Genomic DNA, 461,373 nt, shown 5'->3' on the forward strand with positions numbered 1-461,373 from the left:
CTTAAGTCACTTAGTCTCGCCGGACCCGACTCCGGCGAGCCAATTAAAAGAGGAACACATCATGGCTAATCCAACCATTATCAGGCTACAGGATGGCAACGTAATGCCACAACTTGGGCTGGGAGTCTGGAAAGCAAGCAATGAAGAGGTGATCGCGGCGATTCATAAAGCGCTGGAGGTGGGCTATCGATCGATTGATACCGCCACAGCATATCAGAATGAAGAAGGCGTCGGCAAAGCGCTAAAAGCAGCGAGCGTGGCGCGGGAAGAGCTGTTTATCACTACCAAGTTGTGGAATGACGATCAAAAACGTCCCCGCGAAGCCCTGCAGGAGAGTCTGAAAAAACTGCAGCTTGATTATCTCGATCTCTATCTGATGCACTGGCCCGTACCGGCTATCGATCACTATGTCGACGCCTGGAAAGGCATGATCGCGCTGCAAAAAGAGGGGCTGGTAAAGAGTATCGGGGTCTGTAACTTTCAGATCCATCACCTCCAGCGTCTGATCGATGAAACCGGCGTTACCCCTGTGATCAACCAGATCGAGCTTCACCCCTTGATGCAACAGCGCCAGCTACATGCGTGGAATGCGACGCATAAAATCCAGACCGAGTCCTGGAGCCCGCTGGCGCAGGGTGGCGAAGGCGTATTCGATCAGAAAGTGATTCGCGAACTGGCGGATAAATACGGCAAAACGCCCGCCCAGATTGTTATTCGCTGGCATCTGGACTGCGGGCTGGTCGTCATTCCGAAATCCGTCACCCCTTCCCGTATCGCGGAAAACTTTGCTGTCTGGGATTTCCGTCTCGATAAAGATGAATTAGGCGAGATCGCAAAACTGGATCAAGGAAAACGCCTCGGTCCCGATCCGGATCAGTTCGGCGGTTAAGCCGGATTTATCGCACGCCATGCCCGACGATGTCGTCGGGCTTTTTTGCATTCCGAAACATTAAGAAACAATTACGCGCATTTAACAGTATATTTCCCCCACACACAAGCGCATAATTATTCTGATTTTGTGAATATTTATTCATATTTATTATGAATTTACTTAATACATATAAAATATTTATGGATGTGTAATTGTGGCGGAAAAAAAATCTCAGGGCGTCAAATGGCTCCCATTTATTCTTATTCTGGTTATCGCCGCCGGACTGTGGCAGCTAACGCCCCCTTCCGGGTTAAGCGCGCCGGCCTGGCATTCCGCGATTATTTTTGTCGCGACGATCGCCTCTATCGTGGCGAAAGTGCTGCCTATTGGCGCAGTCGGTATTATCGGCATCACCGTCTTTGCGCTCGCCTATGCTGCCGGCGACAAAACGGCCAGCGGTGCGATTACCACGGCCTTGAGCGAGCTGAACAGTTCGCTGATCTGGCTTATCGTCGTCGCCTTTATGATTGCCCGTGGGTTTATCAAAACCGGGCTGGGTCGGCGTATCGCCCTACAAATGATCCGTCTGTTAGGTAAACGAACGCTGGGTCTGGCTTATGGTCTGGCGTTTGCCGATCTGATCCTCTCCCCCGCGATGCCCAGTAACACCGCGCGCTGCGGCGGCGTGATTTACCCGATCGCCGACTCGCTGGCGCGCAGCTTTGATTCACATCCGGAAGATGAGTCTCGCAGCAAAATCGGCACCTTTCTGATCACCTGTATTGGCAATGTTAACGACGTCACCGCCGCACTGTTTATGACCGGTTATACGGGTAACCTGCTGGCGGTAAAACTGGCGGCGAACGCCGGCGTTACGTTGAGCTGGGGAAGTTGGTTTATCGCCGCGCTCCTGCCTTGCCTGGTCTCTTTTCTTATCGTCCCGCTGCTGGTCTACTGGCTGACGCGTCCGGAAATTAAACATACGCCGGATGCGCCGGATTTGGCGCGCAAAGAGCTGGCGCAAATGGGCAGTATGACGCGCGGCGAGTGGCTCATGCTGGCGACCGTCGGCGTGTTGCTGGTGCTATGGATTTTTGGCAGCTCGCTCGGCGTGGATGCCACGACGGCCTCTTTTGTCGGTCTCTCTATTTTATTACTGAGCGGCGTGCTCACCTGGGAAGACGTTAAAAGCGAAAAAGGCGCCTGGGATACGTTGATTTGGTTTGCCGCGCTGCTGATGATGGCTAACCAGTTGAAGAAACTAGGATTCACCAGCTGGTTTGGCAACCTGATTGGCGACAGCATCGGCAGCACGATGCATGGAACCAGTTGGATAATCATCCTGCTGCTGCTTAACGCAGCCTATTTTTATACCCACTATTTTTTCGCCAGCGGCAACGCGCAAATCGCCGCGCTGTATGCGGTATTTCTGGGCGTCGGTCTGCATCTGAATATTCCGGCGGCGCCGATGGCGCTCATGCTGGCGTTTACCAGCAGCCTGTACTGCTCTCTTACGCAGTATACCCACGCACGCGGCCCCATTCTTTTTGGCGCCGGCTATGTACCGACGGGCGTCTGGTGGCGAACGGGATTTATTATCAGTCTCTTTAATCAGGCGGTCTTTTTGACAGTCGGCCTCGCATGGTGGAAAGTGTTAGGGTTGTATTAAACGCTTAACTCATCGATAAGCCCCTCGGTTAACGGAGAAATGGAATGACCTGCATTTTCTGTCAAATAGTTGAAGGTAAAGCACCTTGTCATAAAGTTTGGGAAGATGAGCATCACCTGGCTTTTTTGTCGATTTTTCCGAATACCGATGGGTTTACCGTAGTGATCCCGAAAAAACATTACCCCAGCTACGCGTTCGATCTACCGCCGCAGGCGTTAGCGGACCTGATGCTGGCGACCCAAAAAGTGGCTAAGAAACTGGATAAGGCTTTCCCGGATGTCAGTCGTACGGGAATGTTCTTCGAAGGTTTCGGCGTAGACCATGTGCACAGTAAATTAAGCCCCATGCACGGTACTGGCGATTTAACCCACTGGAAACCGATTGAATCGCGGCAGAATAAATTTTTCGAACAGTATGAAGGATATCTGTCGTCACACGATCATGAACGGGCTGATGATGAAAAACTGGCCGCGCTGGCGGCCAGAATTCGTGAGGCATAAATACGGAGCACTTCTGCCGGATGGCGGTGTAAGCACCTTATCCGGCCTACAAAACTGTGCTATTCATAGACCTGATAAGCGCAGCACCTTCAGGCATTATACCTTAGATTATATACTTCTTATCTATTTTAATATATCAACCCTGGTAGGTTAAATATTACGGCGCGTGGCTAAATATTTCGTACAAAAACCATCCAGGAATAGCGGCAATAACACCCATTAAAATTATCCCTGCAAGAGTCATTTGCCTATCTTCACGTTTTTCCATACTACATGCTTTAATAGCCATTATGAATATAACAACAGCTATTATAGCAATTACGATAAAACAGGGAATAATAATCATACCCATGATATCCCCTCCTCTGGGGCTGTATAAAAGCATCATGCCTTAATCATTAAGGTAATATATAATTAATTTATACAATCAATAATATTTAAATAAAATATAAAGCTCCCCGTAATTTAGCAATTACTAAAGACCGATACAATATATTTAGATGTCTGTTACTTCCAAAAACATTAGCTTCCAGAAGCAACAGATTCAAAGGTAATTAACGCCCTGCGCCTTTCCCGCGCTTCTTATTAGCGGCAAGCCCCTGCCGCTGATGTTCCACCGGCGTATGCTTGGTCAACGCCGGGCGGGTATTGCGGTTCTGGCGACGCGCTTCGCGCATCTCTTCAATGGTCGGCGCAGGCACCAGACACTCACGGCGACCGCCAATCAAATGCTTTTTCCCCATCGCTTCCAGCGCCTGGCGAATCAGCGGCCAGTTCGCCGGATCGTGATAACGCAGCAGCGCCTTATGCAAGCGACGTTGCCTGTCTCCCTTCGGCACCACCACATCTTCACTCTTATAACCAATTTTACCCAGCGGGTTTTTGCCGGTGTAATACATGGTGGTCGAATTCGCCAACGGCGACGGGTAGAAGTTCTGCACCTGATCCAAACGGAAGCGGTGGCGCTTGAGCCACAGCGCCAGATTCACCATATCCTCGTCCCGCGTGCCCGGATGCGCGGAGATAAAATACGGGATCAGATACTGCTCTTTTCCGGCCTGTTTAGAGTAAAGGTCAAATAACTCTTTAAAGCGATCGTAGCTGCCCATACCCGGCTTCATCATTTTCGACAGCGGACCTTCTTCAGTATGCTCCGGCGCAATCTTCAGATAGCCGCCCACATGATGGCTCGCCAGCTCTTTAATGTAGCGAGGATCTTCTACGGCGATGTCGTAGCGCACGCCGGAGGCAATTAAGATTTTCTTAATGCCTTTCAGCTCACGGGCGCGGCGATAAAGATTGATCGTCGGCGTATGGTCAGTATCCATATGCGGACAGATATCCGGATAGACGCATGACAGGCGACGACAGGTCTGCTCCGCACGCGGCGACTTACAGCGCAGCATATACATGTTCGCGGTAGGACCGCCCAGATCGGAGATCACGCCGGTAAACCCCGGCACCGTGTCGCGGATCGCTTCGATCTCGTTGATAATAGAGTCTTCCGAGCGGCTCTGAATGATGCGCCCTTCATGTTCAGTGATCGAGCAGAAAGAGCAGCCGCCAAAGCAGCCGCGCATGATATTGATCGAAAAGCGGATCATCTCATAGGCCGGAATACGGGCATTGCCGTAAGCCGGGTGCGGCACACGCTGATACGGCAGCGCAAACACGCTATCCATCTCTTCAGTGGAGAGCGGTATGGCGGGCGGGTTGATCCAGACATAGCGGTCGCCGTGTTTTTGCATCAGCGCCCGCGCGCAGCCAGGGTTAGTTTCGTGATGCAGAATACGCGACGCATGGGCGTACAGCACCTTGTCGCCTTTCACCTTTTCAAAGGATGGCAGCAGGATATAGGTTTTTTCCCACGGCTTCGGACGCGGCGGCTGCACGGTAATCGCTTTAGCTTCCTGCTTTTTCGGCGCGACCGGCTTGTTATCCGCGCACGGCAGATCCTCACCATAGGGATGGGGAATTGGATCGATTTTACCCGGCGTGTCCAGACGAGTGGAGTCGACGCCGCTCCAGCCAGGCAGCGCTTCTTTAACCATAATCGCAGTGTTACGCACGTCGCGAATCTGATCGATGGTTTCGCCCATTGCCAGACGGTGCGCCACTTCCACCAGCGGACGCTCGCCGTTGCCAAACATCAGCATGTCGGCTTTGGAATCGACTAACACCGAACGACGCACAGTATCAGACCAGTAGTCGTAATGCGCGGTACGGCGCAGACTGGCCTCAATGCCGCCAAGGATCACCGGGACATCTTTCCACGCTTCTTTGCAACGCTGGGTATAGACCAGCGTGGCGCGGTCCGGGCGTTTGCCCGCGACGTTATCCGGGGTGTAGGCGTCGTCATGGCGCAGCTTACGGTCGGCGGTGTAACGGTTGATCATCGAGTCCATGTTGCCGGCGGTGACGCCGAAGAACAGGTTCGGTTTTCCCAGACGCATAAAGTCGTCTTTGCTGTTCCAGTCAGGCTGGGCGATGATCCCCACGCGGAAGCCCTGCGCTTCCAGCATACGACCGCAAATCGCCATGCCGAAGCTCGGATGGTCGACGTAGGCGTCGCCGGTTACCAGAATAATGTCGCAGCTATCCCAGCCAAGTTGATCCATCTCGTCACGTGACATCGGCAAAAACGGCGCCGGCCCAAAGCAGGCGGCCCAGTACTGCGGCCAGGAGAAAAGGTCGCGATCCGGTTGGATCAGGGAGATAGCGCTCATATTGCTTCCAAAACGATTGGCAAAAAAATAATCAAAGGTCGGGGATTATAAGCCGTATCTATAGCGAAAATGAAGGAGATTATCGCCTTATATGCAGGGCTGGCGCGAAATAGAAACAACTTTAAACGGCCTGGCCTGATGTGTTTGAAATTGGTCTTATGAATATCTCCAAATTGGTATGCAATTAATTATACCCACGTCTAAAAACGCAGTATCGCCATAACAACAAAAAGTAAAAAAAATATCATATTATCAGTAATATATAAAAAAACTTCGCTGAATTGCTCACGGCACTGTTTTTACCATGACTTTCTTCTGTGAACCAGATCTCTTTCTTTGGTCTATTGATTAAATTAAATTGGCTGACAGAGTTCAGGGGATAAAGAACACCATCACCACGCCTTTCCCCTACGCAATACCTTACGTATCAGCAGGTTATTAATTAATCAACGATAACCACAGGAATCCCAACCTATAAGGAAGCAGATATGAAAAACACACGTTCATTCACAACATCAGCGGTATTACTGGCCGGCTGTTTGCTACTGGCATTTCCAGCGCTCGCCAAAACCACGCTGAAACTGAGCCACAATCAGGATAAAAGCCACGCCGTTCACAAAGCGATGAGCTATCTGGCCGATAAAGCGAAAGCCTATTCGGACGGCGAATTAAATATTCGTATTTACCCCAACGCCACGCTGGGCAACGAACGTGAATCGCTGGAATTGATGAACTCCGGCGCTCTGCAAATGGTGAAAGTCAATGCGGCATCGCTGGAGTCTTTTGCGCCGGAATATAGCGTGTTTAGCCTGCCGTTTTTATTCCGCGACCGCGATCACTACTACAACGTACTGAAAAGCGACTTAGGGAAACGCATTCTCGCGTCCTCCGAAAGCAAAGGCTTCGTCGGCTTAACCTGGTACGACGGCGGCGCCCGCAGTTTTTACGCTGGTAAGCCCATCACTCAACCCGACGATTTAGCCGGTATGAAAATCAGAGTGCAGCAAAGCCCCAGCGCTATCGCGATGGTGAAAGCGCTCGGCGGCGTGCCGACGCCGATGGCGCAAGGCGAACTCTATACCGCGCTCCAGCAAGGCGTGGTCGATGGCGGCGAAAACAACCCCGTGGTTTATGCCGATATGCGTCATGCGGAGGTGGCGAAATTCTATTCCCGCGACGAGCACACGATGGTGCCGGATGTCCTGGTCATCAGTACCAAAGTACTTAACAAATTGAGCGATAAAGAGCGGAAAGCGTTATATAAAGCCGCAGATGAATCCATGCAGCAAATGAAAGACGTCATCTGGCCCGCCGCGGAAAAAGAGGCTTATGAGAGCATGAAGGCCATGAATGCGACCGTTGTTGATATTGATAAATCCGCGTTCAAACAGCGTGTTAAGCCCTTGTTTGATGAGTTCCGCGCGAAAGATGCTCAATCAGCGAAGGATCTGGAATACATCGAGAATATGTAAATCTGCCGGGCAGGGTTCTCCTGCCCTTTACAGGATGTAATATGCGAATACTCACCAATGCACTGAACAAAATACTGGCCGGGTGCTGCTGTATTATTCTGGCGATCATGGTTGCCTGCGTATCCTGGCAGGTGGCGGCGCGCTTTATATTCAACGCGCCAAGCAGCACGCTCGACGAATTCACCCAGATTCTTTTTATGTGGATGATTCTGTTAGGCGGCGTCTATACCGCCGGATTAAAAAAACATTTAGCTATCGATTTGTTAGCGCAAAAACTCTCCCGAACGCCCGCCCTCGTGCTCGACAGTATCATTCAGGTGATTATTACCGTGTTCGCGCTGATTTTTATGGTGTACGGCGGTGATATTATTGTTGAAAAAGCGGCGCACGTCAGCCAAATGTCCCCGGTATTAAAATGGCCTATGGATAAAGTCTATTGGGTCATGCCGATTAGCGGCGTCATCCTGGTGTACTACACCATTGTGAACGTTATTGATAATTATCATCAGCGCCATCTTCGCTAACGAGGGATATATGGACTTTGAATATATTTACCCAATAATTGTTTTATTTGGCAGCTTTGCCATTATGCTGGCGGTCGGCGTTCCTATTACATTCGCTATCGGGCTGTCGTCCTTATTCTCAATCCTGATAGCCCTTCCCCCGGATGCGGCAATCTCGGTTATTTCGCAAAAAATGACCGTCGGTCTCGATGGCTTTACGCTGCTGGCGATCCCCTTTTTTGTGTTAGCCGGCAATATCATGAATACCGGGGGAATCGCCCGGCGCCTGGTGAATCTGGCTCAGGCGTTAGTTGGCCGCCTTCCCGGTTCGCTGGCGCACTGCAATATTCTGGCGAACACCCTGTTTGGCGCGATATCCGGCTCGGCTGTCGCTTCTGCGGCCGCGGTGGGCGGCATCATGTCGCCATTACAGGAAAAAGAGGGCTACTCTCCGGCGTTCTCTACGGCGATCAACGTCGCTTCGGCGCCGATTGGCCTGATGATCCCGCCCAGCAATGTGCTAATTGTCTATTCGCTGGCTAGCGGCGGCACCTCTGTCGCCGCCCTGTTTTTGGCGGGCTACCTGCCCGGCATCTTAACCGCGCTGGCTTTAATGACGGTAGCGGCGCTGTATGCCCATCGCCACCATTACCCGGTTGCCGAACGCATCAACCTGCGGCAGTTTCTGTCGGTATTCCGCGATTCATTGCCCAGCCTGTTGCTGATATTTATTATTATCGGCGGCATTATCGGCGGCGTATTTACGCCAACAGAGGCCTCTGCGATCGCGGTAATCTATAGCCTGGCGCTGGCGGCCATTTATCGAGAAATTAATGTGAGTAAGTTGCGCGATATTCTGCTGGATTCGGTAGTAACCAGCTCTATTGTTCTCTTACTGGTCGGCTGCTCAATGGGAATGTCATGGGCGATGACCAATGCTGATGTTCCTGAACTGATTAATGAAATGATTACCAGCGTGTCCGAAAATAAATGGGTCATCTTGCTGATTATCAATCTCATTTTGTTACTCGTCGGGACGTTTATGGATATTACCCCGGCTATTCTGATCTTTACGCCTATTTTCCTTCCCATTGCTCAACATCTGGGAATCGACCCTGTCCATTTTGGCATTATTATGGTTTTCAATTTAACCATCGGACTGTGTACGCCCCCGGTAGGCACTATTTTGTTCGTCGGTTGCAGTATCGGCAAAATCAGTATTGATAAAGTCGTCAAACCGCTATTACCGATGTTTCTGGCACTCTTTGTGGTCATGGCGATGATTTGCTACTTCCCGCAGTTGAGTCTGCTGCTTCCCACGCTGTTTGCTCCTTCCTGAAAACCCTGACGGGTCTGCGCTATTCAGACCCGTACTCGGACGCTTTACGACGCCGGATTCACCAGCATTTGCCCAATCGAGCCGCGGTCAGCCATTTCCAGCGTCTGGCTGTTGAAATAGAACGGGAAGTGCGGCCAGGACGGCTGACCGTAATAGAGCAGCAATTCGACTTGCCCATCCACCCAGACGGTATCTTTCCAGCCTCTATCTTCCGGGAACGGCATAGCGCCGTTGACGTTACGAATCAGGAAAGAGACGCCCTCAATATGGAACGACTGCGGCATATCGGCGCGTACCGTCCAGCGCTCCCAGGTGCCTTGTTGGGCGGTAATATCAATGCGATTCACATCCCACAGTTGGCCGTTAATCCCCGGATCGTCGCCAAGACTGATGTCCCGACTGCGGACAGGCGCGCCGCTCATGATCTCCGTCGGCAACAGACGCATCGACAGATTATCGGTCACCAGCGGCAGCAATCCGGTTGGCCGTAACGTCAGCACCAGGGTCGAAACCAGAATACTGGAAGGCTCAAAGAAACCGCGAATCCGATCGACTATGCTGGCCGCTTCCCCGCAGGTGATCGAGACTTCGTCGCCGTTGGTCATATCAACCAGGATTTCACGTCGCTCGCCGGGCGCCAGTGACAACTGTTTGACGGAAACCGGCGCAGGTAAAAAGCCCTGATCGCCTGAAATCACATGCAGCGCCCGGCCATCGCTCATCTGAAGCTGATAGCGCCGCGAGTTCGAGGCGTTCAACAACCGTAACCGCACCCAGCCGCGGGACACTTCGACATAGGGGCTTTGCGCGCCGTTCACCAGCAGCGTATCGCCGACAAAACCACCGCTTCCCGGTTCGCTGTACTCCGGCGTCCCAAAGTTATCCAGCCGTTTATCCTGGATAATGACGGGAAAATCATCCACGCCGTAATGGTTCGGAATGGGCAGCGTTTTACTAATGTCGTCTTCGACCAGCCACATTCCGGCCAGGCCGTTATACACCTGCTGCGCAGTGCGGTTAGGCGTGTTAGCGTGATACCACAGCGTCGCGGCGCTCTGACGAATCGGCAACACCGGCGCCCAGTCCGCGTTCGGCGACATCATACGCGCCGGGCCACCCATCAGCGGCCCCGGCACCAGTAAACCAGCAACCGTCATGGAGACATTTTCCGCCAGGCGGTTGCTATAGATGAGTTTAACGTCATCGCCTTTCCAGACGCGGATTGTCGGCCCCAGATAACGACCGTTCACTCCCCAGACCGGCGCGCGCGTGCCTTGCGTAAAGGACCAGTGCGCTCGCTGTAGCGTCATAAACAACGGCTGCCCGCGACGGGACTCCAGCAACGGCGGAACAGGCAACGGCTGTTGCTGACCGGCAGCATTCGCCCTGAGGGGAATCGCGCCTGCACATAGTGCGATTCCCGATGCCTGAAGAAACTGACGCCGACTGAATGACATATAAGCTCCATGTAAAACAGGCTAAAGAGTTGTGCCTGAAAAAATGATTTCTACAATAACAGAGTAAGACTGCTTAAACCTTACCGGTCGCTTCACGTTCCGCAACCTCTTTATCAAGTTCCGCGATTTTTTGCTCCATTAACGCACGGCAGTGGGCCGCCAGCTCGCGAACCTGATCTTTACCATATTCGCTGACATCGACTGGCGGCAGCATTTCCACAATAACCAGTCCGTTGTTCAGGCGGTTTAGATTGACTTTGTTAGAGGTGTTGGAAACGCAGACAGGAATGATCGGCACACCAGCCGCGATAGCCGCATGAAACGCGCCGGTTTTAAACGGCAGCAGACCGCGTCCCCGGCTACGCGTACCTTCAGGGAACATCCAGATAGAAATACGGCGCTTTTTAAAATGGTTAACCACTGCCGCAATGGTGCTATGCGCTTTGGCGCGGTTATTACGGTCAATCAACAGATTACCGGTCAGCCAGTACAGTTGCCCAAAAAACGGGATCCAAAGCAGGCTTTTTTTCCCCACCGTCACCGTTGGCGGCTGCACAATATTCGCCGCCGTGACCATATCATAATTATTCTGGTGGTTAGCAATATAGATAGCATTGCCATAGTTTTCCGCGTCGGCGGGTTTGCGGCACTCCACTTTCAGGCCAAACAGCGGGGCCAGACGACCGAACATATGTCCAAACGTCGCCACGTGTTTTGGGTTACGTGGGCTGAAAAGGCAGTAAATAGAACCGAAAACACAGACCAGAATGGAGTAAATAACGGTAACAATAAGACGAAAAATATATAGCATAACAACCTCTGAAGGCCTAAGAGCCCGGCATTCTACGTCACCTGAAATTCAGGTTAGGATTTTGGTAAGTGTGGCTCTCTGGAAAAACGTATTGTTAATCGCAATGCACGAATAAACAACGGTTTTACGGGAAATTTTAATGTTAATCCGATCTGAAACCGTAGGCCGGATAAGACGCTACTGCGTCGTCATCCGGCAACGGCAGAGCGCCGGATGGCGGCTTAGATGCCTTGTCCGGCCTACGGGCGCCCCTGTCTTACTCTTCGCTGTCGCCATGACTTACGCGATGCGGCGAATCAATCTCAATGCGATCGATACGCTGCAGGCCGCGCATTAATGTGCCACGGCGTCCGCGTTCACCGACTACCTTTTGTAACTCTTCAGGGCGCAGTTTGATTTTGCGCTTCCCGACATGGATAGTCAGAGTGCTTTGTGGCGGCAGCACGTACAGGTGCGCCAGTCCATCATCGCCTTTCGCCGCTTCTGCAGAGGGGATATTAATGATCTTATTCCCTTTGCCTTTCGACAGCTGCGGCAGAGAGTCTACCGGGAACATCAACATCCGTCCGGCCAGGGTAATCGCCAGCAGCATATCGTGCTCGTCTTCAATCACCAGCGGCGGCATGACGTGCGCATTTTCCGGCAGTGTAATCAACGCCTTACCGGCACGGTTACGGGCAACCAGATCGTTAAACGTACAAACGAAGCCGTAGCCCGCATCCGACGCCATCAGCAGTTTCTGGTCATCGCCTTCCATCAGCATATGCTCTACGGTCGCCCCCGGCGGCAGCGTGAGTTTGCCGGTCAGCGGCTCGCCCTGCCCACGCGCCGACGGAAGCGTAATGGGATCAATAGCATAGCTGCGCCCGGTGGTATCAATAAACACCACCGGTTGATTACTCTTACCTTTCACCGCGGCTTTAAAGCTGTCGCCCGCTTTATAGTTAAGCCCCGGCGCATCAATATCATGACCTTTGGCGCTGCGCACCCAGCCCATCTGCGACAGCACGATAGTCACCGGTTCGGACGGCAGCATGTCGTGTTCGCTCATCGCTTTAGCTTCTTCGCGCTCACGCAGCGGAGAACGGCGATCGTCGCCATAGGCATCGGAATCTGCCTGTAGCTCTTTTTTCAGCAAGGTATTCATTTTGCGTTCGGACGCGAGAATGCCCTGCAACTGGTCACGCTCTTTTTCCAGCTCGTCCTGCTCGCCGCGAATTTTCATCTCTTCCAGTTTGGCGAGATGACGCAGTTTCAGTTCGAGAATCGCTTCCGCCTGGGTTTCGCTGATGCCGAAACGCGACATCAGCGCGGGTTTCGGCTCATCCTCGTTACGGATAATCTCGATCACTTCATCGATGTTGAGAAACGCCACCAGCAAACCTTCGAGGATATGCAGGCGCTTAAGCACTTTCTCCAGACGATAGTTCAGACGACGGCGCACCGTGTCGCGGCGGAACGCCAGCCACTCGGTGAGGATCTCCAGCAGGTTTTTCACCGCCGGACGACCATCCAGACCGATCATGTTCAGGTTAATACGGTAGCTTTTTTCCAGATCGGTGGTGGCGAACAGATGGTTCATCACCTGCTCCATATCCACACGGTTGGAGCGCGGGACAATCACTAAACGCGTCGGGTTTTCGTGATCCGATTCATCGCGCAGGTCGTCCACCATCGGCAGTTTTTTATTGCGCATCTGCGCAGCAATCTGCTCCAGCACTTTTGCGCCAGATACCTGATGCGGCAACGCGGTGATCACCACGGCGCCGTCTTCTTTGGTCCATACCGCGCGCATACGCACGGAGCCACGCCCATTTTCGTAAATTTTACGAATTTCCGCACGAGGGGTAATGATCTCCGCTTCGGTCGGGTAATCCGGCCCCTGGACGATATCCAGCAACTGATCCAGCGTCGTTTTCGGCTGCTCAATCAGCGTAATCGCCGCTTTCGCCACTTCGCGCAGGTTATGCGGCGGAATATCTGTTGCCATGCCCACCGCAATACCGGTGGTGCCGTTCAGCAGGATGTTCGGCAGACGCGCCGGTAACATTTTCGGTTCCTGCATGGTGCCGTCGAAGTTTGGCACCCAGTCCGCCGTCCCCTGACCGAGTTCGCTTAACAGCAGCTCGGCGTATTTGGACAGGCGGGATTCGGTATAACGCATCGCCGCGAATGACTTCGGATCATCCGGCGCGCCCCAGTTCCCCTGGCCATCGACCAGCGGGTAACGGTAAGAGAACGGCTGCGCCATCAGCACCATGGCTTCATAGCAGGCGCTGTCGCCATGCGGGTGATACTTACCCAGTACGTCACCAACGGTACGGGCGGATTTTTTAAATTTAGCGGTGGCGTTCAGCCCCAGCTCTGACATCGCATAGACGATGCGGCGCTGTACCGGCTTCAGGCCGTCGCCAATAAACGGCAACGCACGATCCATGATCACGTACATGGAGTAGTTTAAGTAGGCGTTTTCCGTAAATTCATGTAGCGCAAGGCGCTCTGCCATATCGCTCATTAACAGGGGATCCTCAATCTGCATGCTGACCGTTCGGACGGCAATATTGCCGCAGATAATACCCTATCTCACGGTCTGAGTCACAAACCGTGAGACAGGTGGCGAGGAAGTTAACGAAGCGGCAGATAGATATCCGTCAGCAGCTCATGTTCCGCGACCTCATGGACGAAATTCAGGTACTGGAAGAAGACCGGAAAATCGCGCGGCGTCTCACCGCTGGCGGGTAGCCATTCGCGGAATAAATACCACACGCTCTCCGGGAGGCTGTCGAGCGATCCCTGATGGCGCACCACCGCGCAGCGCCCGCCAGGAATCTCGCTATTCACCACGCCAACGTCATTTTCGGCTATCGGCTGGCGGACGCTGCCGCAGATATCAAAGCGGAATTGAGCCGGCGGCGTCGTCTGCGGGTCGTGCCAGGCAATACCAAAAGTTTGACTGCTGGCAATCGGCGACTGGCCCGTTTCGCGTCGCCATGCAATAAATTTCGCCGCGCTGGCGTTGACCTTATCCGGATGCCCCAGATGCGTCAGCATCGCGACGCGGGTAGGTGGAAATTCAACGATTTTTACGTCCATGACATGCTGCTCCTGTAACGCAAGTTTAGGAACGCGTTGGTGCCAGGCCAGCCAGTCCGGCGATTGCCGAAACCGGCACGGGCTTTGACCAAACGCGGTTTTGAAAGCACGTGTGAACGACTCCGGATTCTGAAATCCGGCATCCAGCGCGATATCGATAACTTTATCTTGCGGATTAAACGCCAGCCGCCATGACGCCCGGCGCAAACGCAGCCACTGGATATAGCGATAGAGCGGAAGCCCGCTCCAGACGGTAAACTGCCGGTGAAAATGAAACGGCGAGCTGTGCGCCATCCGGCTTAACGCCTCAAGCGACAGAGGCTCATCCAGATGACGCTCAATGTGGTCGCAAACGCGCCGCAGACGTTCGGAATAAGCCGCGCTGATCAGGTCATTCATCACTGCCTCCTTGTGGCCTATTCTGCCCACCGGGCGGCTGTGAATCCTGACCGATCTTGCGCAATGTGGGATTACGGATTCACTTTACGAATCTGTTTTACGTCGATTTCGACAGAGTTCCAGTCTTTATCCACTTCACCCTGAATTTCAACGGTATCCTGCGGGGTTACGGTCAGGCCGTTCCAGCGCTTGTGGTCAATATCCACATTGATAGTACCGGTCGCATCTTTAAACACATACAGGTCGTCGGAAATGCGCTCGACGATATTCCCGCGCAACGTTACCCACGCATCGTCACGCAGCGATTTAGCGCTCTCTACCGTCGTGCTGCTGCCGTTCGGGCCGACAAATCCGCCGCCTTGCGTTTGCGTCGCCGACGGGCCGGAGAAACCGCCCTGCTGAGCCGCCAGAACCGGGGTAGAACACAGTGCCATAACGGCAACGATTGCAGCTAATTTTTTCATGATTACTTTTCCCTTTCATGTCGTTTCAGATCCATTTAATAAGGTAATCCTTAACAACTTCTTAAGGCAAAAAAAGAATCTTTTTTTCTGTACATCGCCTGCGGCGACAAGGTTAACTGACGGTAACGCGAGTTACCGCAAGGAAGAACAGATGCGAATTTTACTGGTAGAAGATGACACACTTATTGGCGATGGCATAAAAGCGGGCCTGAGTAAAATGGGTTTCAGCGTCGACTGGTTTACCGAGGGACGTCCGGGCAAAGAGGCGCTTTACAGCGCGCCTTATGATGCGGTTATTTTAGATTTGACGCTGCCAGGCATGGACGGACGGGATATTTTGCGCGAATGGCGCGAAAAGGGTAAACAGGAACCGGTACTGATCCTGACGGCGCGCGACGCGTTAGCAGAGCGCGTCGAGGGGCTACGTCTGGGCGCCGATGACTATTTATGTAAACCTTTCGCGCTCATTGAGGTCGCCGCCCGTCTGGAGGCGCTGGTACGCCGCGCCAGCGGTCAGGCCAGTAGCGAATTGCGCCACGGCCAGGTGACCCTCAATCCAGGCAATCTCGTCGCGACGCTTGCCGGCGAACCGCTGGCCCTAAAACCAAAAGAGTTCGCGTTGCTGGAACTCTTACTGCGCAACAAAGGTCGCGTGCTGCCGCGCAAGCTTATTGAAGAGAAGCTGTATAACTGGGATGACGACGTGTCCAGCAATGCAGTGGAAGTCCATGTTCATCATTTACGCCGCAAGCTCGGCAGCGAATTTATTCGCACCGTGCACGGCATCGGCTACACCCTGGGTGACGCATGAAATTGACGCAACGTCTCAGCCTGCGCGTCAGGCTGACGCTTATTTTCCTGATTCTGGTCTCCATCACCTGGGCAATCTCCAGTTTTGTGGCCTGGAGAAAGACGACGGATAATGTCGACGAGCTGTTTGACACACAGTTGATGTTGTTCGCCAGACGGCTTAGCACCCTCGATCTTAACGAGCTCAACGCCCCGCAGCGCATGGCGCATACGCCAAAGAAATTAAAACATGGGCATATCGATGACGATGCGCTGGCGTTCGCCATCTTTTCCGCTGATGGCAAAATGTTGCTGCATGATGGCGACAACGGCCAGGATATTCCGTATCGCTATCGCCGGGAAGGTTTCGACAATGGCTATCTGAAGGATGACAACGACCTCTGGCGTTTTTTGTGGTTGAACTCGGCGGACGGCAAGTATCGTATCGTCGTCGGTCAGGAGTGGGATTACCGCGAAGATATGGCGCTGGCGATCGTAGCGGCGCAATTAACGCCGTGGCTGATCGCCCTTCCCTTCATGCTGCTGATTTTATTGCTCCTGCTTCACCGCGAGCTCAGACCGTTGAAAAAACTGGCGCAGGCGCTACGCTTCCGGTCGCCGGAATCGGAAACGCCGCTCGACGCCAAAGGCGTACCGAGCGAGGTTCGCCCACTGGTCGAAGCGCTTAATCAGCTTTTTAGCCGCATCCACTCCATGATGGTGCGCGAACGGCGATTTACCTCCGACGCCGCCCATGAATTGCGCAGCCCGCTGGCCGCGCTGAAAGTACAAACCGAGGTGGCGCAGCTCTCGGGCGACGATCCGCTATCGCGTGATAAAGCGCTGACCCAGCTCCATGCGGGGATCGATCGCGCCACGCGGCTGGTCGATCAGCTACTGACGTTATCGCGTCTCGACTCGCTCAATAATTTGCAGGATGTAGCGGAGATTTCGCTGGAAGAGCTGCTGCAGTCCGCGGTAATGGATATTTATCATCCGGCGCAGCAGGCGAATATCGACGTGCGTTTACAGCTTAACGCCCATGACGTCATACGTACCGGCCAGCCGCTACTCTTAAGCCTGTTAGTGCGTAACCTGCTGGATAATGCGATTCGCTACAGTCCGCAAGGCAGCGTCGTCGACGTTACCTTACATGCCCGCAGCTTCACCGTCAGAGATAATGGCCCTGGTGTAGCGCCAGAGATTCTGACGCATATCGGCGAGCGTTTTTACCGCCCGCCTGGCCAAAGTGTGACCGGCAGCGGTCTGGGATTATCAATCGTCCGTCGCATCGCTACGCTGCACGGCATGACGGTGTCGTTTGGCAACGCCGCGGAAGGTGGATTTGAGGCCGTAGTAAGTTGGTAACACAGACTTTTGCCAAAAACGCAAAAGACTTTGCACATTTTGCTAATTTCACCGCACCGCCCGTCAGCGTAGAATCAGCAGCAAACGCATTTCTTGAGGACACAAAATGAGTAACATCCTGATTATCAACGGGGCGAAAAAATTCGCGCACTCCAACGGCCAGTTAAATGACACCCTGACCGAAGTTGCCGATGGGCTGCTGCGCGATCTGGGTCATCAGGTTAAGATCGTCCGCGCCGACAGCGACTATGACATTAAAGAAGAGGTGCAGAATTTCGTCTGGGCTGACGTGGTGATTTGGCAGATGCCAGGCTGGTGGATGGGCGCGCCATGGACAGTAAAAAAATATATGGATGATGTCTTTACCGAAGGTCACGGCACGCTCTATGCCAGCGATGGCCGCACGCGTTCCGATGCCGCTAAAAAGTACGGTTCCGGCGGTCTGGTGCAGGGGAAAAAATATATGCTGTCACTGACGTGGAACGCGCCGATGGAAGCATTTACCGAAAAAGATCAATTTTTCCACGGCGTAGGCGTAGATGGCGTCTATCTGCCATTCCATAAAGCCAACCAGTTCCTGGGCATGGACGCGCTGCCAACGTTTATTGCCAACGACGTGATTAAAATGCCGGATGTTCCGCGCTATACCGCAGAATATCGCAAGCATCTGAGCGAAATTTTTGCTTAACTGGTCATCCTGGAATTAGAAGGAGTTAACCATGCTTACCGTCATTGCCGAAATTCGCACGCGTCCGGGCCAACATCACCGTCAGGCCGTCCTCGACCAGTTTGCGAAAATTATTCCAACCGTTCTTAAAGAAGAGGGGTGCCACGGTTACGCACCGATGGTGGATCATGCCGCGGGCGTGAGTTTTCAGACTCTGGCGCCTGACTCGATCGTGATGATTGAACAGTGGGAAAGCGTTGCGCACCTTGAGGCGCATCTGCAAACCCCGCATATGAAAGCCTACAGCGACGCGGTAAAAGACGATGTGCTGGAAATGAATATTCGTATTCTGGAATCCGGCGTTTAAGTTATTACCCTCGTCTGACGTCTCCCTGATGCGATGCGCAAGTGTCGCCATCAGGCTGCGGCGTCATGTCGAATTCGCTTATCCGGCCTGCGGCGCGCAGACCGGATAAAGCGTGCAACAATCGTTACACGTCGAGATCCGCGAGATCGCCTTTTTCCTGTAGCCAGTTGCGTCGATCTTCAGAACGTTTCTTCGCCAGCAGCATATCCATCATCGCGTTAGTACGCTGATCGTCTTCATCGCTAATGGTGAGCTGCACCAGGCGGCGAGTATTTGGATCAAGCGTGGTTTCGCGTAACTGCATCGGGTTCATTTCACCCAGGCCTTTGAAACGCTGTACGTTCGGCTTGCCTTTCTTACGCTTCAGTTGTTCCAGTACGCCCGCCTTCTCTTCTTCCGTCAGCGCGTAATAGACCTCTTTACCCAAATCGATACGGTATAGCGGCGGCAGCGCGACGTAGACATGACCATTCTTCACCAGCGCGCGGAAATGTCTGACAAACAGCGCGCAAAGCAGAGTAGCGATATGCAAACCATCGGAGTCCGCATCCGCCAGGATACAGATCTTGCCGTAGCGCAGCTGACTCAGATCGTCGCTGTCCGGATCGATACCGATCGCCACGGAAATATCATGCACCTCTTGCGAGGCCAGCACTTCATCGGAAGAGACTTCCCAAGTGTTAAGGATCTTACCTTTGAGCGGCATGATCGCCTGATATTCGCGATCGCGCGCCTGCTTGGCGGAACCGCCCGCCGAATCCCCTTCCACAAGGAACAGCTCGGTCCGATTAAGATCCTGCGCGGTACAGTCCGCCAGTTTCCCCGGCAACGCCGGACCGCTGGTGAGCTTTTTGCGTACCACTTTTTTTGCGGCGCGCAGTCGCCGCTGCGCGCTGGCAATCGCCATCTCTGCCAGTTGTTCCGCCGCCTGCACGTTCTGGTTCAGCCACAGGCTGAAGGCATCTTTCACCACGCCGGAAACAAATGCCGCACATTGACGCGACGACAGACGCTCTTTGGTCTGCCCGGCAAATTGCGGGTCCTGCATTTTCACGGAGAGCACATAAGCGCAGCGATCCCAGATATCTTCCGCCGACAGTTTGACGCCGCGCGGCAGAATATTGCGGTATTCGCAAAATTCGCGCATCGCGTCGAGCAGGCCCTGGCGCAGACCGTTGACGTGCGTCCCCCCCTGCATGGTCGGGATCAGGTTGACGTAGCTTTCCGTCAGTAATTCGCCGCCTTCCGGCAGCCACAATAGCGCCCAGTCAACAGCTTCCGTTTCACCGTTAAAATTACCGATAAACGGCTTTTCCGGCAGCGTCGGCAGGCCGTTTACCGCTTCGCCCAGATAGTCGTTCAGACCATCCTGGTAGCACCAGCGCTGCTCGCTGTTATTCACTTCATCTTTAAAAGTGATTTCCACGCCGGGACACAGCACCGCTTTTGCTTTCAGAACGTGCATTAAGCGAGAGACAGAAAAACGCGGGCTGTCGAAGAAACTTTCGTCCGGCCAGAAATGGACGCTGGTGCCAGTATTACGTTTACCGCAGGTGCCGACAACCTGCAAATCCTGCACTTTCTCGCCGTTTTCAAACGCGATGTTATAGACCTGACCGTCGCGGCGCACGGTCACTTCCACGCGCTTTGACAGGGCATTCACGACCGAAATCCCCACCCCATGCAGACCACCAGAGAACTGATAGTTCTTATTGGAGAATTTACCGCCGGCATGAAGCCGACAGAGGATCAGTTCTACCGCCGGAACCCCCTCTTCCGGATGGATATCCACCGGCATCCCGCGTCCGTCGTCAATCACTTCCAGCGATTGATCGGCATGTAAAATGACATCCACGCGTTTGGCGTGACCTGCCAGTGCTTCATCCACACTATTATCAATTACTTCCTGACCCAAATGGTTGGGACGGGTCGTATCGGTGTACATCCCCGGGCGGCGGCGTACCGGCTCAAGCCCAGTGAGTACCTCAATGGCATCAGCGTTATAAGTTTGCGTCATGGTTTAATTAGCAATTCGAATTGATTGTCAGCAACTGTGCAGTCCAAGAAAATCGACAATCTGGTTGAAATAATCTTCGAAGCCCGTGAATGCGTGATTACCACCCTCGGTCACTGTCTGACGGCAGGAGGCGTAATATGCCACCGCCTGGCGGTAATCCAGCACTTCATCGCCCGTCTGTTGCAGTAGCCAGATCAGGTCCGGCGCTTCCAGCGGGTCAATCTGCATGACTTTAAGATCATAAATATGGCGAGACTCTAGCACATATTGCTGCCCGGTGTAGGGGTTCTCGTTCTGACCGAGATAGTCGGTCAGTAATTCAAAGGGCCGCACGGCGGGATTCACCACCACAGCCGGCAGCATAAAACATTGCGACAGCCAGGTGGCGTAATAACCACCCAGCGACGATCCTACCAGCCCTAATGGCGCACCGCCATGCTCAAGCACGAGAGATTCCAGCAACTCCGCCGCATCGGCAGGATACGGCGGTAGTTGAGGGACGATCATCTCGACATGCGGATGACGCTCCGCCAGCCAGTTTTTTAGCTGGCACGCTTTTGCCGAGCGAGGGGAACTGTTGAATCCGTGCAAATAGAGAAGCGTAGACATCAGTATCCTTCCGAAGCGGTATCGGGTCGGAACCGGGTATCCTGCAGGCGATGCACTTCCGTCTCCAGGACGCCGTTCGCCTGGAGCTCCAGCGTACGCCAGCCCGGCGCGATAGTATCCAGCGTAAAGTTCGCGCAGTGCGGTTTGAACTGTACGCAGGTTGACGGCGACGCCAGCAGACGCCGTCCGTTCCAGTCGAGATCCAGCTCCTGGTGAATATGTCCGCATAGCAGATACTTTACACGCGGGAAATTCGCCAGCACGCTATCCAGCTCACCAGCATTACGCAAGCTGTGCTGATCCAGCCAACTGCACCCTGCCGGCAACGGATGGTGGTGCAACAGGAGCAATGTCTGTCTCTCTGGCGCATCGGCGAGCTTACGCTCAAGCCATTCCAGTTGGAACTCGCTCAGTTCGCCATGCGGGACGCCAAACACCTGGCTATCCAGCAACAAAATCTGCCATTGTTCACCGATTAACACGCGTTTAGCCGGGGAAATCCCCGCCTCTTGCAGCGCGCTGTACATTGCCGGCTGAAAATCATGATTGCCCGGTAGCCAAACGCAAGGCGCGCGAAAGCTTGCGATACCCTCAGCAAAATGCTGATAAGCCGCAGCGGATTGATCCTGCGCCAGATCGCCGGTGGCCACGATCAGATCATATTCATACTGTTGCGCCCGAATAGCCTCCAGCACGGCCTGGTAACTTTCCCAGGTATTGACGCCTAACAGCGTTTCATGCTTTTCGGCAAACAGGTGAGTATCTGTAATTTGTAAAATCCTGACTCGGGCCTCACCAGCCAGAGGTAGGGTTAACAGGCTTTCCAAATGGTGTCCTTAGGTTTCACGACGCTAATAAACCGGAATCGCCATCGCTCCATGTGCTAAACAGAATCGTAGCCAGTCGGCCAGAAACTGATTAATTTGATGCTTTTCGTCGCGTTGATGCAACTTTTTATTTGGATAATCATACCGCGCTTTGAAGCGAAAGATCTGCTGGCTTGAACACACTTCAGCCACCATCGCATCATGGTAGAGGCGCACCGTCAGCGACGGCAGGCTCCAGTAGGTGATGGCTGGCGCCGTTTGCTCGATCGTTACAAGCGTAGTGTATCGGGTCGATTCCACAATCGTTAACCGATATTGTACGTTGCCCACCTGATAGCTCACCGTTTCACCGGGGGCGTCATTGCGCGGCAGCAGGCGGCGCAATTGCGAAAAATTGGTTTCGCACAAGCGCATCATTTCTGGGAAGTCAGGTGTATAACGCTTCATTTTTTCCACTCGTTTTTTAACTCTTGATGATGCAACTGAAGCCATTGCAAAGCGATGACTGCGGCTGCGTTGTCGATTTTCCCCTCTTCTACCCACTGGTATGCCTGTTCCCGGCTTACCACATGAACCCGAATATCTTCGTTTTCATCCGCCAGACCATGAATACCTACCGCGGTCGTGGCGTCCACTTCACCCACCAGAATAGATGAGCGCTCGCTGGTTCCTCCTGGACTCGCCAGGTAACTGATGACCGGTCGGGTGCGGCCTACGGTCAGCCCCGCTTCTTCCATCGCCTCCCGCCGGGCGACCGCCTCAATGGTTTCGCCTTCTTCTATCATGCCGGCGACCATCTCCAGCAGCCACGGCGTAACGCTTGTGTCGTACGCGGCAATACGAATCTGTTCGACCAGCACCACCTCGTCGCGTTCAGGGTCAAAGGGTAGCAAGACGGCGGCGTGCCCGCGCTCAAAAATTTCGCGCTTTACCTCGCCACTCATTTCTCCGTTGAATAAACGATGGCGGAATCGATACACATCCAATGAAAAAAAACCGCGATAGCGCGTTTCCCGTGCAATAATTTCTACATCGCTTTTGGTGAAAGTAACTGGCAAGTTGTCTGATTTACGCATTGTGCTGCCCTGCTAGCAATAATGATTAAATGATGAATTTCAAGGGTGGTTGACTGCTGTTTTATCACCCTTGTGGTAAATTGGTGCCAATTAAGGCTCGTATGGCACGTAACGCCAACTTTTTGCAGTGGCGGATTCTGCTAGAATCAGCAATTATTTTTACAAATTGATCAGCGCTAAATACTGCTTCACAACAAGGAATGCAAATGAAGAAATTGCTCCCCATCCTTATCGGCCTGAGCCTGTCGGGGTTCAGCACACTAAGCCAGGCAGAGAACCTGATGCAAGTTTATCAGCAAGCACGCCTGAGCAACCCGGAATTGCGTAAATCCGCTGCCGATCGCGATGCTGCATTCGAAAAAATTAACGAAGCGCGTAGTCCTTTACTGCCGCAACTGGGTTTAGGTGCCGACTACACCTACAGCAACGGTTATCGCGATGCGAACGGTATCAACTCCAATGAAACCAGCGCTTCCCTGCAATTAACGCAGACACTGTTTGATATGTCGAAATGGCGTGGGCTCACCCTGCAAGAAAAAGCAGCAGGCATTCAGGATGTCACCTATCAGACCGATCAGCAGACGCTGATCCTCAATACCGCGAACGCGTATTTTAAGGTATTGAACGCTATTGATGTGCTTTCCTATACCCAGGCGCAAAAAGAGGCTATCTACCGTCAGTTAGATCAAACGACGCAACGTTTTAACGTGGGTCTGGTCGCCATTACCGACGTGCAAAACGCCCGTGCGCAATATGATACCGTACTGGCGAATGAAGTGACCGCCCGCAACAACCTGGATAACGCGGTAGAAGAGCTGCGCCAGGTAACCGGCAATTATTACCCGGAGCTGGCGTCGCTTAACGTCGAGCATTTTAAAACCGACAAGCCTAAAGCTGTTAATGCGCTGCTGAAGGAAGCGGAAAACCGTAACCTGTCGCTGTTGCAGGCGCGTTTAAGTCAGGATCTGGCGCGCGAGCAAATCCGTCAGGCGCAGGATGGTCATCTGCCGACGCTGAATTTAACGGCCTCAACCGGCATTTCTGATACCTCTTATAGCGGTTCTAAAACCAACGCCGCCCAGTACGACGATAGCAACATGGGGCAGAATAAAATCGGCCTGAACTTCTCCCTGCCGCTGTATCAAGGCGGGATGGTTAACTCGCAGGTAAAACAGGCGCAGTATAACTTCGTCGGCGCAAGCGAACAGCTGGAAAGCGCGCACCGTAGCGTGGTGCAGACCGTACGTTCTTCCTTTAACAATATTAACGCCTCCATCAGCAGCATCAACGCGTATAAACAGGCAGTCGTTTCCGCGCAAAGTTCTTTGGATGCAATGGAAGCCGGTTACTCGGTCGGTACACGTACCATTGTTGACGTACTGGATGCCACCACCACTCTGTATGATGCCAAGCAGCAACTGGCCAACGCGCGTTATACCTATTTGATTAATCAGTTAAATATCAAATATGCGCTCGGTACGCTGAACGAGCAGGATCTGCTCGCGCTTAACAGTACGTTGGGTAAACCTATCCCGACGTCGCCGGAAAGCGTAGCGCCGGAAACGCCAGATCAGGATGCTGCCGCAGACGGTTATAATGCCCATAGCGCCGCGCCGGCAGTACAGCCGACCGCCGCTCGCGCCAACAGCAATAACGGCAATCCATTCCGGCATTGATAAGTTATTCGCTGGCGCTGCGCTTATCAGACCTGTGCCCTTGTAGGTCTGGTAAGCGCGGCGCTACCTGTCATAAAGCCGCGCCTGAACGTAAGACAACGTAAAGATCCTGCTATTCCGCCGCATTCTCGCCTTTTCTCGCTTCAATTTCGACCAGTCATCCTCTATTCTGAACGCATGTTGTATTTACCACTGGGTCCTGGAAGACAAATATGAAACGGACAAAATCCATCCATCACGCATCATTTCGCAAAAGCTGGAGCGCGCGGCATTTAACGCCGGTCGCCCTGGCGGTTACGGCTGTTTTTATGCTGGCTGGCTGTGAAAAAAGCGATGAAACCGTATCGCTGTATCAAAACGCTGATGACTGTTCAGCGGCGAATCCGGGCAAAAGCGCGGAGTGTACAACCGCGTATAACAATGCGCTGAAAGAGGCCGAACGTACTGCGCCTAAGTACGCTACACGCGAAGATTGCGTCGCTGAGTTTGGCGAAGGTCAGTGCCAGCAAGCGCCCGCACAGGCTGGCATGGCGCCGGAAAATCAGGCGCAGGCCCAACAATCCAGCGGCAGTTTCTGGATGCCGCTTATGGCAGGTTACATGATGGGGCGTCTGATGGGCGGCGGCGCAGGCTTTGCGCAACAGCCGCTGTTTAGCTCGAAAAACCCGGCCAGCCCTGCATACGGCAAATATACCGATGCGGCAGGTAAAAACTACGGCGCGGCGCAACCGGGCCGGACAATGACCGTACCGAAAACCGCGATGGCGCCGAAACCTGCCACCACAACAACCGTTACCCGCGGCGGTTTTGGCGAATCCGTCGCCAAACAGAGCACCATGCAGCGTAGCGCTGCCGGTACTTCAACACGTTCGATGGGCGGCTGATACGCATGGAAAGAGTCAGTATTACCGAGCGCCCGGACTGGCGCGATAAAGCGACTGAATACGGGTTTAATTTTCACACTATGTATGGTGAACCGTACTGGTGTGAAGACGCTTATTACAAGTTAACGCTCGCCCAGGTGGAAAAACTGGAAGACGTTACCGCCGAGCTGCACCAGATGTGCCTCAAGGTAGTAGAACGCGTCATCGCCAGCGATGAGCTGATGACGAAGTTTCGTATTCCAAAACATACCTGGGGTTTTGTTCGCCAGTCCTGGCAAACGCAACAACCGTCGCTCTATTCCCGCCTCGATTTGGCCTGGGACGGCATCGGCGAGCCTAAGCTGCTCGAAAATAATGCCGACACGCCAACATCGCTGTATGAAGCGGCGTTTTTTCAGTGGATTTGGCTGGAAGATCAGATCAACGCGGGCAATCTGCCGGAAGGCAGCGATCAGTTTAATAGCCTGCAGGAAAAACTGATTGAACGCTTTGCTGAACTTCGCGAGCAGTACGGTTTTCAGTTGCTGCATCTCACCTGCTGTCGCGATACGGTTGAGGATCGCGGCACCATTCAGTATTTACAGGACTGCGCGGCCGAAGCGGAAATCGCCACCGAATTTCTCTATATCGACGATATTGGTCTGGGGGAAAAAGGCCAATTTACGGATCTGCAGGATCAGGTCATTGCGAACCTGTTCAAGCTCTATCCGTGGGAATTTATGCTGCGCGAGATGTTTTCCACCAAGCTGGAAGATGCCGGCGTGCGCTGGCTGGAACCGGCCTGGAAAAGCATTATCTCCAATAAAGCGTTGTTGCCACTGTTGTGGGAGATGTTCCCTGACCATCCGAATCTGTTGCCTGCGTATTTCGCCGAAGACGAACATCCGCCAATGGATAAATATGTCGTGAAACCGATCTTCTCCCGCGAAGGGGCGAACGTATCGATTATTGAGAACGGTAAAACGATCGAATCCGTGGAAGGCCCGTATGGCGAAGAGGGTATGATCGTGCAACAGTTCTATCCGCTGCCAAAATTCGGCGACAGTTACACCCTGATTGGTAGCTGGCTGATTAACGATCAGCCCGCCGGAATTGGTATCCGTGAAGATCGGGCGCTGATCACCCAGGATCTCTCCCGCTTCTATCCGCATATTTTTGTCGAAGGATAGATTCTCCTGTAAGCCCGATGCGCGTAGCGCCATCGGGCAATCATTCAGCGCCTTATCCGGCCTACCCCACCTGCACCGACAACATACTTATACTGCCCATCTCAATACCGTCGACCGGGATGGTGATAGGTTCCTTGCCGTCCCAGGCGCCAAGTACATACAGCAAAGGTAAAAAGTGCTCCGGCGTCGGGTTCGATAAGGCCCCCCCTTCATGTTGCAGATAATTCACCAGCGGGTGCTGTTCTACCGGCCCCTGCCACGTCAGATTGGCTTTCACAAAGTCATTAAATGACGCCGCCCAGGGATACGGTATATTGTCACCGTGCCAACGCACAGTCCGCAGGTTATGAACCACATTCCCGCTGGCCACCAGCATCACGCCTTCGTCACGCAGCGTCGCCAGTTTACGGCCCACCTCAAAATGCCATGCCGCCGGTTTGGTACTATCAACACTAAGCTGCACCATCGGGATATCCGCATTCGGATACATCTTGATCAATACGCCCCAGGAGCCGTGATCAAATCCCCACGCTTCTTTATCGAGCGCGACGGGAACGGGAGCCAACAGTTCAACCAGACGCTGCGCCAGCGCAGGCGATCCAGGGGCCGGATAATGCGTGTCATACAGCGCCTGCGGAAAACCGCCAAAATCATGGAGAGTTTGCGGCCTTTCCATCGCTGTGACGCCCGTCCCGCGGGTATACCAATGCGCCGACACCACCACTATCGCCTGTGGTCGCGGCAGGGCTTCCCCCAATCGCCGCCAGGCGCGGGTATAATCATTATCGTCCAGCACGTTCATCGGGCTGCCATGCCCCAAAAACAATGCTGGCATACACGTTAAAGACATGATGTTATCCTTACAGGAAAGACATTTTGTTAACATCACCATACGCTTTCTTCACAGAGGAAGAACTCAGATAACTATGATGAAGATCATCAGTTATTTTGAAGGTCAGGTTCGGACGGCAAATTGATAAGGAGTAATGGATGTCAGTACCACTTATTCTGACCTTACTGGCGGGCGCCGCCACCTTTATTGGCGCGTTTCTTGGCGTTCTCGGCCAAAAACCGTCTAACCGCGTGCTGGCTTTTTCGCTGGGCTTCGCCGCAGGGATCATGCTGCTTATCTCGCTGATGGAGATGCTGCCCGCCGCGCTTGATACCGAGGGGATGTCGCCTGTACTGGGCTACGGAATGTTTATTATCGGCCTGTTGGGCTACTTCGGGCTGGACCGCCTGCTTCCTCACGCTCATCCGCAGGATCTGGTGCAAAAAAGACAGCAGCCGCTTCCCGGCTCGATAAAACGCACTGCGATTTTATTGACGCTCGGCATTAGCCTGCACAACTTTCCGGAAGGGATCGCCACCTTTGTCACTGCCAGCAGCAATCTTGAACTGGGTTTCGGCATCGCACTGGCGGTGGCGTTGCACAATATTCCTGAAGGTCTGGCGGTTGCCGGCCCGGTTTATGCCGCGACGGGCTCAAAACGTACCGCGATTTTTTGGGCCGGTATCTCCGGCATGGCGGAAATTCTTGGCGGCGTACTGGCGTGGCTGATTTTGGGCAGCCTGGTTTCACCGATCGTTATGGCGGCTATCATGGCGGCAGTCGCCGGCATTATGGTGGCGCTCTCCGTCGATGAACTGATGCCGCTGGCAAAAGAGATCGATCCTAACAATAACCCCAGCTATGGCGTGCTTTGCGGTATGTCCATCATGGGGCTCAGTCTCGTCATTTTGCAGACGATAGGTATCGGTTAAGAGAAACGTCGCGCCGGATGCAGGCCTTTAGCCAGGCAACATCCGGCTGCCCGTCAAGGATATGCGCTATTTCTGCTCATTCATCACGCTGTCGCCTTCGCTCGTCTGGCGAAAACGTTTCGTTCGCGCTTCAAGTAATGCATCTCTGTCCTGCCGAAACGCTCTGCAATAACGCTTCATATGGCAAATATACCCTACTACCACCAGAACGATTAATATTATCCAATACCAGGCAATAAACATCCTTTTTACCCTTAAAATTTAACATCGCTAAACATTTAACGTTAAAATTTTACATACCCTTATTTTGACGTATTCATATACTGGCATATTTGTGGAACAAATAAATGATTTTGATCATATAAATCAGTGGTGAAACACAATAATGAAAGAGGTATTAAGCAGAAAACAATGTCGATAAGATCACACTTCGTACTAATTTATATTGTTCTTAAAATATCACACTCCTACTATCGACTCACTCAGGCAATTAAAAAATATTGATACAGAATATACTTTAAAATAAGTAACAGCATCATGACTTATATTTAAAGACCAATCATTTACCTCATTTATTATTCATAAAAACATAGTATATTCAGAAGTATTATATTTAGAAGTTGTATATAAGGAGATATATCCATGTTTGACCAATACCGGAAAACAATACTTGCCGGCGCCGTCGCACTGACATGCGGACTCACCGCAGCCAGTACGTTTGCCGCAGGTTTTCAACCGGCACAGCCCGCAGGGAAATTAGGCGCAGTCGTTGTCGATCCTTACGGAAATGCCCCTCTCACCGCGCTGGTGGAATTAGATAGCCATATTATTTCAGACGTTAAAGTTACTGTACATGGCAAAGGGGAAAAAGGCGTTCCTGTTACTTATACCGTTGGGAAAGAGTCTTTAGAAACCTATGACGGTATTCCTATTTTTGGCCTTTATCAGAAATTTGCCAACAACGTCACGGTAGAATATAAAGAAAACGGCAAAGCCATGAAGGATGACTATGTGGTGCAGACGTCCGCCATCGTCAACCATTATATGGATAACCGTTCTATTTCAGATCTTCAGCAAACGAAAGTTATTAAAGTCGCGCCAGGATTTGAAGATCGCCTTTATCTGGTAAATACCCATACCTTTACGCCGCAGGGCGCTGAATTTCACTGGCACGGCGAAAAAGATAAAAATGCGGGTATTCTTGATGCCGGTCCGGCGGGCGGTGCTTTGCCTTTCGATATCGCCCCTTATACGTTTGTGGTTGACACCCAGGGTGAATACCGCTGGTGGCTGGATCAAGATACCTTCTACGACGGCCACGATATGAATATCAACAAACGCGGCTACCTGATGGGTATTCGTGAAACGCCTCGCGGCACCTTTACCGCGGTGCAGGGCCAACACTGGTACGAGTTTGACATGATGGGGCAAATTCTTGCCGATCACAAACTGCCGCGCGGGTTCCTGGATGCGTCTCATGAATCCATCGAAACCGTGAACGGCACCGTACTGCTGCGCGTCGGCAAACGCGATTACCGCAAAGAAGACGGCATACATGTTCATACGATTCGTGACCAAATCATTGAGGTTGATAAGTCTGGCCGCGTAGTAGACGTTTGGGATTTAACCAAAATCCTCGACCCTATGCGTGATGCGCTGCTCGGCGCGCTGGATGCGGGCGCAGTATGCGTGAACGTCGATCTGGCCCATGCCGGACAGCAGGCGAAACTCGAACCGGATACGCCGTATGGCGATGCGCTTGGCGTTGGTGCCGGTCGTAACTGGGCGCACGTCAACTCTATCGCTTATGACGCGAAAGACGACTCCATCATCCTTTCTTCCCGCCATCAGGGTATTGTAAAAATTGGTCGCGATAAGCAGGTGAAATGGATACTGGCACCGTCTAAAGGCTGGAATAAGCAGCTAGCCAGTAAATTGCTGAAACCGGTAGACGATCATGGTAAGCCGTTGACCTGTGACGAAAACGGCAAGTGTAAGGACACCGATTTCGATTTCACCTATACCCAACATACGGCATGGCTTTCCAGCAAAGGCACGTTAACGGTCTTTGATAACGGCGATGGTCGCGGCCTGGAGCAACCGGCTCTACCGACCATGAAATATTCCCGTTTTGTCGAATATAAGATCGATGAGAAGAAAGGCACCGTACAACAAGTTTGGGAATACGGTAAAGAACGTGGATATGATTTCTATAGTCCTATTACCTCGGTTGTTGAATATCAAAAAGACCGCGACACCATGTTCGGCTTTGGCGGTTCTATTAACCTGTTCGACGTTGGTAAACCCACAGTCGGCAAACTGAATGAGATTGACTATAAAACGAAAGAAGTGAAAGTTGAAATTGATGTGCTGTCGGATAAACCCAACCAGACTCACTATCGTGCATTACTGGTTCATCCAACGCAAATGTTTAAATAAATAACGGGAAGGAATTAATATGTCATCTAAATGGATTACCTCTTTATTTAAAAGCGTAGTATTAACCGCGGCATTGGTCACTCCTTTTGCGGCATCGGCTTTTACCGAGGGCACAGATTATATGGTTCTGGAGAAACCGATTCCTAATGCGGATAAAACGCTGATTAAGGTATTTAGCTACGCCTGCCCTTTCTGCTACAAATATGACAAAGCCGTAACAGGTCCGGTTTCTGATAAAGTAGCCGATCTCGTTACGTTCACTCCGTTCCACCTGGAAACAAAAGGCGAATATGGCAAACAGGCCAGCGAAGTATTTGCAGTCCTGATCGCCAAAGATAAAGCTGCCGGGATTTCGTTATTTGATGCTAAATCACAATTCAAAAAAGCGAAGTTCGCCTGGTATGCGGCTTACCATGATAAGAAAGAGCGCTGGTCAGATGGGAAAGATCCGGCGGCATTTATTAAAACCGGGCTGGACGCCGCAGGCATGAGCCAGGCTGATTTTGAAGCGGCGCTGAAAGATCCTGCCGTTCAGGAGACTCTGGAAAAATGGAAAGCCGCCTATGACGTTGCCAAAATTCAGGGTGTTCCGGCTTACGTCGTCAACGGCAAGTACCTTATCTATACCAAAAACATCAAATCCATCGATTCTATGGCTGAACTCGTTCGGGAACTGGCCACTAAAAAATAAGCAGGGAAACGATTATGGATTTTATTAAGGGATTATGGCGAGACCTACGCGCAAGACCAGTAGATACGCTGGTGAGATGGCAGGAACAGCGCTTTCTGTGGCTGTTAATGGCCATCGCGATGGGAGGGTTAATTATCCTGGCGCACTCGTTCTTCCAAATCTATCTCTACATGGCGCCGTGCGAACAGTGTGTTTACATTCGTTACGCGATGTTTGTGATGGTAATTGGCGGGGTGATTGCGGCGATAAATCCCAAAAATATCGTGCTGAAGCTGATTGGCTGCATCGCGGCGTTTTATGGCAGCATTATGGGCATTAAGTTTTCTATTAAGCTTAATGGTATCCATCATGCGGTACATAATGCGGACCCCGATTCACTTTTTGGCGTGCAAGGATGTTCGACTGACCCGACCTTTCCTTTCAACTTACCGTTGGCGGAATGGGCACCGGAGTGGTTTAAACCTACCGGAGACTGCGGTTATGACGCGCCTATCGTCCCTGATGGCGTAACGCTCAGTAGCGTACAGCAGTGGTTTGTCGATCTCTACCAGCAGTCCGAAGGCTGGTATCTGCTTCCGCCCTGGCACTTTATGAACATGGCGCAGGCATGTATGTTGGCCTTTGGGTTGTGCCTGATTCTGCTGCTGGTGATGAGCGGCGCCTGGGCATTGAAACTGGCCAGAGGCAAATAACCTGAATAGATAAACCAAAGCAGAGGTCTGCATTCAGGCCTCTGCTTTTCTCACAATAATTTTACCATTCAGCTTATTCGTCGTTCTTTGAAACTGAACAATATGGCACCGAAGGAATACAAAAAAGCCGATGACATCTCATCGGCTTTTTTCAACCATGATCCGTTCGATCAGCTGGCTTTGCGCTCATGCGCCTGGCGGTAAGCCACCAGATCTTCAATCGTGACTACCGCCATATTATGCTGGCCTGCAAACGCGATACACTCCGGCGCGCGCGCCATCGTCCCATCGTCGTTAGTCAACTCGCACAGTACACCTGCAGGTTTAAAACCGGCCAGCGTCATCAGATCGATGGTCGCCTCCGTATGACCCCCGCGCGTCAGCACGCCGCCCGCCTGAGCGCGCAGTGGGAAAACGTGCCCCGGACGGTTAAGATCGGACGGTTTTGCGCCATCCTTAATTGCCGCACGCACCGTAGTGACACGGTCAGCGGCGGAAACGCCGGTGGTCACGCCTTCTGCGGCTTCAATGGTCACGGTAAAACCGGTGCCGTAGGCGCTGGTGTTGTTTTCCACCATCATTGGCAAGTCGAGCTGCTTACGACGATCTTCAGTAATACACAGGCAAACAATACCGCTACCGTGACGAATGGTTAACGCCATCTGTTCTACGGTCATCGTCTCTGCGGGGAAAATCATATCGCCTTCGTTTTCACGATCTTCATCATCAAGCACCATCACACCGCGTCCTTCACGCAGCGCATCCAGTGCAAGTTCAACACGTTCAAAAGGCGTACCAAAAGAGGAAAGTAGCGTCTGATTCATGGTAAAAAAACCTCATTAACATTATGGTTACCAGAATCAGGGCAGTCTTAGGAGTGCCGACAAGCGGCAAAAAAATAACGTGAGCGGGTCCATGCCCGACTGGATCGTTACCCTCTCCCATCCGGACTTTAACCGTCGGCCCCGGAATTACACCGGATCTGCTGACCTTTTCGCTATGGCAAAAAGCGCTCGCGGGCTTTCAACCTGCTCTCCGCGTTCCGTCACGGCGCGCCGTGATGAGAAATGCGTTAAACATCGCTGATTTACCGCCGGTGGGGAATTTCGCCCCGCCCTGAGAATAAGCGGGTTAACTATAACGCTATTGATTACCTTCATCAACGCCTTTACTCCGTATGACGTCACACAATTCTGGTTTATGGCGTCCACATATCGCACTACAATAAGAGCTAACACTTACCAGTTCAGGGAAACCACAATGATTGACCCGAAAAAAATTGAGCAAATCGCACGCCAGGTTCATGAGTCAATGCCGAAAGGTATTCGCGAGTTCGGGGAAGATATCGAGAAAAAAATCCGTCAAACGCTGCAATCTCAGCTGACGCGTCTCGATCTGGTGAGCCGCGAAGAGTTTGATGTCCAGACTCAGGTCTTGCTGCGCACCCGGGAAAAACTGGCGCTGCTGGAGCAACGCCTCAGCGAACTGGAAGCTCGCGACAAGCCTGAAGAAGTAAAACCTGCGCCCGCCATCCCGCCAGTCGATCCACAAGAGTAAAAACGTGAACGGGCCTGACGGCCCGCTCATATAAGATCTGAATAATGTCCTGCGCCTGTATAAGGGAGCCTGCATTAGTGTTCTAATTCTAACCTTTTCGCCTGAGTCGCCTGCTGGCAGTAAAGCGCGTAACGCTTGCAAAACCAGTCGCGATGCTCCTCGTCCATATTGCCGGTTACCGCCTGGATATCAACAGGACGCCCCTCCGCCTGCATTCTGGCAAAACTGCGCGCCAGAAAATCAAAATTATTTAGTGAATAGACGTTATTGTTGTTCATCAGCATACCCTCCAGTTATTGAATTCTGTTAAGGCTATATGCTTTTTCTAATTTCAGTATTTCCCTATATGTACGGCGGTTTTATACATAACGTGCGCAAATTTAATGCGCAAAATCACAATATTCACCAAAGATAACGACGGATAAATCGCTTTTCGGACTTAAGGAGATATGGGTCACATGATATTGTAACGCAATGAAATAACAAGCATGAAAATTATCACGCGAACATCCTTCTGAAGGCGGCGACAAGGATAGAAAATATGACCTTATTTGCGGAGTATAACAGCCCCTATCTGTTTGCCATCGCGTTCGTTTTCTTTATCGGCGTGCTGGAGATGATTTCGCTGATTTTTGGCCACTTTCTTTCAGGCGCGCTCGACGCCCATCTCGATCATTATGACGCCCTGTCATCCGGCCCTGCGGGCCAGGCGCTTCATTATCTGAATATTGGACGCGTTCCCGCCCTGGTCGTCCTCTGTCTATTGGCCGGTTATTTCGGCCTCTTCGGTATCCTCATCCAGCATGGCGGGATCATGCTCTGGCAAGCGCCGCTCAGCAATCTGCTGCTGGTCCCGTTGAGCATTGTCCTGTCGGTCTTTGCCGTGCATTACAGCGGAAAAATCCTCGCGCCCTGGCTACCCAGAGATGAAAGCTCCGCCCTCCGGGAAGAGGAATTTATCGGCGGCATGGCGATTATTACCGGCCACGCCGCCGTCGCCGGTACACCTTGCGAAGGAAAATTTACCGATAAGTTCGGCCAGATTCACTATTTACTGCTGGAACCCGAAAAGGGAAAAGAATTTAAAAAAGGAGACAAGGTGCTGATTGTCTGCCGACTTTCCGCAACGCGTTATTTGGCTGAGCGTACCTTCTATGTTTAATTGAGAGGAACTTACATAATGGATGATGTTTTTGGCATATTGCCATCATGGATGTTTACCGCCATCGTTGCGGTTATCGTCTTACTAATTATCGGGATCATTTTTGCTCGCCTCTATCGCCGCGCATCTGCGGAACAGGCGTTTGTCCGTACCGGGCTTGGCGGGCAAAAAGTGGTGATGAGCGGCGGCGCTATTGTGATGCCAATCTTTCACGAAATTATTCCGATCAATATGAATACCCTAAAACTTGAAGTCAGCCGTGCTACCGTCGACAGCCTGATCACCAAAGATCGTATGCGCGTTGACGTGGTCGTTGCTTTCTTCGTACGTGTAAAACCCTCTGTTGAAGGTATTGCCACCGCCGCACAAACGCTTGGCCAGCGAACGCTGTCGCCGGAAGATCTTCGTATGCTGGTTGAGGATAAATTCGTTGACGCCTTACGCGCTACCGCGGCCCAGATGACGATGCATGAGCTACAGGATACGCGTGAAAACTTCGTTCAGGGCGTACAAAACACCGTTGCGGAAGATTTGTCGAAAAACGGCCTGGAGCTGGAAAGTGTCTCATTAACCAACTTTAACCAAACGTCCAAAGAGCATTTCAATCCAAACAATGCCTTTGATGCCGAAGGTCTGACGAAACTGACGCAGGAAACCGAACGCCGCCGTCGTGAACGTAATGAAGTGGAACAGGATGTGGAAGTGGCGGTGCGCGAAAAGAACCGCGACACGCTTGAGCGCAAGCTGGAAATCGAGCAACAAGAAGCCTTTATGACTCTGGAGCAGGAGCAACAGGTTAAAACCCGCACCGCCGAACAAAACGCTAAAATTGCCGCTTTTGAGGCCGAGCGCCATCGTGAAGCAGAACAGACGCGCATTCTTGCTGAGCGGCAGATCCAGGAGACGGAGATCGAACGTGAGCAAGCAGTACGGTCCAGGAAAGTTGAGGCCGAGCGTGAAGTACGTATTAAAGAGATCGAACAGCAACAGGTGACAGAAATCGCCAACCAGACGAAATCTATCGCCATTGCCGCCAAATCCGAGCAGCAATCACAAGCAGAAGCGCGCGCCAACGACGCGCTGGCCGATGCGGTTCGCGCCCAGCAAAACGTAGAAACCACCCGCCAGACCGCCGAAGCGGATCGCGCCAAGCAGGTCGCTCTGATCGCCGCGGCGCAGGATGCGGAAACCAAAGCGGTCGAACTGACCGTTCGGGCAAAAGCAGAGAAAGAAGCGGCAGAATTGCAAGCCGCCGCCATCATCGAACTGGCGGAAGCAACGCGTAAAAAAGGTCTGGCGGAAGCCGAAGCGCAACGGGCGCTGAATGACGCTATCAACGTACTATCTGACGAACAAACCAGCCTCAAATTTAAACTAGCGCTCTTACAATCGTTGCCTGCTGTTATTGAGAAGTCTGTTGAACCGATGAAATCCATCGACGGCATTAAGATTATTCAGGTCGATGGCCTCAATCGCGGCGCGACGGCGGGCGACGTCGCCGCTGGCGGCGCTAACGGGGGAAACCTGGCGGAACAAGCGTTATCTGCCGCGCTCACCTATCGTACCCAGGCACCGCTGATCGATTCGCTGTTAAACGAGATTGGCATCGCTGGCGGCTCGCTAAAGGCGCTGACCACGCCGTTGGTTTCATCGGCAACGGATGAGATTAATCGCGAAGCAACGGTAAAAGAGCAATAACTCCCCGCTATATCTCCTGTCCCTGGCCATAAGGCCGGGGATTTTTTTATCTTTTTTCCACCTTGTCTGTACAAAGCGTTATGACCAGCAGGCCATTTTGCGTGGGCGATCCAGTAACGCAAAATCGGCGGGATAAAGCCCTTGCGCCAGACAGGCCACTCACCAACAATCGCGATGTCAGCAAGGGGCTGAAACGGGAAAGCCCCTCCCGAGGAAGGGGCTGTAATAAGGAAAGGGTTATGATGCACCAGGTCATCATACTGATTGTTCTGTTACTGATAAGTTTCCCAGCTTACTAACAGCCAATCAGAGGGGGGAGAGATCCCCTCTCACCCTTATTCCTTTACTTTAGGTCGAAAAAAAAGCAGCGTCAACCGCGAGATACGCGTCGAAACAAAATGTCCGACGCACCTTCAAAATCAGCGCCCGCAGCGTCTGTAACGCCTGATGACGCGGTTTTACTTCTCGCTCTCGGTCTGGATCTTTTTGATGATATTGGTCGTGGAACAACCATCTTCGAAGTTCAGCACCATGACTTCGCCGCCGTTGGCCCAGACCTCTTCGCTGCCCGCGATCTCTTCCGGCTTATAGTCGCCGCCTTTTACCAGCAGATCCGGCAGAATACCGGCAATCAGTCGTTGCGGCGTATCCTCTTCAAAAGAGACAACCCAGTCGACCGACTCCAGCGCGCCCAGCACGATCATACGCTGTTCGAGCGGATTAACCGGACGGCTGTCGCCTTTCAGACGTTTAGTCGAGGCGTCACTATTGACCGCAACAATCAGGCGGTCGCCCAGTTTGCGCGCGTTCGCCAGATAAGAGACGTGGCCCGCGTGCAGAATATCGAAAACGCCGTTGGTCATGACCACTTTCTCGCCACGCTTACGCGCGCTGGCGACGGCCTGTCTCAACTCCTCTTCGGTCATAACGCCGAAGCCGGTATCCGCGCGTCCGCGCACTGCGTTTTCCAGCTCAATAGGGGAAACCGTTGACGTCCCGAGTTTACCTACCACTACGCCCGCCGCCGCATTGGCGAAATAACACGCCTCTTCCAGGGTATTTCCCGCCGCCAGCGTCGCCGCCAGCACGCCGATCACCGTATCGCCCGCACCGGTAACATCATAAACTTCCTGCGCCTGCGTCGGCATATGTAGCGGCGCTTTATTCGGTTGCAGCAGCGTCATTCCCTGTTCGGAACGCGTGACCAACAGCGCGGAAAGGTCGTAATCGGCAATGAGCTTCATGCCGCGTTCAACCAGTTCGTCTTCGCTTTTACATTTCCCCGCGACCGCCTCGAATTCAGAAAGGTTTGGCGTCAGCAGCGTGGCGCCGCGGTAACGTTCAAAATCCGTTCCTTTCGGATCGATGAGCACCGGCACGCCCGCCTGGCGCGCCAGGGAAATCATAGTCTGCACGCTGGTCAGAGCGCCTTTGGCATAATCGGACAACACCAGCGCGCCGATCGATCCCAGCGCCTGGTTGATACGCTCATGCAACGGCTGCGGGTCCCCCCCCTCAAAGCCTTCTTCAAAATCAAGACGAATGAGCTGCTGATTACGTGATAGCACGCGCAGTTTAGTAATTGTCGGATGCGTCGGCACAGAAACGAAGTCGCACTTCACATTGACCTCCGCCAACGTTTTGCTCAGCGCGCGCGCGGCGTCATCAATACCCGTCAGGCCGACCAGACGGACGTTCGCTCCCAGAGACGCAATGTTCATCGCCACGTTCGCCGCGCCGCCCGGACGTTCCTCAACGGTATTTACCTTAACCACGGGCACCGGCGCTTCCGGTGAAATACGGCAAGTGGGGCCATACCAATAGCGATCCAGCATTACATCACCCACAACCATGACGCCTGCACGTTCAAACGCTGGCAGATTTACTTTCATTCCTGTCTCCTGAGAGATTCAAAATTTGCGCGCGATAATAGCATAATTCAAACGGCTACCAGCCACTTCCGCCAGCTTGCCTGCACCAGCGCGCGCTCTTTGCTAAAACACGTCTGCGCCACATGACCGGGAAGCTCCTGCAACGCCAGGTGGTGCAGTTCATCACGCAGTGTGGTGTAGGCTACCGTCAGCGCCTGCGCCTCGTGTTCATCCATAATGCCGTTTTGCGCCAGAAGCTCCAGGATGCGCACGTTATCAGACCAGCGCGTTAATTTAGGTTTTTCATGAGCGTAGCGCAGTACCAGATATTGCGCGATAAACTCAATATCCGTAATACCGCCTTCATCAGCTTTAATATCAAAACGATCACGATGCTTATTGCCGAGATGCGCCCGCATTTTCTCGCGCATTTCACGCACTTCAGTCTGCAATGTCTTGCCGTCGCGCGCCGTCGTCATGATAGTGCGGCGCACCGTATCAAACTGTGAGGTAAGCTGCGGGTCGCCATATACCACGCGAGCGCGTACCAATGCCTGATGTTCCCAGGTCCAGGCTTCATGCTGCTGATAATCGGCAAACGCGTCCGCTGAAGTCACCAGCATTCCCGCCGCGCCAGAGGGGCGTAGACGCGCATCCACCTCATACAAAATGCCGGAGGAAGTGCGCGTACTGAACAGATGCATGATGCGCTGCGCCAGGCGCAGATAAAACTGCCGCCCGTCGATTTCGCGTTCGCCGTTGGTCATGACGTCCATCGGACAGTCATGCAGGAAGATGAGATCCAAATCGGAACTGTAGCCCAGCTCCCATCCGCCCAACTTGCCATAACCGACAACCGCAAACCCCCGCCCCTGGCGCTCGTCCAGATGCGCTGGCTGACCATAACGCGCAACCATTTGCGTCCACGCCTGCTGCACCACAGCATCAATCATCGCCTCCGCCAGCCATGTGAGGTGATCGCTTACTTTCATCACCGGCAGCGTACCGGCAATATCCGCCGCCGCAATCCGCAAAAGCTGTGCCTGTTTAAACTGGCGTAATGCCTCCAGTTGTTGTTCTTCGTCCTCTTCCGGCACGCGCAGCAAATATTGGCGTAATTCGTCGCGGTAAGCGTCGGTAGCCGTCGGCTGATAAAGCGTGCCGGGGTCGAGCAGTTCATCAAGCAACAACGGATAACGCGCCAGTTGGCTCGCTATCATTGGCGAAGCGGCGCAGAGCATAATCAGGTGTTTCAGCGCGCCGGGAAATTCGCTCAGCAGCTCCAGATAGGTGGTGCGAGTGACAATCCCCGCCAGCAACGGCGTTATCCGCGATAGCGTAACAGCGGCGTCTTCGCGAGAACAGACATCAGCAAGCAGGTGCGGCATCAGTTGGTCCAGCACTTGCCGCCCGCGCGGGCCGATAGGGCGTTTATCCAGTTCCTTACGGAAGTCAGCGATGAGGGTCAGAACTTGTCGCCGATCCTCATCGGCTAAATGCGCCAGCACTGGCGTCGAATCATCCTCCTGTAGCGCATCCTGCCATACATCACGCCACGGCTCTGAACGTTCTTCCTCCTGCGGGGTATCGGCTTCATCATCGCCAATTAATTCGTTGAATACGCGGCGTACATTAGCCATATGATCCGTCAGTTCGCCAACAAGCTGCGGCCAGTTCTCCGCCTTCATTCCCCAGGCCAGCCGCGCCCGATTCAGATCGTCGGCAGGCAACGTTTGCGTCTGTTCGTCATTGATGCTTTGCAGCAGATTCTCCAGACGACGTAGAAAAAGATAGGCCACGCGCAGTTGCGCCACGTCATTCTCAGGCAGCAAATGCAGCGCAGCGATAGCATCCAGCGTTGGCAGTAACGAACGCGACTGTAGCGACGGCTCGCGCCCGCCGCGGATGAGCTGGAATACCTGCACGATAAACTCAATTTCCCGAATACCGCCCGCGCCAAGTTTAATGTTGTCTTTCAAACCGCGGCGTCGCACTTCGCGGGCGATCATCCCTTTCATATTACGTAGCGACTGGATGACACTGAAATCGATATAGCGGCGGAAAACGAAAGGCCGCAGCATGGCGCGTAATTCACGAGACCAGGCGTCGTCGTTATCGCCCATTAGCCGCGCTTTCACCATAGCGTAGCGTTCCCAGTCGCGTCCTTGCTCCTGATAGTAATCCTCCAGCGCGGCAAAACTCAGTACCAGCGGGCCGCTGTCGCCAAACGGTCGCAGGCGCATGTCCACCCGATAGACAAAACCATCCATTGTGGGCTGATCCAGCGCTTTGATCAGCCGCTGCCCGAGACGCGTAAAAAACTGGGCGTTATCGAGTTCACGACGCCCGCCCCGAGTCTCGCCATGTTCCGGCCAGGCGAAAATCAGATCGATATCAGACGAAAAATTCAGTTCGCCGCCGCCCAGCTTGCCCATGCCTAAAATCAACAGCGGCTGCGGAACGCCCTGCGGGTTACAGGGGGTTCCCCATTCGCGGCAACAGGCGGCATACAGCCAGTCGCGCGCCCCCACAATGAGCGTCTCCGCCAGATGGCTCAACTGTTGTAAAATAGTCTCATCGTCCACCAGCGACAGCGTCTGCGCCCAGGCGATGCGTACCATGATGCGACGACGAAAAAACCTCAGTTCACGCATCAGCGAGGCATCGTCACAGACACCTGCCAACGCCTCCTGTAACCAGCCAGCATAATGTCGCCATTCATCAGCCTGCGGCGATGCGGATTCCAGTTCGGCAAGCCACTCCGGATGCGCTATCACGCTATCCAGCGCAAAATCGCTAAATGTAAGTACTGACTTCGCCTGCACGCTAAGCGATGTCTCAGTAAATCCTTCTGGTAGGCGCTCAACAACGGTCTGCCAGTACTGCGATAAGGGTGAAGAGAGCGGCGTCATTTAGGGGATATCCTTTAAATAATGCCGGATGGCGGCGTTTCGCCTGATCCGGCCTACAAGTCCGCATACCGTAAGCCTGATAAGCGCAGCGTCATCAGGCGCTTTCTACGGTTCTGATTATCGTTTTCCGCTGTGCAACCAGAACGGCTGCTGGTTAATGGCCTCATTACGGAAATGTTCAATTTCAATACGTTGTCCGGTAAGAATGGCGTGACGCAATCCCTGCCAGTTTTCCAGCCATGCCTGCGCGACCGTCGCATCATAATACCCGGCCAGCAGTAAAACGCTGTCGATATCGCGAGTCAAACGCGGCAACTGGTCGCGATACTTATCACCCAGCGGTTGTCCAAAAACTTTTTTTAATTCAGCAGCATGACGAGAAAGATGAATGTCGGCGAAACGCTTAAAAGAATCGGCCATTTTGGCCTGCGCCTTCGCGTCCAGAAATGGCTGCCAGGCTTTCGTCACCAGCCATTCCGTCAATGCCAGTTTCGCCATCGCCGTTTGCGTACTATAAACGGCTGTGACGGCGGACACCGCGGATGTCATCGTCGCTTCCGCCTGGGTAAGTAGATCACGTAAGTGAGCGCTCGCTTTACGTGGAACAATGCCGCCAAAAAGCATTAAGGCATGGCGCACTAATCCCATAGCATCCAGCACATGTTCTTCCGCCGACTCGTCGCCGCGCAGCCAGAGCTCTTCATGGTACTGCCACTGTGACAACGCCAGATCCAGCGAGACCTCCAGCCCTTGCTCTACCGTGGCTTTCGCGGCAGTCCGCAGAATTGCCGTTGGTGTATTCTCTCGCGGCGCATTCCCCTGCGCCAGGTGATAACCTCGCGCCGCCTTACTCAGACTGCCCTGACGCAAACCGGTTTGCGACAGCAGTTGCTTCGCCAGTTTTAACACGGCGCGCGTATCGCCGCGAAGCAACTCAAGCTCCAGCTCACAAATCGGTTCGGCAAACTCGCCCGCTTTTACGTCGCCGAGATCGAGCGCAATTTCAATCCTGCTGCCATCAACGTCCAGACACCATTTTTCCCGGTAAAAATCGGTACTGAACAGCGGCTGTACGCTTGATGCCAGGCCGGCGGGCAGGTTACCATCCGGCCAGACCTCCGCCGGAAGTTGCGTCAGATCCAGCACGGGTTCGCTTAGCGCGACATTGTATTCGGGTCGCTGGTGCAGCCCGCCCGTTACCCGGCCGGCAATTTTCATGGTCATTTCATAGCGCCCATTTTCACCACGAATACGCAGCCCCATATCATGGCGGCGTAGCCAGTTATCAGGCGTTTCGAAGTAGATATTCAGCAACTGGCTGGGCGCATGATGCTCGCCGCCGAGCGTATGAAGATGATTTCGCAGCGCATCTACGGCGTCGTGATTGACGATAAACTTTAATTCGATTTCCTGAGCCATGGCCTTGTACTTATGGGTTATGTCACATCTGGGAAGATTCTTGGCGAACTTACCCGCATTATTTTTGTCAGTAGATAGTATTTTGCGCCAAATTGCCATGCAACGAGCAATTTGACGGGCGTAAAAGTTTGACGTAGCGGCAAAGGCGACACAGATGATTCCGATTGATGTCGACTACTTTGCGTAGCGACACTGATGCCGTTACTATCGTTCCACTTTCTCTGACAATAACGACAGCCTGATGCCAAAATTACGCCTGATTGGACTAACTTTACTTGCGCTTAGCGCCACCGCCGTCTCTCATGCTGAAGAGACGCGTTACGTTTCTGATGAACTGAATACCTGGGTCCGCAGCGGTCCGGGAGATAATTATCGCCTTGTGGGTACCGTCAACGCCGGCGAGGAAGTCACGCTCTTACAGAGCGATGCCAACTATGGTCAAATTAAAGACAGTTCTGGTCGTACTGCCTGGATACCGTTAAAAGAACTGAATACCACACCAAGCCTGCGTACCCGCGTGCCGGATCTGGAAAATCAGGTCAAAACGTTGACCGATAAACTCAACAATATTGATACCACGTGGAATCAGCGCACCGCCGATATGCAGCAGAAAGTGGCGCAAAGCGACAGCATCATCAACGGGCTAAAAGAAGAGAACCAGAAGCTGAAAAACGAGCTGATTGTCGCGCAGAAAAAAGTTAGCGCCGCGAATCTGCAACTGGATGACAAACAGCGCACCATTATTATGCAGTGGTTTATGTATGGCGGCGGCGTATTGGGTATTGGCTTGCTGTTAGGGCTGGTGCTGCCGCATATGATCCCAAGCCGTAAACGCAAAGACCGCTGGATGAACTAAATCGCCTTCTCTGCGGCACTGTCTTATCATTAGAGGATGATCGTTTTTAAAAGGAAAGTGGCGTGAAGATTTATCTGGTCGGTGGTGCGGTTCGGGATGCGTTGTTAGGGCTACCGGTTAAAGATAAAGATTGGGTCGTTGTCGGCGCCACGCCGCAGGAGATGCTTGATGCGGGCTACCAGCAGGTAGGCCGTGATTTTCCTGTGTTTCTCCACCCGCAAACTCACGAAGAATATGCGCTGGCGCGTACCGAGCGTAAATCCGGTTCCGGCTACACGGGCTTCACCTGTTATGCCGCGCCGGACGTTACCCTGGAAGCCGACCTCCAGCGTCGCGATCTGACCATTAATGCTCTGGCGCGCGACGATGACGGCCAGATTATCGACCCTTACCACGGGCGCCGGGATCTGGAGGCGCGTCTACTGCGACATGTCTCTCCCGCGTTTGGCGAAGATCCCTTGCGCGTATTGCGCGTGGCGCGTTTTGCCGCCCGTTACGCTCATCTTAGTTTCCGTATCGCCGATGAAACACTGGCGCTAATGCGCGAAATGACCGCGGCAGGCGAGCTGGAACATCTGACGCCGGAACGGGTATGGAAAGAGACGGAAAATGCGCTTACCACCCGTAATCCGCAGGTTTACTTCCAGGTATTGCGCGACTGCGGCGCCCTGCGCGTCCTGTTTCCGGAAATCGACGCCCTGTTTGGCGTACCCGCGCCGGCAAAGTGGCATCCGGAAATTGATACCGGAGTTCATACGTTGATGACGCTGTCGATGGCCGCCATGCTCAGTCCGCAGCTTGATGTTCGTTTCGCCACGCTTTGTCATGACCTGGGCAAAGGCTTAACGCCGAAAAACCTCTGGCCGCGCCATCATGGCCACGGCCCGGCGGGCGTGAAACTGGTCGAACAGCTATGCCAGCGTTTGCGCGTCCCCAATGACCTACGTGATTTAGCTAAACTGGTCGCCGAGTACCATGATCTGATCCACACCTTTCCGATACTCCAGCCGAAAACGATCGTTAAGCTGTTTGACGCCATTGATGCATGGCGTAAACCGCAGCGCGTCGAGCAGATTGCGCTGACCAGCGAAGCCGATGTCCGTGGACGTACCGGCTTTGAAGCGTCGGATTACCCGCAGGGGCGCTGGCTGCGCGAAGCCTGGCAGGTGGCCCAAGCGGTACCGACGAAAGAGGTGGTGGAGGCCGGATTTAAGGGCATTGAGATTCGCGAGGAGCTGACGAAGCGACGAATTGCAGCGGTCGCCAACTGGAAAGAGAAGCGCTGCCCGAACCCCGCCAGCTAAACGCCATCCAGCACGATAAATTGCCTGATGGCGCTGCACTTATCAGACCGACAAAACAGTTAGGCCGGACAAGGCGGTACGCCGCCATCCGGCAGGTCAATCATCAGAAGAAAACAACGTAAACGGCAGCCGCCACCACAAAGCGGTAAATCGCAAACGGAATAAACGAGATACGCTTAATCAGTTGCAGGAAGGTCTTGATAGCGATCAGCGCCACCACAAACGCCGTCACAAAGCCCACTGCGAACATCGGAATATCCGCTGCGGTCAGGAATGACCAACTTTTGTAGAGATCCAGAACCGTTGCGCCCATCATCATCGGCACAGCCAGTAAGAACGAGAACTCAGAGGCGGCGTAACGGCTGACGCCCATCAGCATCCCACCGGAAATGGTCGCTCCGGAACGCGAGAAGCCCGGCCACAGCGCCAGACACTGGAAACAGCCAATCATAAACGCCTGACGATACGTCATATCATCCAGCCCCGACGCGCGCGGTTCTTTCGGCTTCAGGCACTCGGCGGCAATCAGCAACAGACCGCCTACCACCAGCGCGTACATCACGTTAATTGGGTTAAATAGCGACTTGATCGTGTCATGAAAGACTAACCCCAGCACCACCGCCGGAATCATGCCCAGCAGGATGTGAATCAACGTTAATCGACCTTTACTTTCACCTTCACGCTGTAGCGGGCGGCCAAAGTGAATACCGATGAGGCCAAACAACCGCCGCCAGAACATCACCACGACCGCCAGAATAGATCCAAGTTGAATCACCACTTCGAATGTCTTGGCCGTATCGCCTTCAAACCCCAGCAGATGACCCACAATAATCATATGGCCCGTGCTGGATACCGGCAAAAACTCCGTCAATCCTTCGACCACACCCAAAATTGCCGCTATCAGCAGCGAGTGCATATCGCTCATCAATAAACCCCTAAAATGAAAAACACTGCAAAAATGGATCTCGCGTTAAGACCCCATATATAACCGTTTGGTTTAAAAAATATAAAATTATTTATTTTTATTTCAGATTATTGCCACGCTCAATAATTACCCCTACGTTCGCCGCGCGCGCGACGGCGCCAGGCTTGCTCAGTTTGATGCGAACCCACGGAGAATTGAATCGGCTAAGCAGCAGATCCGCCACCTCTTCCGCCACGCGCTCGACCAGAGCAAAACGCCCGCCTTCGACATGATTTATCACCGTGTCGGCGATATCCGCATAACTTAGACAATCTGCGACATCATCGCTTTTCGCCGACTTACGGTTATCCCACGCCATTTCGATATCGAACACCAGTTTTTGCTCGATAGTCTGTTCCCAGTCGTAAACACCGATAGTGGTGATTACCGAAAGTTGCTCTATAAATACAATATCCATCACGACCTGCCTGCTTTTTGGCTAACCCGGATACCACTTCCGGCGAAATGTGCGTATTATCCACAGAAATAGTAAATAAAACGACACTTTCAATACGGAACAGCTTATGAGTGCAATCGCGCCTGGAATGATCCTCTTCGCGTACCTCTGCGGCTCAATTTCCAGTGCCATTCTGGTTTGCCGCATCGCCGGGCTGCCCGATCCGCGAGAAAGCGGCTCCGGCAACCCGGGCGCGACGAACGTATTACGAATCGGTGGCAAGGGAGCGGCTGTCGCGGTACTTATTTTTGACATCCTTAAAGGCATGTTGCCCGTCTGGGGCGCGTATGCGTTAGGCGTTACCCCTTTCTGGCTGGGGCTTATCGCTATCGCCGCCTGTCTGGGGCATATCTGGCCGGTCTTTTTTGGCTTTAAAGGCGGGAAAGGCGTAGCAACCGCGTTTGGCGCCATTGCGCCCATCGGCTGGGATTTAACCGGCGTCATGGCTGGCACCTGGCTGCTGACGGTCCTGTTAAGCGGTTATTCATCGTTAGGGGCGATTGTCAGCGCCTTGATTGCGCCGTTTTACGTCTGGTGGTTTAAACCGCAGTTCACCTTCCCGGTATCGATGCTGTCATGTCTCATTTTGCTGCGCCATCATGACAACATCCAGCGTCTGTGGCGTCGCCAGGAGACGAAAATCTGGACGAAGCTGAAAAAGAAACGCCAGAAAGATTGAGCTGGAACTGCGTCTGGAAGAGGGCCTCAACCGTCTGGGGATCGGCTCACAAGGGTTGACCGGCAATAGCTTGGTGATGGGCGTACATATCGAATCCGCCGCGCGTCACCCTTCCACCATTGGCGTGGTTAGGCGCGATTTTCGGCCTGATCTTCCTGGTGCTGCTGATCGTCTCCAGGCTGTTGTGGATGCCCGTCGTTTTGCTGTAAACCCGTTGGGGCGGCATGATGTCGCCCCCTTTCTCCGCTTTTACGCCGCCGGCAGCTCGGCCAGCGGCCAGCGCGGACGTACCGTTACGCCAAGATCCGCCGTAACGCCCGCCTTAAACCGCACCATTCCGGCATAGGCGATCATCGCCCCGTTGTCAGTACAAAACTCCGGACGCGCATAGAACACTTCGCCGCGGCGTTTTTGCATCATTTCGGCAAGCTTCGCGCGCAGCGTGCGGTTAGCGCTGACGCCGCCCGCCATGACCAGACGCTTAAAACCGGTGCTTTCCAGCGCGCGCTTGCACTTGATCATCAGCGTATCCACGACCGCATCTTCAAAAGCGCGCGCGATATCAGCGCGAGTTTGTTCGTCGCCGCCATTACTACGAATGGTGTTAGCGGCAAAGGTTTTCAGACCGGAAAAACTAAAATCCAGCCCCGGGCGATCGGTCATCGGGCGCGGAAAGACAAAACGTCCCGCCGTCCCCTGCGACGCCATTTTCGACAGCATCGGGCCGCCAGGATAATCCAGCCCCAACAATTTGGCGGTTTTATCAAACGCTTCACCGGCGGCATCGTCAATCGACTCTCCCAGCAGTTCGTACTGACCGATTCCGGTCACGCTAATGAGCTGCGTATGTCCGCCGGAGACCAGTAGCGCCACAAACGGGAATTCCGGGGGATTATCTTCCAGCATTGGCGCCAGCAGATGACCTTCCATATGGTGTACAGGAATGGCCGGCACATTCCAGGCAAATGCCAGCGAACGCCCGACGGTTGCGCCGACCAGCAGCGCGCCGACCAGGCCCGGGCCTGCGGTATAGGCCACCGCGTCGATATCGCTCGCCGTCAGACCGGCTTCTTTTAATGCCGCCTGAATCAGCGGCACGGTTTTACGCACATGATCGCGGGAAGCCAGTTCAGGCACTACGCCGCCGTAGTCAGCATGTAATTTCACCTGACTATACAATTGGTTGGCTAACAGACCTTTTTTGTCGTCGTAAATAGCGATGCCGGTTTCATCGCAGGATGTTTCAATACCCAGTACACGCATGACTTGTTTTACCTCGCTCTAATACCGCGCAGTGTAGGTCGAATGCGGGTGGATGTATACCCTCAGTCCCGACTTCGTGTATACTCCCTCACCTTATAAAAGTCCCGTTCAAAAAAGGCCGCGGTGCTTTACAAAGCAGCAGCAATTGCAGTAAAATTCCGCACCATTTTGAAATAAGCTGGCGTTGATGCCAGCGGCAAACCGAATTAATCAAAGGTGAGAGGCACATGCCGGTAATTAAAGTACGTGAAAACGAGCCGTTCGACGTAGCTCTGCGTCGCTTCAAGCGTTCCTGCGAAAAAGCAGGTGTTCTGGCGGAAGTTCGTCGTCGTGAGTTCTATGAAAAACCGACGACCGAACGTAAGCGCGCTAAAGCTTCTGCAGTGAAACGTCACGCGAAGAAACTGGCTCGCGAAAACGCACGCCGTACTCGTCTGTACTAATCTTTTGAGAGCGGGCTGCTCTCAATTCAGATCGAGTTGTAGTTGTAAGGCCGTGCTTCCGAAAGGAATGCGCGGCTTGTTTTCGTTTATGCATTAGCATATACACAAAATCATTCATGCTGCGTCCAGGCGGCAAGAGAGCAAGTCCCCGGCGCTTACGCAAGTCAGCGACAGGGGTGAGCAAACGTAGCCAACACTACGCAGCCTGAAGAATGACGTGTATAAAAGGGGCATATGGCTGGACGAATCCCACGCGTATTCATTAATGACCTGCTGGCGAGAACCGATATCGTCGATCTGATCGACGTGCGCGTAAAACTCAAGAAACAGGGCAAGAACTATCACGCGTGTTGTCCATTCCATAATGAGAAAACCCCTTCTTTCACCGTAAACGGTGAAAAACAGTTTTATCACTGCTTTGGATGCGGCGCGCATGGCAATGCGATCGACTTTTTAATGAATTACGACAAACTCGAATTTGTCGAAACCGTCGAAGAATTAGCGGCCATGCATAACCTGGAAATTCCCTATGAAGCAGGCACCGGGCTTAGCCAGATAGAGCGCCATCAACGGCAAAACCTCTATCAGTTGATGAATGGTCTGAATGACTTTTATCAGCAGTCGCTTACCCATCCTGCGGCAAAACCTGCGCGTGACTATCTGCAAAAGCGCGGTCTGAGCGCTGAAATTATTCAGCGTTTCGCCATTGGCTTCGCGCCGCCAGGGTGGGATAACGCGTTAAAGCGCTTCGGTAATAACAGCGATAACAAGGCATTGTTGCTGGATGCCGGGATGCTGGTCAATAACGAGCAGGGCAGCACTTACGATCGTTTCCGTAATCGGGTCATGTTCCCTATTCGGGACAAACGCGGCAGGGTGATTGGTTTTGGCGGTCGAGTACTGGGGAACGACACGCCGAAATACCTTAACTCTCCGGAAACGGACATTTTCCATAAAGGCCGCCAGCTATATGGTCTTTATGAGGCTCAGCAATATAGTGCTGAACCGCAACGCTTGCTTGTGGTCGAAGGTTATATGGATGTCGTCGCACTAGCGCAATACGACATTAACTATGCGGTCGCTTCGCTGGGTACCTCAACCACGGCAGACCATATGCATATGTTATTCCGGGCGACGAACAACGTAATTTGCTGTTACGACGGCGACCGGGCTGGCCGTGATGCCGCCTGGAGAGCGCTGGAAACAGCAATGCCTTATATGACCGACGGTCGGCAGGTACGCTTTATGTTTTTACCTGACGGCGAAGACCCGGATACGCTGGTGCGTAAAGAAGGCAAGGCGGCTTTTGAAGCGCGGATGGAGCAGGCGCAGCCGCTCTCTACGTTTCTGTTTAATAGCCTCCTGCCGCAGGTGGATTTAAGCTCGCCGGATGGCAGCACGCAGTTAGCCGCACTGGCGCTGCCGCTCATTAATCAGGTGCCTGGCGACGCACACCGTATTCAGTTGCGCCAGACGTTGGGGCTGAAGTTAGGCATTTTCGATGATAGTCAGCTTGATCATTTAGTGCCAAAACAGGCGGAAAGCGGCGTTTCCCGCCCGGCTCCGCAGCTAAAACGCACGACCATGCGTATACTGATAGGATTACTGGTGCAAAATCCGGATCTCGCGCCGTTAGTGCCGCCCTTAGACGCGCTGGATCAGAATAAGCTGCCTGGACTTGGCTTATTTAAAGAATTGGTCAAAACTTGTTTGGCTCAGCCAGGTCTTACTACCGGACAACTTCTGGAACTCTACCGTGGCACAAATGATGCTGCGACCCTTGAAAAATTATCGATGTGGGACGATATAGCAGATAAGGCGATTGCCGAAAAGACCTTTACCGACTCACTCAACCATATGTTTGATTCGCTGCTGCAACTGCGACAAGAAGAGCTGATCGCTCGCGATCGCACTCACGGTTTAAGCAGCGAAGAACGCCGAGAGCTCTGGACGTTAAACCAGGAGCTGGCCAGAAAATGAATTTAACGGCTTAAATGCCGCATATCGATCGGGAAGCCCCCGACAGCCGCAGTGAGAGGCAGCGGCCAAAATATAAGTATGCCCTCGCTTTAAATGTCGACAGCTATACCGTCGACACCAATCAAACGAATAAGTGTGGATACCGTCTTATGGAGCAAAACCCGCAGTCACAGCTGAAACTTCTTGTCACCCGTGGTAAGGAGCAAGGCTATCTGACCTATGCTGAGGTCAATGACCATCTGCCGGAAGATATCGTCGATTCAGATCAAATTGAAGATATCATCCAAATGATCAACGACATGGGTATTCAGGTAATGGAAGAAGCGCCTGATGCCGATGATCTGCTGCTGGCTGAAAATACCACCAGCACCGATGAAGATGCGGAAGAAGCTGCTGCACAAGTTCTGTCCAGTGTTGAGTCTGAAATCGGTCGTACGACTGACCCGGTACGCATGTATATGCGTGAAATGGGCACTGTTGAACTGTTGACCCGGGAAGGCGAAATCGACATCGCTAAACGTATCGAAGACGGGATCAACCAGGTTCAATGCTCCGTTGCCGAATACCCGGAAGCCATTACCTATCTGCTGGAACAGTACGATCGCGTTGAGGCTGAAGAGGCTCGTTTGTCCGATCTTATCACCGGCTTTGTCGATCCGAACGCGGAAGAAGAGATGGCGCCGACCGCAACTCACGTCGGTTCTGAACTCTCCCAGGAAGACCTGGATGATGACGAAGACGAAGATGAAGAAGACGGCGACGATGACGCCGCCGATGACGACAACAGCATTGACCCTGAACTGGCACGCGAAAAATTCGCTGAGCTGCGCGCGCAATACGTCGTTACGCGCGACACCATCAAAGCGAAAGGCCGCAGCCATGCTGCCGCGCAGGAAGAGATTCTGAAGCTGTCTGAAGTGTTCAAACAGTTCCGTCTGGTACCGAAGCAATTCGACTATCTGGTCAACAGTATGCGCGTGATGATGGATCGCGTGCGTACCCAGGAACGTCTGATCATGAAGCTCTGCGTCGAGCAGTGCAAAATGCCGAAGAAGAACTTTATCACGCTGTTTACCGGTAACGAAACCAGCGAAACCTGGTTCAACGCCGCTATCGCGATGAACAAACCGTGGTCGGAAAAACTGCACGATGTCGCGGAAGAAGTGCAACGCTGTCTGCAAAAACTGCGGCAGATTGAAGAAGAGACCGGTCTGACCATCGAACAGGTGAAAGACATCAACCGTCGAATGTCCATCGGGGAAGCGAAAGCCCGCCGTGCGAAGAAAGAGATGGTTGAAGCGAACTTACGTCTGGTTATTTCTATCGCTAAGAAATACACCAACCGTGGCTTGCAGTTCCTTGATCTGATTCAGGAAGGCAACATCGGTCTGATGAAAGCGGTAGATAAGTTTGAATACCGTCGCGGCTACAAGTTCTCCACCTATGCAACCTGGTGGATCCGTCAGGCGATCACCCGTTCTATCGCCGATCAGGCGCGCACCATCCGTATTCCGGTGCATATGATTGAGACCATCAACAAGCTCAACCGTATTTCTCGCCAGATGCTGCAAGAGATGGGCCGCGAGCCAACGCCGGAAGAGCTGGCTGAACGGATGCTGATGCCGGAAGATAAAATTCGTAAGGTGCTGAAGATTGCCAAAGAGCCAATCTCCATGGAAACGCCGATCGGCGACGATGAAGATTCGCATCTGGGTGATTTCATCGAGGATACCACCCTCGAGCTGCCGCTGGACTCTGCCACTACCGAGAGCCTGCGTGCCGCCACTCACGACGTTTTGGCTGGCCTGACCGCTCGTGAAGCGAAAGTGCTGCGTATGCGTTTCGGTATCGATATGAACACCGACCACACGCTGGAAGAAGTGGGTAAACAGTTCGATGTTACCCGCGAACGTATCCGTCAGATCGAAGCGAAGGCGCTGCGTAAACTGCGCCACCCGAGCCGTTCTGAAGTGCTGCGCAGCTTCCTCGACGATTAATTCGCCGCACACGTATAAACGCCGCCGCAAGGCGGCGTTTTTTTATCAGGCCATGCGCAAGCGCCCTATTTGGCCTGCAGAATTTCTACACAGCGCGAGTATTCGCGCCCTCATTCCCCATTGCTATAGCCCACTCATAATGAGCGCTTGATCCAGTTCGCGATAGGCCTCGACCAGTTTTTCCGTTTTAATTCGGTTTAAGCCACTGGGATTCGGCAACACCCACACCATCGTCGCGCCAATGGCGATCTTTTGTTTACCCCAGGCGATACCACGCTGGCTGAATCCCTGTTCAAAAGCCTGTTTACCAAGCACCGCCAGCGCTGCGGGCTGGTAGTCCTCTATTTTTTCAATCAGGTTGCGTCCGCCGCTACGTAATTCATGCAACTTCACCTCAGTCGCTTGTACCGTCGGTCGATCGACGAGTTTCGTTACCCCGCAGCGAAAATCCAGTAATTTTTCCGCCTCTTCCGGTTTCAACTGTCGATCGGTGAAACCGGCCAAATGAATAACTTTCCAAAAACGATTCGCGGGATGTGCAAACGGAAAGCCGGTATTCGCCGAGGAGAGTCCCGGATTGATGCCGCAAAAAACCACCCGTAGCCCTGGCGCCAGTATGTCCTTAACCATTATTACTCCTGAGCAATACAACGTTCTTTAAGTATAACGGGTTGAAAACACATTGTTTATAAAAACAGCACCCGCACGGTTACGGCTGGATTACAGCGTAAAGTTACATTATAATCCACCGCCACGGCCCCTTAGCTCAGTGGTTAGAGCAGGCGACTCATAATCGCTTGGTCGCTGGTTCAAGTCCAGCAGGGGCCACCAAATTTTAGCTTTAAAATCATATAATTAAGCCACTCTAAAGAGTGGCTTTTTTGTTTCTGACAGGGCTCGCCCCATACCGCTATTTACGATGCCAATAGGCTGCCGCACGTACCAGGTGTGGATCAAACCCCTTTTCAAAGCACTGACTTAAACGTTTTACCGTTTTGCCTTCGCCAGTAATCCAGATGAAATAGTCTGATTCTGGTATTGTCAGCTGCGACAGGCGCGTTTGCATTGCCTGTTCATCGCCGCCAACAACATATTCCACAGTAATATCCGTCAAATGGGCGAGATAATCGCGGTATGCCGCATCCTGAATGCTCACCAGCGCGGTTACCGCAGGGCGCACAGGCAGACGGCTAAGCGATTCCAGACGACGACGTAGCGCAGGCATACCGGACTCATCGCAGACATAAACCTGACAGGCATACTCTTCCGGCACCACCAGCGAACCGCGCGGCCCGCCGATCGTCAGTGTATCGCCTTCACGGGCTTCCATTGCCCAACGGCTGGCTACGCCGCCATCGTGGATAAAGAAATCCAGCGCCAGCTCGCGACGCGCCTCGTCATACAGCGGCGTGTAATCCCTGGAGACCGGGCGAACGCCCTCCCCCCAGATAATGCCTTCCTCAGTGACTGTCGGAGGCGTAAAGCGACAGCCTGGCTCAGGGAAAAAAACTTTCGTGTGATCGTCAAAGCCCAGGGAGATGAAACCGTCCAGCGCCTCGCCGCCAAGTACGATCCGCTGAAATCCTGCGCTAATACGTTCTACCCGCAGAACGATCAGCTCGCGAAAACGCAGCTCATTACGAACACGCTGTGGGTAGCGTACGGATGATGTCGTCATTTTTTGCCTTCGTGAAGTAATACGATATATCTAAATTAAAGTTTTAAATGATAATGATTGTTAATCAGTAAAAATGCAACTGTTTTTTGATAGTGTTCTGGCAACACATCGCTAATCACAACTTCAAAATAAAACGTTATAAATTAATAGATTATATCAACAAGCGCTTTTATCCTTGCTAAAAACCATCATTTAGATATAAATTAGATATATCTAAATAAGCAGGAGGCAATGATGCAAAATCAACATGAAGGGTGTTGCAAAAACCGGGATCATATGCACGATGGTTGCTGCAAAGATCGAGAACATCAGCATGAAGGCTGCCATAGCGCGCATCAGCATGAGAACGCCAGTTGCGGCGGCGAGCACCGTCACGGACACGGCTGTGGTCGTCATGGACAGGGCGGTGGTCGACGTCAGCGATTTTTTGGCCACGGGGAACTTCGGCTGGTCATTCTTGATATCCTGACCCGGGACGCCAGCCACGGCTATGAACTGATTAAAGCGATAGAAAACCTGACGGGGGGCGGCTATACGCCAAGCGCTGGCGTGATCTACCCTACGCTGGATTTTTTACAGGATCAGCAATTTATCACGATTAGCGACGAAGAAGGCGGGCGGAAAAAAATCGCGATTACCGCGAACGGCGCGCAATGGCTTGATGAAAATCGCGAACACCTGACGCATATTCAGGCGCGGCTAAAAGCCCGTTGTGTGGGCATGGAGTTACGTAAAAATCCGCAGATGAAGCGGGCGCTGGATAACTTCAAGGCCGTGCTGGATCTGCGGATAAACCACAGCGATATCAACGACGCGCAAATCAAACGCATTATCGGCGTGATTGATCGCGCGGCGCTGGAAATCGCCGAACTGGATTAAGCGGGCTGCGTGTCCTCTTCGCGGACGCGGAACACGTTAACCAGCTCTTTTAAATGTAACGCCTGTTCGTTCAGCGACGCCGCGGCGGCAACAGACTCTTCCACAAGGCAGGAGTTTTGTTGCGTGGCGGCGTCAATCAGGCCAATCGCGCTGTTAATCTGCGAAATACCGTCAGTTTGCTCGCGGCTGGCCTGCCCAATCTCACGTAATATCACATCCATCTCTTCGACGTTATCCACCATGCCATTAATCAGGGCGCTGGCTTTCTCCACCAGGTGCATCCCTTCCTGAGTCTGACTGGTTGAATCTTCAATCAAATTACGGATTTCACTGGCTGACGAGGCGCTCTTTTGCGCCAACTGGCGAACCTCTCCGGCGACAACGGCAAAACCACGTCCATGTTCGCCCGCGCGCGCCGCTTCAACCGCCGCGTTCAGCGCCAGAATATTGGTCTGAAAGGCAATGGAATCAATGATATTGATGATATCCGACATACGATTTGCCGTATCGTTAATGACGCGCATTTTCTGCGTCACTTGATTCATCATCTCCCCATTGTTTTTCACTACGCTGGCGGCGCCGGCAGAGAGTTTGGTCGCTTCACTGGTATGGTCAGCCGTATTTTTAACCGTGGCGGTAATCTGTTCCATCGACGCCGCCGTTTCTTCAACCGAGCTGGCCTGCTCTTCCGTACGCGCCGCCAAATCCTGGTTACCGGCGACAATTTGCGCCGCCGCTGTGGAGATACTTTCCGAACCGTTTTGCACTTCCTGTACGATATCCAGTAGACGCGTTTTCATCGCCATTAACGCTTGCAGTAGTACGCCTGTTTCATCTTTATAGTCGGTGGTGATATGGCGAGTCAGATCGCCATCGGCAATCGCCTCGGCAAAGCGTACTGCGTCATCAAGCGGCCGGGTAATAGAACGCACAATATACCATCCCATTACGCCTCCGGCGGCGATGCTTATCAGCGCCAAAGTGATTAACAGCGTCCGATTATTTTTAAAATCCTCTTTGACCTGCACGCTCGCTTCATGCATCTGCGCGTCCTGAACAGCGATAAGTTCCTGGACTTTGTCCTTATAGACTTTTTGCACCTGCACCGTTCTGGTCATCATCTCCTGAATGGCCGCCTGACGATTATTGCTTTGAATATCTTTCAAAATACGGAATCTGGACTCCAGGTATTGCTGGCGCGCTTCACGGATCTCATTAATGATTTTCTGTGAATCCGCATCGTGACTATTTTCCCTGGAAAGCTCATCCAGTAGCGCCGAAATGCGCTGGCTTATCTCACTGAGTTCTTTCTGCGAGCTCTGGCTCCAGCGCCCCTCTTCATCCAGTAACATGAGCTGCTGCGCGATGATGAAATCATTAAAATTATCGATTAACAGATTGGCTTTTACCGTGGTGGGATAATCATTGGTAATAATGTCCTGCATACCCGTATTAGCCCGATCAAGGCTAAACAAAGACAGAGCGGAACTCACCACCATGAGAACAATGAATAAGCCAAAGGCCATAAATAATTTTGAACGTATTTTAATGTTATGCAAAAACATATTTTCTCCCTGGGATTGCATATCCTCATACAGGAAGATTTATCGGCAATAATGTTACTAACTTTATGATATTGATCGCTTTTTATTTCTGAACATTATTAGTAAGTAATTTTTATTGTTCACAGAAAGATGAACCAAAAGTGACATAAATTGGCACTAATAATGAAAGAAATACGCTAAAAGGTTAACCATTTCTTATTTATTAACTGAGTTTATACCTATTAATAGGCAGGAAAGGGAGAAGGAATAAATATCACATTATTTTTAACATCACAGGCCACTGGTACTCTCTATGATGGCAGGCACCGCCTTCTATCAGAGCGCATCCGCCCGGTAAGCTTATTGCTACCGGGCGGATGTCATTACCGTTGCTACCTACAAATAAACTTAATGCAGTACCGTGACCGCATCCTCCAGCCGGCTGGCACGGTGTTTTACCATTGCGGAGACTTGTGCGCTCTCTTCCACCAGCGCCGCATTCTTCTGGGTTATGCGGTTCAACTCGTCCACGGCGCGAGTCAGGCTGGAAAGCCCATCTGTCTGTTCCTGCGTCGACTGGCTGATCCGTGCGATAAGCAGGGTGACATTTTGCACCTGGGCTACAATGTCATCCATGGTACGGCCTGCGGCGTGAACCTGCTCGGAGCCTGACTGCACCTTTGTTGCGCTGGCGTCAATTAATTTACGAATATCGTTCGCCGCATTAGCGCTACGGCTGGCAAGATGACGTACCTCGCCAGCAACCACGGCAAACCCTTTCCCCTGCTCGCCCGCTCTCGCCGCTTCTACCGCCGCATTCAGCGCCAGGATATTCGTCTGAAAAGCGATATCGTTAATTAGCGTGGTGATCGTCCCGATACGTTGCGTACTGTGAGCGATATCATCCATCGTTTTAATCACCGTATCCATCGCCTCACCTCCCTGAGTCGCCGCGCTACTGGCCGCCATGGAAAGCTTATCCGCAGCGGAAGCCGTCTCGGAATTGAGCTTCACGGACTCCGCCATCTGGTTCATGGTCGTTACCGTTTCCTGAACATTCTCCACGGTCTGACGGGTGTGTTCGTTCAGATCATTGTTACCCTTCGCCAGCCTTTCACTGCCGTTTCTGACGCTGGAAACCTGACTTGATACGTCATTGATCAGCCAGCGGCACATCAAGCCAAGCTGCCCCACGGCCCTCAGCATCAGCCCCAACTCATCGCTACGATTAAGGTGTTGTACGCTGTTGCGTTCGCCGGTCGCCACTTTCAGCGCCTGCGTCGCCACATTTTCAATGGGACGCACAATTTGCCATTCAAATAGCGCCGTACCTGCCAGCATCGCCAACGCGCCCAACAACAACGCCTGCCATGAGGCATCCGTACCGAACAGCGCCAACGCCAGCATTACGGCCATTAGCCCCATAATACTACGCACTCGCCAGCGAACAGGCATAGCGGGCAGTTTGCCCAGCAAGCCCTGACGAACCACCAGGCCTTTATGAATACGTTTACTACACCGCCCTTCATTTAGCGCCTGATATAAAGGCTCGACGGCGGCAATCTCATCATCCGTGGCGCGGGTACGGATCGACATATATCCCGTCACACGCCCTTCACGTATCATCGGTACCGCGTTGGCCCTCACCCAATAATGGTCGCCGTTTTTACGCCGGTTTTTCACAATGCCGCTCCACGGTTCGCCCTGTTTTAGGGTGTACCACATATCTGCGAAGGCAGCTTTCGGCATATCCGGATGACGCACCAGATTATGTGGCTGCGCCAGTAACTCGTTTAACTGATAGCCGCTCACCTGGACAAAAGTGTCATTGGCGTGAGTGATATAGCTTTCCAGGTCGGTCGTAGACATCAGAGTGGTATCATCATCCAGCGGGGTATTTAGCTGGCTGACGTAGGGATGAGAAGACATGATAGCGTCCTGTGCAGGTTATCTGGATGTTAATTTTTCGCTCAGATGTTATTTCGGCGCTAATCTATTTATCTTTAGTTGTTAAAATTGCTCTGGATCGCAATTTGCGATTAATCCTTAATATTTGTACGATTTTCACCTCATCCTGCGCCTTATTTTCATTATGAAATTGTTTAGCGTGGACAACCTTTTCTTTAAAATCTGCCCTGGCTCACCTTTTTCTCACGCCGCTGCTAACGCAACACACCGTAAACCATAAAACAAGATCTGCTCAAAATGCATCCAATTGTTAACGCATGACATTAAATGTTGTGTAAATGTGATTATCCCTGGTGTTTATCCCGATTTTCACTATGGGCTTAGACCCCCGCTAATCCCTGCAATACTTAATTCAGTATCATGTGATACACGGCCCTCTGGAGCTCATTTTGAACAGGTTACCTTCCAGCGCATCGGCTTTGGCCTGTAGCGCGCACGCACTGAATCTCATCGAGAAGCGAACGCTAAACCATGAGGAAATGAAAGCACTAAACCGAGAGGTCATTGACTACTTTAAAGAGCATGTAAATCCAGGATTTCTGGAATACCGGAAATCTGTTACCGCCGGCGGGGATTACGGAGCCGTAGAGTGGCAAGCGGGCAGTTTGAATACGCTTGTCGACACCCAGGGGCAGGAGTTTATCGACTGTCTTGTTTGGCATCTTTAACGTGGGGCACCGTAATCCTGTTGTGGTATCCGCCGTCCAGAATCAACTCGCAAAACAACCTCTCCACAGCCAGGAGTTACTTGACCCCTTGCGGGCGATGCTGGCAAAAACGCTGGCGGCGCTGACACCGGGGAAACTCAAGTACAGCTTTTTCTGTAACAGCGGCACCGAATCCGTCGAAGCGGCGCTAAAACTGGCAAAAGCGTATCAGTCGCCACGCGGCAAGTTTACCTTTATCGCCACCAGCGGCGCATTTCACGGCAAATCATTGGGCGCGCTCTCCGCCACGGCCAAATCCACCTTCCGCAGACCCTTTATGCCTTTACTGCCGGGCTTCCGCCATGTGCCGTTTGGCAATATCGACGCGATGAGCATGGCATTTAGCGAAGGCAAAAAAACGGGCGACGAGATAGCAGCCGTGATTCTGGAGCCTATTCAGGGTGAAGGCGGCGTGATCCTGCCGCCGCAGGGATACCTGACAGAGGTACGTAAGCTCTGTGACGAATTCGGCGCGCTGATGATTCTGGATGAAGTACAAACCGGCATGGGGCGTACCGGCAAGATGTTTGCCTGTGAGCACGAAAATGTGCAGCCTGATATTCTGTGTCTGGCGAAAGCCCTGGGCGGCGGCGTGATGCCGATTGGCGCCACCATCGCGACTGAAGAGGTGTTTTCGGTTCTGTTCGACAATCCCTTCCTGCATACCACCACTTTTGGCGGTAATCCGCTGGCTTGTGCTGCCGCGCTGGCGACCATTAACGTCCTGCTGGAGCAAAATCTCCCGGCCCAGGCGGAACAAAAAGGCGATACGCTCCTGGATGGTTTTCGACAACTTGCGCGTGAATATCCCAATCTGGTACACGATGCGCGCGGCAAAGGTATGTTGATAGCCATTGAATTTGTCGATAACGAAACGGGCTACCGTTTTGCCAGTGAGATGTTCCGTCAACGCGTGCTGGTCGCTGGTACGCTGAATAATGCGAAAACAATTCGTATCGAGCCACCGCTCACGCTAACCATTGAACTGTGCGAACAGGTATTGAAATCAGCGCGTAATGCGCTGGCGGCAATGCAGGTGAGCGTTGAAGAGGTTTAAAAACGATGCCGGATGGCGCTGTGCTTATCCGGCCTGTTTTCTCCGGGTCGCGGCCTCTTTTTTGAATCCCATCACAATCACCACATTCCCCTTTTCCCTTTTATCTCGCGACGGCTACAGTAGTAACTCATCCGACCACATAACAATAATTTTACATACTGGATACGCTTATGAGCTACCCATCGCTGTTCGCCCCGCTCGATCTGGGCTTTACTACTCTCAGAAACCGCGTGCTGATGGGATCGATGCACACGGGTCTGGAAGAACATCCTGATGGCGCCGAGCGCCTGGCGGCATTTTATGCCGAGCGCGCGCGACACGGCGTAGCGTTAATCGTCACCGGCGGTATTGCGCCCGTTCCCTCCGGGGTCGTGATGACCGGCGGCGCGATGCTGAACGACGCCAGCCAATTAACGCCTCACCGCGTGGTGACCGATGCCGTACATGCGCAAGGCGGTAAAATCGCGCTGCAAATTCTGCACACCGGACGTTACAGCTATCAGCCGCACCTGGTCGCGCCGTCGGCAATTCAGGCGCCAATCAACCGCTTTATGCCGCATGAACTGACGCATGATGAAATCTTGCAGTTAATCGACGACTTCGCGCATTGCGCGCAACTGGCGCGGGAAGCAGGCTACGACGGCGTAGAGGTGATGGGATCAGAGGGCTATCTGATTAATGAATTTCTCACCCGGCGAACTAACCATCGCGATGACGAGTGGGGCGGCGACTATACCAGCCGTATGCGCTTCGCGGTTGAGGTAGTACGCGCGGTACGCCAGCGGGTAGGGAACGACTTTATTATTATCTATCGCCTGTCGATGCTCGATCTGGTGGAAAATGGCGGCACGTTCGACGAAACGGTACAACTGGCGCAAGCCATTGAAGCCGCAGGCGCAAGCCTAATTAATACCGGCATTGGCTGGCATGAGGCGCGAATCCCGACCATCGCCACGCCAGTACCGCGTGGCGCCTTTAGCTGGGTGACGCGGAAACTCAAAGGTCATGTGTCGGTTCCGCTGATCGCGACCAATCGCATTAACGATCCGCAGGTCGCCGAGACGATCCTGACGCGCGGCGATGCCGATATGGTGTCGATGGCGCGTCCCTTCCTTGCCGATGCCGAATTCCTGACTAAAGCGCAATCCGGACGCGCAGATGAGATCAACACCTGTATCGGCTGTAATCAGGCCTGTCTGGATCGGATCTTCATCGGCAAAGTGACCTCCTGTCTGGTGAACCCACGCGCCTGTCACGAAACCCACATGCCGATAGCGCCGGCCATACGCAAAAAGAATCTGGCCGTTGTCGGCGCAGGCCCGGCGGGGCTGGCTTTCGCGATTAACGCCGCGTCGCGCGGCCATCATGTCACGCTGTTTGACGCCCAGAGTGAAATTGGCGGCCAGTTTACTATCGCCAGGCAGATCCCGGGTAAAGAGGAGTTTTACGAAACGCTGCGCTACTACCGTCGAATGATCGATGTTACTGGCGTTACGCTGAAACTGAGCCAACGGGTGAACGCAGAGGATCTTCAGCCGTTTGACGAAGCGATCCTCGCCTGCGGAATAGTACCGCGCCGCCCGCCGATAGACGGTATCGATCATCCAAAAGTATTGACCTACCTGGAGGTATTGCGCGATAAAGCGCCGGTTGGTAAGCGAGTGGCGATCATTGGCTGCGGCGGGATCGGTTTTGACACGGCCATGTATCTGAGCCAGCATGGCGAATCCACCAGCCAAAATATTGCTGAATTTTGTACGGAATGGGGAATTGATACCAGCCTGCAACAGGCAGGCGGTCTGCGCCCGGAAGGCCCGCGCCTGGCACGTAGTCCACGGCAAATCGTCATGCTGCAACGCAAAGCCAGCAAGCCGGGCGAAGGGTTAGGTAAAACCACCGGCTGGATCCATCGCGCGACGTTACTGGCGCGCGGCGTGAAGATGATCCCGGCGGTCAGTTACCAGAAGATCGACGACGACGGATTACATCTCTTGATCGGCGGCGAACCGCAGTTGCTGGAAGTGGATCATGTGGTGATCTGCGCCGGACAGGAACCTCGCCGCGAGCTGGCGGACCCGTTACGCGCCGCAGGTAAAACGGTACATCTTATCGGCGGATGCGATGTCGCGATGGAGCTGGATGCCCGACGGGCGATTGCCCAGGGCATCCGACTGGCGCTGGAGATTTAACGACTTTACCTGATGGCGCTGCGCTTATCGGGCTTACGCCGTCATACCGGTTTTATAGGCCGGTATGACGCTTGAGCGCCTTATCGACGGTGTCCCTGCTTCACCGCTTTCAAAATAACAAACTTATTGTTGGTTGCTATCGTCGCGCAATTACCGAAAATCTTCTTCAGCTTGTGGAAATAGTCCAGATGGCGGTTCGCCACAATATACAGTTCGCCGTTGATTTTCAGGCAGCGGCGGGCATGATGGAACATCTCCCAGGCGATATTATCCGTCAGCGCATGTTTCTGGTGGAACGGCGGGTTGCAGAACACAGCGTTAAAACGGAACGGCTCCACGCCGGAGAGCGCGTTGTTGATCATAAATTCGCAGCGTTCGAATGCTTCCGGCAGGTTCGTTTCTACATTCAAACGGCTGGAATCTACCGCCATCGGCGATTCATCGACAAATACTACGTTCGCCTGCGGATTTTTCGCCAGTAAGCTCAGGCCAATCACCCCATTGCCGCAGCCGAGATCGACAATCTCCCCGTCGAGGTTTTCCGGCAAATGCTGCATAAAGAAGCGCGCGCCGATATCCAATCCGGTACGAGAAAACACATTCGCGTGGTTGTGAATCGTCCAGCCTGTATCTTCCAGTTTCCAGCTTAGCGTTTGCGGCGCGTCGGCCAGTTGCGGATGACTGAAGGTACAGTTAATCAGGCGCGCTTTCTTCCACGCCAGCGTCGTCGTGGTTGGGCCCAGCACTTTTTCAAACAGTTCCAGCGTAGAGGTATGAATATCACGCGCTTTCGCGCCGGCGATAATACGCGTTTGCGCCGTAACGACCTTACGCAAAGCGCGTAACTGCTGTTCCAGCAACGCCAGTGTTTTCGGTACTTTAATCAATACCACGCCCGGTGCCTGCGGGTAGTCAGCGGTACTGTCGAGAAACGTTACGCTGGACTCCGCGATGCCGTTATGGCGTAAATTCTCTCGCGTACCCAGTTCGCTTAAATACGAATCGCCAATACTGTATGGCGAATGCTCCGCCAGCGCACAGCTTAGCGCGCCAAACGTATCATTCAGGATCAGCACCGGGCCGCGAATTTCCGTCTCATCCAACTGTTGCAGCAGATACTCATCGGCCGCCTCCCACGCCAGAAGCGGGTTAACATCATCCGTTTGCGGAAAACGTTTCAGCGTCAGTGAACGGAAACCGTCGTCTACGTGGCTCATTAGGCCTCCTGAATGGTAAAATTGCGGCGTTATCCCTGAAAAGGGTGCGTGAGTATACACTTTTTATCAGCAACATGGAGCTTTGATGACCTCACTAACTTACCTTCAGGGGTATCCGGAACATCTCCTTGCCCAGGTGCGCGCCTTAATCGCCGAGCAGCGCCTGGGAGCAGTGCTGGAAAAACGTTATCCCGGCGCGCATGATTACGCTACTGACAAAGCGCTATATCACTATACTCAGGAACTGAAAAGTCAGTTTCTGCGCAATGCGCCGCCCATCAATAAAGTGATGTATGACAGCAAGATCCATGTGCTGAAAAATGCGCTGGGACTGCATACCGCTGTCTCGCGCGTTCAGGGCGGCAAGCTCAAGGCAAAGGCGGAGATCCGCGTCGCCACCGTGTTTCGCAACGCCCCGGAGCCATTCTTACGGATGATTGTGGTTCACGAACTGGCACACCTGAAAGAGAAAGATCATAACAAAGCGTTTTATCAGCTCTGCTGCCATATGGAACCGCAGTACCATCAACTGGAGTTTGATACGCGACTGTGGCTGACGCATCAGGCGCTGTCGGCACAATAAATTCTGAAAATGCCCCTTCCCCCGTATCTTTTTAACGGCGTGGGCATAAAATCGGCGCGTTCACATTTCGCTCATTGCCTGCCGCCACGTCAAGGATGACGATCTGTAGAGGGTATTTTTTATCCACCGCCAACGGAACCGCGCAACAACCATGCTCTCACAATGTGCCCGTTTTATCCGCCGCCTCTGTTTTACACGCCGGGCGTTAACAGTGGCGTGTTTTCTGCTTGTCGCAGCAGGCGTCGCGCTTTTCTATTCCAACTGGCTTATCGTCAACGCCTCACAGCATCTGACATGGAATGACATTCAGACCGTTCCCGCCCGCAACGTCGGGCTGGTGTTAGGCGCTAAACCCGGCAATCGGTATTTTACCCGGCGGATTAATACTGCCGCCGCGTTGTATCACGCCGGTAAAGTGAAGTGGCTGTTAGTCAGCGGCGACAATGGCAAAAAAGAGTACGATGAACCTTCGGCGATGCAGCAGGCGCTGATAGCGAAAGGTGTGCCGGAAGCGGCCATTTTTTGTGATTATGCCGGATTCTCCACGCTGGACTCCGTAGTTCGCGCCCGGAAAGTGTTTGGCGAAAGCCGCATTACGATTATCTCGCAAGCATTCCATAATCAACGGGCGATCTGGCTGGCGCAACAATATGGCATAGACGCTATCGGCGTTAACGCGCCGGATCTGAATAAAAGGCACGGAACCTACACACGACTTCGGGAAAAGCTGGCGCGGGTTAGCGCGGTGCTGGATGCCAAAATTTTGCACCGTCAGCCTAAATATCTGGGCGCTGGCGTCACTATTGGGGCTGATAGCGCACACGGGTGCCCTTCTCGCCAGTAAAATGCCAGAGTGCGTCGCAGCGCACTGGCAAGGGCGGAAAGGCGTGCTACATTGACGAAAAATCCCTTTCTGGAGTCCGCTGACGTTTATGATACGTTTCGCTGTAATTGGGACTAACTGGATCACGCGCCAGTTTGTCGACGCCGCCCATGAAACCGGCAAATTCAGGCTCGCCGCCGTTTACTCCCGTAGTCTTGAACAGGCGCAGTCTTTCGCAAATGATTATCCCGTCGAGCATCTGTTTACCTCGCTGGAAGCGATGGCGCAAAGCGACGCGATTGAGGCGGTTTATATCGCCAGCCCGAATTCCCTGCATTTCTCCCAGACGCAGCGCTTTTTGCAGCATAAAAAACATGTCATGTGCGAAAAGCCGCTGGCTTCTAACCTGGCGGAGGTTGATGCCGCTATCGCCTGCGCGCGCGATAATCAGCGGGTACTGTTTGAAGCCTTTAAAACCGCCTGCCTGCCCAACTTCCTGCTGCTGCGGGAATCGTTGCCGAAAATCGGCAGAATGCACAAAGCATTCCTAAATTACTGCCAGTACTCTTCACGTTATCAGCGCTATCTGAACGGTGAAAATCCGAATACGTTTAATCCGGCCTTCTCCAATGGTTCGATTATGGATATCGGGTATTACTGTCTGGCGTCGGCGATCGCGCTATGGGGCGAGCCGCGCAGCGTTCAGGCGTCGGCGAATTTATTGGAAAGCGGAGTAGATGCACACGGCGTCGTGGTTATGGATTACGGCGATTTTAGCGTCACGCTACAGCATTCCAAAGTCAGCGACTCGGTACTGGCCAGTGAAATTCAGGGCGAGAGGGGATCGCTGGTCATTGAAAAGCTGTCGGAATGCCAGAAAGTGTGTTTTGCGCCGCGCAGCGCGCTGATGCAGGATCTGACCCAGCCTCAGCATATTAATACCATGCTGTATGAAGCCGGGGCGTTTGCCCAGCTTATTGAAAACCATGCCGTGGAACATCCGGGGTTGTCGCTAAGTCGCGCCACGGCAAAATGGCTGACAGAAATACGCCGTCAAACCGGGGTCATCTTCCCGGCGGACGATCTGACTCATCCCCTTACTGCGTAAAATTATGTAAATCATATGTTACAGGCCATTGACTCTACGCGTGGCCTGTCATACTTTGTTACGCGCAAAGGGGAGTAACTTCATTGCCGGTCGATCGTCATTACGATGTGTGCAAAACCACATCCGGTCACCGGGCAGCCATAAAGGAATGCGTCAGCGTATTCCTTTATTGTTGTAAGTGAGACCTTGCCGAATGGCAAGGTCTATGCATAAAAGCAACGGCTAATGCCATTCGGCGTTAGCCGTTTTTTTTTTTTGCATAGGGAGAAATAATGAATACTGTTGGTACGCCATTATTATGGGGTGGATTCGCGGTTGTTGTGGTGATAATGCTATCCATCGACCTGTTGTTGCAGGGACGCCGTGGCGCACATGCGATGTCGATGAAACAAGCGGCAGGATGGTCAATCCTGTGGGTAACGCTCTCGCTACTGTTTAACGCCGCTTTCTGGTGGTATCTGGCTGAAACGCAAGGGCGCGAAGTTGCTGACCCGCAGGCATTGGCGTTCCTTACCGGCTATCTGATTGAGAAGTCGCTGGCCGTAGATAACGTCTTTGTCTGGCTGATGCTGTTTAGCTATTTCTCCGTCCCTCCGGCTCTGCAACGCCGGGTGCTGGTGTATGGGGTTCTTGGCGCGATCGTGTTGCGTACTATCATGATTTTCGCCGGTACCTGGCTTATCACTCAGTTCGAATGGCTGCTGTATGTGTTCGGCGCCTTCCTGCTGTTTACCGGCGTAAAAATGGCGCTGGCGAAGGAAGATGAATCCGGCATTGGCGAAAAACCGATGGTGCGTTGGCTGCGCGGGCATCTGCGCATGACCGATACGATCGAGAACGAGCACTTTTTCGTACGTAAAAACGGCCTGCTGTATGCCACGCCGCTGCTGCTGGTGCTGATTATGGTTGAGTTCAGCGATGTGATCTTCGCCGTTGACAGTATTCCGGCGATCTTTGCGGTCACCACCGACCCGTTCATCGTACTGACCTCTAACCTGTTTGCCATCTTAGGACTGCGCGCGATGTACTTCCTGCTGTCCGGCGTGGCGGAACGCTTCTCGATGCTGAAATATGGTCTGGCGGTCATTCTGGTCTTTATCGGCATTAAGATGCTGATCGTCGACTTCTACCATATTCCTATCGCGATTTCGCTGGGCGTAGTGTTTGGCATTCTGACCATTACGCTGGTGATTAACGCCTGGGTTAACCATCAGCGCGATAAGAAACTACGAGCGCAATAATCTTTTATCGGGGTAAACCTGCCCCATCAAAAACGCCCGGCAGCGCACACCTGCCGGGCGTTTTTGTTTAACATGTCACAATACTGTTAATATAAAGTTATAAAACATGATCACAGCAAAAAATCCAGGATATTTCGCTTCCCGAACCTTCAACTTTCCTTATACTCAACCAGGCAAACACTTTGTTACATCCTGAAATATGCGCCGTAAGAGCGTGCAGGGGATGACCAGCAACACAATACAAGGAACATGAAATGGCTACGCAACGAGCATCAGGGCTACTGCAGCGTTTAGCGCAAGGCAGTCTGGTTAAACAAATTTTAGTGGGTCTGATACTGGGGATTTTACTGGCATGGATTTCTAAGCCTGCGGCAGAAGCGGTTGGCTTGCTTGGCACCCTGTTCGTCGGCGCCTTAAAAGCGGTCGCCCCCGTTCTGGTGCTGATGCTGGTAATGGCCTCGATCGCCAACCACCAGCACGGCCAAAAAACCAATATTCGCCCTATTCTCTTTCTTTACCTGCTAGGCACCTTTTCAGCCGCGCTGGCGGCCGTTGTGTTCAGCTTCGCCTTCCCTTCAACGCTGCATCTGTCCAGTAGCGCCCAGGATATCGTGCCGCCGTCCGGCATTGTAGAAGTCTTGCGCGGTCTGCTGATGAGCATGGTGTCGAACCCCATCGACGCGCTGCTGAACGCTAACTATATCGGGATTCTGGTGTGGGCCGTCGGTCTGGGATTTGCCCTGCGTCATGGCAATGAAACCACCAAAAACCTCGTGAACGATATGTCTAACGCCGTGACCTTTATGGTGAAACTGGTGATCCGTTTCGCGCCAGTCGGTATTTTTGGTCTGGTTTCATCAACGCTTGCAACCACCGGCTTCTCTACCCTGTGGGGTTATGCGCACCTGCTGGTCGTCTTGATTGGCTGTATGCTGCTGGTCGCGCTGGTGGTCAACCCGCTGTTGGTATTCTGGAAAATTCGTCGCAACCCTTATCCGCTGGTGTTCGCCTGCCTGCGTGAAAGCGGCGTTTATGCCTTCTTTACCCGCAGCTCTGCCGCCAATATTCCAGTGAATATGGCGCTGTGCGAAAAGCTGAATCTGGACAGGGATACTTACTCCGTTTCCATTCCGCTGGGCGCCACTATCAATATGGCCGGCGCGGCAATTACCATTACGGTTCTGACGTTGGCGGCAGTCCATACGTTAGGCGTCCCGGTGGATCTGCCTACAGCGCTGCTGCTGAGCGTGGTGGCCTCGCTGTGTGCTTGCGGCGCCTCCGGCGTGGCAGGCGGTTCATTGCTGCTGATCCCGCTGGCGTGCAACATGTTTGGCATCCCGAACGATATCGCGATGCAGGTAGTAGCGGTCGGCTTTATTATCGGCGTATTGCAGGATTCGTGTGAAACGGCGCTGAACTCGTCTACCGATGTTCTGTTCACTGCGGCAGCCTGCCAGGCAGAGGACGAACGTCTGGCGAATAACGCCTTGCGTAGCTAAGTGATTATCGATGCCGGATGGCGTATGCCATCCGGCGTAACGATAGATCTGAATCTCCCAATCCATAGGCTGTGATGGAAAGCGAATTGATGTTCACGCGCAACATCCTCGCGTAACGTTATATGTAGATGGCGTCTGCCACGGCGCTCGGTCAGCGTAAAGTATAAAGTGTCAGCCTGTGTAAATCCTCTCGCCACCCTCCCTTGCGATAAGCAAAATCAAAGCTCAACGACGCGTAATTTCTATAACGGACTTCGTTGACCTTTGTTACAATTAGATGCATTTTGAATTTTTGTGTGTTAGTGCTTGCTTACTTCACAATTTAACAAGGAATAGTTCAGGCCGCGAATTTGCCGTTTCCGCAACGCTGATAAAAACTCCAACTCTGTTGCGGCAGTGCAAACCTCAGATCACCGGCGTGACGTTAACCGATTCTCCAGGAATACTGAATGGAACTACTGACTCAATTGCTGAATGCCCTGTGGGCTCAGGACTTTGAAACACTGGCCAATCCTTCCATGATTGGCATGTTATATTTTGTGTTATTTATGATTTTGTTTCTGGAAAATGGGCTGCTCCCTGCCGCCTTTTTGCCTGGCGACAGCCTGTTGATCCTGGTCGGCGTGCTGATCGCCAAAGGCGCGATGGGTTTTCCACAAACCATTTTGCTGCTTACCGTCGCGGCCAGCCTGGGTTGCTGGGTGAGCTATATTCAGGGCCGCTGGCTGGGGAATACCCGCACCGTGCAAAACTGGCTCTCTCATCTCCCCGCACATTATCATCAACGCGCCCATCACCTTTTCCATAAACACGGCCTGTCGGCATTATTGATAGGCCGTTTTATCGCGTTTGTCAGAACACTGCTGCCCACCATTGCCGGCATATCCGGCCTGAATAACGCGCGCTTTCAGTTCTTCAACTGGATGAGCGGCTTGTTGTGGGTGCTTATCCTGACGTCGCTGGGCTATCTGCTGGGCAAAACGCCCGTCTTTATGAAATATGAAGATCAGTTAATGTCATGCCTGATGCTGCTGCCCGTGGTGCTGCTCTTTTTTGGCCTGGCGGGTTCACTGGTCATGCTGTGGAAAAAGAAGTATGGGAGCCGGGGATAACTTATGCTTAAACCACGCATAACTGCCCGACAACTCATTTGGATCAGCGCTTTTCTACTGATGCTGACCATACTCATGATGACGTGGTCAACGCTGCGTCAGCAAGAGTCGACGCTGGCCATTCGCGCGGTTAACCAGGGCGCCAGTATGCCAGACGGCTTCTCAGTTCTGCATCATCTGGATGCGAACGGCATTCATTTTAAAAGCATTACGCCTAAAAATGACATGTTGCTCATTACCTTCGATTCCCCTGCGCAAAGCGCCGCAGCAAAAACAGTGCTTGATCAAACGTTACCACACGGTTATGTCGTCGCTCAGCAGGACGATGACAACGAAACGGTACAGTGGCTGTCCCGCTTACGGGAAAGCTCACACCGCTTTGGCTAATCTCCAGGAATCCGAATCATATCACTCACTTTGGTGATTTCATTGTTTAATGACTATGATTAATAAAGCGGTGTTTAACCCACCGCGTTATTATCGGGATCACCGCCCCGGACAACGGGTCCGAACATAAGGGAAAGTTCAGGAATGAAATACCGCATCGCTTTGGCTATCACGCTTTTTACACTTAGCGCCGGTAGCTACGCTAATTCGCTTTGTCAGGAAAAAGAGCAGGATATACAAAAGGAAATTAGCTACGCTGAAAAGCACAACAATCAGCGCCGTATTGAGGGTCTGAACAAGGCGCTCAGCGAAGTACGCGCCAATTGTACTGACAGCAAGCTGCGCGCCGAGCATCAGAAAAAGATCGCTGAGCAAAAAGAAGAGGTAGCCGAACGCCAACGTGATTTAGCCGAGGCAAAAGCAAAAGGCGATGCGGATAAAATAGACAAACGTGAACGTAAGCTGGCCGAGGCTCAGGATGAGCTAAAAAAACTTGAGGCCAGAGACTACTAAATTAACGCCGAATGTAAATACTCACTCACCTGGAGAAAACTATGTCGAAAGATAACACTACGGAACATCTGCGCGCTGAGTTGAAATCCCTGACCGATACGCTTGAAGAAGTGCTGAGCTCTTCGGGCGAAAAGTCGAAAGAAGAGTTGAGTAAGATTCGTAGCAAAGCCGAGCGCGCGCTGAAAGAGAGCCGTTACCGCCTGGGCGAAACGGGTGATGTGATTGCCAAACAGACTCGCGTCGCCGCCGCCCGCGCCGATGATTATGTGCGCGAAAATCCCTGGACAGGCGTAGGCATTGGCGCCGCTGTCGGTCTGGTGTTGGGCGTACTGCTGACGCGTCGTTAATTATGGCGGACTCTCGACAGGCACAAGGACCAGGCAAAAGCGTACTGGGTATCGGGCAGCGGATTGTCACCATTATCGTTGAGATGGTGGAAACCCGGCTGCGACTGGCGGTAGTAGAACTGGAAGAAGAGAAGGCGAACCTCTTTCAGCTTTTGCTGATGGTAGGTCTTACCATGCTCTTCGCGGCGTTTGGCTTAATGAGCCTGATGGTTCTGGTCATCTGGGCTATCGATCCTCAGTACCGTTTGAACGCGATGATCGCTACCACTGTTGTGCTGTTAGTGCTTGCGCTAATCGGCGGCATCTGGACTTTGCGCAAAGCGCGTCAGTCCACGCTATTGCGCCATACGCGGCACGAACTGGCTAACGATCGGCAAATTCTGGAGGACGATCAGTCGTGAGCAGCAAAGGCGAACGCGAAAAACGTAAAGCGCTGCTTCTCAGTCAGATCCAGCAGCAACGGCTGGATCTGTCCGCCAGCCGTCGCGACTGGCTGGAGACCACCGGCGCGTACGATCGCGGCTGGAATACGGTGTTAAGCCTGCGCTCCTGGGCGCTGGTCGGTAGCAGCGTAATGGCCATCTGGACCATCCGTCATCCTAATATGTTGGTACGCTGGGCGAAACGCGGCCTGGGTATCTGGAGCGCCTGGCGCCTGGTAAAAACTACCCTCCGTCAACAACAGCTCCGCGGTTAATATCTTTTCTTTTATAGCATCGCGCCATCAGGTTATCACCCGATTACACCTGGTGGCGCGATACTTTTATGCATATAGTCTCTTTACCAATCACTCAAATTTTTTGAAAAAATTTGGCAATTTTCCTTGCTAACAATTTCTGTATGCCACGTTTATGATTCTCTCCAGCGATAACAATGACGCGCCAAACCGCGTCATTGCTCATGAAAATAGCAGCAGCCGCCGAATCGGCCCCCTGGAGAATAAAATGAAAAAATTAGAAGATGTTGGTGTACTGATAGCGCGTATTTTAATGCCAGTTCTGTTTATTACCGCAGGATGGGGAAAAATTAGCGGCTATGCGGGCACACAGCAGTATATGGAAGCGATGGGCGTACCAGGATTCCTGCTGCCGCTCACCATACTGCTTGAGTTCGGCGGCGGTCTGGCGATTCTGCTGGGGTTCCTCACCCGCACCACTGCGCTTTTTACCGCTGGTTTTACGTTGCTGACGGCATTGATCTTCCATAGCAATTTTGCAGAAGGTGTAAACTCGCTGATGTTTATGAAAAACCTGACCATTGCCGGCGGATTCTTATTACTGGCGTTAACCGGGCCTGGCGCGTTCAGCCTTGGCCGTCTGCTGAATAAAAAGTGGTAAGCAATCTATACTCAATTAAAAAAGCGAGGGAATAGCGCCTCGCTTTTGTCATCTGAAGGAGAGAGACATGGGACAACTGATCGATGGCGTCTGGCACGACACCTGGTATGACACCAAATCTTCCGGGGGGAAATTTCAGCGTTCAGCGTCGGCTTTCCGCAACTGGCTTACCGCTGACGGCGCGCCCGGACCTTCCGGCGAAGGCGGATTCGCCGCAGAAAAAGATCGTTACCATCTGTACGTTTCCCTTGCCTGCCCCTGGGCGCATCGCACGCTCATTTTCCGTAAACTGAAAGGTCTGGAGCCGTTTATTCCGGTTTCCGTCGTGAATCCATTGATGCTGGAAAACGGCTGGACGTTTGATGATACTTTTCCGGCGGCCACCGGCGATACCCTCTATCAGCATGAATTTCTCTACCAGTTGTATCTGCACGCCGATCCACACTACAGCGGCCGCGTCACCGTACCGGTCTTATGGGATAAAAAAATCATACTATCGTCAGCAACGAGTCCGCCGAAATCATTCGTATGTTTAACTCCGCCTTCGATGGGCTGGGCGCTAAAGCCGGGGATTACTATCCCCCCGCGCTGCAAAGCAAAATTGACGAGTTAAACGGCTGGATTTATGACAACGTTAATAACGGCGTTTATAAAGCAGGCTTCGCCACCAGCCAGCAAGCGTATGATGAAGCGGTAGAAAAGGTGTTTACTGCGCTGGCGCGCCTGGAGCAGATTCTCGGACAGCACCGCTATCTGACGAGCGACCAGTTGACCGAGGCGGATATCCGCTTATGGACGACCCTGGTACGCTTTGATCCGGTTTACGTGACTCATTTCAAATGCGACAAATACCGAATCAGCGACTACCTGAATCTGTACGGTTTCCTGCGCGATATCTATCAAATACCGGGCATTGCTGAAACCGTTAATCTTGACCATATTCGTCACCACTATTTCCGTAGCCATAAAACGATTAACCCCACGGGTATCATTTCCATCGGACCGTGGCAGGATCTGCTCGAACCTCACGGGCGCGACGTACGCTTTGGCTAATTTCAGGCGTCCTCCGGGACGCCTTATTAATAAATACCACAAATATTTACCAACATTTCATTCGCGGCTATTCTTAGTTTGATTACTTTAAAAACAAGTGATTGAACCATTATTGAGGCGAAAATGGATTGGTATTTAAAGGTTTTAAAAAATTATCTGGGATTTGGCGGCCACGCGCGACGCAAAGAGTACTGGATGTTTATTCTGGTCAATATCATCTTTACCTTTGTGTTGGGCCTGCTGGACGCCATGCTTGGCTGGCAACGCGCCGGGGGTGAAGGCGTTCTGACCACCATTTACGGCGTTCTGATCTTTTTACCGTGGTGGGCCGTGCAGTTCCGTCGTCTGCATGACACTGACCGCTCCGCATGGTGGCTACTGTTGCTACTTATCCCCATTATCGGCTGGCTTATCATCATCGCGTTCAACTGCCAGAATGGTACGCCGGGCGACAACCGCTTCGGCCCCGATCCGAAACGTTTTTCCTGATGGCGGCGCGGCGCCGCTTTTAAAGCGCCGCGCGCTATTTATTTTCCGGCGAATAGCTTAGGTATTTCCCGCAGGCACCAGGCTTTTGCCTCCCCCATACTGTCGCGCCGCCAGGCCATAATAATATCGATTTCGCTGGTCGATTCCGGGCTGACCACGCGTAGCCGCCCTTCGGCAATATCCTGTTCCACCATCGAATATGGCATAGTCGCGACGCCAAGCCCGGCCAGCAGCGCCTGACGTTTATCTTCAATCGTGCTTACCGTCAGACGTGGCTGCTTATCCAGCAGTTGCACCGTTAATACCGGCCGCTCGCGCGCGGTATCCGCTACCGCTACGCCGCGGTATTTAACCCGCGTCACTTCCGAAAGCGGCTCCGGCTCCTGATGAATAGGGTGGTCAGGCGCGGCGACATACACATTCATTAACGAATACAACTTACGGGAGTTAATTTCCGACGACGATCGAAAATGCATATCCGGGGCGATAACGATATCCGCCCGTCCCTGCTCAAGCCGCTCCCATGCGCCAGCCAGTACTTCGGTAATCAATGAAAGCTGCGTATTGGCTTTAGCGGCCAGCCGGTCGATCAGCGGAAAAAAAGCAGGCGTCGGTACCAGAGCTTCAGTGACCAGCGTCAGATGCGTTTCCCAACCGCGGGCCAACGCTTCAGCATCCGTCGTTAACTTGTCTGCCGCTTCCAGCAATACCCGCCCGCGTTCCAGCAGCATACGTCCGACGTTGGTGAATTTTGTACGATGGCCGGAGCGATCGAACAGTACAACGTCCAACTCTTCTTCCAGCTTCTGCATGGTGTAACTCAGCGCGGAGGGCACCCGCCCCAACTCATCAGCCGCTGCGGCAAAACTGCCCCGGCGGTCAATGGCGTCCATCACACGCAATGCTTCAAGCGTCAGCGCTCTCTCTTTAGCCATAACGTTCTCATTCAGGAAATTTGAACATACCGGGCAGAATATCTGGCTAACAATGCAGCGTCCAGCCCCTTAACATAAAAGGAAGTAAAGAGAGGTTAATAACGATGATTACGACCCGAACCGCCAAACAATGTGGACAGGCAGACTACGGATGGCTACAGGCCCGCTATACCTTCTCCTTTGGACACTATTTCGACCCTACACTGCTGGGCTACGCGTCGTTGCGCGTACTGAACCAGGAAGTGCTGGCGCCGGGCGCCTCTTTTCAGCCTCGAACTTATCCAAAGGTGGATATTTTAAACCTGATTCTGGACGGCGAAGCGGAATACCGCGACAGCGACGGCAACCATGTACAGGCTAAAGCGGGCGAAGCGTTGCTGCTCGCCGCGCAGCCGGGCATTAGCTACAGCGAACATAATCTCAGCAAAGTTAAGCCGTTAACCCGAATGCAACTGTGGCTTGACGCCTGTCCTGAACGGGAAAACGCGCTGGTACAAAAAATCCCACTCTCGACGGCGCAACAACAGCTTCTTGCCTCGCCCGACGGTGAGCAAAACAGCTTACAACTGCGCCAACAGGTCTGGGTACATCATATTACGCTGGAGAAAGGCGAATCGCTTAACTTCCAGCTTCACGGGCCGCGCGCCTATTTGCAGTCGATTCACGGTACGTTCCACGCGATGACGCACAACGAAGAACGCGAGGCGTTAACCTGCGGAGATGGCGCATTTATTCGTGATGAACCTAACATTACGCTGGTTGCCGATACGCCGCTGCGCGCATTACTGGTAGATTTACCGGTGTAGCCAGCCAGAAAAGGAGTCGCAAGATGAGCAAAAAATCGGCGAAGAAACGTCAGCCCGTGGTAAAACCTGCCGTACAGGAGACGATGAGCGCCACTGTGCCGCTGGGCTATGAAGAGATGCTAACCGAACTGGAAGCCATCGTGGCGGACGCCGAAGCCCGGCTGGCAGAAGAAGAGGCCGCAGCCTGAAATCATGCCGGATGGCGGCGCAAGCGCCCGATCCGGCTGATAACGGGTAGACCCGATAAGCGCAGCGCCATCGGGCAACACGCTGCCCCGACGTCATGCCGGGGCGTTATTATTAATGCGCTTTACTGGCCATAATCTCGATGATCTGCTTGTCTGTCTGCTGCATTGAGCGACACGCCAGCGAACACAAATTCGCAATAGATTGTTCGACATTGTGCGCCACAATCCCTTCGTTTCCGGTCACCGCCGTATCATCCAACGCCATCAGTACGGCTTTCCACGCCGCCGACGCGCTGGTAGAGACTTTCATCGCGCAGCTATTCGACGCGCCATCGCAAATCATCCCGCTGACATCACCAATCATACTGCTGATAGCCATTGCGATAGTGTCGTAACGACCATCTATCAGCCACGCCATACCCGCCACCGCGCCCATCGCCGCCGTGGTTGCCGCGCACAGAGCCGACAAACGCGGAAGCTGATGGTGAATATAGATAGCGCTCAAATGCGATAACATTAGCGCGCGCGCCAGGCGCTCGTCATCGGCGCCGACATGTTCAGCAACCACCATGACTGGCACCGTGGCGGTAATCCCCTGGTTGCCAGAACCGGAGTTGCTCATCGCGGGCAACGTGGCGCCGCCCATTCTGGCGTCTGACGCCGCGCTGGTACGGATCAAAATCGCCGTGGAGAGATCTTTCGCCAGCAGACCGCGATCGCACTGTTTGGCCAGCGTCGAACCGATATGCAGCCCCCAGGAACCACGCAGTCCCTCCTGCGACAACGCGCCGTTTAGCCTGGCCGCATCGAGAATAAAGCGAATAGCGTCAAAGGGCACCGCATTCACAAACGCCAGGATCTCTTCCAGCGAGGTATGAGACAGCACTCCCAGTGGCGAGTTTTTTTCTTCTTCCTGCGCATTATCGGCCTGGGTAAATACCACACCCTTGTTGGTTTCTATCCGCACAATATTTGTATGATCGCCGACGATCGTGACACATGCCCAGCTATCGCCGCTATACACTTTCGCCCGTGAAAACAGGATATCGTTACATGGCTCCTGCAACATCACCGCGACATGTCCAGCGGCCAGCATCGCTTTTGCATCGGCAACGGCTTTAGCGGAAGCGTCTTTTAACACCTCCAACCCGGCTTTCGCATCACCGCCCAACGCGCCCAACGCCGCGGCGATCGGTAGCCCTACCATTCCCGTTCCTGGAACGGTAACACCCATACCATTTTTCATCAGATTAGGCGAAACCCACGCGTCAATGCGTTCAACTGTGCCGTCAAGTTCAGCCGCCGCCGCCGCTGCCGCCAGCGCCAGTGAAATTGGCTCAGTACACCCCAGCGCCGGTTTTACTTCTTCCTGTACGGCCAGGATAAAACTTTGCCACAATGGATTTATTTTAGATTCAAACATAACAACAACCTTAATCTCAGGTATATCAAGAGAATGCCAGGAACGGAGAAACGCATAGCAGCAGACCGGTAATAATAATCAGGTACAACGAAGCGCCTTTATATTTGTGCAATGCGGGAACCTTGTAGACCAACCGTGCCGGAATTAAACAGCCCACCATACCGAAGATAGGGCTACAAATAGAGGTGAAGCTCAGTACCGGCGCATTGAGCACAATGGCGCTCCAGGCCAGCAAAATAGCGAAAATCATAATGCCGCGCTGTACCAGATTTTCCTTAATCTTCTCGGCGGGCATTTTACGGCGCAGGATATTCATCACAATGCCTTGCGTCGCTTCGCGGAATCCTAAATAAACGCCAAAGAAGGCGGTCATGACGGCAAAGATGTTCAGAATTACGCTAACCACTTTGACCCAGCCTGCGCCATCGCCGCTAATAAATTGCGCGGCGATCACCAGGGCGGAAATATTCTGCTCGTAGGCTTTCACCGCTTCGTCATGCCCCATCGCCAGGGTGAAGGAAACCGCATAGAAAAATACGGTAACGAACAGGATGCCAAACGCAATATTCATGGCACGCAGCGCTTTATGGCGTGCGACCTCAATAGATTTTTCGCGTGAACGGTAAGAGATCACCATTGGGCTTAACGTCTGGATAAATAAAATCGAGGTCAGCGTAAATGGCAGGGTAATAATGGCGTTTTTAATCAGCAGGGCCATCGGCGGCAGCGCGCCAATGTTATACAGATGCCACATACCCACCATAGAGACGCCCAGCGCCGCCACTACCAGTAGCTTGGTCAGCACCATGCCGGTGGAGATTTTGAACAGTAATTTTTCACCGCGTGAGGAAATCGCCACCAGGATGCAGATCAGCACCAGACCATAAAACGGACTATCGGAAAGTAATCCTTCCGTTACGCCGAAAGTATGCAGATAAGAGGCGCTGTCGTTAGTAATTGCCGTAGAATAGACGAACATCCAGATGACGAGCATTACAAAGTACAGCGCGCCTAATAAAATACCCCAGTTTTTGCCCAGATAGCCGCTGATCACGCTGGGGTAGTCTTTACATTCCGGGGATTCCGCCAGCGTATTAATAAACAGCCGCTGGAACAGGTACATGGCCGGATAGCCAATAATAGAAGAGAGTAAAAAGACCCAAAGTCCCATCAGGCCAACCTAGACAGGAAGAAAAACGATCCCTGCGCCGATCGCCATCCCGATACTCATAATGACCCAACCGGTGTCGGTACTATCAAATTTGATGGCTTCACGCCATTCGCTTTCTGTCATCCCTGCCCGACGCGCCGGGGCTGATGCGTCGAGGATTACGCTGGTATTACTAGCCGATTCCATAAAATTCTCGCTCAATGTGTAGGTAGAGGTTTTTTTATTTTTCGTGCCGCAGCAAGGCGATATGCAGAACGTGAGGTGCAGGTACTTTCTTGTAATAAGAAAATTATACGCGCACGATAAGAGAAAAACTTACCAATAAAACGCCTGCATTTCTTGTGGGTTAAGAATTATTTTCTATTTACTATTTATTTAATATTGTTATTTTCTCTATTTTACGCGTATCACAACAAAAAAGGGCGCACGTTGGTGCGCCCTTTTCTCAGCTTCTGTCTTCTGCGTTATCCCATAGCCTGCTCACGCTGCGCCTGTCGGGCCTATCCACAAACGACTTTAATCGCCAGACCGCCGCGCGACGTCTCGCGATATTTGTCGTTCATGTCTTTACCCGTTTCGTACATGGTTTCGATCACTTTATCGAGCGAAACCCGCGGCTCAGAGGTACGGCGTAGCGCCATTCGCGCCGCATTCACCGCTTTAACGGCGTTAATCGCATTACGTTCAATACAAGGGATTTGTACCTGACCCGCCACCGGGTCACAGGTGAGGCCAAGGTTATGCTCCATCGCAATTTCCGCCGCAATACAGACCTGCGCAGGGCTGCCGCCCAGCAGTTCTGTCAGCCCCGCCGCCGCCATCGAACACGCGACGCCAACCTCACCCTGACACCCCACTTCCGCGCCGGATATCGAGGCGTTCATCTTGTACAGCATGCCAATCGCCCCCGCCGACAGCAGATAGCGGGCGATAGAGTTGGCATTGACCGGGCGACGGAATTTGTCGTAATAGGCCAGCACCGCGGGAATAATGCCGCACGCGCCGTTGGTCGGCGCGGTGACCACTCGCCCGCCCGCCGCGTTCTCTTCGCTCACGGCCAGGGCGAACATGTTAATCCAGTCAATGACGTTCATCGGATCGCGGGAGAGATTATCGCTGGAGACCAGCAGACGCCGTAACGCTACCGCGCGGCGTGGAACGTTCAGCGGCCCCGGCAGCACGCCCTCAGTATTCATGCCACGTTCAATTCCGGTCGCCATCACCTGCCAGATGCGGGCAAAGCCAGCGTCAATCTGCTCTTTGCTCCGCAACGCCAGTTCATTTTGCATCATCAGGCCGGAAACCGAGAGCCCCTGTCTTTCACACAGCGTCAACAGTTCGCTGGCGGAATGAAAATCATACGGCACCGATTTTTCTACGTCGTGCGACTGACCAAAACGCTCCTCTTCGACAATAAAGCCGCCGCCAATAGAGTAATACGTTTTGTGTAAAAGCGGCGCTTGTCCGTTCCAGGCGGTAATACGCATACCGTTTTCATGGCGCGCCAGGGTTTCAGCGTGAAAGAGAATACTGTCGGCGACGGGAAAATCCACCACATGCGCGCCACCCGCCACCGATAAACGGCTGCTGCGGGCAACCTCCTGGATAAACGCCGGAATGCTATCAATATTGACATCCTGCGGCGTATTGCCCGCCAGGCCCATAATGATGGCGGTATCGGTCGCGTGGCCTTTGCCCGTCAGCGATAGCGATCCGTAAAGATCAACCGTGATGCGCGTCGTTCGCGGCAGGTCGCCGCTGTCGATCAGCCGATCGATAAAACATTTTCCTGCATTCATTGGCCCTACGGTATGGGAGCTTGAAGGTCCAATGCCAATCTTAAAAATATCAAATGCGCTAATCATATCTCCCCCTAAGATTACCGTTCAGTGAAGATCCGTCGCGGGGCGATCCACACGATCGCCCCGTTCACGTTACATCGCCTGAGTAAAGGTGCGCGAAATAACGTCCTGTTGCTGCTCACGAGTCAGCGCATTGAAGCGCACGGCATAGCCGGAAACGCGGATCGTCAGGTTCGGGTAGTTTTCCGGATGTTCAATCGCATCCAGCAACATTTCACGGTTCATGACATTGACGTTCAGATGCTGCCCGCCTTCTACCTGTGCTTCATGATGGAAATAGCCGTCCAGCAGGCCGACAAGATTGGTTTTCCGCACCGCATCTTCTTTCCCGAGCGCCGCAGGCACAATCGAGAAGGTGTACGAAATACCGTCTTTGGCGTAGGTAAACGGCAGTTTCGCCACCGACGTCAGCGAGGCCACCGCCCCTTTGCGGTCACGACCATGCATCGGGTTCGCCCCCGGCGCGAACGGCGTTCCGGCGCGGCGTCCATCCGGCGTATTGCCGGTCTTCTGCCCGTACACGACGTTCGAGGTGATGGTCAAAATGGACTGCGTCGGCACCGCATTGCGATACGTCGGCAACACGCTAATTTTTTGCATAAAGCGTTTCACCAGGTCGCAGGCGATGCTGTCCACGCGCTCATCGTTGTTGCCGTACTGCGGATACTCGCCTTCAATAGCAAAGTCGATGGCAAGGCCATTTTCGTCGCGAATCGGCTTCACCTGAGCGTACCTGATGGCGGACAGGGAATCCGCCGCCACCGACAGTCCGGCGATGCCGCACGCCATCGTCCGATACACATCACGGTCGTGCAGCGCCATCAGCGAAGCTTCATAGCTGTACTTATCGTGCATGTAGTGAATGATGTTCAGCGCGCTAATGTACTGCACCGCCAGCCAGTCCATAAAGTGGTCGAGGCTCTCCATTACCGCGTCGTAATCCAGCACCTCATCCATTAATGGCGCGGTTTTCGGCCCGACCTGGATTTTCAGTTTCTCATCAACGCCGCCATTGATAGCGTACAGCAACGTTTTGGCAAGGTTGGCGCGCGCGCCGAAGAACTGCATCTGCTTACCGATGACCATCGGGCTGACGCAACAAGCGATGGCGTAATCGTCGCTGTTAAAGTCGGTACGCATTAAATCGTCGTTTTCATACTGCAAAGATGAGGTCACGATGGAGACCTGCGCAGCATATTTCTTGAATGCCACCGGCAACGCTTCTGACCACAGTATGGTCAGGTTCGGCTCCGGCGCTGGTCCCATCGTGTGCAGGGTATGCAGATAACGGAAGGAGTTTTTCGTCACCAGAGTGCGGCCATCGAGCCCCATCCCTCCAATAACTTCGGTGGCCCAGATCGGATCGCCGGAAAAGAGCGAATCAAATTCCGGCGTGCGCAGGAAGCGCACCATGCGGATCTTCATGATGAAATGGTCGATCAGCTCCTGCGCCTGCTGCTCTGTCAGAAGGCCCGCGTTGAAATCGCGCTCAATGTAGATATCAAGGAACGACGCGGTTCTTCCCAGCGACATTGCACCGCCATTTTGCGATTTTACCGCTGCCAGGTAGGCGAAGTAGAGCCACTGTACCGCTTCCTGCGCGTTCCGCGCCGGGCGGGAGATATCATAGCCGTATTTCGCCGCCATCTCCTGCATTTGCAGCAGCGCGCGACGGTGCTCCGCCAACTCCTCACGCAGGCGAATCGTCGCCTCAAGATTCTGTCCCTGCTCCAGATTCGACTGCAGGTCGGCGAATTGCAGCTCGCGTTCGCGTACCAGATAACGGATGCCATACAGCGCGACGCGACGATAATCGCCAATAATGCGCCCGCGACCATAACCATCCGGCAAACCGGTTAATACGCCGGATTTACGGCAGCGCAGCATATCCGGCGAGTAAACATCGAATACGCCCTGATTATGGGTTTTCCGCAGGTCGGTAAAGGTATATTCAAAATCGGCGTCCATTTCGCGGCCATAGGCGTGGAATGAACTTTTGATCATGTTAACGCCGCCAAACGGATGCAAAGCGCGTTTAAGCGGCTTATCCGTTTGTAAACCGACGATTTTTTCCAGCTCTTTTTCAATATACCCCGCATCGTGCGCGGTAATCGTCGTCGCGATGTTGGTATCGAAATCCACCGGCGCATGGGTCGCGTTCTCGATACGTATTCCCGCCATCACCTTTTCCCACAGCGCCGTGGTCGCTGGCGTCGCGTCGGCGAGAAAAGATTCATCCCCCTCATAGGGCGTATAGTTATGCTGAATAAAATCACGGACATTAATTTCTTCTTTCCAGTCCGTACCTTTAAAATCACGCCATGCTTCGGCATACAGCATATCGCTGGTATCGATATTTACCCTCATGAAAAATAATCTCTCTACAGAACAGCCGTTAAGTTATGCAAATTCCACTGGTGCTTTCACGTTGCCTAAATGAATGGCATCAAGGGCAATCATTTTCTCTTCATTCGTGGGAATAACAGCGCAAATAACCTGAGAAGGGTTAGCGGAAATAATGCGCTCGCCGTGAGAATTCGGCTGCTTATTCATTTCAACGTCTAACGTAAGCCCCAGTACGCCCAAATGTTCAATGACCAACTGGCGAATTAATACTGAATTTTCACCAATACCGCCGGTAAAAATAATGCCATCCAGCCGATGTAACGATGCCGCGTGTCCGGCAATATGACGGGCGATACGGTGGACAAACGTTTTTATCGCTAACCGGGCGCGCTCATGTCCTTCGTGCCAGGCTTTTTCCAGGACTCTAAGGTCGGATGACAACCCGGAGATGCCGAGCAAACCGGACTCTTTATTCACCACTCGCTCCAGATCGCTCAACGTCTGCCCGGTTTCTTTGGCTATCCACGCCATCGCGCCGAAATCAACGTCGCCACTGCGAGTGCCCATCATCAGCCCCTCAAGCGGCGTCATCCCCATTGAGGTATCCACGCTCTGACCATTGCGTACCGCGCAGATAGACGCCCCATTGCCCAGATGCGCGACAATCAGACCCGAGTTTTTTTCATCGAGGTCAAGTAGTTCATACGCGCGCCGCGAAACATAGCGATGCGACGTACCGTGAAAGCCGTAGCGACGCACACCCAGGCTGGAAAAATATTCCCACGGCAATCCGTACAAATAGGCTTCCGGCGCCAGCGTCTGGTGGAAACTGGTATCAAATACCGCCACCTGACGCACGGCCGGGAAAAGGTGCCGCGCCGCGTCAATGCCGCTTAAATTAGCGTAATTATGCAGCGGCGCTAAAGGTGATACCCGACGAATATTATCGATAATCTCATCGGTAATAATGACGGACTGCGTAAATAGCTCTCCACCGTGCGCGATACGGTGACCAATTAATGCCACGCTATCCGTTAAATCACGTTTTTCCAGCTCAAAGGCAATGGCTTTTAACGCGTCCTCATAATTAGAGTGCGAGAGGTTTATCGGCTTATCGCCATTAATAGATAAAAAGGCGTTTTCAGTATTCATTCCATCTGCTATTCCCGCCATTAAAACATCACAGGTAGCGAAATCCAGTACAGAGAATTTGATAGAAGATGATCCGCAATTAATGACCAGAACGACCGGAAATTCATTCATGTAGTGCCTCCGTCGATGTCAGCCTGCGTCCACGCCCTGGGGCGGAACGCAGGCTAAACGTGAGGATTAGAACAATTTGTAGACAATATTCAGGATGGTCAGCAGACCAATCAGGGTGACGAACACGTTATCCAGACGACCACGGTACTTCGCCAGCGACGGCGCTTTACGAATGGCGTACATCGGCAGCAGGCATAACAGCGAGGCGATAATCGGCGCGCCCATCGCTTCAATCAGGTCCAGAATGTTCGGGTTTGCGTAAGCTACGACCCAGGTAGACCCCATAATGAAGATCATGCTGATGGTGTTAAGCTTGCCCATAGAGACTTTGGTTTTATCGCCTTTATAACCGAATTTCAGCACCAGGCCGTTCAGCCCTTCCAGCGTCCCCAGGTAGTGACCGAAGAAAGATTTGAAAATAGCAACCAGCGCGATGATAGACGCGCCATACTCCAGCACCGTTGCAAAAGTAGATTTTGTCCCCGACAAAGAGGCGAAATGGTTAGCCAGGTAGGAAAGTACCGGAATGTTCTGCGCTTTCGCATCCGCCATGTTCTGCGGGGAGAGCGTAAACAGACAGCTAAAGGCGAAGAACATCACCACGGCGACCATCAGCATACTGGCGCGCGAGATGATCTGTGAACATTTACGCTCGGTAAATTCGCGGCCAAACTCTTTCTCATACTCTTCACGCTTAGACACCACGAAGGAAGAGACGATGGGCGAAAAGTTAAAGGAGAACACCATGATAGAGATGCCCAGCCACACCGTAACCAGTATGCCATCGTGCCCAGTCAGCGCGATATTACTGAGATCAACCTGATCGATAACCGCCGAGTTCCAGTAAGGAATCAGCGATAATGAGATTAGCACCAGACTGGCGATAAACGGCCATACCAGGTAACTCATCACCTTAACCATCAGATCTTTACCAAACCAGATCACAAAGGCCATCAGCAGCAGCAAGAACAGCGCCACGAAACCGCGATTCAACGCTGGCATCTGCAACTGGTTTTCCCAAAACGTCATGAACGTGTTAGTGATGGTGACGCCATAAATCCACAGCAGCGGACAAATCGCAAAGAAGTAAAGGAACGTGATAACTACCCCGCCCGTTTTACCAAAGTGCTCTTCGACCGTTTCCGTAATATTGCCGGACGGATTAGATCCGGATAAACACAGACGCGCCAGCGCCCGGTGACAATAGAACGCAATGGGGTAAGCTAAAACCAGCATCAGCAGAATGGGGATAAGCCCGCCAAACCCGGCGCGGATAGGGAAAAACAGCACCCCGGCGCCGATGGCGGTACCAAATAAACCCAGCGTCCACGTCGTGTCCGATTTACGCCATGACGACTGTTTTGCCTGGCTGGATACAATGCTATCAGTAGTACTCATATCCTATCCTCACGAAAAGATTAAGCGTCAACTAAACCCGTAATTTGTGATACCCGAGAAAGATCGATATTGCCGCCAGAAATAATACTGACCGTTTTTCTGTTCTGAATATGGCTATCTAATTTCCCACTTAATAGTGCGGCGCAAGCCAGAGCGCCAGCGCCTTCAGTAATAACCTTATTGCGCTGAATTAAAGCGATCATGCTGTTACGAATTTCATCTTCGCTAACCAGGACAATGTCATCGACTAATTCACGAACGATTTCATAGGTTAAATTACCCGGGCGGGAGACATCACAACCATCCGCCAGGGTGCCGGTCGTTCGGTGCGTGGTTATTTCGCCAGCGTAATAAGACGCCGCCATACCGTGAACATTTTCGGCCTGTACGCCGATAACTTTAATGGTCGGGTTAATCGATTTAATCGCAATGGCAATACCTGCAATTAAACCGCCGCCGCCAATAGGCACGATGACATTATCGACATCGTACAGATCTTCCATAATTTCCAGACCAATAGTGCCCTGTCCGGCAATGACTTTTGGATCGTCGTAAGGCGGAATAAAAATGCGGCCTTCGGTTTCGACAATTTCACTCACCTTAGCGATGGTGTCATTGAAGTTGTCACCGTGGAGCACCACTTCCGCCGAATAATCACAGGTGGCCGCCACTTTTGACTTTGGCGCGCCCTTCGGCATCACGACTTTGCCGTCAATACCCAGCATTGCGCAAGAAAGAGAAACGCCCTGTGCATGATTACCTGCGGAACAGGCCACGACGCCTTTACGTTTTTCCGCCTCCGTTAACGAGCTAAGTTTGTTAAAAGCGCCACGAATTTTAAATGAACCCGTACGCTGCATATTTTCAAACTTGAGAAATATTTCGCCTTTGCAACGTTCACTAAAATAGTTAGAGCGAGGCATTCCCGTTTTATATATCTTCCCCGCCAGTCTTTTTTTCGCTTCGAGGATATCTTCAATTGCAACCGGGAGATCGTATGTAATGTGCATTATAACCTCTTAACCTGGGTATTAAAAATAAGTTACCGTTGCCCACTGTTCAAAAGAAACAGGTGACGTCAATTTCGCTAAATATGTTTATTCCATATCATTCAATTTCTATTAACTGCCTGCGTCTGCATCCATTATATGATGAATATTGTTTAGCCAATTCTACTAATACTGAAGCGGCTTTTTTGATACGATAATTTTTAGACCATACCGCCGCATAACGTGCGACGGGTAACGTGTCTTTTATGGGTATCGTGATAAATTGATTAGAGCCAAAAGGCGTGGTCATATCGCAGGGAATAACAGTTAAGAAATCAGCATTGAGAACAAGATTATATATTGTGACAACGGAATCTGTTTTAACAATGTTTTCGATGCTGATGCCATTTCGTTGTAGAGTGGTGAGTAATTCGCTGTAGTAGCCCATATTCGTTTGCGGCAACACCCACTGTTCGTCCTTTAACGATTCCAGTGTGATGGTGCCGGTGCATGTTCGGGACTTGCTGGCTACCAGGACAAACTCTGATTCAAACAGCGGCTCGACATGCAGATCCTGTAGTTGCATTTCATTACTGAGCGTACCGATAGCAAAGTCCAGCCGCCCGTCGCGCAGGGCCGGCAGGAATGAAGAGAGCTGGGCTTCGTACATGGATACCTGCGCTTTTGGAAATGCCTCTTTGAACTTATGAATCATATCGGACATGAAGGTAAAGCCAATCAGCGAAGGAAAACCAAACGAGACGTCGACAACGGTATTGCACGTCATACTGTTCATCTCGTTGATCATGTTTTTCATTTCGCGGGTGATAGATTCAGACCAGGAAAGCAGTACCTGTCCCGCTTCGGTCAACGTAACGCCGGTATTTTTGCGTACAATTAGCTCAACGCCAAAATAGGCCTCAACATCGCTAATGATTTTACTGACGGCGGGTTGGGTTAACCCTAACGATTTTGCGGCAGAACTGATAGAACCACTTCTAATGACTTCCTGAAAGACCACCAAATGCTGTGTTTTAGGGAGAACAAGAGTATTCATATCTACCGCTCTGAAATAACATTGTGAACGGCAGGAAGTGTAGCAAATTAAATCTTAAAGGTTATGTGCGACCACTCACAAATTAACTTACCGCAATTTTTACATGGTCTTTATTAAATAAAGAAAACCTATTACTTCAATTAGTTACAAAAATAAAACAGCAACTTAGCCTGATTTCAATCAAAAAATAGGGTCGGGATAACGATATATTATGGCGATAACCAGCCTATTTTATCTCCTATTTTCGACATCCCATGAAGACGATATTTCAATCAATTACGGGACATTTTATCGGCAATTCCAGCGTTAAATTTAAAGCGTAATTTCTCAAATTTAAGTATAAACCGAAGGTAAATGCGCTTAAAAACCGTTACGCGTCACATTTTTTTACCTTATTTGTTTGTAAAGAAACATTTAATAAAATTTTAACCAAAATATTTCATACATTTAATTTTCATTTACAACAAATAATTTACACCGCTTTCTTGCTGTTTTTCAGGATGTAATTTTGTGAAAGAAATCGATTGCTTTTCACTTCAACTAAAAAGAGCGCAATCCATAGCGTTTTGTGTTTCTCATCACAAAAACGAATAATATTATGTCACCACGGCTGTCAATTAATTGCCGGATAGTGACGCTGGCGTCTTCTGCAACCTCTATACCCTTCACCGGCCAGATAAGCAAAAACCCGCCGAAGCGGGTTTTATGAAGAGATGAAACTGACCGATAAGCCGCTTTCTTTTGGGTATAGCGTCGTGGACAGTCATTCATCCTGCCGCCCTGTAAAAGCAAAAACCCGCCGAAGCGGGTTTTATGAAGAGGTGAAACTGACCGATAAGCCGGGTTCTGTCGTGGACAGTCATTCATCTAGGCCAGCAATCGCTCACTGGCTCAAGCAGCCTACCCGGGTTCAGTACGGGCCGTACCTTATGAACCCCTATTTGGCCTTGCTCCGGGTGGAGTTTACCGTGCCACGGACTGTTACCAGCCGCGCGGTGCGCTCTTACCGCACCCTTTCACCCTTACCTGATCCCACTTACGTGGGCCATCGGCGGTTTGCTCTCTGTTGCACTGGTCGTGGGTTTCCCCCCCAGGCGTTACCTGGCACCCTGCCCTATGGAGCCCGGACTTTCCTCCCCTCCGCCCGTCTCCCCGAAAGGACGACGACGAAGCGGCGACTGTCTGGTCAGCTTCGGCGCGCAGTATAGAGGGTTCGCGCGACTTTGTCACCCTGCGCTGCGCATTCCTATCGCCAGAGCGGCAGCAACATTTCTGGATGCCCGATAAATATTGTCAAAAGCGCCCCGAAAAGCCTCCTCCAGCGTCACGATGCGCGTGAGTACGCTAAAGACAGCGTCGATGCCATAATGATGCACTATCCCTACATCGTGCGTCAGGCTGCCGGCAATGCCAATCACTGGCTTATGATATTTTTTCGCCACATTCGCGACGCCAATCGGCACTTTACCGCGAATACTTTGGCTATCAATCCGCCCTTCTCCCGTCACCACCAGCGTACAGTCGTGGATATGCTCCTCCAGGTTCAGTGCCGCCGTGACAATTTCGATCCCGCTGCGTAATTCCGCACCGAGAAAAGCCATTAACGCCGCCCCCATACCGCCTGCCGCGCCTGCGCCGGGCGCCGCCTTTACGTCGACATTCAGCGATTTTTTTATGATGTCGGCATAGTGAGCAAGATTTCTGTCCAGCTCAACAATGTTCTCTTCGGTCGCGCCTTTCTGCGGCCCAAAAATTCGTGATGCGCCGTTGTCGCCGATCAGAGGATTAGAGACATCGCAAGCGACACGAATCGCGCAGAGTTTTAAACGGGGATCGAGCTCTGAAATATCAATGTCGCTTAGACAATGAAGGCTTCCGCCACCGTAACCGATATCCGCGCCGTTTGCATCGCGCAGTTTTGCGCCTAGCGCCTGCATCATCCCTGCGCCGCCGTCATTTGTCGCGCTGCCGCCAATGCCGATAATGATATTGCTTGCGCCGCTTTCCAGCGCCTGCAATATCAGCTCCCCCGTTCCCCGCGAGGTAGTAATCAAAGGGTTGCGTTTTTCTGGTGGAACCAGCGCCAGTCCGCTGGCCGCCGCCATTTCAATAAACGCGGTTTTACCATCCCCGGACATTCCCCAGCAGGCTTTCACTTTTTCACCCAACGGCCCGGTCACCCATGCGGCGCGTTCAACGCCCTGCGTCGCGGCAATCATGGCTTCGACCGTTCCTTCGCCGCCATCGGCAACCGGAACAGAGACATATTGCGCATCGGGGAAAATTTCCCGAAATCCTTTTTCTATCGCCTGCGCTACCTCGGCGGCAGAAAGGCTTTCTTTATAGGAGTCGGGGGCAATTACGATTTTCATAGTGGTAGCCTGTTACTGCACAACGCCGGATGGCGTTTCACTTATCCAGCCTGAAATTCAGGCCCGGATCGCTACACGCCATCCGGGCACAACGTCGTTAGCGAGTGACTTCCACTTTCGCCAGTTTTTCGTAGTAGCACGCCAGCGCGCTATGGTCGTCATTACCGTGTCCATCCGCGCGTAACGCCTGCATCATTTCCATAACGGCGGCGGTCAGCGGGAGCTGCGCGCCAACGCCGTGGGAGGTATCCAGCGCATTCGCCAGATCTTTAATGTGCAGATCGATACGGAAACCTGGCTTAAAGTTTCTGTCCATGACCATCGGCGCTTTCGCATCCAGTACCGTGCTGCCAGCCAGACCGCCGCGAATCGCCTGATAGACCAGATCCGGGTTGACGCCCGCTTTAGTCGCCAGCGTCAGCGCTTCAGACATGGCGGCGATATTCAACGCCACGATCACCTGGTTAGCCAGTTTTGTGACGTTGCCTGCGCCGATATCGCCAGTATGCACCACGGAACCCGCCATCGCTTTCATCAGGTCGTAGTACTTGTCGAAAATGGCTTTATCGCCCCCCACCATCACCGACAACGTGCCATCAATCGCCTTCGGCTCGCCGCCGCTGACCGGCGCATCCAACATCTCAACGCCCTTCGCCTTCAGCGCATCGCTGATTTCACGGCTTGCCAGCGGCGCGATAGAACTCATATCAATCAATACGGTTCCCGGCTTCGCGCCTTCGATGATACCGTTCTCGCCCAGCGCAACCTCTTTCACATGCGGAGAGTTAGGCAGCATCGTGATGATGACGTCACACTGTTCAGCGATCGCCTTCGCCGTAGAGGCCGTTTCCGCGCCTGCGGCAATGACGTCGGCAATCGCTTCAGGATTACGATCGGACACCACCAGCGAATACCCTGCTTTCAGTAAGTTTTTGCTCATGGGCTTACCCATGATGCCTAAGCCAATAAAGCCAACTTTCATCGTCATAGCGTTCTCTCTTTCCATACCAGGATTATTTTTTAAAGGTGTCGGCAAGCTTCTGCGTGCTGGCGCGGAATGCGCCTAAATCGCTGCCAACGGCGACAAAGGTCGCGCCCCATTCCAGATAACGGCGGGCATCCGCCTCTACCGGCGCCAGAATGCCGCACGGTTTACCGTGCGCTTTAGCGCGGGCGAAAATATGTTGAATCGTCTGCTGCACGTCAGGGTGAGAAGCATTGCCGAGATGACCCAGCGCGGCGGCCAAATCGCTTGGGCCGACAAAAATGCCATCAACGCCTTCCGTTGCGGCGATGGCATCAACATTGTCGACACCCAACTGGCTTTCGATTTGAACAATAATGGTGATGTTTTTGTTCGACTGCGCAAAGTAATCAGGCACCGTACCGAACATATTCGCGCGGTGAGAAACGGAGACGCCGCGAATGCCTTCCGGCGGGTAACGCGTCGAGGCGACGGCGCGAGCCGCTTCCTCTTGCGTTTCAACAAAGGGGATCAGGAAATTATAAAACCCAATATCCAGCATCCGTTTGATAATGACCGGTTCATTGGTTGGCACACGTACCACAGGCGCGCTGGCGCTGCCTTTCAATGCCATTAACTGCGGAATTAAGGTGGTCACATCGTTCGGCGCATGTTCGCCATCCAGCACCAGCCAGTCAAATCCCGCCAGACCGAGAACTTCGGTGGTGATTGGGCTTGCCAGTGCAGACCAGCAGCCAATCTGTACCTGTTGCGCCGCCAGCGCCGCTTTAAACTTATTCGGGAAAATAGCGTTATTCATCGCTTATACCTTCGCTTATTTCTTTAATTCTCTACATGTGATGCCGCCACCATAACTTATAGCAACGACAATAAAATGCTTATCTGAAATCAGAATGGGTCTCCGCATTCTATTTCTAATGTGGTACACATCCTGTAGCACAATATACCGTTCTGATATCTTTATCGTCTTTTATTATTATCATGGTATTTTCAAATAACTCGTCAGATACACTGAATTCGCCATTCAGTATAAACAGCCTATGGCGGATAATCATTGTGCAAACGCTCATTAAAAAGGGATTATTTAACGCTTATTTTTGAGCATACGCCCATGATACTGGGCGCTAATGCACACATTTACGCTTTACCCGGCCTACATAAAAAATTTCATAATTTGCGGTGATCTGGATCACATTCTTATATTTATACTCCTGTCATTCTTATTTCATTATGCATGAACTTTATTTCTTATATTGAGATTTAACGATTTAACCATAACCAAAATAGATAATCCTATTTCTATCATCCAGGCTGGAGAATGTTGAACAATGGCCAATATCGAAATTCGCCAGGAATCGCCATCGGCGTTTTATATAAAAGTACATGAAACCGATAATGTCGCAATTATTGTTAATGACCACGGTCTTAAAGCCGGAACACGTTTTCCGGATGGCCTGGAACTGACTGAACATATTCCGCAAGGCCATAAAGTTGCTCTGACGGATATCCCCGCTCACGGCGAAATCATCCGTTATGGCGAAGTCATCGGTTATGCGGTACGCGACATCCCGCGCGGAAGCTGGATCGACGAGTCGCTGGTTGAACTGCCAAAAGCGCCGCCGCTGAATACGCTACCGCTGGCGACCAAAGTACCGGAACCGCTGCCGCCGCTGGAAGGCTATACGTTTGAGGGCTATCGTAACGCCGATGGCAGCGTCGGCACCAAAAATCTGCTTGGCATTACCACCAGCGTGCACTGTGTGGCGGGCGTGGTCGATTATGTGGTGAAAGTGATTGAGCGCGATCTCCTGCCCAAATACCCGAATGTCGATGGCGTTGTAGGGCTAAACCATCTGTACGGCTGCGGCGTGGCAATCAACGCGCCGGCGGCGGTCGTGCCGATTCGCACGATTCATAATATCGCGCTCAACCCCAATTTTGGCGGCGAAGTGATGGTGATTGGCCTCGGTTGCGAAAAACTGCAGCCGGAACGGCTGCTGGAAGGCACCGAGGATGTTCCCGCCATCGCCGTTGAAAGCGCCAGTATTGTGCGTTTACAGGACGAGCAGCATGTCGGCTTTAAATCAATGGTCGACGATATTTTGCGGGTCGCCGAACGCCATCTGACGAAACTGAACCAGCGCCAGCGCGAAACCTGCCCGGCCTCCGAGCTGGTCGTCGGGATGCAGTGTGGCGGCAGCGATGCGTTTTCTGGCGTCACGGCAAACCCGGCGGTGGGTTATGCTTCCGATCTGCTGGTACGCTGCGGCGCGACCGTCATGTTCTCGGAGGTCACCGAAGTGCGCGATGCCATTCATCTTCTGACGCCGCGCGCCATCAACGAAGCCGTGGGTAAACGCCTGCTGGATGAAATGGCCTGGTACGATAACTATCTTGATATGGGGAAAACCGATCGCAGCGCTAACCCGTCCCCTGGCAACAAAAAAGGCGGCCTGGCGAACGTCGTGGAAAAAGCGTTGGGCTCTATCGCTAAATCGGGTAAGAGCGCCATTGTCGAAGTATTATCGCCGGGCCAGCGCCCCACCAAACGCGGCCTGATTTACGCCGCGACGCCCGCCAGCGATTTCGTCTGCGGCACGCAGCAGGTCGCTTCCGGCATTACCGTACAGGTCTTTACCACCGGACGCGGCACGCCGTACGGGCTGATGGCGGTGCCGGTCATTAAAATGGCGACGCGTACCGAGCTGGCGAACCGCTGGTATGACTTAATGGATATCAATGCAGGCACCATCGCCACGGGTGAAGAGACAATCGAAGATGTGGGCTGGAAGCTATTTCACTTTATTCTCGATGTCGCCAGCGGCCGGAAAAAGACTTTCTCAGATCAATGGGGATTGCATAACCAGCTGGCAGTGTTTAACCCCGCACCTGTGACCTGATCCAGTCAGTACCCTTCTCCGACCAGGGTATAACCGCATAATCTGTAGACCGGGTAAGCGCCAGCGCTACCCGGTATTTTTTCGCCCTTAGTCTGTAGCCTGAAGTATGTCTGCCCGACATGCTTTTTTTACTCCTGACTTTCGATAACTTCCATTTTATTTCGAAACTTTCATTTATCAGATCAAAATCACAAAAAAACATTCCGAAAGCCTATAAATTCTTTCAAAGAAAACAAACGAAAGATTTCGGAGGAAGGATGTTTATCATTTCAGGCAGAACAATGCTAAAGAAGGCGCAGCAGGAAGGCTATGCTGTGCCGGCGTTTAACATCCACAACCTGGAGACATTGCAAGTGGTGGTGGAAACCGCCGCAGAATTGCGCTCTCCGCTGATTGTCGCCGGTACGCCAGGCACCTTTAGCTACGCAGGCGTCGGTAATATCGTGGCCATCGCCGCAGAACTGGCGAAAAGCTGGAACCATCCTCTCGCGGTACATCTCGATCATCATGAAAAACTGGCCGACATCAAAATGAAAGTCGCCGCCGGGGTACGCTCGGTCATGATCGACGGGTCGCATTTCCCCTTTGCCGACAATATTGCGCTGGTGAAAAGTGTGGTTGATTACTGTCATCGCTACGATGTCAGCGTTGAAGCTGAACTTGGGCGTCTCGGCGGGCAGGAAGACGATCTTATCGTTGACGGTAAAGATGCGCTTTATACCCATCCGGAACAGGCCCGGGAATTTGTAGAAAAAACGGGTATCGACTCGTTAGCCATTGCTATCGGCACCGCTCACGGCCTCTACACCGCTGAACCAAAACTTGATTTTGAACGACTGACGGAAATTCGTCAGCGGGTTGATGTCCCCTTAGTCCTTCACGGCGCCTCTGGCCTGCCGACCCGCGATATTACCCGCGCTATTTCGCTGGGCATCTGCAAAGTTAACGTCGCGACCGAGCTTAAAATCGCCTTTTCCGGCGCGCTTAAAAACTATTTAACGCAACACGCAGAGGCCAGCGATCCCCGCCATTACATGATCCCGGCGAAAGCGGCCATGAAAGAGGTTGTACGTAAAGTGATTGCCGACTGCGGTTGTGAAGGGAAGCTCTAAAGCCCCCGGATTTAGCACGGCAAAGGGCGTTTTCATAGCTGGATCACGAAAGCCATTATTATCCTTTGCCTTCAAACCAAAAATATTATGAAGATAAACAAAAGATATCGGAGCCAGAAGTGAAAGAAATAATTTCTCGTCACAAAGCAGGGGAACAGATAGGGATCTGTTCCGTATGTTCAGCACACCCGCTGGTGATTGAATCCGCATTACGTTTTGACCTGAATAGCGGGAACAAAGTTCTGATCGAGGCGACCTCTAACCAGGTTAATCAGTTTGGCGGTTATACCGGCATGAAACCGGCTGACTTTCGTGATTTTGTCTATGGCATCGCCCAGGAAGTGGGTTTTCCACGCGAACGGCTTATTTTAGGCGGCGATCACCTGGGACCTAACTGCTGGCAAAACGAACCTGCGGATACGGCGATGGAAAAATCCGTCGAACTCATTAAGGCTTACGTCGCTGCCGGGTTTAGCAAAATCCATCTTGATGCCTCTATGTCCTGCGCTGACGACCCGACGCCGCTGGACCCAATGGTTGTCGCTAAACGCGCCGCCTTGCTTTGCCAGGCAGCGGAAACGACGGCGACCGACGAACAAAAACGCCATTTAACCTATGTTATCGGCACTGAAGTTCCGGTTCCGGGCGGGGAAGCCAGCGCCATTAACGCCGTGCATGTTACCCGCGAACAGGATGCGGCCCGCACGCTGCAAACGCATCAGGCTGCTTTTCGCGCCCTGGGGCTGGATGAGGCATTGAACCGGGTTATCGCGATTGTCGTACAGCCGGGCGTAGAATTCGACCATACACAGATTATCCACTATCAACCGCAGGCCGCTAAAGCGCTTTCCAACTGGATAAAAGAAACGCCGATGGTCTATGAAGCGCATTCGACTGATTATCAGACGCGACAGGCCTACCGTGCGCTGGTACGCGATCATTACGCCATTTTGAAGGTCGGCCCGGCGCTCACTTTCGCCCTGCGCGAAGCCATTTTCGCACTTGCGCAAATGGAAAACGAGCTGATCTCCCCGGAACAACGTAGTCGGGTACTGGAGGTCATTGATGAAGTTATGCTAAACGAACCGGGCTACTGGAAAAAATACTACCGTCCAACCTGGAGCCAGGCGATGGTCGACATCCACTTTAGTTTGTCTGACCGTATTCGCTATTACTGGCCGCACCCGCGTATTCGTCAAAGCGTAGAAAAGTTAATCGCCAATCTGAACAACGTCACATTGCCGCTGGGATTAATTAGCCAGTTTATGCCCGTACAGTTTGAACGCCTGTCTGAGGGCGTGCTCACCCCCACGCCGCATAACCTGATTATTGACAAAATTCAGGATGTTCTGCGCGCTTATCGCTTCGGTTGCACGCCGGATGTCGCCTGAATAATGGAGAATTTATGAGCCAACTATTTGTCCGAACCGGAATCACATTCGACTCGAGCCAACAGGCGCTGGCGCACATTGGCAAAGAGATGCTGGCGAAAGGCGTGGTGCATGATAGTTATCCGCAGGCGCTGGTGGAACGTGAAGCGTCTTTTCCTACCGGCATTGCGCTGGAGCGTCACGCCGTCGCTATCCCTCATTGCGAGGCGGTTCATGCGAAATCACCCGCTATCTATCTGATTCGTCCAGATAAGCCGGTCATGTTTCAACAGGCGGATGATGACGAAGAGATTGCCGTTTCGTTAATCATCGCCTTAATCGTTGAAAACCCGGCGGCACAGCTAAAACTTCTGCGCCGCCTGTTTAGTGAGCTACAGAACCCGAGCACCCTCGATGCCCTGTTAAGCGCGCCGGATGCCGAACTGGCGATACGCTTTCAGGAAACCATCCTTGAGCCTGAGCAGTGCGTCCAGGTTTGATAATAAATTGATAATAATGAGGAATACCCTATGAAACGTAAAGTAATTGTGGCCTGTGGCGGTGCGGTTGCAACCTCAACGATGGCTGCGGAAGAAATTAAAGAGCTATGTGATGCCAACCATATTGAGCTCGACTTAGTGCAATGCCGGGTCACCGAAATCGAAACCTATATGGACGGCGCCGATCTTATCTGTACCACTGCCAGGGTCGATCGCGCCTTTGGCGATATTCCCGTCGTTCACGGTATGCCTTTTGTTTCCGGCGTGGGTATTGAAGCATTACAGCAAAAAATTCTGTCCATTCTCATGGGGTAACGTATGTTTAGCGAAATAATGCGTTATATCCTCGACTTAGGCCCAACGGTGATGTTGCCTCTGGTGATCATCGTGTTCTCTAAACTGCTGGGAATGAAGCTTGGGGATTGTTTTAAATCGGGTTTGCATATTGGTATCGGCTTCGTGGGTATTGGTCTGGTCATCGGCCTGATGCTGGATTCTATCGGCCCCGCGGCGAAAGCCATGGCGGAACATTTCCAAATCAATCTCCACGTTATTGACGTCGGCTGGCCAGGTTCATCGCCCATGACCTGGGCGTCACAAATCGCGCTGGTCGCGATCCCTGTCGCCATCGGGGTTAACGTCCTGATGCTGGTGACCCGCATGACCCGCGTGGTGAATGTTGATATCTGGAATATCTGGCACATGACCTTCACGGGCGCCATGCTGCATCTGGCGACCGGTTCATACTGGCTGGGGATTCTGGGCGTTGTGGTTCATGCCGCCTTTGTCTACAAACTGGGGGACTGGTTTGCCAAAGATACCCGCGACTATTTTGGCCTCGAGGGGATTGCTATCCCACACGGTTCATCCGCGTACCTGGGCCCCGTGGCGGTACTCGTTGATACCATTATCGAGAAAATTCCGGGTCTCAATCGTATTCACTTTAGCGCAGACGATGTCCAGAAACGCTTCGGACCGTTTGGCGAGCCGGTGACTGTCGGCTTCGTGATGGGGCTGGTGATTGGTGTACTGGCAGGCTACGACGCCAAAGCCGTTCTGCAACTGGCGGTCAAAACCGCAGCGGTGATGCTGCTTATGCCACGCGTCATTAAACCTATTATGGATGGCCTAACGCCTATCGCGAAACATGCGCGTAAACGTCTACAGGATAAATTTGGCGGGCAGGAGTTCCTGATAGGCCTTGATCCAGCGCTACTGCTCGGTCATACCTCTGTTGTCTCCGCGAGCCTGATATTCATTCCGCTGACCATCCTGATTGCCGTCTTAGTACCGGGGAACCAGGTGCTGCCGTTCGGCGACCTCGCCACCATCGGTTTCTTTATTGCGATGGCGGTCGCGGTACACCAGGGCAACCTGTTCCGCACGCTGATTTCAGGTGTCATTATTATGGGTATCACCCTGTGGATAGCCACCCAGACGATTGGCCTGCATACCCAACTGGCTGCCAATGCCGGAGCGCTAAAAGCTGGCGGACAAGTCGCCTCGCTGGATCAGGGCGGTTCTCCCATCACTTGGCTGCTGATTCAACTTTTTACCTGGCAGAATATCGTCGGCTTCGCCGTCATTGCCATTATCTATCTGGCCGGCGTACTGCTGACCTGGCGTCGCGCCCGACAGTTTGTCGCGGCTGAGAAAGCCACGGCGCTACAGCAAAGTCAAATCGCCTCTTAATTTTAGGGGAGCAATCGCTCCCCTCACCTTCCTGGAGAATGTTATGAAATCAGTGGTTATTCACGCTGAGGGAGACGTGCGCGTTGAAGAACGTCCCTTACCACAACTGCAAGCCGAGGACGATGTGTTGGTCAAAGTCGTTAGCTCAGGGCTTTGCGGGTCGGATATCCCGCGTATTTTCGCGCAGGGCGCCCATTATTATCCTATTACGTTAGGCCATGAATTCAGCGGCTACGTTGAATCCTACGGCACAGGCGTAACGGATATGCAGCCTGGCGATGCCGTCGCTTGTGTCCCGCTTCTTCCCTGCTTTCACTGTCCGCAATGCGAACGCGGTTACTTTTCTTTATGCAAACAGTATCAGTTTGTAGGATCGCGCAGCGAAGGCGGTAATGCGGAATATGTGGTGGTCAAACGGGCCAATCTTTTCCGCTTGCCGTCTGATATGCCGATTGAAGATGGCGCGTTTATCGAACCAATTACCGTGGGCTTACACGCCTTTCATCTGGCGCAGGGCTGCGAGGGGAAAAACGTAATTATCGTTGGTGCCGGGACAATTGGCCTGCTGGCCTTACAGTGCGCGCGGGAACTGGGCGCGCGAAGCGTAACGGCGATTGATATCAATCCGCAGAAACTGGAACTTGCGAAAGCGCTCGGCGCAACGCATACCTGTAATAGCCGGGAAATGACCGCCGACGACATCCAGACCGCGTTGTCCGACATTCAGTTTGATCAACTGGTTCTCGAAACGGCAGGAACTCCCCAGACCGTCTCGCTGGCTATCGATATCGCCGGGCCGCGCGCGCAACTGGCGCTGGTGGGGACGTTACATCAGGATCTCACCCTGACAACGCGTACATTCGGGCTAATTTTGCGTAAAGAGCTCACGCTCCTCGGCAGTTGGATGAACTACTCCGCGCCATGGCCAGGAGAAGAATGGGAAACCGCAGCGCGCCTGTTGGCTGAAAAACGTCTTCAACTGACCCCTCTCATTGCCCATCGCGGCGATGCGGAAAGCTTTGCAGAAGCAGTCAAAGCGCTTAATGGCGCGCCCATGCAGGGCAAAATCCTACTTCAACTTTCCTGATGGTACGAGCCAGCAACCTGCGCTGGCTCACATTTCCTTTCGAAATTTAGCGTTCACCTTTCGCAATCCTTCGTTTAAACTAGTTACAGTTAATTATCAGGCAAATCAATATGAACTCATTTGAGCGAAGAAATAAAATTGTCGACCTGATTAATACGCAAGGCAGCGTGCTGGTGATGGACCTTTCAAATACATTTGGTATTTCTGAAGTGACTATCCGTGCTGACCTGCGTCTGCTGGAAGAGAAAGGCCTTGTCACCCGTTTTCATGGCGGCGCGGCAAAACCGGGAAGTCATCTGGCGGAAGGCGACAATCAGGAAGTCATTCTGGAAGATCGGTATCAACTCGCCAGCGATCCGAAAAAGCGGATTGCCCAGGCGGCTGCGGCAATGGTTGAAGAAGGAATGACCATCATTCTGGATAGCGGGAGCACAACATTACTGATTGCGGAAGCGCTCGCGCGAAAAAGCAATATTACGGTGATCACTAACAGCTTGCCTGCCGCTTTTACGCTATCAGAAAATAAAGATCTCACGCTGGTGGTCTGCGGCGGTACGGTACGGCATAAAACCCACTCAATGCACGGCACGATTGCGGAACGATCGCTACACGGCATCAGCGCCGATTTAATGTTTGTCGGGGCGGATGGCATTGATGCGACAAACGGTATTACCACGTTTAACGAAGGTTATTCCATTAGCGGCGTCATGGCGGCGGCGGCACACAAAGTTATCGCGGTACTGGACGCGACCAAATTTAACCGTCGCGGCTTTAACCAGGTATTGCCGATGGACAAGATCGACTGTGTGATAACCGATGACACCATCAGCAAACAGGATAAAGCGGCATTAGCGAAAACAGGCGTGGAATTAATGATCGTCTAAAAAGGAGTCGGTTATGCGTTGCTGATCGCGAGAGTAAGCCCGAAGGAAAGGTCCGGCCCGCTATCACCGCCCAATGCCCCCATCAATTTACCCACATCAATCACCTGATTGAGTATTAACGCGATGGCGATAAAAGGCGGTTCCCGGGCGCTCGCTTTTATTCTTCCTGCTGCTCCAGCGCATACTTATACAGCGCATTTTTCTTCACGCCGTGAATTTCTGCTGCCAGCGCCGCCGCTTTTTTCAGCGGCAGTTCTGCCTGTAGCAGCGCCAGCGTGCGCAGCGCGTCGGCGGGCAGGTCGTCTTCTTGCGCTTTATGGCCTTCGACAATCAGCACCATTTCGCCTTTGCGACGGTTTTCATCTTCTTTGACCCACGCCAGCAGCTCGCCAACGGGCGCGCCGTGAATGGTTTCCCAGGTTTTGGTCAGCTCACGCGCCAGCACCACATAACGGGATTCTCCCAATACCGCGACGATATCTTCCAGGCTATCTAACAGGCGGTGGGTTGACTCATAAAAAATCAGCGTTCGCGGTTCCGTTTCAATGGCTTTTAGCGCATCACGGCGGCCTTTTGATTTGGCAGGCAGGAAGCCTTCATAACAAAAACGATCTGATGGTAAACCCGCGGCGCTTAATGCAGTGATAGCAGCACACGGCCCTGGTAGCGGCACCACGCGAATCCCCGCTTCACGGCAAGTACGCACCAGATGGTAGCCCGGATCGTTAATCAGCGGCGTACCGGCGTCGGAAACCAGCGCAATGTTCTGCCCTTCTTTTAGCTTCGCGACCAGCGTTTCCGCTTTTTGTTGTTCGTTATGGTCGTGCAGCGCGAACAATCGGGCATTAATCCCAAAATGTTGCAGCAATAAACCGGTGTGACGAGTATCCTCGGCGGCAATCAGATCTACAGCCTGTAACACCTCCAACGCACGCTGGGTAATATCCGCCAGATTACCGATAGGAGTAGGTACAATAAAGAGTTGGCCCTGAGAATTATCCGCCGATTCGTTTTGTTTCATTGTGTCGTCCGTATTGCCGATTTAATATTGAGCATTGCGTAAAAAAATATCACTGGATACAGTATGGTACCCTCAACATTTTCTCGTTTGAACGCCGCGCGCGCGCTGCCTGTCGTCCTGGCTGCGCTACTTTTCGCCGGGTGCGGCACCCAGGCGCCAGATCAAAGCGCAGCCTATATGCAGGGTTCAGCGCAAGCTGACTCCGCCTTTTACCTGCATCAGATGCAGCAAAGCGCAGATGATAGCAAGACCAACTGGCAATTACTCGCCATTCATGCACTGCTGAAAGAAGGAAAAAGCCAGCAGGCCGTCGACCTGTTCAACCAACTCCCGCAAAATCTGAACGATGCCCAGCGTCGCGAACAGTCTTTATTAGCGGTAGAAATCAAACTGGCGCAAAAAGATGTCGCAGGCGCGCAGGCCTTGCTGGATAAACTAAAACCTGCCGACTTTGCGCCAAATCAGCAAGCGCGTTACTGGCAGGCGCAGATCGTTGCCAGCCAGGGACGCCCGTCGCTTACCCTGTTGCGGGCGTTAATCGCCCAGGAACCGCTACTGGCGGCGAAAGATAAACAAAAAAATATCGACGCCACCTGGCAGGCGCTCTCCGCCATGACGCCGGATCAGGCCAAGACGTTAGTTATCAACGCCGATGAAAACGTGCTTCAGGGCTGGCTGGATCTGCAACGCGTCTGGTTTGACAACCGCAACGATCCGGACATGCTGAAAGCCGGGATCGCCGACTGGCAAAAACGCTACCCGCAAAATCCGGGGGCGAAAATGCTGCCGACGCAGCTCGTCAATGTGCAACGTTTCAAACCGGCTTCCACCAGCAAAATCGCTCTGCTGCTGCCGCTGAACGGTCAGGCTGCCGTGTTTGGCCGTACCATCCAGCAAGGTTTCGAAGCCGCGAAAAACCTCGGCACCCAGGCGGTGGAGATGCAGCCTGCCGCCGCTCCTGACGCGCCGGTCGAACCTGGCGTGGAGGAGACGCAACCACAAATGACCAACGGCGTCGCCAGTCCGTCGCAGGCCTCGGTGAGCGATCTGACTGATGACGCTCCAGCCCAGTCCGCTACGCCAGTCAGCGCGCCACAAACTCCCCCTGCTACAGCAAGCGCGCCGGCGGATCCCTCCGCTGAATTAAAAATCTACGATACCTCTTCCCAGCCGTTGGATCAGGTGCTCGCTCAGGTTCAGCAAGACGGCGCCAGTATCGTGGTCGGGCCGCTGTTGAAAAACAATGTGGAAGCGCTGATGAAAAGCAACACGCCGCTCAACGTGCTGGCGCTCAACCAGCCGGAAACGGTACGTAGCTTCCCTAATATCTGCTATTTCGCGCTCTCTCCAGAAGATGAAGCCCGTGACGCGGCGCATCATATTTATGACCAGGGCAAGCAGTCGCCGCTGCTGTTGATTCCACGCAGCGCGCTTGGCGATCGCGTGGCGAACGCCTTCACCCAGGAGTGGCAAAAACTGGGCGGCGGCATCGTGTTACAGCAAAAATTCGGCTCCGTAGCCGAGCTGAAAATGGGCGTGAACGGCGGCGCGGGTATCGCGTTGACGGGCAGTCCGGTCGCCGCCAGCGTGCCTGCGCAGCCTGGCGTCACCATTGGCGGTCTGACCATCCCTGCGCCGCCGACCGACGCGCAAATCACCGGCGGCGGACGCGTAGACGCGGTCTATATTCTGGCTACGCCGGAAGAGATTGGCTTTATCAAACCGATGATCGCCATGCGTAACGGCACCCAGAGCGGCGCGACGCTGTATGCCAGCTCTCGCAGCGCGCAAGGCACCTCCGGCCCCGACTTCCGTCTGGAAATGGAGGGTTTACAATACAGTGAAATTCCTATGCTGGCAGGCGGCAATATGCCGTTGATGCAGCAGGCGCTGAGCGCTGTACATAACGACTATTCTCTGGCGCGGATGTACGCCATGGGCGTGGATGCCTGGACGCTGGCGAACCACTTTTCGCAGATGCGTCAGGTGCAGGGATTTGAGATCAATGGTAATACCGGCGCATTAACCGCCAGCCCGGATTGTGTGATTAACAGGAAGTTATCATGGCTCAAATACCAGCAAGGGGAGATTGTTCCCGCCAGCTAACGCGTAAACAGGCTGGCGACGCGTGGGAAGCTGCCGCGCGTCGCTGGCTGGAAAGCAAAGGACTGCGGTTTATCGCCGCCAACGTGCGCGAGCGCGGCGGCGAAATCGATCTGATCATGCGCGACGGAAAAACGACGGTTTTTGTTGAGGTCCGCTATCGGCGCTCCGGGCTTTATGGCGGCGCGGCGGCTAGTGTGACCCGCAGCAAGCAACACAAATTATTACATACTGCCCGCTTGTGGCTCGCCCGCCAGAATGGGAGTTTTGATACTGTGGATTGTCGGTTCGATGTGTTAGCCTTCACCGGAAATGAGATTGAGTGGTTTCGGGATGCGTTTAACGACCACTCATAATTGAAGATTTTAAGGATTAGCGTGCTCGAAAGAATCAAAGTTTGCTTTACAGAAAGCATTCAAACTCAAATTGCTGCGGCGGAAGCGCTTCCGGATGCCATTTCCCGCGCCGCCATGACGCTGGTTCATTCCCTGCTTAACGGCAACAAAATCCTCTGTTGTGGAAACGGGACGTCCGCGGCCAACGCACAGCATTTTGCTGCCAGCATGATTAACCGCTTTGAAACGGAGCGACCCAGTTTACCCGCCATTGCACTAAATACCGATAATGTGGTCTTAACTGCGATCGCTAACGATCGCCTGCACGATGAAGTTTATGCAAAACAAGTCCGGGCGCTGGGACATGCAGGCGATGTTTTATTGGCGATCTCTACGCGTGGTAATAGTCGCGATATCGTAAAAGCCGTTGAAGCAGCCGTCACACGTGACATGACCATTGTGGCGCTAACCGGGTATGACGGGGGTGAGCTGGCCGGACTATTAGGGCCGCAGGATGTCGAAATTCGTATCCCTTCACACCACAGCGCGCGCATTCAGGAAATGCATATGCTGACGGTAAACTGCCTGTGCGATTTGATCGATAACACGCTTTTTCCTCACCAGGATGATTAAGGAGTACACATGAAGGCATTTTCGCCGCTCGCAGTCCTTATTTCTGCGTTGCTATTGCAAGGTTGCGTCGCCGCCGCGGTAGTGGGTACGGCAGCCGTCGGCACCAAAGCCGCAACCGACCCGCGTAGCGTGGGCACCCAGGTGGATGACGGAACGCTGGAACTGCGTGTCAGCAGCGCGCTGTCGAAAGATGAGCAAATCAAAAAAGAGACGCGCATCAATGTCACGGCTTATCAGGGCAAAGTTTTGTTAGTGGGCCAGTCGCCAAACAGCGAACTCTCCGCACGCGCTAAACAGATAGCGATGGGCGTTGAAGGCACCACCGAGGTCTATAACGAGATTCGCCAGGGTCAGCCTATCGGCCTGGGGACCGCCTCTAACGATACCTGGATCACCACGAAAGTTCGCTCACAGCTACTGACCAGCGATCAGGTAAAATCGTCAAACGTGAAAGTCACCACCGAAAATGGCGAAGTGTTCCTGCTGGGCCTGGTGACTGAACGTGAAGGTAAAGCGGCAGCGGACATCGCCAGCCGGGTGAGCGGCGTGAAACGCGTGACCACCGCCTTTACGTATATTAAGTAACCGGTGTGCCGGGTGGCGATAAGAATGTGTAAACCGCGTCGCCATCCGGTAAATCATCCGGCTTCGCTATTCCGCTTTTTCCCGCAGTTGCGATGAGGTCAGAATCGTCACGCCTTCTTGTGCTGGCGCCAGCGCTTCCGCCAGCATGGCCCGCGCCACATCCCGCGCATCAATCGATTTCCAGTTTCCTGGCAACAGCCGGAATAGCGGAGCGAAAAGCGTTTCATTCACCCGCCGCGTTGTTCTGTCGCCGAGCAGCATAGAAGGCCGGGCAATCGTCAAACGAGGCCAATTTTGCGCGATTAACGCCTCCTCCATTTCTCCTTTCACCCGATTGTAGAAAAACGGAGAGTGCGCGTTTGCTCCCATTGCGCTGACCACCAACATGTGCTGCGCGCCCAGTCGACGCCCGGTCAGCGCGGTATCAACCACCAGCGTATAATCCGCATGAATAAACGCCGCTTTACTTCCCGCTTCACGCCGGGTCGTGCCCAGGCAGCAAAAAACAATATCCACCGGGTCGGTCACCTGAGCTAACGCGTCGGTAAGCTGCGGATCGTGAGGGTTATAAACGCCGACAATATCCGTCAGCGGGCGACGCGTCGGCGCGGCGATAGCGCTCACCTGCGGCGTGTTGATTAACATTCTCAGCAGATGTCCGCCGACCAGTCCGGTCGCGCCGGTAATCAGTACCTGACTCATCCTCGCTCCTTTACAGATTTGTCCACCTTGCACTCTCGGCCCTATCGACCAGGCTTAATAGTCTACGAGGTAAGTATCCATCATTGTGGAAAATTTGCCTTACCCGACGCCACCACTGCGGAGGAAACGCATGAGTAAGAAAATTGCCGTTTTGATTACCGATGAATTTGAAGATTCAGAATTTACCTCGCCGGCAGCAGAATTCCGTCAGGCCGGCCATGAGGTCATCACCATCGAAAAAGAGGCGGGTAAAACGGTGAAAGGAAAAAAAGGCGAGGCCAGCGTCACCATTGATAAGGCTATTGATGACGTTCGTCCCGACGAGTTCGACGCCTTGCTATTGCCGGGAGGTCATTCGCCGGACTACCTGCGCGGCGACAGCCGTTTCGTGGATTTTACCCGCGATTTCGTTAACAGCGGTAAACCGGTTTTTGCCATTTGCCACGGCCCACAGTTGTTGATCAGCGCCGATGTCATTCGTGGCCGCAAACTCACGGCGGTGAAACCGATTATTATCGATGTGAAGAATGCGGGCGCGGAGTTTTACGATCAGGAAGTCGTCGTCGATAAAGATCAGCTGGTGACCAGCCGCACGCCTGACGACCTGCCGGCATTTAACCGCGAGGCGCTACGCCTGCTGGGCGCGTGAGTCGCGTAACCAGTGCAGTTTTTTACCAAACCCCAGCGTGTTGTCGGTGAATTTAATTTCATCCAGCCGGATTTCCCATACCGGCGCTGGCAGCACCCTGGCGACCGGGAAGCGACGAAGGTAAGCTTTACGCGCGGCGTCGCTCTCCTGCCCCTCCAGACGGCGAATTTCCCCTTTAAACTGTACGCCGCGAATGCGCGCCACCGTTTTCGGCTGACCATTGACCGTTCCCGCAACTGGCGCGCACGCGCCAGACATTTGCGCATGGCGGGTTTTATCATCCGTTAACAGATACAGCGCGACGTTTTGCGCATCAAACAAATAAAACGCATTGGCGCACCACAGCTCTCCCTCATGGTGTACGCACCAGGTCACCACGTGTTGTTTCGCCAGCCAACGGCCAATAGCGGTAAGTGTGTCCATCTTTATTCTCGCTTATACTGGGAACCTGAAAATTATCATGCTGATGGCGACAATGACACCCTGGTATCTGTATCTGATTCGTACTGCAGACAATGCGCTTTACACCGGAATAACCACCGATGTGGCGCGTCGTTACAGGCAGCATCAAACGGGAAAAGGCGCAAAAGCATTACGGGGAAAAGGCGAGTTAACGCTGGCGTTTGCGGCGCAGGTCGGCAATCGCTCGCTGGCCCTGCGCATAGAGTATCGCATCAAACAGCTCACAAAGCGCCAGAAGGAGCGCCTTGTGACGGAACGCGAAGCGTTTGAGGCGCTGCTGTCCAGCCTGCAAACGCCGGTGCTTAAAAACGATTGAAGTGGTCGTGATACTCCACCAGCCCCGTCACGCCCTCCAGCGCATCCTCAGCCAAACGGTGTACCTGGAAAGCGCTTTCCGTACCGGGCCAACGGCAGTGAAGATCGTAATGTGCGGCCAGTTCAAAACCGAAGCGGCTATATAACGCCGGATCGCCCAGCGTCACGACCGCCGCGTAGCCGAACTCGTTGAGCGAATCCAGCCCTTCATACACTAACTGGCGCGCCAGCCCTTGCCCGCGATACTTTTCATCGACCGCCAGCGGCGCCATGCCGACCCACTGTAAATCTTCGCCCTGCACATCAACCGGGCTAAAGGCGACATAGCCCACCACCTGACCTTCATCATCCGTGGCCACCAGTCCGAGCGTCAGAAAACCATCTTCACGCAAATCGTGAACCAGCTTCGCTTCCGCATCGCTTTCGAATGAACGGCGTAACAGCGCATCAATACCAGGCGCATCAATGGGAATTTCTACTCGAATTAGCATGGTTCACCTACCGAGGTCTGTTTGGTTTCCGGCGAGTTTTTCATTCCCGCCTCAACAAAATCCGCCAGTTGCAGCAGCATAACGCGTAACGCTTTCGGCATCTGCTCCAGTTCGATGGCGTCCATCAGATTCTTCACATACAACCCTAACTCAGTATCGCCTTCAATGACCAGTCGACGCTGGAAAAAGAGCGTATCCGGATCCTGTTTACGGGCGGCGATCATTAGCAGATCGCTGGCGTCGGCGCTAAAACTGACGTCAGCATCCGCCTGCTGGCTAACGATCAGCTTTTCATTTTCAACCGTGGTATACCATTTTAAGTCGATGTCACGAACATGAATGCTTAACCAACGACCTTCGAGGAATTCCAGCTCTCCATCGGCCAGCGCCTGACGAAACTGCCAGCTCAGAACCTGTTCCAGAACCTGGCGCTTTAGCGCAAAGGGCGTCAGTTTAACCGGTACACTCATCAGAGACGGGCCAGCATGGACTAAGCGTGAACGCAGTTTATCTAACACGAGCTTTACTCCCTGTTTCAATAGTCCTGTTATTTTGCCATATCCAATAAATCACATGGCGGCGTAAATCAACAATTGGGTCTGATTTTCTACCCCATTATTGGTGTTACCAATACGCCTTTAACTGCCTTAAATCAAAAATTGTCGCAGCAAGGTTAACTAAAATCCCTGTTCGTTAACAATTTTGCGTCTCAGACGTAACCCTCAGGATAAATTATGGAGCTGCTCTGCCCTGCCGGAAATCTCCCGGCGCTGAAGGCGGCCATCGAAAACGGCGCTGACGCCGTTTATATCGGGTTAAAAGACGATACCAATGCCCGTCATTTTGCCGGCCTTAACTTTACCGAAAAAAAATTGCAGGAAGCGGTGAGTTTTGTTCACCAGCATCGCCGCAAATTACACATCGCCATTAATACTTTTGCGCATCCGGACGGCTATGCCCGCTGGCAGCGCGCCGTGGATATGGCGGCGCAGCTTGGCGCCGACGCGTTGATTCTCGCCGACCTCGCTATGCTGGAATATGCCGCAGAGCGTTACCCGCATATTGAGCGCCATGTTTCCGTTCAGGCCTCGGCAACCAACGAAGAGGCGATTCGCTTTTATCACCGCAACTTTGATGTCCACCGTGTAGTACTGCCGCGTGTACTGTCGATTCACCAGGTAAAACAACTGGCCCGCGTCACGCCGGTGCCGCTGGAGGTATTCGCGTTTGGCAGCCTGTGCATTATGGCGGAAGGTCGCTGCTATCTTTCTTCCTACCTGACGGGGGAGTCGCCCAATACCGTCGGCGCCTGCTCTCCCGCCCGCTTTGTCCGTTGGCAGCAAACGCCGCAGGGGCTGGAATCGCGCCTGAATGATGTCCTGATTGACCGTTACCAGGATGGCGAAAACGCAGGCTACCCAACGCTGTGTAAAGGCCGCTATTTAGTGGACGGCGAGCGCTATCACGCGCTGGAGGAGCCAACCAGCCTGAACACGCTGGAACTGCTGCCGGAGCTCATGGCGGCGAACATCGCTTCGGTGAAGATCGAAGGCCGCCAGCGCAGCCCGGCCTACGTCAGCCAGGTGGCGAAAGTGTGGCGCCAGGCGATCGATCGCTGCAAAGCCGCCCCGCAAAACTTCGTTCCACAGCGCGACTGGATGGAGACGCTCGGCGCGATGTCCGAAGGCACCCAAACCACGCTTGGCGCATATCACCGTAAATGGCAGTGAGAGGAGCTATGAAATATTCCTTAGGACCGGTGCTTTATTACTGGCCGAAAGAGACGCTGGAAGATTTTTATCAGCAGGCCGCAAAAAGCAGCGCTGATGTCATTTATCTGGGCGAAGCGGTGTGCAGCAAGCGTCGCGCGACCAAAGTCGGCGACTGGCTGGAAATGGCGAAATCCCTCGCCGCCAGCGGTAAGCAGGTGGTGCTCTCCACCCTGGCGCTGGTACAGGCGTCATCTGAATTAAGCGAGCTGAAACGCTATGTGGACAACGGCGATTTTCTGCTGGAAGCCAGCGATCTTGGCGTGGTGAATCTGTGCGCCGAGCGCAAACTGCCGTTTGTCGCCGGCCATGCGCTGAACTGCTACAACGCGGTCACGCTGCGCCGGTTGCTGAAAGAAGGCATGGTACGCTGGTGTATGCCGGTGGAGCTGTCCCGCGACTGGCTGGTGAATTTGCTTAATCAGTGCGATGAACTGGGCATCCGCAATCAGTTTGAAGTGGAAGTGTTGAGCTACGGGCATCTGCCGCTGGCCTACTCCGCTCGCTGCTTTACCGCCCGTTCGGAAGACCGCCCGAAAGATGAGTGCGAAACCTGCTGTATCAAGTATCCAAACGGTCGTGACGTGCTCTCGCAAGAGAATCAGCAGGTGTTTGTGCTTAACGGTATTCAGACCATGAGCGGCTATGTCTATAACCTTGGCAACGAACTGACGTCGATGCAGGGATTGGTCGATATCGTGCGGCTGTCGCCGTTGGGTACGGAGACATTTGCCATGCTTGATGCCTTTCGCGCTAACGAAAACGGCGGCGCGCCATTAGCGCTTGCCGCGCATAGCGACTGCAACGGCTACTGGAGGTGGCTGGCCGGGCTGGAGCTACAGGCCTAGCCGGATGGCGGCATAAAGACCTTATCTGGCCTACAAATAGCGATCCCGTAGGCCCGATAAGTGCAGCGCCATCGGGCATTGTTTTTGCCGTCAGTCTCATAAAGCTCACTTTGTTAACAACATTCGCTAATCTTTAATGCAGTATTAAAAGATTAACCGGTAACAAAGTGAGCCGTTATGACTGACAAAACTATTCCGTTCTCGGTGCTGGATCTGGCGCCGATCCCTGAAGGATCTTCGGCAAAAGAAGCCTTCACGCACTCGCTTGATCTCGCACGGCTGGCTGAAAAGCGCGGTTATCACCGCTACTGGCTGGCGGAACATCACAACATGACCGGTATCGCCAGCGCGGCGACCTCGGTATTGATTGGTTATCTGGCGGCCAATACCACAACATTACATCTTGGCTCCGGCGGCGTGATGCTGCCTAACCATTCACCGCTGGTGATTGCCGAGCAGTTCGGCACGCTGAATACGCTCTACCCGGGACGTATCGACTTAGGGTTGGGACGCGCGCCGGGTAGCGATCAGCCGACGATGCGCGCGCTGCGTCGCCATATGAGCGGCGATATCGATAACTTTCCACGCGATGTCGCAGAGCTGGTGGACTGGTTCGACGCTCGCGACCCTAATCCGCATGTGCGCCCGGTGCCCGGCTACGGCGAGCAGATCCCGGTCTGGCTGTTGGGCTCCAGCCTGTATAGCGCACAGTTGGCGGCCCAGCTTGGCCTGCCGTTCGCCTTTGCTTCGCATTTCGCGCCGGATATGTTGTTCCAGGCGCTGCATCTGTACCGTACCCAGTTCAAACCTTCAGCGCGGCTGGAAAAACCGTACGCGATGGTGTGTATCAATATTATCGCCGCCGACAGCAACCGCGACGCCGAATTCCTGTTTACCTCCATGCAGCAGGCTTTCGTGAAGCTACGCCGTGGGGAAACCGGCCAACTGCCGCCGCCGATTGAGAATATGGAGACCTTCTGGTCGCCATCCGAGCAGTATGGCGTGCAGCAGGCGCTGAGTATGTCGCTGGTCGGTGATAAAGCGAAAGTCCGCCACGGGCTGGAATCCATCCTGCGGGAGACCCAGGCGGATGAAATTATGGTAAACGGGCAGATTTTCGACCACCAGGCACGCCTGCATTCGTTTGATTTAGCGATGGATGTTAAGGAAGAGTTGTTGGGCTGATTTTATAACGCCGATTTTCAACGGTGATGGTTGGCAATCGGCGATTTTTTTCGAAGTAATCATAGCCGGGCTTCAACATACGCCAGAAATTATATTCCGGCCATGCTTGCGCCTGGCGCATATTTTCGTCATTCATCGTAAATGGGAAGATATGGACAGGCACGCGCTTCTGCCCGCTGTTTAGCGCCTGCGCCACCAGTTGATAAATCTCTTCAATACCGGCATCGGTCATGGCATAGCAACCGGCCGAAACGCAGTTCCCGTGAACCATAATGAAATCACCGGTGTAGCCATTTGCCCGATCGTAAGCATTCGGGTAGCCAATATTAAATGCCAGATGATAGCGGCTGTTTGGGTTAAGCAACCCTTTGTTGGTGGCATAAAAGCCTTCCGGGCTTTTACCGTCTCCCTGTTTATGTTTTGGCCCTAAGCCACCAGACCATGCGCATATAGTCCAGGTTTTGTAGAGTTTGTAAGGCTTGTTATTGGCGCTTGCCCACAGTTCCAGCTTATCTTCCGCTTTCAGAATGCGGATAAATAACTGGTCGCCGGGGTGAATGATTTTTAAAGACGATGCGACAGGTTTTTCCACTGGCAGGTAAACGTCTTCATCGTACGGAGTGAGCCAGAAAAATTTTAAAATAAAAGCGATAAACAGGCTCAATAATACAATAGCGAGTAGTCCTTTACGCCCCATTTTCGTATTCCGCTTATTCTGAACCAGTTCAAGTATATATTTTCCTATGATATGAAATAGAGGAAAGGTCCAGTTCTGTACTTTTATAAAATAGTAATCGTTTTATCATGGCCGAACAGGGATATGAATAAATCGACTTATTACCAGAGAAAATCATCATGAGTGAACCTGCTTCCTTTTTTCTTCATGCACATATTACCGAGAGTAACCTCAAGAAATTTTTCCATTCACCGGCAACAAATATTAAAGACTATGACGACTGGTTGCCATGGTTTACTGAGGAGCAAAGGTTGTACGGCGATCCTGCAAAAATGCTTAACAATCTTGCCACATGTAATTCTGGTGAAAGTGAAAAGAATATTTATGCTGAACATATCAACTTTAATAAAGAAACACAGATAGTCACGATGGATCACATATTTCTCTCAGAGAGCTATGAAATCTTCATGCCACTCATGGCCTGTGTGCGGGGAATCGAGAAATTTATTACGCTAGGGGAAAATAATTTTGCGCTAATTTATTATTACTGGTGGGGTTCGGAGATCGCCATCGCGCTCGAATTTGACGCCAATGGTAGCAGAATAACGGCAAATCCTAAGGCAGAAAATTTAACTATCGCCGATGCTTTTTTCGATGAACACGGGGAAGCACTCGCCGAAGAACTTTATAATAAACAGGGTTTTATTTGATACCATTTCGCGGACTTGTGAAATATTGCCGGATGAAAACAGCTCATCCGGCTCGTTCAATTACTGGTACACCGGCAGCAAATTAAAGCTCGACAGAATATGGATAACCGCGTTGCCAACACCGAAGACCAAAATCAGGGCAATCATCGGTTTACCGCCCCAGACGCGAAATTTCGGGCTGCCGAAACGTTCGCGAGATTTACGTGCCAACAGCGCAGGCACAATGGCCGCCCAGATAGTTGCAGCTAAACCTGCATAGCCAATGGCGTACAGAAAACCGTTCGGGTACAGCAGGCCACCAATCATCGGCGGCAGGAAAGTCAGCAGCGCCGTTTTAAAACGCCCCATTGCCGAGTCATCAAAACCAAACAGATCCGCCAGATAGTCAAACAGCCCCAGCGTCACGCCAAGGAAGGAACTGGCGACCGCAAAGTTAGAGAACACCACCAGCAGCAAATCCAGGCTGCGGCTGTTCAGCACGCCGCTCAACGCCTGTACCAGCACATCAATATTGCCGCCTTTCTGCGCAATGCCGATAAATTCCGGACGCGGGATGTTGCCCATCGTCCCCAGCAGCCAGACGGAATAGAGCGCCAGCGCCAGTAACGTCCCATAAATCAGGCATTTGACGATGGTACGCGGATCTTTGCCGTAACATTTCATCAAGCTCGGTACGTTACCGTGATAACCAAAAGAGGCCAGACAAAATGGCAGCGTCATCAGCAGGTACGGCGTATATGACGCGTGGCTTTCAGCCACGTTAAACAACGTGGCAGGCTGAACGTGCCCCAACAGGCTGCCGAAGGTCAGGAAGAAAGTAATCACTTTCGCGCCCAGCACAATCGCCGTCATCCGACTGACCGCCTTCGTACTCAGCCACACTACAAACGCCACCAGCAGCGCAAAGGCAAAACCTGCCGCTCGCGCCGGAACGTTCAACGACATCTCAGCAAAGGTATGATGCAGAATCGAGCCGCTCGCCGAGATATAGGCGTAAGTCAGGATGTAGAGCACAAAGGCAATGGAAATACCGTTGACAATGTTCCAGCCTTTCCCCAACAGATCTTTGGTGATGGTGTCGAAACTCGAACCAATGCGGTAGTTAAGGTTGGCTTCGAGGATCATCAGCCCGGAGTGCAGCATACAAAACCAGGTAAAGACCAGCGCCGCCATCGACCAGAAGAACCACGCCCCGGACATGACCACCGGCAGGGAGAACATCCCCGCGCCAATGATGGTGCCGCCGATAATCACCACGCCGCCAAGCAGCGAAGGTGACGTTTGGGTGGTGGTAAGTGTTGCCATTCAGCTCTCTCTCCAGTCATTTATAATGTGACTATCTATCAATACGCTGCACTGTACCAGTACATGAGTACAAAAGAAATAAAAAAAGCCCCGATTGTGACGATCGGGGCTGTATATTTTACTTTACGCTGTGAATGCGCAGGTCAGCGTGAGTTACGCATCACCGCCGAAACGACGGCGACCGGTAGAGTCATCACGACGCGGACCACGGCTTTCACGACGCTCGCCGCTGAAGCGACGACCATCACCACGACCACCTTCACGACGTTCGCCGCTGAAATTACGACCGCCTTCACGACGTTCGCCACTGAAGCTACGACCACCGCCGCGACGTTCGCCGCCCGCGTGCGGAACCGCATCACCCAACAGCTGCATATTCATCGGCTTGTTCAGAATGCGGGTACGCGTGAAGTGCTGGAGCACTTCGCCCGGCATACCTTTCGGCAGCTCGATGGTGGAGTGAGACGCGAACAGCTTAATGTTACCAATGTAACGGCTGCTGATGTCGCCTTCGTTAGCGATAGCGCCCACGATATGACGAACTTCAACGCCGTCATCACGGCCCACTTCAATGCGGTATAACTGCATATCGCCAACGTCACGACGTTCACGACGCGGACGTTCTTCACGGTCGCCACGCGGGCCACGGTCATTACGATCGCGCGGACCACGGTCGTCACGGTCACGGAATTCACGCTTAGGACGCATCGGCGCATCCGGCGGCAGAATCAGCGGACGCTCGCCCTGCGCCATTTTCAGCAGTGCGGCAGCCAGCGTTTCGAGATCCAGCTCTTCACCTTCAGCAGACGGCTGGATTTTCGCCAGCAGCGCACGGTACTGATCCAGATCGCTGCTTTCCAGTTGCTGCTGAACTTTCGCGGCGAATTTTTCCAGACGGCGTTTACCCAGCAGTTCTGCGTTCGGCAGTTCCACTTCCGGAATGGTCAGCTTCATGGTGCGTTCGATGTTGCGCAGCAGACGACGCTCGCGGTTCTCAACGAACAGCAGCGCGCGACCGGCGCGACCCGCACGGCCGGTACGACCGATACGGTGAACGTAGGACTCGGAATCCATCGGGATATCGTAGTTCACCACCAGGCTGATACGTTCAACGTCCAGACCACGTGCCGCAACGTCGGTAGCGGTCAGGATGTCCAGACGACCATCTTTCAGGCGTTCCAGAGTCTGCTCACGCAGCGCCTGGTTCATATCGCCATTCAACGCGGCGCTGTTGTAGCCGCTACGTTCCAGCGCTTCTGCTACTTCCAGGGTCGCGTTTTTGGTACGCACGAAGATAATCGCCGCATCAAAGTCTTCCGCTTCCAGGAAACGCACCAGCGCTTCGTTTTTACGCATACCCCAGACAGTCCAGTAGCTCTGGCTGATGTCAGGACGGGTAGTCACGCTGGACTGAATGCGCACTTCCTGCGGCTCTTTCATAAAGCGGCGGGTAATGCGACGAATCGCTTCCGGCATGGTGGCGGAGAACAGAGCGGTCTGATGACCTTCCGGGATCTGCGCCATAATAGTTTCAACGTCTTCGATGAAGCCCATACGCAGCATTTCGTCGGCTTCATCCAGCACCAGACCACTCAGTTTAGAGAGGTCGAGGGTGCCGCGTTTTAAGTGATCAAGCAGACGTCCCGGCGTACCGACAACGATCTGCGGCCCCTGACGCAGGGCGCGTAACTGCACGTCATAACGCTGACCGCCGTACAGGGCAACCACGTTTACGCCGCGCATGTGTTTAGAGAAATCCGTCATGGCTTCGGCAACCTGTACCGCCAGTTCGCGGGTTGGCGCCAGCACCAGAATCTGAGGTGCCTTCAGCTCAGGATCAAGATTGTTGAGCAGCGGTAAAGAGAACGCTGCGGTTTTGCCGCTACCGGTCTGGGCCATGCCCAGCACGTCGCGACCGCCCAGCAGATGCGGAATGCACTCTGCCTGGATTGGAGATGGTTTTTCGTAACCCAGATCGGTAAGGGCTTCAAGGATAGGAGCCTTCAGCCCCAGATCTGCAAAAGTGGTTTCGAATTCAGCCATGTAGTACGTGTGCCTCAAAATTAATGGCGGCCAGTCTACATAACTCATCATGAAATTGATCTGCAATTTTCATTGAAAAGTGTGAACCGGCTCAAAGTAGGTGTATTAACGAACAACAACGCCCTCACCCGCGAAGGTGATGGCAATCAAAAAGATTACGGGCTGATATGTTCGTCAGCTATTGCTGGTCCGATTCTGCCAGGTCATCTTGGTCCTGGCCCAGGAGCGATAATTCCAACAATGCGTATCGGTGCTCAACAAAGTTATGAACGTTGTTGGCCACCGCCAGTTTGAACAGAGCCGTGGCGCTGTCCAAATCCCCCAGACTTAGGTAATACTTACCTAAATAGAAGTTGGTTTCACTGAGATGCTCAGCGAGCGAGGTGTTATCCGTTGCGTCCGCCTTGAGCCTTTCCATCAGCGTTGCTTCGCTAATGTCGCCCAGGTAGAACTCGACAATGTTCCATCCCCATTGCTCTTTATCCGATTTTTCGAAGCGTGCTTTTAACGCTTCTTTCGCCTGCTTCTCATTAAGCTTCTGCTCAACAAGATACAGCCACAGGCTGCGGTAAGGATCATTGGGATCGTCTTGATAAAACGCCAGCAGATCATCTTGCGCTAACTTATCACGGCCGCCGTAATACAATGCGATACCGCGGTTTAAGTGCGCGTAGTTGTAAGTTGGATCAAGCTCTAGTACAGAATCAAACGCTTCATAGGCAGCATCAAAATTGCCTGCCTGCGTTAAATAAATGCCTAAGTAATTGAATACTTCAGGCATATCCGGTCTGATTGCCAGCGCTTGTGAAAAATCATTTCGCGCTAATGCCCTCAAACCAAGACTATCATACAACACTCCGCGCTCATATAAAAGCTGTGCGCGTTCGTCATCGGTTAAAGCCCGACTGGCAAGAATCTGTTCCATACGCGCCAGAATCACTTCCTGCTGTAAAGTCGGTTGCAATGGTACTGCGAGGACTTCACTTTTACGCCAGGCGGAATTACTGCATCCTGCAAGCGTAAGTGCTGTCGCAACGAAACACCAGCGCAAAAAAGGCTTCATTTCCCACTCCCGAAGACAACGATTGAATGAACGTCCTGTTCCCCGGTGGCTCAACAAGGCGTCCAGCCAGGTCTAAAGCCCTCCGCACTGCGGAGGGCAAAAGGCTACCTTACTCGGCCTGTTCGCTCGCCGGAGCTTCCGGCGCAGCCGCAGGTTGAGACTGCTCGGTTGCTTCTTTAATGCTCAGACGTACACGGCCCTGGCGGTCAACTTCCAGAACCTTAACCGGGACTTCCTGACCCATCTGCAGATAATCGGTCACTTTCTCTACACGCTTATCCGCGATTTGAGAGATGTGAACCAGACCTTCTTTACCGCCGCCGATGGCAACAAACGCGCCAAAGTCAACGATACGGGTCACTTTACCATTGTAGATACGGCCGACTTCGATCTCTGCGGTGATCTCTTCGATACGACGGATAGCGTATTTCGCTTTTTCACCGTCGGTCGCCGCGATCTTCACAGTACCGTCATCTTCAATTTCGATGGTGGTGCCGGTCTCTTCAGTCAGCGCGCGGATCACAGAACCGCCTTTACCGATCACGTCTTTGATCTTGTCCGTGCTGATCTTGATGGTATGGATACGCGGCGCGAATTCAGAGATATCGCCGCGCGGCGCGTTGATCGCCTGTTCCATCACGCCCAGGATGTGCAGACGCGCGCCTTTAGCCTGGTTCAACGCAACCTGCATGATCTCTTTGGTGATACCTTCAATTTTGATATCCATCTGCAGCGCAGAGATACCGTCGCGGGAACCCGCCACTTTGAAGTCCATATCGCCCAGGTGATCTTCGTCGCCCAGAATGTCAGACAGTACAACGTAGTTGTCGCCTTCTTTCACCAGACCCATAGCGATACCTGCTACGGCGGCTTTAATTGGCACGCCAGCGTCCATCAGCGCCAGAGAAGCGCCGCACACGGAAGCCATAGAGGAAGAACCGTTGGATTCGGTGATTTCAGACACCACGCGAACGGTGTACGGGAATTTATCCATGTCCGGCATCACTGCCAGCACGCCGCGCTTCGCCAGACGACCGTGACCAATTTCACGACGCTTCGGAGAACCGACCATGCCGGTTTCGCCTACGGAGTACGGAGGGAAGTTGTAGTGGAACAGGAAGCTGTCAGTGCGCTCGCCCATCAGTTCATCAAGCACCTGCGCGTCACGGGCAGTACCCAGAGTTGCGGTAACCAGCGCCTGCGTTTCACCACGGGTAAACAGAGCGGAACCGTGAGTACGCGGCAGTACGCCAGTGCGCACGTCCAGACCACGGATCATGTCTTTTTCACGGCCATCAATACGCGGCTCGCCTGCCAGTACGCGGCTACGCACCACGTTTTTCTCGATAGCGTGCAGGATTTCGCCCAGCTCGTTAGCATCCAGAGTTTCATCTTCTGCAATAAGCTGCTCGATGGTTTCGGATTTGATTACGTCAACCTGAGCATAGCGCTCTTGTTTATCGGTGATGCGGTACGCGTCGCTCAGACGAGATTCAGCCAGCGCAGCAACACGCGCGTTCAACGCGTCGTTGACGGCTTCCGGCTGCCAGTCCCAACGCGGTTTACCGGCTTCTTTCACCAGATCGTTGATCGCCTGGATAACAACCTGCTGCTGCTCGTGACCGAATACCACCGCGCCCAGCATAGTGTCTTCGCTCAGCAGTTCAGCTTCGGATTCCACCATCAGCACAGCCGCTTCGGTACCGGCAACCACCAGGTCCAGCTTGCTTTCTTTCAGCTCGTCCTGGGTTGGGTTCAGCACGTACTGGTCATTGATGTAACCTACGCGCGCCGCGCCGATTGGGCCGTTGAACGGAATGCCGGACAGGGACAGCGCAGCGGATGCGCCGATCATGGCAACGATGTCCGGGTTAACCTGCGGGTTAACGGAAACGACGGTCGCGATAACCTGCACTTCGTTAACGAAGCCTTCCGGGAACAGCGGACGAACCGGGCGGTCAATCAGACGCGCAATCAGGGTTTCGCCTTCGCTTGGACGGCCTTCACGACGGAAGAAGCTGCCCGGGATACGACCAGCAGCGTAGGTACGCTCCTGATAGTTAACGGTCAGTGGGAAGAAGTCCTGGCCTGGCTTGGCTTTTTTCTGGCCGACAACGGTAACGAATACGGCGGTGTCATCCATGCTTACCATAACAGCGGCAGTGGCCTGACGCGCCATCATGCCAGTTTCCAGCGTAACGGTATGCTGACCGTACTGGAATTTACGAACGATCGGATTAAGCAAAATAATATCCTTTCCAATTTTTGACGGCATAATACGCGCCGTCGTTAATACCCGATCTTCTGCGCATCCTCGCGACTAATGACAACCCTAACCCTGATATGGGTAAAGCCTCTCATTAGCCGCGCGAACCTCTGCAACGGAAGATCATTCATAGCAACAATACATTAGTTTCCAGCGAATTGCTGCCATCTGCTGGAAAAAAGGGGCCATGAAGGCCCCCTCTTTCTGAAACTCGAAAGAATTAGCGACGCAGACCCAGACGCTCAATCAGCGCGGTGTAGCGTGCAACATCTTTACGTTTCAGGTAGTCGAGCAGTTTACGACGCTGAGAAACCATACGCAGCAGACCACGACGGCTGTGGTGATCTTTTTTATGCTCTGCAAAGTGACCCTGCAGGTGGTTAATCTGTGCAGTCAACAGAGCAACCTGAACATCGGTAGAACCGGTGTCGTTTGCGTCACGACCGAACTCAGAAACGATTTTAGCTGTAGCTTCAGTACTTAGAGACATTTTAAAACTCCAAAGTATTTAAGAATGAGAGGACGCCGATCTCTAATTCAGCGATCCCAGTGTACGCCGCGTAAACTGTTAAATAATTTACGCGACGTTAAGCGGCGGTATTCTACTCGCAGCGCTCTCTTATCGCAAGACGAAGCGACATTACGCCGGGTACTCTACTACCAGCCGACGAGGCGCGACACGGCCTTCGTCGTCAATTTCGCCCATACCGATAAATTTATCGTCTTCACCTTCCGTCACACGAACCAGTCCCTTCAACGGCACGCCCGTGGTACGAACCGGGTTGCCATTTTTGAAATATACCGAAGATGTTAACGGCAGATTAACAACAGGATAGTCCGAAGCCGGACTATCCATTGGCATCAATAATGGATCGAGCAACTGCGCCGCCGGAACGCCCTGCTGTTCCGCCTGTGCTACCAGCGTCTGCAAATGCTCCAGCGTCACCATTCGCTCAATCGGATACTTGCTGACCGTCAGACGACGCAGGTACGTTACGTGCGCGCCACAGCCCAGTTTCTCACCTAAATCATCAATAATGGTACGAATATAGGTGCCTTTGGAGCAGTGAACTTCCAGCTCCAGCTCGTTACCTTCATGGCGAATAAATAGCAGCTCATAGACGGTAATCGGGCGGGCTTCGCGCGGCACTTCGATACCCTGCCGGGCATATTCGTACAGCTTCTTGCCCTGATACTTCAGCGCCGAATACATCGAGGGAATCTGTTCGATATCCCCACGAAAGGTCTCCAGCGCGCTCGCAAGCTGCTCAGCGCTGAAAGTCACCGGACGCTCCTGCACGATTTGACCATCGGCGTCAGAGGTATCCGTGCGCTGCCCCAGACGGGCAATAACACGATAGCGTTTGTCAGAATCCAGCAGGTACTGCGAAAATTTTGTCGCTTCGCCGAGGCAAATCGGCAACATGCCGGTCGCCAGCGGGTCCAGCGCGCCGGTATGCCCGGCGCGGTTGGCATTGTAGATGCGCTTAACTTTTTGCAGCACGTCATTGCTGGACATACCCTGCGGCTTGTCCAGCAGCAGAACGCCGTGAATGTCGCGGCCACGACGACGAGGACGACTCATCAGTCCTCCTTGCTGTCGTCCGGGTTCACACGACGTTCTTCGTCATGTTTCACCACGTTAGTCACCAGGTTGGACATACGCATCCCTTCCACCAGCGAGTTGTCGTAGAAGAAGGTCAGTTCCGGCACGATGCGCAGACGCATCGCTTTACCCAGCAAGCTGCGGATGAAACCAGACGCTTCCTGCAACGCTTTGATGCCCGCTTTTACTGCGTCTTCATCTTTGTCGTTCAAAAAGGTGACAAACACTTTGGCATAGGCCAGGTCACGGGACATTTCGACACCGGAGACGGTAGTCATCATGCCCAGGCGCGGGTCTTTAATTTCGCGCTGCAGGATGATTGCGATCTCTTTTTGCATCTCTTGCGCTACGCGCTGAGGGCGACCAAATTCTTTCGCCATAATAAATTCTCCAGAATAAAGACAAAAAAGGGGCCATAAGCCCCTTTTTAAATTTCTTGCCGGGTGGCGCTTCGCTTACCCGGCCTACGCCTAATCATCTTCTAAGGATTTTGGATTGCAACAAGGCGGCAAGCTCGTAAATCCCCGGGAGCATAGATAACTATGTGACCGGGGTGAGCGAGCGCAGCCAACGCCGTTGCGGCCCAAAAGACGACGAAGATTAAGCGATGGTACGTTGGATCTCGATAATCTCGAACACTTCAATCATATCGCCAACGCGAACGTCGTTGTAGTTCTTCACGCCGATACCACATTCCATGCCGTTACGGACTTCGTTAACGTCATCTTTGAAGCGGCGCAGGGATTCCAGCTCGCCTTCATAGATAACCACGTTGTCGCGCAGAACGCGGATTGGGTTATGGCGTTTAATCGTACCTTCGGTAACCATACAGCCCGCGATCGCGCCGAATTTCGGCGATTTGAACACATCGCGCACTTCAGCCAGACCGATGATCTGCTGTTTCAGTTCCGGAGACAGCATACCGCTCATCGCCGCTTTCACTTCGTCGATCAGGTTATAGATGACGGAGTAGTAACGCAGATCCAGGCTTTCAGATTCGATCACTTTACGCGCAGAGGCATCGGCACGAACGTTGAAGCCAACCAGAATGGCGTTGGACGCCGCAGCCAGGGTCGCGTCGGTTTCGGTGATACCACCTACGCCAGAACCGATGATCTTCACTTTCACTTCGTCGGTAGACAGTTTCAGCAAGGAGTCGGAGATCGCTTCCACAGAACCCTGTACGTCGGCCTTCAGCACGATGTTCACTTCGTGAACTTCGCCTTCGGTCATGTTGGCGAACATGTTCTCGAGTTTAGATTTCTGTTGACGCGCCAGTTTAACTTCACGGAATTTACCCTGACGATACAGAGCAACTTCACGGGCTTTCTTCTCGTCGCGAACGACGGTCACTTCGTCACCCGCAGCCGGAACGCCGGACAGGCCGAGGATTTCCACCGGAATGGACGGACCCGCTTCCAGCACTTCCTGACCCAGTTCGTTACGCATCGCACGCACGCGGCCGTATTCGAAGCCACACAGCACGATATCGCCCTTATGCAGCGTACCTTCACGAACCAGCACGGTAGCCACCGGACCACGACCCTTATCCAGGAAGGATTCGATAACCGCACCGCTCGCCATACCTTTGCGTACCGCTTTCAGTTCCAGAACTTCGGCCTGCAGCAGGATAGCGTCCAGCAGTTCGTCGATACCGGTACCTGCTTTCGCAGACACGTGAACGAACTGGCTCTCGCCGCCCCACTCTTCCGGCAGAATGCCGTACTGGGACAGTTCGTTCTTAACGCGATCCGGATCGGCTTCTGGCTTATCGATTTTGTTCACCGCAACCACGACCGGCACACCTGCCGCTTTCGCGTGCTGGATAGCTTCGATAGTCTGCGGCATCACGCCGTCGTCTGCCGCTACCACCAGAACCACGATATCCGTTGCCTGGGCGCCGCGAGCACGCATAGAAGTAAATGCGGCGTGGCCCGGGGTGTCCAGGAAGGTGATCATCCCGTTGTCAGTTTCAACGTGGTAAGCACCGATGTGCTGGGTAATGCCGCCCGCTTCGCCAGAGGCTACTTTCGTGGAACGAATGTAGTCCAGCAGAGAGGTTTTACCGTGGTCAACGTGACCCATGATGGTCACAACCGGTGCGCGTGGTTCAGCCGCAGCGCCGGTATCACGGTCGCTCATTACCGCTTCTTCCAGTTCGTTTTCACGACGCAGGATAACTTTGTGGCCCATCTCTTCGGCAACAAGCTGTGCGGTTTCCTGATCGATAACCTGGTTGATGGTGGCCATGGCGCCCAGCTTCATCATCGCTTTGATGACCTGAGAACCTTTCACCGCCATCTTGTTCGCCAGTTCGCCAACGGTGATGGTTTCACCGATCACCACGTCACGGTTAACGGCCTGAGCGGGCTTCTGGAAGCCTTGCTGTAAAGAAGACCCTTTACGCTTGCCGCCTTTACCGCCGCGAACCGCAGCACGCGCTTCTTCGCGATCGGCTTTGGATTCGGCATGTTTGCCTTTTTTCGCCGGACGCGCTGCTTTTGCATTACGGCCACGACCACGACCGCCTTCAACTTCACGATCGTTTTCGTCTTCGGCCTGGCGAGCGTGCTGAGAAGTGGTGACATGATAGTCACTGGTGTCTTCTACTGGCTCAGGCGTTGCGGTCCATTTGTTTTCTTCCGCCATGCGGCGAGCTTCTTCTGCTACACGACGCGCTTCTTCTTCGAGTTTGCGACGTGCTTCTTCTTCCGCTTTACGCTTCAGCTCTGCAGCTTCATTCTCACGGCGGGCTTTTTCGGCCTGGGCGGTTTTGGTCATATCGTCAGTCTGTTGATTGCTCACTTTGTCTTTTTCCGCAGCTTCACGTTTCGCTTTTTCAGCGGCTTCACGCTTAGCTTGTTCTGCGGCCTCGCGTTCAGCTTTTTGTTGCGCCTCGCGTTTGGCCTGTTCTTCTGCCTCACGACGGGCTTGCTCTTCCGCTTCACGCTGCGCCTGCTCTTCCGCGGCCAGGCGTTCAGCCTCTTGCGGATCGCGTTTCACAAAGGTGCGCTTCTTGCGGACTTCGATTTGTACCGATTTACTTTTTCCACCGGTACCTGGAATGTTCAGGGTGCTGCGCGTCTTACGCTGCAGCGTCAGTTTATCGGGACCAGAAACCGCTTCGCGGTTCAGGTGCGCCAGTAAAGTCTGTTTTTCTTGTGCGGACACAGAGTCGTCAGCAGATTTCCGGATACCTGCATCAGCAAACTGCTGTACCAGGCGATCCACGGAAACCTGTCTCTCTGCGGCCAGCGCTTTTAGGGTTACATCTGTCATGCTGTTCCTTCCTGCTACAGTTTATTACGCTTCGTCGCCGAACCAGCAAATATTACGGGCAGCCATAATCAGCTCACCGGCTTTTTCGTCGGTCAACCCTTCGATATCAGCCAGATCATCAATGCCCTGGTCGGCGAGATCTTCCAGCGTACAAACACCACGAGCCGCCAGTTTGAAAGCCATATCGCGATCTAATCCTTCCAGATTCAGCAGATCGTCAGCCGGTTTGTTATCACCGAGGCTTGCTTCCTGGTCCTGCGCCAGAGTGGCCAGTGCGTTTTTAGCACGCTCGCGCAGTGCTTCAACGGTCGGCTCATCAAGGCCGTCAATTTCCAGCAGTTCTTTCATTGGCACATAGGCCAGTTCCTCGAGCGTGGAGAAACCTTCTTCTACCAGAACGGTCGCGAACTCTTCATCAATATCAAGATATTTAGTAAAGATCTCGATAGCGGCATGTGCTTCAGCCTGATGTTTAGCCTGCAAGTCATCAACGGTCATTACGTTGAGTTCCCAGCCGCTCAATTGCGAAGCCAGGCGGACGTTCTGACCATTACGTCCGATCGCCTGCGCCAGATTACCGGCTTCAACGGCGATATCCATGGTATGTTTATCTTCGTCCACCACGATAGACGCGACGTCTGCCGGCGCCATCGCATTAATGACGAACTGCGCCGGGTTATCATCCCACAGCACGATATCGATACGCTCACCGCCCAGTTCGGTAGAGACCGCCTGAACGCGCGCGCCGCGCATCCCCACACAAGCGCCGACCGGATCGATACGTTTATCGTTGGTTTTCACTGCGATTTTCGCACGAGAACCCGGATCGCGAGCCGCCGCTTTAATTTCAATCACTTCTTCGCCGATTTCCGGCACTTCGATGCGGAACAGTTCGATCAGCATTTCCGGCTTGGAACGGGTGACGAACAGCTGCGCGCCACGCGCTTCTGGACGTACAGCGTACAGAACACCGCGGATGCGGTCGCCCGGACGGAAGTTTTCACGCGGCAGCATATCTTCACGCAGAATCACCGCTTCAGCGTTACCGGCCATCCCTTCGGATTTAATTTCCAGAGAGATATTGTCGCGGTTCACTTTCTTCACCACGCCAGTGACAATTTCGCCTTCCTGGTCGCGGAACTGATCGACAACCATCGCGCGTTCAGCTTCACGGACCTTCTGTACGATAACCTGTTTCGCAGTCTGCGTGGTGATACGGTCAAAGGTGACAGATTCAATCTGATCTTCAACATAGTCGCCGACATTCAGGCTTTCGTCTTCAAAACGCGCCGCTTCCAGCGTAATTTCCTTCGTCGGCATGGTCACTTCTTCAACGATCAACCAACGGCGGAAAGTATCAAAATCACCGCTTTTACGATCGATTTCTACACGAACATCGATCTCCTGCTCATATTTTTTCTTTGTTGCTGTCGCCAGCGCACTTTCCAGCGCTTCAAAAATTTTTTCGCGTGGCAGCGCTTTTTCGTTGGAGACGGCTTCAACAACAGCCAAAATTTCTTTGTTCATCGCGGGCTTTTCACCTCATCCAGACTGTTAAAAGTGGGGAACCAGGTTCGCCTTCTGGATATTACTCAGCGCGAACACTTCATCTTTGCCTTCGACTGTGACGGTAATCATTTCACCGTCCACCGCTTTGATAATGCCCTGCCACTTGCGACGGTTCTGTACCGCCATGCGAAGAACCAGCGCGACTTCTTCACCCTGGAAACGCGCATAATGATCGGCAGTGAACATAGGACGGTCGAGACCCGGTGACGAGACTTCAAGGTTGTAAGCCACGGAGATAGGATCTTCAACGTCCAGCACCGCGCTTACCTGGTGGCTCACATCAGCACAATCATCAACATTGATGCCATCTTCACTATCAATATAGATGCGCAGTGTGGATGTGCGACCGCGAATAAATTCGATGCCGACCAGCTCGTAGCCTAAGGCTTCAACTGGTGCTGTAATCATCTCTGTTAATTTTTGCTCTAATGTGGACAAGCCCACCCCCAAGACATAAAAAAAGGGCCTAAAGCCCAGTTATTCTGTAGTCAGATAACAAAAAACCCCGATAAATCGGGGCTTTAGATAACTGAACCCTATAACCGCAACGGCGGTCTGGTGTACCTTCCGAAAGAATTTTTTTCAAATCCAGCTACGAAGGACATAACCTTCACAGTATATTTGAAAAAGAACTCTAAGGGAAAGTGGTTGCGGGGGCCGGATTTGAACCGACGACCTTCGGGTTATGAGCCCGACGAGCTACCAGGCTGCTCCACCCCGCGCCTGAAACGTGGCAAATTCTACTCGTTTTGGGCAAAATTTGCAAATACTGCTGGGATTTGGTACCGAGGACGGGACGTAAAATCTGCGCACAGTATAGTGACCAGGCATGAGTTATGTCAACCCTATTCCCAATATGCAGATGAATGAATATCACTCTTCGTTATACTCATCCCACCTCTCCGGCTTATACACGCATTTCACAACGTTATTTCAGTAAACCTTCACTAAACGCTTCCTGTCTCTGCTAAAAGATGATTAAATGAAAACTCAGTTATTTTGCATAAAAATGCACTAAAGCAGAAACCGATCTCATTATCAGTCAATCAAGCAGGGTTCTATTCTATGACGACGATTCTTAAGCATCTTCCAGCAGGTCAACGTATTGGTATCGCTTTTTCCGGCGGTCTGGACACCAGCGCCGCGCTGCTGTGGATGCGACAAAAAGGAGCTGTCCCATATGCTTATACTGCGAATCTGGGACAACCGGATGAGGATGACTATGACGCCATTCCTCGTCGCGCAATGGAGTATGGCGCAGAGAATGCTCGCCTGATTGATTGCCGCAAGCAGTTGGTTGCAGAAGGGATCGCAGCGATTCAGTGCGGCGCTTTCCATAATACGACTGGCGGACTGACCTATTTCAATACCACGCCTCTGGGCCGTGCCGTAACCGGCACGATGCTGGTCGCCGCGATGAAAGAAGACGGCGTGAATATCTGGGGCGACGGCAGTACCTATAAAGGCAACGATATTGAACGTTTCTATCGTTACGGCCTGCTGACGAATGCTGAATTACAGATTTACAAACCGTGGCTGGATACCGACTTTATCGATGAGCTGGGTGGTCGCCATGAGATGTCTGAATTTATGATTGCCTGCGGTTTCGACTATAAAATGTCCGTTGAAAAAGCCTACTCCACCGACTCCAACATGCTCGGCGCCACGCATGAAGCGAAAGATCTGGAGTTTCTTAACTCCAGCGTCAAGATCGTCAACCCGATTATGGGCGTGAAGTTCTGGGACGAGAGCGTGAAGATCCCGGCAGAAGAGGTGACCGTCCGCTTCGAACAGGGTCACCCTGTTGCCCTGAACGGTAAAACCTTCAGCGATGATGTTGAGATGATGCTGGAAGCAAACCGCATCAGCGGCCGTCACGGCCTGGGCATGAGCGACCAAATTGAAAACCGCATCATTGAAGCAAAAAGCCGCGGTATTTATGAAGCCCCCGGAATGGCGCTGCTGCACATCGCTTACGAGCGTCTGTTGACCGGTATTCACAACGAAGACACCATTGAACAGTATCATTCTCATGGTCGTCAGCTGGGTAAACTGCTGTATCAGGGCCGCTGGTTCGACTCGCAGGCGCTGATGCTGCGTGACGGCCTGCAACGTTGGGTCGCCAGCCAGATTACCGGTGAAGTGACGTTGGAGCTGCGTCGCGGCAACGACTACTCCATCCTGAACACCGTGTCCGACAACCTGACCTATAAGGCTGAGCGTCTGACCATGGAGAAAGGCGAGTCCGTATTCTCACCGGACGATCGTATCGGTCAGTTGACCATGCGTAATCTGGACATTACCGATACCCGCGAGAAACTGTTCGGCTACGCGAAAGCGGGTCTGTTAACCGCCTCTTCCGCGACCGGTCTGCCGCAGGTTGAGAATCTGGAAAACAAAGGCAAATAAGCCCGCGTCGTTGATGCAACAGGCCGCGAAAGCGGCCTTTTTTATTGCCAGCTTAGGCTCACATAATTTTTAAGTAAAACTAAATTGAAATTTACTAAAATAAAATCAATAATAAATTCACTTAATTAACGGTTTTATTTACTAAAAAGGTAGAAAAATGAACAGTGAACACTTTGTACGCCTAGCCTTAGATATCCTTAAATGCAGCCAAAAAGAACTTGCTGGAAAGCTAGGGGTTTCCTCCACTCAAATTAGCAAGTGGAAAAAAGGTGAACATATGTCTGATGATATGGAAAAGAAATTCAGAAAAATCACCAACATAGGCGAGTATTCTCCACTGCTTGTTGAGTGGGCAGGCTCCGTCAGTAATGCAGAAAAATGGGATCGTCTGATGCATTTTATTGCTGATAGAGTACATGACAGAGCAGAAACCGGCTACGTCACAACACCTCTACTCGACGAAGAAGGGTTCTTATGTGAAGAAACGATTGATACATTGGAAAAAATGGGGTTATCCGCTCCAAAATCGTTCCCTGTTGAATTAGATATCAACTATGAGAATACAGATGATGAAGAAACTGAAGATCTATGGGACTCCATCAGCAATAACCCTCACAGTTCAATTATTGAAAAAATCTATAACTCGCTGAATGATGTCTATGGCTTTTATGCTGCTTATGTTGATGAATTAATACAAGATGAAGGGTTGGATATCTATTCAACTGATGCCATCAATATTATGTATTCTTTGATGTCGCTTGCAGCTTGCAAAATTGAGATTGATTCAGCAACAGCACCGAATTTTCGACAATTCCGTTATGAAGTTGAGAAGGATTATGAAAACTGGTTAAGCCAACTCAAACTTCTGGCATTCCGTGCAGGAATTCCATTACGAGCAGAGCTCCTCCAGATGGTTTACGATAGTGCAGATGATCTGAGTGTTGCAGCTGAGGCTGAAAGCTTAGATTTAAATAAATCACGAATCCACCCAGATATCTACATGAATGAAATACTGACTGGTATGCGAATCATTCACCAAGTTCTCCCTGTAATTATGGAAAAACTTGAAATTACAGATTTCGAGTTGGATGAAAGCGCCTTACACATAGGAAGATAACTGAGGCGGCCCTAAGTTAGTAAAGGGCCTCCGTTTTCAACAGACGAAAAAAAGACGCTTTTCAGCGTCTTTTTCCTGGAATATTGGTACCGAGGACGGGACTTGAACCCGTAAGCCCTATTGGGCACTACCACCTCAAGGTAGCGTGTCTACCAATTCCACCACCTCGGCACGGATACTGCTATTAGCGCGGGATATCGCTGGTCGGCTGGGCCGGTGCAGCAGGTTGAGTCTGCTCGGTCTTCGCCGGCGCGCTCAGATTTTCCCACTCGCTTCCTTTATTGGTTTTGTTGCTATTGATATTACCCAACACCAGACTGATGATGAAGAACAGCGTCGCCAATACCGCCGTCATTCGGGTCATGAAGTTACCAGAACCACTTGAACCAAATAGCGTAGCGGAAGCGCCTGCTCCGAAGGAGGCTCCCATATCAGCGCCTTTACCTTGCTGCAGCATGATCAGACCTACAAGGCCAATTGCCACAATAAGGAAAACAACTAAAAGAGCTTCGTACATAATCAACCTGTTCCTTGCGGAGTTGCCGCGTACCAATGCTTCTACCAATAAAGCGGGATTTTTACTGTTTCCCACTGAAGCGGGTGTGAATACTAACCAAAGCGAATGACCTTCGCAAGGGCAATTTAAGCGCATTGTATCAACTGCGGAAAAAAACAGCAAAAGCGTTGTTTTTTGCGGGCCGTAAGGCGGCAACCGCCGCCTTTTTAGTCACTTAAACGCTTAAACGGCTTTTACCGCATCCGCGATACGATGGGCGAATGCCGTAACCTGCGCTTCATCCTCGCCTTCCACCATCACGCGAATCAACGGTTCGGTACCGGATTTACGTAGCAGTACCCGCCCACGATTGCCGAGCGTGGCTTCTACGTCCGCCGTTACCGCTTTCACCGCTTCATTTTCCAGCGGATCGCCGCTACCGGCGGTGTAACGCACGTTAACCAGAATCTGCGGGAACATTTTCATACCGCTGCACAGATCGTGCAGACTCATATGATTACGCACCATCGCCGCCAGAACTTGTAGCCCCGCTACAATACCGTCGCCAGTGGTCGTTTTATCCAACAGAATAACGTGACCAGAGTTTTCCGCGCCGATGCGCCAGCCTTTTTCCTGCAATTTTTCCAGCACGTAGCGGTCGCCCACTTTCGCCCGGGCAAACGGAATGCCAAGCTGCTTGAGCGCCAGCTCCAGCCCCATATTGCTCATCAGCGTCCCCACCGCGCCGCCGCGCAGTTGCCCCTGGCGCAGCCCTTCGCGCGCGATGATATACATAATCTGATCGCCATCGACTTTATTGCCTTCATGGTCAACCATGATGACCCGGTCGCCGTCGCCGTCAAGCGCGATGCCGAGGTCCGCCTTCTCCGCCAACACGCGCGCCTGCAACGCGCGCACGTCGGTCGCGCCCACTTCTTCGTTAATGTTGACGCCGTTTGGCTCACAGCCGATGGCGATAACGGTCGCGCCCAGCTCGCGCAGCACATTCGGTGCGATATGGTAGGTAGCGCCGTTGGCGCAATCCACAACCACTTTCAGGCCATTGAGGCTCAGTTCGTTCGGGAAGGTGCCTTTACAGAACTCAATATAGCGTCCGGCGGCATCGACGATGCGGCTCGCTTTCCCCAGCTCGGCGGAGTCTACGCAGGTGATCTCTTTTTCCATTTCGGCTTCGATGGCTTCTTCCACATCGTCAGGCAGTTTCGTACCGTCGATAGAGAAGAATTTAATGCCGTTATCATAGAACGGGTTATGCGAAGCCGAGATAACGATACCCGCCTCCGCGCGGAAAGTCCGCGTCAAATAGGCGACGGCTGGCGTTGGCATAGGTCCGGTAAACGAGGCCGACAGCCCCGCAGCGGCAAGGCCCGCCTCCAGCGCGGACTCCAGCATATAGCCGGAAATACGCGTATCTTTACCGATAATGATTTTACGCGAGCCATGACGCGCCAGCACTTTTCCGGCAGCCCAACCCAGTTTAAGCACGAAATCAGGTGTAATGGGGGCATTGCCTACACGTCCGCGAATCCCATCGGTACCGAAATATTTACGATTACTCATAGCGTTTGTTTCCCTTTGCAGACAGAGTGGCTTCTACCACCCGCATCGCCTCTACGGTTTCTTTGACGTCATGGACGCGAATGATCTGCGCGCCCTGCATCGCGGCAATTACCGCGCACGCAAGGCTGCCGTTCAGACGGTCTGATGGTCCCACGTTAAGTAACTGACCAACCATCGTTTTACGTGACATGCCCACCAGCAGCGGCAGGTTAAAATGATGAAACTCACCCAGTCGCGCCAGTAAGGTATAATTGTGAGAGAGATTTTTACCGAAACCGAATCCGGGGTCGAGCAACAATTTCTCTTTTGCGATGCCGGCCTTCTCACAACGTGCTATTTGCTCAATAAAGTAGCGATTCACCTCGGCAAATACATCGTCATATTTCGGCGCCTCCTGCATGGTTTTGGGGTTGCCCTGCATGTGCATAAGACTGACCGGCAAGCCGGTTTCCGCTGCCGCTTCCAACGCGCCGGGCTCGGAGAGCGAACGGACATCATTGATAATATGCGCGCCCGCCCTTGTCGCTTCACGGATCACCTCGGGTTTAGAGGTATCCACAGAAATCCACACTTCAAAACGTTGCGCGATTGCTTCCAGTACCGGAATAACGCGATCCAGCTCTTCTTCCACGCTCACTTCCGCCGCGCCTGGTCGCGTTGATTCCCCCCCCACATCAATAATTGTCGCACCGGCATTCACCATTAAATTCGCATGTTTCACCGCCTCAATCAGCGTGTTATGCGCGCCGCCGTCGGAGAACGAATCCGGCGTTACGTTCAGGATACCCATAACATGCGGATGAGTGAGATCGAGCGTGGCGCCCTGAGCGAAGAGTTTCATGGTCAAAATCCCTGTTTTATTTGTGGTGAGTTAAAAAAAGAAAAACCCCGGGGCAAGCCCCAGGGTTTCGGTGAGCGCTAAACATAATGTTGTACAACAAACGTTTATTTGTCGCCCAGCTGCTCTGACATCGTGTTGCCCGGGTTCGGCGTGCGTGGTTCATCAACCGGACGCGGCGCCTGAGGCGTACCATTGCTGTCAGAGTTATTGGTGCCGTTTGGATCTTCCCAGCCCGCAGGCGGACGCACTTCACGACGCGCCATCAGGTCATCAATCTGCGGCGCATCGATGGTTTCATATTTCATCAGCGCATCTTTCATCGCGTGCAGAATATCCATATTGTCAGTCAGGATCTGACGAGCGCGATTGTAGTTACGTTCAATCAGCGCTTTCACTTCCTGGTCGATGATACGCGCAGTTTCATCAGACATATGTTTCGCTTTTGCGACGCTACGGCCGAGGAATACTTCGCCCTCTTCTTCCGCATACAGCAACGGACCGAGTTTCTCCGAGAAGCCCCACTGGGTGACCATGTTACGCGCCAGGTTAGTCGCGACTTTAATGTCGTTCGACGCGCCGGTAGAAACATGCTCAACGCCGTAGATAATCTCTTCCGCCAGACGGCCACCGTACAGCGTGCTGATTTGGCTTTCCAGCTTCTGACGGCTGGCGCTGATCGCGTCGCCTTCAGGCAGGAAGAAGGTCACGCCCAGCGCACGACCGCGCGGGATAATCGTCACTTTGTGCACCGGATCGTGTTCCGGCACCAGGCGACCGATAATCGCGTGGCCCGCTTCGTGGTACGCGGTCGACTCTCTCTGCGCTTCCGTCATCACCATGGAGCGACGTTCGGCGCCCATCATGATTTTGTCTTTCGCTTTCTCGAACTCAACCATCGACACAACGCGCTTGTTACCACGAGCCGCAAACAGCGCCGCTTCGTTCACCAGGTTCGCGAGGTCAGCACCGGAGAAGCCCGGCGTACCGCGCGCAATGATCGCCGCATCAATATCCGTCGCTAACGGTACGCGACGCATATGCACCTTCAGAATCTGCTCACGACCGCGAACATCCGGCAGGCCTACCACCACCTGACGGTCAAAACGACCTGGACGCAGCAGCGCCGGGTCCAGAACGTCCGGACGGTTGGTTGCCGCGATAACGATGATACCTTCGTTACCTTCGAAGCCGTCCATCTCAACCAGCATCTGGTTCAACGTCTGCTCACGTTCATCGTGACCACCGCCCAGACCTGCGCCACGCTGGCGGCCTACGGCGTCGATTTCATCGATGAAGATAATGCACGGCGCCGCTTTCTTGGCCTGTTCGAACATGTCACGCACTCGAGACGCGCCGACACCGACGAACATTTCCACAAAGTCAGAACCGGAAATCGTAAAGAATGGCACCTTCGCTTCACCCGCAATGGCTTTTGCCAGCAGGGTTTTACCGGTACCCGGCGGGCCGACCATCAGGACGCCTTTCGGAATTTTACCGCCCAGCTTCTGGAAACGGCTCGGTTCACGCAGGTATTCAACCAGTTCCGCCACTTCTTCTTTCGCTTCGTCACAACCCGCGACGTCAGCAAACGTGGTTTTGATCTGATCTTCCGTCAGCATACGCGCCTTGCTCTTACCGAACGACATGGCGCCTTTGCCACCGCCGCCCTGCATCTGACGCATGAAGAAGATCCAGACGCCGATCAGCAACAGCATCGGGAACCAGGAAATGAAGATAGAAGCCAGCAGGCTTGGCTCTTCAGGTGGTTCGCCAACAACCTTGACGTTTTTAGTCAGCAGGTTATCAAGCAGCTTCGGATCATTAATCGGAATGTAAGTCGTGTAACGGTTACTATCTTTCTTGGTAACGTTGATCTCACGTCCGTTGATACGCGCTTCGCGAACCTGGTCCTGATTGACCTCTTGCAGGAAGGTAGAGTAATCCACCTTACGGCCATTAGACTCGCTGGGCCCAAAGCTCTGGAATACTGACATCAGCACAACGGCAATGACCAGCCAGAGTATTAGGTTTTTCGCCATGTCACTCAAGGGATTAACCTCTTATTACAACTGTGTTAAAAACAGCGTCAGGATACTCTATATCCAGTTTCTTTCAAACCTTACGTCTGAAATCTGCCGGTTATCACTTTCGCCCGGTCGCTACAATGTACACTTCACGCGAACGCGCACGCGAAGAGTCCGGCTTACGAACTTTAACCTTCGTAAACAGGGAGCGAATTTCCCTTAGATACTCATCGAAACCTTCGCCCTGGAACACCTTCACTACAAAACTTCCGCCTGGCGCCAGCACATCGCGGCACATCTCTAACGCCAGCTCCACCAGATACATGGCGCGGGGGATATCCACCGCCGGTGTTCCGCTCATGTTTGGTGCCATATCCGACATGACAACTTGTACTTTACTGTCACCCACGCGTTCCAGTAACGCTTTCATGACAAGTTCATCACGAAAATCGCCCTGAAGAAAGTCCACACCAACGATAGGATCCATAGGTAAAAGATCACAAGCGATGATGCGGCCTTTGCCGCCAATCTGCGTGACCACATACTGTGACCAGCCTCCTGGCGCAGCGCCGAGATCGACTACCGTCATTCCCGGCTTAAAAAGTTTGTCACTTTGCTGTATTTCATCAAGTTTAAACCAGGCACGGGAGCGTAGCCCCTTTTTCTGCGCCTGTTGAACATATTTATCGCTAAAGTGTTCCTGAAGCCAGCGGCTTGAGCTGGCAGAACGCTTTTTACCTGTCATTTAACTTTCCCGTCGGGGCAGTTCATCGTAGCCAATGGCGTAAATTTCTACACGCCTATTTGGCGATATAAGGGAGATGGCGGTAGAATGACCCGTTTTCAATCCCAACGTAAGCAAAAATATACGATGAATCTGAGTACTAAACAAAAACAGCACCTAAAAGGTCTGGCACATCCGCTCAAGCCTGTTGTTATGCTTGGCAATAATGGTTTGACCGAAGGGGTACTGGCCGAGATTGAACAAGCGTTAGAGCACCATGAACTTATCAAGGTGAAAATCGCCTCGGAAGATCGCGAAACAAAAACCTTGATCGTGGACGCTATCGTGCGCGAAACCGGCGCCTGTAACGTACAGGTCATCGGTAAAACGCTGGTGCTGTATCGCCCAACTAAAGAGCGTAAAATCTCGCTGCCGCGTTAAGGATATCCTAAAGTCGAACACAAAATCTGTGTAAAACGAGGGGTTTTCCACGAGCAGGAGAGCAAAATGCCACGCTCTCTCCGTTGATAAAAGGCCGCTATGCGGCCTTTTTCCTTTCTTTACAATACACCAACAATTTGCGTATTGAGTACTACTTAAAGGTATTCCACTTTAAGCACTTCGTATTCCACATCGCCGCCAGGCGTTTTGATCACCACGACGTCATCCTGCTCTTTGCCGATCAGGCCGCGAGCGATTGGCGAGTTTACCGAAATGAGATTTTGCTTAAAATCCGCCTCATCATCGCCAACAATGCGGTAGGTCTGCTCTTCGTCGGTGTCCAGGTTCAGCACCGTGACGGTAGCGCCGAAAATCACGCGGCCATTGTTCGGCATTTTAGTGACATCAATCACCTGCGCATTCGACAGTTTTGCTTCGATATCTTTAATGCGCCCTTCGCAGAAACCCTGCTGTTCGCGTGCAGCATGATACTCCGCGTTTTCTTTTAAATCGCCATGTTCGCGCGCTTCGGCGATAGCGGCGATGATTTCAGGACGGCGCACAGATTTCAGAAAATCCAGCTCTTCGCGCAGTTTTTCGGCTCCGCGTAAGGTCATCGGAATAGCTTGCATTTGTTATACCTCTTGAACATTCCTGTAGGGGGCAATGAACTCTACCCCGGCTGCTAAGCCAGCCCCGGCATATGCCATACCAGGGTCAGAAGCAAAAAAACACCAACCCGGGCGCGCAGTCCCAGGTCAGCTACAATTTCCTCTTTGATAACCATTTTACCCTGGAGTTCCCTATGGGTCATCGTTTACTTTTTAGGGCGTTGCGCCGTAGTATGACGGCTTGTTTCCAGGGTGTTAGCGCGAGATTATGCGATTTTCCAGATTTATCATCGGATTGACCACCAGTATAGCGTTCAGCGTTCAGGCCGCGAATATTGACGAATACATCAAACAGCTTCCGGCCGGCGCCAACCTCGCGCTGATGGTGCAAAAGATTGGCGCGCCCGCGCCGGCTATTGATTATCATAGTCAGCAGATGGCGCTTCCCGCCAGTACCCAAAAGGTGATTACCGCGCTGGCGGCGCTGATTCAACTCGGCCCGGATTTCCGTTTTACGACCACGCTGGAGACTAAAGGCAACGTCGATAACGGCATCCTGAAAGGTGACGTAATTGCGCGCTTTGGTGGCGATCCAACGCTAAAACGTCAGGATATTCGCAATATGGTCGCGACGCTGAAAAAGTCCGGCGTCACGCAAATCGACGGCAATGTGCTTATCGACACGTCGATTTTCGCCAGCCACGATAAAGCGCCAGGCTGGCCGTGGAACGACCTGACGCAGTGTTTCAGCGCGCCTCCCGCCGCCGCCATTGTTGACCGCAACTGTTTTTCTGTGTCGCTTTATAGCGCGCAAAAACCAAACGATTTAGCCTTTATTCGCGTGGCTTCTTATTATCCGGTAACGATGTTCAGCCAGGTACGGACTCTACCGCGCGGTTCGGCAGACGCGCAGTATTGCGAGCTGGATGTTGTGCCTGGCGATTTGAACCGTTATACGCTTACCGGCTGTTTACCACAGCGCGCCGACCCGCTGCCGCTGGCCTTTGCTATTCAGGACGGCGCCAGCTACGCGGGCGCGATCCTCAAGCAGGAACTGAAAGAGGCCGGGATAACTTACCGCGGCACGCTGCTGCGCCAGACGCAGGTTAACGAGCCCGGAACGATCGTCGCCAGTAAACAGTCGGCGCCACTGCACGATCTGCTTAAGATTATGCTGAAAAAGTCAGACAACATGATCGCCGATACTGTTTTTCGGATGATTGGTCATGTCAGGTTTAACGTGCCTGGCACCTGGCGGGCGGGATCGGATGCCGTTCGCCAGATCCTACGCCAACAGGCGGGAATTGATATCGGCAATACCATTATTGCCGACGGTTCCGGTCTTTCTCGCCATAATCTGATCGCTCCCGCCACGATGATGCAGGTGCTGCAATATATCGCCCAACACGATAACGAGCTGAACTTTATCTCTATGCTGCCGCTGGCGGGCTATGATGGTTCATTACAATACCGCGCCGGGCTGCATCAGGCGGGCGTAGACGGTAAGGTTTCGGCGAAAACCGGATCACTGCAGGGCGTGTATAATCTGGCGGGCTTTATTACCACCGCAAGCGGACAACGGATGGCATTTGTACAGTATTTGTCCGGCTACGCGGTTCCACCTGCCGATCAGCGTAATCGCCGAATCCCGCTGGTACGCTTCGAGAGTCGGTTGTATAAGGATATTTATCAGACTAACTGAGTGCATTATTGCCGGATGGCGGCGCTAACGCGTCTTATCCGGCCTACAACGAACATAATAAAATGGGCCGCAAATGCGGCCCGTTGGCTTTTGTAGGCCGGATAAGCTTTAGCGCCATCCGGCTACGAGATTAACGTTTGTAGATGAATTCGACGCCTTCTTCGTCGTCTTCATCCCAGTCGTCATCCCAGTCATCGTCTGCGTCTTCTTCCACTTCAGCCAACTGCTGGCGATGATAATCGTCCCACATGAACTCGACTTTTTCCGGCTGTTTTGCTTCTTCAGCCTGCGCGATCGGATTCTCGATGATAAAGGTCATCACATCCCAGCAGAGATCTTTCACCCCTAGCTGACTGGCGGCGGAAATCAGATAGTATTTCCCTTCCCAGCCCAACGCTTCGGCGATCGCTTTCGCTTTCTCTTCCGCTTCGGTTTTATCCATCAGATCGATCTTGTTGAACACTAACCAGCGCGGTTTAGCCGCCAGATCCTGGCTGTATTTTTCCAGTTCGCCAATAATGATACGGGCGTTTTCCACCGGATCGGAACCGTCGATCGGATCGATATCAATGAGGTGCAGCAGTACGCGGCAACGTTCGAGGTGCTTCAGGAAGCGAATCCCCAGGCCCGCGCCTTCCGCCGCGCCTTCGATCAACCCCGGAATGTCGGCCACCACAAAACTCTTTTCGCTGTCCATACGTACCACGCCCAGGCTCGGCACCAGCGTGGTAAACGGATAGTCCGCGACTTTCGGTTTTGCTGCCGATACCGCGCGAATGAACGTTGATTTACCGGCGTTTGGCATCCCCAGCATCCCGACATCCGCCAGCAGCATCAGTTCCAGCAGCAGGTCGCGCTTATCGCCCGGCGTACCATTGGTTTTCTGGCGCGGCGTACGGTTAACCGAGGATTTAAAACGGGTATTGCCTAGCCCATGCCAGCCGCCCTTCGCGACCAACAGACGCTGACCGTGTTTGGTCATGTCGCCCATCGTTTCACCGGTTCCCTGGTCGATAACGCGCGTACCGACCGGCACTTTGATGGTCACGTCTTTACCGCGTTTACCGGTACAGTCGCGGCTCGCGCCATTCTGACCACGTTCAGCGCGGAACGATTTTTCAAAGCGGTAATCGATCAGCGTATTCAGGTTTTCATCGGCTTCCATCCAGACGTCGCCGCCGTCGCCGCCATCACCGCCGTCCGGGCCGCCTTTCGGGATATATTTTTCGCGGCGAAAGCTCACACAGCCATTACCGCCATCGCCTGCAACGACCAGAATCGATGCTTCATCAACAAACTTCATTTTATTCTCCGTAAATCATTCGCCTGAGCGGGGTTGCGAAACCACCGTTTCATGCTTGCGTAAACCGCCCCAAATACGATGACCAATGGCGGAATACATCGCGCCCGCAACCACGACAAACGCACCGAGATAACCTAAAAGGTTTAACATCGGTCTGGCGAAGAAATCGGGCCAGGCCATAGATAAAAGATCTGAAAACAGCAGGGTAAATAGCGGTGTAAGCGTGATTATCGCGCTCACCTGCGCCGCCTGCCAACGCGCCATCGCTTCCGCCAGGGCGCCATATCCTACCAGCGTATTTAGCCCGCAGAAAATCAAACAGGCGAGCTGCCAGTCGCTCAGTTGCGCTATCACCATCGGTTTTGCCAGCGGCAAGAGCGCTATCGTACATAAAGTGTACAGTAAAAACAGGATCTGCTGCGAGGCCAGACGTCGCAATAATACTTTTTGCGCCACGCCATAGCTCACCCACACCATCGCCGCGCCTACGCCAAAAATAACGCCCCAGGTGTAGTCGGTCAGTCGGGTAAAAATCTCGATCAGACTGGTGTTAAAAAACATCACCAGCCCGCTCAATAACATCAGCGCGCCAATCACCTGCGTACCGCGCATCTTTTCTTTCAGAATAAAGACGCTGGCGACCATCATGCCAACCGGCGAGAGCTGGCCGATAACCTGCGACGCGGTTGGGCTTAAATATTGCAGGGAAGAACTGAACAAAATGAAATTACCGAACAGTCCGCAGGTCGCTATCGCCAATAACACCAACCAACGCGGCTTACGAAAAATACGCAGCGGCGGCAGCTTTCTTTTTACTGCCAGTATCGCCCCGAGGCCAATGCTGGCCATTAAGAAGCGGTAGAAGACAATGGTTGAAGGCTCCATCACCTCCAGCACTTGCTTCATTGCTATTCCCAGCACATCGCGGTAGTGAGCGCTAAAAGAATGCCAATGCCTGCCTGCTGCTTCATGCCGTGTTCCCTGCAAAGACCCGTTAACGGCATTCGCACAGCCACACGGGTATATTTTAGTCGGCCATCGAATGTAAAAAGCCCCGCAACAGGTGCGGGGCTTTCATCCGTTACCGGACCACAAAAAACTTACTCAGCAACGATGCTGATGTATTTACGGTTTTTCGGGCCTTTAACTTCGAATTTCACTTTACCGTCTGCTTTAGCAAACAGAGTGTGGTCACGACCGCAACCAACGTTGGTGCCAGCGTGGAATTTAGTACCACGTTGACGAACGATGATGCTGCCTGCCAGAACTGCTTCACCGCCAAAGCGTTTTACGCCCAGACGTTTAGCTTCAGAATCGCGACCGTTACGAGTCGAGCCGCCAGCCTTTTTATGTGCCATTTAATCTGCTCCCCTAATCTTAAGCGCTGATGCCGGTAATTTTCACATCAGTGAACCACTGACGATGGCCCTGCTGCTTACGGTAGTGTTTACGGCGACGAAACTTAACGATTTTAACTTTCTCGCCACGACCGTGGGCAACAACTTCAGCTTTGATTACGCCGCCATCAACGAAAGGAACGCCGATTTTGACTTCTTCACCGTTTGCGATCATCAGAACTTCAGCGAACTCGATAGTTTCGCCAGTTGCGATGTCCAGCTTTTCCAGGCGAACGGTCTGACCTTCGCTTACTCGGTGTTGTTTACCACCACTTTGGAAAACCGCGTACATAAAAAACTCCGCTTCCGCGCACACCTTTCAATGATTCAGAGCGCGCTATAAATATTCACAATAGGGCGCGAATATTACGCAAATTGCACGGCTTTGACAAGTGCTACCATCAATACATGAAGAAAAAAAACACAACGCATACGGTAACGTTTATCTGCGGCGTTTTTTCAGTACAATCAGGGTATATTTCTAACCATAAACCCTACGTTACCTCATTCAGACATGGGATAATCGGGGCGATAAGCCCGGCTTTTGCGATGAATTTAGAAAAAATCAACGAGTTAACCGCGCAAGATATGGCGGGTGTCAATGCGACAATCCTTGAACAGCTTAATTCCGACGTTCAACTGATTAATCAGCTAGGATATTACATTATTAGCGGCGGCGGAAAACGCATTCGTCCGATGATTGCCGTTCTTGCCGCACGCGCGGTGGGTTATCAGGGTAACGCGCACGTGACTATCGCCGCTCTGATCGAGTTTATCCACACGGCGACGCTGCTACATGATGATGTGGTGGATGAATCTGATATGCGTCGCGGCAAAGCGACGGCAAATGCCGCTTTCGGTAATGCCGCCAGCGTGTTGGTCGGCGACTTTATCTATACCCGCGCCTTCCAGATGATGACCAGCCTCGGCTCGTTAAAAGTGCTGGAAGTGATGTCGGAAGCGGTCAACGTGATTGCAGAAGGTGAAGTGCTGCAATTGATGAACGTGAATGACCCGGACATTACCGAAGAAAATTACATGCGGGTGATTTACAGTAAAACGGCCCGTCTGTTCGAAGCCGCCGCCCAGTGCTCCGGTATTCTTGCCGGTTGTACGCCTGAGCAAGAGAAAGGGTTGCAGGACTATGGCCGCTACCTTGGTACGGCTTTCCAGCTCATTGACGATCTGCTGGATTACAGTGCCGACGGCGAGCATCTCGGTAAAAATGTGGGTGATGACCTCAATGAGGGCAAACCTACCTTACCGTTGCTTCACGCCATGCGCCACGGTACGCCAGAACAGTCAGCGATGATCCGTACCGCTATTGAACAAGGCAATGGCCGTCATCTTCTGGAACCGGTTCTGGAAGCGATGACCACCTGCGGTTCGCTGGAATGGACGCGTCAGCGAGCGGAAGAAGAAGCCGACAAAGCGATATCCGCGTTGCAGATATTGCCGGATACCCCATGGCGTGAGGCGCTAATCGGTCTCGCACACATCGCGGTGCAGCGCGATCGTTAATGCCGTTCTCTTATCCCGCGTACTGCGCGGGATATCCCATTAAGTTCTAATAAACTCCAGATACCCTATCGCCTGTTTTTCACATACTCATCCAGGACTTCCCCTGGCATATTCTGAATATTGCCGCCACTTACATGAACTTTTTAGAACATTCCTTCACGAAGCGTTATAGTATCGAACGTCGTCGGGTTGTTAAAACCGTAAGTGATTAACCTAAGGAGTGATGGATGTATGGAAAGCAAGCTTATTGACTGGCATCCGGCCGATATCATTGCCGGACTACGTAAAAAAGGGACTTCAATGGCCGCTGAGTCACGTCGGAATGGATTGAGTTCATCCACGCTGGCCAATGCATTAACGCGCCCGTGGCCGAAAGGAGAGTTGATTATCGCGAAAGCATTGGGAACGGAACCCTGGGTTATTTGGCCATCGCGTTATCACGATCCGCGCACGCATGAGTTTATCGACAGAACGCGGCTTATGAGAGCGCGTAATAAAGACAAACAGAATGTAGAGTAAGCGCCTGTAAAATACCCCCCGCAATCGCGTTCGCGGGGGTTATTCAGCGTACAGAAGGTTATTCGCCTTTCACGCGTTCAATATTCGCGCCTAGCGCGCGCAGTTTGTCTTCGATGCGCTCATAACCGCGATCGATGTGATAAATGCGATCCACAATCGTCGTGCCTTCCGCAATACAGCCCGCCAGCACCAGGCTCGCAGATGCCCGCAGATCTGTCGCCATAACCTGGGCGCCAGAGAGCGTTTCTATGCCATGGCATATGACGGTATTGCTTTCAATTTCCGCACGCGCGCCCATGCGGCTGAGTTCAGGCACGTGCATAAAACGGTTTTCAAAGACAGTTTCAGTGATAAAGCCCGTCCCTTCCGCCACCAGGTTCAGCAACGTGAACTGCGCCTGCATATCGGTCGGGAATGCCGGGTGCGGCGCGGTACGGACATTGACCGCCTTCGGTCGTTTGCCGTGCATGTCCAGACTAATCCAGTCCTCGCCCACTTCGATATCCGCGCCAGCATCGCGCAGTTTCGCCAGTACTGCGTCCAGAGTGTCCGGTTGCGCGTTACGGCAGAGGATTTTGCCGCGAGAGATCGCTGCCGCCACCAGGAAAGTCCCCGTTTCGATACGATCCGGCAGCACACGATAAACGCCGCCGCCCAGACGCTCTACGCCCTCGATCGTAATACGATCGGTGCCCTGCCCGGCGATCTTCGCCCCCAGCGTAACCAGGAAGTTAGCGGTGTCGACAATTTCCGGCTCGCGCGCGGCGTTTTCAATGATGGTCGTCCCTTCCGCCAGCGTGGCGGCGCACATAATGGTGACGGTCGCGCCGACGCTGACCTTATCCATCACGATATGCGCCCCTTTAAGACGTCCTTCGACGGAGGCCTTTACGTAGCCCTCTTCCAGCTTGATGGTCGCACCCAGTTGTTCCAGACCGGTAATATGCAAATCAACCGGACGCGCGCCGATAGTACAGCCCCCCGGCAGAGAGACTTGTCCCTGACCAAAACGGGCAACTAGCGGCCCCAGCGCCCATATCGAGGCGCGCATGGTCTTAACCAGATCATAAGGCGCGCAGAACACGTTCACCTGGCTGGCGTCAATGTGTACCGATCCATTGCGTTCCACTTTCGCGCCTAATTGGCTCAGGAGCTTCATCGACGTATCCACGTCTTTCAGTTTTGGAACGTTTTGGATCTCTACCGGTTCTTCTGCCAGCAGAGCGGCGAACAGGATCGGCAGCGCGGCGTTTTTGGCGCCGGAAATTGTGACTTCGCCCTGGAGCGTCGTTGGCCCCTGTACACGAAATTTATCCATTATTGTATTCTCAGTTAAGCATTCATCTCCGCTACCGGCAGGTTACCCGTAGCTTAAAATCCGTTAAGTTTACGATCGCGCGCCCATTCCGCCGGGGTATATGCTTTGATCGATACGGCATGGATACGGTTGTCCGCAATGTACTCCATTAGCGGCCCATAGACCGTTTGCTGTTTCTTGACCCGGCTCATGCCGTCAAACATCTCGCCCACGGCAATAACCTGAAAGTGACTGCCATCGCCGGAGACGTGGACTTCCTGGAGGGAGAGGGCATTCATCAGCACACTCTGAATTTCATGATTTTCCATGGGTTCTTTATTCGTCAAATAGTGAAAACAGCCCAACATCTTAGAGCAAAGTCGCGCCGTCTTAAATAAGCAAAAGATTACGCTGATAAATCAGCGCGGTAAAAGTGCCGGATGGTGCTGCTAACGCAACTTATCCGGCCTACGGGGATCATGCGAAGTGTAGGCCGGATAAACCATCCGGCATTCATTACATACGGGGAAGTACGTCTTCGGGCAAGTTATATAATTGCGCCAGCGCGTAAACCTTGTCGTTAACGCCAGACAGCGACACGGCATTGCCCTGCTTTTTTGCCTGGTTCACAAGGTGCGCCAGCAGCGCCAGTCCCCCCGTATCCACCCTGGAGATCTGGCTCAGGTCGATACGGGTAACGCCAGTCATCGCTTCTACGCGCGCGTCCCATAGCGGCGCCAACACGTCCTGATCCAGCTCTCCCGCCAGCACCAGAGTGTCCGCCTCACGCGTCCAGGTGAGTTGCGGCGTCATTACTGTTTCTCGTCCAAAGTAATTTTCTGTTGAGAGATAGATTTCAGTTGTGCGGTCAGGCCGTCGATGCCTTTAGTACGCAGCAGATCGCTCCACTCATTTTGCTTGGTGGTGATCATGCTGACGCCTTCCGCAATCATGTCATACGCCTGCCAGTTGCCGGTCTGAGTGTTTTTGCGCCACTGGAAATCCAGGCGTACCGGCGGACGACCGTTGGGATCGATAATCGTTACACGGATAGGCACAATGGTCGCATCGCCCAGCGGTTGCTCAGGCGCTATCTGGTAAGTCTGACCGTGGTACATCGCCAGCGCCTGACCGTATGCCTGTTTCAGGTATTCGCGAAACGCGGCAAAATAGGCTTCACGCTGCGCCGGGGTCGCCTCTTTGTAGTAGCGGCCCAACACCAGCGCGCCGGCATATTTTACCTGCACGTACGGCAGAAGTTCCTGATCAACAACGTCTCGCAGGTAATCCGGATTGGCACGAATTTTCGGCTGTTCGTTTTTCAGGCGATCAAACGTTTTCTGCGCCGCCTCGTTCATCAGTTTATAAGGATTGCTCTGATCCGCTGCCGTTGCTGCGCTTAATGGCGCAATGACCAGCAGGGCCACCATCATCAGTCGTTTAAACATGCCTCAATTCTCCTGAGATTATTTCGTTTCGCCCGCGGGCGTTGTGGCTTCAGTATGGCCTTCCGTTGCGGCTGGCGCATCGCCAGAATTCTTATTGTCGTCGCCTTTGCTGTTATAAAGGAACTGGCCAATCATATCTTCCAGCACCATTGCAGACTTGGTGTCCTGAATCGTACTCCCATCTTTGAGGATAGACGTTCCCAGCTCAGGATCTTCAAAACCGACGTTTAATGCCAGATATTGCTCCCCCAGCAGCCCGGAAGTACGAATACTCAACGAGCTGGTATCGGGAATATGGTTATAACGCTCTTCGATGTCGAGCGTTACGCGCGGCAGGTATGTTTTCGGATCAAGCGAGATATCTTCAACCCGCCCGACAACCACCCCGCCGATGCGTACCGGGGAACGCACTTTCAGACCGCCGATGTTATCGAAGGTCGCATAAACCTTATAGGTCGGCTCCGTGCGCATAGAGGTCACATTTGCCGCCTTCAGGCAAACAAACAGCGCCGCCAGCAACGCTACCAGCAAAAAAACGCCTACCCAAATTTCATTTTTTTTCGTTTGCATGAACTCAATTCCCAAACATCAGTGCGGTCAGCACAAAATCCAGCCCCAGAACGGCCAACGATGCGTGAACCACGGTACGCGTCGTTGCCCGGCTAATCCCGGCAGAAGTTGGTATTGCGTCATAACCGTTGAATAACGCAATCCATGTTACCGTAATGGCGAACACCACGCTCTTTATCAGACAGTTCACCAGGTCCATACGCCAGTCGACGGCATTCTGCATCGCGGACCAGAAGAACCCGGCGTCGATTCCTTTCCAGCTTACGCCGACCAGCGAGCCGCCCCAGATACCGACCGCCACAAAGATAATGGTCAGTAGCGGCAACGAAATCACGCCCGCCCAAAAGCGCGGCGAAATCACCCGGCGCAATGGATCGACCGCCATCATCTCCATACTGGAGAGCTGCTCCGTCGCCCGCATCAGGCCGATTTCCGCCGTCAACGCCGACCCGGCCCGCCCGGCAAACAGCAACGCCGCGACCACCGGCCCCAGCTCGCGCAGCAGCGAAAGCGCCACTAACATGCCAAGACTGGTCTCCGCGCTGTAAGTGGTCAGAACCAGATAGCCTTGCAGCCCCAGCACCATACCGATGAATACGCCGGAGACAATAATGATAAGCATCGACAAGACGCCCACATTATAAAGCTGGCGCACCAGCAGCGGCGCATGTTTGCGAAACTCCGGCTTACCGATAATCGCATTGAATAACATTAACCCGGCGCGCCCGAACGTCCTGACGGTTTTGATCCCGCTGTGTCCGAGTGCTGCCAGCGCATTTAACAGCATGAGTGGCTTAACTCCCTGTTTCGAGTAAATCAAGGTGATAGTCGCCCGCCGGATAGCGGAACGGAACCGGCCCGTCGGCAATGCCGTCAAGGAACTGACGCACGCGCGGGTCCGTATTCTCCTGCAACGCCTGAGCGCTACCGTGAGCGACGATTTTTTTGTCCGCCATGATCCAGGCGTGATCAGCAATACTGAGCACCTCTGGCACATCATGCGAGACCACCACGCAGGTCACGCCCAGCGCGCTGTTCAATTCTGAAATCAGCTTCACCAGAACGCCCATGGTAATCGGGTCCTGGCCGACAAACGGCTCATCGAACATGATGAGATCCGGTTCCAGAGCGATGGCGCGCGCCAACGCGGCGCGGCGCGCCATCCCACCGGAGAGCTCGGAAGGCATCAGTTTTGCCGCGCCGCGCAGCCCGACAGCTTCCAGTTTCATCATCACGACGCTTTTTAGCAGCGGCGCGGGTAAATTGGTGTGCTCCCGTAGCGGATAGGCCACATTGTCAAACACGTTCATGTCGGTAAACAGCGCTCCCGACTGAAACAGCATACTCATACGTTTGCGGACGGTGTAGAGCCGCGAACGGGACATGGCCGGCACATTCTCGCCATCAAATAAGATCTCGCCCTTATCCGGCGGGATCTGTCCGCCAATCAGGCGCAACAGCGTGGTTTTACCGATGCCCGACGGCCCCATGATCGCCGTGATCTTCCCGCGCGGCACCGTCAGGGAAATATTATCGAAAATGCAGCGTTCGCCACGGGAAAAGCTGACGTCGCGCATATCGACTAAATTGGCCGCAGACTGACCCATTGATTCATCCTTCGTATTGCCTTGTTGAGGTAACCATGGCGCTGAATTTAACCATGGGTTCGACATAATTACAGAATATTAACTGACAGGGTTAGCGAAAGCTGGCATTCGTTTTACTTTTTAGCCGCATAAAGTCAAAATTAGGACTTCGTTACGGCTTCCAGATATCCCTTCCAGGGGACCGGCGAGTATACCTGAAGAAAGGACTTTAGATGCTTTTAGCGATGGCGCTACTCATAATTGGTTTGCTTCTGGTGGCCTACGGCGCCGATCGTCTGGTGTTTGCGGCCTCTATTTTATGCCGTACATTCGGTATTCCCCCGCTGATCATCGGGATGACGGTCGTGAGTATCGGCACCTCGCTGCCGGAAATTATTGTGTCGGTCGCCGCATCGCTACACGGTCAGCTCGATTTGGCCGTCGGCGCGGCGCTCGGTTCTAACATCACCAATATTTTGCTGATCTTAGGGCTGGCGGCGCTGGTTCGTCCATTTACCGTGCATTCCGATGTTTTACGTCGCGAATTGCCATTAATGTTATTTGTTAGCGTGGTAGCCGGTTCCGTACTGCATGACGGACAGTTAAGCCGCAGTGATGGTATCTTTCTCCTGCTTCTGGCTGTGCTATGGCTGTTATTCATTGTTAAAATCGCGCGTCTGGCCGAACGCCAGGGGAATGACAGCCTCACCCGCGAACAACTGGCGGAGCTGCCGCGCGAAGGCGGGCTCCCCGTCGCGTTCTTATGGCTGGGCATTGCGCTGGTCATCATGCCGATGGCGACGCGCATGGTAATCGATAACGCTACGGTGCTGGCGAACTATTTCGCCATGAGTGAATTAACGCTCGGTCTGACAGTCATCGCCGTCGGCACCAGTCTGCCAGAACTGGCGACGGCGATTGCCGGCGTGCGAAAAGGCGAAAATGATATTGCCGTTGGTAATCTCATTGGCGCCAATATTTTTAATCTCGCCATCGTGCTGGGACTGCCTGCGCTGATCGCGCCGGGGGAGATCAACCCGCTGGCATTTGGGCGTGATTATAGCGTTATGTTGCTGGTTAGCGTGGTTTTCGCTTTACTTTGCTGGCGGCATCCGCGTCAGATTGGTCGGGGCGCAGGTATACTGCTGACCGGCGGGTTTATCGTATGGCTGGCGATGCTCTATTGGCTATCGCCACTTCTTGTTGGATAACTGGAAACGGATTATGTCGCATTTAGCGTTGCAACCGGGGTTTGACTTTCAGCAGGCAGGCAAAGAGGTCCTGGAAATTGAACGTGAAGGCCTGGCGGAGCTTGATCAATATATCAACCAGCATTTCACGCTGGCCTGTGAAAAAATGTTCAACTGCACCGGAAAAGTGGTGGTCATGGGGATGGGAAAATCCGGTCATATCGGACGGAAAATGGCCGCCACGTTCGCCAGTACCGGCACCTCTTCCTTTTTTGTACATCCAGGCGAAGCCGCGCACGGCGATTTGGGGATGGTTACGCCGCAGGATGTGGTTATCGCTATCTCCAACTCCGGCGAATCCAGCGAGATCGCGGCGCTAATACCGGTACTTAAACGTCTGCACGTGCCGTTAATTTGCATTACCGGGCGACCGGAAAGCAGCATGGCGCGTGCGGCAGATGTGCATCTGTGTGTTAAAGTGCCCAAAGAAGCGTGTCCGTTAGGACTGGCGCCTACCAGTAGTACCACCGCAACGCTGGTGATGGGCGACGCGCTCGCTGTGGCGTTGTTAAAAGCGCGCGGCTTTACCGCCGAGGATTTCGCTCTGTCGCATCCTGGCGGCGCGCTGGGACGTAAGCTACTGCTGCGCGTAAGCGATATTATGCATACTGGCGATGAGATCCCGCATGTTAATAAACATGCCACCCTGCGTGATGCGCTGTTAGAAATTACGCGTAAAAATCTCGGTATGACCGTCATTTGCGATGAATCCATGAAGATCGACGGTATCTTCACCGACGGCGATTTACGTCGCGTGTTCGATATGGGCGGCGATATGCGCCAGTTGGGGATCGCCGAGGTGATGACGCCAGGGGGCATTCGCGTGCGTCCCGGTATTCTCGCCGTCGATGCGCTGAATTTAATGCAGTCCCGCCATATCACCTCCGTACTGGTTGCTGATGGCGACCAGTTACTCGGTGTGTTACATATGCATGATCTCCTGCGTGCAGGCGTCGTGTAGAAACTCAAGGATAATTAACGATGAGTAAAGCAGGTGCGTCGCTTGCGACCTGTTATGGCCCCGTCAGCACCCATGTCATGACCAAAGCGGAGAATATCCGCCTGCTCATCCTGGACGTGGATGGCGTATTGTCTGACGGCCTGATTTATATGGGCAATAACGGCGAAGAGCTGAAGGCTTTCAACGTTCGTGACGGCTATGGTATTCGCTGTGCTTTGACCTCCAATATCGAGGTTGCCATTATTACCGGACGAAAGGCTAAACTTGTAGAAGATCGCTGCGCCACGCTGGGGATTGTCCATCTTTATCAGGGACAGTCGAATAAGCTGATCGCCTTTAGCGATCTGCTGGAAAAACTGGCCATTGCGCCGGAAAATGTTGCCTATGTCGGCGATGATCTGATTGACTGGCCAGTGATGGAAAAAGTGGGGTTAAGCGTTGCCGTTGCGGATGCGCATCCGCTGCTGATCCCCCGCGCTGACTATGTGACGCACATTGCCGGCGGGCGCGGCGCGGTACGTGAGGTGTGCGACTTGTTGCTGCTGGCGCAGGGCAAGCTGGATGAGGCCAAAGGGCAATCGATATGAGTAAAACCAGACGTTGGGTTATCATTCTACTGTCGCTGGCCATTCTGGTACTAATTGGTATCAATCTGGCGGATAAAGACGATCCTGCTGCCGTGATGGTCAACAGCAACGATCCCACGTATAAAAGCGAGCATACGGATACCGTCGTGTACAGTCCGGAAGGCGCGTTGAGCTATCGTCTGATCGCGCAGCACGTTGAATATTTTTCCGATCAGGCGGTCTCATGGTTTACGCAACCGGTATTAACCACCTTTGATAAGGATAAGGTGCCGACATGGTCGATCAAGGCCGATAAAGCCAAATTGACTAACGATCGGATGCTCTATCTGTATGGTCATGTTGAAGTCAACGCCCTGGTGCCTGACGCTCAATTACGCAGAATTACCACCGATAACGCGCAGATTAATCTGGTGACGCAGGATGTTACCTCGAACGATCTGGTGACGTTATACGGCACAACATTTAACTCCAGCGGACTGAAAATGCGCGGTAACTTACGCAGCAAGAACGCCGAGCTGATTGAAAAGGTTAGAACCTCTTATGAAATTCAAAACAAACAAACTCAGCCTTAATCTTATGCTTGCCGGCTCGCTGCTGGCCGCCAGCATTCCGGCTTTCGCCGTCACGGGCGATACCGAACAGCCTATTCATATTGACTCGGATCAACAGTCGCTGGATATGCAAGGCAACGTCGTGACCTTTACGGGCAACGTGGTGATGACCCAGGGCACGATTAAGATCAACGCCGATAAAGTCGTGGTTACCCGCCCTGGCGGCGAACAGGGGAAAGAGGTGATCGACGGTTACGGCAATCCGGCCACCTTCTACCAGATGCAGGACAACGGTAAGCCGGTGAAAGGCCACGCTTCCCATATGCATTACGAGCTGGCGAAAGATTTTGTGGTGCTGACCGGCAACGCTTATCTGGAGCAGCTTGACAGCAACATTACCGGCGACAAAATCACCTACCTGGTGAAAGAGCAGAAAATGCAGGCCTTCAGCGAGAAAGGCAAACGCGTCACCACCGTTCTGGTGCCGTCGCAGTTGCAAGACAAAAACAAAGGCCAGACTCCGGCGCAAAAGAAGAGTAACTAATTCGTTATGGCAACATTAACTGCAAAGAATCTGGCGAAGGCCTATAAAGGCCGTCGCGTAGTGGAAGATGTCAGTCTGACCGTTAACTCCGGGGAGATTGTCGGGCTGCTCGGTCCAAACGGCGCGGGTAAAACCACCACCTTTTATATGGTCGTCGGTATCGTGCCGCGTGACGCAGGCAATATCATCATCGATGATGAAGATATCAGTCTGCTGCCGCTGCACGCGCGCGCGCGCCGCGGTATCGGCTATTTACCGCAGGAAGCTTCTATTTTCCGCCGTCTCAGCGTATTTGATAACCTGATGGCGGTACTGCAAATTCGTGACGATTTGACCGCAGAACAGCGAGAAGACCGCGCCAACGAGCTGATGGAAGAGTTTCATATCGAGCATCTGCGCGACAGCATGGGACAGGCGCTGTCCGGTGGTGAACGCCGTCGTGTAGAAATAGCCCGCGCGTTGGCCGCTAATCCCAAATTTATCCTGCTGGATGAACCCTTTGCCGGCGTTGACCCGATTTCCGTTATCGACATCAAACGCATTATCGAGCATCTGCGCGATAGCGGGCTCGGCGTGCTGATCACCGACCATAACGTCCGTGAGACGCTGGCAGTCTGTGAACGCGCCTATATCGTGAGCCAGGGCCACCTTATTGCCCACGGTACGCCGACAGAAATCCTGCAAGACGAACACGTTAAGCGTGTATATCTTGGGGAAGACTTCAGACTCTGATAGGGTAGAGGGCTATGCTGCTCTAGCGGGAGAAAACGACTCTGAATATGAAGCAAGGTTTGCAACTCAGGCTTAGCCAACAACTGGCAATGACGCCTCAGCTACAACAGGCCATCCGTCTGTTGCAGTTGTCTACGCTGGAACTTCAGCAGGAACTCCAGCAAGCGCTGGAAAATAACCCGCTGCTTGAGCAAACCGATCTTCATGACGAAATCGACACTCAGCAACCTCAGGATAACGATCCTCTCGATACCGCCGACGCGCTCGAACAAAAAGAGATGCCGGAAGAGCTGCCGCTTGACGCCAGTTGGGATGAAATTTACACCGCCGGGACGCCGTCCGGCCCCAGCGGCGATTATATCGACGATGAGCTGCCCGTCTATCAGGGTGAAACGACGCAGTCGTTGCAGGATTATCTGATGTGGCAGGTTGAGCTAACGCCCTTCTCGGACACCGATCGCGCTATTGCGACATCCATTGTCGATGCGGTAGATGATACCGGCTATCTCACCGTATCCCTGGACGAAATTCGCGAAAGCATGGGCGATGTAGAGGTGGATCTCGATGAGGTCGAAGCCGTCCTGAAGCGTATTCAGCGTTTTGATCCGGTAGGCGTCGCGGCAAAAGATCTTCGCGACTGTCTGCTGATCCAGCTTTCACAATTCGACAAATCCACGCCGTGGCTGGAAGAGGCGCGGCTCATTATCTGCGATCATCTTGATCTGCTGGCCAACCACGATTTCCGCACGTTGATGCGCGTTACCCGACTAAAAGAAGAGGTGCTGAAAGAGGCGGTAAACCTGATTCAGTCGCTCGATCCCAGACCCGGTCAATCGATCCAGACCGGCGAGCCGGAGTACGTTATCCCGGATGTGCTGGTACGCAAGCATAACGGTCGCTGGACGGTGGAGCTTAATAGCGACAGTATTCCCCGTTTACAGATTAACCAGCACTATGCCGCCATGTGCAATAGCGCGCGCAACGATGCCGACAGCCAGTTCATCCGCAGTAATTTACAGGATGCGAAATGGCTGATAAAAAGCCTTGAAAGCCGCAACGACACGCTGCTGCGCGTCAGTCGCTGCATCGTCGAGCAACAGCAAGCCTTTTTTGAACAGGGCGAAGAATATATGAAACCGATGGTACTGGCGGATATCGCCCAGGCCGTCGAGATGCACGAATCCACTATATCCCGCGTGACCACGCAGAAGTATTTGCACAGCCCGCGCGGTATTTTTGAACTCAAATATTTCTTTTCCAGCCACGTCAATACCGAAGGCGGAGGCGAAGCCTCTTCCACCGCGATTCGCGCGCTGGTGAAGAAGTTAATTGCGGCGGAAAACCCCGCGAAACCGCTGAGCGACAGCAAGTTAACCTCTCTGCTGTCAGAACAAGGTATCATGGTGGCGCGCCGCACTGTTGCGAAGTACCGAGAGTCTTTATCCATTCCGCCGTCAAACCAACGCAAACAGCTGGTTTGACCCAACCGATAAGGAAGACACTATGCAGCTCAATATCACCGGACATAATGTCGAAATTACTGAAGCCCTGCGTGAATTTGTGACGACAAAATTCGCCAAACTTGAACAGTATTTTGAGCGGATTAATCAGGTATACGTGGTGTTGAAAGTGGAGAAGGTCACGCATATCTCGGATGCGACGCTACACGTTAACGGCGGCGAAATTCACGCCAGCGCGGAAGGCCAGGATATGTATGCCGCCATTGACGGCTTGATTGATAAACTGGCAAGGCAGTTAACCAGGCATAAAGATAAACTGAAACAACACTAATTGTCCGGGCAGTTAGCCAGTGCAGGACGGCCTGTTGTGTGACACAACGGGCCATTTGTACAGTTAGCGCTCCGAACCTGGCCATCAACCTGACAGGACAGGTTCTTAGGTGAAATTATGATAAATAACGATACGACTCTACAACTGAGCAGTGTACTTAACCAGGAGTGTACGCGTAGCGGCGTTCATTGTCAGAGTAAGAAACGCGCGCTGGAAATCATCAGCGAACTGGCGGCAAAACAGCTCAGTTTACCTCCTCAGGTCGTGTTTGAAGCCATTCTGACACGCGAAAAAATGGGCAGTACCGGTATTGGTAATGGTATCGCCATCCCGCACGGGAAACTGGAAGAAGATACCTTACGCGCCGTCGGCGTGTTCGTTCAGCTCGAAACGCCGATCGCGTTCGACGCCATCGATAACCAGCCGGTCGATCTCCTCTTCGCCCTGCTGGTGCCCGCCGATCAAACTAAAACGCATCTGCACACGCTGTCGCTGGTGGCGAAACGTCTGGCGGATAAAACGATCTGCCGCCGCCTGCGCGCGGCGCTGAATGATGAAGAGCTGTATCAAATCATTACTGACACCGAAGGTGAGCAGAATGAGGCATAACAACTCAATGGCATTTCTTTCTGTCGTTGTGAGGAGAAACGGTACATGGTACTGATGATCGTCAGCGGGCGTTCCGGATCAGGTAAATCTGTCGCTCTGCGCGCGCTGGAAGATATGGGATTTTACTGCGTGGATAACCTCCCCGTCGTGCTGTTGCCCGATCTGGCGCGAACGCTGGCCGATCGCCAGATTTCCGCCGCCGTCAGCATTGATGTGCGCAATATGCCTGAATCACCTGAGATTTTTGAACAGGCGATGAATAATCTGCCTGGCGCTTTCTCGCCGCAATTGCTGTTTCTTGATGCCGACCGCAATACCTTGATTCGCCGCTACAGCGACACGCGCCGTTTGCATCCGCTTTCCAGCAAAAATCTTTCTTTAGAGAGTGCGATCGATAAAGAGAGTGACTTGCTGGAGCCGTTACGCTCACGTGCGGATCTGATCGTCGACACTTCAGAAATGTCCGTCCATGAGCTGGCGGAGATGCTGCGTACCCGGCTGTTGGGCAAACGCGAGCGCGAACTGACGATGGTATTTGAGTCCTTCGGCTTTAAACATGGTATCCCGATTGATGCGGACTATGTGTTTGATGTCCGCTTTCTGCCCAACCCGCACTGGGATCCAAAACTGCGCCCCATGACCGGGCTTGATAAGCCGGTAGCCGCGTTTCTTGACCGACACACAGAAGTTCACAATTTTATCTATCAGACTCGCAGCTATCTTGAGCTATGGTTACCGATGCTGGAGACCAACAACCGCAGCTACCTTACCGTCGCTATCGGTTGTACCGGCGGGAAACACCGTTCGGTGTATATTGCAGAACAGCTGGCAGACTACTTCCGCTCGCGCGGTAAAAATGTCCAGTCTCGCCATCGCACGCTGGAAAAACGCAAAACATGACCGTAAAGCAAACTGTTGAAGTCACCAATAAGCTGGGCATGCATGCCCGGCCTGCCATGAAGCTTTTCGAACTGATGCAGGGGTTTGACGCCGAGGTGCTATTACGCAATGACGAAGGCACCGAAGCGGAAGCAAACAGCGTCATCGCTCTGTTAATGCTCGACTCCGCCAAAGGGCGTCAGATCGAAATTGAAGCCACCGGCCCGCAAGAAGTTGAAGCGCTGGCGGCGGTTATCGCGCTGTTCAATTCCGGCTTTGACGAAGACTAAACCTCCCCCTCTATACCCTATTTTCCCCCAACGCCGTCCCGGTATTTGATGACAGTCACCCCAAAACCGGGCGTGTTACGCCTGCCTGCCACTTGTCCCGCAGCCCCACCCTTTCGTAAGATTTGTACATTTCGTGCGCTTTACCTATGCATAAAAACATTAAGAAAACCTTAAAAAATTTCGTTTAGGTTTTGTTTAAGTTCTTTGTCCATACTAAATTTATGTGAATAAATTTTTCCAGGACTTGCCATGATCCTTTTATCCGAACAGACTCCGCTGGGCGCTGGTCGACATCGTAAATGCTATACGCATCCGGATAATGCCCGGCGTTGCATAAAAGTTATTTACAACCGTGACCACGGCGGTGATAAAGAGATTCGGCGTGAACTGAGCTACTATGCGCATCTGTCCCGCTACCTGACGGACTGGAGCGCTATCCCCCGTTATTACGGCACGGTAGAAACCGATTGCGGCACCGGCTATGTCTACGACATGATTACCGATTTCAACGGCGCGCCCTCTATTACCCTGACCGAGTTCGCCGCGCAATGTCGTTATGAAGAGGATGTCGCTGTCCTGCGGCGGCTACTGAAAAAACTGAAACGTTACCTGCTGGATAACCATATTGTGACGATGTCGCTGAAGCCGCAAAATATCCTGTGCCAGCGTATCAGCGAGTCAGAAGTGGTTCCGGTGGTTTGCGACAATCTGGGGGAAAGTACCTTTATCCCGCTGGCGACCTGGTCAACATGGTGCTGTGAACGCAAACTGGAGAGAGTGTGGCAGCGGTTTATCGCCCAGCCTGCGCTGGCCGTTGCCCTGGAGAGGGACGAGCAGCCAAAAGACAAGAAACGGCTGGCGCTTACTTCTCACGAAGCTTAATGGCCTGTGCTTATCAGGCCTGGACGACACAGATCGCAGGCCGGATAAGGCGTTCGCGCCGCCAATCGGCAAAATTAATTAAGCTGGTTGCGCGTCATAAAAGATTCCCCGCCCAGTTGTCGCATCTGGCGCATAATCCACGCCTGCCGGCTACGCACATAGCCAGACGGCGCATTCGCCTTATAGCGTAACGGATTTGGCAATACCGCCGCCAGCAACGCGGCTTCAGACACACTCAAGCGACTGGCAGGTTTATGAAAATACCGTTGTGCCGCAGCCTCCACGCCAAAAATACCATCGCCAAACTCCGCGATATTCAGAGAAACCGTGAGAATGCGCTTTTTGCTCCAGACAGTTTCAATGCCCAGCGTTAGCCCGGCCTCCAGACCTTTGCGCAGCCAACTGCGTCCATCCCATAAAAAGAGATTTTTCGCCGTTTGCTGCGAAAGCGTAGAGGCGCCGCGAATACGGCTCTCATTCCGCTCATTATGCGCCAGCGCTTTTTCAATCGCCGGAACATCAAAGCCCCAGTGCTCAGGGAACTTCTGGTCTTCCGCCGCAATTACCGCCAGCCCCATCCACGGCGAGATATCCGCCATACTGACCCAGTCAGAATGCGCCACATAACCGAACTCTCCGCCGAGCCAGGCGCTAATCTGCCGTTCCGCCATCACCGCCGAAAAAGGCACCGGAACCACGCTAAACAGCGCAATGCCGCCGCCCCAAAAGACGGCGAGCGCAGCAAGGATACGTAAAAGTAGACGGCGCAAAAACGTTAACGGCGCGATGCGTCGTTTGCTCATTCCGCCAGAACCAGCACGCGCGACACTAATTTATCAATGCCGCTTGCCGCCTGGGCGATATCCTGCGCCAGCATATAGGCAGGGGTGGTCACGACCTTGTTATCCTCGTCCACAACGATATCATCAACCGGGCAAGGTACGTGTTCGGCGCCCATCTCTTCAAGTACTTCAGCGGTATCAATATCCGTCCCTATTGTCAGACGTAGCGGGAAGTCAAAGATTTTCGGCAACATTGCGGGCGCGATACAGATGAATCCCAGCGGCTTGCCGGACTGGTGCATGGCCTTCGCCAGCGCGACGACATCGCTATCCACCCGGCATTCGCTCCCCTGGCTGGCGAAATTACTCAGGTTCTTCGCCGCGCCGAAACCACCAGGCACAATGAGCGCATCCAGCTCCTCTGGCTGAGCCTGGGACAGGGGACGAATATCGCCCCGCGTAATACGCGCCGCCTCAATCAGGACGTTACGCGTTTCCGCCATCGCTTCGCCGGTCAGGTGATTAATAACATCCGCTTGTGGTTTATCCGGCGCGAAGCAGACAGCCTGCGCGCCGCTGCGGGCAATGGCCAACAGCGTCAGAACGGCCTCATGAATTTCGGCGCCGTCATAGACGCCGCATCCGCTGAGCACTACGCCAATTTTTTTCATGGTGAGCATCCTCCTGCAACCGACTCAAGCCCATTAATAATTTTGATTAAAATGCTACGCTTCACACATTTAAATGATTCATGTAACAAATCATTTAGGATTTGCTATCTTAACTGCGTGCGGCCTGAAAACAGGACTGCGCCTTTGACATCATCATAATAAGCACGGCGCAGCCACGATTTCCCTGGTGTTGGCGCAGTATTCGCGCACCCCGGTCAAACCGGGGTCATTTTTTTTCCGCGTTTGCCACCCAGGCTTTCAGCACCGCGACATCGTGCTGCCACTCCTGTTTCATCTCTTCAATCCATTCCGCGACATTATCTTCCCAGGCGGGAAGATCCGGCGACTGGATTTGCTGGCCAAGCTGTTGCAGATGACGCAGCCCTACCGAACCGGCGGCGCCTTTAATCTTATGCCCTTCCTCAACGACGCCTTTTTTGTCACGCGCCGTCAGATTGGACTCCAGCACGCTTAAATAGCCAGGCATCATTTTTTCAAACACCGCGAGACCGTCGGTGATCAATTTAGGCCCAACCAACTCAATGTATTGTTCCAGCATCGGGATATCCAGCAGCGCTTGCGCTTTATCGCTCTCTTCAGGCGTCACGGTACTCTCCTCTTTATCGGTGGCATCCCAGAATTTTTTAATCATCGCGGTTAAGGCCGGCACCGACAGCGGCTTACTCAGCACATCGTCCATACCAGCGTCCAGATACTCTTTTTTATCTTTCAGAACGTTAGCCGTAAGCGCTACCAGCGGCGGTAAATCTTCCCGCGTGTGGCGACGGGTCAGTTCTCTGGCAATATCCAGCCCCGTCATATCCGGTAGTTGAATATCCAGTAAGACCAGGTCATATTCGCCCGGCGCGAACATCTCCAGCGCCGCCTTGCCGGTCATCGCGACATCCACGCTGTTACCCAGTTTTTCCAGTACCGAACGCGCTACGATCACGTTCAGTTCAATATCTTCGACCAGCAGAACATGCAGCGCCGGCAGCGGCATGTCGTCTTCATCAAAGGCGTCCTCCACCTCTTCCGCCACCGCTGGCGCATGAACCGTTAGCGTAAAGGTCGATCCTTTGCCCGGCAGACTGGAAACGGTAATATCGCCGCCCATATTTTTCGCCAGCCGACGGGAGACCGCCAGCCCGATACCGGTACCCGTCGCCGGTTTACCGCCATGACTGTCTTTCACCTGATAATACATGGCGAAAATTTTATCCTGCTCATCCTGCGAAATGCCGATCCCGGAATCTTCCACTTCAAAGTGCAGCATGTCGCCTTCATCATAGCGCGCCCGCACCGTCACCTGGCCCTGCTGAGTAAATTTCACCGCATTGCTGATCAAATTCCATAAAATCTGGCGCAGACGCGTTCCGTCGGTAATGACTTTGTGCGGCAGCGGCAGCGTCGGCTCAAGCACAAAACGTAGCCCTTTTTGCTGCGCCTGCAAACCGGAAAGGTTTTCCAGATCGGCCATAAAGCTGGTGAAATCAACCGGTTGGTTATCAAGCTGAACCTTACGCCGCTCCATCTTATCCATATCAATGATATCATTGAAAATATTGCCTAACGTCACGGCGGAGACATGGATTGTCTTAAGGTATTTTTCCTGTTCGGCGGTAAGATCGGTATCCAGCAGGATGCGGCTTAAACCGACGATGCCGTTAAGCGGGGTGCGCAGCTCATGACTGATGGTAGAGATAAATGTGGTCTTGTCGCGGCTGGCGCGTTCCAGCGCGTCCTGATAACGCTTACGTTCGGTAATATCACGACCAAATCCCATCAGGCCATGACGTTTACCGACACGGTCGTAATAAGGCACTTTACGAATTTCAAAGCAGGCCTTTCGTCCGTCCGGGTAATCCAGCCACTGTTCGTAGGTCAGGGAGACGTTATGGCGGAATACTTTTTCATCGGTTTCAATGACTTTCTCCGCCGCTTCGGGAGAGTACACATCTTCCGGCTTCAAATGCACCAGCTGTTTTTCGCTCTTGCCGGTTAGCAATTCCATTGCGCGGTTACAGCCGGAAAATTCTTTATCCTCATTACGATAAAAAACCAAATCCGGCGAGGCGTCCAGAAAGGAGCGCAGAAAAGAGGATTGCTGTTCTAGCTGGATTTGCGCTTCTTCACGCTCTTTAATTTCTACTTTTAGCTGTTCAAATGTCTCTTGCAGCTCCGCTTCCGCTTTTTCGCGATCGGCAATTTCCTGATTAAGCTGGGCAATATTGTCCTTCAACTGTACGTTAAGCTTGAGATCGCGCTCGCGCATCTCCTCCAGCTTTTGCACCAGACGCGACAGTCGCTGCCTTGACTCTTCCAGTTGTTCAACAACAACGGATAAGAAATAGACCGCCCAGGGCGTAATTAACAGGCCAAAAAAGATGGAACGAATAACGTCGATACTTTCAACCTGACCATGCAGCACCATGGTCACCGCCATCTGCACGACAATCGCCAGCACCACCAATGCCAACGCCAGGAGCATGGAAAAGCGCACCAGACCCAATTTCATCATCAGGTCGACATAGTATTGCGCCAGCATACGAATTTGCTTCATAGAGGATTCCTTCACCACAACTTCGCACATAATACCCAATTATGGGAACCGCGTTGAATATTGTGCGAAATATGCGTAGCGCCCCTCATCACGCTACGCTACAGGTGGTATCCAGGGACGGGCCAGCGCAGAGCCCTGTACGCCATGCTCATTCAGGTATTTGTCCAGCTCAACCATCCCCGTCCAGCGATTCTCGCACCACAGCGGGGCAAGCAGCGTCGGACGGCGAGCGCTGGCTGAAATTCGGTGATAAATCACCTCCGGCGGCGTATGACGAATCATCTCACCTGCCGTTAGCGTGTAGTCGTCCAGTTCGATGCCGTTCAGCCGCCCCGCTTCCCAGGCTTTGGCCATCGTACTGCCTTTCACAATATGCAGCGGATGCAGTTTAATACCGTCAACGCCCGTCTCCACCACACGCTCCATGGTTTGCAGGCATTCTGCCTGCCCTTCTCCCGGCAGCCCCACAATCAGATGCGCACACACTTTCAGCCCGCGCTCCCGGGCAATCCGGGTGGTACGCTGATAGCAGGCGAAGTCATGCCCGCGGTTAATTCGGTGCAGGGTTTTATCGTGCGCGGTTTGCAATCCCAGTTCCAGCCATACCTCGTAGCCTTGATCTTTATATTCACACAGTAAATCTACTACTGCCTGCGGGACACAATCCGGACGCGTACCGACGCATAACCCGACGATACTGGCCTGGCTGACCGCCTGTTGATACATGGAACGCAGCACCTGCACTTCCGCAAAGGTGCTGGTGTAGGCCTGGAAATAGGCCAGATAACGTTTAGCGCGGTTCACCAGATGCGCCTGATGCGCAAGCTGCTCGGCAATCGAATGATGCTGCTGCGCCTCATCGGCAAAAGAGGCGACATTACAGAAGGTGCAACCGCCACGCCCGATGGTGCCGTCGCGGTTAGGGCAGCTAAAACCGCCATGAAGCGTCAGCTTATGAACCTTTTGCCCATACCGACGTAAAAGATCCCCACCAAACATATTGACTAATTTCTGTAACTGCATAATCTGATAGACCGCCTCTTAAAAAGAGGCCAAAGCCTGCCATTTTTAGTCTCCTTTGGCGATGACCTGGATCAATCGTCCCGGAAGGCTTTTATCCGTTGCATAATCAAGCAAAATAAACGACATTTCATTCATAATCCCGTTGATGATTTTTCCTGATATTCCCCTCTTTTTTCAGCGTCTGCTGGGTCATCGATAAAAACAGTAGCATTCAATACTGCTCACGCTTAAAACAGCATAAAATGCCAAGATTTTTGAAAAAGAAAGGTCAGATAACGTCTGGCGAGCGGCTCTTATAGTGAGACAGATCACAGGCTTTCTGCCGCTCCGTATTAGCAGCCCCTCTATAAAAAACCTTTTAATTTCAATATATTCAAAAAGTTATCTGTGCTACAGCACACTTTTGCATAAATCAGTTTGCCATTTGACCTGGGTGTGGATTCCCGATAAGTTGGGGATCCGCTGGAAGCTTTCTGGATGAGCCGTCTGCTCATCATATTTATGCAGTAATTGAGATTCCCTCTTAACCGTATTTACCAATGCGCAAAGGACACAAAGAGGGCGAATGCGAGGTAAGCGTATGATGCGCCAGCCCCGTCGCCATGCTCTTGCTGTGCCCGCGCGCCGTCGGTTGGGAGAGCGTCCCGTAGAGCCTGGGGAGGTTCACTGATATGTTGTACGATAAATCCCTTGAGAAGGATAACTGTGGTTTCGGCCTGATCGCCCACATAGAAGGCGAACCTAGCCACAAGGTAGTGCGTACCGCCATACACGCGCTGGCCCGGATGCAGCACCGTGGCGCGATCCTTGCCGACGGTAAAACCGGCGACGGTTGCGGCTTGCTGTTACAAAAACCTGACCGTTTCTTTCGCATCGTGGCCGAAGAGCGCGGCTGGCGCTTAGCCAAAAACTACGCCGTCGGGATGATCTTTTTGAATAAAGATCCTGAACTGGCCGCCGCGTCACGCCATATTGTCGAAGAAGAATTACAGCAGGAAACCCTGTCGACTGTCGGCTGGCGCGATGTGCCCACCAATGAAGGCGTGCTCGGTGAAATCGCCCTCTCCTCCCTGCCGCGTATTGAGCAGATTTTTGTCAACGCTCCGGCGGGCTGGCGTCCGCGCGATATGGAGCGCCGTCTGTTTATCGCCCGCCGACGCATTGAAAAACGCCTGCAGAACGACAAGGATTTCTACGTATGCAGCCTGTCGAACCTGGTCAACATTTATAAAGGTCTGTGTATGCCGGCGGATCTGCCGCGTTTCTACCTGGATCTTGCGGATCTGCGTCTGGAATCGGCCATCTGTCTGTTCCACCAGCGCTTTTCCACTAACACCGTGCCGCGTTGGCCGCTGGCGCAGCCGTTCCGCTACCTGGCGCATAACGGCGAGATTAACACTATCACCGGCAACCGCCAGTGGGCGCGCGCCCGTACCTATAAATTCCAGACGCCGCTGATCCCGGATTTACAGTCCGCTGCGCCGTTTGTTAACGAAACCGGTTCGGATTCCAGCTCGCTGGACAACATGCTGGAACTGCTGCTGGCAGGCGGGATGGACATCATCCGCGCCATGCGCCTGTTGGTGCCGCCCGCCTGGCAGAACAACCCCGATATGGACCAGGATCTGCGCGCCTTCTTTGACTTTAACTCCATGCATATGGAGCCGTGGGACGGTCCGGCAGGCATCGTGATGTCCGACGGGCGCTTCGCCGCCTGTAACCTTGACCGTAACGGCCTGCGCCCGGCACGCTACGTCATTACCAAAGATAAGCTGATCACCTGCGCCTCCGAAGTCGGTATCTGGGACTATCAGCCGGATGAAGTGGTCGAGAAAGGCCGCGTCGGCCCAGGCGAGCTGATGGTGATCGACACCCGCGGCGGACGTATTCTGCATTCCGCGGAAACCGATGACGATCTGAAAAGCCGCCATCCATATAAAGAGTGGATGGAGAAAAACGTCCGCCGCCTGGTGCCGTTTGAAGAGCTGCCTGATGAAGAAGTTGGTAGCCGCGAACTGGACGATGACCTGCTCGCCAGCTATCAGAAACAGTTTAACTACAGCGCCGAAGAGCTGGACTCGGTTATCCGCGTATTGGGCGAAAACGGCCAGGAAGCCGTCGGTTCAATGGGCGACGATACCCCCTTTGCCGTGCTCTCCAGCCAGCCGCGTATTATTTACGACTACTTCCGCCAGCAGTTCGCGCAGGTCACTAACCCGCCTATCGACCCGCTGCGTGAAGCGCACGTCATGTCGCTCGCCACCAGCATCGGTCGCGAAATGAACGTCTTCTGCGAAGCGGAAGGTCAGGCCCATCGCCTGAGTTTTAAATCGCCAATTCTGCTGTACTCCGATTTCAAACAGCTCACCACCATGAAAGAGGAGCATTATCGCGCTGACCGTCTGGATATCACCTTCGACGTGACCGAAACCACACTGAACGCGACGGTTAAGGCGCTGTGCGATAAAGCGGAACAGATGGTGCGCAACGGCACCGTGCTGCTGGTCCTCTCGGATCGCAATATCGGTAAGAATCGCCTGCCGGTCCCCGCGCCGATGGCGGTGGGCGCGGTGCAAACGCGTCTGGTAGAACAAAGCCTGCGCTGCGACGCCAACATCATCGTAGAAACCGGAAGCGCCCGCGATCCGCATCACTTTGCGGTACTGCTCGGCTTTGGCGCAACGGCTATCTATCCGTACCTGGCCTACGAAACGCTGGGGCGTCTGATTGATACCCAGGCCATCGCCAAAAACTACCGTACCGTGATGCAGAACTACCGTAACGGCATCAACAAGGGGCTGTACAAGATTATGTCCAAAATGGGCATTTCGACCATTGCCTCTTACCGCTGCTCCAAACTGTTTGAAGCGGTCGGACTGCACGATGATGTGGTAAACCTGTGCTTCCAGGGCGTGGTCAGCCGTATCGGCGGCGCGAGCTTTGATGACTTCCAGCAGGATCTGCTGAATCTCTCCAAACGCGCCTGGCTGGCGCGCAAACCCATTAGCCCGGGCGGCCTGCTGAAGTACGTCCACGGCGGCGAATATCACGCCTATAACCCGGATGTCGTGCGTACCCTGCAACAGGCGGTACAGAGCGGCGAATACAGCGATTATCAGGAATACGCCAAACTGGTCAATGAGCGTCCGGCGGCAACGCTGCGCGATCTGCTGGCGATACATCCAGACGGCGAGGCGGTGACTATCGACGAGGTTGAGCCCGCCAGTGAGCTGTTTAAACGCTTTGATACCGCAGCCATGTCTATCGGCGCATTAAGTCCGGAAGCGCACGAAGCGCTGGCGGAAGCGATGAACAGCCTCGGCGGCAACTCCAACTCCGGCGAAGGCGGCGAAGACCCGGCGCGCTACGGCACCAATAAAGTGTCGCGTATCAAGCAGGTGGCTTCCGGCCGTTTTGGCGTGACGCCAGCGTACCTGGTCAATGCCGATGTGATTCAGATTAAAGTCGCGCAGGGCGCGAAACCGGGCGAAGGCGGTCAGTTGCCGGGGGATAAAGTCACTCCGTATATCGCTAGACTACGCTATTCAGTGCCGGGCGTGACGCTGATCTCCCCGCCGCCGCACCACGATATTTACTCTATCGAGGACTTAGCGCAGCTCATTTTCGACCTCAAACAGGTCAACCCGAAGGCGATGATCTCCGTGAAGCTGGTGTCCGAACCGGGCGTCGGCACCATCGCGACCGGCGTGGCGAAAGCCTATGCGGATCTGATCACTATCGCCGGCTACGACGGCGGTACCGGCGCCAGCCCGCTCTCTTCGGTGAAATATGCGGGCTGTCCGTGGGAACTCGGACTTGTTGAAACCCAGCAGGCGCTGGTCGCCAACGGTCTGCGTCACAAGATTCGTCTGCAGGTGGACGGCGGTCTGAAAACCGGCGTCGATATCATTAAAGCGGCAATTCTCGGTGCGGAAAGTTTCGGCTTCGGCACCGGCCCGATGGTGGCGCTGGGCTGTAAATACCTGCGCATTTGCCATCTGAACAACTGCGCAACCGGCGTGGCGACGCAGGATGAAAAACTGCGTAAGAACCACTATCACGGCCTGCCGTTCAAGGTAACCAACTACTTTGAATTTATCGCCCGCGAAGTGCGCGAGCTGATGGCTTCGCTTGGCGTGACCCGCCTGGTGGATTTGATTGGCCGCACCGACCTGCTGAAAGAGCTGGAGGGCTTCACCGCTAAACAGCAGAAGCTGGCGCTGTCTCGTCTACTGGAAACCGCTGAACCTCATCCGGGTAAAGCGCTGTACTGCACCGAAAATAACCCGCCGTTTGATAACGGCGTGCTGAATGCGCAACTGTTGCAGCAGGCGAAACCGTTTGTCGATGCGCGCCAGAGCAAAACCTTCTGGTTCGACATCCGCAACACCGATCGTTCCGTCGGCGCGTCGCTTTCCGGCTACATCGCACAGACCCACGGCGATCAGGGGCTGGCTTCCGATCCGATTAAAGCGCACTTCAGCGGTACCGCAGGCCAGAGCTTTGGCGTGTGGAACGCGGGCGGCGTAGAGTTATATCTGACTGGCGATGCCAACGACTATGTCGGTAAAGGTATGGCAGGCGGTTTGATCGCCATCAGACCACCGGTAGGTTCCGCCTTCCTCAGCCATAAAGCCAGCATTATCGGCAACACCTGCCTGTATGGAGCCACCGGTGGCCGTCTGTACGCGGCGGGCCGCGCGGGCGAACGTTTCGGCGTGCGTAACTCCGGGGCGATTACCGTAGTAGAGGGCATCGGCGACAACGGCTGTGAATACATGACCGGCGGCATCGTCTGCGTGCTGGGTAAAACCGGCGTTAACTTCGGCGCGGGGATGACCGGCGGCTTCGCCTATGTGCTGGACGAAGATGGCGAATTCCGTAAACGCGTGAACCCGGAACTGGTAGAAGTACTGGACGTTGATTCGCTGGCTATCCACGAAGAGCATCTGCGCGGCCTGATCACCGAGCACGTGCAGCATACTGGTTCGCAACGCGGCGAAGAGATCCTGTCCAGGTGGTCAAGCTTCTCAACCCAATTCGCGTTAGTTAAGCCCAAGTCCAGCGATGTCAAAGCCCTGTTGGGCCACCGTAGTCGTAGTGCGGCAGAATTGCGCGTGCAGGCGCAGTAAGGAATTGAAATGAGCCAGAATGTTTATCAATTTATCGACCTGCAGCGCGTTGATCCGCCGAAGAAACCGCTGAAGCTCCGTAAGATCGAGTTTGTTGAAATCTACGAACCGTTTTCTGAAGGTCAGGCGAAAGCCCAGGCGGATCGCTGTTTGTCCTGCGGGAACCCCTACTGCGAGTGGAAATGTCCGGTACATAACTACATCCCGAACTGGCTGAAACTGGCTAACGAAGGGCGTATTTTTGAGGCGGCTGAGCTATCGCACCAGACCAACACCCTGCCGGAAGTGTGTGGCCGCGTCTGCCCGCAGGACCGCCTGTGCGAAGGCTCCTGTACGCTGCACGATGAGTTCGGCGCAGTGACCATCGGTAACATTGAGCGCTATATCAACGATAAAGCGTTTGAGATGGGCTGGCGCCCGGATATGACCGGCGTACGCCAGACGGACAAACGGGTAGCGATAATCGGCGCAGGTCCGGCAGGGCTGGCGTGCGCCGACGTGCTGACCCGCAACGGCGTGAAGGCGGTGGTCTTTGATCGCCATCCGGAAATCGGTGGTCTGCTGACCTTCGGTATCCCGGCCTTCAAGCTGGAGAAAGAAGTCATGACCCGCCGCCGTGAGATCTTCACCGGCATGGGTATTGAGTTCAAACTTAATACCGAAGTGGGTCGTGATGTACAGCTTGAAGATCTGCTGAAAGATTACGATGCGGTATTCCTTGGCGTCGGCACCTATCAGTCGATGCGCGGCGGGCTGGAAAATGAAGATGCGGACGGGGTTTTCGACGCTCTGCCGTTCCTGATCGCCAATACGAAGCAGATCATGGGGTTTGGCGAAACCAGCGACGAACCATATGTCAGCATGGAAGGCAAACGCGTGGTGGTGCTGGGCGGCGGCGATACCGCAATGGACTGCGTACGTACCTCCATTCGTCAGGGCGCAACGCACGTAACCTGTGCTTATCGTCGTGATGAAGAGAACATGCCGGGCTCCAGACGCGAAGTGAAGAACGCGCGCGAGGAAGGTGTCGAATTTCAGTTTAACGTTCAACCGCTGGGCATTGAAGTCAATGCCAACGGCAAAGTGAGCGGCGTAAAAATGGTGCGCACTGAAATGGGCGAACCGGATGCCAAAGGCCGTCGGCGGGCAGAGATCGTCGCCGGTTCCGAGCATGTGGTTCCGGCTGATGCGGTGGTGATGGCGTTTGGTTTTCGTCCACACAGCATGGAATGGCTGGCGAAACACAGCGTGGAACTGGACTCGCAGGGACGAATTATCGCGCCGGAACGCAGCGATAATGCTTTCCAGACCAGCAACCCGAAAATCTTCGCCGGTGGCGACATCGTGCGCGGTTCCGATCTGGTGGTGACGGCGATTGCCGAAGGCCGTAAAGCGGCTGACGGGATTATGAACTACCTCGAAGTATAACCCTTCCGGCTCCCCCGCTTACTGCCTTGGCTGATGGCTGGGGAGCCGATATTCCTCTCCTCAATATCTCTCCTGCCGATTCTGGAAACCCGCTCGTAAATCGAGATGTAATGCCATGTAAAATCCGTTCATGGATTGATCCGTTTACGCCTGAAGCGTATTGATAGCGTTCTAATTTCACAATAAAACTATCACGTAAGGGATGACATGACGAATCCAACTTTAGTGCCACAGTCTGATGAATATCAGCAAATTCATGACGGTATTATTCGTCTGGTCGATACGGCACGTACCGAGACCGTGCGCAGCATCAATGCCATTATGACTGCCACCTACTGGGAAATTGGCCGACGCATTGTCGAATTTGAACAGGGAGGAGAAGCGCGAGCGGCCTATGGTACTCAGCTTATCGAACGATTATCGGTAGATTTAAGTCAGCGCTATAAGCGCGGTTTTTCCACCAGAAACCTATGGCAAATTCGTACATTTTATCTTTGTTTTCAACACATTGAAATTCCGCAGACACTGTCTGCGGAATTTTCAAATCTCATACCGCTCGCCAAAACATTCCCTCTTCCCTGGTCAGCGTATGTCCGCCTCTTGTCGGTAAAAAATCCCGATGCCCGCACTTTTTACGAGAAAGAGACGCTACGTAACGGCTGGTCAGTTAGGCAGCTCGATCGGCAAATCGCCACTCAGTTTTACGAACGAACGCTACTGTCCCACGACAAATCCGCCATGTTGCAGCAGCCTGCACCCGCCGAGCCAAACGTTTTGCCGGAGCAAGCCATACGCGACCCGTTCATTCTGGAATTTCTTAACCTGAAGGACGAGTATTCCGAATCAGATCTCGAAGACGCGCTGCTCAGCCACCTGATGGACTTTATGCTGGAGCTCGGTGACGATTTTGCTTTTGTTGGCCGCCAACGCCGACTACGCATAGACGATAGCTGGTTCCGCGTCGATCTGCTGTTCTTCCATCGTCGCTTGCGCTGCCTGTTGCTCGTTGACCTGAAAGTAGGCAAATTCGGTTATGCGGATGCCGGGCAGATGAATATGTACCTGAACTATGCCAAAGAGCACTGGACAATGCCCGGAGAAAACCCGCCAGTCGGCCTGGTTTTGTGCGCAGGGAAAGGCGCGGGGGAAGCGCATTACGCGCTGACTGGCCTGCCAAACACCATCATGGCGAGCGAGTACAAAGTGCAGTTGCCCGACGAAAAATTACTCACAGACGAACTTATTCGTTCGCAAACCATGCTGGAAACTCAACTCACACGCGGTGGTTCACTGACAACGGAGAAAAACTAACGAACCATTAATATCATGAATAATTATCAAAAAAATATCATACGAAAACGTTTGCTTTATTCTTAGAACTGTATATTATGCGGCGGATTTTTTGGGCAAAATTCATGGAGGCGTTGTGTCGCAGGACAACAATTATAGCCAGGGCCCCGTCCCTCTGGCGGCGCGGAAGGGCGTGATTCCACTGACGTTTGTCATGTTGGGTTTAACGTTTTTTTCCGCCAGTATGTGGACCGGAGGGACACTCGGCACCGGTCTTACCTATCACGATTTCTTCCTCGCAGTTCTCTTCGGTAATCTCCTCCTCGGTATCTACACTGCATTTCTTGGTTACATCGGCGCAAAAACCGGACTCTCCACCCACCTCCTTGCACGTTACTCCTTTGGCGTTAAAGGATCATGGCTTCCCTCGCTGCTGCTAGGCGGCACACAGGTAGGCTGGTTTGGCGTTGGCGTAGCGATGTTCGCTATTCCGGTCAGTAAAGCGACGGGCATTGATGCCAATATTCTGATTGCCATTTCGGGTCTACTGATGACCCTGACCATTTTTTTCGGCATCTCGGCGTTGACCATTTTGTCTATCATTGCCGTACCCGCGATCGTTATACTGGGCAGCTACTCCGTCTGGCTGGCGGTCAGCGGCGTGGGTGGGCTGGAGCATTTAAAAACGATAGTGCCGCAGACGCCGCTGGATTTTTCCAGCGCGCTGGCGCTGGTGGTGGGCTCGTTTGTCAGCGCCGGTACATTGACCGCCGACTTCGTCCGCTTCGGGCGTCATGCCAAAAGCGCCGTACTGATTGCGATGGTCGCTTTTTTCCTCGGCAACTCGCTGATGTTTATCTTTGGCGCGGCAGGCGCTGCCGCCGTCGGTCAGGCGGATATCTCTGACGTGATGATAGCGCAGGGGCTGCTGCTGCCCGCGATTGTGGTGCTTGGCCTGAATATCTGGACCACCAACGATAACGCGCTGTACGCATCGGGTCTGGGCTTCGCCAATATTACCGGTCTTTCCAGCCGTACGCTGTCGGTGGTGAACGGGATTATCGGTACCGTGTGCGCGCTGTGGCTTTACAATAATTTTGTCGGCTGGCTGACGTTCCTGTCATCTGCCATCCCACCGATTGGCGGAGTGATTATTGCCGACTATCTGTTGAACCGCCGCCGCTATGCCGACTTCAACACCGTGCGCTTTATTCCCGTTAACTGGATTGCTATTCTTTCCGTCGCGCTGGGCATCGCCGCCGGACATTATGTTCCGGGTATTGTGCCCGTCAACGCCGTACTCGGCGGCGTCTTCAGCTATATCCTGCTGAATCCACTTTTCAACCGCAGCCTTGCTAAATCACCAGAGGTCAGCCATGCAGAACAATAACATCACTATTCGTCAGACGCGTCTGCAGGGACACGAAGGATTATGGCAGATTACGATTGAAAACGGGCGCTTTAGCCGGATTGAGCCTCAGGAAGCCGCATCGTTACCGCAGGGCGAAGTGCTTGATGCCGAAGGCGGCCTGGCTATTCCACCGTTTGTTGAGCCACATATCCACCTGGATACCACGCAAACGGCGGGTGAACCGAGCTGGAACCAGTCCGGCACACTGTTTGAAGGGATTGAGCGCTGGGCAGAACGTAAAGCAATGCTCACGCATGAAGATGTGAAAGCGCGCGCGATGCAGACCCTGAAATGGCAGATGGCTAACGGCATCCAGTACGTTCGTACTCACGTTGACGTTTCAGATCCTACGCTCACCGCGCTGAAAGCCATGCTGGAAGTGAAGCAAGAGGTTGCGCCGTGGGTAGACCTGCAAATTGTCGCCTTTCCGCAAGAAGGTATTCTGTCTTATTCCAACGGTGAAGCGCTGTTAGAGGAAGCCGTGCGTTTGGGCGTTGACGTTATTGGCGCCATTCCGCACTTTGAATTTACGCGTGAATATGGCGTTGAATCGCTGCACAAAACCTTCGCCCTGGCGCAAAAATACGATCGCTTGATCGATGTGCACTGCGACGAAATTGATGACGAGCAGTCTCGCTTTGTCGAAACGGTCGCGGCGCTGGCGCATCGCGATGGCATGGGGGCGCGCGTGACCGCCAGCCACACCACGGCTATGCACTCGTACAACGGCGCGTATGCGTCACGCCTGTTCCGTCTGTTGAAAATGTCGGGGATTAACTTCGTCGCCAACCCGCTGGTGAATATTCATCTGCAAGGACGGTTTGACACTTACCCGAAACGTCGTGGCGTCACGCGAGTGAAAGAGATGCTGGAAGCGGGGATCAACGTCTGCTTTGGCCATGATGACGTCTTCGATCCGTGGTATCCATTAGGCACGGCAAATATGCTGCAGGTGCTGCATATGGGGTTACACGTTTGCCAGTTGATGGGGTATGGGCAAATCAACGACGGGTTAAATCTGATCACTACCCACAGCGCAAAAACCCTGCATTTACAGGACTACGGTCTGAGCGTCGGCAATGCCGCGAATCTGGTTATCTTACCCGCTGAGAATGGATTCGATGCGGTACGTCGCCAGACGCCTGCGCGTTACTCGATTCGCCACGGGCGAGTGATTGCCGAGACGGTGCCGAGCCAGACGACGCTGCACCTGACCCAGCCGGAAGCCGTGACGTTTAAGCGTTAACCCGTCATACCCGCGCTCTCCGGCACATTCACCACGCAGCCCGTAAGGGGCTGCGTTCGGAAGACTGCTCCGGCAAGAGATTCAGGCCGCCAGCAGACTGGCGCGTACTTTCACTACCACTTTCTTGATGTCATCCGGCTCACCCACTGCACATCCCGGTTTATGCGGTTCTCCTGGCATAAACACAGCAAACATCCCCGCTTGCAGCGTAATAGTCTGCTCGTCGACAATTTGACTACAAAGCTGGTAATCCTCTTCAACGTGCATCTCCTCGCACTGGCGAGCGGCACCGGACATCCCAAACGCAATACGCTCGACGCCGGTTAGTAGTAGCTGAATATCAATGTATTGTTCATGCAATTCCGCTTTCTTCTCGGCCGGCATTTGCGTCGTTAACTGCATTACATTCATAAAGACATTGTCGCCCTGCAATTCATAGCGCCCCGGCGCTTTCTCCTGCGGCCTTGCCGCCAGCGCGAGAGTCAAGGCATCCAACAATCGCGGATGCAACCCGCAAGAAGGCAACGACTGTACTTCCCCCATCATCATAATGTGTCTCCTTGAGCTAACAACGCAGCGCCTAATAATCCTGCGTCATGCCGATAGCGAGCGGCGCTCAGCGCCACGTGATAAGGCGCAGGCTCTTGCATCAAAAACGCGCGAACCTGCTCCAGGTATCCCTCAGCTAACCCTACGCTGCCGCCAATGACCACACACTGGCAGTCGGTAGTCGCTTTCACATCGGCGATCATTCGCGCTATTACCTGCGCGGATTGGCTTACCAGATGTCGCGCCTGCTGATGACCTTCGCCAGCGCGAATAAATAGGGTTTTGGCGTCGCATCCCGCCAGATCGTCCCGCGCCGCCGCGGCCATCCCTCGTCCAGAGGCGATGGCCTCTACGCAGCCAACGCGTCCACAGCCGCATACGGGCCCGTGTGGGTCCGCCAGGGTGTGTCCCAGGTGCCCGGCCAGACCGCCTTTTCCGGTAAGGAGCTTGCCGTCGCAGACAACGCCGCCGCCAACGCCGGTTGAAACGGTGATAAATACCATATCGCGGATATCATCAGGGAGCGCGTGATACTCCGCCCAGGCCGCCGCCTGCGCGTCGTTCACCGCCAGCGTCGGCAGGCCAGCGATCGTTTCCAGTGTTTGTACTAACGGAAAGTGTAGCAATCCGCCCAGATTATGGGGGTTTAGCGCCAGCAGCATCCCTTCCTGAATGATCCCGGTAGAAGCTATCGCTACCTGACGCGCCTCTGCCCGTAGTGGTTCAACCAGCGCCTTTAATGCTTCACGTAACGCATCCGGCGTTTTGCTCGCGGGGGTCGGTAGCTCGCGACGCTGGCTAATGCGCAAGTTTTTGTCGATGAGCGCGGCGGCAAGTTTAGTACCGCCAATATCGATTGCTAATGTAGTCATGACGCCGCCTTTTTTAATGCGTCGTTATACCATCCACAGATATGTTCCAGACGGGTAATGGCGGACCCCACCGTCACCGCCCATGCGCCATAGCGGATCGCCTCCGCTGCCAGTGCTGGCGAGTTATAGCGCCCTTCGGCTATTACCCGGCATCCGGCGTCATGCAACGCTTTGACTAAGGGCAGATCGGGTTCCTCCGGCGTATCGGGGGTGGTGTAGCCGGACATTGTCGTGCCGATAATGTCCGCGCCCAACCGTTGACAGGCGAGACCATCGTCCACGGATGAGCAGTCGGCCATCGCCAGTAGATGGTGGTGATGAATGCGCGCCAACAACGCCTCAACGGCTACCGGCCGTTGCCGAGCGGTTCCATCAACGGCGATAATAGCTGCTCCGGCCTGTGCCAGCGCATCTACATCGTCGAGAAAAGGGGTAATGCGCACTGGAGAGTCGTCCAGATCGCGTTTGATAATGCCGATAATGGGTACCGAAACGAGCGAGCGGGTCATACGCAGGTTGTCTATGCCTTCAATACGCACCGCAACCGCGCCCGCCTGTTCCGCTGCCAACGCCATTGCCGCTACAATCTCCGGCTTATCCAGCGGACTGCCCGGAACGGGCTGGCAGGAGACAATCAGGCCGCCAGAAGCGGCAATATTTTTATCCAGTTGTTCAAGTAACGACATACTACTCCCTTACAAATATTGCCCGGTTGAAAACCGGGCAAGCGGATTAACTTTTCGTTTTTACAAAGGCACCTTTACCACTGCCAAGCGGTACGGCTCCGCTGAACGGTTTGTCGTCAATAGCATCGTGGGTGCGTAACGCTTCCGGACGTAGCCAACGCTGTACGCGAGACGGCATATCAAGCCCAATAAGCAGGATCACGACAAACGTCAGGCTGAAAGAGAGCGATGCCAGCGCAGTGCCCAAATCCAGACGTTGAGCGATCAGCGCTCCCAGGATCGGCGCCAGCGCGCCGCCGAGCGCGCCGACGTTATAAGTAAAGCCCAGCCCCGCCGCGCGCTGATCGGTATCGAAGTAACCGCCGATCAGTTTCGGTAGAATCCCGGCAATCCCCTGCCCCAACATCTGTTGGAAAAACAGTAGCAGACCCAGAACCCAGACGTTTGTGCCGCCAATCGCAAAGACCGGAATAATGAGGATTTGCGAGGCCAGCAGGCTACAGACATATGCTTTACGCGTTCCCAGCCAGTCGCCAAGAAAACCGCCTACGCAGCAACCAACCGCCGCGCCAAATCCGCTAAAGAACAGGACATTCGCCACCGTATGCGGATCGTAGGCCAGCTCGGTTTTCAGATAAGTGGGTAATAGCGCCTGAATCGGCCAGGAATAGAGGAAAGCAAACAGTACCACCAGCATCAGCATGACGCCAGTGGGCCAGCGTTTACCGCTGCTCTGCACCATAAAGCTGATAAAGATAACCGCGCACAGTAGTCCCAGCCCCGCCACAATCGCAGCATTTTGTAGGTTACCGGCAAAACAGAACCACAGCGCAGCGGCGGCGGCGAAAGTCATTAAAATGTTGATGATGCGATGCTCGCCCCGATAAAGAATGTCGACCATCGTGCGTACCGGCGCTTTACCCGCGTGTTTCTCTTTCCAGTCTTCCGCTTCCGGAATGTTTTTCCGCAGCCAGAGAGCGAAGATAATTGGCAAAATGCCAATGAAAAACAGCGCGCGCCAGCCCCAGACAGGCACCACCAGGCTGTACACCTGCGCGGCAACGACCGCGCCGACGGAGAAGCCGGAAATCAGAAAACCGCTGGCTTTATTGCGTAAATGTTTTGGCCAGCTTTCAATCACATAGGTCGCGCTGGAACCATATTCGCCCGCCATGCCCATACCAATCACCAGTCGGGCGATGAACATGGTGGTGTAACCGGGCGCAAACCCGCATGCCAGGGTTCCCACCGAAAACAGAATGATGCTGCTGACCATCGCCAGACGACGCCCATAGCGATCGCCCATCGCGCCCAGTAATAACCCGCCGAACCAGCGAGAGATAAAAGCCGCAGAAATCAGGCTTGCCGCCTGTACCGTCGTCAGCCCAAATTCGCTTTGTACCTCAGTCAGTACAAGAGCAATCAACACAAAATCAAAACCATCAAGCAGATATCCCAGCCAGGCAGCGGAAAATGCCCGCCACTGCGCCCGGTTGAGATGGCGATACCACGGGATGTTCTGGGTAGAAGTACTCATTTTACTCTCCCGACGATTTTTGTTGTCGTTATGCCGAATGGCGGCTCCGCCTTATCCGGCCTACTGTTCGCACTGTTGTAGGCCGGGCAAGCGTAGCGCCCCCGGCATTATGCTGTTACGCCTTTTCTTCCATCAGTTGTTGAGCCAGCGCCTTGAGCGCCGGCAGGTATTTTTCATCAACAGGCGCAAACGGTTTACGACACAGCGGCACCGATAGCACGTCCATATAATGCAGGACCGTTTTCAGGCCGCGGAATACGCCGGTTTTAATCAGTAAATCAATAACCTTATTGCACTCGGTTTGCAGGCGCTGCGCTTTCGCCACATCGCCCTCACGTAATGCCTGAACAATCCCCTGATAACGCCAGCCCATAATGTTGTATGTGCTGCCGATACCGCCGTCCGCGCCCGCCAGCAGACCGGAAGCGAAGATTTCGTCATAACCGTTGTACAGCACCAGATCCGGATGCGCGCGGCGGATCTGCTCCATCTGGAAGAGATCGCCGGAGGTTTGCTTCAGCGCGCTCACGCCCGGTAATGTCACCAGCGTATTGATCTGATCGAGGGTAAGTTTTACGCCGCTTAACGCCGGAATGTTGTATACCACCATCGGCAATCCATCTGCGGAATCAATGATTGCCCGATAATGGTCACAGTGCTCTTCAAAACTGAAAGGGTAATAAAAAGGCGTCACCGCAGAGACCGCATCAAAACCGTAACGCTTTGCGGCGCTGGCAAGCTGCTGGCTTTCTGCGGTGCTTACTGTCCCGACATGGGCGATCAACGTGATTTTTCCCTTCGCCTCTTCGGCGACAATCTCCAGTACCTGCTCTCTTTCAGCAAGGCTCTGTACGAATGCTTCCCCGGTGGAACCGCCAACGTACAGCCCGTCGATACCCTGCCCAATGTTAAAACGCACCAGACGGCGCAGGCTTTCGCTATCCAGTTGCTGCTGATGATCAAATGGGGTCAACAACGCCGCCATTACGCCTTGCAATGCTTTTGCCATACCTACCTCTACGGATGATGAATATATTAACTACCTACCTTTATACCTGTTATACCAGATCAAATAAGCAGCAAATAATACAGAACGCTTATAGTGCGATCTGCTTCACTAAACCGGGATCGGAGGTGCGATCGCTACCGCATTTTTTGACTTTTTTTACCGAGTGCGTGCCAGGTAGCGGAAACGCTATTGAGGTGGGTTTGCAGAGCGCGATCCGCTTTATCGGGATCTCGCTGGCGAATGGCATCAACAATCACAATATGCTGTTGATAACTCACGTTATTATGTTCATGCAGCTCACGATCGGGAACGCTTGGGCGAGCGGCGATTAGCCAGTCCAGCAGAGCAACATGAATAGCCATAAAGATCGGATTGCCGGGAATTTCAGCCAACACCCGGTGAAACTCGACATCCGAACGAATAAACAGCGCGTTGTCATCCAGCGACTGGCTATTAATTTCCAGCGCTTTCGTTAACAACGCGATCTGCTCGTCGGTGGCATGTTCCGCCGCATAGCGTACCAGGCTGGATTCAAAGAAAAGCCGTAGCTGTTCAAAGTGAGCGATGCCGCCAGGATGAGTAAGAAAATCTTTCGCCATACCCGACAGTTCGCTGATGATGGTATCAGCAGAGGGGCGCGAGACGCGGGCGCGTTCGCCGTTATTGATTTGCACCAGACCTTTACGCTTCAGCGCAGCTAACGCTTCACGCACGGAGGGACGTCCCACATTGAAGAAGGCCATTAATTCACGTTCAGACGGTAGCTGTTCTCCCTCGCCAAACTCATGACGGCGGATCATCTGCTCCAGCTCTTCCTCAACCATTTCAGACAGTTTTTTACGCGCCAGCGGGCGGCGGCGCAAACTACGCCCGAGGGATGTCGGTGAATCTTCTGCTTGCGAATCAAATGCGTTCATAACGTCCATTCATGAGTGGTCGGTGGCAAATAATAGCAAGCTTATCGTAACACAGCTTCAAAAGCAGGGTGAACCCGCGAGGAGGCCAAACAAAACAGGCCCTTCAGGGCCTGTTGATTATTTTACTACGCGCAGTGCCGGACGTCCGCCACGCGGCGGAGGCGGCTCGTCATCAGGACTACTGTCGTCATCGTGGTCGGGCTTATCGCCATCAATGACGGACATCACGGTCTCGCTTTCCGCGCCTGCGGTATTGTCATCATCATTTAAGCTGACAACGTCTTCATCATAGGCGGCTTCAGGCTCAAACATGGTGCCTGCGCCGTTTTCACGGGCGTAAATCGCCAGCACCGCAGCCAAAGGCACAGAAACCTGACGGGGAACGCCGCCGAAGCGCGCATTAAAACGCACTTCATCATTAGACAGCTCCAGATTACCTACCGCCCGCGGCGCAATATTGAGGACGATTTGCCCATCGCGCGCATATTCCATAGGGACATGCACGCCAGGCAGCATCACATCCACCACCAGATGCGGAGTCAACTGGTTATCCAGCAACCACTCGTAGAAAGCACGCAACAGATAGGGACGACGCGGCGTCAACTGTGACAAATCCATACAGGTTAACCCCGACCGAGGCGCATTTCACGTTCAGCTTCGGTTAAAGAAGCCAGGAAAGAATCACGTTCAAAGACGCGGGTCATATAGCCTTTCAGCTCTTTCGCCCCTGCGCCGCTGAATTCAATACCCAACTGCGGTAAACGCCACAAGAGAGGCGCCAGGTAGCAATCAACCAGGCTGAATTCGTCGCTCAGGAAATACGGTTTCTGACCAAATACCGGCGCAATCGCCAGCAGCTCTTCACGCAGTTGTTTACGCGCAGAGTCGGCCTCGGAAGCAGACCCGTTTACGATGACGTTCATCAGCGTATACCAGTCTTTTTCAATACGGTGCATGTACAGACGGCTTTCACCGCGCGCGACCGGATAAACCGGCATCAGCGGCGGATGAGGGAAACGCTCATCCAGATATTCCATAATGATGCGAGATTCCCACAGGGTCAGCTCACGATCCACCAGTGTCGGAACGCTTTGATTCGGGTTGAGGTCAATCAGATCCTGAGGTGGATTGTCCTTTTCCACATGTTCGATCTCAAAACTAACACCCTTTTCAGCCAACACAATGCGGACCTGATGGCTATAGATGTCAGTAGGACCAGAAAACAGCGTCATTACCGAACGTTTGTTGGCAGCGACAGCCATGAAAACCTCCAGGTATATTCAGAATTTTTACTGCTACCAGCCACAATGTGACCAGCCAGATGTTATGTCACCCAGGGCGAAAAAAGCCATCATTGCTCAGAAACGAGACAAAAAATGAACATTCCCCGCTATTTGGGCAGAAAATTGGATGATAGTTTACCAGATTTTGTGACCTTTGTGGTGAGTCGATTCTGGAAATGAGGAAAAAGAGATATTCCTGGTCTGAAATGCTCGCCCCACCTGAGATATTGTCTTTCGCCTGTTATGCCTGTACTACCGGTGCGCCCCAGCCATCAAAACTGCCGCCATGTTTTTCAGCCAGATCGGTAAGCTGGCAAGTGATTTCTGTCATATGCCATTGTTGCGGAGCATCGGTGCTGATAAAAGACGCCATAAACCCCTGTTGCGGGTCATTCATTCGAATACTGACCAGCGTTATGCCATACGGTAATGCAGCAATATCTTGCGCCAAGTCGCGCGCTGCGACCTCTGTAGGCAATGTCGCATAATAATCAATAGCGCGCGGAAGCGTCAGATCATCACCTTGTTCCTGTAATCCCCGGCACACACGGGAATCGTGTATCCAGTTCCAGTCGTATCGGGTTGGATACAAGAACTGGCGGTAAAAGTTTCCTTTATCATTGTGACTCTCTCTATAACTAAAAGAGATTTCCGGGCCACCAGCGAGCAATTTATCCAGCGTCTTTTCCCAGTTAAGATCCTCTTCCGACATGAACACAAAATCGCGCCAGCCTTGTTGGGTAACCACACCCACCAGCCAGATCGGAAACGTCTTCCCCTTTTCATCAAGCCAGTCCTCTATACGATTTAAACGCTGTGTTTCATCGGGCTGCGGTAAACCATTTTCATAACAGTTGGTGTAATGAACACGTAAGAACCCGGTATGGATAAGGCGATCAAATTTTTCATCCTGAATGGCGCCGATATCCACACGTATACCCGTAACATGGTCATCCACCGTTGTTATAAAGAATTCCCATTTATTCGACAGCATTAACGACTCTTTCTTAGTAAACAATGAGTTAAAAAATCCCACTGCGACTTCCTTTTCTCTGAGCGTGCATGAAAGATGAATAAGATGAGAATAATGCTAAAGATAGGGAGGAAAAGAGACTGGATTCGGACTTTAGCCATAAAAAAACCCGCCGAAGCGGGTTTTTTCGCTAACAGTTGTCTGCCGAAGCAGAACCCCATTAACGTTTGGAGAACTGCGGACGACGACGTGCTTTACGCAGGCCGACTTTCTTACGTTCAACCTGACGAGCGTCACGAGTAACGAAGCCAGCTTTACGCAGTTCGCCACGCAGGGACTCGTCGTACTCCATCAGAGCGCGGGTGATACCGTGACGGATCGCACCAGCCTGACCAGAGATACCACCACCTTTAACAGTGATGTACAGATCCAGTTTCTCAACCATGTCGACCAGTTCCAGCGGCTGACGAACTACCATGCGGGCAGTTTCACGACCGAAGTACTGTTCCAGAGAACGTTGGTTGATAACGATTTTACCGTTGCCCGGTTTGATGAACACGCGAGCTGCGGAACTTTTGCGGCGACCAGTGCCGTAGTATTGATTTTCAGCCATTGCCTATAATCCCGATTAGATGTCAAGAACTTGCGGTTGCTGTGCCGCGTGGTTGTGCTCGTTGCCCGCGTAAACTTTCAGTTTACGGAACATAGCACGACCCAGCGGACCTTTTGGCAGCATGCCTTTAACCGCGATTTCAATCACACGCTCAGGACGGCGGGCAATCATCTCTTCAAAGGTCGCTTGTTTGATACCACCGATGTGGCCGGTGTGGTGATAGTACACTTTGTCAGTACGCTTGTTGCCGGTTACAGCAACTTTGTCAGCGTTCAGAACGATGATGTAATCACCAGTATCTACGTGCGGAGTGTATTCCGCTTTGTGCTTACCGCGCAGGCGACGAGCCAGTTCAGTAGCCAGACGGCCCAGAGTTTTACCGGTCGCGTCAACAACATACCAGTCGCGTTTTACGGTTTCTGGTTTAGCTGTAAAAGTTTTCATTAAAAGCTTACCCAAATAAATAAGTTACACGTTGGTGAACACCCAAACGTTTTAAATAGTTGAGGTTCACACGACAAAGTCCGGTAAACCTACCCCCTCGGATATGTTTGGCCGGCACAGAGAAAGTTTGGGAAAAAACTCTCTTGTAACGTGGGGTCGCAGGATTATAGAGAAGTCCAGGTCAAAGATCGACCCCTTTTTGCGATTTGCCGCGGGTTTTGTTCAGGCCTGGTTCACCCTCGGTCGGGGAGGTTGCACAGATATAATACCGCATAATGCCGGGGCGCTGCGCTTGTCCGGCTTACGGCATATGCTCCCGCTTGAGGTACTCCGCACTCTGCATCTCTTGCAGGCGTGACAGACAGCGCTGAAATTCAAACTTGAGCTGTTCCCCCTGATAAATTTCATATAACGGTGCGGCGGCGCTGACCACCAGCTTAACGTGGCGCTCGTAAAACTCATCCACCAGCGCAATAAAGCGGCGCGCTTCGTTCTCCATCAGCGGCGTCATGACCGGCACGTCAAACAGCAGAACCGTGTGAAATAACCTTGAGAGCGCAATGTAATCATGCTGGCTGCGGGCCTCGACGCACAGCGTAGCGAAAGAGACCGCTAGCGTTTGGTTTTCAACGCCCAGGGTGGATAAAGAGCGATGATTGATTTCCAGCGTCGGAGCGTGCTCGCGCGCGGCCCCCGCTAACGCCAGCCACAGTTTATCCATTTGCCGCCGGGTTTCATCATTAAGCGGCGTTAGCCATAAATGGGCCTGCGTCAGCGTCCGCAGCCGGTAATCGACGCCGGCGTCCACATTCATAATGTCGCAGTGCTGTTTAATGGCATCGATAGCCGGCAGGAAGCGGGCGCGTTGCAAACCGTTGCGGTAGAGTTCATCCGGCGGAATATTGGAGGTCGCGACCAGCGTAATGCCGCGTGCAAACAGCGCTTTCATTAAACCGCCCAGCAGCATGGCGTCGGTAATATCGGTGACGAAAAACTCATCGAAACACAGTACGTCCGTCTCGGTTTTAAACCGATCGGCAATAATGTCTAACGGATCGATCTGTCCCTGTAGCGCGGTAAGTTCTTCATGCACGCGCAGCATAAACCGATGAAAATGCAGGCGTAATTTTCGCTCACCCGGCAGGCTGTGGTAGAAGAGATCCATGAGCCAGGTTTTGCCGCGACCCACGCCCCCCCACATATACAGCCCGCGAACCGGTATTTGCGCGTCCGGTTCGTTTTTGCCTAATAATTTCCCCAGTCGCGCTATCAGTCCGCCGGGTGGCGTAGCCGACGATTTTTTCGCGGTGAGCGCCTGATAAAGGGTTTCCAGACGGTCGACCGCCTCTTTCTGTACGTCGTCAGGCTGATGGGTGCCTTCGTTGAGTGCCTGGAGATAACGCGATGTAGGGGAAAGGCTTTGCATAATGTTATTGTTATTCCTTGAAAATCGATGTGCCGTCGTTCACGGCTGACGAAAAAAAGGCCGTTCTACACTACGCGATATGCTGTCGGGATTCCACTTCTACGGAATTAGCGGTTATAGTGGCATAATCAGGCGCGGGCATGGAGCCTGGAGCCAACACCCTACGGAAACATAAGACAACGGGAGATGTTCATGACCTGGGAATATGCGCTAATTGGATTAGTCGTCGGTATCATCATTGGTGCCGTGGCCATGCGTTTTGGCAATCGTAAGTTACGTCAACAGCAGGCATTGCAGTACGAACTGGAAAAAAACAAAGCTGAGCTGGAAGAGTACCGTGAAGAGCTGGTTAGCCACTTTGCTCGCAGCGCGGAACTGCTGGATACCATGGCGCATGATTACCGCCAGCTGTACCAGCATATGGCGAAAAGCTCCAGCAGCCTGCTGCCGGAAATGTCTGCGGAGTCGAATCCGTTCCGTAACCGTCTGGCGGAGTCTGAGGCGAGCAACGATCAGGCGCCAGTACAAATGCCACGTGATTATTCTGAAGGCGCGTCTGGCCTGTTACGTAGCGGCGCAAAGCGCGATTAATCGCACGCCGTTAAGAAATTTATCGGGCGCATCGCTTGCGCCCTCTCTCTATCTTTCCTGTCCCAGCTATTATCATTGTTACCAGGCTGAAAATTCAATAACATCAATCTGTTTTGAATTGTCTATCCGTTCATTCAAGGTACGAGAGCAGCATCCATGAAAAAACACACCCAGCTGTTAAGTGCATTAGCGTTAAGTGTCGGGTTAACTCTTTCGGCGCCGTTTCCAGCCCTTGCATCGATACCAAGCCAGGTGCCAGGCCAGGCGACGCTGCCAAGCCTTGCCCCTATGCTGGAGAAAGTGCTGCCTGCTGTCGTCAGCGTAAAAGTCGAGGGAACCGCCGCCCAGAGCCAAAAAGTGCCGGAGGAGTTTAAAAAATTCTTTGGCGAGGATCTGCCAGACCAGCCGTCCCAGCCGTTTGAAGGACTCGGTTCGGGGGTGATTATCGATGCCGCGAAAGGCTATGTATTAACCAATAATCATGTGATTAATCAGGCACAGAAGATCAGTATTCAACTGAATGACGGACGCGAATTCGACGCGAAGCTGATCGGCGGCGACGACCAGAGCGATATCGCTCTGTTACAAATTCAGAATCCCAGCAAGTTAACGCAAATTGCCATCGCCGATTCCGACAAACTCCGCGTCGGCGATTTCGCCGTGGCGGTCGGTAATCCGTTTGGTCTAGGACAAACCGCCACCTCCGGGATTATTTCAGCGCTGGGACGCAGCGGGCTTAATCTGGAAGGGCTTGAGAACTTTATTCAAACCGATGCCTCTATTAACCGCGGCAACTCCGGCGGCGCGCTGCTTAACCTGAACGGCGAGCTGATCGGGATTAATACCGCGATCCTCGCGCCAGGGGGCGGGAGCATCGGCATTGGCTTTGCTATTCCTTCCAATATGGCGCAGACGCTGGCGCAGCAGTTGATTCAGTTCGGCGAAATCAAACGCGGATTGCTGGGAATTAAAGGCACTGAAATGACCGCTGATATTGCTAAGGCATTCAAACTGAACGTTCAGCGTGGCGCTTTTGTCAGCGAGGTTTTACCCAATTCAGGTTCGGCGAAGGCCGGGGTGAAATCCGGAGACGTGATTATCAGTCTTAACGGTAAGCCGCTGAATAGCTTTGCCGAACTGCGTTCGCGTATCGCCACCACCGAACCGGGCACGAAAGTGAAGCTGGGCCTGCTGCGCGATGGTAAGCCGCTGGAGGTGGAAGTCACGCTGGATTCCAATACCTCTTCTTCCGCCAGCGCCGAAATGATCGCCCCGGCGTTGCAAGGCGCGACGTTGAGCGACGGCCAGCTGAAAGACGGGACGAAAGGCGTTAAGGTTGATAGCGTCGAAAAAAGCAGTCCTGCCGCGCAGGCCGGTTTGCAAAAAGATGATGTTATCATCGGCGTTAACCGCGATCGCATCAGTTCTATCGCCGAAATGCGCAAAGTGATGGCGGCAAAACCGTCCATCATTGCTCTTCAGGTAGTACGCGGCAACGAGAACATTTATCTATTGCTGCGCTAATCCTGTCTTAAACCGGGCATCAGCCTGCGATGTGATGTCCGGTTAACTCATGGTATGCTGCTGCCGTTCCCTTTTTTAACGACGCCTCCATCATGTTTGTGAAGCTCTTACGTTCGGTCGCAATAGGTTTAATTGTCGGCGCTATTCTGTTGGCCGTCATGCCTTCTTTGCGCAAAATTAATCCTATCGCCGTCCCGCAATTCGACAGTACCGATGAGACGCCAGCCAGTTATAATTTTGCGGTTCGCCGCGCCGCGCCTGCCGTCGTCAACGTCTATAACCGCAGTATGAACAGTACCGCGCATAATCAACTGGAGATCCGCACGCTAGGTTCCGGCGTGATCATGGATCAACGCGGTTATATTATTACCAACAAGCACGTGATTAACGATGCCGATCAGATTATCGTCGCGCTACAGGATGGCCGCGTCTTTGAAGCGCTACTGGTTGGCTCCGATTCGCTTACCGATCTGGCGGTGCTGAAGATCAACGCCACTGGCGGGCTGCCTACCATCCCGATTAATACAAAGCGTACACCGCATATTGGCGACGTCGTACTGGCTATCGGCAACCCATATAATCTGGGACAGACCATCACCCAGGGGATCATCAGCGCAACGGGTCGTATCGGCCTGAACCCGACGGGGCGACAGAATTTTCTCCAGACCGACGCCTCGATTAACCACGGTAATTCCGGCGGCGCGCTGGTCAACTCGTTAGGCGAACTGATGGGGATCAACACCCTCTCTTTTGATAAGAGTAACGATGGCGAAACGCCGGAAGGCCTTGGTTTTGCGATTCCCTTCCAGCTAGCCACGAAAATTATGGATAAGCTTATCCGCGACGGTCGCGTGATTCGCGGCTATATCGGTATTGGCGGACGAGAAATCGCGCCGCTGCACGCGCAGCAGGGTAGCGGCATGGACCCGATTCAGGGCATTGTCGTTAATGAAGTGACGCCAAACGGCCCCGCCGCGCTTGCCGGTATTCAGGTTAATGATTTGATTATTTCGGTCAATAATAAACCCGCTGTGTCCGCGCTGGAGACGATGGATCAGGTGGCGGAAATCCGCCCGGGCTCCGTCATTCCGGTCGTGGTAATGCGGGATGATAAGCAGCTCACGTTCCAGGTGACGGTGCAGGAATACCCGGCGTCGAACTAAAACGACGCGGCTTTTGCCCGCGTCGTTCGACGACTAGTCAATAAAGACTGGCCCTGCCGGAAAATGCGCCAGGAAACTCGTGAAGATCAGCAGAGCGGGGAGACTTTTCTCCCCGACGGCTTCTTCACGCAGCGCCTTATCCAGTACAAGCAGGCTATGCTCCCCCCCTTCCCCCAAAATGCCGCCCATCCAGAGCAGTCGTTGCGCCTGTTGACGCGCATACTGCGATGCGCTTTTCCAGGCAACCAGATGCAGCAACGTTTGTAACAGCAGGATCCGAGACGCGTGACCATCGCGTTGTAATCGCCTGAATACGGGTAATGCAATACTACGTACCGTCGAGAAACCGCTCGCCGCCTCCCCCTCAATCGGCGATAAACCAACAGCCGCCTGTTTGACGAAATCGCATAACTGATTGTGTGTTAATGGCCGCTCGCCTGCGCTCATATACCCTGCGGCAAAACAGAGTAACCCGATACCCTGAGCCCAATCGGTCGATGGCAGAATCCCCTGCGGAACATTCGGTGCCGACGTCTGTGCGGCACAAAGCCCCTCGTCGTAACACTGTGCAAAACGTTGCTCATATATTGCTGAGTTGACGCCAGACCACGGCAGCAAATGCAGTGCTGGCTCAAGCTCAGTTATCTGATTCACCGTCTCAACAACATAACGCAAGATGGTTTCTCTGGATGGCATGGATGTACCTTGCCGAAACGCAACCATTTCACTCATTACTGTGTCCTCATTTTGCGGGAGCAGAATCACTGCTCCCGATTAGATTGGATTACATTGCCAGCACGTACTTCAGCATCACGCCCGCGGCAATGGCCGAGCCAATCACCCCGGCCACGTTCGGGCCCATCGCGTGCATCAGCAGAAAGTTCTGCGGGTCCGACTCCAGGCCCACCTTGTTCGATACGCGGGCCGCCATCGGCACCGCCGAGACCCCCGCCGAACCGATAAGCGGGTTGATTTTGTTCTTACTGCACAGGTTCAGCAGCTTCGCCATCAGCACCCCGGCCGCCGTCCCGATACCAAACGCAATCACCCCCAGCAGCAGAATGCCCAGCGTCTGCGGTTGCAGGAACTTGTCCGCTACCAGCTTCGCGCCCACCGACAGCCCGAGGAAGATGGTGACGATATTAATCAGCCCGTTCTGTACCGTGTCGCTCAGACGCTCCACCACGCCGCTTTCACGCATCAGATTGCCAAAGCAGAACATCCCCAGCAGCGGTGCGGCGTCCGGCAACAGCAGCGCCACCAGCAGTAACAGCACCACCGGAAAGAGGATTTTTTCCCGCTTACTCACCGTGCGCAGCTGCACCATGCGGATTTTGCGCTCTTTCTCGCTGGTCAGCGCGCGCATAATCGGCGGCTGGATTAGCGGTACCAGCGCCATATACGAGTACGCCGCCACCGCGATGGCCCCCAGCAGCTCCGGCGCCAGCTTGCCCGACAGATAAATCGCCGTCGGGCCGTCCGCGCCGCCGATAATGCCGATGGCCGCCGCCTGCGGCAGGGTGAAGGAAATCAGGCCGAAGTAGTTCAGCGTCAGCGCCCCCAGTACGGTGGCGAAGATACCGAACTGCGCCGCCGCGCCGAGCAGCAGGGTGCGCGGGTTGGCCAGCAGCGGGCCGAAGTCGGTCATCGCGCCGACGCCCATAAAGATGACCAGCGGCGCGACGCCGGAGCCAATCGCCACTTTATAGAACAGCGCCAGCACCCCCGGCGTGTAGCCCATGTCCACCGCCAGGTTCTCCATCTGGCCCTGCACCGACGGTAGCGCCAGCGCTAATGCCTCTTTAATGGCGTGCACGTCCGGCGCGCAGTTGAGCTTCGCGGCAATCACCGCCAGCTGCCCGGCGTCGTGATGCGCCAGCAGGCTTTCCAGCGCGGTCAGCGCCATACCCGCTTCCGGGATGTTGGAGAGCAGGCCGCCGAAGCCAATCGGCAGCAGCAGTAACGGTTCGAACTTTTTCGCAATCGCCAGCCACAGCAGCAGCAGGCTGACCAGCAGCATGATGGCCTGGCCTGCGCCAAGGTGCATCAGCCCCATGCCCTGAAGCAGGGCGTTCAGACTTTCCATTTCAGTTCTCCGTTACGCCAGCGTCATCAGGGTGTCGCCCACGGAAACCGCGTCCCCGGACTTCACCGCGATACCGCGTACCGTCCCGGCCTGCGCGGCGCGGATTTCGGTTTCCATCTTCATGGCTTCCAGAATCAGCAGCACGTCGCCTTCGGCCACCGTCTGGCCTTCAGCGGCAATCACCTTCCAGATGTTGCCCGCCAGCGGCGCGGTGACCGGTGTGCCGGCGCCCGCCGGAGCAACCGGGGATGCCGCCTGAACCGGCGCAGACGAAGCCGCAGTAAGCTGGCTGATATCGCCGCCGTCGCTGACCTTCACCACAAAGGCTTTGCCTTCCACTTCCACGGTGTAGATACCGGAAGCGGCAGGCTTCTCTGCTTTTGCCACCGGCTGCGCGGCTTCCGCCTGCGGCAGTGGCTCAAACGCCGCCGGGTTATGGCGGTTTTCGAGGAATTTCAGCCCAATCTGCGGGAACAGCGCCACGGTGAGCACGTCGTCGATGGCGTTTCCCGCAAGCTGAATGCCCTTCTCCTGCGCCTGGCGCCTGACGTCCGCTTCCAGTTCAGCCAGCTCCGGCTTCAGCAGGTCCGCCGGGCGGCAGGTCACCGGAGCGCCCCCTTCCAGCACGCGGGCCTGTAACGCGGCGTTCACCGGCACCGGGGTGTGGCCGTATTCGCCTTTCAGAATGCCCGCCGTTTCTTTGGCAATGGTTTTGTAGCGCTCGCCGGTCAGGACATTGAGCACCGCCTGGGTGCCGACAATCTGCGAGGTCGGGGTCACCAGCGGGATAAAGCCGAGGTCCTCGCGCACGCGGGGGATTTCCGCCAGCACCTGGTCGAGTTTGTCCGCCGCGTTCTGCTGCTTCAGCTGGCCTTCCAGGTTAGTGAGCATTCCGCCCGGCACCTGGGCCACCAGAATGCGGCTGTCGTAGCCCTTCAGCTGGCCTTCAAAGGCATGGTATTTTTTGCGCACCTCGCGGAAGTAGGCGGCGATGTTTTCCAGCTTCAGGATATCCAGCCCGGTGTCGTGCTCAGTACCTGCCAACGTCGCCACCAGCGCCTCGGTGGCCGGGTGGCCGTAGGTGGCGCTCATGGAGGAAATCGCCGTGTCCACGCCGTCAACACCCGCCTCGATAGCCTTCAGCAGGGCCATCTCCGCCATCCCGGTGGTGGCGTGACAGTGCAGGTGCAGGCGCACCTCAAAACGTTTTTTGATTTCGCTGACCAGCTCATACGCCGCCATCGGCGTGAGAATGCCGGACATATCCTTGATGGCAATCGAGTCAACGCCGGTTTCCAGCAGTTGCTCCGTTAAATCCAGCCAGGTCTGCAGGGTGTGCGCCGGACTGGTGGTATAGCTCAGCGTGCCCTGGGCGTGCGCGCCGTGGCTGCGTACCGCCTGTAATGCGGCTTTCATATTGCGCGGGTCGTTCATGGCATCGAAGACGCGGAACACGTCCATGCCGTTTTTCACCGCCCGCTCAACGAAGCGTTCCACCACATCATCGGCGTAGTGGCGGTAGCCGAGCAGGTTCTGGCCGCGCAGCAGCATCTGCAGCGGGGTTTTGGGCATGGCTTTTTTGAGTTCGCGCAGGCGGACCCACGGGTCTTCGCCGAGAAAGCGGATACAGGCGTCAAAGGTGGCGCCGCCCCAGCACTCCAGCGAGCCGTAGCCCACGTCATCGAGCGCGGCGGCAATCACCGGCTTTAAGCGGGTGAAGTCGTCCACGACGGGAACGGCGCGCGGTGCGGGCGCGGCGACTGGTTCCGGGAAGAAGCGAGTAATCACGGCAGACATGCCGCGGATGGCGAAAATCAGCAGGAACAGAAACGCCAGCACGAACCCCATGCCGAGGAACATCAGGGTGAAGCCTTCACCTAATAGCAGAGCTGCATTAGTCATAAAATAGCCTTCAGGCAGGAGGCACGATAATGGGGCTATTTATGACGATGAAATAATAAGAGTGGATTTCCCTGAGCCGCCCCCGGCCAGAGCCCTTGGTTATTATTATCGTCATAACGTATTACCACCATTATCGTGCAATTTACGTAATCAGGTTTATTTGATGAAACTTACGTTCTGGCATATTTCATCAGCGACGATCTCTTTACGCTGATTAAAAATAATTTTGTTCTGTTCAAACAGATTATTCCCATGGGTATCAATAGAAACAATCAGCGGGCCAAACTCTTTAACCCGACAGAGCCACAGAGTTTCCGGCATCCCCAGATCGCGCCATTGGGCATCTTCAATTTCTTCCACGCACACGGCGGCTACAACCGCACAACCGGCAGGGAATACGCAGTGCAGCGCTTTGTGTTCAGCACAGCCCTCTTCGGTACCTTTACCCATACCGCCTTTACCCACAATTAATTTCACGCCGGTCTGCGCAATAAATTCTTTTTCGAATTTCTCCATACGCATGCTGGTGGTTGGTCCAACGGAGACCATTTCAAACTTATCGTCTTCGCCTTTAATTGGGCGGACAATGGGGCCAGCGTGTAAAATAGCGCCGCCGCGAACATCTACCGGAAGCTCGCGACCACCTTCAATTAAACGGCGATGGGCTACGTCACGGCAGGTAACAATATGACCATTGAGATAAATAATATCGCCAGCCTTAATATCCGCTAAATCTTCATCTTTAATTGGCGTAGTCAGGATTTTTTTAGTCATCAGAAATTCACTCCGCTGTGAGACGTAATGGTGTAATTCAAATCTTTATCGAAAACGATATGCCCTTTACGGTGCGACCAGCAGCCGACGTTTACCGCCACGCCGATGGTAGAAGGATGACGCGCGGTGTTTTCAATGTTCACGCCCATAACGGAGGTATTACCGGACATCCCCTGCGGCCCCAGGCCAATTTTGTTAATGCCTTCTTCCAGCATTTTTTCCAGCGAGGCTGCACGCTCATTCTCGTTATGCGAACCGATCGGACGCATCAGCGCTTTTTTCGATAGCAGTGCCGCCGTTTCAACAGAGGTCGCTACGCCCACGCCAACCAGCAGCGGCGGACACGCGTTGAGGCCGTAGCTGGTCATCACATCCAGTACAAAGCGGGTCACACCTTCATAGCCTGCACCCGGCATCAGCACCATCGCTTTCCCCGGCAGGGAACAACCGCCGCCCGCCATATAGGTATAAATGCTGCACTGATCGGAATTGGGAACGATCTCCCAGAAGACCGTCGGCGTACCTTTACCCACGTTTTTACCGGTGTTGTATTCATCAAAAGTTTCTACGCTGTTGTGGCGCAGCGGAGAATCGACAGTTGCTTTGATCACCGCCTCACGCAACAACGCTTCCAGCTCGCCAATCAGCGGAAAGTTCGTCCCGCACTCCACCAGAAACTGAATGACACCGGTGTCCTGGCAGGAAGGTCGATCCAGCTCTTTCGCCAGACGCTGGTTCTCAATCATGGTAGTAAAGATGACGTCGGCCAGTTTACTGGTCTCTTTCTTATGCAAATCTTCCAGTTTTGCAGTGACATCATCAGGCAAAACTTTGCCGGTATATCCCACAAACTTGGCCATAACGTCGGTCATATGGGATATCTGTTCACTTTTGCTCATAAATGCTCCTTAGTCAGAACAGCTTCCGTTAATTACGGATGAAAAGGGAAAAGGATTGGCAGCAGGATCAAGCTGACAATGGTTGAAACGATAATCAGGGGGATACCGGCCTTAGCGTAGTCGACAAATTTATAGCCACCCGCGGAGAGCACCATCATGTTGGCAGGCATACCGATAGGGGTTGCGTAGGCGCAGGAACCGCCAATGACCGTCGCCATCAGAACCGCACGCGGGTCGGCCCCCATACCTGCGGCAATGGACAAACTCACCGGCACCAATAGCGCTGTCGTTGCGGTATTGGACATAAAGTTGGTCATCACAACGGATAAGGCGAAAACGGCGATCAGCAACATGAACGGTGAAGAGTTTTGCCCCAGCATGCCGATTACATAGTCCGCAACCAGCTTGCCTGCCCCGGTCATTTCCAGCGCTTTTGCCAGCGCCAGGGTGCCGCCAAAGATAAAAATAGTCTGTGAATCAATGGCTTTATAGGCCTGTTTTTCCGTGAGTACGCCGGTAACTACCAGCACAAGAGCGCCAATACAACCGGTCACGGCCAGGCTGACACCGATCTTCTTCTCAAAGATCATGCCGAGGATCGTTGCGATCAACACCACCAGTGAGAGCCGTTGTTTCCACTGTGGAACATGGCTGTAGTCACGTTGCTCCCCGACGCTCCCCACCTCACCGCCGGTCGCATTATTCGGCAGAAAGCGATAGCCAATAGTCAGGAAGTAGAGAATGCCGCAGATGAGCATCGGGAGACCGATTTTTGCGTATTCAAAAAAGCCAAAGCCGCCGCCAATATTCTGTAGCGCAGACTGCGCGATAAGATTTCCCGGCGCGCCAATTAACGACAGGTTACCGCCCAACGCAGCGGCGAAAACCAGCGGCATCAGTAGACGAGAACGCGAGAAGCCCGATTTTGCCGCCACGCCGATCACCACCGGAATCAAAACCGCAGCGGTACCGGTGTTAGAGAGGACGCCAGACATCAAACCCACCACCACCATAATGGTGAAGATCAGCTGTTTTTCTGTTTTCGCGAAGCGCGTGATGACGCCGCCCACTTTGTTTGCCATACCGGTCTCGAACAACGCACCGCCCACGATGAACATCGCGACAAAGAGGATAACGTTAGTGTCGATAAAGCCAGCAAAGGCCTGTTTGATATTCAGAACGCCGGTGATCACTAAGGCCACGCAGACAATCATGGAAGTGACGGCAAGTGGCACTTTTTCCCATACAAACATGACGATAGCGAACACCAATAAACATAAGGTAAGGGTAATGGGTTCCATATTTATAATTATCCAATCAATGATATATGATATTGTATCCAATGTTGGCAGGGAGAAATTATTCCCATACAAAAACTAAGTCAAATCGTTTCTCAGGAAAGATGCAGGAGTGGGATCTACATCAAGATCGTGGTTAGATCGTTACTGGACGTGATTAATAGAATTGAAGAATTGGTTGAAGCGCCTGCGATGCTCACGCAGGCGAAAAGATCAGGCAGAAGGGTCACCAACATAGCGGGTCAGCATATTCTCCATTGAGCGAATAATGTGTTCGCGCATGCGCTGGCGTGCCAATGTTTCATCATGAAGTTCAAGAGCTTGCAGAATACTTTTATGTTCCTGAATGGAAATCACGGCATACTCTTCTTCGGTGACCTTATGGCCCATCGACAGGCCGTTCCACATATTACAGAGCAACATTTTCATTTTTTCGTTGCCAGCAACATTCCATATTTCCATATGAAATGCCTGATTCAGGTCGGAGTATTCCGCCGAGTTATTTTCCGCGAGAGCCTTTTCAGCGGCATAATGCACCTGGGCTATCCGCGAGATATCGGTGCCAGGACGAGAAGCTTTAGCCACCGCCTCACTTTCTAACAGCGCGCGAATTTCATAGTGTTCACGGATCGTTTGTTCATTGATGCCCAACACCACCGCCCCTTTATTAGGGCGCACTTTTATCAGCCCATCCGCCGCCAGAATCTGAAACGCCTCGCGCACTGGCATACTGGACACGCCGACCATTCTGGCAATGCCTTCTAACGTAATCTCCTGCCCTTCTACTAACTCCCTCGAAAGAATCGCTTTACGCAGCACTGCCGCGACCTGTTCTTTCGCTGAAAGAAGCTTAATCTTCCCTAACTTAGGCTTCTGCACTTTCCCAATCCTTCATATGTTGACGCATTATTTCTGCTAAAGAGAGGAAATAACGCTGCATAACTTGCCCAATCTCATCACGCCGCCCCTGGCGTATGACGTCAGCCAGTTCAGCGAAAAGCTGCGCCGACTCCTGATTATCTTTTTTCAGATGCAAAATAACATAAGAGACATAACCGTCCAGGAACTGCTGATACACCTTTTCCAGATAGCGGTTATTCACATAAGAAATCAGCATCGCATGACACTCCAGTTCGCAGGATTTGTCTTCTGCGACAGCCAGCGCTTGCGCACGTATCAGGAGGGCATCGCCTACTTCGCTGGGTATCAGCGAAAACATTTCGGCGGCCATCGCGGCAATTACGCGAAAAATATGACTCACGCGATCGGCCTCAAGATGCGCGACCTGCATGTGCCTGTTGGGCAGTCGGATTAAAAAACCTTCCTGTTCGAGTGACTGTAGCGCTTCTCGAACCGGCATTCGTGAAAGACCAAGCTGCTCCGCAATACTTTCCTGCGCGAGTTCTTCTCCCGCTTTTATATTGCCGGAAAGAATTTCATAGCGAAGCATTTGCGTAATGTGATCGCGGGTTTGCGTTCTTTGGATCTTTTTCACGACGTTCTCGTTAATAACCGATAAGACGTGAGGAGTTTAGCAGATTTAGTACTTGATTTCGTGGCTTGTTTACAGTCAAAGAAGCCGGAGCAAAAGCCCCGGCATCGGGCAGGAACAGCTTATTTATTAATAAAATCTTCACCCAACTGAATATCTTTTTTCAGCGTATCCAGCATAGCGTCCAGCGAATGTTGCTCGAAAGCGCTCAGTGTGCCGATGGATTTACGCTCTTCTACACCGTTTTTACCCAGCAGCAGCGGCTGAGAGAAGAAACGGGCATACTGACCGTCGCCTTCCACATAGGCGCATTCCACCACGCCTTTTTCGCCCTGCAGAGCGCGAACCAGAGAAAGACCGAAACGCGCGGCAGCCTGGCCCATAGAGAGGGTTGCCGATCCGCCGCCGGCTTTCGCCTCGACGACTTCAGTACCGGCGTTCTGAATACGTTTAGTCAGCTCGGCCGCTTCTTGTTCGGTAAAACTTACGCCTGGAATCTGCGACAGCAGCGGCAGAATCGTCACGCCGGAGTGTCCGCCAATCACCGGAACTTCAACTTCCGTTGGCAGCTTACCTTTCAGCTCTGCGACAAAGGTATTAGAGCGGATGATATCCAGCGTGGTAACGCCAAACAGTTTGTTTTTGTCGTATACGCCTGCTTTTTTCAGCACTTCCGCCGCAATCGCAACGGTGGTGTTCACCGGGTTGGTGATAATGCCCACGCACGCTTTCGGGCAGGTTTTAGCGATCTGCTGCACCAGGTTTTTCACGATGCCAGCGTTAACGTTAAACAGGTCGGAACGGTCCATACCCGGCTTACGCGCCACACCCGCAGAAATCAGTACTACGTCAGCGCCTTCAAGCGCCGGGGTTGCGTCTTCACCGGAGAAACCTTTGATTTTTACAGCGGTGGGGATGTGGCTCAAATCAACGGCCACACCGGGAGTCACTGGAGCGATGTCGTACAGGGAGAGTTCTGAACCTGAAGGCAGTTGGTTTTTTAAAAGTAATGCCAGCGCCTGACCGATACCACCAGCAGCGCCGAGGACTGCGACTTTCATCCTAAACTCCTTATTATATGATTAGCTAAGTGTCTATTGCTCCGCGGCGGCGACCTTAATTCACAAATTCAATGATTACAATCCTCACTCATCAAGAATGCGGAGTCGCGCAATTTTGGCTTTTATGCATTTAATTTGCGTAATCCGGATCGACTGCAACCAGAGAGCAACGTTCCTACAGGTGGTGACAATATACCCTACTATCCTCTCAAAACAACATCATTTTGATAACAATTAATTTACTTTTAATCTTATTTGCGAGGCGTGACACAGGCATGTTTCTTGATAACGAAATTTGATAAAATTCCGCTCTTTCATAACATTATTTCAGCCTTAAACAAGGCAGACTGTTTGCATAAAAATTCATCTGTATGCACAATAATGTTGTTTCTACCGCCATATTACGGGTGACTTATGCGAAGCTCGGCTAAACAAGAAGAACTAGTAAGAGCGTTTAAAGCGCTCCTCAAAGAAGAAAAATTCAGCTCACAGGGCGAAATCGTCCTCGCGTTGCAGGATCAGGGCTTTGAAAATATCAATCAGTCCAAGGTCTCGCGCATGTTGACTAAGTTCGGCGCAGTGCGTACACGTAACGCAAAAATGGAAATGGTGTACTGTCTTCCGGCTGAACTGGGCGTCCCAACAACATCCAGTCCGTTGAAAAATCTGGTGCTGGATATCGACTATAACGACGCTGTCGTGGTGATTCATACCAGCCCCGGCGCGGCACAACTCATCGCGCGCCTGCTGGATTCACTGGGGAAAGCAGAAGGTATTCTCGGCACGATTGCCGGCGACGATACTATCTTCACTACGCCTGCCAGCGGCTTTTCCGTAAGAGATCTGTACGAAGCCATTCTGGAACTTTTTGAACAAGAGCTTTAGTCCCACTTCCTCCGTCGTCGTACGGCGGAGGCACCTTTTTGTCCTCTCCCCTCGCCGCTTTCCTGTACGGCTATCATTTGGCAAATCATGCCCTTAAACATTCACCGCATGAATGACAAATCAAAAAAACGCACAAAATGTCAAATTTTTTAACCTATTGATTTTCTTTTATTTTTTAAACAGCAGCGGCGAAAAACAGCAATTTTAATTCCATAACGTTATAAAAAATAAAATTTTTAATGTCTTTAAAAAGCAGAAACAATTAGCGTGGTATTAATTAATCGCGTGATTAGTGTATACTTAATTTTGTGATGAGGGTCACGAAACAAAGACCCCAGTAAAGGAATTCGACGAGGTAAAAATCATGAAAATCAAAACCACTGTTGCAACATTAAGTGTTCTGTCCGTTCTCTCTTTTGGCGCTTTCGCCGCAGAACCTATCAGCGCAGAGCAAGCGCAAAATCGTGAAGCAATCGGATCGGTTTCAGTCAGCGCTATCGGCTCATCGCCTATGGATATGAACGCCATACTGAGCAAAAAAGCGGATGAACAAGGCGCTACGGCCTACCACATTACCGAAGCGCGTAGCGGTAGCAACTGGCACGCCACTGCCGAACTGTACAAATAAAATTCACCTGCCATCGCATATAACGTGTCATTGCTTCGCGGAGATATCGCATAAGAAAAGCCCATTAATCCGCGAGGTTGACCCTATAAAGGAATAAAAGACCATGAAAACGAAATACATTATCGCATCACTCGGCCTGGCCACTCTGCTCTCTTTCGGCGCAAATGCCGCAGTACATCAGGTTAACGCGGAACAGGCGCAGAATCTGCAACCGATGGGCACCATTTCCGTCTCGCAGATTGGCAGTACGCCAATGGATATGCGCCAGGAGATTGTCGCTAAAGCCGAAAAAGCAGGCGCTAATAGCTATCGCATCATCGAATTAAAAGAAGGTGATAACTGGCACGCCACCGCCGAGTTGTATAAGTAAACCCTCGTCGTCTAACCCGACGACTTGCCCCCGCCTGTCGGGGGCTTTTTTATGCTTTTTCAATGCCGGACATTAAACCGTAGCCGCCCCTCCAGCTCTTCTTCCGCTTCATCAAAGAGTAAAATCAGCGCCCCGTAGCGCCTGCGCAGTTTATCAGGCAGGTGAACGAACTCAATCTCTAGCGGTAGAGGTAAGATATCGCTCATTACCGCATCCCATAATGTATCAAGATCGCTTACTTTCTCACTGGCAAGACCAAACGTCTGCGTAAACTCGCGATAAAAATCGCTTTGGTTTTTAATATCATTAAAATCAAAAGTATAGACATTCATAGCCAGCCACCATCCCCGACAGACAATTGTCTGTTTTACTACTAAGCATCATTATGCAGAGGTTTCACTTCCAGAAACGCTTTTAGCCCCGGAGCACTCTTGCGCTGTTTTTGTATCTCAAATAAGTATAGTCATAAAAAAACCGACGCTTTTGGCATCGGTTCTTGTGGGTTAGCTATCGGTAAGCGCGTTCTGGTATTTATGTAACATACCCGTCAGGCGTTTAACCGGTTCCGTCACCTGCGGCGGCGCCTCCCAGATACGTAATTTCTCCTGATAGATATCCAGCTCATCCAGCAACTGACCAAAGTAGCGTCGCCGTTTATCATCGCTTCCGGCGGAAATAACATGGTCTGCGGTACGACGAAGCTGACGGTGGAACACTGACAGATCTTCATTAACCGGTATCGGCGCGTCGCGCAGACGTTGATGAGCAATGATCATCGTTAGCGCCAGGCGGAACTTCGGCAAATCGCCAGGAAATTTATTCATCAGCAAAAAGAGTTGCTGATATAACGCAGGCAGACGGTTTTCTTTACGACGTACCACGTTGGTCGTCATTGCCGAGACCGCAGCGGAAACAAACTGATTAAGCAGCACGCGACCGGTTCGATCTTTGGATTTATCACGCACCAGCAGGATGACGATAAACGCCAGCATACAGCCAACAATTTGCCCCAACGCGCTGTCGAGGAACTGGCTGAAATGGAACGTCATCGGATTATCCAACACAATAATGTTAATCGTACTGGCCAGCGCCCCCATCGACCCCAGACGCCGTTTCTGGACCTCAATGCCGATAAAGAACCCCAATACCGCCAGGCTCAAACATAACAACAGCATACTTTGCTGCGTATTGGGAATAATCACCAGGAAATAGAGCAATCCCAGCGGCAACGCCGCCAGAGTGCCATAAATAAAATCAATGCAGACCATGCGCGGATTGGGTAAACGCATCGCCAGCGAGGTCACCACAGCAATCATCACCATCGCGCCATTACCCGATGTCCAGCCGGTCCATAGCCAGAATAATGTCCCCAGAATGCAGGAAAGCGTGGTGCGCCAGAAGTTCACCATCGCATGGTGGCGTTCAGCGGATTCCACTTTAACTACGGGCTCGCCTTGCAGGATCTCTTCTTCCGTCGCGCTGATTTTGGTGTTGCTGATCACGCCGCGTTTAAGCAGCAGATAGCGCGTCGCAGCGCCTACCCAACTATAAAGCGTGACGGGCGTTTCGCGCTCGCCGGTCCAGACAATAACACGCCGCATCCGTTTTAACTGCCTGTGGACGTCCTGTACCGTTTCAACCGGCGTCTCGAACAGTTCCCGGAATGTATCGGTAATCAGTTCCGGCCGCGTGTTTTGAATAAGATAAGTTTCACAGGATTGCGTAATCAGCGTGAGCGAAAGCGTATTCAACGCTTTCAGGCGGCGGTTAGCGCGTACCCAGCGCGAAGATTCCATATTCAGATTACTTCGCATCCCCTCCAGCGCCGCCGTGCGTCGCACCAGATCGCCCCAGGCGTTGTCGACTTCTTCGCTGTCGCCATGCTTAATACAAAGTTGCATTAGCTGATATTGCGCTACCAGTAAACTGTCCAGTTCGCGATCAACCTCCTGCTTTATCGATCGCGGCGAGAAAAGCAGATCCGCTAAAATAGCGCAGCCAATGCCGATGACGATTTCGCTACAGCGTTCAAGCGCAAATTGCGGCGTGAGTAGCGGCTCCGTCTGAATGGTAATCACAATGATCAGCGCAGTATAACCTGACAGTCCCCACGCATAAGAGTTTTCGATCCGTACTAAAGAGGAGATCCAGGTACAAAAACCGGCCCAGACACAGCACACCAAAATCATCAATAGCGGCGCGCGGATCATAGAGATAATAATGATAAGCGCGGCGATACAGCCAATAAACGTCCCGATAATACGCAACATTCCGCGATAACGGATAGCGCCGGAATAGGGTTCCCCGCCGGCGGCAAATGCCGGGCCTGCCGCCACGATCGCGGCGGTCAGCACCGCCCAACGCGGCGTCTCCAGTTGAAAATGGAAGCCGATAAATAATGCCAGCACAATGGCGCACGCCAGCTTTACCGCAAAACGAATGTGCTGGTTGGCAATGGAGAAAATGCCCATGACGATTAACCGAATTCGCGCAGCCGGTGCGCCAGTTTACGGAAGAAGGAGTCCTGGCTTGCGTCACGATCCTGCTTACCGGTGATCACGACGGTTGCCGTCGTACCGGCAGGCCACAAATTCCCCTGCTGCTCGTCGAGCCGGATACGCACCGGGACACGCTGGGCCAGACGCACCCATTCGAGGTTAGAGTCTATCGTCGCCATCCCTTTCGCATCGCTGGTACTGCTGGCATTCGTTACCCCTGCCGCCACGCTATCGACGGTACCTTTTAATACCCGGTTGCTGCCAAGCGGCGTGATTTCGGCACGATATCCCGGACGCACGCCTTCCAGCTTGGTCTCTTCCATATAGGCCTGCACGTAAAAAGAGTTCTTTTTCACCAGGGCGACGGCTGTGGAACCGCGGGTAATAAATTCACCGGCATAAACATTGAGGTTAGTTACCCAGCCGTCTGCAGGCGCACGAATGACGGTACGCTCCAGATCGAGTTTAGCTAGATCGCGCGTCGCCTGGGCTTTAGCCAGTTGATGCAGTACCGTCTGCAAGACGTTGTTCGCCTGATCGATCTCTTCCCGGGACATCGCCTGTACGCCGAGGCGATTACGGCGACCGGCTTCCTGGCGTTTTTCCTGCGCCAGGACCTGATAATAGGCTACATCAGCTTCCGCTTCCGCCAGCGCTTTTTGATAGCGTGGCTGATCGATGGTAAACAGGACCTGATCCTTTTTCACCAGTTGGTTATCATGCACGTTTACATGGGTAATCAGGCCCGCGACATCCGGGGCAATAGCGACGACATCGGCGCTAAAACGGGCATCGCGCGTCCAGGGAGATTCGGTGTAATACACCCAGGCGCGGAAAATGGCGATAAAGGCCAGAATAACCAGTACGAGGGTAATGGCCGTACGGGAGAGTTTTCTTGTTAGTGTTTTCACTTCAACCTCAAACGAACAGGCGCGATATTAAATAAAACAGACAACAATACAGCGCGGTATTGAACAGAGCCGGATGCCAGACAAAATCATAGATGCCCGTCGGCACAAGCATCCGACGCACCAGCCAAAAAATAGCCAGTGACAAAAGCAATTCGAAAAATATCGGTGGGAAGGAAAGACCAAACACCACGATAACGGGAAACAGACTCATGTTGACCTTGATTTCTGAGAGAGAGCAGGCGATAGATTGTTAAGCTACATCGCCGCAGAGAAGGGCAAGAGACGCCAGGCGAGAGCGACATAGCTCTTATTCGAATAATAGTATATTAACGTAATTGTTATGCTGTTATCTATATTATGTGATCTAAATCACTTTTAAGCCAGAGTGAATAATGGAACGATTAAAACGAATGTCGGTATTCGCCAAAGTTGTTGAGTTTGGCTCTTTTACCGCCGCAGCCAGACAGCTGCAAATGAGCGTATCGTCCATCAGCCAGACTGTGGCGAAACTGGAAGATGAGCTTCAGGTTAAATTGCTCAACCGCAGCACACGCAGCATTGGGCTTACCGAGGCTGGAAAAATCTATTATCAGGGCTGTCGTCGTATGCTGCATGAAGTGCAGGATGTTCACGAGCAGCTTTACGCTTTTAATAACACGCCTATCGGTACATTGCGTATCGGCTGTTCTTCAACCATGGCGCAAAATGTGCTGGCCGGGCTTACCGCAAAATTATTAAAAGAGTATCCCGGTCTGGCGGTCAATCTGGTGACAGGAATTCCGGCTCCGGATTTAATTGCCGACGGGCTGGACGTGGTGATCCGCGTGGGCGCGCTGCAAGACTCCAGCCTGTTTTCCCGTCGACTTGGCGCGATGCCGATGGTTGTGTGTGCCGCCAAGCCCTACCTCGCTCAGTACGGCGTCCCGGAAAAACCCGCCGATCTCAGTAGCCATTCCTGGCTGGAATATAGCGTGCGCCCGGATAATGAGTTTGAACTTATTGCGCCGGAAGGAATTTCTACCCGACTGATTCCACAGGGGCGGTTCGTCACTAACGATCCGATGACGCTGGTACGCTGGCTGACCGCCGGAACCGGAATCGCTTATGTGCCGCTGATGTGGGTGATCGATGAGATCAATCGTGGCGATCTGGAGATCCTGCTGCCTCGCTATCAGTCCGATCCCCGTCCGGTGTACGCGCTGTACACCGAAAAAGATAAGCTGCCGCTTAAAGTGCAGGTAGTGATTAACGCGTTAACTGACTATTTTGTCGATGTCGCACACCTGTTTCAGGGAATGCACGGGCGAGGGAAAGAAAAATAAAAACACCGGGTAATTGCTGAAGACGATTGTAGGTCAGATGCCACCCGACGCAGACATTGCCTGGTGGCGCTGCGCTTATCAGGCCTGGGGGCACATACCACAGGCCTGATAAGGCGGACAGTTATGCGGTGCCGCCAACCGTCAGGTTATCGACTTTCAGCGTCGGCTGGCCTACGCCTACCGGCAGACTTTGCCCCTCTTTACCGCAAACCCCCACCCCGTTATCCAGCTTAAGGTCATTGCCGACCATGGAGATCTGTTGCATCGTTTCAATGCCTGATCCAATCAACGTCGCGCCCTTCACCGGCGTCGTGACTTTGCCGTTTTCAATCAGATACGCTTCCGAGGTAGAAAACACAAACTTGCCGGAGGTGATATCCACCTGACCGCCGCCAAAGTTAGGCGCATAGATGCCGTACTCAACGGATTCGATAATTTCCTGCGGCGTTGACTGCCCCGCCAACATATAGGTATTCGTCATACGCGGCATCGGCAGATGCGCATAAGATTCGCGACGCCCGTTACCGGTCGGCGTAGCGCCCATCAGGCGCGCGTTCAGCTTGTCCTGCATGTATCCTTTCAGCACGCCATTTTCAATCAATACGTTGTACTGGCCTGGCGTACCTTCATCATCGATAGCAACGGAGCCGCGACGGTTCATCATTGTGCCGTCGTCCACTACGGTGCAAAGCGCGGAGGCAACCTGCTCGCCGATCTGACCGCTAAACACAGATGTCCCACGACGGTTAAAATCACCTTCCAGCCCGTGACCGACCGCTTCGTGCAGCAATACGCCCGGCCACCCGGCGCCCAGAACCACCGGTAACGTCCCCGCTGGCGCAGCGACCGCGGAGAGATTAACCAGCGCCATGCGTACCGCTTCTTTCGCCCACGCGTCGGCGCGAACCTCGCCGTCGAGATCGGCAAGAAAATACTCATAACCAAAGCGACCGCCGCCGCCGCTGGCGCCGCGCTCGCGTTTACCGTCTTCTTCCACCTGCACGCTAACGGACAACCGCACCAGTGGACGGACATCCGCCGCCAGCGTCCCGTCGGTCGCCGCCACGAGGATTAATTCATATACGCCGGTCAGGCTGGCGTTAACTTCCTGCACGCGTTTATCGGCTTCTCGCGCCACTTTGTCAACGCGTCTGAGGATATCCAGCTTCTCTTCGCGGCTCATACTTTGCAGCGGATCAAGGGTGGTGTAGAGCGGCTGATGCGCTACGGCGGCGAGCGTTTTTACCTTGCCTTCGCCGTTCTCGCGTACAATGGTTCGCGCTGCCTGCGCACTCTGCTCCAGCGCCAGGAGGCTTATCTGGTCAGCATAAGCAAAACCGGTTTTTTCGCCGCTAATGGCGCGAACGCCAACGCCCTGGTCGATATTATATGAACCATCTTTAATGATGCGGTCTTCTAAAACCCAGGATTCGTGATAGCTCGACTGAAAATAGAGGTCGCCATAATCAAGACGGCGTTCGGCCAGTTGGCCCAAAATAGCGAACAGATCCTGATGGTTCAGGCCATTCGCCGCTAGCAATTGTTCACTTACCAGGTTCAGACTCATCGTTTTTGCTACTCGTTGATTTCTGCCGGATGGCGGTTCACGCCTTATCCGGACTACGTTGTTAGATTGTACAAACCGGATAAACGCAGCGCCGTCCGGCATGACTATTTACTGAGAGTGGGGCAATTCCTCGCCCCCGTCAAATCATTGCTGGCTTTCTTTTATCGGTTGGCGCAGAACTTCGTTGATCTGCGGCGCATCGACCGGACCGGTAATGCGATATCGCAAAATGGAGACCTTGCTCCATAGCGGCCCCAACACTTTACTGGCGGCAAATACCGCCGCGCCGACAATCGGGTTAACGGCAAACGCGGCGGCGACGCCCACTGTGGCGGAAATTTCCGGCGCGACAACGGCCTCCATATCAAGACGACGACGCACCAGATCAACAGAACCTTTCATTGCAATATCCGCTTCCAGCCCATCCACCAGCGTATCGTCAGTATGCAGGACGCCATCTTTAATCCACGCGGTACTATGAATAGAGTCGAAATAGAAGCCCTCGCTAAAGGTATCTCTGAAGTCAAACCGCAGCTTACGCAGCAACGCATCAAAACTGAGCAGCCGCAGTAACTGTCCGGCATGACCGCTACTGAGATCAGTAAACTCGCCTTTACCCAGACGCGTACGTAAAATCCCGTTGAGCGTGGCTTCCTCAGGTTGCCAGGGCGGGTTTCGCCAGTGCAGATCGTAATCTACGTTAAAAGACGCGTTCTGGATTGGCGTCGAGATACCGAAGAACCCGGCAGCCGTGTCGAGGTTACTACCATGCAGACTACCTTTCAGCGAGGTTCGTTCATTACCCGGCGCATTCACCCACTCGCCGTTCGCTTTCAAACGGGCGAATCCGGTATCGATCAGGCCATTCGCCAGAGTCAGCGTATTGCCTTTGATGGCGAAATCGCCATCAATACGCCCATATTTTTGCCCCCACAGCCAGCACTCTTCGCAGCGAAGCTGTAAGTCCGGCCAGCCGCGGAAGCTAATCGTGTTCGCCGAAGCCAACGGCGATGTCGGCGTTGGTGACGAGGCGTGCGTTTTTGCGACGCCAGGGTTGTAGTACAGGTACTTAATATTCGCCAGCCACGGCGCATGGTTGCGCATGAGCAGCGTGGCGTTCACCTCACGGCCCTGCGCTTCAATTTTTGTTCCGTTCAGCGAGGGGGCTGAAACGACGCTCAAATTGTTCCACTGCTGGCCACCCAGCGATAGCGCGGGAGTACGCAACGTGACGCGTTGAGGAAACTCGGCTGAACTGCTCACGTTATCCGCCGCGCCTTTCTGGAATAACGCCAGCCATTGTGCGCCATCCAGCGCCGGCAGATTGAGTTCAACGCCTTGTTGAGCAGGTAATGGCGGAATCGTCCGGCTGTCCGTCGTCCAGATAGCCCGATCCAACGTCAGCTTCTGATTTAATAACCAGCGGCTGTTAAAGTGATTTTTACTCCCTGCGCTCCCCGTTAGCGCAAAACTTTTCAGGTTGCCGTCAGCCTGAATGTTCACCGGAATGGCTTCGCCTGCGGGTTTATTTAGCGGAGAAGGTAAGTGACTGCTCACATTTCTCAGATCGCCGTTCAGCTCGATGTGATAAGTGGTGTCAGCGTGATACGGAAGATCGATGCCGACTTTACCATTCCACGTCACGCTGCCGCTCAGGGCGTCATTCAGTTGCGGCGGTAAGACGCCCATACGCGTTGGTTGCCAGTTACCGTTCAGGTTGACGGCGACCTGATAGGCTTTTGCCCCTTCCGTCGTACTGAAATCCAGGTTAAGCGGCTGATTAAACCAGTTTGCCGTCAGCGGCCCGCTTTTTAGCGCGCCATTCACAAAGCTGAATTTACCGTTCAGATTTTTGAGCGTGCTGTTTAGCGGCTTAATAAACAGACTGTTATTACGCAACGAGACATCGCCCTCGGCGGTAACCTGTTCTCCGTCCAGCGGAATATCAAGATGTAAGCGAGCATTCACATCGCCATCTAACTGGAGCTCCGCCAGCGTCGAGCCAAGCGAGTCTTTTAGCGGCGTCTCGTCAAAATAAGGCCCAACGGCTTTTCCCGGCCCGTTAATATCGGCATCAATGAGCAGTTTCTCTTTGGAATAATCCGGAATCGTCGCCGCGAGTTTGCTGGCCTTCACCCCGCCCAAATCGACGCTATCCGAACGCATCCACAGACCGTCGTTCAGGAAATCCAGTTCAATGTTGAGATTTTTTAGCGCCGGCCAGTCGGGTTGAAAGGCAAACGTCGCATTGCGTAGCGGCACCAGCACTTCAAACTGACCTTCGTTATGCTTATAGGGAAAGAGGTGCGGGTTACCACCGTAAACCAACGTGGCGTTATCCGCCTCGCCGCCCTGAATCGCGCCGCTAAGGTAATCGACCAGCGCTTTGCCCATCAGGTTTTCCGGAAAATAGCGCCACGCCTGAGATCCATCATCGGTACTGATTCCGGCCAGAATACCCAGCCACGGTTCGTCGCCCGTCGGTTGCAGATAGCGGAACCCGCCGCGCGCATGTACCGCCTTTGCTTTGACGTCAATGTCGCGGCCATCAAGCTGAAAGCCGTTCTCATTCTTCAACCAGCTAAGCGTCGCGACGCCGTTTTCAATTTCCAGCGGCGCGCGAAAAACGGTTTCATAGGGCATTTTAGCTTGCTGCATCGCAACCTTCATCTGCCCGTCTTCTACGCTTCCCGCCAGCGTACCGGAAAAATGTTCCGCGCCGGGCAACAGCTTCCACTGTTTCCAGGCAAGATTTTCCCACGATGCCTGAAAACGCGTTTTTTCGGTCGCCTGTAGCGGAATATCCAGCGCCAGTGTGGCGATCTTTCCGCTCGGCTGCGTAGCCTGCCATATTTCGCCCAGCACAGGCGACAGTTTAGCCGCCAGCGGACGTAATGCTTCCAGCCCCGCCAGTTCAAGATTACTGGCGCGAATGCGTAGCTCATCGCTACGTGTGTGATTCTCGCCGCCGACGTCCTGCTGCGGGAGCCAGGCCACGGTTAAGGCTCCGCTCGGCCAGGGTTTACCATCAAGCGTAATCCGTGTGTCCGGAATATAAAACTGCCAGCCCGGCTGCTCGCGGCTAATCTTCGCCGTCAGGTTATCGACAGACAGCGTGTGCGTCGTGTTATCGCCCAGCCAGCTTGCGCCGCCCTGTTTCAGCCAGACGTCTCCTCCGGCGATTTCGCCTTTACTGAGCGTCATCCAGCCTTCCAGACTGAAACGCGCCGTCTGGAGCGCCACATTATCCTGCATCCATTTGCCCAGCCACGGCTTGACGTCAATATCGTCGGCCTGTAACCAGACTCTGCCGTTATTCAGCAAACCGTCGTCATCGCGTAAATCCATCCGCACCTGCATCACGCCGTGCTGCCCGGTCAGGCTGGAGAGGCTGACCTCGCCTTCGGCGCGGTGCCGCTCTTTGCCGTTTAGCCAGGTAAGCTGTGGGATCGCCAGCTCCGCGCGTTGTCCGGAAAGCGTCAGAAAACTGATTTGGCTATCGCGCAGATCGAAATGATCGAACTGACGCAGGAAAAGATCGCTTAAACGGCTGGTTTCGATGCCTTTGCCGTCGCTGCTTTGAAGAGGCGTGTTGGTGCGGAAATTGAGTTGCCAGAAGGTCAGGTCGCGAAACTGCCAGCGCATATGCAACAGGCTTTGCCAGACGTCCAGCGCCAGCGTAACGCGTTTTATCGACAGCTCGCCGCCATCTTTCAGGGCGGCATGAATATTATGCGCTTCCAGCGTAGGGCCAAAATTTTGCCAGCTTGCGGAGAGTTGGCTGGCGGCCACCGGCACGCCGGTCACGGACTCAATTTTATTCAGGATAGCTGGACGCCAGGCGTCAAGATGAGGCAACGCCAGGCGCAGCCCGCTAACCAGCAGCGCTGCAATGACGATGAGCGCGGCTCCAGTGAGCAATAAAATCCCCGGCAATCGCCTCACGCGTCTCTCCTTGTCTGCCAAAAAATACGACTCACACCCGTTGAGGGTATATTGCCGGATGGCGGCGCTTGCGCCTTATCCGGCCTACATGCGCTGGTGCTACTACTCAATTACATCATTACGACGTCAAACTGCTCCTGGTTATAAAGCGGTTCGACCTGAACTTTAACCTGTTTGCCGACAAAGATTTCGACTTCCGCCAGCGCGTGTGATTCTTCGCCTTTCAGCGCTTCCGCCACCGCAGGAGAAGCATAAACCAGGAAGCGATCGGAGTCATAAGCGTGATGAACACGTACAATTTCACGCATGATCTCATAACAGACGGTTTCCACCGTTTTTACCGTCCCGCGGCCATGACAGGTTGGACACTCGTTACAAAGCACATGTTCCACGCTTTCACGGGTCCGTTTACGGGTCATTTCCACCAGCCCCAGCGGCGAAAAACCGTTAATACTGGTTTTCACGCGATCCTTACTTAACGCCTGTTCCAGCGAATGCAGCACCCGGCGGCGATGATCTTCATTATTCATGTCGATAAAATCGATAATGATAATGCCGCCCAGATTACGCAGGCGTAGCTGGCGGGCAATGGCCTGAGTCGCTTCAATATTGGTATTAAAAATGGTGTCGTCGAGATTACGGTGTCCGACAAACGCGCCGGTATTGATATCTACCGTCGTCATCGCTTCGGTTTGGTCGATAATCAGATAACCGCCAGACTTGAGTTCAACCTTACGCTCCAGCGCGCGCTGGATCTCATTTTCCACGTCATAAAGATCGAAGATCGGCTGATGGCCACTGTAATGCTCCAGCTTACTGGTCATTTCCGGGATGTATTCTGCGGTAAACTCCAGCAGCGACTCATAGGTCAGACGTGAGTCGACGCGAATTCGGTCCAACTGCGCATCGGCGAAATCGCGCAGCACGCGCTGCGCCAGCGCCAGTTCGCCATACATCTGGTAGCGCGTTTGCGGACGCTTTTTGCGCTCCATGACTTTCGTCCAGACGCGCTTGAGATAGGCGGCGTCAGACGCGAGATCCTCTTCACACACGCCTTCCGCCGCGGTGCGGATAATAAACCCGCCCTGTTCGTCGCAGTATTCCGCCACCACCTTTTTCAGGCGCTCGCGTTCACTTTCGCTTTCGATACGCTGGGAAACGCCAACGTGTGACGCGCCGGGCATAAAAACAAGGTAACGGGAGGGCAACGTGATGTCCGTGGTCAAACGCGCGCCTTTCGTGCCGAGCGGATCTTTCACTACCTGCACCATCAGATCCTGTCCCTGACGCACCAGTTCGGAGATATCGCGCACGGTAAACTGTTTTTGCTCGTCGCCCGCCACGCATTCGGTATGCGGCATAATGTCGGAAGCGTGAAGAAATGCGGCTTTATCCAGCCCAATATCTACAAAAGCCGCCTGCATACCTGGAAGTACACGACTTACACGACCTTTGTAGATATTGCCTACGATTCCGCGTCGCGCTTCGCGCTCAATATGGATTTCCTGAAGAATACCGCCATCAATGTACGCCACGCGCGTTTCCGATGGCGTTACGTTTACCAACAATTCAGCCGTCATGTTTATCCCTTTTATCACGCAGTGCGTTAAAATGACTCAACAACTCATACGTTTCAACCAGCGGTAAGCCGACCACGGCGTGATAGCTGCCATTTATCTTCCTGACAAAACAGCCACCCCGCCCCTGAATACCGTATGCACCTGCTTTATCTAAAGGCTCGCCGCTGGCGACATAGCCAGTAATATCCTGCGCAGAAAGCGTGCGGAAAGTCACCTCCGTTACCACCACACAATCCAGCGTCTGCTGCGAGTCCGCAAGCGCAACAGCAGTCATCACCTGATGCGTATTTCCGGAAAGCAAACGCAGCATTTCTGCGGCATGAGCGGCGTCGCACGGCTTTTCCAGCACCTCGCCGTTTAACACGACTATCGTATCCGCGCCCAACACCGGCAGATCACGGGGAACCAGCGCCACGCCAGCCTGCGCCTTTTCGCGTGCCAGCCGAACAACATACTGCTGCGCGCTTTCCTGAGCACGCCGTTGCTCTTCAATACCAGGCACGACCTGCTCGAATGAAAATCCAAGTTGAGTCAATAATTCCTGGCGACGCGGGGAACCGGAAGCAAGATACAGAGTTGTCATATCGACCTTTATTGCACAGCAAACTGCTGGCGTACTTTACGCATCAGCAAAAAGAGCCAGGGCCACAGCACGCCATTGACTACACTACTCCAGAACACTTCCGGTCTGAAAGAGACGTTGATCACTAAAAACTCGGCCCAGAAAACAATAATGTCCACGGCCAGTGAAAGCAACATTACCACCAGCGCCTGCTGCCAGAGCGCCAGGTTACGGAAGAGCTGGAATTTCAGAGCGACCAGATAGGCGACAATACTCATCGACAGAGCGCGCACGCCAAGTGTGGAACCGCTGATGAGATCAAGTATGGCACCCATCACAAATCCCGTCCCCACATTTACGCGGTGCGGCAGGGCCAGAATCCAGTACAGTAAGATGAGCAAAACCCAGTTTGGCCGGAAAACAATGATGTCGTCCGGCCAGGGCATGATTTGCAGCAACAGCGCAATAAGAAACGAGAGCCAGATAACCCAGCGCCCCTGGCTACGATAGCTCGCCACCATTACCCTCCCGGCGCACGCGCAGGCGGCGTGGTCGCGCCCGAAGGCGATGGTTGCGTTGATACCGGCGCCGTCTGGCCCGCAGATGGCTGAGTAATCCCCGTCGCCGGGTCCGGCACTGGCGCCGGCGGCCCCATCGCATCCGGAGAAGGCAACACCTGCGGCATCATCTGCATCAGGCGCTCATTGGCGACGCGGTGAACCTCTTCCGGCGTCATCGGATTGGCGCCGTTACGATCGGCTCCCCACAACAGCAGCAGATAGCGTAAACGCTGCAAACCCGCGGTTGGACGTGCCTGAATGACGGTATAGGCGCGCTGAGTGTCCAGCTTGACGGAGGAGACCACCGCCACCGGATACCCTTCCGGGAAACGCCCACCAAGTCCGGACGTTACCAGCACATCGCCAACGCGAATATCGGTATTGGCGGGCAGATGTTCAAGCTGAAGATCGTCAGTGCAGCCGTTACCGGCGGCAATCACGCGGATGTCATTGCGCAGTACCTGAATCGGCAGCGCATGAGTCGCATCGCAAATCAGCAGTACGCGACTGGTCAGTTTCGCCACGGCGACAACCTGCCCTACGACGCCTTTGTCGCTAATGACCGGTTGACCTTCATATACGCCATTAACGCTGCCTTTATCGATAACGACCTGATCGCTGTAAGGATCGTTAACCGTTGAAATAACCTGAGTCACCATTTTCTGCTCGTCCTGACGCAGCGGCGACCCCAGCAGCTCGCGCAACCGCGCGTTCTCCTGTTTGTACTGCCCCAGCATCAGCAGGTCGCTGTTTTTTAGCAGTAATTCCTGGCGCAGCGCCCGATTTTCCAGCTCAAGCTGGTCGCGAGAAGCCAGCGTTTGCGACACGCTGTCGAGCAGTTCACGAGGGCCGTTTGAAATAAAATAGAAAGGACTGACGGCAGTGTCCATGTACGTTCGGATTTGACTGAACGTCCCCAGGCGGCTGTCGGCAATGATAACGCCGAGCGCCACCAGCACCGCCAGAATAAGGCGAATCTGTAGCGACGGGCCACGGCTAAAAATTGGCTTCATAGGCTATGCGTATTCTCGCGTCGGAGAGGCAGGACAATCCAGGGATAATCCTGCCCGTATCCAACTACTCTTCGCTGAACAGGTCGCCGCCGTGCATATCGATCATTTCCAGCGCCTTGCCGCCGCCGCGCGCCACACAGGTCAGCGGATCTTCAGCAACCACGACAGGAATGCCCGTCTCTTCCATTAACAGACGGTCAAGGTTACGCAACAGCGCGCCGCCGCCGGTGAGCACCATACCGCGCTCGGAGATGTCTGACGCCAGCTCCGGCGGACACTGTTCCAGCGCCACCATTACCGCGCTGACGATACCGGTCAACGGTTCCTGCAACGCTTCCAGAATCTCGTTTGAGTTCAGGGTAAAGCCGCGTGGAACGCCTTCCGCCAGGTTACGGCCACGCACTTCGATCTCGCGGACTTCGTCGCCCGGATAAGCGGAACCGATTTCGTGTTTAATACGTTCTGCGGTGGCTTCACCGATCAGAGAACCGTAGTTACGACGAACGTAATTAATGATGGCTTCGTCGAAGCGATCACCACCAATACGGACAGAAGAAGAGTAAACCACGCCGTTCAGGGAGATAACAGCAACTTCAGTGGTACCACCACCGATATCCACAACCATTGAACCGGTTGCTTCAGAAACTGGCAGACCTGCGCCGATCGCGGCCGCCATCGGCTCTTCGATCAAAAAGACTTCACGGGCGCCTGCGCCCTGAGCGGATTCACGAATTGCGCGGCGTTCTACCTGCGTCGCGCCGACCGGCACGCATACCAGTACGCGCGGGCTTGGGCGCATAAAGCTGTTGCTGTGCACTTGTTTAATAAAGTGCTGGAGCATTTTTTCAGTCACGAAGAAGTCAGCGATAACGCCGTCTTTCATCGGACGGATCGCAGCGATATTGCCCGGCGTACGGCCCAGCATCTGCTTCGCATCATGACCGACTGCAGCCACGCTTTTCGGCGAACCGGCACGATCCTGACGAATGGCCACAACGGAAGGCTCATTCAATACGATGCCTTGTCCTTTTACATAAATGAGGGTATTCGCGGTACCCAGGTCAATGGACAGGTCATTGGAAAACATGCCACGAAATTTTTTCAACATACTAAGGGATAATCCTGAAAGCTGGGGCGGAAAACAAAATCCGCTTACTTTACCAACCACACGCAGCAGCGACAAGGCGCAAAAATCATCTGCTACGGTGAAAATTAGTGCAGTTCGTTTCCTTTGTTACAAATCTCGGCCTGAGTCCCTCAGGGCTGAAAAAATCAGCAGCAATCCTCGCCTTCGTTTGCAACCTGTCAAAGGTCATTCACCTGCATATTTGCTGCAACAATCTGGCGAGCAGACAAGCACACCCCCATGAGGCGCAGCGCGCGTTATTCTACGTGAAAACAAATTAAACGGCAGGTTAAACCGAGTATCTTTGCGAATATTTTTTCACGTTTGTGTCAAGTAGTTGGGAGGAGGCAAAAAAATCACCCTGCCCGCCAGCCACGCCGCGTTTTGTCAGCGTCTGCCACTCGCCGCGCGAACGGACGCCCGTCGCGTAAACCTGCGTAGGCGTACCCGCGCAGGCCTCTACCAGACTTTGAACCAGAAGCTGGTTTTCCGTTCGCTTCTCAATGTTTCTGACCAGACTCGGATGCAGCTTGAGTAATTCCACATTGAGCGCTTTAATCCAGCTCGTGCTAACCAGCGTCAAACCCGCCTGTGTCACCGCCACCCGAACGCCAAGCGCATTGACTAAGCGAAGGATGGGTTGTAACCGACAGATGTGTTGACAAACATCTGCCTCCGCAAGTTCAATAATTATGCGATTTCGCTGTGATTTTTCACACTGCATTAACGTATCGCGCAACCAGCGCTGAAAACGCGGACGAATCAGCGACTCGACCGTCAACTGCATTGCCAGATTTTCATCCGGCCAGTAGCCCAGCAACGTAATCAGGCGGCTAATTTGTAATCTGTCATACTCTTCCGATAAACCAAATTGCAACACCATCGGCATATACTCCGCCGAGCTCACCTCTTCTTTACCGTCATAGATGCGACACATCAATTCCCGATGATGTACGCGACCTTCTCGCGTGACCGCCGGTTTTTGATAAAGTCGCGGTCCGCCCCGGTTCAGCGTCTGCTCAATCAATGTGCGCCAGCGCACATTGCCGCGCCCTTTTTCCGGCAGCGTGTCGTCGTAGATAGCCCAGCTATTTCCCCCCTGCAGGGCGGCGTTCCGCGCCGCGGCTTCAGCATGTTCCATCACCTGCTCGGTGGACTGTCCGCTGCGCCAGGCGCAAATGCCGATATGTACCATATCGTCACGATCAAGCATTTTGTTAGCCGGTAGCGCATCGACAGCTTTTAAAAGTTGTCCGGCAATACTTTCCGCTTCTTTCAGCGTTCGATGCGGTAGCAGCACGGCAAAGTCGCTGCGGTGATAACGCGCCAGCAGCGAGCCTGGGTAACGCATAATAAATGTCGATAGCAGATTGATAAGCATAAACATCTGCTCTTCCGCCTGATTGCCTCCCAGGCTGTCGCGCAGAAGATTGAAGTCTGGCAAGCGGATCATCATCACCACGCCATGCACTCCCACTTTTTCCTGATCTTCCAGCAGCGTCGCCAGTTGGTTATCAAAGAACAGACGGTTACCGAGTCCGGTGTTGGTGTCTTGCGCGGCGTAGGAGCGAATGAGGGTGTCCAGGCGGCTACGCTGTTCGTGAGCAAACTGAATTTCGGAAAGCAATACATCAAGCGCGCTACTGGTGCGCGCTGGCCATTCGTAAACAGAACCGCGGACATTCGCCCCGCGTTCGCCGTTCAGAATACGCGTTGAGCGAATTTCCAGAAGCTCCTGCCCGGAAAGCTGCCGCTGCAGCCAGCGCACCGATAAAAACAAAATCAGAACGATAAAACCGATCGCCAGCGTTAGCGGCGCCGTGGTGATCAGTGAGTGAAAATAGTTACCCATCGGGTCCTGATAAGCCAGACGTAGCGACATTCCTGGATGTTTTATCAGCGGTACGACCAGCTCGCGATACATGTCGCTGGTGCCGGCTGGCCGATAACCTCTGGCACGAGAATGGCTGTAGACGCTGCGCTCCCCCTGCAACAGATCGACACGCACAATATCGGAAGCGATCATGAGTTCGTCGATTTGCGGCGTCAGCGAGACAATATCATGGGTCACCAGGTGCGTATCAATGGCTGTCGCCGTCGCCTGCACACGGCTGACATACTTATACTGTACGGCGTTATAAAAGCTTAGCGAGCAACCTATCAGAGTCACGAAGATCGTTAACCCCGTGAGCAGCGTGATAAAAGCTGAGAATTTCGTCGTTAATCGCATCCTTGAGTTAACTCCGACGGTTATAAACAGTATGAAAAAGCGAATCTGAAGGCGGAATTCGCCACGGCGCGCAATGAAGCAGGCATACTACCAAAATGGATCTATCTGGCAATTTATTGCGTTGCATCGGCATCACGTTTTAATTAGCGAGTATAGTCTTCGTAGCTATTTTTCCAATCTACCATGTAAAGTGAGGACAGGTTATGCAGGCGTTGATCTTAGAACAGCAGGACGGTAAAACCCTCGCATCCGTGCAACATCTCGAAGAGAGTCAACTGCCGGCAGGTGATGTGACGGTGGATGTCCACTGGTCCAGCCTGAATTATAAAGATGCTCTGGCTATCACCGGAAAAGGGAAAATTATCCGTCATTTTCCGATGATTCCTGGTATTGATTTCGCCGGCACCGTTCACGCAAGCGAAGATCCTCGCTTTCATGCAGGCCAGGAAGTACTACTGACTGGCTGGGGCGTGGGCGAAAACCACTGGGGCGGCCTGGCCGAACGCGCACGCGTTAAAGGCGACTGGCTGGTCGCGCTGCCTGCGGGACTGAGCAGCCGTAACGCCATGATCATCGGCACCGCCGGTTTTACCGCCATGCTGTGCGTCATGGCGCTTGAAGATGCAGGTATTCGCCCGCAAGACGGTGAGGTTGTCGTCACCGGTGCCAGCGGCGGCGTGGGCAGCACTGCCGTTGCATTACTGCATAAGCTGGGCTATCAGGTTGCAGCAGTATCAGGACGTGAAAGCACCTACGGCTATCTTAAGAGCCTGGGAGCTAACCGTATTCTCAGCCGCGATGAGTTTGCTGAATCTCGCCCGTTGGAAAAACAGCTATGGGCCGGTGCAATTGATACCGTTGGCGATAAAGTGCTGGCGAAAGTGCTGGCACAGATGAACTATGGCGGTTGCGTGGCCGCCTGCGGCCTGGCGGGCGGCTTCGCGCTGCCGACCACCGTTATGCCATTCATTCTGCGTAATGTGCGTTTGCAAGGGGTGGACTCGGTGATGACCCCACCGGCACGTCGCGCAGAAGCCTGGGCGCGTTTGGTTAAGGATCTGCCGGAATCGTTCTATGCTCAGGCCGCCACAGAGATTACGCTGGCGGATGCGCCGAAGTTCGCCGATGCCATCATCAATAATCAGGTTCAGGGCCGTACGCTGGTGAAGATAAAATAACGTCACGTATAAAAAAATTTACACTTAATTAACTATTTATTTTTACACATTGACACACTCCCTGTCATATTCACTACACGCCATGTTGTGGTGGGTAGACCGGGAGTCTGTGATGAAAAAGATACGTCCATTAACAGAAGCCGATGTGACTGCGGAATCGGCTTTTTTTATGCAGCGCCGACAGGTGCTAAAAGCATTAGGCATCAGCGCGGCCGCCTTATCCTTACCCTCAACGGCGCAGGCCGATCTCTTCAGTTGGTTTAAAGGCAACGATCGTCCGAAAGCGCCTGCCGGTAAACCGCTTGAGTTTAGTCAGCCTGCCGCCTGGCGAAGCGATTTAGCGTTAACGCCGGAAGATAAGGTGACGGGCTACAACAATTTCTATGAGTTTGGCCTTGATAAAGCCGACCCGGCGGCCAATGCCGGAAGTCTGAAAACCGAACCGTGGACGTTGAAAATCAGCGGGGAAGTCGCGAAGCCATTTACGCTGGATTATGACGATTTAACACATCGTTTCCCATTAGAAGAGCGTATCTATCGAATGCGCTGCGTCGAAGCGTGGTCCATGGTCGTGCCGTGGATTGGTTTCCCTTTATATAAGCTACTCGCGCAGGCACAGCCCACCAGCCACGCTAAATATGTGGCATTCGAAACGCTATACGCGCCGGATGATATGCCAGGACAGAAAGATCGTTTTATTGGCGGCGGACTGAAATACCCTTATGTCGAAGGGCTACGTCTGGACGAAGCCATGCATCCGCTGACTCTGATGACCGTTGGCGTCTATGGTAAGGCGTTACCCCCGCAAAACGGCGCGCCCATTCGACTCATCGTTCCATGGAAGTATGGTTTTAAAGGTATTAAATCTATTGTCAGCATTAAACTCACCCGCGAACGTCCGCTAACCACCTGGAATTTGTCGGCTCCCAACGAATATGGTTTTTACGCCAATGTGAACCCGCATGTGGATCATCCACGCTGGTCTCAGGCTACCGAACGCTTTATTGGTTCAGGCGGTATCCTCGATGTGCAAAGGCAGCCGACGCTGCTGTTTAACGGCTATGCCAATGAAGTCGCTTCGCTGTATCGCGGTCTCAATTTGCGGGAGAATTTTTAAGTGCGTCTGACAGCAAAACAGATAACCTGGCTAAAAGTTTGTCTGCATCTTGCCGGTTTTTTGCCGCTTCTGTGGCTCTTTTGGGCGATAAATCACGGTGGACTCAGCGCAGACCCGGTAAAGGATATCCAACACTTTACCGGCAGAACCGCGCTCAAATTTTTGCTCGCCACCTTGCTGGTTTCACCGCTGGCGCGCTACGCTAAACAGCCATTATTGATACGCACACGCCGCCTGTTGGGGTTATGGTGTTTCGTTTGGGCTACGCTGCATTTAACCAGCTATGCCTTACTGGAACTGGGGATACATAACCTGGCGTTGTTAGGAAGCGAGTTGATTTCACGCCCTTATTTGACGCTTGGGATCATTAGCTGGCTGGTGTTATTGGCGCTGACGTTGACCTCAACGCAATTTGCGCAGCGTAAATTGGGCAAACGCTGGCAAACACTGCATAACGTCGTCTATCTTGTCGCGATCCTGGCTCCCATACATTACCTGTGGTCGGTAAAGATTTTATCACCGCAACCGGTCATCTACGCGACATTAGCGTTAGCCCTTTTAGCGTTGCGTTACCGGAAGTTTCGCCAGTGGTGGCGCTAGTTTGGTGAACTGTGCGGTCGATTGCAAAACGCAAAACAGGTAATGTCCTTTTTATGTTTCGGGTTGATTATCTTCCCTGATAAGACCAGTATTTAGCTGCCAATTGCGACGAAATAGTTATAATGTGCGACTTTACATTCCCCAACGGCGATTTTCGTTCGCAGAAAGGGTGACAATCGAGCAATGAAGGTATATTTTGTTTTTTGCCCGAAAATGGCAGAAGATAGCCACACAATGACTGGCAAATCATGAATTTCACCTTCGGGTGCTACGGCATAACAGGCAAATCAAAGATGCGCGGTATTTTACCCGCGGCAGTCATTCACATGCTTTACAGACGGCGCTAAAACGCCTGTCACAATCACACTAAACAAAGAGTACGGAACCCACTCATGGATATTCGTAAGATTAAAAAACTGATCGAGCTGGTTGAAGAATCAGGTATCTCCGAACTGGAAATTTCTGAAGGCGAAGAATCTGTTCGCATCAGCCGCACAACGGCAAACGCCGGTTTTCCGGTGATGCAGCAGGCTTATGCGGCGCCGATGATGCAGCAACCCGCTCTGTCTAACGCTGTCGCGCCAGCGGCTACTCCAGCAATGGAAGCGCCTGCCGCAGCGGAAATCAGTGGTCACATCGTACGCTCCCCAATGGTTGGTACTTTCTACCGCACCCCAAGCCCGGACGCGAAAGCGTTCATCGAAGTGGGCCAGAAAGTGAACGTGGGCGATACCCTGTGCATCGTTGAAGCCATGAAAATGATGAACCAGATCGAAGCTGACAAAGCAGGTACTGTGAAAGCGATTCTGGTCGAAAGTGGTCAACCGGTAGAATTTGACGAGCCACTGGTCGTCATCGAGTAACGAGGCGAACATGTTGGATAAAATTGTCATCGCCAACCGCGGCGAGATCGCACTACGTATTCTTCGAGCCTGTAAAGAACTCGGCATCAAGACCGTCGCTGTGCACTCAAGCGCGGATCGCGATTTAAAACACGTATTGCTGGCGGATGAGACGGTCTGTATTGGCCCGGCACCGTCCGTAAAAAGTTATCTGAACATCCCGGCTATCATTAGCGCCGCTGAAATCACCGGCGCGGTGGCAATCCACCCGGGTTACGGCTTCCTTTCTGAGAACGCCAATTTTGCCGAGCAGGTTGAACGCTCCGGCTTTATCTTTATCGGCCCGAAAGCGGACACCATCCGCCTGATGGGCGATAAAGTGTCCGCGATTACCGCGATGAAAAAAGCGGGCGTGCCGACCGTACCAGGATCTGACGGCCCGCTGGGCGACGATATGAATGCGAACCGCGCTCATGCCAAACGTATTGGCTATCCGGTGATCATCAAAGCGTCCGGCGGCGGCGGCGGCCGCGGTATGCGCGTGGTTCGTAGCGATGCTGAACTGGCGCAGTCCATCTCCATGACCAAAGCGGAAGCGAAAGCGGCTTTCAGCAACGACATGGTATACATGGAAAAATACCTGGAAAATCCACGCCACATCGAAATTCAGGTGCTGGCGGACGGCCAGGGCAACGCTATCTATCTGGCGGAACGCGACTGTTCCATGCAGCGTCGCCACCAGAAAGTGGTTGAAGAAGCCCCGGCGCCAGGCATTACGCCGGAACTGCGTCGCTATATCGGCGAACGCTGCGCGAAAGCGTGCGTAGACATCGGCTATCGCGGCGCAGGGACGTTCGAATTCCTGTTCGAAAACGGCGAGTTCTATTTCATCGAAATGAACACCCGTATTCAGGTTGAACACCCGGTGACTGAAATGATTACCGGCGTCGATTTGATCAAAGAGCAGTTGCGCATCGCGGCGGGTCAGCCGCTGTCGATCACACAGGACGAAGTTGTCGTTCGAGGCCATGCGGTAGAATGCCGTATCAATGCCGAAGATCCGAACACCTTCCTGCCAAGCCCAGGCAAAATCACGCGCTTCCATGCGCCTGGCGGCTTTGGCGTTCGCTGGGAATCTCATATCTACGCGGGCTACACGGTTCCGCCGTACTATGATTCCATGATCGGCAAACTCATCTGCTACGGTGAAAACCGCGACGTGGCGATTGCCCGTATGAAAAATGCCCTGCAGGAACTGATTATCGATGGTATCAAAACCAATATCGATCTGCAGACCCGCATCATGAATGACGAGCACTTCCAGCACGGTGGAACCAACATCCACTATCTGGAGAAAAAACTCGGTCTTCAGGAAAAGTAATCGCACGTTAATCTCAAAAGGCCGGTGAATCCGGCCTTTTTTATTTCTGGGGATAGCGATGCCCCATCATGTACAATTCCCGCTTTCTTCACCCATAAGGGACAAAAAATGGACGCTCGTTTTGTTCAGGCCCATAAAGAGGCGCGCTGGGCGCTGTGGCTGACCCTTTGCTATCTGGCGGCATGGTTAGTGGCTGCTTACTTACCTGGAGACTCGCCGGGAATTACCGGTCTGCCGCACTGGTTCGAGATGGCCTGCTTATTGACGCCGCTGGTCTTTATTTTGCTGTGCTGGGCGATGGTGAAATTCATTTATCGCGATATTTCGCTGGAGGATGACGATGCAGCTTGAGGTCATTCTACCGCTGGTAGCCTATCTGGTCGTGGTCTTCGGGGTCTCGATTTACGCTATGCGCAAGCGTACCGCCGGCACTTTTTTAAACGAATATTTTCTTGGCAGCCGTTCGATGGGCGGGATCGTGCTCGCGATGACGCTTACCGCCACCTATATTAGCGCCAGTTCATTTATCGGCGGTCCCGGCGCGGCTTATAAATACGGTCTGGGCTGGGTCTTGCTGGCGATGATCCAGCTTCCCGCCGTCTGGCTTTCACTGGGTATTCTGGGTAAAAAATTCGCTATCCTGGCGCGTCGCTATAATGCCGTCACGCTTAACGATATGCTATTCGCGCGTTACCAAAGCCGCCTGCTGGTGTGGTTGGCAAGCCTGAGTTTATTGGTCGCGTTTATTGGCGCAATGACCGTACAATTTATCGGCGGCGCGCGACTGCTGGAAACCGCGGCGGGAATTCCCTACGAAACCGGCCTGCTAATATTTGGCGTCAGTATCGCACTCTATACGGCGTTTGGCGGCTTTCGCGCCAGCGTACTTAACGATACGCTACAGGGCCTGGTGATGCTGGTCGGCACGATAGTGCTGCTGGTGGGCGTGATCCATGCGGCGGGCGGTCTAAGTCAGGCCGTTGACACGCTGCACGCTCTCGACCCCAAACTGGTAACGCCGCAGGGCGCCGATGACATACTTTCTCCCGCCTTTATGACCTCTTTTTGGGTACTGGTCTGTTTTGGTGTGATTGGCCTGCCGCATACGGCGGTGCGCTGCATCTCCTATAAAGACAGTAAAGCGGTACACCGGGGCATTATTATCGGTACGATTGTCGTGGCGATTTTAATGTTCGGGATGCACCTTGCCGGCGCGCTGGGTCGCGCGGTGCTTCCGGATCTGACGGTGCCGGATCTGGTGATCCCAACGCTAATGGTGAAAGTTTTGCCGCCGTTTGCCGCCGGGATCTTCCTCGCTGCGCCAATGGCGGCGATCATGTCAACAATTAACGCCCAACTGCTGCAAAGTTCCGCGACGATCATTAAAGATCTCTATCTCAACCTGCGCCCCGATCAGATGCAAAATGAGATCCGGCTGAAGCGTATGTCGGCAGCGATTACATTACTGCTAGGCGCGCTGTTGCTGCTGGCCGCATGGAAACCGCCAGAGATGATCATTTGGCTCAACCTGCTGGCGTTTGGCGGCCTGGAAGCGGTGTTCTTATGGCCGCTGGTATTGGGCCTTTACTGGGAGCGGGCAAACGCGGCAGGCGCATTAAGCGCCATGATCGTGGGCGGCGTGCTATATGCCCTGCTTGCCACATTTAATATTCAGTACCTGGGCTTTCATCCGATTGTGCCCGCGTTACTGTTAAGTTTATTGGCTTTTCTGATCGGAAACCGATTCGGCTCTTCCGCTTCGCAAGCCACCGTATTGTCTACTGATAAATAAAGAGTTTTGCCATGCCATGGATCCAATTGAAACTGAATACCACCGGCGCGAATGCTGAAGAGCTGAGTGATGCGCTGATGGAAGCGGGCGCCGTTTCCATTACCTTTCAGGATACGCACAATACGCCGGTTTTTGAGCCGTTGCCGGGCGAAACCCGTCTGTGGGGCGATACCGATGTGATCGGTCTGTTCGACGCCGAAACCGACATGAAAGACGTTGTCGCGATTCTGGAGCAACATCCGCTGCTGGGTGCCGGATTTGCCCATAAAATCGAACAACTGGAAGATAAAGACTGGGAACGCGAATGGATGGATAATTTCCATCCGATGCGTTTTGGCGAGCGTCTGTGGATTTGTCCCAGCTGGCGTGACATTCCGGACGAGAATGCCGTCAACGTGATGCTCGACCCGGGACTGGCGTTCGGTACGGGTACGCACCCCACCACCTCTTTATGTCTGCAATGGCTGGACGGGCTCGATCTCAACGGCAAAACCGTGATCGACTTTGGCTGCGGTTCAGGCATTCTGGCGATTGCCGCGCTGAAACTGGGAGCGGCAAAGGCGATTGGTATTGATATCGATCCGCAAGCTATTCAGGCCAGTCGCGATAATGCTGAACGCAACGGCGTGTCTGACCGGCTGGAGCTGTACCTGCCGAAAGACCAGCCAGAAGCCATGAAAGCCGACGTGGTCGTCGCTAACATCCTGGCAGGCCCATTACGCGAACTGGCCCCGTTAATCAGCGTACTGCCCGTTGAAGGCGGTCTGCTGGGGCTTTCAGGTGTTCTCGCCAGCCAGGCGGAAAGCGTCTGCGATGCTTACGCCGAGCTTTTCACTCTCGACCCGGTCGTCGAAAAAGAAGAATGGTGCCGCATTACTGGCCGTAAGAAATAATTCTTGTCAGCGTGGTCGCCCGGCCACGCTTTTCTCCACACAACTGCCTTAACGCCTTTCAGGCACCGAGACATCATTAAATTCATCAAATGAATGCCTGAAATAACTTCTTTGTCACTATCCGTCTGGATAAACAGCTGCTACCAGCGGACAAAAGATACTGGCGTTTTAACGGGTCGCAGCCATCGCCCTCGTACTTAGTAATGCTGTCCGGGTTGTTCTGCAGCATCCGCTAACCCTCTCTTCAGCGCAGCTGGAAAAATTTATCCGTGCCATTCATGAACACAAAAGCGCATCTGTGCGCCCCCTTCCGACTGGCAATGGAGAAAAATCACGCGCAGCGGGAAGTGATCTTGTCCTGAAACGAGACGGCGATCCCATTCATTTGGGGTAATTAGCTTATAAAAAAAGCAGATTATTCCGCTTATCTTGTTTCTGGACGAAGAAATAGAGAGAAGTTACGGGAATTTGTAAGCGCGTACAAAACCGCCGACAATAAATAACCCTATGATTTTACTGAATTATAAATTTATTTTGCTGTTTTTAAGCACGATTCATTGATCTACAACAGTGGATTGTTCAAAGTTTGGCCTTTCATCTCGTGCAAAAAATGCGTAATATACGCCGCCTTGCAGTCACAGTATGGTCATTTCTTAACTCATGCGCATCGGACAATATCAGCTCAGAAATCGCCTGATCGCAGCGCCCATGGCTGGCATTACTGACAGACCTTTCCGGACGCTGTGCTATGAGATGGGAGCAGGATTGACAGTATCCGAGATGATGTCTTCTAACCCGCAAGTGTGGGAAAGCGATAAATCTCGTTTACGGATGGTGCACGTTGATGAGCCAGGAATTCGCACGGTGCAAATTGCCGGTAGCGACCCTGTTGAGATGGCCGATGCCGCACGTATTAACGTGGAAAGCGGCGCCCAGATTATTGATATCAATATGGGGTGCCCGGCGAAGAAAGTGAATCGTAAGCTGGCAGGTTCAGCCCTCTTGCAGTACCCGGATTTAGTGAAGTCTATACTCATCGGGGTCGTAAACGCAGTGGACGCTCCTGTGACTCTCAAGATTCGCACCGGCTGGGCGCCGGAACACCGTAACTGCGTAGAGATTGCCCAACTGGCTGAAGATTGTGGTATTCAGGCTCTGACCATCCATGGCCGCACCCGCGCCTGTTTGTTCAACGGAGAAGCTGAATACGACAGTATTCGGGCAGTTAAGCAGAAAGTTTCCATTCCGATTATCGCGAATGGCGACATTACTAACCCGCATAAAGCCAGAGCTGTTCTCGACTATACAGGGGCGGATGCCCTGATGATAGGCCGCGCAGCTCAGGGAAGACCCTGGATCTTTCGGGAAATCCAGCATTATCTGGACACTGGGGAGCTGCTTCCGCCGCTGCCGCTGGCAGAGGTAAAGCGCTTGCTTTGCACGCATGTTCGGGAACTGCATGACTTTTACGGTCAGGCAAAAGGGTACCGAATCGCGCGTAAACACGTCTCCTGGTATCTCCAGGAGCACGCTCCAGACGACCAGTTTCGGCGCACATTCAACGCTATTGAGGACGCCAGCGAACAGCTGGAGGCGTTGGAGGCATACTTCGAAAATTTTGCGTAAACAGAAATAAAGAGCTGACAGAACTATGTTCGAACAACGCGTAAATTCTGACGTACTGACCGTTTCTACCGTTAACTCTCAGGATCAGGTAACCCAAAAACCCCTGCGTGACTCGGTTAAACAGGCACTGAAGAACTATTTTGCTCAACTGAATGGTCAGGACGTTAATGACCTGTATGAGCTGGTACTGGCTGAAGTAGAACAGCCCCTGTTGGACATGGTGATGCAATACACCCGTGGTAACCAGACCCGTGCTGCTCTGATGATGGGCATCAACCGTGGTACGCTGCGTAAAAAATTAAAAAAATACGGCATGAACTAATTTCGATTAGCTAACTGCTTGTTTAAAAAGGCGCTACTCGGCATGGGGAAGCGCCTTTTTTATACGCATCACATGGAATTTGGTCATGAAAGCGGAATGTGAACCTCAGTACTTTGGCGATGAATCGAAGAAGATTATTCACGGTGACGCGCTAACAGAACTTAAAAAACTGCCTTCTGAAAGCATTGACTTAATTTTTGCCGATCCGCCTTACAATATCGGAAAAGATTTCGACGGTATGGTGGAGTCCTGGGACGAAGCGTCTTTTCTGGCCTGGCTGTATGAATGCATTGATGAGTGCCACCGCGTACTGAAGAAACACGGCACCATGTACATCATGAATAGCACAGAAAATATGCCGTATATCGATCTCAAATGCCGAACGCTTTTTACCATCAAAAGCCGTATCGTCTGGTCCTATGATAGTTCCGGGGTGCAGGCGAAAAAATACTTTGGTTCTATGTATGAACCGATCCTGATGATGGTAAAAAACCCGAAAAGCTATACCTTTAACCGTGATGCGATTCTGGTCGAAACCACTACGGGCGCTAAGCGCGCGCTAATCGATTATCGAAAAAACCCGCCCCAACCATACAATCAGAAAAAAGTGCCGGGCAACGTCTGGTCATTTCCTCGCGTACGTTATCTGATGGATGAATATGAAAACCATCCTACGCAAAAGCCCAGCGCGCTGTTAAAACGGATCATACTGGCCTCTTCTAACCCGAGCGATACCGTATTGGACCCTTTCGCGGGCAGTTTCACCACAGGCGCTGTCGCAGCGGCGTCAGGTCGTAAGTTTATCGGTATTGAACTCAATAATGAGTACGTAAAAATGGGGCTCAGAAGATTGAGCGTCACTTCGCATTATTCAGAAAATGAACTTGCAAAAGTCAAAAAGAGAAAAACACAAAACCTGTCCAAAAAGCAGCGAAATGTCGGGATAAACGCGCTATCTTCAGAGAAGTAAAAGCATTGTAAGTCCGCTTTTCAGCGTCAAAATTTCATGTATATTCCCAGCACGCATGGGCATGAATACACAGGATTTGACGATGATACGTAAGTATTGGTGGCTGGTTGTTTTTGCCGTCTCCGTTTTTCTTTTTGATGCGCTTTTGATGCAATGGATCGAATTGATGGCAACTGAACAGGATAAGTGCCGAAACATGGATTCGGTTAACCCTCTCAAATTGATCAATTGTACCGATCTGGAGTAGCGAACCGGGCGATTTAACCTATGATTATTTATCACCCGGATTTCTTTTATCCCTTATAAAAACAGGGAATTAAAACACGTTGAGGATAAAAGAAGGGGTGATACTGTCTCGTCCTGTTCTTTTCCTGCATAACCAATGAGCTAATGATACATGCCGGTTAGTGAGTACAACCACATCCTTGTGGCGGTTTCATTTGCTGTCGCTATTTTTGCGTCCTATACCGCATTAAATATGGCCGGACGCGTAGCCGGAAGCGCCCGATCAAACGCCAGAATATGGCTAATGGGCGGCGGCTTCGCGCTGGGCGTCGGTATTTGGGCGATGCATTTTGTCGGGATGCTGGCGATGGATCACGCGATGAACATGCGCTTCGATCCGTTCCTCACCGGCCTCTCCATGCTGATCGCGATCGGCTCCTCCCTGTTTGCGCTATGGCTGGTCAGCGCTGAAAAACTGCGCCTGCGCCGTTTACTGCCGGGCGCGCTGGTGATGGGACTGGGCATCAGCGCAATGCATTATACCGGGATGGCGGCGCTGCAATTTGCTTCCATTATCGTCTGGAATAGCGCGTGGGTTGCCCTCTCTATCATTATCGCGCTACTGGCGTCCTGCGGCGCGCTGTGGCTCACGTTCCGCCTGCGTCATGAGGGAACAGATGTCGCCCTGAGGCGAGCAGGCGCCGCGGTATTAATGGGGATAGCTATCGCCGGCATGCATTACGCCGGCATGAAGGCCGCACACTTTCCCCAAAACTGGCCGATGGAGCATCGTGGCGTCGATAGCAACTGGCTGGCTGTTCTTGTCAGCGTGGTCGCGCTGACTATCCTGGGTATTACTCTGCTGGTTTCTTTATTTGACGCCCGGCTTCAGGCCCGTACCGCACTACTTGCCTCTTCGCTGGCGCAGGCGAACCAGGAACTGGCGCAGTTGGCGCTGCATGATACGCTCACCCGTTTACCAAACCGGGTGCTTCTTGAGGATCGTCTGGAACAGGCCATCAGCAAAGCGAATCGGGAAAACACGTCTTTCGCGCTACTGTTTATGGATCTGGATGGCTTTAAAACCGTTAATGACGCTTATGGTCATGATATCGGCGATAAGCTACTGGTAGCGGTCACGCATCGTCTGAACCAACCGCTGAGCGGGCAGTTTACCCTGGCGCGGATTGGCGGCGACGAATTTGTGCTGCTTGCAGAAGTCAGCGCGCCTGACGAAGCGGCTTCCCTTGCCAGCGCGCTGGTACATTCGATAGATGCGCCCTTTACAATAGATCCGTACGAACTGGTCGTCACCCTTAGCGTGGGAATAGCGCTCTATCCGCTGGACGGAAAAAACGAACGGGAACTGATGTTCAACGCCGATGCCGCAATGTACCACACGAAACATACGGGGCGTAACGGATACCATTTCTTTCAGCCATCAATGAATATGCTGGCGCAAACCCAACTTCAGCTAATGAATGACCTGTGGCTGGCGCTGGAAAGACAAGAGCTCAGGTTAGTGTATCAGCCTAAATTTCAGGCTTCTGCCGGCCCTATTGTAGGATTTGAGGCCCTGTTGCGCTGGTATCATCCAAAACAAGGCGTACTGAATCCTGACCAGTTTTTACCGCTGGCGGAAAAAACGGGTCTTATCGTCACTATCGGTAGCTGGGTGATAGACGAGGCGTGTCGACAGCTCCGCGAGTGGCACTTACAGGGATACGACTTATGGTCAGTGGCGGTAAATCTGTCCGCCTTACAATTTGAGCAGCCCGGGCTTGTGGACACCATTACGCGGAGCCTGGCCCGACACAGTATCCGTCCCGATTTATTGATTCTGGAAATCACCGAAACCACGGCGATGAACAAGCCAGAGCAAAGCGTCGCTATACTCACCAGATTAACGGAAATGGGGGTTAAGGCCTCTATTGACGACTTTGGCACCGGTTATTCCAGCCTTCTCTATCTGAAACGTCTTCCGGCGTGCGAACTAAAAATTGATCGCGCTTTCGTACATGAACTCAGCGAGGCAGGCGACGGCGCGACCATTGTTGCGGCTATTGTCGCGCTGGCGAAAGCGTTAAATCTGCAAATTGTGGCAGAAGGGGTAGAGAATGAAACGCAGCAACAATTTTTGACCCAGTTAGGATGCCATACGCTTCAGGGGTTCCTGCTTGGCAAGCCGCGTACGGCAGAGGAAATTGCTCGCGATATTCGGGATCCTGCCAATATATTCACAAGGTCAATATATAATATCAACTCAAAATAATCTCAGGCTTCTTCCGCCTGTTGTTCATTTGGCATTAATTGCCTCACACTGCCATCCGGGCTTAGCATTTTTAATACATTATCGACTAATGCAGGCGCCTGCTTATAAAGATCATAACTTGTGGGATTCATTAACCAGTTTTTTACTATTCCGCTAAAACTACCATGCAGAATAATTAATATGACATCCAGATCAAGACTGCCTGAGATCAGTTTTTTATCCATACATCGCTGTAATACTTCAAGCAGCGACTGATGATGGAAACCCATCTTCTCCCGAATGGCCTGTTCCGATATCATACCATTATGGAATTCACATTTATGATATAAAATCTGCATTAATGCCTGCTGACGAGGCACTGCCGCAATATATTGTAAGGCTGCAATAAATTTCTCTCGTAGATCCTGTAAAGGATTATCATTCCAGCATCCCGTAAGCCTATCCTGAATAAGTTCGCGTAAAGGTGGTTGCTGTAACCAAACCTCATTAAACAACTGCGTTTTATTCTCAAAGTGCCAGTAGATGGCGCCCCGCGTGACATCAGCGGCATCAGCGATATCATTCAACGTCGTGTTGGCAACGCCGCGCAAAGCGAACTGCGCAATAGCGGTTTCAATCAAATGTTGCCGCGTTTTAAGCGCATCCGCCTTCGTTTTCTTCGCCATAATTAAGATATCCTGGACCATAAAAACGATAAATACGCTGATAAAATACTCAGCACAAAAAACAACTTTATCATGTCCTTTTTAGTCAGACGAGAGACAGCTATTTTTATTTCGCACAATATCGCCAAATCAATAATAAAAACAAATAAATTAATAAAACACATTCATATAAAATATATATTTCTATTTATGTTATTCAACATCATGATTTTACTAATCGGGACATTATGAAACAACAGGGAATAGTTCTTTTTTTTTGCTTTTATGTGCCGTGAACCCCATCCCAAAATAAGTATTGCTTACATCACAAGCTAATAATTTGTAGGATACCCCACTGCTATTCTATTTTTCGCGCGTTAACGCCTTACCGTTATCCGGTGAATAACGAGCTTTCGGTTTTTTAAGGAACAGTAATGACGAAACATGCCAGGTTTTCACTCCTGCCCTCATTCATCATATTCTCTGCTGCGCTGCTGGCCGGTTGTAATGACCAGGGAGATACCCAGGCTCATGCCGGCGAGCCGCAAGTCACCGTCCATGTGGTCGAAACAGCGCCGCTAGCCGTAACGACCGAACTTCCCGGACGTACGTCCGCATTTCGCATTGCGGAGGTTCGCCCCCAGGTGAGCGGGATCGTGCTTAAAAGAAACTTCACCGAAGGTAGCGATGTAGAGGCCGGGCAGTCGCTCTATCAGATCGATCCTGCCACTTATCAGGCTGATTATGACAGCGCTAAAGGCGAACTTGCTAAAAGCGAAGCGGCTGCGGCTATCGCGCACCTGACGGTCAAACGCTATGTTCCACTGGTCGGCACAAAATATATCAGCCAACAGGAATATGATCAGGCGATTGCCGACGCCCGCCAGGCCGATGCCGCCGTTGTGGCGGCAAAAGCCGCTGTTGAAAGCGCATTAACCTTGCGTATACCAAAGTCACCTCACCCATCAGCGGGCGTATAGGAAAATCTAATGTGACTGAAGGCGCGCTGGTGACTAATGGTCAGTCAACTGAACTGGCTACCGTGCAACAACTCGATCCGATTTATGTCGACGTGACGCAATCAAGCAACGACTTTATGCGACTCAAGCAATCCGTCGAACAAGGTAACCTGCATAAAGACAGCGCCAGTAGCACGGTTCAACTGGTAATGGAAAATGGTCAGGTCTACCCGATTAAAGGCACGCTGCAATTTTCCGACGTTACCGTAGATGAAAGCACCGGCTCTATCACGCTCAGGGCGGTGTTCCCTAACCCGCAACACAGTCTGCTTCCCGGTATGTTTGTTCGCGCCCGCATTGATGAAGGCGTCCAGCCCAATGCCATCCTTGTCCCCCAGCAGGGCGTAACCCGCACGCCGCGCGGCGACGCAATGGTGATGGTGGTTAACGATAAAAGCCAGGTCGAAGCCCGCAATGTCGTGGCGGCGCAGGCTATTGGCGATAAATGGCTCATCAGCGAAGGGTTAAAACCGGGCGATAAGGTCATCGTCAGCGGCTTACAAAAAGCGCGACCGGGCGTCCAGGTGAAAGCCACTACCGATGCTCCTGCAGCGAAAACGGCGCAATAAGGTAACCGTACATGGCAAACTTTTTTATTAGACGTCCTATTTTCGCCTGGGTTCTGGCCATTATCCTGATGATGGCTGGCGCACTGGCAATAATGCAACTTCCCGTTGCGCAGTATCCAACCATTGCGCCGCCAGCGGTTTCTATTTCTGCAACCTATCCTGGCGCGGATGCGCAGACGGTACAGGATACGGTTACTCAGGTTATCGAACAAAATATGAACGGTATCGATAACCTGATGTATATGTCCTCTACCAGCGACTCTGCTGGTAGCGTGACCATCACCCTGACCTTCCAGTCCGGAACCGATCCGGATATCGCGCAGGTTCAGGTGCAAAATAAATTGCAGCTCGCCACGCCTTTACTGCCGCAAGAAGTCCAGCAGCAGGGGATTAGCGTTGAAAAATCCAGCAGCAGCTTTTTGATGGTCGCCGGGTTCGTCTCAGATAATCCGAACACTACCCAGGACGACATCTCTGACTATGTCGCCTCTAACATTAAGGATTCTATCAGCCGTCTGAATGGTGTGGGCGACGTTCAGCTATTTGGCGCACAGTACGCCATGCGTATCTGGCTGGATGCGAATCTGCTAAATAAATACCAGCTCACGCCAGTTGACGTCATCAACCAGTTAAAAGTACAGAACGACCAGATTGCGGCAGGCCAACTGGGCGGCACGCCAGCATTACCGGGCCAGCAGCTTAACGCCTCAATCATCGCCCAAACGCGTCTGAAAGATCCGGAAGAGTTCGGCAAAGTTACGTTGCGCGTCAATACCGACGGCTCTGTCGTCCATCTCAAAGATGTCGCGCGTATTGAGCTTGGCGGTGAAAACTATAACGTTGTAGCGCGCATTAACGGTAAACCGGCCTCCGGTCTCGGTATTAAACTGGCGACCGGCGCTAACGCGCTGGATACCGCAACCGCAATCAAAGCGAAACTGGCGGAGCTGCAGCCTTTCTTCCCCCAGGGAATGAAGGTGGTTTATCCTTATGACACAACGCCCTTCGTAAAAATATCTATCCACGAAGTGGTAAAAACGCTGTTTGAAGCGATTATTCTGGTGTTCCTGGTAATGTATCTGTTCTTACAGAATATCCGGGCAACCCTGATTCCTACCATCGCTGTTCCTGTCGTGTTGCTAGGCACTTTTGCGGTACTCGCCGCCTTTGGCTATTCCATCAATACCCTGACGATGTTCGGCATGGTACTGGCGATAGGGCTGTTGGTTGACGATGCGATAGTGGTCGTAGAAAACGTTGAACGTGTAATGATGGAGGATAACCTTCCTCCCCGAGAGGCGACGGAAAAATCCATGTCGCAGATTCAGGGAGCGCTGGTTGGTATCGCGATGGTACTGTCTGCGGTATTTATCCCGATGGCCTTTTTTGGCGGCTCGACCGGGGCAATTTATCGCCAGTTCTCTATTACTATTGTTTCAGCAATGGCGCTATCCGTTCTGGTTGCGTTGATTCTGACGCCAGCGCTGTGCGCTACGCTGCTTAAACCCGTATCTGCTGAACATCACGAGAAAAAAAGCGGCTTCTTTGGCTGGTTCAATACCAGGTTTGACCACAGCGTTAACCACTATACTAACAGCGTAAGCGGCATCGTGCGTAATACGGGTCGCTATCTCATTATCTATCTACTTATTGTAGTCGGAATGGCGGTTCTGTTTTTACGCCTCCCGACCTCCTTCCTGCCGGAAGAAGATCAGGGGGTATTCCTGACCATGATTCAGCTCCCCTCTGGCGCTACGCAAGAACGTACGCAGAAAGTGCTGGATCAAGTCACTCATTACTACCTGAATAATGAAAAAGCGAACGTCGAAAGCGTGTTTACCGTAAACGGCTTTAGCTTTAGCGGTCAGGGACAAAACTCAGGGATGGCATTTGTCAGCCTTAAACCCTGGGAAGAGCGTAACGGTGAAGAAAATAGCGTCGAAGCCGTTATCGCCAGAGCGACACGCGCCTTCAGCCAGATTCGCGACGGGTTGGTGTTCCCCTTCAACATGCCAGCAATTGTCGAGTTAGGTACCGCGACAGGTTTCGACTTTGAACTGATTGAGCAGGGAGGACTCGGTCACGATGCGTTAACAAAAGCGCGTAATCAACTCCTGGGTATGGTCGCGAAGCATCCTGACCTATTAGTGCGCGTACGCCCGAACGGGCTGGAAGACACGCCACAGTTCAAGCTGGATGTCGATCAAGAAAAAGCGCAGGCGCTCGGTGTTTCGCTGTCTGATATCAACGAAACCATCTCCGCGGCGTTGGGCGGCTATTACGTTAACGACTTTATCGATCGCGGACGAGTGAAAAAAGTATACGTTCAGGCTGACGCTCAGTTCCGTATGCTGCCGGGAGATATCAACAATCTTTATGTACGCAGCGCCAATGGCGAGATGGTGCCCTTCTCTACCTTTAGCTCAGCACGGTGGATTTATGGTTCGCCACGCCTGGAACGCTATAACGGGATGCCGTCAATGGAACTGCTCGGTGAAGCAGCGCCCGGACGAAGTACCGGTGAAGCCATGTCGTTAATGGAAAACCTGGCTTCACAGCTGCCAAACGGTATTGGCTATGACTGGACAGGTATGTCGTATCAGGAACGGTTGTCAGGTAACCAGGCGCCGGCGCTGTACGCAATCTCACTCATTGTCGTTTTCCTCTGCCTTGCCGCTCTGTATGAAAGCTGGTCAATTCCGTTCTCGGTAATGCTGGTCGTACCGCTCGGCGTGGTTGGCGCTCTGCTTGCAGCGTCATTGCGCGGTCTGAACAATGACGTTTACTTCCAGGTTGGCTTGTTAACCACTATTGGCCTTTCTGCTAAAAACGCCATCCTGATTGTCGAGTTCGCCAAAGATCTCATGGAAAAAGAAGGACGTGGATTGATTGAAGCGACGCTGGAAGCATCCCGTATGCGTTTACGTCCTATTCTAATGACCTCGCTGGCCTTTATTCTCGGGGTAATGCCGTTAGTTGTCAGTCGTGGCGCAGGTAGTGGGGCACAGAACGCAGTAGGCACAGGGGTTATGGGGGGAATGTTAACCGCAACCTTATTAGCTATCTTCTTCGTGCCAGTATTCTTCGTTGTTGTAAAACGCCGATTTAATCGCCATCATGATTAACCGGTAAACAGAGGCGTCTTCGGACGCCTTTTTAAACGGTACGTCTTTATCTCCGCTATTCCCCCCTCTCCGCTTACCTCTGCATTCTCCATAGTTTTTACAATTCACATGAATTGAGATGATTCCTCATGTCGGCCATTTTTTCTGTGGTGGTAAAATAACTCTCGTTTTCGCAGCGGTTAGAGCCAGCATTTACGTTGCTGTACTTCGCGAAACGCTGATTAATGAGGTAACACCATGAAAAGACTAATTCCAGTTGCATTGCTTACCACCTTATTGGCAGGTTGTGCACATGATTCTCCCTGCGTACCGGTTTATGACGATCAAGGGCGGCTGGTTCATACCAATACATGTATGAAAGGTACAACGCAGGATAACTGGGAGACAGCAGGCGCTATCGCTGGCGGCGCTGCGGCGGTAGCAGGGTTGACGATGGGTATCATTGCGCTTTCTAAATGATACATGCAGGCGCGGCAATGCCGCGCTTTCAGTAATAATATAAAGGTCGTAAGGATACTCAGCGACGTAATCTGTTCAGTCTATCCCCCGAAAGTTAACACGATAAAACGCTCCCTTTTCTTACTCGCCCATCCCGATGGTATTTATTCTATTCCTTGTCCGATGCAGACAAAATTATAGCTTGATAGCATCGTAAGCCGCATTACAAACAGGCTTTATACAGTAAGACTTAGAGCGTGATCATTAGGCGTAATTATTACAGACAGTCTGGATATAAACCGGAACATACACGTAATACATGAGGATTTTGAGCACTGTCCCTAGGCCAAACTGGCAAATAAAATAGCCTAATGGGCCAGATTTTTAGTCCTCAGCGAATATCTCTATTGCTTATTAGAGGCGTAAGTAAAAGCCGTTTGTACATCTATTTCAGCACGGTTCACATTCGATGGTTCAGGCGGATATATGGCGGGAAATCACGTTGACTAAAACGGTTTTTATCCACTCTACGAAGATGTTTAAAACGCGTCGGCGTCATTATCCGATAACTTTTTCCATAGAGAGATAAATGCAAAAAGGCCCAGTCTTTCGATTGGGCCCTTTGCTTTATTTGATGTCTGGCAGTTTATGGCGGGCGTCCTGCCCGCCACCCTACGGGCCGTTGCTGCGCAACGTTCAAATCCGCTCCCGGCGGATTTGTCCTCCTCAGGAGACTACTCACCGACAAACAACAGATAAAACAAAAGGCCCAGTCTTTCGACTGAGCCTTTTGTTTTATTTGATGTCTGGCAGTTCCCTACTCTCGCATGGGGAGACCCCACACTACCATCGGCGCTACGGCGTTTCACTTCTGAGTTCGGCATGGGGTCAGGTGGGACCACCGCGCTACTGCCGCCAGACAAATTCTTTTTCAAATACCGAACTTTAACCGTATTAAGTGGTGCTGATACCCAGAGTCGAACTGGGGACCTCACCCTTACCAAGGGTGCGCTCTACCAACTGAGCCATATCAGCACACTAAATTTGATGCCTGGCAGTTCCCTACTCTCGCATGGGGAGACCCCACACTACCATCGGCGCTACGGCGTTTCACTTCTGAGTTCGGCATGGGGTCAGGTGGGACCACCGCGCTACTGCCGCCAGGCAAATTCTTTGTGCTCTGTACGCAATTCTTTATCGCATCAGCGGCGTTGCCTGCGCTCGTAAACTCAGTCACATACTTCTGTATGCTCCTTCCTTTCCTTCGCTTGCCGCCTTGCTGCTGCGCAAAGTATTGCGTACTCAACTCTGAATCAGTGCTGAAAATCTTCTCTCATCCGCCAAAACATCTTCGGCGTTGTAAGGTTAAGCCTCACGGTTCATTAGTACCGGTTAGCTCAACGCATCGCTGCGCTTACACACCCGGCCTATCAACGTCGTCGTCTTCAACGTTCCTTCAGGAGACTCTAAGTCTCAGGGAGAACTCATCTCGGGGCAAGTTTCGTGCTTAGATGCTTTCAGCACTTATCTCTTCCGCATTTAGCTACCGGGCAGTGCCATTGGCATGACAACCCGAACACCAGTGATGCGTCCACTCCGGTCCTCTCGTACTAGGAGCAGCCCCCCTCAGTTCTCCAGCGCCCACGGCAGATAGGGACCGAACTGTCTCACGACGTTCTAAACCCAGCTCGCGTACCACTTTAAATGGCGAACAGCCATACCCTTGGGACCTACTTCAGCCCCAGGATGTGATGAGCCGACATCGAGGTGCCAAACACCGCCGTCGATATGAACTCTTGGGCGGTATCAGCCTGTTATCCCCGGAGTACCTTTTATCCGTTGAGCGATGGCCCTTCCATTCAGAACCACCGGATCACTATGACCTGCTTTCGCACCTGCTCGCGCCGTCACGCTCGCAGTCAAGCTGGCTTATGCCATTGCACTAACCTCCTGATGTCCGACCAGGATTAGCCAACCTTCGTGCTCCTCCGTTACTCTTTAGGAGGAGACCGCCCCAGTCAAACTACCCACCAGACACTGTCCGCAACCCGGATCACGGGTCCACGTTAGAACATCAAACATTAAAGGGTGGTATTTCAAGGTCGGCTCCACGCAGACTGGCGTCCACGCTTCAAAGCCTCCCACCTATCCTACACATCAAGGCTCAATGTTCAGTGTCAAGCTATAGTAAAGGTTCACGGGGTCTTTCCGTCTTGCCGCGGGTACACTGCATCTTCACAGCGAGTTCAATTTCACTGAGTCTCGGGTGGAGACAGCCTGGCCATCATTACGCCATTCGTGCAGGTCGGAACTTACCCGACAAGGAATTTCGCTACCTTAGGACCGTTATAGTTACGGCCGCCGTTTACCGGGGCTTCGATCAGGAGCTTCGCTTGCGCTGACCCCATCAATTAACCTTCCGGCACCGGGCAGGCGTCACACCGTATACGTCCACTTTCGTGTTTGCACAGTGCTGTGTTTTTAATAAACAGTTGCAGCCAGCTGGTATCTTCGACTGACTTCAGCTCCATGAGTAAATCACTTCACCTACGTGTCAGCGTGCCTTCTCCCGAAGTTACGGCACCATTTTGCCTAGTTCCTTCACCCGAGTTCTCTCAAGCGCCTTGGTATTCTCTACCTGACCACCTGTGTCGGTTTGGGGTACGATTTGATGTTACCTGATGCTTAGAGGCTTTTCCTGGAAGCAGGGCATTTGTTACTTCAGCACCGTAGTGCCTCGTCATCACGCCTCAGTGTTAAAGTGAACCGGATTTACCTGGAACACACACCTACACGCTTAAACCGGGACAACCGTCGCCCGGCCAACATAGCCTTCTCCGTCCCCCCTTCGCAGTAACACCAAGTACGGGAATATTAACCCGTTTCCCATCGACTACGCCTTTCGGCCTCGCCTTAGGGGTCGACTCACCCTGCCCCGATTAACGTTGGACAGGAACCCTTGGTCTTCCGGCGAGCGGGCTTTTCACCCGCTTTATCGTTACTTATGTCAGCATTCGCACTTCTGATACCTCCAGCAACCCTCACAGGCCACCTTCACAGGCTTACAGAACGCTCCCCTACCCAACAACGCATAAGCGTCGCTGCCGCAGCTTCGGTGCATGGTTTAGCCCCGTTACATCTTCCGCGCAGGCCGACTCGACCAGTGAGCTATTACGCTTTCTTTAAATGATGGCTGCTTCTAAGCCAACATCCTGGCTGTCTGGGCCTTCCCACATCGTTTCCCACTTAACCATGACTTTGGGACCTTAGCTGGCGGTCTGGGTTGTTTCCCTCTTCACGACGGACGTTAGCACCCGCCGTGTGTCTCCCGTGATAACATTCTCCGGTATTCGCAGTTTGCATCGGGTTGGTAAGCCGGGATGGCCCCCTAGCCGAAACAGTGCTCTACCCCCGGAGATGAATTCACGAGGCGCTACCTAAATAGCTTTCGGGGAGAACCAGCTATCTCCCGGTTTGATTGGCCTTTCACCCCCAGCCACAGGTCATCCGCTAATTTTTCAACATTAGTCGGTTCGGTCCTCCAGTTAGTGTTACCCAACCTTCAACCTGCCCATGGCTAGATCACCGGGTTTCGGGTCTATACCCTGCAACTTAACGCCCAATTAAGACTCGGTTTCCCTCCGGCTCCCCTATTCGGTTAACCTTGCTACAGAATATAAGTCGCTGACCCATTATACAAAAGGTACGCAGTCACACAGGTAAACCTGTGCTCCCACTGCTTGTACGTACACGGTTTCAGGTTCTTTTTCACTCCCCTCGCCGGGGTTCTTTTCGCCTTTCCCTCACGGTACTGGTTCACTATCGGTCAGTCAGGAGTATTTAGCCTTGGAGGATGGTCCCCCCATATTCAGACAGGATACCACGTGTCCCGCCCTACTCATCGAGCTCACAGCACATGCGCTTTTGTGTACGGGGCTGTCACCCTGTATCGCGCGCCTTTCCAGACGCTTCCACTAACACACATGCTGATTCAGGCTCTGGGCTCCTCCCCGTTCGCTCGCCGCTACTGGGGGAATCTCGGTTGATTTCTTTTCCTCGGGGTACTTAGATGTTTCAGTTCCCCCGGTTCGCCTCATTAACCTATGGATTCAGTTAATGATAGTGTGACGAGTCACACTGGGTTTCCCCATTCGGGTATCGCCGGTTATAACGGTTCATATCACCTTACCGGCGCTTATCGCAGATTAGCACGCCCTTCATCGCCTCTGACTGCCAGGGCATCCACCGTGTACGCTTAGTCGCTTAACCTCACAACCCGAAGATGTTTCTTACGATTCATCATCGTGTTGCGAAAATTTGAGAGACTCACGAACAACTTTCGTTGTTCTGTGTTTCAATTTTCAGCTTGATCCAGATTTTTAAAGAGCAAATATCTCAAACGTGACTCGTAAGTCAGTTTTGAGATACTGATGGCAACGCCTTTCACACATTACCGCGCAAGTGGCGTCCCCTAGGGGATTCGAACCCCTGTTACCGCCGTGAAAGGGCGGTGTCCTGGGCCTCTAGACGAAGGGGACGTATCAGTCTGCTTCGCAAGACGCCTTGCTATTTACTTTTCATCAGACAATCTGTGTGAGCACTGCAAAGAACAGTTCTTTAAGGTAAGGAGGTGATCCAACCGCAGGTTCCCCTACGGTTACCTTGTTACGACTTCACCCCAGTCATGAATCACAAAGTGGTAAGCGCCCTCCCGAAGGTTAAGCTACCTACTTCTTTTGCAACCCACTCCCATGGTGTGACGGGCGGTGTGTACAAGGCCCGGGAACGTATTCACCGTGGCATTCTGATCCACGATTACTAGCGATTCCGACTTCATGGAGTCGAGTTGCAGACTCCAATCCGGACTACGACGCACTTTATGAGGTCCGCTTGCTCTCGCGAGGTCGCTTCTCTTTGTATGCGCCATTGTAGCACGTGTGTAGCCCTGGTCGTAAGGGCCATGATGACTTGACGTCATCCCCACCTTCCTCCAGTTTATCACTGGCAGTCTCCTTTGAGTTCCCGACCTAATCGCTGGCAACAAAGGATAAGGGTTGCGCTCGTTGCGGGACTTAACCCAACATTTCACAACACGAGCTGACGACAGCCATGCAGCACCTGTCTCACAGTTCCCGAAGGCACAAATCCATCTCTGGATTCTTCTGTGGATGTCAAGACCAGGTAAGGTTCTTCGCGTTGCATCGAATTAAACCACATGCTCCACCGCTTGTGCGGGCCCCCGTCAATTCATTTGAGTTTTAACCTTGCGGCCGTACTCCCCAGGCGGTCTACTTAACGCGTTAGCTCCGGAAGCCACGCCTCAAGGGCACAACCTCCAAGTAGACATCGTTTACGGCGTGGACTACCAGGGTATCTAATCCTGTTTGCTCCCCACGCTTTCGCACCTGAGCGTCAGTCTTTGTCCAGGGGGCCGCCTTCGCCACCGGTATTCCTCCAGATCTCTACGCATTTCACCGCTACACCTGGAATTCTACCCCCCTCTACAAGACTCAAGCCTGCCAGTTTCGAATGCAGTTCCCAGGTTGAGCCCGGGGATTTCACATCCGACTTGACAGACCGCCTGCGTGCGCTTTACGCCCAGTAATTCCGATTAACGCTTGCACCCTCCGTATTACCGCGGCTGCTGGCACGGAGTTAGCCGGTGCTTCTTCTGCGGGTAACGTCAATTGCTGCGGTTATTAACCACAACACCTTCCTCCCCGCTGAAAGTACTTTACAACCCGAAGGCCTTCTTCATACACGCGGCATGGCTGCATCAGGCTTGCGCCCATTGTGCAATATTCCCCACTGCTGCCTCCCGTAGGAGTCTGGACCGTGTCTCAGTTCCAGTGTGGCTGGTCATCCTCTCAGACCAGCTAGGGATCGTCGCCTTGGTGAGCCGTTACCTCACCAACAAGCTAATCCCATCTGGGCACATCTGATGGCAAGAGGCCCGAAGGTCCCCCTCTTTGGTCTTGCGACGTTATGCGGTATTAGCCACCGTTTCCAGTAGTTATCCCCCTCCATCAGGCAGTTTCCCAGACATTACTCACCCGTCCGCCACTCGTCAGCGAAGCAGCAAGCTGCTTCCTGTTACCGTTCGACTTGCATGTGTTAGGCCTGCCGCCAGCGTTCAATCTGAGCCATGATCAAACTCTTCAATTTAAAAGTTTGATGCTCAAAGAATTAAACTTCGTAATGAATTACGTGTTCACTCTTGAGACTTGGTATTCATTTTTCGTCCGAGGACGTTAAGAATCCGTATCTTCGAGTGCCCACACAGATTGTCTGATAAATTGTTAAAGAGCAGTGCAACGCGGCTTTCGCTCACCGTTGCGAGGTGGCGTATATTACGCTTTCCTCTTTCAGAGTCAACCCTGAATTTCAGGATTTTTCTCTTCAACCGACCGGCTGTTTGTGTGAAGTGATTCACATCCGCCGTGTCGATGGAGGCGCATTATAGGGATCCCATTTTTTTGCACAAGCGTTTTTTGGATCTTTTTTTCTGTTTGTTGATTTTTCATCCCTTTCGCTCCATTCCTGCGCAAAGTGGCGATTTTTTAATGCTATCTCCCCTTGCACAACGCCGTTAAAGCAACCAAAGTCTTCATGACTATTCATTTATGATGAGGTAGACATGTCTGACACATTACGTCCTTATAAGGATCTTTTTCCTGAAATCGGTCAGCGCGTGATGATCGATACCAGCAGCGTGGTTATTGGCGATGTCCGTCTGGCGGATGATGTCGGGATCTGGCCGCTTGTGGTAATTCGCGGCGATGTGAATTACGTTGCGATAGGGGCTCGTACGAACATTCAGGATGGCAGCGTTCTTCACGTAACCCACAAGTCTCCATCCAATCCACACGGCAACCCATTAATCATTGGCGAAGATGTTACCGTTGGCCATAAAGTTATGCTGCACGGCTGTACCATCGGTAACCGCGTACTGGTCGGTATGGGCTCCATTGTTCTGGATGGCGCGATAATAGAAGATGACGTAATGATTGGTGCGGGAAGCCTGGTGCCGCAGCACAAACGGCTGGAAAGTGGCTATTTATATCTTGGCAGTCCGGTAAAACAGATCCGCCCCCTGAGCGATGCTGAGAGATCGGGCCTGCAGTACTCCGCCAATAACTATGTAAAATGGAAAGACGACTATCTTTCTCAGGATAACCATATCCAACCGTGATCGTCTTCCTGCTGGGCCAGGATTAATGCTTCAGCCTCTTCTTCCAGGTCCCAGCGATACTCACGAAAAATGGCCAGCCATTGCTCCGCTGTTTCTCCACCAAAGCGATACGCCAGTACATCTTTTTTTATTGCACACGTGAGTTGCATCCCATTAACCAGGGCGGGAAAGATGACAGCGCTGGCGGCAGTATCCCATTCTTCGCGGTCAGGAAATTGTATGGCCTGGTTCACGCTAATAATTCCTGCTGTAGCAGCTCAATCACTGGCTCGACCTGCGGTAATACACCGTGCCAAAGCAAAACGGCATGTGCAGCCTGCCCCACCAGCATTCCCAGCCCATCTGCGTAGCGTTTTGCGCCCTGTTGTACACACCAGGAGAGAAATGGCGTATTCCCTTTTTGATAGAACATGTCATAGCAACAGAGGGAAGGGTGAATAAGTGACGCTGGTATCGCCGGGATTTCGCCCCGTATGCCGCTGGAGGTCGCATTAATAATCAGGTCAAACTCACAACCATCCAGCTTGTCCATATCCATGGCATGAATGCTGCCGGTATGAGCAAAGATTTTCGCCAACGCTTCGGCACGTGAAGCTGTACGGTTGGTGATAGTGACCGCGCAATCCAAAGAAAGCAGAGGTAACAGCACGCCCCGGGATGCGCCGCCCGCGCCAATCAGCAAAATACGCCATCCTGGGCGGATAAAATTTAAACGTTTGAGATCGCTTAATAAACCGATACCGTCAGTATTGTCGCCAAGCAAACGACCATCTTCCAGCCGCTTTAATGTATTGACTGCTCCCGCCAGCGATGCTCGTTCCGTTAACTCATCCGATCGCGCAAACGCCTCCTCTTTAAAAGGTACTGTGATGTTTGCGCCTTTTCCCCCTGCCGCGAAAAAGGCATCAAGCGTATTAATGAAATTATTAATAGGGGCCAGCACGCGACCATAGGGGTGAACAATATCTAGCTGCTGAGCAAATTGCTGATGAATAAATGGCGATTTGCTGTGCGCAATCGGATTTCCAAAAACAGCATAGGTTTCCATCATATTACCCCTGTCGAAACAGTTCGCCCGTCAGAGCATCGCGAATTTCTGAAGGATTTAGACGCCCACCCGTTGCGCCTTCAACCACCGGAAAATCATCGCCAAATTGCGCACGCACCTCTTCAACGGTACGACATGGCGGTAATCCGCTCAGATTGGCGCTGGTGGAAACCAGCGGTTTGCCATACGCATTGCATAGCGCGACCACCAGCGGGTGATTGGTAACACGAACGGCCAGGGAATCAAAACGTCCCGTGAGCCACCGCGGCGTTGTCGCGGGCGCAGGAAAAACAAACGTTACCGGCCCGGGCCAGCAATCAAATACTGCTTTACGCTGTGCGGCGGTAAGTATGCTGTCATCAATATAAGGTTTTAACTGCTCAAAGCTGGCGGCAATCAAAATGAGTCCCTTATCGACGGGCCGTTGTTTTAACGCCAACAGGCGCGTAACGGCTGTTTCACTATCGGGATCGCAGCCGACGCCGAAAACGGCTTCTGTTGGATAAGCGATGACATTTTCTTTATTCAGGAGATCTACCGCCGCGGCGATAGATCCTGTTGGCAGGTTATTATTCACTTGTTTATTCCACCGGAACCGGCTTTCCACATTGTTTACTGGCGCAAAAGCGCTTCACGCCCTGCGCGGTTTTCTTTTCGATGAGTAGCGGATAATGGCACTCGGGGCATTCCCCCGCAACCGGTGTGAAGTTAATGACGAACTGACATTCCGGGTAGCGATCGCAGGAATGAAAGATTTTTCCGTAACGAGAACGGCGCTGGACCAAATGTCCTTGCTGGCAGGCTGGACAGGCAATCGCCGTTTCATCCGGTTTATCAATAACCACTGTATGTTCACATTGCGGATACTGACTGCATCCGATGAACATGCCAAAGCGCCCCTGACGCAGCACCAGTACGGCGCCACACTCAGGACACAGTTGCCCCTCCAGAATTTTAACGATATGTCCGTCCGCCTGACTTTTCAGCGGACGAACGTAATCGCATTCCGGATAGCGAGAACAGCCGAGAAACGGACCATGTTTCCCGGAACGAATTACCAGTTCGGCCCCGCACTGCGGGCAGGGCTCATTTTTACGCACCGAAAACAGTGCTGATTTAGCCATATTCACTCATGCAGCATTAACACCTATCAATGCAGCATACCTTCATTTACCTCAAAGAGTAATTCTTCCATTTGCTGATAGGCGTTTTCACAGCCCGGAATGTTGAATAACACCATCAAAATAACCCATTTCAAGTCTTCCAGGTCAAACTCTGCGGTATCCAGCGCCAGCACACGCTCAATCACCATTTCTCGTGTTTCGAGGTTTAGCACCTGAATCTGCTCAAGGAATAACAGAAACCCCCGGCAACTGGCATCAAGCCTTTCACACTCTTCAACCGTATAAATGCGCATTGAAAGAGGGTCGGAAGCAAGTTGCATGGGTTCCGCGAGGCCATCCTGATAGTCAGCGAGTTTTTCCAGCCACAGCAGCGCATTGTAGATGTCTTCGCGATCAAACCCGGCGTCGGTGAGATCACGCTCCAGTCTGTCCTGATCCACGCGCAGCTCGGCTTCGTTATGGATGTATGTTTCAAACAAATACATTAGTACGTCGAACATGGCTTGCCCTCCTTAATCGGACATAGCCGCCGGGTACAGCTGCGATCCATCCTGCTAACTCCAGTTCGAGTAGCTGAGCCACTACCGCTGGCACAGGTTGGCCGGCACGTTCAGCGACGACGTCAACAGGTGTTACCTCATCTCCTACGTTAGCCAGGAGCTCAGGAAATGGCAATGCCGCCTCATCCTGATTTAGTGAATAAAGTGAATTTTCCGCCGTAGTTGGCAACCAGTGTAAGCCGTATTGCAAATTTTCCAGAATATCCTCCGGCGTCGTCACAAGCGTAGCCCCTTGTTTAATTAACCAGTGCGTGCCTTCGCTTCCCGGACTACCGATAGGACCTGGTAATGCAAAAACGTCCCGTCCCTGTTCAAGCGCGCAGCGCGCCGTCACCAACGAACCGCTGCGCAACGCCGCCTCGATTACCAGCACGCCTTTGCTCAGTCCGCTGATGATACGGTTTCTGCGAGGAAAATGTTGCGGTAGCGGAGGCGTTGAAAGCGGAAATTCTGAGACCACTGCGCCGCCGGTGGCAATCAAGTTTTCAGCCAGCACGGCATGTCGGCGAGGATAAATCTTTGCCAAACCATTTCCTAACACCGCTACACTTTTTCCCCCCATACTCATCGCGGCGTTGTGTGCTACGCCATCAATTCCCCGGGCAAGGCCGCTGGTGATCGTCAAACCGCTTTTCGCAAGGCTTTCGCAAAGCAGACGTCCCCAACGTTCCCCATACCAAGAGTGGCTCCGGCTCCCTACGACGGCAAGTTGGCAGGTATGCAGACAGGCAGGATCGCCGTCAATAAAAATAGCGCCGGGATAATCGTCAATAGCACGCAGTTGGGGAGGATAAATTTCACTATCCGCACACAGAAAATGGTACTGCGGTAGTTCAAGCCAGCGTAACGTCTCATCAAGCACACCTGCTGGAAGCTGTAAAAAACGTTCAGCTTGCCGCGCGGTAAGACCAGCTTCCTGAAGGTGCGTGCGATTTATCTGAGGCTGGCGAATAAGCGAATTCGCCATGTTCAACATCGCCTCGCCATAAAGGTCGCCGACGTACATTAAACGTAACCAAATTTCGGTACGGGCCATCCTTTCCCTCCCCTGCCACAAGCAGTCTGAACAATCTTTGCGATTGGTCACTGATGCTGTCAATCAGGTGGGGATTTGTCTAGAATAGAGGTAATAATCTTTTCAACTCCTGAACACAACTCTGGATAATTATGTCAGTTTTGCAAGTGTTACATATTCCGGACGAGCGCCTTCGCAAAGTCGCAAAGCCGGTTGAAGAAGTGAATGCAGAAATTCAGCGTATCGTCGATGATATGTTCGAAACGATGTACGCGGAAGAAGGTATCGGTCTGGCCGCAACGCAGGTCGATATCCACCAGCGGATCATCGTGATTGACGTTTCGGAAAACCGCGACGAGCGCCTGGTACTCATTAACCCGGAATTGCTGGAGAAAAGTGGCGAAACGGGTATAGAAGAAGGCTGTCTGTCGATTCCGGAACAGCGCGCTTTAGTGCCGCGCGCCGAGAAAGTGAAAATCCGCGCGCTGGATCGCGACGGCAACCCGTTTGAGCTTGAAGCGGATGGTTTGCTGGCAATTTGCATTCAGCATGAGATGGATCATCTGGTCGGTAAACTGTTTATCGATTATTTGTCGCCGCTGAAGCAACAACGTATTCGTCAGAAAGTAGAAAAACTCGACCGCCTGAACGCCCGGGCTTAAAGGACAAGAACCAACGTGTCAGATTCACTACGTATTATTTTTGCGGGTACACCTGACTTTGCAGCGCGTCATCTCGACGCGCTGTTAACTTCTGGACATAACGTTGTCGGCGTATTTACCCAACCCGATCGTCCAGCAGGTCGCGGCAAAAAGTTGATGCCCAGCCCGGTAAAAGTGCTGGCGGAAGAAAAAGGCCTGCCCGTTTTCCAGCCCGTGTCGCTTCGTCCTCAGGAAAACCAGCAACTGGTTGCTGACTTACATGCCGACGTCATGGTTGTCGTAGCATATGGTCTGATTCTCCCAAAGGCAGTGCTGGATATGCCCCGTCTCGGATGTATCAACGTTCACGGTTCGCTGCTTCCACGCTGGCGCGGCGCGGCGCCTATTCAGCGCTCACTCTGGGCAGGCGATGCGGAAACCGGCGTCACAATTATGCAGATGGATGTAGGGCTGGATACCGGCGACATGCTGTATAAACTTGCGTGCCCGATTACCGCAGAAGATACCAGTGGCTCACTGTATAATAAGTTGGCTGAGCTTGGCCCGCAGGGGTTAATTACCACACTAAAACAACTGGCGGACGGCACAGCGGCGCCTGAAGCGCAGAATGAAGCGCTGGTCACTCATGCGGAAAAGCTCAGTAAAGAAGAAGCGCGTATCGACTGGTCTCTCTCCGCAGCACAGCTGGAGCGTTGCATTCGCGCCTTTAATCCGTGGCCAATGAGCTGGCTGGAAATCGACGGCCAGCCGGTAAAAGTCTGGCAGGCGTCCGTCATTGAGGACGCCACGCAGTCGCTGCCGGGAACTATTCTGGCCGCGACGAAACAGGGCATCCAGGTTGCAACAGGCAAGGGGATATTAAATTTGCTTTCGCTTCAGCCTGCCGGCAAAAAAGCGATGAGCGCCCAGGATCTGTTAAATTCACGCCGGGAATGGTTTATTCCTGGTAACCGTCTTGCCTGACGGTCACGTCTTCATAAGCCCGGTGTTACCGGGCATTTTTATTTTATACATATGAAAAAACAAAACAATTTACGTAGTCTGGCGGCACAGGCCGTTGAACAGGTCGTCGAGCAGGGACAATCATTAAGTAATGTGCTCCCGCCGCTGCAACAAAAAGTCGCCGATAAAGACAAAGCGCTACTTCAGGAGCTGTGCTTTGGCGTCCTGCGCACTCTTTCACAGCTGGAATGGCTGATCAATAAGCTGATGTCTCGTCCAATGACCGGCAAGCAGCGAACAGTGCATTACTTAATTATGGTCGGCTTTTATCAGTTGCTGTACACCCGCGTTCCTCCCCATGCGGCGCTGGCTGAAACCGTTGAAGGCGCGGTCTCCATCAAACGTCCGCAGTTGAAAGGGTTAATTAACGGCGTCCTGCGCCAGTTTCAGCGCCAGCAGGAAACGTTGCTTAATGAGTTTGCGACCAGCGATGCGCGCTTTTTACATCCCGGTTGGCTGGTAAAGCGTTTGCAAAATGCTTACCCCACACAGTGGCAACGCATTATTGAAGCGAATAACCAGCGTCCGCCTATGTGGCTACGTGTAAATCGTACACACCACACCCGCGACGGTTGGCTTGGCTTACTTGAAGACGCAGGCATGAAGGGATATCCCCATCCCGATTATCCCGACGCTGTACGTCTGGAGACGCCAGCTCCGGTACATGCTTTACCCGGTTTTGCTGAGGGTTGGGTAACTGTCCAGGATGCCTCTGCGCAGGGATGTGCGGTTTTTCTCGCTCCTCAGAACGGTGAGCACATTTTAGACTTATGCTCCGCGCCCGGCGGTAAAACTACGCATATTCTCGAAGTGGCCCCCGAAGCAGACGTGTTGGCGGTTGATATTGATGAACAACGGCTCTCCCGCGTTTACGACAACCTAAAGCGTCTTGGGATGAAAGCGACAGTTAAACAAGGGGATGGACGTTATCCCGCCCAATGGTGCGGCGAGCAGCAGTTTGACCGTATTCTGCTGGATGCGCCCTGCTCCGCAACCGGCGTCATTCGCCGTCATCCAGATATCAAATGGCTGCGTCGCGATCGCGATATCGTGGAACTGGCGCAATTACAGGCGGAAATTCTTGATGCCGTCTGGCCGCGCCTGAAGCCCGGCGGGACGCTGGTTTACGCCACCTGTTCCGTACTGCCGGAAGAAAACCGCGATCAGATCAAAACCTTTTTGCAACGCACTCCCGATGCCGCGCTCAGCGAAACAGGAACACCTGATCAGCCAGGACAGCAGAATCTGCCGGGCGGCGAAGAAGGTGATGGGTTCTTTTACGCTAAGCTAATCAAGAAGTGATGAGATAACGGGCCACGACTGATGAAAATTATCATACTGGGCGCAGGGCAAGTTGGCGGAACACTGGCGGAAAACCTGGTCGGCGAAAACAACGACATCACGGTGGTTGATACCAACGGCGAACGATTACGCAGTTTGCAAGATAAGTTCGATCTACGCGTAGTTCAGGGGCATGGTTCGCATCCCCGCGTGTTGCGCGAAGCGGGCGCTGACGATGCGGATATGCTGGTCGCTGTCACCAGTTCAGATGAAACTAATATGGTTGCCTGTCAGGTAGCCTATTCACTCTTCAACACTCCAAACCGTATCGCCCGCATTCGCTCCCCGGACTATGTTCGCGATGCGGATAAACTCTTTCATTCTGAAGCGGTTCCGATTGATCATCTGATCGCGCCGGAGCAGTTGGTTATCGATAATATTTATCGTCTGATCGAGTATCCGGGAGCATTACAGGTTGTAAACTTTGCCGAAGGGAAAGTCAGTCTGGCAGTAGTTAAAGCCTACTATGGCGGTCCACTAATAGGTAACGCGCTCTCGACAATGCGAGAGCATATGCCGCATATCGATACCCGCGTTGCCGCAATTTTCCGCCATGACAGACCAATCCGTCCTCAGGGCTCGACTATCGTGGAAGCAGGGGATGAAGTCTTCTTTATTGCGGCTTCACAGCATATCCGTGCAGTAATGAGCGAATTACAGCGTCTGGAAAAACCCTACAAGCGCATCATGCTGGTGGGCGGCGGCAATATCGGCGCCGGGCTGGCAAGGCGTCTGGAAAAAGACTATAGCGTTAAATTGATCGAACGCGATCAACAACGCGCCGCAGAATTGGCTGAGAAACTGCAAAACACGATCGTCTTTTTTGGCGACGCTTCCGATCAGGAATTGCTGGCGGAGGAGCATATTGATCAGGTCGATCTCTTTATCGCGGTCACTAACGATGATGAAGCCAATATCATGTCCGCGATGTTGGCTAAGCGGATGGGCGCCAAGAAAGTGATGGTGTTGATCCAACGTCGCGCTTATGTCGATCTTGTGCAGGGTAGCGTTATAGATATTGCGATTTCTCCGCAGCAGGCCACCATCTCTGCATTACTGAGCCATGTGCGTAAAGCGGATATCGTCGGCGTTTCCTCACTACGTCGCGGGGTTGCCGAAGCCATCGAAGCCGTCGCGCACGGCGATGAAAGCACTTCCCGCGTGGTTGGCCGCGTCATTGACGAAATTAAACTGCCGCCAGGCACCATTATTGGCGCGGTGGTGCGTGGAAATGATGTCATGATCGCTAATGACAATTTGCGCATTGAACAAGGCGATCACGTCATTATGTTTTTGACCGATAAAAAGTTTATTACCGACGTCGAACGTCTGTTCCAGCCAAGTCCTTTCTTCCTCTAATTTAAGGGGCGCTCATTCAGCGCCCTTTTTAATTCCCTTTATTTATCAAGGATTAATTTATTTCGCTAAACAGAAGCCGTAAATGGAAAATGCCTTAGCATTTGTTAAACTTATAACGTCAGATGCATAGGGAGAATAAAAATGAGTTTTATTAAAGAATTTCGCGAATTCGCGATGCGCGGGAATGTTGTGGATTTGGCAGTGGGTGTCATTATTGGCGCGGCATTCGGTAAGATTGTTTCTTCACTGGTTGCCGATATCATTATGCCGCCGTTGGGATTGTTAATCGGCGGGATCGACTTTAAACAATTTGCTTTTACGTTACGCGAAGCGCAGGGAGATATTCCGGCGGTCGTCATGCATTACGGCGTGTTTATCCAGAACGTATTTGATTTTGTGATTGTGGCCTTTGCTATCTTTGTTGCCATTAAGCTTATCAACAGACTCAACCGTAAAAAAGCAGAAGAGCCGGCAGCTCCGCCAGCGCCTTCTAAAGAGGAAGTGTTATTGGGCGAAATCCGCGATCTGCTGAAAGAACAAAATAACCGTTCTTAATAAGCAGAAGGCCAGTGGTAAAAAAGTTATTTACTTTCTTGCCACTGGCCTCCCAGTTCCCTCGATTACCGTGTTTACCTTTGCGCAGATAGCTTCCTTTGCCTTTCTTATTTTTTTCAACGCGTTGCCTGAAAAGGGGATCGTGCAGTAATGCCTCGATGGCATTGTCCTTTATCTGCCCTTTCTTATGTTGATAACGACTCATAATGTCTCCCGATTGTATAAATTAACGGCGCGAGTGTAGCCCCGCCGGTTCAATAAATCAACATCCTGATTTCGCTCCACTGGCCCCCTGTTCCAGGGCTTCCAGAATGGAACAATAGACGCTACTGTGGGCCGTTCCGCAACAAGCATCATTAAGCCTTTGTAACGAACGCTGCATCGTTTGCAGTTCCGCAATCCTGGCTTCAACCTCCTGCAATCGCTCTTGCACAATACTTTTTGACTCCTGACAGGTATGGTGCTCAGGATCAATTCGGATCGATAAAAGCTCGCGGATCGAGTCGAGCGTGAAACCCAACTGTCGCGCATAACGAATAAACTTGAGACGCTGCAGATCGTTTTCGGTATACAGACGAAACCCGCCTTCAGTACGTACCTCATGATCCATCATCTGCTGTTTTTCATAGTAGCGAATGGTATCAGGCGTTACGTCTGCCAGCTTTGCCAGCTCACCAATGCGATACATACAAGCTCCGTTAATTATCGTTGATTTTATGCAGCAGTTTTTCTGCATACTCACCGTGTAAAAAGTCGGTACTCAACCCAGCCTGCCGAAGTTTTAGTTCAAGCAGGGAGAGCTGGCGACTAACCTGATGGTATCGAGGGTCATCTTCCCGGATACTGTTGAGGATATCAAGTAACTGAATAGCGTCTCTGCGCTGCTCCAGTTCAGGGGGAAGACAGCCCGCATTCTTGAGTAAGCGATAACCCGCACGAAGTTCCGCCGGCACATGAGAATCATCATCCAGAATAAGCGGCTCGCCACGGCCAGGCAAATTATCAAACTCGCCTTTACGCTGTGCCTCGATAATATGACGCTCTGCCCACTGGTCAAGTAACCACATACGTCGCTCCAGGGATTGAACGAAAAGAATACAATTATTGTAGATATGTGGGGTTCAGGAGGATATAAAAAAACCCGCCGAAGCGGGTTTTTTTACGTTACTACAGATTACTCTGCAGCAGCTTCTGTTTTCTCTGAACGATCAACCAGCTCGATGTATGCCATCGGCGCGTTGTCGCCTGCACGGAAGCCACACTTCAGAATGCGAGTGTAACCACCGGCGCGGCTCGCGAAACGCGGGCCCAGCTCGTTAAACAGTTTTGCCACGATCTCGTTATCACGAGTACGGGCGAATGCCAGACGACGATTAGCAACGCTATCAGTCTTGGCAAGAGTAATCAGCGGCTCAACTACGCGACGCAGCTCTTTCGCTTTAGGCAGGGTCGTCTTGATGATTTCATGACGAACCAGTGAACCTGCCATGTTGCGGAACATAGCCTGGCGATGGCTGCTGTTGCGGTTCAGTTGACGACCACTCTTACGATGGCGCATGACCTTATCCTTCTCAGTAAAACCTTAACCTGTGATCCGGTTACTCGTCAGCGATGCTTGCCGGTGGCCAGTTTTCCAGGCGCATACCCAGAGACAGTCCACGGGAAGCCAGCACGTCTTTAATCTCGGTAAGAGATTTTTTACCCAGGTTAGGCGTCTTAAGAAGCTCAACCTCGGTACGCTGTACCAGATCACCGATATAGTGGATAGCTTCTGCCTTGAGGCAGTTAGCAGAGCGGACAGTCAATTCCAGATCGTCAACAGGGCGCAGCAGGATCGGATCGAATTCTGGTTTCTCTTCTTTCACTTCCGGTTGACGTACATCACGTAAATCAACGAAAGCTTCCAGTTGTTCAGCCAGGATGGTTGCCGCACGACGAATCGCCTCTTCAGGATCGATTGTGCCGTTGGTTTCCATTTCGATGACCAGCTTGTCCAGGTCGGTACGCTGTTCTACACGCGCTGCTTCAACATTGTAGGCAATACGCTCTACAGGGCTGTAGCAGGCGTCGACCAGCAGACGGCCGATTGGGCGCTCATCTTCTTCCGAATGAATTCGGGTAGAAGCCGGCACATAACCACGACCGCGCTGAACTTTGATACGCATACTAATAGACGCGTTTTCATCGGTCAGGTGGCAGATCACGTGCTGCGGCTTGACGATTTCGACATCCCCATCATGGGTGATATCGGCTGCAGTCACAGGGCCAATGCCAGATTTATTCAAGGTAAGAATAACTTCATCTTTACCCTGAACTCTCACCGCCAGCCCTTTCAGGTTGAGCAGGATTTCCAGGATGTCTTCCTGAACGCCTTCTTTGGTGCTGTACTCATGTAGTACACCATCAATCTCAACCTCGGTCACCGCGCAACCCGGCATCGATGAGAGCAGAATACGGCGCAGTGCGTTACCCAGAGTATGGCCGAAGCCACGCTCTAAAGGCTCAAGGGTCACCTTGGCGTGCGTCGAACTCACTTGCTCGATATCTACCAGGCGCGGTTTTAGAAACTCTGTCACAGAACCCTGCATTGTGTCCTCTCTTTGGTACTAAGCTTTACTTGGAGTAAAGCTCGACGATCAGGTGTTCGTTAATGTCCGCAGACAGATCAGAACGCTCAGGCTTACGCTTGTACGTACCTTCCATCTTGCCAGCATCAACTTCCAGCCAGGTTGGCTTTTCACGCTGCTCAGCCAGCTCCAGAGCGGCTTTCACGCGAGACTGCTTCTTCGCTTTCTCACGAATGCTAACAACGTCATTCGGACTAACCTGATAAGAAGCGATGTTAACAACACGACCGTTTACCATAATTGCTTTATGGCTAACCAGCTGACGTGCTTCCGCACGAGTGGCGCCGAAGCCCATACGGTATACAACGTTGTCCAGACGACCTTCCAGCAGAGCCAACAGGTTTTCACCGGTGTTGCCTTTCAGACGTGCTGCTTCTTTGTAGTAGTTACGGAACTGACGCTCCAGCACACCGTAAATGCGGCGAACTTTTTGCTTTTCACGCAACTGCACACCATAGTCAGACAGACGCGGCTTACGCGCACCGTGCTGGCCAGGAGCTTGTTCAATTTTACACTTGGTATCGATCGCGCGAACGCCAGACTTAAGGAATAAGTCGGTGCCCTCACGACGGCTCAGCTTGAGCTTAGGACCCAAATATCTTGCCATTTTCTTTCTCCAACTAACCTGGAAAACGAAGCGTTATACGCGACGTTTTTTCGGCGGACGACAACCGTTATGAGGGATCGGAGTCACATCAGTAATATTAGTGATGCGGAAACCAGCGGCGTTCAGAGCACGAATAGTAGATTCGCGGCCTGGACCCGGACCTTTAACCATAACTTCCAGATTCTTGATACCGTATTCTTTCACGGCGTCAGCGCAACGCTCTGCTGCAACCTGAGCTGCAAACGGAGTGGATTTGCGAGAACCACGGAAACCGGAACCACCGGCTGTTGCCCAACCCAGCGCATTACCCTGACGATCGGTAATAGTCACGATGGTGTTGTTGAAAGAAGCATGGATATGAGCCACGCCGTCAGAGACTTGTTTTCTTACACGTTTACGTGCGCGAACTGGTGCCTTTGCCATTATTCAATCACCCCGATTATTTCTTGATCGGTTTGCGCGGACCCTTACGGGTACGAGCGTTGGTCTTGGTACGCTGACCGCGAACCGGGAGACCACGACGATGACGCAAACCGCGATAGCAACCAAGATCCATCAGGCGCTTGATGCTCATGCTGATTTCACGGCGCAGATCACCTTCAACGACAAATTTGGCAACTTCGTCACGCAGCGTGTCGATTTGTTCTTCAGACAGCTCACTGATCTTAACATTTTCAGCGATACCCGCTGCAGCCAAGATGGCTTTAGAACGGGTCTTGCCGACACCGTAGATCGAAGTTAACGCGATCACGGCGTGTTTCTGATCAGGAATGTTAATGCCTGCTATACGGGCCACTATGCACTCCTACTATTTAATATGTACGTACCATGCTGAAAAGCCCGTTTTCAGGATACTCAAATGGAAACGTACAGACATACAAAAGATTGGCTGGCTAATCTAGCCAGCTCAACCCAACTTTGCAAGAAAAATATGCGAAAAAATCAGCCTTGGCGCTGTTTATGCTTCGGCTCGGCACTGCAAATCACACGGATGACACCATCACGCTTAACGATTTTGCAGTTACGGCATAATTTCTTGACGGAAGCACGAACTTTCATTTTTACTCTCCGTAACTTCTCAGGCGACCAATTAACGGCCGTAGCCTTTCAGGTTCGCCTTCTTCAATGCAGACTCATACTGACTGGACATCATCAGAGTTTGCACTTGAGCCATAAAGTCCATAATCACGACAACAACGATAAGCAGTGAGGTCCCACCGAAGTAGAACGGCACTTTCATTGCATCACGCATGAACTCCGGGATCAGGCAGATAAAGGTAATATACAGCGCACCAACCAGGGTCAGGCGGGTCATTACTTTATCGATATACTTCGCCGTTTGCTCTCCCGGACGAATTCCTGGTACAAATGCACCGGACTTCTTCAGGTTATCTGCTGTTTCACGCGGGTTGAAAACCAACGCCGTGTAGAAGAAACAGAAGAAGATGATTGCAGACGCATAGAGTAACACATAAAGCGGTTGCCCAGGCTGCAAATACAGCGAAATTGTTGTCAGCCAGTTCCAACCAGTACCGCCCCCGAACCATGACGCGATGGTCGCCGGGAACAGAATAATACTGGAAGCGAAGATTGCCGGGATTACCCCCGCCATATTCACTTTCAGCGGTAAATGTGTGCTCTGTGCAGCATAGACACGACGACCTTGCTGACGTTTGGCGTAGTTTACCACAATACGGCGTTGACCACGTTCAACGAATACTACAAAGAACGTCACTGCAAATACTAATACTGCAACCAACAGCAACACGAGGAAGTGCAGGTCGCCTTGACGCGCTTGCTCGATAGTATGGGCAATGGCTGGCGGGAGTCCCGCAACGATACCAGCGAAGATGATGATTGAGATACCGTTACCGATACCGCGCTCAGTAATCTGTTCGCCGAGCCACATCAGGAACATGGTTCCTGTAACCAGACTTACAACAGCGGTGAAATAGAATGCAAAGCCTGGATTCATCACCAGGCCCTGCATACCAGGCATATTCGGCAAACCGGTAGCAATACCGATCGACTGGAATATCGCCAGCACCAGAGTACCGTAACGGGTGTACTGGCTGATCTTACGACGACCAGACTCCCCTTCTTTCTTAATTTCTGCCAGCGTTGGATGAACCACCGTCAACAGCTGGATAATGATCGACGCCGAAATATACGGCATGATCCCCAGGGCAAAGATAGAAGCACGGCTGAGAGCACCACCAGAGAACATGTTAAACATTTCAATGATGGTGCCTCGCTGTTGCTCAAGCAGTTTGGCAAGTACAGCGGCATCAATACCAGGGATCGGAATAAAAGAGCCAATACGGAACACAATCAGCGCGCCGATAACAAACAGCAGTCTGCGTTTCAGCTCACCTAAGCCACCTTTGGCACTTTGAAAATCTAATCCCGGTTGTTTAGCCATCTGCTACTTATTCCTCGATTTTACCGCCAGCAGCTTCGATAGCAGCACGAGCGCCTTTAGTAACACGCAGGCCACGAACAGTTACCGGAGTAGTGACTTCGCCAGCCAGGATCACTTTCGCGAACTCGATCTGGATACCGATAATGTTTGCCGCTTTCAGCGTGTTCAGGTCTACAACGCCGCCTTCTACTTTCGCCAGGTCAGACAGACGAACTTCGGCTGTAATCGCTGCTTTGCGAGAAGTGAAGCCGAATTTCGGCAGACGACGGTACAGAGGCATCTGACCACCCTCGAAACCGCGACGTACGCCACCGCCAGAACGAGACTTCTGACCTTTGTGACCACGACCACCGGTTTTACCGAGGCCAGAACCGATACCACGCCCCAGGCGTTTACCCGCCTTTTTGGAGCCTTCGGCCGGAGACAGAGTATTTAAACGCATCTCTTACTCCTCAACTTTAACCATGAAGGAAACCGCGTTGACCATACCACGAACAGCAGGAGTATCCTCGCGCTCTACGGTGTGGCCAATACGACGCAGACCCAGGCCAAGCAGCGTTGCCTTGTGTTTCGGCAGACGACCGATTGCACTGCGGGTTTGAGTAATTTTAATAGTCTTTGCCATGGTTTATTTCCCCAGAATTTCTTCAACGGATTTACCACGCTTGGCAGCGACCATTTCTGGAGAATTCATATTTTCCAGGCCATCAATAGTTGCACGAACCACGTTGATCGGGTTGGTGGAACCGTATGCTTTAGCCAGAACGTTATGAACCCCAGCAACTTCCAGAACGGCGCGCATTGCACCACCGGCGATGATACCGGTACCTTCGGAAGCTGGCTGCATGAATACACGAGACCCCGTGTGAACACCTTTAACCGGGTGCTGCAGGGTGCCGTTGTTCAGCGCGACGTTAATCATATTGCGACGGGCTTTTTCCATCGCTTTCTGGATCGCTGCTGGAACTTCACGCGCTTTACCGTAACCAAAACCTACGCGACCGTTACCATCGCCTACTACAGTCAGAGCTGTGAAGGAGAAAATACGACCACCTTTAACGGTTTTAGATACGCGGTTTACCGCGATCAGCTTTTCCTGCAGTTCGCCAGCTTGTTTTTCGATGTGAGCCATCTTACACCTCTACCTTAGAACTGAAGGCCAGCTTCACGGGCAGCATCTGCCAGTGCCTGGACACGACCATGATATTGGAACCCGGAACGGTCAAAGGACACATCTTTGATGCCTTTTTCCAGAGCGCGTTCAGCGACAGCTTTACCCACAGCTGCAGCCGCGTCTTTGTTACCGGTGTACTTCAGTTGTTCAGCGATAGCTTTTTCTACAGTAGAAGCAGCTACCAGAACTTCAGAACCGTTCGGTGCAATTACCTGTGCGTAAATATGACGCGGGGTACGATGTACCACCAGGCGAGTTGCGCCCAGCTCTTTGAGCTTGCGGCGTGCGCGGGTCGCACGACGGATACGAGCAGATTTCTTATCCATAGTGTTACCTTACTTCTTCTTAGCCTCTTTGGTACGCACGACTTCGTCGGCGTAACGAACACCCTTGCCTTTGTAAGGCTCAGGACGACGGTAGGCGCGCAGATCTGCTGCAACCTGGCCGATCACCTGCTTATCAGCGCCTTTCAGCACGATTTCAGCTTGAGTCGGACATTCAGCAGTAATACCTGCCGGCAGCTGATGGTCAACCGGGTGAGAGAAACCTAAAGACAGGTTTACTACATTCCCTTTAACCGCTGCACGATAACCTACACCAACCAGCTGCAGCTTCTTAGTGAAGCCTTCGGTAACACCGATAACCATTGAGTTCAGCAGGGCACGCGCGGTACCAGCCTGTGCCCAACCGTCTGCGTAACCATCACGCGGACCGAAGGTCAGTGCATTATCTGCATGTTTAACTTCAACAGCATCGTTGAGAGTACGAGTCAGCTCGCCGTTTTTACCTTTGATCGTAATAACCTGACCGTTGATTTTGACATCAACGCCGGCAGGAACAACGACCGGTGCTTTAGCAACACGAGACATTTTTTCCTCCGATTAGGCTACGTAGCAGATAATTTCGCCACCAAGACCAGCCTGGCGCGCTGCACGATCAGTCATAACACCTTTAGAGGTAGAAACAACTGCGATACCCAGACCGGCCATAACTTTCGGCAGCTCATCTTTACGTTTGTAGATGCGCAGACCTGGGCGGCTGACACGCTGAATGCTTTCTACAACAGCTTTACCCTGGAAATACTTAAGAGTCAGTTCCAGTTCCGGCTTGGTGTCGCCTTCAACTTTAAAATCTTCAATAAAACCTTCTTCCTTCAGCACGTTGGCAATTGCCACTTTCAGCTTGGAGGAAGGCATGGTGACCGCAGCTTTGTTCGCGGCCTGACCGTTACGGATACGGGTCAGCATATCCGCGATCGGATCTTGCATGCTCATCTGTCTTTACTCCCGTGATTCAATTGGTGACAATTACCAGCTAGCCTTTTTCAGACCCGGAATTTCACCGCGCATAGCGGCTTCACGGACCTTAATACGGCTCAACCCGAACTTCCGCAGGAAAGCGTGCGGACGACCAGTTTGACGGCAGCGGTTACGCTGACGTGACGGGCTGGAATCACGCGGCAGAGTCTGCAGCTTAAGAACCGCATTCCAACGATCTTCGTCGGTTGCGTTCACATCAGAGATGATCGCTTTCAGTTCAGCGCGTTTCGCGAAGTATTTATCAGCTAAAGCTACGCGTTTTACTTCGCGTGCTTTCATTGATTGCTTAGCCATTTAGTAACCCTACCTTACTTGCGGAACGGGAAGTCAAAGGCAGCCAGCAGAGCACGGCCTTCTTCGTCAGATTTCGCAGTAGTGGTAATGGTAATATCCAAACCACGAACGCGGTCGACTTTATCGTAGTCGATTTCTGGGAAGATGATCTGCTCACGGACACCCATGCTGTAGTTACCACGACCGTCGAATGACTTAGCGGACAAGCCACGGAAGTCACGGATACGAGGAACAGCAATAGTGATCAGGCGCTCAAAGAACTCCCACATGCGTTCGCCACGCAGAGTTACTTTACAGCCGATCGGATAGCCCTGACGGATTTTGAAGCCTGCAACAGATTTGCGTGCTTTGGTGATCAACGGTTTTTGACCGGAGATTGCTGTCAGGTCTGCTGCTGCGTTATCCAGCAGTTTCTTGTCAGCGATCGCTTCACCAACACCCATGTTCAGGGTGATCTTCTCGACCCGAGGGACTTGCATGACAGAATTGTAGTTAAACTCAGTCATGAGTTTGTTAACTACTTCGTCTTTGTAGTAATCATGCAGTTTCGCCATCGTACTACTCCAAATTACTTGATAGTTTCGCTGTTAGACTTGAAGAAACGGACTTTTTTGCCGTCTTCGAATCTAAAGCCTACACGGTCAGCCTTGCCGGTTGCCGCATTGAAGATTGCAACGTTAGAAACCTGAATTGCAGCTTCTTTTTCAACGATGCCGCCCGGTTGGTTCAGAGCCGGAACCGGCTTCTGGTGTTTCTTAACCAGGTTGATACCTTCAACAATGACCTTGCCGGAAGACAGGACATTCTTAACTTTACCGCGTTTACCTTTATCTTTACCGGTTAACACGATAACTTCGTCATCACGACGGATTTTCGCTGCCATGATTCGCTCCTTAGAGTACTTCTGGTGCCAGAGAGATAATTTTCATGAACTTCTCGTTACGAAGTTCACGAGTTACCGGCCCAAAAATACGCGTACCGATAGGCTGCTCGCTGTTATTGTTTAAAATAACGCATGCATTACCATCGAAGCGAATGACAGAACCGTCCGGGCGACGAACACCCTTCTTGGTGCGCACCACTACCGCCTTCAGCACATCACCTTTTTTGACCTTACCACGCGGAATCGCTTCTTTGATGGTGATCTTAATGATGTCGCCTACGCCTGCGTAGCGACGGTGCGAGCCACCCAGAACCTTGATACACATTACGCGACGTGCACCGGAGTTGTCGGCGACGTTCAGCATAGTCTGTTCTTGGATCATTTTAGTGCTCCGCTAATGTCAACTACTACTGAGACCCGAAAATCAGGTCGTTAAAAAAACCCCATATCGAGGGCGCGGCATTATAACACCGCAAATCAGATATGGGTAGAAAAAATAAACGGCCCATCGCTGAGCCGTTTATTCGTTGAGAATGCGTACTGTATTACAGAACCGCTTTCTCTACAACGCGAACCAGAGTCCAGGATTTGGTCTTGGACAGCGGACGGCATTCGCGGATTTCAACCACGTCGCCGATACCGCATTCGTTGTTCTCGTCATGTACGTGCATTTTGGTCGTACGCTTGATGAATTTACCGTAGATCGGGTGTTTCACAAAACGTTCGATAGCAACAACAATGGATTTCTCCATTTTGTCGCTAACCACGCGACCTTGCAGAGTACGGATTTTATCGGTCATTACGCACCCGCCTTCTCAGTCAGTAAAGTCTTAACGCGTGCGACATCACGACGCACTTGCTTCAACAGGTGAGACTGTTGCAGCTGGCCACTTGCAGCCTGCATACGCAGGTTGAACTGCTCACGCAGCAGGTTCAGTAGCTCGGTGTTCAGCTCTTCAACGCTCTTCTCACGCAGCTCTTTTGCTTTCATTACATCACCGTCTTAGTTACAAAGGTGGTTTTAATCGGCAGTTTCGCTGCTGCCAGCTTGAATGCTTCACGGGCCAGCTCTTCCGGTACGCCGTCCATTTCATACAGGACTTTACCCGGCTGAATCAAGGCAACCCAATACTCCACGTTACCTTTACCTTTACCCATACGCACTGCCAGCGGCTTTTCAGTGATCGGTTTGTCCGGGAATACACGGATCCAGATCTTACCTTGACGCTTAACTGCACGGGTCATAGCACGACGTGCTGCTTCGATCTGACGGGCAGTCAGACGACCACGGCCAACAGCTTTCAGGCCGAAGCTGCCGAAGCTAACATCCGCGCCTGCAGCCAGACCACGGTTGCGGCCTTTGTGCATTTTACGGAATTTTGTACGCTTTGGTTGTAACATCAGCGACGCTCCTTATTTACGGCCTTTACGCTGCTGCTTTTTCGGTTGAGCAGCCGGTTTTTCCGGTTGTTCAACAGCAGCCATACCACCCAGGATCTCGCCTTTGAAGATCCACACTTTAACGCCGATTACACCATAAGTGGTGTGCGCTTCAGAGGTGTTGTAGTCGATGTCAGCACGCAGAGTGTGCAGCGGTACGCGACCTTCGCGGTACCATTCGGTACGTGCGATTTCCGCGCCGCCCAGACGGCCGCTAACTTCAACTTTGATACCTTTAGCGCCCAGACGCATGGCGTTCTGTACAGCACGCTTCATCGCACGACGGAACATAACGCGACGTTCCAGCTGAGAAGTGATGCTGTCAGCAACCAGTTTAGCGTCCAGTTCAGGTTTACGAACTTCGGCGATGTTGATCTGTGCAGGAACGCCAGCGATATCCGCTACGACCTTACGCAGTTTTTCTACGTCTTCACCTTTTTTACCGATAACGATACCCGGGCGAGCGGTGTGAATAGTCACACGGATGCTCTTAGCCGGACGCTCGATAACGATACGAGATACAGACGCTTTAGCCAGTTCCTTCGTCAGGTACTGACGTACTTTAAAATCGCTGTCCAGGTTGTCAGCGAATTCTTTGGTGTTCGCAAACCAGGTAGAGTTCCATGGTTTTACAATACCCAGGCGAATACCATTAGGATGTACTTTCTGACCCATTGCTAGTCTCCAGAGTCTCAGCGATCGGACACAACCACAGTGATGTGGCTGGTGCGCTTCAGGATGCGATCTGCACGACCTTTTGCACGCGGCATAATGCGCTTCATGCTCGGGCCTTCGTCTACGAAAATTTTCGTAACTTTCAGATCGTCAATGTCAGCGCCATCGTTGTGTTCAGCGTTAGCAATGGCAGATTCCAGAACTTTCTTGACCAGTACAGCCGCTTTCTTGTTGGTGTAGGTCAGAATATCCAGAGCCTGCGACACTTTCTTACCGCGAATCAGGTCAGCAACAAGGCGAACCTTCTGAGCAGAAGAACGAGCATGGCGATGTTTAGCGATAGTTTCCATCTCTTCCTCCTACCTTATTTCTTCTTCGCTTTTTTATCAGCAGCGTGGCCGCGATAAGTACGAGTCGGTGCGAATTCACCCAGTTTGTGACCGACCATTTCGTCGGAAACAAATACCGGAACGTGCTGACGACCATTATGGACAGCGATGGTCAAACCGATCATGTTAGGAAAGATCGTTGAACGACGGGACCAGGTGCGCAGGGGCTTCTTGTCTCCGCTTTCCACCGCTTTCTCTACCTTCTTCAGCAAGTGCAGGTCAATAAAAGGACCTTTCTTGAGAGAACGTGGCATGGCTTATCCTCTAAAATTATTTGCTACGGCGACGTACGATGAATTTATCAGTACGCTTGTTGCTGCGGGTCTTCTTACCTTTGGTCTGAACGCCCCACGGAGTTACCGGGTGCTTACCAAAGTTACGACCTTCACCACCACCATGTGGGTGGTCTACTGGGTTCATCGCAGTACCGCGAACGGTAGGACGAACGCCACGCCAGCGTGCAGCACCTGCTTTACCCAGAACGCGCAGCATATGCTCAGCATTGCCAACTTCGCCCAGGGTTGCACGGCAGTCTGCTTCGACTTTACGCATTTCACCAGAACGCAGACGCAGGGTGACATAAGCGCCATCGCGAGCAACGATCTGAACGTAAGTACCAGCGGAACGTGCCAGCTGACCGCCTTTACCTGGTTTCATTTCTACGTTATGAACGGTAGAACCAACCGGGATATTGCGCATCGGCAGGGTGTTGCCTGCTTTGATTGCAGCATCAACGCCAGACTGAATCTGGTCGCCAGCTTTCAGGCCTTTCGGGGCCAGGATGTAACGGCGTTCGCCGTCTTTGTACAGAACCAGCGCGATGTTCGCGGAACGGTTCGGATCGTACTCAAGACGTTCAACAACTGCCGGGATACCGTCTTTGTTGCGTTTGAAGTCAACAATACGATAAGCCTGTTTGTGACCACCACCGATATGACGAGTGGTGATACGGCCATTGTTGTTACGACCACCGGATTTGCTGTTTTTTTCAACCAGCGGAGCAAAAGGTTTGCCCTTGTGCAGCTCTGGGTTGACCACTTTAACGACGTGGCGACGACCCGGAGATGTCGGTTTACATTTAACAACTGCCATTGTATTACTCCTCCGACTTACTCAGCGCCGCCGACGAAGTCCAGATTCTGGCCTTCTTTCAGGGTGACGTAAGCTTTTTTCCAGTCGCTACGACGACCGATACGCTGTCCGTGACGTTTAACTTTCCCTTTAACGACCAGGGTGTTAACGACTTCGACTTCGACTTCAAACAGTTTCTGCACAGCAGCTTTGATTTCTGCTTTGGTCGCGTCTTTAGCAACTTTGAGAACGATGGTGTTGGTTTTTTCCATCGCAGTAGACGCTTTTTCAGAAACGTGCGGTGCGCGCAGCACCTTCAGCAGACGTTCTTCACGAATCATGCCAGCATCTCCTCAACTTGCTTAACAGCATCAGCAGTCATTACGACTTTGTCGAAGGCGATCAGGCTAACCGGGTCGATACCAGTCGCATCGCGTACGTCAACCTTGTGCAGGTTACGTGCGGCCAGGAACAGGTTCTCGTCCAGCTCACCGGTGATGATCAGCACATCTTCCAGAGCCATGTCTTTCAGTTTCTGTGCCAGCAGCTTAGTTTTCGGCGCTTCTACAGAGAACTTCTCGACAACGATCAGACGATCCTGACGTACCAGTTCGGACAGGATGCTTTTCAGCGCGCCGCGGTACATCTTCTTGTTAACTTTTTGACTGTGGTCCTGCGGACGAGCAGCGAAGGTCACGCCACCGGAACGCCAGATCGGGCTCTTGATAGAACCTGAACGCGCACGGCCAGTGCCTTTCTGGCGCCACGGTTTTTTACCGGAACCAGTTACTTCAGCACGAGTCTTCTGAGCACGAGTACCCTGACGAGCACCAGCTGCATAAGCAACAACAACCTGGTGAACCAGCGCTTCGTTGAAATCACGACCGAAGGTAGTTTCGGAAACAGTCAGCGCGCTCTGCGCGTCTTTCAATACTAATTCCATTGCTATCCCCTTACGCCTTCACAGCTGGTTTAACGATCAGGTCGCAACCGGTTGCACCCGGAACACCACCCTTAACCAGCAGCAGGTTGCGCTCAGCGTCAACGCGTACTACGTCAAGGCTCTGAACGGTTACGCGCTCATTACCCATCTGACCTGCCATTTTCTTGCCTTTGAACACTTTGCCCGGAGTCTGGTTCTGACCGATAGAACCCGGAACGCGGTGAGACAAGGAGTTACCGTGAGTAGCGTCCTGGGTACGGAAGTTCCAGCGCTTAACGGTACCAGCGAAACCTTTACCTTTAGAGGTACCGGTTACGTCAACTTTTTTAACGTCAGCAAACAGTTCAACGCTGATGCTCTGACCTACGGTGTATTCTTCGCCTTCAGCCAGACGGAATTCCCACAGACCACGGCCAGCTTCTACGCCAGCTTTAGCAAAGTGACCCGCTTCCGGCTTGGTGACACGGTTAGCTTTTTTAGCACCCGTAGTAACCTGAACAGCGCGGTAGCCATCGTTAGCCAGGTCTTTAACCTGAGTAACACGGTTTGCTTCAACTTCGATTACGGTTACTGGGATAGAGACGCCATCTTCAGTGAAGATGCGGGTCATACCCACTTTTTTACCGACTAAACCAATCATTGTATCAACCTCTCAATCGCTCGATGACCTGATTAACCCAGGCTGATCTGCACGTCTACACCGGCAGCCAGGTCCAGACGCATCAGAGCATCAACGGTTTTCTCGGTTGGCTCAACGATGTCAACCAGACGCTTGTGAGTGCGAATTTCGTACTGATCGCGCGCATCTTTGTTAACGTGCGGAGAGATCAGAACGGTAAAGCGCTCTTTGCGGGTCGGCAGCGGGATCGGACCGCGAACCTGCGCACCAGTGCGCTTGGCAGTCTCGACGATTTCCGCGGTTGATTGATCGATCAGACGATGATCAAACGCTTTCAGGCGGATACGGATTCTTTGGTTCTGCATGAGACCAGAGCTCCAATTATTTTATAAACGAAAATGATTACTCCTCACACCCATTACGATTGATGGGAGAGTGTAACCGTTCTTACGTAGCTCCCCGATTGGGAGCATTGTTAAATAGCCAAATCGGCTATTCGAGGTTCAAATCGAACCTGCCGTCAATTACGACAAGCCCGCGCATTATACGTAAATCTCAGCCTGACGCAAGTGTCGGATAGAAATTAAGCGCTTTATTCTTATGCGAGCACGATTCCAGATGGTACGCATGGGATGGTAACGCGCATCTTTTCTTTGGAAGGCATCAGGCAAACCTGGCAATACGTCGTTGTCGCTGTCGCATAAATCTATAAAGGTGAGCACAAGCCTTGACGAGGATTTGCTTATGTTTGTTGCCCTCCCCTTTCTCATTTTTTATGCGTCGTTCTCTTTATTACTTGGCATATACGACGCGCGTACCGGTCTGTTGCCTGACCGGTTTACCTGTCCATTACTGTGGGGTGGTCTGCTTTATCACCAGATTTGCCTGCCGGAGCGTTTACCGGATGCGCTTTGGGGTGCTATCGCCGGCTATGGCGGATTCGCGTTAATTTACTGGGGCTATCGCCTGCGTTATCAGAAAGAGGGGCTTGGATATGGCGACGTCAAGTACCTCGCTGCCTTAGGGGCGTGGCATTGTTGGGAAACACTGCCGTTACTGGTTTTCCTTGCCGCCATGTTGGCCTGTGGCAGGTTTGGCGTCGCGCTACTGGTGAGAGGTAAATCGGCATTAATAAACCCGCTACCTTTTGGGCCATGGCTGGCGGTGGCGGGTTTCATAACAGGTTGGAAAGTTTTCTTTCCAGACGGTTAATCGGTAACCTTAATTTGTGATTGCAGATAATTTTGCATACCAAGTTTGGCAATCAAATCCAGCTCAGTTTCCAGCCAGTCGATGTGGCCTTCCTCGTCGGCAAGAATTTCAATCATCATATCCCGGCTGACATAATCATGAACGCTATCGGCATAGGCTATTGCCTCACGTAGATCTTTTGCGCCTTCCAGTTCGAGTCGGAGATCCGATCGTAGCATCTCTTCGACATCTTCACCGATGCCCAGCTTGCCCAGATCCTGTAGGTTCGGTATGCCTTCCAGAAATAAAATACGCTCAATATACTTATCGGCGTGTTTCATCTCATCAATGGATTCATGGTACTCAACATCATTAAGCCGGGTCAGGCCCCAGTTTTTGAACATACGGGCATGAAGAAAATACTGATTAATTGCGACAAGCTCATTTCCCAACAGTTTATTGAGATAATTTATGATTTTAACATCACCTTTCATTTTATAGTCCCTCCGCTTCCACTCTCTAGAGCGTAGATGGGGCTACAGGGATGTCAAAAAAAAGAGTGTGACTCAGGCGATCTCTTTAAATTCCGGCATTTGCGTTAACTCATCCTGCATCACTTCTCGCGCGGCGCGAATACACTTACCACATTGATTTCCCACAGGAATAAATTTACGTAACTGTTGAAATGACTGTGGATGAAATTGTCGTACAGCCTGGCGGATTTTTTTATCGCTTATACCATTACACAAACAAACGTACATGATCGCTCCCGTTCAATTTCCGCACAAAGTGTAAATGAGAATGGTTATGATTACAATAGCACAAAGCGATTTACGCCACGGGAGAAGCGTTAAAAAAGGCTAATAAATATAACAGCGGCTAAATAGCAGGCAACAAAAAGGGCGCCGAAGCGCCCTCTTCAATTCAAAACTAATTAACGAGTAATTAGCCCAGAACTTTAGCAACAACGCCCGCGCCAACAGTACGGCCGCCTTCACGGATTGCGAAACGCAGACCGTCGTCCATTGCGATCGGGTGGATCAGGGTAACAACCATTTTGATGTTGTCGCCCGGCATTACCATCTCTACGCCTTCCGGCAGTTCGATGGTGCCAGTCACGTCAGTAGTACGGAAGTAGAACTGCGGACGGTAGCCTTTGAAGAACGGAGTATGACGGCCGCCTTCATCTTTGGACAGAATGTACACTTCAGATTCGAACTTGGTGTGCGGCTTGATGGTGCCCGGCTTAGCCAGTACCTGACCACGTTCGATTTCTTCACGTTTGATACCACGCAGCAGAACACCTACGTTCTCACCGGCACGGCCTTCGTCCAGCAGTTTGCGGAACATTTCAACGCCAGTACAGGTAGACTTCTGAGTCTCTTTGATACCAACGATTTCAACTTCTTCGCCCACTTTGATGATACCGCGTTCTACACGACCGGTAACAACGGTACCACGACCGGAGATGGAGAATACGTCTTCGATCGGCAGCAGGAACGGCTTGTCAATCGCACGCTCTGGTTCCGGGATGTAAGAGTCCAGGAAGCCAGCCAGTTCGATGATTTTCGCTTCCCACTCTGCGTCGCCTTCCAGCGCTTTCAGAGCAGAACCACGAACGATCGGCGTGTCGTCGCCCGGGAAGTCGTACTGAGACAGAAGTTCACGAACTTCCATTTCAACCAGTTCCAGCAGCTCTTCGTCATCAACCATGTCGCATTTGTTCAGGAACACGATGATGTACGGAACGCCTACCTGACGACCCAGCAGGATGTGCTCACGGGTCTGCGGCATCGGGCCGTCAGTCGCAGCAACAACCAGGATCGCGCCGTCCATCTGAGCAGCACCGGTGATCATGTTTTTAACATAGTCAGCGTGCCCCGGGCAGTCTACGTGTGCGTAGTGGCGGGTCGGGGTATCGTATTCAACGTGAGAAGTGTTGATGGTGATACCACGCGCTTTTTCTTCCGGAGCGTTATCGATCTGGTCGAATGCACGAGCAGCACCGCCGTAGGTTTTAGCCAGTACGGTGGTGATTGCAGCGGTCAGGGTAGTTTTACCGTGGTCAACGTGGCCGATGGTGCCGACGTTAACGTGCGGTTTTGTACGTTCAAATTTTTCTTTAGACACGGCTATATTCCTTACTATAGCGCTCTCCCCTTCAGGAGAGAGCACGGGATTTTGGTTTTTAACCCTGCGGCTTATTTACCACGGGCTTCGATTACGGCCTGAGCAACGTTGTTCGGCGCATCATCATACTTCAGGAATTCCATAGTGTACGATGCGCGACCTTTGGTCAGAGAACGCAGCTGAGTTGCATATCCGAACATTTCAGACAGCGGTACTTCAGCGTGGATCTTAACGCCTGTAACTTCAGATTCCTGACCTTTGAGCATACCACGACGGCGGCTAAGGTCGCCGATAACGTCACCGGTATTCTCTTCAGGTGTTTCTACTTCAACCTTCATGATCGGCTCAAGCAGAACTGGTTTTGCTTTCTTAAAGCCTTCTTTAAAGGCGATAGACGCAGCCAGTTTAAACGCCAGCTCAGAGGAGTCAACGTCATGGTAAGAACCGAAGTGCAGACGCACACCGAGATCAACTACCGGATAACCCGCCAGCGGGCCAGATTTCAGCTGCTCCTGGATGCCTTTATCAACGGCCGGGATGTATTCGCCAGGAATTACACCACCTTTGATGTCGTTGATGAACTCGTAACCTTTCGGGTTAGAGCCCGGCTCCAGCGGGTACATGTCGATAACAACATGACCATACTGACCGCGACCACCAGACTGTTTCGCGTGTTTACCTTCGATGTCGGTAACTTTCGCGCGAATCGCTTCGCGGTAAGCAACCTGAGGTTTACCCACGTTAGCTTCAACGTTGAATTCACGCTTCATACGGTCAACGATGATATCCAGGTGAAGTTCACCCATACCAGCGATGATGGTCTGGTTAGATTCTTCATCAGTCCATACGCGGAATGACGGGTCTTCTTTCGCCAGACGGCCCAGAGCCAGACCCATTTTTTCCTGGTCAGCTTTGGTTTTCGGTTCTACCGCGATGGAGATTACCGGCTCAGGGAATTCCATACGTTCCAGAATGATCGGGTTTTCCGGATCACACAGGGTGTCACCGGTAGTCACGTCTTTCAGGCCGATAGCAGCCGCGATGTCGCCCGCGCGAACTTCTTTGATCTCTTCACGTTTGTTGGCGTGCATCTGAACGATACGACCGAAACGCTCACGTGCGGTTTTCACGGAGTTCAGTACGGTATCACCAGAGTTAACCACACCGGAGTACACACGGAAGAAGGTCAGGTTACCCACAAACGGGTCGGTAGCGATTTTGAACGCCAGCGCAGAGAACGGCTCGTCGTCGCTTGCGTGACGCTCAGCCGGAGTATCTTTACCGTCGTCCAGAATACCGTTGATCGCAGGTACGTCTACCGGGGATGGCAGGTAATCAATTACCGCATCCAGCATCGCCTGAACACCTTTGTTCTTGAATGCAGAACCACAGGTTACCAGGATGATTTCGTTGTTCAGAACGCGCTGACGCAGAGCTTGTTTGATCTCTTCTTCAGTCAGTTCTTCACCACCCAGGTATTTTTCCATCAGCTCTTCAGAAGCTTCTGCGGCGGACTCGATCAGGTTCTGGTGCCATTCGTTAGCCAGGTCCTGCATGTCAGCCGGGATATCTTCGTATTCGAAGGTAACGCCCTGGTCGGCATCGTTCCAGTTGATGGCTTTCATTTTCACCAGGTCAACAACGCCGGTGAAACCTTCTTCAGCACCAATTGCCAGCTGCAGCGGAACCGGGTTCGCGCCCAGACGGGTTTTGATCTGACCAACAACTTTCAGGAAGTTCGCGCCCATGCGGTCCATTTTGTTAACGAACGCAATACGCGGAACTTTGTATTTGTTTGCCTGACGCCATACGGTTTCAGACTGCGGCTGAACACCACCAACTGCGCAGTAAACCATTACCGCACCATCGAGAACACGCATGGAACGTTCTACTTCGATAGTGAAGTCAACGTGCCCCGGGGTGTCGATGATGTTGATGCGATGCGGTTCATACTGCTTAGCCATACCAGACCAGAATGCAGTAGTCGCTGCGGAGGTGATAGTAATACCACGCTCCTGCTCCTGCTCCATCCAGTCCATGGTAGCTGCGCCGTCATGAACTTCACCGATTTTGTGGTTTACACCGGTGTAGAACAGAATACGTTCGGTAGTAGTGGTTTTACCGGCGTCGATGTGCGCACTGATACCGATATTACGGTAGCGTGCGATGGGTGTTGTACGAGCCATTTGATTCCTCGTTGATATCTTTAGGCGTTCAGTTAAGTTATCCAAAACGGGCGACTTACCTGAAGCGCCCGCCTGGTGACTATGACTCCGAAGGGATTACCAACGGTAGTGTGCGAACGCCTTGTTGGCTTCTGCCATACGGTGAACGTCTTCACGTTTCTTAACTGCAGTACCTTTGTTTTCTGCAGCGTCAGAAAGTTCGTTCGCCAGACGCAGAGCCATGGATTTATCACCGCGTTTACGAGCAGCTTCTACGATCCAACGCATTGCCAGAGCATTACGACGGACCGGACGGACTTCAACTGGTACCTGATAAGTAGAACCACCTACACGGCGGGATTTAACTTCTACAGTCGGGCGAACGTTTTCGAGAGCGACTTCGAAAGCTTCCAGTTCAGATTTACCAGAACGCTGAGCCAGGGTCTCCAGCGCGCTGTATACGATTGATTCTGCAGTAGATTTTTTACCATCTACCATCAGGATATTGACAAATTTAGCCAGCAGTTCTGATCCGAACTTCGGATCCGGCAGAATTTTACGCTGACCAATGACGCGACGACGTGGCATGGAAATACTCCGTTGTTAATTCAGGATTGTCCAAAACTCTACGAGTTTAGTTTGACATTAATTTAAAACGTTTGGCCTTACTTAACGGAGAACCATTAAGCCTTAGGACGCTTCACGCCGTACTTAGAACGAGCTTGCTTACGGTCTTTAACGCCGGAGCAGTCAAGCGCGCCACGAACGGTGTGGTAACGAACACCCGGGAGGTCTTTAACACGACCGCCACGGATCAGGATCACGGAGTGCTCCTGCAGGTTGTGACCTTCACCACCGATGTAGGAAGTCACTTCAAAACCGTTAGTCAGACGAACACGGCAAACTTTACGCAGTGCGGAGTTCGGTTTTTTAGGAGTGGTAGTATATACACGAGTACATACGCCACGTTTTTGCGGGCATGCTTCCAGCGCAGGCACGTTGCTTTTCGCAACTTTGCGAGCACGTGGTTTGCGTACCAGCTGGTTAACTGTTGCCATTAAATAGCTCCTGGTTTTAGCTTTTGCTTCGTAAACACGTAATAAAACGCCCTCACACAATATGAGGACGCCGAATTTTAGGGCGGTGTCGAAAAGGTGTCAAGAAATATACAACGATCCCGCCATCACCAGGCCATCTGGTTGGCATACTTAACCGTGAGTCTGACAAAATCAGTATAGTCAACCCTGACGACACTGTCTGAAATTTGACCACCCAGGCCGCGGGCGTCAATGTCTTCTTTCAAGGCATAGACCGTTATGGGGGCATCGCGCAGACTTTCAAGGAAGCGGTTACCTTCAATCGCGACGGTAACGCCATCCTGGAGCAACAAAAGCGCATCGCCCTCTTTTAGCAGGCGCAGCAAAGCGGGAAAATCAACGCTCGAAGCGCAATGAGGTAAGGTATGCAGCATAAACGCCTCAGAATCTCAGGATGACATCATAGTTGCCAAGCTCGCGGCGTAACGCCACGGGTTCCAGCGGCGTGGCGTCTACCACAAAATTAACGTTCTCCAGACCACGCTCGCGCAGCGATGCCGCGCAGATCCAGCATTGATCAATATCGTACAAATCAAAGAGCTTGAAAGTAGCAATATAGTCACGCGCCAGCACAGCGTCTGGTTTTTGTCCCGGTAATAACTGAAAGACGCCGTCGCTGATAAAAAAGACGCCCAGCGCTTCCGTTAGCGCTGACGTCGCCAGCAGCGCATCCAGTCCTTCACGGCCTGAGGCGCTGCCGTGCGGCGCGGTGGAAAAGACAAATGCAATACGTTTCATTAAAACTGCACCACCCGATCGCAGGTGAGAGATGCCTCCGCCAGCGCGCCCAGCCCGCTTAGCGTAAAGCCCGGCTGAAGATTGGCGGACGGCAACTCCAGTCTGCCGGCTTCAGTTTCATCAATAATACCGCGACGAAGCGCCGCCGCGACACAGATGTTCAGCGCTACGCCATGCTGCGTATTCAATTTCTGCCAGGCGCGTACCAGATCATATTCATCGCTCGCCGGCGAGGTCAGGAGATTGGCGTTATAGACACCTTCCCGATAGAAAAAGACGCTGGCTAACTCATGCCCCTCATTGAGCAGCGCGTGGGCGAACTGCAATGCGCTGCTGGCCTGCTGGGTGCCATATGCCGGCCCGGTGACCATAATGGCATAACGCATTATTTATCCTGCCCCTGAAAATCGCCGCTTTTGAACTGGCGAATATAGAGGTAAACCGTGTGTTTTGAGATATTCAGACGATCGGCTACCTGGTTAATGGCGTCTTTAATATCGAAAATGCCTTTTTCGTACAAGTTAAGGACGATCTGACGATTTTTCGCATTGTTAGAGACATTACGATCGGCATTCACTTCTTCGATCGTGAACTCCAGCGTCTGGGTGACTAAATCTTCGACTGAGGAGGCAAAATTAACCGCTGAGCCGACTTCCGGCGTTTCCGGCGGAATAAAGGTATTCATAATCTGTGAAAATGGCACATCAAGATTCATGTTGATGCACAGTAGACCAATGACGCGCTGCTCGCGGTTGCGAATGGCAATCGTCAACGACTTCATCAAGACACCGCTTTTCGCGCGCGTGAAATAGCATTTCGACACGCTACTGTCCGCCCCTGTCATGTCGTGCAACATACGCAACGCCAGGTCGGTAATCGGCGAGCCAATTTTACGGCCCGTATGTTCGCCATTGGCAATACGAATGGCTGAACATTTTAGATCCTGCAAAGAGTGCAATACGATTTCACAATGGGAACCTATAAGCATCGCTAACCCGTCCACTACCGCTTCGTAGGATTTCAGAATATCGAAGTCGGTTTGCTCGAAGGGACGCTGATCCAGCAAATCAAGTTCACTGGTTTCGTTGGTTAAAAGCGACCTGGACATGAAAAAAAACACTCCTTTTCAGGAGCCTGTCGTTATGTTTTCAGGGCAGGCTCATTATTTACGCGGATGATTAAATTAATACAGTGAGGGTTCATCTTTCCAGTACTAATTTGCTCGTCTATTTCAGACTACGTGTGCGTTGGCGGTCATTCAGCCTACGGTCTCGCCCTTAACGACCAGCGCAAGCGCCGTTATCCGCAAATCAAATTATGGTGAGTAATATATCCGGCCTGAATAAAAAAACCGCCGCTATTACAAGCGGCGGCTCTCAGTTTTTATTTTTTAGCAGCATCTGCGGCTTTAGCGTCAGCCGCATCGGCAGGTTTAGCATCCGCTTTCGGCGCTGGTTTGATATCCAGCAGCTCTACGTCGAATACCAGGGTGGAGTTCGCCGGGATACCCGGGACGCCCGTTTTACCGTAGGCCAGCGCCGGTGGGATAACCAGCTTGATCTTGCCGCCTTTCTTAATATTTTTCAGGCCTTCAGTCCAGCCAGGGATAACGCCGTCCAGACGGAAGGAGAGCGGTTCGCCGCGCGTGTAAGAGTTATCAAACTCTTTACCGTCGATCAGCGTACCTTTGTAGTTCACCACAACGGTATCGCTATCTTTCGGCGCCTCGCCTGTGCCTTCTTTCTCTACTTTGTAAAGCAGACCGGTAGAGGAGGTTTTCACGCCTTTCTCTTTAGCAAAAGCGTCACGGAACGTTTTACCTTTTGCTTCGTTATCGGCAGCGTCTTTTTCCATCTTCGCCTGAGCAGCGCTCTTCACACGTGCTTCAAACGTCTGCAGCGTTTGCTCAATTTCCTGATCGGACAGTTTGCTCTTATCGGCAAAGGCATCCTGAACGCCGGCAATCAACTGATCTTTATCCAGTTTGATGCCCAACTTTTCCTGCTCTTTAAGCGAATTTTCCATGTAACGACCCAGCGAGGCGCCCAGCGCATAAGCCGCTTTTTGATCGTCGTTTTTAAATGCTGCTTTGCTATCAGCGGTAGCTGCCGGTTTCGCCGCATCAGCAGCAAAAGTGATCGGTGCGTGCATAGCAACGGCCATCGTCGTTGCCAGCAGCGTGGCTTTAAACAGTGATTTCATCCATATCTCCAGGGCCGGGGCATCTCGCCCCATGTTAACTTACGTAAGAAGCGTACTATAAATCGTTGCAGAACAAATCAACATACGAACACGCCCTATTATCACTTCTTTTCAGACTCTTTTTGTTTAAATTAGTTTCGTAGGGCGCGTAATGGTTGCTGTGAAAGCCGGTAAAGTTAAGTAGAATCCGCCGACGGAGACAACATAAAGAGGTACATCATGCAGGATATCACGATGGAAGCTCGTCTGGCTGAACTGGAAAGCCGTCTGGCGTTCCAGGAGATTACCATAGAAGAACTAAACCTGACGGTAACCGCACATGAAATGGAGATGGCGAAGCTGCGCGATCATCTGCGTTTGCTCACGGAAAAGTTAAAAGCCAGTCAGCCGTCAAATATCGCCTCTCAGGCAGAAGAAACGCCGCCGCCGCATTATTGAGACGAAAAAAAAGCGGGGTTAACCCGCTTTTTTTGTGCCCGATGATTTATCGAACCAATGATAATACCCTAAGGATTTCGAGTCACAGCAAGGCGGCAAGCTTGAAAATTCCCCGGGAGCATAGATAACTATGTGACCGGGGTTTGAAAGCGTAGCCAACACCGCGGTGGCTTGAAAGACGACAGGGATTAATGGCAACCGCAACCGCCTTTACCACCACCGCCGCAGCAGCCTTCGCCGCCGTGCTCGTGACCATGGTCATGACCATGACCGCCACAGCAACCGTCTTCACCGTGATCGTGGTGGTGATCGTGCGCGCCGTGAACATGACCGTGAGCCAGTTCTTCTTCAGTCGCTTCACGAATCGCAACAACTTCTACGTTAAATTTCAGATTCTGGCCCGCCAGCATGTGGTTACCATCAACCACAACGTGATCGTCTTCCACTTCGGTAATCTCTACCGGTACCGGGCCCTGGTCGGTTTCCGCCAGGAAACGCATCCCTACCTGCAGTTCATCAACGCCCATAAAGACGTCTTTAGGCACACGCTGCACCAGATTTTCGTCATACTGGCCGTAAGCGTCGTTCGCACCAACAGCGACATCAAATTTGTCGCCAACTTCATGGCCTTCCAGCGCCGTTTCCAGGCCAGAGATCAGAGAGCCGTGGCCGTGCAGGTAATCCAGCGGCGCACTCACCGGAGACTCATCAACCAACACACCGTCTTCTGTACGTACCTGATAGGCCAGGCTGACCACCAGGTCTTTTGCTACTTTCATGATATCTCCTGAGCATGGGAAGAATAGTGGCGCAGATTGTAGCGGAATTCTGCAGCCGTGTACCCCTTAGCTTAAAAAAACCTGCGGCATATCGCTAGTCCGGATGAAAAATCCCAATCACTTGCTCTTCTTTGCGAACATGCTCGCGAACGTCTTTATCCGCCTCCCGCATTTGATGCCCGCACTTAACGCATTCAACAATATCGACATTATTTTCACGCCACATCGCCATTGTGTCCTGCGCCTGACAGGCTGGACATTTCGCGCCTGCAATAAAACGTTTACGGATTGCCATTGTTCACCTCTACTCAAATTTATCCCAGCCATCCAGCTGGCGACGCTCCTGTTGCATTTCGCGCTGAAAAATCTCCTCCAGCTCGCGTCGGGCCTCTCTGGCGCGCGAAATCTGTACCATGTCGCTATGCTCCGGGATCAGCTCCCGCAGCATTCGCATATCCAGCCGACGAAAATGCAACTGCGCGCGTTGCGCCTGATGCGGATGCATACCTAACGACACCAGAGTTTTACGTCCCAGTTCCAGCGCGCTGGAAAACGTTTCACGGGAAAACTGCGTGACGCCAGCCTGTAATAACTCATGGGCCTCCACACGTCCACGCGCTCGCGCAAGAATATGCAGATGAGGAAAATGCTGCTGACACAACTCCACCAGCTTCATCGTGTCTTCCGGTTCATTACACGTGATGACTATCGACTCCGCCGCTTCCGCGCCCGCAGAACGCAGCAGCTCGACTTGTGTAGCGTCGCCGTAATACACTTTATAACCATATTTGCGCATCAGATTAACGGCGCCGATATCGCGTTCCAGCACGGTGATACGCATCTTATTCGCCATCAATAAGCGAGCGATCACCTGACCAAAACGGCCAAAGCCGACGACAATTACCTGGGGCTTATCATCCTCAACCCACGGCTTTTCATCATTCTCTTCCGGGCCATTAAGGCGGCGCGATAACCACTTATCAATCCCTTTCATCAGTAGCGGCGTGGTCATCATTGATAACGTGACAGTCACCAATAATAACGCCATCTGATCGCCCTGAAACAGGCGCTGAGAAGAGGCGGTAGAAAAGAGCACAAAAGCGAACTCGCCCCCCTGACTCAGCACGCTGGCAAACTGCATCCGTTCAGAACTTCTTATTCCATATAGCCGCGCCAGCAGATACAGCGTCAACATTTTTATGACGACCAGAATAACAACGCTCGCCGCCACCCACAGTAAATGGGTATAAAGTACGCCGAGATTTAGCGACATACCGACGGAGATAAAGAACAGCCCAAGCAGTAAACCTTTAAAGGGATCGATAGCGTTTTCCAGCTCATGCCGGTATTCACTCTCTGCCAGTAAAACGCCGGCAATGAAGGTTCCCAGGGCCATCGACAGTCCCAGCGCATCCATAAATAAGGCGGCGCTCAACACCAGCAACAGCGTCGCGGCAGTGAAGACCTCCCGCACGCCAGACGCAGCAATAAAACGAAATACCGGGCGCAGCAGGTAACGACCGCCAATCAGCATTACCGCGAAAGCCAGTACCTTCATTGCCACTTTAAACCAGTCGAAATGCTCGTCGGCCGATCCCGCCAATAAAGGCACCAACGCCAGCGCGGGGATCACCGCTAAATCCTGAAACAGTAAGACGGAAAACCCTAACTGCCCGGACTCGCTACGATTCATGCCTTTCTCGCGCATCAGTTGTAGCGCCATCGCCGTCGAAGACATCGCCAGGCCAATCCCGCCGACGACCGCCGCCTGCCATAAGAAATCAGCAAGCATCAATAATCCCGCCAGCACCGCCGCGCTTAACAGCACCTGAGCAGCGCCGACGCCGAAGATAGAGCGCCGCAGTTGCCAAAGCCGGGACGGATTGAGTTCGAGACCAATGATAAACATCAGAAACACGACGCCCAGTTCGGAGAAGTGAAGAATTTCGTCGACGTCGCTGATGAAGCCCAGTCCCCACGGACCAATCGCGATTCCCGCCAGCAAATACCCTAGCACCGCGCCGATGCCCAGCCTGGCGGCTAACGGCACCGCCGCCACCGCCGCGAAGAGGAACAACACTCCCGCGGTCAATAAATCAGCACCTTCCATCAATAGCCTCCCGCGCTCACAGGATTCGCCAGCCACTCGCCATAGGCTTTCGCATGACTGGCCAGCGTCTGCGGCGACTGGCGGCGCGCCCAGTACACAATAATGGGCGGCATCCAGTGCATCCGACACATGGCCGCGGTCAGTTCAAAGGGGCGGAGTACATCGCTCATTGGATAGCGGTTTAGCGCGTCATACCGGTAAGCGCTCTCCGGCTCGCCGGTCGTAATCACGCTACGCCAGTACTTTCCCACCAGTTGGTTTCCCCCTGGTCCGCTGGCGAACCCCCGACTCAAAACGCGATCAAGCCATTCTTTCAGTAAAGCCGGACAGCTATAGGTGTAAAGGGGATGCTGAAAAACAATGACGTCGTGCTCACGTAACAGGGCTTGTTCATAGGGCGTGTCGATAAAAAAATCAGGATAGCGCGCATAAAGATCGTGCACGGTTACGTTATTGTGCTGTATGGCCGGTTTAAGCAGTACCCGGTTAGCAACCGAGTCCTGAGATTCCGGATGGGCATACAACAGCAAGACTTTCGCTGGCTGAGACATCAATCCCCCTCCCGGTTGTTTTGGGTCGATACATGCCATTCTTCAGGCCGCTTCTACGTTGACAGCGTTTGTTCAACTCAGGAACGTACTCTATGTCCGCCGCTGGGGATTAATGAGAGATATTCTTGTCCCTCACCAAAGGCGGCCTGAATGATTTTGTGTATCGTTGTTGTTTTGAGCTACCATTGCGCTCCAGCGCGGCGGTACGCCCGAATATTACATTATCATAATGATAAATTAACATAGTCTGAACATACGGCGCCTTATGATTGTTTTCTCCTCGTTACAAATTCGTCGCGGCGTGCGCGTCCTACTGGACAATGCCTCGGCTATCATTAATCCAGGCCAGAAAGTCGGCCTGGTGGGTAAAAACGGCTGCGGTAAATCTACCCTGCTGGCATTGCTAAAAAATGAAATCAGCGCCGATGCCGGGAGTTTTACCCTGCCCGGAACCTGGCAATTAGCGTGGGTGAATCAGGAAACACCTGCGTTGCCTCAGCCAGCGATTGAGTATGTCATTGACGGCGACCGTGAATACCGGCAGCTGGAGGCGCAGCTTAACGACGCCAACGAACATAACGACGGACATGCTATCGCCTCCATACATGGCAAGCTGGACGCCATCGACGCATGGACCGTTCGTTCGCGCGCCGCCAGCCTGCTACACGGTCTCGGCTTCTCTAACGATCAGCTGGAACGTCCGGTCAGCGACTTTTCCGGCGGCTGGCGGATGCGCCTTAACCTGGCCCAGGCGCTGATTTGCCGTTCCGATTTACTGCTGCTCGACGAACCGACCAACCACCTCGATCTGGATGCCGTTATCTGGCTGGAAAAATGGCTGAAGAGCTATCCGGGCACCCTGATTCTGATCTCCCACGATCGCGATTTTCTTGACCCGATAGTGGATAAAATTATCCATATCGAACAACAGACTCTGTTCGAGTACACCGGCAACTACAGCGCGTTTGAAGTTCAGCGCGCCACGCGCCTGGCGCAGCAGCAGGCGATGTATGAGAGTCAGCAGGAGCGTGTGGCGCATCTGCAAAGCTACATCGACCGTTTCCGCGCCAAGGCCACCAAGGCCAAGCAGGCGCAAAGCCGTATCAAGATGCTGGAGCGTATGGAGTTGATTGCGCCGGCTCATGTCGACAACCCGTTCCATTTCAGCTTCCGCGCGCCGGAAAGCCTGCCGAACCCGCTGCTGAAAATGGAAAAAGTCAGCGCAGGTTATGGCGATCGCATCATTCTGGAATCCATCAAGCTGAACCTGGTGCCCGGCTCGCGTATCGGCCTGCTGGGCCGCAACGGCGCGGGGAAATCGACGCTGATCAAGCTGCTGGCGGGCGAACTGGAACCGTTGCACGGTGAAATCGGCCTCGCCAAAGGCATTAAGCTCGGCTACTTCGCCCAGCACCAACTGGAGTTCCTGCGCGCCGATGAATCCCCGTTGCAGCATATGGCGCGTCTGGCGCCGCAGGAACTGGAGCAGAAGCTGCGCGACTATCTCGGCGGCTTCGGTTTCCAGGGCGACAAAGTAACGGAAGAGACGCAACGTTTCTCCGGCGGCGAGAAAGCGCGCCTGGTACTGGCGCTGATCGTCTGGCAGCGTCCAAATCTGCTGTTGCTCGATGAACCGACCAACCACCTGGATCTCGACATGCGTCAGGCGCTCACCGAAGCGCTGATTGATTTCGAAGGCGCATTGGTCGTCGTGTCGCACGACCGCCACCTGATTCGCTCCACCACTGACGACCTCTATCTGGTTCACGACAAAAAGGTCGAACCGTTCGACGGAGACCTGGAAGATTATCAGCAATGGCTGAGCGACGTGCAGAAACAGGAAAACCAGGCCGACAACGCGCCGAAGGAAAACAACGCCAACAGCGCTCAGTCACGCAAAGATCAGAAGCGTCGCGAAGCCGAGCTACGCACTCTGACGCAACCGCTGCGTAAAGAGATTACCCGTCTGGAAAAAGAGATGGAAAAGCTCAACGCCCAATTAGCGCAGGCGGAAGAGAAGCTCGGCGACAGCAGCCTGTATGACCCCAGCCGTAAAGCGGAGATGACCGAGTGTCTGCAACTGCAGGCCAGCGCCAAATCCGGGCTGGAAGCGTGTGAAATGGCATGGCTTGAGGCGCAGGAGCAGCTTGAGCAGATGATGCAGAACGACTAAGAGCCTATCCCATTAGGCTATTTTATTCGCCATTTTAGGGCCGGGCAGTGCTCGAAATCCTCACGCACTATGTGTACGCTCCGGTTTCTGCGCGCTGTCCGGCCCCAAACTGGCTTCAACAATTACGCCTACTGGGATAGGCTCTAACGCACGGGGCGGACGATGAACCTGTCAATTACCGATGACATTACCTTCCGCAAGCTCACCATCTTAATGATGCTTGTGGAGAAGGGTAACATCGCCCGCACCGCCGAGGCGCTGCACACGCTGAAAGAGAACGTTCGTTGTCCGCTGTTCGTCCATAAAGGCCTCTTCGGTACTCGTCCCGATATAAAGGTTACCGTTGCGGTCGGCAGCACCGGAACAGAAGGCTGCGTTATGTGATTTAGCGGCAAAGGTTGCCGTGATTTATTTTCGTCAGCGCGTCGTTCACGCCAAATAATTTAAACGTCACCTCATCAACGCCAAGATTTTTCAGACGCGCAGTGTGTTTTTTAATATAAGCCCGCGCCGTTTCTTCGGATTCAAACAAGTAAATGCCGCCAGCTTGCTGGTTTTTCTCGCTTTCTGTCCAGATTTTCCAGATGAAGCCCGGCTCCTCATTGATAGACTCCGCCAGCCCGACCAGTTGCTAAGTCATCTCCTCGCCAAAAGGGCCGCTAAAGTTAAAATGGATCTGTAAAAGTGTCTTCGACATGCCTTCTCCTTGAGTCACATAACTATCGTGTTGCCACACTACCACGATTAATTCGGCTGATGCAGAGGTTCACGCGATTTCTGTGGGGTATTGCGCGCGCCTTGCATACCGCCCCCTCTGGTGAAATGAGGCGCAATTTTATTTCGCCAGACGACCAATTGAACGTAAAATCACATATTGACTAATCTGTGAACCTTATGCGCGGTATAGTATTGTTTCCAATTATCAATTGTTCTGGTGCTATGGTTGAGATCACGTCCACAGAAATAACCCCGCCTGTCAATGACTCGCATGAATTTATTCCCATGCGTGGCATTCGTAATCGCCATTTACAAACTATGCTGCCGCGCTTAATCCGCCGCAAAGTGAAGTTCAACGCCCACTGGCAGCGGCTGGAGCTACCGGACGGCGATTTTGTCGATCTGGCATGGAGCGAAGAACCGCAACAGGCAAAGCATAAACCGCGGCTGGTGGTCTTTCACGGTCTGGAAGGCAGCCTGAACAGCCCCTATGCCCACGGGCTGATTGAGGCGGCGCAAAAGCGCGGCTGGCTGGGCGTGGTGATGCACTTTCGCGGCTGTAGCGGCGAACCCAACCGTCTGAATCGTATTTACCACTCCGGTGAAACGGAGGACGGAGCCTGGTTTTTACGCTGGCTACAGCGGGAGTTCGGCGCCGTTCCGACAGCCGCCGTGGGCTATTCGCTCGGCGGTAATATGCTGGCGTGCCTGCTGGCGAAAGAAGGCCGCGATATTCCCATCGAGGCGGCGGTAATTGTTTCTGCACCTTTCGTTCTCGAAGCCTGTAGCTACCACATGGACAAAGGGTTTTCCCGCGTCTATCAGCGTTATTTGCTTAATCTGTTAAAAGCGAATGCGTCACGCAAGCTGGCGGCGTACCCCGGGTCGCTGCCGGTGAATCTGGCGCAACTGAAATCAATGCGCCGTATTCGCGAGTTTGACGACCTGATCACCGCGAAAATTCACGGCTTTGCCGACGCCATCGACTACTATCGTCAGTGTAGCGCCATGCCGTTGCTTAACCAGATTGCTAAACCGACGCTGATTATTCACGCTAAAGACGATCCGTTTATGGATCATCATGTGATCCCTAAAGCGGAAGATCTGCCCCCGCAGGTGGAGTATCAGCTAACTGAGCATGGCGGACACGTAGGATTTATCGGCGGTACGCCGCTGCGCCCTGAAATGTGGCTGGAACGCCGAATTCCTGACTGGCTGACAACGTACCTGGAGGCGTCATCATGATCATTCCCTGGCAGGGGCTCGCCCCCGACACGCTGGACAACCTGATCGAAAGCTTTGTGTTGCGCGAAGGCACCGATTATGGTGAACATGAACGTTCGCTTGAACAAAAAGTCGCTGACGTAAAACTCCAACTGCAATCCGGCGAGGCCGTGCTGGTATGGTCTGAATTACATGAAACGGTCAATATTATGCCGAAAAAGCAGTTTCGCGAATAAAACGCCTTTGCCGACAATACATTATTCTAAAGCTCAATCATGGAGTTGCCATGTCAGCCAAACATCCGGTGATAGCAGTAACAGGGTCAAGCGGCGCGGGGACCACCACCACCAGCCTCGCGTTTCGTAAAATTTTCGCGCAGTTAAATCTGCACGCCGCCGAGGTGGAAGGCGACAGTTTTCATCGTTACACCCGCCCGGAAATGGATATGGCGATCCGCAAAGCGCGTGACGCCGGGCGGCATATCAGCTATTTCGGGCCTGAAGCCAATGACTTCAGCCTACTGGAACATACCTTTATTGAGTACGGGCAGACGGGTAAAGGCCAGTCGCGTAAATATCTGCATACCTATGATGAAGCCGTACCGTGGAATCAGGTTCCCGGCACGTTTACCCCCTGGCAGCCGCTTCCCGAACCGACCGATGTGCTGTTTTATGAAGGACTGCACGGCGGCGTCGTCACCCCGCAACATGATGTCGCGCGTCATGTTGATCTGTTGGTTGGCGTGGTGCCTATCGTCAACCTCGAGTGGATTCAGAAACTGATTCGCGACACCAGCGAGCGCGGACACTCCCGTGAAGCGGTGATGGATTCCGTGGTGCGTTCCATGGACGACTACATCAATTACATTACGCCGCAGTTCTCGCGTACCCATATCAACTTCCAGCGCGTACCGACCGTCGACACGTCCAATCCGTTCGCCGCAAAGGGTATTCCCTCGCTGGATGAGAGTTTTGTGGTGATCCATTTCCGCAATCTGGAAGGGATCGATTTTCCCTGGCTCCTGGCGATGCTCCAGGGCTCGTTCATTTCTCACATTAATACATTAGTGGTGCCGGGCGGCAAAATGGGGCTGGCGATGGAGCTGATTATGTTGCCGCTGGTGCAGCGATTAATGGAAGGCAAAAAAATCGAATAACCGTGGTGAAATGCCCGATGGCGCTACGCTTATCGGGCCTACGAGATAAAAACGGGTAGGCCGGATAAAGCCACGCCGCCATCCGGCATCACATGTTACGCCGCAATCACTTCATACGAATGGGTAATATTGACCGCTTTTTCCAGCATTAGCGCCACCGAGCAATATTTTTCCGCGGAGAGATCGACAGCGCGCGCGACGGCAGCCTCTTTCAGATCGCTGCCGGTAACGATAAAATGCAGATTAATGTGCGTAAACAGGCGCGGCGCGTCTTCCCGGCGCTCGGATGTCAGCTTCACTTCGCAGTTGGTGACATTCTGACGGCCCTTTTGCAGGATTGATACCACATCAATAGCGCTACATCCGCCAGCCGCCATTAATACCATCTCCATCGGACTCGGCGCTTTGTCACCGGAGTTACCATCCATTAAAATCTGGTGGCCGGAGGAGGACTCTCCGAGGAACGTGAGCCCTTCAACCCACTTTACACGCGCTTGCATATTTCGTAACTCCAATGTTTCAATTTTCCTGAAAGATTACGCGCATACAACAAAAGTCGCAATGGAAGGCGACCTGGGTCATGCTGAAGCGAGACACCAGGAGACACACGGCGAAAGCTATGCTAAAACAGACAAGATGCTACAGTAATACATTGACGTACTGCATGTATGCAGAGGACATCACATTACAGGCTACAATCTATTTTCGTAGCCCCCTTCCCAGGTAGCGGGAAGTATATTTTTGCAACCCCAGAGACAGTGCCGTTTTCTGGCTCTGGAGACAGCTTATAACAGAGGATAACCGCGCATGGTGCTTGGCAAACCGCAAACAGACCCGACTCTTGAATGGTTCTTGTCTCATTGCCACATTCATAAGTACCCGTCAAAGAGCACGCTGATTCACCAGGGTGAAAAAGCAGAAACGCTGTACTACATCGTTAAAGGCTCCGTGGCAGTGCTGATCAAAGATGAAGAAGGGAAAGAAATGATCCTTTCTTATCTGAATCAGGGTGATTTTATTGGTGAACTGGGCCTGTTTGAAGAAGGCCAGGAACGCAGCGCCTGGGTACGTGCGAAAACCGCATGTGAGGTCGCTGAAATTTCCTACAAAAAATTTCGCCAATTAATCCAGGTCAACCCGGATATTCTGATGCGCCTCTCTTCCCAGATGGCTCGTCGCTTACAAGTCACCTCTGAAAAAGTAGGTAACCTCGCCTTCCTTGACGTCACCGGGCGTATCGCTCAGACGCTGCTGAATCTGGCGAAACAGCCCGATGCCATGACGCACCCGGATGGGATGCAGATCAAAATCACCCGTCAGGAAATCGGCCAGATCGTCGGCTGCTCCCGCGAAACCGTTGGTCGTATTTTGAAAATGCTGGAAGATCAAAACCTGATCTCCGCGCATGGCAAGACCATCGTCGTCTACGGCACCCGTTAATTCCGTCAGAATGGCGCGTTTTATCATGCGCCATTTTTGTTTGCATCGATGTGGCGAAGACTGATTTATCACCCAGAGATTAATTACGCACTACGGCAAACGCTGGTGCTGTGTCTGCCTGTGGCTGTCGGTTTATTGATAGGCCAGCTACACCTGGGCTTGCTTTTCTCTCTCGTTCCCGCCTGCTGCAACATTGCAGGTCTGGATACCCCGCACAAACGTTTTTTTAAACGCCTGATCATCGGCGCGTCGCTGTTCGCCGGATGCAGTCTGGTAACGCAACTTCTGCTGGCGGAATCCATCCCCCTGCCGTTGATCCTGACCGGGCTCACGCTGGTGCTTGGCGTGACGGCGGAAATTAGCCCGCTTCACGCGCGGTTACTGCCAGCGTCGCTGATTGCCGCCATCTTTACCCTGAGTCTTGCAGGATACATGCCCGTCTGGGAGCCGCTGCTCATTTATGCGCTGGGCACGCTATGGTACGGCGTGTTTAACTGGTTTTGGTTCTGGCTATGGCGCGAACAGCCGCTGCGCGAGTCATTGAGTTTGTTATACCGTGAACTGGCCGATTATTGCGAAGCGAAATACAGCCTGCTCACCCAACATATCGATCCGGAAAAAGCGCTGCCTCCCCTGCTGATACGCCAGCAAAAAGCGGTCGATCTCATTACCCAGTGTTACCAACAGATGCATATGCTTTCGGCGCACAACAATAATGATTACAAGCGCCTGTTACGGGCTTTTCAGGAAGCGATGGATTTGCAGGAGCACATCTCCGTCAGCTTGCATCAGCCGGAAGAGGTACAGAAACTGGTAGAACGCAGCCATGCGGAAGAGGTGATTCGCTGGAATGCGCAAACGGTCGCCGCCCGTCTGCGCGTGCTGGCGGATGACATTCTTTATCATCGTCTGCCGACGCGCTTCTCCATGGAAAAACAGATTGGCGCTCTGGAGAAAATCGCCAATCAGCATCCTGAAAATCCGGTAGGCCAGTTCTGCTATTGGCACTTCAGTCGAATCGCCCGTGTGCTGCGTACTCAGCGGCCGCTGTACGCCCGCGACCTGATGGCCGATAAACAGCGTCGTTTGCCGCTACTTCCGGCGCTGAAAAATTATATGTCTCTTAAATCACCGGCGCTACGCAACGCCGGACGCATCAGCGTGATGATGAGCATCGCCAGTCTGATGGGCAGTGCGTTGCACCTGCCTAAACCGTACTGGATACTCATGACGGTGATGTTTGTCACCCAAAACGGCTATGGCGCGACGCGCGTACGTATTCTGCACCGTTCAGTCGGAACGCTGGTCGGCCTGGTGATTGCCGGCGTCACGCTGCACTTACATATTCCCGAAAGCATTACGCTGGCGGTCATGCTGGTACTAACGCTGGCAAGTTATCTGATTATTCGTAAAAACTACGGCTGGGCGACGGTCGGCTTTACGGTGACGGCGGTATACACCATCCAGTTACTGACGTTAAACGGAGAGCAGTTTATTGTGCCGAGGCTGATCGATACGCTGATTGGCTGTTTAATTGCCTTTGGCGGCATGGTCTGGCTGTGGCCGCAATGGCAAAGCGGGCTATTACGTAAAAACGCCCATGATGCGCTGGAAGCCGATCAAGAAGCTATCCGACTGATCCTCAGTAACGATCCGCAGGCCACCCCGCTCGCTTATCAAAGAATGCGGGTCAACCAGGCGCATAACACGTTATTCAACTCGTTAAATCAGGCAATGCAGGAACCCGGATTCAATACCCACTATCTGTCGGATATGAAACTGTGGGTCACGCACAGCCAGTTTATTGTCGAGCATATCAACGCTATGACGACGCTGGCGCGGGAACACACCATGCTGACGCCTGATCTGGCGCAGCGCTATCTGGAATCTTGCGAGATTGCGATTCAGCGCTGCCAGCAGCGCCTGGAGTACGACAGGCCAGGCGGCTCCGGCGATGTCAATATTCTGGAGTCGCCGGACATGCCGTCACATGGCTTATTGAGCACTCTGGAACAACATTTACAGCGCATCATTGGCCATCTGAACACCATGCACACCATTTCGTCGATGGCCTGGCGTCAGCGTCCGCATCACGGTATCTGGCTGAGTAAGCGGCTACGGGATACAAAAAGTTAAGACCGACTGCCGGATGCGCTACGCTTATCCGGCAATCTGCCATCAGGCAACCACCTTCCCTACCGCCTGCGCAAAGCGCTGCATTCCTTCATTGATATCCGCATCTTCCACCACCAGCGACGGGGCAAAACGCATCACGTCGGCTCCGGCATTGAGCACCATCACGCCGGCCTCCGCGCCTGCGTACAGAAAATCGCGCGCCCGATCTTTGTACTTCGGCTTCAGTTCCGCGCCAATCAGCAGCCCCATGCCGCGAATATCGCTGAAAATGTCAAATTGCTCGTCAATCGCCTGCAAATGTTGCACAAACTGTTGCCGCTTAGTGTGAATGCCTTGTAGTACTTCTGGCGTATTAATAATATCGAATGCCGCGCCAGCCACCGCACAGGCCAGCGGATTACCGCCATAGGTTGAACCATGCGAACCGACATGGAAGGCCGAGGCTATTTCCTGCGTGGTCAGCATGGCGCTCACCGGAAAACCGCCGCCTAACGCTTTGGCGCTGGTGAGGATATCCGGCGTGACGCCGTAGTGCATATAGGCAAACAGGTCTCCGGTGCGCCCCATCCCGCACTGCACTTCATCAAACACCAGCAACGCCTGATGCTCGTCACACAGGTCGCGTAACCCTTTGAGGAATTCCGGTGTAGCCGCCTGCACGCCGCCTTCACCCTGAATCGGCTCGACCACCACCGCGCAGGTGTGGTCATCCATTACCGCTTTCACCGCATGAAGATCATTGAAGGGAACGTGAATAATATCGGCGGGTTTCGGCCCAAAGCCGTCGGAATATTTCGGCTGCCCGCCTACAGAGACGGTAAACAAGGAACGGCCATGAAAGGCGTTATGGAAGGCAATGATTTTCGTTTTGAACGGGCTATGGCGCACGCAGGCATAATGACGCGCCAGTTTAAAAGCGGTTTCGTTCGCTTCGGTGCCAGAATTCATAAACAGCACGCGCTCGGCAAACGTGGCGTCGATCAGTTTACGTCCCAGACGCAACGCCGGTTCATTGGTAAAAACGTTACTGGTATGCCACAAGGTTTCCCCCTGGGATTTCAGCGCCTCGACCAGTGCCGGATGGCAATGGCCCAGCGCAGTCACTGCAATCCCGCCGGCGAAATCGATATACTCTTTGCCCTGCTGATCCCATACGCGGCTGCCTTTACCTTTGACCGGAATAAAGTCCGCCGGTGCATAAACAGGCAGAATCACCTCATCAAAAGTTGCGCGCGTAATAGCCGTTTGTTCAGTTGCCATATCATTACCACCCGGTTAAGTAGAAATGCCAGTGAAATTATAATCACAAAATATGAATAAAAAATCACTCAATAGCAACCACAAATCAACGCCGGAGGAAATTTTTCAGCAGAGCGTGTCCTTGTTCGCTGAGAATACTTTCCGGGTGGAACTGCACGCCTTCCAGATCCCACTCGCGGTGGCGAATGCCCATAATCTCCTGCGTTTCGCTCCAGGCGGTGATCTCAAAACACTCAGGCAACGTGGCAGGGTCGACAATCAGCGAGTGGTAACGTGTCACGGTTAACGGGCTGGGCAATCCCCGAAACACGCCCTGTCCATTATGCGTAACAGGTGACGTTTTACCGTGCATCACTTTCGCTGCCCGCACCACCGACGCGCCAAAGGCCTGCGCCATCGCCTGATGACCCAGGCAAACGCCCAGCATCGGAATACGTCCGGCATAATGGCGGATGACCGCCAGTGAAATGCCAGCGTCATTCGGCGTACAGGGGCCAGGAGAGATAACGATTTTTTGCGGGTTCAAAGCGTCAATGTGCGCCAGCGTCAGCGCATCATTGCGCCGGACCTGCACTTCCGCGCCCAGTTCACAAAAATACTGGTAGAGGTTCCAGGTAAAGGAATCATAGTTATCGATAAGCAGGATCATGGCGGCTCCGAGTGAGTAGAACCGCACTATTTTACTCAGTTTCGCGAGCTTCGCTTATCGCTTTCTGAAAAATCGCCTGCAAAGCGGAGAGATCGCCCATCGCGCCGCTCTGGTTCGCCTGCTTCCATGTTTCAACCGCAATACCTTGCCAACTCAGCGCATAGCCTGCATGTAACGCCAGCTGTTCAAAGAAGATGCGCTGCGCCAGCCCGCTCCCCAAACGAAACGGATGAAGCACGTTAATTTCACAGTAGTAATGCGCCAGCCGCTCGACAAACTTCTCGTGCGCCAGACCGACCAGATAGCCCTCTTCTTCCAGATCCTGCATCAGAGCATTGCCCTCTTTTTCGATATAGGCAAAGTGGCAGAAACGGGTATCGCCCTGGTAAATATCGACCTCCCGCAGTTGCCCTGCCCAGTCGAAAATATCCTGATAGAGCTGGCGATGAATCGCGCACAGATGAGGCAAGCCGCGTATCAGCGGCCCCAGTTCAATCGTGGCGGCGCGGAGCGCGGTCATTTCGTATGCCGCTTGCGCCAGTCGCTGGGCCTGATGAATCCCCAGCCGATTACGCATCACGTTCAGCCCCGGATAGAGGTACGGATCGCGCCCTTCGCCAAATTTATCGCTCATAGTGCCTCCGAAGCTCGTCAAGACGTGCCAGCGCTTCATCGGCGGTCAGGGTTACTAAGGGGATCTCAATACCTTCGAGACGGCGGCTTTGCTGGAAGTTAACGTTGCGCCGCTGTTCCCAAAAGCGTGACTTTTGTTTATCGGTAAGTTTCTTCACCGGGCCTCCCTGAATATGTCTGTGCTTGACCACAAGTATAAGCAGCAATTTCAGGTTACGCTGAGACAGGGAGAAAACGCGGGCGGCTCGCGCCCGCGCAGGCATGTTTTATGGCAGGACTTTCGCGGAAAGGATAACGACTGGTTTTGTCGGCACATTCTGATAAGGCCCGACATCGTGCGTCGGTACCTGTGAGATTTTATCGGCGACATCCATACCTTTTACCACTTTACCAAATACCGCATAGCCAAAGTCGCGCTGGCCGTGGTCGAGAAAAGCGTTATCCGCGACGTTAATAAAGAACTGGCTGGTGGCGCTGTCTTTATCTGCGGTGCGCGCCATCGCGATCGTGCCGCGAGTATTACGCAGACCGTTGTCGGCTTCATTCTTAATCGGCGGATTCGGTTTCTTCTGCTGCATCTGCTCGTTAAAACCACCGCCCTGAATCATAAAGCCAGGAATAACTCGGTGAAACGTAGTGTTGTTATAGAAACCACTGTTGACGTAATCGACAAAGTTTTTCACAGAAATCGGCGCTTTCTGGCTGTTCAGCTCCAGCTCAATATTCCCGGCGGAGGTGGTTAACAGCACATGAGGATCACCTTTTGCTGCCAACGCTACGGGAGAAAGAGCAGAAAGAGCGAAAACAGCTGCGACAGCCGCCAGAGTCGATTTGAGCATGAGATTTCCTTAAAGAGAGCAGAAATAAAGCAAGTGGAATGATTCTAAAGAGCCTTCCTGGGCCAGGCCAGCCCTTTACCTAATTTTACGTACATGAAACAAATGTAACGTTACGACGCAACGCCTTGTCCTTGCAATATGATGTGACAAACATCACATTAAAAAATGTAATGAACATTACTATCACTAATAATTATTTAAATACATCACAAAAACGCCTAAAATCTGCCCGCTTAACGCGCCCTCCACGCGCTTCACTTCTCTTCAAGGCCAGACATGACTAACAGCAACCGCATCAAGCTCACATGGATCAGCTTTCTTTCCTACGCCCTGACCGGGGCGCTGGTGATTGTCACCGGGATGGTGATGGGAAATATCGCAGACTATTTTCATCTGCCCGTTTCCAGCATGAGTAACACCTTTACTTTTCTGAACGCCGGGATTTTGATCTCGATCTTCCTCAACGCGTGGCTGATGGAAATCGTCCCGCTGAAAACACAGCTACGCTTTGGTTTTATCCTGATGGTGCTGGCGGTGGCCGGGCTGATGTTCAGCCATAGCCTGGCGTTGTTCTCAGCGGCGATGTTTGTGCTGGGGCTGGTCAGCGGGATCACCATGTCGATTGGCACCTTCCTGATTACGCAACTGTATGAAGGGCGTCAGCGCGGTTCCCGACTGCTGTTTACCGACTCCTTCTTCAGCATGGCGGGGATGATTTTTCCTATGGTCGCCGCCTTCCTGCTGGCGCGTAGTATTGAGTGGTACTGGGTCTACGCCTGCATCGGCCTGGTCTACCTGGCGATTTTCATCCTGACCTTCGGCTGTGAATTTCCGGCGCTGGGTAAACATGCGCAGCACTCTCAGGCGCCTGTCGCCAAAGAAAAATGGGGCATTGGCGTACTGTTTCTGGCCGTCGCCGCGCTGTGCTATATCCTCGGTCAATTAGGCTTTATCTCCTGGGTGCCGGAATACGCCAAAGGCCTCGGCATGAGCCTGAATGACGCCGGGGCGCTGGTGAGTGATTTCTGGATGTCCTATATGTTTGGCATGTGGGCGTTCAGCTTTATCCTGCGCTTTTTCGATCTGCAACGCATTCTGACCGTACTGGCGGGTATGGCGGCGGTACTGATGTATCTGTTTATTACCGGCACGCAGGCGCATATGCCGTGGTTTATTCTGACGCTGGGCTTCTTCTCCAGCGCCATTTATACCTCCATCATTACGCTGGGATCGCAGCAAACGAAAGTGGCCTCGCCTAAGCTGGTTAACTTTATTCTGACCTGCGGCACTATCGGAACGATGCTGACCTTCGTCGTCACCGGCCCGATTGTAGCGCACAGCGGCCCACAGGCGGCGTTACTCACCGCGAATGGTCTGTATGCAGTGGTCTTTGTGATGTGCTTTGCGCTCGGCTTTGTCTCCCGTCATCGTCAGCATAGCGCGCCGGCTACGCATTGATAATCCTTGCCGGATGGCGACATCGCCCTCCGGCACTCTATCCCCCCTCCTGACGGGGTAGGCCTGTTGGCCTAAAAACCCCTCATTTTGTATGTCATTTGTACAAACCTGAAAAGCCTGACAATTCCGCCACTTATAAAAATCCAGACAAATCAGCCACATACCCATTAAGAGGTATATAAAGGTGAATTTGATTTACATCAATAAGCGGGGTTGCTGAATCGTTAAGGTAGGCGGTAATAGAAAAGAAATCGAGGCAAAAATGAGCAAAGTCAGACTCGCTATTATCGGTAATGGTATGGTCGGCCACCGCTTTATTGAGGATCTCCTTGATAAATCCGACGCTAGCCTGTTCGACATTACCGTGTTCTGTGAAGAACCCCGTAAAGCCTATGACCGTGTCCACCTGTCATCCTACTTCTCTCACCACACCGCGGAAGAGCTCTCTCTGGTGCGTGAAGGATTTTACGAGAAGCACGGCGTAAAGGTACTGGTTGGCGAACGCGCAATTACCATTAACCGTCAGGAGAAAGTGATTCACTCCAGCGCGGGTCGTACCGTTTATTATGACAAGCTGATCATGGCGACCGGTTCCTATCCGTGGATCCCGCCGATTAAAGGCTCCGAAACCCAGGATTGCTTCGTTTACCGTACCATTGAAGACCTCAACGCTATCGAAGCCTGCGCCCGTCGCAGCAAGCGCGGGGCGGTGGTCGGCGGCGGTCTGCTGGGGCTGGAAGCCGCTGGCGCGCTGAAAAACCTCGGCGTGGAAACGCACGTCATTGAATTTGCGCCAATGCTGATGGCGGAACAACTCGATCAAATGGGCGGCGAGCAGCTACGTCGCAAGATCGAAAGCATGGGCGTGCGTGTACACACCAGTAAAAACACGCAAGAGATTGTTCAGCAGGGTAACGAAGCACGTAAGACTATGCGTTTTGCCGACGGCAGCGAGCTGGAAGTCGATTTCATCGTCTTCTCTACCGGTATTCGCCCCCGCGACAAGCTGGCTACCCAGTGCGGTCTGGCCGTCGCGCAGCGCGGCGGGATCGTGATTAACGACACCTGCCAGACGTCTGACCCAGATATCTACGCTATCGGCGAGTGCGCCAGTTGGAACAACCGCGTTTACGGTCTGGTCGCACCAGGCTATAAAATGGCCCAGGTCGCCGTTGACCATATCCTCGGCAGTGAAAACGCCTTTGAAGGGGCGGATCTCAGCGCCAAGCTGAAGCTGCTGGGCGTGGACGTCGGCGGCATCGGCGACGCGCATGGCCGCACGCCGGGCGCGCGTAGTTACGTTTACCTCGATGAAAGCAAAGAAGTCTACAAACGTCTAATTGTCAGCGAAGATAACAAAACGCTGCTCGGCGCAGTACTGGTCGGCGACACCAGCGATTACGGCAATTTGCTGCAACTGGTACTGAACGCCATCGAACTGCCGGAAAACCCGGATTCGCTGATCCTGCCGTCGCACGCGGGCAGTGGTAAACCCGCTATCGGCGTGGATAAACTGCCGGACAGCGCGCAGATCTGCTCCTGCTTCGATGTGACTAAAGGCGATCTGATCGCCGCTATCAATAAAGGCTGCCATACCGTGGCGGCGCTGAAAGCGGAAACCAAAGCCGGAACCGGCTGCGGCGGCTGCATCCCGCTGGTGACGCAGGTACTGAACGCCGAACTGGCGAAACAGGGTATTGAAGTCAACAACAACCTGTGCGAGCACTTTGCTTATTCTCGTCAGGAACTGTTCCACTTAATCCGCGTGGAAGGTATCAAAACCTTTGAAGAACTGCTGGCGAAACACGGTAAAGGCTACGGCTGCGAAGTGTGTAAGCCGACCGTCGGTTCGCTGCTGGCGTCGTGCTGGAACGAATACATCCTCAAGCCGCAGCACACGCCGCTACAGGATACTAACGATAACTTCCTGGCGAATATCCAGAAAGACGGTACTTACTCGGTGATCCCGCGCTCGGCGGGCGGCGAAATCACCCCGGAAGGTCTGGTGGCCGTGGGGCGTATCGCCCGCGAGTTTAACCTCTATACCAAAATTACCGGTTCTCAGCGTATCGGTCTGTTTGGCGCGCAAAAAGACGATCTGCCGGAAATCTGGCGTCAGTTGATTGAAGCCGGTTTCGAAACCGGTCACGCGTACGCCAAAGCGCTGCGGATGGCGAAAACCTGCGTCGGCAGCACCTGGTGCCGCTACGGCGTGGGCGACAGCGTCGGTTTCGGCGTGGAGCTGGAAAACCGCTACAAAGGCATTCGTACCCCGCACAAAATGAAATTCGGCGTCTCCGGCTGTACCCGTGAATGTGCGGAAGCGCAGGGCAAAGATGTGGGTATCATCGCCACGGAGAAAGGCTGGAACCTGTACGTCTGCGGTAACGGCGGGATGAAACCGCGTCATGCGGATCTGCTGGCAGCCGATCTCGATCGCGACACGCTGATCAAGTACCTCGACCGCTTTATGATGTTCTACATCCGTACTGCCGACAAACTGACCCGTACCGCGCCGTGGCTGGATAATCTGGAAGGCGGCATCGAGTACCTGAAATCGGTCATCATCGACGATAAGCTGGGCCTGAACGAACATCTGGAAGAAGAGATGGCGCGCCTGCGCGCAGCGGTGGTCTGCGAGTGGACAGAAACCGTTAACACCCCATCCGCACAGGTTCGCTTTAAGCACTTTATCAACAGCGACAAACGCGACCCGAACGTCCAGGTTGTGCCTGAACGTGAACAGCATCGTCCGGCCACGCCGTATGAACGTATCCCGGTCACTCTGGTGGAGGAAAACGCATGAGCCAGTGGCAAAACATCTGCAAAATCGATGACATCCTGCCGGGAACCGGCGTCTGCGCGCTGTTAGGTACTGAACAAGTCGCGATTTTCCGTCCTTACCATAGCGATCAGGTGTTCGCGATCAGCAACATCGACCCGTTCTTTGAGGCCAGCGTGCTGTCTCGTGGACTGATTGCGGAACACCAGGGCGAACTGTGGGTCGCCAGCCCGCTGAAGAAACAGCGCTTCCGCCTGAGCGATGGTTTGTGCATGGAAGATGAGCAGTTCTCTGTGAAACAGTACGACGCGCGGGTAAAAGACGGCGTGGTGCAGTTGCGCGGTTAATTATTTTTGGGAGGTGCAACGCCTCCCCTTTTTTGTATTTTTTTTCATTTTAATTGTTATCACAAAATCATTTGTACTGCATCGCGGCGGCAACTGAGCAAATCCCCAGGAACATAGTTCACTATGTGACTGGGGTGAGCGAGGGCAGCCAACAAAGAGGCAGTGCAAAGGATGAAGTGAGAAAAGGATAATCAAATGTTTACAGACACTATCAATAAGTGTGCGGCTAACGCTGCGCGCATCGCACGCCTGTCGGCGAATAATCCGCTCGGCTTCTGGGTCAGTTCGGCAATGGCCGGGGCTTATGTCGGTCTCGGCATCATTCTTATTTTCACCCTCGGCAATCTGCTCGACCCGTCCGTGCGTCCTTTGGTGATGGGAGCGACCTTCGGTATCGCCTTAACGCTGGTCATCATCGCAGGTTCCGAACTGTTTACCGGCCACACCATGTTCCTGACGCTGGGCGTCAAAGCAGGCACCATCAGCCACGGTCAAATGTGGGCTATCCTGCCGCAAACCTGGCTCGGCAACCTGGTCGGTTCCGTGTTTGTCGCCCTGCTTTACAGCTGGGGCGGCGGCAGTTTGTTGCCGGTCGATACCAGTATCGTTCACTCAGTCGCGCTGGCGAAAACCACCGCGCCCGCCACGGTACTGTTCTTCAAAGGCGCGCTGTGTAACTGGCTGGTTTGTCTGGCAATCTGGATGGCGATTCGCACCGAAGGCACGGCAAAATTTCTTGCTATCTGGTGGTGTCTGCTGGCGTTTATCGCTTCCGGCTACGAGCACTCCGTCGCGAATATGACGCTGTTTGCCCTCTCCTGGTTTGGTCATCACAGCGACGCCTATACCCTGTCCGGAATCGGACACAATCTGTTATGGGTCACTCTGGGCAATACTTTGTCCGGCGTCGTGTTCATGGGATTGGGTTATTGGTATGCTACGCCGAAATCGGAGCGTCCTGTTCCGCAAAAAACCAACCAAATTAAGGTTACAGCCAACCATTAAGGGGTAATGTCGTGGACCATTTGCCTATATTTTGTCAATTACGCGACCGCGACTGTCTGATCGTCGGCGGTGGCGATGTCGCAGAACGCAAAGCACGGTTACTGCTGGAAGCAGGCGCACGTTTAACGGTCAATGCGCTAACCTTCATTCCACAGTTCACCGTATGGGCAAATGAAGGCATGTTGACTCTGGTTAAGGGTCCGTTCGACGAAACGCTTCTCGACTCGTGTTGGCTGGCGATCGCGGCCACTGATGACGATACCGTCAACCAGCGCGTCAGCGACGCGGCGGAGTCACGCCGTATCTTCTGCAACGTGGTGGATGCGCCGAAAGCCGCCAGCTTTATCATGCCCTCCATTATTGACCGCTCGCCGCTGATGGTCGCCGTCTCCTCGGGCGGCACTTCCCCGGTACTGGCGCGTCTGCTGCGCGAGAAACTGGAATCGCTGCTGCCGCAGCATCTGGGGCAGGTCGCGCGCTATGCCGGGCAACTCCGCGCCCGGGTGAAAAAGCAGTTTGCCACGATGGGCGAGCGTCGTCGCTTCTGGGAAAAATTTTTCGTCAATGACCGGCTGGCGCAGTCGCTGGCGAATGCCGATGAGAAAGCGGTTAACGCGACAACCGAACGCCTGTTTAGCGAACCGCTGGATCACCGTGGCGAAGTCGTGCTGGTCGGCGCCGGGCCGGGCGATGCCGGACTGCTGACGCTGAAAGGGTTACAACAAATCCAACAGGCGGATATCGTGGTTTACGATCGCCTCGTCTCCGACGACATTATGAACCTGGTACGCCGCGATGCCGATCGGGTCTTTGTGGGGAAACGCGCGGGTTACCACTGCGTCCCACAGGAAGAAATCAACCAGATCCTGCTGCGTGAAGCGCAAAAAGGTAAACGCGTGGTACGCCTGAAAGGCGGCGATCCCTTTATCTTTGGTCGCGGCGGCGAAGAGCTGGAAACGCTGTGTCATGCCGGTATTCCTTTCTCGGTAGTGCCAGGGATTACCGCGGCTTCCGGCTGCTCCGCCTACTCCGGTATTCCGCTAACCCATCGCGATTACGCCCAGAGCGTACGTCTGGTCACCGGTCACCTGAAAACCGGCGGCGAGCTGGACTGGGAAAACCTGGCGGCAGAAAAACAGACGCTGGTGTTCTACATGGGGCTGAATCAGGCAGCGACTATCCAGGAAAAACTGATCGCATTCGGTATGCAGGCCGATATGCCGGTTGCGCTGGTAGAAAACGGTACCTCCGTGAAGCAACGCGTCGTCCACGGTGTGCTGACGCAGCTTGGTGAATTAGCGCAACAGGTTGAAAGCCCGGCGCTGATTATCGTTGGCCGGGTCGTTGGCTTACGCGATAAATTAAATTGGTTCTCTAATTATTAATTAAAATAACGCCCTGAATAACAGGGCTTTATTTTACAACTACTCGTAATCTCAAATTATTTTTACTTAAAAGTGAATTAAGAAATCAACTTTAAATACACCAGAAAAATTTAAATAGTAATAATTCTGCCTAAAAACCCTTTTACTCGTCAAATTCACCCCTTATTCATTCATACAATAAATAACACCGTTAAGCACTCAATTTGACCTGACCTGGTTATCGGGTGATAAAATAAACACTAAAGCATAATTTTTCTTCTGGCCATTTCATCATTGCCTGTACCGCTCTCTGCATATGTTTAGTACGCAAGGAAAATATTAATTAAGGATGAACCCTATGCAAAAGAAAAAACTTATTTCTATCGCTATCGCTTTAACGCTACAAAGTTATTACATTCCGGCCATCGCCGCAGAAAATAACGATGATGAAAAAGAATGTCCCAGTAATATCTCCTCCCTGCCTAAAGAAAAACGCGCAAAACTTTCACCGACCTGCCTTGCTACACCTGAAAATGATAATCACTGGGGCTGGGTTGCTGGCGGCGTTGCTGCACTGGTCGCAGGTGTGGCTATTGGCGTTGAAAATAACGGTGGCGGAGATTCTAATCATTCTTATACCCCCCCTACGCCCGATAATGGCGGCGATGACAATGTGATCCCGCCCGACGATAGCGGCGATGACGATGTAACCCCACCCGACGATAGCGGCGATGACGATGTAACCCCGCCCGACGATAGCGGCGATGACGATGTAACCCCGCCTGATGATAGCGGCGATGACGATGTAACCCCGCCCGACGATAGCGGCGATGACGATGTGACCCCGCCCGACGATAGCGGCGATGACGATGTGACCCCGCCTGACGATAGCGGCGATGACGATGTAACCCCGCCCGACGATAGCGGCGATGACGATGTGACCCCGCCCGATGATAGCGGCGATGACGATGTAACCCCGCCCGATGATAGCGGCGATGACGACGACACGCCCCCAGATGACTCTGTTATTACCTTCAGCAACGGCGTCACCATCGATAAAGGCAAAGACACCCTGACCTTCGACAGCTTCAAACTGGATAACGGCAGCGTTCTTGAGGGTGCCGTGTGGAATTATTCAGAACAGGACAACCAGTGGCAGCTCACCACCGCGGACGGTAAAACGCTGAACGTCACCGGCTGGGACGTGACCGACGCCAATGCCGCCGTGATTGAAGGCACCCAGGAAAACGGTCTCTACTGGAAGTACGACAGCCGGGGCTATCTGATTATTGCCGACGATAACACCACCGTTATCAGCGGCGATGACCAGGCGCATAATTCCGATCGCGGCATGGATATCAGCGGCCAGGATCGCACCGGCGTGATTATTTCCGGCGATAGAACCGTCAACACGCTCACCGGGGACTCCAGTGTGACCGACGGTGCCACCGGCATGGTTATCTCCGGTGACGGCACCACCAACACCATTTCGGGCCACTCCACGGTGGACAACGCCACCGGCGCGCTGATTTCCGGCAACGGCACCACCACCAATTTCGCCGGTGACATTGCCGTGAGCGGCGGCGGTACCGCCATCATCATCGACGGCGACAACGCCACGATTAAGAATACCGGTACCTCTAACATCAGCGGCGCAGGCTCCACCGGCACCGTCATTGACGGCAATAACGCCCGCGTCAACAATGACGGTGATATGACCATCACCGACGGCGGCACCGGCGGCCACATTACCGGCGACAACGTGGTTATCGATAACGCCGGGAGCACTACCGTCAGCGGCGCAGACGCCACGGCGCTGTATATCGAAGGCGACAACGCGCTCGTTATCAACGAAGGTAATCAGACTATCTCCGGCGGCGCCGTCGGTACGCGCATTGACGGCGACGACGCCCATACCACCAATACCGGTGATATCGCGGTGGATGGCGCGGGCTCTGCCGCCGTGATTATCAACGGCGACAACGGCAGCCTGACCCAGGCGGGCGATCTGCTGGTCACCGACGGCGCGATGGGCATCATCACCTACGGCACCGGAAATGAAGCAAAAAATACCGGCAACGCCACCGTGCGTGATGCGGACTCGGTGGGTTTTGTGGTTGCAGGCGAAAAAAACACCTTCAAAAACAAAGGGGATATTGACGTCAGCCTTAACGGCACCGGCGCGCTGGTGAGCGGCGATATGTCGCAGGTTACGCTGGATGGCGATATTAACGTTGTCTCAGTCCAGGACAGCGAAGGCGTGTTTAGCTCAGCGACAGGGGTGAGCGTGAGCGGCGACAGCAACGCCGTTGATATCACCGGCAACGTAAATATCAGCGCCGACTACGGGCAGGATGACCTGGCTGCCGGGGCTCCCCCGTTAACTGGCGTTGTCGTCGGCGGCAACGGCAATACCGTTACCCTTAATGGCGCGCTGAATATTGATGACAACGATCTGTCCGCCGCCAGCGGACAATACCTGGACGTTGTTGGCCTGAGCGTAACAGGTGATGATAACGACGTTGAGATTGACGGCGGTATTAATATCACCCACAGCGAGGATCCACTTGATGGAACCTCTGCAGACATTACCGGCATCAGCGTCAGCGGTAACAGTACCGTTACGCTAAACGGTCATTCTACCATTGATACCAACACGGTAGTGGGGGGGCACGTTGTACTGGCGCGGGTCAACAACGGCGGCTCCCTGATTCTGGGTGATGACTCAGTTGTTGACGTTAATGTCAGTTATATACCCACAGGCTATTACACCTACAACGCGTTGCTGATGGCTGATGGCGAAGGCACATCAATTGAAAATAAAGGCGATATTACAAGCCATGGCGTGTATTCCGTCATTCGCGCAGATAACGGCTCGGAAGTCAGCAACAGCGGAGATATTCTGGTCTACGCGACCAGTAGCAACAGTAGTGAGGATCGTGCAGCCATCACAAGGGCTAGTGGCGAGGGATCGGCTGTTCATAACAAAGCCGGCGGCGATATCACCCTCATTTCTGATCAGACGCCGCAGGGCAGTGGCGGTATTGAAGTATACCCATTGAAATGGTACACCCACACCTTTTACGCCATGATGGCTTCGGATTATGGCGATGTCGTTAACGATGAGGGCGCCACGATCCATTTGCAGGGGGCAGGTGTATATGGCGTTACCGCCAGCCGAGGTAAAGCACTAAACGAAGGCGATATCTATCTGGATGGCCTTGTCCCGACGCTGGACGATGAAAATAACATCACCAGCACCAGCTACTGGCAGCCATCATCGCTCTATCTCACCAGCTCAGGAATGGTGGCGGGTTCCACCGATGCCGATGGCGACGCCACCGCCATCAACACCGGCAACATTACCGTCAACAACGCCGGGTTCGGCATGATGGCGCTTAATGGCGGCACCGCCATTAACCAGGGCGTGATCACCCTGACCGCCGATGACGGCGTGACCGGTCAGGCAGACGAGCTGGTCGGGATGGCGGCGCTCAACGGCGGCGTCGTCATCAACGACACCAGCGGCGTGATTAACATCGACGCCGATTACGGCCAGGCGTTTCTGAGCGACAGTTCCAGCTACATCATCAATAACGGCTCTATCAACCTTAACGGCAGCCCGATGGATGATACTGATTCACACATGGGCGGCACGCCAACGGACAAAATCTGGATTCAGTCTCTGCCCGGCAGCGGCGACAGCGACACCAGGACCTCCGACACAGGTTTCTTCACCGCCGGTACGCTGGCCAACTACGGTACTGAAACCCTGAACGGCGATGTGGACGTTAACGGGGGCTGGCTGTACAACGAAGCGGGCGCCTCGCTCACCGTCAACGGCACCGTGACGATTAACGGCGGGGCTAACGCGCTGGCTAACTACGGGACGCTGGACGCGGACGCTATTTCCACCTGGCACAGCCTCTTTAATGAAGCGGACGGCAGCATCACCACCGATCTGTTAACCCTTAATGGCGACGTTACTTTTTACAATAACGGCGATTTCACCGGCTCCATAGCGGGCACCAGCTACCAGCAGGAAATCGTCAATACTGGCGATATGACGGTGGCGGAAGATGGCAAATCGCTGGTCAGCGGCAGCTTCTATTTCTATAACGAAGAGGACGCAACGCTTACCAACAGCGGCAGCGCGGTGGAAGGCGGCGAGAACACCATCATCAATCTGACGCGCGCCAACGATTCGCTGACCCAGGTGAACAGCGGCACCATCACCGCCACTAACGGTTACAGCGCCATCACCACGGCCAACGGCAGCAATGACCCCAAATGGATCTGGAACACCGCAACCGGCGTGATTAACGGTATTAACCCGGATGCGCCGCTAATCAATTTGGGCCGCGGCTATAACTTCGGCAACCAGGGCACTATCAACGTGCAGGGCGATAACGCCGTGGCGATTAGCGGCGGCACCAGCAGTTATGTCATTAACCTGGTCAATAGCGGCACCATCAACGTCGGTACCGTGCAGGGCAAGGAGGACGGCACCAACGGCACCGGGCTTATCGGCATCAAGGGCAACGGTAATGCCACCACCATAAACAACACCGCAGACGGCGTGATCAACGTTTACGCGGATGACTCGTATGCGTTTGGCGGCAAGACCAAAGCCATCATCAACAACGGCGAAATCAACCTGCTGTGCGACAGCGGCTGCGACATCTACGCGCCGGGTACTACGGGCACGCAGAACGACCATAACGGGACAGCGGACATCGTCATCCCGGATGCGACTACCGCCCCGACCGAGGGCAGCATCCCGACGCCGCCAGCGGATCCCAACGCGCCGCAGCAGCTCTCCAACTATATTGTTGGCACCAACGCCGACGGTAGCTCCGGTACGCTGAAAGCCAATAACCTGGTGATTGGCGACAACGTGAAGGTGGATACCGGCTTTACCAGCGGTACGGCGGATACCACCGTGGTGGTGGATAACGCCTTCACCGGCAGCAATATCCAGGGCGCGGACAACATCACTTCCACCAGCGTGGTGTGGAACGCCCAGGGTAGCCAGGATGCCGACGGCAACGTTGACGTCACCATGACCAAAAACGCCTATGCCGATGTGGCCACCGACAGCTCGGTAAGCGACGTGGCGAGTGCGCTGGACGCCGGTTACACCAACAACGAGCTGTACACCAGCCTTAATGTGGGGACTACCGCCGAGCTGAACAGCGCACTGAAGCAGGTGAGCGGTGCTCAAGCCACCACGGTATTCCGTGAAGCCCGGGTGTTAAGCAACCGCTTTACCATGCTGGCCGACGCCGCGCCGCAGATCAAAGATGGCCTGGCGTTTAACGTCGTAGCGAAAGGCGACCCGCGCGCGGAGCTGGGCAACGACACCCAGTACGACATGCTGGCATTACGCCAGACGTTGGATCTCACCGCCAGCCAGAATCTGACGCTGGAGTATGGTATTGCGCGTCTGGATGGCGACGGTTCGAAAACCGCGGGCGATAACGGCCTGACCGGCGGCTACAGTCAGTTCTTTGGTCTGAAGCACAGCATGGCGTTTGATGAAGGTCTGGCGTGGAACAACAGCCTGCGCTATGACGTACATAACCTCGACAGCAGCCGTTCTGTCGCCTATGGCGATGTCAATAAAATTGCCGATTCCGACATGCGTCAGCAGTACCTTGAGTTTCGCAGTGAAGGGGCGAAAACTTTCACCATGATGAGTGATACGCTGAAAGTCACGCCGTATGCCGGAGTGAAATTCCGTCACACCATGGAAGATGGCTACAAAGAGCGCAGCGCCGGAGATTTTAACCTGTCCATGAACTCTGGCAACGAAACGGCGGTAGACTCTATTGTCGGCCTGAAGCTGGATTACGCCGGGAAAGACGGCTGGAGCGCCACAGCTACCCTGGAAGGCGGCCCGAACCTGAGCTACAGCAAGAGCCAGCGTACAGCGTCATTACAGGGTGCGGCGGGTCAATCGTTCGGCGTGGATGACGGTCAAAAAGGCGGCGGCATTAATGGCCTGGCAACCATCGGCGTGAAATACAGCAGCAATGATACCGCGCTACATCTGGATGCCTACCAGTGGAAGGAAGACGGTATCAGCGATAAAGGCTTTATGCTTAACGTTAAGAAAACATTTCGTTAAATAAACGACATTATATAACACTAATAAAGGCCGCTTATTATTAATCGGCCTTTTTAAATCATATCATCTGGTAAAGATAAAGTCCTTATTTGGACTACCTGTATAGTTTAATAATTGCTATCGTACTATACGCTAAATAGATCTTATATTTATTCCATCAGTAGTGCTCGTTTTATCAACAAGGATTTTGAAATGTTTAAATTTGTAAAAATTGCCGTTGTGGCAGGGGTTCTGGCGACGCTCACTGCTTGTACTGGTCATATCGAAAACAAAAAAAATAACTGCAGCTACGATTATTTGCTGCACCCTGCAATTTCTATTTCTAAAATTATTGGCGGTTGCGGCCCGGCTGCCGATCAATAATAGAAACGACTGCGCAGATACAAAAAAACCGGGATTTTCCCGGTTTTTTTACAGGTCTGATAAACGGTACTGCGCAGATGCCTTGTCCAACTTACGCTCGTTGGTAGGCCCGATAAGCCAGCGCCATCGGGCAAGAAATTACCGTTACGGTTTCGCCACAAAGCCAATGGCTTCGTAAACGGCTTTCAGCGTTTCGGCCGCACGTGCGCTGGCTTTTTCCGCCCCGTCTTTCATCACCTTCTGTAAGAACGCTTCGTCGTTGCGGAAACGGTGATAGCGCTCCTGCAACTCAGACAGCATTCCGGAAACCGCCTCCGCCACTTCGCCTTTCAAATGGCCATACATTTTACCTTCAAACTGTTTTTCCAGTTCAGGAATGCTCTGACCGGTCACGGCGGAAAGGATATCCAGCAGGTTAGAGACACCCGCTTTCTCTTTCACATCATAACGCACTACCGGCGGCTCGTCGGAGTCAGTGACCGCACGTTTGATTTTCTTCACTACCGATTTCGGATCTTCCAGCAGGCCGATCACGTTATTACGGTTATCGTCCGATTTGGACATTTTCTTTGTCGGCTCCAGCAGCGACATCACTCGCGCGCCGGATTTTGGAATAAACGGTTCCGGTACTTTGAAAATATCGCCATACAGCCCGTTAAAACGCTGGGCGATATCGCGGCTCAGTTCCAGATGCTGCTTCTGATCTTCGCCTACCGGCACCAGATTGGTTTGGTACAACAGGATGTCTGCCGCCATCAACACCGGGTAATCAAACAGGCCGGCGTTAATGTTTTCCGCATAGCGCGCAGATTTATCTTTAAACTGCGTCATACGGCTCAGCTCGCCGAAATAGGTATAGCAGTTCAGCGCCCAGCCAAGCTGCGCATGTTCCGGCACATGGGACTGAACGAAAATAGTGCTCTTTTCAGGATCAATACCACATGCCAGGTACAGCGCCAGCGTATCCAGCGTCGCTTTACGTAGCTGCTGCGCGTCCTGACGCACGGTAATAGCATGTTGGTCTACGATGCAGTAGATGCAATGATAGTCATCCTGCATGTTTACCCACTGACGCAATGCCCCCATATAGTTGCCAATGGTCAATTCACCTGAGGGCTGTGCGCCACTAAAAACGATGGGCTTAGTCATTTTTTATTTCCTGGTTATCGCTATGCGGAAGCCCAAGTGCGGGCAAAAGATCGTTAAAACTGTCATAAATGACGTCCGGCTCGCTAAGAGCGATCGCTTCGCCATAATTGTAGCCGTATGTCAGGCCAACCGAAGGGCAGCCCGCCGCTTTTGCAGCCTGAATATCATTACGCGAATCGCCGACAAAAAGCATCTGCTCCGGCATCATGCCCAGCCGGCTTGCCACCAGCAACAGCGGCTCCGGATGCGGCTTCTTATTTTGCACATCATCGCCGCCGATAACCACACTAAAGTATTTGGCGATATCAAGCGATTCCAGCAACGGCGCGACGAACGGCGTCGGCTTATTCGTCACCAGACCTAATGACAATCCGCTGGCGTGCAGCGCGCCCAGCGTGTCGGCGACATGCGGAAATAAAAAAGTGCCCTCTTCCGCCACTTCGCCATAATACCTGTCGAACAGTTTACGCAGAATGCGTACCTGTTCCTCGGCAGGAATATCTTCATCAACGGGCGGTTTCCCCATCGTCTTACGCAGCGTGGCGCGCTCCTCGCGAGCCCAGGCCAGCGCGCGTTCCATCAATACGTCTGCGCCGTTACCAATCCAGGTAATCACGCGCTCCTCGCCCGCGACCGGCAGTTCCAGCGCATACAGCGCCATATCCACCGCCGCGGCAAGACCCGGCGCGCTATCCACCAGCGTACCGTCAAGATCAAAGGCGACGCCCCGAATATTCTGTAACTTATCCATGAGTTACCTTTGCCAGCTCACTGCGCATTTCATCAATTACTTTTTTGTAGTCGGGTTTATCGAAAATTGCCGACCCCGCAACAAACATGTCCGCACCTGCTGCGGCGATCTCGCCGATATTGTTCACCTTCACGCCGCCGTCCACTTCCAGGCGAATGTCGTAACCGGACGCATCAATGCGGCGACGCACTTCGCGCAGTTTATCCAGCGTCTGCGGAATAAAAGACTGGCCGCCGAAGCCTGGGTTCACGGACATCAGCAGGATCACATCCAGTTTGTCCATGACGTAATCGAGATAACTGAGCGGCGTTGCCGGGTTGAATACCAGCCCCGCTTTACAGCCGTGTTCTTTAATCAGCTGTAGCGTGCGGTCAACATGTTCGGAGGCTTCCGGGTGAAAGGTAATGATGCTCGCGCCAGCGGCGGCAAAGTCGGGCACGATACGGTCGACTGGCTTGACCATCAGGTGGACATCAATAGGCGCGGTAATACCGTACTGACGCAGGGATTTCAGCACCATCGGGCCGATAGTCAGGTTCGGCACATAGTGATTATCCATGACGTCAAAGTGTACAACATCAGCACCGGCAGCCAGCGCTTTGGCGGTGTCTTCACCCAGGCGAGCAAAATCAGCCGACAGAATTGAGGGGGCAATCAAATACTGTTTCATCCGCTTCTCCTTGAGAATTATTTTCTTGCAGGCGTTGCGACTCCTGGTTGGTACAGAGCCAGCAGTTCGTCCACCTTTTTACGTGTGCCGCCGTTGCTGCTTATACTGCGTCTAACTTTGACGACATGCAATTTTGCGAGTTGATACCACTCGCGTGTGAGCGCCGTATCATGGTTGGAAATGAGCACCGGTATCCGGTTACTGACCAGATTCTCAGCGATTTCCGCCAGATGCGCTTGTTGCGTCAGGCTAAAACTATTGGTGTGATACGCTGTGAAGTTAGCCGTGGCGGACAACGGCGCATAAGGCGGATCGCAATAGACCACCGACGACTTGTCCGCACGCGCCATACTGTCTGCGTATGACTCACAGTAAAAGAACGCATTCTGCGCTTTTTCTGCAAAGTGGTACAACTCCGCTTCCGGGAAGTAAGGTCTTTTATAACGACCAAACGGTACATTAAATTCCCCGCGTAAGTTATAGCGACAGAGTCCGTTATAACCGTAGCGGTTCAGATATAAAAACAGTACCGCCCGACGAAAGGGGTCCTGGCAGGTGTTGAACTCCTCGCGGAGTTGGTAATAGACCTCAGCCTGGTTAGTTTCAGGCATAAACAGCTCGCGCGAAGCCTGTACATACTCGTCAGTACGTAACTTCACGATGTTATAGAGGCTAATAAGGTCGCTGTTGATATCGGCGAGGATATAACGAGAAAAGTCGGTGTTAAGAAACACCGATCCGGCACCCACAAAAGGTTCGACAAGGCACTCGCCTTTTGGCAAATGTCGTTTGATATCATCAAGCAGAGGGTATTTTCCCCCTGCCCACTTCAAAAAAGCGCGATTTTTTTTCATGCTGACTAACTAATTACACCTTCTCCGGCTGTGGAGAAAGCTCCGACAGCATCCTGCGCTTTAGGCTGTGCCGCGTTGCTTTACGGCGCATTTGACGGTAGCAAATGCGCCCCTCGCGCCTGTCCTGAACAAAAATAGCTGTCAGCGACACTCACAGGCAATTGCAGGACACAGCCTGGATTATTTCAGATCGGCCTGAACCTGATGCAACGGTTTTGCCCACGGGTTTTTCGCCTGCACATCGGCAGGTAAGGTGGACACCGCACGTTTAGCATCTTCTTTCGAAGCATACATCCCCGTTACCAGCACATACCACGGTTGTCCATTACGCGTCGTCTCGTATACCACATAATTTTTCAGGTTCTCTTTCTTCGCCCAACCGTTCAGGTTGTCGTAATTTGAAGAACTACTGAGCTGCAATGTGTAGTGGCTGGATGGCGCGCTCTTTAACGCGCCAACGTTGCCGGCGCTTTTCCCGCCGCCTGCGACAGGCGTCGTCGAGGCTTGCGCTGGCTTCGCGGTTTGTACCGGCGCAGCGCTTGCCGTCGCTGTCGGCGCAGCCGTCGTGGTGGTCGCTTTCGGCGTCGCGGCTGGCGCTGCCGGTTCCGTACGTTTCACTGGCGCGACCGGTTTCTTCGGTTCCGCAGTCGTGGTTTTCGCCGTGGTCTGCGGTTTCTTAGGTTCAATGACGGCCTGTTTATGTTCCGGACGCGTGGTATGACGCTCGGTAGGTTCGCTAACCGCCGCCTGACGCGTCGTGCTGCCATTGCGAACTGGCGCGACGGTTGCAGGCTCTGTCGGCAACGTAGAGTTCACCGCAACATTGTTCATCTGCTCTGGATTCTGCGTCAGCGCATTATTCAGATCGCCCTGTACTTCCACGCGCTGCTGACCGTCAGCGACCACAGGTGACTGTCCCTGCGTCGGCGTTGAAGAAATCGGCGGCAACGAAATATCCTGCGACGTATTGCCCGCGGTTTGTTCTGCGGAGGTGGCGCCCGGCGCAGGCTGGGTCGCATTCGCCTGATCGGCGGCGTTACCGGAAAGATCGATACTCTTTTCGCCAGAGGCCGACGGCTCGCTGGAAGACGTTGAGGGGGCTTTCAGCGCGGAGCCGATACCGATAATCAACAGCAGCAGCACCAGTACGCCAACGCCCATCATCATGTATTGACGAGAGGCTGGCTTATGGGCCGCTTTTTTACGCTTACGTGGACGGCGTTCAACACGCTCTTCGTCCACCGTATCGTCTTCATCGGATTCGTACTCTTCTTCAACTTCAGGTTCTTCACTACGCGCTTTACGCGTACGCGTCGGACGGCGATCGTCGGCATCCAGATCAACGTCATCAAAGTTGATCTGCGGCTCATTATCGCGTTCTGAAGATTGACGAGAACGACCAGTACGACGATCGCTGGGATCGGGTTTCAGCTCGTCTTCTGGTTTGAATTCATCCATTTAACACCCCACTCAAAGGTTAATGCTTACGACATTGCACATAACCTGAAGCTAAAAGACTGACATCTACGCAATATCAGTCTGACCTTTCTTGTTGTTACGCCTGCTGACAGTCAGCAATCGCGCTAAGAACGACTTCGTGCGACACTCCGCCGCGCACTTCACTTTTCCCTATGGCCAGCGGAAGCACTAAACGCAGCTCCCCCGCTAACACTTTTTTATCTCGCAGCATGTGCGGCAAATAGTCCTGCGCGGACATCTCGCAAGGGCCATTGACTGGCAACCCGGCCCGTTCGAGTAGAGCGATGATGCGCTGCGTATCAGCAGAACTAAACTGCCCCAAACGCTCGGATGCGCGCGCAGCCATCACTATACCTGCGGCAACGGCTTCACCATGTAACCAATTGCCATATCCCATTTCCGCTTCAATGGCGTGGCCAAAGGTATGTCCAAGATTCAGTAAAGCACGTAAGCCCGCTTCACGCTCGTCGGCGGCAACAACTTCGGCTTTCAGCTCGCAACAACGACGAATACAGTACGCCATCGCCGGGCCGTCCAGACGCAATAGCGCATCCAGATTACCCTCAAGCCAGGTGAAGAAGTCTGCGTCGAGTATAATGCCGTATTTGATCACCTCTGCCAGTCCCGATGCCAGTTCGCGTGCGGGAAGCGTTTTCAGGCAATCAAGATCGACAACCACAGAAGCGGGTTGGTAAAACGCGCCAATCATGTTTTTGCCAAGGGGATGGTTGACGGCGGTCTTCCCGCCCACGGAAGAATCAACCTGCGACAGTAAGGTAGTTGGCACCTGGATGAAACGAACGCCTCGCTGGTAGCTGGCCGCCGCAAAACCGGTAAGATCGCCAATCACGCCGCCGCCAAGCGCGACCAGCGTGGTATCACGACCATGCGGTTTTTTCAGTAACGCCGTAAACACCGTATCCAGCACCGTCAGGCTCTTATACTGCTCGCCGTCAGGAAGAATCACGCTGTCTACGTTAACGCCCGCCCGTTCGAGTACGCCGCGAACCTTGTCCAGATAAAGCGGCGCCAGGGTTTCGTTGGTCACTAACATGACCTGATCGCCTGATTTCAGCGGCAAGAATGAAGCTGGTTCGTTAAACAAACCAGCCGCGATGGTGATCGGGTAACTACGTTCCCCGAGAGTGACTGTAATCCTCTCCATGACGCGACATCCACCTTAGTTACTTGTGCCCGCTTACCCAGCGTATTCTGCTTGAATTAGTTGCTTTCCAGCATATGAATAATCTGGTTTGCCACAACCTTAGCGCTTTGATCGTCGGTGCGAATGGTGACGTCGGCAATCTCTTCGTACAGCGGATTGCGTTCGTTAGCCAGCGCTTCCAGAACTTCGCGAGGCGGTGCTTCAACCTGCAACAGCGGGCGTTTTTTATCACGCTGCGTGCGCGCCAGTTGTTTTTCGATGGTCGTTTCAAGGTAGACCACGACGCCACGCGCGGAGAGACGGTTACGCGTTTCACGCGATTTTACAGAGCCACCGCCGGTTGCCAGCACAATACCCTGTTTTTCCGTCAATTCGTTGATAACTTTTTCTTCACGATTACGGAAGCCGTCTTCACCTTCAACATCGAAGACCCAGCCCACATCAGCTCCGGTTCGTTTCTCAATCTCTTGATCAGAATCGTAAAATTCCATATTGAGTTGTTGAGCTAACTGGCGCCCAATAGTGCTTTTTCCGGCACCCATAGGCCCAACCAGAAAGATATTGCGTTTCTCTGCCATTTTTTCGGTACTACTAAGACTATTCGTTAATGGTAAACCCGCTTCACAGACACCCAGCGCAGCAGGACATGAACTGAAACCTCATAAGATATTGCGAGAGTCAGACTGAAAATTATCTCAATACTCAAGCGGGTTTGGCAACTGAATAAATCACCAAGCCTGATTGTTGCAAAACCCGAGTTAGCGTTGCCGAATGGCGACCAGAACAACATATCCGGCCTACAAATTGCTCTACTTTCAAACAATTGTGCGCAATCCGCAGAACCAATACGTCTGCATCAGCGGACATTCAGCCGTTTATCATCGGTCTTATGCACACCTTCGGCAAGGCAAAGCGCATTAATCAATGCGTAAGCAACGAAAAGCACGACTCTCAAATCGGTACTCCTTGTATGCTAAATACATCCGCACGTCAAATCCCGCAGATGCGTTCAGTGCAAAAACAGCGCTTTTTTATGCATAAATTATTCTGTCGCCACCAGTCTGGGGGTGATAAACACCACTAATTCGCGTCGCTCGTCCTCTTTGCCGTCATGGCGGAAGAGCTGACCAAGCCAGGGAATATCCCCCAACAGCGGCACGCTATCGCTACCCGATTTATTTTTTCGCGAAAAAAATACCGCCCAGCGCCAGCGTCTCGCCGCTTTTTACCTCTACCTGCGTTTCAATTTCCTGTTTATCTATCGCCAGCACTTCGCCGTCAGCCTGTTGTAGTACCTGACCGGGAACATTCTGGCTGATATGTAACTTCAGGCGGATGCGCCCTTTTTGCAAAACGGTGGGCGTCACCTCCATCCCCAGCACCGCTTCTTTAAATTCCACGGAGGTCGCGCCGCTTTCGCCGCTGGAAACCTGATAAGGAATTTCGCTGCCTTGCTTGATACTGGCTGGCTGCAGATGGGAAGCCAGCAGCCGGGGGCTGGCGATAATATCCAACTGCTGCTTTTGCTCCAGCGCTGACAGCTCCAGATCCAGCAAGCGTCCGTTAATGCGCCCGATGTTAAACCCGACGCGTGAGGTGGCGGCGGCGACAGATAAATCACTGGAAAGCGTCGTCACGTCACCCACCGAGCCCGCTTGCGTCGCGTCAGCCAGCGTCCACTTTACGCCCAGTTCCCGTAGACTCTTTTCGTTAATGGTAACGATATGCGCCGCCAGCTCCACCTGCGCCACCGGCAGATCCATTTGCGATACCCATTTTTCCAGCTCCGCAAGGGCCGCGCGGTTATCGCGCAACAGCATGCGGTTGGTGCGCTTATCTACCATGATGGTTCCCTTCGCGCTCAGGAGTTTCTCGCCCGCTTTCGCCAGTTCGGCGGCATCGGCGTATTGCAGGCTAATGCTGCGGTTTTCCAGCGGTAAATTAGCCTGAAGCCTTAACCGCTCGGCATCCTGCCGCGCACTGTGTTCTTTCTGCCAGGCCTGTGAATGAACATGGAGAATATTCCCCTCCTGACGCAGCACCAGCCCAGCGCTATTGACCACCGTCTGTAGCGCCTGTTTCCACGGCACATCCGTCAGATGTAGCGATAATGTCCCGCTGACGTCCGGCGACACCACCAGATTCTGCCGCTCCTGTTCGGCTAAAGTCTGCAAAACCTGCACCACAGGGACGTCGTCAACCACCAGCGTCACTTTCGCCGCTTTTCCCGCCTGCGCGGCGGGCATCAAGGCTATCAGTATTATGGCTATCCATCGCTTCATTGTCCGCTCCCTGACGTAGCCACCGCCACTGCGGCGGCGCACAATTTTTACCGGTCGTTAACGTTAAGGCTTCCGCCGTCAGGCGGACAATCGTCCAACCGTTTTCCAGCGTCTGCCCTTCTTCCACTCGTCGCCATTTTTGCTGACTATCTTTAAGAATGCCTGTCCATCGCTCGCCTTTACGCACCGCGCCCTGATACCGCCACTGCGAGAGTTCCGCTATCCGGCAGCGATCTTCCGGCGGGCGGAAGGGATCGTGCATTCCTGTCAACATCAGCAAACAAAAACAGAGCAATACACTGCGGCTAGCCTTCATTCGCCAGGCGCTCCAGTTGCAGCGTCATCAATAATTCCGCCCCCTCTTTACGCAATGAAAACCGACTTACGCTCATCTCGCTTTCGGCCAACCGGACAAACAGCGACGGCACCGCATCCCAGGACGTTTTCAGCGCCATTTCTCCCCCCTGCGCCGATGGCTGCCAGTGCAGCAAACGCAGGGGAGGCGCCTGGAAATCTAACGGCGAAAAAGGACGCGGATTTTCCACGGTGCGCCCGAACAGCGGTTCAGCCGCGACGCTCAGACGGCGCAGATGACGCCACTGTTGCCGGGCGGCCTCGCGCTGCTGGCTTAACCGCGTTTGTTGCGTATGCAGCGTCTTCCAGCCGGGATAGCCCACAGATAACGTGACCGTCAGCGTCAGGCACAGCACGCCTGCACACCAACCAAAAACCCGACCACGGCGCGACATCCCGTACCAGATATCAAAGAGCGCGTTCACGGGCGGCGCTCCTCGTTAACTGATAATGGAACTGCCAGCGCCCTTGCGCATCCTGCCGCGTGGCGCCCGTGCGGTTTAGCGGAAAACTGACATAGTGACGAAGCGATGTCTCAAGCGTAAGCAGGGCGTCAAACGTTCTCGCCAGCCCTTCCAGCTCTAGCGTCTCTTGCTGATAATTGAGGCTTGTCAGCCATGCCTGCTCTGGCAACAGGTTGGCAAGGTCAGTCAAGATAGATTGCCAGGCTTGCGTCAGTTCACGCTGCGCCTGACGTTGTAATCGCGCCTGTTGCTGTCGCTGACGCTGCTGCAACTGCGGTATGTTCGCCGCAAGCGCCGTCGTGCGTCCGTTTTCCGCCGTCAGTAGCAGTTCATTAATCCTCCCCTCCTGCCAAAAAACCAACCGGGCGATCGTCGCGAGGCTTGCTATCAGCAGCAGGGACGCGCCCCATACCACGCACCACAGCCGCAGACGCGTTACGTAATGTTGGCGCCGCCAGGGGAGCAAATTGACAGAATGCGCCATCAGCGTATCTCCCCTATGGCTAAACCCAGCGCAATCGCAAAGCGATAACCGTCCGGCGGAACCGGCGGTTGGCGGACGGTTACGGCGCGCCAGGGGTCGAATTCGCCTTCGGCGCATAACGAAATATGTTCCGGCACGACGGATAACGTCGCGGCAAGGTCATGCAGCGTCGTCGCCTCTCGCGCCGATTTACGCCCCCACGCATAGCGCGTCGCCCACAGCCACTGGCTCTCATCGCGCCAGACCAGACATTGCCGCCCCGAAGGTATAAACGGCAGCAAGCGCTGTAACGCGCAGGCATCGGGCGTTACAGCAGCGATGCGCACATTGAGCGTTTGCGCCAGCGTTAACAGCTCTGAAATTTCTTTGCTTTGCACGGCGGTAACGTTGAACGCAGGGCTTAGCGCATCGTCCTGAAAGTCGAAACGCAATAAGTCCGGATCCATATCCAGCTCACGCGCCATCGTTTGTGAAAGCCATGCGACTTGCTCACGTTCCCGCAGACGCATCGGCGGATGTGGAAAAGCGCGTTGCAATGTCCGATTTGCGGGAAAAGAGAGATAAATACGGTGACGTAGCGGCAGCTCGCGGCTCCAGGGTCGCAGTACGTGAGCCAGCGATTGCGGGTCAGGAATCGTACCCTCTGCCGTGGAGGCGTTCATTAGCGGCAGTCGCCACCAACGTTGCAGGGACCAGCCCGATGCGCCGCGAATAACGGCGATGGCCAGCGCTTCATGCTGCTGAATATGCAATCCTATTTGCCAGGTTTTAAAAGCCATAACGGTCGATCTCCTTATCACCCGTCGCGTTAACGGGTATATCAATGCGTCTGGCTTGCCTTTATACTACCGCGCGTTTGTTTATAAACTGCCCAAATGACACTAAATGGGAAATCTCCAGTGAAGTTCGTAAAGTATTTATTGATCCTTGCAGTATGTTGCATCCTGCTGGGAGCAGGCTCGATTTATGGCCTTTATCGCTATATTGAGCCACAGCTACCTGACGTCGCGACATTGAAAGATGTGCGTTTGCAAATTCCGATGCAGGTTTACAGCGCGGATGGCGAACTTATCGCGCAATATGGCGAAAAACGCCGTATTCCCGTTACGCTCGATCAAATTCCGCCGGAAATGATCAACGCCTTTATCGCCACCGAAGATAGCCGCTTTTATGAGCATCACGGCATTGACCCGGTAGGTATTTTCCGCGCGGCCAGCGTCGCGCTCTTCTCCGGTCACGCATCGCAGGGAGCAAGTACCATTACCCAGCAACTGGCGCGAAACTTCTTCCTTAGCCCCGAACGCACGCTGATGCGCAAGATCAAGGAAGCGTTTCTGGCGATTCGTATTGAGCAGTTGCTGAATAAAAATGAGATCCTCGAACTCTATCTGAACAAGATCTATCTCGGCTACCGCGCCTATGGCGTTGGCGCGGCGGCACAGGTCTACTTTGGTAAGACGGTTGACCAGCTTAGTCTAAGCGAAATGGCGGTTATCGCCGGGCTACCTAAAGCGCCTTCTACCTTTAACCCGCTCTACTCGATGGATCGGGCGGTGGCGCGCCGTAACGTAGTGCTTTCGCGAATGTTAAGCGAGGGATATATCACTCAGGCGCAGTACGATCAGGCACGTAGCGAACCTATCGACGCAAATTATCACGCGCCGGAAATCGCCTTCTCCGCGCCTTATCTGTCGGAAATGGTGCGCCAGGAAATGTATAACCGTTATGGCGAAAGCGCCTACGAAGATGGTTATCGTATTTACACGACCATCACCCGCAAAGTGCAGCAGGCCGCGCAACAGGCGGTGCGTAATAACGTGCTGGACTATGACATGCGCCACGGTTATCGCGGCCCGGCGAATGTGCTATGGAAAGTGGGCGAAACGGCGTGGGACAGTAAAAAAATTACCGATACGTTGAAAGCGTTACCGACCTACGGACCGCTGCTTCCCGCCGTGGTCACCAGCGCTAATCCGCAAGAGGCGACCGCTGCGCTTGCCGACGGTACGTCCGTTTCGCTACATATGGAAGGAATGCGTTGGGCGCGGCCTTACCGCTCGGATACACAGCAGGGGCCGACGCCGCGTAAAGTTACCGATGTCGTCCAGACAGGTCAGCAAATCTGGGTTCGTCAGGTGGATAACGACTGGTGGCTGGCGCAGGTACCGGAAGTGAACTCCGCGCTGGTTTCGCTTAACCCGCAAACAGGCGCGGTAATGGCGCTGGTCGGCGGTTTCGATTTTAATCAGAGTAAATTTAACCGCGCGACGCAAGCTTTGCGTCAGGTGGGGTCGAACATCAAACCGTTCCTCTACACCGCCGCAATGGATAAAGGGCTGACGCTCGCCAGTATGCTCAACGATGTGCCGATTTCCCGCTGGGACGCCGGGGCAGGTTCAGACTGGCGTCCGAAAAACTCCCCGCCGCAGTACGCCGGACCGATTCGTTTACGCCAGGGGCTGGGGCAGTCGAAAAACGTGGTGATGGTACGCGCCATGCGCGCCATGGGCGTCGACTATGCGGCGGAGTATCTGCAACGCTTCGGCTTCCCGGCGCAGAATATCGTGCATACCGAATCGCTGGCGCTGGGCTCCGCCTCCTTCACGCCGATGCAGGTTGCGCGCGGTTATGCGGTGATGGCGAACGGCGGTTTCCTGATCGACCCGTATTTCATCAGCAAGATTGAGAACGATCAGGGCGGCGTGATCTTCGAAGCGAAACCGAAAATCGCCTGCCCGGAGTGCGATATCCCGGTCATTTACGGCAATACGCAGAAATCTGACGTGCTGGAAAACACCAATGTGGAAGAGGTCGCGGTTTCGCAAGAGCAGCAAAACAGCGCCGTACCGATGCCTGAGCTGGAACAGGCAAACCAGGCGCTGGTCGCGCAAAACGGCACGCAGGAATACGCGCCGCATGTGATCAATACGCCGCTGGCGTTTCTGATCAAAAGCGCGCTGAACACCAATATCTTTGGCGAACCCGGCTGGATGGGTACCGGCTGGCGTGCGGCGCGCGACCTTAAACGTCGCGATATCGGCGGCAAAACCGGTACGACCAACAGCTCGAAAGACGCATGGTTCTCCGGCTATGGTCCTGGCGTCGTCACTTCCGTATGGATCGGCTTTGACGATCACCGCCGTGATTTAGGCCGCACCACCGCTTCCGGCGCGATCAAAGATCAAATCTCCGGCTATGAGGGCGGCGCGAAGAGCGCGCAACCTGCATGGGACGCCTATATGAAAGCCGTGCTGGAAGGCGTGCCGGAACAGCCGCTAACGCCGCCGCCGGGCATCGTCACGGTGAATATCGACCGCAGTACCGGACAACTGGCGAGCGGCGGTAACAGCCGTGAAGAGTATTTCATCGAAGGCACGCAGCCGACACAACAGGCGGTACACGAGGTGGGAACCACCATTATTGATAATGGTGAAACACACGAACTGTTCTGATCAAAAAAGGCGCTCCGGCGCCTTTTTTATTGTGTTTAGCGGATGACGGCGAACGGGGAGACAAACTTTCCGTTGGCTTGATCAACGCCGCGCCATCAGGCAATTCGGCCCTGCGCTTTCAACCACTCGCGTACCAGAAACAGCGCGCTGACGTTGCGGGCCTCGTTAAAATCGGGGTCTTCCAGCAGATCCATTAAATGCGCCAGCGGCCAGCGTACCTGCGGCAATGGCTCAGGCTCGTCGCCTTCCAGCGACTCCGGATAGAGATCTTCCGCCACCACGATATTCATTTTGCTGGAAAAATAAGAGGGCGCCATGCTGAGTTTTTTTAAGAAGGTCAGGTTATGCGCGCCAAACCCGACCTCTTCTTTGAGCTCCCGGTTCGCCGCTTCAAAAACGGTCTCGCCCGGGTCGATCAATCCTTTCGAGAAGCCCAGCTCATAGGATTCGGTTCCCACCGCATACTCACGAATAAGAATCAGATGCTCATCAACGATCGGCACAATCATTACCGCCTCACGGGTTGATGGTCGCATACGTTCATACACGCGACGCACGCCGTTGCTGAACTCCAGATCCACGCTTTCTACGTTAAACAGTCGGGATTGTGCGACGGTTTCCACTTTCAGAATGGTGGGTTTTTGTAATGATTTGCTCATTGTGAGAATCTTTGCAGTGTAATCTGTGGTCATTGTGCGACATACCGCACGGTTTCGGCAATGCGAATTGCCGTTTATTTACATTTATGTAACGTAATAAAAATTAATTCTTATTTCAAATTAAAAGTCAATAGGTTGAAATAACTCCAGGAATTTGCTGATATTCCGTTTTTGGTGGTATTGCTATGATTTGCCTTCACTGGGATGCGCTTTACAATGCTCAAGTTCAACTCCACGCTTGCCGATAGCCAACCACAGAAAAATGTTTATTGGACAGGGTGCGACTGACCACGCCTGACAGACTTAGTAAGATGGGGAAAGCATGAGCACCATTCTGATTTTTATAGCTGCTTTGCTGGCCTGCTCTCTACTGGCAATATGGCGGTTCCGGGTAAAGTCCAGACGAGGGAGTTTACCGTGGATCAGCGCCTTTCAGGACGCGCAAACGCGTAAACTGTTGCCCGAAGAGCGCAGCGCGGTAGAAAACTATCTCGATAACCTTAGCCAGATCCAGCAAGTTCCGGGGCCGACAGGCGCCAGTACTGCGCCCATCTCACTGACGCTGAATGCGGAAAGCAACAGTGTCGTGATACTGACTCACTCCATCACCCGCTACGGCATTACCACTGACGATCCTAATAAATGGCGCTACTACCTCGACTCCGTCGAAGTCCATCTGCCGCCTTTCTGGGAACAGTACATCAATGATGAAAACAACGTTGAGCTAATCCTCACGGATACGCTGCCGCTGGTGATCTCTTTAAACGGCCATACGCTGCAAGAGTATATGCAGGAGTCGCGTGGCTACGCGCTACAGAATACGGCCTCTACGCAGGCGTCGATTCGCGGCGAAGAGAGCGAGCAGATTGAGCTGTTGAATATCCGTCAGGAGACCCACGAAGAATATGCGCTCAGCCGCCCGGCTGGCTTGCGCGAAGCGTTGTTAATCGTCGCCTCCTTTTTGTTATTCTTTTTCTGTCTGATAACGCCAGACGTTTTTGTACCGTGGATGATAGGCGGCGCTATCCTGCTGCTGGCAGCCGGACTTTGGGGGCTTTTTGCGCCGCCGTCGAAAAGCGCGCTGCGGGAAATTCACTGTCTGCGGGGAACGCCCCGCCGCTGGGGACTGTTTGGGGAGAATAATCAGGAGCAGATTAACAATATCTCCCTGGGCATCATCGACCTTATTTACCCTGCCCACTGGCAACCTTACATTACGCAGGATCTTGGGCAACAAACGGATATTGATATTTACCTTGATCGCCATGTCGCCCGCCAGGGCCGTTTTTTATCCCTGCATGATGAAGTGAAAAACTTCCCGTTGCAGCACTGGTTACGCAGCACTGTTATTGCTATCGGTTCGCTGCTGGTGTTGTTTATGCTGCTGTTCTGGATCCCGCTGGATATGCCAATTAAGTTCACGCTATCGTGGATGAAAGGCGCGCAAACCATTGAAGCGACAACGGTAAAACAGCTTGAAAAAGCTGGCGTGCGGGTGGGCGATACGCTGCACCTGAGCGGCAAAGGAATGTGTAATATTCATTCCGGGGCGACCTGGAGCGGGCAGTCTAACTCACCGTTTATGCCGTTCGATTGCTCGCAAATCATCTGGAATGACGCGCCTGCGCTACCGCTGCCGGAATCAGACCTGGTGAATAAAGCGATGGCGCTAAGCCAGGCGGTAAATCGTCAGCTCCATCCAAAACCTGAAGACGACTCGCGCGTAAGCGCATCTTTACGCTCCGCGATACAAAAATCGGGCATGGTATTATTAGATGACTTTGGCGATATTGTTCTGAAAACCGCTGATTTGTGCGCGGCGGAAGACGAGTGCGTGCGACTGAAAAATGCGCTGGTTAATCTCGGTAACAGTAAGGACTGGAACGCGCTGGTGAAACGCGCGAACGCCGGCAAACTGGACGGCGTCAACGTGCTGCTACGCCCCGTAAGCGCAGAGTCGCTGGAAAATCTGGTCACGACCTCAACGGCGCCGTTTATTTCTCGCGAGACCGCGCGTGCCGCCCAGTCGCTGAATAGCCCCGCTCCCGGCGGATTCCTGATCGCCAGCGATGAAGGCAGCGAACTGGTTGATCAGGCCTGGCCGTCAACGCCGCTGTATGACTATCCCGCGCAGGAACAGTGGAGCGCCTTCCAGCGTCTGGCGCAAACGCTCATGCAGACGCCATTTAGCGCCGAGGGCATTGTCACCAGCGTGTATACCGATGCCAACGGCACGCAGCATATCAGCCTGCATCGTATCCCCGATAAATCCGGCTGGTGGCGTTACCTCGGCACCACGCTGCTGATGCTAGCAATGATAGTGAGCGCGGTCTACAACGGCCTTCAGGCGTTCAGACGTTATCAACGCCACCGTACCCGTATGGCGGACATCCAGGAATACTATGAAAGCTGCCTCAATCCCAGGTTAACCGTCTCTCCGGAAAATCTCATCTGATAGCGCCGCCGTGCGACAGGGTATGCTACCCTGTCGCGCAAATTGCGTTACCCTGGAGTTCCCCATGCATATTGATATTGACTGGCAAAACGTGGATACCGTTTTGCTGGATATGGACGGCACGCTGCTCGATCTCGCGTTCGATAACTATTTCTGGCAAAAGCTGGTACCGGAAACCTACGGCGCGCAGCAGGGTATTTCGCCGCAGGACGCGCAGGAATATATTCGCCAGCAGTATCATGCCGTACAGCATACGCTAAACTGGTACTGTCTGGATTACTGGAGCGAGCGTCTGGGTCTGGATATTTGCGCCATGACGACGGCGCAAGGGCCGCGCGCCGTTTTGCGCGACGATACCGTACCGTTTCTGAATGCGTTAAAAGCCAGCGGAAAACGTCGGATTCTGCTCACCAATGCGCATCCACATAACCTGGCGGTGAAGCTGGAGCATACCGGTCTGGCCTCACACCTTGATTTATTACTTTCCACCCACACATTTGGTTATCCCAAAGAGGATCAGCGGTTATGGCGCGCTGTCACTGAGGAAACGGGAATAAGCGCAGAGAAAACGCTGTTTATCGATGACAGCGAACCGATTCTCGACGCCGCCGCCCGGTTTGGTATTCGCTACTGTCTTGGCGTGACGAATCCCGATTCCGGCCTGGCGGAAAAGCACTATACGCGCCATCCGTCCCTGAACGACTACCGCCGTCTGATCCCCTCGCTGATGTGAAGGAGACGCCATGAAAGAAAAGTCTTCCGTTGAGGTCAGACTGGATAAATGGCTGTGGGCCGCGCGTTTTTATAAAACCCGCGCGATGGCCCGCGAGATGATTGAAGGCGGTAAGGTGCATTACAACGGCCAGCGCAGTAAGCCGAGCAAAATCGTCGAGCTGAACGCAACCCTTACCCTGCGTCAGGGAAATGACGAACGGACGGTGATAGTTAAAGCCATCACCGAACAGCGCCGTCCGGCCAGCGAAGCCGTCGCTCTGTATGAAGAGACGGCGGAAAGCGTGGAAAAACGCGAAAAAATGGCGCAGGCGCGCAAGCTTAACGCCCTGACCATGCCGCATCCGGACAGGCGACCGGACAAGAAAGAGCGCCGCGACCTGTTACGATTTAAACACGGCGACAGCGAATAACTGTCACCCGCAAGAGAGATGATTATGCCGCAACATGACCAATTACATCGTTATCTGTTTGAAAACTTTGCCGTTCGCGGCGAGCTGGTAACCGTTTCGGAAACCTTGCAACAGATCCTCGACAATCATAACTATCCGCAGCCGGTGAAAACTGTACTGGCCGAACTGCTGGTCGCCACTAGCCTGCTGACCGCGACGCTGAAGTTTGCTGGTGACATTACGGTACAGCTCCAGGGCGACGGGCCGTTAAGCCTGGCGGTGATCAATGGCAATAATCAGCAGCAGATGCGCGGCGTGGCTCGCGTTCAGGGCGACATCCCTGACAATGCGGATCTCAAAACGCTGGTTGGCAACGGCTATCTGGTGATCACCATTACGCCGGAAGAGGGTGAACGCTATCAGGGCGTGGTGGGTCTGGAAGGCGATACTCTGGCGGCGTGCCTGGAAGATTACTTCCTGCGCTCCGAGCAGTTGCCGACGCGCCTGTTTATCCGTACCGGCGATGTCGACGGTAAACCGGCGGCAGGTGGAATGTTGCTCCAGGTGATGCCGGCACAGAACGCGCAGGCGGAGGATTTCGACCATCTGGCTATGTTGACGGAAACCATTAAAAGCGAAGAGCTGCTGACGTTACCGGCAAATGACGTGCTGTGGCGTTTGTATCACGAAGAAGAAGTCACACTCTACGATCCGCAAGATGTTGAGTTCAAATGCACCTGTTCACGCGAACGTTGCGCGGGCGCGCTGAAAACATTGCCGGATGAAGAAGTGGACAGCATTCTGGCGGAAGACGGCGAAATCGATATGCACTGCGATTACTGCGGCAATCATTACCTGTTCAATGCGATGGATATCGCGGAGATCCGTAACAACGCCTCTCCTGCCGATCCACAGGTTCACTAATCGCCTCGTAGTCAGCAACGTCATTGCCTGATGGCGCTGCGCTTATCTGGCCTACAGCATCCCGCTCCGTAGGCCGGATAAGGCATTTATGCCGCCATCCGGCAAAAAGCTTACTCGTTGTAGTAATCCACATCCAACCGCTGACCATCAACAATGATATCGCGCCAGGCTTTGGGGGCTGAGTCTAACCGATGCCCGGCAATCGCGTGCAACAGTTGCGTCTTAGAAAACCCGTCCGGCAGTCGGGCGAACGCTTTCTGCGTCCATTTCCCCTCTTTTAAGCCGTAGACCTGGCTCTCGGCAACAATAAAGTTATACAGCACCTGCTCAGGCTGACCGTCGCCGTTAAGATCCTGACTCACCAGCACGCAGGCATCCGCTTCAAGGCAGGAATCGTCCGAATAACTCTGCTCTTTGACAAACGCCCAAAATGCGGCATCCGGCTTCTGGCTACCGGGCGCAATCATCACCACCCGCGCTAAATCGTCCGCCGTCGGAGGGACCTTATTTCTCTGCAAAAACGTCATCAGTTCACGATTGCGCTTTCTGTTCTGCGTAAACGCCTCGTCATCCCGCAACGATTTCAGCGCTTCCTGGCCAGGTTTGCCGCTGTGATCCAGCATATACAGGCTGATCTGATCCGCAGTAATTTTACCACTATGGTAACGCGCCATATGGCTGTTGACGCTAATACGCCAGACATCAAGTACAGGCGAGGCCAGCAACAGCAATATCACCAGCGTCAACAAAGAGACGCTCAGTATCACCTTGCCTTGCCACTCACCAGGGTCGCGTCCGCGGCGTAACAGACCGATCAGATAACCGAAGGACCATACCAGCAAGACAGACGCCGTCAGCGCGCCATACAGACGATCCGGCGTCCAGCCGTATTGCTGAATGCGTACCCATAGCGCCCAGCCCGCCAGCAGCATATATATCGGGGCAACGCACAGCGAGGCGCTAATCAAACCGCGTAATACGCGCGGATAGGGTAATACGCGCTTTTGCGGTTCGTTGACAATCGCCACGAGGAGCAGCAGCATCAGCGTCAGCGTGGATAGCAGCCCCGCAGCGGAAACACGCGCAGAAATCGCCTCCAGTCCGGTAAAGGGTAACGTCACAATAAACAGCAATGCCAGCAGCGACACCACCGGCAGTAAACCCGTCGCGATCAGCGTCAGCAGCTTTTGCACCGCCGCCACAAGGCGCGACTGCGTGCGGGCGAGAATGACCGCCAGCGCCGTAATCAAGCCGATGGTCACATAAATAAAGGCTTCAGTTTCAAAGAAAAGGGTGCTGAAAAAGCGGATGCCCACCAGCCTGAATAGCGCGCTCCAGAGCAGAAGCACCAGCCAGAACAGTCCGTTAGCGACCAGGACGATAAACAATGTCAGTACGTTATGCCATAACCGCAGATAAAACTGGGGATAACGCGCCGAACCGGTTTGCGAATGTAGCTGATATTGCATCCAGGGTAATACCAGCATCGCCATCAACACAAGCCGGAGACCATACAGCCAGAGGAGCTCGGCCAGGCGCCATTTCTCCACCGCCTCAACCTGCCATTTCAGCCAGCCGCTCATTGCCAGCACGACCACAAAGGTCAGCCCCAGCCAGCCCCACAGCGCGCGCTGTTTAAAAGAGACCACGGTAAGCAATAGCATTGACGACAACGCTATCGTCGCAGGCATACCATAGAACAGCCAGTCGCTATTTTGTGGTACCAGCCAGGCCATCAGCAGGTAGCACAAGACGCCCTGCAGCAAACCGGTGAGCAACATACCCCAGCGAGTAGTACGTGAAAGCGCTACACTTTCCATGTCGTTATCCAGAATGATGAGAAAGTCGCATTATTGCATCATCTGTTCACCGCCAGGCGTCGTCATGCATAATTCAGAAAAAAACGCAGAGAGGTGAATCGATATTGTTAATGTTGGTGTTACGTAACTTTCTTACATGAATGCGATTACAGTCACATTATGTCGGTCAAAAACACTTCCTTTTAACGTTTTCAGAACATTTTCCACAACAAAAGTAGGTTTCCTGCCATAATAACCGCCGCTGCGTGACAGGAGTCACAGTGTTTTTCGTCAATCGTGATTTTGTCCAGATACGTAAATCTATGAGCCTTGTCGCGGTTAACCAACCTCAAAAAACCTTACTATTTTCGGTAATATATATTGGCTAAGGAGCAGTGATATGCGCGTTAACAATTTAACCCCGCAAGATCTCAAGGCTTATGGTATCAACGACGTCCAGGATATCGTTTACAATCCCAGCTACGACACCCTTTATCAGGAAGAACTTAATCCTGGTCTGGAAGGCTATGAGCGTGGCGTGTTAACTAACCTGGGCGCTGTTGCCGTTGATACCGGTATTTTTACCGGTCGTTCGCCTAAGGATAAGTATATTGTTCGCGACGACACCACGCGTGATACGCTGTGGTGGTCCGATAAGGGTAAAGGTAAAAACGATAATAAGCCGCTTTCCCAGGAAACCTGGCAACACCTGAAAGGTCTGGTGACGCATCAGCTTTCTGGTAAACGCTTATTCATTGTTGATGCGTTCTGCGGCGCAAATGCCGATACGCGTCTTTCCGTGCGCTTTATTACGGAAGTCGCCTGGCAGGCCCACTTCGTTAAAAATATGTTCATTCGCCCAACGGACGAAGAGCTGGTAGGCTTCAAACCTGACTTTATTGTCATGAACGGCGCGAAGTGCACCAACCCGCAGTGGAAAGAGCAAGGGCTGAACTCGGAAAACTTCGTGGCGTTCAACCTGACTGAACGTATTCAGCTTATTGGCGGCACCTGGTACGGCGGCGAAATGAAAAAAGGGATGTTCTCGGTAATGAACTACCTGCTGCCGCTCAAAGGTATCGCCTCAATGCACTGTTCCGCCAACGTGGGTGAAAAAGGCGATGTCGCGGTCTTCTTCGGCCTTTCCGGTACCGGAAAAACCACTCTGTCCACCGACCCGAAACGTCGTCTGATTGGCGATGATGAGCACGGTTGGGATGACGACGGCGTGTTCAATTTTGAAGGCGGCTGCTACGCCAAAACCATCAAACTGTCGAAAGAAGCGGAGCCAGAAATTTATCATGCGATTCGCCGTGATGCGCTGCTGGAAAACGTCACCGTGCGCGAAGACGGCACCGTTGATTTCGACGATGGTTCCAAAACCGAAAACACCCGCGTCTCTTACCCGATCTATCATATCGATAACATCGTTAAGCCTGTGTCCAAAGCAGGTCACGCCACCAAGGTTATCTTCCTGACGGCGGACGCCTTCGGCGTGTTGCCACCGGTTTCCCGTTTAACCGCTAACCAGACGCAGTACCACTTCCTGTCGGGTTTCACCGCTAAACTGGCCGGCACCGAACGCGGCGTCACCGAACCGACCCCCACCTTCTCCGCCTGCTTCGGCGCCGCATTCCTGACGCTGCACCCGACGCAGTATGCTGAGGTGCTGGTGAAACGTATGCAGGCAGCAGGCGCGCAGGCTTATCTGGTTAACACCGGCTGGAATGGCACCGGCAAACGTATCTCCATCAAAGATACGCGCGCGATTATTGACGCCATTCTGAACGGTTCTCTTGATAACGCGGAAACCTTCCGTCTGCCGCTGTTCGATCTGGCGATCCCGACTGAACTGCCAGGCGTGGATACCCACATTCTCGACCCGCGTAACACCTACGCGTCGCCGGAACAATGGCAGGAAAAAGCCACCGCGCTGGCGAAACTGTTCATTGAGAACTTCGAGAAGTATACGGATACCCCGGCAGGCGAAGCGCTGGTTAGCGCCGGACCGAAGCTGTAAGGAACAGGCCGGATGGCGGCTTTGAACAGCGTCATCCGGCGTTAAGAAAAAAGGGAGGATAATACCTCCCTTTCTTATGCCTCTTTTGTCGTCCCCTGGACGCGAGCCACAGGAACCGGCAGCCAGGCGCGAATTGACAAGCCGCCACGCTCGCTGGTGCCAATCTCCAGCATCCCGTTATGGTTATCGATAATGCGCTGCACAATCGCCAGCCCCAGCCCTGTACCGCTGGTGCTACGGGCGCTGTCGCCACGCACGAAAGGCTGGAACAGATGTTTACGCTGCTCCGGCTTAATGCCCGGCCCGTCATCTTCTACCTGGAACCAGGCGCGATGCGACTCGGTGCCGCTGCTGACCTTAATCCAGCCGTTGCCATAGCGGGCAGCATTGACCACCATATTCGCCACCGCGCGCTTAATCGAGAGCGGGTGCATTTTCACCTGGATACTGCCTGCCTGAAGCGCAGTGTTAATCTCACGCTCATAGCCGCTTTCCGCCGCAATCACCTCGCCCAGCACGGAATTGAGATCCGCCATCTCCATTGGCATTTCCTGACCGGTACGCAGATAGTCAATAAACTGTTCGATAATGGCGTTACACTCTTCGATGTCTTTATTGATCGACTCCGCGAGATAACCGTCTTCCTCGCCCATCATCTCCGTCGCCAGACGAATACGGGTCAGCGGCGTGCGCAAGTCGTGGCTGACGCCCGCCATCAATAGCGTACGGTCATCGGCCAATTGTTTCACGCCGGCTGCCATATGGTTAAACGCCCGGGTCACAGAGCGCACCTCAGAGGCGCCATATTCACGCAGCGGCGGCGGAATAATTCCCTTCCCTACCTGCAAAGCGGCATGTTCAAGATCCACTAACGGTCGATTCTGTATACGAATAAACAGCCACGCGCCGCCTATCGCCAGGAGCATGATCGCCAGCGTGTAACGGAAAAGCGGAGAAAAATCGCCCTGATGAATTTCAGTCAGCGGCACGCGCACCCAGATATTGGGCGACAGCCAGGTTTTGAGCCACACGACGGGCGAGCTTTTGTTGACCTCAACGCGCACTTCCGTCGGGCCGCCTAATTGCTGCGCCATCTGGTGGCTTAAGAATTCGTAGTGTTGCGCCCAACGCAACCCGGCCTCTTCGGCGGCTTCGTTGGTGTAGAGAGAGATCCCCAGCTCGCGATAGATTTCCCGGCGAAACGCAGGCGGCACGACTAACTGCGTGCCGTCCTCCAGTTGCAGCTTATCGGTCATCAGCATACGGACTTCGTAAGCCAGAACCTTATTAAACTGCTGGAGGCTCGGCAAAATCGCGAAGTTCAGCACCACCAGGTAGGTCGTCACCAGGCTGACGAACAGCAAGGTGACGATGAGCAACAGCGTGCGGGCAAATGAACTTCGCGGTGAGAAGCGCATTCGCCTCATGCTTTAGAACCGTCCGGTACAAAGACGTAGCCCAGGCCCCAGACGGTCTGAATATAACGCGGATGTGCCGGATCTTCTTCCACCATACGGCGCAGGCGGGAGATCTGGACGTCGATGGAGCGTTCCATCGCGGAATACTCGCGGCCACGGGCCAGATTCATCAGCTTATCGCGAGAGAGCGGCTCGCGCGGATGGCTGACTAACGCTTTCAGTACCGCAAACTCCCCGCTGGTCAGCGGCATCGGTTCATCTTCACGGAACATCTCGCGCGTACCGAGGTTCAGTTTAAACTTACCGAACGCGATAACGGCCTCTTCCTGCGACGGCGCGCCGGGCAGTTCGTTTGCCTGACGACGTAACACGGCGCGAATACGCGCCAACAGCTCGCGCGGGTTAAACGGTTTAGGAATGTAGTCATCGGCGCCGATTTCCAGCCCGACGATACGGTCAACCTCTTCACCCTTCGCCGTGACCATAATGATCGGCATTGGATTACTTTGACTACGCAGGCGACGACAAATCGACAGACCATCTTCACCTGGCAGCATTAAATCCAGTACCATGAGATGGAAAGATTCACGGGTCAGCAGACGATCCATCTGCTCAGCGTTAGCGACGCTTCGAACCTGGAAGCCCTGCTCGGTCAGATAACGTTCCAGTAGCGCCCGCAGACGCATATCGTCATCAACCACCAGAATCTTATAATTCTCTTGCATTGTCTGTACTCCCAAAGGTTCGCAACAAATGTAAGTGTGTATTCTTAAAAAAGCTCACGTGAGTCACCAGCAAATTCTGGTATGAATTTCAGGCTAAATTGTTACAAAGCATATTTAACAGCAGCTTAAATATACAATTAATCGGCAACCCCATTATTTATTCTGTCGGGACGATCACGTTATACCCCGTGTGCGCAATATCGACAGCAAAGGTAAATCAACGAGATGAAAACGCCCCTGATCACCCGCGAAGGGTACGAAACACTCAAACAAGAGCTCAATTATCTCTGGCGTGAAGAGCGCCCGGAGGTCACCAAAAAAGTGACCTGGGCTGCGAGTCTGGGCGACCGCAGCGAGAATGCCGACTATCAGTATAATAAAAAGCGCCTGCGTGAGATCGACAGACGCGTCAGATATCTGACCAAATGCATGGAAAATCTCAAAATCGTGGATTATTCCCCGCAGCAGGAGGGCAAAGTCTTCTTCGGCGCCTGGGTGGAAATTGAAAATGATGACGGCGATACGCTGAAGTTCCGCATTGTCGGCTACGATGAAATTTTCGGACGTAAGGATTACATCTCTATCGACTCGCCGATGGCGCGGGCGCTACTGAAAAAAGAAGTGGGCGATCTGGCGGTGGTCAACACCCCTGTCGGCGAAGCAAACTGGTACGTCAATGCGATCGAATACGTCAAATAAGACAAGAAGAATCCTAAGCCCCCGCTGATGGCTGGCATTTTTGCCAGCCAATCCGTATAACTATCCCCTGATTTTTATCCTGAAGACGAAGCTAACCCATGATGAATGATTCTTTCTGCCGCATTATTGCGGGTGAAATCCAGGCAAATGCCGGGCAGGTTGAAGCTGCCGTTCGCCTGCTTGACGAAGGGAACACCGTGCCGTTTATCGCACGTTATCGTAAAGAAATCACCGGCGGTCTGGATGACACGCAGTTGCGTAACCTGGAAACGCGTCTGGGCTATCTGCGTGAGCTGGAAGACAGGCGTCAGGCTATCCTCAAGTCCATTTCCGAACAAGGCAAACTGACCGATGAGCTGGCTGGCGCCATCAACGCTACGTTAAGTAAGACCGAGCTCGAAGACCTCTACCTGCCCTATAAACCTAAACGCCGCACCCGTGGACAAATCGCCATTGAAGCCGGCCTTGAGCCGCTGGCCGATCTGCTCTGGAACGAGCCGTCCCACGATCCTGACGTGGAAGCGGCAAAGTACATTGATGGCGACAAAGGCGTGGCGGACACGAAAGCCGCGCTCGACGGCGCACGCTACATTCTGATGGAGCGCTTTGCCGAAGACGCCGCATTGCTGGCGAAAGTGCGTGATTACCTGTGGAAGAACGCCCATCTGGTCGCCACAGTCGTGAGCGGCAAAGAGGAAGAAGGGGCAAAATTCCGCGACTATTTCGACCATCATGAGCCCATTGCTAACGTCCCGTCTCACCGTGCGCTGGCCATGTTCCGTGGTCGTAACGAAGGCATTCTGCAACTTTCGCTCAATGCCGACCCACAGTTTGATGAGCCGCCGAAAGAGAGCTACTGCGAGCAGATCATCATGGACCATCTCGGCCTGCGGCTGAATAACGCCCCGGCGGATAGCTGGCGCAAAGGCGTAGTGAGCTGGACGTGGCGTATCAAAGTCTTAATGCACCTCGAAACCGAACTGATGGGCACCGTGCGCGAACGTGCGGAAGACGAAGCGATTAACGTGTTTGCGCGTAACCTGCACGACCTGCTGATGGCAGCCCCCGCAGGCCTGCGCGCCACGATGGGCCTTGATCCTGGCCTGCGTACCGGCGTAAAAGTCGCTGTCGTTGACGGCACCGGCAAGCTGGTGGCGACGGATACCATTTATCCGCATACCGGTCAGGCGGCCAAAGCGGCTACCGTGATCGCCGCGCTGTGCGAAAAATACCACGTCGAACTGGTCGCGATTGGCAACGGTACGGCCTCGCGTGAAACCGAACGCTTCTATCTCGACGTACAGAAACAGTTCCCGAACGTGACGGCGCAGAAAGTGATCGTCAGCGAAGCGGGGGCGTCCGTGTATTCCGCTTCGGAGCTGGCGGCGCAGGAGTTTCCGGATCTCGACGTCTCCCTGCGTGGCGCGGTCTCTATCGCGCGTCGTCTGCAGGATCCGCTGGCGGAACTGGTGAAAATCGATCCGAAATCGATCGGCGTCGGCCAATATCAACACGATGTCAGCCAGACGCAGCTGGCGCGTAAGCTGGATGCGGTGGTCGAAGACTGCGTAAACGCCGTCGGCGTCGATTTGAATACCGCCTCCGTGCCGCTGCTGACCCGCGTCGCGGGCTTAACGCGCATGATGGCGCAAAACATCGTCGCCTGGCGCGATGAGAACGGTCAGTTCCAGAACCGCCAGCAACTGTTGAAGGTGAGCCGTCTGGGGCCGAAAGCGTTTGAGCAGTGCGCGGGCTTCCTGCGTATTAACCACGGCGATAACCCGCTGGATGCCTCCACCGTCCACCCGGAAGCCTATCCGGTTGTCGAACGCATTCTGGCGGCGACGCAGCAAGCGCTAAAAGATCTGATGGGCAACAGCAACGAATTGCGTCACCTCAAGGCCGCTGATTTTACCGACGATAAATTCGGCGTGCCGACCGTGAGCGATATCATCAAAGAGCTGGAAAAACCGGGCCGCGACCCGCGTCCTGAATTTAAAACCGCGCAATTCGCCGATGGCGTCGAAACCATGAACGACCTGCTGCCGGGGATGATTCTGGAAGGGGCGGTCACTAACGTCACTAACTTCGGCGCGTTTGTCGATATCGGCGTTCATCAGGATGGCCTGGTGCATATCTCCTCGCTCTCGAATAAGTTCGTCGACGATCCGCACACCGTGGTGAAAGCGGGCGACATCGTGAAGGTGAAAGTGCTGGAAGTGGATCTGCAACGTAAGCGTATTGCGCTGACGATGCGTCTGGACGAACAGCCCGGCGAAACCGCCGCTCGCCGCGGCGGCGGCGCCGATCGCGCTCAGGGCAACCGCCCTGCATCTAAAGCGGCGAAACCGCGCGGTCGTGACGCCCAGCCAGCCGGTAACAGCGCCATGATGGACGCGCTGGCAGCGGCAATGGGAAAAAAACGCTAATCGGGTAATACGCAGGCCGGGTTACTTCTTATCCGGCCTGCGATTTTGCAATACGTCCAACCCTTTCTTTTTTAATTAACAATTAAATCTTACCCATTAGAATCTGTTAATTAATTTCCTTCTGCTATCCGCACTATTAATTATCACTTTATTAACAGATGAAACCTTAATTAAACATTAAAAACGGTGAATATTTGCACATTAGGGGTATTTGCAAAAAGACAAATAAATGTTGAGCCATATCAACATCGGCGCAAATTATCGCTTATTTGTACATTCCGTCACATTTTAATCGTTGAAGATAGAAACCATTCTCATTATCATTGTGTTGTTGATTATTTACTCTTTCCTTCGTTGGCTAAACATCGGGTCTCCTGCCGCCCCCCTGAGCGCCGCATGAGGTATACATCCAGTTAGTAAGAAACAAGTAGGTCGTATGCAATTCACTCCTGACACTGCGTGGAAAATCACCGGCTTTGCGCGTGAAATCAGCCCGGCGTATCGTCAAAAACTGCTTTCGCTCGGCATGTTGCCCGGCTCTTCATTTAATGTTGTCCGCGTCGCGCCCTTAGGCGATCCGATCCATATCGAAACACGACGCGTGAGTCTGGTTTTGCGTAAAAAGGATTTGGCGTTAATAGAAGTGGAAGCGGTTTCCTGTTAATACAGTGAGTCTATAAAAATGAAAAAATTAACCATTGGTTTAATTGGTAATCCTAATTCCGGCAAGACCACCTTATTTAACCAACTCACCGGCGCGCGTCAGCGCGTGGGGAACTGGGCGGGCGTCACCGTCGAGCGTAAAGAGGGCCAGTTCGCGACAACTGACCACCAGGTCACGCTGGTAGATTTACCCGGCACCTATTCTCTGACGACCATCTCGTCACAAACCTCTCTCGACGAACAGATCGCCTGCCACTACATCCTGAGCGGCGACGCCGACCTGTTGATAAACGTTGTGGACGCCTCCAATCTGGAGCGCAACCTCTATTTGACGCTGCAGCTGCTGGAGCTGGGTATCCCCTGTATTGTCGCGCTCAACATGCTGGATATCGCCGAAAAACAGCAGGTTCGTATTGATGTCGACGCTCTGTCCACGCGTCTGGGTTGCCCTGTCGTACCGCTGGTATCGACTCGCGGCCGCGGTATCGAGGCGCTGAAACTGGCCATTGACCGTCACAACGCTAACGACAACGTCGAACTGGTGCATTATGCCCAGCCGCTGCTGCGCGAAGCAGGTTTCCTGGCCGACGCGATGGCCCAGGAGATGCCTTTACAACAGCGCCGCTGGCTGGGTCTGCAAATGCTGGAGGGCGATATCTACAGCCGGGCTTACGCAGACGAGGCGGCGCAAAACCTGGACACCTCCCTTGCCCGTCTGAAGGACGAAATGGACGACCCGGCGCTGCATATCGCCGACGCCCGTTATCAGTGTATCGCCGCTATTTGCGACGTGGTCAGCAATACCCTGACAGCCGAACCCAGCCGCTTCACCAGGGCGGTCGATAAAATTATCCTGAACCGCTTCCTCGGCTTACCGATTTTTTTGTTCGTGATGTACCTGATGTTCCTGCTCGCCATTAACATCGGCGGCGCGTTGCAACCCCTGTTTGATGCCGGTTCCGTCGCCATCTTTATTCATGGCATTCAATGGATTGGCTACACGCTGCACTTCCCGGATTGGTTAACCATCTTCCTGGCGCAAGGTCTTGGCGGCGGGATCAATACCGTCCTGCCGCTGGTGCCGCAAATCGGGATGATGTACCTATTCCTCTCCCTCCTTGAAGACTCCGGTTATATGGCGCGCGCGGCCTTCGTCATGGATCGCCTGATGCAGGCGCTGGGACTACCGGGTAAATCCTTCGTGCCGCTGATTGTCGGCTTCGGCTGTAACGTACCTTCCGTGATGGGCGCCCGCACGCTTGACGCTCCGCGCGAACGCCTGATGACCATCATGATGGCGCCGTTTATGTCCTGTGGCGCGCGCCTGGCGATTTTCGCCGTCTTTGCCGCCGCCTTCTTCGGGCAAAACGGCGCGCTGGCGGTCTTCTCGCTGTACGTGCTGGGTATTGTCATGGCGGTATTAACCGGCCTGATGCTGAAGCATACCATTATGCGCGGCGAAGCCTCTCCGTTTGTGATGGAGCTACCGGTTTACCACGTACCGCATATCAAGAGCCTGATCATCCAGACCTGGCAACGCCTGAAAGGTTTTGTACTACGCGCCGGTAAAGTCATTATCATCGTGAGTATTTTCCTGAGCGCGTTTAACAGTTTCTCGCTGAGCGGCAAAATCGTCGATAACATTAATGACTCCGCCCTCGCCTCCGTAAGCCGGGTCATCACGCCAGTCTTTAAACCGATCGGCGTCCATGAAGATAACTGGCAAGCGACCGTGGGTCTGTTTACAGGCGCCATGGCGAAAGAAGTTGTCGTCGGTACGCTGAACACACTCTATACCGCCGAAAATATTCAGGACGAAGCGTTTAATCCTGCCGATTTTCACCTCGGCGATGAACTGCTGGGCGCGGTTGACGATACCTGGCAAAGCCTGAAAGACACCTTTAGCCTGAGCGTACTGGCTAACCCGATCGAAGCGAGTAAAGGCGACGGCGAAATGGCAACCGGCGCGATGGGCGTGATGGATCAAAAATTCGGCAACGCCGCGGCGGCGTACAGTTACCTGATTTTCGTCCTGCTTTACGTACCGTGTATCTCGGTAATGGGCGCTATCGCCCGCGAGTCCAGCCGCGGCTGGATGGGCTTCTCCATCCTGTGGGGGCTGAATATCGCCTATTCGCTCGCCACGCTGTTCTACCAGGTTACCAGCTTCAGTCAACACCCGACATACAGCCTGATCTGTATTCTGGCAGTGATCGTCTTTAACGTTGTGGTGTTAAGCCTGTTGCGCCGCGCCCGCAGCCGTGTAGACATTGAACTGCTGGCAACCCGCAAAAACGTCAGTTCCTGTTGTTCGGGCACTGCGGGCAATTGTCACTAAGGGATGTAAAAAATGGCTTCATTGATACAGGTTCGCGATCTACTGGCGCTACGGGGGCGTATGGAGGCAACGCAGATCAGCCATACGCTGCACGCTCCGCAGCCCATGATCGACGCCATGCTGAATCAACTGGAGATCATGGGTAAAGCAGTACGTATCCCGGAAGAAGCGGACGGCTGCCTTTCAGGCAGCTGTAAAAGTTGTCCAGAAGGTAAAGCCTGCCTGCGCGAATGGTGGGCCTTGCGTTAGCCTTCGCCGGGTAGCGACGTAACGCGTCTTATCCGGCCTTTATCCCGCGTTATGTTGCCCGGTACGCGTCACGCTGCCGGGCAATTTTGCGTCATGCCTTCCACAAAGATGAAAGCGTTACCGCCGTGCGCATTTATCTCCCCACGCGCCTCGCAAGCGCGCTAATCCTCTACTGCAATCAGCCCGGTCTGCGCGTAGTGTCACGCCATTGAACTTCACCGATGACGGATCGATATGGCGACCTCAACAACATCCACGCCGCATGACGCGGTATTCAAACAGTTTCTATGCCACCCCGATACTGCACGGGATTTTTTGGAAATTCATCTCCCGACGACATTACGTCAAATCTGTAATCTGAATACGTTACGGCTGGAGTCCGGTAGCTTTATTGAAGAGGATTTACGCCCCCATTATTCCGATATTCTTTGGTCGCTGGAAACAAGTGAAGGTGAAGGTTACATTTACGTGGTTATTGAACATCAGAGTACGCCGGACGCGCATATGGCATTTCGGCTGATGCGTTACGCAATGGCTGCAATGCAACGGCACCTGGAGGCCGGGCATAAGACGTTGCCGTTAGTGGTGCCAATGCTGTTTTATCACGGAAACCGCAGCCCGTATCCGTTTTCATTATGCTGGCTGGATGAATTTGCCGACCCGGTGATGGCGCGTAAGCTATACGCCACCGCCTTTCCTCTGGTCGATATTACGGTCGTGCCGGACGACGAGATTATGCGGCACCGACGGGTCGCGCTGCTGGAACTCATACAAAAACACATCCGCCAGCGTGATCTGATGGGGCTTGTCGAACAGCTGGTCGCCCTGCTGGTTAAGGGATACGCTAATGACACCCAGCTTCAAAGTTTGTTTAATTACATGATGCACACTGGCGACGCCGCGCGCTTCAATACGTTTATCCGCCAGGTGGCTATGCGTATCCCACAGCATAAGGAGAAGATCATGACTATCGCAGAAAGATTACGTCAGGAAGGACATCGTAACGGGTTACAGAAAGGGCTACAGCAAGGCAAGCAGGAAGGCCAACGGCTCGCCGCATTGCGCATTGCCCGCTCGATGCTAAACGATGGTTTCGATCGCGATACCGTGCTTAGGGTTACCGGGCTGGCGCCTGCCGATCTGGCGTCTGAAAACCATTAATCTGGCAGAATGGTCCGGGCCCGGCAACGCCCTGGTTACAGCGATGATTTTAGCGTCATCAGCGCCTGACAAAACGCCGCCGGATGCGAGATAAACGGCGCATGGGCCGCCTTCGCCATTATCTGTGATGTACTGTGCGGCCATAACGTATCGAGCAAAGGCACGATTTTACGCGGCACCAGACCGTCCAGATAACCATACAAACGCAAAAACGGCATGTTCACATTTTTAAGCGCTTCTCGTAGATCGACCGTTTTTAAGATTTCCAGTCCGCCATTGAGCACCTCTACATCCGGCATAGGCTGCGCCAGCACCACGCTTTTTAAGGTGCGGGCATCCTGACGCGCCGTCTCCGTCCCTAACGTTTGCAGCGCCAGAAAACGCTCCACCGTGCGCTGAAAATCGTCGCTAAGCTGCTGCTGGAATCCGCCGAGGATTTCTGGTTTTATTCCCGGCCACCCCTCACGCGCGCTAAAGCATGGCGAAGAGGCGACTGTCACCAGCGCCTGAACGCGTTCAGGGTGGGTGAGCGCCATCTGACTCGCTACCAGGCCGCCCAGGCTCCAGCCAAGCCAGATAGCCTGGTCCGGCGCGTTTTTCGCTACCTGCGCCGTCATCTCTTCAAGCGTCATGGCGCCAAACCCCGAGCTGCGACCATAGCCCGGCAAGTCGACCAGATGCAGCGTAAAATGCGAGCCGAGTTCCTCGCGAATGCAATGCCATACCTCCGCGTTCAATCCCCATCCGTGCAGCAGCACAAGATGACAATTTCCCTCGCCGTAGGTCTGCCACCAGATGTCATTCATCAGTTACTGTTCTCTTTTGTCTAACAAGGATGCACCTATGCTAACAGTACCGGGATTATGCTGGCTATGCCGAATGCCGCTGGCGTTAAGCCACTGGGGAATTTGTTCCGTATGCGCGCGCGCCGTTCGTCAGCGCGTCAGCCTGTGCCCGCAATGCGGATTACCTGCCGCGCATCCTTCGCTCCCCTGCGGTCGCTGCCTGCAAAAACCTCCGCCCTGGCAGCGTCTGGTGAGCGTCAGTGACTATACGCCGCCCTTGAGTTTACTGGTGCATCAGCTTAAATTTACCCGCCGCAGCGAAATTGCCGCCGCTCTGGCGCGTCTACTGTTGCAGGAAGTACTCATGGCGCGCCGCAGCACTGGCTTGCAGCTTCCCGACAGAATCGTCAGCGTTCCGCTCTGGTCGCGCCGACACTGGCGGCGGGGATTTAACCAAAGCGATATGTTATGCCAACCGTTAGCGCGCTGGCTTGGCTGCGCGTGGGACAGCCAGACCATCACGCGGGTACGGGCGACCGCAACACAACATCATCTCAGCGCCAGGTTACGTAAGCGCAATTTGAAAAACGCGTTTCGCCTTGAATTGCCGGTACAGGGTCTCCATATGGTTATTGTGGATGATGTCGTCACTACCGGAAGTACCGTCGCGGAAATCGCGCAACTGCTTTTGCGCAACGGCGCAGCGACTGTCCAGGTATGGTGCCTGTGTCGAACCTTGTAGAGCCTCGATGATGGGCGTATTATAACCAACTAAAATAGTCAACTATTAGGCCATTACTATGATCCGTATTTCCGATGCTGCACAAGCGCACTTTGCCAAACTGCTGGCAAATCAGGAAGAAGGGACGCAAATCCGCGTATTTGTCATTAATCCCGGCACTCCTAACGCAGAGTGCGGTGTTTCTTATTGTCCGCCCGACGCCGTAGAAGCCACCGATACTGCACTGAAATTTGACCTGTTGACCGCTTATGTCGATGAACTGAGCGCGCCCTATCTGGAAGACGCGGAAATTGATTTCGTGACCGACCAGCTAGGTTCTCAACTTACATTGAAAGCGCCAAACGCGAAGATGCGCAAAGTGGCCGATGACGCGCCGCTGATGGAGCGCGTGGAATATGCTCTGCAATCGCAGATTAACCCGCAGTTGGCGGGCCACGGCGGTCGCGTCTCGCTGATGGAAATTACCGATGAAGGCTATGCAATTCTGCAGTTTGGCGGCGGTTGTAACGGTTGCTCGATGGTTGACGTCACGCTGAAAGAAGGGATCGAGAAACAGTTGCTGAATGAATTCCCGGAACTGAAAGGGGTTCGCGATCTGACCGAACACCAGCGCGGCGAGCACTCCTACTACTAAGATTTTCCCCGCATCCATGCCCGATGGCGCTTGCGCCTGTCGGGCCTTATCTGCCCCACCGTAGGCCGAATAAGGCGTCTACGCCGCCATCCTGCGCCATCAGCCACATCTCAGAACGATGGTCCTTCTTCTTTCGCCGATAACATGACCTGTGTCTCATAATTTAAATTTTGCCTGCCAGGGTCATTTTCAACACCCACATGTTACCCGTATCATTCTTATGGGCACCTAACATCCATATAACATCTGACTACGCTCATTCGTTTCAACGGTAATCAGTATTGGTGCTATTGCGACTCTGTTCCCGTCGGGAACAACAGGAATTTGTCGTCGAAACAATGACGTTACCCATAACAAAGTAAAGGCCAGGTAAATCATGCCATTAGTCATCGTTGCTATCGGTGTTATCTTGTTACTTCTTCTGATGATCCGCTTCAAAATGAACGGGTTTATCGCCCTTGTCCTGGTAGCGCTCGCTGTCGGGTTGATGCAGGGAATGCCGCTGGATAAAGTCATCGGCTCCATCAAAGCCGGTGTCGGCGGTACGCTTGGCAGTCTGGCCCTGATTATGGGGTTCGGCGCCATGCTGGGCAAAATGCTTGCCGACTGCGGCGGCGCTCAACGTATCGCCACTACCCTGATCGCGAAATTTGGTAAAAAGCATATTCAGTGGGCCGTAGTGTTAACCGGCTTTACCGTCGGCTTCGCTCTGTTCTATGAAGTGGGCTTCGTTCTGATGCTGCCGCTGGTATTCACCATTGCCGCAGCAGCGAATATCCCGTTACTGTACGTCGGCGTGCCGATGGCCGCGGCGCTTTCCGTCACACACGGCTTCCTGCCGCCGCACCCGGGCCCAACCGCAATCGCCACGATTTTCCATGCCGATATGGGTAAGACGCTGCTGTTTGGTACGATTCTGGCAATCCCGACCGTGATCCTTGCCGGACCGGTTTACGCCCGTTTCCTGAAAGGTATCGATAAGCCGATCCCGGAAGGCCTGTACAGCGCGAAAACTTTTACGGAAGAAGAGATGCCGGGCTTTGGCGTCAGCGTCTGGACGTCGCTGGTTCCGGTGATTCTGATGGCGATGCGTGCGGTTGCCGAGATGATTCTGCCAAAAGGCCACGCTTTCCTGCCCGTTGCCGAATTCCTGGGCGACCCGGTAATGGCTACGTTAATTGCCGTACTGATTGCGATGTTCACCTTTGGCCTGAACCGCGGGCGTTCAATGGATCAGATTAACGATACGCTGGTCTCTTCCATCAAAATTATCGCCATGATGCTGCTGATCATCGGCGGCGGCGGCGCGTTCAAGCAGGTGCTGGTCGATAGCGGCGTGGATAAATACATCGCTTCAATGATGCATGAAACCAATGTCTCTCCGCTGTTGATGGCGTGGTCTATCGCGGCGGTGCTGCGTATCGCGCTGGGCTCTGCGACTGTCGCGGCGATTACCGCAGGCGGCATTGCGGCGCCGCTGATCGCCACTACCGGCGTTAGCCCTGAACTGATGGTTATCGCGGTCGGTTCCGGGAGCGTGATTTTCTCTCACGTCAACGACCCGGGCTTCTGGCTGTTCAAAGAGTATTTCAATTTGACTATCGGCGAGACCATTAAATCCTGGTCGATGCTGGAAACGATCATCTCCGTCTGCGGCCTGATCGGCTGTCTGCTGCTGGGTATGGTGGTTTAAGCGAGGCGGCTTGTAGGCCGGATAAGGCAGCAATGTGCGCCAGGATTGCCTGATGGCGCTGCGCTTATCAGGCCTACGTGCTCTCACCATCATAAAGCCGGGGAAATCCCCGGCTTTATTACCTCTTCTTCGCGGCCGCTTTTCGGCGCTTATCCAAATCCTTAATCAGCTTGTTTACGCCCTCATCGGCAAACATGGCCTCAAGAGATGCAGACAATTTCCGCCGCCAGTTTTTATACTGATCGCTGGTGCCCGGTACGTTAACCGGATCGGCCATATCCAGCCAGTCCTCCGGCTGAAGCCCCAACAGACCGCTGTTACTGTCGGCGATATAGCGCTGAAGTCCGCGATTTAGCGTTGGCGTCATCGACATTAACGATGCCTTATGCCCGGCGCGTTTTGGCAGACAGCCATATTTATGCAGCGCGTCCAACAGCCCCTGTTTCGCCCGCTCGCGATCCTCATACAGCCCGCGCAGAATCACTTCATCCGGATAAAGCCCCAGAGCTTTACCCAACGTCAGGTCACCGCATTCCCAATAGCCGCGCAGCGTGGGGAGATCGTGCGTCGAGGCGACAGCCATCGATTGTTGCGGATACGCGCCTGGCGCGCGGAAGTTTTTCTCAAGGTCATTTTCAAACCACAGCACTTTATAAGAATAGACCCCGCTATCGCGCAGCTTGCCGACAATCTCAACTGGCACCGTCCCCAGATCTTCGCCTATCACCATACAGCGGTGACGTTGGCTCTCCAGCGCCAGAATAGAAAGCAAATCATCTACCGGATAATGGACGTAAGCCCCCTGATCCGCTGTTTCGCCATACGGTATCCACCACAGACGCAGCAAAGACATGACATGGTCAATGCGCAACGCGCCGCAGTTTTGCATATTGGCGCGCAGCAGGTCGATAAAGGGCTCATACGCCCGGGCGACAATGATATGCGGGTCCATTGGCGGCAACCCCCAGTTCTGACCGAGCGGGCCGAGGATATCCGGCGGCGCGCCGACAGATGCTTTCAGGCAGTACAGCTCCCGGTCGCACCAGGTTTCCGCGCCGCCTTCCGCTACGCCAACCGCCAGATCGCGGTACAGACCAATCGGTAGTTTAAAACTCTGGCAGGTATCCCAGCAGGCGGCGAATTGGCGCCAGGCCAGCCACTGAAGCCAGAGATAAAACTCCACCTCTTCGCGGTGCGCTTCACAGAATTGTTTTACAGCGGGAGACTCTACCGACTGGTACGCCTCCGGCCAGGCTGGCCAGCCCCAGCGCTGCTCATCCTCTTTTACCTGATACGCATGCAGCGCGTCGAATGCCGCCTGCCAGTAAAGGCTCTCGCCTTCGCGGGCGATAAAGTGACGAAACTCCGCCATTTGCGCATCGTCGCGAGCGGCAAACCGCGTCCACGCCATCCGCAGCGCCGTGATTTTCAGCGCGGTAACGGTAGCGTAATCCACCCATTGCGCATCGCGCGCCTGTCGCAGCTTTTGCTGTGTGGCGGGCATTTGCCACCATGCCTGCGCCTCTTCGCTCAGGCGGAAATCTTCGACGGCGTTGACGTCGATATATATCACGTTCAGCCAGCGACGAGACGAGGGGCTGTAGGGACTGGCGCTCTCCGGATTCGCCGGATAAAGCGCGTGGATCGGATTCAGGCCGATAAACGCGCCGCCGCGTGTCGCCACGTCGACCAGCATCGACTTCAAATCGCCGAAATCGCCAATACCCCAGTTTTTTTCTGAACGCAGAGTATAAAGCTGGACGCAGGCCCCCCACAGTTTTTTCCCCTCCAGCAGCGCCTGCGGCTCATAGCATCGCGGCGGTGCGACGATAATCCGGCAGTGCGTACGCTGTTCATCCTGGGTCAACGTCAGGGTGTGGTAGCCCTCCGGCAACGTAGCCGGAAGGTTTAGTTTTTTACCGCCCGTCACGCGCCCTTTATAATGCACGCCCTCTTCCGTAGTCAGCAGCCAGGCAAACTCACCGCGCCCCTCTACCGGCAACGCCACTTTTTTACCCGCGGTATAAACCTTCACATTCGGCACGACCGCCTGTGATCCTGTTGTCGTGCCGTGCATCGCCGCCAGCAAACGTCTCTTGGTTTCAGCGCCAATAGACTGCGGTTTGCCATGAGCATTGATGTAACTGGGGCTGATCCCCGCCGCCAGCGCGGCACTATCGAGACGTTTATTTTCCATCGCGCTCCCTTAGCGTTTTGCCTGCCAGATACGGGCCTGATAATCGCGAATAGAGCGATCGGAACTGAACATACCGCAGCGCGCGGTATTGAGGATCGCGGCGCGCGTCCACGCTTCCTGGTCGCGATACAGCGCATCCACCTGCTTTTGCGCCTCGACATAAGCGGCGAAGTCCGCCATGACCAGGTACGGATCGCCCCCCTGTTTGCCGAGGCTATGCAGCATCTGGTCAAAGGCATGTTTATCGCCATCGCTGTATTGACCGCTTTCCAGCTCTTTTAGCACAGCATCCAGCACTTTGTCTTTTTTACGCCATTTCACCGGATCGTAGCCTTTGGCTTTGAGCGCCTTGACCTCTTCCACAGTATGGCCAAAGATAAAGATATTCTCTTCACCCACCTTCTCAGCGATTTCAACGTTAGCGCCGTCCAGCGTTCCCACAGTCAACGCCCCGTTCAGCGCCAGTTTCATGTTGCCGGTGCCGGACGCCTCTTTCCCGGCAGTAGAAATTTGCTCGGAAATATCCGCCGCCGGAATGAGCATTTCCGCCGCCGAGACGCAGTAATCCGGCAGGAAAACCACCTTCAGCTTATCACCCACCGCCGGGTCGTTATTAATGGCTTCCGCAACCTTATTGATAGCAAAAATGATGTTCTTCGCCAGGTAATAGCCCGGCGCCGCCTTCGCGCCAAACAGAAATACGCGCGGTACGCGATCAGCCTGCGGGTTTTCGCGGATCTCTTTGTACAGCGCCAGAATATGCAACAGGTTCAGGTGCTGACGCTTGTACTCGTGCAGGCGTTTGATCTGAATATCAAAAATCGCGTTGCTTGAAATCTCAATCCCGGTACGGGCCTGGATGAATTTCACCAGCCGTTCTTTGTTCGCCCGTTTGATGTCGCGATACTGCTGACGGAACTTCGCATCGTCAGCGTATTTTTCGAGGTTGATCAACTGGTCGAGATCGTTAGCCCACTCTTTTTTCAGCGTTTTATCCAGCAACGCCGCAAGCTGCGGATTGCACTGTTTAATCCAGCGACGCGGCGTAATGCCGTTGGTGACATTGTGGAATTTGTTCGGCCAAAGCTGGTGATATTCCGGGAACAGATCTTTCACCACCAGATCGGAGTGCAGCGCCGCCACGCCGTTGACCGCAAAGCCGCTGACCACGCACATATTGGCCATGCGCACCTGACGGTCATGCACCACCGCCAGTTTTGTCCATACCTGCTTATCGCCAGGCCAGGTGTTATCGACCAGTTTCTTAAAGCGGTCGTTAATCTGCTTGATAATCTGCATATGACGCGGCAACAGCGCTTTGATTAACCTCTCGTCCCAGCACTCCAGCGCTTCCGGCATCAGGGTATGGTTGGTGTAGGCGAAGGTTTTGCTGGTGATAGCCCAAGCGTCATCCCAGCTCAGTTGGTGCTCGTCAATCAGCACGCGCAGCAGTTCCGGAATGGCGATGGTCGGGTGAGTATCGTTCAACTGAATGACTTCGAAATCGGCCAGTTCGTGCAGCTTACGGCCCGCCAGATGGTGGCGACGCAGAATATCCGCTACCGAGCAGGCGCACTGGAAGTATTGCTGCATCAGACGCAGTTTTTTGCCCGCCGTGTGGTTATCGTTGGGATAAAGCACCTTCGTCAGTTTTTCCGCATCGATACCCTGCTGTTCCGCCCGCAGGAAAGCGCCGTCGTTGAATTTGGTCAGATCAAACGGATGCGCGTGGGTCGCCTGCCACAAACGCAGCGGTTGCGCGACGCCGTTACGATAGCCTAACACCGGCAGATCCCAGGCCTGGCCTGTAATCACAAAACCTGGCTCCCAGCGCCCTTCTTTGGTGACTTTACCGCCGATCCCAACCTGGACGTCCAGCGCCTCGTTGTGGCGGAACCACGGATAGCTGCCGCGATGCCAGTCATCCGGCGCTTCCATCTGCTTGCCTTCAACAAATGACTGACGGAACAGCCCATACTGGTAGTTCAGACCATAGCCCGTAGCGGACTGCCCGACGGTGGCCATCGAATCGAGGAAGCAGGCGGCCAGACGTCCCAGACCACCGTTGCCGAGCGCCGGATCGACTTCCTCTTCCAGCAGATCGGTCAGATTAATATCGTGCGCTTTCAGTACATCGCTAACGTCCTGGTACCATCCCAGATTTAACAGGTTATTTCCCGTCAGGCGACCAATCAAAAATTCCATCGAAATGTAGTTCACATGACGCTGGCCTTTTGTCGGCTGCGCTACCGGTTGCGCGCTCAGTAATTCCGCCAGCGCGCCGCTAACGGCCTGCCACCACTGACGAGGCGTCATGTCGGACGCCGACAGTAAACCGAAACGCTGCCACTGACGCGTCAGGGCGGCCTGGAATTGATCTTTATTGAAGGTTGGCTGTGACATAGGAAATCCGTCCTCGGGTAATAAAACAACGTTATCGCTAGTTTGCCAGGCTCGATGTTGACCTTCCTCCTCCCGGCAATGATTAGGGAGGGAGGAGGAGCGGGGATGAGCATAAAAGTGTGATCGCCGCCACTTACCCCTGTATAAACGCGCCGATTCCTGTCAACGACACTCAGTGTTACGCATAATCAAATGAATAAACAGAAATAACAGTAAATCGCGAAGGGGTATTTTCGAAGATTATATGAACGCCGAAATAGTTTCTTATCTGAAATATTCAGCGGCGGGAGATTCACTCACTAAACATAATTAATTAAACGCCTGGTATCGTCATTGTGTTAAATCCGCATCATGTCCAGGACATTATTTACAATAACGAAAATATGACCTCAGCCCAGCTCTGACGCTCGTTTCAACCGCGCTGAACACTTTTTTAATACCGTTATTTAGAATTGTGACAGAGTGCAAATTAAGACACATAAAAAGTCTGCTTAGCTTGCATTAAAATGCTTTCTGGCCGACCTTATATCTATTAATTACGAAGCGCAAAAAAAATCGCAGTTCCCCCCATTTCCCACAGTGAAGTGATTGCTATGTTGATTCCGTCTAAATTAAGTCGTCCGGTTCGTCTCGACCATACCGTGGTTCGTGAGCGGCTGTTGGCTAAACTTTCCGGCGCGAACAATTTCAGGCTCGCCCTGGTAACCAGTCCTGCTGGCTATGGGAAAACCACGCTTGTCTCACAGTGGGCGGCGGGCAAAAATGAATTAGGCTGGTACTCTCTCGACGAAGGCGATAACCAGCAAGAGCGATTCGCCAGTTACTTAATTGCCGCTATCCAACAGGCCACTGGCGGACACTGCTCTACCAGCGAAGCGATGGCGCAAAAACGTCAGTACGCCAGCCTGACGTCCCTCTTCGCGCAGCTCTTTATTGAACTGGCGCAGTGGCATCGCCCGCTTTATCTGGTGATTGACGACTACCATTTGATTACCAATCCGGTGATTCACGACGCGATGCGCTTTTTCTTACGGCATCAGCCGGAAAATTTCACCCTGGTGGTGTTATCGCGTAATTTGCCGCAACTGGGCATCGCTAATCTGCGCGTGCGCGATCAGCTGTTGGAAATCGGCAGCCAGCAGTTAGCTTTTAACCATCAGGAAGCAAAGCAATTTTTTGACCGTCGCCTTTCGTCGCCCATTGAAGCCGCTGAGAGCAGTCGTATGTGCGACGATGTGGCCGGTTGGGCCACTGCGCTACAGTTGATCGCCCTCTCCGCGCGCCAGAACCATACCTCTGCGCATCACTCCGCCCGCCGTCTTGCCGGGATTAATGCCAGCCACCTTTCTGATTATCTGGTGGACGAAGTACTGGATAACGTGGATGTCAGCACCCGACATTTTTTACTTAAAAGCGCGATCTTACGCTCAATGAATGACGCGTTGATTGTGCGCGTGACCGGCGAAGAAAACGGCCAGATGCGGCTGGAGGAGATTGAGCGCCAGGGGTTATTCCTGCAACGCATGGACGACACGGGCGAATGGTTCAGCTATCACCCGTTGTTTGGTAGCTTTCTGCGCCAGCGTTGCCAGTGGGAACTGGCGGCGGAACTGCCGGAGATCCACCGTGCGGCCGCGGAAAGCTGGATGGAACAAGGTTTTCCCAGCGAAGCTATACATCATGCGCTGGCGGCGGGTGACGCGCAAATGCTGCGCGATATCCTGCTTAACCATGCGTGGGGGCTGTTTAATCACAGTGAACTGGCGCTGCTGGAAGAGTCATTAAAAGCGCTGCCGTGGGAAAGCCTGCTGGAAAATCCGCGGCTGGTGTTGTTACAGGCCTGGCTGATGCAAAGCCAACACCGCTACAGCGAAGTGAATACGCTGCTGGCGCGCGCCGAGCAAGAGATCAAAGGGGTCATGGACGGCACACTGCATGCTGAATTTAACGCGCTGCGCGCCCAGGTCGCCATCAACGACGGCAATCCGGAAGAGGCAGAGCGGCTGGCGAAACTGGCGCTGGATGAGCTTCCTCTCGCCTGGTTTTATAGCCGTATTGTCGCGACCTCCGTTCACGGTGAAGTGCTGCACTGTAAAGGCGATCTCAGCCAGTCTTTATCGCTGATGCAGCAAACCGAACAAATGGCGCGCCATCATGACGTCTGGCATTACGCGCTGTGGAGCTTAATTCAACAAAGCGAAATTCAGTTCGCCCAGGGATTCCTGCAGGCCGCATGGGAAACGCAGGAGAGAGCCTTCCAGTTGATCAAAGAGCAACATCTGGAACAACTGCCGATGCATGAGTTTCTGGTACGTATCCGCGCGCAATTGCTGTGGGCGTGGGCGCGCCTTGACGAAGCGGAGGCCTCGGCGCGCAGCGGTATCGCTGTGCTGTCCACCTTCCAGCCGCAACAACAGTTGCAGTGCCTGACGTTACTGGTGCAGTGCTCGCTGGCGCGCGGCGATCTGGATAATGCCCGTAGTCAGCTTAACCGACTGGAAAATTTATTAGGCAATGGTCGTTATCACTGCGACTGGATCTCTAACGCCGATAAAGTGCGTGTCATTTACTGGCAGTTAACCGGCGACAAGAAATCCGCCGCCAACTGGTTACGTCATACGCCCAAACCGGCGTTTGCCAATAACCATTTTCTGCAAGGGCAATGGCGGAATATCGCCCGCGCGCAGATCCTGCTGGGCGAATTCGAGCCTGCGGAAATCGTGCTGGAAGAGTTAAATGAGAATGCCCGTAGCCTGCGCTTAATGAGCGATTTAAACCGCAATCTGCTGTTACTCAATCAGCTTTACTGGCAATCCGGGCGGAAAAACGACGCCCAGCGCGTATTGCTTGATGCCTTACAGCTCGCCAACCGCACCGGATTTATCAGCCATTTTGTGATTGAAGGCGAAGCCATGGCGCAACAATTGCGTCAGCTTATCCAGCTCAATACGCTGCCGGAGATGGAGCAGCATCGCGCGCAGCGCATCCTGCGAGAGATTAACCAACATCACCGGCATAAATTCGCCCATTTTGACGAAGGCTTCGTCGAGCGCCTGCTTAACCATCCGGATGTCCCGGAGCTTATTCGCACCAGCCCGCTCACCCAGCGTGAATGGCAGGTGTTAGGGCTTATCTATTCCGGTTACAGCAACGAACAGATTGCCGGCGAACTGGCGGTGGCCGCAACCACCATTAAGACGCATATCCGCAACCTCTACCAGAAACTCGGCGTCGCGCACCGTCAGGACGCGGTACAGCACGCACAACAGTTGCTGAAGATGATGGGGTACGGGGTTTGAGGCAAAACAGGCAACGTCCTGGTGTGTAAATTTGTTTAATCATAAAACCTGAAAGCACCGGTTAACATATGGGCAAAAACGGCGCTTTTAAAATAAATCGGCATGCGTTCCTGTTCGTTCAAATCGCAGGCATTCATCCGTTATCTTATAAATAAGAATCCAGTCAGGCTCAATATGGGCATCCCGGTATCCGCTATATGAACCTTGTAACGGGTGATCTTTATAAATGGCAGGAAGGGGAAAAGGGTGGTGAATCAGAAGCGTCATAAGTGTTTTAAGTTTGCCGACATCCTTATGACGCTTTTGTGCCCGTTTTACATCTTTCTGGAACTGTCCCGAATATTCAATTTCCCTTTGCCCCATAGTCAGATCCCTAACTGGTCAAACAAATCATCAGCATCTTTGGCTTTATGAATATCAACGCCAGCTTCGCTATTTTCTATCGTTCGTGACGTTAACTCATTGGGTATGCGCAAATCAAAAGGCAATGCCTTTTCACGCGCAACTTTAGTCAGTGTAATCCGTATCAAATCAGAAATGGTTAACCCCATTTCAGCCAGGACATCTGCCGCCTGGTCCTTCAGCGTTTCGTCGATACGGGCACGAACAAGCGCATTTGCAGCCATCGATTAGTCTCCTGTACTGTGTCTCTATACAGTTCAAATTGTAGCTCAACTGAGACACACATACAAACCGGGCCCGGATGTTTGCCTTGCAATGCTCGTAAAGATGACTTAGTCGCTTACCCGGACAAGATAGCCACTTTCGGTTGCTTCACAGGAAAATCTGACCGGCAAAAACCGTTCCACCACCGCAATATTGGTAAGCAAGTGAGCGGAAGCCCGTGCCACGGTAAACGCGCCTTCGCCCGCCAGCGCCAGCGGTAAAATCAGCTGGTCGGCCAGATGCTCTCCCACCGCCGCCGGGCTTGCGAGATAGCGCCGCGCTTCATGCGCAACCTGATTAGCTACCGCTTCCGCGCTGGTGCCTTTTACGCCGAACGCGGCGAACAGTTCGGTCAACTGTTCGCTTTGGATCATCAGCAACAGCGCATTGCCCGGCCCGCAGCCGCCTTCCAGCGCAACGACATTTTTCTCCGCCAGCGGGAAATGGGCTTCCAGCGTTGCGACTTCACGTTCGCCAACGTGGTAAGGAACCGCCGCCAGCAAAGCTTCAGCGGTGGTGCGCAGCGTCTCGCCGCGCGATATCAGCGTTAGCCCGCGTAAAGACGTTGCCGGTTCGACGACCGTCGCCGCCGCCTGCCGGATAAAAGCCGTGTTTTATCAGCGTGGTGCGCTGGCTGATGCCCATCCTCGCCAACAGCGGCTCCCAGACGCGGCAGATAAAATCGGCGCTGGGCGCGGCCTGATTATGCGTCCCGCCGTGAACCTCCACGCGGGATGAACCATCGGCAAACCACAGCGCGGGCAGGACGGTTTGCAGCACCAGCATACAACTGCCCGCGCTGCCAATCGCGAAACGGTACTCGCCGCCGCGAATCGGCCCCGGCGTAAAACGCAACTGCTGCGAGCCCAGCTCGTCGCCGTTCACCTGCGCGCCGCAGATTTCCGTTGCCGCCCGCACCGCCGTTAAATGCTGGCGTAGCAGCCCCGGTTTGGCGCGCCCGGCGCGGATGTCGCTCATTTCAAACGGCTGGCCGGTTATCATTGATAAACTCAGCGCCGAGCGCAAAATCTGCCCGCCGCCCTCTCCCTGTGCGCCATCCAGCGCGATGATCCTTGCCATTTTCTATCCTTTAACGCACACCACCTGCCGCAGGGTGTACATGATTTCCACCAGGTCAGACTGCGCCGCCATCACCGCATCAATGTCTTTATACGCCATTGGGATCTCGTCGATCACGTCCGCATCTTTACGGCATTCGACATGCGCGGTGGCGCGAATCTGATCGTCAACGCTAAACAGTTTCTTCGCTTTCGTTCGGCTCATCACACGCCCGGCGCCGTGGCTGCACGAACAGAACGACTCTTCGTTACCCAGCCCGCGCACGATAAAGCTTTTCGCCCCCATCGAACCGGGAATGATACCGAACTCACCGCGCCGCGCCGAAACCGCTCCTTTACGCGTCACATAAATCTCTTCGCCAAAGTGCTGTTCTTTTTGCACATAGTTATGGTGGCAGTTGATCTCGTCCATATCGAGGACGATCGATTTTTCCACGCAGCGCTGGAGCGCCGCCAGCGCGTTTTCCATCATCGCCTCGCGGTTCAGGCTGGCGAATTGCTGCGCCCAGTGTACCGCTTTCAGGTAATCATCAAAATATTCGCTTCCTTCATTAAAATACGCCAGATCGCGGGACGGCAGCGTTTCTAACTGCTCCTGCATTTCTTGCTGCGCCAGGCCGATAAAATAGGTGCCGATGGCGTTACCGATCCCGCGCGAACCGGAGTGCAGCATGATCCATACCCGATCGGTTTCATCCAGACAGATCTCAATAAAGTGGTTACCGGTTCCCAATGTTCCCAGGTGCTTATAGCTATTGGTATTCAAAAAGCGCGGATATTTTTGCGTTAACCACTGATATCCCGCTTCCAGCTGCGCCCATTTTTCATCAACGTTGGCGGGCGGGTTTCCCCATGCGCCCACATCGCGACGCCCGCGTCCGGTGGTACGCCCGTGAGGCACAGCGGCCTCTATGGCGCTACGCAGCTCCGCCAGATTTTCCGGCAGATCGGCCGCCGTTAAGCTGGTACGCAGCGCGTTCATTCCACAACCGATATCCACGCCCACCGCCGCCGGAATAATCGCCCCTTTCGTCGGGATCACGCTACCGATGGTCGATCCTTTCCCCAAATGCACATCCGGCATAACGGCAATATGTTTGAAAATAAACGGCATTTTCGCCGTATTAATCAGTTGCTGACGGGCATCGTCTTCTACCGGTACGCCTTTGGTCCACATTTTTACCGGTGCGTTCTGGGTGGTCATCAATTCGTAATTCATCATTTTTTTCTCGTTTTAATCATTAGGGTGGCGACAAGTTTATGTGAATACACCGCTCTACCATTGAGCTACAGAGCCGGGCTCTGACGGGTCTCGAACCCGCAACAAATGTAGATCCACAGGCATTCGCCAAAATAGGGTGGCACGACAAGTTAAGGTGAATCACCCGCTCTACCGTTGAGCTACAGGGCTAAGCCCCGGCAGGGTTCGAACCTGCGTCTGGCCATACAAGGTGTAGATCCACCAGCATTCGTGCCTTCAGCGTTGCGCGACAAATTCATAGCCGGGATGATACGCATCGGGAAAGATGTAATCCCGGCCAGCATTCGCGCCGCGCTGAATACTCTTTACAGCGTCACGGCTTCAATCTCTTCCAGCCAGTGCGCGCTGCCATAGCGACCGTTAACAAAGTTATCTATCACCGTAAACACCTCGTCGCTGAAGCCGCCGACGTTCAAAATATCGCTTCGTTCCGCCGCCTGGGTGGTACCGTAAGGCAGCAGATCGATACACACCAGGCGCGCCTGCGGGTTGCGCTTTTTCAGTTCGATCCAGCATTCCATGGTGGCCGTTGAGCCATGGCGCGACTTATCAACCCACGATTCGTTATCCGACACCATAATCACCAGATCCACCCGCGCCCGCTCGTTCAACAACCTACGCAGCGGCGCGGAGCAGTTGGTGCTGCCGCCGCCAACCGCCGCCAGCTTTTGCGCGTTGTGCATAACCGACTGGCGCGCATCAAGCTGCACGTCGACCACATCGCATTCAAACGGCAGCACGCGGGCCTGCGGATGATTACGCAGCACGGCGGCGGCGATCAGCCCGGCAACGTCCACGCAGCGGATCTTACTGGTCGCCCCCTTGCGATAGCCGGTTATCGACGACTTCATCGACCCCGACACATCCGGGCAGACCACCACGTTGCCGCGAAACGGCGGAATGTTCTCCAGCGCGTACTCCATCGCCTGCGCTAAAGCCTCGCGAATAACCTGCGGCACGCTGCATTGCAGATTGCTCCACGCCGACAGCAGCTGATAAGGATAAACCCAGGACTGGCGCACCTGCGCCCTGTCCGCCAGCCGCTGCGCCACGCTGGCGGCAAGCGTTGCATTCTCAAACACGTCATGACGCGCCAGCGTATTCAAATTCATGCGCAACGTTTGCCAGCTCATCCGCTGCGCCAGTTGCGCCCATTGTTCGCGACTCAGCGGCGCGTTGGTCAGCAGTAAAAACGGCACATCGGGTAAGGCCGCGCCCATATTGCCTTCACGAAACGCCAGCAGCGCGCGCGTTTTTTCCGGCAGTTGCGCCTTATCGCACGGCTTACCAATCAGCCAGGCAAAGAAGGCTTCCTGCCACGCCGCCTGCGGCCGTGGGTGCACCATTTTGACGATATCCGCCAGCGACGGCATATTGCCCACCGATGCCTGCAATAAGCGCTCTTCGCTGGCGTTCTGCAACCAACGCTGCACCAGCTTCTTTGGCCGCGTCCCCAGCGAGCGCCGCCCGGTCACGCCGCTGCGCAACATTTGCACAAAGTTACGCAGCATCCGGCCATTATTGATCACCCGCGCAAATACTACCGGCAGCAGCGCCGAGCCACGCGCCGCCAGAATGGCGGTCAACAGCGCGGGCATATCCTTCATCATCCCGCGTTCGCGGCCATAAATCGCCAGTTGCGCTAAAAACAGATCGTCGAGATCTTTCGCTGTCGCCAGAACATCATTTAGCTGCGCCTGGCCGCTGACATAAAAAGTCTCGTTCATGCAGCCGGTCATCACCATTTGCGCCAGTGTATGGCGTGGGGTGAAGGCGAAGGCCGCTGCGCCTTGCTGATTGCTGGCGTTGGCCAGCGGCGCGTCCCTTAACAGCGAACGGAACAAAAGTGGATTAGCCATTTGTTTTTCCCATTTCCGTTATTCTCCATGCCAGAGTTATTGCAACCAGCGTGCCAGAAAATAAATTATTTTATAGTCTATTGATTTTTAAGTTATTTATTTCCTTAGCGTTCAGGTGAAAGAAAAATGCCTGCACGGCAGCCATTAAAAAGCGATAAAATTATCTCGTCTTTTAGAAGGAAATCTAAGATGCGAAAAACGGTGGCCTTTGGTTTTGTCGGCACGGTGCTCGACTATGCAGGACGCGGCAGTCAGCGTTGGGAAAAATGGCGCCCTACTTTGTGTCTGTGTCAGCAGGAGACGCTGGTCGTTCACCGCCTGGAACTGCTGTACGATGCCCGCTCTCGCTCGCTGTTTGAAGGATTAAAGAAGGATATCGCCAGCGTCTCGCCGGAAACGGAAGTCGTCGGCGTAGAAATCGCGATCCGCAACCCGTGGGACTTCGAAGAGGTTTACGCCTGCCTGCACGATTTCGCCCGCAGCCATACCTTTCATCCCGAAGATGAAGACTATCTGATTCATATCACCACCGGCACCCACGTCGCGCAGATCTGCTGGTTCCTGCTGGCGGAGGCGCGCTATCTACCGGCGCGATTAGCGCAGACCTCGCCGCCGCGCAAAAAAGATAAACCGCATAGCACGGGCGACGTGACGATTATTGACCTCGACCTCAGCCGCTACAATGACATCGCCACCCGCTTCGCCCAGGAGCGGGAGGAGACGCTCAACTTCCTGAAGTCCGGCATTGCAACCCGCAACCCGTGTTTCAACCGGATGATTGAGCAAATTGAGCGCGTCGCGATACGCTCCCGTTCGCCAATCCTGCTCAACGGCCCGACCGGCGCGGGCAAGTCGTTTCTCGCCCGTCGCATCTATGAACTAAAACTGGCCCGCCACCAGTTCAGCGGCCCGTTTGTCGAAGTGAACTGCGCCACCCTGCGCGGCGACACGGCGATGTCGGCGCTGTTCGGCCACGTTAAGGGGGCGTTTACCGGTGCGAGAGAGGAGCGTGCAGGACTGCTGCGCAGCGCCGACGGCGGCATGCTGTTTCTTGACGAAGTGGGAGAACTGGGCGCGGATGAACAGGCCATGTTGCTGAAAGCCATTGAAGAGAAACGCTTTTACCCTTTCGGCAGCGACCAGCAGGTCAGCAGCGATTTCCAGTTGATTGCCGGCACGGTGCGCGACCTGCGCCAGCGAGTGGCGGAGGGGACATTCCGCGAAGACCTGTACGCGCGCATTAATCTCTGGACCTTCGAACTACCGGGCCTGCGTCAGCGCCAGGAAGATATTGAACCAAACCTTGACTACGAACTGGAACGCCACGCGGCGCTAACCGGCGACAGCGTGCGTTTTAATACCGAAGCGCGCCGCGCCTGGCTGAGCTTCGCCACCTCGCCGCAGGCCGCCTGGCGCGGTAACTTCCGCGAACTCTCCGCCAGCGTCACCCGCATGGCGACGCTAGCGGACAACGGGCGAATCACGGTCGAAACGGTAGACGATGAAATCGCGCGTTTGCGCTATAGCTGGAATGACCATCGCCCCTCCGCGCTCGACGGATTGCCGGGCATTGACGCAACGGCGCTGGATCTGTTTGACCGTATGCAACTGGAAAACGTCGTTGCCATCTGCCGCCAGGCGAAAACCCTTTCCGACGCCGGGCGGCAGCTATTCAACGTTTCCCGTCAGGGGAAAGCCACGGTGAATGACGCTGACCGGCTGCGTAAGTACCTGGCGCGTTTTGGGCTGACGTGGGACGTTTTACAGAATTAACACAGCTCCAGTTGAATATGGTTCTCCGTCAACACCTGCATCACGCCCGGCGGCGGCAGGGTATCGGTGTAGACCGCATCGACCATACTAATGCTGCCCATGTTTACCATCGCGTTACGGCCAAATTTAGAGTGATCCACCACCAGCATCACGTGGCGCGAATTTTCGATAATCGCGCGCTTGGTGCGTACCTCATGGTAGTCAAATTCCAGCAACGAGCCGTCGCTATCAATACCGCTAATACCGAGAATGCCGAAATCGAGACGGAACTGGGCGATAAAGTCCTGCGTCGCTTCGCCAATAATGCCGCCGTCGCGGCTACGGAGTTCACCGCCGGCGAGGATAATACGAAAATCCTCTTTCGCCATTAGCGTGTTCGCTACGTTCAAATTGTTGGTCACGATCCGCAAATTACTGTGCCCTAACAGGGCGTGCGCTACGGCTTCCGGCGTCGTGCCGATATCAATAAACAGCGTTGAACCATTGGGGATCTGGGCCGCGACTTTGCGAGCGATGCGCTCTTTTTCTTCCGTTTGCGTCGCCTTACGATCGTGCCACGGCGTGTTCACCGAGCTGGAGGGCAACGCCGCGCCGCCGTGGTGGCGCAAAATCATATTCTGTTCCGCCAGATCGTTAAGATCCCGACGAATGGTTTGCGGGCTGACAGAAAAATGCTCCACCAGCTCTTCCGTACTGACGTACCCCTGTTTTTTTACCAGTTCAATGATCGCGTCATGCCGTTGTGTTTGTTTCATGAATAATCTCTGAAAGTAACCAACCTTGCGCCGGATAGCGGCATTCGCCCTACCCGGCCTGGAAAAATATCTCGACCACAGGCCGGATACGCCTCACGTTCGTTTTCGCGCATTCAGCGTATCAACAAAGGCCATCGCTAAACCGACGATAAGCCCGGCGATGTGCGCGCCGTTCGCCATAGACATGCCAAACCAGTCAAACCAACCAGCGACTATCCACAATAATGCAAAAATAATTAAGCCGCGCTGGAGGTAAATTCCGCTTTGCGGATCGCGCTCTCCACGCAGCCACACGTAACCCATCAGCGCATAGACGACGCCAGACAGTCCGCCAAACCACGGGCCGCTAAATTTCTGCTGTACATAGCCGCTTAGCAGCGCGCTTATCACCGTAATGACGATTAATTTACCGCTGCCCAGGCGCTTCTCTACCGCCCCGCCGAGATACCACCACCACAGCAGGTTAAAAAGAATATGCATCAGTGAGAAGTGCATAAAGATATGGGTGAAGTAGCGCCAGACTTCAAATTTTAAAACCGGATCGAACGGCCACGCCAGCCACACCATCACCGTCTGATCGCCGATGAGACTCATCGCGATATAGACCAGCACGCAGGCGAGCATCACGATCCAGGTAACAGGGCCGGCTCGTTCACGCAGCGTGGCGAGAAAGGGAAAACGGCGATAGCGTAGCCCGCTGTTAGTCTGCCCGGACTGCCAGCTAGCCGCCAGATAACGCGGATCGCCGGGATTTTCTATAAACCGCGCCAGCTCGCCCCGCACACGTTCGGCCTGCGATTCATCTGCCAACCAGATATCGCTTTGATTATGTTGCTGAATAGTAAGAATGACGCCCTGGGTGGCCATGTAATCAACAAATGCCTGCGCCACGCGAGGATTCGCAAAGGAAGTAATCATCAACATTATTGCTGTCGCTTAGTCCATACAAAAGAAGACAGTATATATACCCTTCTCGTCGGAGGCTGCATCTTTATGGGATTACGCGCCATTCGCGACATCGGCAGGGAAACGGCGATGCCAGGCCTCAAACCCGCCGTCAATGCTGTAAACCGCATCATAGCCTTGCTGGAGCAGATACTGCGCGGCGCCTTTACTACTGTTGCCGTGATAGCACATTACCATCACGGCGGTATCGAAACCATGCTCACGCATAAACGCGCCCAGCGTATCGTTAGTCAAGTGAAACGCCTGCGGCGCATGACCCATGGCATAACTTTGCGGATCGCGAATATCGACCAGCACCGCCGCGCCCTGGTGCAGTTTCTGATACGCCTCTTCTACAGTGATACATTCAAATTGTTCCATGAATCGCTCTTTCATTATTGCCGGTGAAGCCAATTAAGGCATTTTATCGCCCAGTGTACGTTGACGGAGTAGCTTAGCGCCATAATGTTATACATATCACTCTAAAATGTTTTTTCGATGTTACCAATAGCGCGTTTCTTTGCTATTATGTTCGATAACGAACATTTTTGAACTTTAACGAAAGTGCAAGAGGGCAGCATGGAAACCAAAGATCTGATCGTGATAGGCGGGGGCATTAACGGTGCAGGCATCGCGGCTGATGCCGCCGGGCGCGGTTTGTCCGTACTCATGCTGGAAGCGCAGGATTTGGCCTGCGCAACCTCTTCCGCCAGTTCGAAACTTATCCACGGCGGCTTACGCTACCTTGAGCACTACGAGTTCCGTCTGGTCAGCGAAGCGCTGGCAGAACGTGAAGTGCTGTTGAAAATGGCGCCGCACATCGCCTTCCCGATGCGTTTTCGTCTGCCGCACCGCCCGCATTTACGTCCGGCCTGGATGATCCGTATCGGTCTGTTTATGTACGATCACCTCGGCAAACGTACCAGTTTACCCGGTTCCACCGGTGTGCGGTTTGGCGCAGATTCGGTGCTCAAACCGGAAATCGTGCGCGGATTCGAATATTCCGACTGCTGGGTAGACGATGCGCGTCTGGTGCTGGCTAACGCACAGATGGTGGTGCGTAAAGGCGGCGAAGTCCTTACCCGTACTCGCGCAACCGCCGCTCGTCGGGAAAATGGCCTGTGGATTGTCGAAGCGGAAGATATCGACACCGGTAAAAAATATGTCTGGCAGGCGCGCGGACTGGTTAACGCCACCGGACCGTGGGTCAAACAGTTCTTCGACGAAGGGATGCACCTGCCGTCGCCATATGGCATCCGCCTGATCAAAGGCAGCCATATCGTCGTGCCGCGCGTCCATAATCAGAAGCAGGCGTATATTCTGCAAAACGAAGATAAGCGTATCGTCTTTGTCATTCCGTGGATGGAAGAGTTTTCGATCATTGGCACGACCGATGTCGAATATAAAGGCGATCCGAAAGCGGTAAAAATTGAAGAGAGCGAAATTAATTACCTGTTGAAGGTTTATAACGCGCACTTCCAGAAACAACTGGGGCGCGATGACATCGTCTGGACGTACTCCGGCGTCCGTCCGCTGTGCGATGATGAGTCCGACTCACCGCAGGCGATCACTCGCGATTATACCCTTGATATTCATGATGAAAACGGCAAAGCGCCGCTGCTTTCCGTGTTTGGCGGTAAGCTCACGACCTACCGTAAGCTGGCTGAACACGCGATGGAAAAACTGGCGTCTTATTATCCAGGCATCGGCCCGGCATGGACCAAAACGTGCGTACTGCCCGGCGGCGACATCGACGGCAGCCGCGAAGATTACGCGGCGAAGCTGCGTCGTCGTTATCCGTTCCTGACGGAATCGCTGGCGCGCCACTATTCGCGCACTTACGGCAGCAACACGGAGTGGATTCTCGGCGAAGCCACGTCGCTGCTTGATTTAGGCGAAGATTTCGGTCATGAGTTTTACGAGGCGGAACTCAAGTACCTGGTGGATCACGAATGGGTGCGCCGTACTGAAGACGCTATCTGGCGTCGCACCAAAGAAGGCATGTGGCTGACCGCCGAACAGCAGTCCCGCATCACCCAGTGGCTGGCGGCGTATGTTGAGAAACACCAACTTTCAATGGCGTCGTAATAAAATCCGGGGCGGTTTATACCGCCCTTTTCGCCACATACCGCATTCACTCGCCGGGTTTTGTACAGCCGGGCATATGATTAGTGATACGGTAGCGATCGACACTTATTTGGGTAATAAAGAAGGGTTTTGCCCGCGCTTCGCTATTCCAGAGAGTTTTCCCCGTTTTACACCAGCTTTTATGAGAAAAGTTGGCATAATGAACCACACTCTCCTCCCCCAGCACGCTTTCAAAATGCGCGCGTTTATCACCGTCGGCCACGCTAAAGTCAGCATAAAAAAGATTGCTGTCCAGGTTAAACGTCATCTCTATTTCACTGGCGGACGATGGAAAGAACACAGGCAGCCAGGTCCAGATACCGGATTGCTCGGGTATGGCGGCATAATCAGGAAAATAGCTTACCTGGCGATCATCGCAGGCGGTCAGCACAGCGATGATGATTAATGCTGCACCACACCGGAGGACCTGATTAATCAGCTCAGCAACAATATCTTTATGCCACGAAGTGGATTCACGCCGTGCAATACGAATATCAGCGCCGCTGGCCGGGTCTATGCCAACCCGTTCCACATATAATTTAACCTCTTCCATTTAGTCCCTTTATTTCGCGGCCGGATACAGCGGCACATATCCCACATCCTGCACCAACTGTTGTCCCTGCGGGCTTAGAAACCAGTCCACCAGCTTTTGTGTTTCCGCTGTGGGGTGTTCACGGGTGACCATATAAACATCAACCGTGTACGGGTAACTGCCGTTACGAATATTTTCAACCGTCGGCGCAACATCGTTTATCGCCAGTAATTTAATCTCTTTATTGCTGTGCATCTGCGTAGCGTAATAACGAAAGGTATAGCCAATGGCGTTGTGCGTATTGCGATACTCAGCCACGATATCCACCATATCCCCCATCGCGGTTGCCACTGATGTTGTTTGCGCTGGCATCAGCTTCGTTTCTTTCATTACCTTCGCCAGCATCGCCGTTTGGCTGCCAGAGTTTTCCGGTCGCTGCCAGGGCTTAATGTCGATTGCCTCTCCGCCCACCTCATTCCAGTGGGTGATTCTTCCGCTAAAAATGCCGCGAATTTGTACATCACTCAACGATGACACGGGATTGTTTTGGTTGACGATAAACACAAACGCTTCACGTGCAAAGGGGGTGTAAACCAGTTTTACGCCACTGGCCTCGGCCAATTGCTTTTGAGCAGTGGAAGGCTGGGCGACAAAAATAAGATCGGCATTACCGTTAAGGATATTTTGATAGGCTTCAATGGTTCCCTGGTTTTCAAGGTAGTCTTCAGGGCAGATATCATCCGGAAAGCGCGTAAGCGCATAAAAAGCCGAGGCGTATAACGGCAAGCCAGCCGTTGCGCCATCGAGCCGCGGCCAATTTTGGGTGAGCAAAAGTGTCGGTTCATCGCGCAGCCCGGTTAGCTTGTTGCCCCATGTGTGCGCCTGATAATCGCGGAAATAAAGATATTCACTGCTCTCGGGAGCGGGATACTTCACGGCATAAAGATGTGACTGGTATACGGCACAGCTCCCGAAAAACAGCAGGCAAATCACCAGCAGATTACGACAAGAGTAGCCCGCACCGCCGCGTAGCACTCCCCAACGCGCACCGCCATACCCCAATGCAAAACAGAGCTGCGAGCCAACCGGGATGAGCAACACTGCCCATACCCAGCCGTTGAAAAAGGATATTACGCTGGGTACTAACCAAAGCGTTTGCACCACCTGGGCGATGGGTTTACGCCCTATCGCGCGAATATTAAGATCGGTGAGAAACATCAGGATGACCCACCCCATCAGCACCACCAGAGCGGGCATAAGCAGGCAGCAATCACGCCATTCTGGATTTACCTCTGATGCATTTCCCTTTCCCCATATTCGGCCACAAAGAAAAATTAACCCTGCGCCCAGAAGCGCTACCGGGATAATGGTCGCCTTCTCAATAGATTGCGCGACGGGGATACTATTTTCAAGAACGCTAATGCACGCCCACATTCCCCCCACGATAATCGTAATAATGTTCACCAGCAGCGGCACGCCGATAAACGCCATCATGATTGACAAAAAAAGCCACTTAGCATTTTTCATTTTTCTATCCGCTAATCCCTGCGATAGCGGAAGTATAAACCCAGTAGTCCTGAGCACCCTCCAAGCATTTTTCTGAAATCACGACGTTAAAACATTCACGATAGCGGCAGACAGAAGTTGAAAGTTCCGGCTGCCGTTTTTTATTTACAGGCTCACATTAACCTGCAAGATCGATCTTTTTCCGCGCCTGCCCAACAGCATCGGCGGCCCGCAATGCCGCCTGCACAGCCTCCGGCGTAATGGTAAACGGCTCGTTGTGCATCGTTTCCCCAGTTTGACAAGACGCCCTGGCAACGGCCAGCAGTTCATCATCGCTAACGCCAGCCAGACCAATATCCGCCAGCGTGGTGGGCAAGCCTATATCTTCACAAAATTGATAAACCTCCTCGATAAGCTCAGGCGCTCTATCGGTGAGCATAAGCATTGCCAGCGTGCCAAACGCAACCTTTTCCCCATGCCAGTATTTGTGCGTGGCGGGCAGTACCGTCAGACCGTTATGAATGGCGTGCGCCGCCGCCAGCCCACCGCTTTCAAAACCGAGCCCGGATAATAGTGTATTCGCTTCGATAACATGTTCGAGCGCCGGAGTAACCTGATGTTGTTCACAGGCAAGCTTCGCCAGGCGCCCATAGCGCATTAAGGTGGTGTAGCAAAAGCGCGCCAGCTCAAATGCGGTCATCGGTCCTGGCCTGGTGGTCATATTGCCAGCCCCTTTGATGCGGCAATCTTCCGCTTCAAACCAGGTTGCCAGCGCATCGCCTATCCCGGAAACCAAAAAGCGTACCGGCGCGGCAGCAATAATACTGCTGTCCACCAGCACAAGCGTCGGGTTACGTGGAATCATCAGGTAGCGTTTGAATTTCCCTTCTGGCGTATAGATGACAACCAGTGAACTGCACGGCGCATCCGTTGAGGCCAGAGTAGGAACTACGGCAATAGGCAACCGCAGGCTGGCGCCGGTTGCTTTTGCCGTATCCAGGGTTTTCCCACCCCCCATACCGACAATCACATCGGCGCCAATTTCCTGCGCGCGTGCGGAGATGCGAGCAATTTCCTCATCACTGCACTCGCTACTGAACACTTCGATATCAAATTCAATCACCCCGTGCAGTGCTGTTGCAACTGTATCCCGGTAGGTGTTGTGAACAACAGGATCCTGCAAAATCAGCGCCTTATGACCGAGTGCGGCCAATTCCTGCGGGAGATGCGTTGTCAACGCTCCTTTACCCTGAACATATCGTGACGGAAAGATCGCGGTAGTAACCATTGTTTCTCCTTAAAAAGCATTAAAGTTCAATATACAGAACACAAATTCCACATAAAGAATTTAATGCTGTTTACTCTGAACGCACAATGACCAGGTGAGAGCATAATCTTATCCTGTGAGGCAGCGCACAATTTTGGCTATGTATTAGACCGATGAGCAGTTTCCATTGGGTTATCCGCTCTTTCTCACCTTATCTCCGTTCATTTTTGAAGCAAATCACAAAATATAACCTTCCTTAGAGTATGGAGTTGACGCTGTATGAATACGTCGGCATAGTGTCAATATACAGAACAATAGTTCCATATACAGAACACATTTTTGATACTAAAGGGATGCAATGATGAGCATTGAAATAGAGAAACCGACCACACGAGGGCGCTGGCTGCATATTATTCCAGCCACGATCCTCGTTTATATCGTGGCCTATATGGACAGGACCAATACCGCCATTGGGATCGCAGGCGGCATGGATGAAGATTTAGGCATGACGGCTTCTTTTGCCGGTCTGGTCGCCGGGATCTTCTTTATTGGTTATATCTTCCTGCAAATTCCCGGCGGTCAGATAGCCGAGCGGCTAAGCGCCAAAAAGTTAATTGCCTGGACAATCGTCGCCTGAGGGGGCTTTGCCCTGCTGACCGGTTTTGTTCAGACACCGACGCAGTTGTTGATTATCCGCTTTGTGCTCGGCGTGGCGGAAGGTGCTGTGTATCCCGCCATTCTGGCGCTGATTGGCCACTGGTTCCCAAATGAGGAGCGCGCCAGGGCTATCGCCTATTTCCAGATGAACCTGGCCGTCGCTTCTATTATTACCGGGCCGCTTTCCGGCTGGCTTATTGAAACCTACGGCTGGCGGGAGATGTTTATCATCGAAGGCTTGCTCTCTCTGGGACTGCTCTTTGTCTGGCTACCTTTGGTTTCCGATCACCCGCATCAGGCAAAGTGGCTGGATCCGAAAGAGCGCGCCTGGATCGAACAAAAATTGCTGGCCGATCGCGCGTTGAGTATTGGCGGAGAGCAAAGCAGCATTCGCGGCGTATTAAAAAGCATCAACCTGTGGAAGCTTGTCGGTATCTATTTCTTCGTACAGGTCGGCTTCTATGGCTTCGCGCTATGGATGCCAAATCTGATTAAACACCTGACCGGCAGCGGCATGACCATCGTTGGGGTACTCACTGCGGCGCCTTACGTTCTGTGCATTATCGGTCAGTATTACATCGCCAAATGGTGTGATAAGACGATGAATCGCCGCCTTTACACGGCTATTCCTCTGCTGGGTTTCGCGGTCTGCCTCGCCCTCTCCTTATTACTGAAAGATAACGTCTGGCTCGCCTACGGCATGATGGTTATTTGCGGGTTCTTCCTGCAAGCCTATGCCGGTCCATTCTGGACGCTGCCGCCATTACTCTTCGCCCCCAACGTTCTGGGCGGCGTGCGCGGCACGATCAACGCCCTGGGCAACATTGGCGGCTTTATCGGTCCGTACCTCGTCGGGCTGTTAACGGTGACGTTCTCGCAAACAGCAGGAATGACCGTACTGGTTGCCGCCCTGCTTATCGCCGTTGGACTGCTTTTCAGCTTACCTTCTGTTACCGCTCGTCCTGCAGGTAGCAGTAACACACCTAACACCTCGACGCCGGGTGCGTCACTTAAACAGGAAGGAATCGCCAAATGAGCCAAAAATGTCAACATGCTCGCGACCTGTGGTCGCAGCTCGACGCCCTGCGTCTTGGAATGAATTACAGCAAAGAAGATGTCAATAAACTGCAGGTCCTGGTGGATGATTGCTATGGCGAAAGTCATCCGGGCAGTTTCCATCTTAACCAACTGGGCGATGAAGCCGTGCTGGGTGTTCATGAAAGCGGCGGGCGCGCGGTCCGTCACCATGTGACGGATATCTGCGACGGCTGGGGTCAGGGCCACGATGGGATGAACTACATCCTGGCATCTCGCGAAGCCATTGCCAACATGGTCGAAATTCATGCCTCAGTGGTGCCTTATGATGCCGGTATTCTGATCTCAAGCTGCGATAAATCTATCCCGGCGCATCTGATTGCCGCCGCACGCCTGAACCTGCCGCTGCTGCATATTCCCGGCGGTTCTATGCGTCCGGCACCGAATATGAGTACTTCTGACCTCGGCGGGATCACTGCTAAGTTGAAGAAAGGCGAAATCGGCATTCAGCAAGTAGAAGCCATGCAGCAATGCGGTTGCCCCACCGCCGGAGCCTGCCAGTTTATGGGAACGGCCAGTACCATGCAGTGCATGTCAGAGGCCTTGGGGCTGGCCCTGCCAGGCAGCGCTTTGCTGCCATCGACCCTGGCGGAAATTCGCCGCGTTGCCAGAACCGCAGGCCACCAGGCGCTGTATCTGGCGGAGAAAAATATCACCACCCATAAGATCCTGACTCCTGCGGCGTTTGAAAATGCTATCAAAGTCCATGCTGCTATTGGTGGCAGCACCAATGCGATGATCCACCTTCCGGCCATCGCTCATGAACTTGGATGGGAGCTGAAGCCCGAACTGTTTGATCGGATCAATAACGAAATCCCTTATCTGACCAATATTCAGCCCAGCGGTGAATACGTTACCGAAATGATGTGGTTCGCTGGCGGCGTGCCAATGGTGCAATGGTATCTGCGCGATTATCTGGATCTTGATGTTCTTACCGTGACTGGCCGTACGCTCGGCGACAACCTGGAAATGCTCCATCAATCTGGCTTCTTTACCCGTAACCACGGTTACCTCAACAATTACAAAGTCAGTCCGGAGGAGGTGATCCGTAAACCAGAAAATGCCACCAAAAAAGGGTCGATTGCGGTACTGAAAGGCAACATCGCGCCTGAAGGAGCGGTCATTAAATACGCGGCCTGTGCGCCGGATATGCACCACCATACCGGTCCTGCTCGGGTCTTTAACTCCGAAGAAGACGCTCAGCAGGCCATCATCCATAACCATATCGAACCCGGCGACGTCATTTTCATTCGCTACGAAGGCGCAAAAGGCTCTGGCGCACCGGAAATGCTGATGACCACCGATGCCATCGTTTATGACAAACGCCTCGACGGAAAAGTCGCATTGATTACCGACGGTCGTTTCTCTGGAGCGACCAGCGGGCCATGTGTCGGACACGTCTCGCCAGAAGCCGCTGATGGCGGGCCGATTGCCCTGGTGGAAGATGGTGATTTAATCGAAATGGATGTGAAAGGCCGCAAGCTCAATATTGTAGGGATCGACGGGGTGTTTAAAACAGAAGAGGAAATACGCCGCTGCCTTGAAGAGCGTCGAGCAAGCTGGAAGAAACCTGATTATTCAAACCGTCACGGCGTCTTTAAACAGTTCACCGCTAATGCAACATCATTAATGGCCGGAGCTTGGCTTAAATAATATCCCTGGCGGGCTACGGCTCGCCTGTTTTAAGGATCAATACATGACTCAGATTACGAAATTTCACGGCGTATTTCCGCCAGTTCCGACCATTGTTAATGCGCAGGGAGAGTTAGATAAAGTCGGCATGGCAACCTTGCTGGATCATCTTATTGCAAGCAAGGTCAATGGCGTATTACTGCTGGGCAGCGGGGGGGAATTTTGCCATATGACCAATGCGCTGCGTCTGGAAACCGCAGAGTTTTGCGTCCGTCATATTAACCGCCGTATTCCAGTACTATTAGGTATTAGCAGCACCAGCACGCAGGAAGTGATTGAGTATGGTCAGCATGCCGACCGACTCGAAGTCGATGCCGTGCTGGTACTCAATCCCTACTATGCCAGATTGACCGATGAGTATATTTATCATCATTTCAAAACCGTGGCTAATAACATAAAAAGCCCGGTCATTCTCTACAACTTTCCAGCATTGACGGGACAGGACCTTAGCGTTGATTTAATTACCCGGCTGGCGCAGGATCACCCCAATATTATCGGCATTAAGGATACCGTTGATAATATCAGCCATATTCGTGAAATCATCAATAATGTCAGGCCAGTGCGTCCGGACTTCGTTATTTTCTCCGGCTATGATGAATATATGATGGATACACTTATCTTAGGCGGCAACGGCGGGATCCCAGCGACAGCGAACTTTGCGCCGCAGCTAACCTGCGGGATCTACCGCGCGTGGTGTGAAAAAGAGTATGAGACAATGTTCGGATTACAGCGCCGGCTGTCCGCGCTTTCCACTATTTACAGCCTGGATTCACCTTTCTTCGGGATAATCAAAAAGGCAATTCAGCTTAGCGGAGTCGATATTTCAACTCATGTAATGCCCCCCGTTTTGCCGGCAAATGAAGAACATATTTCGAATTTGAAGCAGATCTTACAGCGTGCGGGACTTTAAGCTATGACGAAAGCGGGCTTCTTGCCCGCTGTGTCTTTTTATTTCAGCACATCAGACGCGTCAGGCTACGGCTGGCATCCATCATCAGCGTAGCAAGCGACTCGCGTTTATCATCGGGGATCTGGAACGTAACGCCGGATACGCTCAGGGCGGCGATCACTTTCCCCTGCGTATTGAATACCGGCACCGCAATGCAGCGCACGCCAAGGGAGTCTTCTTCGTTATCATAACCCCAGCCGCGACGGCGAATTCCTGCTAACTCCTGCTTAAGGATATTCACATCTGTGATCGTCGTATCCGTAAAACGCGTTAATATCTGATCTGGAGGCAGCAACTCCTCCAGCTCTTCCCCGCTAAGCCATGCAATCAGCACCTTCCCCAGCCCTGAGCTATGTAATGAGAGGCGCTTGCCCTCCCAGCTTCGAATCACAATAGCCTGTGGGCTTTCGACTTTCAGAAGATAAATGGGGGCATCGCCCTCCAGAACGCCAAGATGGCAGGTCAGGCCGGTGTTATCGCGAATCTCTTCAAGAATCGGTAACGCGATTTTTTTAATGTCATACTGTTCCGCCGCTTTATTACCTAATTCATACAGGCGTAGCCCCAGATAATACTTGTCTTTTTCCTGGCGTAATAACCCATGCTCCACCATGCCGTTGAGCAAAGATGAGGTACTGCTTTTCGCAATCCCTGAATTTTGATGGATCTGGGTAAACGTTGCGCCATCGCACTCCAGAAGGTAAGCAAATACGCGCATAATTTTATCGAGAGCCGGAATAGATGTCGTAATCTTTTTCATATTATTATCAATTAATTATGGATTTTTCTGCTAATACTATACACCAGTACTCAACCCTTTTTCCATGACAGAGACCAAGTGCCGCTAACAGATTCAGCAGACGAATATCGGCATACCCCCCGAATATACCACGATAAAAAACGGGGCCGTTTGGCCCCGTTCTCAAGCGTTAAACCGCTACAACCGCACCGGATCAATATGCCAGATATTTTCGGCATACTCTTTGATGGTTCTGTCCGATGAGAAGTAGCCCATATTGGCAATGTTGAGCATCGCTTTCGTCGTCCATTCTTCCGGGCGACGATACAACTCATCCACCTTATCCTGGCAGTCCACGTAGCTGCGGTAGTCCGCCAGCACCTGATAGTGATCGCCAAAGTTAATCAGCGAATCTACCAGATCGCGGTAACGGCCTGGCTCTTCCGGATTAAAGACGCCGCTACCAATCTGCGTCAGTACCTGATGTAGCTCTTCATCTTTTTCATAATAGTCGCGAGGCTTATAACCCTGCCTGCGCAACGCTTCCACCTCTTCTGCAGTATTACCGAAGATAAAGATATTCTCCTCGCCGACATGCTCCTGCATCTCTACGTTCGCGCCATCCAGCGTGCCAATGGTGAGCGCGCCGTTCAGGGCAAATTTCATATTACTGGTGCCGGAAGCTTCTGTCCCTGCCAGCGAAATCTGCTCAGACAGGTCGGCAGCGGGAATGATCACCTGCGCCAGGCTGACGCTGTAGTTCGGGATAAACACTACTTTCAGCTTGTCGCCAATCTGCGGATCGTTGTTAATCACTTTCGCCACGTCGTTGATCAGATGAATAATGTGTTTTGCCATGTAATAGGCGGAAGCCGCCTTACCGGCAAAAATATTCACCCGCGGCACCCAGTCGGCCTCCGGATTTTCTTTAATGCGGTTATAGCGGGTAATGACATGCAGTACGTTCATCAACTGCCGCTTGTATTCGTGAATACGCTTAATCTGCACGTCGAATAACGCTTTAGGGTTCACCACCACATTCAGTTGTTGCGCTATCACTACCGCCAGCCGTTTTTTATTTTCCAGCTTCGCCTGACGCACCGCATGATTGACCAGCGGATAATCACAATGCTGCTTCAGCTCGCTGAGCTGACTAAGATCGGTACGCCAGGTACGACCAATATTCTCATCCAGCACGTCAGAAAGCGGCGGGTTTGCCAGCGCCAGCCAGCGGCGCGGCGTAACGCCGTTAGTGACGTTACAAAAACGGGTCGGAAAAATCTTCGCAAAATCCGCGAACAGCGACTGCACCATCAGGTTGGAATGGAGTTCAGAAACGCCGTTGACTTTATGGCTGACCACCACCGCCAGCCAGGCCATCCGTACCCGGCGGCCGTTCGACTCATCAATAATCGACGCGCGTCCAAGCAGGCTGGTATCGTTGGGATATTGCTCCTGCAACGTTTTAAGGAAATAGTCGTTAATCTCGAAGATAATCTGCAGGTGACGGGGCAGAATTTTCCCCAGCATATCGACGGGCCAGGTTTCCAGCGCCTCGCTCATCAACGTATGGTTGGTGTAAGAGAAGACCTGACAGCACACCTCAAACGCGTCGTCCCAGCTAAATTTATGTTCATCAATCAGCAGGCGCATCAGCTCAGGAATTGACAGCACCGGATGCGTATCATTGAGGTGAATGGCGATTTTATCCGCCAGATTCTCATAGGTTTTATGCAGTTGATAATGACGGTGCAGGATATCCTGCACCGTCGCCGAGACCAGAAAATACTCCTGGCGCAGGCGTAGCTCTCGTCCGGAATAGGTGGAATCGTCCGGGTAGAGCACCCGTGAAACGTTCTCAGAGTGGTTTTTATCTTCCACCGCCGCAAAGTAGTCGCCCTGGTTGAATTTACCGAGGTTGATTTCACTACTGGCCTGCGCATTCCACAGCCGCAGTGTGTTAGTGGCGTCGGTGTCGTAACCGGGGATGATCTGATCATACGCGACGGCCAGAATCTCTTCCGTCTCAATCCAGCGCGCTTTTTTACCTTCCTGCTGAATGCGCCCGCCAAAAAGCACCTTATAGCGTGTATTGTGGCGCTTGAACTCCCACGGGTTGCCATATTCCAGCCAGTAATCCGGAGACTCTTTTTGCCGCCCGTCGACAATATTCTGCTTAAACATGCCGTAATCGTAGCGAATGCCGTACCCGCGGCCCGGTAATCCTAGCGTCGCCAGCGAGTCCAGGAAGCAAGCCGCCAGCCGTCCTAAGCCGCCGTTGCCAAGCCCTGGGTCATTCTCTTCATCGATCAGCTCTTCGAGATCTAAGCCCATGGCCTCCAGCGCGCCTTTAACGTCGTCATAAATGCCCAACGAGAGCAGCGCGTTAGAGAGAGTACGACCAATCAAAAACTCCATCGACAGGTAATAAACCTGCCGGGTTTCCTGCGATAATTGGGCTCGATTAGAACGCAGCCAGCGCTCCACCAGACGATCGCGCACCGCGAACAACGTGGCGTTCAGCCATTCGTGTTTATTGGCAATGACCGGGTCTTTACCAATCGTAAACATCAGCTTATAGGCAATAGAATGCTTAAGCGCCTCAACGCTGAGTGTGGGCGATGCATAAGTAAACGGAGCATTCATATAAATGATTCCTGGATGACTATTTCAAGCGATAGTACAGCTCGCGGTATGATTTCGCGGCAACTTGCCAGCTAAAATCCATCGCCATCGCCTGCCGTTGTACAAACCGCCAAAGCGAAGGCCGTGACCACAACACAAAAGCACGCCGAATCGCGCGTAGCAACGACCAGGCATTACTGTCTTCGAAGACAAAACCGCTGGCGATACCGTCCGCCAGATTTTCCAACGAACTGTCGGAGACCGTATCGGCCAACCCCCCGGTACGCCGCACCAGAGGCAGCGTGCCATACTTTAAGCCATATAACTGCGTTAAGCCGCACGGTTCGAAACGACTGGGCACCAGAATAACGTCCGCGCCGCCCATAATGCGATGCGAGAAAGCTTCGTGATAGCCGATCTGTACGCCAACCTGCCCTGGGTGTTCCGCCGCCGCCGCGAGGAACCCTTCCTGAAGCACCGGATCGCCCGCGCCGAGTAGCGCCAACTGCCCGCCCTGCTCCAGCAGCCCCGGTAACGCCTCCAGCACCAGATCCAGACCTTTCTGGTTGGTCAGACGGCTTACCACGGCGAACAGCGGCACTTTGTCGTTAACCTTCAACCCCATCGCAATTTGTAGCTGACGTTTGTTTTCCGCCTTCTCTTCCAGGGTATCGCGCGTGTAGCGCGACGCCAGCAGCAGATCGGATTCCGGGTTCCAGATCTTCTCATCCACGCCGTTCAGTATGCCGGACAAGCGCCCTTCCAGATGACGCTGACGCAGCAGGCCTTCCATACCATAAGCAAACTGCGGTTCGGTAATTTCACGCGCATAGGTCGGGCTCACCGCCGTAATATGGTCGGCATAGTACAAACCGGCCTTCAAAAAGGAGAGTTGTCCGTTGAACTCCAGCCCATGCATATTAAAGAATGACCACGGCAGTTCGATGTCATCCATATGCTTTGCATAAAACATGCCTTGATAGGCCAGGTTGTGTACGGTAAAGACCGATTTCGCCGGCCGCCCGCGCGCCGCCAGATAGGCGGGCGCCAGCCCGGCGTGCCAGTCATGGGCGTGCACCACGTCGGGGCGCCAGAATGGATCAAGTCCGCAGGCCATTTCACAGCCGACCCACCCTAACAGGGCAAAGCGCAGCACGTTATCGGTATAGGCATATAAATTCGTATCGTGATAGGGACTGCCTGGACGCTCGTACAGATGCGGCGCGTCGATCAGATAAATGCCCACGCCGTTATAATGCCCGAACAGCAGCGATATCTTACCTGCGAAAGTATCGCGGCGGCTCACCACATGCGCGTCGGGTATCCCCCGACGGATATCGGGAAACCCTGGAAGCAGAACGCGAACATCAACACCATCCGCAATTTGTGCCGCAGGCAACGCGCCTATCACATCCGCCAGCCCCCCAGTCTTCAGCAGGGGGAACATCTCTGAACATACATGTAAAACCTGCATTATCGCTCCTGTTTGACCTGCAGTTTGCGCAGCATTTCACGCGTGACCAGTACAATACCTTCTTCTGAACGGTAGAAACGACGAGCGTCCTCTTCCGCATTTTCACCAATCACCATGCCTTCCGGGATAATACAGGCACGGTCAATAACACAGCGACGTAAACGGCAGGAGCGCCCTACCCAAACCTCAGGTAACAACACTGCCGAATCAATATTACAAAAAGAATTTATTCTCACCCGTGGGAAGAGCACAGATTGCACCACCACCGAACCGGAGATAATGCAGCCGCCGGAGACCAGCGAGTTCAGCGTCATACCGTGGCTACCGGAGCGGTCCTGCACGAATTTCGCAGGCGGTAGCGATTCCATATGCGTACGGATAGGCCAGTTCTGGTCATACATATCCAGCTCCGGCGTCACCGAGGCTAAATCCAGGTTCGCCTTCCAGTAAGCTTCCAGCGTACCTACATCGCGCCAGTACGGTTCGGCTTGCGGATCGGACTGCACGCAGGAGAGCGGGAAAGGATGCGCGTAAGCCATACCTTCGCGGGTGATTTTGGGGATAATGTCTTTACCGAAATCGTGGCTGGAAGCGTCATCTTTATCGTCTGCCGCCAGCAATTCATACAGGTAATCGGCGTCAAAAACGTAAATGCCCATACTGGCCAGCGATTTGCTGGCGTCACCAGGCATTGCGGGGGGATTCGCCGGTTTTTCGACAAAATCAATAATCTTGTCGCTTTCATCGACCGCCATCACGCCGAACGCCGTCGCCTCTTTGATCGGCACCGGCATACAGGCCACCGTGCAACGCGCGCCCTTTTCAACGTGATCGATCAACATACGCGAGTAGTCCTGCTTGTAGATATGATCGCCTGCCAGGATGACGACATATTCCGCTTTATAGCGACGAATAATATCCAGGTTCTGGGTCACCGCGTCTGCCGTGCCGCGATACCAGTTTTCGCCCTTCATACGCTGTTGAGCTGGCAGCAGATCGACAAATTCGTTCATCTCTTCGCTAAACAGTGACCAGCCGCGCTGAATATGCTGCACCAGCGTATGGGACTGATACTGAGTGATCACGCCGATACGGCGAATCCCGGAGTTCAGACAATTAGATAAGGCGAAATCGATGATGCGGAACTTCCCACCAAAGTGGACGGCTGGTTTGGCGCGTTTGTTCGTTAAATCTTTTAGACGCGTGCCACGGCCGCCGGCCAGGATTAGGGCAACAGATTCCAATGGCAGCTGGCGCGCCAACATTACACGATCGTTCTTCTCTAAACTCACCATGATTAACTCCTTTTTTATCCTCTCTGGAACACACACAGTCCATGCGCAGGTCCCTGCCAGACCGCCGTTATCACCGGATTATCCTCTCCAGCGAATGGGGGAACGGCGCGCCATTCCCCTTCGGGTAAAACTATATCTGTCACCTCAAGCGTGGCATTTATCGCTATCAGAAAACGGTCCGACAACAGAATTTGCATCAGCTTAGGCCCGTTTTGCCACTCATCCGCACTCAAGGGTTGCGCGTTTTTATTCAGCCAACGCACGTTGCCATCGCCCTCTTCCCACCAGCTATTGCCGGTTAAAGCCGGTATCTGCTGACGCAAACGAATCAGCGCGGCGGTAAACGTGGTTAACCCACGATTTGCCTGCTGCCAGTCCAGCCAGGTTAAGGCATTATCCTGACAGTAGGCGTTATTGTTGCCGTGCTGGCTATGGCCGTGTTCATCGCCTGCCAGCAGCATCGGCGTTCCCTGAGAGAGCAGTAGCGTCGCCAGCAGGGCATGAATGCTGTCGCGCCGCCGCTCCATTAAATCAAGCGGACCGCCTAATCCTTCTTTACCATGATTGTCGCTGTAATTGCTGTTGGTGCCGTCGCGATTTTCCTCACCGTTCGCCTCATTGTGTTTCTGATTGAAACAGACGCAGTCCCGGAGCGTAAAACCGTCATGCGCCGTGAGCAGATTGACAGAGGCGCCGGGCGCGCGGCCATTGCGTTTAAACACATCGCTGGAAGCGGCGAAACGACAGGCAAACTCCCCGGTCGTCAGGTTACGCGGCAACCAGAATCGGCGGGCCGCATCGCGAAAATGATCGTTCCACTCGGCAAACGGTGGCGGAAAATTCCCGACCTGATAGCCGCCCTCGCCAATATCCCACGGTTCAGCAATCAGCTTGACCGTTGATAACACAGGACACGCTTTAATCGCGGCAAACAGCGGCGCATCCTGGCGAAACGTCGGCGTGCGCCCCATGACGGACGCCAAATCAAAACGAAAACCATCGACATGACAGGTTTCCACCCAATAGCGCAAACACTCGCACGCGTATTCCACCACGCCGGGATGGCTTAAATTGAGCGTGTTGCCGCACCCCGTCCAGTTGTGATAATCGCCATCGTCCCTTATCCAATAATAGCTACGGTTATCAATTCCGCGCAGGGAGAAGGTTGGACCGTCCAGATCCAGCTCGGCGCTATGGTTTAATACGATGTCCAGAATGACCTCAATCCCCGCGCGATGCAGCGCTTTCACCGCATCGCGAAACTCGTCCAGCGCCATCTCGGGCGAACTGGCCCAGGCGGGATGCAGCGCGAACATCGCCATCGGGTTATAACCCCAATAATTGGTCAGCCCCATACGTTGCAGGCGCGGCTCGCTGGCAAACTGCGCCACCGGCAACAGTTCCAGCGCCGTAATGCCAAGCTGTTTGAAGTACGCCACCATGACCGGATGACCGAGCGCTTTATAGGTGCCGCGTATCTCCTGGGGGAGTTCCGGATGCAGATAGGTAAGCCCTTTGACATGCGCTTCATAGATGACCGTTTTTCCCCACGGCGTGCGCGGCGCGGCGTCATCTTCCCAGTCATAATGGTCGCTGATTACCACACTTTTCGGCGCCACCGCCGCGTTATCGCGGTAGTCCGGTTCATCGTGTCCGCCGTGCAACAGCGGATGATCTTTTAGTTCGCCCTCGACCCGGCGCGCATAAGGGTCAAGCAGTAACTTCGCCGGATTAAACCGATGCCCCTGCGCTGGCTGCCACGGGCCATGTACGCGATAGCCATAGCGCAAACCTGGCCTGGCGCCTGCCAGATAACCATGCCAGACATCGCCGCGACGTCCTGGCAGGTCATAGCGACGCTCATTCCCTCGGGAATCAAAAACGCACAGCTCTACGCGCTCCGCATGAGCGGAAAAGAGCGTGAAATTCACGCCATGACCGTCATACGTTGCGCCATGCGGCGTTGCTTCGCCGATCGCAAGCTGCGTCATTCCCCCTCCCGCATCAGCCAGATCGTCGCCAACGGCGGTAACGTCAGGTTAAGAGAGTGCTGACGACCATGGCTTTCGATCTCATCGCTGTGCACCACGCCGCCATTGCCGGTGTTGCTACCGTGATAATGCATCGAATCCGTATTGAGAATTTCACGCCAGCGTCCCGGCTGGTTGATGCCAAAGCGGTAGTCGTGGCGAGGAACGGGCGTAAAGTTGCTGGCGACGATGATCTCGTTGCCGGCTTTATCACGGCGTACAAAAATCAGTACCGAGCGTTCATTGTCATCGACCACCAGCCACTCAAAGCCGTAAGCATCGAAATCCAGCTCATGCAACGCTTTATGGTGGCGATAGGTGTGGTTGAGATCGCGCACCAGACGCTGAACCCCGTGGTGCCAGTTATCGCCCCCCTCCAGCAGGTGCCAGTCGAGGCTGGCGTCATGGTTCCACTCGCGTCCCTGGGCAAACTCATTCCCCATAAACAGCAGTTTCTTGCCGGGGAAGGCCCACATCCAGCCATAATAGGCGCGCAGGTTGGCAAATTTTTGCCACGCATCGCCCGGCATACGATCGAGAATGGATTTCTTGCCGTGAACCACCTCATCGTGCGACAGCGGCAGAACAAAGTTTTCGGTATGGTTGTACAACATACCAAAGGTCAGCTTGTCGTGATGATACTGGCGGTACACCGGGTCCAGCTTCATGTAGTCCAGCGTGTCGTGCATCCAGCCCAGATTCCACTTGAACCAGAACCCCAGGCCGCCCGTTTCCGGTGGACGCGTCACGCCAGCGAAGTCTGTCGACTCTTCCGCCATGCTGACCGCGCCGGGCACCTGCTCGCCAATAATGCGGTTGGTATTGCGCAGAAACTCAATGGCTTCCAGGTTTTCACGACCGCCGAACTCGTTCGGTATCCACTCGCCCTCTTTGCGGCTGTAGTCGCGGTAGATCATAGAGGCCACCGCATCGACACGCAGCGCATCAATCCCAAAACGCTCCATCCAGTACAGGGCGTTACCCACCAGATAATTACTGACTTCACGACGACCATAGTTGTAGATCAGCGTATTCCAGTCCTGGTGATAGCCCTCGCGCGGGTCGCTGTGCTCATAGAGGTGGGTGCCGTCAAACTCCGCGAGGCTAAATTCATCGGACGGGAAATGGCCCGGCACCCAGTCGAGAATGACGTTAAGGCCCGCCGCATGGGCCGCATTGATGAAATAGCGGAAGTCGTCCCGCGTACCAAAGCGGCGGGTCGGCGCGTAGAGGCCGGTCGGCTGGTAGCCCCAACTGCCGTCAAACGGATGTTCGTTAACCGGCAAGAGTTCAAGGTGCGTAAAGCCCATCCATTTGGCGTAAGGCACAAGCTGATCCGCCAGCTCACGATAGCTCAGCCAGAAATTGTTATCCGTATGGCGGCGCCATGAACCTAAATGCACCTCATAAATCGAGATCGGCGCATCAAACTGATTGGCTTTTTGTCGTTCTTCGCTTGGCGTCACTTTCTCCGGCAGTCCGCAAATCATCGACGCCGTTTCCGGACGCATCTGTGCCTCAAAAGCATAGGGATCGGCTTTAATGCGCAGATTACCGTTCGCATCAAGCAGCTCGAATTTATACAGTTGTCCATTATGCGCGCCGGGGATAAACAGCTCCCAAATACCGCTCTCTTTGCGCAGACGCATCGGGTGGCGACGCCCATCCCAATAGTTGAATTGCCCGACAACCGAAACGCGACGAGCATTAGGCGCCCAGACGGAGAAACGGGTGCCGGTGACGCCATCCATCGTATCGGCGTGCGCGCCCAGCGTTTCATAAGGACGCAGGTGGGTGCCTTCCGACAATAGCCAGGCATCCATTTCCTGTATTAATGGACCAAAACGGTAAGGATCGTCGATGAGGTTCTGCTGTCCGTGCCAGGTCACGGCGAGCTGATAGCGAAAGAAATTTTTACGTCGGGGTAAAACGCCGCAGAAAAAACCGCGAGCGTCGAGACATTCCAGTTTGCCGACTTTACGTCCGGTTTTGGGTTCAATCACCCATACGTCGGTGGCGTCAGGTAATAGGGCGCGGACTTCTAGTCCGGCTTGGGTCTGGTGCATTCCGAGTACGGAAAAAGGGTCCGCAAAATGTCCTGCAATTAGCGCATTAATCACGTCTCTATCGATACGACTGGACATGGTTTGTCATCCTGTTTTGTGGCGTCACTCCATCTCACTGAATTCAACATCAGGTAGTGACACTTCTTTGACCTGAACGGCGCAGCACACTGTGCATCCTATCTGCGTCGTCCTACCTTCAGGTTAGGCTTAATACCCGTGGGATTAAGCTACCCTTAAAGAATAGCCAATGCTCTGCTTAACTCCTGATAAAAATGAAACATCTGCGTTTACTCCTGTATTACGCAAAAAAAAGGGTGACGATGCACCCCTGGTTTAACACAAATTCCCCCGCCGGATGGCGGCGCTAACGCGCCTTATCCGGCCTACAGAACCACACGCAGGCCCGATAAGCGCTGCAATAGCCACTACGCCAACTGGCGCAGCATTCGACGCAGCGGCTCGGCGGCGCCCCATAACAACTGGTCGCCTACGGTAAACGCCGACAAGAACTCTGGCCCCATGTTCAGCTTACGCAGACGACCAACCGGCGTAGTCAACGTGCCGGTCACCGCCGCCGGGGTTAATTCGCGCATAGTGATATCACGATCGTTCGGTACCACTTTCGCCCACGGATTATGTGCCGCCAGCAGTTCTTCCACCGTCGGAATGGATACCTCTTTTTTCAGCTTAATGGTGAACGCCTGGCTGTGACAGCGCAGCGCGCCGACGCGCACACACAAACCATCAACCGGGATCACAGAGGCAGTATTGAGGATCTTGTTGGTTTCCGCCTGGCCTTTCCACTCTTCACGGCTCTGGCCGTTATCGAGCTGTTTGTCGATCCAGGGGATCAGGCTTCCCGCCAGCGGTACGCCAAAGTTATCAACCGGCAGCTCGCCGCTGCGGGTCAATGCCGTAACTTTGCGTTCAATATCAAGAATTGCGGAAGACGGCGTCGCCAGTTCATCGGCGACATGGCCATACAACTGACCCATTTGGGTTAACAGCTCGCGCATATGGCGCGCGCCGCCGCCGGAGGCGGCCTGATAGGTCGCGACGGATACCCAGTCAACGAGATTATGGGCAAAGAGACCGCCCAGCGACATCAACATCAGGCTAACGGTACAGTTACCGCCCACAAAGGTCTTCACGCCATTGTTCAGGCCGTCGGTAATCACGTCCTGGTTGACCGGGTCGAGAATAATAATGGCATCATCTTTCATGCGCAGCGTAGAAGCCGCGTCAATCCAGTAACCCTGCCATCCGCTTTCGCGCAGCTTTGGATAAATTTCGTTGGTATAATCGCCGCCCTGGCAGGTCACGATGATATCGAGCGCTTTTAGCGCATCCAGATCAAAAGCGTCCTGTAGCGTGCCGGTGGAGGTGTCGCCGAAGGTGGGCGCCGCCTGTCCAAACTGGGAGGTAGAAAAGAAAACAGGGCGAATAGCGTCGAAATCGCGCTCCTCTACCATGCGTTGCATGAGAACAGAGCCGACCATTCCGCGCCAGCCGATAAAGCCAACATTTTTCATAGCGTTTTTTTCCTGCAAAGAGATGTGCTGTATATGCGCGCCAGTATCCTGTGGCGCATCCTTCACCATACAAAAAGCAGCCAAAGTCGCAAGTGAAATTAATCAATGATAGCGAAGCCATCAGTAATGCGACTTATCCTGCCTTATCGCGCAAGCAGAAAGTCCAGTGGCGATTATCAGGGAATTTGCGTTAGGAAGGGAATCATTTCCGTCGCTGTTTTATTGATCCTAATTATGGATCAGCGTAGAAATTTTCCTGCTTTTATGCGCGTACTGAAACATGGCGAGGCAAAATGTCGTTGGGCGATTGCCATGCACACCTCAATAAAAAAACCGGGTAGCGATTACGCCTTACCCGGCTTACGGTGTCGATATGTGCCCGTTTCCAGGCCCGGTAAGCACCGCGCCACCGGGCAACAAGACTCAGCTCAGCAGTTGGAAAGCAATCATCCCGACAATCGCGCCGACCGTACCGAGGATAGTTTCCATCATCGTCCAGGTTTTTAACGTCTGCGCTTCGGTCGCGCCGGTAAATTTACCGAACAGCCAGAAGCCGGCGTCGTTAACATGAGAAACCACAATTGAACCGCCGGCGATACAGATAGAGAGCGCCGCCATCTGCGCGCCGGAGAAATTCAGTCGCTCAATGACCGGCATCACCAGACCGACCGCGGTTAAACACGCCACGGTCGCGGAACCCTGAATGATGCGCACCGCCGCCGCCAGCACAAAGCAGGTAATGGCAATCGGCAGTCCCATGCCGGTTAACGCTTCGCCCAGCGCCGGGCCGACGCCGGAGTCAACCAGTACCTGTTTAAATACCCCGCCTGCGCCAATCACCAGCAGAATAATGCCCGCCGGTTGTAGCGCGTGGCCGCAGATTTCCATCACTTTGTCTTTCGGCATCCCCTGGCGCATCGCCAGGCCGTAAATCGCTACCAGACAAGCGACCAGAATCGCAGTGAAGGGGTGGCCGATAAACTCAAACCATTCATAAGCGGTGGAACCTTCCGGCACAAAGCGCGCGGCGATCGTTTTCAGTCCTACCAGCACCAACGGCAGCAGGATCAGCGACAGGCTGAAGCCGAAAGAAGGCATTTTGCCTTCGCCCAGATGCGGCTCGGTAATGTCGTCAGGAATACTCAGCTCAACGTAACGGCTGATAAAATTCCCCCACAGCGGCCCGGCGATAATCATGCCAGGAATGGCGGCGCACAGCCCAATCAGGATCATCCAGCCGAAATCAGCATGCATCTGGGAAGCCAGCAGCATCGGCGCAGGCCCAGGCAACAAAAACGCCGCGGCTGCCGCCACGCCCGCAAACAGCGGAATGACCAGCTTCACCAGGTTTGTGCCGGTATGACGCGCCATAGAGAACGCCACGCTTATCAGCAGCACAATCGCCACTTCAAAGAATAGCGGGAGCGCGCAAATCAGCCCGGCAAGGCCAATCGCATAGTGCGCGCGGTTATGGCCAAAGGATTTAAGCATCTTGACGGCTATCTGATCGACCGCGCCGGTTTCATGCAGAATCTTGCCGAACATCGCCCCCAGCGCGACCACAATCGCCAGGAATCCCAGCGTGCCGCCCATCCCTTTTTCCATGGTCGCGGCGATTTTATCAAGCGGCATCCCTGAAAAAAGCCCCGCGCCCATCGAGACGACCATTAACGCGACGAAGGCGTGCATACGCGCCTTCATCACCAAAAACAGCAGCAGTAAGACGGAACCGACGGCGGTTAAAACCAGTGTTAATGTACTCACAGCGTACTGCCTTTATTGATGACCTCAATGGTGCTCGCCACGACGCCTTCCAGCGGCTGGTCGATATCCACCACCAGAACATCGCGTTCGTCGGCACCCGGCTCTTGCAGCGTTTCAAACTGCGTCACCAGCATCTGGGTTTTGAAGAAATGGCCTTTGCGCGCTTTCAGACGGCTTTCAATGACGTCGAAATCACCTTTCAGATAGATAAAGGAGAGGTTCGGGTTTCCCTTGCGCAGCAGGTCGCGATAGTGTTTTTTCAGTGCGGAACAGACGATCAGCGAGATTTTATTGGTTCGCTGCATCGCGAAAGCGGCGTCGTTCAGCGCCTGTAACCACTGTTTGCGGTCATCATCATTCAACGGCTCGCCGGAAGCCATTTTTTCAATATTGCAGCGCGGATGCAGAAAATCGCCGTCCAGAAACGCGGCATGAAGCTGATGCGCCACGGCGCTTGCGACAGCGGATTTACCGCTGCCTGATACGCCCATCAGAACGTAAACGTGGTGATCATGATTAGTCGTGCTCAAAGCGGGCCCCCACTCTACAAGTTGCAAAATTTGTTACGGGTAACTGTTATCAGTAACATTGTCCAACCGCACCATTCACGACGCAATGACCATTCGTGCCAAAAGTGAATAAGTGTGAGCTACTTCAAAGTTGTCAGACTAAATAGATCCGCCCGGTGACAAGGTGAAACCTAAATCTAACATTTTCGGCGTGACCGTTTCGCCGCGAATGCGGGCTAACAAACGTTCCGCGCCAATGCTGCCCATTCGCTCGCGCGGCGTCAGGACGCTTGCCAGACGCGGTTCCATCACCTGGCCGATGTCATGACCGTGGAACCCGGCGATCGCCATGTCGTCCGGGATTTTTAGCCCCAGGCGCTGGCATTCGAAGGCCGCCCCCACCGCCAGGTCATCGTTGGTGCAAAAAATACCGTCAAGCTGTGGGTATTCGCGTCGCGCCTGGCGCATGAGTTCGATACCGGAAGAGTAGGATGAAGATTGCTCCATCATCACACTGTAAGGAACCAGACCGGCGTCCCGCATCGCCTGTTCATAGCCCTTCTGCTTGATGATAGTACGTTCGTCGAGGCGCGCCCCCAGATAGGCGATATGACGATGACCACGCGCGATAATCGCGGCGGTCATCTGACGGGCGGCCTCGAAGTTGTCAAAACCGACGGCAATATCGAGACACGGCGACTGGCTGTCCATCAGTTCCACCACCGGAATCCCGGCGACTTCGATCATTTTTAAGGTGCGCGGCGTATGGGTACGCTCAGTGAGGATCAGGCCGTCGATATTCCAGGAGAGCATCGATTCCAGGCGCTCCTGCTCCATCTCCGGTTTATAGCCGTAGTGCGCCAGCATGGTTTGATAACCATGCGCGTCGGTGACAGCCTCAATGCCGCGTAACACTTCCGCAAAGACCTGGTTGGTTAAAGACGGCAGCAGAACGCCAATGGCGCGGCTGGTGGCGTTGGAAAGAATGTCAGGCGCGCGATTAGGAATGTACCCGAGCTCATCAAGCGCAGCCGCAATTTTACCCCGCAGCGCGACGGAGACCTGCTCCGGATTACGCAAAAAACGGCTGACCGTCATTTTGGTCACGCCCACACGGTCGGCTACATCCTGAAGTACGGGTCTTTTCTTTTTCATCGTCCTGAAAGGTATAAAAGGGATAGATTTGCCCAGTTTACCACGGACGTGCGGAATTAATGACAAACGATGAAAAGCCGGATGGCAACGCTTTCGCGTCTTATCCGGCCTACAAAAGGTTACAGCACGTTAGACTGGCGGCAGGTCAAACAGTAACACTTCGCTGTCGCTGTCGGCATGAATCGAGATTGCCTGCTCATCCCAAATCGCCAGGCCATCGCTGGTGGTGGCTTTAGTACCGTTAATAGTCACGTTACCTTTTACCACCTGTATCCAGACGCGGCGCTCAGCGGCAATCTGATGCACCGACTGCTCATCTTTGAGCAGCGCCCAGCGGTACAGCTCCATATCCTGGTGGACCTTCAGCGAACCATCGCGAGCATCTGGCGAAAGCACCAGTTGCTTGCCCTGCGCGGCGTCGAAGCGACGCTGTTCGTAGCGCGGCGTGATGCCGGTTTCTTGCGGAATGATCCAGATCTGGTACAGCCGCAGACGATCCGTTTTGCTCGGGTTGTACTCGGAGTGGCGAACGCCGGTCCCGGCGCTCATAATCTGGAATTCACCGGCCGGAACCTGTTCTTTATTGCCCATACTGTCCTGGTGTTCTACGGCACCTTCCAGCACATAGGTCAAAATTTCCATGTCTTTATGCGGATGCGTGCCGAACCCCTGGCCTGCGTCGATCACATCGTCGTTAATCACACGCAGCGCCGAGAACCCCATAAAGTTCGGATCGTAATAATCGGCAAAAGAAAAAGTATGCCAGGAGTCAAGCCAGCCATGATTCGCATGACCGCGGTCGTTTGCTTTGCGTAAGTAGATCATTGTGTTCATCCCCAGATGTTTTCGATGGAATAAGTGTGGACTCATTCCGTCCGGGATCATAGAGGGTGAAAACTGACTCCTCTGTTCAAAAAATATGAATAAGCGCAGAGGAGTCTGTAAGGGCTATTTAGCGAGGGTTATCGTCGCAGGCGATGCCTGTTCGAAAGCACGCTCGAGGATTTCCAGGTTGGTAAGAACTTCAGATTCCTTGACGTAATTAGGCATACCGACGGTCAACGTCTGGTACAGCGCATCATAGACGCGACCATAGTCACCCGTTTCCGGTTTCACCTCTTCTTTCACGGTCACGCCGTCATCGTTAACATATTCCAGCACGCCGACGGATTCGTCAGCGGCGAAACCGGGTTCACCGGGCATAATGTTCGCTTTCAGGCTGGTTTCTTGTTGATCGATACCGTATTTCACAAACGAACCTTTGGTGCCGTGAACAATAAACTTCGGATAGTCAATTTTCACCAGATGGCTGGTTTTAACGATAGCCTTCAAATCGCCATAAAACAGTTGCGCTTCAAAGGTGTCATCCGGATTCGCTTTATTACGCAGGCTACGAATGTCATACGCGACATGATCCGGACGGCCAAATAGCGAAATAATTTGATCCATGGTGTGGACGCCAAGTCCATAGAATGCGCCGTCCTGCGGCAGGCCCGGTTTGGTTTCTGCTACCGGGCGGTAATAATCGAAATGGCTTTCAATTTCGACAATCTTGCCCAGTTTCCCGCTCTCAATCGCTTTTTTAGCAGTAAGAAAACAGGAATCAAAACGCCGATTCTGATACGGCGTGACGGTCAGTCCTTTGCTTCGCGCCAGGTCGAACAACACTTTTGCCTCCGCCAGCGTCGGCGTGAAAGGTTTCTCAACCAGCACATTTTTACCCGCTTCCAGCGCGCGTTTAGCGTATTCGAAATGGCTGTCAGCATGCGTACAGACGATCACCAGTTTTACCTGCGGATCGCCCAACACCTCATCCAGATCGCTGGTGAAGTGAATATGCGAATACTGCGGCGCCTGCTCTTCCGGTTTAGCGTGACGACGGAAAATATGCGCGACATGCCAGGTATCTTTCCGATTCAGAACATAGGGGAGATGGTAACGGGTGGTACTTTTGCCGAATCCAATAAATGCGCAGTGTAAGGTCATGAGACGATCCTTTTGAAGATGATTGTCTACACCATAGCGTAAAGCGTGAGGAGACTGAATGTTGGATTCTTTGCCGGATGCGGCGTTGCCTTTTTGGGCCTACAAAAGCAGATGCCTCAAGATCGGCCGTCGGCGTCGCGGTCAGTTTGTTCACGGCAAGCGCGCAGGGCCCGGAGCGTACTAAATGTACGTGAGGAGCACGAGCACTTCCCGGGGACAAAATAACAAGTAAGCCAGGCTGAAACAAAACCCAAAAAAAAGCCAGCAAAAGCTGGCCAAAATAATACTGGAAGCAATGTGAGCAATGTCGTGCTTTCAGGTTCTCCGTAGGGGTTCCCCTGAATGCAAGGCAATAATAATCATTCTCATTCGCAGTTGTCTACTTCTTTTTGCAAAAAAATGCGGTTGACGGAATTTTCTTTCTCAGCGAGTGTAAATACACAATTAACCCTGCAGGAGATAAGGAATGAGTGAAATAGTGATACGCCACGCTGAACCGAAAGATTACGATGCCATTCGTCAGATCCACGCCCAGCCGGAGGTGTACCACAACACGCTACAGGTTCCTCATCCTTCCCTCGAAATGTGGCAGGCGCGGCTAACCGAGCAAGCCGGGGTTAAACAACTGGTTGCCTGCATTGACGATATTGTCGTTGGCCATCTTTCTATTCAGGTCACCCAACGTCCCCGTCGCAGCCACGTGGCCGATTTTGGTATCTGCGTGGATGCCCGGTGGCACAATCGCGGCATTGCCAGCGCGCTGATCCGCACGATGATCGACATGTGTGACAACTGGCTGCGCGTTGACCGTATCGAGTTAACGGTGTTTGTTGATAACGAGCCCGCCGTGGCGGTGTATAAGAAGTACGGCTTTGAAATCGAAGGCACTGGTAAGAAATACGGCCTGCGCAACGGTGAGTACGTTGATGCGTACTTTATGGCGCGCGTGAAATAGCGCTTCCCCGCCCCACCCTGTGGGGCGAAACGTCACAAACCTTCACAACATTCCAGTTATTGCAACCTACTTCCCCTATATCAAAACAATAACCATCTGAATTTCATGGTTATTACCACTTTAAGCTTTATCACCGTTTTTTCCGTAATTTTAGCAAAATTAATATTACATTTTTGTTTTTTTTTGGTTTCTGCCATCACTTTATGGTGACAATCACAACAATATACCCCTCCCGGGACTAATTTAACCACGGTGAGGTAAAAAATGAAATTTGAACGCCATCATAGAATATTGAAGGAACTCAGTATTTCGGGAGTTGTAAAAGTTTCAAATCTGGCGAAAAGTCTCAAGGTAACAAAGGAAACTATTCGTTCAGATCTCAATGAACTTGCCGGACAGGGATATCTTACTCGCTGTCATGGTGGTGCATTTATTACCCTTGATTCTCTTGATAACGTCGCAAAAAATGAAATTGCTTATGTGCTGGAAAAATATGAATCAGCGCAGAAAATAAAAAAAGGTCTCTCTGCCATGAAAAATAATGTATGTGTTATTGGCTCGTTCAATGTTGATATTATCAGTTATCTACCGAGATTACCCTCAACGGGAGAATCATTGCTGGCCGATAAATTTATTTTTTCACCCGGCGGTAAGGGATGTAATCAGGCATTAGCAGCAAGCTATGCCGACTCTGATGTGCATTTTATTACTAAAGTCGGCTCAGACCATTTTAGCGATTACGCCATTAATTTTATAAACTCATCAAAAATCCATAAAAGTGTTATCTACCAGACCAAAGAAACACAAACAGGTACAGCAACCATCATGGTGAATGGAGATACCGGAGATAACGTCATCGCTATCTACCCTGGCGCCAACATGACAATTTCCCCTGATGAAATCACCATTCAGAAAGAAGCCATTGTTCATTCAGATATTGTTCTTGTCCAACTGGAGACGAATTACGAAGCGCTGCAGCAAACAATTCGTCTCGCACAAAAAAATGACATACCGGTCATCATCAATCCAGCGCCATACAATGACATGGTTAACACCATCATTGATAACATTGACTATATTACGCCAAATGAAACGGAAGCAGGCCTGCTGGCCAATATGGCGGTTAATGATATCGAATCAGCCAAATGCGAGGCCAAAATTATTCATCAGAAAGGCGTCAAAAATACCATTATTACATTAGGTAGCAAAGGTTCGCTTGCTTATGATGGCACACAATTCATCTATTCCCCGGCATTTCCGGCAGTTGTAAAAAATACGGCGGGAGCGGGTGACGCTTTCAATGGCGCCCTCGCATCTGGTCTTGCAAAAGGAAAGTCACTGGCATCCGCATTGTGCTACGCCAGCGCATTTGCCTCACTTGCGGTTGAAACGCCTAATGCCTCTGATATGCCGGAAAACGACTCCGTTCTTCATCGTATTCAGGGTTCACATTACAAACAAACTATCTCTACTCACTAAATCAAGGAGCAGACTATGAACAATACGCAGAAAAAACTAAAGGTGCTCTTTATTGGAGAATCCTGGCATATTCATATGATTCATTCAAAAGGTTATGACAGTTTCACCTCCAGTAAATATGAAGAAGGCGCTACATGGTTACTGGAATGCTTGAGGAAAGGCGGCGTTGATATTGATTACATGCCTGCCCACACGGTACAAATTGCCTTTCCAGAGAGTATTGACGAATTAAACCGTTACGATGTGATTGTTATTAGCGACATTGGTAGTAATACCTTCCTGTTGCAAAACGAGACATTTTATCAGCTAAAAATAAAACCAAACGCTCTGGAGTCCATTAAAGAGTACGTCAAAAATGGCGGTGGACTACTCATGATTGGCGGTTATCTGTCATTTATGGGTATTGAGGCAAAAGCCAATTATAAGAACACCGTTCTTGCTGAGGTTCTGCCAGTTATTATGCTTGATGGCGATGACCGGGTAGAAAAGCCAGAGGGTATCTGTGCTGAGGCTGTCTCACCTGAACATCCTGTTGTTAACGGGTTCTCAGATTATCCAGTATTTCTTGGATATAACCAGGCCGTCGCCAGAGACGATGCCGATGTCGTATTAACAATAAATAATGACCCATTGTTAGTGTTCGGTGAATACCAACAGGGTAAAACCGCCTGCTTTATGAGTGACTGCTCCCCACACTGGGGAACCCAGCAGTTTATGTCATGGCCATTTTATACCGACCTGTGGGTCAACACGCTTCAATTCATCGCCAGAAAATAAAAAACAATGGAGTAACGAAAGTTACTCCTTTTATAAAATATAAGGATTGATGTATGAACAAGAATAAGTACTCAACCCCCTTACTGATGCTTGCCACCATCTTAGCCGGTATGCTTTCCCCGATGCAGTCTGCCGTTAATGGGCAGTTAGGACATTGGTTACAAGACGGTAATGCTTGCGCAGTAATCTCGTTTGCCAGCGGTCTGGTCGTCATGTTTTTTATTATTATTGCGCGCAAAGAAACACGCCAGCAATTCGCCTCAATCCCTACTCTGATTAAAAAGAGAAAAATCCCGCTATGGAATTGGTTTGCAGGATTATGCGGGGCTATGGTCGTATTTTCTGAAGGCGCATCCGCCAGCGCGCTGGGCGTTGCCACCTTTCAAACGGCATTAATTTCTGCCCTGCTTCTTTCCGGCCTGCTGTGCGACCGTTTTGGCATCGGTGTGGAGGAGAAGAAATATTTTACGCCATGGCGCATTACTGGCGCATTGTTCGCCGTTATCGCCACCATTTTTGTCGTGTCGCCACAGTGGCACTCAACCTCGTTTATCCTGCTCGCTATCCTCCCCTTTTTGGCAGGGTTACTCGCTGGCTGGCAGCCTGCGGGGAATGCGAAAGTCGCCGAGGCAACGGGCTCCATGCTGGTGTCCATTACATGGAACTTCATCGTCGGCTTTTGTGTCCTGGGCGCAGCGCTGGCGATACGTATCGCATTAGGCCATGTCACCATTCAGTTACCCGATACATGGTGGATGTATCTCGGTGGTCCGCTGGGTCTGCTGTCCATCGGGCTAATGGCGATTCTGGTGAGAGGCTTAGGGCTATTGATGCTGGGCGTAGCGTCAACAGCAGGCCAACTGCTTGGCTCAGTGCTAATTGATGAATTGATCCCTTCATTAGGCAATACGGTCTACCTGGTCACCATCATCGGTACGCTGTTCGCGTTAGTCGGTGCGATTGTGACCACCATCCCTGAATACAGAGCATCCAAAATGGCGCAAAGAATGGAGGTGTCAGAATGAAAGGTTTCCTGCAAACCGTAACAGGCCCGGTGGCGCATACGGATATGGGGCTGACGCTACCGCATGAACATCTGTTTAACGATCTGTCTTCGGTCGTAGACGAGCCACATTATGCTTTTTCACAGCAACTGGTGGGAAAGAAAGTCAGTGCTGACCTGCAGTGGGGGCTGAAACACGACCCATACTGCTGCGCCGATAACATGGACCGCAAAGAGATTGATGATGTTATCTTCGAAATCAATAACTTTATGTCTTTGGGCGGCAGGACGATTGTCGACGCCACCGGTTCAGAATCCATTGGACGGGACGCCTCAGCGCTACGAGAAGTTGCCTTAAAAACGGGTTTGAATATCGTTGCGTCATCCGGACCTTATCTGGAGAAATTTGAAAGCACCCGGATCCATAAACCTGTTGAGCTGTTAGCCTCACTCATTGATAAAGAACTGAATCAGGGTATTGGCGAGACGGATATTCGCGCTGGCATGATCGGTGAAATCGGCGTATCCCCCGCGTTTACCCAAGCGGAGCGTAACAGCCTGCGGGCAGCGTCTCTGGCACAATGTAACAACCCCCACACGGCGATGAATATCCATATGCCAGGGTGGCTGCGGCTGGGGGATGAGGTGCTGGATATCGTGCTGGAAGAAATGAACGTCTCTCCGGCAAAAGTCTCGCTGGCGCATTCGGACCCTTCAGGAAAAGATGTCGTCTATCAACGTAAAATGCTCGACCGCGGCGTATGGCTTGAATTTGACATGATTGGTCTGGACATCACCTTTCCAAAAGAAGGTGTCGCGCCGGGCGTTCAGGAGACCGCAGATGCAGTAGCGAATCTGATTGCACTGGGTTACGCCGACCAAATCGTTTTAAGCCATGATGTTTTTCTCAAACAGATGTGGGCGAAAAATGGCGGAAATGGCTGGGGGTTTGTCCCGAATGTCTTCCTCGCCTATCTGGCTGCTCGCGGAGTAGACAACGATACTCTGCGCAAGCTTTGTATTGATAATCCAGCCCGATTACTCACGGCATAATCTGCAAATAGCCCGGTGTCTGACACCGGGCCTGGAATTAAAAATCAGTATCCCGCCGTTAAATCATCCACCGAACGCGGGTCGGAAGCGCCATACAGTTCACCATCCGGTCCAACCATAATACTTTGGGTGCTGCCCATCGCTTCTTTCAGCGCCACTTTCTGCCCTTTCTGTTCCAGCAACTTCAGCGTATCGGGACTGAAGCCCTTTTCTACCCGCAGTTCGTCCGGCAACCATTGATGATGGAAACGCGGCGCGTTGGTCGCTTCGGCGACGTTCATGCCAAAATCAATGCTGTTCACTACCATTTGCGGCACGGTAGTGATGATTCGACTCCCGCCAGGACTGCCGGTCACCAGCCAGGTTTTGCCATCTTTTACCACAATAGTGGGCGACATCGACGACAGCGGACGCTTCTTCGGACCGACCGCGTTAGCATCGCCGCCCACCAGGCCATAAACATTAGGTACACCGGGTTTAGCAGAAAAATCATCCATTTGATTATTCAGCAGAATACCGGTATTTCCCGCCACAATTCCTGTGCCGAAGGTGGTGTTCAGGGTATAGGTCACCGCCACGGCATTGCCGTCTTTATCCACCACCGAGAAGTGGGTGGTCTGGTTGCTTTCATACGGGGCGAGCTTGCCCGGTTTTATCTGGCTGGAAGGTTTGGCCTTGTTGATATCAATTTGATCGGCCAGCGTTTTCGCATAGGCTTTGTGGGTCAGCGCCTGCCACGGCACTTTCACAAAGTCCGGATCGCCCAGATACTCTGAGCGGTCAGCGTAGGCGTATTTTTCCGCTTCCACCATGATTTGCATGGCATCGGCGCTGCCAAAGCCGTACTTCTTCATGTCGAAATTTTCAAGAATATTAAGGATCTGTACGATGTGAATACCGCCCGAGGATGGCGGCGGCATGGAGAAGACCTGATACCCGCGATAGTCACCGCTGATTGGCGTACGCTCAACGGCTTTATAGCTGGCTAAATCCTCTTTGATCATCAGACCGCCGTTCTTCTGCATTTCTCCGGCAATCTGGTCAGCAATCGCCCCTTTATAAAACGCATCCGGGCCGTTTTCGGCAATCATTTCCAGGCTTTTCGCCAGATTCTTCTGGACCAGCTTATCGCCTTTTTTCAGCGGCTCGCCGTCTTTCCAGAAAATGGCTTTGCTGTTCTCATGGTTGGGGATCACTTCGCTGCCGTAAGTTTTTAAGTCGTCGGCCAGCGCATCGTTAACCACAAAACCCTCTTCCGCCAGCTTCATCGCCGGACGCACCACTTTATTCAGCGGCATCGTGCCGTATTTCTCCAGCGCCAGCGAGAACCCCGCCACGGTACCCGGTGTACCGGATGCCAGATGCGACGTCAGCGACTTTTTCGCATCGGCGTTACCCTGATCGTCGAGGAACATATCACGGGTCGCGCCAGCCGGCGCCATTTCACGAAAATCAATCGCCGTAGTGTTACCGTCTTTGGTGCGCAGCAGCATAAATCCCCCGCCGCCCAGATTCCCGGCTTGCGGATGCGTCACAGCCAGCGCATAGCCCACGGCGACGGCGGCATCCACGGCATTACCGCCCTGCTTTAAGATATCCACGCCAACCTGCGTCGCCATTGCATCCACGGACGCCACCATCCCTTGCGTCGCCCGCACAGGATGAAAGACATCTTCTTCAACACCATAGGAGACTGGCGGCGCGACGGGAGGATTGGCCACCGCGCTAAACGTCCCCCCGGCCAGCAGAGCGGCGATCGCCACCCAGCGCATAAACGTTGGTTTCATCGTTGTTTTTCTCCAGATAAATGGGTGTATGTCCCGTTAAATCCTGGTCCACAACGCTTAAAAAATCATCATCATGGCGAAATAGAGGTACACTTAAAAAGAGGCCTCATCGGGAGGAGACGACAATGAAACGCTTACTACTTATTACGGCTTTGTTACCCTTTGCTGTATTGGCCCAGCCAATTAACACTATGAATAATCCTAATCAGCCAGGTTATCAGATCCCCAGCCAGCAGCGTATGCAGACGCAGATGCAAACGCAGCAGATTCAGCAGCAGGGTATGTTGAAACAACAGATGCAAACGCAGGCGCGCAGCCAGCAGCAAAATCTACAGTCGCAGTTGAATGCCAATACGCAGCGGGTTCAGCAGGGACAGCCGGGCAACGGTATGCTCGGTCAGCAAACGCTGCCCAATACGCAGGGCGGAATGCTCAGCGGCAGCGGAAATCCGGACCGGATGCTAAACCATTCCCAGCCAATGTTGCAGCAGGACAGCGGGACGCCGCAGCCTGACATCCCGCTGAAAACTATCAGCCCTTAAAACTGAAAGTGAGGGCCGATGTCATCAATGCGATCGGTGCAGATACAATCCACGCCCCAGCGCAGCAGCTCTGCCGCCCGCTGGGGCTGATTGACGGTATACACCAGAATCCGCAGACCCGCGGCCTTAATCTCTTGCACTCGCGTCTCATCGAGTAATTTATGGTTGAGATGGAGGGAAACACAACCCAGACGGGTCGTCAGTTCACGCCAGTCTTCACGCCATTTATCCAGCAGTAACCCGCGCGGCAGTTCAGGTGCTGCCGCCTGCGCCGCCTCCAGCGCCTCTATCTCAAAGGAAGAAAGCAGCGGCGGCGTCATCCCGGCCCACAGTTCGCGGGCGGCCAACGCCACGACGCGTCCTGTTAGCTTTCCGCTCCCCGTTGTCGGTTTGATCTCAATATTCGCCATCATGCCGTGTTTACGGCAGCGCTCCGCCACCTGCGAGAGCAGCGGCAGCGGCTCGCCTTTAAATTCGCCGCTAAACCAACCGCCAGCGTCCACACGCAATAAATCCTGCCAGTTCAACTCGCCCGCCACGCCCCAACCATTGCTGGTGCGCTCCAGGTTATCGTCATGCAGCAGGAAAATTTCGCCGTCTTTCGACAGCTTGGCATCAAACTCAATCATGGTGTGCCCGTATCGCGCGCCCACGTCAATCGCCGCCAGAGTGTTTTCCGGCGCCAGTTTACCGCCGCCGCGATGGGCGACAATGTGGGGATAAGGCCAGTTACTCATACACGTTGTCCTGTTTCGCCATCAAAAAGATGCCGCTGATGTTCCGGCAGATGCAGCCATAGCGTACTGCCCGCCGCCGGGCGCTGCTGATGCGCCAACCGCACCACCAGTTTCTGATCGCCCCAGCGCCCATGCGCCAGATTATCCGCGCCCAGAATCTCCAGCGTGTCTACCGTTAACGGCACGCCGCCTTCCGCCTGCGAGCTTAACGCAATATGCTCCGGGCGGATACCCAGCGTCATTTTACGTCCGGCATGACCCCGATAGTCCGCACTTATCGGCAACGCCAGACCGCCAGGCAATTCGAAACGGTCGCCGGAAGCGCTGATAACGCCGTCCAACAGATTCATCGCCGGGCTGCCAATAAAGCTCGCCACGAAGCGACTGGCCGGTTTTTCATACACCTCTACCGGCGTGCCAATCTGTTCTGCGACGCCTTTATTCATCACCATCACCCGCTGGGCCAGCGTCATCGCCTCTACCTGATCGTGAGTAACATAGAGCGAGGTGGTACGAAGGCGACGATGCAGATGTTGTAACTCCAGACGCATCTGTACGCGCAGCTTGGCGTCGAGGTTAGAGAGCGGTTCGTCGAATAAGAAGACTGCCGGCTCGCGGACGATCGCGCGCCCCATTGCCACGCGCTGCCGTTGACCGCCGGAAAGCTCGCGTGGACGGCGTTTAAGCAGGCCGTCCAGCTCCAGAATGCGCGCCGCCTCCCGCACGCGTTCTTCAATATGCGCTTTGCTCATACCGCGAATTTTCAGCCCCCACGCCATGTTCTCCTCTACGCTCATATGGGGATAAAGAGCATAGTTCTGAAATACCATCGCGATGCCGCGATCTTTGGGCTCCATCTCGGTGACCCGTTTGCGATCAATCCAGATATCGCCGCTGGTCACGCGTTCCAGACCGGCCACCATCCGCAACAACGTTGATTTGCCGCAGCCGGACGGCCCGACCATCACAATAAATTCGCCATCCGCCACGTCCAGCGTCAGCGGTTGAATGACCTGGGTTTTGCCGTCCCAGCTTTTGGTTACTGCCTGTAATTTCAGTCCTGCCATGTTATTTCTCACTGTCCACTAAACCACGCACAAACGCCCGTTGCATGGCTAACACAATTACGACCGGGGGAATCAGAGTCAGCAGCATCGCGGCCATCACCTGGTTCCATTGCGTGGTACCTTCGCCGGTGGCGATCATCCCTTTGATACCCGCTACGGCAGTGCCAAGATTCACGTCGGTGATAATCAACAGCGGCCACAGATACTGGTTCCAGCCGTAGATAAAGGTGATGACGAATAACGCCGCCAGGTTGGTTTTTGACAGCGGCAACACGATGTCGCGGAAAAAGCGCATCGGCGACGCGCCGTCAATACGGGCCGCCTCCACCAGTTCATCCGGAAGCGTCATAAAGAACTGACGAAACAGGAAAGTGGCGGTAGCGGACGCCATCAGCGGTAGCGTCAGACCGGCATAGCTGTCGAGCATTTTCAGGTTGGCGATCACTTCCACCGTCGGGAAGATACGCACTTCAACCGGCAGCATCAGGGTGATAAAAATCATCCAGAAGAACAGGTTACGCAGGGGAAAACGAAACCAGACGATGGCGAATGCGGAAAGCATAGATACCGTGATTTTGCCTACCGTAATGCTGAACGCCATAATGAAACTGTTAAGCATCATCAGCCAGAATGGCGCGCTATTAACACCGACGCCGTTGACCCAAATAGTTTTGATATTCTCCAGTAACTGCGTGCCGGGAAGCAGCGTCATCGGCGTCTCAAACACCGCGCGGTCGTCCAGCGTCGCCGCGACAAACGCGACATACAGCGGAAACAAAATGACCGCGATCCCCAGAATCAGCATGGTATGGCTGAATATTGTCAGCCCGCGACGATTCTCTATCATTGGTAACGCACCTTACTTTCCACATAGCGGAACTGCACCACCGTCAGAATGATGACGAGGAACATCAACACCACCGACTGCGCGGCGGACGCCGAGAGATCCAGGCCGGTAAACCCTTCGCGATAAATCTTATAAATCAGCGTCGTGGTGGCTTGTACCGGCCCGCCGGCGGTCGCGGCGTCGATCACCGGGAAGGTGTCGAAAAAGGCATACACCAGGTTGACCACCAGCAGGAAGAAACTGACCGGCGCAATAAGCGGCAAAGAAAGCCGGAAGAAACGACGAATCGGCCCGGCGCCGTCAATGGCCGCCGCTTCCACCAGCGAGCGGGGAATGGATTGCAGCGCGGCAAAGAAGAATAAAAAGTTGTAACTAATCTGCTTCCATACTGACGCAAATACCACCAGGAACATCGCCTGACCGCTGTTTTGCGCGTGGTTCCAGTCATAGCCGAATTCGCCAAGGAAATGGGTGATTAATCCCCGCCCCGGGTTAAACAGGAAAATCCACAATACGGCGGCGACGGCGGGCGCGACGGCATAAGGCAGCAGCATCAGCGTCTGATAAAAACGGCTGCCGCGCACCACGTAATCCACCAGGGCGGCGAAAAACAACGAGACCAGCAGGCCGCTAAACGTGACCAGCGCGCTGAATTTAATCGTCGTCCAGAAGGCGTCGAGATAATAACTGTCGTGAAAAAGCGCGACAAAATTCTCCAGCCCGACAAATTGGCTGGAAAAACCAAACGGATCGACGCTTTGCAGCGAATACCACAGCGCTTCGCCCGCAGGCCAGATAAAGAAAATAACGGTGATAACCAACTGCGGAGCAACCAGTAAATACGGCAGCCAGCGCGAGCGGAACACCGGACGGGATGATGACATGAAGGTTCTTTTCCTGGAAGGTGCCGGATGGCGGTGCAAGCACCTTATCCGGCCTACAAACGCTGTAGGCCTGATAAGCGCAGCGCCATCAGGCACTTATACACTTAAGATTTGCTTGCTTTCTCAAAACGACGCAGCAACTGATTCCCGCGATCCACTGCGGTATCCAACGCCTGTTGTGGGGTTTTCTTCCCGGTCCAGACACTTTCCAGCTCTTCGTCCACGATGGTACGAATCTGCGGCATATTGCCCAGACGCAAGCCTTTGGTGAAGGGTAACGGCGGCTTATTCAACATCTGGCGAGTGGCGATATCCGCACCGGGGTTTTTATCGTAATAACCCTGCTCGCGGGTCAGCTCGTAGGCGGCGGTGGTAATCGGCAGGTAGCCGGTTTTTTGATGCCATTCAGCAGCGTTTTCCGGTTTTGCCAGGAAGTCGAGGAATTTGGCGACGCCGGTATAGGTTTCTTTATCTTTACCCTGCATGACCCATAGGCTGGCTCCGCCGATAATGGCGTTTTGCGGCGCGCCCTTGATATCAGCGTCGTACGGCATCATACCCACGCCATAGTTAAATTTGGCATACTGGCGGATATTGGCGAGCGAGCCGGAGGACGCGGTTGTCATCGCGCAGTCACCGTTATAAAACTTCTCGGTAGACTCGTCCTTACGCCCAACATAGCTAAAATCGCCTTTTTTATTCATCTCTTCCAGTAGTGCGATATGTTTCACCTGCTCTGGCTTATTAAACTCCAGCACCGCATCTGTACCGTCAAAACCATTGTTTTTACTGGCGAAGGGGAGACCGTTCCAGGCGCTGAAGTTTTCCAGTTGGATCCAACCTTGCCAGCCGCTGGCGTAACCGCATTTCATGCCTGCCGCTCTCAGTTTCGCGGTATAGTCAGCCAGCTCCTGCCAGGTTTTCGGCGGCTGTTCCGGATCTAAACCGGCGTTCTTAAAGGCGTCTTTGTTGTAGTACAGTACCGGCGTGGAGCTGTTAAAGGGCTGGGAGAGCAGATGCCCGCTTTTAGCATCGGTGTAGTAGCCTGCAACGGTTGGTACAAACTGGGACTCGTCAAAGTTAATACCGGCGTCTTTAAACACTTCATAAACCGGCTTAATGGCTTTCGAGGCCATCATGGTCGCCGTCCCAACCTCATAAACCTGCAATATTGCCGGCGCGTTGCCGGTACGGAATGCCGCGATCCCGGCGCTCAGGTTCTGTTCATAGTTCCCCTTATAGACCGGAACGATTTTGTAATCCGGATTGGCCTGGTTGAAACGTTGCGCCAGTGAATCAACTTCTTTGCCTAACTCCCCTTCCATTGAATGCCAGAATGGAATAGTGGTGACGGCCAACGCCTGACCCGTAAATGCCAGACTCAGCGCCAGTCCTAAAGCTGTATGTCGTAACGATATCATCGGTTATCTCTCTTTTTGTGCCGGGATGCGCGATATCACGCGTTTTATGTTCGCGGGGGTAACATGACATGCTCGAATGACAGAAAAATAACTTTTTTATTACAAAAAAAAGATAGTAAGGCGACAGAGAGATGGCAAGGCAGTGAAAGCGCCGGAAAAGAAAAGTGGGAGCTACGGCACGGATAGGTACGACATTATTCTCGGGGGCGGCGCACATGCCGTAACCCAACCAGGCGGAGCGTCGCCGGGATTAACGTCTCAGGCACGTAAGCGAACGGCAATTTGCTCCAGCGTAAGCCGCCCTGCCGCCGCATCGACTGTCATATCGACAAAATCCGGATTCGCAGCGAGTGAGATCCCGTTACGCTTTAAAAACAGCAGCGTAATAAATAAGGCGGTGCGTTTGTTACCATCATTGAAGATATACCCACGGGATATAGTGAGCAAATGCATTGCCGCCAGCAGCCACACGTCGGTCACCCCTTCATATTCGATTTGATTGAGTACCCGGTACATTAGCGCTTCCGCGCGCTCAGGATCAGGCATGCCTGTTACACCAGGCGTAACGCGGAGAAGCCTGTCGTGAAACTGAATTATCTCTTCCGCTGAGATAAGTTGTAGGGTCATTTATCCGCCAGCTCCCTGAGCTCATTGCCATGAACCGCCATAATGGCAGCAAACTCATCATCCATTCGCGCCGTCTGATAACGCTCAAACTCCTCGGCGCTGATGATCACTGCGGACTTATGCCCACGACGCGTGATGGTGACAGGGCCCCCCGTCACCGCACTTTCCAGGACTTCGGCCAGATTTTGCCGCGCTTCGCTATAGTTAACCGTACGCATAAACACCTCCCCAGTTGTACATGTTTATTGTACAACAAACATGTACAAAAAAAGAGCCATCAGGCTCTTTTGAAAAATTTTACCGCTTGCCGTTACCGGGGGCGGCGCACGCGCTTCCCCCTGGCACAGTCTAACCGCCCAGATAGGCGCTGCGCACCGCTTCGTTCGCCAGCAGCGCATCACCGGTATCGGATAGCACCACGTGGCCGTTTTCCAGCACATAACCGCGGTCGGCGAGCTTCAGCGCCTGGTTGGCGTTCTGCTCGACAAGGAAGATGGTCATACCCTGCTCGCGCAACTGCTCAATGGTGTCGAAGATCTGCTGGATGATGATCGGCGCCAGCCCCAGCGACGGTTCATCCAGCAGCAATAGCCTCGGCTGGCTCATCAGCGCGCGGCCAATCGCCAGCATCTGCTGTTCGCCACCGGACATGGTGCCCGCTCGCTGGATACGGCGTTCATGCAGGCGCGGAAACAGCTCGTACACCCATTTGATACGCTCCTGAAACCGATCGCGCTCGGCAAAAAAACCGCCCATCGCCAGGTTCTCTTCTACCGTCATCCGCGAGAAGACGCGCCGCCCTTCCGGCACTATCGCCACCGCTTCACGCATGATTTTCGCCGTCTGCCAGTCGGTGATGTCTTTACCGTCAAACACCACCCGTCCGCTGGAGGCGCGCGGATCGCCGCACAAGGTGCCAAGCAGCGTCGTTTTCCCCGCGCCGTTAGCGCCAATCAGGGTAACGATTTCCCCCTGGTTGATGTGCAGACTGACGTCGTGCAGCGCCTGAATCTTGCCGTAGTGGGCGCTGACTTTTTCAAACGTTAACATCGTTTTTTCCATCTTATGCCTCACCCAGATAAGCGCGGATGACGTCCGGGTTGTTGCGGATCTCTTCCGGCGTGCCGTTCGCCAGCGGCGTGCCCTGGTTCACCACGTAAATACGGTCGGAAATTCCCATCACCAGCTTCATATCGTGTTCAATCAGCAAGATAGTGGTGTTGTGATGGTTACGTAGTTCGGTAATCAGCTCATCCAGCTCTTTGGTCTCTTTCGGGTTAAGGCCGGCCGCCGGTTCGTCGAGCATCAGAATTTCTGGCTGCGTCACCATGCAGCGGGCAATCTCCAGCCGGCGCTGGTCGCCGTAGGCCAGATTACTGGCCTGGCGATTGGCATGTTCCAGCAGGCCAATACGCTCAAGCCAGGTCGCCGCGCGGTCCAGCGCTTCACTTTGCGCGCGGCGGAAAGCGGGCGTTTTCAACAGGCCGGAAAAGAGGCCCGTTTTCAATTGCTGGTGCTGCGCCACCAGCAGGTTTTCAATCACCGTCATTTCACGGAACAGACGCACATGCTGGAAAGTACGTACCACGCCCATGCGGGCGATCTGCTGGCCCGGCAATCCTTCCAGATGCCGCTCGCGCAACATGATCGTACCGCCTGTCGGCTTATAAAAACCGGTCAGGCAGTTAAACACCGTCGTTTTACCCGCGCCGTTAGGGCCAATCAGCGACACAATTTCCCGCTCACGCAATTCCAGCGATACATTGTTGACAGCCAGCAAACCGCCAAAGCGCATCATCAGGCCGTTAACCGCTAATAATGGCTGACTCATGCCTGCTCTCCTTTCGCCTGACCACTTTTCAGCTTCAACTGCGGACGCGTCATCGGCAGCAATCCCTGCGGGCGCCAGATCATCATCAACACCATCAAACCGCCGAGCATCAACATGCTGTATTCGTTGAAGTCGCGCATCAACTCGCGCGACACCACCAGCAGAACCGCCGCCAGGATCACCGCAAACTGCGAGCCCATTCCGCCCAGCACCACAATCGCCAGCACGAAGGCGGATTCGGCGAAGGTGAAAGATTCCGGGCTGACAAAGCCCTGGCGGGCGGCAAACAACGTCCCGGCGAAACCGGCAAACGCGGCGCTGATAGTAAAAGCGGTCAGCTTGATGCGCGTCGGGCTTAAACCTAATGAGCGACAGGCGATCTCATCTTCACGCAACGCTTCCCACGCCCGGCCCAGCGGCATACGCAGCAGGCGGTTAATGACAAACAGCGACAGGACCACCAGCAACAGGGCCACCAGATAGAGGAAAATGACCCGGTCGGATGGGTCGTACTTCACGCCAAAGAAATTGCTGAAGGTATCCCAGCCGCCTTCTCGGGTGTTGCGGCTAAACTCCAGACCAAATAGCGTCGGTTTGGGGATCTGGCTGATACCGTTCGGGCCGCCGGTAATTTCCGTGTTGTTGAGCAGCAGGATACGGACGATTTCGCCGAAACCGAGCGTCACAATCGCCAGATAGTCGCCGCGCAGACGCAGTACCGGGAAGCCGAGCAGGAAACCGGCGGCGGCGGAGACCAGTCCCGCCAGCGGCAGACAGGTCCAGAAACCCAAACCATAATAGTGGTTGAGCAGCGCAAAGGTATAAGCGCCGATGGCGTAAAAGCCGCCGTAGCCCAATACCAGCAGACCGGACAGCCCCACCACCACGTTCAGCCCCAGACCGAGGATGATATAAATCATGGTCATGGTGGCGATATCGACGCTACCGCGCGACACCATAAACGGCCATGCCACGGCGATAACCAACAGCGCCATCAGAAACAGCTTTTGCTTAACGGTAGAGCCATCGATCGCCGGCAGAATAAACTTCGGTCCGGAGACGTGCTTCACCGCTTTCTGGAACATCGGACGCAGCAACTGAAAGAAAAAAACCACTGCCGTACCGATAAAGATCCACTGCCAGCGGATGTCGGCGGCGGTATCCACCACCAGTTTGGTGCCGTCCAGCTCCAGTTGTACGCCCATGAAGACGCCAGCCAAAACGAAGAACATCGCCGCAGAGAATAGCGCCATCGCAATATGCATCGGTTTCATACTTTCTCTACCTCCGGACGCCCCAGGATACCGGTCGGCATCACCAGCAGTACCAGAATCAGCAGAGCGAACGATACGACATCTTTATATTCGGTACTTAAATATGCAGACGAGAGCGCTTCGGCAACGCCCAAAATCAGACCGCCGATCATCGCGCCCGGGATGCTGCCAATACCGCCCAGCACCGCCGCGGTGAACGCTTTCATCCCGGCCATAAAACCGATGTAGGGGTTAATTACGCCATAGAACTGACCGAGCAGCACGCCCGCCACCGCCGCCATTGCCGCGCCGATAACAAACGTTAGCGCAATGACGCGGTCGGTATTAATGCCGAGCAGGCTGGCCATTTTCAGATCCTCCGCGCAGGCGCGGCAGGCGCGGCCCATCCGGGAGTAGCGAATGAAAATGGTGAGCGCCAGCATAGCCAGAAAGGTGACTATCCAGATAACCGCCTGCATGGTGGTGATGGACGCGGAAAAGTTTTCGCTGCTGCCCACAATCCACTGGCCGTTAAACAGGCTGGGTAACGCCACGTCGCGCGAACCTTCCGTCAGGCTGACGTAGTTTTGCAGGAAGATGGACATCCCGATGGCGGAAATCAGGGCAATCAGGCGCTTGGAGTTGCGCACGGGCCGGTAAGCGACTCGCTCGATACTCCAGCCGTAGGCGCTGGCAATAATAATCGCGCCGATAAATCCGGCGGCCACCAGGAGCCAACTGGTGTCTATTCCCATCATCATTAGCGCGGCGATGATCATAAAAGAGACGTAGCTGCCGATCATATACACCTCGCCATGAGCGAAGTTGATCATGCCGATAATGCCGTACACCATCGTATAACCGATAGCAATCAGCGCGTAGGTGCTCCCCAGCGTGACGCCGTTAAACATCTGCTGCAAGAAATAGAGAAACTGCTCGGACATAAGGTAACCTTTTTAAACCCGCCCGGCGTGCGGGCGGTGGGATAACTTATCTTCTGGCATTACTTCGCGACGGTTGACGAGCCGTCGGCGTGCCACTGGAAGACGCCAAATTCAAATCCCTTAAGATCGCCTTTTTCATCCCATTTCAGCGGCCCAATAACGGTATCAGCCCCGTTCGCTTTAAGATCTTTCACCAGATCCAGCGGAGCATGGCTGGCGCTACGCGTCATTGCGGTCGCCAGCGACTGGACGGCGGCGTAGGTGATCCAGACATACGGACCGCTGGGATCTTTCTTGTCGGCTTTCAGCGCCTCGACAATCGCTTTATTCGCCGGGTCCTGGTCATAACGTTTTGGCATCGTCACCAACATGCCTTCCGCCGCACCGCCCGCAATATTGGACAGCGACGCGTTACCCACGCCTTCCGGCCCCATAAATTGCGTTTTCAGGCCATTAGCCCGTGCCTGGCGCAGCATCTGCCCCATTTCCGGGTAGTAGCCGCCGTAATACACAAAGTCGATATTCTCTTTTTGCAAGCGAGCAATCAGGGCGGAGAAATCTTTTTCACCGGCGGTAATACCATCAAAAAAGACAATATTGGCATTGCCCTGCTTCAGGCCATCCTGCACGGAGCGCGCCAGTCCTTCGCCGTATTGCTGTTTATCGTGAATGATAGCGATGCGCTGCGGTTTCACCGTTTCCAGGATGTATTTCGCGGCCGTTGGCCCCTGGGAGGAGTCCAGTCCGGCGGTACGCATAATGTACTGATAGCCGCGCTGGGTCAGCTCCGGGTTAGTCGCCCCCGGGGAGATCATCAGAATACCTTCATCTTCATAGATATCGGATGCTGGCTGAGTAGAAGAAGAACACAAGTGACCAATAACGTACTGAATACCGTCGTTAACGATTTTGTTGGCCACCGCCACCGCCTGTTTTGGATCGCAGGCATCATCGTACTCTACGCCGACCAGCTTATCGCCTTTAATACCGCCTTTAGCGTTGATGTCTTTAATGGCCTGGCGCGCGCCGTTAAATTCCATATCGCCCCATTGTGCTACCGGGCCGGACATCGCCCCGACTATGGCGACTTTAATATCATCTGCCATTGCCCCCTGCGAGACTGCTAATGCAACAATCCCTGCGATTATTGTTTTCGCTTTCCGTTTCATGTGCCTGTATCCCCATTCGTGATGTTATATGTTTTGTTTTTTGCTGGTTAAAAAGCAGACTGTACTTTTTATAAATGGTGCGCTTTTTACTGACTCATTAATGAGTTAGCGCAGCATTTAAAGCATAATAAGATTAAAATCTCTATTTTTCAGTCTATTAAGAAAAGATAATATTCTGCTTTTCGCTATAGATAAACAAAAAAAAGCACGCTTGTCAGCATAAAATAACGGCACATTAAGCGGAATAATTCACTAGCATTCAGGGAATTATGCTGCCTGTTTTCCATTCTCTAATGCTTCAAACTGTAATTATCGTTGTTAAAAAATTAATAACCTGGTAAATGACACAAAAAAGAGAAAGCATCTGGCCTGCCTGTTTCGGTACACTGATCGCATCTTTTGAAATCGGGACAAGCCGTCGATGAAGCTGACCATTCTTCGTTTAGAACACTTTAGCGCTCAGGATCAGATCGATCTGGGCAAAATCTGGCCGGAATATTCCGCCTCCTCATTAAGCGTAGATGAAACGCACCGGATTTATGCCGCGCGGTTTAACGAGCGTTTGTTGGGCGCCGTAAGAGTGACGCTGAGCGGAACGCAGGGCGCGCTGGATTCCTTACGCGTGCGTGAAATCACCCGTCGCCGCGGCGTCGGGCAATACCTGGTAGAAGAAGTCATCCGCGATAATCCCAACGTCTCGTCGTGGTGGATGGCGGATGTCGGTGTTGAAGACCGCAGCGTGATGGCCGCGTTTATGCAGGCGTTAGGTTTTACCGCCCAGCATGACGGCTGGGAGAAGCGCTAAAAGAAAGCCGGATGGCGCTGACGCTTATCCGGCCTACATGCCGGGAGAAAAGATAAAAACCACCTCGCAATTTTCCAAGAATTTCGCGTTGCAGGCAGGCGGCAAGTTATGAAATCCCCGGGAGCTTACATAAGTAAGTGACCGGGGTTGAATAACGTAGCCAACGCACCTGCAGCGCGAAAGGCGCCAGGAAAATCACTTGGCGTCCGTCGCCGTACCATTCGCATGCCAGTCAAACACGCCGAACTCAAATCCTTTCAGATCGCCTTTCTCATCCCACGACAGCGGTCCCATTACGGTGTCGACCGTGGCGCCTTTCAGGTATTTGGCGATTTCCGCCGGATCGTCGGAGTGGTTCAGCCCCGCCTGCAACGATTGCAGCGCGGCGTAGGTGGTCCAGACAAACGCGCCGCTAGGATCTTGTTTCTTGGCTTTGATAGCATCCACAATCGGTTTGTTCGCCGGGACCTGGTCGTAGTTCTTCGGTTTGGTGACCAGTAAGCCTTCCGCCGACTCTCCGGCGATGTTAGACAGCGACACGTTCGCCACCCCTTCCGGCCCCATAAACTGGGTTTTCAGCCCTGCGGCGCGAGACTGACGCAGGATCTGCCCCATTTCCGGGTGATAACCGCCGTAGTAGACAAAGTCGATATTCTCTTTTTTCAGACGCGCTACCAGAGTGGAGAAATCTTTTTCGCCGGCGGTGATGCCGTCAAAGAATACGACGTTAACGCCGCCTTTCTTCAGACCGTCCTGCACCGCGCGCGCCAGCCCTTCGCCGTACTGCTGCTTATCGTGGATAATCGCGATGCGCTGCGGTTTTACCTTCTCCAGAATATACTTTGCCGCCGTTGGCCCCTGGTCAGAGTCCAGACCGGTGGTGCGCAAAACCAGCTTATAGCCGCGCGCGGTCAGCTCCGGCGCGGTCGCCGCCGGGGTTATCATCAGGATGCCTTCGTCTTCGTAGATATCAGACGCTGGCTGTGTGGAAGAGGAGCATAAGTGTCCGATAACATACTTGATGCCGTCGTTCACCACTTTGTTAGCGACAGCTACCGCCTGTTTCGGGTCGCAGGCGTCGTCATATTTCACCGCGACGAGCTTATCGCCTTTAATACCGCCTTTCGCATTGATATCGGCAATTGCCTGCTCCGCACCGGTAAATTCCTGGTCGCCATACTGCGCCACCGGACCGGACATCGCGCCGACAACCGCGACTTTAATGTCCTCTGCGAATGCCATATGGCTTAATGACAGGGCGATACATCCTGCCAATAACGTTTTACCCTTCATATTCATCCTGATAATCCCCATTATTCTGGTTGTTACGTGTGTTGTGGTGTTATTGTTCAGCACTTTATTTCGATTATTGGCTAGCTACCCGTGCTTTAGCAGCATACTCTGCTAAAACATACCCGATTTTTATTATTTTGGAATAGCTAAATTTACATTCAGATAACAGATTTGTGTCGGTGGGGGAGAGGAAGGGTCCGTAGGCCCGATAAGCGAAGCGCCATCGGGCAAACGTGTTGCCGGATGGCAGGGTAAACGCCTTATCCGGCCTACAAAAAACAAAACCCCCGAATTCACATTCGAGGGTTCATTGGCAATTCGCGAAGATTACGCTTCGATCGCAGCGCGAAGCTTTTTCATGGCGTTCTTTTCAAGCTGGCGCACACGCTCAGCGGAGACGCCGTAACGATCGGCCAGCTCCTGCAACGTAGACTTATTGTCTTCGTCCAGCCAGCGAGCGCGGATAATATCCTGGCTACGCTCGTCGAGCCCCTGCATCGCGTCGGTCAGTCGGTTGGCGGCCTGCTCTTCCCAGTTATCGTCTTCAATGCCGTCGGCAAAGTTAGACGATTTATCCTGCAGATACAGCACCGGCGCCATTGGCTGGCTGTCGGACTCATCGTCCGAAGACATGTCAAACGTCATGTCCTGCGCCGCCATACGCGACTCCATCTCACGCACGTCTTTACTGGAAACACCCAGTTCGCGCGCCACCATTTCAACCTCATCCTGATTAAACCAGCCCAGACGCTGCTTGGTTTTACGCAGATTAAAGAACAGCTTACGCTGCGCTTTCGTGGTTGCGACTTTAACGATACGCCAGTTACGCAGCACGTATTCGTGAATTTCTGCTTTAATCCAGTGTACGGCGAAGGAAACCAGGCGCACGCCTACTTCCGGGTTAAAACGACGTACGGCTTTCATCAGGCCGATGTTGCCTTCCTGGATCAAATCCGCCTGCGGCAGACCATAGCCCGCATAGTTACGAGCAATATGAACAACAAAGCGCAGGTGAGACAGGATCAGCGTTTTAGCTGCTTCCAGATCGCCCTGGTAATGCAGCCTTTCAGCCAATGCCCGCTCCTCGTCAGCCGATAACATCGGCCACGCGTTCGCCGCCCGGATATAAGATTCCAGGTTGCCAACAGGGGCTAAAGCTAAATTTTGCATTTCTTTGGTCATTCAAATCCTCTCAATCAGTATTGCCTGGCACCGTCAGCGAGCAACAACCGTGCCAAAGCCGATGAGCAACGAGAATATCACCCACTCTTTTATCAGACAGTGATTTTATCCACAAGTTCAATGTAACACTGTGCATAATTTGCACAAATCTTGTGACATAAAGATGACGCGCGGGGAAGAGACAACAGGGACTCTTTCCCTGCGAACGGAAGCCCATTGCAGGGAAAGATTATACCACGATTTTATCAATCGGGAGTAAAGTGACGTAAATGTTGCACCGTGGCCAGCCAGGCGGCGATCCAGCCAATCATGGAACAGACCAGCAGCAGCAACAGGCACTCATCGAACGATAAGCCATTGAGATCAAACTTCGTGCCGAAGACCTGCGCCACTTCAGTCACCGCCGATGATAAACGCATCACCAAAATTTCAGACAATATCAGTGAAAGAAACGCGCCGGAAAAACCGAGCAACGCGCCGCCGTAGAGGAACGGACGCAGGATAAAGCCATCGGTCGCGCCAATCAGCTTTTGCACGTTAATGGTGTCGCGACGGGCAAAAATGCTCAGGCGCACGCTGTTGCCGATAACGAGGAAGACCGCCGCGACCATCAGCACGCCGATCATCGCCGACACGCGGCCCACCAGCCCGGTGAGCGCCGCCAGGCGCGCAAACCAGCTATCATCCATGCGGACTTCGTCAATGCCGTTAATCTGCGAGATACGGTCGCGCAGCGTATTAAGCGAGGCGGTACTCTGGAAGTCCAGCTTGGGGATCACCACTGCCACCGCCGGTAGCGGGTTCTCTTCCAGCATGTCCAGCGCGCCGCCAAAACCCGACCAGTTGCGGAATTCTCCCAACGCGTCCTCACGGGACAGGTAGTTGACCTTCTCAACGCCCTGCTCGGCCTGAAGCTGCCCAACAACCCGTGCCGCCGCGTCATCATCCAGCGTTTTTTGCAGATAAACGGTGATCTGCGGCGACGGGTAATACTGAGTCGCCGCCTGGTTGACGTTCTTATAGACCATGTAACAGACGCTGGGCAGCGTCAGGGAGATGGCGATCACCATCACCGTCAGAAACGTCGCCAGCGGTTTGCTTTTCAGATCCTGCAGCGCGCCGTGCCAGGCATAGCGCACCTGTTCATTAAAGACATTCGTTTTACGTGAGTTCGGTTTCGGCGTCGGCTTCTGGCGTCCTGGCGCGTTGCGCCCGCCGCCTGTTCCGCCGCGAGACTTACGCAGTCGATCCAACCGTCCGCCGAACTGCCTGATTTGGTTAATCGCGTCGCGCCTATTCATTGGCCAGGCCTCCATGCAGATGTCCATCGCTCAGGACGAGCTGCCTATAGGAACGACGGGAGATAAGTCCAATATCGTGCGTCGCCATCAGTACCGTCACCCCTACGCGGTTAAACTCTTCAAACAGACGTAAAATCCCTTCCGACAACGCGTCGTCCAGGTTCCCGGTCGGTTCATCCGCCAGCAATACCGCTGGCTTATTGACCACCGCGCGGGCGATGCCCACGCGCTGTTGTTCGCCTCCGGAGAGTTGAATCGGGAAGTTTCTCGCTTTGTCCAGTAGTCCAACCTTATCCAGCGCCGCCGACACACGACGACGGATATCATCGCCGCTGGCGCCGGCAATGATTAACGGTATCGCCACATTGTCATAGACCGTGCGATCCATCAGCAGATGGTGATCCTGGAAAATCATCCCAATCTGGCGGCGCAAAAACGGCACTTCGCGGTTTTTCAGGCGCGTAATATCATGCCCGCTGAAGAAGATTTTGCCGGCGCTGGGCCGCTCAATCCCACAGATTAGCTTCAGCAGGGTACTTTTCCCCGCGCCGGAGTGGCCGGTCAGAAACGCCATCTCGCCTGGCCGCATATGGAATGTCACTCCCTGCAGCGCTTGTCTCCCGCCGAGATAGGCCTTGCTGACATGTTCAAAGCGAATCATTGTTAATCCTCTCGGGCAAAAAGTGCCTCAATAAAATCGTCCGCCTTAAACGGACGCAAATCCTCGATACGTTCGCCCACGCCAATGTAACGGATAGGAATGCCAAACTGGTCAGCTACCGAGAAAATCACCCCGCCTTTCGCCGTACCGTCCAGCTTGGTCAGGGTAATACCGGTTAAGCCTACCGCTTCATGGAACAGTTTGGCCTGGCTTACCGCGTTCTGTCCGGTGCTGGCGTCAATGGTCAGCATAACTTCATGTGGCGCTTCTTCGTCCAGCTTTTTCATGACGCGAACGATTTTTTTCAGCTCTTCCATCAGGTGCAACTTGTTCTGCAGACGCCCTGCCGTATCGGCAATTAACACATCCACATTACGCGCCTTCGCGGCCTGGATAGAGTCAAAAATCACCGAGGCAGAGTCCGCACCGGTATGCTGGGCGATAACCGGAATGTTGTTACGCTGTCCCCAGACCTGTAGCTGTTCGACCGCCGCCGCGCGGAAAGTATCCCCCGCCGCCAGCATCACTGATTTACCCTGCTGCTCAAACTGGCGCGCCAGTTTACCGATAGTAGTGGTTTTACCCACGCCGTTCACGCCAACCATCAGAATAACAAAAGGCGTTTTACCTTCAATATTAAGCGGTTCGTCTACCTTCGCCAGAATCTCGCCCATCTCGTCTTTCAACAGACCATACAGCGCCTCGGCATCTTTAAGCTGTTTGCGGCTGGCGCCTTCCGTCAGATTAGCGATAATCTTACGCGTGGTTTCCACCCCGACATCAGCGATGAGCAACTGCTCTTCCAGCTCCTCGAACAAATCATCGTCGATTTTCTTGCCGCGGAACAGACTGATAAATCCGGAACCGAGATTTTCTTTGGTTTTCAGCAGACTGCGTTTCAGGCGGGCAAAGAAACCTTCTTTAGTCGGTTTTTCCTGCTCCTGAACGATCGCTTCCACCGGCGCGTCTTCTTCCGCCGGCGGAACAACCATCACCGCCTCTTCCGCCGCCTGAGCGGCCAGCGCCTGCGCTTCCAGCTCTTCGTCGGTGAATTTCGCCGCGTTTTCGCCCTCTTCTTCTACCGCGGCAATGACCTCTACAGTTTCCGCTTCGGCCTGCCACTCTTCCGGCGAGATAGCCTCGTCTTTGACCTCTTCCGGCAGCGGCAATTCCTCGCGTTCCACCGCGATCTGCGGCGCTGCCGTCTCAATGGCCGCCGCGGGCTCCGGCTCTACCGGCTGCGGTTTTTCGCTCTCCTGAACTTTCTCAGTAACGTCCACCACCTCTTCCGCAAAGGCTTCGGTTTCTGCTTTGCTGTGCGCGGGCGTTTGCGCGTCTACGTCTGCCGCCGTTTCAACAGGGGGCTCAACCGGTCGTTGTTCCTCAACAATCTGCTGTTCTTCGGTCTGTTCCTGCTTCTGCTCTTTATCACCGAAGCCCAACCAGGAAAAGAAGCCACGTTTTTTCTGTTTTGCCATCTGCGACTACACCCCTCGCGGCGCTATATACATGGAAGCTAAAAAAATGATGAAATAGTCTATCACTTAACTTAATTCACATCACCGCCTGGAATAACTTGCAACAGGCGGTTCGAGCAAGAGAAATGAAAAAACCGACTCACTCTGGCAGCGGCCAAATCCGCATTATTGGCGGGCAATGGCGTGGCCGTAAATTACCGGTTCCGGACAGCCCGGGTCTGCGTCCCACCACCGATCGCGTGCGCGAAACGTTATTTAACTGGCTGGCTCCGGTAATGGTAGACGCCCATTGTCTGGATTGCTTTGCCGGCAGCGGCGCGCTGGGTCTGGAAGCGCTATCACGTTATGCGGCCCAGGCAACGTTACTGGAAATGGATCGCGCCGTATCGCAGCAGTTGCAAAAAAATCTGGCGACGCTGAAAGCCAACAATGCTCGCGTCGTCAATACCAATACTCTGACCTTCCTCAGCCAGCCGGGGACGCCGCATCACGTCGTCTTTGTCGACCCGCCGTTTCGTAAAGGGCTGCTGGAAGAGACGTTACAATTGCTGGAAACCCAGGGATGGCTGGCCGACGACGCGCTAATCTACGTAGAAAGCGAGGTGGAAAACGGTCTGCCGCCCGTTCCGGCGAACTGGGCATTGTATCGAGAAAAGGTGGCCGGACAGGTCGCTTATCGTCTGTATCAGCGCGACGCGCAAGGAGAAAATGATGTTGATTAATCTGGGCCGCTTATTAATGCTCTTCGTGTGGGCATTTTTGATTCTTAATCTGGTGCATCCCTTCCCGCGCCCGCTCAATATCTTCGTCAACGTGGCGTTGGTGTTCATGGCGCTGATGCACGGTATGCAACTGGCGCTACTGAAATCAACGATACCGAAAGCGGGTCCGCAGATGACGACGGGAGAGAAAATCCGCATTTTCCTGTTCGGCGTGTTTGAGCTGCTGGTCTGGCAGAAGAAGTTTAAGAACAAAAAATAACGTTTGCTGCCGGATGACGGTTTATTCGTTATCCGGGGTACGGCTAACAAACCCGACGAACCGCGTTCCCTTATAGCTCAGCGTACCTTGATCGCCCACCGTCAAAGCGTGGTACTGCTGCGCTTGTAAACGGAAAGTTTTTTCCAGACCGCCATTGAGCGGCTTAAAACTGACCTCATAGCGCATACTGGTTCCCGCCGGGCTCACTTCCTGCTGGCGAGAGCGTCGGTCGTTAACCGGCTTCTCCCGTTTACTGCTGACCACGACCTGCTTTTGCTGTAACGGTGCCGCCTCATTAGCGGCTTTTTCCCGCCGTTGCTGAACGAAGCGAAACGACGCGGCAACTACGATTAATGCGATGATTATAATGAAGAAAAGCGGTGGCTTACTCATGATGTTAACCTGTCAGAAAATGCGGAAATAAGCATACCCTGCCCGTTATAGTGTTGTCATCTGACCGTCACGGCCTCTACACTGAATAATAGAGCCGCAAGCATACCGTTTGCGAAAAAATAACGAATTCAAGGAATTAAGATGCTTTGGTCGTTTATCGCTGTCTGCCTGTCCGCATGGCTGTATGTGGACGCCTCCTATCGCGGGCCAGCCTGGCAACGCTGGGTTTTTAAGCCCGTCACGTTATTACTATTGCTGTTACTGGCCTGGCAAGCGCCGATGTTTGACGCCATCAGTTATCTTGTGTTGGCCGGACTGTGCGCCTCGCTGGTCGGCGATGCGTTAACGCTCTTACCGCGTCAACGCCTGTTGTACGCCGTCGGGGCATTTTTCTTATCGCATCTGCTCTACACCATTTACTTTGCCAGCCAAATGACGTTGTCGTTCTTCTGGCCGCTGCCGCTGGCGTTACTGATAGTCGGCGCGTTGCTTATCGCCGTTATCTGGACGCGACTGGAGGAGCTACGCTGGCCGGTATGTACTTTTATCGCCATGACGCTGGTCATGGTCTGGCTGGCGGGCGAACTGTGGTTCTTCCGCCCAACGGCGCCAGCCCTTTCGGCCTTTACCGGCGCGACGCTGCTGTTTATCGGCAATATCGTCTGGCTGGGTAGCCATTACCGCCGCCGTTTCCGGGCGGATAACGCGATTGCCGCCGCCTGCTACTTTGCCGGACACTTCCTGATTGTTCGCTCGCTGTACCTGTAAATAATAGCGCTTGACTCTGGAGTCGACTCCAGAGTGTATCCTCCGGTTAATGAGAAAATTATCATCAACCGGAGGACGTTATGTCGACCCCTGATACCGATGGCAAAAAAGTCCCGCCCTTTACCTCCTTCAGATTAGCCCCGGCGATACAGAAGGCCGATAGCTGCTGCTGCGAAGAACATTGCGCGTCCAGCGCGCCTGTTTCTACTGCCGTGGCAGGCACGCGCTATACCTGGAAAATCTCCGGCATGGACTGCGCCGCCTGCGCCCGAAAAGTGGAGAATGCGGTCCGCCAAATTCGCGGCGTCAACCAGGCGCAAGTGCTGTTCGCCACCGAAAAGTTAGTGGTCGATGCCGACGCCGACCTCCGCGCGCAAATTGAACGCGCCGTACAGAAGGCGGGTTATACCTTGCGTAGCGAAGATTCGCGCGACGCCGCGCCTGAATCTCGTCTTAAAGAGAACCTGCCGCTTATTACGCTGATCATTATGATGGCGATAAGCTGGGGGCTGGAGCAATTTAACCACCCGTTCGGCCAACTGGCCTTTATCGCCACCACCCTGGTCGGTCTGTATCCTATTGCCCGCCAGGCGCTGCGGCTGATGAAAAGCGGCAGTTGGTTCGCTATTGAAACGCTGATGAGCGTCGCCGCCATTGGCGCGCTGTTTATTGGCGCGACGGCGGAGGCGGCAATGGTATTGCTGCTGTTCCTCATCGGCGAGCGCCTGGAAGGATGGGCCGCCAGCCGCGCCCGTAAAGGCGTCAGCGCGTTAATGGCGCTTAAACCGGAAACGGCGACCCGTCTGCGCGACGGCGTGCGGGAAGAGGTCGCTATTAATACCCTGCGACCGGGCGATATTATCGAAGTCGCCGCCGGGGGGCGTTTACCCGCCGACGGTAAACTGGTTTCCGGTTTCGCCAGCTTTGATGAAAGCGCGCTCACCGGCGAGTCTATCCCTGTGGAGCGCGCAACGGGCGACAAAGTCCCGGCAGGCGCGACCAGCGTTGACCGTCTCGTCACCCTGGAGGTGCTATCTGAACCTGGCGCCAGCGCGATTGACCGTATCCTGACGCTGATTGAAGAGGCGGAAGAGCGCCGTGCGCCCATTGAGCGGTTTATTGACCGTTTCAGCCGCATCTATACGCCAGTCATTATGGTCATCGCGCTGCTGGTGACGCTTATTCCGCCGCTGATGTTCGAGGGCGGCTGGCAGGAGTGGATTTATAAAGGGCTGACGCTGCTGCTCATCGGTTGCCCGTGCGCGCTGGTGATCTCCACGCCCGCGGCCATTACCTCCGGGCTGGCGGCGGCGGCACGGCGCGGCGCATTGATTAAAGGCGGCGCAGCGCTGGAGCAACTGGGCCGTATCACGCAGGTCGCCTTTGATAAAACCGGTACGTTGACCATTGGTAAACCACGGGTGACGGCGATTCATCCGGCAAGCGGTATCAGCGAGGCTGAACTGTTGGCGCTGGCGGCAGCCGTAGAACAAGGCGCTACGCACCCGCTGGCGCAGGCTATTGTCCGCGAAGCGCAGACACGCGATCTGGCGATCCCGACGGCGGAATCGCAGCGAACGCTGGCCGGCACCGGAATTGAAGCGCAGGTTAACGGCGAACGTATTCTGATTTGCGCGGCGGGAAAACAGCCTACGGCAGCGTTTGCCGGGCAAATTAGCGAACTGGAAAACGCCGGGCAGACGGTGGTTCTGGTGCTGCGTAACGAGACCGTTGTTGGCGTCCTCGCCCTCCAGGATACGTTGCGTGACGATGCGCGCGACGCCATCCGCGAACTGCATCAGTTAGGCGTTAACGGCGTGATTCTGACCGGCGATAACCCACGGGCGGCGGCAGCGATTGCCGGCGAGCTGGATCTGGCGTTTAAAGCCGGACTACTGCCGGAAGACAAGGTGCGGGCAGTCACCGCCCTTAACCAACAAGCGCCGCTGGCGATGGTGGGCGACGGCATTAATGATGCGCCCGCGATGAAAGCCGCCAGTATCGGAATTGCGATGGGCAGCGGTACTGACGTCGCGCTGGAAACGGCTGACGCCGCCCTTACTCATAACCGTCTGCGCGGGTTAGCGCAGATGATTACGCTGGCGCGCGCTACCCACGCGAATATCCGGCAGAACATCACCATTGCGCTGGGGCTGAAAGCCATTTTCCTGGTGACGACGCTACTTGGTTTTACCGGGCTATGGCTGGCAATCCTGGCGGATACGGGAGCCACGGTATTGGTGACCGCCAACGCGCTACGTTTGCTGCGTAAAAACTAATCTTCTCCCGCCCGGCGGCGTCGTGTCGCCGGGTTATCCCGCGGTATTCCTTTCTTTGTACATATTATTCACGCGAAAATTATTTATTTTCTATTACTTATCAAACCATTAATCAGAAATAGCGTGATTTGATGTAAGGTTAATTTTTATCCAACCGATATTGATCATACCGTCTACAAAATAAGGAATGTTAGGCACTATGAAAAATATCAAAGTCATCACCGGCGTTATCGCGACGCTGGGCATATTTAGCGCCTTATTGCTGGTGACAGGAATACTGTTTTATTCCGCCGTCAGCAGCGATCGGCTGAATTTCCAGAATGCGAGCGCACTGAGTTACCAACAACAGGAACTGGGCGGCAGTTTTCAGACATTGATTGAAACCCGCGTCACCATTAACCGCGTGGCGATACGCATGTTAAAAAATCAGCGCGATCCCGCCTCGCTGGACGCCATGAACACGCTGTTAACCAACGCTGGCGCGTCGCTCAACGAAGCGGAAAAGCATTTCAACAACTACGTGAACTCCGAAGCGATCGCAGGCAAAGATCCGGCGTTGGATGCCCAGGCCGAAGCCAGCTTTAAGCAGATGTATGACGTTTTGCAGCAGTCTATCCACTATCTTAAAGCCGATAATTACGCCGCCTATGGCAACCTTGACGCGCAAAAAGCGCAGGATGACATGGAGCAGGTATATGACCAGTGGCTCTCTCAAAATGCGCAATTAATAAAATTAGCCAGCGATCAGAATCAGAGCAGTTTTACCCAGATGCAATGGACGCTGGGGATAATTCTACTTATCGTACTCATCGTGCTGGCGTTTATCTGGCTGGGGCTGCAACGCGTTCTACTCCGCCCGCTGCAACGGATTATGGCGCACATTCAAACGATCGCCGACGGCGATCTTACCCATGAGATAGAGGCCGAAGGACGCAGTGAAATGGGCCAACTGGCCGCCGGTCTTAAAACGATGCAGCAGTCGTTAATCCGTACCGTCAGCGCGGTGCGCGATAACGCAGACTCTATCTATACTGGCGCAGGCGAAATTTCCGCCGGCAGCAGCGACCTCTCTTCCCGTACCGAACAGCAGGCCTCGGCGCTGGAGGAGACCGCCGCCAGCATGGAACAGTTAACCGCCACGGTACGGCAAAACACCGATAACGCACGCCAGGCGACGGGTCTGGCGAAAACCGCATCAGAAACCGCGCGTAAAGGAGGACGCGTGGTGGATAACGTAGTGAACACCATGAACGATATCGCCGAAAGCTCGGAAAAAATCGTGGACATCACCAGCGTGATTGACGGTATCGCCTTCCAGACTAATATCCTGGCGCTGAACGCCGCGGTAGAAGCCGCCCGCGCCGGCGAACAGGGGCGAGGATTCGCGGTCGTGGCCGGAGAGGTACGCACGTTGGCCAGCCGTAGCGCGCAGGCCGCCAAAGAGATCAAAGTGCTGATTGAAAACTCCGTGTCGCGCATTGATACCGGCTCTACGCAGGTACGCGAAGCGGGAGAAACCATGAAAGAGATCGTCAACGCCGTGACCCACGTGACCGATATTATGGGCGAAATCGCCTCTGCCTCCGATGAGCAAAGCAAAGGCATTGAGCAGGTGGCGCAGGCGGTATCGGAAATGGACAGCGTGACGCAGCAAAACGCCTCGCTGGTAGAAGAATCCGCAGCAGCGGCGGCGGCGCTGGAAGATCAGGCTAACGAACTTCGTCAGGCGGTCGCCGCGTTCCACATCCAGAAACAGCCTCGTCGGGAGGCGTCGCCGACGCCGTTAAGCAAAGGTTTAACACCACAGCCCGCCGCAGAACAGGCGAACTGGGAACGCTTCTAATCAGAATGCTATCTGCCGTGCGGTTAATGCGCTTTACGCAATAAATAGCGGTACGGCAGACCCTCCGTCTCTTGCGCCAGCAAATCGTGTTCCATAAAGGTACAGAACCCCGGAATATCACGCGTCGTCGCCGGATCGTCGGCGATAATCAGCAATGTTTCGCCAGTTTGCATGTTGCGCACCGTTTTGCGCACCATCATTACCGGTTCAGGGCAACGCAGCCCCAGGGCGTCAAGCGTATGGTCAGGGGAGGAAAACAGATCGCTCATCTTCGTCTCAATGGTAGAAAAACGGCGATATTTTACGCCCATCTTCGTCAGTAAGCCAGGCAGGTTAACGATTGCGTGAAAATTAGCCATTGCAATGCCAGCGCAAAACAGTATTATGCGGCGGTTCTTTATTGGGTTCCCTCACCCCATCCAACAAAAAGGTCACAATATGACTCCGTTTACACAATCACAGCGCGTAAAAGCGTTGTTCTGGCTATCGCTATTCCATTTACTGGTGATCATTTCCAGTAACTATCTGGTGCAGCTCCCCATCACTATTTTTGGTTTCCACACGACCTGGGGCGCGTTTAGTTTTCCTTTTATTTTTCTCGCCACCGATCTTACCGTGCGTATTTTTGGCGCACCGCTGGCGCGCCGCATTATCTTCGCCGTCATGATCCCTGCGCTGCTGGTGTCATATGTGGTTTCATCGCTGTTCTATATGGGCGCCTGGCAAGGTTTCGCCGCGTTGGCGAACTTTAATCTGTTCGTCGCCCGTATCGCCGCCGCCAGCTTTATGGCCTACGCGCTGGGACAGATCCTTGATGTCCATGTGTTTAACCGCCTGCGCCAAAATCGTCGCTGGTGGCTGGCGCCGACCGCTTCAACGCTGTTTGGCAATATCAGCGATACCCTTGCCTTTTTCTTCATTGCGTTCTGGCGAAGCCCCGATGCCTTTATGGCCGGGCACTGGATGGAAATTGCGCTGGTGGATTATTGCTTTAAGGTGCTCATCAGCATTATTTTCTTCCTGCCGATGTACGGCGTTCTACTGAATATGTTGCTGAAAAAGCTGGCAGATAAATCTGAAATTTCCCCATTACCGGCAAGTTAAAGGTTCGTTTTCCGAGTTGTGATAAGATGAGCGAATGAGCCGTTATGGCCGTTTATCGAAAGGAAGAAGTCAATGCGCAATTTGGTTAAATATGCCGGTATTGGCCTGCTGGTTATGGGGCTTGCGGCCTGTGATAACAATGATACAAAAGCGTCGGCAGAAAGCGCCGCCGCGGAAAGCCAGGCCTCCGGTCAGCCCATCAGCCTGATGGATGGCAAACTCAGTTTCTCGCTGCCGGCGGATATGACCGATCAAAGCGGTAAGCTGGGCACCCAGGCGAATAATATGCACGTTTATTCTGACCCGACGGGCCAGAAAGCGGTGATTGTTATCGTCGGCGATAATACCGATGAAGCGTTGCCGGTGCTGGCGAACCGCCTGCTTGAGCAACAGCGTAGCCGCGACCCGCAGCTTCAGGTGGTCACCAATAAGTCTATTGAGCTCAAAGGCCATACGTTGCAACAACTGGACAGCATTATCTCCGCGAAAGGCCAGACGGCGTACTCTTCCATCGTGCTGGGCAAAGTGGATAACCAATTGCTGACGATTCAGGTCACGCTGCCTGCGGACAATCAGCAAAAAGCGCAAACCACGGCTGAAAACATCATCAATACGTTAGTTATTAAGTAACCTTTACGATGATGATGCGGCCTCCGGCAGTGCAGACGGAGGCCGTTTTTTTAAGCGCCAAGTCAGCAATAGCGCCATCGTTACCAGCCCGGCTGCCGCCAGATAAATCACCGGCACGCCCGCCCAGGTCATCACCAGCCCCGCCAGCGGCCCGGTAATCCCCAAAGACATATCCATAAAGACGGTATAGGTCGCCAGCGCCGCGCCCTGGTTCTGCGGCGGCACGGCTTTGACGGCCACCACGCCCAGCGCCGGAAAGACCAGCGAAAACCCCATCCCCGTGAGTAAAACGCCGATTTTTGCCATCCACGGCATGGCTGCCGTCCCCACAAGTAACAGACCAATAATCTCCACGCCAAAGCAGATCATGGCGACATTCAACCCGCCTAAACGATTGATGCCGTTAGGGAACAGCAAACGCGTGCCGACAAACGCGACGCTAAATAACGTGAGCGCAAAGGCGGCGCCATCCCAGCCTTTAGCATCATAAAATAAGGTAATAAACGTCGCGATGACGCCAAACCCTGCCGAGGCCAGCGCCAACGCCATACCATACAGCCAGACACGCCCCAGCACCGCGCGAAACGGCAGCGGCTTGCCTTTGTTCGCCTTCACCGACGGACGTGGAAGGGCTAACAGTACCGCCAACAGCGCCACGCCCATCACCGTTAGCGCCAGTCCCTGTAACCCGCCCCAGGCATAACACAGCACGCCCAGCGGCGCGCCCATCGCCATTGCGCCGTAGGTGACGATACCGTTCCAGGAGATGACCCGACCAATATGCAACGACCCGACGACGCCGACGCCCCATAGTGTCGAACCGGTGCCGGCAAAACTTTGCCCAATCCCCAAAATCACGCGACCCAGCCCCAGTAGCAACAAACTGATCATCGGCCAGGCGCTGGCGATATCCGCCAGCAGGTAGCCGAGTCCGCTTAAAAAACAGCCGCATAAGCCAAAGACAACGATTTTTTTCGGCCCTAATACATCCGCATACCGCCCGGCATGGGGACGGCTTAACAGAGTGGCGAAGTATTGCAGGCTGATAATAAGCCCCGCCCAGAACGCGCTGAATCCCATCGCATCATGCACATAGCCGGGCAAGACGGCGAGCGGCAGGCCGATGGTCAGGTAGCTGGCAAAGTTAAACATCACAATGGAGACAATACGCAGATTGAGGCGCAATCCGTTTAGCGCCGGTTCAGCGACGGGTTCGGGCATGAGTATCACCGCATTTTTACAACATGTTTTCTTTTCTATCATGGCGCGCGGTGAAAATCAGTAGTGAGATTCAGATTATCGGTATCAGGGCAGCCGCTACACTTAGAAAAAAACACAACAAGGAAAACTTCATGGCAACCGCTCAACCCGACAAAACGGGTATGCATATTCTGCTGAAACTGGCCTCCCTGGTTATTATTCTCGCCGGGATTCATGCCGCGGCGGGTATTATTGTACAACTCTTGCTGGCGCTCTTTTTCGCCATCGTTCTTAACCCATTAGTGACCTGGTTTATTCGTCGGGGCGTGAAGCGACCGCTGGCGATTACTATCGTGGTGGTTGTCATGCTGATCGTGCTTACCGCGCTGGTGGGTGTGCTTGCCGCATCGCTTAATGAATTTATCGCTATGCTGCCTAAATACAGCAAGGAGCTGACGCGTAAGGTCTTACACCTTCAGGAGTTAATGCCCTTCCTGAATTTACATATGTCGCCGGAACGTATGCTCCGCGGGATGGATTCCGATAAAATCATGCTCTTCACCACAACATTAATGACCGGCGTATCGGGCGCGATGGCAAGCATTGTGCTGCTGGTAATGACCGTGGTTTTTATGCTGTTTGAGGTGCGTCACGTGCCTTATAAATTACGTTTCGCGCTAAACAATCCACAAATTCATATTGCCGGCCTGCACCGCGCCCTGAAAGGCGTCTCGCATTATCTGGCGCTGAAAACGCTGCTCAGTCTATGGACGGGCGCGATTATCTGGCTGGGGCTGGCGTTAATGGATATTCAGTTTGCGCTAATGTGGGGCGTACTGGCCTTTTTGCTCAATTACGTTCCTAATATCGGCTCGGTGATTTCCGCCGTTCCCCCCATGATTCAGGCGCTGTTATTTAACGGTTTTTACGAGTGCGTACTGGTCGGCGCGCTCTTTTTGCTGGTCCATATGGTGATTGGCAACATTATGGAGCCACGCATGATGGGCCATCGTCTGGGAATGTCCACGCTGGTGGTATTTCTTTCGTTATTGGTCTGGGGATGGCTATTAGGCCCGGTCGGGATGCTCTTGTCCGTTCCTTTGACCAGCGTCTGCAAAATCTGGATGGAAACCACTAAAGGCGGCAGCAAACTGGCGATCTTACTGGGGCCAGGCCGACCGAAAAGCCGTTTACCGGGATGAGGCGACAGATGCTACAATCTCCTCTTCTTCATAGGCAACGTTGGTCCTGATATGTACCAGATCGTTCTGGGAAAAGTGTCAACATTAAGCGCAGGTCAATTGCCCGACGCGTTAATCGCTCAGGCGCCGCAGGGCGTTCGCCGGGCAAGCTGGCTGGCCGGGCGCGTGCTGCTTTCCCGTGCGCTCTCGCCGCTACCGGAGATGGTGTATGGCGAACAGGGTAAACCGGCTTTTTCCGCCGGAACGCCGCTGTGGTTTAACCTCAGCCATAGCGGCGACACTATTGCTCTGTTGCTTAGCGACGAAGGTGAAGTCGGCTGCGATATTGAAGTGATCCGCCCGCGCGATAACTGGCGTTCGCTGGCAAATGCGGTATTCAGCCTCGGCGAACATGCTGAAATGGAAGCGGAACGTCCGGAGCAACAACTGGCGGCATTCTGGCGTATCTGGACGCGTAAAGAAGCCATCGTAAAACAACGCGGCGGCAGCGCCTGGCAAATCGTCAGCGTGGACAGCACGTTGCCCTCTGCCTTGTCGGTCAGCCAGTGTCAGCTCGATACGCTCAGTCTGGCAGTCTGTACCCCCACACCGTTTACGCTGACGCCGCAGACGATAACAAAAGCGTTATGACACATTAATTTTCCCTCTGGCGGCGGACGTGTGTTACAAAATGCGGAGCTTCCCATGCGCCGACGCGCCATACCAAAAGGTTTAAGTCAGATGCAACGTGTCACCATCACCCTCGATGACGATTTACTGGAAACGCTGGACAGCCTGAGCCAGCGACGCGGCTATAACAATCGCTCCGAAGCGATCCGTGATATTTTGCGCGGCGCTCTGGCGCAGGAGGCCACCCAGGAACACGGTACACAGGGTTTCGCGGTACTTTCATATGTTTATGAACATGAGAAACGGGATTTAGCCAGCCGCATCGTCTCCACCCAGCATCATCATCATGATTTATCCGTCGCCACGCTGCACGTCCATATCAACCACGATGACTGTCTGGAGATCGCCGTTCTGAAGGGCGATATGGGCGACGTACAGCATTTTGCCGATGATGTTATCGCCCAGCGCGGCGTGCGCCACGGCCACTTGCAGTGTTTGCCGAAAGAAGACTAACGCTGGGGGCGCTTCGCTTGCCCGGCCTACGCTCGCACGTCTGTCGTTTGTAGGCCGGATGAGGCGCAGCCGCCATCCGGCAATAATGTTTACGCCATTGTGCCAATCGTTTTTCTGAAGCGTAACAGCGCTATCAGGAAGAACACGCCGCCTATCGCCAGCAGGGTCAGGAACTGCGGCCAGACGATACTCAAACCTGCGCCGCGATAAAGAATAGCCTGGGCAAGACTGACAAAATGCGTCGTCGGCATGGTCAGCATAATATCCTGCACCGCCTGCGGCATACTTTCACGCGGCGTGGAACCGCCGGAAAGCATTTGTAGCGGTAACAGTACCAGAATCATTAATAACCCCAGTTGCGGCATTGAACGGGCGATGGTGCCCATAAAAATCCCAATTGAAGTGGTGGCGAACAGGCTCAGCACTACGCCCAACATAAACAATGGGATCGATCCTTCAATCGGTACGCCAAGTACGCCTTTCACCATCAGCATCAAAGACAAACCGGAAACCACCAGCACAACCAGCCCCATCGACCATACTTTTGCCATCATGATCTCAAAGGGCGTGACCGGCATCACCAACAGATGCTCTACCGTGCCGTGTTCTCGCTCGCGGATCAGCGCCGATCCGGTCAGCACTATCGCCAGCATGGTAATGTTGTTGATAATCGCCATCACGCCGCCAAACCACGCCGGGTCCAGATTTGGGTTAAAGCGCATCCGAATCTCCAGCGACACCGGCTGAACGCTATCTCCCCGCGCGCGCGCCACAAAGCTGTTGACCTCGCCGCTAATAATATTCTGGATATAACTGTTGCCGGTAAACGCCTGACTCATGCGCGTCGCATCGACGTTAACCTGAATATCAGGCTGACGTCCGGCCAGCACATCACGCTGGAAATTCGGCGGAATATTGACCGCAAAGGTATAGCGTCCGGCATCCAGTCCGGCATCCATTTCCGTTGCCGTAATCATCTCCGGCGGCAGAAACCACGGGCGGTAAAAACTATTCACAATACGGTTCGACAACTGTGACTGATCCATATCGGCGATGGCGATAGGGGCAAGATGCAACGAACCGGGCAGGACGGTAGCAGAGGAGTAAACCGAAATCGTAAAGGCGAAGACGATCAGCGACAGCATCGCTTTGTCGCCCAGCAGACTGCGCAGTTCTTTAACGCCGAGATTATAAATATTACGTAATCCGCGCATTACCCCTCCTGTTTTTTCAGCAGCAGAATGCTCAGACCCATCACCACCGGGACGGCAATCAGTAACGGCATAAATAACGGCCAGAGATCGGACAGATCCAACGCTTTGGAAAACGTCCCGCGCGCGATCGTCAGAAAATGGCTGGTCGGGTAGATCTCGCCGATCCATCTTCCCGGTCCTTCCAGCGAAGCCACCGGATCGATCATGCCGGAAAATTGTGTTGCCGGAATGAGGGTAATAATCGACGTCCCAAAAATAGCGGCGATTTGGCTCTTCATAAACGTGGAGATCAGCAGCCCCAGACCGGTGGCGATGATGACGTAAAGTAGCGCCGCGAGGGTAAGCGTGAGAAAGCTGCCTTTCAGCGGCACGCCGAACACAAAGACCGACAGCGCGCACAGTAGCAAGAAGTTCAGCATACCCAGCGCGATATACGGCAGTTGTTTACCCAGCAAAAATTCGCTGCGCGTCGTCGGCGTTACGTACAGATTAATTATCGACCCCAGCTCTTTCTCCCGCACCACGCTCAGGGCGCTAAGCATTGACGGGATCATCATGAGCAGCAGCGGAATGACCGCCGGAACGATAGCGGGCAGACTTTTCACATCCATAGCGATAGCGCGTTTCAATGTTGAGCAGCCCGGTCTGTTTAACCGGGTTCGGCTGACGACTTGCCGCCTCCTGCAGCCAGCTTTGGTGCATCGCCTGAACGTACCCCTTCACCGTCTCGGCGCGGCTGGGCATGGCGCCATCCACCCAGACGCCAATCTGCGCTGGCGTACCGCGAGCAATATCGCGGCCAAAATTAGGCGGGATCTCAATGGCAACCGCCAACTCTCCCGAACGCATCCGCCGGTCAAGCTCGTCATAGCTGGCGAGCGGCGGCTGTTCGATAAAATAGCGCGATCCCGCCAGATTGAGTGACCATGCCTGACTACTGACGGTTTGATCGCGGTCGAGTACGGCAAAACGCAGGTTCTCCACGTCCATACTGATGCCATAGCCCATAATCAGCATCAGAATTACCGTTCCCAGCAGCGCCAGCGTGGAACGTACCGGATCGCGGCGTAGCTCCAGCGCTTCGCGGCGACTGTAGCTGAACAAACGCCGGAAGCTCAATCCCTGCCGCGACGGTTTACCTGACGCGGCGGGCGTCTGGGATGGCGGTATTGGGGTTTCAGGCGCCGCTCCCGCAGCTTCCTGTAACCAGGAAATAAACGCCGCCTCCAGATTGGCCGCGCCCCGCTGTTGCACCAATTCCTGCGGCGTACCGCTGGCGAGCACTTTACCGGCGTGCATCAATGACATTCGGTCGCAACGTTCCGCTTCGTTCATAAAATGGGTCGAGATAAAAATCGTCACCTTATCCTGACGCGAAAGATCGACCATAAGCTGCCAGAACATATCCCTGGCGACCGGATCAACGCCGGACGTTGGCTCATCAAGAATCAGCATTTCCGGGCGATGGATCACCGCTACCGCCAGCGATAAACGCTGGCGGATACCGAGCGGCAACGAAGCGGGGAGCGTATCTTCCACCTCCGTTAGCATAAAGCGTTCGATCATCTGCGCGACGCGCGCCGGGATCTCCGCTGGCGGAATATGAAACAGGCGGGCATGAAGTTCCAGATTCTGCCGCACGGTGAGTTCGTTATAGAGCGAAAAAGCCTGCGACATATACCCGACCCGGCGACGGGTATCGATGTCGTTCGGGTCCACCGGCTGGCCAAATAGCCAGGCCTGACCTTCGCTGGCGGGAAGCAGACCGGTCAGCATTTTCATGGTGGTCGATTTGCCGCAACCGTTTGAACCGAGGAAGCCAAAAATCTCGCCGCGCGGAATGCGGAAATTAACATGGTCAACCGCGACGAACTTACCGAAGCGCATGGTCAGATCTTTCGCCTCAATGGCAATCTCTTCCTGCTCAGCGTGATACGGCGGGATCACCACTGGCTTATGCGCCTGGCGCTGCGCTTCTGGCAACAGGGCGATAAACGCCTGTTCCAGCGTCGCGCTATGGGTTTTTGCCCGCAGTTGCTGCGCGCTGCCGGTTGCCAGTATCTCGCCCGCATTCATCGCCACCAGCCAGTCAAAACGCTCCGCCTCTTCCATATAGGCCGTTGCGACCAACACGCTCATATTGGTCTGGCGCTGGCGGATACTGTCGATTAAGTCCCAGAACTGAGCGCGGGAGAGCGGGTCCACGCCGGTGGTAGGCTCATCAAGAATCAGCAATTCCGGGTCATGAATCAGCGCACAGCACAGCCCCAGCTTTTGTTTCATCCCACCGGACAGCTTCCCGGCAGGACGGTCACGAAACGGTGCCAGGCCCGTGCTGTTCAGCAGCTCGGTAATACGCGCTTCACGTTCAGCTTTGTCATGACCAAAGAGACGAGCAAAAAAATCGACGTTCTCATAAACCGATAACGTGTGATAAAGGTTTTTCCCCAGCCCCTGCGGCATCCAGGCGATGCGCGGACAGACGTCGCGGCGATGTTTCGCATCGCGCATATCCCCGCCCAGGACGATAACGTTCCCTTGCTCAATCACCCGCGCGCCAGAAATCAGCGACAGCAGGCTCGACTTACCCACCCCGTCCGGACCAATCAGCCCGACCATACTACGGGCGGGAATGTCCAGCGTGATATTGTTCAGCGCGGCTGTTTTTCCGTAATGCTGGCTCACCCCCTCAAGCTGCGCCACGGGAGGAACAGGCACCAGCTTCAGCGACGTCATTGCGACAGCCTCACGCTTAGAGCGTCAGGCCAGGGCACGCGCTCATCCAGACGAACCCAGGCCATTCCCGGCAAACCGGTTTTGACATATTCCAGATGCTGTCGCAGTAGCTCTGGCGGAATACGCGCTTTGACGCGGAACATCAGCTTCAGTCGTTCATCGTGGGTTTCCACGGTTTTGGGCGTGAACTGCGCCACGCTGGCGACAAAACTGATCGTCGCCGGAATACGCAGATCCGGCGCGGCGTCCAGCACCAGTCGCGCTTCGCCGCCGATCTTCAACAACCCCGCCTGTTCGGTCGGCAGGAAAAATGTCATATAAACATCTCTGAGATCGACCATGTTCAACACCCGGCCGCCAGCCGATAACACTTCGCCCGGCTCCGCAACGCGGTACTGCACGCGTCCATCGCGCGGCGCTTTTAATTCGCTGTCGTCGATGTCGGCGACAATACGCCGCTCGGTCGCCTGCGCCGCTTCCACGCGCGTTTGCGCCTGGATAATACTGGTACGCGCCGCTTCAATCGCCGCTTTTGCCGCAGATACCTGCGCTTTGGCGGTCTCCAGGGCGGCGCGCACGCTTTCCGCCGCCGCGCGATCGTCATCTAACTGTTGTACAGATACCGCGCCACGCTGCGACAGCGAACGAGAACGCACGTGACGTTTAGAGACGGAGTCCAGCTCAGCTTCCCGCTGTTTGACGACCGACTGCGCGGCGCGCATTTCACTCTGGCGTTGCTCCAGCAAAGCACGGGCGGCGGCAACCGCGCTCTCGGCCTCTTTAATCTGCGCAATCGCCTCCAGCCGCTGCTCCTGCAGCACGCGGGTATCCATTTTCGCCAGCACCTCGCCCTGACGAACGAACTGCCCTTCCGAAACGAGGATGGTATCAATACGCCCGGCAATCTTAGTGGCAATATCCACTTCGGTGGCTTCAATTCTGCCGTTGCTGGCGGCAAATCCCTCCGGTATTCCCGCAGGGCGCAGCATCCACCAGGCTATCGCGGCCACAGCTACAAGAATCCCCGCTCCCCACCACACCAGATGACGCTTCATTTTGTCCATAATCGACCCGCCGTAATCCCTGTTGTCTAACCATGCGTGTCACAAAATCCGCCGGGCGTGCGCTCAGCGGGGGTTTCCATTCGGGATAAGAATGAAAAAAGAAAAGGGGCCAGACGACGAACAGACGCCGATGAAGCGCTCGCCGTCAAAGGGAGTGAATGATGTAGGTACCCGGAAAAGAGGGAGTAATGTTGTCATCATCAGCGTTCCTGGCCGTAAATGAAACACGCATACTCATAACTGCTATAAATCGATACTAACACCTCTGTCCGGGATGTCTATTCGCTTATTGTTTGTAATGGTACTTAGCGTTTTGCCGCCAAATCCTGCGCGCAGGCCCAGGCGCTCGACCACGCCCACTGGAAGTTATAGCCGCCCAACCAGCCGGTGACGTCCATCACTTCGCCGATAAAATAGAGACCCGGCACGCGGCGCGCTTCCATAGTCCGCGATGATAGTTCGTTTGTATCCACGCCGCCCAGCGTCACTTCCGCTGTCCGATAGCCTTCGGTGCCGTTAGGCTGCACTTGCCAGGCCGTAAGCGTGTCAACCAACGCCTGCTGGTCACGAACGTTCAACTGTCTGAGCGATACATCCGGGATCTGCCCCAACTGTTGTAAACACTCCACCAACCGTTTCGGCAAATGCATCGCCAGCGTGTTCTTCAGACTCTGGTTCGGGTGCGCGTTACGCTGTTCATTGAGAACATCTTCCAGCGAGAGGTCCGGCAATAAGTTAATGCTCACTAACTCGCCCGGTTGCCAGTAGCTGGAAATCTGTAAAACGGCGGGGCCGGACAGCCCACGATGGGTAAAAAGTAGGTTTTCCCGAAATACCGTGCCATTGCGGGCGGTAATCACGCAGGGCACAGAGACGCCAGACAGCGTCTGGAGCTGTTCTAACAGCGGCTTATGTAGCGTAAAGGGCACCAGCCCGGCGCGCGTCGGCAACACCTTGAGACCAAACTGTTCGGCGATTTTATAGCCAAACGGTGATGCGCCAAGCCCCGGCATCGACAGGCCGCCGCTGGCAATCACCAACTTTTGCGTAGTCACCGTCTCGCCGTTCAACGCCAGTATGAAACCCGACTCATCACGCTCGACGCTCAATACCTCGCTACGCAGGCGCATCGTTACGCCGCCTTTGTCGCACTCGGCAACCAGCATATCGACAATGCGTTGGGCGGAATCATCGCAAAAAAGCTGTCCCAGCGTTTTCTCATACCAGGCTATCCCATACCTGCCGACCAGATCGATAAAGTCCCACTGGGTATAGCGGGCTAATGCTGATTTGCAAAAATGGGGGTTCTGGCTCAAATACGCAGCAGGCTCAACATAAAGATTAGTAAAGTTGCAGCGTCCACCACCGGACATGAGGATTTTACGTCCTGGCTTCTTGCCATTATCGATGAGCAGCACGCGGCTACCCGCCTGTCCTGCCTGCGCGGCGCAAAACATGCCCGCTGCGCCAGCGCCTATAATAACGGCATCAAACCTTTCCACGTCGCCTTCCTCTCTCAAATTCGGGCGGGAATTGTAAAGTTTCCTCAGTGGTCGCACCAGCGCGAAAAGCGCCTGAAAATGGTATTTATCTGAAATATATAAGATAATTCTTTAGTGATATCAAACAAAGCACGAAGTACATCAAAAAAAGTCTATATTTCACTTTGCCCGCGCCGCCAAAGTCACTGATAATGCGCCGCGTTCATGTCCTCAAAATGGCGTAACGTCCTATGCTACATTTGTTTGCTGGCCTGGATTTACATACCGGGCTTTTATTATTGCTTGCTCTGGCTTTTGTGCTGTTCTACGAAGCGATTAACGGCTTCCATGACACAGCCAATGCAGTCGCAACCGTGATTTACACCCGTGCGATGCGTTCGCAGCTGGCGGTTGTCATGGCGGCGGTGTTTAACTTTTTTGGCGTTTTGCTGGGGGGTCTCAGCGTGGCGTATGCCATTGTGCATATGCTACCGACGGATCTCCTGCTCAACATGGGTTCCGCGCACGGCCTCGCTATGGTCTTTTCCATGTTGCTGGCGGCGATTATCTGGAACCTCGGTACCTGGTATTTCGGGTTGCCGGCGTCCAGTTCCCACACGCTGATTGGCGCCATTATCGGCATCGGTTTAACCAATGCGATGATGACCGGCACGTCAGTGGTGGATGCGCTTAACATCCCGAAAGTTATCAATATTTTCGGTTCACTCATTATCTCCCCTATTGTCGGTCTGGTATTCGCCGGCGGTCTGATTTTCTTGCTGCGCCGCTACTGGAGCGGTACTAAGAAACGCGCCCGTATCCACCTGACGCCAGCCGAACGTGAAAAGAAAGACGGCAAGAAAAAGCCGCCGTTCTGGACGCGTATCGCGCTAATCCTCTCAGCTATCGGCGTGGCGTTTTCGCATGGCGCGAACGATGGTCAGAAAGGCATTGGCCTGGTCATGCTGGTGCTGATTGGCGTCGCGCCTGCGGGTTTCGTGGTCAATATGAATGCCTCCAGCTACGAAATCACCCGTACGCGCGATGCTATCAACAATGTCGAAACGTACTTTGAGCAGCGTCCTGACCTGCTGAAAGCCGTCACCGGCGTTGACCAACTGATTCCGTCTCCGGAACCGGGCGCGACTGAACCGACTGAATTCCACTGCCATCCGGCTAACACCATTAACGCGCTTAACCGTGCGAAAGGGATGCTGGCAAACGTGGAAAGCTACGACAAGTTAAGCGTTGAACAGCGTAGTCAGTTGCGTCGCATTATGCTGTGCATTTCCGACACGACCGACAAAGTCGTGAAATTGCCTGGCGTAAGCAGCGATGACCAGCGCCTGCTGAAAAAGCTGAAGACCGATATGTTAAGCACCATTGAGTATGCGCCGGTGTGGATCATTATGGCAGTGGCGTTGGCGCTGGGTATTGGTACGATGATCGGCTGGCGTCGCGTGGCGACCACTATCGGCGAGAAAATTGGTAAAAAAGGCATGACGTATGCGCAGGGAATGTCGGCGCAGATGACGGCGGCAGTCTCTATCGGTCTTGCCAGCTACACCGGTATGCCAGTTTCTACCACTCACGTACTCTCCTCTTCAGTGGCGGGAACCATGGTCGTTGATGGCGGCGGGTTGCAGCGTAAAACCGTGACCAGCATTCTGATGGCCTGGGTATTTACGTTACCGGCGGCGATTATTCTTTCCGGCGTGCTGTACTGGCTTTCCCTGAAGATTATTTAAGCCAAATGGGCCAGAGGACGCTGTCGCTAATCCGGCCTGTCAGGATGAAACGACACAGGCCTGACAGGCCGCTACAAGCGGCGTCATCCGGGAGGCTTATCTAACACAAGCGGGTCAGGAAACTGGCCCGCTTTTTTCATTCAGTGCCAAATCATGAGCGCAATCAAGCTCACCACCACCAAACCGCATAACGCGCTGGTCAGCAGAAACTGGCGGCGCACGCGTTCACAACGGCGAATAAATTCTTCATCATGATGATCGCGATAGCGCTGAGCGTAGATATACCATACCAGGCGCACCTGTTTGTTGGGCTGACCATGCGTGGTAAAGAAGCCGCCGCCATCGACATATTGATAGAGCAAAGGATCGCAACCACGAAGTACCACTAACAGTGCGCGTAGCGATGAGAAATAGCGCGCCATATTAACAATGCAAACGACACATAAAGCCCAGAATAGTGAGACGGTGCTTATCATATCTCCTCCCCGGCGACCCGCCCACGGAGTTCCTCTCCGGGACTACCGCTCCCCGATACCCTGCCAGACAATCAGTGAAAGAGTACTACGAAAGCCGTCCATATTAGCGCTCCGCATTCGAACGGCTCTTATACACATTGTAGGAGATCAGTTAATTTTTTTACCAGAAGGTTAATCACTATCAATGCAATTCCCTGAAAATTTTGTTTAACTAACTGGCAAGCAAGGCAGATTGACGGATTATCCTGGTCGCTATAATGTAAGGATAGTTATGGTAAACGGCTGAGCTAGCCCCGCGCATAGAGTTCGCAGGACGCGGGTGACGCGGCGGCATAAGAAACGCCAGTAGCTCAAGGGTCATCGACAACTTATGGAAGGAGTAACACTATGGCTTATAAACACATTCTTATCGCAGTTGATCTCTCCCCGGAAAGTAAAGTTCTGGTTGAAAAAGCGGTCTCTATGGCGCGCCCCTACAACGCGAAAATCTCCCTCATCCACGTTGATGTGAACTATTCTGACCTGTACACCGGTCTGATTGACGTCAATCTGGGCGATATGCAGAAACGTATCTCCGAAGAAACCCACCACGCGCTGACCGAGCTGTCTACCAACGCTGGCTACCCTATCACTGAAACCCTGAGCGGTAGCGGCGATTTGGGCCAGGTGCTGGTTGATGCCATCAAGAAATACGATATGGATCTGGTCGTTTGCGGTCATCACCAGGACTTCTGGAGCAAACTGATGTCTTCTGCGCGCCAGCTGATCAACACCGTTCACGTTGACATGCTGATTGTGCCGCTGCGCGACGAAGAAGAGTAATACTTGCCGTGCCGGCTGGCGGCTAAGACCGCGTCTGGTCTATAGTCAATCAGGTTGGCCTGAACCATCTGGCAAATTCTGGTTATCAACAACAACGCCCGCTTCTGTGGGCGTTTTGTTTATCCCCCTTCTTCGCAGTACTCAGTACATCATTCCATCACACCAAACATAATTAGTGTGATCCACTAATTAGTTTGCGTATCATTTGTATAATAACCTATTGATCAGGCTAATAACCGCAGTCTATATCAGGGTAAGTCTTTTCGGCGCGTTTTGATATACGCGCTCATACGTTTCGGGATGGCATTAAAAGGCGAAGGAATATGAATACAACTGCACCTACGGGCTTGCTGCAGCAACCTCGTCCATTTTTCATGATCTTTTTTGTAGAATTATGGGAACGATTTGGCTATTACGGCGTCCAGGGCATCCTGGCGGTCTTTTTCGTTAAACAATTGGGTTTTTCTCAGGAACAGGCCTTTATTACCTTTGGCGCTTTTGCGGCGCTGGTTTATGGCCTGATCTCCATCGGCGGCTATGTTGGCGACCATCTGTTAGGGACTAAACGCACCCTGGTCCTGGGCGCGATTGTGCTGGCGATTGGCTATTTTATGACCGGCATGTCGTTATTAAATCCCGATCTGATTTTTATCGCACTGGGTACGATTGCCGTGGGCAACGGGTTATTTAAAGCCAATCCCGCCAGCCTGCTCTCTAAATGCTATCAGCCTAAAGATCCCCGGCTGGATGGCGCTTTCACCCTGTTTTATATGTCGATTAACATCGGTTCTTTGTTATCGCTATCGCTGGCGCCGGTGATTGCCGATAAATTTGGCTATACGGTGACCTATAATCTGTGCGGCGCTGGTTTAATTGTTGCGCTTCTGGTGTACTTCGCCTGCCGTGGCATGGTGAAAAATATCGGTTCTGAACCGGATCATAAACCGCTACGTTTTCGCAATTTGCTGCTGGTACTACTCGGCACCGTCGTCATGATTTTCCTCTGCGCCTGGCTGATGCACAACGTTAAGATTGCCAATCTGGTGCTCATCGTCCTTTCTATCGTCGTCACTATTTTCTTCTTTCGCGAAGCGTTTCGTCTGGATAAAACCGGCCGCAATAAAATGTTCGTGGCGTTTATTCTGATGATTGAAGCCGTGCTGTTTTACATTCTGTATGCGCAGATGCCTACCTCGCTGAACTTCTTTGCGATTAATAACGTGCATCATGAAATTCTTGGATTCGCCATTAACCCGGTGAGTTTTCAGGCGCTGAACCCATTCTGGGTGGTCGTCGCCAGTCCGGTACTGGCAGCGATTTACACCCGACTGGGTAGCAAAGGCAAAGATCTGACTATGCCGATGAAGTTTACGCTCGGTATGTTCCTCTGCGCGCTGGGTTTTCTGACCGCCGCCGCCGCCGGGATGTGGTTTGCCGATGCGCAAGGACTGACGTCGCCGTGGTTTATCGTGCTGGTGTATCTGTTCCAGAGTCTGGGCGAGTTGCTGATTAGCGCGCTGGGACTGGCAATGGTCGCCGCTCTGGTGCCGCAGCATCTGATGGGCTTTATTCTGGGAATGTGGTTCCTGACCCAGGCCGCCGCCTTCCTGCTCGGCGGTTATGTGGCGACCTTCACTGCCGTACCGGAAAACATCACCGATCCGTTACAGACGCTGCCCATTTATACCGGCGTCTTTAGCAAAATTGGTCTGGTAACACTGGCGGTCACCGTGGTGATGGCCATTATGGTGCCGTGGTTAAACCGGATGATTAATACGCCAGGTACCGAACAGTAATACTCAGTGCCGGATGCGGCTTACGCCTTATCCGGCCTACAAATAATTGAGAATCGTAGGCCCGATAAGCGCAACGCCATCGGGCAATCCGTTACTCCGTCAGAGGGGTTCCGGCATAAATATCAAACCGATGCCCTTTGGTGACGATGGCGTTGGGCGTCGCGACATCCGCCAGCGGCGGCGCATAATCGGGACGTTTGACCACCACGCGTTTGGTCGCCAACTGACGCGCCGGTTCCAGCAGTCCGTCGGCGTCTAAATCCGGCCCCACCAACGACTGAAACACCCGCATCTCTTTCTTCACCAGCGCGCTTTTCTGCCGGTGAGGAAACATCGGATCGAGGTAGACCACCTGCGGGCGCGGCGTGATATCAGTCAACGCCGTCAGGCTGGAAGCATGAATCAACTGCAAACGCTCCTGAAGCCAGCCGCCAATGTCCGCATCGGCGTAGCCGCGCGTCAGACCGTCATCGAGCAACGCGGCAACCACCGGGTTACGCTCCAGCATCCGCACGCGGCAGCCGACGGACGCCAGCACAAACGCATCGCGTCCCAGTCCGGCCGTGGCATCAACCACGTCCGGCAGATAATCGCCCTTAATACCGACCGCCTTCGCCACCGCTTCGCCGCGCCCGCCGCCGAACTTACGCCGGTGCGCCATCGCCCCGCCGACAAAATCGACGAAAATGCCGCCGAGCTTCGGTTCGTCGCGCTTGCGCAGCTCCAGATGTTGCGGCGTCAATACCAGCGCCATCGGGTTGTCTTCGTCATGCTCCAGTCCCCAGCGGGCAGCCAGAACAGATAAGGCGCCGTCTGTGGCGCCCGTTTCATCCATTAAGCAGATTTGCACGTAAAATCAGCCTTTAATCCCGTAATGCTCCAGCATCGCGTCCAGCTGTGGTTCACGGCCACGGAAGCGTTTAAAGAGTTCCATCGGCTCTTCAGAACCACCACGAGTCAGGATGTTATCAAGGAACGACTGACCGGTCTCACGGTTGAAAATGCCTTCCTCCTCAAAGCGGGAATAAGCGTCCGCCGCCAGTACGTCGGCCCACAGATAGCTGTAGTAGCCTGCCGCATAGCCGCCAGCAAAGATATGGCTGAATGCATGTGGGAAGCGGCCCCATGTCGGTGACGGCACCACGGCGACCTGTTTTTTAATTTCAAAGAGCGTCTCAAGAATTTTCGCTCCTTGCTGCGGGTTAAATTCCGCATGCAGACGGAAATCAAACAGACCGAACTCCAGTTGACGCAGAATAAACAGCGCCGCCTGATAGTTTTTCGCCGCCAGCATTTTATCCAGCAGTTCCTTCGGCAGCGGTTCGCCGGTCTCATAGTGGCCGGAGATAAACGCCAGCGCTTCCGGCTCCCAGCACCAGTTTTCCATAAACTGGCTTGGCAGTTCGACCGCGTCCCACGGCACGCCGCTGATACCGGAGACCCCGGCGGTCTCAATGCGGGTCAGCATATGATGCAGGCCATGACCAAACTCGTGGAACAGGGTGATCACTTCGTCATGGGTAAACAGAGCGGGTTTACCGTTCACCGGACGGTTGAAATTACAGGTCAGATAAGCGACCGGCTTTTGCAATGTGCCGTCCGCCTTACGCATCTGGCCGACACAGTCGTCCATCCACGCCCCGCCGCGTTTGTGTTCGCGCGCGTACAGGTCAAGGTAGAAGCTGCCGCGCAGCTCGTTATTTTCGTCATACAGTTCAAAGAAACGCACTTCCGGGTGCCAGACATCAACGTCAGTACGCTCTTTGGCAGTGATGCCGTAAATACGTTTCACCACTTCAAACAGGCCATTCACGGCTTTGTTTTCCGGGAAGTACGGACGTAGCTGCTCATCGCTGATGCTGTACAGGTGCTGTTTTTGCTTTTCACTGTAGTACGCGATATCCCACGGTTGCAGTTCCTCAACGCCAAATTCGGCTTTGGCGAAGGCGCGCAGCTGGGCCAGCTCTTTTTCCCCCTGCGGACGGGCGCGTTTCGCCAGATCGGTTAAGAAATCGAGCACCTGCTGCGGATTTTCCGCCATCTTGGTGGCCAGTGACTCATGGGCATAATTTTCGAAGCCCAGCAGTTGCGCCAGTTCATGGCGCAGCGCAAGAATTTCTTCCATCACCGGGCTGTTATCCCACTTACCGGCGTTCGGCCCCTGGTCGGAGGCGCGAGTGGAATAGGCGCGATACATCTCTTCACGCAACGCCTGGTTGTCGCAGTAGGTCATCACTGGCAGATAGCTCGGGATATCCAGAGTCAGCAGGTAACCTTCCTGCTCTTTGGCTTCCGCCTGGGCTTTAGCTGCCGCCAGAGCGCTTTCCGGCATTCCCGCCAGCTCGGCTTCATCGGTGATGAGCTTCGTCCAGCCCATAGTGGCATCGAGCACATTATTGCTGTACTGGTTGCCCAGCTCAGACAGGCGAGTGGCGATTTCGCCGTAACGCTGCTGTTTCTCTTTCGGCAGGCCGATGCCGGACAGTTCAAAATCACGCAGCGCGTTATCAACCGCTTTCTTCTGCGCGGTATTCAGAGTGGCGTAATGATCGCCGTCGCGCAGGTCGCGGTACGCGTTGTACAACCCTTCATGCTGGCCAACCCAGGTGCTGTATTCCGACAGCAGCGGCAGCGTCTGTTCGTAGGCTTCACGCAGCTCCGGACTATTTTTCACCGAGTTTAAGTGGCTAATTGGCGAGAAAATACGCCCCAGAACATCGTCGGCTTCCGCCAACGGCTGGCAGAGGTTTTCCCAGCTATACGGCGCGCCATGCGCCACAACGCCTTCTACCGCCGCCCGGCAATCGGCCAACGCTTTGGTGACCGCAGGCACCACATGCTCCGGTTTAATTGCAGAAAAAGGCGGCAGTGAAAAAGACGTTAGTAATGGATTGGTCATATGCGCAGTCCTGTAGAAGAAGGTGAGTGGAGCGCGCTTTTGGCGCTCTCGCGATGAGATCTAGAATGGGGGATAGTAAGGGGAATTTCAATGATGGACAGCGTACAGACGTGGGTATCGCTGCAATAAGCCGCCCCTTTAACATCATCCCGGCTTACGTTTTATAAGCCGGGTGACAACGTCAGCGCGTTTTTCTCGCCATCTCGTAAGCAGCGGACAGATCCAGACGCTGCCAGAACTGTTGATCCTCGGTCTCGCCCGACAACGGATATCCTGCCGGTAACGCCGTCTCTTCCATTAACGCCTGACACTGCGCTGACGACAGGTTCGGCAGCGCTGTCTGTAGCAGAACATCGGCGCCTTTTGGTATTTTCAACGGCTGATGCTCGCCTTTCTGTTGCGGCAGGTTATAAGTCATGGTGAAGCGGTAGAAGGTATGCATGGCCGGATCGCGGTACGGATCGTCTTTTCCGGTCGATGCCGCGCATTCGACAATCGTCGTACCGCACTCTTTCACCAGCGCCTCACGCAGTTGAGCGCGAGCTTCGTTGAATAACGTACGGTAATACGGATCGTTAAGATAATGCGCGACATTACGCTGCGCGACCATCCGCGCGCCCATCACATCCAGCGGATAGTGTACGCCAAGGACCAGGCGAGAATAGCCATAACGCGCGCCACGAATCACCAGCGCATCAAAGCGTTCCGGGATCATTTCCGCCATCAACAGCGCATCCGTATAACCGGTATTCGTGTGTCCGCTGGGGAAAGCACCGCCACCCGCGGTATAAGGATGACCATCTTTTACCACCACATCATCCGGCGTCAGATGGATAGTATTACCCGGCACCTGGAAAGGACGCGGGTAATGAAAATATTTTTTCGCCGCGCCGGTGCTGACTTCCGAGGCTTTAATCAACGCCGCCGCTTTGCCCAACTCACCTTTATCATAAGCGGCGAGAAATGCCCGCCCCAGCCGCGGCCCCATTGCGTCGCTCAGGAAATAGAGATACTCCACGCTTTCCGCATCCGCCAGCGCCTGGTGACGGGTATTAACATCGGCATCGTGATTAATCGCCGTCACCGTCGCCAGATTGTCTTTCAATACTGCTTCCGGCAATGTATTGAAGGCGGAAAGTAGGGTAATTCCCATCTGTTGATTCTCAGTAGTATGAAAATCATAACCGCTAGCCTGTAACCAGGCATTATCCGCCTGGATGGAATTCTGTCGCATCTGAGCCATGGCGTCGCGAGTCAACGCGGCGGTATCGCCTTGTAATGCCTTACGCAACTGTGTCAGCCATTGAGCCTCAAGGTCATTAAAGGCGACGCTCGCCGAGTCGGGCGTCACGCTTTTCGCTATCGACTCCGCCTGGGACAGGGGAATATCTTTCGCCAGTGCCGGCATCGCCAGCGCCAGAGATGACGCCAGTACAGTAATGTGTAGTTTCATTATGGTTCCTTTCATTAAAAATAACGCCAGGTCAAAACCACTACCTTGCCCACAGGCGATGCTGGCCTGCGCAGTTGACGGTTTGATGATACGAACACGTCTTGCAATACTTTCACAACGCGCGAAACAACATGGCGGTACTGGGGTAATCTCTACGGATCTGCGGTAAACTATCGGCTAACTTGTTTACTTCCCGGAATATCTGCATCCATGCTCAGTTATCGTCACAGCTTTCACGCTGGCAACCACGCCGACGTCCTTAAACATACCGTTCAGAGCCTGATCATCGAGTCGCTAAAAGAGAAAGAAAAACCGTTTCTCTATCTGGACACGCACGCGGGCGCGGGGCGTTATCAATTGGGCAGCGAACATGCTGAACGTACCGGAGAGTATCTGGAAGGCATCGCCCGTATCTGGCAGCAGGACGATCTGCCCGCCGAACTGGAACCGTATATTAGCGTCGTAAAACATTTCAACCGCAGCGGGCAGTTACGCTACTATCCGGGCTCCCCGTTAATCGCCCGCCAGTTGCTGCGTGAGCAGGACAGTCTGCAACTCACGGAATTGCATCCCAGCGACTTCCCACTGTTGCGCGCGGAGTTTCAAAAAGACAACCGCGCCCGCGTGGAACGCGCTGACGGCTATCAGCAACTGAAAGCCAAATTACCGCCGGTTTCCCGCCGCGGTCTGATCCTCATTGACCCGCCTTATGAAATGAAAACCGACTACCAGGCGGTAGTCAGCGGCATCAGCGAGGGTTATAAACGTTTCGCCACCGGGACATACGCGCTATGGTATCCGGTGGTGCTCCGCCAGCAAATTAAGCGCATGGTTCATGATCTGGAGGCCACCGGCATCCGTAAAATCCTGCAAATTGAGCTGGCGATCCGCCCGGACAGCGATCAGCGCGGGATGACGGCGTCCGGTATGATCGTGGTTAACCCGCCGTGGAAACTGGAGCAGCAGATGAACAACGTGCTACCGTGGCTGCACAGCAGGTTGGCGCCAAACGGTCACGGACACACTTCGGTAAGCTGGATCGTGCCGGAGTAATCACAGCCATCGGTGGAACCTTTCACCTTCAGGTATACAATCGCGAATATTTTGGCGGGTAGCGCAGAATCTATCCGTCCGACAACGAACATAAAGGAGCGGTCATGACCAAACACTATGATTACATCGCTATCGGCGGCGGCAGCGGCGGTATCGCCTCGATTAACCGCGCCGCTATGTACGGCCAGAAATGCGCGCTCATCGAAGCCAAAGAGCTGGGCGGTACCTGTGTTAACGTGGGCTGCGTGCCGAAGAAAGTGATGTGGCATGCCGCGCAGATTCGTGAAGCGATTCATCTGTATGGCCCGGACTACGGTTTTGACACCACGATTAATCAGTTCGACTGGAGCAAGCTGATTGCCAGCCGTACCGCGTATATTGACCGCATCCATACTTCATACGACAACGTGCTGGGCAAAAATAACGTGGATGTGATTAAAGGCTTTGCCCGCTTTGTCGATGCCAAAACCATTGAAGTGAACGGCGAAACCATCACCGCCGACCATATTTTGATCGCTACCGGCGGCCGTCCGAGCCATCCGAGCATTCCAGGCGTGGAATACGGCATTGATTCCGACGGTTTCTTTGCGCTGTCTGCCTTGCCGGAGCGCGTCGCGGTGGTAGGCGCAGGTTATATCGCTGTTGAACTGGCTGGCGTTATCAACGCGCTAGGGGCGAAAACGCATCTGTTTGTCCGTAAACATGCGCCGCTGCGCAGTTTTGACCCGATGATTAGCGAAACGCTGGTTGAGGTGATGAACGCCGAAGGCCCGCAACTGCATACTCACGCCGTGCCGAAAGCGGTGGTAAAAAACGCCGACGGCAGTCTGACTCTGGAACTGGAAGATGGCCGCAGTGAAACCGTTGATTGCCTGATCTGGGCCATTGGTCGCGAACCGTCGACCGACAATATTAATCTGGCGGCAGCGGGCGTGAAAACCAATGAAAAAGGTTACATCATTGTCGATAAATTCCAGAATACCAACGTTGAAGGCATTTACGCCGTTGGCGATAACACCGGCGCAGTGGAGTTAACGCCAGTCGCCGTCGCCGCCGGTCGCCGTCTCTCCGAACGCCTGTTTAACAACAAGCCGGACGAGCATCTGGACTACAGCAACATCCCGACCGTGGTCTTTAGCCATCCGCCTATCGGCACCGTCGGGTTAAGCGAGCCGCAGGCGCGCGAGCAGTACGGCGACGAGCAGGTAAAAGTCTATAAATCATCGTTTACCGCTATGTATACCGCGGTGACGACGCACCGCCAGCCGTGCCGTATGAAGCTGGTCTGCGTCGGGCCGGAAGAAAAAATTGTGGGTATCCACGGTATCGGCTTCGGCATGGATGAAATGTTGCAGGGCTTCGCAGTGGCGCTGAAGATGGGCGCTACCAAGAAAGACTTCGATAATACCGTCGCTATTCACCCGACCGCATCGGAAGAGTTTGTGACCATGCGTTAATATCTTGTGCGCCCATCTTCAAGGGTGGGCGCACAAGCCTGCATGATTAATACGTACTGAAATAACTCTGGATCAGTTCCGGATTACGCGTCTGAGTTAATGCCGTCATCAGCAAGACTCGCGCCTTCGCCGGGTTGAGCGAGTCAGACACCAGCCCTGGCTGCCCTTTATCCAACGGTACGACGCCGTTTCCGGTGCGGGAAGCGCGCACCACGATAATCCCGGCTTTCTCCGCTTTTTTAATCCCCGCGTCGCTGCGTACCGAGACCGAACCTGCGCCGGTTCCGGCATAAATAATACCGTCCGCGTGATGGGCGATCGCCGCATCATACATATATTCCGGGTCGTCCTGATAGCCGTAAATAATCACCACATTGGGTAATTTTTTGATATTACGTACGTCAAAAACAGATCGCAGGGTATGAATTTTTTCCACCCGCGTTTCGAACTGTGGCTTACCATTAACGATGACCCCCAGATAGCCCTCTTCCGGCGCTTTAAAGGTATCCAGAGTCGTGGCATTGGTTTTCGTTACAAAGCGCGCCGAACCAATACGATCGTTTAAAACGACCATTACACCGCGTCCCTTCGCATTCGGGTCAGCAGCCACCGTGACCGCTTCCAGCAGGTTCATTGCGCCATCGGCGCTGATTGCCGACGCGGGCCGCATTGCAGCGGTAAACACCACCGGTTTGTCGCTTTTCACGGTCAAATTAAGAAAGTAGGCGGTTTCATCGAGCGTGTCAGTGCCATGAGTAATAACCACACCGTCAACATCGTCCCGCGCCAATAACGCATTCACCTTCTGTGAAAGTTTCAGGATGATATCGCTGGTCATATTTTCGCTACCAATATTCGCCACCTGCTCGCCGTCAACGCGAGCGATATTATTCATTTCCGGCACGGCATTTATTAATGTTTGCACGCCAAGTTCACCGGATTTATATCCGGCGGTTTGCGTATTATTGGCTGCCGTCCCGGCGATGGTACCGCCTGTCGCGAGAATAACAATATGCGGTAGTGACGTTGTGCTAAATACACAGTGGCTGATGAGCAGCAACACGGTGGCCATGAAAACTCTGATTTTCATTTTCTTCCTCTGAATTAAAAATAATAAGTGACGTGTGCTATAAAAAATTTAATAACAATCAGGCCAGAACCATTTTTCCTATTAACAGCCCGACAATGACCGAGACAATCACGTTAACTAATCCCGGACGCATAAAACTATGGTTAAGCACATATTTGCCGATACGCGTCGTACCGGTGTCGTCAAACGCCAGCGCCGCCAGACACTGCCCCGCCACCGGAATAAAGAAATAGCCGTTAACGGCAGGCCAGGAGCCGATTAACGCATAAGCGGGCACCCCTAACGCCAGCCCCAGCGGCAACAGAATTAACGTCGTTGCCGCCTGGCTGCTGACCATAGCGGACACAAAAAACATCATAATGGCGATAAGCCAGGTATGCTGTTGCAATAGAGTTTGCACTTCTGCCTTAATCAACGCGATATGACCATTCACGAACGTCTCACTCATCCAGGCCAGGCCGAAGGCGCAGACAATCGCCAGCGCGCCCGCCCGAAATACCGTACCGCTGATAATCTGATCGACCTGCGGCCGACATAACAACACAATCAGGCAGGCAAAAGAGAGCATCGTAATCTGGATAGCGGCGGACATCGAAAGCGGTTGTAGCCCTTTCGCTGTTTCCACCATGGGCCGCAGCGCCGGAATCAGTCCTAACAGAACGATAACGATCGCGCTGGTCAGAAATAACGCCACCGACAATTTGGCGCGCGAAGTGACTACCGTATTTTTACTTTCTTTCTGCGCAGGTTTAATTAACCCTTCAGCAAGCCGACGTTGATATTCCGGATCGTCTTTTAACTCTTTTCCTTTATTAAAGGTCGCTATTGCCCCCATCGCTACGCCGATTAACGTGGCGGGCACGCAAATCATCATAATGGTTGAAATAGAGACGCCCAACGGCGCCATTAAACCAATCATCGCCGCCATGGCGGCAGATATAGGACTGGCGGTGATCGCCTGCTGCGATGCGATAACGGAAATAGATAAAGGACGTTCCGGTCGAATACCTGAATCCCGTGCGACTTCAGAAATAACCGGTAACAAGCTATAAACGACATGCCCCGTTCCTGACATAAAAGTGAAGATATAACAGATAAACGGCGCTAATAACGTAATGTAACGAGGGTGGCGACGCAGAATTTTTTCCGCCAGTTTGACCAGTAAATCCAGCCCGCCGGAGGCCTGTAAAGAAGCGGCCGCCAGGACAACAGAAAGAATAATCAGAATAACATCAATCGGTGGCGTAGAAGGCGTCAGGCCAAAAATAAAAACCATCACGCCGACGCCTAACCCGCCGACCATCCCTAAAAATACGCCGCCGATCCTGGCGCCTATCATCAGGGCCACAAGGATAAAACATAATTCCGTCCAAAACATACTTCCTCCTGGGTTATCTGGAGTGAGTGTCGCTTTACATTGAGGGACGTAACCTATTGTGCAAACGGTTTACCAAAACCAAATGCGCCGTAATGAGATAACACCTGCGCCGCCGATTTCCCGCCCTGCCGCATGGCGCGTAGCACGCTTTCTTTATCGGGTTCCGCCATACCCGATTGCAAAATGGAAAGCAAAAAACCGGTTAAGAAGGCGTCGCCTGCGCCCAGCGTATCGACAGGTTCGATATAAGCAGGTTGCCACTCCAGATAATCCGCGCCGGAAAAATAATAAACTTTTTCATGCCCGCAGGTGGCAATAATATGCCGACAGCCATAACGATAAAGTTTATTGAGTTTTATTTTGATTTCATCTGGCGATAACCCGCTACAGGAGATAAATCCATAATCTACCCACGGGCATACCTTTTTAAAATAGTCGTCTGTACCGCGCCCGGAAAAATCAAAAGAGAGTAAGACGGTTTGTTGTTTAATTTTCTCCAGTTCCGATTCCAGGTGGCCGTTAATACTGGAATGGACTAAGGTAAATTGTGATATATAGCGAAGATCGTCGTCAGACAGACTAAAAGGATGTTCCCGCAATACGCCGTTTTTGTTGCTGGCGACAAATTGTCGATCACCATGCGAGAGACGGATACAGGCATACCCATTTTCGCCGGTATAATGGCGGCTGTGAGAGATGTCTATCTGTAGCTGGTGTAATACATCCTGTACGTGCTGCGCGGCGTCGTCATTGCCAAACGCCCCCATAAACGCGCTGGGGATGTCTGCTAATTTCGCATAGACAGCAAAATTTAATGCATTACCGCCGGGGTACATGATTCCGGAATGCAGGTATTTATCGACAACGTTGTCGCCAATACCCAATACGCTGATGCTCATCATTATTCCTTGTTTGTCTTTACAATAAAAAGCGTCCCTGCTTTTTTATCCATCCTGATGTAATTAATATTCCACTTTCCACATATAGCGGCGCGTCGTTAACGGATGCTGACGCGCCTCAGCTAACGCCCGATTGTAAACGGGATAAACGTTATTAAAGAGAGAGTGGTTAAAGTAATCAATAACCGTGGTTTTAATGGTCGATAGCCCCAGTTCTTTCGCATCGACAACTTCAATCCGGCGGCCATATTTTTTCAGGAAGTTTAACGCGCGTTCATCCACCGCCCGCGTATTGCCCTCGGAAAACTGGAATAAGAAAGGCGTATTCGCATCGGTAATTTCAAACGGCCCGTGGAAAAACTCACCGCTATGAATACAGGCGGAATGTATCCATTGCATTTCCATAAAGATACAGATGCTCTGTAGGTAGGCTGCGCCATAGCCCGCGCCACTGGCGACGGTGTAAATGACTTTATCGTCTTTATATTCCTGCGCGAACGCCTGCGCACGCTCCGCTACCTGCTCGCAAGCGCGCCAGACGATACGGTTGATTTTGCTGACGCCATCCTGAAAATCGTCGTAGTGCGCATACCCTTCCGTCTGCTGGAGCAGTTCGACCGCACTCAGCAGGCCTTTCATCGTTTTCTCTCCGGCAATATCTTTACCGTCGCCAAACGTGTACGTTTCCACATAGTCGCAATGCGCCACCAACGGTGAATCCATTACCCAGGTTAAACCAATGACCGGCGCGCCGTGCTGACGGGCGATTTCAGCCGCTTTAATTGTCTCTGGCGTATTACCTTTGTGGGAGGCGACAACCACAACGGCATTTTCTCCCAGCGCTACCGGCGGGTTGTTAATAAATTCTCCGCTGTTATACAGACCGACAGTCAACGCTTTCGCTTCTTTTTCTAAAAATGCTTTCGCCGGATAGAACGCCGCATAAGAACCGCCGCACGCCACATAATAGACGTGTTTAATGCCTCCTTTCTCTGCCTGGCTGGTCACAATATTGCTAACTGTCTCTTTCATACCCATCATGCTTTCCTCTGGTTCCATCAATGATACAGGCGAGGATTCGCCATAAATGACTCATAATGTATTATTATTTTTATATGACATTTAAAGACATTTGATCAAGATGGAAACCAAAAAAAATCGGGATCCGCGATCTGGATCCCGATTCAGCCTGCTCTTCGTTAGCGTAATGCTGACATCATACGGTAAACCGTATTTTATCGCCGACAATCAACTGTTGCGAAACGCAGGAGAGTTCTCCTTTGTTATCAATCATTTCACTTTTTATCAGGATCAGCGGATAACCCTCGTTGACGCCAAGATAATGGGCGACTTCAAAGCTGGCATAAACCAGTTCGATCATCTTACGGGAGTGGGTAAACCATAAATGGTATTTCTCGCGTAAGCATTCATACAAAGAGTGATTATTAAGATCTTCGTCCAGCAAAAACGCAAAACGTGGGGGAAGATGTACGGTTTCCAGCGATACCGCCACATCGTCGGCATAGCGGATACGTTCAATGACGACCGCTTTTTCGCCATCGTTCATATTCAGTAACGCTTTTGTCTCATCGTCTACCGATTCAAAAACGGATTTGATGGTGCGTGACCCCGGGCGACGTCCCTGGGACTGGCATAACTCGCTGAAACTCATGATGCCGGTCATGCTACGCTGAAATTTCTCACCAGAGACAAAGGTGCCTTTGCCGGAGACACGGGTCAGCAAATTTTCACGCGTCAGCGCATCCAACGCCTTACGGACCGTGACCCTGCTCACCTGCCAGCGCGCGCTCAGTTCATTTTCCGTCGGGATCTGCTGGCCTGGTTTATACTCTCCACGCGCAATGGCCTCTTTTAAGGCGGCTTCAAGCTGCTTATAAAGCGGTTTGGCGCTTTTACTGTCGGGTTGCTCGATCATTTGTATCCATTTGTATTATCATGGTGCCATAGCTTGTATTATAACTATTTACGTTACCTTTGCTTGTGAATCCACGCCATGCGGTGACGTAGTGATACCGCTATGAAACGAATGTTCTGATTTTAGGTCTGGGGCGGGCGTCATGAAAATAGGATTTTCGCAATACTATTCAGTAAGTTATGAAGTGTTTTTCTTGAGAGACAAATTGCAAAATGTGATCTATCGCACACTTTGCCACTCAGGTATCGAAGCGAATGTCTACGCTTAATAGACAGCCGGGCAACACCCGTATCTTTTACGACGCAAGCCGGAGGTCCTTGTCATTATGCTCAACCAGAAATTAAACCCCACGCCTTCTGAAGATCTGACTATTGATGTCGATCTGCTTTATGAAACAGACCCGTGCGAGTTAAAGCTGGATGAAATGATCGAGGCGGAACCGGAGCCGGAGATGATCGAGGGGCTTCCCGCCTCTGACGCCCTGACCCCTGCCGATCGGTATCTCGAACTGTTCGAGCATGTACAGTCAACAAAACTGTTTCCAGACAGTAAAACGTTCCCGGACTGCGCGCCGAAGATGGACCCGCTTGATATCCTGATCCGCTACCGTAAGGTCAGACGCCACCGTGATTTTGATTTACGCCGCTTCGTCGAGAACCATTTCTGGCTACCGGAAACCTTATCCAGCGAGTATGTCTCTAACCCCGAAAACTCGCTCAAAGAACATATTGACCAGCTTTGGCCGATACTGACGCGCGAACCGCAGGATCATATTCCGTGGTCTTCGCTGCTGGCGCTGCCGCAATCCTATATCGTGCCGGGAGGCCGCTTTAGCGAAACCTATTATTGGGACTCTTATTTTACCATGCTGGGTCTGGCGGAAAGCGGGCGCGAAGACTTACTTAAATGTATGGCGGATAATTTCGCCTGGATGATTGAAAACTATGGCCATATTCCCAACGGCAACCGGACCTATTATCTGAGCCGCTCGCAGCCGCCGGTTTTCGCCCTGATGGTTGAACTGTTCGAAGAAGATGGCGTACGCGGCGCGCGGCGTTATCTCGACCATCTCAAAATGGAATACGCCTTCTGGATGGACGGCGCCGAATCGCTGGCGCTCAACCAGGCTTATCGCCACGTTGTGCGGATGCCGGACGGCTCCCTGCTGAACCGCTACTGGGACGATCGCGACACGCCGCGCGACGAGTCCTGGCTGGAAGATGTCGAAACCGCAAAACACTCCGGTCGTCCGCCCAATGAAGTCTACCGGGATTTGCGCGCCGGGGCGGCGTCCGGCTGGGACTATTCTTCACGCTGGCTACGCGATGCGGGCCGGCTTGCCAGCATACGTACGACCCAGTTTATCCCTATCGATTTGAACGCTTTTCTGTATAAACTGGAGAGCGCTATCGCCAATATTTCAGCGCTGAAAGGCGAACGTGACACCGAGGCGCTATTTCGCCAGAAAGCCAGCGATCGACGCGCCGCCGTGAACCATTATTTGTGGGATGATGAAAACGGCTGTTATCGGGACTATGACTGGCGACGCGAAGAAATGGCGCTCTTTTCCGCCGCCAGTATCGTGCCGCTGTATGTCGGTATGGCGAACCATGAGCAGGCCGACCGCCTGGCAAATGTGGTACGTAGCCGTCTGTTAACGCCCGGCGGGATTATGGCGACCGAATACGAAACCGGCGAACAGTGGGATAAACCGAACGGCTGGGCACCGCTGCAATGGATGGCGATCCAGGGCTTCAAACGGTATGGCGACGATATGCTGGGCGATGAAATCGCCCATAACTGGTTAAAAACAGTGAACCATTTTTATCAGGAGCACCACAAACTGATCGAGAAATACCATATTTCCGGCGGTACGCCCCGCGAAGGCGGCGGGGGCGAGTATCCGCTACAGGATGGGTTCGGCTGGACCAATGGCGTGGTGCGCCGCCTGATTGGCCTTTACGGAGAGCCTTAACCTGCTCCGACCTCAGTGAATCGCATCATAAATGGCTGACTGAATTTTCAGCCATTTTTTATTGTCTGCGCTGGGCCGGGCCTGAGCGCGCAGTCGGGCCTGCTCCGTATCGTGCTGCTGGCGCGTCACAACAGCCGGAACGGTACAAAACGTTTGCAAATAGGTTTTATGCATCGCGGTCAGCGGCGCGCCGCTCGACATGTCATGACTTAACGTTGTGATAAATCGTCGGCAGGGTTTGACCTCATCCATCAGCGCGGGATAACGCAACAACAGTTGCAGCACCTCGGTATGTCCTGCCGCAAACGCCTGCTCCGTCCACGCGAGCTGCCAGTTCATTCCGCCCTGGAGGAACAGCGCCGTCACCCGCGTATCATTGCTCTCTATCGCCGCCCGCATGGTAAACGCATCCCAGGTAATCCCCATATGATTGAGCGTTTCCCGCGCGGAAGGCGCCTCGCGCGGCGGTTCATCCTGCGCCATTGCGGGAGCTTGCCCGTTATCGGAGCCTGGCGACGACGAACTAAATAGCCAGAACGCGCCCGCCAGTATCGCCAGCGTCATGACGCCAACCGCGCCCCACAAAGCGCCGGAAATAAGTTGCTCACGCTCTTCAGGCGTACGCGGAGGCCGCTTACGCGGTGGTTCTATGCTCTCGCTAATCTCATGCTTATCTCCCCCGGCCTGCCGATCTTTAAGCCGCGCGGTTTCCCAGAACTGGCGCAATTCACGTTCATCCGCCAGCAGAAACGAAGCGGGATTCACGCGGGTACGTTTTTCGGCATAGGCGCGCTGGATGGGCCGAACGATTTGCTGATACTGAACGTTTAGCAGCATAAGCTGCGCTGAGGTAAGCGGCTGCCTGGCGATAACCTCGTTTCGCGCGAGGCGACAATCATCCAGAAACATACGCAGAGTGGTGCGCGACTCGGCGAACAGCGTTAACGCTGAGGCGTCATTAAAAATTCTGACGTAATGACGGGCAAACAATTTTTTATCAACCACCATAAGCGCCAGTTCGCTGAACAACATGCCCTCCAGCGCATGTTGATCTTCTCCCTGTTTTAACCACTGGCGCAAACGGTCCGGGCCGAAATGTTGCTTGAGGTAGTGATTCAGGGACGCCCGATCCGGCCATGCGCGCGCAATAAGCGCTTTTAACGTCAGTTCTATCGCCCGAAGCTGACGCTGCGCCTCAAGATGCGCCTCCTGGTCGGGTTCTTCCAGCTCAGTTTGATACGTCAGTAGCGGCTGCTGCTGACGTAGATGTTCCAGCGAGGTGACAAAACGCAACGCGGCAAGGAGTTGATTTTCACTCACCTCTTGCCCGCTGTCATACTGGGGAACATGCTGCTGAAGGTGACGCAGTTGCAGCATAAACTGGCTCAACTGCGCGTCATTTATCCGCAATTTTTTCGCCACCGCGCCCCAACCGCCCAGGTTAAGACGCGCCTGCTCAAGTTGTTCCATGAACCACCGGGGCTCTTTTCCCTCGGTGGTATGAATACCCAGCAGCAGCAGGATTTCTATTGATGCCTGGCGGATAATCCCCAGGCTATGTTCAAAAGGCGCACGTGTCGCCTGCGAAGCGCTATTCGTCATTATCTTCCCTAAAAAGACGATCCCGCGACGAGATCTTCGTTTTCTTTTAATTATGTTTTTTCATAGATATAACAGATTCAGCCACATTTCAGTGACTTAATCTTAATGATTGCAAATTTATAAGAAGATCGGTTACTAACCAAAAACATCAGTTTTTCATTCTGTCAACGCGGCGTGACGCTGAACGGCATAGACCTTTTCCCTGCCTGCGTTTGGCCGTCTGACCGCTAGCCACGCGTGCAGCACACTTTATAATCGCGCTTTTTATGAGAAAGATGCCATGCCGCACATTTCATCTCGCTTTAGCTCCGCCTGCATCGCGTTTATTAAACAGTGGCAGGGTCTGTCGCTGGAAAAGTATCGCGATCGGCAGGGTAACTGGGTGATTGGTTACGGGCATATGTTGACGCCGGATGAGACGCTGACGTTCATTACGCCCGACCAAGCGGAGGCATTCTTGCTGGATGACCTCAATAGCTGCGATATACTGCTACAGAATTGTTTGCCGGAACTTAACGATCGGTTTCAACGCGAAACGCTTATTGCGCTGATGTTCAGCATCGGACATCAGCGTTTTTTATCATTAATCAATACGGGTGATATTTCACAGCCAGAAATAAGCGGACTGCGAATTTAACGTCGTTAATTCGATTCATTTAACATCATGGCGGCCTGGGTACGATTTTTTACATCCAGCCGCCGGTAAAGCGACTCCAGATGCGCTTTAACCGTCCCGGTACTAATATTTAACGCCCGCCCAATTTGTTTATTTGATTCTCCTGCGGCAAGCATCTGCAAAATTTCCCGCTGGCGGGCGCTTAACGCTTTTATATCACGGGACTCCAGCTCCGTTGAATTTAACCAATCCCCCGGTAAAAACATCATCCCGCGAGCGACAGCATTGAGCGCAAGGACAAAGGTTTCGGCATCAGAATCGCGTGGCACCACGGCCTGAACGTTAAATTGCATGACTTCATGCAGCCACTTTTGACTGCCATCCATCGCCGTGATAATAATCTTCACCTCCGGAAATTGCTGCACGGTTCTTTGTAACACCTCGCGGCAAAATTCAGCATCCAGGCCGCTATCCAGCATGACCAGCGCATCCGGCGCGCTTTCTATTTTTTGCCAGAGTTCTTCTGCCTGACCGACACTCTGGATACTTATTCCTGGAATGTGCTGCTGCAAACTGATTTTCATTCCATGAATAAATATTGACTGCCTGTCAAACATGATTACCTGCATTACTTTTCTCCACCTGGGTAAGATAATAGTCTCAAGATGAGGAAGGGTATTACCCGTAGGGTAAAATAAGAAGTCGCCATTTGGTATAGGCCATTTTACCGATAGTCATTGGTTGAGGAAGGGAAAGGTTATGAATATTTACAGCTTCAACATCGGGATTACAGAATTCGCTAAAATTAGCCTTTTAAAGTAAGGAATATCTTATTAGCGCGAACAGCCAAGGCTAATTTGAATATTAATTTAATGAAGAGTACGCCTGGCGCGTCACAAAGGAAATATCTGCTTTTCACCTGATGTGTTACAAAAAATAAAGTAGCACATTTTGTTAAAAAATAGCCAATCCGCCTGAAAACCGCGACGATGGGTCAATGACAATACCGTATATGTACATGCATTTCTCTCTCCCACTACACCCGCGGCTATCAGCGTGTTTTACCGCTCTCGTCCCGTTTATCGGCTTTTTGGCGCTAAAATGCCTGGCCGGAAGGCGATAAATCCGCCGCGCAACGCGATCAGACGTATTCGTCACGCGAGCAATGATTGCGAAAGGGCTTATTAGGTGCTAGAAAATCAATAAAACCAGCCGCTTCAGCATCACTGTTTCAATAAGAACAATAATAGAGCCTGATGATGGATAAAATATATGCAATGAAATTGTTTGTACGCGTGGCGGAACGGGAAAGTTTTTCCCGCGCAGCAGAGGATATCGGCCTTCCCAAAGGCAGCGTCTCACGGCAAATACAAGCGTTAGAACATCAACTGGGCATCCGCCTGCTCCACCGCACCACCCGGCGGGTACAACTTACTCAGGACGGAATGGTTTACTACGAACGGGCAAAAGATCTGTTGAGTAACCTGGATGAACTGGAGGGTCTTTTCCAGCCTGATCCCGCCAGTATCAGTGGCAAAATACGGGTAGATATACCGCCATGTCTCGCAAACAGCCTCATCATGCCGCGCCTGCCCACTTTTTTGCATCAGTATCCCGGCATTGCGCTGGAACTTTGTAGTAGCGATCGACAGGTCGATTTACTACGGGAAGATTTCGACTGCGTGGTGCGCACAGAGCCGCTACATGCGCCAGGGATACTGACGCGCCCGCTTGGCAAACTGAGAAGAGTGAACTGCGCCAGCCCACAATACCTGGCGCGCTTTGGGTATCCAGAAAACCTTGACGATCTCGCCTCACATGCGGTGGTGCATTATTCATTGACCCCGGGAGTTTCTTCACCGGGTTTTGCCTTTGAAACTCCCCACGGTATGCAGTGGGTAAAAACCGGCGGAATGCTAACGGTAAACAGTACGGAGACTTGGCATACAGCCTGTCTGGCAGGATTAGGAATCATTCAGACGCCGCGCATTGCTGTACGGGAGGCGTTACGCGCCGGAACGCTCATTGAAATTTTACCGCAATATCGCGCCGCTCCACTGCCGATGACGCTGCATTATCCCCATCGCCGTAATCTTTCCCGCCGGGTACACCTGTTTATGGTATGGCTGACGGAAAGCATTAAAGAGGCCGCAGAGTAGCCGCATTTTCAGCATCCACCGGGGAGAAGCTATACTGACATATTCTATTAATGATGAAGGACTACCGACCTGATGACGCAGGAAAATGACGTAAAACGCCCTATTCAGGAACTGGAGCACGACCCGATACAAAAAATAGAAACGCAGCCGCATGACGCCCCGGAAAAAAACGAAAAGGCAAATCAGGCGTTGCATTCCGTCACCACCCTGATGCAAAAAATTCAGCGTCAACCAATGGTGGCCCACCTCATTCGCGCGACCGAACGTTTTAACGATCGACTGGGTAATCAGTTTGGCGCGGCTATCACCTACTTTTCGTTTCTGTCGATGATCCCGATAATGATGGTGTCCTTTGCCGCGGCAGGTTTTATCCTCGCCTCGCACCCTAATCTACTGGAAGATATTTTCAGCAAGATATTGATGAATGTGAGCGATCCTACGCTGGCGTCCACGCTTAAAAATACGATTAATACGGCGGTTCAACAGCGTACCACGGTAGGGCTGGTCGGACTGGGTATCGCGCTCTATTCCGGCGTTAACTGGATGGGCAACCTGCGGGAAGCGATTCGCGCCCAGTCACGGGACGTCTGGGAGCGCAAGCCGCAGGATCAGGAGAAAATCTGGCTCAAATATCTGCGCGATTTTATCTCGCTGATTGGATTATTAATCGCTTTAATCATTACGCTGTCCATTACTTCCATCGCCGGTTCCGCCCAGCAGATGATCATCTCCGCCTTGTATCTCGACAGCATCGAATGGTTAAAACCGGCCTGGCATTTGATCGGTCTGGCCATCTCTATTTTTGCCAACTATCTACTTTTTTTCTGGATTTTCTGGCGACTGCCTCGCCATCGTCCCCGTAAAAAAGCGTTGATTCGCGGGACATTTATCGCCGCTATCGGTTTTGAGGTGATTAAAATCATTATGACCTATACGCTGCCGTCACTGGTGAAATCGCCTTCCGGCGCGGCGTTTGGCTCCGTACTCGGTCTGATGGCCTTCTTCTACTTTTTTGCCCGCCTGACGTTATTCTGCGCGGCCTGGATAGCCACCGCCGAATACAAGGACGACCCGCGAATGCCGGGTAAAACGCAACGCTAGTCTGCGGCTTGCTGCCGAATGGCACGCACGGCGGCGTCATTCGGCCTACTGCTGTGTGGACCCAGGCCGGGTATGTAAAGCGTACCCGGCGGTACAATCAGGCACGTCCTTCCGCCTCATCTCATTGTTTCAGCATATAAATCCAGTAATTAACTTTTATTTAACCTGAAACCAGTTTTATCCACCAATTCTAAAATTATGTGAAGCATTTCATAGACGCAAAATGGCAGGCTTAAAAATTATCCCCTTTTTGCGCTTTTTTTGACCATCTTTGGCTTTTGTTACACATTGAAATATAACTTTTGCTGTGCGTAATATGGCTATTCGTTCGCTAAAAATAAGAAAATAGTATGCAAGCAACCGCCACAACACTCGACCATGAACAGGAACATGTTCCGGTAAACTCACGCAATAAAGTCGTTATTGCCTCGCTTATCGGCACCGCGATTGAGTTCTTCGACTTCTATATTTACGCCACCGCAGCGGTGATCGTGTTCCCCCTTATCTTCTTCCCCCAGGGCGATCCCACTGCGGCAACGCTACAATCGCTCGCTACCTTCGCTATCGCGTTTGTGGCGCGTCCGATTGGCTCTGCGCTATTCGGCCACTTCGGCGACCGGGTAGGCCGCAAAGTCACGCTGGTGGCTTCGCTGCTGACGATGGGGATCTCCACGGTCATTATCGGTCTGTTACCGGGCTACGCGACGATAGGTATTTTCGCGCCGCTGCTGCTGGCGCTGGCGCGTTTCGGTCAGGGACTGGGGCTGGGCGGCGAATGGGGCGGCGCGGCGTTATTAGCGACGGAGAATGCGCCGCCGCGCAAACGCGCGCTATATGGCTCCTTCCCGCAGTTGGGCGCGCCGATCGGCTTCTTTTTTGCCAATGGCACCTTCCTGTTGCTCTCCTGGCTGCTGACCGACGAGCAGTTTATGAGCTGGGGCTGGCGCGTGCCGTTTATCTTCTCGGCGGTGCTGGTGATTATCGGCCTGTATGTGCGCGTGTCGCTGCATGAAACGCCGGTGTTTGCGAAAGTCGCCGCAGCGAAAAAGCAGGTAAAAATACCGCTGGGCACGTTGCTGACGAAGCATGTCCGCGTAACCATTCTCGGCACGTTTATCATGCTGGCGACCTACACGCTGTTCTATATCATGACCGTCTATTCCATGACTTACAGCACTGCCGCCGCGCCGGTGGGGCTTGGCTTGCCGCGCAATGAAATACTGTGGATGCTGATGATGGCGGTGATTGGTTTCGGCGTGATGGTGCCCGTCGCCGGCCTGCTGGCGGACGCATTTGGCCGTCGGAAAAGCATGGTCATCATTACCACGCTCATCATTCTCTTCGCGTTGTTCGCCTTTACCCCGCTGCTGGGTTCAGGCAATCCAGCGCTGGTATTCGTGTTCCTGTTGTTAGGCCTGAGCCTGATGGGGCTGACCTTCGGCCCAATGGGAGCGCTGCTGCCGGAGCTATTTCCGACGGAAGTGCGCTATACCGGCGCATCGTTTTCCTACAATGTCTCATCGATTCTGGGCGCTTCCGTCGCGCCGTATATTGCCGCATGGCTGCAAAGCCACTACGGGCTGGCGGCGGTAGGGGTTTACCTGGCGTCAATGGCGGCGCTGACGCTGATTGCACTGCTGTTAACCCATGAGACGCGTCATCAGGCGTTGTAATAGGGCGCCGGATGGCGTCATCCGGCGCGACGTTTCACGTTACTGCTTCATCTGCGTTAAAATCGTCCGGCACTGATTGGCTTCGCCTTCAGAGGGCGAAATGAGCGCTAATAGCGCGGCGGCGGGCGTTACCAACGTCGCCAGCGCTGCCGCAACCGCGCCGCGCGCAATCAGCGGGCCGGGCTTGACGCCCGCCTGCGGATTTTTAAATGTCCCACGCACGTACAGCGGCGATCGTAGCGTAATAATACGAATCCCCTTACTTTCCGGATCAATGGTTAAATCGAGCTGTTCAGAGGCGAAGCTCGCCGTACCGGTCACGTTAATCAACGCATTTTCTGTATCAAAAGCAAAAATTTGCGGTCGCGCCACGCCGTTCGCAATATTGAGATTCGCCGCCGCGCAGTTAACCCGCACTTCGTCATCGCCAAAAATCTGCCCGACAATATAGTTGCCGACGTTCAGCCCCACGATTTCCATCAGGTTGCGGCTAATCAATCCATCATTCATCAATAATTTGAGATTGCCGTTACTGTTGCCAAGCAGCGCGGCGACCGAGTTGCCCGTCCCGCGAATATCCGCATCGCCGTTCAGCTCGCCCAGCGTTTTCTGCATCAGCTCCACATCCGGCATCAGTTCTTTAAGCTTCAGCCGACGCGCCTGTATATCCGCCCGCCCCTGCATTGGCTTTTTATCCCCTTCCAAATGGATGTTGGAGACAATACTGCCGCCTGCCAGACCAAACTTCAGCGGCTGTAGACGTAAGTCGGCGTTTTTCAGGATGATATGGGTCGAAAGATCGCTAATCGGTAGACTGCCGCCATGTTCAATACGTCGGCCTTTAAACCGGACATCGGCGTCCATAACGTCCCATTTGTCGGTTTCAAAGCGATCGTAAGGCAACACTTTATCCGCCGGCTGAACATTCTTCTCGCCTTTGCGCTGTTCAGACCGTTTCGACTGCTCAGCGTCTTTCCCGGAATCCACGCCAATCAGCGGCCCAAGATCGGCCAGGCGTAACTGGCGCGATTCGACATCGCCTTCCAGTTTAGGGCGCGGTTTACCGGTGGTATAAGTGAGGGAGCCGTGGATATCACTGTCGCCAATGCGCCCGTTAAAACCGCGATAATCAAATACTGATGACTTTTCGGCGTCAATTTTCGCCACCAATCGCCCATCGGTCTCAAACGGCGGCGTATCCAGCAGCAGCACGCCGGTTAAATCATATAAATCGCCCAGTGAATCGCCAGAGAATTTAAGCCGCAGATCGACGCCGCCCATTTTCATCGGTTCGTTCACCACGCCGCTAAAAGCCACCCGCGTATTACCAGAGCGGAAATCGGCCTGCACAGGAAAAGGCGTACTTTCGCTGCGTAGCGCCAGCATACCGCCTATTTTTCCCGTACCGGTTAACGGTTCCCCGTTATAACGCCCCTGCGCCTTCAGGCCGAAGACATAGTCGCCCACGGTGGATTTGTCTGCTTTGCCTTTCGTTCCCGTCACTTCGCTGAACGGCAACGGTTTGCCTAACGGATCGACCAGAATAGTGATATCCGCTTTACTGACCTTATCATCGATCGCGATTCGCCCCTGGTCGAAGAGAATATTATCCAGCCGGAAGGACCAGGCGGAAGGTTTAGCATTGGGGTCCGTATTCTTGTCTTGCGTGAGGTTAAAGGTCCAGTTATTGGTTTTCTCGGACAGACGAATAAGACGCGCGTCGGGTTTCACCAGTTTGATCCACGGCAGCCAGACGGTTTTGGTCAGGAGCGCCAGCGGGGCAAGCGTCGCCTCAACGCGTGGCAGATGCACCATCGTAACTTCCGGAATATCCGGCGGATTGCCGAGAATGACGTCTTCCGCGTGAACATGCGGCCACGGTACCCAGCTTCGCCAGCCGGTCTCCTGTTTTTGGCGTTCCCACACCACGCCTAAATCGCCGCGAATAGCGAAAGGCCGGTTCAATTCGGTAGAGACTTTCTGGTTGATGGTCGGTTTGAGGCGGTTCCAGTCAAATGTTGCGATCAACAAAATCACTATGGCGATCAACAACAAGAAAGTCCCTGTGATGGCGGCGGTTATTTTGCCTGCTTTAGTCATGTGTTATTTCCTCACTTCTTCCCTTGCCTGTCCTAAAGATAGTTCAGCCAGACGAAAAAGGAGGATGACCGCGCCTCGTAATACCACGTATTACGGGAACAGTCTGGCGTTACAGGGTCAGAATCACCTCTTCGAGCGATATCAGCGGCACGGGTCGAGAAAGAAAATAGCCCTGGGCGGCAAAGGCGGGCGAACGCTGCACATCACGCCACTCTTCCAGCGTCTCCACGCCCTCGACAATAACGCCGCGGCAGTAGCGGTTCATCAGTTGCAGCAGCAGAGTGAACAGGTTGCGTCCCTCCGCGGACTGACGCAGCATGACGAACAGCTCGCGCGCCACTTTAATGTAGTCATAACGCACTTCGCTCAGCGCTGAAAAATTGGCCATACCAGTACCAAAATCATCCAGCCACAGCGGGCCGAACTCACACATCGAGGCGAAAGAGGAGTCTTTCGGCAAACGAATATGTTCCACCAATTCGAAACGCAGCCAGGGTAAACGCTCCATCGCTGCCAGAATGTCCGGCTGTCGTCGCATGGCAATCAGCGTAGGGCCGTCAACATTGACTGATGCCAATAAGTGATGGCGAGTGAAAAAATCCGCTTTTTGTTCAAGCTGATGAAGTTGTTCTTTCACTACGTCAATGCGGTGTCGAACCGCTAACTCCGCGAAATAACGATCCGGGGCAATACGTCTGGAAGGGTTATCAGGATGGGTGACGACAGTGAGAAGTTCAACCGCCATCAGACGGCCATCCGTCTGGTATATCGGCTGGTAAGTATAGGCACGCTCGCATTGCAGCCAATAGCGCCGTTCCTGCAAATTCTCTATACCTGCATCAGGAACGCGTAGCTGCTGGATAACCTGCTTTATCATCTCAGTTGTCCTGTTAATGGGAGTGTGACTGTCCGGACTCGTCAAAGGTTATCGGCGTTCAGGCAGAGAACTTTACCCTCGGTCCCTGGCAAAATAAAAACAGCCCCCGAAACTTGTCAAAAATACGCACTTGCTCAAAAAAATAATGGACCGATGTTTTAATATTATTGACCACTAAACATCCACAGCGCACACTAACGCTAATTTTTACAGATCAGGTTCACGACTATGTCTAAAAAGATTGCCGTGATTGGCGAATGCATGATTGAACTGTCGCAGAAAGGCGCTGATGTTCAGCGCGGCTTCGGCGGCGACACGCTGAATACCTCCGTTTATATTGCCCGTCAGGTCGATTCTGCCGCTCTGGCCGTTCACTATGTGACGGCGCTGGGTACCGACAGTTTCAGCCAACAGATGCTGGAGGCGTGGCAGCATGAAAATGTGGATACCTCGCTAACGCAGCGGATGGAAAATCGCCTACCAGGCCTCTATTACATCGAAACCGATGACACTGGCGAGCGTACCTTCTACTACTGGCGTAACGAAGCGGCAGCGAAATTCTGGCTGGAGAGCGAGCAGTCAGCGGCTATCTGCAAGGCGCTGGCGACCTTCGATTATCTCTACCTGAGCGGCATTAGCCTCGCGATTTTAAGCCCGACCAGCCGTGATAAGCTGCTGTCTTTATTGCGTGAATGCCGGGCCAACGGCGGGAAAGTCATTTTTGATAATAACTATCGCCCGCGTTTATGGACAAGTCGCGAAGAAACGCAGCAGGTCTATCAAAAGATGCTGGAATGTACTGATATCGCTTTCCTGACACTGGACGATGAAGACGCGCTATGGGGCCAGCAACCGGTGGAAGAGGTCATTGCCCGCACCCATGCGGCAGGCGTGCAGGAAGTGGTGGTAAAACGCGGGGCGGACTCTTGCCTGGTCTCAATTCAGGGCGAGGCGCTCATTGACGTTCCGGCAGTAAAACTGCCGAAAGAGAAAGTGATAGACACCACTGCCGCAGGCGACTCCTTCAGCGCCGGTTATCTGGCCGTTCGTTTGACGGGCGGCAGCGCGACGGATGCCGCGAAGCGCGGACACCTGACGGCCAGCACGGTAATTCAGTACCGTGGGGCCATTATTCCGCACGACGCGATGCCGCAGTAAGTCATTTGCTCTTGCCCGGTGGCGCTGCGCTTACCGGGCCGGCAGGCGGCAGCTTACTGTGCCGCCGGTGTCTCCGTCACTTCCGGATGCGCCTCATCTGCTTCAACAGCGGCGGCAGTTGTCGGGACCATGATTTCATCCCACGTCGCCTTTAACGCCTTCATATTAAATTCCGGCTCGCCTTGCGGTTGCAGCAAAATTAATGCCATCTCCTGCGATAGCTGCTGACGTAAATTCTGATTGAGCATATCAACGGTCAGGCTGTTGAGGAAATTCTGACGCAGCTTCTGATACTGCTCCGGCGCGATATCCACCACTTGATTCTGCAGCGAGCGCATACGCTGTCCAGTCAAAATGTCAGTATCGGTACGCGCGTAGGTCGCGAACAGCTTTTGCAATTCGAGATTTTTCTGCGCCACCAGCGCAGTAAACTCCTCTTCCGACAAACCTTTATCGCGTACTTTCGCCAGTTCATTCGCCACCAGGCTCAAATTGGTATTGAGCTTATCATTAGGTGATTCAATGTTGATGGCGCACTGCGCGCGCAGGAACAGAACCCGGCAGTCAAACCCCAGACCAATATCTTTCGCGTTATTTTTAGTAAGCTCTTGCTGGATATGCCAGAACAGCGCTTCGCGCGCCAGATCCGCCTGCCAGTAGCGCAACAGCGCCGCCGATTCGCGAATCGGTTGCCACGGCGTATCCCACATAATGGAGAGACGATCCTGGCGCACCGCATCGGTCATAATGCTCACTGATTCCGCCCGCAGCGGCGAAAGCGTCGGCACCGGGGCGGGCGTTTCGCGTTTACCTTTCAGCGTACCGAACGTTTTGTTGATCTGCTCGGCGACGGAGCGCGCATCAATGTTGCCGACAACAATCAGCGTCATGGCATCCGGGGTGTACCATTTTTCATAGAAAGCCTGAATTTTGGCTGCGTCTACCGGCTGCTTTAACGGTTCCGCGGGATCGTGCCCCAATAACGCCGACCCTTTCAGCCGATAACGCCACCAGCCCTCTTTAGTATCTGCTGGCCACGTCGCAACCATATCTTCGCTGCTTAACGCATGATTCACCGTCTCTGGCGTAATGGTTAATTTACCGGAGACGTTAGCCAGATAGGTCAGCGCTTCTTTCAGCAGATCGTTACGGTTATTGGGTAAACTGAGGTTATAGAGCGTGGAATCATAAGAAACAATAACGGGCGGCATGGGACGTTTCGGATCAAACCCTTGCTGCCATAAAGAACGTGCCTGTGCGGCATCCAGACCACCGCTTTGCGTCAGCGCGATACGGGGAATCGCATGGCTGAACCCGCTCTGTTGTGTACTTTCGGTGAGCGAACCGGTATTAACCTGGAGACGAACTTCAATACGATCGCTGGGGCGCTGAGGCGTAGCCAACACTTGCCACTGTAACCCATTAGCCAGCGTCCCCTGTTGCCATGCCGGATCGGGCTGGAGCGCATCTGCCTGCACATAGCCGGCAGAGGCCAACATCAACAGACTGCCCGCTAAGAGTCGAATTTTTGTGCCCTGCATGTGAACCCCTGATCAACAATCCTGGTAATAAAAAGACAGCCCCGGCAGGGATGCCTGAATATGACGTAAAAACACTTCGTGTTAGACCGCGAGAACCTAAAAATGTCACGGAAGAAGTGAAATAATCCCTAAGCATCATGCTGTATGCTTTGGGCGCAGGGGTCAATTATGCGCAAACACCCGCAGTCCTGGAAGGGACTACGGGCATAAGTGGCGAGATTAGGAGGAAATTTCGTGCGTTTTGCCATCCGGCGCACGATTATTAAGCACATCGTCCAGCTTTTGGTGATCTAACTCTTTCACCCATTTGGCAACCACCACCGTCGCCACGCCGTTACCCACCAGGTTAGTCAGCGCGCGCGCTTCGGACATAAAGCGGTCGATACCAAGGATTAACGCCAGTCCCGCAACCGGTAAATGGCCCACGGCGGAGATAGTGGCCGCCAGCACAATAAAGCCGCTTCCGGTCACGCCCGCGGCGCCTTTTGACGAGAGCAGCAGCACGACCAGTAGCGTTATCTGGTGGAAGATATCCATATGGCTGTTGGTCGCCTGGGCGATAAACACCGCCGCCATCGTCAGGTAAATAGAGGTGCCATCAAGGTTGAACGAATACCCCGTCGGGATCACCAGCCCCACCACCGATTTACGGCACCCCAGTTTTTCCATCTTATCGAGCATACGCGGCAACGCTGACTCGGAAGAGGAGGTGCCGAGCACAATGAGTAATTCTTCCCGGATATAGCGAATAAATTTAAAAATGCTAAAGCCCGTTACCCGTGCAATCGTCCCCAGCACCACCACCACGAAGAGAATACAGGTGATATAGAAGCAGATAATGAGCTGCCCCAGTTGCACCAGAGAACCGACGCCGTATTTACCGATGGTGAAGGCCATCGCGCCGAATGCGCCAATCGGCGCCAGGCGCATGATCATATTGATGATGCCGAAAATGACCTGCGAAAAACTCTCAATCACATTGAAAATGAGCTGGCCTTTGCTGCCCAAACGGTGCAGCGCAAAACCAAACAACACCGCAAACAGTAAGACCTGCAGAATGTTGCCGCTGGCAAACGCGCCGATCACGCTGCCCGGTATGACATCCATCAGGAAGGCAATAATGCCCTGCTCCTTGGCTTGTGCGGCATAAACGGCCACCGCCTGCGCATCCAGCGTTGCCGGATCGACGTTCATCCCGGCGCCAGGTTGCACAACGTTGACGATGATAAGACCGATAATCAGCGCAATCGTACTGACAATTTCAAAGTAAAGCAGCGCGACCGCGCCGGTACGCCCCACCGCTTTCATGCTTTCCATGCCTGCGATGCCCGTCACGACTGTACAGAAAATGACAGGAGCGATGATCATCTTAATGAGCTTAACGAACGCGTCGCCAAGCGGTTTCATTTGTGCGCCCAGTTCAGGATAGTAATGGCCAAGGAGAATACCAATGGCGATTGCTGTCAGGACCTGAAAATAAAGACTTTTGAACAGAGAGGTTTTCATAGGGTGTCCTTGAAGTAAAAACCACAGCTCTTGTAAGGTTATGAGTAACCTGCGGCCTTAAAATAACACCCACACAACATGACAGAAATGCGCCAGGATCATAATTGAAACAAAAATGTTAAAAAGTTTGAGCTGGCTCGCACAAGCGCGACCTTTTTTAACTTTTGTAATCAGAATTTTCGTGCGACAGATACCGTTCTTCAAAGATATCCGCGGGAACGGGCCGAGCAAACAGGAAGCCTTGCGCGACGTTGACTCCCGCCTGTTCCAGCCACGCGCGTTGCGCCTCGTTCTCCACGCCCTCGGCAATCAATTGTAAATTAAGACTGCGGGCCATCAGAATAATCGCCGTCACCATACTGTGATCATCCGGTAACCCATCGACAAACATTTTATCAATTTTAAGGATATCGACCGGTAGCGACTTCATATGCTGTAACTGGCGCAGCCCCGCGTAACCCATGCCAAAATCATCCAGTGCGATACGCACGCCAGCATTACGTAACGGACGTAAGATAGCGACGGCAGCGTGCGGATCGTCGATACGGCGGCTTTCAGTGACCTCAAGAATCAGCGTACCCGGTTGAATACGATAGCGATTTAACAATTCCAGCAGATCCGACACCATGCCAGGGTGCATGAGCTGTAACGCGGAAAGATTGACGGAGAGCGGCAATGTCACGCCGCGCTCCTGCCAGGCGGCAAGCTGGCGGCAGGACTCTTCCAGCACCCAATGGCCCACCGTGACCATCAGGCCGCAGGATTCAATGCGCTCAATCAGCCCCTCCGGCAATTCCCAGCTACCGTCCGGCTGTTGCATACGTAACAAGGCTTCGGCGCTTAATACGTTGCCGCTGCGCATCTCGACCTGCGGCTGCAACCAAATGGCAAACTGATGGTTATCCAGCGCGGTAAGGATATCGCTCTCTTCGGTAAGGCGCTGTTGAGCGGCCTCCATCTGCGCCGGGTCAAAGAACTGGATCTGATTTTTACCTTTTCGGCGCGCGGTAAACGCGGCGGAAACGGCGCGACCATAGAGCGCTTCGGCGGTCAGATCGCCATAATACATCGCAATGCCAATACTGCAGCTTGGGCGCAGTTGAATACCCTGGATGGGCAGTCGTTCATTAATGATAGTGAGTATTTGCTGACCTAATGTGATGGCGTGCCACGGCTCTTTAACGCCGTGGGCGATAATGGCGAAGTCATACCCGCTGACCTGCGTAAGCACCATGCGCGGCGCCAGCACCGACTTCAGCTTCTCAACCAGCGTCAGTAATAGAATCTCCCGCTGCGTTTCTTGCAGCACGCCTGCCGTGTCACGCAACGTTTCGCACGTCACGATGATAAGCGCGGTGGTCTGTTGGCGGGCGATAACCTGTTCCAGCAATGCCATTAAAAAGGCTTTATTGGGCAGCTCGGAAACCGGAAAACGCATCGCGTTGTCCGTTTGCTCCTCGCGTTGACGCTGCATAAGCTGCTGGTTGAGGTTATAGCTGCGCACCAGCATTCCAATTTCATCATCCTGATGCAGACGCGGCAACGCCAGCTGATGTCCGATCAGCTCCTGCTGCGGAATGTCGTTCAGCTCGCGGGCGATTTTGCGCAGCGGATGCACAATCAGGCGGTTTACGCACCAGGCGATGGCCACCGTCAGGATCAGCGATAAAAGTAAGTAAATGGTCACTAACGTAGAGAGCGCGCTCATGACGAACTTGTACATACGGTACGAATCCGCCTGCAATACAAGGTAGGCCAGCGGTTGCGGATTGGCGGGACGCTCCAGCGAATAAACCGGCAAAGAAATTTGTACCGGCAGTTCGAAGAGACGCGTCACCATAACCGGGACGGGGCGTTCAGGAATGAAGCGCTTACGCAACGCCTGGAACTGATTCGGCAATACCACATCGGCGCGACTCACCACGCCCGCAGGTTTAATACTTTCCAGAATGGTTTCCGCGCCGGGGAGATCCGCTTTTAAAATCGCGGAAGAAAGAGGTTCCCGAACAGATCGCGCGATGCTTTCCAGTTGCGTAGCCGTGTTGTAGCGGTTCTGCTGTACCAGATGGAACAACAAAACGGTGCAAAAGACAAAAACAAACACCATGACAACGGCCGCAACCATTGCCATCTGTTTAATTGTTAACGAGCGGCTGACGCGCAAATTGACTCTCCCTGGATATCCCGGACTGCCGCCTGAGTATACCCGATTGCAGCGGCATTAAGAGAGGCTGTATCTGAAAAGGACTTTTCTGAATAACGGTTAATGATAGCGTCTGATGGCGCTGCGCTTCTCAGGCCTACGACGCCTGTCAATTCGTAGGCCTGACGCAATGATTACCAGTCAGCGTAAGGCACCAGAGGCTGCGGCGGTAAATCCATATCCCCCTGCCAGCCCGCCGCGGAATAACGGACATACAGCAGCAGATGACTGGGGGTATAATCTTTCGCCTGCTGAATATCGACAGCCGTACCCACAAACCAGTTGGCAGTGACCCGGCGTTCAATGAGCGCCCGCGCGGTATAGCCAAATCCCTGGCTGCTGCCGCCGCCGTTGGTCTGGTCACGCGCATCCTCCTGATAA

The 461,373-nt window shown here is 53.3% G+C and carries 425 protein-coding genes, 5 tRNA genes, 4 rRNA genes, 1 other RNA gene, 16 pseudogenes and 1 riboswitch (1 of these 452 running past the window's edge); of the genes and pseudogenes, 186 read left to right on the top strand and 265 right to left on the bottom strand.

Annotated elements, in window-relative coordinates; translation table 11 throughout:
• The first annotated feature begins 61 nt into the window (after positions 1 to 61).
• The 3 genes and pseudogenes from dkgA to N7E69_RS04920 all read left to right on the top strand — a co-directional run bounded on the left by dkgA (position 62) and on the right by N7E69_RS04920 (position 3,040).
• A complete protein-coding gene (dkgA, locus tag N7E69_RS04910; RefSeq protein WP_000013100.1) occupies positions 62 to 889 on the top strand; it encodes a 2,5-didehydrogluconate reductase DkgA in 828 nt (275 codons plus the stop codon).
• A gap of 165 nt (positions 890 to 1,054) precedes the next feature.
• A pseudogene (locus N7E69_RS04915) lies at positions 1,055 to 2,540 on the top strand (DASS family sodium-coupled anion symporter).
• A 44-nt stretch (positions 2,541 to 2,584) separates the two neighbouring features.
• Complete coding sequence (locus N7E69_RS04920; protein WP_000128242.1) at positions 2,585 to 3,040, top strand: HIT family protein; 456 nt, start codon at positions 2,585 to 2,587, stop codon at positions 3,038 to 3,040.
• A 157-nt stretch (positions 3,041 to 3,197) separates the two neighbouring features.
• On the opposite strand, the gene N7E69_RS04925 is transcribed toward N7E69_RS04920, so the two are convergent.
• Both N7E69_RS04925 and N7E69_RS04930 read right to left on the bottom strand, forming a co-directional pair.
• Positions 3,198 to 3,392: a hypothetical protein gene (locus N7E69_RS04925; RefSeq protein WP_000525384.1), complete on the bottom strand. Its 195-nt coding sequence runs from the start codon at positions 3,390 to 3,392 to the stop codon at positions 3,198 to 3,200.
• A gap of 202 nt (positions 3,393 to 3,594) precedes the next feature.
• Positions 3,595 to 5,766 carry a YgiQ family radical SAM protein gene (locus N7E69_RS04930; protein ID WP_001274458.1) on the bottom strand — a complete coding sequence of 724 codons (2,172 nt, stop codon included), beginning with the start codon at positions 5,764 to 5,766 and terminating at the stop codon, positions 3,595 to 3,597.
• 488 nt (positions 5,767 to 6,254) lie between these two features.
• Between N7E69_RS04930 and N7E69_RS04935 the strand changes: the two genes are divergently transcribed.
• The 3 genes from N7E69_RS04935 to N7E69_RS04945 are packed head-to-tail and all read left to right on the top strand — an operon-like array spanning position 6,255 to position 9,080.
• On the top strand, positions 6,255 to 7,238 hold the full coding sequence (locus N7E69_RS04935; protein ID WP_000799367.1) for a TRAP transporter substrate-binding protein: 984 nt from the start codon (positions 6,255 to 6,257) through the stop codon (positions 7,236 to 7,238).
• A 41-nt stretch (positions 7,239 to 7,279) separates the two neighbouring features.
• Complete coding sequence (locus N7E69_RS04940; protein WP_001221825.1) at positions 7,280 to 7,762, top strand: TRAP transporter small permease; 483 nt, start codon at positions 7,280 to 7,282, stop codon at positions 7,760 to 7,762.
• A gap of 10 nt (positions 7,763 to 7,772) precedes the next feature.
• Positions 7,773 to 9,080, top strand: coding sequence for a TRAP transporter large permease (locus tag N7E69_RS04945; RefSeq protein WP_000345261.1), 1,308 nt, complete (start codon positions 7,773 to 7,775; stop codon positions 9,078 to 9,080).
• A gap of 44 nt (positions 9,081 to 9,124) precedes the next feature.
• On the opposite strand, the gene ftsP is transcribed toward N7E69_RS04945, so the two are convergent.
• The 5 genes from ftsP to N7E69_RS04970 form a co-directional block, all read right to left on the bottom strand.
• Positions 9,125 to 10,537, bottom strand: coding sequence for a cell division protein FtsP (gene ftsP, locus N7E69_RS04950; protein ID WP_000010660.1), 1,413 nt, complete (start codon positions 10,535 to 10,537; stop codon positions 9,125 to 9,127).
• Positions 10,538 to 10,610: 73 nt separating this feature from the next.
• Positions 10,611 to 11,348 (bottom strand): 1-acylglycerol-3-phosphate O-acyltransferase, encoded by a 738-nt coding sequence (plsC, locus tag N7E69_RS04955; RefSeq protein ID WP_000965730.1) that lies wholly within the window; start codon positions 11,346 to 11,348, stop codon positions 10,611 to 10,613.
• 256 nt (positions 11,349 to 11,604) lie between these two features.
• The gene (gene parC / locus N7E69_RS04960) at positions 11,605 to 13,863 is read right to left on the bottom strand and encodes a DNA topoisomerase IV subunit A (protein WP_001281909.1); all 2,259 of its coding nucleotides are present in this window, start codon (positions 13,861 to 13,863) and stop codon (positions 11,605 to 11,607) included.
• A 110-nt stretch (positions 13,864 to 13,973) separates the two neighbouring features.
• Positions 13,974 to 14,840 carry a GyrI-like domain-containing protein gene (locus N7E69_RS04965; protein WP_000998803.1) on the bottom strand — a complete coding sequence of 289 codons (867 nt, stop codon included), beginning with the start codon at positions 14,838 to 14,840 and terminating at the stop codon, positions 13,974 to 13,976.
• Positions 14,841 to 14,911: 71 nt separating this feature from the next.
• Complete coding sequence (locus N7E69_RS04970) at positions 14,912 to 15,304, bottom strand: YgiW/YdeI family stress tolerance OB fold protein (RefSeq protein WP_000731552.1); 393 nt, start codon at positions 15,302 to 15,304, stop codon at positions 14,912 to 14,914.
• 151 nt (positions 15,305 to 15,455) lie between these two features.
• Here N7E69_RS04970 and qseB point away from each other — a divergent pair, with 151 nt between their 5' ends.
• The 4 genes from qseB (at position 15,456) to N7E69_RS04990 (ending at position 18,495) form a co-directional block, all read left to right on the top strand.
• A complete protein-coding gene (gene qseB, locus N7E69_RS04975; RefSeq protein ID WP_001221574.1) occupies positions 15,456 to 16,115 on the top strand; it encodes a quorum sensing response regulator transcription factor QseB in 660 nt (219 codons plus the stop codon).
• Positions 16,112 to 17,461 (top strand): quorum sensing histidine kinase QseC, encoded by a 1,350-nt coding sequence (gene qseC, locus N7E69_RS04980; protein ID WP_000779338.1) that lies wholly within the window; start codon positions 16,112 to 16,114, stop codon positions 17,459 to 17,461. Before qseB ends, qseC begins: the two co-directional genes overlap by 4 nt.
• A 106-nt stretch (positions 17,462 to 17,567) precedes the next feature.
• Positions 17,568 to 18,149 carry an NAD(P)H-dependent oxidoreductase gene (locus tag N7E69_RS04985; RefSeq protein ID WP_000065416.1) on the top strand — a complete coding sequence of 194 codons (582 nt, stop codon included), beginning with the start codon at positions 17,568 to 17,570 and terminating at the stop codon, positions 18,147 to 18,149.
• Positions 18,150 to 18,180: 31 nt separating this feature from the next.
• Positions 18,181 to 18,495: a putative quinol monooxygenase gene (locus tag N7E69_RS04990; protein WP_000958587.1), complete on the top strand. Its 315-nt coding sequence runs from the start codon at positions 18,181 to 18,183 to the stop codon at positions 18,493 to 18,495.
• Positions 18,496 to 18,619: 124 nt separating this feature from the next.
• Here N7E69_RS04990 and parE read toward each other — a convergent pair whose 3' ends face one another.
• Genes parE through nudF form a run of 5 tightly spaced genes read right to left on the bottom strand, consistent with a single transcriptional unit; the run spans position 18,620 to position 23,024 of the window.
• Positions 18,620 to 20,512, bottom strand: coding sequence for a DNA topoisomerase IV subunit B (gene parE / locus N7E69_RS04995; protein ID WP_000195318.1), 1,893 nt, complete (start codon positions 20,510 to 20,512; stop codon positions 18,620 to 18,622).
• Between the two features lie 27 nt (positions 20,513 to 20,539).
• The gene (gene yqiA / locus N7E69_RS05000; RefSeq protein ID WP_000105725.1) at positions 20,540 to 21,121 is read right to left on the bottom strand and encodes an esterase YqiA; all 582 of its coding nucleotides are present in this window, start codon (positions 21,119 to 21,121) and stop codon (positions 20,540 to 20,542) included.
• Complete coding sequence (gene cpdA / locus N7E69_RS05005) at positions 21,121 to 21,948, bottom strand: 3',5'-cyclic-AMP phosphodiesterase (protein ID WP_000444734.1); 828 nt, start codon at positions 21,946 to 21,948, stop codon at positions 21,121 to 21,123. The genes yqiA and cpdA overlap by 1 nt, the downstream gene beginning before the upstream one ends.
• A gap of 24 nt (positions 21,949 to 21,972) precedes the next feature.
• The gene (locus N7E69_RS05010; RefSeq protein WP_000833404.1) at positions 21,973 to 22,395 is read right to left on the bottom strand and encodes a DUF1249 family protein; all 423 of its coding nucleotides are present in this window, start codon (positions 22,393 to 22,395) and stop codon (positions 21,973 to 21,975) included.
• Positions 22,392 to 23,024 (bottom strand): ADP-ribose diphosphatase, encoded by a 633-nt coding sequence (gene nudF, locus N7E69_RS05015; protein WP_001231952.1) that lies wholly within the window; start codon positions 23,022 to 23,024, stop codon positions 22,392 to 22,394. The genes N7E69_RS05010 and nudF overlap by 4 nt, the downstream gene beginning before the upstream one ends.
• 200 nt (positions 23,025 to 23,224) lie before the next feature.
• Here nudF and tolC point away from each other — a divergent pair, with 200 nt between their 5' ends.
• The 3 genes from tolC (at position 23,225) to N7E69_RS05030 (ending at position 26,753) form a co-directional block, all read left to right on the top strand.
• Positions 23,225 to 24,700: an outer membrane channel protein TolC gene (tolC, locus tag N7E69_RS05020; protein ID WP_001575014.1), complete on the top strand. Its 1,476-nt coding sequence runs from the start codon at positions 23,225 to 23,227 to the stop codon at positions 24,698 to 24,700.
• A 212-nt stretch (positions 24,701 to 24,912) separates the two neighbouring features.
• Positions 24,913 to 25,584 (top strand): DUF1190 family protein, encoded by a 672-nt coding sequence (locus tag N7E69_RS05025; protein WP_000831528.1) that lies wholly within the window; start codon positions 24,913 to 24,915, stop codon positions 25,582 to 25,584.
• 5 nt (positions 25,585 to 25,589) lie between these two features.
• Positions 25,590 to 26,753: a glutathionylspermidine synthase family protein gene (locus N7E69_RS05030; protein WP_000442833.1), complete on the top strand. Its 1,164-nt coding sequence runs from the start codon at positions 25,590 to 25,592 to the stop codon at positions 26,751 to 26,753.
• A 61-nt stretch (positions 26,754 to 26,814) separates the two neighbouring features.
• On the opposite strand, the gene ygiD is transcribed toward N7E69_RS05030, so the two are convergent.
• On the bottom strand, positions 26,815 to 27,603 hold the full coding sequence (gene ygiD / locus N7E69_RS05035) for a 4,5-DOPA dioxygenase extradiol (protein ID WP_001520560.1): 789 nt from the start codon (positions 27,601 to 27,603) through the stop codon (positions 26,815 to 26,817).
• A 140-nt stretch (positions 27,604 to 27,743) separates the two neighbouring features.
• On the opposite strand from ygiD, the gene zupT reads away from it, so the two are divergent.
• The gene (zupT, locus tag N7E69_RS05040; RefSeq protein WP_000115874.1) at positions 27,744 to 28,517 is read left to right on the top strand and encodes a zinc transporter ZupT; all 774 of its coding nucleotides are present in this window, start codon (positions 27,744 to 27,746) and stop codon (positions 28,515 to 28,517) included.
• Between the two features lie 66 nt (positions 28,518 to 28,583).
• Here zupT and N7E69_RS05045 read toward each other — a convergent pair whose 3' ends face one another.
• Positions 28,584 to 28,760 carry a hypothetical protein gene (locus N7E69_RS05045; protein WP_000469259.1) on the bottom strand — a complete coding sequence of 59 codons (177 nt, stop codon included), beginning with the start codon at positions 28,758 to 28,760 and terminating at the stop codon, positions 28,584 to 28,586.
• A gap of 399 nt (positions 28,761 to 29,159) precedes the next feature.
• Between N7E69_RS05045 and N7E69_RS05050 the strand changes: the two genes are divergently transcribed.
• From N7E69_RS05050 to dsbI, 3 genes are read left to right on the top strand one after another with little or no spacing between them, the layout of a single operon-like run.
• On the top strand, positions 29,160 to 30,956 hold the full coding sequence (locus N7E69_RS05050) for an aryl-sulfate sulfotransferase (RefSeq protein WP_000460259.1): 1,797 nt from the start codon (positions 29,160 to 29,162) through the stop codon (positions 30,954 to 30,956).
• A 19-nt stretch (positions 30,957 to 30,975) separates the two neighbouring features.
• Positions 30,976 to 31,647 (top strand): thiol:disulfide interchange protein DsbA/DsbL, encoded by a 672-nt coding sequence (locus N7E69_RS05055; protein WP_000096230.1) that lies wholly within the window; start codon positions 30,976 to 30,978, stop codon positions 31,645 to 31,647.
• A 14-nt stretch (positions 31,648 to 31,661) separates the two neighbouring features.
• Positions 31,662 to 32,339: a protein-disulfide oxidoreductase DsbI gene (dsbI, locus tag N7E69_RS05060; RefSeq protein WP_000345576.1), complete on the top strand. Its 678-nt coding sequence runs from the start codon at positions 31,662 to 31,664 to the stop codon at positions 32,337 to 32,339.
• A 170-nt stretch (positions 32,340 to 32,509) separates the two neighbouring features.
• On the opposite strand, the gene ribB is transcribed toward dsbI, so the two are convergent.
• A complete protein-coding gene (gene ribB / locus N7E69_RS05065; protein ID WP_001076978.1) occupies positions 32,510 to 33,163 on the bottom strand; it encodes a 3,4-dihydroxy-2-butanone-4-phosphate synthase in 654 nt (217 codons plus the stop codon).
• Positions 33,164 to 33,268: 105 nt separating this feature from the next.
• Positions 33,269 to 33,467, bottom strand: a riboswitch (FMN riboswitch).
• Positions 33,468 to 33,599: 132 nt separating this feature from the next.
• On the opposite strand from ribB, the gene ubiK reads away from it, so the two are divergent.
• Positions 33,600 to 33,896 (top strand): ubiquinone biosynthesis accessory factor UbiK, encoded by a 297-nt coding sequence (gene ubiK, locus N7E69_RS05070; RefSeq protein ID WP_000566824.1) that lies wholly within the window; start codon positions 33,600 to 33,602, stop codon positions 33,894 to 33,896.
• Positions 33,897 to 33,970: 74 nt separating this feature from the next.
• Here the strand turns inward: ubiK and glgS are convergent, their stop codons facing one another.
• Complete coding sequence (gene glgS / locus N7E69_RS05075) at positions 33,971 to 34,180, bottom strand: cell surface composition regulator GlgS (RefSeq protein ID WP_000928927.1); 210 nt, start codon at positions 34,178 to 34,180, stop codon at positions 33,971 to 33,973.
• A gap of 257 nt (positions 34,181 to 34,437) precedes the next feature.
• Between glgS and N7E69_RS05080 the strand changes: the two genes are divergently transcribed.
• From N7E69_RS05080 to N7E69_RS05090, 3 genes are all read left to right on the top strand, one after another.
• Positions 34,438 to 35,058, top strand: a complete 621-nt coding sequence (locus N7E69_RS05080; RefSeq protein WP_000171739.1) for an OB-fold-containig protein — start codon at positions 34,438 to 34,440, stop codon at positions 35,056 to 35,058.
• Positions 35,059 to 35,076: 18 nt separating this feature from the next.
• Entirely contained in the window at positions 35,077 to 36,756 is a 1,680-nt protein-coding gene (locus N7E69_RS05085) for a flotillin family protein (RefSeq protein ID WP_000342889.1), read from the top strand.
• A 239-nt stretch (positions 36,757 to 36,995) separates the two neighbouring features.
• The gene (locus N7E69_RS05090; protein ID WP_192936148.1) at positions 36,996 to 37,055 is read left to right on the top strand and encodes a type I toxin-antitoxin system Ibs family toxin; all 60 of its coding nucleotides are present in this window, start codon (positions 36,996 to 36,998) and stop codon (positions 37,053 to 37,055) included.
• Positions 37,056 to 37,214: 159 nt separating this feature from the next.
• On the opposite strand, the gene hldE is transcribed toward N7E69_RS05090, so the two are convergent.
• The 3 genes from hldE to N7E69_RS05105 form a co-directional block, all read right to left on the bottom strand.
• The gene (hldE, locus tag N7E69_RS05095; protein ID WP_000867685.1) at positions 37,215 to 38,648 is read right to left on the bottom strand and encodes a bifunctional D-glycero-beta-D-manno-heptose-7-phosphate kinase/D-glycero-beta-D-manno-heptose 1-phosphate adenylyltransferase HldE; all 1,434 of its coding nucleotides are present in this window, start codon (positions 38,646 to 38,648) and stop codon (positions 37,215 to 37,217) included.
• 47 nt (positions 38,649 to 38,695) lie between these two features.
• The gene (gene glnE / locus N7E69_RS05100; RefSeq protein WP_000188305.1) at positions 38,696 to 41,539 is read right to left on the bottom strand and encodes a bifunctional [glutamate--ammonia ligase]-adenylyl-L-tyrosine phosphorylase/[glutamate--ammonia-ligase] adenylyltransferase; all 2,844 of its coding nucleotides are present in this window, start codon (positions 41,537 to 41,539) and stop codon (positions 38,696 to 38,698) included.
• 117 nt (positions 41,540 to 41,656) lie between these two features.
• On the bottom strand, positions 41,657 to 42,958 hold the full coding sequence (locus N7E69_RS05105) for an inorganic triphosphatase (RefSeq protein WP_000046228.1): 1,302 nt from the start codon (positions 42,956 to 42,958) through the stop codon (positions 41,657 to 41,659).
• 241 nt (positions 42,959 to 43,199) lie between these two features.
• Here N7E69_RS05105 and N7E69_RS05110 point away from each other — a divergent pair, with 241 nt between their 5' ends.
• The 3 genes and pseudogenes from N7E69_RS05110 to N7E69_RS24530 all read left to right on the top strand — a co-directional run.
• Positions 43,200 to 43,814 carry a TIGR04211 family SH3 domain-containing protein gene (locus N7E69_RS05110; RefSeq protein WP_001125341.1) on the top strand — a complete coding sequence of 205 codons (615 nt, stop codon included), beginning with the start codon at positions 43,200 to 43,202 and terminating at the stop codon, positions 43,812 to 43,814.
• A 62-nt stretch (positions 43,815 to 43,876) separates the two neighbouring features.
• Complete coding sequence (locus N7E69_RS05115; RefSeq protein WP_000708447.1) at positions 43,877 to 45,118, top strand: multifunctional CCA addition/repair protein; 1,242 nt, start codon at positions 43,877 to 43,879, stop codon at positions 45,116 to 45,118.
• Positions 45,119 to 45,138: 20 nt separating this feature from the next.
• Positions 45,139 to 45,223 (top strand): annotated as a pseudogene (locus tag N7E69_RS24530) (hypothetical protein); the annotation flags it as partial.
• Here N7E69_RS24530 and bacA read toward each other — a convergent pair.
• Together bacA and folB are read right to left on the bottom strand one after the other, a co-directional pair.
• Complete coding sequence (gene bacA / locus N7E69_RS05120) at positions 45,222 to 46,043, bottom strand: undecaprenyl-diphosphate phosphatase (RefSeq protein ID WP_001281934.1); 822 nt, start codon at positions 46,041 to 46,043, stop codon at positions 45,222 to 45,224. The pseudogene N7E69_RS24530 and the gene bacA sit on opposite strands and share 2 nt — an antisense overlap.
• A gap of 97 nt (positions 46,044 to 46,140) precedes the next feature.
• A complete protein-coding gene (gene folB, locus N7E69_RS05125; protein ID WP_000355776.1) occupies positions 46,141 to 46,500 on the bottom strand; it encodes a bifunctional dihydroneopterin aldolase/7,8-dihydroneopterin epimerase in 360 nt (119 codons plus the stop codon).
• A 106-nt stretch (positions 46,501 to 46,606) separates the two neighbouring features.
• Here folB and plsY point away from each other — a divergent pair, with 106 nt between their 5' ends.
• Positions 46,607 to 47,218, top strand: a complete 612-nt coding sequence (plsY, locus tag N7E69_RS05130; RefSeq protein WP_001272784.1) for a glycerol-3-phosphate 1-O-acyltransferase PlsY — start codon at positions 46,607 to 46,609, stop codon at positions 47,216 to 47,218.
• Positions 47,202 to 47,345: pseudogene (locus tag N7E69_RS05135) on the top strand (fumarate hydratase); the annotation flags it as partial. The gene plsY and the pseudogene N7E69_RS05135, both read left to right, overlap by 17 nt.
• 122 nt (positions 47,346 to 47,467) lie before the next feature.
• On the opposite strand, the gene tsaD reads toward N7E69_RS05135, so the two are convergent.
• The gene (gene tsaD / locus N7E69_RS05140; protein WP_001264394.1) at positions 47,468 to 48,481 is read right to left on the bottom strand and encodes a tRNA (adenosine(37)-N6)-threonylcarbamoyltransferase complex transferase subunit TsaD; all 1,014 of its coding nucleotides are present in this window, start codon (positions 48,479 to 48,481) and stop codon (positions 47,468 to 47,470) included.
• Positions 48,482 to 48,708: 227 nt separating this feature from the next.
• Between tsaD and rpsU the strand changes: the two genes are divergently transcribed.
• The 3 genes from rpsU (at position 48,709) to rpoD (ending at position 52,901) form a co-directional block, all read left to right on the top strand.
• Positions 48,709 to 48,924, top strand: coding sequence for a 30S ribosomal protein S21 (gene rpsU / locus N7E69_RS05145; RefSeq protein WP_001144069.1), 216 nt, complete (start codon positions 48,709 to 48,711; stop codon positions 48,922 to 48,924).
• 234 nt (positions 48,925 to 49,158) lie between these two features.
• Positions 49,159 to 50,904 (top strand): DNA primase, encoded by a 1,746-nt coding sequence (gene dnaG, locus N7E69_RS05150; protein ID WP_000918859.1) that lies wholly within the window; start codon positions 49,159 to 49,161, stop codon positions 50,902 to 50,904.
• Between the two features lie 14 nt (positions 50,905 to 50,918).
• Positions 50,919 to 52,901, top strand: a complete 1,983-nt coding sequence (rpoD, locus tag N7E69_RS05155; RefSeq protein ID WP_001120159.1) for an RNA polymerase sigma factor RpoD — start codon at positions 50,919 to 50,921, stop codon at positions 52,899 to 52,901.
• Between the two features lie 123 nt (positions 52,902 to 53,024).
• Here the strand turns inward: rpoD and mug are convergent, their stop codons facing one another.
• A complete protein-coding gene (mug, locus tag N7E69_RS05160; RefSeq protein WP_000237777.1) occupies positions 53,025 to 53,531 on the bottom strand; it encodes a G/U mismatch-specific DNA glycosylase in 507 nt (168 codons plus the stop codon).
• Positions 53,532 to 53,656: 125 nt separating this feature from the next.
• Between mug and N7E69_RS05165 the strand changes: the two genes are divergently transcribed.
• Positions 53,657 to 53,732: transfer RNA gene (locus N7E69_RS05165), tRNA-Ile, on the top strand.
• A gap of 79 nt (positions 53,733 to 53,811) precedes the next feature.
• Here the strand turns inward: N7E69_RS05165 and N7E69_RS05170 are convergent.
• Complete coding sequence (locus N7E69_RS05170) at positions 53,812 to 54,579, bottom strand: siderophore-interacting protein (RefSeq protein ID WP_000213760.1); 768 nt, start codon at positions 54,577 to 54,579, stop codon at positions 53,812 to 53,814.
• 231 nt (positions 54,580 to 54,810) lie between these two features.
• On the opposite strand from N7E69_RS05170, the gene N7E69_RS05175 reads away from it, so the two are divergent.
• Complete coding sequence (locus N7E69_RS05175; RefSeq protein WP_000983441.1) at positions 54,811 to 55,458, top strand: PadR family transcriptional regulator; 648 nt, start codon at positions 54,811 to 54,813, stop codon at positions 55,456 to 55,458.
• On the opposite strand, the gene N7E69_RS05180 is transcribed toward N7E69_RS05175, so the two are convergent.
• The gene (locus N7E69_RS05180) at positions 55,455 to 57,023 is read right to left on the bottom strand and encodes a methyl-accepting chemotaxis protein (RefSeq protein WP_000478462.1); all 1,569 of its coding nucleotides are present in this window, start codon (positions 57,021 to 57,023) and stop codon (positions 55,455 to 55,457) included. The genes N7E69_RS05175 and N7E69_RS05180 overlap by 4 nt on opposite strands.
• Before the next feature lie 387 nt (positions 57,024 to 57,410).
• Complete coding sequence (locus tag N7E69_RS05185; RefSeq protein WP_000094642.1) at positions 57,411 to 58,931, bottom strand: PAS domain-containing methyl-accepting chemotaxis protein; 1,521 nt, start codon at positions 58,929 to 58,931, stop codon at positions 57,411 to 57,413.
• Positions 58,932 to 59,359: 428 nt separating this feature from the next.
• On the opposite strand from N7E69_RS05185, the pseudogene ygjG reads away from it, so the two are divergent.
• Together ygjG and N7E69_RS05195 are read left to right on the top strand one after the other, a co-directional pair.
• Positions 59,360 to 60,734: pseudogene (gene ygjG / locus N7E69_RS05190) on the top strand (putrescine aminotransferase).
• 170 nt (positions 60,735 to 60,904) lie between these two features.
• Positions 60,905 to 62,923 (top strand): NADPH-dependent 2,4-dienoyl-CoA reductase, encoded by a 2,019-nt coding sequence (locus N7E69_RS05195; protein ID WP_000121528.1) that lies wholly within the window; start codon positions 60,905 to 60,907, stop codon positions 62,921 to 62,923.
• 80 nt (positions 62,924 to 63,003) lie between these two features.
• Here the strand turns inward: N7E69_RS05195 and rlmG are convergent, their stop codons facing one another.
• Positions 63,004 to 64,140 carry a 23S rRNA (guanine(1835)-N(2))-methyltransferase RlmG gene (gene rlmG, locus N7E69_RS05200; RefSeq protein ID WP_000019988.1) on the bottom strand — a complete coding sequence of 379 codons (1,137 nt, stop codon included), beginning with the start codon at positions 64,138 to 64,140 and terminating at the stop codon, positions 63,004 to 63,006.
• Positions 64,141 to 64,225: 85 nt separating this feature from the next.
• Here rlmG and N7E69_RS05205 point away from each other — a divergent pair, with 85 nt between their 5' ends.
• The 14 genes and pseudogenes from N7E69_RS05205 (at position 64,226) to N7E69_RS05270 (ending at position 74,632) form a co-directional block, all read left to right on the top strand.
• Positions 64,226 to 64,723, top strand: a complete 498-nt coding sequence (locus N7E69_RS05205; protein ID WP_000202966.1) for a M48 family metallopeptidase — start codon at positions 64,226 to 64,228, stop codon at positions 64,721 to 64,723.
• Positions 64,724 to 64,874: 151 nt separating this feature from the next.
• Positions 64,875 to 65,567 (top strand): vancomycin high temperature exclusion protein, encoded by a 693-nt coding sequence (locus N7E69_RS05210; protein ID WP_000951045.1) that lies wholly within the window; start codon positions 64,875 to 64,877, stop codon positions 65,565 to 65,567.
• A gap of 88 nt (positions 65,568 to 65,655) precedes the next feature.
• The gene (locus N7E69_RS05215; protein WP_000617684.1) at positions 65,656 to 66,654 is read left to right on the top strand and encodes a Gfo/Idh/MocA family protein; all 999 of its coding nucleotides are present in this window, start codon (positions 65,656 to 65,658) and stop codon (positions 66,652 to 66,654) included.
• 272 nt (positions 66,655 to 66,926) lie between these two features.
• Complete coding sequence (locus tag N7E69_RS05220; RefSeq protein WP_001098833.1) at positions 66,927 to 67,895, top strand: TerC family protein; 969 nt, start codon at positions 66,927 to 66,929, stop codon at positions 67,893 to 67,895.
• Positions 67,896 to 68,149: 254 nt separating this feature from the next.
• Positions 68,150 to 69,394 (top strand): serine/threonine transporter SstT, encoded by a 1,245-nt coding sequence (gene sstT / locus N7E69_RS05225; RefSeq protein WP_000235358.1) that lies wholly within the window; start codon positions 68,150 to 68,152, stop codon positions 69,392 to 69,394.
• A 449-nt stretch (positions 69,395 to 69,843) separates the two neighbouring features.
• Positions 69,844 to 70,506, top strand: a complete 663-nt coding sequence (gene yqjA / locus N7E69_RS05230) for a DedA family general envelope maintenance protein YqjA (protein WP_000422141.1) — start codon at positions 69,844 to 69,846, stop codon at positions 70,504 to 70,506.
• Between the two features lie 3 nt (positions 70,507 to 70,509).
• Positions 70,510 to 70,893, top strand: coding sequence for an EnvZ/OmpR regulon moderator MzrA (mzrA, locus tag N7E69_RS05235; protein WP_000917516.1), 384 nt, complete (start codon positions 70,510 to 70,512; stop codon positions 70,891 to 70,893).
• A gap of 144 nt (positions 70,894 to 71,037) precedes the next feature.
• Positions 71,038 to 71,406, top strand: a complete 369-nt coding sequence (locus tag N7E69_RS05240) for a DUF1090 domain-containing protein (RefSeq protein WP_000877297.1) — start codon at positions 71,038 to 71,040, stop codon at positions 71,404 to 71,406.
• A gap of 41 nt (positions 71,407 to 71,447) precedes the next feature.
• Positions 71,448 to 71,753: a YqjD family protein gene (locus N7E69_RS05245; protein WP_000031219.1), complete on the top strand. Its 306-nt coding sequence runs from the start codon at positions 71,448 to 71,450 to the stop codon at positions 71,751 to 71,753.
• Positions 71,754 to 71,755: 2 nt separating this feature from the next.
• Positions 71,756 to 72,154, top strand: a complete 399-nt coding sequence (locus N7E69_RS05250; protein WP_000785626.1) for a phage holin family protein — start codon at positions 71,756 to 71,758, stop codon at positions 72,152 to 72,154.
• Positions 72,151 to 72,450 carry a YqjK-like family protein gene (locus N7E69_RS05255; protein ID WP_000095496.1) on the top strand — a complete coding sequence of 100 codons (300 nt, stop codon included), beginning with the start codon at positions 72,151 to 72,153 and terminating at the stop codon, positions 72,448 to 72,450. Before N7E69_RS05250 ends, N7E69_RS05255 begins: the two co-directional genes overlap by 4 nt.
• A gap of 247 nt (positions 72,451 to 72,697) precedes the next feature.
• Positions 72,698 to 73,090 (top strand): DoxX family protein, encoded by a 393-nt coding sequence (locus N7E69_RS05260; RefSeq protein WP_001675506.1) that lies wholly within the window; start codon positions 72,698 to 72,700, stop codon positions 73,088 to 73,090.
• A 67-nt stretch (positions 73,091 to 73,157) separates the two neighbouring features.
• Positions 73,158 to 74,143 (top strand): annotated as a pseudogene (locus N7E69_RS05265) (glutathione S-transferase family protein).
• 123 nt (positions 74,144 to 74,266) lie between these two features.
• A complete protein-coding gene (locus N7E69_RS05270) occupies positions 74,267 to 74,632 on the top strand; it encodes a DUF805 domain-containing protein (RefSeq protein ID WP_000384137.1) in 366 nt (121 codons plus the stop codon).
• Positions 74,633 to 74,670: 38 nt separating this feature from the next.
• Here N7E69_RS05270 and yhaJ read toward each other — a convergent pair whose 3' ends face one another.
• Positions 74,671 to 75,567, bottom strand: a complete 897-nt coding sequence (gene yhaJ / locus N7E69_RS05275) for a DNA-binding transcriptional regulator YhaJ (protein ID WP_001041023.1) — start codon at positions 75,565 to 75,567, stop codon at positions 74,671 to 74,673.
• Between the two features lie 104 nt (positions 75,568 to 75,671).
• On the opposite strand from yhaJ, the gene N7E69_RS05280 reads away from it, so the two are divergent.
• Complete coding sequence (locus N7E69_RS05280; protein ID WP_000633552.1) at positions 75,672 to 76,373, top strand: pirin family protein; 702 nt, start codon at positions 75,672 to 75,674, stop codon at positions 76,371 to 76,373.
• A 23-nt stretch (positions 76,374 to 76,396) separates the two neighbouring features.
• Positions 76,397 to 76,561 (top strand): hypothetical protein, encoded by a 165-nt coding sequence (locus N7E69_RS05285; protein ID WP_000039327.1) that lies wholly within the window; start codon positions 76,397 to 76,399, stop codon positions 76,559 to 76,561.
• A 112-nt stretch (positions 76,562 to 76,673) separates the two neighbouring features.
• Here N7E69_RS05285 and N7E69_RS05290 read toward each other — a convergent pair whose 3' ends face one another.
• The 12 genes and pseudogenes from N7E69_RS05290 to garL all read right to left on the bottom strand — a co-directional run bounded on the left by N7E69_RS05290 (position 76,674) and on the right by garL (position 92,226).
• The gene (locus N7E69_RS05290; RefSeq protein ID WP_001751452.1) at positions 76,674 to 77,984 is read right to left on the bottom strand and encodes a serine dehydratase subunit alpha family protein; all 1,311 of its coding nucleotides are present in this window, start codon (positions 77,982 to 77,984) and stop codon (positions 76,674 to 76,676) included.
• Between the two features lie 25 nt (positions 77,985 to 78,009).
• A pseudogene (locus tag N7E69_RS05295) lies at positions 78,010 to 79,341 on the bottom strand (hypothetical protein).
• A gap of 314 nt (positions 79,342 to 79,655) precedes the next feature.
• Positions 79,656 to 81,020: an L-serine ammonia-lyase gene (gene tdcG, locus N7E69_RS05300; RefSeq protein ID WP_000622075.1), complete on the bottom strand. Its 1,365-nt coding sequence runs from the start codon at positions 81,018 to 81,020 to the stop codon at positions 79,656 to 79,658.
• Positions 81,021 to 81,089: 69 nt separating this feature from the next.
• On the bottom strand, positions 81,090 to 83,384 hold the full coding sequence (pflB, locus tag N7E69_RS05305) for a formate C-acetyltransferase (protein WP_001265608.1): 2,295 nt from the start codon (positions 83,382 to 83,384) through the stop codon (positions 81,090 to 81,092).
• Positions 83,385 to 83,417: 33 nt separating this feature from the next.
• Complete coding sequence (tdcD, locus tag N7E69_RS05310; protein WP_001001845.1) at positions 83,418 to 84,626, bottom strand: propionate kinase; 1,209 nt, start codon at positions 84,624 to 84,626, stop codon at positions 83,418 to 83,420.
• A 66-nt stretch (positions 84,627 to 84,692) separates the two neighbouring features.
• On the bottom strand, positions 84,693 to 86,024 hold the full coding sequence (gene tdcC, locus N7E69_RS05315) for a threonine/serine transporter TdcC (RefSeq protein ID WP_000108129.1): 1,332 nt from the start codon (positions 86,022 to 86,024) through the stop codon (positions 84,693 to 84,695).
• 20 nt (positions 86,025 to 86,044) lie between these two features.
• Complete coding sequence (gene tdcB / locus N7E69_RS05320; RefSeq protein WP_000548368.1) at positions 86,045 to 87,034, bottom strand: bifunctional threonine ammonia-lyase/L-serine ammonia-lyase TdcB; 990 nt, start codon at positions 87,032 to 87,034, stop codon at positions 86,045 to 86,047.
• Between the two features lie 97 nt (positions 87,035 to 87,131).
• Positions 87,132 to 88,070 carry a transcriptional regulator TdcA gene (tdcA, locus tag N7E69_RS05325; protein ID WP_001751455.1) on the bottom strand — a complete coding sequence of 313 codons (939 nt, stop codon included), beginning with the start codon at positions 88,068 to 88,070 and terminating at the stop codon, positions 87,132 to 87,134.
• Positions 88,071 to 88,889: 819 nt separating this feature from the next.
• Positions 88,890 to 89,264: RNase P RNA component class A (rnpB, locus tag N7E69_RS05330), an RNA gene on the bottom strand.
• Positions 89,265 to 89,296: 32 nt separating this feature from the next.
• Positions 89,297 to 90,442 carry a glycerate 2-kinase gene (gene garK, locus N7E69_RS05335; protein WP_000706458.1) on the bottom strand — a complete coding sequence of 382 codons (1,146 nt, stop codon included), beginning with the start codon at positions 90,440 to 90,442 and terminating at the stop codon, positions 89,297 to 89,299.
• A 97-nt stretch (positions 90,443 to 90,539) separates the two neighbouring features.
• Positions 90,540 to 91,430, bottom strand: a complete 891-nt coding sequence (garR, locus tag N7E69_RS05340; RefSeq protein WP_000178106.1) for a 2-hydroxy-3-oxopropionate reductase — start codon at positions 91,428 to 91,430, stop codon at positions 90,540 to 90,542.
• Positions 91,431 to 91,455: 25 nt separating this feature from the next.
• Entirely contained in the window at positions 91,456 to 92,226 is a 771-nt protein-coding gene (garL, locus tag N7E69_RS05345; protein WP_001057715.1) for a 2-dehydro-3-deoxyglucarate aldolase, read from the bottom strand.
• Between the two features lie 529 nt (positions 92,227 to 92,755).
• Between garL and garD the strand changes: the two genes are divergently transcribed.
• From garD to N7E69_RS05385, 8 genes are all read left to right on the top strand, one after another.
• Positions 92,756 to 94,327, top strand: coding sequence for a galactarate dehydratase (gene garD / locus N7E69_RS05350; protein ID WP_001273723.1), 1,572 nt, complete (start codon positions 92,756 to 92,758; stop codon positions 94,325 to 94,327).
• Positions 94,328 to 94,584: 257 nt separating this feature from the next.
• Positions 94,585 to 95,439 (top strand): tagatose bisphosphate family class II aldolase, encoded by an 855-nt coding sequence (locus tag N7E69_RS05355; protein ID WP_000469979.1) that lies wholly within the window; start codon positions 94,585 to 94,587, stop codon positions 95,437 to 95,439.
• Positions 95,440 to 95,558: 119 nt separating this feature from the next.
• Positions 95,559 to 96,830: a tagatose-bisphosphate aldolase subunit GatZ gene (gatZ, locus tag N7E69_RS05360; protein ID WP_001675498.1), complete on the top strand. Its 1,272-nt coding sequence runs from the start codon at positions 95,559 to 95,561 to the stop codon at positions 96,828 to 96,830.
• Positions 96,831 to 96,844: 14 nt separating this feature from the next.
• Entirely contained in the window at positions 96,845 to 97,309 is a 465-nt protein-coding gene (gene gatA / locus N7E69_RS05365) for a PTS galactitol transporter subunit IIA (protein ID WP_000080445.1), read from the top strand.
• Between the two features lie 30 nt (positions 97,310 to 97,339).
• Positions 97,340 to 97,624, top strand: a complete 285-nt coding sequence (gatB, locus tag N7E69_RS05370) for a PTS galactitol transporter subunit IIB (protein WP_000824293.1) — start codon at positions 97,340 to 97,342, stop codon at positions 97,622 to 97,624.
• A gap of 3 nt (positions 97,625 to 97,627) precedes the next feature.
• Positions 97,628 to 99,001, top strand: a complete 1,374-nt coding sequence (locus tag N7E69_RS05375; protein ID WP_000490603.1) for a galactitol-specific PTS transporter subunit IIC — start codon at positions 97,628 to 97,630, stop codon at positions 98,999 to 99,001.
• A gap of 43 nt (positions 99,002 to 99,044) precedes the next feature.
• Positions 99,045 to 100,088, top strand: a complete 1,044-nt coding sequence (gene gatD / locus N7E69_RS05380) for a galactitol-1-phosphate 5-dehydrogenase (RefSeq protein ID WP_000844176.1) — start codon at positions 99,045 to 99,047, stop codon at positions 100,086 to 100,088.
• 110 nt (positions 100,089 to 100,198) lie between these two features.
• Positions 100,199 to 100,972 carry a DeoR/GlpR family DNA-binding transcription regulator gene (locus N7E69_RS05385; RefSeq protein WP_001083896.1) on the top strand — a complete coding sequence of 258 codons (774 nt, stop codon included), beginning with the start codon at positions 100,199 to 100,201 and terminating at the stop codon, positions 100,970 to 100,972.
• A 157-nt stretch (positions 100,973 to 101,129) separates the two neighbouring features.
• Here the strand turns inward: N7E69_RS05385 and rsmI are convergent, their stop codons facing one another.
• Entirely contained in the window at positions 101,130 to 101,993 is an 864-nt protein-coding gene (gene rsmI / locus N7E69_RS05390) for a 16S rRNA (cytidine(1402)-2'-O)-methyltransferase (protein ID WP_000812295.1), read from the bottom strand.
• 63 nt (positions 101,994 to 102,056) lie between these two features.
• Here rsmI and N7E69_RS05395 point away from each other — a divergent pair, with 63 nt between their 5' ends.
• Genes N7E69_RS05395 through dolP form a run of 4 tightly spaced genes read left to right on the top strand, consistent with a single transcriptional unit; the run spans position 102,057 to position 105,649 of the window.
• Entirely contained in the window at positions 102,057 to 104,099 is a 2,043-nt protein-coding gene (locus N7E69_RS05395; protein WP_000249224.1) for a penicillin-binding protein activator, read from the top strand.
• On the top strand, positions 104,057 to 104,452 hold the full coding sequence (locus N7E69_RS05400) for a YraN family protein (RefSeq protein WP_000057285.1): 396 nt from the start codon (positions 104,057 to 104,059) through the stop codon (positions 104,450 to 104,452). The genes N7E69_RS05395 and N7E69_RS05400 overlap by 43 nt, the downstream gene beginning before the upstream one ends.
• Before the next feature lie 21 nt (positions 104,453 to 104,473).
• On the top strand, positions 104,474 to 105,064 hold the full coding sequence (gene diaA / locus N7E69_RS05405) for a DnaA initiator-associating protein DiaA (RefSeq protein WP_000893481.1): 591 nt from the start codon (positions 104,474 to 104,476) through the stop codon (positions 105,062 to 105,064).
• Between the two features lie 9 nt (positions 105,065 to 105,073).
• On the top strand, positions 105,074 to 105,649 hold the full coding sequence (gene dolP, locus N7E69_RS05410; RefSeq protein ID WP_000643280.1) for a division/outer membrane stress-associated lipid-binding lipoprotein: 576 nt from the start codon (positions 105,074 to 105,076) through the stop codon (positions 105,647 to 105,649).
• A 66-nt stretch (positions 105,650 to 105,715) separates the two neighbouring features.
• On the opposite strand, the gene N7E69_RS05415 is transcribed toward dolP, so the two are convergent.
• Positions 105,716 to 106,351 carry an NAD(P)H-binding protein gene (locus N7E69_RS05415; RefSeq protein WP_001530791.1) on the bottom strand — a complete coding sequence of 212 codons (636 nt, stop codon included), beginning with the start codon at positions 106,349 to 106,351 and terminating at the stop codon, positions 105,716 to 105,718.
• 130 nt (positions 106,352 to 106,481) lie between these two features.
• Between N7E69_RS05415 and yhbO the strand changes: the two genes are divergently transcribed.
• Positions 106,482 to 107,000, top strand: a complete 519-nt coding sequence (gene yhbO / locus N7E69_RS05420) for a protein/nucleic acid deglycase (protein ID WP_000037599.1) — start codon at positions 106,482 to 106,484, stop codon at positions 106,998 to 107,000.
• Here yhbO and N7E69_RS05425 read toward each other — a convergent pair.
• Positions 106,980 to 107,423 carry a YhbP family protein gene (locus tag N7E69_RS05425; protein WP_000380404.1) on the bottom strand — a complete coding sequence of 148 codons (444 nt, stop codon included), beginning with the start codon at positions 107,421 to 107,423 and terminating at the stop codon, positions 106,980 to 106,982. The two genes, yhbO and N7E69_RS05425, sit on opposite strands and share 21 nt — an antisense overlap.
• A 37-nt stretch (positions 107,424 to 107,460) precedes the next feature.
• Between N7E69_RS05425 and N7E69_RS05430 the strand changes: the two genes are divergently transcribed.
• Complete coding sequence (locus N7E69_RS05430; RefSeq protein WP_000928383.1) at positions 107,461 to 107,778, top strand: GIY-YIG nuclease family protein; 318 nt, start codon at positions 107,461 to 107,463, stop codon at positions 107,776 to 107,778.
• On the opposite strand, the gene N7E69_RS05435 is transcribed toward N7E69_RS05430, so the two are convergent.
• Both N7E69_RS05435 and N7E69_RS05440 read right to left on the bottom strand, forming a co-directional pair.
• A complete protein-coding gene (locus tag N7E69_RS05435) occupies positions 107,765 to 108,268 on the bottom strand; it encodes a GNAT family N-acetyltransferase (RefSeq protein WP_000908562.1) in 504 nt (167 codons plus the stop codon). The two genes, N7E69_RS05430 and N7E69_RS05435, sit on opposite strands and share 14 nt — an antisense overlap.
• Positions 108,262 to 108,786 (bottom strand): SCP2 domain-containing protein, encoded by a 525-nt coding sequence (locus N7E69_RS05440; protein ID WP_000884721.1) that lies wholly within the window; start codon positions 108,784 to 108,786, stop codon positions 108,262 to 108,264. The genes N7E69_RS05435 and N7E69_RS05440 overlap by 7 nt, the downstream gene beginning before the upstream one ends.
• A 216-nt stretch (positions 108,787 to 109,002) precedes the next feature.
• Here N7E69_RS05440 and N7E69_RS05445 point away from each other — a divergent pair, with 216 nt between their 5' ends.
• From N7E69_RS05445 to N7E69_RS05455, 3 genes are all read left to right on the top strand, one after another.
• Positions 109,003 to 109,998, top strand: coding sequence for a peptidase U32 family protein (locus tag N7E69_RS05445; RefSeq protein WP_000421309.1), 996 nt, complete (start codon positions 109,003 to 109,005; stop codon positions 109,996 to 109,998).
• The gene (locus N7E69_RS05450; protein WP_001751328.1) at positions 109,989 to 110,885 is read left to right on the top strand and encodes a U32 family peptidase; all 897 of its coding nucleotides are present in this window, start codon (positions 109,989 to 109,991) and stop codon (positions 110,883 to 110,885) included. The genes N7E69_RS05445 and N7E69_RS05450 overlap by 10 nt, the downstream gene beginning before the upstream one ends.
• A gap of 177 nt (positions 110,886 to 111,062) precedes the next feature.
• Positions 111,063 to 112,070, top strand: a complete 1,008-nt coding sequence (locus tag N7E69_RS05455) for a luciferase-like monooxygenase (RefSeq protein ID WP_000130438.1) — start codon at positions 111,063 to 111,065, stop codon at positions 112,068 to 112,070.
• On the opposite strand, the gene N7E69_RS05460 is transcribed toward N7E69_RS05455, so the two are convergent.
• Positions 112,048 to 112,767, bottom strand: a complete 720-nt coding sequence (locus N7E69_RS05460; protein ID WP_000532744.1) for a murein L,D-transpeptidase family protein — start codon at positions 112,765 to 112,767, stop codon at positions 112,048 to 112,050. The two genes, N7E69_RS05455 and N7E69_RS05460, sit on opposite strands and share 23 nt — an antisense overlap.
• Before the next feature lie 158 nt (positions 112,768 to 112,925).
• Here N7E69_RS05460 and N7E69_RS05465 point away from each other — a divergent pair, with 158 nt between their 5' ends.
• Entirely contained in the window at positions 112,926 to 113,456 is a 531-nt protein-coding gene (locus N7E69_RS05465) for a hypothetical protein (RefSeq protein WP_001294025.1), read from the top strand.
• 60 nt (positions 113,457 to 113,516) lie between these two features.
• Here the strand turns inward: N7E69_RS05465 and mtr are convergent, their stop codons facing one another.
• The 12 genes from mtr to N7E69_RS05525 form a co-directional block, all read right to left on the bottom strand.
• Positions 113,517 to 114,761 carry a tryptophan permease gene (mtr, locus tag N7E69_RS05470; RefSeq protein WP_000224370.1) on the bottom strand — a complete coding sequence of 415 codons (1,245 nt, stop codon included), beginning with the start codon at positions 114,759 to 114,761 and terminating at the stop codon, positions 113,517 to 113,519.
• A 153-nt stretch (positions 114,762 to 114,914) separates the two neighbouring features.
• The gene (gene deaD, locus N7E69_RS05475; RefSeq protein ID WP_000807253.1) at positions 114,915 to 116,804 is read right to left on the bottom strand and encodes an ATP-dependent RNA helicase DeaD; all 1,890 of its coding nucleotides are present in this window, start codon (positions 116,802 to 116,804) and stop codon (positions 114,915 to 114,917) included.
• Positions 116,797 to 116,877: a protein YrbN gene (gene yrbN, locus N7E69_RS05480; protein WP_010723222.1), complete on the bottom strand. Its 81-nt coding sequence runs from the start codon at positions 116,875 to 116,877 to the stop codon at positions 116,797 to 116,799. Before yrbN ends, deaD begins: the two co-directional genes overlap by 8 nt.
• Before the next feature lie 105 nt (positions 116,878 to 116,982).
• Positions 116,983 to 117,867 carry a lipoprotein NlpI gene (gene nlpI, locus N7E69_RS05485; RefSeq protein WP_000802069.1) on the bottom strand — a complete coding sequence of 295 codons (885 nt, stop codon included), beginning with the start codon at positions 117,865 to 117,867 and terminating at the stop codon, positions 116,983 to 116,985.
• A 109-nt stretch (positions 117,868 to 117,976) separates the two neighbouring features.
• Complete coding sequence (pnp, locus tag N7E69_RS05490; protein WP_001670767.1) at positions 117,977 to 120,112, bottom strand: polyribonucleotide nucleotidyltransferase; 2,136 nt, start codon at positions 120,110 to 120,112, stop codon at positions 117,977 to 117,979.
• Positions 120,113 to 120,353: 241 nt separating this feature from the next.
• Positions 120,354 to 120,623 carry a 30S ribosomal protein S15 gene (rpsO, locus tag N7E69_RS05495; RefSeq protein ID WP_000059465.1) on the bottom strand — a complete coding sequence of 90 codons (270 nt, stop codon included), beginning with the start codon at positions 120,621 to 120,623 and terminating at the stop codon, positions 120,354 to 120,356.
• 150 nt (positions 120,624 to 120,773) lie between these two features.
• Positions 120,774 to 121,718, bottom strand: a complete 945-nt coding sequence (gene truB / locus N7E69_RS05500) for a tRNA pseudouridine(55) synthase TruB (protein ID WP_000089671.1) — start codon at positions 121,716 to 121,718, stop codon at positions 120,774 to 120,776.
• Positions 121,718 to 122,119: a 30S ribosome-binding factor RbfA gene (gene rbfA, locus N7E69_RS05505; protein ID WP_001040199.1), complete on the bottom strand. Its 402-nt coding sequence runs from the start codon at positions 122,117 to 122,119 to the stop codon at positions 121,718 to 121,720. The genes truB and rbfA overlap by 1 nt, the downstream gene beginning before the upstream one ends.
• Before the next feature lie 220 nt (positions 122,120 to 122,339).
• Complete coding sequence (gene infB / locus N7E69_RS05510; protein ID WP_000133064.1) at positions 122,340 to 125,018, bottom strand: translation initiation factor IF-2; 2,679 nt, start codon at positions 125,016 to 125,018, stop codon at positions 122,340 to 122,342.
• A 24-nt stretch (positions 125,019 to 125,042) separates the two neighbouring features.
• Complete coding sequence (nusA, locus tag N7E69_RS05515; RefSeq protein WP_001031038.1) at positions 125,043 to 126,545, bottom strand: transcription termination factor NusA; 1,503 nt, start codon at positions 126,543 to 126,545, stop codon at positions 125,043 to 125,045.
• Positions 126,546 to 126,572: 27 nt separating this feature from the next.
• Complete coding sequence (gene rimP / locus N7E69_RS05520; protein ID WP_000105461.1) at positions 126,573 to 127,025, bottom strand: ribosome maturation factor RimP; 453 nt, start codon at positions 127,023 to 127,025, stop codon at positions 126,573 to 126,575.
• A gap of 207 nt (positions 127,026 to 127,232) precedes the next feature.
• Positions 127,233 to 127,309 (bottom strand) — tRNA-Met (locus N7E69_RS05525).
• A 343-nt stretch (positions 127,310 to 127,652) separates the two neighbouring features.
• Between N7E69_RS05525 and argG the strand changes: the two genes are divergently transcribed.
• Complete coding sequence (gene argG / locus N7E69_RS05530) at positions 127,653 to 128,996, top strand: argininosuccinate synthase (protein ID WP_039507266.1); 1,344 nt, start codon at positions 127,653 to 127,655, stop codon at positions 128,994 to 128,996.
• Positions 128,997 to 129,153: 157 nt separating this feature from the next.
• A complete protein-coding gene (locus N7E69_RS05535; RefSeq protein ID WP_001083598.1) occupies positions 129,154 to 130,113 on the top strand; it encodes a multiprotein-bridging factor 1 family protein in 960 nt (319 codons plus the stop codon).
• A gap of 84 nt (positions 130,114 to 130,197) precedes the next feature.
• Here the strand turns inward: N7E69_RS05535 and N7E69_RS05540 are convergent.
• The 6 genes from N7E69_RS05540 to rlmE form a co-directional block, all read right to left on the bottom strand.
• Positions 130,198 to 130,284, bottom strand: a tRNA-Leu gene (locus N7E69_RS05540).
• A 13-nt stretch (positions 130,285 to 130,297) separates the two neighbouring features.
• Complete coding sequence (secG, locus tag N7E69_RS05545; protein WP_000272680.1) at positions 130,298 to 130,630, bottom strand: preprotein translocase subunit SecG; 333 nt, start codon at positions 130,628 to 130,630, stop codon at positions 130,298 to 130,300.
• Between the two features lie 222 nt (positions 130,631 to 130,852).
• Positions 130,853 to 132,190: a phosphoglucosamine mutase gene (gene glmM, locus N7E69_RS05550; RefSeq protein ID WP_000071169.1), complete on the bottom strand. Its 1,338-nt coding sequence runs from the start codon at positions 132,188 to 132,190 to the stop codon at positions 130,853 to 130,855.
• Positions 132,183 to 133,031: a dihydropteroate synthase gene (gene folP / locus N7E69_RS05555; protein WP_000764713.1), complete on the bottom strand. Its 849-nt coding sequence runs from the start codon at positions 133,029 to 133,031 to the stop codon at positions 132,183 to 132,185. The genes glmM and folP overlap by 8 nt, the downstream gene beginning before the upstream one ends.
• Before the next feature lie 104 nt (positions 133,032 to 133,135).
• Positions 133,136 to 135,070 (bottom strand): ATP-dependent zinc metalloprotease FtsH, encoded by a 1,935-nt coding sequence (gene ftsH / locus N7E69_RS05560; RefSeq protein ID WP_001107482.1) that lies wholly within the window; start codon positions 135,068 to 135,070, stop codon positions 133,136 to 133,138.
• Positions 135,071 to 135,173: 103 nt separating this feature from the next.
• A complete protein-coding gene (gene rlmE / locus N7E69_RS05565) occupies positions 135,174 to 135,800 on the bottom strand; it encodes a 23S rRNA (uridine(2552)-2'-O)-methyltransferase RlmE (protein WP_000145974.1) in 627 nt (208 codons plus the stop codon).
• A 126-nt stretch (positions 135,801 to 135,926) separates the two neighbouring features.
• Between rlmE and yhbY the strand changes: the two genes are divergently transcribed.
• Positions 135,927 to 136,220, top strand: coding sequence for a ribosome assembly RNA-binding protein YhbY (gene yhbY / locus N7E69_RS05570; protein WP_001592995.1), 294 nt, complete (start codon positions 135,927 to 135,929; stop codon positions 136,218 to 136,220).
• A gap of 155 nt (positions 136,221 to 136,375) precedes the next feature.
• On the opposite strand, the gene greA is transcribed toward yhbY, so the two are convergent.
• Entirely contained in the window at positions 136,376 to 136,852 is a 477-nt protein-coding gene (greA, locus tag N7E69_RS05575; protein ID WP_001148008.1) for a transcription elongation factor GreA, read from the bottom strand.
• A 247-nt stretch (positions 136,853 to 137,099) separates the two neighbouring features.
• Between greA and dacB the strand changes: the two genes are divergently transcribed.
• Positions 137,100 to 138,533 carry a serine-type D-Ala-D-Ala carboxypeptidase gene (gene dacB / locus N7E69_RS05580; protein WP_001212681.1) on the top strand — a complete coding sequence of 478 codons (1,434 nt, stop codon included), beginning with the start codon at positions 137,100 to 137,102 and terminating at the stop codon, positions 138,531 to 138,533.
• Positions 138,534 to 138,663: 130 nt separating this feature from the next.
• On the opposite strand, the gene cgtA is transcribed toward dacB, so the two are convergent.
• From cgtA to rplU, 4 genes and pseudogenes are all read right to left on the bottom strand, one after another.
• Positions 138,664 to 139,836 carry an Obg family GTPase CgtA gene (gene cgtA / locus N7E69_RS05585; protein WP_000673556.1) on the bottom strand — a complete coding sequence of 391 codons (1,173 nt, stop codon included), beginning with the start codon at positions 139,834 to 139,836 and terminating at the stop codon, positions 138,664 to 138,666.
• 15 nt (positions 139,837 to 139,851) lie between these two features.
• A pseudogene (locus N7E69_RS05590) lies at positions 139,852 to 140,807 on the bottom strand (DMT family transporter).
• A gap of 129 nt (positions 140,808 to 140,936) precedes the next feature.
• A complete protein-coding gene (gene rpmA / locus N7E69_RS05595; protein WP_000940593.1) occupies positions 140,937 to 141,194 on the bottom strand; it encodes a 50S ribosomal protein L27 in 258 nt (85 codons plus the stop codon).
• 19 nt (positions 141,195 to 141,213) lie between these two features.
• The gene (rplU, locus tag N7E69_RS05600; protein ID WP_000271396.1) at positions 141,214 to 141,525 is read right to left on the bottom strand and encodes a 50S ribosomal protein L21; all 312 of its coding nucleotides are present in this window, start codon (positions 141,523 to 141,525) and stop codon (positions 141,214 to 141,216) included.
• A 257-nt stretch (positions 141,526 to 141,782) separates the two neighbouring features.
• On the opposite strand from rplU, the gene ispB reads away from it, so the two are divergent.
• Positions 141,783 to 142,754, top strand: a complete 972-nt coding sequence (gene ispB / locus N7E69_RS05605; protein WP_001047354.1) for an octaprenyl diphosphate synthase — start codon at positions 141,783 to 141,785, stop codon at positions 142,752 to 142,754.
• A gap of 231 nt (positions 142,755 to 142,985) precedes the next feature.
• Entirely contained in the window at positions 142,986 to 143,273 is a 288-nt protein-coding gene (sfsB, locus tag N7E69_RS05610) for a DNA-binding transcriptional regulator SfsB (RefSeq protein WP_000444167.1), read from the top strand.
• A 58-nt stretch (positions 143,274 to 143,331) separates the two neighbouring features.
• Here sfsB and murA read toward each other — a convergent pair whose 3' ends face one another.
• The 7 genes from murA to mlaF all read right to left on the bottom strand — a co-directional run bounded on the left by murA (position 143,332) and on the right by mlaF (position 148,195).
• A complete protein-coding gene (murA, locus tag N7E69_RS05615; RefSeq protein WP_000357287.1) occupies positions 143,332 to 144,591 on the bottom strand; it encodes a UDP-N-acetylglucosamine 1-carboxyvinyltransferase in 1,260 nt (419 codons plus the stop codon).
• 53 nt (positions 144,592 to 144,644) lie between these two features.
• A complete protein-coding gene (ibaG, locus tag N7E69_RS05620; RefSeq protein WP_001518349.1) occupies positions 144,645 to 144,899 on the bottom strand; it encodes a BolA family iron metabolism protein IbaG in 255 nt (84 codons plus the stop codon).
• 187 nt (positions 144,900 to 145,086) lie between these two features.
• Complete coding sequence (gene mlaB / locus N7E69_RS05625) at positions 145,087 to 145,383, bottom strand: lipid asymmetry maintenance protein MlaB (protein WP_000188844.1); 297 nt, start codon at positions 145,381 to 145,383, stop codon at positions 145,087 to 145,089.
• Positions 145,383 to 146,018 carry a phospholipid-binding protein MlaC gene (gene mlaC, locus N7E69_RS05630; RefSeq protein WP_000476475.1) on the bottom strand — a complete coding sequence of 212 codons (636 nt, stop codon included), beginning with the start codon at positions 146,016 to 146,018 and terminating at the stop codon, positions 145,383 to 145,385. The genes mlaB and mlaC overlap by 1 nt, the downstream gene beginning before the upstream one ends.
• An 18-nt stretch (positions 146,019 to 146,036) precedes the next feature.
• The gene (mlaD, locus tag N7E69_RS05635; protein ID WP_001193591.1) at positions 146,037 to 146,588 is read right to left on the bottom strand and encodes an outer membrane lipid asymmetry maintenance protein MlaD; all 552 of its coding nucleotides are present in this window, start codon (positions 146,586 to 146,588) and stop codon (positions 146,037 to 146,039) included.
• 4 nt (positions 146,589 to 146,592) lie between these two features.
• Complete coding sequence (gene mlaE, locus N7E69_RS05640) at positions 146,593 to 147,375, bottom strand: lipid asymmetry maintenance ABC transporter permease subunit MlaE (RefSeq protein ID WP_000925786.1); 783 nt, start codon at positions 147,373 to 147,375, stop codon at positions 146,593 to 146,595.
• A 7-nt stretch (positions 147,376 to 147,382) separates the two neighbouring features.
• Positions 147,383 to 148,195 (bottom strand): phospholipid ABC transporter ATP-binding protein MlaF, encoded by an 813-nt coding sequence (mlaF, locus tag N7E69_RS05645; protein WP_000531566.1) that lies wholly within the window; start codon positions 148,193 to 148,195, stop codon positions 147,383 to 147,385.
• Positions 148,196 to 148,407: 212 nt separating this feature from the next.
• Between mlaF and N7E69_RS05650 the strand changes: the two genes are divergently transcribed.
• The 12 genes from N7E69_RS05650 to yrbL all read left to right on the top strand — a co-directional run bounded on the left by N7E69_RS05650 (position 148,408) and on the right by yrbL (position 157,250).
• Entirely contained in the window at positions 148,408 to 149,385 is a 978-nt protein-coding gene (locus N7E69_RS05650) for a calcium/sodium antiporter (RefSeq protein WP_000922742.1), read from the top strand.
• A 13-nt stretch (positions 149,386 to 149,398) separates the two neighbouring features.
• Positions 149,399 to 150,385: an arabinose-5-phosphate isomerase KdsD gene (gene kdsD / locus N7E69_RS05655; protein WP_000018617.1), complete on the top strand. Its 987-nt coding sequence runs from the start codon at positions 149,399 to 149,401 to the stop codon at positions 150,383 to 150,385.
• 20 nt (positions 150,386 to 150,405) lie between these two features.
• On the top strand, positions 150,406 to 150,972 hold the full coding sequence (gene kdsC / locus N7E69_RS05660) for a 3-deoxy-manno-octulosonate-8-phosphatase KdsC (RefSeq protein ID WP_000030029.1): 567 nt from the start codon (positions 150,406 to 150,408) through the stop codon (positions 150,970 to 150,972).
• On the top strand, positions 150,969 to 151,544 hold the full coding sequence (gene lptC / locus N7E69_RS05665) for an LPS export ABC transporter periplasmic protein LptC (protein ID WP_000047845.1): 576 nt from the start codon (positions 150,969 to 150,971) through the stop codon (positions 151,542 to 151,544). The genes kdsC and lptC overlap by 4 nt, the downstream gene beginning before the upstream one ends.
• On the top strand, positions 151,513 to 152,067 hold the full coding sequence (gene lptA, locus N7E69_RS05670) for a lipopolysaccharide ABC transporter substrate-binding protein LptA (RefSeq protein ID WP_000669770.1): 555 nt from the start codon (positions 151,513 to 151,515) through the stop codon (positions 152,065 to 152,067). Before lptC ends, lptA begins: the two co-directional genes overlap by 32 nt.
• Positions 152,068 to 152,073: 6 nt before the next feature.
• Positions 152,074 to 152,799: an LPS export ABC transporter ATP-binding protein gene (gene lptB, locus N7E69_RS05675; protein ID WP_000224104.1), complete on the top strand. Its 726-nt coding sequence runs from the start codon at positions 152,074 to 152,076 to the stop codon at positions 152,797 to 152,799.
• A 47-nt stretch (positions 152,800 to 152,846) separates the two neighbouring features.
• Positions 152,847 to 154,280, top strand: a complete 1,434-nt coding sequence (rpoN, locus tag N7E69_RS05680) for an RNA polymerase factor sigma-54 (protein WP_000809020.1) — start codon at positions 152,847 to 152,849, stop codon at positions 154,278 to 154,280.
• A 22-nt stretch (positions 154,281 to 154,302) separates the two neighbouring features.
• The gene (gene hpf / locus N7E69_RS05685; protein ID WP_001176589.1) at positions 154,303 to 154,590 is read left to right on the top strand and encodes a ribosome hibernation promoting factor; all 288 of its coding nucleotides are present in this window, start codon (positions 154,303 to 154,305) and stop codon (positions 154,588 to 154,590) included.
• A 117-nt stretch (positions 154,591 to 154,707) separates the two neighbouring features.
• The gene (gene ptsN / locus N7E69_RS05690) at positions 154,708 to 155,199 is read left to right on the top strand and encodes a PTS IIA-like nitrogen regulatory protein PtsN (protein ID WP_000609332.1); all 492 of its coding nucleotides are present in this window, start codon (positions 154,708 to 154,710) and stop codon (positions 155,197 to 155,199) included.
• A gap of 45 nt (positions 155,200 to 155,244) precedes the next feature.
• Positions 155,245 to 156,099 (top strand): RNase adapter RapZ, encoded by an 855-nt coding sequence (gene rapZ, locus N7E69_RS05695; protein WP_000243749.1) that lies wholly within the window; start codon positions 155,245 to 155,247, stop codon positions 156,097 to 156,099.
• Positions 156,096 to 156,368, top strand: a complete 273-nt coding sequence (npr, locus tag N7E69_RS05700; protein ID WP_000216797.1) for a PTS phosphocarrier protein NPr — start codon at positions 156,096 to 156,098, stop codon at positions 156,366 to 156,368. Before rapZ ends, npr begins: the two co-directional genes overlap by 4 nt.
• Positions 156,369 to 156,617: 249 nt before the next feature.
• On the top strand, positions 156,618 to 157,250 hold the full coding sequence (yrbL, locus tag N7E69_RS05705; RefSeq protein ID WP_000602193.1) for a PhoP regulatory network protein YrbL: 633 nt from the start codon (positions 156,618 to 156,620) through the stop codon (positions 157,248 to 157,250).
• 74 nt (positions 157,251 to 157,324) lie between these two features.
• On the opposite strand, the gene mtgA is transcribed toward yrbL, so the two are convergent.
• The 4 genes from mtgA to N7E69_RS05725 form a co-directional block, all read right to left on the bottom strand.
• Positions 157,325 to 158,053, bottom strand: a complete 729-nt coding sequence (gene mtgA, locus N7E69_RS05710) for a monofunctional biosynthetic peptidoglycan transglycosylase (RefSeq protein WP_000044644.1) — start codon at positions 158,051 to 158,053, stop codon at positions 157,325 to 157,327.
• Positions 158,050 to 158,703, bottom strand: coding sequence for an isoprenoid biosynthesis glyoxalase ElbB (gene elbB / locus N7E69_RS05715; RefSeq protein ID WP_000719811.1), 654 nt, complete (start codon positions 158,701 to 158,703; stop codon positions 158,050 to 158,052). Before elbB ends, mtgA begins: the two co-directional genes overlap by 4 nt.
• A gap of 226 nt (positions 158,704 to 158,929) precedes the next feature.
• Positions 158,930 to 161,266 carry an aerobic respiration two-component sensor histidine kinase ArcB gene (arcB, locus tag N7E69_RS05720; protein ID WP_000809824.1) on the bottom strand — a complete coding sequence of 779 codons (2,337 nt, stop codon included), beginning with the start codon at positions 161,264 to 161,266 and terminating at the stop codon, positions 158,930 to 158,932.
• A 93-nt stretch (positions 161,267 to 161,359) separates the two neighbouring features.
• A complete protein-coding gene (locus tag N7E69_RS05725) occupies positions 161,360 to 162,289 on the bottom strand; it encodes a TIGR01212 family radical SAM protein (RefSeq protein ID WP_001176879.1) in 930 nt (309 codons plus the stop codon).
• Positions 162,290 to 162,960: 671 nt separating this feature from the next.
• Here N7E69_RS05725 and gltB point away from each other — a divergent pair.
• The 5 genes from gltB (at position 162,961) to N7E69_RS05750 (ending at position 172,796) form a co-directional block, all read left to right on the top strand.
• Positions 162,961 to 167,421, top strand: coding sequence for a glutamate synthase large subunit (gene gltB / locus N7E69_RS05730; RefSeq protein WP_000965036.1), 4,461 nt, complete (start codon positions 162,961 to 162,963; stop codon positions 167,419 to 167,421).
• A 9-nt stretch (positions 167,422 to 167,430) separates the two neighbouring features.
• Complete coding sequence (gltD, locus tag N7E69_RS05735) at positions 167,431 to 168,849, top strand: glutamate synthase subunit GltD (protein ID WP_000081705.1); 1,419 nt, start codon at positions 167,431 to 167,433, stop codon at positions 168,847 to 168,849.
• Between the two features lie 207 nt (positions 168,850 to 169,056).
• Positions 169,057 to 170,160 carry a YhcG family protein gene (locus N7E69_RS05740; RefSeq protein WP_000184321.1) on the top strand — a complete coding sequence of 368 codons (1,104 nt, stop codon included), beginning with the start codon at positions 169,057 to 169,059 and terminating at the stop codon, positions 170,158 to 170,160.
• A 115-nt stretch (positions 170,161 to 170,275) separates the two neighbouring features.
• A complete protein-coding gene (codB, locus tag N7E69_RS05745) occupies positions 170,276 to 171,529 on the top strand; it encodes a cytosine permease (protein ID WP_000076269.1) in 1,254 nt (417 codons plus the stop codon).
• The gene (locus tag N7E69_RS05750; RefSeq protein ID WP_001752161.1) at positions 171,516 to 172,796 is read left to right on the top strand and encodes a cytosine deaminase; all 1,281 of its coding nucleotides are present in this window, start codon (positions 171,516 to 171,518) and stop codon (positions 172,794 to 172,796) included. Before codB ends, N7E69_RS05750 begins: the two co-directional genes overlap by 14 nt.
• An 81-nt stretch (positions 172,797 to 172,877) precedes the next feature.
• On the opposite strand, the gene nanQ is transcribed toward N7E69_RS05750, so the two are convergent.
• The 12 genes from nanQ to zapE form a co-directional block, all read right to left on the bottom strand.
• Positions 172,878 to 173,345: an N-acetylneuraminate anomerase gene (gene nanQ / locus N7E69_RS05755; protein ID WP_000979905.1), complete on the bottom strand. Its 468-nt coding sequence runs from the start codon at positions 173,343 to 173,345 to the stop codon at positions 172,878 to 172,880.
• On the bottom strand, positions 173,342 to 174,217 hold the full coding sequence (nanK, locus tag N7E69_RS05760) for an N-acetylmannosamine kinase (protein WP_000208970.1): 876 nt from the start codon (positions 174,215 to 174,217) through the stop codon (positions 173,342 to 173,344). Before nanK ends, nanQ begins: the two co-directional genes overlap by 4 nt.
• On the bottom strand, positions 174,214 to 174,903 hold the full coding sequence (locus tag N7E69_RS05765) for an N-acetylmannosamine-6-phosphate 2-epimerase (protein WP_000054439.1): 690 nt from the start codon (positions 174,901 to 174,903) through the stop codon (positions 174,214 to 174,216). Before N7E69_RS05765 ends, nanK begins: the two co-directional genes overlap by 4 nt.
• A gap of 46 nt (positions 174,904 to 174,949) precedes the next feature.
• Complete coding sequence (gene nanT / locus N7E69_RS05770; RefSeq protein WP_000108071.1) at positions 174,950 to 176,440, bottom strand: sialic acid transporter NanT; 1,491 nt, start codon at positions 176,438 to 176,440, stop codon at positions 174,950 to 174,952.
• A gap of 115 nt (positions 176,441 to 176,555) precedes the next feature.
• Positions 176,556 to 177,449 carry an N-acetylneuraminate lyase gene (gene nanA / locus N7E69_RS05775; RefSeq protein WP_001029665.1) on the bottom strand — a complete coding sequence of 298 codons (894 nt, stop codon included), beginning with the start codon at positions 177,447 to 177,449 and terminating at the stop codon, positions 176,556 to 176,558.
• Between the two features lie 134 nt (positions 177,450 to 177,583).
• Positions 177,584 to 178,375 carry a transcriptional regulator NanR gene (nanR, locus tag N7E69_RS05780; RefSeq protein WP_000382926.1) on the bottom strand — a complete coding sequence of 264 codons (792 nt, stop codon included), beginning with the start codon at positions 178,373 to 178,375 and terminating at the stop codon, positions 177,584 to 177,586.
• A 108-nt stretch (positions 178,376 to 178,483) separates the two neighbouring features.
• Complete coding sequence (gene sspB, locus N7E69_RS05785) at positions 178,484 to 178,984, bottom strand: ClpXP protease specificity-enhancing factor (RefSeq protein ID WP_000366112.1); 501 nt, start codon at positions 178,982 to 178,984, stop codon at positions 178,484 to 178,486.
• A 5-nt stretch (positions 178,985 to 178,989) separates the two neighbouring features.
• Positions 178,990 to 179,628, bottom strand: coding sequence for a stringent starvation protein SspA (gene sspA / locus N7E69_RS05790; protein WP_000257298.1), 639 nt, complete (start codon positions 179,626 to 179,628; stop codon positions 178,990 to 178,992).
• A 262-nt stretch (positions 179,629 to 179,890) separates the two neighbouring features.
• On the bottom strand, positions 179,891 to 180,643 hold the full coding sequence (locus N7E69_RS05795; protein WP_000950539.1) for a DUF695 domain-containing protein: 753 nt from the start codon (positions 180,641 to 180,643) through the stop codon (positions 179,891 to 179,893).
• Between the two features lie 199 nt (positions 180,644 to 180,842).
• Positions 180,843 to 181,235, bottom strand: coding sequence for a 30S ribosomal protein S9 (rpsI, locus tag N7E69_RS05800; protein ID WP_000829815.1), 393 nt, complete (start codon positions 181,233 to 181,235; stop codon positions 180,843 to 180,845).
• Between the two features lie 15 nt (positions 181,236 to 181,250).
• Positions 181,251 to 181,679, bottom strand: coding sequence for a 50S ribosomal protein L13 (rplM, locus tag N7E69_RS05805; RefSeq protein WP_000847559.1), 429 nt, complete (start codon positions 181,677 to 181,679; stop codon positions 181,251 to 181,253).
• Positions 181,680 to 181,980: 301 nt separating this feature from the next.
• Positions 181,981 to 183,105: a cell division protein ZapE gene (zapE, locus tag N7E69_RS05810; protein WP_001191221.1), complete on the bottom strand. Its 1,125-nt coding sequence runs from the start codon at positions 183,103 to 183,105 to the stop codon at positions 181,981 to 181,983.
• 192 nt (positions 183,106 to 183,297) lie between these two features.
• Here zapE and zapG point away from each other — a divergent pair, with 192 nt between their 5' ends.
• The 3 genes from zapG to degS all read left to right on the top strand — a co-directional run bounded on the left by zapG (position 183,298) and on the right by degS (position 186,383).
• Complete coding sequence (gene zapG / locus N7E69_RS05815) at positions 183,298 to 183,696, top strand: Z-ring associated protein ZapG (RefSeq protein ID WP_001519074.1); 399 nt, start codon at positions 183,298 to 183,300, stop codon at positions 183,694 to 183,696.
• A gap of 156 nt (positions 183,697 to 183,852) precedes the next feature.
• The gene (degQ, locus tag N7E69_RS05820; protein WP_000716697.1) at positions 183,853 to 185,220 is read left to right on the top strand and encodes a serine endoprotease DegQ; all 1,368 of its coding nucleotides are present in this window, start codon (positions 183,853 to 183,855) and stop codon (positions 185,218 to 185,220) included.
• A gap of 92 nt (positions 185,221 to 185,312) precedes the next feature.
• The gene (gene degS / locus N7E69_RS05825) at positions 185,313 to 186,383 is read left to right on the top strand and encodes an outer membrane-stress sensor serine endopeptidase DegS (RefSeq protein WP_000497705.1); all 1,071 of its coding nucleotides are present in this window, start codon (positions 185,313 to 185,315) and stop codon (positions 186,381 to 186,383) included.
• A gap of 33 nt (positions 186,384 to 186,416) precedes the next feature.
• Here degS and N7E69_RS05830 read toward each other — a convergent pair whose 3' ends face one another.
• From N7E69_RS05830 to mdh, 10 genes and pseudogenes are all read right to left on the bottom strand, one after another.
• The gene (locus tag N7E69_RS05830; protein WP_000602034.1) at positions 186,417 to 187,148 is read right to left on the bottom strand and encodes a triphosphoribosyl-dephospho-CoA synthase; all 732 of its coding nucleotides are present in this window, start codon (positions 187,146 to 187,148) and stop codon (positions 186,417 to 186,419) included.
• 19 nt (positions 187,149 to 187,167) lie between these two features.
• On the bottom strand, positions 187,168 to 188,469 hold the full coding sequence (locus tag N7E69_RS05835; protein ID WP_000444831.1) for an oxalacetate decarboxylase subunit beta: 1,302 nt from the start codon (positions 188,467 to 188,469) through the stop codon (positions 187,168 to 187,170).
• Positions 188,470 to 188,481: 12 nt separating this feature from the next.
• Positions 188,482 to 190,167: pseudogene (gene oadA, locus N7E69_RS05840) on the bottom strand (sodium-extruding oxaloacetate decarboxylase subunit alpha); the annotation flags it as partial.
• Positions 190,153 to 190,371 (bottom strand): annotated as a pseudogene (locus N7E69_RS05845) (oxaloacetate decarboxylase subunit gamma); the annotation flags it as partial. The pseudogenes oadA and N7E69_RS05845, both read right to left, overlap by 15 nt.
• Before the next feature lie 156 nt (positions 190,372 to 190,527).
• A complete protein-coding gene (ttdB, locus tag N7E69_RS05850) occupies positions 190,528 to 191,145 on the bottom strand; it encodes a L(+)-tartrate dehydratase subunit beta (RefSeq protein WP_000162404.1) in 618 nt (205 codons plus the stop codon).
• Positions 191,145 to 192,044 carry a L(+)-tartrate dehydratase subunit alpha gene (gene ttdA, locus N7E69_RS05855; RefSeq protein ID WP_000045350.1) on the bottom strand — a complete coding sequence of 300 codons (900 nt, stop codon included), beginning with the start codon at positions 192,042 to 192,044 and terminating at the stop codon, positions 191,145 to 191,147. Before ttdA ends, ttdB begins: the two co-directional genes overlap by 1 nt.
• 32 nt (positions 192,045 to 192,076) lie before the next feature.
• Complete coding sequence (locus N7E69_RS05860; protein ID WP_000433393.1) at positions 192,077 to 193,345, bottom strand: SLC13 family permease; 1,269 nt, start codon at positions 193,343 to 193,345, stop codon at positions 192,077 to 192,079.
• A gap of 210 nt (positions 193,346 to 193,555) precedes the next feature.
• A complete protein-coding gene (locus N7E69_RS05865; RefSeq protein ID WP_001171585.1) occupies positions 193,556 to 194,221 on the bottom strand; it encodes a GntR family transcriptional regulator in 666 nt (221 codons plus the stop codon).
• Entirely contained in the window at positions 194,208 to 194,837 is a 630-nt protein-coding gene (locus N7E69_RS05870) for a GntR family transcriptional regulator (protein ID WP_000723776.1), read from the bottom strand. The genes N7E69_RS05865 and N7E69_RS05870 overlap by 14 nt, the downstream gene beginning before the upstream one ends.
• A 119-nt stretch (positions 194,838 to 194,956) precedes the next feature.
• Positions 194,957 to 195,895 (bottom strand): malate dehydrogenase, encoded by a 939-nt coding sequence (mdh, locus tag N7E69_RS05875; protein WP_000861586.1) that lies wholly within the window; start codon positions 195,893 to 195,895, stop codon positions 194,957 to 194,959.
• A gap of 414 nt (positions 195,896 to 196,309) precedes the next feature.
• Here mdh and argR point away from each other — a divergent pair, with 414 nt between their 5' ends.
• The 3 genes from argR (at position 196,310) to yhcN-B (ending at position 197,778) form a co-directional block, all read left to right on the top strand.
• Entirely contained in the window at positions 196,310 to 196,780 is a 471-nt protein-coding gene (argR, locus tag N7E69_RS05880; protein WP_001257852.1) for a transcriptional regulator ArgR, read from the top strand.
• A gap of 364 nt (positions 196,781 to 197,144) precedes the next feature.
• A complete protein-coding gene (gene yhcN / locus N7E69_RS05885; protein WP_000695694.1) occupies positions 197,145 to 197,408 on the top strand; it encodes a peroxide/acid stress response protein YhcN in 264 nt (87 codons plus the stop codon).
• Positions 197,409 to 197,511: 103 nt separating this feature from the next.
• Entirely contained in the window at positions 197,512 to 197,778 is a 267-nt protein-coding gene (gene yhcN-B, locus N7E69_RS05890; protein ID WP_000853277.1) for a DUF1471 family stress response protein YhcN-B, read from the top strand.
• A 59-nt stretch (positions 197,779 to 197,837) separates the two neighbouring features.
• On the opposite strand, the gene N7E69_RS05895 is transcribed toward yhcN-B, so the two are convergent.
• The 4 genes from N7E69_RS05895 to aaeX form a co-directional block, all read right to left on the bottom strand.
• Positions 197,838 to 198,110, bottom strand: coding sequence for a hypothetical protein (locus N7E69_RS05895; protein ID WP_001103887.1), 273 nt, complete (start codon positions 198,108 to 198,110; stop codon positions 197,838 to 197,840).
• Between the two features lie 171 nt (positions 198,111 to 198,281).
• On the bottom strand, positions 198,282 to 200,249 hold the full coding sequence (gene aaeB / locus N7E69_RS05900; RefSeq protein WP_000510913.1) for a p-hydroxybenzoic acid efflux pump subunit AaeB: 1,968 nt from the start codon (positions 200,247 to 200,249) through the stop codon (positions 198,282 to 198,284).
• 5 nt (positions 200,250 to 200,254) lie between these two features.
• Positions 200,255 to 201,187 (bottom strand): p-hydroxybenzoic acid efflux pump subunit AaeA, encoded by a 933-nt coding sequence (gene aaeA / locus N7E69_RS05905; protein WP_000855134.1) that lies wholly within the window; start codon positions 201,185 to 201,187, stop codon positions 200,255 to 200,257.
• Between the two features lie 7 nt (positions 201,188 to 201,194).
• Positions 201,195 to 201,398, bottom strand: a complete 204-nt coding sequence (gene aaeX, locus N7E69_RS05910; RefSeq protein WP_000051840.1) for a p-hydroxybenzoic acid efflux pump operon protein AaeX — start codon at positions 201,396 to 201,398, stop codon at positions 201,195 to 201,197.
• A 181-nt stretch (positions 201,399 to 201,579) separates the two neighbouring features.
• Here aaeX and aaeR point away from each other — a divergent pair, with 181 nt between their 5' ends.
• Positions 201,580 to 202,509, top strand: a complete 930-nt coding sequence (gene aaeR, locus N7E69_RS05915; protein ID WP_000440300.1) for an HTH-type transcriptional activator AaeR — start codon at positions 201,580 to 201,582, stop codon at positions 202,507 to 202,509.
• A gap of 121 nt (positions 202,510 to 202,630) precedes the next feature.
• On the opposite strand, the gene tldD is transcribed toward aaeR, so the two are convergent.
• From tldD to csrD, 8 genes are all read right to left on the bottom strand, one after another.
• Positions 202,631 to 204,076, bottom strand: coding sequence for a metalloprotease TldD (tldD, locus tag N7E69_RS05920; protein ID WP_000055941.1), 1,446 nt, complete (start codon positions 204,074 to 204,076; stop codon positions 202,631 to 202,633).
• A 144-nt stretch (positions 204,077 to 204,220) separates the two neighbouring features.
• The gene (gene yhdP, locus N7E69_RS05925; RefSeq protein WP_001253513.1) at positions 204,221 to 208,021 is read right to left on the bottom strand and encodes an AsmA2 domain-containing protein YhdP; all 3,801 of its coding nucleotides are present in this window, start codon (positions 208,019 to 208,021) and stop codon (positions 204,221 to 204,223) included.
• A gap of 110 nt (positions 208,022 to 208,131) precedes the next feature.
• Positions 208,132 to 209,601 (bottom strand): ribonuclease G, encoded by a 1,470-nt coding sequence (gene rng, locus N7E69_RS05930; protein WP_000123188.1) that lies wholly within the window; start codon positions 209,599 to 209,601, stop codon positions 208,132 to 208,134.
• Positions 209,591 to 210,184, bottom strand: coding sequence for a Maf family protein (locus N7E69_RS05935; RefSeq protein WP_000210304.1), 594 nt, complete (start codon positions 210,182 to 210,184; stop codon positions 209,591 to 209,593). The genes rng and N7E69_RS05935 overlap by 11 nt, the downstream gene beginning before the upstream one ends.
• Before the next feature lie 8 nt (positions 210,185 to 210,192).
• Positions 210,193 to 210,681, bottom strand: coding sequence for a rod shape-determining protein MreD (gene mreD / locus N7E69_RS05940; protein WP_000179403.1), 489 nt, complete (start codon positions 210,679 to 210,681; stop codon positions 210,193 to 210,195).
• Positions 210,682 to 210,683: 2 nt separating this feature from the next.
• Complete coding sequence (gene mreC / locus N7E69_RS05945; protein ID WP_000802538.1) at positions 210,684 to 211,736, bottom strand: rod shape-determining protein MreC; 1,053 nt, start codon at positions 211,734 to 211,736, stop codon at positions 210,684 to 210,686.
• A gap of 64 nt (positions 211,737 to 211,800) precedes the next feature.
• A complete protein-coding gene (mreB, locus tag N7E69_RS05950) occupies positions 211,801 to 212,844 on the bottom strand; it encodes a rod shape-determining protein MreB (protein ID WP_000913396.1) in 1,044 nt (347 codons plus the stop codon).
• 307 nt (positions 212,845 to 213,151) lie between these two features.
• Positions 213,152 to 215,092 carry an RNase E specificity factor CsrD gene (csrD, locus tag N7E69_RS05955; protein WP_001241378.1) on the bottom strand — a complete coding sequence of 647 codons (1,941 nt, stop codon included), beginning with the start codon at positions 215,090 to 215,092 and terminating at the stop codon, positions 213,152 to 213,154.
• Positions 215,093 to 215,295: 203 nt separating this feature from the next.
• On the opposite strand from csrD, the gene N7E69_RS05960 reads away from it, so the two are divergent.
• The 13 genes from N7E69_RS05960 to N7E69_RS06020 all read left to right on the top strand — a co-directional run bounded on the left by N7E69_RS05960 (position 215,296) and on the right by N7E69_RS06020 (position 228,310).
• Positions 215,296 to 216,270 carry an MDR family oxidoreductase gene (locus tag N7E69_RS05960; RefSeq protein ID WP_001148247.1) on the top strand — a complete coding sequence of 325 codons (975 nt, stop codon included), beginning with the start codon at positions 215,296 to 215,298 and terminating at the stop codon, positions 216,268 to 216,270.
• A 112-nt stretch (positions 216,271 to 216,382) separates the two neighbouring features.
• Positions 216,383 to 217,387 (top strand): protein-methionine-sulfoxide reductase catalytic subunit MsrP, encoded by a 1,005-nt coding sequence (gene msrP / locus N7E69_RS05965; protein WP_000723872.1) that lies wholly within the window; start codon positions 216,383 to 216,385, stop codon positions 217,385 to 217,387.
• Positions 217,388 to 217,987: a protein-methionine-sulfoxide reductase heme-binding subunit MsrQ gene (gene msrQ, locus N7E69_RS05970; RefSeq protein WP_001240055.1), complete on the top strand. Its 600-nt coding sequence runs from the start codon at positions 217,388 to 217,390 to the stop codon at positions 217,985 to 217,987.
• A gap of 392 nt (positions 217,988 to 218,379) precedes the next feature.
• A complete protein-coding gene (gene accB, locus N7E69_RS05975) occupies positions 218,380 to 218,850 on the top strand; it encodes an acetyl-CoA carboxylase biotin carboxyl carrier protein (RefSeq protein WP_000354626.1) in 471 nt (156 codons plus the stop codon).
• A gap of 10 nt (positions 218,851 to 218,860) precedes the next feature.
• Positions 218,861 to 220,210: an acetyl-CoA carboxylase biotin carboxylase subunit gene (gene accC, locus N7E69_RS05980; protein WP_000884627.1), complete on the top strand. Its 1,350-nt coding sequence runs from the start codon at positions 218,861 to 218,863 to the stop codon at positions 220,208 to 220,210.
• A 108-nt stretch (positions 220,211 to 220,318) separates the two neighbouring features.
• Complete coding sequence (locus N7E69_RS05985; RefSeq protein ID WP_000340018.1) at positions 220,319 to 220,561, top strand: YhdT family protein; 243 nt, start codon at positions 220,319 to 220,321, stop codon at positions 220,559 to 220,561.
• Positions 220,551 to 222,002, top strand: coding sequence for a sodium/pantothenate symporter (gene panF / locus N7E69_RS05990; RefSeq protein ID WP_001175741.1), 1,452 nt, complete (start codon positions 220,551 to 220,553; stop codon positions 222,000 to 222,002). Before N7E69_RS05985 ends, panF begins: the two co-directional genes overlap by 11 nt.
• Before the next feature lie 11 nt (positions 222,003 to 222,013).
• Positions 222,014 to 222,895: a 50S ribosomal protein L11 methyltransferase gene (prmA, locus tag N7E69_RS05995; RefSeq protein ID WP_001145857.1), complete on the top strand. Its 882-nt coding sequence runs from the start codon at positions 222,014 to 222,016 to the stop codon at positions 222,893 to 222,895.
• Positions 222,896 to 223,555: 660 nt separating this feature from the next.
• Positions 223,556 to 224,521, top strand: coding sequence for a tRNA dihydrouridine synthase DusB (dusB, locus tag N7E69_RS06000; protein WP_001752768.1), 966 nt, complete (start codon positions 223,556 to 223,558; stop codon positions 224,519 to 224,521).
• Positions 224,522 to 224,546: 25 nt separating this feature from the next.
• Positions 224,547 to 224,843 (top strand): DNA-binding transcriptional regulator Fis, encoded by a 297-nt coding sequence (fis, locus tag N7E69_RS06005; protein WP_000462905.1) that lies wholly within the window; start codon positions 224,547 to 224,549, stop codon positions 224,841 to 224,843.
• Between the two features lie 85 nt (positions 224,844 to 224,928).
• Positions 224,929 to 225,813, top strand: a complete 885-nt coding sequence (yhdJ, locus tag N7E69_RS06010; RefSeq protein WP_000642611.1) for an adenine-specific DNA-methyltransferase — start codon at positions 224,929 to 224,931, stop codon at positions 225,811 to 225,813.
• 82 nt (positions 225,814 to 225,895) lie between these two features.
• Positions 225,896 to 226,060: a DUF2556 family protein gene (locus tag N7E69_RS06015; protein WP_000620015.1), complete on the top strand. Its 165-nt coding sequence runs from the start codon at positions 225,896 to 225,898 to the stop codon at positions 226,058 to 226,060.
• Between the two features lie 150 nt (positions 226,061 to 226,210).
• Positions 226,211 to 228,310: a putative bifunctional diguanylate cyclase/phosphodiesterase gene (locus N7E69_RS06020; protein WP_001145332.1), complete on the top strand. Its 2,100-nt coding sequence runs from the start codon at positions 226,211 to 226,213 to the stop codon at positions 228,308 to 228,310.
• 2 nt (positions 228,311 to 228,312) lie between these two features.
• Here N7E69_RS06020 and envR read toward each other — a convergent pair whose 3' ends face one another.
• Positions 228,313 to 228,975 (bottom strand): acrEF/envCD operon transcriptional regulator, encoded by a 663-nt coding sequence (gene envR, locus N7E69_RS06025; protein WP_001085725.1) that lies wholly within the window; start codon positions 228,973 to 228,975, stop codon positions 228,313 to 228,315.
• A gap of 413 nt (positions 228,976 to 229,388) precedes the next feature.
• On the opposite strand from envR, the pseudogene N7E69_RS06030 reads away from it, so the two are divergent.
• From N7E69_RS06030 to N7E69_RS06040, 3 genes and pseudogenes are all read left to right on the top strand, one after another.
• Positions 229,389 to 230,542 (top strand): annotated as a pseudogene (locus N7E69_RS06030) (efflux RND transporter periplasmic adaptor subunit).
• Between the two features lie 11 nt (positions 230,543 to 230,553).
• Positions 230,554 to 233,667, top strand: coding sequence for an efflux RND transporter permease subunit (locus N7E69_RS06035; RefSeq protein WP_039507786.1), 3,114 nt, complete (start codon positions 230,554 to 230,556; stop codon positions 233,665 to 233,667).
• A gap of 237 nt (positions 233,668 to 233,904) precedes the next feature.
• Positions 233,905 to 234,126 (top strand): membrane protein, encoded by a 222-nt coding sequence (locus N7E69_RS06040; protein ID WP_000825645.1) that lies wholly within the window; start codon positions 233,905 to 233,907, stop codon positions 234,124 to 234,126.
• Between the two features lie 783 nt (positions 234,127 to 234,909).
• On the opposite strand, the gene rrf (N7E69_RS06045) is transcribed toward N7E69_RS06040, so the two are convergent.
• The 7 genes from rrf (N7E69_RS06045) to N7E69_RS06075 all read right to left on the bottom strand — a co-directional run bounded on the left by rrf (N7E69_RS06045) (position 234,910) and on the right by N7E69_RS06075 (position 240,629).
• Positions 234,910 to 235,025: ribosomal RNA gene (gene rrf, locus N7E69_RS06045) — 5S ribosomal RNA — on the bottom strand.
• Positions 235,026 to 235,064: 39 nt separating this feature from the next.
• Positions 235,065 to 235,140 (bottom strand) — tRNA-Thr (locus tag N7E69_RS06050).
• A gap of 14 nt (positions 235,141 to 235,154) precedes the next feature.
• Positions 235,155 to 235,270, bottom strand: a 5S ribosomal RNA gene (gene rrf, locus N7E69_RS06055).
• Positions 235,271 to 235,466: 196 nt separating this feature from the next.
• Positions 235,467 to 238,374 (bottom strand): 23S ribosomal RNA (locus N7E69_RS06060).
• A gap of 193 nt (positions 238,375 to 238,567) precedes the next feature.
• Positions 238,568 to 238,643: transfer RNA gene (locus N7E69_RS06065), tRNA-Glu, on the bottom strand.
• Positions 238,644 to 238,728: 85 nt separating this feature from the next.
• A 16S ribosomal RNA gene (locus tag N7E69_RS06070) occupies positions 238,729 to 240,270 on the bottom strand.
• The 16S, 23S and 5S rRNA genes sit together here with 2 tRNA genes alongside, the layout of an rRNA operon.
• Before the next feature lie 206 nt (positions 240,271 to 240,476).
• A complete protein-coding gene (locus tag N7E69_RS06075; RefSeq protein WP_000795911.1) occupies positions 240,477 to 240,629 on the bottom strand; it encodes a hypothetical protein in 153 nt (50 codons plus the stop codon).
• A gap of 113 nt (positions 240,630 to 240,742) precedes the next feature.
• Between N7E69_RS06075 and N7E69_RS06080 the strand changes: the two genes are divergently transcribed.
• Positions 240,743 to 241,297 (top strand): gamma carbonic anhydrase family protein, encoded by a 555-nt coding sequence (locus N7E69_RS06080; RefSeq protein ID WP_001285635.1) that lies wholly within the window; start codon positions 240,743 to 240,745, stop codon positions 241,295 to 241,297.
• On the opposite strand, the gene N7E69_RS06085 is transcribed toward N7E69_RS06080, so the two are convergent.
• From N7E69_RS06085 to dprA, 6 genes are read right to left on the bottom strand one after another with little or no spacing between them, the layout of a single operon-like run.
• A complete protein-coding gene (locus N7E69_RS06085; protein WP_001070575.1) occupies positions 241,273 to 241,530 on the bottom strand; it encodes a DUF1488 domain-containing protein in 258 nt (85 codons plus the stop codon). The genes N7E69_RS06080 and N7E69_RS06085 overlap by 25 nt on opposite strands.
• Positions 241,527 to 242,345, bottom strand: a complete 819-nt coding sequence (gene aroE, locus N7E69_RS06090; RefSeq protein WP_000451200.1) for a shikimate dehydrogenase — start codon at positions 242,343 to 242,345, stop codon at positions 241,527 to 241,529. The genes N7E69_RS06085 and aroE overlap by 4 nt, the downstream gene beginning before the upstream one ends.
• Before the next feature lie 4 nt (positions 242,346 to 242,349).
• On the bottom strand, positions 242,350 to 242,922 hold the full coding sequence (gene tsaC / locus N7E69_RS06095) for an L-threonylcarbamoyladenylate synthase type 1 TsaC (RefSeq protein WP_001063613.1): 573 nt from the start codon (positions 242,920 to 242,922) through the stop codon (positions 242,350 to 242,352).
• 4 nt (positions 242,923 to 242,926) lie between these two features.
• Complete coding sequence (locus N7E69_RS06100) at positions 242,927 to 243,469, bottom strand: type I DNA topoisomerase (protein WP_001129708.1); 543 nt, start codon at positions 243,467 to 243,469, stop codon at positions 242,927 to 242,929.
• A 26-nt stretch (positions 243,470 to 243,495) separates the two neighbouring features.
• Positions 243,496 to 243,969, bottom strand: coding sequence for a DUF494 family protein Smg (smg, locus tag N7E69_RS06105; protein WP_000460663.1), 474 nt, complete (start codon positions 243,967 to 243,969; stop codon positions 243,496 to 243,498).
• Positions 243,941 to 245,065, bottom strand: a complete 1,125-nt coding sequence (dprA, locus tag N7E69_RS06110; RefSeq protein ID WP_000124536.1) for a DNA-protecting protein DprA — start codon at positions 245,063 to 245,065, stop codon at positions 243,941 to 243,943. Before dprA ends, smg begins: the two co-directional genes overlap by 29 nt.
• A 131-nt stretch (positions 245,066 to 245,196) precedes the next feature.
• Here dprA and def point away from each other — a divergent pair, with 131 nt between their 5' ends.
• The 5 genes from def (at position 245,197) to mscL (ending at position 249,963) form a co-directional block, all read left to right on the top strand.
• A complete protein-coding gene (def, locus tag N7E69_RS06115) occupies positions 245,197 to 245,706 on the top strand; it encodes a peptide deformylase (protein WP_000114987.1) in 510 nt (169 codons plus the stop codon).
• Between the two features lie 15 nt (positions 245,707 to 245,721).
• Positions 245,722 to 246,669, top strand: a complete 948-nt coding sequence (gene fmt, locus N7E69_RS06120) for a methionyl-tRNA formyltransferase (RefSeq protein ID WP_001285171.1) — start codon at positions 245,722 to 245,724, stop codon at positions 246,667 to 246,669.
• A 51-nt stretch (positions 246,670 to 246,720) separates the two neighbouring features.
• The gene (rsmB, locus tag N7E69_RS06125) at positions 246,721 to 248,010 is read left to right on the top strand and encodes a 16S rRNA (cytosine(967)-C(5))-methyltransferase RsmB (RefSeq protein WP_000744615.1); all 1,290 of its coding nucleotides are present in this window, start codon (positions 246,721 to 246,723) and stop codon (positions 248,008 to 248,010) included.
• Between the two features lie 21 nt (positions 248,011 to 248,031).
• Positions 248,032 to 249,408, top strand: a complete 1,377-nt coding sequence (gene trkA / locus N7E69_RS06130; protein ID WP_000691374.1) for a Trk system potassium transporter TrkA — start codon at positions 248,032 to 248,034, stop codon at positions 249,406 to 249,408.
• A 141-nt stretch (positions 249,409 to 249,549) separates the two neighbouring features.
• Positions 249,550 to 249,963, top strand: coding sequence for a large-conductance mechanosensitive channel protein MscL (gene mscL / locus N7E69_RS06135; RefSeq protein ID WP_000008119.1), 414 nt, complete (start codon positions 249,550 to 249,552; stop codon positions 249,961 to 249,963).
• A 1-nt stretch (position 249,964) separates the two neighbouring features.
• Here mscL and N7E69_RS06140 read toward each other — a convergent pair.
• From N7E69_RS06140 to rpsJ, 31 genes and pseudogenes are all read right to left on the bottom strand, one after another.
• Positions 249,965 to 250,168 (bottom strand): annotated as a pseudogene (locus N7E69_RS06140) (alternative ribosome-rescue factor A); the annotation flags it as partial.
• A 57-nt stretch (positions 250,169 to 250,225) separates the two neighbouring features.
• Positions 250,226 to 250,651: a Zn(2+)-responsive transcriptional regulator gene (zntR, locus tag N7E69_RS06145; RefSeq protein ID WP_000285585.1), complete on the bottom strand. Its 426-nt coding sequence runs from the start codon at positions 250,649 to 250,651 to the stop codon at positions 250,226 to 250,228.
• 10 nt (positions 250,652 to 250,661) lie between these two features.
• Positions 250,662 to 251,030 (bottom strand): DUF1992 domain-containing protein, encoded by a 369-nt coding sequence (locus N7E69_RS06150; RefSeq protein WP_000266515.1) that lies wholly within the window; start codon positions 251,028 to 251,030, stop codon positions 250,662 to 250,664.
• Between the two features lie 107 nt (positions 251,031 to 251,137).
• Positions 251,138 to 251,521, bottom strand: a complete 384-nt coding sequence (rplQ, locus tag N7E69_RS06155; RefSeq protein WP_001216370.1) for a 50S ribosomal protein L17 — start codon at positions 251,519 to 251,521, stop codon at positions 251,138 to 251,140.
• A 40-nt stretch (positions 251,522 to 251,561) separates the two neighbouring features.
• Entirely contained in the window at positions 251,562 to 252,551 is a 990-nt protein-coding gene (locus tag N7E69_RS06160) for a DNA-directed RNA polymerase subunit alpha (RefSeq protein ID WP_001162094.1), read from the bottom strand.
• A 25-nt stretch (positions 252,552 to 252,576) separates the two neighbouring features.
• Positions 252,577 to 253,197, bottom strand: a complete 621-nt coding sequence (gene rpsD / locus N7E69_RS06165) for a 30S ribosomal protein S4 (protein ID WP_000135226.1) — start codon at positions 253,195 to 253,197, stop codon at positions 252,577 to 252,579.
• A gap of 33 nt (positions 253,198 to 253,230) precedes the next feature.
• Positions 253,231 to 253,620, bottom strand: coding sequence for a 30S ribosomal protein S11 (gene rpsK / locus N7E69_RS06170; RefSeq protein ID WP_001029758.1), 390 nt, complete (start codon positions 253,618 to 253,620; stop codon positions 253,231 to 253,233).
• A gap of 16 nt (positions 253,621 to 253,636) precedes the next feature.
• Entirely contained in the window at positions 253,637 to 253,993 is a 357-nt protein-coding gene (gene rpsM / locus N7E69_RS06175; protein ID WP_000090780.1) for a 30S ribosomal protein S13, read from the bottom strand.
• Between the two features lie 146 nt (positions 253,994 to 254,139).
• Positions 254,140 to 254,256 (bottom strand): 50S ribosomal protein L36, encoded by a 117-nt coding sequence (gene rpmJ, locus N7E69_RS06180; protein ID WP_000868187.1) that lies wholly within the window; start codon positions 254,254 to 254,256, stop codon positions 254,140 to 254,142.
• 31 nt (positions 254,257 to 254,287) lie between these two features.
• On the bottom strand, positions 254,288 to 255,619 hold the full coding sequence (gene secY, locus N7E69_RS06185; RefSeq protein WP_001118864.1) for a preprotein translocase subunit SecY: 1,332 nt from the start codon (positions 255,617 to 255,619) through the stop codon (positions 254,288 to 254,290).
• A 7-nt stretch (positions 255,620 to 255,626) separates the two neighbouring features.
• Positions 255,627 to 256,061 carry a 50S ribosomal protein L15 gene (gene rplO / locus N7E69_RS06190; RefSeq protein ID WP_001238917.1) on the bottom strand — a complete coding sequence of 145 codons (435 nt, stop codon included), beginning with the start codon at positions 256,059 to 256,061 and terminating at the stop codon, positions 255,627 to 255,629.
• A gap of 3 nt (positions 256,062 to 256,064) precedes the next feature.
• Positions 256,065 to 256,244, bottom strand: a complete 180-nt coding sequence (gene rpmD / locus N7E69_RS06195; protein WP_001140434.1) for a 50S ribosomal protein L30 — start codon at positions 256,242 to 256,244, stop codon at positions 256,065 to 256,067.
• Positions 256,245 to 256,247: 3 nt separating this feature from the next.
• Positions 256,248 to 256,751: a 30S ribosomal protein S5 gene (gene rpsE / locus N7E69_RS06200; RefSeq protein WP_000940121.1), complete on the bottom strand. Its 504-nt coding sequence runs from the start codon at positions 256,749 to 256,751 to the stop codon at positions 256,248 to 256,250.
• A 14-nt stretch (positions 256,752 to 256,765) separates the two neighbouring features.
• The gene (rplR, locus tag N7E69_RS06205) at positions 256,766 to 257,119 is read right to left on the bottom strand and encodes a 50S ribosomal protein L18 (RefSeq protein WP_000358956.1); all 354 of its coding nucleotides are present in this window, start codon (positions 257,117 to 257,119) and stop codon (positions 256,766 to 256,768) included.
• A 9-nt stretch (positions 257,120 to 257,128) separates the two neighbouring features.
• On the bottom strand, positions 257,129 to 257,662 hold the full coding sequence (gene rplF, locus N7E69_RS06210) for a 50S ribosomal protein L6 (protein ID WP_000091938.1): 534 nt from the start codon (positions 257,660 to 257,662) through the stop codon (positions 257,129 to 257,131).
• Between the two features lie 12 nt (positions 257,663 to 257,674).
• Positions 257,675 to 258,067 carry a 30S ribosomal protein S8 gene (gene rpsH, locus N7E69_RS06215; protein WP_000062611.1) on the bottom strand — a complete coding sequence of 131 codons (393 nt, stop codon included), beginning with the start codon at positions 258,065 to 258,067 and terminating at the stop codon, positions 257,675 to 257,677.
• Positions 258,068 to 258,100: 33 nt separating this feature from the next.
• Positions 258,101 to 258,406 carry a 30S ribosomal protein S14 gene (gene rpsN / locus N7E69_RS06220; RefSeq protein WP_001118932.1) on the bottom strand — a complete coding sequence of 102 codons (306 nt, stop codon included), beginning with the start codon at positions 258,404 to 258,406 and terminating at the stop codon, positions 258,101 to 258,103.
• A 14-nt stretch (positions 258,407 to 258,420) separates the two neighbouring features.
• Positions 258,421 to 258,960 carry a 50S ribosomal protein L5 gene (gene rplE / locus N7E69_RS06225; RefSeq protein WP_001096206.1) on the bottom strand — a complete coding sequence of 180 codons (540 nt, stop codon included), beginning with the start codon at positions 258,958 to 258,960 and terminating at the stop codon, positions 258,421 to 258,423.
• A gap of 14 nt (positions 258,961 to 258,974) precedes the next feature.
• The gene (gene rplX / locus N7E69_RS06230) at positions 258,975 to 259,289 is read right to left on the bottom strand and encodes a 50S ribosomal protein L24 (protein WP_000729185.1); all 315 of its coding nucleotides are present in this window, start codon (positions 259,287 to 259,289) and stop codon (positions 258,975 to 258,977) included.
• Positions 259,290 to 259,299: 10 nt separating this feature from the next.
• Entirely contained in the window at positions 259,300 to 259,671 is a 372-nt protein-coding gene (rplN, locus tag N7E69_RS06235; protein WP_000613954.1) for a 50S ribosomal protein L14, read from the bottom strand.
• Positions 259,672 to 259,834: 163 nt separating this feature from the next.
• Complete coding sequence (gene rpsQ / locus N7E69_RS06240; protein ID WP_000130101.1) at positions 259,835 to 260,089, bottom strand: 30S ribosomal protein S17; 255 nt, start codon at positions 260,087 to 260,089, stop codon at positions 259,835 to 259,837.
• Positions 260,089 to 260,280 (bottom strand): 50S ribosomal protein L29, encoded by a 192-nt coding sequence (gene rpmC / locus N7E69_RS06245; RefSeq protein WP_000644742.1) that lies wholly within the window; start codon positions 260,278 to 260,280, stop codon positions 260,089 to 260,091. Before rpmC ends, rpsQ begins: the two co-directional genes overlap by 1 nt.
• Positions 260,280 to 260,690: a 50S ribosomal protein L16 gene (gene rplP, locus N7E69_RS06250; RefSeq protein ID WP_000941208.1), complete on the bottom strand. Its 411-nt coding sequence runs from the start codon at positions 260,688 to 260,690 to the stop codon at positions 260,280 to 260,282. Before rplP ends, rpmC begins: the two co-directional genes overlap by 1 nt.
• A gap of 12 nt (positions 260,691 to 260,702) precedes the next feature.
• The gene (rpsC, locus tag N7E69_RS06255; RefSeq protein WP_000529945.1) at positions 260,703 to 261,404 is read right to left on the bottom strand and encodes a 30S ribosomal protein S3; all 702 of its coding nucleotides are present in this window, start codon (positions 261,402 to 261,404) and stop codon (positions 260,703 to 260,705) included.
• Positions 261,405 to 261,421: 17 nt separating this feature from the next.
• Complete coding sequence (gene rplV / locus N7E69_RS06260) at positions 261,422 to 261,754, bottom strand: 50S ribosomal protein L22 (RefSeq protein WP_000447529.1); 333 nt, start codon at positions 261,752 to 261,754, stop codon at positions 261,422 to 261,424.
• A 14-nt stretch (positions 261,755 to 261,768) separates the two neighbouring features.
• On the bottom strand, positions 261,769 to 262,047 hold the full coding sequence (rpsS, locus tag N7E69_RS06265) for a 30S ribosomal protein S19 (protein WP_001138115.1): 279 nt from the start codon (positions 262,045 to 262,047) through the stop codon (positions 261,769 to 261,771).
• Positions 262,048 to 262,063: 16 nt separating this feature from the next.
• On the bottom strand, positions 262,064 to 262,885 hold the full coding sequence (gene rplB, locus N7E69_RS06270) for a 50S ribosomal protein L2 (RefSeq protein WP_000301869.1): 822 nt from the start codon (positions 262,883 to 262,885) through the stop codon (positions 262,064 to 262,066).
• A 17-nt stretch (positions 262,886 to 262,902) separates the two neighbouring features.
• Entirely contained in the window at positions 262,903 to 263,205 is a 303-nt protein-coding gene (gene rplW, locus N7E69_RS06275) for a 50S ribosomal protein L23 (protein ID WP_000617546.1), read from the bottom strand.
• Positions 263,202 to 263,807 (bottom strand): 50S ribosomal protein L4, encoded by a 606-nt coding sequence (gene rplD, locus N7E69_RS06280; protein WP_000424395.1) that lies wholly within the window; start codon positions 263,805 to 263,807, stop codon positions 263,202 to 263,204. Before rplD ends, rplW begins: the two co-directional genes overlap by 4 nt.
• A 10-nt stretch (positions 263,808 to 263,817) precedes the next feature.
• On the bottom strand, positions 263,818 to 264,447 hold the full coding sequence (gene rplC, locus N7E69_RS06285) for a 50S ribosomal protein L3 (protein ID WP_000579838.1): 630 nt from the start codon (positions 264,445 to 264,447) through the stop codon (positions 263,818 to 263,820).
• A gap of 32 nt (positions 264,448 to 264,479) precedes the next feature.
• Positions 264,480 to 264,791 (bottom strand): 30S ribosomal protein S10, encoded by a 312-nt coding sequence (gene rpsJ, locus N7E69_RS06290; protein WP_001181005.1) that lies wholly within the window; start codon positions 264,789 to 264,791, stop codon positions 264,480 to 264,482.
• A 379-nt stretch (positions 264,792 to 265,170) separates the two neighbouring features.
• On the opposite strand from rpsJ, the gene hopD reads away from it, so the two are divergent.
• Positions 265,171 to 265,638 carry a prepilin peptidase gene (gene hopD, locus N7E69_RS06295; RefSeq protein ID WP_000495849.1) on the top strand — a complete coding sequence of 156 codons (468 nt, stop codon included), beginning with the start codon at positions 265,171 to 265,173 and terminating at the stop codon, positions 265,636 to 265,638.
• Here hopD and bfr read toward each other — a convergent pair.
• The 11 genes from bfr to fkpA form a co-directional block, all read right to left on the bottom strand.
• Positions 265,635 to 266,111 carry a bacterioferritin gene (bfr, locus tag N7E69_RS06300; protein WP_000675530.1) on the bottom strand — a complete coding sequence of 159 codons (477 nt, stop codon included), beginning with the start codon at positions 266,109 to 266,111 and terminating at the stop codon, positions 265,635 to 265,637. The genes hopD and bfr overlap by 4 nt on opposite strands.
• 72 nt (positions 266,112 to 266,183) lie before the next feature.
• Positions 266,184 to 266,378, bottom strand: a complete 195-nt coding sequence (gene bfd / locus N7E69_RS06305; protein ID WP_000289082.1) for a bacterioferritin-associated ferredoxin — start codon at positions 266,376 to 266,378, stop codon at positions 266,184 to 266,186.
• 184 nt (positions 266,379 to 266,562) lie between these two features.
• Positions 266,563 to 267,747 carry an elongation factor Tu gene (gene tuf, locus N7E69_RS06310; protein WP_000031748.1) on the bottom strand — a complete coding sequence of 395 codons (1,185 nt, stop codon included), beginning with the start codon at positions 267,745 to 267,747 and terminating at the stop codon, positions 266,563 to 266,565.
• Positions 267,748 to 267,818: 71 nt separating this feature from the next.
• On the bottom strand, positions 267,819 to 269,933 hold the full coding sequence (gene fusA / locus N7E69_RS06315) for an elongation factor G (protein WP_000124693.1): 2,115 nt from the start codon (positions 269,931 to 269,933) through the stop codon (positions 267,819 to 267,821).
• Positions 269,934 to 270,029: 96 nt separating this feature from the next.
• The gene (rpsG, locus tag N7E69_RS06320; protein WP_001138043.1) at positions 270,030 to 270,500 is read right to left on the bottom strand and encodes a 30S ribosomal protein S7; all 471 of its coding nucleotides are present in this window, start codon (positions 270,498 to 270,500) and stop codon (positions 270,030 to 270,032) included.
• 95 nt (positions 270,501 to 270,595) lie between these two features.
• Positions 270,596 to 270,970: a 30S ribosomal protein S12 gene (rpsL, locus tag N7E69_RS06325; RefSeq protein ID WP_000246815.1), complete on the bottom strand. Its 375-nt coding sequence runs from the start codon at positions 270,968 to 270,970 to the stop codon at positions 270,596 to 270,598.
• A gap of 125 nt (positions 270,971 to 271,095) precedes the next feature.
• Positions 271,096 to 271,383 carry a sulfurtransferase complex subunit TusB gene (tusB, locus tag N7E69_RS06330; protein WP_000903399.1) on the bottom strand — a complete coding sequence of 96 codons (288 nt, stop codon included), beginning with the start codon at positions 271,381 to 271,383 and terminating at the stop codon, positions 271,096 to 271,098.
• A gap of 7 nt (positions 271,384 to 271,390) precedes the next feature.
• Positions 271,391 to 271,747: a sulfurtransferase complex subunit TusC gene (tusC, locus tag N7E69_RS06335; protein WP_000820705.1), complete on the bottom strand. Its 357-nt coding sequence runs from the start codon at positions 271,745 to 271,747 to the stop codon at positions 271,391 to 271,393.
• Positions 271,747 to 272,133, bottom strand: a complete 387-nt coding sequence (tusD, locus tag N7E69_RS06340) for a sulfurtransferase complex subunit TusD (protein ID WP_001268011.1) — start codon at positions 272,131 to 272,133, stop codon at positions 271,747 to 271,749. The genes tusC and tusD overlap by 1 nt, the downstream gene beginning before the upstream one ends.
• On the bottom strand, positions 272,133 to 272,855 hold the full coding sequence (locus N7E69_RS06345) for a transcriptional regulator (RefSeq protein ID WP_000091471.1): 723 nt from the start codon (positions 272,853 to 272,855) through the stop codon (positions 272,133 to 272,135). The genes tusD and N7E69_RS06345 overlap by 1 nt, the downstream gene beginning before the upstream one ends.
• Before the next feature lie 275 nt (positions 272,856 to 273,130).
• Positions 273,131 to 273,949, bottom strand: coding sequence for an FKBP-type peptidyl-prolyl cis-trans isomerase (gene fkpA, locus N7E69_RS06350; RefSeq protein ID WP_000838225.1), 819 nt, complete (start codon positions 273,947 to 273,949; stop codon positions 273,131 to 273,133).
• A gap of 219 nt (positions 273,950 to 274,168) precedes the next feature.
• On the opposite strand from fkpA, the gene N7E69_RS06355 reads away from it, so the two are divergent.
• Positions 274,169 to 274,387 carry a protein SlyX gene (locus tag N7E69_RS06355; RefSeq protein WP_001152701.1) on the top strand — a complete coding sequence of 73 codons (219 nt, stop codon included), beginning with the start codon at positions 274,169 to 274,171 and terminating at the stop codon, positions 274,385 to 274,387.
• A gap of 188 nt (positions 274,388 to 274,575) precedes the next feature.
• Here N7E69_RS06355 and slyD read toward each other — a convergent pair whose 3' ends face one another.
• From slyD to kefG, 4 genes are all read right to left on the bottom strand, one after another.
• Complete coding sequence (gene slyD, locus N7E69_RS06360; RefSeq protein ID WP_000861341.1) at positions 274,576 to 275,166, bottom strand: peptidylprolyl isomerase; 591 nt, start codon at positions 275,164 to 275,166, stop codon at positions 274,576 to 274,578.
• Between the two features lie 94 nt (positions 275,167 to 275,260).
• Positions 275,261 to 275,461: a YheV family putative zinc ribbon protein gene (locus tag N7E69_RS06365; protein ID WP_001007735.1), complete on the bottom strand. Its 201-nt coding sequence runs from the start codon at positions 275,459 to 275,461 to the stop codon at positions 275,261 to 275,263.
• A gap of 9 nt (positions 275,462 to 275,470) precedes the next feature.
• On the bottom strand, positions 275,471 to 277,276 hold the full coding sequence (gene kefB / locus N7E69_RS06370; RefSeq protein WP_000398136.1) for a glutathione-regulated potassium-efflux system protein KefB: 1,806 nt from the start codon (positions 277,274 to 277,276) through the stop codon (positions 275,471 to 275,473).
• Positions 277,276 to 277,827: a glutathione-regulated potassium-efflux system ancillary protein KefG gene (kefG, locus tag N7E69_RS06375; protein ID WP_000081820.1), complete on the bottom strand. Its 552-nt coding sequence runs from the start codon at positions 277,825 to 277,827 to the stop codon at positions 277,276 to 277,278. Before kefG ends, kefB begins: the two co-directional genes overlap by 1 nt.
• 265 nt (positions 277,828 to 278,092) lie before the next feature.
• On the opposite strand from kefG, the gene N7E69_RS06380 reads away from it, so the two are divergent.
• Together N7E69_RS06380 and N7E69_RS06385 are read left to right on the top strand one after the other, a co-directional pair.
• The gene (locus N7E69_RS06380) at positions 278,093 to 280,000 is read left to right on the top strand and encodes an ABC transporter ATP-binding protein (protein WP_000634748.1); all 1,908 of its coding nucleotides are present in this window, start codon (positions 278,093 to 278,095) and stop codon (positions 279,998 to 280,000) included.
• Between the two features lie 162 nt (positions 280,001 to 280,162).
• A complete protein-coding gene (locus tag N7E69_RS06385) occupies positions 280,163 to 280,384 on the top strand; it encodes a hypothetical protein (protein WP_001054040.1) in 222 nt (73 codons plus the stop codon).
• A gap of 1 nt (position 280,385) precedes the next feature.
• Here the strand turns inward: N7E69_RS06385 and N7E69_RS06390 are convergent.
• Positions 280,386 to 280,697, bottom strand: a pseudogene (locus N7E69_RS06390) (monooxygenase).
• A 197-nt stretch (positions 280,698 to 280,894) separates the two neighbouring features.
• On the opposite strand from N7E69_RS06390, the gene N7E69_RS06395 reads away from it, so the two are divergent.
• The 3 genes from N7E69_RS06395 to N7E69_RS06405 are packed head-to-tail and all read left to right on the top strand — an operon-like array spanning position 280,895 to position 283,097.
• Positions 280,895 to 281,962, top strand: coding sequence for a hydrolase (locus tag N7E69_RS06395; RefSeq protein WP_079943814.1), 1,068 nt, complete (start codon positions 280,895 to 280,897; stop codon positions 281,960 to 281,962).
• The gene (locus N7E69_RS06400; RefSeq protein WP_000586567.1) at positions 281,959 to 282,177 is read left to right on the top strand and encodes a YheU family protein; all 219 of its coding nucleotides are present in this window, start codon (positions 281,959 to 281,961) and stop codon (positions 282,175 to 282,177) included. The genes N7E69_RS06395 and N7E69_RS06400 overlap by 4 nt, the downstream gene beginning before the upstream one ends.
• Positions 282,178 to 282,227: 50 nt before the next feature.
• On the top strand, positions 282,228 to 283,097 hold the full coding sequence (locus tag N7E69_RS06405; protein ID WP_001274690.1) for a phosphoribulokinase: 870 nt from the start codon (positions 282,228 to 282,230) through the stop codon (positions 283,095 to 283,097).
• Between the two features lie 95 nt (positions 283,098 to 283,192).
• Here the strand turns inward: N7E69_RS06405 and N7E69_RS06410 are convergent, their stop codons facing one another.
• On the bottom strand, positions 283,193 to 283,597 hold the full coding sequence (locus N7E69_RS06410; protein WP_001148919.1) for an OsmC family protein: 405 nt from the start codon (positions 283,595 to 283,597) through the stop codon (positions 283,193 to 283,195).
• A gap of 307 nt (positions 283,598 to 283,904) precedes the next feature.
• Between N7E69_RS06410 and crp the strand changes: the two genes are divergently transcribed.
• A complete protein-coding gene (gene crp / locus N7E69_RS06415) occupies positions 283,905 to 284,537 on the top strand; it encodes a cAMP-activated global transcriptional regulator CRP (protein ID WP_000242758.1) in 633 nt (210 codons plus the stop codon).
• Between the two features lie 48 nt (positions 284,538 to 284,585).
• Positions 284,586 to 286,673: a YccS/YhfK family putative transporter gene (locus tag N7E69_RS06420; RefSeq protein ID WP_000269313.1), complete on the top strand. Its 2,088-nt coding sequence runs from the start codon at positions 284,586 to 284,588 to the stop codon at positions 286,671 to 286,673.
• A 42-nt stretch (positions 286,674 to 286,715) separates the two neighbouring features.
• On the opposite strand, the gene N7E69_RS06425 is transcribed toward N7E69_RS06420, so the two are convergent.
• The 5 genes from N7E69_RS06425 to ppiA all read right to left on the bottom strand — a co-directional run bounded on the left by N7E69_RS06425 (position 286,716) and on the right by ppiA (position 290,054).
• Positions 286,716 to 287,933 (bottom strand): aspartate aminotransferase family protein, encoded by a 1,218-nt coding sequence (locus N7E69_RS06425; protein ID WP_000190022.1) that lies wholly within the window; start codon positions 287,931 to 287,933, stop codon positions 286,716 to 286,718.
• Between the two features lie 85 nt (positions 287,934 to 288,018).
• The gene (gene pabA / locus N7E69_RS06430; protein WP_000601880.1) at positions 288,019 to 288,582 is read right to left on the bottom strand and encodes an aminodeoxychorismate synthase component 2; all 564 of its coding nucleotides are present in this window, start codon (positions 288,580 to 288,582) and stop codon (positions 288,019 to 288,021) included.
• 31 nt (positions 288,583 to 288,613) lie between these two features.
• Positions 288,614 to 289,216, bottom strand: a complete 603-nt coding sequence (locus tag N7E69_RS06435) for a putative adenosine monophosphate-protein transferase Fic (protein ID WP_001280665.1) — start codon at positions 289,214 to 289,216, stop codon at positions 288,614 to 288,616.
• Entirely contained in the window at positions 289,206 to 289,373 is a 168-nt protein-coding gene (locus tag N7E69_RS06440) for a YhfG family protein (RefSeq protein WP_001519136.1), read from the bottom strand. The genes N7E69_RS06435 and N7E69_RS06440 overlap by 11 nt, the downstream gene beginning before the upstream one ends.
• A 108-nt stretch (positions 289,374 to 289,481) precedes the next feature.
• A complete protein-coding gene (gene ppiA / locus N7E69_RS06445) occupies positions 289,482 to 290,054 on the bottom strand; it encodes a peptidylprolyl isomerase A (protein ID WP_000920481.1) in 573 nt (190 codons plus the stop codon).
• 276 nt (positions 290,055 to 290,330) lie between these two features.
• On the opposite strand from ppiA, the gene tsgA reads away from it, so the two are divergent.
• From tsgA to N7E69_RS06480, 7 genes are all read left to right on the top strand, one after another.
• A complete protein-coding gene (gene tsgA / locus N7E69_RS06450) occupies positions 290,331 to 291,512 on the top strand; it encodes an MFS transporter TsgA (RefSeq protein ID WP_000185217.1) in 1,182 nt (393 codons plus the stop codon).
• Between the two features lie 262 nt (positions 291,513 to 291,774).
• Positions 291,775 to 294,318, top strand: a complete 2,544-nt coding sequence (gene nirB / locus N7E69_RS06455) for an NADPH-nitrite reductase large subunit (RefSeq protein WP_000049249.1) — start codon at positions 291,775 to 291,777, stop codon at positions 294,316 to 294,318.
• Positions 294,315 to 294,641 carry a nitrite reductase small subunit NirD gene (gene nirD, locus N7E69_RS06460; protein ID WP_000084813.1) on the top strand — a complete coding sequence of 109 codons (327 nt, stop codon included), beginning with the start codon at positions 294,315 to 294,317 and terminating at the stop codon, positions 294,639 to 294,641. The genes nirB and nirD overlap by 4 nt, the downstream gene beginning before the upstream one ends.
• A 195-nt stretch (positions 294,642 to 294,836) precedes the next feature.
• Positions 294,837 to 295,646: a nitrite transporter NirC gene (nirC, locus tag N7E69_RS06465; protein ID WP_000493576.1), complete on the top strand. Its 810-nt coding sequence runs from the start codon at positions 294,837 to 294,839 to the stop codon at positions 295,644 to 295,646.
• An 11-nt stretch (positions 295,647 to 295,657) separates the two neighbouring features.
• Positions 295,658 to 297,031 carry a siroheme synthase CysG gene (gene cysG / locus N7E69_RS06470; RefSeq protein ID WP_000349906.1) on the top strand — a complete coding sequence of 458 codons (1,374 nt, stop codon included), beginning with the start codon at positions 295,658 to 295,660 and terminating at the stop codon, positions 297,029 to 297,031.
• 328 nt (positions 297,032 to 297,359) lie between these two features.
• Positions 297,360 to 303,140, top strand: coding sequence for an autotransporter adhesin BigA (gene bigA / locus N7E69_RS06475; protein WP_077906646.1), 5,781 nt, complete (start codon positions 297,360 to 297,362; stop codon positions 303,138 to 303,140).
• A gap of 192 nt (positions 303,141 to 303,332) precedes the next feature.
• Positions 303,333 to 303,503, top strand: a complete 171-nt coding sequence (locus N7E69_RS06480; protein WP_000472323.1) for a YhfL family protein — start codon at positions 303,333 to 303,335, stop codon at positions 303,501 to 303,503.
• 144 nt (positions 303,504 to 303,647) lie between these two features.
• Here the strand turns inward: N7E69_RS06480 and trpS are convergent, their stop codons facing one another.
• The 12 genes and pseudogenes from trpS to N7E69_RS06540 all read right to left on the bottom strand — a co-directional run bounded on the left by trpS (position 303,648) and on the right by N7E69_RS06540 (position 313,934).
• Entirely contained in the window at positions 303,648 to 304,652 is a 1,005-nt protein-coding gene (gene trpS, locus N7E69_RS06485; RefSeq protein ID WP_000165562.1) for a tryptophan--tRNA ligase, read from the bottom strand.
• A complete protein-coding gene (gene gph / locus N7E69_RS06490; protein ID WP_000359649.1) occupies positions 304,645 to 305,403 on the bottom strand; it encodes a phosphoglycolate phosphatase in 759 nt (252 codons plus the stop codon). The genes trpS and gph overlap by 8 nt, the downstream gene beginning before the upstream one ends.
• Positions 305,396 to 306,073, bottom strand: coding sequence for a ribulose-phosphate 3-epimerase (gene rpe / locus N7E69_RS06495; RefSeq protein WP_000816284.1), 678 nt, complete (start codon positions 306,071 to 306,073; stop codon positions 305,396 to 305,398). Before rpe ends, gph begins: the two co-directional genes overlap by 8 nt.
• A gap of 17 nt (positions 306,074 to 306,090) precedes the next feature.
• Positions 306,091 to 306,927, bottom strand: a complete 837-nt coding sequence (gene dam, locus N7E69_RS06500; RefSeq protein ID WP_000742132.1) for an adenine-specific DNA-methyltransferase — start codon at positions 306,925 to 306,927, stop codon at positions 306,091 to 306,093.
• Between the two features lie 180 nt (positions 306,928 to 307,107).
• On the bottom strand, positions 307,108 to 308,385 hold the full coding sequence (damX, locus tag N7E69_RS06505) for a cell division protein DamX (RefSeq protein WP_000343146.1): 1,278 nt from the start codon (positions 308,383 to 308,385) through the stop codon (positions 307,108 to 307,110).
• A gap of 97 nt (positions 308,386 to 308,482) precedes the next feature.
• Positions 308,483 to 309,571: a 3-dehydroquinate synthase gene (aroB, locus tag N7E69_RS06510; protein WP_000439824.1), complete on the bottom strand. Its 1,089-nt coding sequence runs from the start codon at positions 309,569 to 309,571 to the stop codon at positions 308,483 to 308,485.
• 56 nt (positions 309,572 to 309,627) lie between these two features.
• Positions 309,628 to 310,149 (bottom strand): shikimate kinase AroK, encoded by a 522-nt coding sequence (gene aroK / locus N7E69_RS06515; protein ID WP_000818621.1) that lies wholly within the window; start codon positions 310,147 to 310,149, stop codon positions 309,628 to 309,630.
• Between the two features lie 464 nt (positions 310,150 to 310,613).
• Positions 310,614 to 311,853: pseudogene (gene hofQ / locus N7E69_RS06520) on the bottom strand (DNA uptake porin HofQ).
• Positions 311,768 to 312,169, bottom strand: a complete 402-nt coding sequence (locus N7E69_RS06525; protein WP_000648133.1) for a DUF2531 family protein — start codon at positions 312,167 to 312,169, stop codon at positions 311,768 to 311,770. Before N7E69_RS06525 ends, hofQ begins: the two are co-directional and overlap by 86 nt.
• A complete protein-coding gene (locus N7E69_RS06530) occupies positions 312,159 to 312,632 on the bottom strand; it encodes a hypothetical protein (RefSeq protein ID WP_000992493.1) in 474 nt (157 codons plus the stop codon). Before N7E69_RS06530 ends, N7E69_RS06525 begins: the two co-directional genes overlap by 11 nt.
• Complete coding sequence (locus N7E69_RS06535; protein WP_108610891.1) at positions 312,616 to 313,155, bottom strand: PilN domain-containing protein; 540 nt, start codon at positions 313,153 to 313,155, stop codon at positions 312,616 to 312,618. Before N7E69_RS06535 ends, N7E69_RS06530 begins: the two co-directional genes overlap by 17 nt.
• Entirely contained in the window at positions 313,155 to 313,934 is a 780-nt protein-coding gene (locus N7E69_RS06540; RefSeq protein WP_000874747.1) for a hypothetical protein, read from the bottom strand. Before N7E69_RS06540 ends, N7E69_RS06535 begins: the two co-directional genes overlap by 1 nt.
• Before the next feature lie 120 nt (positions 313,935 to 314,054).
• On the opposite strand from N7E69_RS06540, the gene mrcA reads away from it, so the two are divergent.
• Entirely contained in the window at positions 314,055 to 316,607 is a 2,553-nt protein-coding gene (gene mrcA / locus N7E69_RS06545; protein ID WP_000673820.1) for a peptidoglycan glycosyltransferase/peptidoglycan DD-transpeptidase MrcA, read from the top strand.
• Between the two features lie 95 nt (positions 316,608 to 316,702).
• Here the strand turns inward: mrcA and nudE are convergent, their stop codons facing one another.
• Complete coding sequence (gene nudE / locus N7E69_RS06550; RefSeq protein WP_000045725.1) at positions 316,703 to 317,266, bottom strand: ADP compounds hydrolase NudE; 564 nt, start codon at positions 317,264 to 317,266, stop codon at positions 316,703 to 316,705.
• Between the two features lie 322 nt (positions 317,267 to 317,588).
• On the opposite strand from nudE, the gene igaA reads away from it, so the two are divergent.
• The 4 genes from igaA to hslO all read left to right on the top strand — a co-directional run bounded on the left by igaA (position 317,589) and on the right by hslO (position 321,769).
• Positions 317,589 to 319,721, top strand: a complete 2,133-nt coding sequence (gene igaA, locus N7E69_RS06555) for an intracellular growth attenuator protein IgaA (protein WP_000104101.1) — start codon at positions 317,589 to 317,591, stop codon at positions 319,719 to 319,721.
• 64 nt (positions 319,722 to 319,785) lie between these two features.
• A complete protein-coding gene (gene yrfG / locus N7E69_RS06560) occupies positions 319,786 to 320,454 on the top strand; it encodes a GMP/IMP nucleotidase (RefSeq protein ID WP_001520508.1) in 669 nt (222 codons plus the stop codon).
• A 10-nt stretch (positions 320,455 to 320,464) separates the two neighbouring features.
• Positions 320,465 to 320,866, top strand: a complete 402-nt coding sequence (gene hslR, locus N7E69_RS06565; protein ID WP_000660723.1) for a ribosome-associated heat shock protein Hsp15 — start codon at positions 320,465 to 320,467, stop codon at positions 320,864 to 320,866.
• Positions 320,867 to 320,890: 24 nt separating this feature from the next.
• Positions 320,891 to 321,769 (top strand): Hsp33 family molecular chaperone HslO, encoded by an 879-nt coding sequence (gene hslO / locus N7E69_RS06570; RefSeq protein WP_001675842.1) that lies wholly within the window; start codon positions 320,891 to 320,893, stop codon positions 321,767 to 321,769.
• A gap of 110 nt (positions 321,770 to 321,879) precedes the next feature.
• Here hslO and N7E69_RS06575 read toward each other — a convergent pair whose 3' ends face one another.
• Positions 321,880 to 323,589, bottom strand: a complete 1,710-nt coding sequence (locus N7E69_RS06575; RefSeq protein ID WP_000446451.1) for a DUF4153 domain-containing protein — start codon at positions 323,587 to 323,589, stop codon at positions 321,880 to 321,882.
• Positions 323,590 to 323,968: 379 nt separating this feature from the next.
• On the opposite strand from N7E69_RS06575, the gene pckA reads away from it, so the two are divergent.
• The gene (pckA, locus tag N7E69_RS06580) at positions 323,969 to 325,588 is read left to right on the top strand and encodes a phosphoenolpyruvate carboxykinase (ATP) (protein WP_001265689.1); all 1,620 of its coding nucleotides are present in this window, start codon (positions 323,969 to 323,971) and stop codon (positions 325,586 to 325,588) included.
• Between the two features lie 74 nt (positions 325,589 to 325,662).
• Here the strand turns inward: pckA and envZ are convergent, their stop codons facing one another.
• Together envZ and ompR are read right to left on the bottom strand one after the other, a co-directional pair.
• Entirely contained in the window at positions 325,663 to 327,015 is a 1,353-nt protein-coding gene (envZ, locus tag N7E69_RS06585; RefSeq protein WP_001253818.1) for a two-component system sensor histidine kinase EnvZ, read from the bottom strand.
• On the bottom strand, positions 327,012 to 327,731 hold the full coding sequence (gene ompR / locus N7E69_RS06590; protein WP_001157751.1) for a two-component system response regulator OmpR: 720 nt from the start codon (positions 327,729 to 327,731) through the stop codon (positions 327,012 to 327,014). Before ompR ends, envZ begins: the two co-directional genes overlap by 4 nt.
• Positions 327,732 to 327,956: 225 nt before the next feature.
• Between ompR and greB the strand changes: the two genes are divergently transcribed.
• The 6 genes from greB (at position 327,957) to N7E69_RS06620 (ending at position 335,270) form a co-directional block, all read left to right on the top strand.
• Positions 327,957 to 328,430, top strand: coding sequence for a transcription elongation factor GreB (gene greB / locus N7E69_RS06595; protein WP_000856695.1), 474 nt, complete (start codon positions 327,957 to 327,959; stop codon positions 328,428 to 328,430).
• 98 nt (positions 328,431 to 328,528) lie between these two features.
• On the top strand, positions 328,529 to 330,859 hold the full coding sequence (locus tag N7E69_RS06600; protein ID WP_000980659.1) for a Tex family protein: 2,331 nt from the start codon (positions 328,529 to 328,531) through the stop codon (positions 330,857 to 330,859).
• A 436-nt stretch (positions 330,860 to 331,295) separates the two neighbouring features.
• The gene (feoA, locus tag N7E69_RS06605) at positions 331,296 to 331,523 is read left to right on the top strand and encodes a ferrous iron transporter A (RefSeq protein ID WP_001160955.1); all 228 of its coding nucleotides are present in this window, start codon (positions 331,296 to 331,298) and stop codon (positions 331,521 to 331,523) included.
• 18 nt (positions 331,524 to 331,541) lie between these two features.
• Positions 331,542 to 333,860 carry a Fe(2+) transporter permease subunit FeoB gene (gene feoB / locus N7E69_RS06610; RefSeq protein ID WP_000736979.1) on the top strand — a complete coding sequence of 773 codons (2,319 nt, stop codon included), beginning with the start codon at positions 331,542 to 331,544 and terminating at the stop codon, positions 333,858 to 333,860.
• Between the two features lie 12 nt (positions 333,861 to 333,872).
• Positions 333,873 to 334,109 (top strand): [Fe-S]-dependent transcriptional repressor FeoC, encoded by a 237-nt coding sequence (gene feoC, locus N7E69_RS06615; protein ID WP_000157587.1) that lies wholly within the window; start codon positions 333,873 to 333,875, stop codon positions 334,107 to 334,109.
• A gap of 234 nt (positions 334,110 to 334,343) precedes the next feature.
• A complete protein-coding gene (locus N7E69_RS06620; protein WP_000235956.1) occupies positions 334,344 to 335,270 on the top strand; it encodes an Rpn family recombination-promoting nuclease/putative transposase in 927 nt (308 codons plus the stop codon).
• Positions 335,271 to 335,305: 35 nt separating this feature from the next.
• Here the strand turns inward: N7E69_RS06620 and bioH are convergent, their stop codons facing one another.
• Positions 335,306 to 336,076, bottom strand: a complete 771-nt coding sequence (bioH, locus tag N7E69_RS06625) for a pimeloyl-ACP methyl ester esterase BioH (protein WP_000998146.1) — start codon at positions 336,074 to 336,076, stop codon at positions 335,306 to 335,308.
• A 37-nt stretch (positions 336,077 to 336,113) separates the two neighbouring features.
• Here bioH and gntX point away from each other — a divergent pair, with 37 nt between their 5' ends.
• The 3 genes from gntX to gntT all read left to right on the top strand — a co-directional run bounded on the left by gntX (position 336,114) and on the right by gntT (position 339,124).
• A complete protein-coding gene (gene gntX / locus N7E69_RS06630) occupies positions 336,114 to 336,797 on the top strand; it encodes a DNA utilization protein GntX (RefSeq protein ID WP_000958734.1) in 684 nt (227 codons plus the stop codon).
• 58 nt (positions 336,798 to 336,855) lie between these two features.
• Positions 336,856 to 337,431: a Fe-S biogenesis protein NfuA gene (nfuA, locus tag N7E69_RS06635; RefSeq protein WP_000619387.1), complete on the top strand. Its 576-nt coding sequence runs from the start codon at positions 336,856 to 336,858 to the stop codon at positions 337,429 to 337,431.
• Positions 337,432 to 337,807: 376 nt separating this feature from the next.
• The gene (gene gntT, locus N7E69_RS06640; protein WP_001131741.1) at positions 337,808 to 339,124 is read left to right on the top strand and encodes a gluconate transporter; all 1,317 of its coding nucleotides are present in this window, start codon (positions 337,808 to 337,810) and stop codon (positions 339,122 to 339,124) included.
• 118 nt (positions 339,125 to 339,242) lie between these two features.
• Here gntT and malQ read toward each other — a convergent pair whose 3' ends face one another.
• Complete coding sequence (gene malQ / locus N7E69_RS06645) at positions 339,243 to 341,321, bottom strand: 4-alpha-glucanotransferase (protein ID WP_000428737.1); 2,079 nt, start codon at positions 341,319 to 341,321, stop codon at positions 339,243 to 339,245.
• 9 nt (positions 341,322 to 341,330) lie between these two features.
• Positions 341,331 to 343,724 (bottom strand): maltodextrin phosphorylase, encoded by a 2,394-nt coding sequence (gene malP / locus N7E69_RS06650; RefSeq protein WP_000082245.1) that lies wholly within the window; start codon positions 343,722 to 343,724, stop codon positions 341,331 to 341,333.
• Between the two features lie 593 nt (positions 343,725 to 344,317).
• Here malP and malT point away from each other — a divergent pair.
• Complete coding sequence (gene malT / locus N7E69_RS06655) at positions 344,318 to 347,023, top strand: HTH-type transcriptional regulator MalT (RefSeq protein WP_000907030.1); 2,706 nt, start codon at positions 344,318 to 344,320, stop codon at positions 347,021 to 347,023.
• Between the two features lie 87 nt (positions 347,024 to 347,110).
• Here the strand turns inward: malT and N7E69_RS06660 are convergent, their stop codons facing one another.
• From N7E69_RS06660 to N7E69_RS06680, 5 genes and pseudogenes are all read right to left on the bottom strand, one after another.
• Positions 347,111 to 347,386 carry a type II toxin-antitoxin system YafQ family toxin gene (locus tag N7E69_RS06660; protein WP_001526148.1) on the bottom strand — a complete coding sequence of 92 codons (276 nt, stop codon included), beginning with the start codon at positions 347,384 to 347,386 and terminating at the stop codon, positions 347,111 to 347,113.
• Positions 347,387 to 347,388: 2 nt separating this feature from the next.
• Entirely contained in the window at positions 347,389 to 347,649 is a 261-nt protein-coding gene (locus N7E69_RS06665; RefSeq protein WP_000729713.1) for a type II toxin-antitoxin system RelB/DinJ family antitoxin, read from the bottom strand.
• Positions 347,650 to 347,757: 108 nt separating this feature from the next.
• Positions 347,758 to 348,769 (bottom strand): annotated as a pseudogene (gene rtcA / locus N7E69_RS06670) (RNA 3'-terminal phosphate cyclase).
• Between the two features lie 3 nt (positions 348,770 to 348,772).
• The gene (rtcB, locus tag N7E69_RS06675; RefSeq protein ID WP_001105533.1) at positions 348,773 to 349,987 is read right to left on the bottom strand and encodes an RNA-splicing ligase RtcB; all 1,215 of its coding nucleotides are present in this window, start codon (positions 349,985 to 349,987) and stop codon (positions 348,773 to 348,775) included.
• 347 nt (positions 349,988 to 350,334) lie between these two features.
• Positions 350,335 to 351,888, bottom strand: a complete 1,554-nt coding sequence (locus tag N7E69_RS06680; protein ID WP_000013013.1) for a vWA domain-containing protein — start codon at positions 351,886 to 351,888, stop codon at positions 350,335 to 350,337.
• A 189-nt stretch (positions 351,889 to 352,077) separates the two neighbouring features.
• Between N7E69_RS06680 and rtcR the strand changes: the two genes are divergently transcribed.
• Entirely contained in the window at positions 352,078 to 353,661 is a 1,584-nt protein-coding gene (rtcR, locus tag N7E69_RS06685; protein ID WP_001232870.1) for an RNA repair transcriptional activator RtcR, read from the top strand.
• On the opposite strand, the gene N7E69_RS06690 is transcribed toward rtcR, so the two are convergent.
• The 3 genes from N7E69_RS06690 to glpE form a co-directional block, all read right to left on the bottom strand.
• Positions 353,658 to 354,416, bottom strand: coding sequence for a DeoR/GlpR family transcriptional regulator (locus N7E69_RS06690; RefSeq protein WP_000815085.1), 759 nt, complete (start codon positions 354,414 to 354,416; stop codon positions 353,658 to 353,660). The two genes, rtcR and N7E69_RS06690, sit on opposite strands and share 4 nt — an antisense overlap.
• A gap of 93 nt (positions 354,417 to 354,509) precedes the next feature.
• Positions 354,510 to 355,340, bottom strand: coding sequence for a rhomboid family intramembrane serine protease GlpG (glpG, locus tag N7E69_RS06695; protein ID WP_000928699.1), 831 nt, complete (start codon positions 355,338 to 355,340; stop codon positions 354,510 to 354,512).
• A 75-nt stretch (positions 355,341 to 355,415) separates the two neighbouring features.
• The gene (glpE, locus tag N7E69_RS06700; protein ID WP_000434523.1) at positions 355,416 to 355,742 is read right to left on the bottom strand and encodes a thiosulfate sulfurtransferase GlpE; all 327 of its coding nucleotides are present in this window, start codon (positions 355,740 to 355,742) and stop codon (positions 355,416 to 355,418) included.
• A gap of 198 nt (positions 355,743 to 355,940) precedes the next feature.
• Here glpE and glpD point away from each other — a divergent pair, with 198 nt between their 5' ends.
• Positions 355,941 to 357,449, top strand: coding sequence for a glycerol-3-phosphate dehydrogenase (gene glpD, locus N7E69_RS06705; RefSeq protein WP_000448179.1), 1,509 nt, complete (start codon positions 355,941 to 355,943; stop codon positions 357,447 to 357,449).
• A 46-nt stretch (positions 357,450 to 357,495) separates the two neighbouring features.
• Here glpD and N7E69_RS06710 read toward each other — a convergent pair whose 3' ends face one another.
• The 3 genes from N7E69_RS06710 to N7E69_RS06720 all read right to left on the bottom strand — a co-directional run bounded on the left by N7E69_RS06710 (position 357,496) and on the right by N7E69_RS06720 (position 360,814).
• A complete protein-coding gene (locus N7E69_RS06710) occupies positions 357,496 to 358,041 on the bottom strand; it encodes a hypothetical protein (protein WP_000393233.1) in 546 nt (181 codons plus the stop codon).
• Positions 358,042 to 358,050: 9 nt separating this feature from the next.
• On the bottom strand, positions 358,051 to 359,547 hold the full coding sequence (locus tag N7E69_RS06715) for a PstS family phosphate ABC transporter substrate-binding protein (RefSeq protein WP_000786185.1): 1,497 nt from the start codon (positions 359,545 to 359,547) through the stop codon (positions 358,051 to 358,053).
• A gap of 157 nt (positions 359,548 to 359,704) precedes the next feature.
• Positions 359,705 to 360,814: a glycerol dehydrogenase gene (locus N7E69_RS06720; RefSeq protein WP_000258840.1), complete on the bottom strand. Its 1,110-nt coding sequence runs from the start codon at positions 360,812 to 360,814 to the stop codon at positions 359,705 to 359,707.
• Positions 360,815 to 361,151: 337 nt separating this feature from the next.
• Between N7E69_RS06720 and N7E69_RS06725 the strand changes: the two are divergent.
• The 3 genes and pseudogenes from N7E69_RS06725 (at position 361,152) to N7E69_RS06735 (ending at position 365,147) form a co-directional block, all read left to right on the top strand.
• Positions 361,152 to 362,486, top strand: a pseudogene (locus N7E69_RS06725) (MFS transporter).
• Positions 362,483 to 364,198 (top strand): dihydroxy-acid dehydratase, encoded by a 1,716-nt coding sequence (gene ilvD / locus N7E69_RS06730; RefSeq protein ID WP_000078495.1) that lies wholly within the window; start codon positions 362,483 to 362,485, stop codon positions 364,196 to 364,198. The pseudogene N7E69_RS06725 and the gene ilvD overlap by 4 nt, the downstream one beginning before the upstream one ends.
• Positions 364,199 to 364,241: 43 nt before the next feature.
• Entirely contained in the window at positions 364,242 to 365,147 is a 906-nt protein-coding gene (locus tag N7E69_RS06735; RefSeq protein ID WP_000192193.1) for a dihydrodipicolinate synthase family protein, read from the top strand.
• Between the two features lie 43 nt (positions 365,148 to 365,190).
• Here the strand turns inward: N7E69_RS06735 and N7E69_RS06740 are convergent, their stop codons facing one another.
• The 7 genes from N7E69_RS06740 to asd all read right to left on the bottom strand — a co-directional run bounded on the left by N7E69_RS06740 (position 365,191) and on the right by asd (position 376,947).
• A complete protein-coding gene (locus N7E69_RS06740; protein WP_000724553.1) occupies positions 365,191 to 365,946 on the bottom strand; it encodes an IclR family transcriptional regulator in 756 nt (251 codons plus the stop codon).
• Positions 365,947 to 366,123: 177 nt separating this feature from the next.
• Positions 366,124 to 368,571 carry a glycogen phosphorylase gene (gene glgP, locus N7E69_RS06745; RefSeq protein ID WP_000993424.1) on the bottom strand — a complete coding sequence of 816 codons (2,448 nt, stop codon included), beginning with the start codon at positions 368,569 to 368,571 and terminating at the stop codon, positions 366,124 to 366,126.
• Between the two features lie 19 nt (positions 368,572 to 368,590).
• Positions 368,591 to 370,024 (bottom strand): glycogen synthase GlgA, encoded by a 1,434-nt coding sequence (gene glgA, locus N7E69_RS06750; protein WP_001197669.1) that lies wholly within the window; start codon positions 370,022 to 370,024, stop codon positions 368,591 to 368,593.
• Entirely contained in the window at positions 370,024 to 371,319 is a 1,296-nt protein-coding gene (gene glgC, locus N7E69_RS06755) for a glucose-1-phosphate adenylyltransferase (RefSeq protein ID WP_000253990.1), read from the bottom strand. Before glgC ends, glgA begins: the two co-directional genes overlap by 1 nt.
• Before the next feature lie 14 nt (positions 371,320 to 371,333).
• A complete protein-coding gene (gene glgX / locus N7E69_RS06760) occupies positions 371,334 to 373,310 on the bottom strand; it encodes a glycogen debranching protein GlgX (RefSeq protein ID WP_000192485.1) in 1,977 nt (658 codons plus the stop codon).
• Positions 373,307 to 375,493 carry a 1,4-alpha-glucan branching enzyme gene (gene glgB / locus N7E69_RS06765; RefSeq protein ID WP_000098546.1) on the bottom strand — a complete coding sequence of 729 codons (2,187 nt, stop codon included), beginning with the start codon at positions 375,491 to 375,493 and terminating at the stop codon, positions 373,307 to 373,309. The genes glgX and glgB overlap by 4 nt, the downstream gene beginning before the upstream one ends.
• 347 nt (positions 375,494 to 375,840) lie before the next feature.
• On the bottom strand, positions 375,841 to 376,947 hold the full coding sequence (gene asd, locus N7E69_RS06770) for an aspartate-semialdehyde dehydrogenase (RefSeq protein ID WP_000799940.1): 1,107 nt from the start codon (positions 376,945 to 376,947) through the stop codon (positions 375,841 to 375,843).
• 126 nt (positions 376,948 to 377,073) lie between these two features.
• On the opposite strand from asd, the gene N7E69_RS06775 reads away from it, so the two are divergent.
• A complete protein-coding gene (locus N7E69_RS06775; RefSeq protein ID WP_001675843.1) occupies positions 377,074 to 377,454 on the top strand; it encodes a MarC family protein in 381 nt (126 codons plus the stop codon).
• Here N7E69_RS06775 and gntU read toward each other — a convergent pair.
• The 5 genes from gntU to N7E69_RS06800 all read right to left on the bottom strand — a co-directional run bounded on the left by gntU (position 377,371) and on the right by N7E69_RS06800 (position 382,361).
• Complete coding sequence (gntU, locus tag N7E69_RS06780; protein ID WP_000105954.1) at positions 377,371 to 378,711, bottom strand: gluconate transporter; 1,341 nt, start codon at positions 378,709 to 378,711, stop codon at positions 377,371 to 377,373. The genes N7E69_RS06775 and gntU overlap by 84 nt on opposite strands.
• Entirely contained in the window at positions 378,708 to 379,241 is a 534-nt protein-coding gene (gntK, locus tag N7E69_RS06785) for a gluconokinase (protein ID WP_000108344.1), read from the bottom strand. Before gntK ends, gntU begins: the two co-directional genes overlap by 4 nt.
• 138 nt (positions 379,242 to 379,379) lie before the next feature.
• Positions 379,380 to 380,375: a gluconate operon transcriptional repressor GntR gene (gntR, locus tag N7E69_RS06790; protein WP_000730239.1), complete on the bottom strand. Its 996-nt coding sequence runs from the start codon at positions 380,373 to 380,375 to the stop codon at positions 379,380 to 379,382.
• Between the two features lie 129 nt (positions 380,376 to 380,504).
• Positions 380,505 to 381,200, bottom strand: coding sequence for a pirin family protein (locus tag N7E69_RS06795; protein WP_000639789.1), 696 nt, complete (start codon positions 381,198 to 381,200; stop codon positions 380,505 to 380,507).
• Positions 381,201 to 381,323: 123 nt separating this feature from the next.
• Complete coding sequence (locus tag N7E69_RS06800) at positions 381,324 to 382,361, bottom strand: oxidoreductase (protein WP_000172394.1); 1,038 nt, start codon at positions 382,359 to 382,361, stop codon at positions 381,324 to 381,326.
• 466 nt (positions 382,362 to 382,827) lie between these two features.
• On the opposite strand from N7E69_RS06800, the gene yhhY reads away from it, so the two are divergent.
• The 5 genes from yhhY (at position 382,828) to N7E69_RS06825 (ending at position 387,628) form a co-directional block, all read left to right on the top strand.
• Entirely contained in the window at positions 382,828 to 383,316 is a 489-nt protein-coding gene (yhhY, locus tag N7E69_RS06805) for an N-acetyltransferase (RefSeq protein ID WP_001290278.1), read from the top strand.
• Positions 383,317 to 383,580: 264 nt separating this feature from the next.
• Positions 383,581 to 384,795 carry a PfkB family carbohydrate kinase gene (locus tag N7E69_RS06810; RefSeq protein ID WP_000667443.1) on the top strand — a complete coding sequence of 405 codons (1,215 nt, stop codon included), beginning with the start codon at positions 383,581 to 383,583 and terminating at the stop codon, positions 384,793 to 384,795.
• A gap of 15 nt (positions 384,796 to 384,810) precedes the next feature.
• Positions 384,811 to 385,572, top strand: a complete 762-nt coding sequence (locus N7E69_RS06815; RefSeq protein ID WP_001066509.1) for a glutamine amidotransferase — start codon at positions 384,811 to 384,813, stop codon at positions 385,570 to 385,572.
• A gap of 53 nt (positions 385,573 to 385,625) precedes the next feature.
• Complete coding sequence (locus tag N7E69_RS06820; protein ID WP_001038949.1) at positions 385,626 to 386,597, top strand: DMT family transporter; 972 nt, start codon at positions 385,626 to 385,628, stop codon at positions 386,595 to 386,597.
• Positions 386,594 to 387,628: a phosphotriesterase gene (locus tag N7E69_RS06825; RefSeq protein ID WP_000675710.1), complete on the top strand. Its 1,035-nt coding sequence runs from the start codon at positions 386,594 to 386,596 to the stop codon at positions 387,626 to 387,628. Before N7E69_RS06820 ends, N7E69_RS06825 begins: the two co-directional genes overlap by 4 nt.
• Positions 387,629 to 387,672: 44 nt before the next feature.
• On the opposite strand, the gene ggt is transcribed toward N7E69_RS06825, so the two are convergent.
• A complete protein-coding gene (gene ggt, locus N7E69_RS06830; protein ID WP_000805110.1) occupies positions 387,673 to 389,415 on the bottom strand; it encodes a gamma-glutamyltransferase in 1,743 nt (580 codons plus the stop codon).
• Positions 389,416 to 389,540: 125 nt separating this feature from the next.
• Here ggt and N7E69_RS06835 point away from each other — a divergent pair, with 125 nt between their 5' ends.
• Positions 389,541 to 389,957 carry a DUF2756 family protein gene (locus tag N7E69_RS06835; protein ID WP_000826041.1) on the top strand — a complete coding sequence of 139 codons (417 nt, stop codon included), beginning with the start codon at positions 389,541 to 389,543 and terminating at the stop codon, positions 389,955 to 389,957.
• Here N7E69_RS06835 and ugpQ read toward each other — a convergent pair.
• The 12 genes from ugpQ to livK form a co-directional block, all read right to left on the bottom strand.
• Entirely contained in the window at positions 389,954 to 390,694 is a 741-nt protein-coding gene (gene ugpQ, locus N7E69_RS06840; protein ID WP_000073545.1) for a glycerophosphodiester phosphodiesterase, read from the bottom strand. The genes N7E69_RS06835 and ugpQ overlap by 4 nt on opposite strands.
• A complete protein-coding gene (locus N7E69_RS06845) occupies positions 390,691 to 391,761 on the bottom strand; it encodes a sn-glycerol-3-phosphate import ATP-binding protein UgpC (RefSeq protein WP_000907846.1) in 1,071 nt (356 codons plus the stop codon). Before N7E69_RS06845 ends, ugpQ begins: the two co-directional genes overlap by 4 nt.
• 1 nt (position 391,762) lies before the next feature.
• Positions 391,763 to 392,608 carry a sn-glycerol-3-phosphate ABC transporter permease UgpE gene (gene ugpE / locus N7E69_RS06850; protein ID WP_000572196.1) on the bottom strand — a complete coding sequence of 282 codons (846 nt, stop codon included), beginning with the start codon at positions 392,606 to 392,608 and terminating at the stop codon, positions 391,763 to 391,765.
• On the bottom strand, positions 392,605 to 393,492 hold the full coding sequence (ugpA, locus tag N7E69_RS06855) for a sn-glycerol-3-phosphate ABC transporter permease UgpA (RefSeq protein WP_000099303.1): 888 nt from the start codon (positions 393,490 to 393,492) through the stop codon (positions 392,605 to 392,607). Before ugpA ends, ugpE begins: the two co-directional genes overlap by 4 nt.
• A 104-nt stretch (positions 393,493 to 393,596) precedes the next feature.
• Positions 393,597 to 394,913: a sn-glycerol-3-phosphate ABC transporter substrate-binding protein UgpB gene (ugpB, locus tag N7E69_RS06860; RefSeq protein ID WP_000624752.1), complete on the bottom strand. Its 1,317-nt coding sequence runs from the start codon at positions 394,911 to 394,913 to the stop codon at positions 393,597 to 393,599.
• Positions 394,914 to 395,171: 258 nt separating this feature from the next.
• Positions 395,172 to 395,540: a type II toxin-antitoxin system death-on-curing family toxin gene (locus N7E69_RS06865; protein WP_001575091.1), complete on the bottom strand. Its 369-nt coding sequence runs from the start codon at positions 395,538 to 395,540 to the stop codon at positions 395,172 to 395,174.
• Positions 395,537 to 395,758 (bottom strand): type II toxin-antitoxin system Phd/YefM family antitoxin, encoded by a 222-nt coding sequence (locus N7E69_RS06870; RefSeq protein ID WP_001520924.1) that lies wholly within the window; start codon positions 395,756 to 395,758, stop codon positions 395,537 to 395,539. The genes N7E69_RS06865 and N7E69_RS06870 overlap by 4 nt, the downstream gene beginning before the upstream one ends.
• Before the next feature lie 130 nt (positions 395,759 to 395,888).
• Positions 395,889 to 396,602 carry a high-affinity branched-chain amino acid ABC transporter ATP-binding protein LivF gene (gene livF, locus N7E69_RS06875; RefSeq protein ID WP_000416114.1) on the bottom strand — a complete coding sequence of 238 codons (714 nt, stop codon included), beginning with the start codon at positions 396,600 to 396,602 and terminating at the stop codon, positions 395,889 to 395,891.
• Between the two features lies 1 nt (position 396,603).
• On the bottom strand, positions 396,604 to 397,371 hold the full coding sequence (gene livG / locus N7E69_RS06880; protein ID WP_001751764.1) for a high-affinity branched-chain amino acid ABC transporter ATP-binding protein LivG: 768 nt from the start codon (positions 397,369 to 397,371) through the stop codon (positions 396,604 to 396,606).
• Positions 397,368 to 398,645: a branched chain amino acid ABC transporter permease LivM gene (livM, locus tag N7E69_RS06885; RefSeq protein ID WP_000803764.1), complete on the bottom strand. Its 1,278-nt coding sequence runs from the start codon at positions 398,643 to 398,645 to the stop codon at positions 397,368 to 397,370. The genes livG and livM overlap by 4 nt, the downstream gene beginning before the upstream one ends.
• Positions 398,642 to 399,568 carry a high-affinity branched-chain amino acid ABC transporter permease LivH gene (gene livH / locus N7E69_RS06890; RefSeq protein ID WP_000003007.1) on the bottom strand — a complete coding sequence of 309 codons (927 nt, stop codon included), beginning with the start codon at positions 399,566 to 399,568 and terminating at the stop codon, positions 398,642 to 398,644. The genes livM and livH overlap by 4 nt, the downstream gene beginning before the upstream one ends.
• A gap of 59 nt (positions 399,569 to 399,627) precedes the next feature.
• Positions 399,628 to 400,737: a high-affinity branched-chain amino acid ABC transporter substrate-binding protein LivK gene (gene livK, locus N7E69_RS06895; protein ID WP_000822976.1), complete on the bottom strand. Its 1,110-nt coding sequence runs from the start codon at positions 400,735 to 400,737 to the stop codon at positions 399,628 to 399,630.
• Between the two features lie 421 nt (positions 400,738 to 401,158).
• Between livK and panM the strand changes: the two genes are divergently transcribed.
• The gene (gene panM / locus N7E69_RS06900; protein ID WP_000778873.1) at positions 401,159 to 401,542 is read left to right on the top strand and encodes an aspartate 1-decarboxylase autocleavage activator PanM; all 384 of its coding nucleotides are present in this window, start codon (positions 401,159 to 401,161) and stop codon (positions 401,540 to 401,542) included.
• Positions 401,520 to 401,654, top strand: coding sequence for a hypothetical protein (locus tag N7E69_RS06905; RefSeq protein ID WP_001517957.1), 135 nt, complete (start codon positions 401,520 to 401,522; stop codon positions 401,652 to 401,654). The genes panM and N7E69_RS06905 overlap by 23 nt, the downstream gene beginning before the upstream one ends.
• Positions 401,655 to 401,737: 83 nt before the next feature.
• On the opposite strand, the gene livJ is transcribed toward N7E69_RS06905, so the two are convergent.
• The 5 genes from livJ to ftsY all read right to left on the bottom strand — a co-directional run bounded on the left by livJ (position 401,738) and on the right by ftsY (position 407,457).
• On the bottom strand, positions 401,738 to 402,841 hold the full coding sequence (gene livJ, locus N7E69_RS06910) for a branched chain amino acid ABC transporter substrate-binding protein LivJ (RefSeq protein WP_001839269.1): 1,104 nt from the start codon (positions 402,839 to 402,841) through the stop codon (positions 401,738 to 401,740).
• Between the two features lie 321 nt (positions 402,842 to 403,162).
• Positions 403,163 to 404,017 (bottom strand): RNA polymerase sigma factor RpoH, encoded by an 855-nt coding sequence (rpoH, locus tag N7E69_RS06915; protein WP_000159621.1) that lies wholly within the window; start codon positions 404,015 to 404,017, stop codon positions 403,163 to 403,165.
• A gap of 245 nt (positions 404,018 to 404,262) precedes the next feature.
• Positions 404,263 to 405,318, bottom strand: coding sequence for a permease-like cell division protein FtsX (ftsX, locus tag N7E69_RS06920; protein WP_001081707.1), 1,056 nt, complete (start codon positions 405,316 to 405,318; stop codon positions 404,263 to 404,265).
• On the bottom strand, positions 405,311 to 405,979 hold the full coding sequence (gene ftsE, locus N7E69_RS06925) for a cell division ATP-binding protein FtsE (RefSeq protein WP_000617729.1): 669 nt from the start codon (positions 405,977 to 405,979) through the stop codon (positions 405,311 to 405,313). The genes ftsX and ftsE overlap by 8 nt, the downstream gene beginning before the upstream one ends.
• A gap of 2 nt (positions 405,980 to 405,981) precedes the next feature.
• Complete coding sequence (gene ftsY, locus N7E69_RS06930) at positions 405,982 to 407,457, bottom strand: signal recognition particle-docking protein FtsY (protein ID WP_001118687.1); 1,476 nt, start codon at positions 407,455 to 407,457, stop codon at positions 405,982 to 405,984.
• 125 nt (positions 407,458 to 407,582) lie between these two features.
• Here ftsY and rsmD point away from each other — a divergent pair, with 125 nt between their 5' ends.
• Positions 407,583 to 408,179, top strand: a complete 597-nt coding sequence (gene rsmD, locus N7E69_RS06935; RefSeq protein ID WP_000743277.1) for a 16S rRNA (guanine(966)-N(2))-methyltransferase — start codon at positions 407,583 to 407,585, stop codon at positions 408,177 to 408,179.
• Positions 408,169 to 408,438, top strand: a complete 270-nt coding sequence (locus N7E69_RS06940) for a DUF1145 family protein (RefSeq protein WP_000906757.1) — start codon at positions 408,169 to 408,171, stop codon at positions 408,436 to 408,438. The genes rsmD and N7E69_RS06940 overlap by 11 nt, the downstream gene beginning before the upstream one ends.
• Before the next feature lie 21 nt (positions 408,439 to 408,459).
• Here N7E69_RS06940 and N7E69_RS06945 read toward each other — a convergent pair whose 3' ends face one another.
• On the bottom strand, positions 408,460 to 408,831 hold the full coding sequence (locus tag N7E69_RS06945; RefSeq protein WP_000042859.1) for a DUF2500 domain-containing protein: 372 nt from the start codon (positions 408,829 to 408,831) through the stop codon (positions 408,460 to 408,462).
• A 141-nt stretch (positions 408,832 to 408,972) separates the two neighbouring features.
• Here N7E69_RS06945 and N7E69_RS06950 point away from each other — a divergent pair, with 141 nt between their 5' ends.
• The 3 genes from N7E69_RS06950 (at position 408,973) to tcp (ending at position 413,721) form a co-directional block, all read left to right on the top strand.
• Positions 408,973 to 409,599, top strand: coding sequence for a lysoplasmalogenase (locus N7E69_RS06950; RefSeq protein WP_000964735.1), 627 nt, complete (start codon positions 408,973 to 408,975; stop codon positions 409,597 to 409,599).
• A gap of 80 nt (positions 409,600 to 409,679) precedes the next feature.
• The gene (gene zntA, locus N7E69_RS06955; RefSeq protein ID WP_000106650.1) at positions 409,680 to 411,878 is read left to right on the top strand and encodes a Zn(II)/Cd(II)/Pb(II) translocating P-type ATPase ZntA; all 2,199 of its coding nucleotides are present in this window, start codon (positions 409,680 to 409,682) and stop codon (positions 411,876 to 411,878) included.
• A 199-nt stretch (positions 411,879 to 412,077) separates the two neighbouring features.
• Entirely contained in the window at positions 412,078 to 413,721 is a 1,644-nt protein-coding gene (tcp, locus tag N7E69_RS06960) for a methyl-accepting chemotaxis citrate transducer (protein WP_000789675.1), read from the top strand.
• Between the two features lie 23 nt (positions 413,722 to 413,744).
• Here tcp and tusA read toward each other — a convergent pair whose 3' ends face one another.
• Complete coding sequence (gene tusA / locus N7E69_RS06965; protein ID WP_001541054.1) at positions 413,745 to 413,990, bottom strand: sulfurtransferase TusA; 246 nt, start codon at positions 413,988 to 413,990, stop codon at positions 413,745 to 413,747.
• A gap of 169 nt (positions 413,991 to 414,159) precedes the next feature.
• Here tusA and N7E69_RS06970 point away from each other — a divergent pair, with 169 nt between their 5' ends.
• Entirely contained in the window at positions 414,160 to 414,825 is a 666-nt protein-coding gene (locus N7E69_RS06970) for a 7-cyano-7-deazaguanine/7-aminomethyl-7-deazaguanine transporter (RefSeq protein ID WP_001518097.1), read from the top strand.
• A 72-nt stretch (positions 414,826 to 414,897) separates the two neighbouring features.
• Entirely contained in the window at positions 414,898 to 415,455 is a 558-nt protein-coding gene (locus N7E69_RS06975; protein WP_001245277.1) for a DcrB family lipoprotein, read from the top strand.
• Positions 415,456 to 415,458: 3 nt separating this feature from the next.
• Here N7E69_RS06975 and N7E69_RS06980 read toward each other — a convergent pair whose 3' ends face one another.
• Positions 415,459 to 416,718, bottom strand: a complete 1,260-nt coding sequence (locus tag N7E69_RS06980; protein WP_001751762.1) for an MFS transporter — start codon at positions 416,716 to 416,718, stop codon at positions 415,459 to 415,461.
• An 89-nt stretch (positions 416,719 to 416,807) separates the two neighbouring features.
• Between N7E69_RS06980 and N7E69_RS06985 the strand changes: the two genes are divergently transcribed.
• The 3 genes from N7E69_RS06985 to nikR all read left to right on the top strand — a co-directional run bounded on the left by N7E69_RS06985 (position 416,808) and on the right by nikR (position 418,979).
• The gene (locus N7E69_RS06985) at positions 416,808 to 417,857 is read left to right on the top strand and encodes an AI-2E family transporter (protein ID WP_000179593.1); all 1,050 of its coding nucleotides are present in this window, start codon (positions 416,808 to 416,810) and stop codon (positions 417,855 to 417,857) included.
• Positions 417,858 to 417,908: 51 nt separating this feature from the next.
• The gene (acpT, locus tag N7E69_RS06990; RefSeq protein WP_000284365.1) at positions 417,909 to 418,487 is read left to right on the top strand and encodes a 4'-phosphopantetheinyl transferase AcpT; all 579 of its coding nucleotides are present in this window, start codon (positions 417,909 to 417,911) and stop codon (positions 418,485 to 418,487) included.
• Positions 418,488 to 418,577: 90 nt separating this feature from the next.
• Positions 418,578 to 418,979: a nickel-responsive transcriptional regulator NikR gene (nikR, locus tag N7E69_RS06995; protein WP_001190057.1), complete on the top strand. Its 402-nt coding sequence runs from the start codon at positions 418,578 to 418,580 to the stop codon at positions 418,977 to 418,979.
• A gap of 89 nt (positions 418,980 to 419,068) precedes the next feature.
• Here the strand turns inward: nikR and N7E69_RS07000 are convergent, their stop codons facing one another.
• The 4 genes and pseudogenes from N7E69_RS07000 to N7E69_RS07015 all read right to left on the bottom strand — a co-directional run bounded on the left by N7E69_RS07000 (position 419,069) and on the right by N7E69_RS07015 (position 425,495).
• Entirely contained in the window at positions 419,069 to 420,193 is a 1,125-nt protein-coding gene (locus tag N7E69_RS07000) for an ABC transporter permease (protein WP_001751760.1), read from the bottom strand.
• Positions 420,193 to 422,929: pseudogene (gene rbbA / locus N7E69_RS07005) on the bottom strand (ribosome-associated ATPase/putative transporter RbbA). Before rbbA ends, N7E69_RS07000 begins: the two are co-directional and overlap by 1 nt.
• Positions 422,926 to 423,993: an HlyD family secretion protein gene (locus N7E69_RS07010; protein WP_000359843.1), complete on the bottom strand. Its 1,068-nt coding sequence runs from the start codon at positions 423,991 to 423,993 to the stop codon at positions 422,926 to 422,928. The pseudogene rbbA and the gene N7E69_RS07010 overlap by 4 nt, the downstream one beginning before the upstream one ends.
• A gap of 305 nt (positions 423,994 to 424,298) precedes the next feature.
• A complete protein-coding gene (locus N7E69_RS07015; protein WP_000439236.1) occupies positions 424,299 to 425,495 on the bottom strand; it encodes an NAD(P)/FAD-dependent oxidoreductase in 1,197 nt (398 codons plus the stop codon).
• A gap of 230 nt (positions 425,496 to 425,725) precedes the next feature.
• On the opposite strand from N7E69_RS07015, the gene pitA reads away from it, so the two are divergent.
• Positions 425,726 to 427,222: an inorganic phosphate transporter PitA gene (gene pitA / locus N7E69_RS07020; RefSeq protein WP_000902764.1), complete on the top strand. Its 1,497-nt coding sequence runs from the start codon at positions 425,726 to 425,728 to the stop codon at positions 427,220 to 427,222.
• Positions 427,223 to 427,362: 140 nt separating this feature from the next.
• Here the strand turns inward: pitA and uspB are convergent, their stop codons facing one another.
• Positions 427,363 to 427,698, bottom strand: a complete 336-nt coding sequence (gene uspB, locus N7E69_RS07025) for a universal stress protein UspB (protein ID WP_000626193.1) — start codon at positions 427,696 to 427,698, stop codon at positions 427,363 to 427,365.
• A 387-nt stretch (positions 427,699 to 428,085) separates the two neighbouring features.
• Here uspB and uspA point away from each other — a divergent pair, with 387 nt between their 5' ends.
• Both uspA and dtpB read left to right on the top strand, forming a co-directional pair.
• Positions 428,086 to 428,520: a universal stress protein UspA gene (uspA, locus tag N7E69_RS07030; RefSeq protein WP_000323565.1), complete on the top strand. Its 435-nt coding sequence runs from the start codon at positions 428,086 to 428,088 to the stop codon at positions 428,518 to 428,520.
• A 323-nt stretch (positions 428,521 to 428,843) separates the two neighbouring features.
• Positions 428,844 to 430,316: a dipeptide/tripeptide permease DtpB gene (gene dtpB, locus N7E69_RS07035; protein WP_001098282.1), complete on the top strand. Its 1,473-nt coding sequence runs from the start codon at positions 428,844 to 428,846 to the stop codon at positions 430,314 to 430,316.
• Between the two features lie 91 nt (positions 430,317 to 430,407).
• Here dtpB and rsmJ read toward each other — a convergent pair whose 3' ends face one another.
• The 3 genes from rsmJ to N7E69_RS07050 form a co-directional block, all read right to left on the bottom strand.
• On the bottom strand, positions 430,408 to 431,166 hold the full coding sequence (gene rsmJ, locus N7E69_RS07040) for a 16S rRNA (guanine(1516)-N(2))-methyltransferase RsmJ (RefSeq protein ID WP_001165127.1): 759 nt from the start codon (positions 431,164 to 431,166) through the stop codon (positions 430,408 to 430,410).
• Positions 431,167 to 431,172: 6 nt separating this feature from the next.
• Complete coding sequence (gene prlC, locus N7E69_RS07045; RefSeq protein ID WP_000184178.1) at positions 431,173 to 433,215, bottom strand: oligopeptidase A; 2,043 nt, start codon at positions 433,213 to 433,215, stop codon at positions 431,173 to 431,175.
• A 181-nt stretch (positions 433,216 to 433,396) separates the two neighbouring features.
• On the bottom strand, positions 433,397 to 434,668 hold the full coding sequence (locus tag N7E69_RS07050) for an acid phosphatase (RefSeq protein ID WP_000766155.1): 1,272 nt from the start codon (positions 434,666 to 434,668) through the stop codon (positions 433,397 to 433,399).
• 210 nt (positions 434,669 to 434,878) lie between these two features.
• Here N7E69_RS07050 and N7E69_RS07055 point away from each other — a divergent pair, with 210 nt between their 5' ends.
• Together N7E69_RS07055 and gorA are read left to right on the top strand one after the other, a co-directional pair.
• Complete coding sequence (locus N7E69_RS07055) at positions 434,879 to 435,721, top strand: 23S rRNA (adenine(2030)-N(6))-methyltransferase RlmJ (RefSeq protein ID WP_000954238.1); 843 nt, start codon at positions 434,879 to 434,881, stop codon at positions 435,719 to 435,721.
• Positions 435,722 to 435,825: 104 nt separating this feature from the next.
• Positions 435,826 to 437,178, top strand: a complete 1,353-nt coding sequence (gene gorA, locus N7E69_RS07060; RefSeq protein ID WP_000160778.1) for a glutathione-disulfide reductase — start codon at positions 435,826 to 435,828, stop codon at positions 437,176 to 437,178.
• Between the two features lie 46 nt (positions 437,179 to 437,224).
• On the opposite strand, the gene fraE is transcribed toward gorA, so the two are convergent.
• The 5 genes from fraE to N7E69_RS07085 all read right to left on the bottom strand — a co-directional run bounded on the left by fraE (position 437,225) and on the right by N7E69_RS07085 (position 442,481).
• Positions 437,225 to 438,268, bottom strand: a complete 1,044-nt coding sequence (fraE, locus tag N7E69_RS07065; protein ID WP_000702752.1) for a fructose-asparagine asparaginase — start codon at positions 438,266 to 438,268, stop codon at positions 437,225 to 437,227.
• Positions 438,269 to 438,326: 58 nt separating this feature from the next.
• Positions 438,327 to 439,646, bottom strand: coding sequence for an anaerobic C4-dicarboxylate transporter family protein (locus N7E69_RS07070; protein ID WP_000498936.1), 1,320 nt, complete (start codon positions 439,644 to 439,646; stop codon positions 438,327 to 438,329).
• A gap of 53 nt (positions 439,647 to 439,699) precedes the next feature.
• The gene (gene fraD, locus N7E69_RS07075; RefSeq protein WP_000028433.1) at positions 439,700 to 440,545 is read right to left on the bottom strand and encodes a fructose-aspartate kinase; all 846 of its coding nucleotides are present in this window, start codon (positions 440,543 to 440,545) and stop codon (positions 439,700 to 439,702) included.
• 63 nt (positions 440,546 to 440,608) lie between these two features.
• Positions 440,609 to 441,586: a 6-phosphofructose-aspartate deglycase gene (gene fraB / locus N7E69_RS07080; RefSeq protein WP_012539922.1), complete on the bottom strand. Its 978-nt coding sequence runs from the start codon at positions 441,584 to 441,586 to the stop codon at positions 440,609 to 440,611.
• 175 nt (positions 441,587 to 441,761) lie between these two features.
• Positions 441,762 to 442,481 carry a GntR family transcriptional regulator gene (locus tag N7E69_RS07085; protein ID WP_000572566.1) on the bottom strand — a complete coding sequence of 240 codons (720 nt, stop codon included), beginning with the start codon at positions 442,479 to 442,481 and terminating at the stop codon, positions 441,762 to 441,764.
• 325 nt (positions 442,482 to 442,806) lie between these two features.
• On the opposite strand from N7E69_RS07085, the gene N7E69_RS07090 reads away from it, so the two are divergent.
• Positions 442,807 to 444,456 carry an alpha,alpha-trehalase gene (locus N7E69_RS07090; RefSeq protein ID WP_000934257.1) on the top strand — a complete coding sequence of 550 codons (1,650 nt, stop codon included), beginning with the start codon at positions 442,807 to 442,809 and terminating at the stop codon, positions 444,454 to 444,456.
• 12 nt (positions 444,457 to 444,468) lie between these two features.
• Here the strand turns inward: N7E69_RS07090 and N7E69_RS07095 are convergent, their stop codons facing one another.
• A complete protein-coding gene (locus N7E69_RS07095; RefSeq protein ID WP_000185024.1) occupies positions 444,469 to 446,058 on the bottom strand; it encodes an STY4199 family HEPN domain-containing protein in 1,590 nt (529 codons plus the stop codon).
• Positions 446,059 to 446,338: 280 nt separating this feature from the next.
• Here N7E69_RS07095 and N7E69_RS07100 point away from each other — a divergent pair, with 280 nt between their 5' ends.
• Positions 446,339 to 446,695: a glycoside hydrolase family protein gene (locus tag N7E69_RS07100; RefSeq protein ID WP_001120249.1), complete on the top strand. Its 357-nt coding sequence runs from the start codon at positions 446,339 to 446,341 to the stop codon at positions 446,693 to 446,695.
• A gap of 5 nt (positions 446,696 to 446,700) precedes the next feature.
• Here the strand turns inward: N7E69_RS07100 and N7E69_RS07105 are convergent, their stop codons facing one another.
• The gene (locus N7E69_RS07105; protein ID WP_001196089.1) at positions 446,701 to 447,303 is read right to left on the bottom strand and encodes a response regulator transcription factor; all 603 of its coding nucleotides are present in this window, start codon (positions 447,301 to 447,303) and stop codon (positions 446,701 to 446,703) included.
• 630 nt (positions 447,304 to 447,933) lie between these two features.
• Between N7E69_RS07105 and N7E69_RS07110 the strand changes: the two genes are divergently transcribed.
• The 3 genes from N7E69_RS07110 to N7E69_RS07120 all read left to right on the top strand — a co-directional run bounded on the left by N7E69_RS07110 (position 447,934) and on the right by N7E69_RS07120 (position 451,607).
• A complete protein-coding gene (locus N7E69_RS07110) occupies positions 447,934 to 448,833 on the top strand; it encodes a LysR family transcriptional regulator (protein WP_000358044.1) in 900 nt (299 codons plus the stop codon).
• A 72-nt stretch (positions 448,834 to 448,905) separates the two neighbouring features.
• On the top strand, positions 448,906 to 449,934 hold the full coding sequence (gene yhjD, locus N7E69_RS07115) for an inner membrane protein YhjD (RefSeq protein ID WP_000191231.1): 1,029 nt from the start codon (positions 448,906 to 448,908) through the stop codon (positions 449,932 to 449,934).
• Positions 449,935 to 450,284: 350 nt separating this feature from the next.
• A complete protein-coding gene (locus N7E69_RS07120) occupies positions 450,285 to 451,607 on the top strand; it encodes an MFS transporter (RefSeq protein ID WP_001148981.1) in 1,323 nt (440 codons plus the stop codon).
• Positions 451,608 to 451,646: 39 nt separating this feature from the next.
• Here the strand turns inward: N7E69_RS07120 and N7E69_RS07125 are convergent, their stop codons facing one another.
• Both N7E69_RS07125 and pdeH read right to left on the bottom strand, forming a co-directional pair.
• Positions 451,647 to 453,707, bottom strand: a complete 2,061-nt coding sequence (locus N7E69_RS07125; protein ID WP_001751749.1) for an AsmA family protein — start codon at positions 453,705 to 453,707, stop codon at positions 451,647 to 451,649.
• Positions 453,708 to 453,816: 109 nt separating this feature from the next.
• Positions 453,817 to 454,584: a cyclic-guanylate-specific phosphodiesterase gene (pdeH, locus tag N7E69_RS07130; RefSeq protein WP_000595624.1), complete on the bottom strand. Its 768-nt coding sequence runs from the start codon at positions 454,582 to 454,584 to the stop codon at positions 453,817 to 453,819.
• A 228-nt stretch (positions 454,585 to 454,812) separates the two neighbouring features.
• Between pdeH and N7E69_RS07135 the strand changes: the two genes are divergently transcribed.
• Positions 454,813 to 455,742, top strand: coding sequence for a sugar kinase (locus N7E69_RS07135; protein ID WP_000037586.1), 930 nt, complete (start codon positions 454,813 to 454,815; stop codon positions 455,740 to 455,742).
• 53 nt (positions 455,743 to 455,795) lie between these two features.
• Here the strand turns inward: N7E69_RS07135 and N7E69_RS07140 are convergent, their stop codons facing one another.
• The 4 genes from N7E69_RS07140 to bcsC form a co-directional block, all read right to left on the bottom strand.
• Positions 455,796 to 457,283 carry a M16 family metallopeptidase gene (locus tag N7E69_RS07140; protein WP_001163182.1) on the bottom strand — a complete coding sequence of 496 codons (1,488 nt, stop codon included), beginning with the start codon at positions 457,281 to 457,283 and terminating at the stop codon, positions 455,796 to 455,798.
• A 219-nt stretch (positions 457,284 to 457,502) separates the two neighbouring features.
• A complete protein-coding gene (dctA, locus tag N7E69_RS07145) occupies positions 457,503 to 458,789 on the bottom strand; it encodes a C4-dicarboxylate transporter DctC (protein WP_000858228.1) in 1,287 nt (428 codons plus the stop codon).
• A 157-nt stretch (positions 458,790 to 458,946) separates the two neighbouring features.
• Positions 458,947 to 460,953, bottom strand: coding sequence for a biofilm formation regulator HmsP (gene hmsP, locus N7E69_RS07150; RefSeq protein WP_001266347.1), 2,007 nt, complete (start codon positions 460,951 to 460,953; stop codon positions 458,947 to 458,949).
• Positions 460,954 to 461,126: 173 nt separating this feature from the next.
• On the bottom strand, positions 461,127 to 461,373 hold the end of the coding sequence (bcsC, locus tag N7E69_RS07155; RefSeq protein ID WP_001225215.1) for a cellulose synthase complex outer membrane protein BcsC. The gene runs 3,296 nt beyond the window's last position; the window shows 247 of its 3,543 coding nt (coding positions 3,297–3,543); the start codon falls outside the window, past its right edge — the gene reads right to left on this strand; its stop codon occupies positions 461,127 to 461,129.

Origin of the sequence: Salmonella sp. 3C, from assembly GCF_025426275.1 — a bacterium.
In the GTDB taxonomy this organism is placed as follows: Bacteria; Pseudomonadota; Gammaproteobacteria; order Enterobacterales; family Enterobacteriaceae; genus Salmonella; species Salmonella enterica.

Coding starts and splice junctions, on each gene's coding strand:
- dkgA (WP_000013100.1), top strand. CDS start 62: ATGGCTAATCCAACCATTATCAGGCTACAGGATGGCAACGTAATGCCA.
- N7E69_RS04920 (WP_000128242.1), top strand. CDS start 2,585: ATGACCTGCATTTTCTGTCAAATAGTTGAAGGTAAAGCACCTTGTCAT.
- N7E69_RS04925 (WP_000525384.1), bottom strand. CDS start 3,392: ATGGGTATGATTATTATTCCCTGTTTTATCGTAATTGCTATAATAGCT.
- N7E69_RS04930 (WP_001274458.1), bottom strand. CDS start 5,766: ATGAGCGCTATCTCCCTGATCCAACCGGATCGCGACCTTTTCTCCTGG.
- N7E69_RS04935 (WP_000799367.1), top strand. CDS start 6,255: ATGAAAAACACACGTTCATTCACAACATCAGCGGTATTACTGGCCGGC.
- N7E69_RS04940 (WP_001221825.1), top strand. CDS start 7,280: ATGCGAATACTCACCAATGCACTGAACAAAATACTGGCCGGGTGCTGC.
- N7E69_RS04945 (WP_000345261.1), top strand. CDS start 7,773: ATGGACTTTGAATATATTTACCCAATAATTGTTTTATTTGGCAGCTTT.
- ftsP (WP_000010660.1), bottom strand. CDS start 10,537: ATGTCATTCAGTCGGCGTCAGTTTCTTCAGGCATCGGGAATCGCACTA.
- plsC (WP_000965730.1), bottom strand. CDS start 11,348: ATGCTATATATTTTTCGTCTTATTGTTACCGTTATTTACTCCATTCTG.
- parC (WP_001281909.1), bottom strand. CDS start 13,863: ATGAGCGATATGGCAGAGCGCCTTGCGCTACATGAATTTACGGAAAAC.
- N7E69_RS04965 (WP_000998803.1), bottom strand. CDS start 14,840: ATGAATGACCTGATCAGCGCGGCTTATTCCGAACGTCTGCGGCGCGTT.
- N7E69_RS04970 (WP_000731552.1), bottom strand. CDS start 15,304: ATGAAAAAATTAGCTGCAATCGTTGCCGTTATGGCACTGTGTTCTACC.
- qseB (WP_001221574.1), top strand. CDS start 15,456: ATGCGAATTTTACTGGTAGAAGATGACACACTTATTGGCGATGGCATA.
- qseC (WP_000779338.1), top strand. CDS start 16,112: ATGAAATTGACGCAACGTCTCAGCCTGCGCGTCAGGCTGACGCTTATT.
- N7E69_RS04985 (WP_000065416.1), top strand. CDS start 17,568: ATGAGTAACATCCTGATTATCAACGGGGCGAAAAAATTCGCGCACTCC.
- N7E69_RS04990 (WP_000958587.1), top strand. CDS start 18,181: ATGCTTACCGTCATTGCCGAAATTCGCACGCGTCCGGGCCAACATCAC.
- parE (WP_000195318.1), bottom strand. CDS start 20,512: ATGACGCAAACTTATAACGCTGATGCCATTGAGGTACTCACTGGGCTT.
- yqiA (WP_000105725.1), bottom strand. CDS start 21,121: ATGTCTACGCTTCTCTATTTGCACGGATTCAACAGTTCCCCTCGCTCG.
- N7E69_RS05010 (WP_000833404.1), bottom strand. CDS start 22,395: ATGAAGCGTTATACACCTGACTTCCCAGAAATGATGCGCTTGTGCGAA.
- nudF (WP_001231952.1), bottom strand. CDS start 23,024: ATGCGTAAATCAGACAACTTGCCAGTTACTTTCACCAAAAGCGATGTA.
- tolC (WP_001575014.1), top strand. CDS start 23,225: ATGCAAATGAAGAAATTGCTCCCCATCCTTATCGGCCTGAGCCTGTCG.
- N7E69_RS05025 (WP_000831528.1), top strand. CDS start 24,913: ATGAAACGGACAAAATCCATCCATCACGCATCATTTCGCAAAAGCTGG.
- N7E69_RS05030 (WP_000442833.1), top strand. CDS start 25,590: ATGGAAAGAGTCAGTATTACCGAGCGCCCGGACTGGCGCGATAAAGCG.
- ygiD (WP_001520560.1), bottom strand. CDS start 27,603: ATGTCTTTAACGTGTATGCCAGCATTGTTTTTGGGGCATGGCAGCCCG.
- zupT (WP_000115874.1), top strand. CDS start 27,744: ATGTCAGTACCACTTATTCTGACCTTACTGGCGGGCGCCGCCACCTTT.
- N7E69_RS05045 (WP_000469259.1), bottom strand. CDS start 28,760: ATGTTTATTGCCTGGTATTGGATAATATTAATCGTTCTGGTGGTAGTA.
- N7E69_RS05050 (WP_000460259.1), top strand. CDS start 29,160: ATGTTTGACCAATACCGGAAAACAATACTTGCCGGCGCCGTCGCACTG.
- N7E69_RS05055 (WP_000096230.1), top strand. CDS start 30,976: ATGTCATCTAAATGGATTACCTCTTTATTTAAAAGCGTAGTATTAACC.
- dsbI (WP_000345576.1), top strand. CDS start 31,662: ATGGATTTTATTAAGGGATTATGGCGAGACCTACGCGCAAGACCAGTA.
- ribB (WP_001076978.1), bottom strand. CDS start 33,163: ATGAATCAGACGCTACTTTCCTCTTTTGGTACGCCTTTTGAACGTGTT.
- ubiK (WP_000566824.1), top strand. CDS start 33,600: ATGATTGACCCGAAAAAAATTGAGCAAATCGCACGCCAGGTTCATGAG.
- glgS (WP_000928927.1), bottom strand. CDS start 34,180: ATGCTGATGAACAACAATAACGTCTATTCACTAAATAATTTTGATTTT.
- N7E69_RS05080 (WP_000171739.1), top strand. CDS start 34,438: ATGACCTTATTTGCGGAGTATAACAGCCCCTATCTGTTTGCCATCGCG.
- N7E69_RS05085 (WP_000342889.1), top strand. CDS start 35,077: ATGGATGATGTTTTTGGCATATTGCCATCATGGATGTTTACCGCCATC.
- hldE (WP_000867685.1), bottom strand. CDS start 38,648: ATGAAAGTAAATCTGCCAGCGTTTGAACGTGCAGGCGTCATGGTTGTG.
- glnE (WP_000188305.1), bottom strand. CDS start 41,539: ATGACGCCGCTCTCTTCACCCTTATCGCAGTACTGGCAGACCGTTGTT.
- N7E69_RS05105 (WP_000046228.1), bottom strand. CDS start 42,958: ATGGCTCAGGAAATCGAATTAAAGTTTATCGTCAATCACGACGCCGTA.
- N7E69_RS05110 (WP_001125341.1), top strand. CDS start 43,200: ATGCCAAAATTACGCCTGATTGGACTAACTTTACTTGCGCTTAGCGCC.
- bacA (WP_001281934.1), bottom strand. CDS start 46,043: ATGAGCGATATGCACTCGCTGCTGATAGCGGCAATTTTGGGTGTGGTC.
- folB (WP_000355776.1), bottom strand. CDS start 46,500: ATGGATATTGTATTTATAGAGCAACTTTCGGTAATCACCACTATCGGT.
- plsY (WP_001272784.1), top strand. CDS start 46,607: ATGAGTGCAATCGCGCCTGGAATGATCCTCTTCGCGTACCTCTGCGGC.
- tsaD (WP_001264394.1), bottom strand. CDS start 48,481: ATGCGTGTACTGGGTATTGAAACATCCTGCGATGAAACCGGCATCGCT.
- rpsU (WP_001144069.1), top strand. CDS start 48,709: ATGCCGGTAATTAAAGTACGTGAAAACGAGCCGTTCGACGTAGCTCTG.
- dnaG (WP_000918859.1), top strand. CDS start 49,159: ATGGCTGGACGAATCCCACGCGTATTCATTAATGACCTGCTGGCGAGA.
- rpoD (WP_001120159.1), top strand. CDS start 50,919: ATGCCGCATATCGATCGGGAAGCCCCCGACAGCCGCAGTGAGAGGCAG.
- mug (WP_000237777.1), bottom strand. CDS start 53,531: ATGGTTAAGGACATACTGGCGCCAGGGCTACGGGTGGTTTTTTGCGGC.
- N7E69_RS05170 (WP_000213760.1), bottom strand. CDS start 54,579: ATGACGACATCATCCGTACGCTACCCACAGCGTGTTCGTAATGAGCTG.
- N7E69_RS05175 (WP_000983441.1), top strand. CDS start 54,811: ATGATGCAAAATCAACATGAAGGGTGTTGCAAAAACCGGGATCATATG.
- N7E69_RS05180 (WP_000478462.1), bottom strand. CDS start 57,023: ATGTTTTTGCATAACATTAAAATACGTTCAAAATTATTTATGGCCTTT.
- N7E69_RS05185 (WP_000094642.1), bottom strand. CDS start 58,931: ATGTCTTCTCATCCCTACGTCAGCCAGCTAAATACCCCGCTGGATGAT.
- N7E69_RS05195 (WP_000121528.1), top strand. CDS start 60,905: ATGAGCTACCCATCGCTGTTCGCCCCGCTCGATCTGGGCTTTACTACT.
- rlmG (WP_000019988.1), bottom strand. CDS start 64,140: ATGAGCCACGTAGACGACGGTTTCCGTTCACTGACGCTGAAACGTTTT.
- N7E69_RS05205 (WP_000202966.1), top strand. CDS start 64,226: ATGACCTCACTAACTTACCTTCAGGGGTATCCGGAACATCTCCTTGCC.
- N7E69_RS05210 (WP_000951045.1), top strand. CDS start 64,875: ATGCTCTCACAATGTGCCCGTTTTATCCGCCGCCTCTGTTTTACACGC.
- N7E69_RS05215 (WP_000617684.1), top strand. CDS start 65,656: ATGATACGTTTCGCTGTAATTGGGACTAACTGGATCACGCGCCAGTTT.
- N7E69_RS05220 (WP_001098833.1), top strand. CDS start 66,927: ATGAATACTGTTGGTACGCCATTATTATGGGGTGGATTCGCGGTTGTT.
- sstT (WP_000235358.1), top strand. CDS start 68,150: ATGGCTACGCAACGAGCATCAGGGCTACTGCAGCGTTTAGCGCAAGGC.
- yqjA (WP_000422141.1), top strand. CDS start 69,844: ATGGAACTACTGACTCAATTGCTGAATGCCCTGTGGGCTCAGGACTTT.
- mzrA (WP_000917516.1), top strand. CDS start 70,510: ATGCTTAAACCACGCATAACTGCCCGACAACTCATTTGGATCAGCGCT.
- N7E69_RS05240 (WP_000877297.1), top strand. CDS start 71,038: ATGAAATACCGCATCGCTTTGGCTATCACGCTTTTTACACTTAGCGCC.
- N7E69_RS05245 (WP_000031219.1), top strand. CDS start 71,448: ATGTCGAAAGATAACACTACGGAACATCTGCGCGCTGAGTTGAAATCC.
- N7E69_RS05250 (WP_000785626.1), top strand. CDS start 71,756: ATGGCGGACTCTCGACAGGCACAAGGACCAGGCAAAAGCGTACTGGGT.
- N7E69_RS05260 (WP_001675506.1), top strand. CDS start 72,698: ATGAAAAAATTAGAAGATGTTGGTGTACTGATAGCGCGTATTTTAATG.
- N7E69_RS05270 (WP_000384137.1), top strand. CDS start 74,267: ATGGATTGGTATTTAAAGGTTTTAAAAAATTATCTGGGATTTGGCGGC.
- yhaJ (WP_001041023.1), bottom strand. CDS start 75,567: ATGGCTAAAGAGAGAGCGCTGACGCTTGAAGCATTGCGTGTGATGGAC.
- N7E69_RS05280 (WP_000633552.1), top strand. CDS start 75,672: ATGATTACGACCCGAACCGCCAAACAATGTGGACAGGCAGACTACGGA.
- N7E69_RS05285 (WP_000039327.1), top strand. CDS start 76,397: ATGAGCAAAAAATCGGCGAAGAAACGTCAGCCCGTGGTAAAACCTGCC.
- N7E69_RS05290 (WP_001751452.1), bottom strand. CDS start 77,984: ATGTTTGAATCTAAAATAAATCCATTGTGGCAAAGTTTTATCCTGGCC.
- tdcG (WP_000622075.1), bottom strand. CDS start 81,020: ATGATTAGCGCATTTGATATTTTTAAGATTGGCATTGGACCTTCAAGC.
- pflB (WP_001265608.1), bottom strand. CDS start 83,384: ATGAGGGTAAATATCGATACCAGCGATATGCTGTATGCCGAAGCATGG.
- tdcD (WP_001001845.1), bottom strand. CDS start 84,626: ATGAATGAATTTCCGGTCGTTCTGGTCATTAATTGCGGATCATCTTCT.
- tdcC (WP_000108129.1), bottom strand. CDS start 86,024: ATGAGTACTACTGATAGCATTGTATCCAGCCAGGCAAAACAGTCGTCA.
- tdcB (WP_000548368.1), bottom strand. CDS start 87,034: ATGCACATTACATACGATCTCCCGGTTGCAATTGAAGATATCCTCGAA.
- tdcA (WP_001751455.1), bottom strand. CDS start 88,070: ATGAATACTCTTGTTCTCCCTAAAACACAGCATTTGGTGGTCTTTCAG.
- garK (WP_000706458.1), bottom strand. CDS start 90,442: ATGAAAATCGTAATTGCCCCCGACTCCTATAAAGAAAGCCTTTCTGCC.
- garR (WP_000178106.1), bottom strand. CDS start 91,430: ATGACGATGAAAGTTGGCTTTATTGGCTTAGGCATCATGGGTAAGCCC.
- garL (WP_001057715.1), bottom strand. CDS start 92,226: ATGAATAACGCTATTTTCCCGAATAAGTTTAAAGCGGCGCTGGCGGCG.
- garD (WP_001273723.1), top strand. CDS start 92,756: ATGGCCAATATCGAAATTCGCCAGGAATCGCCATCGGCGTTTTATATA.
- N7E69_RS05355 (WP_000469979.1), top strand. CDS start 94,585: ATGTTTATCATTTCAGGCAGAACAATGCTAAAGAAGGCGCAGCAGGAA.
- gatA (WP_000080445.1), top strand. CDS start 96,845: ATGAGCCAACTATTTGTCCGAACCGGAATCACATTCGACTCGAGCCAA.
- gatB (WP_000824293.1), top strand. CDS start 97,340: ATGAAACGTAAAGTAATTGTGGCCTGTGGCGGTGCGGTTGCAACCTCA.
- N7E69_RS05375 (WP_000490603.1), top strand. CDS start 97,628: ATGTTTAGCGAAATAATGCGTTATATCCTCGACTTAGGCCCAACGGTG.
- gatD (WP_000844176.1), top strand. CDS start 99,045: ATGAAATCAGTGGTTATTCACGCTGAGGGAGACGTGCGCGTTGAAGAA.
- N7E69_RS05385 (WP_001083896.1), top strand. CDS start 100,199: ATGAACTCATTTGAGCGAAGAAATAAAATTGTCGACCTGATTAATACG.
- rsmI (WP_000812295.1), bottom strand. CDS start 101,993: ATGAAACAAAACGAATCGGCGGATAATTCTCAGGGCCAACTCTTTATT.
- N7E69_RS05395 (WP_000249224.1), top strand. CDS start 102,057: ATGGTACCCTCAACATTTTCTCGTTTGAACGCCGCGCGCGCGCTGCCT.
- N7E69_RS05400 (WP_000057285.1), top strand. CDS start 104,057: ATGGCTCAAATACCAGCAAGGGGAGATTGTTCCCGCCAGCTAACGCGT.
- dolP (WP_000643280.1), top strand. CDS start 105,074: ATGAAGGCATTTTCGCCGCTCGCAGTCCTTATTTCTGCGTTGCTATTG.
- N7E69_RS05415 (WP_001530791.1), bottom strand. CDS start 106,351: ATGAGTCAGGTACTGATTACCGGCGCGACCGGACTGGTCGGCGGACAT.
- yhbO (WP_000037599.1), top strand. CDS start 106,482: ATGAGTAAGAAAATTGCCGTTTTGATTACCGATGAATTTGAAGATTCA.
- N7E69_RS05425 (WP_000380404.1), bottom strand. CDS start 107,423: ATGGACACACTTACCGCTATTGGCCGTTGGCTGGCGAAACAACACGTG.
- N7E69_RS05430 (WP_000928383.1), top strand. CDS start 107,461: ATGCTGATGGCGACAATGACACCCTGGTATCTGTATCTGATTCGTACT.
- N7E69_RS05435 (WP_000908562.1), bottom strand. CDS start 108,268: ATGCTAATTCGAGTAGAAATTCCCATTGATGCGCCTGGTATTGATGCG.
- N7E69_RS05445 (WP_000421309.1), top strand. CDS start 109,003: ATGGAGCTGCTCTGCCCTGCCGGAAATCTCCCGGCGCTGAAGGCGGCC.
- N7E69_RS05450 (WP_001751328.1), top strand. CDS start 109,989: ATGGCAGTGAGAGGAGCTATGAAATATTCCTTAGGACCGGTGCTTTAT.
- N7E69_RS05455 (WP_000130438.1), top strand. CDS start 111,063: ATGACTGACAAAACTATTCCGTTCTCGGTGCTGGATCTGGCGCCGATC.
- N7E69_RS05460 (WP_000532744.1), bottom strand. CDS start 112,767: ATGGGGCGTAAAGGACTACTCGCTATTGTATTATTGAGCCTGTTTATC.
- N7E69_RS05465 (WP_001294025.1), top strand. CDS start 112,926: ATGAGTGAACCTGCTTCCTTTTTTCTTCATGCACATATTACCGAGAGT.
- mtr (WP_000224370.1), bottom strand. CDS start 114,761: ATGGCAACACTTACCACCACCCAAACGTCACCTTCGCTGCTTGGCGGC.
- deaD (WP_000807253.1), bottom strand. CDS start 116,804: ATGGCTGAATTCGAAACCACTTTTGCAGATCTGGGGCTGAAGGCTCCT.
- yrbN (WP_010723222.1), bottom strand. CDS start 116,877: ATGAAAATTGCAGATCAATTTCATGATGAGTTATGTAGACTGGCCGCC.
- nlpI (WP_000802069.1), bottom strand. CDS start 117,867: ATGAAGCCTTTTTTGCGCTGGTGTTTCGTTGCGACAGCACTTACGCTT.
- rpsO (WP_000059465.1), bottom strand. CDS start 120,623: ATGTCTCTAAGTACTGAAGCTACAGCTAAAATCGTTTCTGAGTTCGGT.
- truB (WP_000089671.1), bottom strand. CDS start 121,718: ATGAGTCGTCCTCGTCGTCGTGGCCGCGACATTCACGGCGTTCTGCTG.
- rbfA (WP_001040199.1), bottom strand. CDS start 122,119: ATGGCGAAAGAATTTGGTCGCCCTCAGCGCGTAGCGCAAGAGATGCAA.
- infB (WP_000133064.1), bottom strand. CDS start 125,018: ATGACAGATGTAACCCTAAAAGCGCTGGCCGCAGAGAGACAGGTTTCC.
- nusA (WP_001031038.1), bottom strand. CDS start 126,545: ATGAACAAAGAAATTTTGGCTGTTGTTGAAGCCGTCTCCAACGAAAAA.
- argG (WP_039507266.1), top strand. CDS start 127,653: ATGACGACGATTCTTAAGCATCTTCCAGCAGGTCAACGTATTGGTATC.
- N7E69_RS05535 (WP_001083598.1), top strand. CDS start 129,154: ATGAACAGTGAACACTTTGTACGCCTAGCCTTAGATATCCTTAAATGC.
- secG (WP_000272680.1), bottom strand. CDS start 130,630: ATGTACGAAGCTCTTTTAGTTGTTTTCCTTATTGTGGCAATTGGCCTT.
- glmM (WP_000071169.1), bottom strand. CDS start 132,190: ATGAGTAATCGTAAATATTTCGGTACCGATGGGATTCGCGGACGTGTA.
- folP (WP_000764713.1), bottom strand. CDS start 133,031: ATGAAACTCTTCGCTCAGGGCGCCACGCTCGATCTCACTCATCCGCAT.
- ftsH (WP_001107482.1), bottom strand. CDS start 135,070: ATGGCGAAAAACCTAATACTCTGGCTGGTCATTGCCGTTGTGCTGATG.
- rlmE (WP_000145974.1), bottom strand. CDS start 135,800: ATGACAGGTAAAAAGCGTTCTGCCAGCTCAAGCCGCTGGCTTCAGGAA.
- yhbY (WP_001592995.1), top strand. CDS start 135,927: ATGAATCTGAGTACTAAACAAAAACAGCACCTAAAAGGTCTGGCACAT.
- greA (WP_001148008.1), bottom strand. CDS start 136,852: ATGCAAGCTATTCCGATGACCTTACGCGGAGCCGAAAAACTGCGCGAA.
- dacB (WP_001212681.1), top strand. CDS start 137,100: ATGCGATTTTCCAGATTTATCATCGGATTGACCACCAGTATAGCGTTC.
- cgtA (WP_000673556.1), bottom strand. CDS start 139,836: ATGAAGTTTGTTGATGAAGCATCGATTCTGGTCGTTGCAGGCGATGGC.
- rpmA (WP_000940593.1), bottom strand. CDS start 141,194: ATGGCACATAAAAAGGCTGGCGGCTCGACTCGTAACGGTCGCGATTCT.
- rplU (WP_000271396.1), bottom strand. CDS start 141,525: ATGTACGCGGTTTTCCAAAGTGGTGGTAAACAACACCGAGTAAGCGAA.
- ispB (WP_001047354.1), top strand. CDS start 141,783: ATGAATTTAGAAAAAATCAACGAGTTAACCGCGCAAGATATGGCGGGT.
- sfsB (WP_000444167.1), top strand. CDS start 142,986: ATGGAAAGCAAGCTTATTGACTGGCATCCGGCCGATATCATTGCCGGA.
- murA (WP_000357287.1), bottom strand. CDS start 144,591: ATGGATAAATTTCGTGTACAGGGGCCAACGACGCTCCAGGGCGAAGTC.
- ibaG (WP_001518349.1), bottom strand. CDS start 144,899: ATGGAAAATCATGAAATTCAGAGTGTGCTGATGAATGCCCTCTCCCTC.
- mlaB (WP_000188844.1), bottom strand. CDS start 145,383: ATGACGCCGCAACTCACCTGGACGCGTGAGGCGGACACTCTGGTGCTG.
- mlaC (WP_000476475.1), bottom strand. CDS start 146,018: ATGTTTAAACGACTGATGATGGTGGCCCTGCTGGTCATTGCGCCATTA.
- mlaD (WP_001193591.1), bottom strand. CDS start 146,588: ATGCAAACGAAAAAAAATGAAATTTGGGTAGGCGTTTTTTTGCTGGTA.
- mlaE (WP_000925786.1), bottom strand. CDS start 147,375: ATGCTGTTAAATGCGCTGGCAGCACTCGGACACAGCGGGATCAAAACC.
- mlaF (WP_000531566.1), bottom strand. CDS start 148,195: ATGGGTCAGTCTGCGGCCAATTTAGTCGATATGCGCGACGTCAGCTTT.
- N7E69_RS05650 (WP_000922742.1), top strand. CDS start 148,408: ATGCTTTTAGCGATGGCGCTACTCATAATTGGTTTGCTTCTGGTGGCC.
- kdsD (WP_000018617.1), top strand. CDS start 149,399: ATGTCGCATTTAGCGTTGCAACCGGGGTTTGACTTTCAGCAGGCAGGC.
- kdsC (WP_000030029.1), top strand. CDS start 150,406: ATGAGTAAAGCAGGTGCGTCGCTTGCGACCTGTTATGGCCCCGTCAGC.
- lptC (WP_000047845.1), top strand. CDS start 150,969: ATGAGTAAAACCAGACGTTGGGTTATCATTCTACTGTCGCTGGCCATT.
- lptA (WP_000669770.1), top strand. CDS start 151,513: ATGAAATTCAAAACAAACAAACTCAGCCTTAATCTTATGCTTGCCGGC.
- lptB (WP_000224104.1), top strand. CDS start 152,074: ATGGCAACATTAACTGCAAAGAATCTGGCGAAGGCCTATAAAGGCCGT.
- rpoN (WP_000809020.1), top strand. CDS start 152,847: ATGAAGCAAGGTTTGCAACTCAGGCTTAGCCAACAACTGGCAATGACG.
- hpf (WP_001176589.1), top strand. CDS start 154,303: ATGCAGCTCAATATCACCGGACATAATGTCGAAATTACTGAAGCCCTG.
- ptsN (WP_000609332.1), top strand. CDS start 154,708: ATGATAAATAACGATACGACTCTACAACTGAGCAGTGTACTTAACCAG.
- rapZ (WP_000243749.1), top strand. CDS start 155,245: ATGGTACTGATGATCGTCAGCGGGCGTTCCGGATCAGGTAAATCTGTC.
- npr (WP_000216797.1), top strand. CDS start 156,096: ATGACCGTAAAGCAAACTGTTGAAGTCACCAATAAGCTGGGCATGCAT.
- yrbL (WP_000602193.1), top strand. CDS start 156,618: ATGATCCTTTTATCCGAACAGACTCCGCTGGGCGCTGGTCGACATCGT.
- mtgA (WP_000044644.1), bottom strand. CDS start 158,053: ATGAGCAAACGACGCATCGCGCCGTTAACGTTTTTGCGCCGTCTACTT.
- elbB (WP_000719811.1), bottom strand. CDS start 158,703: ATGAAAAAAATTGGCGTAGTGCTCAGCGGATGCGGCGTCTATGACGGC.
- arcB (WP_000809824.1), bottom strand. CDS start 161,266: ATGAAGCAAATTCGTATGCTGGCGCAATACTATGTCGACCTGATGATG.
- N7E69_RS05725 (WP_001176879.1), bottom strand. CDS start 162,289: ATGCAGTTACAGAAATTAGTCAATATGTTTGGTGGGGATCTTTTACGT.
- gltB (WP_000965036.1), top strand. CDS start 162,961: ATGTTGTACGATAAATCCCTTGAGAAGGATAACTGTGGTTTCGGCCTG.
- gltD (WP_000081705.1), top strand. CDS start 167,431: ATGAGCCAGAATGTTTATCAATTTATCGACCTGCAGCGCGTTGATCCG.
- N7E69_RS05740 (WP_000184321.1), top strand. CDS start 169,057: ATGACGAATCCAACTTTAGTGCCACAGTCTGATGAATATCAGCAAATT.
- N7E69_RS05750 (WP_001752161.1), top strand. CDS start 171,516: ATGCAGAACAATAACATCACTATTCGTCAGACGCGTCTGCAGGGACAC.
- nanQ (WP_000979905.1), bottom strand. CDS start 173,345: ATGATGATGGGGGAAGTACAGTCGTTGCCTTCTTGCGGGTTGCATCCG.
- nanK (WP_000208970.1), bottom strand. CDS start 174,217: ATGACTACATTAGCAATCGATATTGGCGGTACTAAACTTGCCGCCGCG.
- N7E69_RS05765 (WP_000054439.1), bottom strand. CDS start 174,903: ATGTCGTTACTTGAACAACTGGATAAAAATATTGCCGCTTCTGGCGGC.
- nanT (WP_000108071.1), bottom strand. CDS start 176,440: ATGAGTACTTCTACCCAGAACATCCCGTGGTATCGCCATCTCAACCGG.
- nanA (WP_001029665.1), bottom strand. CDS start 177,449: ATGGCAAAAGCATTGCAAGGCGTAATGGCGGCGTTGTTGACCCCATTT.
- nanR (WP_000382926.1), bottom strand. CDS start 178,375: ATGGACGTTATGAACGCATTTGATTCGCAAGCAGAAGATTCACCGACA.
- sspB (WP_000366112.1), bottom strand. CDS start 178,984: ATGGATTTGTCACAGTTGACGCCGCGTCGTCCCTATCTGTTGCGTGCT.
- sspA (WP_000257298.1), bottom strand. CDS start 179,628: ATGGCTGTCGCTGCCAACAAACGTTCGGTAATGACGCTGTTTTCTGGT.
- N7E69_RS05795 (WP_000950539.1), bottom strand. CDS start 180,643: ATGCTGTCGAATAAATGGGAATTCTTTATAACAACGGTGGATGACCAT.
- rpsI (WP_000829815.1), bottom strand. CDS start 181,235: ATGGCTGAAAATCAATACTACGGCACTGGTCGCCGCAAAAGTTCCGCA.
- rplM (WP_000847559.1), bottom strand. CDS start 181,679: ATGAAAACTTTTACAGCTAAACCAGAAACCGTAAAACGCGACTGGTAT.
- zapE (WP_001191221.1), bottom strand. CDS start 183,105: ATGCAAAGCCTTTCCCCTACATCGCGTTATCTCCAGGCACTCAACGAA.
- zapG (WP_001519074.1), top strand. CDS start 183,298: ATGACCTGGGAATATGCGCTAATTGGATTAGTCGTCGGTATCATCATT.
- degQ (WP_000716697.1), top strand. CDS start 183,853: ATGAAAAAACACACCCAGCTGTTAAGTGCATTAGCGTTAAGTGTCGGG.
- degS (WP_000497705.1), top strand. CDS start 185,313: ATGTTTGTGAAGCTCTTACGTTCGGTCGCAATAGGTTTAATTGTCGGC.
- N7E69_RS05835 (WP_000444831.1), bottom strand. CDS start 188,469: ATGGAAAGTCTGAACGCCCTGCTTCAGGGCATGGGGCTGATGCACCTT.
- ttdB (WP_000162404.1), bottom strand. CDS start 191,145: ATGACTAAAAAAATCCTGACTACGCCAATTAAAGATGAAGATTTAGCG.
- ttdA (WP_000045350.1), bottom strand. CDS start 192,044: ATGAGCAAAAGTGAACAGATATCCCATATGACCGACGTTATGGCCAAG.
- N7E69_RS05860 (WP_000433393.1), bottom strand. CDS start 193,345: ATGGAACCCATTACCCTTACCTTATGTTTATTGGTGTTCGCTATCGTC.
- mdh (WP_000861586.1), bottom strand. CDS start 195,895: ATGAAAGTCGCAGTCCTCGGCGCTGCTGGTGGTATCGGTCAGGCGCTG.
- argR (WP_001257852.1), top strand. CDS start 196,310: ATGCGAAGCTCGGCTAAACAAGAAGAACTAGTAAGAGCGTTTAAAGCG.
- yhcN (WP_000695694.1), top strand. CDS start 197,145: ATGAAAATCAAAACCACTGTTGCAACATTAAGTGTTCTGTCCGTTCTC.
- yhcN-B (WP_000853277.1), top strand. CDS start 197,512: ATGAAAACGAAATACATTATCGCATCACTCGGCCTGGCCACTCTGCTC.
- N7E69_RS05895 (WP_001103887.1), bottom strand. CDS start 198,110: ATGAATGTCTATACTTTTGATTTTAATGATATTAAAAACCAAAGCGAT.
- aaeB (WP_000510913.1), bottom strand. CDS start 200,249: ATGGGCATTTTCTCCATTGCCAACCAGCACATTCGTTTTGCGGTAAAG.
- aaeX (WP_000051840.1), bottom strand. CDS start 201,398: ATGAGTCTGTTTCCCGTTATCGTGGTGTTTGGTCTTTCCTTCCCACCG.
- aaeR (WP_000440300.1), top strand. CDS start 201,580: ATGGAACGATTAAAACGAATGTCGGTATTCGCCAAAGTTGTTGAGTTT.
- tldD (WP_000055941.1), bottom strand. CDS start 204,076: ATGAGTCTGAACCTGGTAAGTGAACAATTGCTAGCGGCGAATGGCCTG.
- rng (WP_000123188.1), bottom strand. CDS start 209,601: ATGACGGCTGAATTGTTGGTAAACGTAACGCCATCGGAAACGCGCGTG.
- N7E69_RS05935 (WP_000210304.1), bottom strand. CDS start 210,184: ATGACAACTCTGTATCTTGCTTCCGGTTCCCCGCGTCGCCAGGAATTA.
- mreC (WP_000802538.1), bottom strand. CDS start 211,736: ATGAAGCCAATTTTTAGCCGTGGCCCGTCGCTACAGATTCGCCTTATT.
- mreB (WP_000913396.1), bottom strand. CDS start 212,844: ATGTTGAAAAAATTTCGTGGCATGTTTTCCAATGACCTGTCCATTGAC.
- csrD (WP_001241378.1), bottom strand. CDS start 215,092: ATGCGATTAACGACGAAATTCTCAGCTTTTATCACGCTGCTCACGGGG.
- N7E69_RS05960 (WP_001148247.1), top strand. CDS start 215,296: ATGCAGGCGTTGATCTTAGAACAGCAGGACGGTAAAACCCTCGCATCC.
- msrP (WP_000723872.1), top strand. CDS start 216,383: ATGAAAAAGATACGTCCATTAACAGAAGCCGATGTGACTGCGGAATCG.
- accB (WP_000354626.1), top strand. CDS start 218,380: ATGGATATTCGTAAGATTAAAAAACTGATCGAGCTGGTTGAAGAATCA.
- accC (WP_000884627.1), top strand. CDS start 218,861: ATGTTGGATAAAATTGTCATCGCCAACCGCGGCGAGATCGCACTACGT.
- N7E69_RS05985 (WP_000340018.1), top strand. CDS start 220,319: ATGGACGCTCGTTTTGTTCAGGCCCATAAAGAGGCGCGCTGGGCGCTG.
- panF (WP_001175741.1), top strand. CDS start 220,551: ATGCAGCTTGAGGTCATTCTACCGCTGGTAGCCTATCTGGTCGTGGTC.
- prmA (WP_001145857.1), top strand. CDS start 222,014: ATGCCATGGATCCAATTGAAACTGAATACCACCGGCGCGAATGCTGAA.
- dusB (WP_001752768.1), top strand. CDS start 223,556: ATGCGCATCGGACAATATCAGCTCAGAAATCGCCTGATCGCAGCGCCC.
- fis (WP_000462905.1), top strand. CDS start 224,547: ATGTTCGAACAACGCGTAAATTCTGACGTACTGACCGTTTCTACCGTT.
- yhdJ (WP_000642611.1), top strand. CDS start 224,929: ATGAAAGCGGAATGTGAACCTCAGTACTTTGGCGATGAATCGAAGAAG.
- N7E69_RS06015 (WP_000620015.1), top strand. CDS start 225,896: ATGATACGTAAGTATTGGTGGCTGGTTGTTTTTGCCGTCTCCGTTTTT.
- N7E69_RS06020 (WP_001145332.1), top strand. CDS start 226,211: ATGCCGGTTAGTGAGTACAACCACATCCTTGTGGCGGTTTCATTTGCT.
- envR (WP_001085725.1), bottom strand. CDS start 228,975: ATGGCGAAGAAAACGAAGGCGGATGCGCTTAAAACGCGGCAACATTTG.
- N7E69_RS06035 (WP_039507786.1), top strand. CDS start 230,554: ATGGCAAACTTTTTTATTAGACGTCCTATTTTCGCCTGGGTTCTGGCC.
- N7E69_RS06040 (WP_000825645.1), top strand. CDS start 233,905: ATGAAAAGACTAATTCCAGTTGCATTGCTTACCACCTTATTGGCAGGT.
- N7E69_RS06075 (WP_000795911.1), bottom strand. CDS start 240,629: ATGAAAAATCAACAAACAGAAAAAAAGATCCAAAAAACGCTTGTGCAA.
- N7E69_RS06080 (WP_001285635.1), top strand. CDS start 240,743: ATGTCTGACACATTACGTCCTTATAAGGATCTTTTTCCTGAAATCGGT.
- aroE (WP_000451200.1), bottom strand. CDS start 242,345: ATGGAAACCTATGCTGTTTTTGGAAATCCGATTGCGCACAGCAAATCG.
- N7E69_RS06100 (WP_001129708.1), bottom strand. CDS start 243,469: ATGGCTAAATCAGCACTGTTTTCGGTGCGTAAAAATGAGCCCTGCCCG.
- smg (WP_000460663.1), bottom strand. CDS start 243,969: ATGTTCGACGTACTAATGTATTTGTTTGAAACATACATCCATAACGAA.
- dprA (WP_000124536.1), bottom strand. CDS start 245,065: ATGGCCCGTACCGAAATTTGGTTACGTTTAATGTACGTCGGCGACCTT.
- def (WP_000114987.1), top strand. CDS start 245,197: ATGTCAGTTTTGCAAGTGTTACATATTCCGGACGAGCGCCTTCGCAAA.
- rsmB (WP_000744615.1), top strand. CDS start 246,721: ATGAAAAAACAAAACAATTTACGTAGTCTGGCGGCACAGGCCGTTGAA.
- trkA (WP_000691374.1), top strand. CDS start 248,032: ATGAAAATTATCATACTGGGCGCAGGGCAAGTTGGCGGAACACTGGCG.
- mscL (WP_000008119.1), top strand. CDS start 249,550: ATGAGTTTTATTAAAGAATTTCGCGAATTCGCGATGCGCGGGAATGTT.
- zntR (WP_000285585.1), bottom strand. CDS start 250,651: ATGTATCGCATTGGTGAGCTGGCAAAGCTGGCAGACGTAACGCCTGAT.
- N7E69_RS06150 (WP_000266515.1), bottom strand. CDS start 251,030: ATGTGGTTACTTGACCAGTGGGCAGAGCGTCATATTATCGAGGCACAG.
- rplQ (WP_001216370.1), bottom strand. CDS start 251,521: ATGCGCCATCGTAAGAGTGGTCGTCAACTGAACCGCAACAGCAGCCAT.
- N7E69_RS06160 (WP_001162094.1), bottom strand. CDS start 252,551: ATGCAGGGTTCTGTGACAGAGTTTCTAAAACCGCGCCTGGTAGATATC.
- rpsD (WP_000135226.1), bottom strand. CDS start 253,197: ATGGCAAGATATTTGGGTCCTAAGCTCAAGCTGAGCCGTCGTGAGGGC.
- rpsK (WP_001029758.1), bottom strand. CDS start 253,620: ATGGCAAAGGCACCAGTTCGCGCACGTAAACGTGTAAGAAAACAAGTC.
- rpmJ (WP_000868187.1), bottom strand. CDS start 254,256: ATGAAAGTTCGTGCTTCCGTCAAGAAATTATGCCGTAACTGCAAAATC.
- secY (WP_001118864.1), bottom strand. CDS start 255,619: ATGGCTAAACAACCGGGATTAGATTTTCAAAGTGCCAAAGGTGGCTTA.
- rplO (WP_001238917.1), bottom strand. CDS start 256,061: ATGCGTTTAAATACTCTGTCTCCGGCCGAAGGCTCCAAAAAGGCGGGT.
- rpmD (WP_001140434.1), bottom strand. CDS start 256,244: ATGGCAAAGACTATTAAAATTACTCAAACCCGCAGTGCAATCGGTCGT.
- rpsE (WP_000940121.1), bottom strand. CDS start 256,751: ATGGCTCACATCGAAAAACAAGCTGGCGAACTGCAGGAAAAGCTGATC.
- rplR (WP_000358956.1), bottom strand. CDS start 257,119: ATGGATAAGAAATCTGCTCGTATCCGTCGTGCGACCCGCGCACGCCGC.
- rplF (WP_000091938.1), bottom strand. CDS start 257,662: ATGTCTCGTGTTGCTAAAGCACCGGTCGTTGTTCCTGCCGGCGTTGAT.
- rpsH (WP_000062611.1), bottom strand. CDS start 258,067: ATGAGCATGCAAGATCCGATCGCGGATATGCTGACCCGTATCCGTAAC.
- rpsN (WP_001118932.1), bottom strand. CDS start 258,406: ATGGCTAAGCAATCAATGAAAGCACGCGAAGTAAAACGCGTAGCTTTA.
- rplE (WP_001096206.1), bottom strand. CDS start 258,960: ATGGCGAAACTGCATGATTACTACAAAGACGAAGTAGTTAACAAACTC.
- rplX (WP_000729185.1), bottom strand. CDS start 259,289: ATGGCAGCGAAAATCCGTCGTGATGACGAAGTTATCGTGTTAACCGGT.
- rplN (WP_000613954.1), bottom strand. CDS start 259,671: ATGATCCAAGAACAGACTATGCTGAACGTCGCCGACAACTCCGGTGCA.
- rpsQ (WP_000130101.1), bottom strand. CDS start 260,089: ATGACCGATAAAATCCGTACTCTGCAAGGTCGCGTGGTTAGCGACAAA.
- rpmC (WP_000644742.1), bottom strand. CDS start 260,280: ATGAAAGCAAAAGAGCTGCGTGAGAAGAGCGTTGAAGAGCTGAACACC.
- rplP (WP_000941208.1), bottom strand. CDS start 260,690: ATGTTACAACCAAAGCGTACAAAATTCCGTAAAATGCACAAAGGCCGC.
- rpsC (WP_000529945.1), bottom strand. CDS start 261,404: ATGGGTCAGAAAGTACATCCTAATGGTATTCGCCTGGGTATTGTAAAA.
- rplV (WP_000447529.1), bottom strand. CDS start 261,754: ATGGAAACTATCGCTAAACATCGCCATGCTCGTTCTTCTGCTCAGAAG.
- rpsS (WP_001138115.1), bottom strand. CDS start 262,047: ATGCCACGTTCTCTCAAGAAAGGTCCTTTTATTGACCTGCACTTGCTG.
- rplB (WP_000301869.1), bottom strand. CDS start 262,885: ATGGCAGTTGTTAAATGTAAACCGACATCTCCGGGTCGTCGCCACGTC.
- rplW (WP_000617546.1), bottom strand. CDS start 263,205: ATGATTCGTGAAGAACGTCTGCTGAAGGTGCTGCGCGCACCGCACGTT.
- rplD (WP_000424395.1), bottom strand. CDS start 263,807: ATGGAATTAGTATTGAAAGACGCGCAGAGCGCGCTGACTGTTTCCGAA.
- rplC (WP_000579838.1), bottom strand. CDS start 264,447: ATGATTGGTTTAGTCGGTAAAAAAGTGGGTATGACCCGCATCTTCACT.
- rpsJ (WP_001181005.1), bottom strand. CDS start 264,791: ATGCAGAACCAAAGAATCCGTATCCGCCTGAAAGCGTTTGATCATCGT.
- hopD (WP_000495849.1), top strand. CDS start 265,171: ATGTTTGTTGCCCTCCCCTTTCTCATTTTTTATGCGTCGTTCTCTTTA.
- bfr (WP_000675530.1), bottom strand. CDS start 266,111: ATGAAAGGTGATGTTAAAATCATAAATTATCTCAATAAACTGTTGGGA.
- bfd (WP_000289082.1), bottom strand. CDS start 266,378: ATGTACGTTTGTTTGTGTAATGGTATAAGCGATAAAAAAATCCGCCAG.
- fusA (WP_000124693.1), bottom strand. CDS start 269,933: ATGGCTCGTACAACACCCATCGCACGCTACCGTAATATCGGTATCAGT.
- rpsG (WP_001138043.1), bottom strand. CDS start 270,500: ATGCCACGTCGTCGCGTCATTGGTCAGCGTAAAATTCTGCCGGATCCG.
- rpsL (WP_000246815.1), bottom strand. CDS start 270,970: ATGGCAACAGTTAACCAGCTGGTACGCAAACCACGTGCTCGCAAAGTT.
- tusB (WP_000903399.1), bottom strand. CDS start 271,383: ATGCTGCATACCTTACCTCATTGCGCTTCGAGCGTTGATTTTCCCGCT.
- tusC (WP_000820705.1), bottom strand. CDS start 271,747: ATGAAACGTATTGCATTTGTCTTTTCCACCGCGCCGCACGGCAGCGCC.
- tusD (WP_001268011.1), bottom strand. CDS start 272,133: ATGCGTTATGCCATTATGGTCACCGGGCCGGCATATGGCACCCAGCAG.
- N7E69_RS06345 (WP_000091471.1), bottom strand. CDS start 272,855: ATGTCCAGGTCGCTTTTAACCAACGAAACCAGTGAACTTGATTTGCTG.
- fkpA (WP_000838225.1), bottom strand. CDS start 273,949: ATGAAATCACTGTTTAAAGCCACGCTGCTGGCAACGACGATGGCCGTT.
- N7E69_RS06355 (WP_001152701.1), top strand. CDS start 274,169: ATGCAGGATATCACGATGGAAGCTCGTCTGGCTGAACTGGAAAGCCGT.
- slyD (WP_000861341.1), bottom strand. CDS start 275,166: ATGAAAGTAGCAAAAGACCTGGTGGTCAGCCTGGCCTATCAGGTACGT.
- N7E69_RS06365 (WP_001007735.1), bottom strand. CDS start 275,461: ATGGCAATCCGTAAACGTTTTATTGCAGGCGCGAAATGTCCAGCCTGT.
- kefB (WP_000398136.1), bottom strand. CDS start 277,276: ATGGAAGGTGCTGATTTATTGACCGCGGGAGTGTTGTTCCTCTTCGCG.
- kefG (WP_000081820.1), bottom strand. CDS start 277,827: ATGTCTCAGCCAGCGAAAGTCTTGCTGTTGTATGCCCATCCGGAATCT.
- N7E69_RS06380 (WP_000634748.1), top strand. CDS start 278,093: ATGATTGTTTTCTCCTCGTTACAAATTCGTCGCGGCGTGCGCGTCCTA.
- N7E69_RS06385 (WP_001054040.1), top strand. CDS start 280,163: ATGAACCTGTCAATTACCGATGACATTACCTTCCGCAAGCTCACCATC.
- N7E69_RS06395 (WP_079943814.1), top strand. CDS start 280,895: ATGCGCGGTATAGTATTGTTTCCAATTATCAATTGTTCTGGTGCTATG.
- N7E69_RS06400 (WP_000586567.1), top strand. CDS start 281,959: ATGATCATTCCCTGGCAGGGGCTCGCCCCCGACACGCTGGACAACCTG.
- N7E69_RS06405 (WP_001274690.1), top strand. CDS start 282,228: ATGTCAGCCAAACATCCGGTGATAGCAGTAACAGGGTCAAGCGGCGCG.
- N7E69_RS06410 (WP_001148919.1), bottom strand. CDS start 283,597: ATGCAAGCGCGTGTAAAGTGGGTTGAAGGGCTCACGTTCCTCGGAGAG.
- crp (WP_000242758.1), top strand. CDS start 283,905: ATGGTGCTTGGCAAACCGCAAACAGACCCGACTCTTGAATGGTTCTTG.
- N7E69_RS06420 (WP_000269313.1), top strand. CDS start 284,586: ATGTGGCGAAGACTGATTTATCACCCAGAGATTAATTACGCACTACGG.
- N7E69_RS06425 (WP_000190022.1), bottom strand. CDS start 287,933: ATGGCAACTGAACAAACGGCTATTACGCGCGCAACTTTTGATGAGGTG.
- pabA (WP_000601880.1), bottom strand. CDS start 288,582: ATGATCCTGCTTATCGATAACTATGATTCCTTTACCTGGAACCTCTAC.
- N7E69_RS06435 (WP_001280665.1), bottom strand. CDS start 289,216: ATGAGCGATAAATTTGGCGAAGGGCGCGATCCGTACCTCTATCCGGGG.
- ppiA (WP_000920481.1), bottom strand. CDS start 290,054: ATGCTCAAATCGACTCTGGCGGCTGTCGCAGCTGTTTTCGCTCTTTCT.
- tsgA (WP_000185217.1), top strand. CDS start 290,331: ATGACTAACAGCAACCGCATCAAGCTCACATGGATCAGCTTTCTTTCC.
- nirB (WP_000049249.1), top strand. CDS start 291,775: ATGAGCAAAGTCAGACTCGCTATTATCGGTAATGGTATGGTCGGCCAC.
- nirD (WP_000084813.1), top strand. CDS start 294,315: ATGAGCCAGTGGCAAAACATCTGCAAAATCGATGACATCCTGCCGGGA.
- nirC (WP_000493576.1), top strand. CDS start 294,837: ATGTTTACAGACACTATCAATAAGTGTGCGGCTAACGCTGCGCGCATC.
- bigA (WP_077906646.1), top strand. CDS start 297,360: ATGAACCCTATGCAAAAGAAAAAACTTATTTCTATCGCTATCGCTTTA.
- N7E69_RS06480 (WP_000472323.1), top strand. CDS start 303,333: ATGTTTAAATTTGTAAAAATTGCCGTTGTGGCAGGGGTTCTGGCGACG.
- trpS (WP_000165562.1), bottom strand. CDS start 304,652: ATGACTAAGCCCATCGTTTTTAGTGGCGCACAGCCCTCAGGTGAATTG.
- gph (WP_000359649.1), bottom strand. CDS start 305,403: ATGGATAAGTTACAGAATATTCGGGGCGTCGCCTTTGATCTTGACGGT.
- rpe (WP_000816284.1), bottom strand. CDS start 306,073: ATGAAACAGTATTTGATTGCCCCCTCAATTCTGTCGGCTGATTTTGCT.
- dam (WP_000742132.1), bottom strand. CDS start 306,927: ATGAAAAAAAATCGCGCTTTTTTGAAGTGGGCAGGGGGAAAATACCCT.
- damX (WP_000343146.1), bottom strand. CDS start 308,385: ATGGATGAATTCAAACCAGAAGACGAGCTGAAACCCGATCCCAGCGAT.
- aroB (WP_000439824.1), bottom strand. CDS start 309,571: ATGGAGAGGATTACAGTCACTCTCGGGGAACGTAGTTACCCGATCACC.
- aroK (WP_000818621.1), bottom strand. CDS start 310,149: ATGGCAGAGAAACGCAATATCTTTCTGGTTGGGCCTATGGGTGCCGGA.
- N7E69_RS06525 (WP_000648133.1), bottom strand. CDS start 312,169: ATGAAGGCTAGCCGCAGTGTATTGCTCTGTTTTTGTTTGCTGATGTTG.
- N7E69_RS06535 (WP_108610891.1), bottom strand. CDS start 313,155: ATGGCGCATTCTGTCAATTTGCTCCCCTGGCGGCGCCAACATTACGTA.
- N7E69_RS06540 (WP_000874747.1), bottom strand. CDS start 313,934: ATGGCTTTTAAAACCTGGCAAATAGGATTGCATATTCAGCAGCATGAA.
- nudE (WP_000045725.1), bottom strand. CDS start 317,266: ATGAGCAAATCATTACAAAAACCCACCATTCTGAAAGTGGAAACCGTC.
- igaA (WP_000104101.1), top strand. CDS start 317,589: ATGAGCACCATTCTGATTTTTATAGCTGCTTTGCTGGCCTGCTCTCTA.
- yrfG (WP_001520508.1), top strand. CDS start 319,786: ATGCATATTGATATTGACTGGCAAAACGTGGATACCGTTTTGCTGGAT.
- hslR (WP_000660723.1), top strand. CDS start 320,465: ATGAAAGAAAAGTCTTCCGTTGAGGTCAGACTGGATAAATGGCTGTGG.
- hslO (WP_001675842.1), top strand. CDS start 320,891: ATGCCGCAACATGACCAATTACATCGTTATCTGTTTGAAAACTTTGCC.
- N7E69_RS06575 (WP_000446451.1), bottom strand. CDS start 323,589: ATGGAAAGTGTAGCGCTTTCACGTACTACTCGCTGGGGTATGTTGCTC.
- pckA (WP_001265689.1), top strand. CDS start 323,969: ATGCGCGTTAACAATTTAACCCCGCAAGATCTCAAGGCTTATGGTATC.
- envZ (WP_001253818.1), bottom strand. CDS start 327,015: ATGAGGCGAATGCGCTTCTCACCGCGAAGTTCATTTGCCCGCACGCTG.
- ompR (WP_001157751.1), bottom strand. CDS start 327,731: ATGCAAGAGAATTATAAGATTCTGGTGGTTGATGACGATATGCGTCTG.
- greB (WP_000856695.1), top strand. CDS start 327,957: ATGAAAACGCCCCTGATCACCCGCGAAGGGTACGAAACACTCAAACAA.
- N7E69_RS06600 (WP_000980659.1), top strand. CDS start 328,529: ATGATGAATGATTCTTTCTGCCGCATTATTGCGGGTGAAATCCAGGCA.
- feoA (WP_001160955.1), top strand. CDS start 331,296: ATGCAATTCACTCCTGACACTGCGTGGAAAATCACCGGCTTTGCGCGT.
- feoB (WP_000736979.1), top strand. CDS start 331,542: ATGAAAAAATTAACCATTGGTTTAATTGGTAATCCTAATTCCGGCAAG.
- feoC (WP_000157587.1), top strand. CDS start 333,873: ATGGCTTCATTGATACAGGTTCGCGATCTACTGGCGCTACGGGGGCGT.
- N7E69_RS06620 (WP_000235956.1), top strand. CDS start 334,344: ATGGCGACCTCAACAACATCCACGCCGCATGACGCGGTATTCAAACAG.
- bioH (WP_000998146.1), bottom strand. CDS start 336,076: ATGAATGACATCTGGTGGCAGACCTACGGCGAGGGAAATTGTCATCTT.
- gntX (WP_000958734.1), top strand. CDS start 336,114: ATGCTAACAGTACCGGGATTATGCTGGCTATGCCGAATGCCGCTGGCG.
- nfuA (WP_000619387.1), top strand. CDS start 336,856: ATGATCCGTATTTCCGATGCTGCACAAGCGCACTTTGCCAAACTGCTG.
- gntT (WP_001131741.1), top strand. CDS start 337,808: ATGCCATTAGTCATCGTTGCTATCGGTGTTATCTTGTTACTTCTTCTG.
- malQ (WP_000428737.1), bottom strand. CDS start 341,321: ATGGAAAATAAACGTCTCGATAGTGCCGCGCTGGCGGCGGGGATCAGC.
- malP (WP_000082245.1), bottom strand. CDS start 343,724: ATGTCACAGCCAACCTTCAATAAAGATCAATTCCAGGCCGCCCTGACG.
- malT (WP_000907030.1), top strand. CDS start 344,318: ATGTTGATTCCGTCTAAATTAAGTCGTCCGGTTCGTCTCGACCATACC.
- N7E69_RS06660 (WP_001526148.1), bottom strand. CDS start 347,386: ATGGGGCAAAGGGAAATTGAATATTCGGGACAGTTCCAGAAAGATGTA.
- N7E69_RS06665 (WP_000729713.1), bottom strand. CDS start 347,649: ATGGCTGCAAATGCGCTTGTTCGTGCCCGTATCGACGAAACGCTGAAG.
- rtcB (WP_001105533.1), bottom strand. CDS start 349,987: ATGAATTACGAATTGATGACCACCCAGAACGCACCGGTAAAAATGTGG.
- N7E69_RS06680 (WP_000013013.1), bottom strand. CDS start 351,888: ATGGCTAATCCACTTTTGTTCCGTTCGCTGTTAAGGGACGCGCCGCTG.
- rtcR (WP_001232870.1), top strand. CDS start 352,078: ATGCGAAAAACGGTGGCCTTTGGTTTTGTCGGCACGGTGCTCGACTAT.
- N7E69_RS06690 (WP_000815085.1), bottom strand. CDS start 354,416: ATGAAACAAACACAACGGCATGACGCGATCATTGAACTGGTAAAAAAA.
- glpG (WP_000928699.1), bottom strand. CDS start 355,340: ATGTTGATGATTACTTCCTTTGCGAATCCTCGCGTGGCGCAGGCATTT.
- glpE (WP_000434523.1), bottom strand. CDS start 355,742: ATGGAACAATTTGAATGTATCACTGTAGAAGAGGCGTATCAGAAACTG.
- glpD (WP_000448179.1), top strand. CDS start 355,941: ATGGAAACCAAAGATCTGATCGTGATAGGCGGGGGCATTAACGGTGCA.
- N7E69_RS06710 (WP_000393233.1), bottom strand. CDS start 358,041: ATGGAAGAGGTTAAATTATATGTGGAACGGGTTGGCATAGACCCGGCC.
- N7E69_RS06715 (WP_000786185.1), bottom strand. CDS start 359,547: ATGAAAAATGCTAAGTGGCTTTTTTTGTCAATCATGATGGCGTTTATC.
- N7E69_RS06720 (WP_000258840.1), bottom strand. CDS start 360,814: ATGGTTACTACCGCGATCTTTCCGTCACGATATGTTCAGGGTAAAGGA.
- ilvD (WP_000078495.1), top strand. CDS start 362,483: ATGAGCCAAAAATGTCAACATGCTCGCGACCTGTGGTCGCAGCTCGAC.
- N7E69_RS06735 (WP_000192193.1), top strand. CDS start 364,242: ATGACTCAGATTACGAAATTTCACGGCGTATTTCCGCCAGTTCCGACC.
- N7E69_RS06740 (WP_000724553.1), bottom strand. CDS start 365,946: ATGAAAAAGATTACGACATCTATTCCGGCTCTCGATAAAATTATGCGC.
- glgP (WP_000993424.1), bottom strand. CDS start 368,571: ATGAATGCTCCGTTTACTTATGCATCGCCCACACTCAGCGTTGAGGCG.
- glgA (WP_001197669.1), bottom strand. CDS start 370,024: ATGCAGGTTTTACATGTATGTTCAGAGATGTTCCCCCTGCTGAAGACT.
- glgC (WP_000253990.1), bottom strand. CDS start 371,319: ATGGTGAGTTTAGAGAAGAACGATCGTGTAATGTTGGCGCGCCAGCTG.
- glgX (WP_000192485.1), bottom strand. CDS start 373,310: ATGACGCAGCTTGCGATCGGCGAAGCAACGCCGCATGGCGCAACGTAT.
- glgB (WP_000098546.1), bottom strand. CDS start 375,493: ATGTCCAGTCGTATCGATAGAGACGTGATTAATGCGCTAATTGCAGGA.
- asd (WP_000799940.1), bottom strand. CDS start 376,947: ATGAAAAATGTTGGCTTTATCGGCTGGCGCGGAATGGTCGGCTCTGTT.
- N7E69_RS06775 (WP_001675843.1), top strand. CDS start 377,074: ATGCGACTTATCCTGCCTTATCGCGCAAGCAGAAAGTCCAGTGGCGAT.
- gntR (WP_000730239.1), bottom strand. CDS start 380,375: ATGAAAAAGAAAAGACCCGTACTTCAGGATGTAGCCGACCGTGTGGGC.
- N7E69_RS06795 (WP_000639789.1), bottom strand. CDS start 381,200: ATGATCTACTTACGCAAAGCAAACGACCGCGGTCATGCGAATCATGGC.
- N7E69_RS06800 (WP_000172394.1), bottom strand. CDS start 382,361: ATGACCTTACACTGCGCATTTATTGGATTCGGCAAAAGTACCACCCGT.
- yhhY (WP_001290278.1), top strand. CDS start 382,828: ATGAGTGAAATAGTGATACGCCACGCTGAACCGAAAGATTACGATGCC.
- N7E69_RS06810 (WP_000667443.1), top strand. CDS start 383,581: ATGAAATTTGAACGCCATCATAGAATATTGAAGGAACTCAGTATTTCG.
- N7E69_RS06815 (WP_001066509.1), top strand. CDS start 384,811: ATGAACAATACGCAGAAAAAACTAAAGGTGCTCTTTATTGGAGAATCC.
- N7E69_RS06820 (WP_001038949.1), top strand. CDS start 385,626: ATGAACAAGAATAAGTACTCAACCCCCTTACTGATGCTTGCCACCATC.
- N7E69_RS06825 (WP_000675710.1), top strand. CDS start 386,594: ATGAAAGGTTTCCTGCAAACCGTAACAGGCCCGGTGGCGCATACGGAT.
- ggt (WP_000805110.1), bottom strand. CDS start 389,415: ATGAAACCAACGTTTATGCGCTGGGTGGCGATCGCCGCTCTGCTGGCC.
- N7E69_RS06835 (WP_000826041.1), top strand. CDS start 389,541: ATGAAACGCTTACTACTTATTACGGCTTTGTTACCCTTTGCTGTATTG.
- ugpQ (WP_000073545.1), bottom strand. CDS start 390,694: ATGAGTAACTGGCCTTATCCCCACATTGTCGCCCATCGCGGCGGCGGT.
- N7E69_RS06845 (WP_000907846.1), bottom strand. CDS start 391,761: ATGGCAGGACTGAAATTACAGGCAGTAACCAAAAGCTGGGACGGCAAA.
- ugpE (WP_000572196.1), bottom strand. CDS start 392,608: ATGATAGAGAATCGTCGCGGGCTGACAATATTCAGCCATACCATGCTG.
- ugpA (WP_000099303.1), bottom strand. CDS start 393,492: ATGTCATCATCCCGTCCGGTGTTCCGCTCGCGCTGGCTGCCGTATTTA.
- ugpB (WP_000624752.1), bottom strand. CDS start 394,913: ATGATATCGTTACGACATACAGCTTTAGGACTGGCGCTGAGTCTGGCA.
- N7E69_RS06865 (WP_001575091.1), bottom strand. CDS start 395,540: ATGACCCTACAACTTATCTCAGCGGAAGAGATAATTCAGTTTCACGAC.
- N7E69_RS06870 (WP_001520924.1), bottom strand. CDS start 395,758: ATGCGTACGGTTAACTATAGCGAAGCGCGGCAAAATCTGGCCGAAGTC.
- livF (WP_000416114.1), bottom strand. CDS start 396,602: ATGGAAAAAACGATGTTAACGTTTGAAAAAGTCAGCGCCCACTACGGC.
- livG (WP_001751764.1), bottom strand. CDS start 397,371: ATGAGTCAGCCATTATTAGCGGTTAACGGCCTGATGATGCGCTTTGGC.
- livM (WP_000803764.1), bottom strand. CDS start 398,645: ATGAAACCGATGCATATTGCGATGGCGCTATTCTCTGCGGCGATGTTC.
- livH (WP_000003007.1), bottom strand. CDS start 399,568: ATGTCCGAGCAGTTTCTCTATTTCTTGCAGCAGATGTTTAACGGCGTC.
- livK (WP_000822976.1), bottom strand. CDS start 400,737: ATGAAACGGAAAGCGAAAACAATAATCGCAGGGATTGTTGCATTAGCA.
- panM (WP_000778873.1), top strand. CDS start 401,159: ATGAAGCTGACCATTCTTCGTTTAGAACACTTTAGCGCTCAGGATCAG.
- N7E69_RS06905 (WP_001517957.1), top strand. CDS start 401,520: ATGACGGCTGGGAGAAGCGCTAAAAGAAAGCCGGATGGCGCTGACGCT.
- livJ (WP_001839269.1), bottom strand. CDS start 402,841: ATGAATATGAAGGGTAAAACGTTATTGGCAGGATGTATCGCCCTGTCA.
- rpoH (WP_000159621.1), bottom strand. CDS start 404,017: ATGACCAAAGAAATGCAAAATTTAGCTTTAGCCCCTGTTGGCAACCTG.
- ftsX (WP_001081707.1), bottom strand. CDS start 405,318: ATGAATAGGCGCGACGCGATTAACCAAATCAGGCAGTTCGGCGGACGG.
- ftsE (WP_000617729.1), bottom strand. CDS start 405,979: ATGATTCGCTTTGAACATGTCAGCAAGGCCTATCTCGGCGGGAGACAA.
- ftsY (WP_001118687.1), bottom strand. CDS start 407,457: ATGGCAAAACAGAAAAAACGTGGCTTCTTTTCCTGGTTGGGCTTCGGT.
- rsmD (WP_000743277.1), top strand. CDS start 407,583: ATGAAAAAACCGACTCACTCTGGCAGCGGCCAAATCCGCATTATTGGC.
- N7E69_RS06940 (WP_000906757.1), top strand. CDS start 408,169: ATGTTGATTAATCTGGGCCGCTTATTAATGCTCTTCGTGTGGGCATTT.
- N7E69_RS06945 (WP_000042859.1), bottom strand. CDS start 408,831: ATGAGTAAGCCACCGCTTTTCTTCATTATAATCATCGCATTAATCGTA.
- N7E69_RS06950 (WP_000964735.1), top strand. CDS start 408,973: ATGCTTTGGTCGTTTATCGCTGTCTGCCTGTCCGCATGGCTGTATGTG.
- zntA (WP_000106650.1), top strand. CDS start 409,680: ATGTCGACCCCTGATACCGATGGCAAAAAAGTCCCGCCCTTTACCTCC.
- tcp (WP_000789675.1), top strand. CDS start 412,078: ATGAAAAATATCAAAGTCATCACCGGCGTTATCGCGACGCTGGGCATA.
- tusA (WP_001541054.1), bottom strand. CDS start 413,990: ATGAGCGATCTGTTTTCCTCCCCTGACCATACGCTTGACGCCCTGGGG.
- N7E69_RS06970 (WP_001518097.1), top strand. CDS start 414,160: ATGACTCCGTTTACACAATCACAGCGCGTAAAAGCGTTGTTCTGGCTA.
- N7E69_RS06975 (WP_001245277.1), top strand. CDS start 414,898: ATGCGCAATTTGGTTAAATATGCCGGTATTGGCCTGCTGGTTATGGGG.
- N7E69_RS06980 (WP_001751762.1), bottom strand. CDS start 416,718: ATGATAGAAAAGAAAACATGTTGTAAAAATGCGGTGATACTCATGCCC.
- N7E69_RS06985 (WP_000179593.1), top strand. CDS start 416,808: ATGGCAACCGCTCAACCCGACAAAACGGGTATGCATATTCTGCTGAAA.
- acpT (WP_000284365.1), top strand. CDS start 417,909: ATGTACCAGATCGTTCTGGGAAAAGTGTCAACATTAAGCGCAGGTCAA.
- nikR (WP_001190057.1), top strand. CDS start 418,578: ATGCAACGTGTCACCATCACCCTCGATGACGATTTACTGGAAACGCTG.
- N7E69_RS07000 (WP_001751760.1), bottom strand. CDS start 420,193: ATGCGCGGATTACGTAATATTTATAATCTCGGCGTTAAAGAACTGCGC.
- N7E69_RS07010 (WP_000359843.1), bottom strand. CDS start 423,993: ATGGACAAAATGAAGCGTCATCTGGTGTGGTGGGGAGCGGGGATTCTT.
- pitA (WP_000902764.1), top strand. CDS start 425,726: ATGCTACATTTGTTTGCTGGCCTGGATTTACATACCGGGCTTTTATTA.
- uspB (WP_000626193.1), bottom strand. CDS start 427,698: ATGATAAGCACCGTCTCACTATTCTGGGCTTTATGTGTCGTTTGCATT.
- uspA (WP_000323565.1), top strand. CDS start 428,086: ATGGCTTATAAACACATTCTTATCGCAGTTGATCTCTCCCCGGAAAGT.
- dtpB (WP_001098282.1), top strand. CDS start 428,844: ATGAATACAACTGCACCTACGGGCTTGCTGCAGCAACCTCGTCCATTT.
- prlC (WP_000184178.1), bottom strand. CDS start 433,215: ATGACCAATCCATTACTAACGTCTTTTTCACTGCCGCCTTTTTCTGCA.
- N7E69_RS07050 (WP_000766155.1), bottom strand. CDS start 434,668: ATGAAACTACACATTACTGTACTGGCGTCATCTCTGGCGCTGGCGATG.
- N7E69_RS07055 (WP_000954238.1), top strand. CDS start 434,879: ATGCTCAGTTATCGTCACAGCTTTCACGCTGGCAACCACGCCGACGTC.
- gorA (WP_000160778.1), top strand. CDS start 435,826: ATGACCAAACACTATGATTACATCGCTATCGGCGGCGGCAGCGGCGGT.
- fraE (WP_000702752.1), bottom strand. CDS start 438,268: ATGAAAATCAGAGTTTTCATGGCCACCGTGTTGCTGCTCATCAGCCAC.
- N7E69_RS07070 (WP_000498936.1), bottom strand. CDS start 439,646: ATGTTTTGGACGGAATTATGTTTTATCCTTGTGGCCCTGATGATAGGC.
- fraD (WP_000028433.1), bottom strand. CDS start 440,545: ATGAGCATCAGCGTATTGGGTATTGGCGACAACGTTGTCGATAAATAC.
- fraB (WP_012539922.1), bottom strand. CDS start 441,586: ATGATGGGTATGAAAGAGACAGTTAGCAATATTGTGACCAGCCAGGCA.
- N7E69_RS07085 (WP_000572566.1), bottom strand. CDS start 442,481: ATGATCGAGCAACCCGACAGTAAAAGCGCCAAACCGCTTTATAAGCAG.
- N7E69_RS07090 (WP_000934257.1), top strand. CDS start 442,807: ATGCTCAACCAGAAATTAAACCCCACGCCTTCTGAAGATCTGACTATT.
- N7E69_RS07095 (WP_000185024.1), bottom strand. CDS start 446,058: ATGACGAATAGCGCTTCGCAGGCGACACGTGCGCCTTTTGAACATAGC.
- N7E69_RS07100 (WP_001120249.1), top strand. CDS start 446,339: ATGCCGCACATTTCATCTCGCTTTAGCTCCGCCTGCATCGCGTTTATT.
- N7E69_RS07105 (WP_001196089.1), bottom strand. CDS start 447,303: ATGCAGGTAATCATGTTTGACAGGCAGTCAATATTTATTCATGGAATG.
- N7E69_RS07110 (WP_000358044.1), top strand. CDS start 447,934: ATGGATAAAATATATGCAATGAAATTGTTTGTACGCGTGGCGGAACGG.
- yhjD (WP_000191231.1), top strand. CDS start 448,906: ATGACGCAGGAAAATGACGTAAAACGCCCTATTCAGGAACTGGAGCAC.
- N7E69_RS07120 (WP_001148981.1), top strand. CDS start 450,285: ATGCAAGCAACCGCCACAACACTCGACCATGAACAGGAACATGTTCCG.
- N7E69_RS07125 (WP_001751749.1), bottom strand. CDS start 453,707: ATGACTAAAGCAGGCAAAATAACCGCCGCCATCACAGGGACTTTCTTG.
- pdeH (WP_000595624.1), bottom strand. CDS start 454,584: ATGATAAAGCAGGTTATCCAGCAGCTACGCGTTCCTGATGCAGGTATA.
- N7E69_RS07135 (WP_000037586.1), top strand. CDS start 454,813: ATGTCTAAAAAGATTGCCGTGATTGGCGAATGCATGATTGAACTGTCG.
- N7E69_RS07140 (WP_001163182.1), bottom strand. CDS start 457,283: ATGCAGGGCACAAAAATTCGACTCTTAGCGGGCAGTCTGTTGATGTTG.
- dctA (WP_000858228.1), bottom strand. CDS start 458,789: ATGAAAACCTCTCTGTTCAAAAGTCTTTATTTTCAGGTCCTGACAGCA.